Origin of the sequence: Streptomyces sp. TLI_053 (assembly GCF_900105395.1) — a bacterium.
Classification (GTDB): domain Bacteria; phylum Actinomycetota; class Actinomycetes; order Streptomycetales; family Streptomycetaceae; genus Kitasatospora.
In genome coordinates this window covers 5,491,481-5,912,500 of the sequence record NZ_LT629775.1, presented here as the reverse complement: position 1 = coordinate 5,912,500, position 421,020 = coordinate 5,491,481, and the positions used below count along the sequence as shown (strand labels likewise).

The 421,020-nt window shown below is 73.3% G+C and carries 393 protein-coding genes, 4 tRNA genes and 4 pseudogenes (2 of these 401 only partly in view); 140 read left to right on the top strand and 261 right to left on the bottom strand.

The features are described 5' to 3' along the window. Positions 1 to 358, bottom strand: partial view of a stage II sporulation protein M gene (locus tag BLU95_RS24380; protein ID WP_093861882.1) — the beginning only. 647 nt of this gene lie to the left of the window's left edge; only the first 358 of its 1,005 coding nucleotides appear in the window; the start codon lies at positions 356 to 358; its stop codon lies off the left edge, out of view. Between the two features lie 219 nt (positions 359 to 577). Here BLU95_RS24380 and BLU95_RS24375 point away from each other — a divergent pair, with 219 nt between their 5' ends. After that, the gene (locus BLU95_RS24375) at positions 578 to 1,492 is read left to right on the top strand and encodes an RDD family protein (RefSeq protein ID WP_093861881.1); all 915 of its coding nucleotides are present in this window, start codon (positions 578 to 580) and stop codon (positions 1,490 to 1,492) included. A gap of 53 nt (positions 1,493 to 1,545) precedes the next feature. Here the strand turns inward: BLU95_RS24375 and BLU95_RS24370 are convergent, their stop codons facing one another. After that, positions 1,546 to 2,211 carry a hypothetical protein gene (locus BLU95_RS24370; protein ID WP_093861880.1) on the bottom strand — a complete coding sequence of 222 codons (666 nt, stop codon included), beginning with the start codon at positions 2,209 to 2,211 and terminating at the stop codon, positions 1,546 to 1,548. 131 nt (positions 2,212 to 2,342) lie between these two features. Between BLU95_RS24370 and BLU95_RS24365 the strand changes: the two genes are divergently transcribed. After that, on the top strand, positions 2,343 to 2,957 hold the full coding sequence (locus BLU95_RS24365; protein WP_093861879.1) for a SigE family RNA polymerase sigma factor: 615 nt from the start codon (positions 2,343 to 2,345) through the stop codon (positions 2,955 to 2,957). Then, complete coding sequence (locus BLU95_RS24360; protein WP_093861878.1) at positions 2,954 to 4,129, top strand: hypothetical protein; 1,176 nt, start codon at positions 2,954 to 2,956, stop codon at positions 4,127 to 4,129. Before BLU95_RS24365 ends, BLU95_RS24360 begins: the two co-directional genes overlap by 4 nt. A gap of 108 nt (positions 4,130 to 4,237) precedes the next feature. Here BLU95_RS24360 and ahcY read toward each other — a convergent pair whose 3' ends face one another. The 6 genes from ahcY to BLU95_RS24330 form a co-directional block, all read right to left on the bottom strand. Continuing rightward, positions 4,238 to 5,686 (bottom strand): adenosylhomocysteinase, encoded by a 1,449-nt coding sequence (gene ahcY / locus BLU95_RS24355; protein WP_093861877.1) that lies wholly within the window; start codon positions 5,684 to 5,686, stop codon positions 4,238 to 4,240. Between the two features lie 316 nt (positions 5,687 to 6,002). Beyond that, complete coding sequence (locus BLU95_RS24350) at positions 6,003 to 6,980, bottom strand: cation diffusion facilitator family transporter (protein ID WP_093861876.1); 978 nt, start codon at positions 6,978 to 6,980, stop codon at positions 6,003 to 6,005. A gap of 108 nt (positions 6,981 to 7,088) precedes the next feature. Further along, positions 7,089 to 8,414 carry an SIS domain-containing protein gene (locus tag BLU95_RS24345; protein ID WP_093861875.1) on the bottom strand — a complete coding sequence of 442 codons (1,326 nt, stop codon included), beginning with the start codon at positions 8,412 to 8,414 and terminating at the stop codon, positions 7,089 to 7,091. Between the two features lie 95 nt (positions 8,415 to 8,509). After that, entirely contained in the window at positions 8,510 to 8,692 is a 183-nt protein-coding gene (locus BLU95_RS24340; RefSeq protein ID WP_030398084.1) for a Trm112 family protein, read from the bottom strand. 98 nt (positions 8,693 to 8,790) lie between these two features. Further along, entirely contained in the window at positions 8,791 to 10,173 is a 1,383-nt protein-coding gene (locus tag BLU95_RS24335; protein ID WP_093861874.1) for a phosphomannomutase/phosphoglucomutase, read from the bottom strand. 175 nt (positions 10,174 to 10,348) lie between these two features. After that, entirely contained in the window at positions 10,349 to 10,714 is a 366-nt protein-coding gene (locus BLU95_RS24330) for a DUF3499 domain-containing protein (RefSeq protein ID WP_030398082.1), read from the bottom strand. A gap of 164 nt (positions 10,715 to 10,878) precedes the next feature. On the opposite strand from BLU95_RS24330, the gene BLU95_RS24325 reads away from it, so the two are divergent. Further along, complete coding sequence (locus BLU95_RS24325; protein WP_093861873.1) at positions 10,879 to 11,331, top strand: metallopeptidase family protein; 453 nt, start codon at positions 10,879 to 10,881, stop codon at positions 11,329 to 11,331. A 69-nt stretch (positions 11,332 to 11,400) separates the two neighbouring features. Here the strand turns inward: BLU95_RS24325 and BLU95_RS24320 are convergent, their stop codons facing one another. The 3 genes from BLU95_RS24320 to BLU95_RS24310 form a co-directional block, all read right to left on the bottom strand. Beyond that, positions 11,401 to 13,137 carry a DUF5719 family protein gene (locus tag BLU95_RS24320; protein WP_107452591.1) on the bottom strand — a complete coding sequence of 579 codons (1,737 nt, stop codon included), beginning with the start codon at positions 13,135 to 13,137 and terminating at the stop codon, positions 11,401 to 11,403. A 6-nt stretch (positions 13,138 to 13,143) separates the two neighbouring features. Continuing rightward, positions 13,144 to 17,007 (bottom strand): glycosyltransferase family 2 protein, encoded by a 3,864-nt coding sequence (locus BLU95_RS24315; RefSeq protein WP_093861872.1) that lies wholly within the window; start codon positions 17,005 to 17,007, stop codon positions 13,144 to 13,146. A 248-nt stretch (positions 17,008 to 17,255) separates the two neighbouring features. After that, positions 17,256 to 17,525: a WhiB family transcriptional regulator gene (locus BLU95_RS24310; protein WP_030310813.1), complete on the bottom strand. Its 270-nt coding sequence runs from the start codon at positions 17,523 to 17,525 to the stop codon at positions 17,256 to 17,258. A 787-nt stretch (positions 17,526 to 18,312) separates the two neighbouring features. On the opposite strand from BLU95_RS24310, the gene BLU95_RS24305 reads away from it, so the two are divergent. The 3 genes from BLU95_RS24305 (at position 18,313) to BLU95_RS24295 (ending at position 21,152) form a co-directional block, all read left to right on the top strand. Further along, positions 18,313 to 18,840: a cysteine dioxygenase gene (locus tag BLU95_RS24305; protein ID WP_231978834.1), complete on the top strand. Its 528-nt coding sequence runs from the start codon at positions 18,313 to 18,315 to the stop codon at positions 18,838 to 18,840. A 63-nt stretch (positions 18,841 to 18,903) separates the two neighbouring features. Next, entirely contained in the window at positions 18,904 to 19,863 is a 960-nt protein-coding gene (gene cofD / locus BLU95_RS24300) for a 2-phospho-L-lactate transferase (RefSeq protein ID WP_093861870.1), read from the top strand. After that, positions 19,860 to 21,152, top strand: coding sequence for a coenzyme F420-0:L-glutamate ligase (locus BLU95_RS24295; RefSeq protein WP_173862113.1), 1,293 nt, complete (start codon positions 19,860 to 19,862; stop codon positions 21,150 to 21,152). The genes cofD and BLU95_RS24295 overlap by 4 nt, the downstream gene beginning before the upstream one ends. A gap of 206 nt (positions 21,153 to 21,358) precedes the next feature. Here BLU95_RS24295 and BLU95_RS24290 read toward each other — a convergent pair whose 3' ends face one another. Continuing rightward, on the bottom strand, positions 21,359 to 22,354 hold the full coding sequence (locus BLU95_RS24290) for a DNA-3-methyladenine glycosylase family protein (RefSeq protein WP_502689741.1): 996 nt from the start codon (positions 22,352 to 22,354) through the stop codon (positions 21,359 to 21,361). 6 nt (positions 22,355 to 22,360) lie between these two features. Between BLU95_RS24290 and BLU95_RS24285 the strand changes: the two genes are divergently transcribed. Then, entirely contained in the window at positions 22,361 to 22,852 is a 492-nt protein-coding gene (locus tag BLU95_RS24285; protein ID WP_093861869.1) for an SgcJ/EcaC family oxidoreductase, read from the top strand. Between the two features lie 35 nt (positions 22,853 to 22,887). Here the strand turns inward: BLU95_RS24285 and BLU95_RS24280 are convergent, their stop codons facing one another. Then, positions 22,888 to 24,093 (bottom strand): peptidoglycan recognition protein family protein, encoded by a 1,206-nt coding sequence (locus BLU95_RS24280; RefSeq protein WP_093861868.1) that lies wholly within the window; start codon positions 24,091 to 24,093, stop codon positions 22,888 to 22,890. Positions 24,094 to 24,197: 104 nt separating this feature from the next. On the opposite strand from BLU95_RS24280, the gene BLU95_RS24275 reads away from it, so the two are divergent. The 3 genes from BLU95_RS24275 (at position 24,198) to BLU95_RS24265 (ending at position 28,454) form a co-directional block, all read left to right on the top strand. Next, positions 24,198 to 24,989, top strand: a complete 792-nt coding sequence (locus BLU95_RS24275) for a TIGR03089 family protein (protein ID WP_093861867.1) — start codon at positions 24,198 to 24,200, stop codon at positions 24,987 to 24,989. A gap of 36 nt (positions 24,990 to 25,025) precedes the next feature. Beyond that, on the top strand, positions 25,026 to 26,567 hold the full coding sequence (locus BLU95_RS24270; protein ID WP_093861866.1) for an LCP family protein: 1,542 nt from the start codon (positions 25,026 to 25,028) through the stop codon (positions 26,565 to 26,567). 216 nt (positions 26,568 to 26,783) lie between these two features. Further along, positions 26,784 to 28,454: an LCP family protein gene (locus BLU95_RS24265; RefSeq protein ID WP_231977756.1), complete on the top strand. Its 1,671-nt coding sequence runs from the start codon at positions 26,784 to 26,786 to the stop codon at positions 28,452 to 28,454. A 27-nt stretch (positions 28,455 to 28,481) separates the two neighbouring features. Here BLU95_RS24265 and BLU95_RS24260 read toward each other — a convergent pair whose 3' ends face one another. Then, positions 28,482 to 29,066 carry an acyltransferase gene (locus BLU95_RS24260; protein ID WP_231977755.1) on the bottom strand — a complete coding sequence of 195 codons (585 nt, stop codon included), beginning with the start codon at positions 29,064 to 29,066 and terminating at the stop codon, positions 28,482 to 28,484. Between the two features lie 284 nt (positions 29,067 to 29,350). Next, positions 29,351 to 30,391 (bottom strand): glycosyltransferase family 2 protein, encoded by a 1,041-nt coding sequence (locus BLU95_RS24255; protein ID WP_093861863.1) that lies wholly within the window; start codon positions 30,389 to 30,391, stop codon positions 29,351 to 29,353. Between the two features lie 219 nt (positions 30,392 to 30,610). Between BLU95_RS24255 and BLU95_RS24250 the strand changes: the two genes are divergently transcribed. Then, on the top strand, positions 30,611 to 32,395 hold the full coding sequence (locus tag BLU95_RS24250) for an LCP family protein (protein ID WP_093861862.1): 1,785 nt from the start codon (positions 30,611 to 30,613) through the stop codon (positions 32,393 to 32,395). Between the two features lie 230 nt (positions 32,396 to 32,625). On the opposite strand, the gene BLU95_RS24245 is transcribed toward BLU95_RS24250, so the two are convergent. The 4 genes from BLU95_RS24245 to BLU95_RS45595 form a co-directional block, all read right to left on the bottom strand. Further along, a complete protein-coding gene (locus BLU95_RS24245; protein ID WP_093861861.1) occupies positions 32,626 to 35,187 on the bottom strand; it encodes an ABC transporter permease in 2,562 nt (853 codons plus the stop codon). Positions 35,188 to 35,209: 22 nt separating this feature from the next. Continuing rightward, positions 35,210 to 35,998, bottom strand: a complete 789-nt coding sequence (locus BLU95_RS24240) for an ABC transporter ATP-binding protein (RefSeq protein WP_173862112.1) — start codon at positions 35,996 to 35,998, stop codon at positions 35,210 to 35,212. A 484-nt stretch (positions 35,999 to 36,482) separates the two neighbouring features. Beyond that, positions 36,483 to 37,037, bottom strand: a complete 555-nt coding sequence (gene ssuE, locus BLU95_RS24235) for an NADPH-dependent FMN reductase (RefSeq protein ID WP_093861859.1) — start codon at positions 37,035 to 37,037, stop codon at positions 36,483 to 36,485. Positions 37,038 to 37,210: 173 nt separating this feature from the next. Next, complete coding sequence (locus BLU95_RS45595) at positions 37,211 to 37,288, bottom strand: putative leader peptide (protein ID WP_353653584.1); 78 nt, start codon at positions 37,286 to 37,288, stop codon at positions 37,211 to 37,213. 294 nt (positions 37,289 to 37,582) lie between these two features. On the opposite strand from BLU95_RS45595, the gene BLU95_RS24230 reads away from it, so the two are divergent. Then, entirely contained in the window at positions 37,583 to 38,986 is a 1,404-nt protein-coding gene (locus tag BLU95_RS24230; protein WP_093861858.1) for an LCP family protein, read from the top strand. 125 nt (positions 38,987 to 39,111) lie between these two features. Next, positions 39,112 to 39,612, top strand: a complete 501-nt coding sequence (locus BLU95_RS24225; RefSeq protein ID WP_093861857.1) for an LbetaH domain-containing protein — start codon at positions 39,112 to 39,114, stop codon at positions 39,610 to 39,612. A 34-nt stretch (positions 39,613 to 39,646) separates the two neighbouring features. Here BLU95_RS24225 and BLU95_RS24220 read toward each other — a convergent pair whose 3' ends face one another. Then, positions 39,647 to 40,285, bottom strand: coding sequence for a hypothetical protein (locus BLU95_RS24220; RefSeq protein ID WP_093861856.1), 639 nt, complete (start codon positions 40,283 to 40,285; stop codon positions 39,647 to 39,649). A 241-nt stretch (positions 40,286 to 40,526) separates the two neighbouring features. Here BLU95_RS24220 and BLU95_RS24215 point away from each other — a divergent pair, with 241 nt between their 5' ends. Continuing rightward, positions 40,527 to 41,060 carry an NUDIX hydrolase gene (locus BLU95_RS24215; protein ID WP_093861855.1) on the top strand — a complete coding sequence of 178 codons (534 nt, stop codon included), beginning with the start codon at positions 40,527 to 40,529 and terminating at the stop codon, positions 41,058 to 41,060. Between the two features lie 47 nt (positions 41,061 to 41,107). On the opposite strand, the gene BLU95_RS24210 is transcribed toward BLU95_RS24215, so the two are convergent. Further along, entirely contained in the window at positions 41,108 to 42,001 is an 894-nt protein-coding gene (locus BLU95_RS24210) for an arylamine N-acetyltransferase (RefSeq protein WP_093861854.1), read from the bottom strand. A 117-nt stretch (positions 42,002 to 42,118) separates the two neighbouring features. Then, a complete protein-coding gene (locus BLU95_RS24205; protein WP_093861853.1) occupies positions 42,119 to 42,418 on the bottom strand; it encodes a hypothetical protein in 300 nt (99 codons plus the stop codon). A 245-nt stretch (positions 42,419 to 42,663) separates the two neighbouring features. On the opposite strand from BLU95_RS24205, the gene BLU95_RS24200 reads away from it, so the two are divergent. Continuing rightward, the gene (locus BLU95_RS24200) at positions 42,664 to 43,071 is read left to right on the top strand and encodes a VOC family protein (protein WP_093861852.1); all 408 of its coding nucleotides are present in this window, start codon (positions 42,664 to 42,666) and stop codon (positions 43,069 to 43,071) included. A gap of 18 nt (positions 43,072 to 43,089) precedes the next feature. Here BLU95_RS24200 and BLU95_RS24195 read toward each other — a convergent pair whose 3' ends face one another. Both BLU95_RS24195 and BLU95_RS24190 read right to left on the bottom strand, forming a co-directional pair. Beyond that, positions 43,090 to 43,530, bottom strand: a complete 441-nt coding sequence (locus BLU95_RS24195) for a barstar family protein (RefSeq protein ID WP_107452590.1) — start codon at positions 43,528 to 43,530, stop codon at positions 43,090 to 43,092. Position 43,531: 1 nt separating this feature from the next. Beyond that, the gene (locus BLU95_RS24190; RefSeq protein WP_093861851.1) at positions 43,532 to 43,963 is read right to left on the bottom strand and encodes a ribonuclease domain-containing protein; all 432 of its coding nucleotides are present in this window, start codon (positions 43,961 to 43,963) and stop codon (positions 43,532 to 43,534) included. Positions 43,964 to 44,187: 224 nt separating this feature from the next. Here BLU95_RS24190 and BLU95_RS24185 point away from each other — a divergent pair, with 224 nt between their 5' ends. Further along, on the top strand, positions 44,188 to 44,712 hold the full coding sequence (locus BLU95_RS24185) for a peptidylprolyl isomerase (RefSeq protein WP_093861850.1): 525 nt from the start codon (positions 44,188 to 44,190) through the stop codon (positions 44,710 to 44,712). 104 nt (positions 44,713 to 44,816) lie between these two features. Here BLU95_RS24185 and BLU95_RS24180 read toward each other — a convergent pair whose 3' ends face one another. Further along, positions 44,817 to 45,383: a TetR/AcrR family transcriptional regulator gene (locus BLU95_RS24180; RefSeq protein ID WP_093861849.1), complete on the bottom strand. Its 567-nt coding sequence runs from the start codon at positions 45,381 to 45,383 to the stop codon at positions 44,817 to 44,819. Between the two features lie 43 nt (positions 45,384 to 45,426). Between BLU95_RS24180 and BLU95_RS44315 the strand changes: the two genes are divergently transcribed. Continuing rightward, positions 45,427 to 45,939 carry a DoxX family protein gene (locus BLU95_RS44315; protein WP_231977753.1) on the top strand — a complete coding sequence of 171 codons (513 nt, stop codon included), beginning with the start codon at positions 45,427 to 45,429 and terminating at the stop codon, positions 45,937 to 45,939. 110 nt (positions 45,940 to 46,049) lie between these two features. Here the strand turns inward: BLU95_RS44315 and BLU95_RS24170 are convergent, their stop codons facing one another. After that, positions 46,050 to 46,544, bottom strand: a complete 495-nt coding sequence (locus BLU95_RS24170; protein ID WP_093861848.1) for a peptidylprolyl isomerase — start codon at positions 46,542 to 46,544, stop codon at positions 46,050 to 46,052. 128 nt (positions 46,545 to 46,672) lie between these two features. Next, positions 46,673 to 47,326 carry a class I SAM-dependent DNA methyltransferase gene (locus BLU95_RS24165; protein WP_231977752.1) on the bottom strand — a complete coding sequence of 218 codons (654 nt, stop codon included), beginning with the start codon at positions 47,324 to 47,326 and terminating at the stop codon, positions 46,673 to 46,675. A 249-nt stretch (positions 47,327 to 47,575) separates the two neighbouring features. Here BLU95_RS24165 and BLU95_RS24160 point away from each other — a divergent pair, with 249 nt between their 5' ends. Continuing rightward, positions 47,576 to 48,175 carry a hypothetical protein gene (locus tag BLU95_RS24160; RefSeq protein ID WP_093861847.1) on the top strand — a complete coding sequence of 200 codons (600 nt, stop codon included), beginning with the start codon at positions 47,576 to 47,578 and terminating at the stop codon, positions 48,173 to 48,175. A gap of 79 nt (positions 48,176 to 48,254) precedes the next feature. Here the strand turns inward: BLU95_RS24160 and BLU95_RS24155 are convergent, their stop codons facing one another. The 5 genes from BLU95_RS24155 to BLU95_RS24135 all read right to left on the bottom strand — a co-directional run bounded on the left by BLU95_RS24155 (position 48,255) and on the right by BLU95_RS24135 (position 53,814). Then, positions 48,255 to 48,752, bottom strand: coding sequence for a GNAT family N-acetyltransferase (locus BLU95_RS24155; protein ID WP_093861846.1), 498 nt, complete (start codon positions 48,750 to 48,752; stop codon positions 48,255 to 48,257). An 88-nt stretch (positions 48,753 to 48,840) separates the two neighbouring features. After that, positions 48,841 to 50,088 (bottom strand): beta-ketoacyl-[acyl-carrier-protein] synthase family protein, encoded by a 1,248-nt coding sequence (locus tag BLU95_RS24150; protein ID WP_093861845.1) that lies wholly within the window; start codon positions 50,086 to 50,088, stop codon positions 48,841 to 48,843. Positions 50,089 to 50,260: 172 nt separating this feature from the next. Next, the gene (locus BLU95_RS24145) at positions 50,261 to 51,121 is read right to left on the bottom strand and encodes an oxidoreductase (RefSeq protein ID WP_093861844.1); all 861 of its coding nucleotides are present in this window, start codon (positions 51,119 to 51,121) and stop codon (positions 50,261 to 50,263) included. A gap of 240 nt (positions 51,122 to 51,361) precedes the next feature. Then, positions 51,362 to 52,528, bottom strand: a complete 1,167-nt coding sequence (locus tag BLU95_RS24140; RefSeq protein WP_093861843.1) for an acyl-CoA dehydrogenase family protein — start codon at positions 52,526 to 52,528, stop codon at positions 51,362 to 51,364. Positions 52,529 to 52,635: 107 nt separating this feature from the next. Further along, complete coding sequence (locus tag BLU95_RS24135) at positions 52,636 to 53,814, bottom strand: LCP family protein (protein WP_093861842.1); 1,179 nt, start codon at positions 53,812 to 53,814, stop codon at positions 52,636 to 52,638. Between the two features lie 161 nt (positions 53,815 to 53,975). On the opposite strand from BLU95_RS24135, the gene BLU95_RS24130 reads away from it, so the two are divergent. Both BLU95_RS24130 and BLU95_RS24125 read left to right on the top strand, forming a co-directional pair. Next, a complete protein-coding gene (locus BLU95_RS24130; RefSeq protein ID WP_030393457.1) occupies positions 53,976 to 55,313 on the top strand; it encodes a UDP-glucose dehydrogenase family protein in 1,338 nt (445 codons plus the stop codon). A 37-nt stretch (positions 55,314 to 55,350) separates the two neighbouring features. Continuing rightward, positions 55,351 to 55,764, top strand: a complete 414-nt coding sequence (locus BLU95_RS24125) for a CoA-binding protein (protein ID WP_093861841.1) — start codon at positions 55,351 to 55,353, stop codon at positions 55,762 to 55,764. A gap of 93 nt (positions 55,765 to 55,857) precedes the next feature. Here the strand turns inward: BLU95_RS24125 and BLU95_RS24120 are convergent, their stop codons facing one another. The 3 genes from BLU95_RS24120 to BLU95_RS24110 are packed head-to-tail and all read right to left on the bottom strand — an operon-like array spanning position 55,858 to position 58,807. Beyond that, positions 55,858 to 57,075, bottom strand: a complete 1,218-nt coding sequence (locus BLU95_RS24120) for a dipeptidase (RefSeq protein WP_093861840.1) — start codon at positions 57,073 to 57,075, stop codon at positions 55,858 to 55,860. Between the two features lie 35 nt (positions 57,076 to 57,110). Continuing rightward, positions 57,111 to 57,653 carry a 5-(carboxyamino)imidazole ribonucleotide mutase gene (gene purE, locus BLU95_RS24115; protein WP_093861839.1) on the bottom strand — a complete coding sequence of 181 codons (543 nt, stop codon included), beginning with the start codon at positions 57,651 to 57,653 and terminating at the stop codon, positions 57,111 to 57,113. Beyond that, positions 57,650 to 58,807: a 5-(carboxyamino)imidazole ribonucleotide synthase gene (locus BLU95_RS24110; protein ID WP_286158581.1), complete on the bottom strand. Its 1,158-nt coding sequence runs from the start codon at positions 58,805 to 58,807 to the stop codon at positions 57,650 to 57,652. The genes purE and BLU95_RS24110 overlap by 4 nt, the downstream gene beginning before the upstream one ends. 241 nt (positions 58,808 to 59,048) lie before the next feature. Between BLU95_RS24110 and BLU95_RS24105 the strand changes: the two genes are divergently transcribed. Next, complete coding sequence (locus tag BLU95_RS24105) at positions 59,049 to 59,612, top strand: GtrA family protein (RefSeq protein WP_159424983.1); 564 nt, start codon at positions 59,049 to 59,051, stop codon at positions 59,610 to 59,612. Between the two features lie 124 nt (positions 59,613 to 59,736). Further along, a pseudogene (locus BLU95_RS24100) lies at positions 59,737 to 60,027 on the top strand (ester cyclase); the annotation flags it as partial. A 25-nt stretch (positions 60,028 to 60,052) separates the two neighbouring features. Here the strand turns inward: BLU95_RS24100 and BLU95_RS24095 are convergent. Beyond that, on the bottom strand, positions 60,053 to 61,300 hold the full coding sequence (locus BLU95_RS24095) for a sensor histidine kinase (RefSeq protein WP_093861837.1): 1,248 nt from the start codon (positions 61,298 to 61,300) through the stop codon (positions 60,053 to 60,055). Positions 61,301 to 61,351: 51 nt separating this feature from the next. Beyond that, on the bottom strand, positions 61,352 to 62,026 hold the full coding sequence (locus tag BLU95_RS24090; RefSeq protein ID WP_030300686.1) for a response regulator transcription factor: 675 nt from the start codon (positions 62,024 to 62,026) through the stop codon (positions 61,352 to 61,354). Positions 62,027 to 62,355: 329 nt separating this feature from the next. On the opposite strand from BLU95_RS24090, the gene BLU95_RS24085 reads away from it, so the two are divergent. Together BLU95_RS24085 and BLU95_RS24080 are read left to right on the top strand one after the other, a co-directional pair. Further along, positions 62,356 to 63,864, top strand: a complete 1,509-nt coding sequence (locus tag BLU95_RS24085) for a peptide MFS transporter (RefSeq protein WP_093861836.1) — start codon at positions 62,356 to 62,358, stop codon at positions 63,862 to 63,864. Positions 63,865 to 63,997: 133 nt separating this feature from the next. Next, the gene (locus BLU95_RS24080) at positions 63,998 to 66,100 is read left to right on the top strand and encodes a S9 family peptidase (RefSeq protein ID WP_093865086.1); all 2,103 of its coding nucleotides are present in this window, start codon (positions 63,998 to 64,000) and stop codon (positions 66,098 to 66,100) included. 61 nt (positions 66,101 to 66,161) lie between these two features. Here BLU95_RS24080 and hutI read toward each other — a convergent pair whose 3' ends face one another. The 4 genes from hutI to hutU all read right to left on the bottom strand — a co-directional run bounded on the left by hutI (position 66,162) and on the right by hutU (position 71,808). Continuing rightward, positions 66,162 to 67,331: an imidazolonepropionase gene (gene hutI, locus BLU95_RS24075; protein WP_093865085.1), complete on the bottom strand. Its 1,170-nt coding sequence runs from the start codon at positions 67,329 to 67,331 to the stop codon at positions 66,162 to 66,164. A 213-nt stretch (positions 67,332 to 67,544) separates the two neighbouring features. Then, a complete protein-coding gene (locus BLU95_RS24070) occupies positions 67,545 to 68,918 on the bottom strand; it encodes a formimidoylglutamate deiminase (protein WP_286158580.1) in 1,374 nt (457 codons plus the stop codon). Next, positions 68,909 to 70,093 carry an allantoate amidohydrolase gene (locus BLU95_RS24065; RefSeq protein ID WP_093865084.1) on the bottom strand — a complete coding sequence of 395 codons (1,185 nt, stop codon included), beginning with the start codon at positions 70,091 to 70,093 and terminating at the stop codon, positions 68,909 to 68,911. Before BLU95_RS24065 ends, BLU95_RS24070 begins: the two co-directional genes overlap by 10 nt. Before the next feature lie 29 nt (positions 70,094 to 70,122). Beyond that, a complete protein-coding gene (hutU, locus tag BLU95_RS24060) occupies positions 70,123 to 71,808 on the bottom strand; it encodes a urocanate hydratase (RefSeq protein ID WP_093861834.1) in 1,686 nt (561 codons plus the stop codon). Between the two features lie 180 nt (positions 71,809 to 71,988). On the opposite strand from hutU, the gene BLU95_RS24055 reads away from it, so the two are divergent. Further along, entirely contained in the window at positions 71,989 to 72,552 is a 564-nt protein-coding gene (locus BLU95_RS24055) for a Uma2 family endonuclease (RefSeq protein WP_093861833.1), read from the top strand. Positions 72,553 to 72,559: 7 nt separating this feature from the next. Here the strand turns inward: BLU95_RS24055 and BLU95_RS24050 are convergent, their stop codons facing one another. Beyond that, a complete protein-coding gene (locus BLU95_RS24050) occupies positions 72,560 to 72,916 on the bottom strand; it encodes a hypothetical protein (RefSeq protein WP_159424982.1) in 357 nt (118 codons plus the stop codon). 111 nt (positions 72,917 to 73,027) lie between these two features. On the opposite strand from BLU95_RS24050, the gene BLU95_RS24045 reads away from it, so the two are divergent. Then, entirely contained in the window at positions 73,028 to 73,507 is a 480-nt protein-coding gene (locus BLU95_RS24045; protein WP_093861831.1) for an SRPBCC family protein, read from the top strand. A 67-nt stretch (positions 73,508 to 73,574) separates the two neighbouring features. On the opposite strand, the gene BLU95_RS24040 is transcribed toward BLU95_RS24045, so the two are convergent. Then, positions 73,575 to 74,444 (bottom strand): MurR/RpiR family transcriptional regulator, encoded by an 870-nt coding sequence (locus BLU95_RS24040; RefSeq protein ID WP_030393442.1) that lies wholly within the window; start codon positions 74,442 to 74,444, stop codon positions 73,575 to 73,577. Positions 74,445 to 74,665: 221 nt separating this feature from the next. Here BLU95_RS24040 and BLU95_RS24035 point away from each other — a divergent pair, with 221 nt between their 5' ends. Further along, positions 74,666 to 75,115: a hypothetical protein gene (locus BLU95_RS24035; protein ID WP_093861830.1), complete on the top strand. Its 450-nt coding sequence runs from the start codon at positions 74,666 to 74,668 to the stop codon at positions 75,113 to 75,115. 57 nt (positions 75,116 to 75,172) lie between these two features. Here the strand turns inward: BLU95_RS24035 and hutH are convergent, their stop codons facing one another. Next, positions 75,173 to 76,756: a histidine ammonia-lyase gene (gene hutH / locus BLU95_RS24030; protein ID WP_400754747.1), complete on the bottom strand. Its 1,584-nt coding sequence runs from the start codon at positions 76,754 to 76,756 to the stop codon at positions 75,173 to 75,175. Positions 76,757 to 76,930: 174 nt separating this feature from the next. On the opposite strand from hutH, the gene fdhD reads away from it, so the two are divergent. Further along, positions 76,931 to 77,755, top strand: coding sequence for a formate dehydrogenase accessory sulfurtransferase FdhD (gene fdhD, locus BLU95_RS24025; protein WP_093861828.1), 825 nt, complete (start codon positions 76,931 to 76,933; stop codon positions 77,753 to 77,755). Positions 77,756 to 77,880: 125 nt separating this feature from the next. On the opposite strand, the gene BLU95_RS24020 is transcribed toward fdhD, so the two are convergent. Continuing rightward, a complete protein-coding gene (locus BLU95_RS24020) occupies positions 77,881 to 79,080 on the bottom strand; it encodes a macrolide family glycosyltransferase (protein ID WP_093861827.1) in 1,200 nt (399 codons plus the stop codon). Between the two features lie 147 nt (positions 79,081 to 79,227). Between BLU95_RS24020 and BLU95_RS24015 the strand changes: the two genes are divergently transcribed. After that, positions 79,228 to 79,836 (top strand): TetR/AcrR family transcriptional regulator, encoded by a 609-nt coding sequence (locus BLU95_RS24015; protein ID WP_093861826.1) that lies wholly within the window; start codon positions 79,228 to 79,230, stop codon positions 79,834 to 79,836. Between the two features lie 33 nt (positions 79,837 to 79,869). Here BLU95_RS24015 and BLU95_RS24010 read toward each other — a convergent pair whose 3' ends face one another. The 4 genes and pseudogenes from BLU95_RS24010 to BLU95_RS23995 all read right to left on the bottom strand — a co-directional run bounded on the left by BLU95_RS24010 (position 79,870) and on the right by BLU95_RS23995 (position 85,160). Next, positions 79,870 to 80,232 carry a hypothetical protein gene (locus BLU95_RS24010; protein ID WP_159424981.1) on the bottom strand — a complete coding sequence of 121 codons (363 nt, stop codon included), beginning with the start codon at positions 80,230 to 80,232 and terminating at the stop codon, positions 79,870 to 79,872. A 778-nt stretch (positions 80,233 to 81,010) separates the two neighbouring features. Continuing rightward, positions 81,011 to 82,147 (bottom strand): annotated as a pseudogene (locus BLU95_RS44310) (GGDEF domain-containing protein); the annotation flags it as partial. A 630-nt stretch (positions 82,148 to 82,777) separates the two neighbouring features. Then, entirely contained in the window at positions 82,778 to 83,929 is a 1,152-nt protein-coding gene (locus BLU95_RS24000; RefSeq protein ID WP_093861824.1) for an adenylate/guanylate cyclase domain-containing protein, read from the bottom strand. Positions 83,930 to 84,260: 331 nt separating this feature from the next. After that, positions 84,261 to 85,160: a biotin--[acetyl-CoA-carboxylase] ligase gene (locus tag BLU95_RS23995; RefSeq protein WP_093861823.1), complete on the bottom strand. Its 900-nt coding sequence runs from the start codon at positions 85,158 to 85,160 to the stop codon at positions 84,261 to 84,263. A gap of 266 nt (positions 85,161 to 85,426) precedes the next feature. Here BLU95_RS23995 and BLU95_RS23990 point away from each other — a divergent pair, with 266 nt between their 5' ends. From BLU95_RS23990 to BLU95_RS23970, 6 genes are all read left to right on the top strand, one after another. Continuing rightward, a complete protein-coding gene (locus tag BLU95_RS23990) occupies positions 85,427 to 87,016 on the top strand; it encodes an acyl-CoA carboxylase subunit beta (RefSeq protein WP_093861822.1) in 1,590 nt (529 codons plus the stop codon). A 35-nt stretch (positions 87,017 to 87,051) separates the two neighbouring features. Then, positions 87,052 to 87,273: an acyl-CoA carboxylase subunit epsilon gene (locus tag BLU95_RS23985; protein WP_093861821.1), complete on the top strand. Its 222-nt coding sequence runs from the start codon at positions 87,052 to 87,054 to the stop codon at positions 87,271 to 87,273. 553 nt (positions 87,274 to 87,826) lie between these two features. Further along, entirely contained in the window at positions 87,827 to 87,952 is a 126-nt protein-coding gene (gene mmpB / locus BLU95_RS45215) for a morphogenic membrane protein MmpB (RefSeq protein WP_286158579.1), read from the top strand. A gap of 44 nt (positions 87,953 to 87,996) precedes the next feature. Next, on the top strand, positions 87,997 to 88,596 hold the full coding sequence (locus BLU95_RS23980; RefSeq protein WP_093861820.1) for a nucleoside triphosphate pyrophosphatase: 600 nt from the start codon (positions 87,997 to 87,999) through the stop codon (positions 88,594 to 88,596). 316 nt (positions 88,597 to 88,912) lie between these two features. Then, complete coding sequence (locus BLU95_RS23975) at positions 88,913 to 89,788, top strand: hypothetical protein (protein ID WP_093861819.1); 876 nt, start codon at positions 88,913 to 88,915, stop codon at positions 89,786 to 89,788. Positions 89,789 to 90,054: 266 nt separating this feature from the next. Beyond that, on the top strand, positions 90,055 to 91,827 hold the full coding sequence (locus BLU95_RS23970; protein ID WP_093861818.1) for an acetyl/propionyl/methylcrotonyl-CoA carboxylase subunit alpha: 1,773 nt from the start codon (positions 90,055 to 90,057) through the stop codon (positions 91,825 to 91,827). A gap of 239 nt (positions 91,828 to 92,066) precedes the next feature. Here BLU95_RS23970 and BLU95_RS23965 read toward each other — a convergent pair whose 3' ends face one another. Both BLU95_RS23965 and BLU95_RS23960 read right to left on the bottom strand, forming a co-directional pair. After that, complete coding sequence (locus tag BLU95_RS23965) at positions 92,067 to 93,035, bottom strand: DeoR/GlpR family DNA-binding transcription regulator (protein ID WP_231978832.1); 969 nt, start codon at positions 93,033 to 93,035, stop codon at positions 92,067 to 92,069. A 236-nt stretch (positions 93,036 to 93,271) separates the two neighbouring features. Further along, entirely contained in the window at positions 93,272 to 94,726 is a 1,455-nt protein-coding gene (locus tag BLU95_RS23960) for an NAD(P)H-quinone dehydrogenase (protein ID WP_093861816.1), read from the bottom strand. A gap of 78 nt (positions 94,727 to 94,804) precedes the next feature. Here BLU95_RS23960 and BLU95_RS23955 point away from each other — a divergent pair, with 78 nt between their 5' ends. The 3 genes from BLU95_RS23955 (at position 94,805) to BLU95_RS23945 (ending at position 98,405) form a co-directional block, all read left to right on the top strand. Next, positions 94,805 to 95,242, top strand: coding sequence for a gamma-glutamylcyclotransferase family protein (locus BLU95_RS23955; RefSeq protein ID WP_030393425.1), 438 nt, complete (start codon positions 94,805 to 94,807; stop codon positions 95,240 to 95,242). Between the two features lie 140 nt (positions 95,243 to 95,382). Continuing rightward, positions 95,383 to 96,204, top strand: coding sequence for a purine-nucleoside phosphorylase (locus tag BLU95_RS23950; protein ID WP_093861815.1), 822 nt, complete (start codon positions 95,383 to 95,385; stop codon positions 96,202 to 96,204). Between the two features lie 500 nt (positions 96,205 to 96,704). Continuing rightward, a complete protein-coding gene (locus BLU95_RS23945) occupies positions 96,705 to 98,405 on the top strand; it encodes a phospho-sugar mutase (RefSeq protein WP_093861814.1) in 1,701 nt (566 codons plus the stop codon). A 73-nt stretch (positions 98,406 to 98,478) separates the two neighbouring features. Here the strand turns inward: BLU95_RS23945 and BLU95_RS23940 are convergent, their stop codons facing one another. Then, a complete protein-coding gene (locus BLU95_RS23940) occupies positions 98,479 to 99,162 on the bottom strand; it encodes a PH domain-containing protein (protein WP_093861813.1) in 684 nt (227 codons plus the stop codon). Between the two features lie 140 nt (positions 99,163 to 99,302). Here BLU95_RS23940 and deoC point away from each other — a divergent pair, with 140 nt between their 5' ends. The 5 genes from deoC to BLU95_RS23915 all read left to right on the top strand — a co-directional run bounded on the left by deoC (position 99,303) and on the right by BLU95_RS23915 (position 104,121). After that, positions 99,303 to 100,289: a deoxyribose-phosphate aldolase gene (deoC, locus tag BLU95_RS23935; protein ID WP_030393421.1), complete on the top strand. Its 987-nt coding sequence runs from the start codon at positions 99,303 to 99,305 to the stop codon at positions 100,287 to 100,289. Between the two features lie 5 nt (positions 100,290 to 100,294). Further along, positions 100,295 to 101,809, top strand: coding sequence for an aldehyde dehydrogenase family protein (locus tag BLU95_RS23930; protein ID WP_231977751.1), 1,515 nt, complete (start codon positions 100,295 to 100,297; stop codon positions 101,807 to 101,809). Then, positions 101,802 to 102,704 carry an aldehyde dehydrogenase family protein gene (locus BLU95_RS23925; RefSeq protein ID WP_093861812.1) on the top strand — a complete coding sequence of 301 codons (903 nt, stop codon included), beginning with the start codon at positions 101,802 to 101,804 and terminating at the stop codon, positions 102,702 to 102,704. The genes BLU95_RS23930 and BLU95_RS23925 overlap by 8 nt, the downstream gene beginning before the upstream one ends. Positions 102,705 to 103,003: 299 nt before the next feature. Beyond that, positions 103,004 to 103,435 carry a hypothetical protein gene (locus BLU95_RS23920; protein ID WP_093861811.1) on the top strand — a complete coding sequence of 144 codons (432 nt, stop codon included), beginning with the start codon at positions 103,004 to 103,006 and terminating at the stop codon, positions 103,433 to 103,435. Between the two features lie 47 nt (positions 103,436 to 103,482). Next, entirely contained in the window at positions 103,483 to 104,121 is a 639-nt protein-coding gene (locus BLU95_RS23915) for an ATP-binding protein (protein WP_093861810.1), read from the top strand. 250 nt (positions 104,122 to 104,371) lie between these two features. Here BLU95_RS23915 and BLU95_RS44305 read toward each other — a convergent pair whose 3' ends face one another. After that, the gene (locus BLU95_RS44305) at positions 104,372 to 105,064 is read right to left on the bottom strand and encodes a SigE family RNA polymerase sigma factor (protein WP_502689870.1); all 693 of its coding nucleotides are present in this window, start codon (positions 105,062 to 105,064) and stop codon (positions 104,372 to 104,374) included. 601 nt (positions 105,065 to 105,665) lie between these two features. Here BLU95_RS44305 and BLU95_RS23900 point away from each other — a divergent pair. The 4 genes from BLU95_RS23900 (at position 105,666) to BLU95_RS23885 (ending at position 109,343) form a co-directional block, all read left to right on the top strand. Then, positions 105,666 to 106,343 carry a response regulator gene (locus tag BLU95_RS23900; protein ID WP_045938110.1) on the top strand — a complete coding sequence of 226 codons (678 nt, stop codon included), beginning with the start codon at positions 105,666 to 105,668 and terminating at the stop codon, positions 106,341 to 106,343. A gap of 89 nt (positions 106,344 to 106,432) precedes the next feature. Beyond that, positions 106,433 to 107,947, top strand: coding sequence for an ATP-binding protein (locus BLU95_RS23895; protein WP_093861809.1), 1,515 nt, complete (start codon positions 106,433 to 106,435; stop codon positions 107,945 to 107,947). Next, the gene (locus BLU95_RS23890) at positions 107,944 to 108,348 is read left to right on the top strand and encodes a hypothetical protein (protein WP_093861808.1); all 405 of its coding nucleotides are present in this window, start codon (positions 107,944 to 107,946) and stop codon (positions 108,346 to 108,348) included. Before BLU95_RS23895 ends, BLU95_RS23890 begins: the two co-directional genes overlap by 4 nt. 359 nt (positions 108,349 to 108,707) lie before the next feature. Beyond that, entirely contained in the window at positions 108,708 to 109,343 is a 636-nt protein-coding gene (locus tag BLU95_RS23885; RefSeq protein WP_093861807.1) for a VanZ family protein, read from the top strand. A 44-nt stretch (positions 109,344 to 109,387) separates the two neighbouring features. On the opposite strand, the gene BLU95_RS23880 is transcribed toward BLU95_RS23885, so the two are convergent. Together BLU95_RS23880 and BLU95_RS23875 are read right to left on the bottom strand one after the other, a co-directional pair. Then, positions 109,388 to 110,035, bottom strand: a complete 648-nt coding sequence (locus BLU95_RS23880) for a PhzF family phenazine biosynthesis protein (protein ID WP_093861806.1) — start codon at positions 110,033 to 110,035, stop codon at positions 109,388 to 109,390. Positions 110,036 to 110,125: 90 nt separating this feature from the next. Next, positions 110,126 to 111,778: a hypothetical protein gene (locus BLU95_RS23875; RefSeq protein ID WP_093861805.1), complete on the bottom strand. Its 1,653-nt coding sequence runs from the start codon at positions 111,776 to 111,778 to the stop codon at positions 110,126 to 110,128. 326 nt (positions 111,779 to 112,104) lie between these two features. Between BLU95_RS23875 and BLU95_RS43365 the strand changes: the two genes are divergently transcribed. The 3 genes from BLU95_RS43365 to BLU95_RS42435 all read left to right on the top strand — a co-directional run bounded on the left by BLU95_RS43365 (position 112,105) and on the right by BLU95_RS42435 (position 114,029). After that, complete coding sequence (locus BLU95_RS43365; protein WP_093861804.1) at positions 112,105 to 112,593, top strand: hypothetical protein; 489 nt, start codon at positions 112,105 to 112,107, stop codon at positions 112,591 to 112,593. 126 nt (positions 112,594 to 112,719) lie between these two features. Then, positions 112,720 to 113,595 carry an FAD-dependent oxidoreductase gene (locus tag BLU95_RS23865; protein WP_286158578.1) on the top strand — a complete coding sequence of 292 codons (876 nt, stop codon included), beginning with the start codon at positions 112,720 to 112,722 and terminating at the stop codon, positions 113,593 to 113,595. 272 nt (positions 113,596 to 113,867) lie between these two features. Continuing rightward, positions 113,868 to 114,029 (top strand): DUF6879 family protein, encoded by a 162-nt coding sequence (locus BLU95_RS42435; protein WP_159424980.1) that lies wholly within the window; start codon positions 113,868 to 113,870, stop codon positions 114,027 to 114,029. 322 nt (positions 114,030 to 114,351) lie between these two features. Here BLU95_RS42435 and BLU95_RS23860 read toward each other — a convergent pair whose 3' ends face one another. Beyond that, the gene (locus BLU95_RS23860) at positions 114,352 to 114,552 is read right to left on the bottom strand and encodes a DUF397 domain-containing protein (protein WP_093861802.1); all 201 of its coding nucleotides are present in this window, start codon (positions 114,550 to 114,552) and stop codon (positions 114,352 to 114,354) included. Between the two features lie 10 nt (positions 114,553 to 114,562). Further along, positions 114,563 to 115,456: a helix-turn-helix domain-containing protein gene (locus BLU95_RS23855; RefSeq protein ID WP_093861801.1), complete on the bottom strand. Its 894-nt coding sequence runs from the start codon at positions 115,454 to 115,456 to the stop codon at positions 114,563 to 114,565. Positions 115,457 to 115,665: 209 nt separating this feature from the next. Between BLU95_RS23855 and BLU95_RS23850 the strand changes: the two genes are divergently transcribed. From BLU95_RS23850 to BLU95_RS45210, 3 genes are read left to right on the top strand one after another with little or no spacing between them, the layout of a single operon-like run. Then, positions 115,666 to 116,031, top strand: a complete 366-nt coding sequence (locus BLU95_RS23850) for an ATP-binding protein (protein ID WP_093861800.1) — start codon at positions 115,666 to 115,668, stop codon at positions 116,029 to 116,031. Further along, positions 116,028 to 116,267: a hypothetical protein gene (locus BLU95_RS23845; RefSeq protein ID WP_093861799.1), complete on the top strand. Its 240-nt coding sequence runs from the start codon at positions 116,028 to 116,030 to the stop codon at positions 116,265 to 116,267. The genes BLU95_RS23850 and BLU95_RS23845 overlap by 4 nt, the downstream gene beginning before the upstream one ends. Next, positions 116,264 to 116,389 carry a hypothetical protein gene (locus tag BLU95_RS45210; RefSeq protein WP_286158577.1) on the top strand — a complete coding sequence of 42 codons (126 nt, stop codon included), beginning with the start codon at positions 116,264 to 116,266 and terminating at the stop codon, positions 116,387 to 116,389. The genes BLU95_RS23845 and BLU95_RS45210 overlap by 4 nt, the downstream gene beginning before the upstream one ends. A gap of 24 nt (positions 116,390 to 116,413) precedes the next feature. Here BLU95_RS45210 and BLU95_RS23840 read toward each other — a convergent pair whose 3' ends face one another. Then, entirely contained in the window at positions 116,414 to 116,887 is a 474-nt protein-coding gene (locus BLU95_RS23840; protein ID WP_093861798.1) for an Lrp/AsnC family transcriptional regulator, read from the bottom strand. A 94-nt stretch (positions 116,888 to 116,981) separates the two neighbouring features. On the opposite strand from BLU95_RS23840, the gene BLU95_RS23835 reads away from it, so the two are divergent. From BLU95_RS23835 to BLU95_RS23820, 4 genes are all read left to right on the top strand, one after another. After that, complete coding sequence (locus BLU95_RS23835; protein WP_093861797.1) at positions 116,982 to 117,848, top strand: LLM class flavin-dependent oxidoreductase; 867 nt, start codon at positions 116,982 to 116,984, stop codon at positions 117,846 to 117,848. Further along, positions 117,845 to 118,276: a nucleoside deaminase gene (locus tag BLU95_RS23830; protein WP_093861796.1), complete on the top strand. Its 432-nt coding sequence runs from the start codon at positions 117,845 to 117,847 to the stop codon at positions 118,274 to 118,276. Before BLU95_RS23835 ends, BLU95_RS23830 begins: the two co-directional genes overlap by 4 nt. Before the next feature lie 242 nt (positions 118,277 to 118,518). Further along, positions 118,519 to 119,343, top strand: coding sequence for a MerR family transcriptional regulator (locus BLU95_RS23825; RefSeq protein WP_159424979.1), 825 nt, complete (start codon positions 118,519 to 118,521; stop codon positions 119,341 to 119,343). 210 nt (positions 119,344 to 119,553) lie between these two features. Further along, the gene (locus BLU95_RS23820; protein WP_030393399.1) at positions 119,554 to 119,736 is read left to right on the top strand and encodes a PspC domain-containing protein; all 183 of its coding nucleotides are present in this window, start codon (positions 119,554 to 119,556) and stop codon (positions 119,734 to 119,736) included. Positions 119,737 to 119,897: 161 nt separating this feature from the next. On the opposite strand, the gene BLU95_RS43360 is transcribed toward BLU95_RS23820, so the two are convergent. From BLU95_RS43360 to BLU95_RS23805, 3 genes are all read right to left on the bottom strand, one after another. Then, positions 119,898 to 120,242, bottom strand: coding sequence for an ATP-binding protein (locus BLU95_RS43360; protein ID WP_197698615.1), 345 nt, complete (start codon positions 120,240 to 120,242; stop codon positions 119,898 to 119,900). A 211-nt stretch (positions 120,243 to 120,453) separates the two neighbouring features. Continuing rightward, positions 120,454 to 121,602, bottom strand: coding sequence for an adenosine deaminase (locus BLU95_RS23810; protein ID WP_093861794.1), 1,149 nt, complete (start codon positions 121,600 to 121,602; stop codon positions 120,454 to 120,456). 213 nt (positions 121,603 to 121,815) lie between these two features. Then, complete coding sequence (locus tag BLU95_RS23805) at positions 121,816 to 122,769, bottom strand: LysR family transcriptional regulator (protein WP_093861793.1); 954 nt, start codon at positions 122,767 to 122,769, stop codon at positions 121,816 to 121,818. 107 nt (positions 122,770 to 122,876) lie between these two features. Between BLU95_RS23805 and BLU95_RS23800 the strand changes: the two genes are divergently transcribed. Both BLU95_RS23800 and BLU95_RS23795 read left to right on the top strand, forming a co-directional pair. Then, positions 122,877 to 124,211, top strand: a complete 1,335-nt coding sequence (locus BLU95_RS23800; RefSeq protein WP_093861792.1) for an MFS transporter — start codon at positions 122,877 to 122,879, stop codon at positions 124,209 to 124,211. Between the two features lie 94 nt (positions 124,212 to 124,305). Next, positions 124,306 to 125,013, top strand: a complete 708-nt coding sequence (locus BLU95_RS23795; protein ID WP_093861791.1) for an alpha/beta fold hydrolase — start codon at positions 124,306 to 124,308, stop codon at positions 125,011 to 125,013. A 73-nt stretch (positions 125,014 to 125,086) separates the two neighbouring features. Here the strand turns inward: BLU95_RS23795 and BLU95_RS45205 are convergent, their stop codons facing one another. Next, the gene (locus BLU95_RS45205) at positions 125,087 to 127,579 is read right to left on the bottom strand and encodes a PKD domain-containing protein (protein ID WP_159424978.1); all 2,493 of its coding nucleotides are present in this window, start codon (positions 127,577 to 127,579) and stop codon (positions 125,087 to 125,089) included. A 211-nt stretch (positions 127,580 to 127,790) separates the two neighbouring features. Here BLU95_RS45205 and BLU95_RS23785 point away from each other — a divergent pair, with 211 nt between their 5' ends. Continuing rightward, entirely contained in the window at positions 127,791 to 128,345 is a 555-nt protein-coding gene (locus BLU95_RS23785) for a Uma2 family endonuclease (protein ID WP_093861789.1), read from the top strand. Between the two features lie 26 nt (positions 128,346 to 128,371). Here BLU95_RS23785 and BLU95_RS23780 read toward each other — a convergent pair whose 3' ends face one another. The 7 genes from BLU95_RS23780 to BLU95_RS23750 form a co-directional block, all read right to left on the bottom strand. Then, positions 128,372 to 129,649: a thymidine phosphorylase gene (locus BLU95_RS23780; protein ID WP_093861788.1), complete on the bottom strand. Its 1,278-nt coding sequence runs from the start codon at positions 129,647 to 129,649 to the stop codon at positions 128,372 to 128,374. 186 nt (positions 129,650 to 129,835) lie between these two features. After that, entirely contained in the window at positions 129,836 to 130,252 is a 417-nt protein-coding gene (locus BLU95_RS44290; protein WP_286158576.1) for a cytidine deaminase, read from the bottom strand. Next, positions 130,249 to 131,514, bottom strand: a complete 1,266-nt coding sequence (locus BLU95_RS44285) for an ABC transporter permease (protein WP_093861787.1) — start codon at positions 131,512 to 131,514, stop codon at positions 130,249 to 130,251. Before BLU95_RS44285 ends, BLU95_RS44290 begins: the two co-directional genes overlap by 4 nt. Continuing rightward, complete coding sequence (locus BLU95_RS23765) at positions 131,511 to 132,674, bottom strand: ABC transporter permease (RefSeq protein ID WP_093861786.1); 1,164 nt, start codon at positions 132,672 to 132,674, stop codon at positions 131,511 to 131,513. Before BLU95_RS23765 ends, BLU95_RS44285 begins: the two co-directional genes overlap by 4 nt. A 4-nt stretch (positions 132,675 to 132,678) precedes the next feature. Next, on the bottom strand, positions 132,679 to 134,223 hold the full coding sequence (locus BLU95_RS23760) for an ABC transporter ATP-binding protein (RefSeq protein WP_231978829.1): 1,545 nt from the start codon (positions 134,221 to 134,223) through the stop codon (positions 132,679 to 132,681). Positions 134,224 to 134,585: 362 nt separating this feature from the next. Next, positions 134,586 to 135,647, bottom strand: coding sequence for a BMP family lipoprotein (locus BLU95_RS23755; RefSeq protein ID WP_093861785.1), 1,062 nt, complete (start codon positions 135,645 to 135,647; stop codon positions 134,586 to 134,588). A 291-nt stretch (positions 135,648 to 135,938) separates the two neighbouring features. Then, positions 135,939 to 137,192, bottom strand: coding sequence for an amidohydrolase (locus BLU95_RS23750; RefSeq protein ID WP_093861784.1), 1,254 nt, complete (start codon positions 137,190 to 137,192; stop codon positions 135,939 to 135,941). 528 nt (positions 137,193 to 137,720) lie between these two features. Between BLU95_RS23750 and BLU95_RS23745 the strand changes: the two genes are divergently transcribed. The 3 genes from BLU95_RS23745 (at position 137,721) to BLU95_RS23735 (ending at position 141,041) form a co-directional block, all read left to right on the top strand. Beyond that, the gene (locus BLU95_RS23745) at positions 137,721 to 138,464 is read left to right on the top strand and encodes an SDR family oxidoreductase (protein WP_093861783.1); all 744 of its coding nucleotides are present in this window, start codon (positions 137,721 to 137,723) and stop codon (positions 138,462 to 138,464) included. Positions 138,465 to 138,550: 86 nt separating this feature from the next. After that, complete coding sequence (locus tag BLU95_RS23740) at positions 138,551 to 140,221, top strand: alpha/beta hydrolase (RefSeq protein WP_093861782.1); 1,671 nt, start codon at positions 138,551 to 138,553, stop codon at positions 140,219 to 140,221. Between the two features lie 274 nt (positions 140,222 to 140,495). Next, positions 140,496 to 141,041 (top strand): 2-oxo-4-hydroxy-4-carboxy-5-ureidoimidazoline decarboxylase, encoded by a 546-nt coding sequence (locus tag BLU95_RS23735; protein ID WP_400747496.1) that lies wholly within the window; start codon positions 140,496 to 140,498, stop codon positions 141,039 to 141,041. 100 nt (positions 141,042 to 141,141) lie between these two features. On the opposite strand, the gene BLU95_RS23730 is transcribed toward BLU95_RS23735, so the two are convergent. Beyond that, positions 141,142 to 142,050, bottom strand: a complete 909-nt coding sequence (locus tag BLU95_RS23730; RefSeq protein ID WP_093861780.1) for a hypothetical protein — start codon at positions 142,048 to 142,050, stop codon at positions 141,142 to 141,144. Between the two features lie 223 nt (positions 142,051 to 142,273). Here BLU95_RS23730 and sdhC point away from each other — a divergent pair, with 223 nt between their 5' ends. Genes sdhC through BLU95_RS23710 form a run of 4 tightly spaced genes read left to right on the top strand, consistent with a single transcriptional unit; the run spans position 142,274 to position 145,724 of the window. Then, positions 142,274 to 142,654, top strand: a complete 381-nt coding sequence (gene sdhC / locus BLU95_RS23725) for a succinate dehydrogenase, cytochrome b556 subunit (protein ID WP_093861779.1) — start codon at positions 142,274 to 142,276, stop codon at positions 142,652 to 142,654. An 8-nt stretch (positions 142,655 to 142,662) separates the two neighbouring features. Continuing rightward, positions 142,663 to 143,154, top strand: coding sequence for a succinate dehydrogenase hydrophobic membrane anchor subunit (locus BLU95_RS23720; protein WP_030300556.1), 492 nt, complete (start codon positions 142,663 to 142,665; stop codon positions 143,152 to 143,154). A 54-nt stretch (positions 143,155 to 143,208) separates the two neighbouring features. Beyond that, positions 143,209 to 144,951 (top strand): succinate dehydrogenase flavoprotein subunit, encoded by a 1,743-nt coding sequence (sdhA, locus tag BLU95_RS23715; RefSeq protein WP_093861778.1) that lies wholly within the window; start codon positions 143,209 to 143,211, stop codon positions 144,949 to 144,951. Continuing rightward, positions 144,951 to 145,724, top strand: coding sequence for a succinate dehydrogenase iron-sulfur subunit (locus tag BLU95_RS23710; RefSeq protein ID WP_093861777.1), 774 nt, complete (start codon positions 144,951 to 144,953; stop codon positions 145,722 to 145,724). Before sdhA ends, BLU95_RS23710 begins: the two co-directional genes overlap by 1 nt. A gap of 71 nt (positions 145,725 to 145,795) precedes the next feature. Here the strand turns inward: BLU95_RS23710 and BLU95_RS23705 are convergent, their stop codons facing one another. Next, the gene (locus BLU95_RS23705) at positions 145,796 to 146,053 is read right to left on the bottom strand and encodes an SCO4848 family membrane protein (protein WP_093861776.1); all 258 of its coding nucleotides are present in this window, start codon (positions 146,051 to 146,053) and stop codon (positions 145,796 to 145,798) included. Positions 146,054 to 146,200: 147 nt separating this feature from the next. Between BLU95_RS23705 and BLU95_RS23700 the strand changes: the two genes are divergently transcribed. Further along, positions 146,201 to 147,418: a D-alanyl-D-alanine carboxypeptidase family protein gene (locus tag BLU95_RS23700; protein ID WP_197698614.1), complete on the top strand. Its 1,218-nt coding sequence runs from the start codon at positions 146,201 to 146,203 to the stop codon at positions 147,416 to 147,418. Positions 147,419 to 147,449: 31 nt separating this feature from the next. Here BLU95_RS23700 and BLU95_RS23695 read toward each other — a convergent pair whose 3' ends face one another. Beyond that, the gene (locus tag BLU95_RS23695) at positions 147,450 to 148,484 is read right to left on the bottom strand and encodes a YihY/virulence factor BrkB family protein (RefSeq protein WP_093861775.1); all 1,035 of its coding nucleotides are present in this window, start codon (positions 148,482 to 148,484) and stop codon (positions 147,450 to 147,452) included. A 95-nt stretch (positions 148,485 to 148,579) separates the two neighbouring features. Further along, a complete protein-coding gene (locus BLU95_RS23690) occupies positions 148,580 to 149,578 on the bottom strand; it encodes a glycosyltransferase family 2 protein (RefSeq protein ID WP_093861774.1) in 999 nt (332 codons plus the stop codon). A gap of 157 nt (positions 149,579 to 149,735) precedes the next feature. Between BLU95_RS23690 and BLU95_RS23685 the strand changes: the two genes are divergently transcribed. Together BLU95_RS23685 and BLU95_RS23680 are read left to right on the top strand one after the other, a co-directional pair. Beyond that, complete coding sequence (locus BLU95_RS23685) at positions 149,736 to 153,311, top strand: bifunctional glycosyltransferase/CDP-glycerol:glycerophosphate glycerophosphotransferase (protein WP_093861773.1); 3,576 nt, start codon at positions 149,736 to 149,738, stop codon at positions 153,309 to 153,311. A gap of 201 nt (positions 153,312 to 153,512) precedes the next feature. Then, on the top strand, positions 153,513 to 156,047 hold the full coding sequence (locus tag BLU95_RS23680) for a CDP-glycerol glycerophosphotransferase family protein (RefSeq protein WP_093861772.1): 2,535 nt from the start codon (positions 153,513 to 153,515) through the stop codon (positions 156,045 to 156,047). On the opposite strand, the gene BLU95_RS23675 is transcribed toward BLU95_RS23680, so the two are convergent. The 6 genes from BLU95_RS23675 to BLU95_RS23650 form a co-directional block, all read right to left on the bottom strand. Then, positions 156,032 to 156,586, bottom strand: a complete 555-nt coding sequence (locus BLU95_RS23675) for a 2'-5' RNA ligase family protein (RefSeq protein ID WP_231977749.1) — start codon at positions 156,584 to 156,586, stop codon at positions 156,032 to 156,034. The genes BLU95_RS23680 and BLU95_RS23675 overlap by 16 nt on opposite strands. Beyond that, a complete protein-coding gene (gene trpS, locus BLU95_RS23670) occupies positions 156,583 to 157,623 on the bottom strand; it encodes a tryptophan--tRNA ligase (protein WP_093865077.1) in 1,041 nt (346 codons plus the stop codon). The genes BLU95_RS23675 and trpS overlap by 4 nt, the downstream gene beginning before the upstream one ends. Positions 157,624 to 157,653: 30 nt before the next feature. After that, positions 157,654 to 158,979 carry a hemolysin family protein gene (locus BLU95_RS23665; RefSeq protein WP_093861771.1) on the bottom strand — a complete coding sequence of 442 codons (1,326 nt, stop codon included), beginning with the start codon at positions 158,977 to 158,979 and terminating at the stop codon, positions 157,654 to 157,656. A gap of 79 nt (positions 158,980 to 159,058) precedes the next feature. Beyond that, positions 159,059 to 160,051, bottom strand: coding sequence for a malate dehydrogenase (locus BLU95_RS23660; protein WP_093861770.1), 993 nt, complete (start codon positions 160,049 to 160,051; stop codon positions 159,059 to 159,061). Positions 160,052 to 160,274: 223 nt separating this feature from the next. Beyond that, entirely contained in the window at positions 160,275 to 160,694 is a 420-nt protein-coding gene (locus BLU95_RS23655; protein WP_037779666.1) for a DUF3017 domain-containing protein, read from the bottom strand. Positions 160,695 to 160,767: 73 nt separating this feature from the next. Continuing rightward, complete coding sequence (locus tag BLU95_RS23650) at positions 160,768 to 161,622, bottom strand: bifunctional methylenetetrahydrofolate dehydrogenase/methenyltetrahydrofolate cyclohydrolase (RefSeq protein ID WP_093861769.1); 855 nt, start codon at positions 161,620 to 161,622, stop codon at positions 160,768 to 160,770. Positions 161,623 to 162,273: 651 nt separating this feature from the next. On the opposite strand from BLU95_RS23650, the gene BLU95_RS23645 reads away from it, so the two are divergent. Next, the gene (locus BLU95_RS23645; RefSeq protein WP_093861768.1) at positions 162,274 to 163,017 is read left to right on the top strand and encodes an RDD family protein; all 744 of its coding nucleotides are present in this window, start codon (positions 162,274 to 162,276) and stop codon (positions 163,015 to 163,017) included. 146 nt (positions 163,018 to 163,163) lie between these two features. On the opposite strand, the gene purH is transcribed toward BLU95_RS23645, so the two are convergent. Both purH and purN read right to left on the bottom strand, forming a co-directional pair. Then, positions 163,164 to 164,744, bottom strand: a complete 1,581-nt coding sequence (gene purH / locus BLU95_RS23640; RefSeq protein WP_093861767.1) for a bifunctional phosphoribosylaminoimidazolecarboxamide formyltransferase/IMP cyclohydrolase — start codon at positions 164,742 to 164,744, stop codon at positions 163,164 to 163,166. Between the two features lie 69 nt (positions 164,745 to 164,813). Further along, positions 164,814 to 165,479: a phosphoribosylglycinamide formyltransferase gene (gene purN, locus BLU95_RS23635; protein ID WP_093861766.1), complete on the bottom strand. Its 666-nt coding sequence runs from the start codon at positions 165,477 to 165,479 to the stop codon at positions 164,814 to 164,816. 365 nt (positions 165,480 to 165,844) lie between these two features. Here purN and BLU95_RS23630 point away from each other — a divergent pair, with 365 nt between their 5' ends. Next, positions 165,845 to 166,486 (top strand): hypothetical protein, encoded by a 642-nt coding sequence (locus tag BLU95_RS23630; RefSeq protein WP_093861765.1) that lies wholly within the window; start codon positions 165,845 to 165,847, stop codon positions 166,484 to 166,486. Positions 166,487 to 166,492: 6 nt separating this feature from the next. Here BLU95_RS23630 and BLU95_RS42430 read toward each other — a convergent pair whose 3' ends face one another. Further along, a complete protein-coding gene (locus BLU95_RS42430; RefSeq protein ID WP_093861764.1) occupies positions 166,493 to 167,959 on the bottom strand; it encodes a cell division protein PerM in 1,467 nt (488 codons plus the stop codon). Between the two features lie 135 nt (positions 167,960 to 168,094). Between BLU95_RS42430 and BLU95_RS23620 the strand changes: the two genes are divergently transcribed. After that, positions 168,095 to 170,116 carry a sigma factor-like helix-turn-helix DNA-binding protein gene (locus BLU95_RS23620; protein WP_159424977.1) on the top strand — a complete coding sequence of 674 codons (2,022 nt, stop codon included), beginning with the start codon at positions 168,095 to 168,097 and terminating at the stop codon, positions 170,114 to 170,116. 152 nt (positions 170,117 to 170,268) lie between these two features. Here BLU95_RS23620 and sucD read toward each other — a convergent pair whose 3' ends face one another. From sucD to BLU95_RS23595, 5 genes are all read right to left on the bottom strand, one after another. Beyond that, on the bottom strand, positions 170,269 to 171,153 hold the full coding sequence (gene sucD, locus BLU95_RS23615; protein WP_030393363.1) for a succinate--CoA ligase subunit alpha: 885 nt from the start codon (positions 171,151 to 171,153) through the stop codon (positions 170,269 to 170,271). A 19-nt stretch (positions 171,154 to 171,172) separates the two neighbouring features. Further along, positions 171,173 to 172,345, bottom strand: a complete 1,173-nt coding sequence (gene sucC, locus BLU95_RS23610; protein WP_093861762.1) for an ADP-forming succinate--CoA ligase subunit beta — start codon at positions 172,343 to 172,345, stop codon at positions 171,173 to 171,175. Between the two features lie 365 nt (positions 172,346 to 172,710). Then, positions 172,711 to 173,901, bottom strand: a complete 1,191-nt coding sequence (locus BLU95_RS23605; protein WP_093861761.1) for a VWA domain-containing protein — start codon at positions 173,899 to 173,901, stop codon at positions 172,711 to 172,713. A gap of 77 nt (positions 173,902 to 173,978) precedes the next feature. Continuing rightward, positions 173,979 to 176,321 (bottom strand): DUF5682 family protein, encoded by a 2,343-nt coding sequence (locus BLU95_RS23600; RefSeq protein WP_093861760.1) that lies wholly within the window; start codon positions 176,319 to 176,321, stop codon positions 173,979 to 173,981. Between the two features lie 52 nt (positions 176,322 to 176,373). Further along, on the bottom strand, positions 176,374 to 177,468 hold the full coding sequence (locus BLU95_RS23595; RefSeq protein ID WP_093861759.1) for an ATP-binding protein: 1,095 nt from the start codon (positions 177,466 to 177,468) through the stop codon (positions 176,374 to 176,376). 190 nt (positions 177,469 to 177,658) lie between these two features. On the opposite strand from BLU95_RS23595, the gene BLU95_RS23590 reads away from it, so the two are divergent. Continuing rightward, positions 177,659 to 178,984 carry an SWIM zinc finger family protein gene (locus BLU95_RS23590; RefSeq protein WP_093861758.1) on the top strand — a complete coding sequence of 442 codons (1,326 nt, stop codon included), beginning with the start codon at positions 177,659 to 177,661 and terminating at the stop codon, positions 178,982 to 178,984. 136 nt (positions 178,985 to 179,120) lie between these two features. Then, positions 179,121 to 180,701, top strand: coding sequence for a DUF5691 domain-containing protein (locus tag BLU95_RS23585; protein WP_093861757.1), 1,581 nt, complete (start codon positions 179,121 to 179,123; stop codon positions 180,699 to 180,701). Positions 180,702 to 180,792: 91 nt separating this feature from the next. Here the strand turns inward: BLU95_RS23585 and icmB are convergent, their stop codons facing one another. Next, on the bottom strand, positions 180,793 to 181,200 hold the full coding sequence (gene icmB / locus BLU95_RS23580) for a coenzyme B12-dependent isobutyryl CoA mutase small subunit (RefSeq protein ID WP_030393356.1): 408 nt from the start codon (positions 181,198 to 181,200) through the stop codon (positions 180,793 to 180,795). Positions 181,201 to 181,497: 297 nt separating this feature from the next. Between icmB and BLU95_RS23575 the strand changes: the two genes are divergently transcribed. Then, positions 181,498 to 182,319, top strand: a complete 822-nt coding sequence (locus tag BLU95_RS23575) for a M23 family metallopeptidase (RefSeq protein ID WP_093861756.1) — start codon at positions 181,498 to 181,500, stop codon at positions 182,317 to 182,319. 82 nt (positions 182,320 to 182,401) lie between these two features. On the opposite strand, the gene pcrA is transcribed toward BLU95_RS23575, so the two are convergent. The 3 genes from pcrA to BLU95_RS23560 all read right to left on the bottom strand — a co-directional run bounded on the left by pcrA (position 182,402) and on the right by BLU95_RS23560 (position 187,383). Then, positions 182,402 to 185,077, bottom strand: a complete 2,676-nt coding sequence (pcrA, locus tag BLU95_RS23570; protein WP_093861755.1) for a DNA helicase PcrA — start codon at positions 185,075 to 185,077, stop codon at positions 182,402 to 182,404. Positions 185,078 to 185,186: 109 nt separating this feature from the next. Beyond that, complete coding sequence (locus tag BLU95_RS23565; protein ID WP_093861754.1) at positions 185,187 to 185,864, bottom strand: LuxR C-terminal-related transcriptional regulator; 678 nt, start codon at positions 185,862 to 185,864, stop codon at positions 185,187 to 185,189. Continuing rightward, on the bottom strand, positions 185,857 to 187,383 hold the full coding sequence (locus BLU95_RS23560; RefSeq protein WP_502689740.1) for a PspC domain-containing protein: 1,527 nt from the start codon (positions 187,381 to 187,383) through the stop codon (positions 185,857 to 185,859). Before BLU95_RS23560 ends, BLU95_RS23565 begins: the two co-directional genes overlap by 8 nt. 132 nt (positions 187,384 to 187,515) lie before the next feature. Here BLU95_RS23560 and BLU95_RS23555 point away from each other — a divergent pair, with 132 nt between their 5' ends. Continuing rightward, on the top strand, positions 187,516 to 189,057 hold the full coding sequence (locus BLU95_RS23555) for a PspC domain-containing protein (RefSeq protein WP_093861752.1): 1,542 nt from the start codon (positions 187,516 to 187,518) through the stop codon (positions 189,055 to 189,057). Next, on the top strand, positions 189,054 to 189,269 hold the full coding sequence (locus BLU95_RS23550; RefSeq protein WP_045937775.1) for a hypothetical protein: 216 nt from the start codon (positions 189,054 to 189,056) through the stop codon (positions 189,267 to 189,269). Before BLU95_RS23555 ends, BLU95_RS23550 begins: the two co-directional genes overlap by 4 nt. Before the next feature lie 43 nt (positions 189,270 to 189,312). Here the strand turns inward: BLU95_RS23550 and BLU95_RS44280 are convergent, their stop codons facing one another. From BLU95_RS44280 to BLU95_RS23515, 8 genes and pseudogenes are all read right to left on the bottom strand, one after another. After that, the gene (locus BLU95_RS44280; RefSeq protein ID WP_231978827.1) at positions 189,313 to 189,726 is read right to left on the bottom strand and encodes a QcrA and Rieske domain-containing protein; all 414 of its coding nucleotides are present in this window, start codon (positions 189,724 to 189,726) and stop codon (positions 189,313 to 189,315) included. Positions 189,727 to 189,795: 69 nt separating this feature from the next. Then, positions 189,796 to 190,389: pseudogene (locus BLU95_RS44275) on the bottom strand (DoxX family membrane protein); the annotation flags it as partial. 197 nt (positions 190,390 to 190,586) lie between these two features. Further along, a complete protein-coding gene (guaA, locus tag BLU95_RS23540) occupies positions 190,587 to 192,182 on the bottom strand; it encodes a glutamine-hydrolyzing GMP synthase (RefSeq protein ID WP_093861750.1) in 1,596 nt (531 codons plus the stop codon). 1,071 nt (positions 192,183 to 193,253) lie between these two features. Then, a complete protein-coding gene (locus tag BLU95_RS23535; protein ID WP_159424976.1) occupies positions 193,254 to 194,789 on the bottom strand; it encodes a hypothetical protein in 1,536 nt (511 codons plus the stop codon). Between the two features lie 440 nt (positions 194,790 to 195,229). Next, complete coding sequence (locus BLU95_RS23530; RefSeq protein WP_093861748.1) at positions 195,230 to 197,020, bottom strand: GMC oxidoreductase; 1,791 nt, start codon at positions 197,018 to 197,020, stop codon at positions 195,230 to 195,232. 56 nt (positions 197,021 to 197,076) lie between these two features. Then, positions 197,077 to 198,720, bottom strand: coding sequence for a succinic semialdehyde dehydrogenase (locus tag BLU95_RS23525; protein ID WP_093861747.1), 1,644 nt, complete (start codon positions 198,718 to 198,720; stop codon positions 197,077 to 197,079). 101 nt (positions 198,721 to 198,821) lie between these two features. Then, on the bottom strand, positions 198,822 to 200,726 hold the full coding sequence (locus tag BLU95_RS45200) for a serine/threonine-protein kinase (protein ID WP_286158575.1): 1,905 nt from the start codon (positions 200,724 to 200,726) through the stop codon (positions 198,822 to 198,824). 172 nt (positions 200,727 to 200,898) lie between these two features. Further along, on the bottom strand, positions 200,899 to 202,026 hold the full coding sequence (locus tag BLU95_RS23515) for a protein kinase family protein (protein ID WP_093861746.1): 1,128 nt from the start codon (positions 202,024 to 202,026) through the stop codon (positions 200,899 to 200,901). A gap of 79 nt (positions 202,027 to 202,105) precedes the next feature. Here BLU95_RS23515 and BLU95_RS23510 point away from each other — a divergent pair, with 79 nt between their 5' ends. Continuing rightward, positions 202,106 to 202,645, top strand: coding sequence for an SHOCT domain-containing protein (locus BLU95_RS23510; RefSeq protein ID WP_093861745.1), 540 nt, complete (start codon positions 202,106 to 202,108; stop codon positions 202,643 to 202,645). Positions 202,646 to 202,694: 49 nt separating this feature from the next. On the opposite strand, the gene BLU95_RS23505 is transcribed toward BLU95_RS23510, so the two are convergent. Then, a complete protein-coding gene (locus BLU95_RS23505) occupies positions 202,695 to 204,623 on the bottom strand; it encodes a serine/threonine-protein kinase (protein ID WP_093861744.1) in 1,929 nt (642 codons plus the stop codon). 254 nt (positions 204,624 to 204,877) lie between these two features. Between BLU95_RS23505 and BLU95_RS23500 the strand changes: the two genes are divergently transcribed. Beyond that, on the top strand, positions 204,878 to 205,495 hold the full coding sequence (locus tag BLU95_RS23500; protein WP_093861743.1) for a hypothetical protein: 618 nt from the start codon (positions 204,878 to 204,880) through the stop codon (positions 205,493 to 205,495). 74 nt (positions 205,496 to 205,569) lie between these two features. Here BLU95_RS23500 and BLU95_RS23495 read toward each other — a convergent pair whose 3' ends face one another. The 4 genes from BLU95_RS23495 to BLU95_RS23480 form a co-directional block, all read right to left on the bottom strand. Further along, entirely contained in the window at positions 205,570 to 206,697 is a 1,128-nt protein-coding gene (locus BLU95_RS23495; RefSeq protein WP_093861742.1) for a GuaB3 family IMP dehydrogenase-related protein, read from the bottom strand. 182 nt (positions 206,698 to 206,879) lie between these two features. Beyond that, positions 206,880 to 208,382 carry an IMP dehydrogenase gene (guaB, locus tag BLU95_RS23490; RefSeq protein WP_093861741.1) on the bottom strand — a complete coding sequence of 501 codons (1,503 nt, stop codon included), beginning with the start codon at positions 208,380 to 208,382 and terminating at the stop codon, positions 206,880 to 206,882. Between the two features lie 280 nt (positions 208,383 to 208,662). After that, positions 208,663 to 209,331: an RNA polymerase sigma factor ShbA gene (shbA, locus tag BLU95_RS23485; RefSeq protein ID WP_197698612.1), complete on the bottom strand. Its 669-nt coding sequence runs from the start codon at positions 209,329 to 209,331 to the stop codon at positions 208,663 to 208,665. Between the two features lie 317 nt (positions 209,332 to 209,648). Continuing rightward, positions 209,649 to 210,260, bottom strand: a complete 612-nt coding sequence (locus BLU95_RS23480; protein ID WP_014136228.1) for a response regulator transcription factor — start codon at positions 210,258 to 210,260, stop codon at positions 209,649 to 209,651. Positions 210,261 to 210,830: 570 nt separating this feature from the next. Here BLU95_RS23480 and BLU95_RS23475 point away from each other — a divergent pair. Beyond that, entirely contained in the window at positions 210,831 to 211,157 is a 327-nt protein-coding gene (locus tag BLU95_RS23475; RefSeq protein WP_030393337.1) for a WhiB family transcriptional regulator, read from the top strand. Between the two features lie 232 nt (positions 211,158 to 211,389). Here the strand turns inward: BLU95_RS23475 and BLU95_RS23470 are convergent, their stop codons facing one another. The 3 genes from BLU95_RS23470 to groES all read right to left on the bottom strand — a co-directional run bounded on the left by BLU95_RS23470 (position 211,390) and on the right by groES (position 214,612). Further along, positions 211,390 to 212,394, bottom strand: coding sequence for a LysR family transcriptional regulator (locus BLU95_RS23470; RefSeq protein ID WP_093861740.1), 1,005 nt, complete (start codon positions 212,392 to 212,394; stop codon positions 211,390 to 211,392). A gap of 169 nt (positions 212,395 to 212,563) precedes the next feature. After that, positions 212,564 to 214,192: a chaperonin GroEL gene (gene groL / locus BLU95_RS23465; protein ID WP_093861739.1), complete on the bottom strand. Its 1,629-nt coding sequence runs from the start codon at positions 214,190 to 214,192 to the stop codon at positions 212,564 to 212,566. 114 nt (positions 214,193 to 214,306) lie between these two features. Further along, positions 214,307 to 214,612 carry a co-chaperone GroES gene (groES, locus tag BLU95_RS23460; RefSeq protein ID WP_014136232.1) on the bottom strand — a complete coding sequence of 102 codons (306 nt, stop codon included), beginning with the start codon at positions 214,610 to 214,612 and terminating at the stop codon, positions 214,307 to 214,309. Between the two features lie 267 nt (positions 214,613 to 214,879). Between groES and BLU95_RS23455 the strand changes: the two genes are divergently transcribed. Next, the gene (locus tag BLU95_RS23455; RefSeq protein ID WP_093861738.1) at positions 214,880 to 216,088 is read left to right on the top strand and encodes a class I SAM-dependent methyltransferase; all 1,209 of its coding nucleotides are present in this window, start codon (positions 214,880 to 214,882) and stop codon (positions 216,086 to 216,088) included. On the opposite strand, the gene BLU95_RS23450 is transcribed toward BLU95_RS23455, so the two are convergent. From BLU95_RS23450 to tsaB, 5 genes and pseudogenes are all read right to left on the bottom strand, one after another. Beyond that, positions 216,064 to 217,002, bottom strand: a complete 939-nt coding sequence (locus BLU95_RS23450) for a polysaccharide deacetylase family protein (protein WP_231977747.1) — start codon at positions 217,000 to 217,002, stop codon at positions 216,064 to 216,066. The two genes, BLU95_RS23455 and BLU95_RS23450, sit on opposite strands and share 25 nt — an antisense overlap. Before the next feature lie 99 nt (positions 217,003 to 217,101). Then, positions 217,102 to 217,368: a hypothetical protein gene (locus tag BLU95_RS23445; RefSeq protein ID WP_093861737.1), complete on the bottom strand. Its 267-nt coding sequence runs from the start codon at positions 217,366 to 217,368 to the stop codon at positions 217,102 to 217,104. After that, positions 217,365 to 218,456 (bottom strand): tRNA (adenosine(37)-N6)-threonylcarbamoyltransferase complex transferase subunit TsaD, encoded by a 1,092-nt coding sequence (gene tsaD, locus BLU95_RS23440; protein WP_093861736.1) that lies wholly within the window; start codon positions 218,454 to 218,456, stop codon positions 217,365 to 217,367. The genes BLU95_RS23445 and tsaD overlap by 4 nt, the downstream gene beginning before the upstream one ends. A 142-nt stretch (positions 218,457 to 218,598) precedes the next feature. Continuing rightward, a pseudogene (gene rimI / locus BLU95_RS23435) lies at positions 218,599 to 219,033 on the bottom strand (ribosomal protein S18-alanine N-acetyltransferase); the annotation flags it as partial. A 101-nt stretch (positions 219,034 to 219,134) separates the two neighbouring features. After that, positions 219,135 to 219,791 (bottom strand): tRNA (adenosine(37)-N6)-threonylcarbamoyltransferase complex dimerization subunit type 1 TsaB, encoded by a 657-nt coding sequence (gene tsaB, locus BLU95_RS23430; protein WP_093861735.1) that lies wholly within the window; start codon positions 219,789 to 219,791, stop codon positions 219,135 to 219,137. A gap of 186 nt (positions 219,792 to 219,977) precedes the next feature. Here tsaB and BLU95_RS23425 point away from each other — a divergent pair, with 186 nt between their 5' ends. After that, positions 219,978 to 220,595: a hypothetical protein gene (locus BLU95_RS23425; RefSeq protein WP_093865073.1), complete on the top strand. Its 618-nt coding sequence runs from the start codon at positions 219,978 to 219,980 to the stop codon at positions 220,593 to 220,595. Between the two features lie 16 nt (positions 220,596 to 220,611). Here the strand turns inward: BLU95_RS23425 and BLU95_RS23420 are convergent, their stop codons facing one another. The 5 genes from BLU95_RS23420 to BLU95_RS23400 form a co-directional block, all read right to left on the bottom strand. Next, positions 220,612 to 220,848 carry a hypothetical protein gene (locus BLU95_RS23420; RefSeq protein WP_093861734.1) on the bottom strand — a complete coding sequence of 79 codons (237 nt, stop codon included), beginning with the start codon at positions 220,846 to 220,848 and terminating at the stop codon, positions 220,612 to 220,614. 185 nt (positions 220,849 to 221,033) lie between these two features. Then, positions 221,034 to 221,531, bottom strand: a complete 498-nt coding sequence (gene tsaE, locus BLU95_RS23415; RefSeq protein WP_093861733.1) for a tRNA (adenosine(37)-N6)-threonylcarbamoyltransferase complex ATPase subunit type 1 TsaE — start codon at positions 221,529 to 221,531, stop codon at positions 221,034 to 221,036. A 157-nt stretch (positions 221,532 to 221,688) separates the two neighbouring features. Continuing rightward, positions 221,689 to 222,900 (bottom strand): alpha/beta fold hydrolase, encoded by a 1,212-nt coding sequence (locus BLU95_RS23410; protein ID WP_093861732.1) that lies wholly within the window; start codon positions 222,898 to 222,900, stop codon positions 221,689 to 221,691. Next, a complete protein-coding gene (alr, locus tag BLU95_RS23405) occupies positions 222,897 to 224,069 on the bottom strand; it encodes an alanine racemase (protein ID WP_162497216.1) in 1,173 nt (390 codons plus the stop codon). The genes BLU95_RS23410 and alr overlap by 4 nt, the downstream gene beginning before the upstream one ends. 143 nt (positions 224,070 to 224,212) lie before the next feature. Beyond that, positions 224,213 to 225,760, bottom strand: coding sequence for an NAD(P)H-hydrate dehydratase (locus tag BLU95_RS23400; protein WP_093861730.1), 1,548 nt, complete (start codon positions 225,758 to 225,760; stop codon positions 224,213 to 224,215). Between the two features lie 178 nt (positions 225,761 to 225,938). On the opposite strand from BLU95_RS23400, the gene BLU95_RS23395 reads away from it, so the two are divergent. After that, entirely contained in the window at positions 225,939 to 226,496 is a 558-nt protein-coding gene (locus BLU95_RS23395; RefSeq protein WP_353653506.1) for a Uma2 family endonuclease, read from the top strand. 42 nt (positions 226,497 to 226,538) lie between these two features. Here the strand turns inward: BLU95_RS23395 and glmS are convergent, their stop codons facing one another. Further along, positions 226,539 to 228,395: a glutamine--fructose-6-phosphate transaminase (isomerizing) gene (gene glmS / locus BLU95_RS23390; protein WP_093865071.1), complete on the bottom strand. Its 1,857-nt coding sequence runs from the start codon at positions 228,393 to 228,395 to the stop codon at positions 226,539 to 226,541. A 99-nt stretch (positions 228,396 to 228,494) separates the two neighbouring features. Between glmS and coaA the strand changes: the two genes are divergently transcribed. Further along, complete coding sequence (coaA, locus tag BLU95_RS23385; RefSeq protein ID WP_093861729.1) at positions 228,495 to 229,490, top strand: type I pantothenate kinase; 996 nt, start codon at positions 228,495 to 228,497, stop codon at positions 229,488 to 229,490. A gap of 63 nt (positions 229,491 to 229,553) precedes the next feature. Here coaA and glmM read toward each other — a convergent pair whose 3' ends face one another. The 37 genes from glmM to BLU95_RS23200 form a co-directional block, all read right to left on the bottom strand. After that, positions 229,554 to 230,918 carry a phosphoglucosamine mutase gene (gene glmM / locus BLU95_RS23380; protein WP_093861728.1) on the bottom strand — a complete coding sequence of 455 codons (1,365 nt, stop codon included), beginning with the start codon at positions 230,916 to 230,918 and terminating at the stop codon, positions 229,554 to 229,556. A gap of 171 nt (positions 230,919 to 231,089) precedes the next feature. Further along, a complete protein-coding gene (gene rpsI, locus BLU95_RS23375) occupies positions 231,090 to 231,593 on the bottom strand; it encodes a 30S ribosomal protein S9 (RefSeq protein ID WP_093861727.1) in 504 nt (167 codons plus the stop codon). A 46-nt stretch (positions 231,594 to 231,639) separates the two neighbouring features. After that, a complete protein-coding gene (gene rplM / locus BLU95_RS23370) occupies positions 231,640 to 232,083 on the bottom strand; it encodes a 50S ribosomal protein L13 (RefSeq protein ID WP_030393317.1) in 444 nt (147 codons plus the stop codon). A gap of 240 nt (positions 232,084 to 232,323) precedes the next feature. After that, complete coding sequence (locus BLU95_RS23365; protein WP_093861726.1) at positions 232,324 to 234,000, bottom strand: ABC-F family ATP-binding cassette domain-containing protein; 1,677 nt, start codon at positions 233,998 to 234,000, stop codon at positions 232,324 to 232,326. A gap of 41 nt (positions 234,001 to 234,041) precedes the next feature. Further along, entirely contained in the window at positions 234,042 to 234,998 is a 957-nt protein-coding gene (gene truA / locus BLU95_RS23360; RefSeq protein WP_231977746.1) for a tRNA pseudouridine(38-40) synthase TruA, read from the bottom strand. A gap of 112 nt (positions 234,999 to 235,110) precedes the next feature. After that, positions 235,111 to 235,590, bottom strand: a complete 480-nt coding sequence (rplQ, locus tag BLU95_RS23355) for a 50S ribosomal protein L17 (RefSeq protein ID WP_030393314.1) — start codon at positions 235,588 to 235,590, stop codon at positions 235,111 to 235,113. A 127-nt stretch (positions 235,591 to 235,717) separates the two neighbouring features. After that, the gene (locus tag BLU95_RS23350; RefSeq protein ID WP_030393313.1) at positions 235,718 to 236,740 is read right to left on the bottom strand and encodes a DNA-directed RNA polymerase subunit alpha; all 1,023 of its coding nucleotides are present in this window, start codon (positions 236,738 to 236,740) and stop codon (positions 235,718 to 235,720) included. A gap of 130 nt (positions 236,741 to 236,870) precedes the next feature. Then, positions 236,871 to 237,278, bottom strand: coding sequence for a 30S ribosomal protein S11 (gene rpsK / locus BLU95_RS23345; protein ID WP_014136257.1), 408 nt, complete (start codon positions 237,276 to 237,278; stop codon positions 236,871 to 236,873). Positions 237,279 to 237,350: 72 nt separating this feature from the next. Then, positions 237,351 to 237,731 (bottom strand): 30S ribosomal protein S13, encoded by a 381-nt coding sequence (gene rpsM / locus BLU95_RS23340; RefSeq protein WP_093861724.1) that lies wholly within the window; start codon positions 237,729 to 237,731, stop codon positions 237,351 to 237,353. 172 nt (positions 237,732 to 237,903) lie between these two features. Continuing rightward, a complete protein-coding gene (gene rpmJ / locus BLU95_RS23335; protein ID WP_003956441.1) occupies positions 237,904 to 238,017 on the bottom strand; it encodes a 50S ribosomal protein L36 in 114 nt (37 codons plus the stop codon). A 33-nt stretch (positions 238,018 to 238,050) separates the two neighbouring features. Further along, positions 238,051 to 238,272, bottom strand: coding sequence for a translation initiation factor IF-1 (infA, locus tag BLU95_RS23330; RefSeq protein WP_003956442.1), 222 nt, complete (start codon positions 238,270 to 238,272; stop codon positions 238,051 to 238,053). 171 nt (positions 238,273 to 238,443) lie between these two features. Next, positions 238,444 to 238,887 carry a large conductance mechanosensitive channel protein MscL gene (gene mscL, locus BLU95_RS23325; RefSeq protein ID WP_093861723.1) on the bottom strand — a complete coding sequence of 148 codons (444 nt, stop codon included), beginning with the start codon at positions 238,885 to 238,887 and terminating at the stop codon, positions 238,444 to 238,446. Between the two features lie 114 nt (positions 238,888 to 239,001). Then, positions 239,002 to 239,844: a type I methionyl aminopeptidase gene (gene map / locus BLU95_RS23320; RefSeq protein ID WP_093865070.1), complete on the bottom strand. Its 843-nt coding sequence runs from the start codon at positions 239,842 to 239,844 to the stop codon at positions 239,002 to 239,004. Positions 239,845 to 239,975: 131 nt separating this feature from the next. Beyond that, positions 239,976 to 240,629 (bottom strand): adenylate kinase, encoded by a 654-nt coding sequence (locus BLU95_RS23315; RefSeq protein WP_093861722.1) that lies wholly within the window; start codon positions 240,627 to 240,629, stop codon positions 239,976 to 239,978. Further along, positions 240,629 to 241,939: a preprotein translocase subunit SecY gene (secY, locus tag BLU95_RS23310; RefSeq protein WP_093861721.1), complete on the bottom strand. Its 1,311-nt coding sequence runs from the start codon at positions 241,937 to 241,939 to the stop codon at positions 240,629 to 240,631. The genes BLU95_RS23315 and secY overlap by 1 nt, the downstream gene beginning before the upstream one ends. Positions 241,940 to 242,269: 330 nt before the next feature. Next, positions 242,270 to 242,722, bottom strand: a complete 453-nt coding sequence (gene rplO / locus BLU95_RS23305; RefSeq protein ID WP_093861720.1) for a 50S ribosomal protein L15 — start codon at positions 242,720 to 242,722, stop codon at positions 242,270 to 242,272. A 2-nt stretch (positions 242,723 to 242,724) separates the two neighbouring features. Next, on the bottom strand, positions 242,725 to 242,907 hold the full coding sequence (gene rpmD / locus BLU95_RS23300) for a 50S ribosomal protein L30 (protein ID WP_030251557.1): 183 nt from the start codon (positions 242,905 to 242,907) through the stop codon (positions 242,725 to 242,727). After that, entirely contained in the window at positions 242,907 to 243,527 is a 621-nt protein-coding gene (rpsE, locus tag BLU95_RS23295; protein WP_030393306.1) for a 30S ribosomal protein S5, read from the bottom strand. Before rpsE ends, rpmD begins: the two co-directional genes overlap by 1 nt. A gap of 48 nt (positions 243,528 to 243,575) precedes the next feature. Continuing rightward, a complete protein-coding gene (gene rplR / locus BLU95_RS23290; protein ID WP_030055833.1) occupies positions 243,576 to 243,959 on the bottom strand; it encodes a 50S ribosomal protein L18 in 384 nt (127 codons plus the stop codon). Between the two features lie 3 nt (positions 243,960 to 243,962). Then, on the bottom strand, positions 243,963 to 244,502 hold the full coding sequence (gene rplF, locus BLU95_RS23285) for a 50S ribosomal protein L6 (RefSeq protein ID WP_030393304.1): 540 nt from the start codon (positions 244,500 to 244,502) through the stop codon (positions 243,963 to 243,965). 22 nt (positions 244,503 to 244,524) lie between these two features. Next, complete coding sequence (rpsH, locus tag BLU95_RS23280; RefSeq protein ID WP_030055831.1) at positions 244,525 to 244,932, bottom strand: 30S ribosomal protein S8; 408 nt, start codon at positions 244,930 to 244,932, stop codon at positions 244,525 to 244,527. Positions 244,933 to 245,218: 286 nt separating this feature from the next. After that, on the bottom strand, positions 245,219 to 245,404 hold the full coding sequence (locus BLU95_RS23275; protein ID WP_030393303.1) for a type Z 30S ribosomal protein S14: 186 nt from the start codon (positions 245,402 to 245,404) through the stop codon (positions 245,219 to 245,221). Positions 245,405 to 245,408: 4 nt separating this feature from the next. Beyond that, on the bottom strand, positions 245,409 to 245,978 hold the full coding sequence (rplE, locus tag BLU95_RS23270) for a 50S ribosomal protein L5 (RefSeq protein ID WP_030393302.1): 570 nt from the start codon (positions 245,976 to 245,978) through the stop codon (positions 245,409 to 245,411). Further along, positions 245,978 to 246,289, bottom strand: a complete 312-nt coding sequence (gene rplX / locus BLU95_RS23265; RefSeq protein WP_030055828.1) for a 50S ribosomal protein L24 — start codon at positions 246,287 to 246,289, stop codon at positions 245,978 to 245,980. The genes rplE and rplX overlap by 1 nt, the downstream gene beginning before the upstream one ends. Positions 246,290 to 246,304: 15 nt before the next feature. Further along, the gene (gene rplN, locus BLU95_RS23260) at positions 246,305 to 246,676 is read right to left on the bottom strand and encodes a 50S ribosomal protein L14 (RefSeq protein ID WP_030393301.1); all 372 of its coding nucleotides are present in this window, start codon (positions 246,674 to 246,676) and stop codon (positions 246,305 to 246,307) included. A gap of 102 nt (positions 246,677 to 246,778) precedes the next feature. Continuing rightward, entirely contained in the window at positions 246,779 to 247,051 is a 273-nt protein-coding gene (gene rpsQ, locus BLU95_RS23255; RefSeq protein WP_030055826.1) for a 30S ribosomal protein S17, read from the bottom strand. After that, positions 247,051 to 247,275, bottom strand: coding sequence for a 50S ribosomal protein L29 (rpmC, locus tag BLU95_RS23250; protein ID WP_049649042.1), 225 nt, complete (start codon positions 247,273 to 247,275; stop codon positions 247,051 to 247,053). The genes rpsQ and rpmC overlap by 1 nt, the downstream gene beginning before the upstream one ends. Further along, complete coding sequence (gene rplP / locus BLU95_RS23245; protein ID WP_030393299.1) at positions 247,275 to 247,694, bottom strand: 50S ribosomal protein L16; 420 nt, start codon at positions 247,692 to 247,694, stop codon at positions 247,275 to 247,277. Before rplP ends, rpmC begins: the two co-directional genes overlap by 1 nt. A gap of 5 nt (positions 247,695 to 247,699) precedes the next feature. Next, positions 247,700 to 248,524, bottom strand: a complete 825-nt coding sequence (gene rpsC / locus BLU95_RS23240; protein ID WP_030393298.1) for a 30S ribosomal protein S3 — start codon at positions 248,522 to 248,524, stop codon at positions 247,700 to 247,702. Beyond that, complete coding sequence (gene rplV, locus BLU95_RS23235) at positions 248,524 to 248,871, bottom strand: 50S ribosomal protein L22 (RefSeq protein ID WP_030055822.1); 348 nt, start codon at positions 248,869 to 248,871, stop codon at positions 248,524 to 248,526. Before rplV ends, rpsC begins: the two co-directional genes overlap by 1 nt. Positions 248,872 to 248,928: 57 nt before the next feature. Beyond that, on the bottom strand, positions 248,929 to 249,210 hold the full coding sequence (rpsS, locus tag BLU95_RS23230; RefSeq protein ID WP_030055821.1) for a 30S ribosomal protein S19: 282 nt from the start codon (positions 249,208 to 249,210) through the stop codon (positions 248,929 to 248,931). Between the two features lie 11 nt (positions 249,211 to 249,221). Then, positions 249,222 to 250,058: a 50S ribosomal protein L2 gene (rplB, locus tag BLU95_RS23225; RefSeq protein ID WP_030393297.1), complete on the bottom strand. Its 837-nt coding sequence runs from the start codon at positions 250,056 to 250,058 to the stop codon at positions 249,222 to 249,224. 36 nt (positions 250,059 to 250,094) lie between these two features. Next, entirely contained in the window at positions 250,095 to 250,415 is a 321-nt protein-coding gene (rplW, locus tag BLU95_RS23220; RefSeq protein WP_030393296.1) for a 50S ribosomal protein L23, read from the bottom strand. After that, positions 250,415 to 251,092, bottom strand: a complete 678-nt coding sequence (gene rplD, locus BLU95_RS23215) for a 50S ribosomal protein L4 (RefSeq protein ID WP_093861718.1) — start codon at positions 251,090 to 251,092, stop codon at positions 250,415 to 250,417. The genes rplW and rplD overlap by 1 nt, the downstream gene beginning before the upstream one ends. 5 nt (positions 251,093 to 251,097) lie before the next feature. Then, positions 251,098 to 251,745 carry a 50S ribosomal protein L3 gene (gene rplC / locus BLU95_RS23210; RefSeq protein ID WP_030393294.1) on the bottom strand — a complete coding sequence of 216 codons (648 nt, stop codon included), beginning with the start codon at positions 251,743 to 251,745 and terminating at the stop codon, positions 251,098 to 251,100. Between the two features lie 14 nt (positions 251,746 to 251,759). Continuing rightward, positions 251,760 to 252,068, bottom strand: a complete 309-nt coding sequence (gene rpsJ, locus BLU95_RS23205) for a 30S ribosomal protein S10 (protein WP_012785157.1) — start codon at positions 252,066 to 252,068, stop codon at positions 251,760 to 251,762. Between the two features lie 400 nt (positions 252,069 to 252,468). Beyond that, entirely contained in the window at positions 252,469 to 254,283 is a 1,815-nt protein-coding gene (locus BLU95_RS23200; protein WP_093861717.1) for a hypothetical protein, read from the bottom strand. 520 nt (positions 254,284 to 254,803) lie between these two features. Between BLU95_RS23200 and BLU95_RS23195 the strand changes: the two genes are divergently transcribed. Beyond that, positions 254,804 to 256,513, top strand: coding sequence for a hypothetical protein (locus BLU95_RS23195; protein ID WP_093861716.1), 1,710 nt, complete (start codon positions 254,804 to 254,806; stop codon positions 256,511 to 256,513). 94 nt (positions 256,514 to 256,607) lie between these two features. On the opposite strand, the gene BLU95_RS23190 is transcribed toward BLU95_RS23195, so the two are convergent. The 6 genes from BLU95_RS23190 to rfbB all read right to left on the bottom strand — a co-directional run bounded on the left by BLU95_RS23190 (position 256,608) and on the right by rfbB (position 261,921). Continuing rightward, positions 256,608 to 257,516 (bottom strand): glycosyltransferase family 2 protein, encoded by a 909-nt coding sequence (locus BLU95_RS23190; RefSeq protein WP_093861715.1) that lies wholly within the window; start codon positions 257,514 to 257,516, stop codon positions 256,608 to 256,610. Positions 257,517 to 257,521: 5 nt separating this feature from the next. After that, positions 257,522 to 257,920, bottom strand: a complete 399-nt coding sequence (locus tag BLU95_RS23185; protein ID WP_030393290.1) for a DUF2304 domain-containing protein — start codon at positions 257,918 to 257,920, stop codon at positions 257,522 to 257,524. After that, complete coding sequence (locus BLU95_RS23180; protein ID WP_030393289.1) at positions 257,917 to 258,606, bottom strand: glycosyltransferase family 2 protein; 690 nt, start codon at positions 258,604 to 258,606, stop codon at positions 257,917 to 257,919. The genes BLU95_RS23185 and BLU95_RS23180 overlap by 4 nt, the downstream gene beginning before the upstream one ends. 71 nt (positions 258,607 to 258,677) lie before the next feature. Further along, positions 258,678 to 260,015 carry a lipopolysaccharide biosynthesis protein gene (locus tag BLU95_RS23175; protein WP_197698611.1) on the bottom strand — a complete coding sequence of 446 codons (1,338 nt, stop codon included), beginning with the start codon at positions 260,013 to 260,015 and terminating at the stop codon, positions 258,678 to 258,680. Beyond that, complete coding sequence (gene rfbD / locus BLU95_RS23170) at positions 260,012 to 260,947, bottom strand: dTDP-4-dehydrorhamnose reductase (protein WP_286158574.1); 936 nt, start codon at positions 260,945 to 260,947, stop codon at positions 260,012 to 260,014. The genes BLU95_RS23175 and rfbD overlap by 4 nt, the downstream gene beginning before the upstream one ends. Further along, positions 260,944 to 261,921, bottom strand: coding sequence for a dTDP-glucose 4,6-dehydratase (rfbB, locus tag BLU95_RS23165; RefSeq protein ID WP_030393286.1), 978 nt, complete (start codon positions 261,919 to 261,921; stop codon positions 260,944 to 260,946). Before rfbB ends, rfbD begins: the two co-directional genes overlap by 4 nt. An 81-nt stretch (positions 261,922 to 262,002) precedes the next feature. Between rfbB and rfbA the strand changes: the two genes are divergently transcribed. Together rfbA and rfbC are read left to right on the top strand one after the other, a co-directional pair. Beyond that, positions 262,003 to 262,878, top strand: coding sequence for a glucose-1-phosphate thymidylyltransferase RfbA (gene rfbA / locus BLU95_RS23160; protein WP_030393285.1), 876 nt, complete (start codon positions 262,003 to 262,005; stop codon positions 262,876 to 262,878). Beyond that, positions 262,875 to 263,483: a dTDP-4-dehydrorhamnose 3,5-epimerase gene (rfbC, locus tag BLU95_RS23155; protein ID WP_093861714.1), complete on the top strand. Its 609-nt coding sequence runs from the start codon at positions 262,875 to 262,877 to the stop codon at positions 263,481 to 263,483. Before rfbA ends, rfbC begins: the two co-directional genes overlap by 4 nt. Positions 263,484 to 263,593: 110 nt before the next feature. On the opposite strand, the gene BLU95_RS23150 is transcribed toward rfbC, so the two are convergent. From BLU95_RS23150 to BLU95_RS23110, 9 genes are all read right to left on the bottom strand, one after another. Continuing rightward, the gene (locus BLU95_RS23150; RefSeq protein WP_093861713.1) at positions 263,594 to 264,043 is read right to left on the bottom strand and encodes a GtrA family protein; all 450 of its coding nucleotides are present in this window, start codon (positions 264,041 to 264,043) and stop codon (positions 263,594 to 263,596) included. After that, the gene (locus BLU95_RS23145; RefSeq protein ID WP_093861712.1) at positions 264,040 to 264,999 is read right to left on the bottom strand and encodes a glycosyltransferase family 2 protein; all 960 of its coding nucleotides are present in this window, start codon (positions 264,997 to 264,999) and stop codon (positions 264,040 to 264,042) included. The genes BLU95_RS23150 and BLU95_RS23145 overlap by 4 nt, the downstream gene beginning before the upstream one ends. Before the next feature lie 126 nt (positions 265,000 to 265,125). Continuing rightward, a complete protein-coding gene (locus BLU95_RS23140) occupies positions 265,126 to 267,057 on the bottom strand; it encodes a hypothetical protein (protein ID WP_159424975.1) in 1,932 nt (643 codons plus the stop codon). Between the two features lie 240 nt (positions 267,058 to 267,297). After that, on the bottom strand, positions 267,298 to 268,491 hold the full coding sequence (gene tuf, locus BLU95_RS23135) for an elongation factor Tu (protein ID WP_093861710.1): 1,194 nt from the start codon (positions 268,489 to 268,491) through the stop codon (positions 267,298 to 267,300). A 197-nt stretch (positions 268,492 to 268,688) separates the two neighbouring features. Then, the gene (fusA, locus tag BLU95_RS23130; RefSeq protein WP_045937819.1) at positions 268,689 to 270,794 is read right to left on the bottom strand and encodes an elongation factor G; all 2,106 of its coding nucleotides are present in this window, start codon (positions 270,792 to 270,794) and stop codon (positions 268,689 to 268,691) included. A 39-nt stretch (positions 270,795 to 270,833) separates the two neighbouring features. Further along, positions 270,834 to 271,304: a 30S ribosomal protein S7 gene (gene rpsG, locus BLU95_RS23125; protein WP_030393278.1), complete on the bottom strand. Its 471-nt coding sequence runs from the start codon at positions 271,302 to 271,304 to the stop codon at positions 270,834 to 270,836. A gap of 2 nt (positions 271,305 to 271,306) precedes the next feature. After that, entirely contained in the window at positions 271,307 to 271,678 is a 372-nt protein-coding gene (gene rpsL, locus BLU95_RS23120) for a 30S ribosomal protein S12 (RefSeq protein ID WP_014144289.1), read from the bottom strand. 380 nt (positions 271,679 to 272,058) lie between these two features. Then, on the bottom strand, positions 272,059 to 273,660 hold the full coding sequence (locus BLU95_RS23115; protein WP_093861709.1) for a DUF2142 domain-containing protein: 1,602 nt from the start codon (positions 273,658 to 273,660) through the stop codon (positions 272,059 to 272,061). Between the two features lie 353 nt (positions 273,661 to 274,013). Next, the gene (locus BLU95_RS23110; protein ID WP_231977745.1) at positions 274,014 to 274,634 is read right to left on the bottom strand and encodes a DUF1707 and DUF4190 domain-containing protein; all 621 of its coding nucleotides are present in this window, start codon (positions 274,632 to 274,634) and stop codon (positions 274,014 to 274,016) included. A 291-nt stretch (positions 274,635 to 274,925) separates the two neighbouring features. Between BLU95_RS23110 and BLU95_RS23105 the strand changes: the two genes are divergently transcribed. From BLU95_RS23105 to BLU95_RS23055, 11 genes are all read left to right on the top strand, one after another. After that, the gene (locus BLU95_RS23105; protein ID WP_093861708.1) at positions 274,926 to 275,735 is read left to right on the top strand and encodes an ABC transporter ATP-binding protein; all 810 of its coding nucleotides are present in this window, start codon (positions 274,926 to 274,928) and stop codon (positions 275,733 to 275,735) included. After that, the gene (locus BLU95_RS23100; RefSeq protein ID WP_093861707.1) at positions 275,732 to 277,402 is read left to right on the top strand and encodes a hypothetical protein; all 1,671 of its coding nucleotides are present in this window, start codon (positions 275,732 to 275,734) and stop codon (positions 277,400 to 277,402) included. The genes BLU95_RS23105 and BLU95_RS23100 overlap by 4 nt, the downstream gene beginning before the upstream one ends. Before the next feature lie 73 nt (positions 277,403 to 277,475). After that, positions 277,476 to 278,342: a hypothetical protein gene (locus tag BLU95_RS23095; RefSeq protein WP_093861706.1), complete on the top strand. Its 867-nt coding sequence runs from the start codon at positions 277,476 to 277,478 to the stop codon at positions 278,340 to 278,342. 67 nt (positions 278,343 to 278,409) lie between these two features. Then, on the top strand, positions 278,410 to 279,150 hold the full coding sequence (locus tag BLU95_RS23090) for an SIR2 family NAD-dependent protein deacylase (protein ID WP_093861705.1): 741 nt from the start codon (positions 278,410 to 278,412) through the stop codon (positions 279,148 to 279,150). Positions 279,151 to 279,360: 210 nt separating this feature from the next. Then, positions 279,361 to 280,764 carry a methyl-accepting chemotaxis protein gene (locus tag BLU95_RS23085; protein WP_107452589.1) on the top strand — a complete coding sequence of 468 codons (1,404 nt, stop codon included), beginning with the start codon at positions 279,361 to 279,363 and terminating at the stop codon, positions 280,762 to 280,764. Next, complete coding sequence (locus tag BLU95_RS23080) at positions 280,761 to 281,279, top strand: hypothetical protein (protein ID WP_093865067.1); 519 nt, start codon at positions 280,761 to 280,763, stop codon at positions 281,277 to 281,279. Before BLU95_RS23085 ends, BLU95_RS23080 begins: the two co-directional genes overlap by 4 nt. Positions 281,280 to 281,329: 50 nt before the next feature. Then, entirely contained in the window at positions 281,330 to 281,989 is a 660-nt protein-coding gene (locus tag BLU95_RS23075) for a vWA domain-containing protein (protein WP_093861704.1), read from the top strand. Positions 281,990 to 282,002: 13 nt separating this feature from the next. Next, positions 282,003 to 283,349: a protein phosphatase 2C domain-containing protein gene (locus BLU95_RS23070; RefSeq protein ID WP_093861703.1), complete on the top strand. Its 1,347-nt coding sequence runs from the start codon at positions 282,003 to 282,005 to the stop codon at positions 283,347 to 283,349. Then, positions 283,346 to 284,332 carry a hypothetical protein gene (locus BLU95_RS23065; RefSeq protein ID WP_093861702.1) on the top strand — a complete coding sequence of 329 codons (987 nt, stop codon included), beginning with the start codon at positions 283,346 to 283,348 and terminating at the stop codon, positions 284,330 to 284,332. Before BLU95_RS23070 ends, BLU95_RS23065 begins: the two co-directional genes overlap by 4 nt. A 149-nt stretch (positions 284,333 to 284,481) precedes the next feature. Continuing rightward, entirely contained in the window at positions 284,482 to 285,696 is a 1,215-nt protein-coding gene (locus tag BLU95_RS23060) for a cytochrome P450 (RefSeq protein WP_093861701.1), read from the top strand. Positions 285,697 to 285,716: 20 nt separating this feature from the next. After that, on the top strand, positions 285,717 to 286,718 hold the full coding sequence (locus tag BLU95_RS23055; protein WP_162497214.1) for an ADP-ribosylglycohydrolase family protein: 1,002 nt from the start codon (positions 285,717 to 285,719) through the stop codon (positions 286,716 to 286,718). Positions 286,719 to 286,731: 13 nt separating this feature from the next. Here BLU95_RS23055 and BLU95_RS23050 read toward each other — a convergent pair whose 3' ends face one another. Further along, a complete protein-coding gene (locus BLU95_RS23050) occupies positions 286,732 to 287,340 on the bottom strand; it encodes a hypothetical protein (RefSeq protein ID WP_093861700.1) in 609 nt (202 codons plus the stop codon). Between the two features lie 161 nt (positions 287,341 to 287,501). Between BLU95_RS23050 and BLU95_RS23045 the strand changes: the two genes are divergently transcribed. Next, a complete protein-coding gene (locus BLU95_RS23045; protein ID WP_093861699.1) occupies positions 287,502 to 288,812 on the top strand; it encodes a serpin family protein in 1,311 nt (436 codons plus the stop codon). Positions 288,813 to 288,873: 61 nt separating this feature from the next. Here BLU95_RS23045 and BLU95_RS23040 read toward each other — a convergent pair whose 3' ends face one another. From BLU95_RS23040 to BLU95_RS23020, 5 genes are all read right to left on the bottom strand, one after another. Beyond that, on the bottom strand, positions 288,874 to 289,998 hold the full coding sequence (locus BLU95_RS23040; RefSeq protein WP_093861698.1) for an ADP-ribosylglycohydrolase family protein: 1,125 nt from the start codon (positions 289,996 to 289,998) through the stop codon (positions 288,874 to 288,876). 138 nt (positions 289,999 to 290,136) lie between these two features. Next, complete coding sequence (locus tag BLU95_RS23035) at positions 290,137 to 291,465, bottom strand: DUF2786 domain-containing protein (protein ID WP_353653505.1); 1,329 nt, start codon at positions 291,463 to 291,465, stop codon at positions 290,137 to 290,139. Positions 291,466 to 291,620: 155 nt separating this feature from the next. Beyond that, positions 291,621 to 292,238, bottom strand: coding sequence for a hypothetical protein (locus BLU95_RS23030; RefSeq protein ID WP_093861697.1), 618 nt, complete (start codon positions 292,236 to 292,238; stop codon positions 291,621 to 291,623). Between the two features lie 164 nt (positions 292,239 to 292,402). After that, the gene (locus tag BLU95_RS23025; RefSeq protein ID WP_231978826.1) at positions 292,403 to 293,023 is read right to left on the bottom strand and encodes a response regulator; all 621 of its coding nucleotides are present in this window, start codon (positions 293,021 to 293,023) and stop codon (positions 292,403 to 292,405) included. Positions 293,024 to 293,079: 56 nt separating this feature from the next. Then, entirely contained in the window at positions 293,080 to 294,255 is a 1,176-nt protein-coding gene (locus BLU95_RS23020; protein WP_093861696.1) for a sensor histidine kinase, read from the bottom strand. Positions 294,256 to 294,300: 45 nt separating this feature from the next. Between BLU95_RS23020 and BLU95_RS45195 the strand changes: the two genes are divergently transcribed. Then, positions 294,301 to 294,435, top strand: coding sequence for a hypothetical protein (locus BLU95_RS45195; protein WP_286158572.1), 135 nt, complete (start codon positions 294,301 to 294,303; stop codon positions 294,433 to 294,435). Here the strand turns inward: BLU95_RS45195 and BLU95_RS23015 are convergent. The 12 genes from BLU95_RS23015 to BLU95_RS22960 form a co-directional block, all read right to left on the bottom strand. Further along, the gene (locus BLU95_RS23015) at positions 294,422 to 295,102 is read right to left on the bottom strand and encodes a DUF4097 family beta strand repeat-containing protein (RefSeq protein WP_093861695.1); all 681 of its coding nucleotides are present in this window, start codon (positions 295,100 to 295,102) and stop codon (positions 294,422 to 294,424) included. The two genes, BLU95_RS45195 and BLU95_RS23015, sit on opposite strands and share 14 nt — an antisense overlap. Positions 295,103 to 295,277: 175 nt before the next feature. Further along, positions 295,278 to 299,168 carry a DNA-directed RNA polymerase subunit beta' gene (locus BLU95_RS23010; protein WP_093861694.1) on the bottom strand — a complete coding sequence of 1,297 codons (3,891 nt, stop codon included), beginning with the start codon at positions 299,166 to 299,168 and terminating at the stop codon, positions 295,278 to 295,280. Between the two features lie 101 nt (positions 299,169 to 299,269). Further along, complete coding sequence (gene rpoB, locus BLU95_RS23005) at positions 299,270 to 302,746, bottom strand: DNA-directed RNA polymerase subunit beta (protein WP_030393256.1); 3,477 nt, start codon at positions 302,744 to 302,746, stop codon at positions 299,270 to 299,272. A 794-nt stretch (positions 302,747 to 303,540) separates the two neighbouring features. Beyond that, positions 303,541 to 303,924 (bottom strand): 50S ribosomal protein L7/L12, encoded by a 384-nt coding sequence (gene rplL / locus BLU95_RS23000; protein ID WP_093861693.1) that lies wholly within the window; start codon positions 303,922 to 303,924, stop codon positions 303,541 to 303,543. A gap of 90 nt (positions 303,925 to 304,014) precedes the next feature. Then, positions 304,015 to 304,578, bottom strand: coding sequence for a 50S ribosomal protein L10 (gene rplJ / locus BLU95_RS22995; protein ID WP_030393254.1), 564 nt, complete (start codon positions 304,576 to 304,578; stop codon positions 304,015 to 304,017). Between the two features lie 350 nt (positions 304,579 to 304,928). Further along, positions 304,929 to 305,807, bottom strand: coding sequence for an SCO4651 family lipoprotein (locus BLU95_RS22990; protein WP_093861692.1), 879 nt, complete (start codon positions 305,805 to 305,807; stop codon positions 304,929 to 304,931). A 143-nt stretch (positions 305,808 to 305,950) separates the two neighbouring features. Next, entirely contained in the window at positions 305,951 to 306,769 is an 819-nt protein-coding gene (locus tag BLU95_RS22985) for a hypothetical protein (protein WP_093861691.1), read from the bottom strand. A gap of 182 nt (positions 306,770 to 306,951) precedes the next feature. Beyond that, positions 306,952 to 307,674, bottom strand: coding sequence for a 50S ribosomal protein L1 (gene rplA / locus BLU95_RS22980; RefSeq protein WP_093861690.1), 723 nt, complete (start codon positions 307,672 to 307,674; stop codon positions 306,952 to 306,954). Positions 307,675 to 307,776: 102 nt separating this feature from the next. Further along, positions 307,777 to 308,211: a 50S ribosomal protein L11 gene (rplK, locus tag BLU95_RS22975; protein WP_093861689.1), complete on the bottom strand. Its 435-nt coding sequence runs from the start codon at positions 308,209 to 308,211 to the stop codon at positions 307,777 to 307,779. Between the two features lie 164 nt (positions 308,212 to 308,375). Continuing rightward, positions 308,376 to 309,278, bottom strand: a complete 903-nt coding sequence (nusG, locus tag BLU95_RS22970) for a transcription termination/antitermination protein NusG (protein WP_093861688.1) — start codon at positions 309,276 to 309,278, stop codon at positions 308,376 to 308,378. A gap of 211 nt (positions 309,279 to 309,489) precedes the next feature. After that, complete coding sequence (gene secE, locus BLU95_RS22965; RefSeq protein ID WP_093861687.1) at positions 309,490 to 309,822, bottom strand: preprotein translocase subunit SecE; 333 nt, start codon at positions 309,820 to 309,822, stop codon at positions 309,490 to 309,492. A gap of 147 nt (positions 309,823 to 309,969) precedes the next feature. Continuing rightward, positions 309,970 to 310,042, bottom strand: a tRNA-Trp gene (locus BLU95_RS22960). A gap of 259 nt (positions 310,043 to 310,301) precedes the next feature. Between BLU95_RS22960 and BLU95_RS22955 the strand changes: the two genes are divergently transcribed. Both BLU95_RS22955 and BLU95_RS22950 read left to right on the top strand, forming a co-directional pair. Beyond that, positions 310,302 to 311,546, top strand: coding sequence for a pyridoxal phosphate-dependent aminotransferase (locus BLU95_RS22955; protein WP_093861686.1), 1,245 nt, complete (start codon positions 310,302 to 310,304; stop codon positions 311,544 to 311,546). Positions 311,547 to 311,687: 141 nt separating this feature from the next. After that, positions 311,688 to 312,716: an adenosine deaminase gene (locus tag BLU95_RS22950; RefSeq protein ID WP_093861685.1), complete on the top strand. Its 1,029-nt coding sequence runs from the start codon at positions 311,688 to 311,690 to the stop codon at positions 312,714 to 312,716. Positions 312,717 to 312,762: 46 nt separating this feature from the next. On the opposite strand, the gene BLU95_RS22945 is transcribed toward BLU95_RS22950, so the two are convergent. The 6 genes from BLU95_RS22945 to BLU95_RS22920 all read right to left on the bottom strand — a co-directional run bounded on the left by BLU95_RS22945 (position 312,763) and on the right by BLU95_RS22920 (position 315,378). After that, a complete protein-coding gene (locus tag BLU95_RS22945; protein WP_093865063.1) occupies positions 312,763 to 313,806 on the bottom strand; it encodes a UDP-N-acetylmuramate dehydrogenase in 1,044 nt (347 codons plus the stop codon). 98 nt (positions 313,807 to 313,904) lie between these two features. Then, positions 313,905 to 314,327 carry a MaoC family dehydratase gene (locus tag BLU95_RS22940; protein ID WP_093861684.1) on the bottom strand — a complete coding sequence of 141 codons (423 nt, stop codon included), beginning with the start codon at positions 314,325 to 314,327 and terminating at the stop codon, positions 313,905 to 313,907. A 5-nt stretch (positions 314,328 to 314,332) separates the two neighbouring features. Further along, positions 314,333 to 314,794 (bottom strand): MaoC family dehydratase N-terminal domain-containing protein, encoded by a 462-nt coding sequence (locus tag BLU95_RS22935; protein WP_093861683.1) that lies wholly within the window; start codon positions 314,792 to 314,794, stop codon positions 314,333 to 314,335. A gap of 146 nt (positions 314,795 to 314,940) precedes the next feature. Continuing rightward, positions 314,941 to 315,105 carry a 50S ribosomal protein L33 gene (gene rpmG, locus BLU95_RS22930; RefSeq protein ID WP_006604855.1) on the bottom strand — a complete coding sequence of 55 codons (165 nt, stop codon included), beginning with the start codon at positions 315,103 to 315,105 and terminating at the stop codon, positions 314,941 to 314,943. Between the two features lie 84 nt (positions 315,106 to 315,189). Next, positions 315,190 to 315,262: transfer RNA gene (locus tag BLU95_RS22925), tRNA-Met, on the bottom strand. 43 nt (positions 315,263 to 315,305) lie between these two features. Next, positions 315,306 to 315,378: transfer RNA gene (locus tag BLU95_RS22920), tRNA-Thr, on the bottom strand. 239 nt (positions 315,379 to 315,617) lie between these two features. Here BLU95_RS22920 and BLU95_RS22915 point away from each other — a divergent pair. Next, on the top strand, positions 315,618 to 316,886 hold the full coding sequence (locus BLU95_RS22915; RefSeq protein ID WP_093861682.1) for an amidohydrolase family protein: 1,269 nt from the start codon (positions 315,618 to 315,620) through the stop codon (positions 316,884 to 316,886). A 228-nt stretch (positions 316,887 to 317,114) separates the two neighbouring features. Here BLU95_RS22915 and BLU95_RS22910 read toward each other — a convergent pair whose 3' ends face one another. The 9 genes from BLU95_RS22910 to BLU95_RS22870 form a co-directional block, all read right to left on the bottom strand. Beyond that, complete coding sequence (locus BLU95_RS22910) at positions 317,115 to 317,795, bottom strand: response regulator (protein WP_093861681.1); 681 nt, start codon at positions 317,793 to 317,795, stop codon at positions 317,115 to 317,117. Further along, positions 317,792 to 320,428, bottom strand: coding sequence for an ATP-binding protein (locus BLU95_RS22905; RefSeq protein WP_093861680.1), 2,637 nt, complete (start codon positions 320,426 to 320,428; stop codon positions 317,792 to 317,794). The genes BLU95_RS22910 and BLU95_RS22905 overlap by 4 nt, the downstream gene beginning before the upstream one ends. A gap of 146 nt (positions 320,429 to 320,574) precedes the next feature. Next, positions 320,575 to 321,198 carry a potassium-transporting ATPase subunit KdpC gene (kdpC, locus tag BLU95_RS22900; RefSeq protein WP_093861679.1) on the bottom strand — a complete coding sequence of 208 codons (624 nt, stop codon included), beginning with the start codon at positions 321,196 to 321,198 and terminating at the stop codon, positions 320,575 to 320,577. Between the two features lie 20 nt (positions 321,199 to 321,218). After that, positions 321,219 to 323,345: a potassium-transporting ATPase subunit KdpB gene (gene kdpB / locus BLU95_RS22895; RefSeq protein WP_093865062.1), complete on the bottom strand. Its 2,127-nt coding sequence runs from the start codon at positions 323,343 to 323,345 to the stop codon at positions 321,219 to 321,221. An 11-nt stretch (positions 323,346 to 323,356) separates the two neighbouring features. Next, positions 323,357 to 325,018 (bottom strand): potassium-transporting ATPase subunit KdpA, encoded by a 1,662-nt coding sequence (gene kdpA / locus BLU95_RS22890; protein ID WP_093861678.1) that lies wholly within the window; start codon positions 325,016 to 325,018, stop codon positions 323,357 to 323,359. 1 nt (position 325,019) lies between these two features. Further along, on the bottom strand, positions 325,020 to 325,109 hold the full coding sequence (gene kdpF / locus BLU95_RS22885; RefSeq protein WP_037779658.1) for a K(+)-transporting ATPase subunit F: 90 nt from the start codon (positions 325,107 to 325,109) through the stop codon (positions 325,020 to 325,022). Continuing rightward, the gene (locus BLU95_RS22880) at positions 325,106 to 325,300 is read right to left on the bottom strand and encodes a hypothetical protein (RefSeq protein ID WP_093861677.1); all 195 of its coding nucleotides are present in this window, start codon (positions 325,298 to 325,300) and stop codon (positions 325,106 to 325,108) included. The genes kdpF and BLU95_RS22880 overlap by 4 nt, the downstream gene beginning before the upstream one ends. A gap of 153 nt (positions 325,301 to 325,453) precedes the next feature. Continuing rightward, positions 325,454 to 327,448 (bottom strand): APC family permease, encoded by a 1,995-nt coding sequence (locus tag BLU95_RS22875; protein WP_093865061.1) that lies wholly within the window; start codon positions 327,446 to 327,448, stop codon positions 325,454 to 325,456. Positions 327,449 to 327,761: 313 nt separating this feature from the next. After that, positions 327,762 to 329,615: an APC family permease gene (locus tag BLU95_RS22870; RefSeq protein ID WP_093861676.1), complete on the bottom strand. Its 1,854-nt coding sequence runs from the start codon at positions 329,613 to 329,615 to the stop codon at positions 327,762 to 327,764. 352 nt (positions 329,616 to 329,967) lie between these two features. Here BLU95_RS22870 and BLU95_RS22865 point away from each other — a divergent pair, with 352 nt between their 5' ends. Continuing rightward, positions 329,968 to 330,639 carry an HAD family hydrolase gene (locus tag BLU95_RS22865; protein ID WP_093861675.1) on the top strand — a complete coding sequence of 224 codons (672 nt, stop codon included), beginning with the start codon at positions 329,968 to 329,970 and terminating at the stop codon, positions 330,637 to 330,639. A gap of 178 nt (positions 330,640 to 330,817) precedes the next feature. Here BLU95_RS22865 and BLU95_RS22860 read toward each other — a convergent pair. Next, a tRNA-Tyr gene (locus BLU95_RS22860) sits at positions 330,818 to 330,898 on the bottom strand. A gap of 215 nt (positions 330,899 to 331,113) precedes the next feature. Here BLU95_RS22860 and BLU95_RS22855 point away from each other — a divergent pair. Further along, entirely contained in the window at positions 331,114 to 331,602 is a 489-nt protein-coding gene (locus BLU95_RS22855) for a YajQ family cyclic di-GMP-binding protein (RefSeq protein WP_093861674.1), read from the top strand. A gap of 206 nt (positions 331,603 to 331,808) precedes the next feature. Here the strand turns inward: BLU95_RS22855 and BLU95_RS22850 are convergent, their stop codons facing one another. Further along, the gene (locus BLU95_RS22850) at positions 331,809 to 332,432 is read right to left on the bottom strand and encodes a hypothetical protein (protein WP_093861673.1); all 624 of its coding nucleotides are present in this window, start codon (positions 332,430 to 332,432) and stop codon (positions 331,809 to 331,811) included. Positions 332,433 to 332,638: 206 nt separating this feature from the next. Then, positions 332,639 to 333,190: a hypothetical protein gene (locus BLU95_RS22845; RefSeq protein WP_197698610.1), complete on the bottom strand. Its 552-nt coding sequence runs from the start codon at positions 333,188 to 333,190 to the stop codon at positions 332,639 to 332,641. Positions 333,191 to 333,732: 542 nt separating this feature from the next. Here BLU95_RS22845 and gadC point away from each other — a divergent pair. From gadC to mug, 6 genes are all read left to right on the top strand, one after another. Next, positions 333,733 to 335,181, top strand: a complete 1,449-nt coding sequence (gene gadC, locus BLU95_RS22840; protein ID WP_231978824.1) for a glutamate/gamma-aminobutyrate antiporter GadC — start codon at positions 333,733 to 333,735, stop codon at positions 335,179 to 335,181. Continuing rightward, entirely contained in the window at positions 335,178 to 335,612 is a 435-nt protein-coding gene (locus tag BLU95_RS22835) for a hypothetical protein (protein WP_093861671.1), read from the top strand. Before gadC ends, BLU95_RS22835 begins: the two co-directional genes overlap by 4 nt. A gap of 31 nt (positions 335,613 to 335,643) precedes the next feature. After that, a complete protein-coding gene (locus tag BLU95_RS22830; RefSeq protein ID WP_093861670.1) occupies positions 335,644 to 336,996 on the top strand; it encodes a dipeptidase in 1,353 nt (450 codons plus the stop codon). Positions 336,997 to 337,180: 184 nt separating this feature from the next. Further along, on the top strand, positions 337,181 to 338,299 hold the full coding sequence (locus tag BLU95_RS22825) for an aminopeptidase P family protein (RefSeq protein ID WP_231977744.1): 1,119 nt from the start codon (positions 337,181 to 337,183) through the stop codon (positions 338,297 to 338,299). 154 nt (positions 338,300 to 338,453) lie between these two features. Further along, complete coding sequence (locus tag BLU95_RS22820; protein WP_093861668.1) at positions 338,454 to 339,524, top strand: phosphatase PAP2 family protein; 1,071 nt, start codon at positions 338,454 to 338,456, stop codon at positions 339,522 to 339,524. A gap of 35 nt (positions 339,525 to 339,559) precedes the next feature. Continuing rightward, positions 339,560 to 340,204 (top strand): G/U mismatch-specific DNA glycosylase, encoded by a 645-nt coding sequence (mug, locus tag BLU95_RS22815; RefSeq protein WP_197698820.1) that lies wholly within the window; start codon positions 339,560 to 339,562, stop codon positions 340,202 to 340,204. Between the two features lie 3 nt (positions 340,205 to 340,207). On the opposite strand, the gene BLU95_RS22810 is transcribed toward mug, so the two are convergent. Beyond that, a complete protein-coding gene (locus BLU95_RS22810) occupies positions 340,208 to 341,122 on the bottom strand; it encodes a LysR family transcriptional regulator (RefSeq protein ID WP_093861666.1) in 915 nt (304 codons plus the stop codon). Between the two features lie 131 nt (positions 341,123 to 341,253). Here BLU95_RS22810 and BLU95_RS22805 point away from each other — a divergent pair, with 131 nt between their 5' ends. Continuing rightward, positions 341,254 to 342,270, top strand: a complete 1,017-nt coding sequence (locus tag BLU95_RS22805; RefSeq protein ID WP_093861665.1) for an NADP-dependent oxidoreductase — start codon at positions 341,254 to 341,256, stop codon at positions 342,268 to 342,270. On the opposite strand, the gene BLU95_RS22800 is transcribed toward BLU95_RS22805, so the two are convergent. After that, entirely contained in the window at positions 342,267 to 343,118 is an 852-nt protein-coding gene (locus BLU95_RS22800) for a sigma-70 family RNA polymerase sigma factor (protein WP_093861664.1), read from the bottom strand. The genes BLU95_RS22805 and BLU95_RS22800 overlap by 4 nt on opposite strands. Before the next feature lie 75 nt (positions 343,119 to 343,193). Here BLU95_RS22800 and BLU95_RS22795 point away from each other — a divergent pair, with 75 nt between their 5' ends. After that, entirely contained in the window at positions 343,194 to 343,862 is a 669-nt protein-coding gene (locus BLU95_RS22795; RefSeq protein ID WP_093861663.1) for an FMN-dependent NADH-azoreductase, read from the top strand. Positions 343,863 to 343,911: 49 nt separating this feature from the next. On the opposite strand, the gene BLU95_RS22790 is transcribed toward BLU95_RS22795, so the two are convergent. The 5 genes from BLU95_RS22790 to ctaD all read right to left on the bottom strand — a co-directional run bounded on the left by BLU95_RS22790 (position 343,912) and on the right by ctaD (position 347,837). Then, a complete protein-coding gene (locus BLU95_RS22790) occupies positions 343,912 to 344,313 on the bottom strand; it encodes a YccF domain-containing protein (protein WP_093861662.1) in 402 nt (133 codons plus the stop codon). Between the two features lie 133 nt (positions 344,314 to 344,446). Beyond that, positions 344,447 to 344,635: a hypothetical protein gene (locus BLU95_RS22785; protein ID WP_162497194.1), complete on the bottom strand. Its 189-nt coding sequence runs from the start codon at positions 344,633 to 344,635 to the stop codon at positions 344,447 to 344,449. Between the two features lie 43 nt (positions 344,636 to 344,678). Continuing rightward, complete coding sequence (locus BLU95_RS22780; RefSeq protein WP_093861660.1) at positions 344,679 to 345,641, bottom strand: M48 family metalloprotease; 963 nt, start codon at positions 345,639 to 345,641, stop codon at positions 344,679 to 344,681. A gap of 10 nt (positions 345,642 to 345,651) precedes the next feature. Then, complete coding sequence (locus BLU95_RS22775; protein ID WP_093861659.1) at positions 345,652 to 346,107, bottom strand: BlaI/MecI/CopY family transcriptional regulator; 456 nt, start codon at positions 346,105 to 346,107, stop codon at positions 345,652 to 345,654. Positions 346,108 to 346,142: 35 nt separating this feature from the next. After that, a complete protein-coding gene (ctaD, locus tag BLU95_RS22770) occupies positions 346,143 to 347,837 on the bottom strand; it encodes an aa3-type cytochrome oxidase subunit I (RefSeq protein ID WP_093861658.1) in 1,695 nt (564 codons plus the stop codon). Positions 347,838 to 348,072: 235 nt separating this feature from the next. Here ctaD and BLU95_RS22765 point away from each other — a divergent pair, with 235 nt between their 5' ends. Then, the gene (locus tag BLU95_RS22765) at positions 348,073 to 348,546 is read left to right on the top strand and encodes a DUF7144 family membrane protein (RefSeq protein ID WP_353653504.1); all 474 of its coding nucleotides are present in this window, start codon (positions 348,073 to 348,075) and stop codon (positions 348,544 to 348,546) included. Positions 348,547 to 348,606: 60 nt separating this feature from the next. Here BLU95_RS22765 and BLU95_RS22760 read toward each other — a convergent pair whose 3' ends face one another. Next, entirely contained in the window at positions 348,607 to 349,641 is a 1,035-nt protein-coding gene (locus BLU95_RS22760; protein WP_093861657.1) for a DMT family transporter, read from the bottom strand. Here BLU95_RS22760 and BLU95_RS22755 point away from each other — a divergent pair. Continuing rightward, entirely contained in the window at positions 349,640 to 351,109 is a 1,470-nt protein-coding gene (locus BLU95_RS22755; protein ID WP_093861656.1) for an aminotransferase-like domain-containing protein, read from the top strand. The genes BLU95_RS22760 and BLU95_RS22755 overlap by 2 nt on opposite strands. Positions 351,110 to 351,196: 87 nt before the next feature. Here BLU95_RS22755 and htpX read toward each other — a convergent pair whose 3' ends face one another. From htpX to BLU95_RS22700, 11 genes are all read right to left on the bottom strand, one after another. Next, on the bottom strand, positions 351,197 to 352,057 hold the full coding sequence (gene htpX, locus BLU95_RS22750; RefSeq protein ID WP_093861655.1) for a zinc metalloprotease HtpX: 861 nt from the start codon (positions 352,055 to 352,057) through the stop codon (positions 351,197 to 351,199). A 153-nt stretch (positions 352,058 to 352,210) separates the two neighbouring features. Then, positions 352,211 to 353,869: an NADH-quinone oxidoreductase subunit N gene (locus BLU95_RS22745; protein WP_093861654.1), complete on the bottom strand. Its 1,659-nt coding sequence runs from the start codon at positions 353,867 to 353,869 to the stop codon at positions 352,211 to 352,213. 2 nt (positions 353,870 to 353,871) lie between these two features. Beyond that, entirely contained in the window at positions 353,872 to 355,428 is a 1,557-nt protein-coding gene (locus tag BLU95_RS22740) for a complex I subunit 4 family protein (protein ID WP_093861653.1), read from the bottom strand. A 62-nt stretch (positions 355,429 to 355,490) separates the two neighbouring features. Further along, positions 355,491 to 357,533, bottom strand: coding sequence for an NADH-quinone oxidoreductase subunit 5 family protein (locus tag BLU95_RS22735; RefSeq protein WP_093861652.1), 2,043 nt, complete (start codon positions 357,531 to 357,533; stop codon positions 355,491 to 355,493). Further along, positions 357,530 to 357,907: an NADH-quinone oxidoreductase subunit NuoK gene (gene nuoK, locus BLU95_RS22730; RefSeq protein ID WP_093861651.1), complete on the bottom strand. Its 378-nt coding sequence runs from the start codon at positions 357,905 to 357,907 to the stop codon at positions 357,530 to 357,532. The genes BLU95_RS22735 and nuoK overlap by 4 nt, the downstream gene beginning before the upstream one ends. Then, a complete protein-coding gene (locus BLU95_RS22725) occupies positions 357,907 to 358,602 on the bottom strand; it encodes an NADH-quinone oxidoreductase subunit J family protein (protein ID WP_093861650.1) in 696 nt (231 codons plus the stop codon). The genes nuoK and BLU95_RS22725 overlap by 1 nt, the downstream gene beginning before the upstream one ends. Then, positions 358,599 to 359,168, bottom strand: a complete 570-nt coding sequence (locus BLU95_RS22720; RefSeq protein ID WP_093861649.1) for a NuoI/complex I 23 kDa subunit family protein — start codon at positions 359,166 to 359,168, stop codon at positions 358,599 to 358,601. Before BLU95_RS22720 ends, BLU95_RS22725 begins: the two co-directional genes overlap by 4 nt. Further along, positions 359,165 to 360,124, bottom strand: coding sequence for an NADH-quinone oxidoreductase subunit NuoH (gene nuoH / locus BLU95_RS22715; RefSeq protein ID WP_375975398.1), 960 nt, complete (start codon positions 360,122 to 360,124; stop codon positions 359,165 to 359,167). Before nuoH ends, BLU95_RS22720 begins: the two co-directional genes overlap by 4 nt. After that, on the bottom strand, positions 360,121 to 361,263 hold the full coding sequence (locus tag BLU95_RS22710) for an NADH-quinone oxidoreductase subunit C (protein ID WP_093861648.1): 1,143 nt from the start codon (positions 361,261 to 361,263) through the stop codon (positions 360,121 to 360,123). The genes nuoH and BLU95_RS22710 overlap by 4 nt, the downstream gene beginning before the upstream one ends. Further along, positions 361,260 to 361,964 carry an NADH-quinone oxidoreductase subunit B gene (locus tag BLU95_RS22705; RefSeq protein ID WP_231977742.1) on the bottom strand — a complete coding sequence of 235 codons (705 nt, stop codon included), beginning with the start codon at positions 361,962 to 361,964 and terminating at the stop codon, positions 361,260 to 361,262. The genes BLU95_RS22710 and BLU95_RS22705 overlap by 4 nt, the downstream gene beginning before the upstream one ends. Next, complete coding sequence (locus tag BLU95_RS22700) at positions 361,955 to 362,371, bottom strand: NADH-quinone oxidoreductase subunit A (RefSeq protein WP_093861647.1); 417 nt, start codon at positions 362,369 to 362,371, stop codon at positions 361,955 to 361,957. Before BLU95_RS22700 ends, BLU95_RS22705 begins: the two co-directional genes overlap by 10 nt. A gap of 316 nt (positions 362,372 to 362,687) precedes the next feature. On the opposite strand from BLU95_RS22700, the gene BLU95_RS22695 reads away from it, so the two are divergent. After that, on the top strand, positions 362,688 to 363,908 hold the full coding sequence (locus tag BLU95_RS22695; protein ID WP_093861646.1) for a sensor histidine kinase: 1,221 nt from the start codon (positions 362,688 to 362,690) through the stop codon (positions 363,906 to 363,908). A 349-nt stretch (positions 363,909 to 364,257) separates the two neighbouring features. Here BLU95_RS22695 and BLU95_RS22690 read toward each other — a convergent pair whose 3' ends face one another. Next, complete coding sequence (locus BLU95_RS22690; protein WP_502689869.1) at positions 364,258 to 365,409, bottom strand: S1C family serine protease; 1,152 nt, start codon at positions 365,407 to 365,409, stop codon at positions 364,258 to 364,260. A gap of 184 nt (positions 365,410 to 365,593) precedes the next feature. Here BLU95_RS22690 and galE point away from each other — a divergent pair, with 184 nt between their 5' ends. Then, a complete protein-coding gene (gene galE / locus BLU95_RS22685) occupies positions 365,594 to 366,577 on the top strand; it encodes a UDP-glucose 4-epimerase GalE (RefSeq protein WP_093861645.1) in 984 nt (327 codons plus the stop codon). A 52-nt stretch (positions 366,578 to 366,629) separates the two neighbouring features. Here galE and BLU95_RS22680 read toward each other — a convergent pair whose 3' ends face one another. Further along, positions 366,630 to 369,005 carry an outer membrane protein assembly factor BamB family protein gene (locus BLU95_RS22680; protein WP_093861644.1) on the bottom strand — a complete coding sequence of 792 codons (2,376 nt, stop codon included), beginning with the start codon at positions 369,003 to 369,005 and terminating at the stop codon, positions 366,630 to 366,632. A gap of 456 nt (positions 369,006 to 369,461) precedes the next feature. Here BLU95_RS22680 and BLU95_RS22675 point away from each other — a divergent pair, with 456 nt between their 5' ends. Then, complete coding sequence (locus BLU95_RS22675) at positions 369,462 to 370,109, top strand: TetR family transcriptional regulator (RefSeq protein WP_030393842.1); 648 nt, start codon at positions 369,462 to 369,464, stop codon at positions 370,107 to 370,109. 260 nt (positions 370,110 to 370,369) lie between these two features. Here the strand turns inward: BLU95_RS22675 and BLU95_RS22670 are convergent, their stop codons facing one another. From BLU95_RS22670 to BLU95_RS22645, 6 genes are all read right to left on the bottom strand, one after another. Further along, positions 370,370 to 371,314 carry a beta-ketoacyl-ACP synthase III gene (locus BLU95_RS22670; protein ID WP_045937878.1) on the bottom strand — a complete coding sequence of 315 codons (945 nt, stop codon included), beginning with the start codon at positions 371,312 to 371,314 and terminating at the stop codon, positions 370,370 to 370,372. A gap of 162 nt (positions 371,315 to 371,476) precedes the next feature. Continuing rightward, positions 371,477 to 372,811 (bottom strand): L,D-transpeptidase family protein, encoded by a 1,335-nt coding sequence (locus BLU95_RS45860; RefSeq protein ID WP_502689739.1) that lies wholly within the window; start codon positions 372,809 to 372,811, stop codon positions 371,477 to 371,479. A gap of 111 nt (positions 372,812 to 372,922) precedes the next feature. After that, on the bottom strand, positions 372,923 to 374,086 hold the full coding sequence (mqnE, locus tag BLU95_RS22660; protein WP_093861643.1) for an aminofutalosine synthase MqnE: 1,164 nt from the start codon (positions 374,084 to 374,086) through the stop codon (positions 372,923 to 372,925). A gap of 91 nt (positions 374,087 to 374,177) precedes the next feature. Then, positions 374,178 to 375,140 carry a threonine ammonia-lyase gene (locus tag BLU95_RS22655; RefSeq protein WP_093861642.1) on the bottom strand — a complete coding sequence of 321 codons (963 nt, stop codon included), beginning with the start codon at positions 375,138 to 375,140 and terminating at the stop codon, positions 374,178 to 374,180. A gap of 98 nt (positions 375,141 to 375,238) precedes the next feature. After that, complete coding sequence (locus BLU95_RS22650; RefSeq protein ID WP_093861641.1) at positions 375,239 to 375,700, bottom strand: Lrp/AsnC family transcriptional regulator; 462 nt, start codon at positions 375,698 to 375,700, stop codon at positions 375,239 to 375,241. Between the two features lie 129 nt (positions 375,701 to 375,829). Beyond that, entirely contained in the window at positions 375,830 to 376,495 is a 666-nt protein-coding gene (locus BLU95_RS22645) for a UbiX family flavin prenyltransferase (RefSeq protein WP_093861640.1), read from the bottom strand. A gap of 54 nt (positions 376,496 to 376,549) precedes the next feature. Here BLU95_RS22645 and BLU95_RS22640 point away from each other — a divergent pair, with 54 nt between their 5' ends. Together BLU95_RS22640 and BLU95_RS22635 are read left to right on the top strand one after the other, a co-directional pair. Beyond that, entirely contained in the window at positions 376,550 to 377,293 is a 744-nt protein-coding gene (locus BLU95_RS22640) for a cyclase family protein (RefSeq protein WP_093861639.1), read from the top strand. Between the two features lie 66 nt (positions 377,294 to 377,359). Next, positions 377,360 to 378,076 carry an MOSC domain-containing protein gene (locus BLU95_RS22635; RefSeq protein WP_093861638.1) on the top strand — a complete coding sequence of 239 codons (717 nt, stop codon included), beginning with the start codon at positions 377,360 to 377,362 and terminating at the stop codon, positions 378,074 to 378,076. Between the two features lie 299 nt (positions 378,077 to 378,375). Here BLU95_RS22635 and BLU95_RS22630 read toward each other — a convergent pair whose 3' ends face one another. Further along, the gene (locus BLU95_RS22630) at positions 378,376 to 378,750 is read right to left on the bottom strand and encodes a VOC family protein (RefSeq protein ID WP_093861637.1); all 375 of its coding nucleotides are present in this window, start codon (positions 378,748 to 378,750) and stop codon (positions 378,376 to 378,378) included. Positions 378,751 to 378,841: 91 nt separating this feature from the next. On the opposite strand from BLU95_RS22630, the gene BLU95_RS45590 reads away from it, so the two are divergent. Further along, positions 378,842 to 379,972: a GNAT family N-acetyltransferase gene (locus BLU95_RS45590; RefSeq protein ID WP_353653503.1), complete on the top strand. Its 1,131-nt coding sequence runs from the start codon at positions 378,842 to 378,844 to the stop codon at positions 379,970 to 379,972. A 41-nt stretch (positions 379,973 to 380,013) separates the two neighbouring features. Then, positions 380,014 to 380,166 (top strand): hypothetical protein, encoded by a 153-nt coding sequence (locus tag BLU95_RS42420; protein ID WP_159424974.1) that lies wholly within the window; start codon positions 380,014 to 380,016, stop codon positions 380,164 to 380,166. A gap of 19 nt (positions 380,167 to 380,185) precedes the next feature. Here BLU95_RS42420 and BLU95_RS22620 read toward each other — a convergent pair whose 3' ends face one another. Together BLU95_RS22620 and BLU95_RS22615 are read right to left on the bottom strand one after the other, a co-directional pair. After that, on the bottom strand, positions 380,186 to 380,809 hold the full coding sequence (locus BLU95_RS22620) for a DJ-1/PfpI family protein (RefSeq protein WP_093861636.1): 624 nt from the start codon (positions 380,807 to 380,809) through the stop codon (positions 380,186 to 380,188). An 86-nt stretch (positions 380,810 to 380,895) separates the two neighbouring features. After that, the gene (locus tag BLU95_RS22615; RefSeq protein ID WP_093861635.1) at positions 380,896 to 381,594 is read right to left on the bottom strand and encodes a TetR/AcrR family transcriptional regulator; all 699 of its coding nucleotides are present in this window, start codon (positions 381,592 to 381,594) and stop codon (positions 380,896 to 380,898) included. A gap of 136 nt (positions 381,595 to 381,730) precedes the next feature. On the opposite strand from BLU95_RS22615, the gene BLU95_RS22610 reads away from it, so the two are divergent. Continuing rightward, positions 381,731 to 382,249, top strand: coding sequence for a hypothetical protein (locus BLU95_RS22610; protein ID WP_093861634.1), 519 nt, complete (start codon positions 381,731 to 381,733; stop codon positions 382,247 to 382,249). Between the two features lie 15 nt (positions 382,250 to 382,264). Here the strand turns inward: BLU95_RS22610 and BLU95_RS22605 are convergent, their stop codons facing one another. Both BLU95_RS22605 and BLU95_RS22600 read right to left on the bottom strand, forming a co-directional pair. After that, on the bottom strand, positions 382,265 to 382,744 hold the full coding sequence (locus tag BLU95_RS22605) for an HIT family protein (RefSeq protein WP_093861633.1): 480 nt from the start codon (positions 382,742 to 382,744) through the stop codon (positions 382,265 to 382,267). A 105-nt stretch (positions 382,745 to 382,849) separates the two neighbouring features. Next, a complete protein-coding gene (locus BLU95_RS22600; RefSeq protein ID WP_231977740.1) occupies positions 382,850 to 385,384 on the bottom strand; it encodes a collagenase in 2,535 nt (844 codons plus the stop codon). A 374-nt stretch (positions 385,385 to 385,758) separates the two neighbouring features. Between BLU95_RS22600 and BLU95_RS22595 the strand changes: the two genes are divergently transcribed. Together BLU95_RS22595 and BLU95_RS22590 are read left to right on the top strand one after the other, a co-directional pair. Then, positions 385,759 to 386,379: a DUF998 domain-containing protein gene (locus BLU95_RS22595; protein WP_093865054.1), complete on the top strand. Its 621-nt coding sequence runs from the start codon at positions 385,759 to 385,761 to the stop codon at positions 386,377 to 386,379. Positions 386,380 to 386,425: 46 nt separating this feature from the next. Further along, a complete protein-coding gene (locus tag BLU95_RS22590) occupies positions 386,426 to 386,638 on the top strand; it encodes a DUF4287 domain-containing protein (protein WP_162497211.1) in 213 nt (70 codons plus the stop codon). A 37-nt stretch (positions 386,639 to 386,675) separates the two neighbouring features. Here BLU95_RS22590 and mqnP read toward each other — a convergent pair whose 3' ends face one another. Both mqnP and BLU95_RS22580 read right to left on the bottom strand, forming a co-directional pair. Next, positions 386,676 to 387,581 (bottom strand): menaquinone biosynthesis prenyltransferase MqnP, encoded by a 906-nt coding sequence (gene mqnP, locus BLU95_RS22585; protein ID WP_093861631.1) that lies wholly within the window; start codon positions 387,579 to 387,581, stop codon positions 386,676 to 386,678. Further along, entirely contained in the window at positions 387,578 to 389,035 is a 1,458-nt protein-coding gene (locus tag BLU95_RS22580; protein WP_093861630.1) for a menaquinone biosynthesis decarboxylase, read from the bottom strand. The genes mqnP and BLU95_RS22580 overlap by 4 nt, the downstream gene beginning before the upstream one ends. Positions 389,036 to 389,172: 137 nt before the next feature. On the opposite strand from BLU95_RS22580, the gene BLU95_RS22575 reads away from it, so the two are divergent. The 4 genes from BLU95_RS22575 (at position 389,173) to BLU95_RS22560 (ending at position 392,827) form a co-directional block, all read left to right on the top strand. Beyond that, the gene (locus BLU95_RS22575) at positions 389,173 to 389,577 is read left to right on the top strand and encodes a PLD nuclease N-terminal domain-containing protein (protein ID WP_093861629.1); all 405 of its coding nucleotides are present in this window, start codon (positions 389,173 to 389,175) and stop codon (positions 389,575 to 389,577) included. Positions 389,578 to 390,017: 440 nt separating this feature from the next. Beyond that, a complete protein-coding gene (locus tag BLU95_RS22570) occupies positions 390,018 to 391,619 on the top strand; it encodes an acyl-CoA carboxylase subunit beta (RefSeq protein WP_093861628.1) in 1,602 nt (533 codons plus the stop codon). Between the two features lie 77 nt (positions 391,620 to 391,696). Next, on the top strand, positions 391,697 to 391,906 hold the full coding sequence (locus tag BLU95_RS22565) for an acyl-CoA carboxylase subunit epsilon (protein WP_030393819.1): 210 nt from the start codon (positions 391,697 to 391,699) through the stop codon (positions 391,904 to 391,906). A 252-nt stretch (positions 391,907 to 392,158) separates the two neighbouring features. After that, positions 392,159 to 392,827 carry a ScbR family autoregulator-binding transcription factor gene (locus BLU95_RS22560; RefSeq protein ID WP_093861627.1) on the top strand — a complete coding sequence of 223 codons (669 nt, stop codon included), beginning with the start codon at positions 392,159 to 392,161 and terminating at the stop codon, positions 392,825 to 392,827. Here the strand turns inward: BLU95_RS22560 and BLU95_RS22555 are convergent. Next, complete coding sequence (locus BLU95_RS22555; RefSeq protein ID WP_093861626.1) at positions 392,824 to 393,489, bottom strand: ScbR family autoregulator-binding transcription factor; 666 nt, start codon at positions 393,487 to 393,489, stop codon at positions 392,824 to 392,826. The genes BLU95_RS22560 and BLU95_RS22555 overlap by 4 nt on opposite strands. A gap of 361 nt (positions 393,490 to 393,850) precedes the next feature. On the opposite strand from BLU95_RS22555, the gene BLU95_RS22550 reads away from it, so the two are divergent. Then, entirely contained in the window at positions 393,851 to 394,930 is a 1,080-nt protein-coding gene (locus tag BLU95_RS22550; RefSeq protein WP_093861625.1) for a ScbA/BarX family gamma-butyrolactone biosynthesis protein, read from the top strand. Between the two features lie 78 nt (positions 394,931 to 395,008). Here the strand turns inward: BLU95_RS22550 and BLU95_RS22545 are convergent, their stop codons facing one another. The 7 genes from BLU95_RS22545 to hemL form a co-directional block, all read right to left on the bottom strand. Continuing rightward, positions 395,009 to 395,398, bottom strand: coding sequence for a hypothetical protein (locus tag BLU95_RS22545; RefSeq protein ID WP_159394092.1), 390 nt, complete (start codon positions 395,396 to 395,398; stop codon positions 395,009 to 395,011). Between the two features lie 143 nt (positions 395,399 to 395,541). Further along, on the bottom strand, positions 395,542 to 396,675 hold the full coding sequence (ccsB, locus tag BLU95_RS22540; RefSeq protein WP_093861624.1) for a c-type cytochrome biogenesis protein CcsB: 1,134 nt from the start codon (positions 396,673 to 396,675) through the stop codon (positions 395,542 to 395,544). 3 nt (positions 396,676 to 396,678) lie between these two features. Next, positions 396,679 to 398,481, bottom strand: a complete 1,803-nt coding sequence (resB, locus tag BLU95_RS22535) for a cytochrome c biogenesis protein ResB (RefSeq protein WP_173862108.1) — start codon at positions 398,479 to 398,481, stop codon at positions 396,679 to 396,681. Positions 398,482 to 398,484: 3 nt separating this feature from the next. Further along, on the bottom strand, positions 398,485 to 399,258 hold the full coding sequence (locus tag BLU95_RS22530; protein WP_037779811.1) for a cytochrome c biogenesis CcdA family protein: 774 nt from the start codon (positions 399,256 to 399,258) through the stop codon (positions 398,485 to 398,487). Then, a complete protein-coding gene (locus tag BLU95_RS22525) occupies positions 399,255 to 399,860 on the bottom strand; it encodes a TlpA family protein disulfide reductase (protein ID WP_353653502.1) in 606 nt (201 codons plus the stop codon). The genes BLU95_RS22530 and BLU95_RS22525 overlap by 4 nt, the downstream gene beginning before the upstream one ends. Before the next feature lie 264 nt (positions 399,861 to 400,124). Beyond that, positions 400,125 to 400,772: a histidine phosphatase family protein gene (locus tag BLU95_RS22520; protein WP_093865052.1), complete on the bottom strand. Its 648-nt coding sequence runs from the start codon at positions 400,770 to 400,772 to the stop codon at positions 400,125 to 400,127. Positions 400,773 to 400,867: 95 nt separating this feature from the next. Continuing rightward, positions 400,868 to 402,196 carry a glutamate-1-semialdehyde 2,1-aminomutase gene (gene hemL, locus BLU95_RS22515; protein ID WP_093861622.1) on the bottom strand — a complete coding sequence of 443 codons (1,329 nt, stop codon included), beginning with the start codon at positions 402,194 to 402,196 and terminating at the stop codon, positions 400,868 to 400,870. A 467-nt stretch (positions 402,197 to 402,663) separates the two neighbouring features. Here hemL and BLU95_RS22510 point away from each other — a divergent pair, with 467 nt between their 5' ends. Then, positions 402,664 to 403,146: a hypothetical protein gene (locus BLU95_RS22510; protein WP_078881187.1), complete on the top strand. Its 483-nt coding sequence runs from the start codon at positions 402,664 to 402,666 to the stop codon at positions 403,144 to 403,146. A gap of 88 nt (positions 403,147 to 403,234) precedes the next feature. On the opposite strand, the gene BLU95_RS22505 is transcribed toward BLU95_RS22510, so the two are convergent. From BLU95_RS22505 to BLU95_RS22485, 5 genes are all read right to left on the bottom strand, one after another. Further along, on the bottom strand, positions 403,235 to 405,028 hold the full coding sequence (locus tag BLU95_RS22505) for an LCP family protein (RefSeq protein WP_231977739.1): 1,794 nt from the start codon (positions 405,026 to 405,028) through the stop codon (positions 403,235 to 403,237). 176 nt (positions 405,029 to 405,204) lie between these two features. After that, the gene (locus tag BLU95_RS22500; protein WP_093861620.1) at positions 405,205 to 406,683 is read right to left on the bottom strand and encodes an MFS transporter; all 1,479 of its coding nucleotides are present in this window, start codon (positions 406,681 to 406,683) and stop codon (positions 405,205 to 405,207) included. A 107-nt stretch (positions 406,684 to 406,790) separates the two neighbouring features. Then, on the bottom strand, positions 406,791 to 407,279 hold the full coding sequence (locus BLU95_RS22495) for a MarR family winged helix-turn-helix transcriptional regulator (RefSeq protein WP_093861619.1): 489 nt from the start codon (positions 407,277 to 407,279) through the stop codon (positions 406,791 to 406,793). A 98-nt stretch (positions 407,280 to 407,377) separates the two neighbouring features. Further along, positions 407,378 to 408,694 carry a glycosyltransferase family protein gene (locus BLU95_RS22490; RefSeq protein WP_231977738.1) on the bottom strand — a complete coding sequence of 439 codons (1,317 nt, stop codon included), beginning with the start codon at positions 408,692 to 408,694 and terminating at the stop codon, positions 407,378 to 407,380. 287 nt (positions 408,695 to 408,981) lie between these two features. Beyond that, a complete protein-coding gene (locus tag BLU95_RS22485) occupies positions 408,982 to 409,221 on the bottom strand; it encodes a chaplin (RefSeq protein WP_093861618.1) in 240 nt (79 codons plus the stop codon). Positions 409,222 to 409,697: 476 nt separating this feature from the next. Between BLU95_RS22485 and BLU95_RS22480 the strand changes: the two genes are divergently transcribed. The 3 genes from BLU95_RS22480 (at position 409,698) to BLU95_RS22470 (ending at position 410,814) form a co-directional block, all read left to right on the top strand. Then, positions 409,698 to 409,940: a chaplin gene (locus tag BLU95_RS22480; protein ID WP_093861617.1), complete on the top strand. Its 243-nt coding sequence runs from the start codon at positions 409,698 to 409,700 to the stop codon at positions 409,938 to 409,940. Between the two features lie 109 nt (positions 409,941 to 410,049). Continuing rightward, the gene (locus BLU95_RS22475) at positions 410,050 to 410,322 is read left to right on the top strand and encodes a chaplin (RefSeq protein WP_093861616.1); all 273 of its coding nucleotides are present in this window, start codon (positions 410,050 to 410,052) and stop codon (positions 410,320 to 410,322) included. A gap of 117 nt (positions 410,323 to 410,439) precedes the next feature. Continuing rightward, the gene (locus BLU95_RS22470) at positions 410,440 to 410,814 is read left to right on the top strand and encodes a hypothetical protein (RefSeq protein WP_093861615.1); all 375 of its coding nucleotides are present in this window, start codon (positions 410,440 to 410,442) and stop codon (positions 410,812 to 410,814) included. A gap of 76 nt (positions 410,815 to 410,890) precedes the next feature. Here the strand turns inward: BLU95_RS22470 and BLU95_RS22465 are convergent, their stop codons facing one another. Next, the gene (locus BLU95_RS22465) at positions 410,891 to 411,547 is read right to left on the bottom strand and encodes a hypothetical protein (RefSeq protein WP_093861614.1); all 657 of its coding nucleotides are present in this window, start codon (positions 411,545 to 411,547) and stop codon (positions 410,891 to 410,893) included. A gap of 300 nt (positions 411,548 to 411,847) precedes the next feature. On the opposite strand from BLU95_RS22465, the gene BLU95_RS22460 reads away from it, so the two are divergent. From BLU95_RS22460 to BLU95_RS22450, 3 genes are all read left to right on the top strand, one after another. Beyond that, positions 411,848 to 412,192, top strand: coding sequence for a rodlet layer protein (locus BLU95_RS22460; RefSeq protein ID WP_093861613.1), 345 nt, complete (start codon positions 411,848 to 411,850; stop codon positions 412,190 to 412,192). 81 nt (positions 412,193 to 412,273) lie between these two features. Next, positions 412,274 to 412,618 (top strand): hypothetical protein, encoded by a 345-nt coding sequence (locus tag BLU95_RS22455; RefSeq protein ID WP_037779809.1) that lies wholly within the window; start codon positions 412,274 to 412,276, stop codon positions 412,616 to 412,618. A 252-nt stretch (positions 412,619 to 412,870) separates the two neighbouring features. Then, on the top strand, positions 412,871 to 413,137 hold the full coding sequence (locus tag BLU95_RS22450; protein WP_093861612.1) for a hypothetical protein: 267 nt from the start codon (positions 412,871 to 412,873) through the stop codon (positions 413,135 to 413,137). Between the two features lie 71 nt (positions 413,138 to 413,208). Here BLU95_RS22450 and hemB read toward each other — a convergent pair whose 3' ends face one another. The 7 genes from hemB to BLU95_RS22415 all read right to left on the bottom strand — a co-directional run bounded on the left by hemB (position 413,209) and on the right by BLU95_RS22415 (position 420,615). Continuing rightward, the gene (gene hemB, locus BLU95_RS22445; RefSeq protein ID WP_093861611.1) at positions 413,209 to 414,189 is read right to left on the bottom strand and encodes a porphobilinogen synthase; all 981 of its coding nucleotides are present in this window, start codon (positions 414,187 to 414,189) and stop codon (positions 413,209 to 413,211) included. A 65-nt stretch (positions 414,190 to 414,254) separates the two neighbouring features. Beyond that, the gene (locus tag BLU95_RS22440) at positions 414,255 to 415,925 is read right to left on the bottom strand and encodes a bifunctional uroporphyrinogen-III C-methyltransferase/uroporphyrinogen-III synthase (RefSeq protein WP_231977737.1); all 1,671 of its coding nucleotides are present in this window, start codon (positions 415,923 to 415,925) and stop codon (positions 414,255 to 414,257) included. Continuing rightward, positions 415,922 to 416,935, bottom strand: coding sequence for a hydroxymethylbilane synthase (hemC, locus tag BLU95_RS22435; protein WP_093861610.1), 1,014 nt, complete (start codon positions 416,933 to 416,935; stop codon positions 415,922 to 415,924). Before hemC ends, BLU95_RS22440 begins: the two co-directional genes overlap by 4 nt. A 41-nt stretch (positions 416,936 to 416,976) precedes the next feature. Continuing rightward, positions 416,977 to 418,314, bottom strand: coding sequence for a glutamyl-tRNA reductase (locus tag BLU95_RS22430; protein ID WP_093861609.1), 1,338 nt, complete (start codon positions 418,312 to 418,314; stop codon positions 416,977 to 416,979). 34 nt (positions 418,315 to 418,348) lie between these two features. Continuing rightward, positions 418,349 to 419,245, bottom strand: a complete 897-nt coding sequence (locus BLU95_RS22425; protein ID WP_173862106.1) for a redox-sensing transcriptional repressor Rex — start codon at positions 419,243 to 419,245, stop codon at positions 418,349 to 418,351. A gap of 101 nt (positions 419,246 to 419,346) precedes the next feature. Beyond that, entirely contained in the window at positions 419,347 to 420,069 is a 723-nt protein-coding gene (locus BLU95_RS22420; protein ID WP_231977736.1) for a 3'-5' exonuclease, read from the bottom strand. Between the two features lie 261 nt (positions 420,070 to 420,330). Then, positions 420,331 to 420,615, bottom strand: coding sequence for a glutaredoxin family protein (locus tag BLU95_RS22415; protein WP_093861607.1), 285 nt, complete (start codon positions 420,613 to 420,615; stop codon positions 420,331 to 420,333). Between the two features lie 118 nt (positions 420,616 to 420,733). Between BLU95_RS22415 and BLU95_RS22410 the strand changes: the two genes are divergently transcribed. Next, positions 420,734 to 421,020, top strand: the 5' end (the start) of a protein-coding gene (locus tag BLU95_RS22410; protein ID WP_093865048.1) for an HAD family hydrolase. Its footprint extends 760 nt past the window's final position; 287 of the gene's 1,047 nt are visible here — the first part of the coding sequence; it begins with the start codon at positions 420,734 to 420,736; its stop codon lies beyond the right edge, outside the window.

The following is a 421,020-nucleotide window of genomic DNA, read 5'->3' as shown; positions in this document are numbered from 1 at the left end:
CCCACCAGGCGACCAGTGCGGTGGCGACCAGTGAGAGCACCGCGACCGGGATCCACCAGTGGCGCGCCCGGTAGAGCGCGGCGGGGAAGCTGACCGTGTAGTAACGGGCGACGTCCCGCCAGCCGCTCGTCCGGCTGCCGGTGACCGCGTCGCGGGCCCGCGAGACCAGACTCGTGAGCCGGCCCTCGAGGGTCGGGTCGGGCGCGGCGGCCTGGACCTTGGCCAGATGGCCGGTGACCCGCTGGTAGAGGGCGACGAGTTCGTCCGCCTCCTCGCCGGTCGGACGCCGCTTCCTGGTGAGGTCGTCCAGCCGGGCCCACTCCCCCTGGTGGGTGGCGACGAAGACGTCCAGGTCCATGCGGCGGCTCCATGGTCGGCGCGGGACGCGCGATCGGGCGGGTGCGGACAGGTGGGCCCAGCATGCCAGGGGGAAGCGCCGTCACGGCGGCCGGGACCTCCCTTCCCGGTCGGCTCCGCGGCCCCGTATGTTGACGGTCAGCAGATCACGGGACGTGGGGGCGGTCCGCCGGAATCCCTCCCACCGGCCCCGTACCACCGACGGGAACGGACGGGTGTCTTGAGCGACCTGGTGACGGGCGAGGCGGTCGTCCTCGGCCTGCGCACGGCGAAGCTTCCGAGCCGGGGCCTGGCCGTCACGCTGGACCTCGCCGTGCAGGTCGTCGGTCTCGTGGTGACGACCCTGGTGCTGAGTCTGCTCGCACCGGACCTGGACGGCGCCGCGGTCGCCGCCGTGACGATCGGGCTGACCGTCCTCTTCCTGGTCGCGCTGCCGATCATGGTCGAGACCCTCAGCCGGGGACGTTCCCTGGGCAAGGCCGCGCTGGGGCTCCGCGTGGTGCGCAGCGACGGCGGCCCGGTGCGGTTCCGGCACTCGCTGGTGCGCGGCCTGGTCGGCTTCCTGGAGATCATCGTGCTGTTCGGCGTTCCGGCGGTGATCTGCTCGGTGGTGTCGTCCGAGGGGAAGCGCCTGGGTGACGTCTTCGCGGGGACCCTGGTGGTGCGCGAGCGGGTCCCCGGCGGCGGCGGTGCGGCGGCCGCGCTCCCACCGGTGAACCCGCAGCTGCTGCAGGCGATCGGCGGTGAGCTGGTCGCGCTGGACCTCTCGGCCGTGCCGGAGCCGCTGTGGCTGGCCGTCCGGCAGTTCCTCGGGCGGATCGGCGAGCTGGACCAGGCGGTCGCCCATCGGATGTCCGCCCGGCTCGCGGACGACCTGGCGGCCCGCACCGGCCACCCGGTGCCGTACGGGGTGCACCCGGCGGCCTACCTGGGTGCGGTCCTGACCGAGCGGCAGCGGCGCGAGTGGACCAGGGCGCAGGGGTACGCGTTCCAGCAGCAGGCCCAGGGCCGGGGTCAGCACACCCCGCAGCACTACACCCCGCAGCAGCACGCTTCCCAGCAGCCCGCGCCTCCGGCCGCCCCCGCGCCGCCGAGCCCCCCGGCCTCCGGCACCGGTTTCGCCCCGCCCGCCTGAACCGCAACCCGTCCGGACACCGCACCCCGGCTGCCCCGCGCCACCGGCACGGCTCACTCCTCGAGGTCGCCCCCGAGGCCCTCCCCGTACCCGAACGCGGCCGGCCAGGCGTTCGGCGGCGACTCCAGCTCCTCCAGCTCGATGCCTCCGGCGGCCAGCACCACGTCCCCGGCCAGGTGCACCACCTGTTGCTCCCCGGTCTCCAGGTCCGCCACCTGGTAACGCTCGACGAGCAGCGGCCCGGAGTCGGTGTCGTGCGTGTCCACCCCCTCCAGCAGCCACCCCTGGTCGAAGGTGCGGGGCGCCAGCACCGGATCGGTGAACGCCACCAGCCGGACCCTCGCGCTCGCCCCCTCCCGCAGCCGGAGCAGCCGCGCCGCGGCGACCAGGAACGCGGGCGAGCGTCCGGCGAAGCCGTGCGCCCGGTCGTGCCCCTCCACCGCCTGCTCCCCGGCCGGATCCGCGGCATCGGCCCGCACCCAGGCCACCCCGTCGACGGCGCCTCCCCTGACCTGCCAGCCACCGGCCCGGAGTTCCATCCGCAGCGGGCGGGAGCGCGAGTCCAGGGTGAGGTCCACGGTGCCGAGCACCCGGCCGTCCGGCGCGTAGGTCTTGGACACGTACCGCCAGCCGGCCGGGCCGGGCGCGCAGCTGAAGCGCTCCTCACCGAGCAGGACATGGTCGTGGACGTCGTGGAGCGAGTAACGGCCGTTGGGCATGCCCGAAAGCCTACGTCCGGCCCGGCCCGGGCCACCGAACCGGCCCGAACGGGCGTGCAACCTCCGCCGGGCGCCCCGCATTAGGGAGGTGTGCGCCGCGACCGCGGCGCCGCGGAAGGGAGCGTTCATCGATGGCGAAGCAGACCCGCGACGCCGAGTTCACGGAGTTCGTCGCGGCTCGGGCGCCGTGGCTCCGCAAGGTGGCCTACCTGCTCAGCGGTGACTGGCACCGGGCGGACGACCTGGTCCAGGAGTCGGTCACCAAGCTGTACGTGCGCTGGTCGCGGCTGTCACGGCTGGAGAACCTGGACGGGTACGCCCGGACCGTCCTGGTGAACACCTTCCTCGCCGAGCAGCGCTCCCCCTGGGGCCGCTGGACCGCCCGCCGCCGTACCGGGGCGGTGCCGGACTCGGCCGCCGCCCCCGCCGACCTGGACCTGGCGGTCGACCTCCGGCGCGCGCTGGCCGCGCTGCCGCCCCGCCAGCGGGCCACCGTGGTGCTGCGGCACTACTGCGACCTGACGGTGGAGCAGACCGCGGCGGCGCTGGGGTGCTCCACCGGCAATGTGAAGAGCCAGACCTCCCGGGGACTCGACGCGCTGCGCCGGTCCCTCGGCCACCAGGACCACGGGGGCCGCGCCGAGCGCGACGACCGCACCGAGCCCACCGGGCACACCGACCGCACCGGCCTTCCCGATCTCCGAGACCTCCGGCCGGCCGTGCCGGTGGAAGGGGCAGTGAAATGAACGACCGCACCGACCTCACCGAGGACCTCCTCGCCGCCGAGCTGGCCGCCGGCCTCACCGCGCTGGCCGACTCCCCCGCCCCGCACGGCCGGACGGACGCCGCCCGGGCGATCCACCGGGGCCGGTCCCGGCTGCGCCGGCGCCGGCTCGGAGTGCTCGGAGCGGTGACCGCGGTCGCGGTGGGCGCCTCGGTCCTCGGCGCCACCCTGCCGGACCGGGACACCGACGGCCCGGTCAAGGCCGCCACCGGCCCGGCCGCGCCGGACCCCGTGCTGCCGGCCCTGGGCCCGGACACCGGCCACGACCCACTGACGATCGCGGCCGCCTTCGGCTGGCTGCCCGAGGGCTTCGGCGGGGCCAGCTACACGATCGGCTTCAGCGGACAGCCCACCCTGTTCAGCGGCAAGGCCTACGGCCCCCCGCAGACCGGCCAGGACGCGCTGTCGATGAACCACCAGACGCTGTTCCTCTCGGTCCACCCGGAGGCCGGGGAGCCGGTCCTCGGAACGGACAACGCCGGCCAGCAGCAGTACCGGGTGGACGCCCGGCCGGTCAACGGCAGGCCCGCGTACTGGGTGGGACGCGCACCCGGCGACCCGGCCGGCACCGGCAACGACTACCGGCTCCGCTGGCAGGGCGACGACGGGCGTTGGGTGGAACTGCAGGGCACCTACCTGCGCGCCGACGACGGCGTCGTCGACATGATGCTGAAGACCGCCGACAAGGTCACGACCGGCAGCCAGGCGGTGCGGCTGCCCTTCGAGGTCCGGGACGTCCCCACCGGCTTCGCCCAGGCCGGGGTCAGCCTCCACACGGGCACCGGGGCGGCCTCCGGGTACCCCTGGTCCGCGACCATCAACTTCCAGTCCGGGAACGACCACCTCGGGATCGACCTCCGGCCCGCGGTCGGCCCGTCGGCCCGGCCGGAGAATCAGCGCGTGACGGCGTCCCCGGCGCCGAGCGCGGATCCGAGCGCGGCAGTGAGCAACGTGCCGGACACGGGCGAGCCGCCCGCCCAGAAGTGCGCCGACACCCGGGGCGTGCGGGTGTGCGCGACCAGCTTCCAGGGCGAAGCACCGTTCGCCGCGACCGGCGGTCTGGCCGGCTGGGTGGACCGGATCGTCCCGCTCGGCACCGACCGCTCCGCCTGGACCACCGAGGTCACCCCCTGACGACCGGGGTCACCCCCTGACGGCAGCCCGGACGGCCGGGGCCCGGAACACCGGTGGCCGGCGCCCCCGCGAGGGGACGCCGGCCACCGGCGCATGCCTGTCACCGCATCAGTAGCGGTACTGCTCCGCCTTGTACGGGCCCTCGACCGGAACGCCGATGTAGTCGGCCTGGTCCTGCGAGAGGACGGTGAGCTTCACGCCCAGCGCGTCGAGGTGCAGCCGGGCGACCTTCTCGTCCAGGTGCTTCGGCAGCACGTAGACGCCGATCGGGTACTGCTCGGTCTTCGTGAACAGCTCGATCTGGGCGATCGTCTGGTTCGCGAAGGAGTTGGACATCACGAAGGACGGGTGGCCGGTCGCGTTGCCCAGGTTCAGCAGACGGCCCTCGGACAGCACGATGATGGTGCGGCCGTCCTCCTTGCGCCACTCGTGGACCTGCGGCTTGACCTCGGTCTTCACGACGCCCGGGAGCTTCGCGAGGCCGGCCATGTCGATCTCGTTGTCGAAGTGGCCGATGTTGCCGACGATGGCCTGGTGCTTCATCCGGGCCATGTGGGAGGCCATGATGATGTCCTTGTTGCCGGTCGTGGTGATGAAGATGTCGGCGGTCTCGACGACGTCCTCGAGGGTCGCGACCTGGTAGCCGTCCATCGCGGCCTGCAGCGCGCAGATCGGGTCGATCTCGGTGACGATGACCCGGGCGCCCTGGCCGCGCAGCGACTCGGCGCAGCCCTTGCCCACGTCGCCGTAGCCCGCGACGACGGCGACCTTGCCGCCGATCAGGACGTCGGTGGCGCGGTTGATGCCGTCGATCAGCGAGTGGCGGCAGCCGTACTTGTTGTCGAACTTCGACTTGGTGACCGAGTCGTTGACGTTGATCGCCGGGAACAGCAGCTGGCCGTCACGGTGCATCTCGTACAGGCGGTGGACACCGGTGGTGGTCTCCTCGGTGACGCCCTTGATGGTGGCGGCGACCTCGGTCCACTTGTTCGGGGTGTCCTTGAGGGTGCGGTTGAGCAGCTCCAGGATGATCCGGAACTCGTCGTTGTCCGCGGTGGACGGGTCCGGCGCGGCGCCGGCCTTCTCGAACTCGACGCCCTTGTGGATCAGCAGGGTGGCGTCGCCGCCGTCGTCCAGGATCATGTTCGGGGTCTGGCCGTTCGGCCAGGTCAGCGCCTGCTCGGTGCACCACCAGTACTCGTCCAGGGTCTCGCCCTTCCAGGCGAAGACCGGCACGCCCTGCGGGTTCTCCGGGGTGCCGTTCGGGCCGACCGCGATGGCCGCGGCGGCGTGGTCCTGGGTGGAGAAGATGTTGCAGGAGCACCAGCGGACCTCGGCACCGAGGGCGGTGAGGGTCTCGATTAGGACGGCGGTCTGCACGGTCATGTGCAGCGAGCCGGTGATCCGGGCGCCGGCCAGCGGCTGCGACGCGGCGTACTCGGCGCGGATGGACATCAGGCCGGGCATCTCGTGCTCGGCGAGCTGGATCTCCTTGCGGCCGAACGGGGCCAGGGAAAGGTCGGCGACCTTGAAGTCACCGGTGATGTCGGTCGACATGCGTCTGCTCCTCGCTGAGGGGGGTGGGGCGGGGCCAAGGTCCTGGGGTGCGTCACAACGCGGCGGACCGCAACGGTGTGCGGCGACGCCAGGGCGTCCGGCCCGCGGCCGGATCGGCGCGGTACGGCTGTCCTGTTGCTCGGCACAAACCGTCGGAGGACCTCTCTCCCTCGACCGGTGTGCCCCCGTGGGGGCGGGTCACCGATCGACCGCCATCAGCAGCGACGTTCTGGCTCTGGGACGAATCTACACCGACGACCCCGCCGAACGGCCCGGTACGGCCGTTTTTCGCCGCCGGGCCGGGGCCCGCGCGGGCTCAGTGCGCCCCGCCGGGAACGGGCCCGCCGGGAGTGGCGTACGGGTCGTCACCCGCCGCCGCCTTCTCCGCGCTGTAGATGTCCGGCTCCAGGTAGATGACCCGGGCGATCGGCACCGCCCGCCGGATCCGGACCTCGGCGGCGTCGATCGCCGCAGCCACCTCGGGGGCCGTCGAGTCGGCCGGTACGGCGATCTTGGCGGCGACCAGCAGTTCCTCCGGGCCGAGGTGCAGGGTCCGCATGTGGATCACCCGGTCCACCGAGTCGTGGTCGACCAGCGCGTCCCGGATCCGGTCCACCACCTCGGGGTGGGCCGACTCGCCGAGCAGCAGCGACCTGGTCTCGACGGCCAGGACGAAGGCGATGACGATCAGCAGGGCGCCGATGCACACGGTGCCGATGCCGTCCCAGACCCCGTCCCCGGTGATCGCGGTCAGCCCGACGCCGAACAGCGCCAGCACCAGGCCGATCAGCGCGCCGGTGTCCTCCAGCAGCACGACCGGCAGCTCGGGCGCCTTGGCCCGGCGGATGTACGCCGGCCAGCCGTGCGCCCCCTTGTCCTTGACGGCCTCGCGGAACGCGGTGAGGAAGGACCAGCTCTCCAGCCCGATGGCGAGGACCAGCACGCCCACCGGCCAGTACCAGTTCTCCAGCTCGTGCGGGTGGGCGATCTTCTCGTAGCCCTCGTAGACGGCGAACATTCCGCCGACGCTGAACAGCACGATCGACACCAGGAACGCGTAGATGTAGCGCTCGCGCCCGTAGCCGAACGGGTGCTGAGGGGTGGCCTCGCGCTCAGCGCGCTTGCCGCCGATCAGCAGCAGCACCTGGTTGCCGGAGTCGGCCAGCGAGTGGACGCCCTCGGCGAGCATCGAGGAGGAGCCGGAGAAGGCGAACGCGACGAACTTGCTCACCGCGATGCCCAGGTTCGCGGCCAGCGCCGCGACCAGCGCCTTGGTACCGCCTTCGGTGCTCATTGCTCGGAAGGTCCCTCCGTCGGGGGCCGTCCGCGCGGCCCGTGACCGATCGTCCGGTGGCCCGGTCGTCGTCGAGCGCATACGGTACCGGGCCGACCCGCCGTCGGCTCAGGACTGTGCGGCGAGCCCCAGGTAGACGGCGGCGAAGTCGGTGAGCGCGACCAGGTCGACCAGTGCGTGCAGCGGCTCCGGGCGGCGGCTGGCGTACTCGGTCAGCCGGACGTCGTGGGCGGCCGCGAGCCGGTGCGCCCGGGTGACGCCGAAGCTGCGCGGGCGCGCGTCGTCGGCCGGGACCTCGGCCGGGCCGCCGTCCTCCTCCGCCGGCGCTCCCCCGAAGCCCGGACCGGCGGAACCCGGACCGGCGGAACCCTGAGCGGCCTGCCCGGGACCGGCGGCCGCCTCCTCGGCGGTCTGCCGGAGCAGCAGCACCTGGAGGTGCAGCGGGTCCGGCTCCTCGACCCGGTCGCGGAAGAAGTCGTCCGGATCGGCGCCCGCGCCGAGCTGGCCGGTGAACATGCCGCGGTGCGCGGTCAGCGCCTGCGGCAGCAGGCCCGCCAGGGCCGGGCGGCCGGCCCGCTCGGCGAGCTGGGCGGCGAACCGCCCGGCCGCGGCGCCGGCCACCGGGCCCTCCGCCCAGAGCAGCGGAACGGTGCCGGCCAGCCGGGCGGCCAGGCTCTTCGCCGGGTTGGTGTACGCGGCGGCGTCCGGCCGGCAGCGGACGGCGGTGGCGTCGAGCAGGTCGGCGGCCGCCGCGAGCGCGTCGTAGGGCAGCGGGGTGACGCCCAGCTTCTGGGTGAGCGCGAGCAGCGGCGCGAGGTGGGCCCAGAGCGCGGCCGGGTCCTCGGCGGGCAGATCGGGCTCGGCGCCCCGGCCGCGCTCCTCGTCGGCGGGCCCGTCGGAGGTGTCGGCGGCGGGCACGAACGGCAGCGGCAGCGCCCGGACCTGCAACGCGGCCTCGGCGAGCGGACTGCCGCCGGGAGCGGTGACCACGATCGCGCAGCCGCGCGCGTAGGCCTGTTCGGCGAGGGCGACCAGGCCGCGTTCGCCGCCGTCGGCGGAGCTGATCACCAGCAGGTCGAGCGGGCCCGCCCAGCCGGGGAGCTGCCAGGCCAGACCGGCCGTGAAGACGGCCGGGGCGGTGGCCCGGTCGGTGCGCGGGACGGGCGCGGCGTCGGTGGGCGGCAGCGGAGCGACCAGGCTCGCGGTGCCGGCCAGCGCGGCGAGCATCTCGGCGGCGGTCAGCGCGCTGCCGTGCCCGGCGACCAGGACCGCGCGCGGCCGCCCGTCGGGCCGCAACCGGTCCAGGCCGGCCGCCTCGGCCAGCCGCAGCGCGGTGCGGACCCGGGCGCCGGAGCCGGCCAGGGCGAGCAGGGCGTGGTCGTGGTCGGCGCGCCGGAGGGCGGCCGGGTCGTCGAGCAGGGTGTCGTCGAGCATGCGGCGGGCCTCCGGCTGCTGGCTGGGCGCTGAGGACGGCGGACGGGCGGGGCGGCCGTCCCCGGTCGGGGACCGGGCGGCGCCCCGCCCCAGGATCAGGCCGGGCGGCGGGCCTCGTCCACCAGCAGAACCGGAATGCCGTCGCGCACGGGGTACGCCAGGCCGCAGGTCTCGCCGGCGCAGAGCAGCTCGGGCTGCTCCTCGGTGCCGCCCTCGGTGAGCGCGGACCGGCACTGCGGGCAGACCAGGATCTCCAGCAGGAAGGATTCGAGCTTCATGGGTTCGGTCTCCGGTCTCGGTACGGGGTCTCGGCCGTCGACACAGCGGTGCCCCGGCCGAGAGGAAACCCTACCGGCCGGGGCACCGGAGCCGTACGTCAGGCGCGGACGATCGCGAGCACACCGTCGCGCAGTTCGGCCATCCTGGCCGGGTCCTTGGCCTCGACGTTGAGGCGCAGCAGCGGCTCGGTGTTGGAGGCGCGCAGGTTGAACCACCAGTCCGGGCCGGCGACGGTGAGGCCGTCCAGCTCGTCGACCCCGGTGCCCTCGACGGCGTAGGCGGCGCGGACGGCGGCGGTCCGGTCGGCCTGGTCGGCGACGGTGCTGTTGATCTCGCCCGAGGCGGCGTAGCGGTCGTACTCGGCGGTGAGCGCGGAGAGGGTGCCCGGCTGCCCGCCGAGGGCGGCCAGCACGTGCAGCGCGGCGAGCATGCCGGTGTCGGCGCGCCAGAAGTCGCGGAAGTAGTAGTGGGCGGAGTGCTCGCCGCCGAAGACGGCGTCGGTGACGGCCATCTCCTGCTTGATGAAGGAGTGGCCGACCCGGGTGCGGACGGGCTTGCCGCCGAGCTCGCGGACCACCTCGGGGACGGTCCAGGAGGTGATCAGGTTGTGGATGATCGTCGGCTCGGCCTCGCCGGCGGCCCGGGCGCGGGCGATCTCGCGGGCGGCGACCAGCGCGGTGATGGCGGAGGGGGAGACCGGCTCGCCGCGCTCGTCGACGACGAAGCAGCGGTCGGCGTCGCCGTCGAAGGCGAGGCCGAGGTCGGCGCCGACCTCGCGGACCCGGGCCTGGAGGTCGACCAGGTTCTTCGGGTCGAGCGGGTTGGCCTCGTGGTTGGGGAAGGTGCCGTCCAGCTCGAAGTACATCGGTACGAGCTCGAGCGGCAGGCCGTCGAACACGGTCGGCACGGTGTGGCCGCCCATGCCGTTGCCGGCGTCGACGGCGACCTTGAGCGGGCGGATCGCGGTGAGGTCGACCAGGCCGAGCAGGTGGTCGGCGTAGCCGCGCAGGGTGTCCTGCTCGCTGAGGACGCCGGGCGTCACGTCGCGGGCGGGGACGGTGACGGTGTCGTCGTCGGCGGTCCAGGACTCGACCAGCTCGCGGATCTCGGAGAGCCCGGTGTCCTGGCCGACCGGGGCGGCACCGGCCCGGCAGAGCTTGATGCCGTTGTACTCGGCCGGGTTGTGGCTGGCGGTGAACATCGCGCCGGGCAGGTCGAGCGAACCGCTGGCGTAGTACAGCTGGTCGGTGGAGCAGAGGCCGATCAGCACCACGTCGGCGCCGTAGCCGGCCGCGCCATCGGCGAAGGCCCGGCTGAGCGACGGGGAGGAGGGGCGCATGTCGTGGCCGACCACGATCGCGGACGCGCCGGTGACCTGCACGAACGCGGCGCCGAAGGCCCGGGAGAGGTTCTCGTCCCACTGGTCCGGGACGACGCCCCGTACGTCGTACGCCTTCACGAGCTGCTTGAGGTCGCGCACTGCGGCTCCACCCTGGTTCTGTGTCTGATCGGCGAACGCGCCGGCGCCCTGGCCGGCGGACCGGTCGCCCCTGGTCACGGTAGGTCCGGGCGCGGCGGCGGCCGGTACCCGGTAGGGGGGCAGCGTACCCGGGCGGGCGGAACGGTTCGTGCCGGGGCGGGGACGGTCCGCGGGCTCAGTTGTCGGGCGAGCGGAGCACCCGGAGGTGGCCGCGGCGGCCGGCCTCGGTGGACTCGCCCTCGGGGGCCCGGCCCTGACGCGGGGTCTGCGGGCGCGCGGCCTCGCGGACGGCGTTGGCGAGCGCCTCCAGGTCGTCACTGCTGCGGCGCAGCGGACCGGCCTCGGCGGCGAGCCTGACCACGTCCCAGCCGCGCGGGGCGGTGAGGCGCTCGGCGTGCCCGGCGCACAGGTCGTAGCAGTGCGGCTCGGCGTAGGTCGCGAGCGGTCCGAGAACGGCGGTGGAGTCCGCGTAGACGTACGTCAGCGTCGCGACGGCCGGACGGCCGCACGCGGTCCGCGAACAACGACGTACAGAGCTCACGAGGGTGGACGGTACCGCACTCCTTGCCGGGGAGCGAAGACCGCCTGTCCGGAAGGTGTGCCGTGTCGCGGTCCGCGCGCCGCCCCGGCGCTCCGCTCGCCCCGGGCGAACAGGTGCGGGGGTGGTCCACTTCCTGGCATCCAAGGACTACTCTCGGCAGTGATATGGACAGCTCCGCACCGCAGTCATCGACGGGTCCCTCACGCCGCCCCCGGCACCGTGACCGGCACGGCCGGGGTCTCCGCGGCCCGCTGGCGCCGCCGCAGGTTCCGATCTCGCTCACCCGCTCCGAGTTGTTCGACGACTATGTGCGCGAGTCGGTGGAGCGTCTTGAGCGGCGCTGGCCGCAATTGATCGAGGTGGAGTTCGCCGTCCAGGAGGTGCCGCTGCACGAGCCGGACGGCGCCGATGCCGACGGCGGGGTGCCGCTCGGCCGGGTCTCGCCGGGTCAGCAGGGGCGCAAGAGCCAGATCGTGGTGTACCGCAGACCGGTGGAGATCCGGGCGAAGTCGCGCGAGGACCGCGCGGCGCTGGTGCACGAGATCCTGATCGAGCAGGTGGCGGAGCTGCTGGGGCTCTCCCCCGACGCGATCGACCCGCGGTACGACGAGGACTGAGCCGTCACGGCGCGGGGGCCGCCGCCCGGTCCGGGCGGCGGCCCCCGCGCCGTGTTGTCGGCCGTCCGCTCAGCGCAGGACCACGCCCGGGTCCTGGGAGGCCTGCGGGACCTTGACCGTGGAGCGGTCGTCGCGCAGGGCCTGGACGGTGAACATCGGCACGTCCTTGGTGGGGAGCGCGAGCATCCGCGCGGCGACGACCGGGCCGCCGGAGACGGTCTCCACGGTGAGCGCGAAGCTGCCGTTCAGTCCGGTGGGCTCGGGCGCCGGGAGGGCGACGGTGCCGCCGGCCGGGAGCTGGACCTCCTTGGTGGCGGGGGTGCCGCCGCCGGTGCCGGCCGAGGCGGTGACCCGCACGGTGGCGGCCTCGCCGGTGGAGGTCAGGAAGAGCGTGGACGGCCCGCCGCCCCGGTTGTCGGCCACGGTGGCCCGGGCGCCGACCGGCGCGGTGCCGGCCAGCCAGGCGGCGTCGGACTTGCCGTTCGCCCCGGCGCGGTCGACCCGCAGTCCGGCCACCACGGGGGTGGGGTGCTTGTCGTCGCTGGGCGACACCCGCAGCCCGGCGACCTCGTCCCGGGTCACCTTGCCGAGGTCGACCGAGGCGACCATGCCGGCCTTGACGTGGATGGACTCGTTCCCGGCCGGGACGAACCAGCCGTTCTTGCCGGAGAGCTCGATCTTCAGGTCGGCGTCGTCCTCCGGCGGGGCCAGGACCACCAGGTGGGCGGCGGAGGTGTCGGCGGGCAGGCCGGGGATCACCTGGACGGGCGCGGGGTCGGCGGAGGCGGGCACCCAGTCGGCGCCCTTGCTGCCGTCGGCGGCGTGCAGGGCGGCGCCGATCCGGCCGGAGCGGGCGACCACGTGCACGGCGAGGTCGGCGACCTGGCCCTTGCTGATGGTGGGCAGCAGGACCGACTGGGAGCTGCCGGGGGCGACGGTGATGCCGTTGGCGGCGTCGTTCTCGATCAGGCCCTTGTCGCCGTAGAGCTTGATGTCGACCACGGCGGCGGTGGACTCGGCGTTGACCAGGCTGACGTAGTCGGTGCGGCCCTCGGCGGTGGAGGCGCCCGCGAACCAGAAGCCGGTGCCGGACGGCGTGCAGGTGATCCCGGACAGGCCGAGGCCGCGCTGCTCGGTGACGGTGGTGGTCTGGGTGACGGTGAAGCCGGGGGCGAGCGCGCCGGTGGCGACGGCCCCGGTGCCGGGGGCGAGGTCGCTGTTGGCGGCGGGGGCGGACACCGGGGTGCCGGGCTTGGCCAGGGTCAACCGGGCGTCGGCGGGTGCGGCGTTCTTGTCGGCGGCGGCCGCCGCCGCGGGCGCGGCCGGGGTGGGCGCGCCGGTGGCGGCCGGGGTCGCCGGTGCCGGGGCCGGGGCCGCCGCGCTCGGGGCTGCGGCCGGCGGGGCCGCCGGGGCGGCCGCGTCGGAGATCCAGCCCGTGCCACCGCTGCCGTCACCGGTGCCCGGCGGGGTGTAGGCGGTGAGCGTGGTGGTGCCGGTGAGGCCCTGGAGCGGCTGCGGGCAGACCACGGCGGTCCGCTCGACCTGCGCCGAGGTGGCGGTGGCCCGGTCGGTGGCCGCCGGGGCGGCGGGCTTGCGGAGCTCGGCGATGCCGAACACCGCCGCCAGCACCACGGCGGCGGCCAGCAGCGACCGGGTGGTGCGGGCGGCACCGGAGCCCCGGGGGGCCGCCGGGGCAGCGCCGGCCGGGGCAGCGCCGGCCGGGGCGCCGTCGAAGGTGCCGGTCCCCCCGGCCCCGCGGGCGGTGTCCGGCGTGCCGGACTTCATCCTGAAGGCGGGCTTCTTCATCGCGGGTCAGCTCCCCGATCCGTGGTGGTGCGGGTACCGGCCCGGGTTGTTCGGGTCGTTCGGGTCGTGCGGGTGGTTCGGGTCCGGCTGTTCGTAGTAGGGCTCGGCCTGCTGCTGCCCCGGCACCCAGGGCTGCTGCTCGGGCTGCTGGTACGGGTCGTAGCCGTACTGCTGCTGCTCGCCCTGGTAGGGCTGGTAGCCCTGCTGCTGGTAGCCGTCCTGACCGCCGTACCCCTGGCCGCCGTAGGGCGTGCCGACCGGCTGCTGCGCGTACGGGTCGTAGCTGTACGGGTCGGCCTGCTGGTAGGTCTGGTAGGGGTCGGCGTACGGCGCGGCCTCCTGCGCGGCGGCGGCCGCCAGGACCGCTCCGGCCGACGGCTCGGCGACCGGACGGTCCGCGGCCGGGCCGGGCCGGCCCTCGTACACCCCGGTGTCCGGGTCGACGGGCTCCGGGCCCTCGTTCTCGGCGCCCTCGCCCCGCTCGGCCATCCGGCGGGCCCGGCGGCTGCCGGGGAGCGGCGCCTGCGCCTGGGCGGCGGCGGCCAGCTCGGCGGCGGCGACCACGTCCTCGGGCAGGTCGTCGTCCTTGTGGCTGCGGCGGCCCGGCAGGGCCAGCACCAGCACGGTCAGGCCGAGCAGCAGCTGGGCCCAGATCCAGCCGGTGTGCAGCAGGCTGCCCTCACGGGTGAGGACCAGCTTGCCGCCCGCGGCGGGGAGCTTGAAGCCCTGCGCCCAGCCGTCGACGGTGACCCGCTCCAGGGCGGTGCCGTCCAGGGTCGCCGTCCACTCGGGGGCGGCGGACTCGGCGAGCCGCAGCACCCGGCCCTCGGGACCGGCCGGCAGGGTGGTGCCGATGTCGCGCGGGCCGGACGGGACCACCACCGGGACGGTGCCCGGTGCGGTGATCAGGGCCCGGGTCGCGGGGGTGCCGTCGACCTGCCAGAGTGCGGCGGCGCCGTCCTGGTTGGCCTTGACCAGGCCGGGCGTGGTGTCCAGGACGTCCTTGAAGGCAGCGATCAGCGGCTGGTCGACCAGCACGTAGGCGATGCCGTAGCGGGAGAGCGCGCCCGCCTGGTCGGCGCCGGACCCGGCCAGCAGGCTGCCGACGGTCCGGTCCAGGCCGGCCGTGGTGCCGGTCTCCGGGTCGACGGTGGACTCGGCCTGGCCGAGCGTCAGTCCGGAGCCGCGGGCCACGGTGTACGCGACCGATCCGCCCTTGGGGTCACCGGTGAGGACCAGGGTCCGGGAGCGGTCGGTGGTGCCGGCCTGTTCGGCGATGAACGCGGGCACCTGGGCGCCGCGGCCCCGGTGCAGCGGGCCGTCGGCGCCGGTGACGGCCCACCAGAGGCCGGTGCCCAGCGGGGCGAGCAGGGCGGCGGCCACCACCAGCGCGGCGACCGGCTGGCGCCAGCCGAAGGCGATGCCGGCGACCCGGGCGTTGGCGCCGTCGGCGCCGATCGCGGCGGCGGCCAGCAGGGCGACACCGGCCAGCAGGGTGGCCGGGCCGGACCAGGCGGGCACGGCCGGACCGCCGGAGGCGGGGGTCACCGAGGTACCGGCCACCACAACCGCGAAGACCAGTCCGGCGCCGGCGGCGCCCCAGGCGGCCAGCACCGCGCGGCGGCGGTCGGCGCGCAGCAGCGCGGCCAGCGCGGCCAGCACCACACCGGCGGAGAGCCAGACCGGCGGCACCCCGGCACCGCCGGGATTGACCATCAGCAGCCCGGCCGAGGTCGGACCCGAGCCGTGCAGTCCGGGCAGGCCGGCCTCCAGCAGCAGCCGCTGCGGGTCCGAGAGCACCTGCAGCGACCAGGGGGCGAGCACCCCGACCGGCACCGCGAGGATCACCAGGACGCGCAGGCCGAGCAGTCGCAGCGCGGTGCCGCCGGAGCCGAGGGCCCCGCCGCGGACCACCGCGGTGACCAGCATGGCCAGGCAGAGCGGCACGGCCAGCGCCCAGACCAGCGGGACGAAGGCGGTGGCCAGGGTGAGCAGCAGGACCGCCATCCAGACGGGGCGCCAGCCGGGGCGGGCGCCCTTGGCGGCGCTCTCGGCACGGATGCCGAGGCCGGCGGCGATCGCGGCGGCGCGGGCCAGCGGCGGCAGCAGCACGGCCAGCACGGCGGTGCCGATCCGGCCCTGGGCGAGCGCACCGGTGGCGGCGGGCAGCAGCGCGTAGGTGGCGCTGGCCCAGGCGCGGACCAGCTTGGAGTCGATCAGCGGCCGGGAGACCAGGTAGGCGCTCACGGCGGAGAGCGGGACGGCGAGCACGACCAGCAGGGTGACCGCGAGGTCGGCGTGGTCGAACAGCATCCAGGAGAGGATCGACAGCACCGCGAGGTAGGGCGGCGCGGCGGCGGTGGAGCCGGTGCCGACGGGGTGCCAGGCGTCGGCGTACATCGACCAGAGCCCGGCCGCGCCGTCGGTGGCGGGCAGCAGGGCGCCGCCGAACAGGGCGCCGCCGCCGAACAGGTCGCGACAGGCGACCAGGGCGAACACCAGCAGCGCGGCGAACAGCACCGGCGCCGGGCGCCGGGCGAGCTTCTTGATCAGCGCGAACTGCTCGACGACCAGGTCCTCGGAGTCCTCGTCCCCCGGTCCGGCCTCGACCGAGCCGTGCCGGCCGCCGGCGTCGTCACCGCCCCCGATGCCGAGCGAGCCGACGACGCCCTCCACGGCGAGCCGGGCGGTGGCGCCGGGTGCGGGGAAGAGCGTGCGGTCGTCCAGCGCGTCCGCGGAGCGGGTGCGACCGCGGCGTTTGCGGGCCGCCAGCAGCCGGGGCAGCCGGACGAGTTCGTGGCCGAGGCCGGCCAGCTCGTCGAAGGCCTGCTTGGGGTCCTTGCCGAGCAGGTTGGTGACCACCCGCAGCAGGGTGCCGAGCACCAGCCGGAGCAGGACGTAGGGGAAGAGCGCGCCCTTGGAGTTGGCGAGCAGGGTGTAGACGGCGCCGGCCTTGTCCACCCGGTGCGGGTGGGCGGGGCCGCAGTCGATGGCGCGGCGCTCGCGGCTGGCGGCCTCGGCGTGCCGGAGCACGGCGTCCGGGGCGACCACGACGCGGTGGCCGGCGGCGTTGACCCGCCAGCAGAAGTCGGTGTCGTCGCGCATCAGCGGCAGTGCCCGGTCGAAGCCGCCGAGCTCCTCGAAGACGTCGCGGCGCACCAGCATGCCGGCGGAGGAGACGGCGAGCACCGGGCGGACCTGGTCGTGCTGGCCCTGGTCCTGCTCGCGCCGGTCGAGACCGGTCCAGCGGCGGCCGGAGCGGGCGATGGTGACGCCGACCTCCAGCAGCTGCCGGCGGTCGTACCAGCTGCGCAGCTTGGGGCCGACGACGGCGGCGCTGGGGGTGGAGTCGGCGACCTGGAGCAGTCGGCGCAGCGCGTCGGTCTGCGGCTCGCAGTCGTCGTGCAGCAGCCAGAGCCATTCGACCGGCGTGGTCTCCCGGGGGCCGCCCCGGCCGAGGTCGTCCTCCTCGCCGAGCGGGTCGCCGAAGTCGTCCCAGCCACCGGTGACCGGGTCGTAGCCGGAGGGGTCGAGCCGGTAGGGCAGGTCCTCGGCGCGCAGCGGCGGGCTGTTGAAGACCGCCTCGGCGACGGCGGTGCCGAACCCGGCCCGGCGGCCGAGCACGGTCGGGCCGCTGTCGGGGAGCCAGTCGGCGAGGGTCTCGGCGAGCAGGCGCTGGGAGTCGTCGGTGGATCCGGTGTCGACCGCGAGGACGCGCTGGACCTGGCGGTCCTGGCCGAGCAGACCGGCGAGGGCCTGCGGCAGCCAGCGGGCGCCGTCGTGGGAGACGATCACGGCGGTGACCAGATGGCGCGGGTAGGCGGGCGGCCTGCTGGCGGAGGAGCCGCTCTGGTGGCTGTAGACGGTCATCGAGTGCGCGGGCCCCAGTTCTCGGTGGACACAGCCGGTGAACGGCAACCGGATGGCGCACCACACTAACGGCTCCGGGTGTCGGCTCCGTCCACGGTGTCCGCCCGGGAACGCGAAAGCGCCTCACCACAGGGGGTGGGGCGCTCCGTCGCGGGCTGGTCGCGCGGGCCGGCCGGTCGGGCTGCCGGGGCCGGCGGATCCGGGGAAGCCTGGGGATCCGGAGGTTCCGGGGGATGCGGCCACCCCGGTCAGACGGCGCTCTTCTTGAGCCGACGGCGCTCGCGCTCGGAGAGGCCGCCCCAGATGCCGAAGCGCTCGTCGTTGGCCAGGGCGTACTCCAGGCACTCGGAGCGGACCTCGCACGCGAGGCAGACCTTCTTGGCCTCGCGAGTGGAGCCGCCCTTCTCCGGGAAGAAGGACTCGGGGTCGGTCTGGGCGCAGAGTGCGCGCTCCTGCCAGCCGAGTTCTTCCTCCTCCTCGATGCCGTCACCGATCAACAGCTCAAAGAGCTCGCTCATGTGGCGCGCCTCCTCTGCCCCTATTGGCGTCCCCGTGGTTGCCGTTGCCTCGTGCGGCCGACGACACGAGTGAAATTACAGTTGCGTCACTCTGGCCCAGTCAAGCCGAGCTCTGGTATTGGGGCCGGGATTCACTCCCTGGCACCAAGCCGTTACAAATAGTGTACATAACCGGACACATCGGACTTCTAGCCCGATTGCGCGCGAAGGTCGACGAACCATTCGCGACCGGGGGCCGGGTGACACGCGGTCACCGCCACAGGCCGGTCATCGCCCTGCTTTCCCGGCGATCTTCCCATCGAAACATAGAGGGTGATTTATCACTCCATCGGGTAGTTCATGGCCGATCTCACCCGAATGTCCGCTCTCTCCGAGTTGACACCGCCCCTGCGGATGCGTTGTCCTTTTCCCTATGTCAGAGTTCATCGGCCCCCGGAGCGGTTCCGCGCTCCGCCCTGCCGTGAACTCCTGTTGTCGCCTCTGTTCCTGCCGCTGTATCTAGGCGCCCGCCGTCCCGCCGCGCGCCGCCCAGGAAGCACAGAGGCCGCCCGCGATTCCCGCCCCAGGACATCCCGGACCCGGCTGACTCCCCTGACGAACCAGCCCTCCGAGGACGACTCCCGTGCGAATGATCCGCATCCGCAAGCGGAACCGCGACCGCAGCAAGCTCGCTCTCCACGGCCTCCGCGCCGCCTCCACCACCCGGCCCGCCGCACCCGCTCCCGCCGCCCGGCCCGGCGGCCACCCCGGCGGCCACCCGTGGGCCGACGGCCTCAGCGACGTCTCCATCGCCGGCGACCCGCTGGCCTTCCCGCACCTCGCCCGCACCGACCTGCCCGCCCACCCCACCACCGTCGCCGAGTACGCCCGGCTGGTCCGCGAGATCGCCGCCGACCGGGACCGCTGGGAGCCGCTCGTCCGCTACGACGCCCTCACCCGCTGGTACGCCCGGCTGGAGACCGGCCCCGGCTACGAGGTCTGGCTGCTCAGCTGGCTGCCCGGCCAGAGCAGCGGCTTCCACGACCACGGCACCTCCTCCGGCGTGATGACCGTGGTCCGCGGCGAGCTCGTCGAGCGCTCCCTCACTCTCCCCCAGCCTTCGGCCGGGGGGACCCCCAGCGGCTCCGGATCGCGCGATCTGCGCCCCGGCGGGCAGAGGGTGTTCTCCCCCGGGTACCTGCACGAGGTGGTCAACGCCTCGCTGGAGCCCGCCGTCTCGATCCACCTCTACACCCCCGGCCTGACCGAGATGAACCAGTACGGGGCCACCGCCGTCCCCGAGCAGCACCCGCAGACGTCCGCCGAGGCCCACTGAGGCTCCGGGCGCGGTTGTCGAGGGTCGGGCTGACGACCCGTCGGCGCGTGGCAGGATGGGCGCATGCGCATCGTGGCACTGGCAGGCGGGATCGGCGGAGCGCGTTTCCTGCGCGGACTCCGGGAGGCCATCGGGCCCGAGGACGAGATCACCGTCATCGGCAACACCGGTGACGACATCCACCTCTTCGGACTGAAGGTCTGCCCCGACCTCGACACCGTCATGTACACCCTCGGCGGGGGCATCCACGAGGAGCAGGGCTGGGGCCGGACCGACGAGACCTGGTCCATCAAGGCCGAGATGAAGGAGTACGGCGTCGGCCCCGAGTGGTTCGGGCTCGGCGACCGGGACTTCGCCACCCACCTCGTGCGCAGCCAGATGCTCACCGCCGGCTACACCCTCAGCCAGGTCACCGAGGCGCTCTGCGTGCGCTGGCAGCCCGGGGTGCGGCTGCTGCCGATGAGCGACGACCGGGTCGAGACCCACGTCCGGATCACCGACGAGCAGGGCACCCGGGCGATCCACTTCCAGGAGTACTGGGTCAAGCTGCACGCCGCCGTCGACGCCGAGGCGATCGTGCCGGTCGGCGCCGACACCGCCAAGCCGGCGCCCGGCGTGCTGGAGGCCCTCGCCGAGGCCGACGTCATCCTCTTCCCGCCGTCCAACCCGGTGGTCTCGATCGGCACGATCCTCGCCGTGCCGGGGATCCGGGAGGCCGTCGCCGCCGCCTCCGCCCCGGTCGTCGGGCTCTCCCCGATCATCGGCGGCGCGCCCGTGCGGGGCATGGCCGACAAGGTGCTCGCCGCCGTCGGCGTCGAGGCCACCGCCGAGGCCGTCGCGCTGAACTACGGCTCCGACCTGCTGGACGGCTGGCTGGTGGACACCGTCGACGAGGCCGCCGTCGCCGCCGTCGAGGCGGGCGGGATCGCCTGCCGCGCGGTGCCGCTGCTGATGACCGACGTCGCCGCCACCGCCGCGATGGCCCGGGCCGCGCTGGCGCTCGCCGAGCAGGTGCGCCGGTGAGCCTGCGGATCCTCCCGGTCCCCGGACTGCCCGAGATCGACGCCGACAGCGACCTCGCCGGGCTGATCGCCAAGGCCGCCGACTACGAGGACGGCGACATCCTGCTGGTCACCTCCAAGGTGGTCAGCAAGGCCGAGGGGCGGCTGCTGCACGCCGCCGACCGGGAGGCCGCGATCGACGCCGAGACCGTCCGGCTGGTCGCCCGGCGCGGCCCGATCCGGATCGTCGAGAACCGCAACGGCCTGGTCATGGCCGCCGCCGGGGTGGACGCCTCGAACACCGCGTCCGGCACCGTCCTGCTGCTGCCCGAGGACCCGGACGCCTCCGCCCGCGCACTGCGCGCCCGGCTCCAGCAGCTCACCGGGCTCCGGCTCGCCGTCCTCCTCACCGACACCTTCGGCCGGCCCTGGCGCAACGGCCTCACCGACGTCGCCATCGGCGCCGCCGGCCTGGCCGTCCTGGACGACCACCGGGGGCGTTCCGACTCGCACGGCAACGAGCTGTTCCAGACCGTCACCGCCACCGCCGACGAGCTGGCCGGCGCCGCCGACCTGGTGAAGGGCAAGGCCACCGGCACCCCGGTCGCCGTGGTCCGCGGCCTCGGCCACCTGGTCACCGCCGAGGACGGCGAGGGCGTGCGGCCGCTGCTCAGGCCCGCGGCCGACGACATGTTCAGGCTCGGCACCTCCGAGGCGATCCGGCAGGCCGTCACCCAGCGGCGCACCGTCCGCGCGTTCACCGCCGAACCGGTCGACCCGGGCGCCGTCCGGCGCGCGGTCGCCGCCGCGGCCACCGCGCCCGCGCCGCACCACACCACCCCGTGGCGGTTCGTGCTGCTGGAGACCCCCGAGGTGCGGACCCGGCTGCTGGACGCGATGCTCGCCGCCTGGCGGAGCGACCTCGCCGGGCTCGACGGCTGGGACGAGGAGAAGATCGCCCGCCGCACCGCCCGCGGCGACGTCCTGCGCGCCGCCCCCTACCTGGTCGTCCCGTGCCTGGTGATGGACGGCTCGCACGACTACCCGGACGAGCGCCGGGCCGCGGCCGAGCGCGAGATGTTCACCGTCGCCGTCGGCGCCGCCGTGCAGAACCTGCTGGTCACCCTGGCCGGCGAGGGCTACGGCTCGGCCTGGGTCTCCTCGACGATGTTCTGCCGCGACACCGTGCGCGAGGTGCTCGACCTCCCGGAGCACTGGGACCCGATGGGCGCCGTCGCCGTCGGCCGCCCCGCCGAAGCCCCGCGCAGTCGTCCGGAGCGCACGGCGGACGCCTTCATCGAGGTGCGGTAGGGGTCGGGGCGGAAGCACTCCCGGCCGCGTCCGGGGGCGCGTCGAACAGGTCGGCCAACAGCTCCGCCGTGCCGACGGTCGGGTCGTCGCGGTGGAGTTCCGCCTCCCGGGCGGCCAGTTCGTCCGCCGCGTCGATTGCGGCCAGCCTGCCGCCCGTGTCGCACGGTGGAAGCCGATGAACGCACAGTTCACCCGAACGGGCGGTTTCAGCGGCGGCGATGGTCGTTGGGGGTGAGGCGGGGGCCGAAGCGGGGGGCGTGGGTGCCGGTGGACAGCAGGATCCGGCACAGCCGGTGGCGGTGCGGACGGTAGGGCTCCAGCAGGGCCAGCATCTCGGCGTCGTCGCTGCGGACCCGGCCGGCCAGGGCCCAGCCGACCGTGTTGGGCAGGTGGAAGTCCCCGACCGACACCGCGTCCGCGTCCCCGTTGCTGCGCTGCAGGGTCTCCGCGGCCGTCCAGACACCGACGCCCGGGACGGCGGTCAGGCGGGCGAAGGACTCCTCGTGCCCCATCGCGGAGGCCTCCTCCAGCCGGGGGGCCAGCCGGACGGCGCGCTGCACCGTCGCGGAGCGCTTCGGGTCGACGCCCGCGCGGTGCCACTCCCAGCTCGGCACCAGGGTCCAGTCCCGGGCCGAGGGCGCCGCCCACAGGCCCTCGACCGGGCCGGGGGCCGGGGTGCCGAAGGCCCGCAGCAGGGTGTACCAGGCCCGGTAGGCCTCGCCCGTGGTGACCTTCTGCTCCAGGATCGCCGGCACCAGGGACTCCAGGACCAGACCGGTCCTGGTCAGCCGCACCCCCGCCGCGCCGCGTTGCGCCTCGCGCAGCGGGCCGGCCGGCAGGACCAGGCCCGCCGGGTCGTCCCCGGCGCCGAGCAGGCCGGGCAGCCCGTCCAGCAGCCACTGCGCGCCGGGCCCCCAGGCGGTCGCCTCGACCACGCCCTCGGACGGGCGGGCCAGCACCCGCAGGGTGCCGACGCCGCCCGGGGTGCGGGAGGCCCGCCAGAGGGCGCCGTCGCCGGTCCTCCGGTAGGACGGGTCGGCCGGGCCGCGGCGCAGCGGCAGCAGGGTGCGGGCCACGTCCAGCGGGAAGCCGGGCCGCCAGCGGCGAACGGTTCCGGCATCGGGCCCGGCGGCTCCGGGCGCGTACCCGCCCGTCGACGTCCCGCTCACCGCCGTGCACCTCCTGCGCCGTCCGCCGACCATGGGGATATGAACGATACGCGGGTGCCGGAGCTGTCCGCCGGTGACGAGAGTGCCGTGCGGTCCCTCTACCACCGGGTGCTGGAGGGGTGGAACCTGCGGGACGGCGCGGCCTTCGCCGGGCCGTTCGCGGTGGACGGCGAGCTGATCGGCTTCGACGGGACCCGGCACGTCGGCCGGTCGGTGATGGCCGCCGGACTCGGACTGGTCTTCACCGGCCGCCCGACGCCCGAGTACGTCGCCAAGGTCCGACGGGTGCGGGCGCTGGGGTCCCGGGTGGCTCAGCTGGACGCGGTGGCCGGCCTGGTGCCGGACGACGCGGAGGACCTCGATCCCGCGCTGAACGCGGTGCACACGGTGATCGCGGCCGACACGGGCGCCGGCTGGCGGATCGCGCTGATGCAGGCCACCCCGGCCCGGTACGACGAGCGGCCGGACCTCGCGCGGGCGCTGACGGCCGAGCTGCGGGCGCTGATCGGGCGGGGGCCGGGCCCGGCGTAGGACGGGCCCGGCGTAGGACGGGCCCGGCCGGGGGCTCAGCGGCCCTGGAGCGCCGCCGCCGCGGTGCGCAGGTCGGGGAGCCTCGGGTAGAGGGCGTCGCCCGGGCACTCGGTGTTGAAGGCGTCGCGGTGCCCGGAGATCGTCCGGAGGTCCACTCCGGTGCCCGCCGGGTAGAGGCTGCCGTCGGAGCCGGACACCATCCGGGTGCTCCCGGCCGCGTCCTGGTCGGTGAGGCCGAGCTTCCAGGCCGCGATCCGGGCCAGCCCGGTCAGCAGGGGCTCCGGGGGGACGTCCGTGACGAAGGTGCCGATCGCCGCGACACCGGCCGAGTCGGTGTTGAAGCCCAGCGTGTGCGCGCCGTGCACCGGCAGGTCGGTGCCGCCGGCCCGTCCCTCGTAGACGGTGCCGCAGCGGTCGACCAGGAAGTTGTAGCCGATGTCCCGCCACCCGTTGCTCTGTACGTGGTACTGGTAGACCGCCCGGATCAGCCGGGGCGCGTCGGAGCACGCGTACTCGGTGGCGGTCGCGGTGTGGTGGACGAAGACCGTCCGGACCGGTCCGGTGTACACGAAGTCGGGCTCGCGGATCGACTCGTCCGCGCCCCAGCCGGCCCGGGTGACGATCTCCGGGCGCGGGGCCTGGTGGTGGCCGCTCCGGCGGTCGCCGGCCGCCGGTCCGGCGGCCGCGCTCCGCGGGCCCGCGGAGCGGACGCCCTCCCCCGGGTCGACCAGTTCCACCCGCAGTCCGGGCGGCGGTCCGGCCGGACCGGGCGTCACCTCGACGGCGACACCGTCGCTCGGGCCGGTCCACAGCGGGGCGGTGGCGCCGCGCCGGGTACCGCCCGCTACTGCGGCGGTGCCGAACGCGGCGTCGGCCCCGGCGTCCGGACCGTCCTCGCCGTCGGTCTCCAGCTCGTGCCAGCCGCTCCAGCCGCCGGTGACCGCGTCCCGGGTGCGGACCCTGACGCTGCCCCCGGCGAGCGCGCGCGCCGGACCGTCCCAGCCGACGCCGAGCAGCTCGAACCGCCCCGCGGTGCGCCCGGCCGGGAGCCGCCCCCCGGTCAGCGGGAGCGAGGTGACGGAGCCGCCGCCCGCCGCACCCGGCGTCCCCGTCCGGGCCGCCGGTGCCCCACCCCCGGCCCGGGCCCCGGCGGGGATCGACGGGAGCGTCAGGGCGGCCGCGAGGACGGCGAGCAGGACGACGGGCGGGCGGCCGCGGAGGGCACGGAGAGAGATGCGCATATCCCGGATGTTCACGGGATTCTCGCCGGGGCGCCACGCCACCCGGCGACCCTTCCGCCACCCCTCCCGGACGTCCACCCGAAGGCCGTAGGCTGGGGCGCACCATGACTTCGCCTTTCGCTGCCGATGCCCGCACCCCCGTCGAGCTGCTGCACGCTTACCTGCGAGGTGGCACTCCCTCGGTCGACCCCGCGGCCCCACTGGTCACCTTCTACGACGACGCCACCGGCGAACGCGTGGAACTGTCCGCGAGGACCTTCGACAACTGGGTGGCCAAGACCGCAAACCTGCTCCAGGACGAACTCAACGCCGGTCCGGGCGACCGCGCCGCGCTGCTCCTCCCGGCCCACTGGCAGAGCGCCGTCTGGCTGCTCGCCTGCTGGTCGGTGGGGGTCGCGGCGGTCCCGGCCGGCGACCCGGCCGCCGCCGACCTGGTGGTCAGCGGCCCGGACGGTCTGGAGGCCGCCCAGGCCTGCGAGGGCGAGCGGGTGGCGCTCGCCCTGCGTCCGCTCGGCGGACGGTTCCCCCAGCGCCCGGACGGCTTCCTGGACTACGCGGCCGAGGTGCCCGGGCAGGGCGACCGGTTCGCCCCCTACTCCCCCGTCACCCCGGACGCCCCCGCGCTGGAGACCGTGGTGGACGGCCTGCCGCTGAAGCTGACCGGGGACCAGACCGTCCAGCTGGCCCGGGAGGGCGCCGCCCGGCTCGGTCTCGGACCGGGCGACCGGGTGCTCTCCACCCTCTCCTTCGACGACTGGTCCGGGCTGGAGGCCGGGCTGCTGGCGCCGCTGGCGGCCGGCGCGTCGGTGGTGCTCTGCCGCAACGCGGACGGCCTGGACGCCGGGCAGTGGGAGAAGCGGGTCGAATCCGAACGGGTGACACTGCGCCTCGGGTAACCCCCGGCCCCGGCCGGACGGGTAGGGATCCCTGCCATGGCCGAGGACGACACCGAGCACCCCCCGACCGAACCCCTCCCGACCGGACACCCGAGGACCGGACTCCCGCCGAACGGGCGGACGCCGAAGGAACGGACCCCGGAGGAACGGACGCCCGACAGCCGGACGCCGACCGGAGGGACGCCGACCGGGCAGCCGCCGACGGGACAGCCGCCGGGCGGGCCGGACGGCGCCGCCGGGGCGGGAGGCCCGGGGGACCCGGAGCCCCCCGGGGCGCCCGGCCCTCCCGGCCCGCCCGGCGGAGGAAAGCGCCGGCGCCGGCGGTGGCTGATCGTCACCGCCGGCGTCCTCTCCTTCCTGCTCGTCGGCTGCGGCACCCTGCTCTGGGTCGCCTACCGCAAGCTCGACGGCAACATCCGCACCGACTCCACCACCGACCAGTTGCTGGCCCGGCTGGAGGCCGAGCGCCCCAGCCGGACCGCCGGGGCCCGGGGCGCCGAGAACCTGCTGCTGATCGGCAGCGACGACCGCACCGGCGCGAACGCCACCTACGGCGCGGCCGGCGGCCAGCGCTCGGACACCACGATCCTGCTCCACCTGGCGGCCGACCGGCGGCACGCGACCGCGGTCTCCATCCCGCGCGACGTCATGGTGAGCGTCCCGGCCTGCGAGAAGCCGGACGGCACCCGCAGCCGGCCGACGCTGATGCAGTTCAACGCCGCGTTCGAGACCGGCGGCCCGGCCTGCTCGATCCGGACCGTGGAACAGCTCAGCGGCATCCGGATCGACCACTACGTGATCGTCGACTTCGCGGGCTTCAAGCGGATGGTGGACGCCGTCGACGGGGTCGAGGTGTGCGTCCCGCAGCCGATCCACGACAAGGACGCCAAGCTGGACCTGGCGGCCGGGCGGCAGACCCTGCACGGCGAGCAGGCGCTCGGTTACGTCCGGGCCAGGGAGACCCTCGGGGACGGCAGCGACACCCAGCGGATGGGACGTCAGCAGCAGTTCCTGGCGGCGCTGATCCGCAAGGTCCAGTCGCAGGACGTGCTGCTCAACCCGACCAAACTGTGGCCGGTGCTGGACGCAGCCACCTCCTCGGTGCGGGCGGACGGCGGGCTGTCCTCGCTGGGCGAGCTGTACGACCTGACCCAGGACCTGCGCGGCATCCCGTCCTCGGACGTGACCTTCCTGACGGCGCCGCGGCGGCCGTACCGGTTCGACTCGGACCGGGACGAGTTCGTGCAGCCGCAGACCACCCAGCTGTTCGCGGCGCTGCGGGACGACCGGCCGGTGGAGGTGCGGCCGCCGGGGGCGAGCCCGTCCGCCGCCCCGGTGGGGACCGGGCCGACGTCGGCGCCCTCCTCCGCGGCCGCCCGGTCGTCGGCCTCGGCCTCGTCACCGACCTCGGCTCCGAGCTCGGCTCCGGCCCCGGTTCCCGACTCGTCGCCGGCCTCCGTTCCGGCCTCGGCCGGCACGGCCGTCGGGACCTCCGGAGCGTCGCCGTCACCGGGCGCGGGCAGCCCGTCGGCCTTCGAAGGACGGACCGCCGACGTGGACGCCTGCGCGGTGCATTGAGCCTGGCCACGATCACCGTTCCGTACACGGATCATGATCTTGGAAGGGTTCTCCGGGGAAATTTCCGGCCTCGTATTCGGCCGCGCAATTCCCTCCGGAAACCATGGCGGAGATCACATCCGGAACAATTCCCTCATCCGGCTCGTCTAGGGTGTCCGAGTCGGTCGCGCATTTCGCGTGCCGGGCCGAGGAGCGGCCGGAGGGAGGGGAGCACCCGTGCAGCACGACATCCACGACGGAGGGCCGGGCGCCGACCGGCACCCCGCCGACCCCGCCCGGGGCGTCCCCGCCCAGCGCCGGCACACCCCCGCCGAGGCCGCGTCCGAGCCCCCGCACCCCGGCGGCCGGGCCGCCCGGCGCCGTGCCCTGACCGCCCGGCGCACCCGGCGCCGGCGGGTGCTGAAGTGGACCGGCGGCCTCGCCGCGTTCGCCCTGGTGGCCGGCTGCGGCGGCGCGTACTACGCGTACCAGCACTTCAACAACAACATCACCGCCGTCAAGGTGCAGCTGGGCAACGAGGCGGAGCGGCCCAAGCCGGCCGGCGACGCCCTGAACATCCTGGTGATCGGCACCGACAGCCGGGAGGGCCTGGGCCGCGAGTACGGCGACGAGGGCAGCGCCGGGCACGCGGACACCACGCTGCTGTTCCACATCGCCAAGGACCGCAGCAACGCCACGGCGCTCAGCATCCCGCGCGACCTCATGGTGCCCGTCCCGGAGTGCCAGGCACCGGACGGGAAGACCATCCCCGGGACGGCGCGCACGATGTTCAACAACAGCCTCGGCCAGGAGGGCCGCGATCCGGGCTGCACCTGGAAGACCGTCGAGAAGGTCACCGGGATCCGGGTCGACCACTTCGTGATGGTCAACTTCGACGCCGTCAAAACACTCTCCACCGCCGTCGGCGGCGTCGAGGTGTGCGCGGCCAAGGACATCAACGACCCGGACTCGCACCTGCGGATGAGCAAGGGCCGACACGTCGTCCAGGGCGACGAGGCACTCGCCTTCGTCCGTACCCGGCACGCCGTCGGGCTGGGCGGCGACCTCACCCGAATACCGCTCCAGCAGCAGTTCATCGGCTCGATGATCCGCTCGATCAAGAGCAGCGACACCCTGACCAACCCGGCCAAGCTGTGGAAGCTCGCGGACTCCGCCACCAAGGCGCTCACCGTGGACTCCGGGATCGGCAGCGTGGACAAGCTGAAGGACCTCGCCCTGGACCTGAGCAAGGTCGACAGCGGGAAGATCACCTTCGCCACCGTGCCGGTGCTGGACGACCCGGCGGACGAGAACCGGCTGGTGCTCAAGCAGCCGGACGCCGCCCAGCTGTTCTCGATGGTCGGCAACGACCGCTCGCTGACCGAGCCCGCGGCGGGAGCCGCGGCACCGGAGGCCCCGGCGGCGTCGGCCCCGGCGGCCGCGTCCGTTCCGGCGGCTCCGGTCGCGTCCGCTCCGGCGGCCCCCGGGGGTGCGGCGTCGACCGCCGCGGCCGCGGCGGTCGACGCGAAGGACCTCCGGGTGACGGTGCGCAACGGCACCGGGACGCCCGGGCAGGCGCAGCAGACCGTGGAGCGGCTGGTGACGAAGGGCTACGCCAAGGCCGCCACCGCCGCCAACGCTCCGGTCGCGGCGACCACCTCGATCACCTACCCGGCCGGGAGGACCGCCGAGGCGGCCGCGCTGGCCACCGCGCTGGGTCTGCCCGCCGACGCCGTCAGGGCCGACCCGAAGCTGGGCGCCCGGGACGGACTGGTGCTGGTGCTCGGCAAGGACGCGCCGGCGGCGGCCGCCGCCGAGGCCGCCGCGGCGCCCGCCGCGGTGCCGAGCGAGGCCCCGAAGGACCTCCAGCGGGTCCAGGGCGACGACATCGACGCCTGCGCGAAGTAGCCCCGCCCGGAAGCGCCGCCCCGGAGGTCAGGACCCGCTCGGCGGCTCGGGTTCGACCGGCGCGAGCAGGCCGTCCCGCTCCCGGTACTCCTCACCGGTGCGGGGGCAGACCCAGCGGTCCGCCCCCGCCGGTCGCAGCGGTTCGCCGGCTCGGCCGACCCACTTGATCCGACGGGCCGGGACCCCGGCCACCAGGGCGAAGTCCGGGACGTCCCGGTGCACCACCGCGCCGGCCGCGACCAGGGCCCAGCGGCCCACCGTAACCCCGGCGACCAGGACGGCGCGGCCGCCGATCGAGCAGCCCCGGCGGAGCGTCACCCCTCGGGCGTGCCAGTCCTCGCCGCGCTTGAGCCGGCCGTCGACGTCGACCGAGCGCGGGTAGAGGTCGTTGGTGAGCACCGCGGCCGGTCCGACGAAGACGCCGTCCTCCAGCACCGCCGGCTCGTAGACCAAGGCGTGGTTCTGCAGCTTGACCCGGTCGCCGATCCGCACCCCCGGGCCCACGTAGGCGCCGCGGCCGATGATGCAGTCCGCGCCGATCACCGCGTCCTCACGGACCTGGGCGAGGTGCCAGACCGTCGTACCGGCACCGAGCACGGCGCGCCCGTCCACGTCGGCGGTGGGTTCGACCCGGGCCCCGGAGGCGGCGGAAACGACGGCCCCGGAATCGGGGCCCCCGGAAACGGAGCCCTCTGAATCGGAGCCCTCGGAAACGGCGGCCCCGGAAACGGCGGCGGACCCGCCCTCGACTGTCCCCATGGCGCCCGACCATAGCGTCGGGCGCGGGAACGGGAGGGCGGGTCCGCGGGATTGGCCGGATGGTGCCCCGGCCGGCGCCGGGCCCTGTCCGGCCGGGCCGTGCTCGGCCAGGCCGTGTTCAGTCGCGCCGGGCCGTGTCAGCCCCGCTCGGCGACCACGTCCGCGCTGGACGGGGCGCGGCTGCCGATGACCCTGCGGGCCAGCGAGCGCGGCGAGGTGAGGAAGCCGAAGCCCCAGCTGAGGTGCATGGTCGCGAAGGCCACCGCGAGCAGCGCCTTCGCCTTGGGCGACAGGTCGCGGCCCTCCTTCAGCGCTCCGCCCGCGATGCCGAGCAGATAGATGCCGGGCAGGGCCAGGAAGGCCGGGTGGACGGCCAGGCCGAGCAGCAGGCCGAGCGTCACCCCGACGAAGGCGGTGGGGGGCGCGAGGTAGCGCAGGTTGACCGAGCCGCGGTGGTAGCGGGTGACCACCCGGCGCCAGCGGCCGTAGTCCTTGTACTGCTTCGCCAGGGCCTTGATGGTGGGGCGGGGCCGGTAGGTGACGCGCAGCTGCGGGGTGAACCACACCAGGCCGCCGTCCTGGCGGATCCGGTAGTTGAGCTCCCAGTCCTGGGCGCGGACGAATTCCTCGTTGTAGCCGCCGAGGCGCTCCAGCACCTCGCGCCGGAACACACCGAGGTAGACGGTGTCCGCCGGGCCGGCCAGGCCGCCGGTGTGGAAGGCCGCGTTGCCGACACCGATCTTGGAGGTCATCGCCGCGGCGACCGCGTGTTCCCACTCGGTCTCGCCCTCGGCGTGCATGATGCCGCCGACGTTGGCGGCCTCCATCTCGCCGAGCAGCCGGACCGCCGTGGTGATGTAGCCGGGAGTCAGCAGGCCGTGGCCGTCGACGCGCACCACTATCGGATGGCGGGAGCCGCGGATGGCGGCGTTCAGCCCCGCGGGAGTGCGCCCTGTGGGGTTCTCCACCGTCCGGACTCTGGGGTCCTCGGCGACGAGTTCGGCGGCGATCTGCGCGGTGCGGTCGGTGGACGGACCGAGGGCGATCACCACCTCCATCGACCCGGCGTAGTCCTGTTCCAGGATGTGCCGGACGGCCGTGCGCAGGTGTCGTTCCTCGTTGAGCACCGGCATGATCACGGAGACCGCCGGCAGCTCCTCAGCAGCCTTGGTGTTCATCGGGGCCAACCGTACCGGTGCGGGCGGGGTGTCGTCTTGTCCCGGTCTGGGCGTCTCCGCCCGGGCGGGCGGGGGGTGTGCGAAGGACCGTCGCAGGAGCTGTCCGGGGTCGCCCGTGGGGCGCACAGAGGAACGTTTCTCCTGTCGGGGCCCACCGTACTCCCCGACCACGGCGCGCCCTCACCCGGCCCGACCGGGGGCGCCCCTACCATCCGAGAGATGCCCGTCTCCCCCCGCTCCGCCCGTCCCGAAGACCCGGCCGGCACCCCCTTCGAACGGTCCGGCGACCCGCTCGAACAGTCCGCCGACCCGCTCGACCGGAGCGGTGAACCGCTCGGCCGGAACGGCGGCCCCTCGGAGCGGCGCCGCTTCTGGCCCCGCCGGCTGGCCGCCGGCATCGCGTTCAGCGTCCTCGTCACCTCCTGCGGAGGCTGGGCGGTCCTGCACGGGATCGGGTCGATCGACCGGGTGGACGCCTTCAGCAACGACCGGGCCCGACCGGCCGACGACGGCTCCACCACCTTTCTGGTGGTCGGCACCGACGAGCGTGACGGGATCCCCGAGAAGACCCTGAAGACCGTGCTGCACGCAGGGGGGGAATCCTGCCACTGCACCGACACGATGATGATCGTCCGGCTTTCCGGTGACGGCTCCCGGGCCGGCGTGATCAGCATTCCCCGGGACTCCTTCGTCGATATCCCCGCCCACCGGGACCCGGCCACCCGGCGGACGGTCCCGGCGGGAAAGGGCAAGATCAACGCCGCGTTCGGGATGGGCGGACCTCAGCTGACCGTCGCCACCGTCGAGCAGAACACCGGCCTGCGCATCGACCACTACCTCCAGGTCGACTTCGCCGGGTTCGTCTCCGCCGTGGACGCCGTCGGCGGGGTCCGGGTCTGCACCGCCAAGCCGCTCAAGGACGAGTACTCGGGACTCGACCTGCCGGCCGGCACCAGCACCCTGGACGGCGCCGGCGCGCTCAAGTACGTACGGGCCCGGCACGTGGACGGCAGCTCCGACCTGGGGCGGATGCACCGGCAGCAGAAGCTGGTCGCGCAGCTGCTGCACCAGCTGACCAGTGGCGGCGTCCTGCTCAACCCGGTCCGGCTGGCCCGGGCGGCCGACAGCCTGCTCGCCTCGGTCAAGGCCGACAAGGGGCTCTCGGCGGACGACCTGATCACGCTGGCGACCCGGGCGAAGGAGCTGACGGCCGGGCGGGCCGACTTCGTGACCGTGCCGCTGGCCTCGGTGGACCACCCGGTCGCCGGCTGGGGCTCGACGGTGCTCTGGGACAAGGAGCGGGCCCGGGCACTGTTCGACGCGGTGCGGGAGGGGCGGCCGCTGACGGCGGAGGACGGCGGGGCGGGCGGGACGCAGCCGGGGGGAGCGGCGGCGGCACCGGCGGGTCCGGGGACGGGGGCCGGAGCAGGGACTGGGGCCGGAGCAGGGGCCGGGGCGGGGGTCGGGGCGGGAACGGCCACCGTCGCGCCGGAGCAGGTGCATGTCCAGGTGTTCAACGCGGCGGGCGCGGCCGGTCTCGGTGCCCGGGTCGACGCCGAGCTGCGGCGGGCCGGGTTCGCCACCACCGGGGCGCCGTCCAACGCCCCGGCCGGCACACCGGCCGGCCGCACGGTGATCAGGTACGACCCGCACTGGGCCGAGTCGGCGCGGACGCTGGCCGGCGCGGTGCCGAACGCCGAGCTGACGCCCGTCCCCGGTCTGGGACCGACCCTCCAGGTCTACGCGGGGGCGGACCACCCGGCCGCGGGGCCGGCGGGCGCCGCGGCCGCTCCGTCCGCGACGGCGGCGGTGCCCGCACCACCGCCTCCGGCGCCGTCATCGCCGGGCCCCGGCGGCGGGGCGGGTGCGGCTGCCGGTACGGCTACGGGTGCGACACCGTCCGGCCCGGCGGCGGAGGCGCGCGCCGAGGGCTCGGCGGGACCGGCGGGGGCCGGCCCGGCCGCGACCGGGGCCGCCCGGGCCAGCGACCTCGTCTGCCCCTGAACCCGTCGGCGGATCCGCCCGGGATCCGCCCGCCGTGCGACAGACACGACGGGCACGAGAGGTACGAGAGGCACGACGGATATGACAGAGGGGCAGGGTGCGCGCGGCACCCTGCCCCTCCCCCCTTGTTCCCCCCTGCCCCGGGCCCGGCCCCACCTCCCCCCGGCCCTGACCTTGCCCCCCGTTCCCCGACGCGGCCCCCGGTCCCCCGATCCGGGGGCCGCGTCCGGTCAGTCCGTCGCGATCGCCGCGAGGACGTTCATCCGCCCGGCCCGGAAGGCCGGCACCAGAGCGGCCAGCAGGCCGATGACCATCGAGGCGCCCAGGGTGAGGAGGATGGTCGTGGTCGGGACGGACAGCGTCTCCAGGCCCTGGGTCCGCAGCACCTGCTGCCCGGTGATGCCCCAGGCCAGGCCGAGCGCGGTGCCGAGGACGGCACCGAACAGGGCGATCACCACGGACTCCAGCCGGATCATCCGGCGCAGCTGGCGGCGGGAGAGCCCGATCGCCCGCAGCAGGCCGATCTCGCGGGTCCGCTCCACCACCGAGAGCGCCAGGGTGTTGACGACACCGAGCACCGCGACCACGATCGCCAGCCCGAGCAGACCGTAGATCATGTAGAGCAGGGTGTTGACCTGGTCCTGGACGAGGTCCTTGTAACCGGCCTGGTCGCGGACCGAGGCCTGCGGGTACTGCTTGAGCGCGTCCTCCAGGCCGGTGAGCGTCTTCGCGACGTCCGCCCCGGCGGCCGCCTTGCCGAACAGGATGGCGTCCACCGGCTGCTCCGCGGCCGGCACTGCCTTGGTGACGGCGTCGAGCGAGGCGAAGGTGTTGCCGTCGAAGAGCGAGTTCCCCTTGGCGATGACGACACCGACCGGCAGCGACTGGACCCGGCCGTTGCCGTAGTCGACCTTGACCGTGTCGCCGAGCTTGAGCTTGTGGTCGTTGGCGTAGTCCTCGCCGACCGCCAGCGCGCCCTGCCCGAGGGACTCCGGGGAGCCCTCCTTGACCGGCAGCCGGAAGTCCTCGGTGAACCGCGAGGTGACGGCGGATATACCGTCCTCCACGGTCTTCCCGTCCGGCGCGGTGAAGTACGCCGGGAAGTACTTCTGCCGGGTGACGTGGTCCACGCCCTGCGTCCGCTGCACGGCGGCGACGATCTCCGGGGAGACGCCGTTCGGACCGGCCGAGATGATGTAGTCGGCGCCCACCGAGCGGTCGATCTGGTCGTTGGTGGACTCGATCACCGAGGAGGTGAAGACCGAGGCCCCGATCACCAGCGCCAGTCCGATCATCAGCGCGGCGGCCGTGGCACCGGTGCGGCGCGGGTTGCGCATCGCGTTGCGCTGGGCGAGCTTGCCGGACGGGCCGAACAGGGTGGGCAGCAGCGCGCCGAGCACCCGGACCACGGTGGTGGCCAGCAGCGGGCCGAGGACGACGAAGCCGATCAGGGTCAGCAGTACGCCGAGCCCGATGAACTGGCCCCCGGTGGCCGCCTTCTCCGCCTTGGCGGCCAGCACCAGCAGACCGCCGCCGCCCGCCGTGAGCACCAGGCCGATGACCGCCCGGACGGTGTTGGAGCGGGCCTCGACCGGAGTCCCGTGGTCGCGCAGCGCGGCGATCGGTGCGATCCGGCTCGCCCGGCGGGCCGGGATCCAGGCCGCGAGCACGGTGATCACGACACCCACCGCGTACCCGGCGACGAACACGTCCGCGCCGATCTTCAGGTCCGAGGCGTCGAGGTGCATACCGACCGCGTTCATCAGCTGGATCAGCCCGACCGCCAGGCCGAGGCCGGCCGCGATGCCGATCGTGGACCCGGCCAGGCCCAGCAGCAGCGCCTCCACCAGCACCGACCGGTTGACCTGCTTGCGGCTGCCGCCGACGGCCCGCAGCAGGCCGATCTCACGGGTCCGCTGGGCGACCAGCATCGAGAAGGTGTTGATGATCAGGAAGCCGCCGACCAGCAGCGAGATGCCGGCGAAGCCGAGCATCGCGTACTTCATGAAGTCGAGGAAGGAGCCGACGCTCTTCTGCCCGTCGGCCTTCTGCTCGGCCGCCGTCTTCGCCTCGAAGCCGTTGCCCAGCCCGGCCAGCGCGTCGGACTTGAGCTGCTCGTCGGACCGGCTGCCGTCGCCGTAGACCTCGACCGAGGTGTAGGCGGGGCCCCCGAGCAGAACGCCCTGCGCGGTGGCGGTGTCCAGGAAGGCGAGCGCCGCCCCCGGGTTGGTCGTCTTGAACGCGGCGATGCCGACGATCGTGAAGTCGTGGTTGTCGTCGAGGATCACCCGCAGCCTGCCGCCCAGGCCGAGCTTGGCCTTCTTGGCGGTGTCCGCGTCGAGCACGACCTGGTCGGCGCCCTGCGGTGCGTGGCCGGAGGTGATCTCGACCGGGCTGCGCGGAGTGTCCGCCCAGTTGCCGACGAGGGTCGGGGCGCCGCTGGTCGGGCCGACCCGCTTGAGGGTCGCCGGGTCCGCCAGGGTGGCGTTCCCGACCGTGATCTGACCGATCGCCGTCTTCACCCCGGGGACCGCGGCGACCTTGCCCACGCTGTCGACCGGGATCGTGCGCGTCCTGGCACGGGTGTCCTCGCCGCCGAGCTCCGGTTTGGCCGGCCCGACCGAGACGTCGGAGGCGGTCGAGGCGAAGAGCGTGTCGAAGGTGCTGGTCGCGGTGTTGGAGAACACCAGCGTCCCGGACACGAACGCGACCGAGAGGACGACCGCTACCAGGGAGAGCAGCATCCGGCCCTTGTGGGCGAAGAAGCTCCGCAGTGATGTCTTGAGCAACATGGTCCTGTCCGCTCCCGCCCGCTCAGCTGGTGCGCTTGCCGTCGAAACGGCGCATGCGCTCGAGCACGGAGTCGGCCGTCGGGGCGTGCATCTCGTCGACCATCACGCCGTCGGCGAGGAACAGCACCCGGTCCGCGTAGCCGGCCGCGACCGGGTCGTGGGTGACCATGACGATGGTCTGGCCCAGCTCGTCGACGCTGCGGCGCAGGAAGGACAGCACCTCGGCGCCCGAGCGCGAGTCGAGGTTCCCGGTGGGCTCGTCACCGAAGATGATCTCGGGGCGGGCCGCCAGTGCCCGGGCCACCGCGACCCGCTGCTGCTGGCCGCCGGAGAGCTGGGTCGGCCGGTGCTTGAGCCGGTCGGACAGCCCGACCGTCTCCACCACCCGGTCCAGCCAGGCCTGGTCGGGCCTGCGGCCGGCGATGTCCATCGGGAGGGTGATGTTCTCCAGCGCGTTCAGCGTCGGGAGGAGGTTGAAGGCCTGGAAGATGAAGCCGATCTTGTCCCGGCGCAGCCTGGTGAGCTGCTTGTCCTTCAGACCGGTGATCTCGGTCTCGCCGATCCAGATCCGCCCCTCGGTCACCGTGTCCAGACCGGCCAGGCAGTGCATCAGGGTCGACTTGCCGGAGCCCGAGGGTCCCATGATCGCGGTGAACCGGCCCCGCTGGATGTCGACGTCCACCGCGGCCAGGGCCGTCACCCTCGTCTCGCCGGAACCGTAGGACTTGGTCACCTGGCGGGCCGAAGCGGCGACGGCGGTGGCACCGCCGGGAAGCTGGGGGTCGTACACGGCTGCTGCTGCCGTCGTCACTGTCGTCTCCTAAGAAGTGGTCCCACCCGTTGCCCCCAGCCTGCTCCGTGCCACCCGCCCGGCGACATCGCGCAGGGGATAGTTTTCGACCGGGAGTCAGCCCCACCCTCCCGGTGAACCGGGGACCCGGACCCGACCGGAGCGGGTCCGCCTCGGACGGGCGGGGATGTGAACCACGTTAGGAGTCGGGGCCGCTCCTCCTCGTCATCCGACGGGAGGAAGCGACCCAACCGGAGTTGTACGGGGTGGGCCACCCCTCCCCCTAGGGGTCGGCCGGGCCGCCCTCAGGGACCCCCCTTACGGAGCCCCGGCGCGGCGGAGCGGGAGGCGGCCCGCGGGTGCTCCGCCGGGCCGGGCCGGAACGTCCGCCGGCCCCCTCGCCGCCCTCTCCGGACCGCCCGCGGAGGGGCGACGGGAGGGCCGGCGAGGGGGCCGACGCGACTGCCTGCGACGCGAACTGACCTCGCGTCAGGACAGCGTTCGCTCAGGCCGTCAGGGCGGGAGCGGCGAGACGCTCCAGGGTGCCCGCGAAGGCGTCCACCACCGGCCGCAGCAGCACGTCCGTCTCGCGCTCCAGCACGGTCGTACCGTCCTCCCGGGCGGTGATGTGGCGGTCCAGCACGAACCAGCCCCGGGTGATGTGGTCGGCGCCCATCGAGCTGAGCACCGGCCGGAGCGCGTAGTCCACCGCCAGCACGTGCGCGGTGGAGCCTCCGGTGGCGAGCGGCAGCACGGCCTTGTCGCGCAGCGCGTACTGCGGCAGCACGTCCAGCAGCGCCTTCAGCAGCCCCGAGTAGGCGGCCTTGTAGACCGGGGTGCCGATGACCACGCCGTCCGCCTCGGCGAACAGCTCCAGCGCCGCCGCCAGCTGCGGATGCGAGAGGTCGGCGGTCAGCAGCGCCTGCGCGGGCAGGCTGCGCACCTCGAAGGGGACGACGCGGTGGCCGCGCTCCTCCAGCCGCTCGTCGATCAGGCGCAGCAGGCGGGTGGTGCGGGAGGTCGGGGACGGCGAGCCGGAGACGGACAGGACGGTGGCCATGGATTCACCTCGGGGAGGAAGCGGGGACGCCGCTTCGGCGGCGCGCGGCACCGGCCGCGGGCGCGTCGGCCGTCCCGGCGGGGCCGGGCGGCGACGGTCAGCGGTGGGCGCGCCGCACGGGCAGCGGCGGAACGGGGGAAGAGGAGGAGTGGTGGGGGTTCGACGGGCGAGCGTCAGCCACAACAGAGCGAACAGGACACACGCTGCAGGTCGACGTGCCGCCGACGCGTGAGGGTCCATCGCTGATCCATGGCAGTCATGCAAACACGCAGCGTTCGGGACGGTCAAGGATCGTCCCGGCAACCGAACACCAGGTGAGACGGACGGTGAGACGGAGTACCGCGAGGGTGACCGGGGAACGACCGGCCCGACGGCGTCCGGGCGCCGGACGGGTGGCCGGACGGGTGGCCGGACGGACACGGGGCGTGCGCCCGTCCGACACCGTGCGGCGGAACGATCCGGCGCGTGCATCAAAACTGCTACAAGGGCCCTGGTGGGCCCCCCGGGGGGAGTCACCGGCGCCCGCGTCGGGCATCCTCTCCCACATGAACACGTGGCAGGAGGGCCGCCCGGGCGGCGGCGGGAACCCGTACGGCGGCAACGGTGGCGGTGGCGCCGCGTACGGGCACGGTGGCGGCGGCTCGGCCGCCGAGCCGCCGCTGCCCGCCGGGCTGAACCCGCGCGGGCCGGGCGCTCCGGCGCCCCGGCAGCCCCAGCCGCAGGGGCAGCCCCAGGGGCAGCCGCAGCAGGGCCGGCCGGGCACGCCGCCGCAGGCGCCCGGGTACGGCCCCGCCCAGGGCTACGGACAGCCGGGGCAGGGCTACGGACAGCCCGGGCAGCCCGGTGCGCGCCCGTCGGTGCCCGCGCAGGGCGGTCCGGGCGGTCCGGGCGGACCCGGTGCCGCGCCCGGTGGGCCGATAGCCCCCGGCGGTCCGCAGTCTCCCGCCGGCGGCCGCTCCGGACGCTGGCCGCGGCGCCGGATCGTCAAGTGGTCGGTGTTCGGCGTGCTGATCGCCCTGATGGTCACCACCGTCTCCACCTGGTTCTGGGCGGACTCCAAGCTCAACCACGAGAGTGTGCTCGCCGACTACCCGGGCCGCCCGGCCGCCGGCAAGGGCACCAACTGGCTGATCGTCGGCTCGGACAGCCGCAACGGCCTCTCCGACAGCCAGGAGGAGGACCTGCACACCGGCCACGCGGGCGGCAAGCGCAGCGACTCGATGATGATCCTGCACGTCGGGGACAACGGGAACACCCTGATGAGCATCCCCCGCGACTCCTGGGTGCCGATCCCCGAGCACACCGGCGAGAACGGCAAGCCCGTCAAGGCGACCACCTCGAAGATCAACTCCGCCTTCGCCTCCGGCGGCGGCAAGCTGCTCGCGCAGACCGTGGAGACGAACACCGGTATCCGCATCGACCACTACGCCGAGATCGGCTTCGCCGGCTTCGTCGGCATCGTCGACTCGGTCGGCGGCGTGGACATGTGCATCGAGCAGGACGTCAAGGACAAGGACTCCGGCCTCGACCTCAAGGCCGGCTGCCAGAGCCTCGACGGCACCCAGGCGCTCGCCTTCGTCCGCCAGCGCCACCAGATGGCCGACCAGGACCTCGGCCGGATGCGCAACCAGCAGAAGTTCCTCGGCGCGCTGGCCAAGCAGGCGGCCTCGCCGGCCACCGTGCTCAACCCGTTCACCTTCTACCCGCTGGTGTCCTCCGGCCTCGGCACGCTGATCGTCGACGACGACGCCGGTCTGACCGACCTCGGCTCGCTCTTCCTGGCCATGAAGGACGTCAACGGCGGCAGCGGGAAGAGCATCACCGTGCCGATCGCCAACCCGGACTTCAGGACCAACACCGGCGAGTCGGCGGTCAAGTGGGACACCGCGAAGGCCAAGCAGGTGTTCGACGCCTTCAAGAACGACACCGCCGTGCCGGACGTGAAGTAGCCGGACTCGAAACAGCCGAACGCGAACGGCCGGACAGGGGCGGCCGGACGGGGCCGGCCGACCCTCCGCCACGGGCACCCGCACACTTGCGTGACTCCGTGTAACGTCACCGACACAATGGGTGGATGTCACTCGTCACCGCGCTGATCTACCGCCGTCGCCACCGCCTCCTGGGCCGCCTGGTCCAGGAGGCGCTCGCCGTCTACGGCATGGAGGTGCCGGCCGCCGCCGAGATCGGGCCGGGGCTCGTCGTGTTCCACCGGGGCTTCGGGACCGTGCTGCACCCGTACACCACCCTCGGCACCGGCGTGACGCTGTACAACGGCGTGACCGTCGGCCGGGCCGACCCCTGGGTGCCGCAGGAGGCGAGCGCGATGCGGCGGGTGGTGGTGGAGGACGGCGCGGTGCTGTGCGCGGGCGCCAAGGTGGTCTGCAAGACCGGGGTGCTGACGGTCGGCGCCGGCACCGTGGTCGGCGCCAACGCCGTCCTGACCCGCTCCACCGGGCCGGGCGAGATCTGGGCCGGCGCCCCCGCCCGGAAGGTCGGGACGCGGGCGGACTGGCCGGTCCGCACGGCGGGGACGGGGGCGAGCGCGGGCACGGCCGCGGTCGGGCCGCGCGCCTGAGTACGCGGCCGGGGCCGCTCCGGCCGACGGCCGGTCAGCGGCCGGCCACCGCCGGCAGGTGCCCTGTCGCGCACTCCGCGTACCGGTGGACCGCCGCGCCCCGCCGCCCCTCGCCGGGCCGTCCGCCCGGGCCCTCCAGCTCGCCCGCCAGACCGTGGTGGATCGTCCGGCCGCCGCGGCCGCCGGACCACCAGGCGTCCGACAGGTGGACGACCAGGGTGGCCGGGTGCTGCGGCTCGGGACGCTCCAGCACGAGTTCGCACCGGGCCTCCCCCGCCGGGAAGGTCACCACGGCCTCGCTGGTCCGCAGCCGCGCCCGGCGCGGCTCCCGCTCCACCGCCCAGTACGCCGACACCTTCACGTCCAGCCGTCCGTCGAGGCCGCCCTCGCCGGGCCGGACGAACTCCTCGTCCGGCACCCAGCGGGCGTGGTTGCGGATGTCGTCCGGACCGAACCACTCCGCCCAGCTGATCCAGTAGCCCGCGATCCGCTTGATCGTCATGGCCTCGCGGAGGATCCGGACCGGGATGCGGGTCAGACTCGTGGGCTCGCTCATCAGCAGGACACGACCGTCCTCGTCGACCCGGGCCTCGGGCTCGGGCTCGAAGGAGAGGACGGTCACCTGCTCACAGGTCACCTCGCCGTCGTCCTTGCGCCGACTCGTCTGCCTCATGGGTGAACCACCTTGCCGGGGTGCGGAGTTCGTCGATTCGCGGCCGCCGCCCGGACGCCGGGCCGACCATGCCCGCGCAGCTTACGGCGCCCGCCCGGCCAGGGCGAACGATTCCGGCGAATCCTCCCGGAGCGGGCGATGCACGGCTATTCTGCGCGTGCACACGGAGCCGTCCGTGCCGGCGGGCGGCCGCACGCCCGCACGTCATCCGCACGGAATCCGCTTGGAAGGAGCCCGCCCGATGGGCGACGCACACTGGCGGGAACTCCGCCGCGAGCCGATCCACAGCGCCTTCGGACGCGGCACCGACCGGGTGACCTTCGCCATGCCGGACGGCCGCGAGGAGGTCTACCACCTGGGCAACGAGTACTCCTGCGCGGCCGTCGTCGCACTGACCCCGGACCGGCGCATCGTGCTCACCCGGCAGTTCCGGCCCGGACCGCAGGCCCTGCTGTACGAACTGCCGGGCGGCGTCGTCGACCCGGGCGAGTCCCCCGAGGACGCCGCCGCGCGCGAACTCGCCGAGGAGACCGGCTACCGGGGCAAGGTGGAACACGTCACCGCCGTCTGGCACGACGCCTACTCCAACGGCGTGCGCCACGCCTGCGTCGCCACCGACTGCACCCCGACCGCCCGGATCGCGCACGACCGCAACGAGTTCATCGAGGTGGTGCTGATGGACCTGGCGGAGTTCCGCGACACCGTGCTGCGCCGCGGCCTGCTCTCCGACGTCGGCCCGGCCTATCTGGGCCTCGACCACCTCGGCCTGCTCTGACCGGGCCGGTCGGGCCCGGCCGGGGCGAGACCGGGGCCGGGGCGCGGTCAGGGTGCGGTCGGGAGGCGGTCCAGGACGAGCCCGAAGTGGGTCCGGTAGGCGCTCAGGGCCGCGTCGGCGTCGAGGAGTTCCTCGGTGCGGGTCCCGTCGGGGGCGGTGCGCAGCAAGCGGGTGCCGCCGGTCGCGCGGGTGCTGGTGAGGGTGGTCCGGCCGCCGTCGGGAGTGGGGCGGGAGCAGGTGGTCGCGCGGGTGAAGTGCGAGTCGGGGGACGTGGTCTGCCACCAGCAGGTCGGGGTGAAGTCGGCCAGCCGGTACGGGCGGGGGTCGAGGCGGTACTGCGGCGCGCCGTCGAGGGCGACGTCCAGGTCACCGGCACCGCCGGCACCCGGGGTGACGGCGCTCGGGGTGACGGCACCCGGGGTGACGGCACCCGGGTCGCCGGCGCTCGGGGTGACGGTGAAGACTCCCGCCGGGTCCTGCTGCGGGCCGCGCTCGTCGAGGCGCAACGGCCGGCGGGCGAACCTGCCGAAGCCGACGTCCACCAGCCACGCCACCCCGTCCGCCTCCACCCGCAGCGCCAGGTGGTCGAACGGCGGCCCGGGCTCGGCCCCGTCGAAGACCCGGGCGGCGAGCAGCTCGACGCGGTAGCCGAGGGCCCGCAGCAACCCGGCGAAGGCGCCGTTGAGTTCATAGCAGAACCCGCCGCGCCGACGCCCCACGACCTTCTCCAGCAGCGCCTCCGGTTCGAGCACGACGGGCTCGCCGAGGTGGATGCTCAGATTCTCGAACGGAACGGCGTCCAGGTGCGCCTCCTGGAGCCGTGCCAGCTCGGCCGCGCCGGCACGGGCGGGCCGCTCGGCCCCGATCCGGGCGAGGTAGGCCGCCACCCGCTCGACGGTCGGGATCTCCGTGTCCTGCAATGGCTCGTCCATGGTCACCATCCAAGCGGACCCGGTGCCTCCGGTCATCGGGCCTCGGACCTAGGTCGTACGGGTCGCCCCTGCGCCCCGGGGCGCGGGAAGCCGGAGGGGCCCACTTCCCGCGCGAGGGCGGGCGGGTCAGGGAACGAGGACGCTGCGGCCGCCGAGCGCGGCGTAGGACTCGCCGGGGACGACGAACTTCTCGACCGCGCCCTCGCAGCTCGTCCCGCCCCTGACCTGCACCACCGAGTCCGTCCAGTTGGTGACCACCGGCTGGACGAAGTCGCCGAGCGGGAGGCACCCGCGCGGGTCCTGGTACGCGGCGCCGTCGACGATCAGGATCCCGTGGGCCGCGTACGCGGTGTTCGGGACCGCGACGGCGAGGGCGGCGGCGGCCAGCCAGGCCCCGAGAACGGTAGCCGTGCGTCGCTTCTCCATGCGTCCACATTCCTTTCGGCCGGAGCGGGGCGGCCCTGCGCCGCCCCACCGGTGCGACTCAACGTAACCGCGAGGTGACGTGGCGTCGGGGACGGAGCGGCGCGGCGGCCGGGCGCGGAGCGGGAAGTCGGAGCGGTCGACTTCCGGTGCGGGATTCTCGGACCCGGCTGTCACAACAGGGCCGCCGCGATACGTCAGGGAGGCAGAGCGGTATCACCGGCCGCCGGACGGAGAGGAACAGCACCATGCTCACCAGGGTCATGTACGTCACGGTCTACGTCACCGACCAGGACCGCGCGCTGCGGTTCTACACCGAACAGCTGGGGCTGGAGAAGCGCGTCGACTACGCCGGCCCGGACGGCCGCTTCCTCACCGTGGGCGCGGAGGGCCACCCGTTCGAGATCATCCTCTGGCCGCACGCCCCGGCCGCCGGGCAGCCCTCGCGATCGGAGGAGGTGTCGGCCCCCGGTCCGATCGTCCTGGAGTCGGACGATCTGAGGAAGGACGTGGGGATCTGGCGCGAGCGCGGGGTGGAGCTCGACCGGCACGAGCCCGAGGAGTACCCCTTCGGCCTCCGCGTCGAGGCCCGGGACCCGGACGGCAACCGGGTCTCGCTGCGCCAGCAGCGGCCGGTGCTGGCCGACCGGGCCTGAACGGCGCGGCCGCCCGGCTCAGTCGCTCGGGCCGGCCGCGCGGAGACGGGCCTCGGCCGCACCGGCCCCGGGCGGGTCCGCGACGAACAGCACGCGGAGGCCACCGCCGGCGGCCGCGTCCAGGATCTCGAGGAGCAGGGCGAGCCGGTCCGGCGGCTCGTCCGCCAGGACGGCGTCGGCGTCCACGACGAGGACGAGGAGGCGGGGCACCGCCGATCCGGCACCGGGCGGGCGGAGCGCGTCGTTGAGGCACTCCTCGAAGGCGTCCCAGTTGTGGCCGAAGTAGCCGGGGAACGGGAGCGCCCGCGCCCACTCGGCGAACAGGGCGGCCGCGGTACGGCAGTTCGCGCCCCGGACGAGGCGGAGCCGGTCCGCACCGGTTGCGAAGCCCGCCCAGGTCCGGCCCGGCAGGAGGTCCCACCGGGCCGGACCGAGCGGGGGGCCGGAAGCCGCGGGCACGTCAGCAGCCTCCGGAGATCTCGCGGAAGTTGGCGTAGTGGTCGTCGGTGTACCAGGTCCGCTCGGAGTTGTCGTCGCGGACCAGGCGCTCGGCGTCCCGGTGGGTGGCGGGCGTCGGGCGGGGGTTGACGTCGTACTCGTGGTAGGCGCCGCCGGACGGGAGGTCCCCGCTGCGATTGCCGTACGGGTTGCTGCCCCGGATGTACGCCGGGCCCGGAATCCGGAAGTCGACCGGGCGGGAGTTGATGGGCCACCCGATGCCCCGCCAGATGTGGCAGGCCCGTTCGACCTGCCCCGGGAACTCCTCGACGGGGAGCGGGGGTTGGAGGACCGCCCGGACGGCCGGCGCGGCTGCCGGCGCGGGGGCGGCGGGGGCGAGCGAACAGGCCAGGGCGAGGACGAGCGCGCCCCAGGCCGGACGGCGGAGGGTCATGGGGGTTCCCGATTCGGTGCGGGGGTGTGTGCACAGAAGGGGTACCGCACAGCCGCCGAACACCCACCGGGCCACGCCGCCCCCACCCCACCCCCCACCCGTCCGAGTGACACCCCCCACCGCCCGCGGAGGCGCCGGCGAAGCCCCGGCGGGGACCGGTGGAGGTGGGGCGGCGTGGGAGGATCGGGTGGGTCCGGTCGATTCGTTGAAAGGGTCTCCAGTCCATGGGCTCGCAGCACTACGCCGTCCTCAAGACCAACCACGGCGAGATCACCGTCAAGCTCTTCCAGTTCCACACGCCGAAGACCGTGCGCAACTTCGTGGAGCTGGCCGAGGGCGGGCGGGAGTGGACCGATCCGGCGACCGGGGCGGTCACCACGGCTCCGCTGTACGACGGGACGACGTTCCACCGGGTCATCCCCAACTTCATGATCCAGGGCGGCGATCCGCTGGGCGACGGCACGGGCGGGCCCGGGTACGAGTTCGCCGACGAGTTCCACCCCGAGCTGTACTTCACCAAGCCGTACCTGCTGGCGATGGCCAACGCGGGCCCGAACACCAATGGTTCGCAGTTCTTCATCACCACCCGGGCGACCCCGCACCTCAACCGCAAGCACACCATCTTCGGCGAGGTCGCCGACGCGGCCGGCCAGAAGGTGGTGGACGCCATCGCGGCCACCCCGACCGGGCCGGGCGACCGGCCGCTGGAGCCCGTGGTCATCGAGTCGGTGACCGTCGAGCGGCGGTAGACCGGCGTGAGGAGTGGGAGGTCGGCGCGTCCGACTTCCCACTCCTCACGGCCGGACTTCCCACTCCGCCCGACCGGACTTCCCACTCCCCCCGGCCGGACTTCCTACTCCGCCCGGCCGAACACCACCCGCAGCACCTCCCGGGCCAGCTCCTCCACGTCCACCCCGGCCCCGCTCTCCGGCAGGGCGCCGTTCAGCCAGAGGCTCGCGAAGCCGTGCGCCAGTGACCACGCGGCGATGGTCGTCGCCCGGTCGGGCCGCTCCCCCCGGGACAGCTCCCGGCCGCTGGCCGCGAGCACCGCCCCCGCGCGCTCACGCGCCAGTGCCATCTCCGGGTCGTCCGCCCGGTACAGCTCCGGCCGGAACATCACCTCGAAGTACGCCCGGTGGTCCACCGCGAACCGCACGTACGCCACCCCGGACCCGTACGGATCCCCCGCCGCCCGCTCCAGCGCGTCCGCGAACAGCTCGAAGCCCTCCGCCGCCACCGCCGTCAGCACCCCCGCCTTGTCGCCGAAGTGGTGCGCCGGCGCCGCGTGCGAGACCTCCGCCCGGCGTGCCAGCTCCCGCAGGCTCCAGCCGGACGGCCCGGACTCCGTGATCGCCGCGATCGCGGCGTCCAGCACGGCCCGCCGCAGATTCCCGTGGTGGTAGCTCTCGGCCCTGCCCATGGCACATCCCTCTCGTCGGCGACCCCCCGAGCATATCTAGGCATTGACAAGTTTGCTCGCCCGAGCCAATCTTTCCAGTGACAAGATTGACCAGCGACAAGCTTGGAGAGTCCGCCATGGCCCCCTCATCGCCCTTCTCGGTGGCTTCGCCGTCCTCCGCCTGCTCGGGCTCCTCGCCGTCGACACCCTCGACGCCTGGCAGCCCGCCGTGCGCGGCGCGCTCGCCCTGATGTTCGTCACCACCGGCGTGCCGCACTTCCTGCCCGCCTTCCGGCGCGACTTCGTCGCGATGGTCCCACCGGTGCTCCCCCGCCCCGAACTGCTCATCACGCTCACCGGCGTCCTCGAACTGGCCGGTGCCGCCGGGCTCCTCGTCCCGCCGCTCGCCCCCTACGCCGCCGCCGGACTCGCCCTGCTGATGCTCGCGATGTTCCCCGCCAACGTGCACGCCGCCCGCACCGGCGGCACCCTCGCCGGGAAGCCCGTCACCCCGCTGCCCGCGCGCACCGCGCTGCAGGTGCTGTTCGTCGCGGCCGCGGTCGCGGCGGCGCTCTGAGCAGCGCACCGGAGCACCGCACCGGAGCGGGAGGCCGACGGGCCCGGAAACGCGCGGACGCGGCCCGCTCGAGCTGCGGGCCGCGTCCGAATGCGAGAAGGGGTGAGCCCTTACTCCACGATGCCGGACTTGGCGATGGTGACCTTGGCCTTGGTACGGCCGCTCTGCGAGCCGAGGCCCTCGATCTTCTGCACCAGGTCCAGGCCCTCGACGACCTCGCCGAAGACGACGTGCTTGCCGTCCAGCCAGTCGGTGACGATGGTGGTGATGAAGAACTGCGAGCCGTTGGTGTTCTTGCCCGCGTTGGCCATCGAGAGCTGGCCCGGCTTGGTGTGCTTGAGGTCGAAGTTCTCGTCCGCGAACTTCTCGCCGTAGATGCTCTTGCCGCCGGTGCCGTCACCGCGGGTGAAGTCACCGCCCTGGAGCATGAAGCCCGGGATGACGCGGTGGAACGACGAGCCCTCGTAGCCGAAGCCGTGCTGGCCGGTGGCGAGCTCGCGGAAGTTCTGCGCGGTCTTCGGGACGACGTCGTCGAAGAGCGTGAAGACGATCCGGCCGGCCGGCTCGTCGTTGATGGTGATGTCGAAGAAAACGTTGGAACCCATGCAGGGATCATGGCATGCCGGGCGCCCCGTCGCGCGGCACACCCCCCGACGACCGGGCCGGAGCCGGACTTCCCCGACCGGAGCCGGCCGCCCGGGTCGCCGTCGGACGCCCCGGGACAGCCCGCCCGCTACGCCGCCCGGTGGGCCAGCAGGTACGCCTGCGGGGTCCGCTCGTCGGGTTCCGGTTCGCGGACCAGGCGGGTGGTGACCGTCAGGCCGGCCGCCCCGGCCAGCGCCTCGATCCGCTCCGGCCGCCCGCGACGGAAGTCCAGGGCGACGGGGCGGCCGAAGGGCCGCTCGAGCCGCAGGACGTCGTCCCCCACCTGGAAGGCCAGCAGCAGCGGGGCGCCGGGGGCCAGGACGCGGTGGAACTCCGCGAACACCCGCGGGAGTTGTCCGGCGGGGGTGTGGATGATCGAGTACCAGGCGACAGCGCCGGCCAACTCGCCGTCACGGTAGGGCAGATCGAGCAGGGACCCGGTCGCGAAGGGAATCGCCGGGTGGGCGGCACGGGCCAGTTCGACCATGCGCGGGGAGAGGTCGAGACCGGAAACGTCCAGGCCGAGCCCGGCCAGGTGGCCGGTGATCCGGCCCGGACCGCAGCCCAGGTCGGCGACCCGGCCGCCGCCGGCCGTCGTCACCAGTTCGGCGAACACCCCGAGCAGGGCGCGGTCCCAGGGCATCGCGGCCAGCGCGTCGCGGTAGCGGTCGGCGTAGTCGGCGGCGACGGAGTCGTAGAACGTCCGTGCGGCGGTGAGGAATTCGGGCTCGGCGGTGGTCACGGCGACCGACCCTACCGGGGGCACTGCGCCGGATGCGGCAGGGGTGGTGGCGGTGATCGACCGAGCCGGACCGGAGGAAGCGCGCGGCTACGACTAGACGGCGGCCGGCGGAACGATCAACTCGAACGGATCACCGAGGTGACGGCCCGCCGTGCGTGCTAGAACCGTCGGCGACAGTGAACGCTCACCCGCGATCATCGTCACCCGCACCGTGCACCCACCGGCAACTCCTCCGACCGAAGGAGAACCATGTCCGTCGCACGAACCGTCCGTTCCGTCCGCAACGCCCTGCTGGCGGTCCTCGCCGCAGTGGCGCTGATGCTCTCCGGCGCGGTCACCGCCACCAACGCCTCCGCCACCACCACGGGGCTGGACGGCAGCTGGGCCTGCTCCGTCCCGGCCGGCTACGTCTACGACCAGGTGTCCATGAACCGCAGCTGCAGTGGCGGCGGCACCTGGAACTCGCCGCAGTTCCACCTGCGCACCCCGGTCGACGGGCTGACCGCCTGTATGAGCGCGCCGGGCTTCGTCTACGACAACATCACCTGGGGCCTGTCCTGCAGCCAGCAGTCCGGCGTGACCTCGAACATGTACCACCTGCGCACCCCGTACGACGGCCTCACCGCCTGCGTCGGCACCCCCGCCTTCACCTACGACTACGTCAGCTACACCTCCGGGTGCAGCCTGAACCAGGGCGTCCAGGCCACCACCTTCCACCTCCGCACCCCGCGCAACGGCCTCTGGGCCTGTGACGTCCCCCGCGGCTGGACCTACAGCACCACCACCTCGAACCTGGACTGCGCCACCATCCGCGGTGTGCCGACCACCAAGTTCCTGCTGGTCGGCTGAGCCCGCGCCGGGGCCGGCCCGGCCCCGGGACGACGAACGGCGGGCGACCCGGCGGCGGCCGGGTCGCCCGCCCGTCCCTTCAGGACAGCTCCAGCTCCGCGACCGCCTGGTCCCCGCTGAACTCCCCGGTCGGGCGGAAGCCGAGACGCTCGTAGAACCCCGCCGGGCCGTCCTCCCCCGGCACATAGGTGACCGTGACCCGGCTGCCGCCGCGGCGGCGGATCTCCGCGGCGACCTGCTCCACGGCGAAGCGGCCGTAACCCTTGCCCTGGGTGCCGGCGGCGATGTTGAGGCGCCAGAGTCCGGAGCGCGGCAGGTCGCCCGGCCGGTCCGGGTAGAAGGTGACGTCGAAGAACGCCATCACGAAGCCGACCGGCCGGTCGCCGTCGTAGACCAGCCTCGGCCAGGCCGTCGCGCCGTGCGCGTACGCCTCGGCCAGCGACTTGGCCACCGGGGCGACCAGGTGCGCCTGGTCCGGACGGACCTCCAGCTCCAGCGCGGCGTCGATGTTGTTCGGGGTGACGGGTTCGAGCCGCAGGGCGGCCGGGGCTGCGGGCAGCGCGGATTCCGTGGACATGCCGGTCAGAGTAGTGAGTGCCCGCCCGCCGGTCTCCCGGATTTCCCGCCGCCCCGGCGGCCCGGGTCCCGGAGCCCCGCGCACTGCCTCACGGCGCGGCCGTGAACACCAGCGAGGCGTTGTGCCCGCCGAAACCGAAGGCATTGGTGAGCACCGCCCCGACCGGCCCCCGGCGAGCGGCCCCCGTGACCACGTCCAGCCCGACCGTCGGGTCCTGCCGCTCCAGGTTGCGGGTGGGCGGCACGATGCCCTCGCGCAGCGCGAGGACCGAGGCGAGCGCCCCCAGCGCGCCCGCCGCGCCGAAGAGGTGGCCGGTCATCGACTTGGTGGCGGTCACCACCGGGTGGGAGCCGATCGCCGCGGTGACCGACTCCGCCTCGGTCCGGTCGCCGAGCTGGGTGGAGGTGGCGTGGGCGTGGACGAGCCCGATGTCCCGCGGCGACAGCCCCGCCCCGGACACCGCCCGGCGGATCGCCCGGACCTGCCCCTCGGCTGCGGCCGCGGTGATGTGGTGGGCGTCCGAGGTGACGGCCGCGCCGGCCAGCACGGCGTGGGCGCGGGCCCGGCGCGCGGCGGCGAAACCGGCCCGCTCCAGCACCACGACAGCCGCGCCCTCGCCGATCACGAAGCCGTCCCGGTCGACGTCGAACGGCCGGGAGGCCCGGCCGGGCTCGTCGTTGCGCAGCGAGTGGGCCCGGGCCTGGGCGAAACCGGCCAGGGTCAGCGGACAGACGCACGCCTCGGCGCCGCCCGCCACCACCACATCGGCCCGGCCGAGCCGGATCAGGTCCAGGCCGAGGGCGATCGCCTCGGCCCCGGACGCGCAGGCGCTCACCGGGGTGTGCGCGCCGGCCCGGGCGCCGAGTTCGATCGAGACCCAGGCGGCCGGACCGTTGGCCATCAGCATCGGCACGGTGTGCGGGGACACCTTGCGGACGCCGGAGGCCTCGAGGACGTCGTCCTGGCCGAGCATGGTGAGCGCGCCGCCGGTACCGGTGCCGATCACCACGGCCAGCCGCTCACCGTCCACCTCGGGACGGCCGGCATCGGCCCAGGCCTGGCGGGCGGCGACCAGCGCGACCTGTTCGCAGCGGTCGAGCCGCCGGGCCAGGACCCGGTCCAGCACCTCGGTCGGCTCGACCGCGAGCTGCCCGGCGATCCGGACCGGGAGCCGGGCCGCCCAGTCGGCCGCGATCGGCCGGACGCCGGTGTCGCCGGCCACCATCGCCGCCCAGGTCGAGGGGACGTCGCCGCCGAGCGGAGTGGTCGCCCCGAGACCGGTGACCAGCACCGGCTCGGGGGCGACGGCTCGGGACGCGTGGTTGTCGGTACCCATCGAAGGAACTCCCTGACTCGTGCGGGACTGTGGGGTGGCCACAACTCCCCGCACCGGTCAGCACGGGGACTTTCGCCACACCGGCCACACTGCCACGGCCCTGATGGGCATTCAGGTGTGTCAGCCAACCGATTCGAACACCGTGGGATTGGAGGAAGTCAACAGGTCCTCGCTAGGCGTCAAAGTCGGTGGAACGGCCCACCGACTCCCAGCCGCGGAGCTCCTCGACGGACGCCTCCAGACTGCCGAGCACGGCGTCGACGGCGTCGCTGCCGAGCGGCAGCCGCAGTGGGGTCCGCTCGGCGGCCAGGGCGGCCAGGATCGCGGCGGCCGCCCGCTCCGGGTCGCCGAGCTGCTTTCCCGCGACCTCCGGCAGCCCCTCGCGGACCGGCCCGACGATCCCGTCGTAGACGGGCAGGGCGGTGGCGAAGGCGAGCGCGCCCCGCTCGGCGAAGGAGGTCCGGAAGGAGCCCGGCTCGACGATCAGCACCTTGACGCCGAAGCCCGCCACCTCCGCGGCCAGCGCCTCGGACAGGCCCTCCAGGGCGAACTTGGTCGCCGAGTAGGCCCCGATGCCCGGGAAGCTCAAGCGGCCGCCCATGCTGGACATCTGGACCACGGCACCCGATCCGCGTTCCCGCATGTGCGGCAGGACGGCCCGGGTGAGCGCGACCGGACCGAAGAAGTGCAGGTCCATGTGGTCGCGCAGCTCGCGGTCGGTGTACTCCTCGACGGCGCCGACCAGACCGCGGCCGGCGTTGTTGACCAGGACGTCGATCCGGCCGTACCGCTCCACGGTGTCCGCCACCACGGCGGCGATCCGGTCGTGGTCGGTGACGTCCAGTCGGACGGGCACCAGTCGGCCGGGGTGCGCCCCGGCCACCTCGGCCAGGGTCTCGGTTCGCCGGACCGCGGCCACCACGGTGTCGCCGGCGGCGAGCGCGGCCCCGGCGAGGGCCAGTCCGAAGCCGGAGTTGGCCCCGGTGATCAGCCAGACCCGGCCGGCGGGGATGTCGGTCGACGTGTCGCCCATGCGTGCGTTCCTCCCGTGATCGTCTTCCCGGCAGGGAAGTTGACGATCACTTCTACGGCGCCGGCGGACCGGGCGTCGAGGAAAAATGCGTCCCGGCCGGAAAGGCGTTCCGGCCGGCAGGACGTCCCGGCCGGACCGGCCGCCGCGACGCCGGGAGCCCCCGGCCGGGTCGTGCTCGGCCGGGGGCTCCCGGGGTGTCCGCGCGGGAGGGCGCGGACCGTGCTTTCCGGCGGATCCGGGCTACGGCAGGTTGCGGGCCATCACGATGCGCTGGATCTGGTTGGTGCCCTCGTAGATCTGCGTGATCTTCGCGTCCCGCATCATCCGCTCCAACGGGTAGTCCCGCGTGTACCCGTAACCGCCCAGCAACTGCACCGCGTCCGTCGTGATCTCCATCGCCGCGTCCGACGCGAAGCACTTCGCCGCCGCCCCGAAGAACGTCAGGTCCCCGTCCTCCCGCTGCGACCGCGCCGCCGCCGCGTACGTCAACTGACGCGCCGCCTCCAGCTTCATCGCCATGTCCGCCAGCATGAACTGCACACCCTGGAAATCACCGATCGGCTTCCCGAACTGCCTGCGCTCCCGCACATACCCCTTCGCGTAGTCCAGCGCGCCCTGCGCGATCCCCAGCGCCTGCGCCGCGATCGTCACCCGCGTGTGGTCCAGCGTCCGCATCGCCGTCGCGAACCCCGTACCCTCCGCACCGATCATCCGGTCCGCCGGGATCCGCACGTTGTCGAAGTACACCTCACGCGTCGGCGAGCCCTTGATGCCCAGCTTCCGCTCGGGAGCACCGAACGACACCCCCTCGTCGCCCTTCTCCACCACGAACGCCGAGATCCCCCTGGACCGCAGCTCCGGGTCCGTCACCGCCATCACCGTGTAGAACTCCGACACCCCCGCGTTGGTGATCCAGCGCTTCACACCGTTCAGCACCCAGAAGTCCCCGTCCCGCACGGCCCGGGTCTTCATGCCCGCCGCGTCGGACCCGGCGTCCGGCTCCGACAGGCAGTACGAGAACATGCCCTCGCCCCGGGCCAGCGCCCCCAGGTACCTGGCCTTCAGCTCCTCCGAACCCGACAGCTGCACCGGCAGCGAACCCAGCTTGTTCACCGCCGGGATCAACGACGACGAGGCGCACACCCGCGCCACCTCCTCGATCACGATCACCGTCGCCAGCGCGTCCGCCCCGGAACCCCCGAACTCCTCCGGCACGTGCACCGCGTGCAGATCGTTGCCCTGCAACGCGTCCAGCGCCTCCTGCGGGAACCGCCCCGCCTCGTCCACCTCCGCCGCGAACGGAGCGATCTTCGCCTCGGCCAGCGAACGCACCGCCTCACGGAGCATCACGTGCTCCTCGGAGATCCGGAAGAGATCGAAGTCCGCCGCGCCTGCGCCGCCCGCCATGATGCCTGCCTCTTCGAAGAGTCGTGCCGGCCCTGCGGCCGGTCGGTTACCGCCGGGTAGTGATCCTAGGGCGCCGACCTGCGGCTGCCTAGGACATGTGTTTCCGGTCAGTCCACGTCCGTGCCGAGGGTGTCGCCGGCCCGGTGCTCCTGGAAGTACTGGTCCGTCCGGTCGTTGCGGATCGCCTCCCACAGCTGCGCCGCCGGGCGGTCCGCCAGCAGCACCACGCTCTGCTCGCCCCGGGTGGCGAACCCACCGAACGGCGCGTTCATGAAACGGACGCTGTCGGCACGCAGCGAGCGCAGGCCCCAGGCGAGCTGGAACAGGTCGGTGTTGGACAGCCGGTCGTCCACGCTGACCACCTCGCCGACGGTGCCCAGCAGACCGCCCAGCCGCGACGGGCTGGTGAGCGTGCCGGAGTCCATCACCTTGAGCATCAGGGCGCGCAGGAAGTTCTGCTGGCGCTTGGTCCGGTCGAGGTCGCCGCCGGGCAGCCCGTAGCGCTCGCGGACGTAGAGCAAGGCCGTGGCACCGTCCATGTGGTGGGTGCCGGCCTCCCAGGCGCGGGCCTCGCCGACGCCCTCGATGGTGCGCGGAACGGTGATGTCCACACCGCCGACGGCGTCGGTGAGGGCGCGGAAGCCGTTCCAGTCGATCACGGCGAGGTGGTCGATCCGGATGCCGGTGAGGTTCTGCACGGTCTCGGTCATCAGGGCCGGGCCGCCCCAGGAGTAGGCGGCGTTCAGCTTGGCCTCGCCGTGCCCCGGGACCGGCACCCAGCTGTCCCGGGGCAGTGAGACCAGGGTCGCCGAGCTCCGGTCGTCGGAGAGGTGCAGCAGCATCATGGTGTCGCTGCGGGCCGCCCCGGCCTGCCAGGCCGGGGCCTTGGCCGCGCTGCCGGTGGTGGGGGTGTCGGAGCGGGCGTCCAGACCGACCAGCAGCAGGTTGAGCCCGCTGCCCGGGACGGGCTTCGGCTGCGCCGACTCCGGCGCGGTCGGGAAGGCGTCCGGGATCCGGTGCACGGAGGAGGCGTAGTGCTCGGCGGTCCACCAGAGGGCGCCGCAGCCGCCGACGACGAGGACGAGCAGGGCGGAGAGGGTCCAGAGCAGCACCCGGCGGGTCCGGCGGCGCCGGGCCGGCGGCTCGCGGTCGGGCGGCGGGTCCTCGGCGTCGTCGGCAGGGCCCTCCTCGGCACCCGGCGCACCGGACGCCGGTTCGAAGAGGCTCAGGCCGGACGGCACCGGCCGCGGCGCGGGCTCGCCAGACTGCTCGTCCTCCGGCTCCATGTGCGTATTGTGCCGCCGCCCCGGGCCGCGCGGGGAGCTTTCGGGACAACGGCCGGAACCGGGACGGTCTGGGCGCTTTCCCCACGGCCGGATAGCATCGGTGGGCGCGGCCCGGTGGGACCGCGTCCACCCTCGCCCGTCGCCCGCCCGAAGGGGAAACCGTGACCCTCCGCATCTCCGTGATCGGTACCGGCTATCTCGGCGCCACCCACGCCGCCGCCATGGCGGAGTTCGGCTTCGAGGTGCTGGGTCTGGACATCGACCCGGAGAAGATCGCCACCCTCACCGCCGGCCAGGTCCCGATGTACGAGCCGGGCCTGTCCGAGCTGCTGCTCAAGCACGTGGCGGGGCACGAGGGTTCGACCGGGCGGCTGCGCTTCACCACCTCCGCGCAGGAGGCCGCCGAGTTCGGCGACGTGCACTTCGTCTGCGTCAACACCCCGCAGCGCAAGGGCGAGTTCGCGGCCGACATGTCGTACGTGGACGCCGCGATCGACTCGCTCGCCCCGCATCTGACCCGCCCGGTGCTGGTGGTCGGCAAGTCCACCGTCCCGGTCGGCTCGGCGGGCCGGCTGGCCGAGCGGCTGGCCGCGCTGGCCCCGGTCGGCGAGGGCGCCGAACTCGCCTGGAACCCCGAGTTCCTGCGCGAGGGCTTCGCCGTCCAGGACACCCTGCGCCCGGACCGGATCGTGATCGGCGCCCGCGGCGGGCGGGCCGAGGAACTGCTGCGCGAGGTGTACGCCGAGCCGATCGCCGCCGGGGTGCCGTTCCTGGTCACCGACTACGCGACCGCCGAGCTGGTGAAGACCGCGGCCAACTCCTTCCTGGCCACCAAGATCTCCTTCATCAACGCGATGGCCGAGGTCTGCGAGGCGGCCGGCGCGGACGTCACCCAGCTGAGCGCGGCACTCGCGCTGGACGACCGGATCGGCGGCAAGTTCCTCAACTCCGGTCTGGGCTTCGGCGGCGGCTGTCTGCCCAAGGACATCCGGGCGTTCATGGCGCGGGCCGGCGAACTGGGCGCCGACCAGGCGCTGACCTTCCTCCGCGAGGTCGACTCGATCAACATGCGCCGCCGCTCCCGGATGGTCGAGCTGGCGCGCGAGCAGTGCGCCGGCGGCTTCCTGGGCCGGCGGATCGCCGTCCTCGGCGCCGCGTTCAAGCCCAACTCGGACGACATCCGCGACTCGCCCGCGCTCAACGTGGCCGCCCAGATCCAGCTCCAGGGCGCGCAGGTCACCGTCTACGACCCCAAGGCGATGGACAACGCGCGCAAGATGTTCCCCGGGCTCGCCTACGCCGACTCCGCGCTGGAGGCCGCCGAGGGCGCGCACGTCGTCCTGCACCTCACCGAGTGGCAGGAGTTCCGCGCGCTCGACCCGGCCGAGCTGGGCGCGGTCGTGGCCGAGCGCCGCCTGCTCGACGGCCGCAACGTCCTGGACGCCGACGCCTGGCGCGCCGCCGGCTGGACCTACCGCGCGCTCGGCCGCCCGAGCTGACGGGAATCCCGGGCCACCGGCCTTCGTTGCCCCGGGCATGACGAACTACGGCGACGAAGCGACGGTCCGCTCCATCCTCACCGGTGAGGGTGACACCTGGGCGGTGGTCGGCCTGTCCACCAACACCGCCCGGGCCGCCCACGGCGTGGCCCGGTTCCTGCAGGAGCGCGGCAAGCGGATCGTGCCCGTGCACCCGAAGGCCGAGACGGTCCTCGGCGAGCCGGGGTACGCCTCCCTCGCGGACATCCCGTTCGAGGTCGACGTGGTGGACGTGTTCGTGAACAGCGCACTGGCCGGGGAGGTGGCGGACCAGGCGGTGGCCGTGGGGGCGAAGGCGGTCTGGTTCCAGCTCGGTGTGGTGGACGAGGCGGCCTACGCCCGGACCACCGCCGCCGGGCTGGAGATGGTCATGGACAAGTGCCCCGCGATCGAGTTCCCGCGGCTGGGCTGAGCCCGCCGGGGCCGGTCGGGCGCCGACCTCGCGGGCCCGGTGGGGCGCTCGGACCGCCCCACCGGGCCCACGGGGTCGGCCGTGCGGGCGGGGTCAGCCGTCCAGGCGCGCGAGGGTGGCGATGGACGGTGCCCGCCCCGCCTCGCGCAGGCGGGCGGCGGCGCTCTCCGCGTCGCGCAGCACGCGGACGGCGTTGTGCCAGGTGAGCTTGGCGAGGTCGCCCTCCGACCAGCCTCGGCGCAGCAGTTCGGCGATCAGGTTGGGATAGCCGGCGACGTCGTCGAGGCCGTCCGGGAGGAACGCGGTGCCGTCGAAGTCGCCGCCGATGCCGATGTGGTCGACACCGGCGACCTCCCGCATGTGGTCGAGGTGGTCGGCGACGGTGGTGACGGTGGCGACCGGGCGCGGGTTCGCCTCCTCGTAGGCGCGCTGGCAGGCCATCCCGGCCGGGGTGGTGTCGAGGTGGTCGAAGCCGTGGGCGCGCATGTTCTCGTCGGCGGCGGCGGTCCACTCGATCGCGGCGGGCAGGATGAACTTGGGCACGAAGGTGGCCATCGCGACGCCGCCGTTGTCGGCGAGGCGGGCGAGCACGTCGTCCGGGACGTTCCGCGGGTGGGCGCAGACCGCGCGGGACGAGGAGTGCGAGAACAGCACCGGGGCCTCGCTGACCCGCAGGGCGTCGCGCATGGTGTCGGCGGAGACGTGCGAGAGGTCGACCAGCATGCCGAGCCGGTTCATCTCCCGGACGACCTCCTCGCCGAAGGCGGTGAGGCCGCCGGCCGCGGGCTCGTCGGTGGCGGAGTCGGCCCACGGCGTGTTGTCGTTGTGGGTGAGCGTCATGTAGCGGACGCCGAGCGCGTGCAGGGCGCGCAGGGTGGCGAGCGAGCAGTCGATCGAGTGACCGCCCTCGGCGCCGATCAGGGAGGCGATCCGGCCCTCGGCGCGGGCGGCCTCCAGGTCGTCGGCGGTGAGCGCGAGCCGCAGCCGGTCGGGGAAGCGGTCGACCAGGGCGTGCACGAAGTCGATCTGCTCCAGAGTGGCGCTCACGGCGTGGTCCCCGGCGAGCCGGCTGGGCACGTAGACGGACCAGAACTGCGCGCCGACCCCGCCCGCGGTGAGGCGGACGAGGTCGGTGTGCAGCCGGGTGCTCTGGTCGGCGGCCAGGTCGAGCGCGTCGAGGTCGTAGCCGACCTGCTCGCGCATCGCCCACGGGAGGTCGTTGTGGCCGTCCACCACGGGGGCGGTGCGAAGGACGGCCCGGGCGCGCTCCAGCAGGGCGGCGGGCGTGGAATCCAGCAGCTCAGAGGTCATACGAGCTGTTGTATCCGACCAGACTGCTTTTATGACTACTTTCCGAAGCCGAACGAGGCGGAACCCGCCACCTTGGCCCGGAGCTTCTTGCCCTTCTCGGTGGCCTGGCTGTTCAGCTCGGCCTGGAACTCGGTCATCCGCTCGGTGAGCTCCGGGTCGAACGCGGCCAGCATCCGCACCGCGAGCAGGCCCGCGTTGCGCGCGCCCGCCACCGAGACGGTCGCCACCGGGACGCCGGCCGGCATCTGCACGATCGACAGCAGGCTGTCCATGCCGTCCAGGTAGCGCAGCGGCACCGGCACGCCGATCACCGGCAGCGGGGTGACGGAGGCGAGCATGCCGGGCAGGTGGGCGGCGCCGCCCGCGCCCGCGACGATCGCCTTCAGACCGCGCTTGTGGGCGCTCTCGCCGTACGCGACCATCTCGCGCGGCATCCGGTGCGCGGAGACGACGTCGACCTCGTAGGGGATCTCGAACTCGTCGAGCGCCTGGGCGGCCGCCTCCATCACGGGCCAGTCGGAGTCCGAGCCCATGACGATGCCGACGAGAGGAGAGGTGGGGGCGGTGGGGGCGGTCATTCGGTGATCGTTCCTCGCAGGTAGGCGGCCGCGTGGCGGGCGCGCTCACGGACGTCCTCGAGGTCGTCCCCGAAAACGTTGACGTGGCCGACCTTGCGGCCGGGCTTCACGTCCTTGCCGTACATGTGGATGCGCAGCCCCGGGTCGCGGGCCATGCAGTGCAGGAAGGCGCGGTACATGTCCGGGTAGTCGCCGCCGAGGACGTTGACCATCACGGTCCACCTGGCGCGCGGCCGGGGGTCGCCGAGCGGCAGGTCGAGGACGGCCCGCAGGTGGTTCTCGAACTGCGAGGTGACCGCGCCGTCCTGGCTCCAGTGACCGGAGTTGTGCGGGCGCATGGCCAGCTCGTTGACCAGGATCCGGCCGTCCCGGGTCTGGAACAGCTCGACCGCGAGGTGGCCGGTGATGTCCAGCTCGCCGGCGATCCGCAGGGCCAGCTGCTGGGCCTCGTCGGACAGCGCGGGGTCGAGGTCCGGCGCGGGGGCGGTGACCTCGGCGCAGACGCCGTTCTCCTGGACGCTCTCCACCACCGGGTAGGCGACCGCCTGGCCGCTGGGCGAGCGGACCACGTTGGCCGCCAGCTCGCGGACGAAGTCGACCTTCTCCTCGGCGAGCACCGGGACACCGGCGAGGAACGGGGCCGCGGCCGCGTCCTCGTCGCCGACCACCCAGACGCCCTTGCCGTCGTAGCCGCCGCGGACGGTCTTCAGGACCACCGGGTAGCCGGTGCCCTCCTCGGCGAACGCGGTCACGTCGGCCGGGTCGGCGACGATCCGGTGCCGGGGGCAGGGGACGCCGATGGAGTCGAGCTTGGCCCGCATCACGCCCTTGTCCTGGGCGTTGACCAGCGCGTCCGGCCCGGGCCGGACGGCGATGCCGTCGGCCTGCAGGGCCCGCAGGTGCTCGGTCGGCACGTGCTCGTGGTCGAAGGTGATCACGTCGCAGCCGGCCGCGAAGCGGCGCAGGGTGTCGAGGTCGCGGTAGTCGCCGAGGACGACGTCGGAGACGACCTGTGCGGCCGAGTCCTGGGGAGTGTCGGCGAGGAGCTTGAACCGGACTCCGAGCGGGATGCCCGCCTGGTGTGCCATGCGGGCAAGCTGCCCGCCGCCGATCATGCCCACCACTGGAAAATTCGCGTTGCCCGGGGAAGTCACCCCGCCAGGATATCCGGGCCGGTCGGAGGCCGTGGAACCGCTCCCGCCGCGACCGCGTCCCTACTCCGGGGTTCGGCAAGGCCCACCCCGGGGGGCTGAGCCGATCGGCGGAACCGGGTAGCCTGGACGGCCAGGTCCTGATACGCGCGGTCCGATCATGTGCGTGCACGCAGGGCTCAAGGGAACCGCGGCACCCGCCCCGGCGACCTTTCGTCCCGCACGCACATGGAGGCAGCCCGGTATGGCGACGACCACGGTGTCGGACCTGGCGCAGAAGCTGCGCGGGATCAAGGGCGAGGTCGTGAAGTTCGGCATCGTCGGCCTGAGCGGCGTGATCGTCAATGCCGGTGTCTTCTGGGTCTGCCTGAAGGCGACCGGTCCGATCAACTCCCTCTCGGGCTGGATCGCCACCTCGGTCGCGATCGGCACCAACTACCTCGGCTACCGCTACTGGCTCTACCGCGACCGGGACACGGCCTCGCGCAAGCGCGAGATCACCCTCTTCCTGATCTTCAGCGGTATCGGCATGCTGATCGAGAACGGCATCAACGGCTTCTCGGTGCACGTCCTCGGCTACGACTCGGCCACCAGCCAGCTGATCGCCAAGAACGTCATCGGTCTGACCGCCGGAACGGTCTTCCGGTTCTTCTCCTACCGGACGTGGGTCTTCAAGGCACTGCCGGAACTCCCCGCAGAGCCCGCGGCCGAGCAGCCGACCGTCCAGGACGCCCCGGCCGCCGCGGTGGTCGCCCAGGCCGAGCTGGTGCTGGCCGCCGAGCGCACCCGGCTCGCCAAGGCCGAGTAGGCCCGCGCTCCCCCGTCCCCTCCTCCCGCCTTGCCGCCCCCGGCGCGGCAGGAGGAGAGTGGTGACCGAGGGCGAGCACGGCCGGCGAACGATCGAGGCCCCGGGGGGACCCAGGAGGCTCGCCATGACCTTCGTCCAGATCATCGAGTGCCGGACCGACCGGATGGAAGAGCTCAACGGCCTGATGGACCGCTGGGCCGAGAAGACCGAGGGCCGGCGGACCGTCGACCACGCGATGGTCGGCACCGACCGCTCGGACCCGCGGCACGTGGTGGAGATCGTCGAGTTCGCCTCGTACGAGGACGCCATGCGCAACTCGAACCTGCCGGAGACCGACCGGATCTACCGCGAGATGGTGGCGCTGTGCGACGCGCCGCCCACCTTCACCGACCTGGACGTGGTCCGCGACGAGCGGTTCTGACCGGTCGCGACGGCCTCGCTCAGACCTCGCGCCGGCTGCGGCCGAGGAAGAGCGCGAACACCGCCGGCCGCAGCGAGAGCAGCTCCAGCCGCCCGCCGTCCGCCTCCGCGAGGTCGCGGGCGACGGCCAGCCCGATGCCGGTCGAGTTGCGGCCGCTGACCGCGCGCTCGAACACCCGGTTGCCCAGCTCGGGCGGAACGCCGGGGCCCTCGTCCTGCACCTCGACCACCACGGACGTCCCGGACGGCCGGACCCGCAGGGTGACCGTGCCGGCGCCGTGCATCAGCGAGTTCTCGATCAGGGTGGCCAGCACCTGGGCGACCGTGCCGGGGGTGCCGACGGCGGTGACCCCGCGCAGTCCCTCGACCTGGAGCACCCGCCCGGTGCCGCGCAGCGACGGCCCCCACTCCTCGACCTGCTGCTTGACCACGTCGTCGACGTCGAAGGCGACGGCGGTGGGGCTGCGCGGGTCGCGCTGGGTGGTCAGCAGCCGCTGGACGACGTCGGTGAGCCGCTCGACCTGCTGGAGGGCGATGGTGGCCTCCTCCTTGACCGTGTCCGGGTCCTCGGCCAGCGCGGTGATCTCCTCCAGCCGCATGGAGAGCGCGGTGAGCGGGGTGCGCAGCTGGTGCGAGGCGTCGGCGGCGAGCCGGCGCTCGGCGGTGAGCATCCGGGCGATCCGTTCGGCGCTGACGTCGAGCACCTCGGCGACCCGGTCGAGCTCGGGCACGCCGTAGCGGCGGTCGCGCGGGCGCGGGTCGCCGGAGCCGAGCCGCTCGGCGGTCTCGGCGAGGTCGGTGAGCGGCTGGGCGAGCCGCTTGGCCTGCCAGACGGCGAGGGCGACGGCGGCCTGCACGGCGAGCAGCGCGACCACGCCGAGCAGCAGCAGCATGTTGGCGATCTCGTGGTCGACCGCCTCGCGGGACTGCTCGACGGTGACGGTCTCGCCGCTGGCGCCGCGTTCGACCGCCTTGAGCACGTGGTCGCCGTCGGGCCGCTGCCCGCTGGAGACGATCGCCCGGCCGGGGATGTCCACCTCGACGTACTGGCCCTCGGAGACCTGGTTGGCGAACTTGTCGCCGGTGACCGGCTCGTTGGCGGCGAGCCGGTTCTCCACCAGGGCGAGCACCCGGACGGCGGCGGCGTCCACCCGGTCCTGGGCGGAGCTGACGATGGTGCGCTTCTCCACCACCGCCAGCGGGACGCAGAACACCACGACGACCACCAGGACGACGCCCAGCAGCGAGTTGATCATTCGGCGTTTCACGCTGCCGCTCCCGACGGTGGTGGGCGCCCCCGGCCGGGGCGTCCGCTCGGGCTAATTCTTCTCGAACCGGAAGCCCACTCCGCGCACGGTGGCGATGTAGCGGGGGTTGGCGGCATCGTCGCCGAGCTTCTTGCGCAGCCAGGAGATGTGCATGTCCAGGGTCTTGGTGGAGGTCCACCAGGTGGTGTCCCAGACCTGCCGCATGATCTCCTCGCGGGTGACCACCCGGCCGGCGTCCCGGACCAGCACCCGGAGCAGCTCGAACTCCTTGGCGGAGAGGGTGAGCTCCTCCTCGCCGAGCCAGGCGCGGTGCGACTCGATGTCGATCTTGACGCCGTGCGCGCCGGTGGTGAGCTGGTCGACGTTGCCGCGCCGGAGCAGGGCCCGGACCCGGGCGAGCAGTTCGGCGAGCCGGAACGGCTTGGTGACGTAGTCGTCGGCGCCGGCGTCCAGGCCGACCACCGTGTCGACCTCGTCGGCGCGGGCGGTGAGCACCAGGACGGGGCAGCTGCGGCCGTCCGCGCGCAGCCGGCGGCACACCTCGAGGCCGTCCATCTCGGGCAGGCCGAGGTCGAGCACGACGAGGTCGACCTCCTCGCCGAGCCCGGCGGCCAGTGCGGACGGGCCGTCCTCACGGACGAGCACCTCGTACCCCTCACGGCGCAGCGCCCGGGCGAGCGGTTCGGAGATCGCGGGGTCGTCCTCGGCGAGCAGCACACAGGTCATGGGCTGATGGTAGTCCGCCGGGGTGCGGCCGTTGCCGCCGTGAGGTAGTTCACAGTGCGTGATCGTTATACGGGGGGTGTCCGAGGCCCAACCGCCACGCCCGGCCCGCGCGTTCGCCGAAGATTTTGCTCCTCGAGCTTGCAAGCGAAGGAATAATCACTGCTCGACCATGGATAGCGTGGACTGATCTCGCGCGGACTTTGCCATTTCCATACCTGATGCACGGCTTTTGTCAGCTGATGCCGCCAAATATCGCCACGTACAGTGGTTTCGTCCACGTCCGCCTCCACCCCCCTTGGCGGACGCTGTCAGGCAAGGAACCACTACACATGGCGTCTACGACCCTGGAGCCCGGCGTACAGTCGGCCTCTCCCAGCGGCAAGACCTTCCTCGGGCACCCCCGGGGCCTCGCCACGCTCTTCATGAGCGAGATGTGGGAACGCTTCAGCTACTACGGCATGCGTGCCCTGCTGGTGCTCTACATGACCGCCTCCGTCACCGACGGCGGCCTCGGCATGAAGTTCGCCGTCGCGAGCGCCGTCTACAGCGTCTACACGGCGATGGTCTACCTGCTGGCCCTCCCGGGCGGCTGGATCGCCGACCGCTTCCTCGGCGCCCGGAAGACCGTCGCCCTCGGCGGCACGATCATCATGATCGGGCACTTCCTGCTGGCCCTGCCGGTCAGCGTGTCGTTCTTCGGCGGCCTCGCGCTGATCGCGATCGGCTCGGGCCTGCTCAAGGCGAACATCTCGACGATGGTCGGCCACCTCTACGACGGGCCCAACGACCCGCGCCGGGACGGCGGCTTCACCGTCTTCTACATGGGCATCAACCTCGGTGCCTTCGCCGCCCCGCTGGTCATCGGCACCATCGGCCAGAAGGTCGACTGGCACCTGGGCTTCGCCCTCGCCGGCGTCGGCATGGCCCTGGGCCTCGGCCAGTTCCTGCTCGGCACCCGCCACCTCAGCGCCAAGAGCGACGTGGTGACCTCGCCGATCTCGGCCGCCGAGAAGAGCGCGATCTTCAAGAAGGCCGCCCTGTGGCTCGCCGCCGCGGTCGTCTTCTACGCGGTCGTCGCGCTGACCGGCCACTTCACCATCAACTGGGCGATCTGGCCGCTGTCCATCGCGGGCCTCGCGATCCCGGTCTTCGTCTTCGCCAAGGTGAAGCGCGACAAGGACCTCGACGAGACCGAGCAGTCCCGGATGAGCGGCTACATCTGGTTCTTCGTCGCCGCCGCCGTGTTCTGGATGATCTACGACCAGTCCGGCTCGACGCTGAACATCTTCGCGCAGGACAACACCTCGTCCACGCTGTTCGGCTTCGACTTCCCGTCCAGCTGGTTCCAGTCGCTCAACCCGCTGTACATCATGGCCCTGGCCCCGGTCTTCGCCTGGATCTGGGTGGCGCTCTCGCACCGCTCCAAGAACCCCAGCACCACCGCGAAGTTCTCCTTCGGCCTGCTGATGATCGGCGCCTCGTTCATCGTCATGATGCTGGCGATGGCCGCCGCCTCCGGCGACACCAAGGTCACGCCGCTCTGGCTGGCCTCGGTCTACCTGATCCAGACCGTCGGCGAGCTGACCCTCTCCCCGGTCGGCCTGTCCGTCACCACCAAGCTGGCACCGACCAAGTACGCCAGCCAGATGATGGGCGTGTGGTTCCTCGCGGTCACCGCGGGCGACTGCGTCGCCGCCATCTTCCAGCTCGTCCTCGGTGACGACGTGGTCGGCTCCACCTGGTACTTCGCGGTCCAGGGCGCCATGGCGATCCTCGCCGGCGCGGCGCTGTACATGTACCGCCGCAAGGTCGTGCGGCTGATGGGCGACGTCCACTGACGTCGGCCCGACCGGCACCCGGGGCCGCCGTGGATTCCAGGAATCCGCGGCGGCCCCGGCCGTTCTCCCCCGTCCGGCACCCGGCCTCCCGCCTCTCGACACCTCCCGCCCGGATCTGCCTATGGTGCCCGGCATGCCGACCGACTCGCTCCCCCGCCAGCTCGCCCGCACCGGACGCCTCGCCTTCGGCGCGCCCGCCGCACCCGCCGTCACCGCCGACGGCCGCACCGTGCTCTTCCTGCGCAGTCGCGCCGGCGACGACCCGACCGGACGGCTCTGGGCCCTCGACACCGACACCGGCGAGGAGCGCCTGATCGCCGACCCGGCCGCGCTCGGCGACACCGACGCCGGCCTCCCCGGCGACGGCCTCCCCGAGGCCGAACGGATCCGGCGCGAACGCGCCCGCGTCGTCGGCCGCGGCATCACCGCGTACGCCACCGACGCCACCGGCCGCACCGCCGCCCTCGCCCTGTCCGGCACCCTGCTGCTCGCCGACACCGCCACCGGCGAGGTCCGCCGGGTACCCACCGCCACCGAGGTCCACGACCCCCGCCCCGACCCCACCGGCCGCCGGATCGCCTACGCCGGCGGCGGCGCCCTGCGGGTCGTCGGGGCCGACGGCCGGGACGACCGCGCGCTCGCCGAACCCGAGCACGAGGAGGTCCGCTACGGCCTGCCCGAACACGTCGCCGCCGAGTCCATGCACCGCCACCGCGCCCACTGGTGGTCCCCCGACGGCACCCGGCTGCTGGTCGCCCGGGTCGACGAGCGCCCGCTGCGCCGCCTCCACCACGCCGACCCCGCCGACCCGGCCCGGCCGCCGCGCACGCACCGCTACCCGCTGGCCGGCACCGCCAACGCCGAGGTCACCCTCTGGCTGCTCGACCTCGACGGGTCGCGCACCGAGGTCCGCTGGGACCGGGCCGGCTTCGAGTACCTGACCGCCGCCGGCTGGGACGCCCACGGCCCCTACGCCGCCGTGCAGAGCCGCGACCAGCGCACCGTGCTCACGCTCGCGGTCGACCCGGCCGACGGCACCACCCGCGTCCTCGCCGAACGCCACGACGAGCACTGGGTCGAACTCCTCCCCGGTCTGCCCGCCCGGACCGCCGCCGGCTCCCTCGTCGACACCGCCGACCACGGCGACACCCGCCACCTCACCGTCGACGGCACCCCCGTCACCCCGCCCGGCCTCCAGTTGCGCGCCGTCCTCGGGACCGACGGCGAGCAGGTGCTGTTCACCGCCTCCGACGAACCGACCGAGACCCACCTCTGGTCGTGGGACCCGGCCGCGGGCGCCGTCCGGCTCAGCCACGAGCCCGGCACGCACACCGGCGTGCGCCGCGCCGGCACGCTCGTCCACACCGCCCGCACACCCGGCGCGCCCACCGGCCGGACCACCGTCCACCGCCCCGGCCGGCCCGCCGCGACCCTTGTCTCGCACGCACAGACGCCCGTCCTCACCGCCCGCCCCGAACTGCTCCGGCTCGGCCCGCGCGAACTGCGCGCCGCACTCTTCCTGCCCGCCGGCCACCGCCCCGGCGACGGCCCGCTGCCCGTCCTGCTCGACCCCTACGGCGGCCCCGCCACGGCCAAGGTCTCCGCCGCCCCGCACTGGTGGGACCTCACCTCCCAGTGGTTCGCCGACCAGGGCTTCGCCGTCCTGGTCGTCGACGGCCGGGGCACCCCCGGCCGCGGCCCCCGCTGGGAGAAGAGCGTCTTCGCCGACATCGCCGCCCCCGTGCTCGCCGACCAGGTCGACGCCCTGCACGCCACCGCGGCCCTGCGCCCCGGACTGCTCGACCTCGACCGGGTCGGCATCCGCGGCTGGTCCTTCGGCGGCTTCCTCGCCGCGCTCGCCGTCCTGCGCCGCCCCGACGTGTTCCACGCCGCCGTCGCCGGGGCCGCCCCCACCGACCACCGGCTCTACGACACCCACTGGAAGGAACGCTTCCTCGGCCACCCGGACGAGCACCCCGAGCGCTACGAGGCCGCCTCGCTGTTCCCCGACGCCCCCGGGCTGCGCCGACCGCTGCTGCTGATCCACGGCCTGGCCGACGACAACGTGCTGCCCGCCCACAGCCTGCGGCTCTCCGCCGCGCTGCTCGCCGCCGGCCGGCCGCACGAGTTCCTGCCGCTCCCCGGCGCGGGCCACGCACCGGCCGACCCCGGCACGGCCGAGCACCTGCTGCACCACCAGCTCGACTTCCTGCGGCGGTCGCTGGGACTCGGCTGAGCACGACGGCGGGGCCGGGAGGGACACCCCCTCCCGGCCCCGCGCACCGCCCGCCACCCCGTCAGACCTCGCGCACGCCCGCCCGCCAGACCGCGGCCGTCAGCGGCACACCCGGCCGGTAGGCCAGGTGCACCGGCGAGGGCGCGTCCAGCAGCTGCAGGTCGGCCCGGGCCCCCACCCGCACCACGCCGACGTCCGTGCGCCGCAGCGCCCGCGCACCGCCCGCCGTCGCGGCCCAGACCGCCTCGTCCGGCGTCATGCCCATCTCCCGCACCGCCACCGCGATGCAGAACGCCATCGAACTCGTGAAGCTGGAACCCGGGTTGCAGTCGGTGGACAGCGCCACCACCGCCCCCGCGTCCAGCAGCCGGCGCGCGTCCGGGTAGACCGCCCGGGTGGAGAACTCGGCCCCCGGCAGCAGCGTCGCCACCGTCGAGGATCCCGCCAGCGCGGCCACGTCCTCGTCCGTGAGGTGGGTGCAGTGGTCGGCCGAGGCGGCGCCCAGCTCCACCGCCAGCTGCACCCCGGGGCCGTGGGTCAGCTGGTTGGCGTGCACCCGGGGGACCAGCCCGCGCCCGATCCCCGCGGTGAGGATCGCCCGGGCCTGGTCGCCGTCGAAGGCACCCTTCTCGCAGAACACGTCCACCCAGCGGGCGTACGGCGCGCAGGCGTCCAGCATCGGGCCGGTGACCAGCTCGACGTAGCCCGCCGGGTCGTCGGCGAACTCCGGGGCGACCACGTGCGCGCCCAGATAGGTGGTCTCCGGCGTGTACGAGGAGGCGATCCGCAGCGCCCGCGACTCGTCCTCCACCGTGAGCCCGTACCCGGACTTGCACTCGACCAGCGTGGTGCCCTGACGCAGCGCCTCCCGCACCAGCCGGGCCAGGTTGGCGTCGAGCTCGGCGTCGGCGGCGGCCCGGGTGGCGGCCACCGTGGTGCGGATGCCGCCGGCCGAGTAGGACTGCCCGGACATCCGGGCGTTGAACTCGGCGGTGCGGTCGCCGGCGAAGACCAGGTGGGCGTGCGAGTCCACCCAGCCGGGCAGCAGGGCGCGGCCCGCCGCGTCGAACACCTCGTCGGCGGCCGGGGCTTCGGCCGCCGGGCCGACCCAGGCGACGGTGCCGCCGTCGATCACCACGGCCGCGTCGGTGAGCGCGCCGAGCGGCCCGGTCCCGTGCGCGGGGTCGTTGGTGACCAGGGTGCCGATCCCGGTGATCAGGGTGCTCGGCATGGTCGGGCTGCTGCTCGGGGTGCTGGTCGAGCTGCTCACGTCGGAACCTTTCGGGGAGCGGGAAGCGGGAAACGGGGGGCGGAACGGGAGCGGGAGCGGGAGCGGGAGCAGAACTGCGGAACGGGAACGGGGAGAACCGGAGCGGGAGAACGGGAGCGGGGGCGGGCGGTCCGATGCCGCCCGCCCCCGGTCACCCACGGGAATGCCGGGATTTCAGCAGCCGAGCGCCGCGATCGAGGACCGCAGCGCACCCGGCACGTCCGGCACCAGGGTGTGCGTGCCGTCCCTGACCACGTGCCGGCCGCCGACCACCACGTGCCGGACGTCCGCCGCGGAGGCCGCGAACACCGCGATCTCCGCGCCCAGCCGGGGCGCCGGACCCGCGGTGCGCACCGAGTCCAGGGCGATCACGGTGAAGTCGGCCAGCGCGCCGGCCTCGATCCGCCCCGCCTCCGGCCAGCCGAGCGAGGCGTGGCCGTCCTCCGCACCGGCCCGGAGCAGCGCGTTCGCCGTCCAGTGGCCGCGGGTGCGGGTGCGCAGCCGCTCGTCCAGCTCCAGCGCCCGGGCCTCCTCGAACGGGTCGATCACGGCGTGGCTGTCGCTGCCGAGGGTGATCGGGCACCCCCCGGAGGCCAGCTGCCGGGCCGGGCCGATGCCGTCCGCGAGGTCCCGCTCGGTGGTGGGGCACATGCAGACGGTCGTGGAGGAGCCGGTCAGCAGGGCGATGTCGTCCTCGGTGAGGTGGGTGGCGTGCACGACCGAGGTGCGCGGGCCGAGCGCGCCGCCGTCGGCGAGCAGCCGGGTCGGGGTGACACCGTGCGCGGCGAGGCAGGCGTCGTTCTCGGCGGTCTGCTCGGACAGGTGGACGTGCAGCGGCGCCCGGCGGGAGGACGCCCAGTCGGCGACGGTGCCGAGCTGCTCGGCGGGCACGGCGCGCACCGAGTGGATCGCGGCGCCGATCCGGGCGTGCTCGCGGGCCTTCAGCAGGTCGGCCCGCTCGGCCCAGGCGTCGGCGTCGCCGTCGCTGAAGCGCAGCTGCGGCCTGGTCGGCTCGGTGCCGAAGCCGGACGACAGGTAGCAGGTGTCGAGCAGGGTGATCCGGATGCCGGCCCGGGCGGCGGCCTCGATCAGCGCCTCGCCCATCGCGTTGGGATCGTCGTACCGGACGCCGCCGGGCGCGTGGTGCAGATAGTGGAACTCGCCGACGGCGGTGATCCCGGCGAGCGCCATCTCCGCGTAGGCCGCGGTGGCGAGCGCCAGGTAGCGGTCCGGGTCGAGCGCGCCGGCGAACCGGTACATGGTGTCGCGCCAGGTCCAGAAGGTGCCGGAGCCGACCTGGACGTGGCCGCGCAGCGCCCGGTGGAAGGCGTGCGAGTGCGCGTTCGCCTGCCCCGGCAGCAGCAGGCCCTCCAGCCGGACCGCGCCGGGCGGGCAGGGCCCGCTGTCCGGCTGCACCCGGGCGATCTTGCCGCCGGGCCCGGTGGTGATCAGCACGTCCGGCTCGACCACCGGCCCGTTGGCGTGCGGCAGCCAGGCGTGCCGCGCCCAGTAGGTGGTCGGCGTGCCGTCGGCACGGTTCACTGACACGCCAGGTCCTCCAGTACGTCGGCGAGGGCGGCGACGCCGGCCAGGCAGTCGGCCGGCTCGGCGTGCTCCGCCGGGGAGTGCGAGACGCCGCTCGGGTTGCGCACGAAAAGCATGGCGGTCGGGACCGCCGAAGCGAGGATCCCGGCGTCGTGTCCCGCGCCGGTGGGCAGCACGGGGACGCCGCCCAGGCGGGCCGCGAGGCGGTCGCGCAGCGGGCCGTCGAAGTCCACCACCGGGGTGTAGGACTCGCGGGTCAGCCCGACCTCGACCCCGTCGCGCTCGCCGCGCTCGGCGGCGGCCCGGCCGATCTCCTCGACCAGCGCGGTGAGGGTGGCCTCGTCGGCCGCCCTGGAGTCCAGCCAGCCGCGCACCAGCGAGGCGATGGCGTTGGTGCCGTTGGGCTCCACGGCGACCTTGCCGAAGGTGGCCAGCGCGCCCGCGAGCTTCGCCTTCTTCCGCGCGGCGAGCACGGTGTTGGCGTAGGTCAGCATCGGGTCGCGGCGGTCCTCGATCCGGGTGGTGCCGGCGTGGTTGGCCTCGCCGCGGAAGTCGAACCGCCAGCGGCCGTGCGGCCAGATCGCGCTGGCCACCCCGACCGGGTGCTCCTCGGTCAGGCAGCGGCCCTGCTCGACGTGGAGTTCGACGAAGGCGCCGATCCGGGCCAGCCGGTCGCCGTCGGCGCCGATCGCGGTCGGGTCCTGGCCGGCCCGCTCCATCGCGTCGGGCAGCCGGACGCCGTCGGCGTCGCGCAGCTCGTACGCCTGCTCCTTGGCGAGCACCCCGGCGGTGAGCCGGGAGCCGATGCAGGCCACCCCGAACCGGGCGCCCTCCTCGTCGCCGAAGTTGACGATCGCCAGCGGGCGGGTGAGCCCCGCCCCCCGGGCGCGCAGCTCGTCGAGCGCCGCGAAGGAGGAGACCACACCGAGCGGGCCGTCGAAGGCGCCGCCGTCCGGGACGGAGTCCAGGTGCGAGCCGGTGACCACCGCGCCCTCGCCGGCCGGGTCGCCGAGCCAGGCCCACTGGTTGCCGTTGCGGTCCAGCTCGTAGTGCAGGCCGCGGTCGCGGGCCTGCTGCTCGAACCAGGCCCGGCACTCGGCGTCGGCGCTGTTCCAGGCGAAGCGGCGGTAGCCGCCGGACGCGGCGGAGCGGCCCACGGGGAGCAGCTCCGCCCACATCCGTTCGAAGCTCGCGGAGCCCTGGTCGCTCACAGCTCGCCCGTCGAGCCGTGCTCGTTCATCGGGACGCGCACACCGCGCTCGGCGGCGACCTCGTCGGCCCGGTCGTAACCGGCGTCGACGTGGCGGATGACGCCCATGCCCGGGTCGTTGGTGAGCACCCGGCGGATCTTCTCGCCGGCCAGCGCGGTGCCGTCGGCGACGGTGACCTGGCCGGCGTGGATCGAGCGGCCGATGCCGACGCCGCCGCCGTGGTGGATGGAGACCCAGGACGCGCCGGAGGCGACGTTGACCATGGCGTTGAGCAGCGGCCAGTCGGCGATCGCGTCGGAGCCGTCCAGCATCGCCTCGGTCTCCCGGTAGGGGGAGGCGACGGAGCCGCAGTCCAGGTGGTCGCGGCCGATGACGATCGGGGCGGACAGCTCGCCGGAGGCGACCATGTCGTTGAAGCGCTCGCCGGCCTTGTCGCGCTCGCCGTAACCGAGCCAGCAGATCCGCGCGGGCAGGCCCTGGAAGTGCACCTTCTCCTGGGCCATCCTGATCCAGCGGTGCAGCGACTCGTTCTCCGGGAAGAGGTCGAGCACGGCCTTGTCGGTCTTGGCGATGTCCTGCGGGTCGCCGGACAGGGCGGCCCAGCGGAACGGGCCCTTGCCCTCGCAGAACAGCGGCCGGATGTACGCGGGGACGAAGCCGGGGAAGGCGAAGGCGCGGTCGTAGCCGGCCAGCTGGGCCTCGCCGCGGATCGAGTTGCCGTAGTCGAAGACCTCGGCGCCGCGGTCCTGGAAGCCGACCATCGCCTCGACGTGCCTGGCCATCGACTCGCGCGAGCGGGTGGTGAACTCGGCGGGCTTCTCGGCCGCGTAGGTGGCCATGTCGTCGAAGGAGACGCCGACCGGCAGGTAGCTCAGCGGGTCGTGGGCGCTGGTCTGGTCGGTGACGATGTCGATCGGCGCGTCCATCGCCAGCAGCTGCGGGAACAGCTCGGCGGCGTTGCCCAGCAGGCCGATGGAGAGCGGCTGCTTCTTGTCGCGGGCGGCGGTGGCGAGCTCCAGCGCGTGGGAGAGGTTCTTGGCCTCGACGTCCAGGTAGCGGTGCTCGATCCGACGGGAGATCCGGGACGGGTCGCAGTCGATGCAGATCGCCACGCCGCCGTTCATGGTGACGGCCAGCGGCTGGGCGCCGCCCATGCCGCCGAGGCCGGCGGTGAGGGTGATGGTGCCCGCGAGGGTGCCGTCGAAGCGCTTGTTGGCGACGGCGGCGAAGGTCTCGTAGGTGCCCTGGAGGATGCCCTGGGTGCCGATGTAGATCCAGGAACCGGCGGTCATCTGGCCGTACATGGTGAGCCCGAGGCTCTCCAGGCGGCGGAACTCCTCCCAGTTGGCCCAGTCGCCGACCAGGTTGGAGTTGGCGATCAGCACCCGCGGCGCCCACTCGTGGGTCTGCATGACGCCGACCGGCCGGCCGGACTGGACCAGCATGGTCTCGTCCTGCTTCAGGCCCTCGAGGGTGCGCACCATGGCGTCGAAGGAGCGCCAGTCGCGCGCGGCCTTGCCGGTGCCACCGTAGACGACCAGCTTGGAGGGGTGCTCGGCGACCTCGGGGTCGAGGTTGTTCATGAGCATCCGCAGGGCGGCCTCCTGCTGCCACCCCTGCGTGGTCAGCCCGGTCCCCCGCGCCGCCCGCACCTCTCGCGGCCCACTCGCCTGCTGCACCATGTCCCGGCCTCCTTGCGGATGAATTCATTCAGGCTCGACTTCGCTGAATATATCCAAACATTCAGCCTTCGGCCAGACCTGCGCACATCCGATCAGCGCCCGCGGCGAGGTCGTACCCCCGCTACGCTGAACGACGGCCGACACCAGCCACTCGGCCCAGCCCCGCCCCACGGAGACCCGATGAAGGCAGCCCCCGGCAGACTCCGGGACATCGCCGAGGAGCTCGCGCGAACCACCGGCCTCCGTGTGCAGATCATCGGCGGATCCCTGATCGCGGCCCCTCCCCCCTGCGGCAAGCACGCGGGGACCGTCGGCCGGCTGCGGGTCCGGCTCGACCAGCGGCTGCCGGCCGGGCTCGCCGGCTACCAGGTCTCGTCCGTGGGCACACCGGACGACGACGAGGACTACGCGACCCCGGACCTCGTCGTCCTCCCCACCGACTGGGAAAGGAGCGACGAGTGGCTCGCCGACCCCCGGGACGCGGCACTCGCGGTGGAGGTGGCCGCCAGGGCCGACGGGGCGAGCGGCACCACTCCCGGGGCCGACTGGTACGCCGCCGCGGGGCTCGCCGCACTCCTGGCCGTCGACCCCCGCAAGGGCACCTGGACGTACTTCACCCACCCGCGCGACCGGGAGTACCGGGGCGTGCTGCACGGCAGGTACGGCGAGCCGGTGCCGCTCACCGCGCCGTTCACGGACGAACTGCCGACCGTGGACCTGCCGTTGTACGCGCCCCGGCGCTGACCGGCCCTCAGGCCGCCGCGTCGCCGTCCCAGTCGATGCCGATCTCGGCGAGCCAGCGGCGGTCGGCGTCGTCGGGGCCCTCGGCGGACCGGGCGCCGGAAGGCGTGGGCGGTGCCGGGGTCCGGGGTGGGCGGGGGATCTCCTGGACGGGGCCGAGGCCGTACTGTTCGGCGGCCGCGGCGGCGCGGGCGTCGGGTTCGATGACGCCGACATGGACGACGCTCTCGTCGCCCGGGTCGAGCACGGTGAGTTCGGGATCGGGCAGACGGCGCAGGGTGACGCGCCGTCCGCAGGTCGGGCAGGACCACTCGTCGGCTCCGGAGGCGAGCCGGCCGACGAACTTCATTTCGTGGATCACACGCATGGCGGCACCCCCTGACCGGAATGATGCCCGCCCTGGGCGGATCGCCAACCTGCGGGTACGGTCGCCGGGGCGGTGGTTCCTGGCCGCGCGGACGAACGGGGAGGGCGGGCGATGGACCGCGAGTGGGGCGTCGAGGAGAGCATCGGTGTGGCCGCCACGCCGACGGAGGTCTACCGGGCCGTCAGCACCGTCCGGCGGACCGGCGAGTGGAGCCCCGAGTGCCGGGCGGTGTGGGCGCGACGGGGACCGCTGCGGGCCGGGGACCGGTTCGTCGGCTTCAACCGGCGCGGCCTGTTCGTCTGGTTCACCACCTGCCGGGTGACGACGGGCCGCCCCGGCAGCGAGTTCGCGTTCCGGGTGGACGCGTTCGGGCTGCCGATCGCCGAGTGGGGCTACCGGTTCGCGCCGGACGGCGAGGGCGGCACGATCCTCACCGAGTACTGGCGGGACCTGCGGACCGGGCGCGGCGCACCCGCCGCCGAACTGCTCGGCAAGGTCTTCAGCGGTGTCGCCCCGGAGCGGCGGGCCGCGCACAACCGGGCCGGCATGCGGGCGACCCTGCGCCGGATCCGGCGGACCCTGGAGGCCTGACCCGCGGCGGACCACCAGGCCGGACCGCACCGGGAACAGCCCCCCAGCACCGCCCCGGGGGGCCGGGCTACTCCAGGAACAGCCCCCGGGCGGCCGCCGACTGCTCGATGGCCTCCAACCGCGCCTCGGCGCCCGGCAGCTCGTCGCACATGGTCTGCAGCAGCACCCGGCCCAGCATCATCGGAGCGCAGGCGGTGTCGAAGACCAGCCCGGTGCCGACGGCGGCCGGCAGCATCAGGTCGGAGAGCTTGGCGACCGGCGCGAAGACGCTGTCGGCCACGGTGACGACGGTCAGCCCGCACTCCCGGGCCACCGCCAGGGCGTCCATCAGCTCGCGCGGGTAGCGCGGCAGGGCGAAGCAGAGCAGCACGCTCGCGCCCGCAGCCGCGGCCTGTTCGAGGCGGTCGGCGAGCATGCTGCCGCCCTCGTCCAGCAGCCGGATGTCCGGGTGCACCTTGGCGGCGAAGTAGGCGAAGCCGCGCGCCTGCGCGGAGGCGGCCCGCAGGCCGAGCACCGGCAGCGGGCGGGAGGCGGCCAGCAGCCGGGCGGCGCGGGCGATCGGCTCGGGGTCGGCGAGCAGCTCGGCCAGGTGCCGCAGGTGCTCGATCTCGGCGAGCACGGCCTGCTGGTGCTCGTTGCGGACGGCGTCGGCCGGGGTCTCGGGCGCGGCTGCCTCGCCGGCGCCGAGTTCGCGCAGCTGCTTGCGCAGCGCCGGGTAGCCGTCGTAGCCGAGGGCCACCGCGAACCGGGTCACCGAGGGCTGGCTGACACCGGCGAGTTCGGCGACCTCGACGCTGGAGAGGAACGGCGCCTCGGTGGCGTGCCGGACCAGCGAGTGCGCGATCCGCCGCTGGGTCGGGGTGAGCCGGTGCCCCTCGAAGAGCTGGAGCAGCCGGGCGGAGGGACCGACCGTGCCGGCGTCGTCGGTGGCGGTCATGGCGGTACCTCCGGATGCGAGCTGTTCGGACGACTGTGCAGCAGCGGACGGCCGCTGGCAAAGACGTCTCGCCCGACGGGACATCGGACGAGACCTCCCGGAGCGGTCCCCGGGCGGGGCGCGGGCCCGTCTCGGGGTGACCCTGAGATACCCCTGAGACCGCCCTGAATCCCCGTCGGACCGATGGACCGGCGGTCCCCGGGGGGAGGAAGCTGGTGCCCATGGACACTCGTCAGGACGATCTGCGGCGCGATCTGGACGCCACGCTGCAGGCCCGCAAGGAGCTCGGCCCGGAGTACGAGTCGGAACTCGTCGACTCCTTCCTCTCCCGGATCGACGCCCGCCTGGACGCCCGGGTGGAGCGCCGGGTGGCCGAGCGGCTCGGCCCGGCCGACGGTTACGGCCCCGCCGAGGGCCACGGACCGGCCGGGGCGTACGCCCGTCCGGGGTACGGGCCGCGCCGTTTCGGCGGCCGGTCGGCGACCCGGCTCCCGATCATCTCGCTGGTGCTCGGCATCCCGCTGTCCGGCATCGCCGCCGGCAGCTCCGGTTTCTGGGGCCTGCTGGTGTGCTGGGGCGGCATCGTCGGCGTCAACGTCTCCTCCGCGCTCGCCGAGCGGATCCAGGAGCAGCGCGGCACGAAGGCCCCGGAGAGCGACTGGGACCGGTGACCGGCGGCCTTCGCGGCCACCGGTCACCCGCCCCGTCCGTGCGGTGCGGCGCGGAGGTCAGGCCAGCGGGCCGGTGACCCGCTCGACGGCCCGCACCAGCTCGCCCGAGGCGACCAGCGCGGCGGCGGCCTCCAGGTCCGGCGAGAGGAAGCGGTCGCGACCGGCGCCGCCGACCCCGGCGGCACGGGCGGCCTCCATCGCCGCGGCCGTGGCCGGCGCCGGCTCGGCGCCCGTGCCGGCCTGCCGGCGGATCTCCAGCGCCCGGGCGGCGGCGGTGAGCTCGACGGCCAGGACGCGGCCGAGGTTCTCCACGGACTGGCGCAGCTTGCGCGCGGCGGACCAGCCCATCGAGACGTGGTCCTCCTGCATGGCCGAGGAGGGGATCGAGTCGACCGAGGCCGGCACCGCGAGCCGCTTGTTCTCGCTGACCAGCGCCGCCTGGGTGTACTGGGCGATCATCAGGCCGGAGTCCACGCCCGGGTCGTCGGCCAGGAAGGCCGGCAGGCCGTGCGAGCGTGCCTTGTCGAGCAGCCGGTCGGTGCGGCGCTCGGAGATCGAGCCCAGGTCGGCGGCGGCGATGGCGAGGAAGTCCAGCACGTAGGCGACCGGGGCGCCGTGGAAGTTCCCGTTGGACTCGACCCGGCCGTCCGGCAGCACCACCGGGTTGTCGACCGAGGCGGCCAGCTCCCGGGAGGCGACCAGCTGGGCGTGCGCGAGGGTGTCGCGGCCGGCGCCGGCGACCTGCGGGGCGCAGCGGATCGAGTAGGCGTCCTGGACCCGCGGCGCGTCGTCCTGGTGGTGGCCGGTGAGGCCGGAGCCCCGGAGCACGGCCAGCATGTTGGCGGCGGCGGCGGCCTGGCCGGGGTGCGGGCGGATCGGGGCGTGCAGCTCGGGGGCGAGCACCTTGTCGCTGCCGAGCAGGGCCTCCAGGGTCATCGCGGCGGTGATGTCGGCGGTGGTGAACAGCCGCTGCAGGTCCGCGATGGCCATGACCAGCATGCCGAGCATGCCGTCGGTGCCGTTGATGAGGGCGAGGCCCTCCTTCTCCAGCAGCTCGACCGGCTCGATGCCGGCGGCGGCGAGCAGTTCGGCGGCCGGCTTCTCGACGCCGTCCGGGCCGGTGGCCACGCCCTCGCCCATGAGGACGAGCGCGCAGTGCGACAGCGGCGCGAGGTCGCCGGAGCAGCCGAGCGAGCCGAACTCGCGGACCACCGGGGTGATGCCGGCGTTGAGGAGGGCCGCCATGGTCTGCGCGACCAGCGGGCGGACGCCGGTGCGGCCGCTGGCGAGGGTCTTCATGCGCAGGAACATCAGCGCGCGGACGACCTCGCGCTCGACCACCGGGCCCATCCCGGCGGCGTGCGAGCGCACCAGCGAGCGCTGCAGCTGGGCGCGCAGCTCGGGGCTGATGTGCCGGACGGCGAGGGCGCCGAACCCGGTCGAGACGCCGTAGACGGGGCGCGGTTCGGCGGCCAGGGCGTCGATCCGGGCGCGCGCGGTCGCCATCTCGGCGATCGCGTCGGGGCCGATCTCGACCCGGGCGTTGCCCCGGGCGACGGCCAGCACGTCCTCGGCGCCGACGTCGGCCTTGCCGACCTGGACGAGCGGCGCGTGGGCGGCCGCAGCACTGTGCATATCCATATGCATCATCTCAGCAGGTGAATGGAGATATGACAACCATCTCGGCCCGGTCGAAACTCCCCGGGCCGGACCGGCCGGTCATCAGGATTTTCGAATAACCGGGCCGGTGCCGCACGCTGTGGGGAGGCGGACGGCGCAACGCCGGGCGCGGCGGACGGGAAGGCGGGCGGGACGATGACGCGGGCGACGGCACGGCGGCGGGTGCTCCGACTGCGCGGGGACGGGCGCAGCACCCGGCCCGACGCGCTCGCCGCCGAGGAACCGCTGGAGATCCGGCTCGGCGGCGAACCGCTCACCGTCACCATGCGCACCCCCGGCCAGGACTTCGACCTGGTGGCGGGCTTCCTGGTGGGCGAGGGCCTGGTCGCCGCCGGCGAGGAGCTGGCGGCGCTGCGCTACTGCGCCGGCACCGACGCGGACGGCGCCAACACCTACAACGTGGTGGACGCGACGCTGCGCGACACCGGCCGCCCGCTGCCGCTCTCCGCCCACCGCAACCTGCTCACCACCAGCGCCTGCGGACTGTGCGGCCGGGACACCGTGGACGCCGTGCGCACCCACGTCCGGCACCCGGTCGACGCGGACCCGCTGAGCGTCCCGCCCGCGCTGCTCTACGCCCTGCCGGACCGGCTGCGCGCCGTCCAGCGCACCTTCGACTCCACCGGCGGCCTGCACGCGGCCGGCCTGTTCGACGGCCGGACCGGCGAACTCCTGTGCGCCCGGGAGGACGTCGGGCGGCACAACGCGGTGGACAAGGTGGTCGGCTGGGCGCTGCGGGAGGGCCTGCTGCCGCTGACCGGCCACGTGCTCCTGGTCAGCGGCCGGGCCTCGTTCGAACTGACCCAGAAGGCGGCACTGGCCGGGGTGCCGCTGCTGGCCGCGGTCTCGGCGCCGTCCTCGCTGGCCGTGGACCTCGCCGAGGAGCTGGGCCTGACCCTGGTCGGCTTCCTGCGCGGCGAGGGAGCCAACGTCTACACCCGGCCCGACCGGATCGCCTGAGCCGCGCGCCACCGCGCCCGGGCCCGACTCGCCCCCTCGCCCCACCCCGACCGGACCCGCCCCGCCCCACGCAGCCCCGACCCGACCAGGGTCAGGCCCAGCTCCTCGGCGAGGCCCGCCCCGCCTCACCGCAGCTCCGCCTCGACCAGGTCCGCCGCCCGCGCCGTGCCGCCCTCGGCCCGGGCCGCGGCGCGCTCCTCGGCCAGCCGCCCGGCCACCGCCGGGTCCCCGGTCAGCTCCAGCAACGCGGAGCGCAGCGCCTCGGCGGTCGCGTCCTCGGTGTCCAGCCGCCGGGCCACCCCGAGCGCCACCAGCGAGTCCGCGTTGGCGAACTGGTCGACGGCCTGCGGCACCGCGATCATCGGCACCCCGTGGAAGAGGCCCTCGCTCGCGCCGCCGGTGCCGGCGTGGGTGACGAAGGCGTCCGCCTGCGCCAGCACGTCGAACTGCGGCACCCAGCGGTACACCTCCACGTTGGCCGGCACCTCGCCCAGCCCGGCCAGGTCGGTGTGGCGGCCGATCTGCAGGACGACGTGCCAGCCGGGCAGGCCGCCGAAGGCCTCCAGGCAGGCCCGGTAGAAGGCCGGCCGGTCGGTGAAGGCCGAGCCGAGCGAGACCAGCAGCACCTTGTCCGCCCCGGCGGGCCGCTGCCAGCGGCCCTGGTGCGAGCGGTCGCCGAAGCACTGGCCGACGAAGGTGATCCGGTCGGTGTCGACCCGGTCCGCCTGCGGCTGCAGGGCCCGGGGGATCAGCGCGAGCGCGCGGTCCGGACGGTTCTTGAACCGCTCGACGTCCCGCTCGACGTCCTGGACGGCGAGGCCGTTGCCGGTCAGCCAGTCGGCGAACCGCCGGTAGTGCTCGGGGCCGCCGGGCCCGGTGCGGAGCATCTCGAACATCGGGGCCATGTCCTCCTCGATGCCCTCCCAGCCGACCATCGTGGGCGACAGCTGCACCACCGGCACGCCGTGCGCCTGCGCCACCGCCCGGGCGGCGAAGGCGCCGATGTCGTACAGCACGAGGTCGGGCCGATCCTCGGCGAAGAGCTTCAGCAGCGCCGGGGTCATCGCGAGGGCGTCGTCGAGGAAGACGTCCTGGACCGCGACCGGGTCCTCCGGCCACCCGGCGGGGTCGCCGTCGAGCGGCAGCGCGGTGTCGTACGGGACGGGCGTGGCGCCGGTGGACGCGACCGTGTCGGCGAAGGACGGCGCGTTGACGTAGCTCACCCGGTGGCCCCGGGCGACGAGCTCGGCGATCAGGGCGAGACTCGGGTTGACGTGGCCGTGGGCCGGGATGGAGACCATGGCGACATGGGCGGAGCGGGTCATCTCGGTGGTCCTCTCGGAAGGCTGTGCTGCGACCGTCTCTGTCGAGACGAGACGGTTCGTCTCGTTGACGTGCCACCAGAATGCCCCGGCGGGTCCGCACTGTCAAGACGAGACGGATCGTCTCGTCGTCTCGCTAGAATGGCGCCCATGACCGGACCGCAGACCGCCCCCGACCCGAGCCGCCGCAGCGAACAGAGCCGCGCCGCCATCCTCACCGCCGCCGCCGAACTCGTCGCCGAACTCGGCTTCGGCAAGCTGACCATCGAGAAGATCGCCGCCCGCGCCGGCGTCGGCAAGCAGACCATCTACCGCTGGTGGCCCTCCAAGGGCGCCGTCGTCTTCGACGCCTTCCTCGCCGCCAACGAGAACCCCTCCGGCGGTCTCGCCCTCCCCGACACCGGCGACCTCGGCGAGGACCTGCGGACCGTCCTGCGGCTCACCGCCCTCGAACTCGCCGACCCCGCCTTCGACCGCACCGGCCGCGCCCTCACCGCCGAGGTCCTCACCGACCCCGCCCTGCTGCGCGACTACCGCGAACGCCTGCTCGACCCCCTGCTGACCGTCACCCGCGAACGCCTGCGAACCGCCCGCGAGGCCGGACAGCTGCGCGCCGACGCGGACCTCGACCTCGCCGTCGAACTCCTCTACGGCCCGCTGTACTACCGGTGGCTGCACGGCCTCGGCCCGCTCGACCCCGGCTACGCCGACCAGGTCGTCGCGGCCGTCCTGGGCGCACTCGGCCCCGCCCGGGACTGAGCACGCCCGGGCGGACCGGGACCGGGGCCGGCCTCAGGAGCGGTTGCGGCGGCGCAGCATCAGCACCACGACGACGATCACCGCGACCACCAACAGCACCGCACCGATGCCGATCACCAGCCCGATGATCTTGCCGAGGCCCTTCTTCTTCTTTTTCTTCGACTTGTCCTTGGACGCGGCGAGCTGCGCGGCGTCGTGACGCTCCGCCGCCGCCCCGACCTGCCCGGCACCCTGCCCCGCCGCCGTCCGCACCCCGGCCCCGGTCGCGGAGGCAACGGAAGCCACCGAGGCCACGGACGCAGCCGGAGCGGCCGAGGCCGCCGGCGCGGCCGCCAGCGCCGTCCCGCCGAACGCGAGCACCGCGGAGAGCACCAGGCCCGTCACCCGAGCACGCACAGGAATCAACCCCCGTCGTCGATCCGGCGCGACCCCGACGGCCCGCCGACCGCCGACACCATCCCACGCCCGCCCCGCCCCGCCCACCCCCGGAACCGGACCGCGACCGGCTCGGAACCAACCGGTCACCGAAGCACCACACTCCCCGGGCACCCAGGCCCCGACGCCGCCCCGGGACCCGGCCCGCGGGTCAGGTGCCGGGCGGGGAGGCGGGGCCGGCGAGGGCGACGGCGACGAGGGCGCGGAGGGCCGAGGCGACCTGGCCGAGCGGGAGGGTGGCGTCGTCGGCGAAGAGTTCGAGCAGCCAGCCGCCCGCCGGGTTCTGGCCGCCGGCCGCGACCATGCCGCGGTAACCGGCGACCACCAGCATGGCCTCCTCCGCCGGGTCGTTGCCCGCCGCCCCGGCGCGCAGCGCGAAGGCGCCGCCGCGCACGGCGGTCCGGGTCAGCGGGTAGTGGCGGAGGTCGAAGACGGCGTCCGGGGCCTCGATCTGCGCGCGCTGGGTCTCCGCCCGGGTGCTGCTCGGCCCGCTGGTCATCCGGTAGACGGCGTGCCGCGCGGTGTGCATCAGCTGCGACCCGGGCGGCACGTAGGAGATCCACCAGCCGACCGCGTCCAGCAGCCGGGCCGTGGTCTCCGCGACGACGGCGAGCTTGCCCATGGTGTCGGCCGGGTGGACGGCGCGGGCGGCGCCCTGCCGGTCGAGCGCGGCGAGCACCGCCGTGAGCAGTTGGCCGGGATCGGCGCTGTGCGCGGCGCCGCGGAACCGCCGGCGGTCGCCGGTACCGGCCCGGCCGCCGGAGCGGGGGCGCCCGTCGGTGCGGTACTGCGGGTCGGCGGCGTCCGCGAGCAGCACCGTCGGGTCGGGGGCGAAGCCCGGCCCGTGGCTGCGGCCGGCGACCACCGGGTGCGCGGCGCGGGCGGCCTTGGCCCGGTACTGCGCGGCGTCGGCGAGCCGGAAGAGCCGGTCGGGGGTGGTGACGGGACCGATGGAGTCCCCGGTGGAGGCGATCCCGCAGGCGACGCCCTCGCCCTCGGCCAGGGCCAGCGCCCGCGCGCACAGCTCCTCGGCGACGGCGACCACCTCGTCCGCCTTGCGGCCCTCGACGAGCAGGCAGAACTCGTCACCGCCGAGCCGGGCCGCGAGGCTCCCGGGAAGCTTCGCCGCGGCCAGCGACAGCTGGTGGGCGAAGCGCTCCAGCAGCCGGTCGCCAACCTCGTGCCCGAGCTGGTCGTTGACCCGCTTGAGGCCGTTGACGTCGCAGACGACCAGGGACACCACCGTGTTGTCCCGGTTGTGGGCGGCCAGCGCGCTCTCCAGCCGGGCGTCCACCGCGCGCCGGTTGGCGAGGCCCGTGAGCGGATCGGAGAAGGCGAGCTTGCGCAGGTCGGCGAGGCGCTCGGTCTGGGCCAGACCGGCCGAGATCTGGGCGGCGAGCAGGGTCGCGTAGTCGGCGTCGGCCTCGGTGAACTCGGCCGCCCCCGCGGTCCGGGCCAGGTAGAGCTCGCCCCAGGCCTGCCCGTGCAGCACGATCGGGGCGACCACGCAGCAGGCCCGGCCGCGTCGGCGCAGCGCGGCGGCGCGTTCCTGGCAGTACGCGCCGGCGGTCGGGTGGGTGTGCCCGGCGTGCGGCTGGGAGTTGTCGGCGCTCTGCACCCAGGCGCGCGGCAGCCGGCCGGTGGTCCAGCGCTCCTCCAGGTAGGTGACGATCTCGGGGAAGTCGGCGACCGGGTAGGACTCGTCCTCGGGCAGCTCCTCCTCGCCGGGGGAGAGCTCGCCGTGGTTGACCAGGACCCGCAGCCGCCCGGACTCGCGGTCCCAGACCGAGACGGCGGCCATCGCGGCGTCGAGCGCCACGGTGGCACGGGCGGCGGCGGCCCGGACCGCCTCCAGCGGGGTGAGCGCCCCCGCCATGTCCTGGGCGAGCTCGACCACGGCCGTCAGCCGCGCGTCGGTGGCCGTGGCACCGACGGGGGCATCGCCGGGCACGCCGGGGGCCGGGGGCACCGGACCGCCGGCCGCCGGCTGCCGCGTCCGGTCGCAGTCGCGGTCCGTCATGATCGCCTCACTGCTCACCGGCTCGCCTCGCTCCCTGTGCCCGGTCCTCCTGGTGGCCGGCGGACGACCGCCGTGCCCGCACCGTCCGTACCGGTGCCACCACCGAAGGCTCCCGAAGGTCCTACCCGTCCGACATCGGTTACCCGCCCGGCGGTTCGCCACTCCGGCCGCCCGGACCGGAGCGCCTGCACCAAGACTATGGCGGTTTCGTTCGGTTATGCCCTGTTTGGGAGCCGGGATTCGCCGGACCGCGCGCGCCTTCCACCGTTCGGCGTGGCCCGTCGTGCGCCCGTCGTGCGCCCGTCGGACGGCGGGAGGGCGCCCGTAGGACGGCGGGAGGGCGGCGCGCAGCGATGACGGACGGCCACGGGGGCGGTGACGGGCGGGGCGGTTCCGCCGGTGACGGGCCGTTGCCGGAATCGGCGGAGGGACCGGTGACGAGGCCCGTGACCAGGCCCGTGACCAGGCCCGTACGAGGCCGGGACCCTACTCCCCGTGCGGCCGCCGGGAGAGCAGCCACGGCTCGACCAGCCCGAGCCCCCGCACCGGGCGGCGCCACATCGGCTGCAGATTGAACCGGTGCCCGGCCTCCGGCAGCGGCCCGTGGTGACCGGTCGGCGGCAGCCCCGCGGCCACCGACAGGGCGTCGGCCAGCCCGGACCCGTCCTCCCCGGCCGGCGCGACACTGCCGTACTGCTCCAGCGCGGCCGCGAACTCGCCGTCGATCAGCACCGCGTCCTTGGGCGCGATCGAGGTGAGCCGGCTGGCCAGGTTCACCGTGGTGCCGAACACGTCGCCCATCCGCGAGGTGACCGTGCCGAAGGCCATGCCGACCCGCAGCGCGGGGATGGTGTCGTCCTCGGCCAGCGCCTCGATCAGGCTGAGCGCGATCCCGGCCGCGATCACCGGGTCCTCGGAGACGAAGAGGATCTCGTCGCCGAGCGTCTTGATCACGCGGCCGCCCCGGCCGACGATCAGGTCCGAGCAGGTGTTCTCGAAGGTCTCGACCAGCTCGCCGAGCTCCTCCTCCTCCAGCCGCCGGGACAGCCGGGTGAAGCCGACCAGGTCGGCGAAGCCCACCGCGAGCCGGCCACTGGTGATCTCGTTGTCCTCGGCCGCCTGCACCACCCGGCCGGTGACGGCGGCCAGCTGCCGCCGCCAGACGTACACCAGGAACTGCTCCAGCTCCGGCAGCAGCAGCTCGACCAGCGGGTAGGCGACATCGGCCCGGGTGAGACCGGGCTCGACGGACTGGGTGAGGTTCTCCAGGAAGGTGTCCATCTGCCAGCCCGCGAGCCGGGCCGTGGTCTGCCCGGTGGAACGGGCCACCTGGATCGCCATCGACTCGCTCAGCAGACCCGACTCGACCAGGCCCGCCAGCCGGCGCAACGCGATCACGTCGCCGTCGGTCAGCGCCCGCGACTGGCCGATGTCCGGGAAGCCCATCGCCCGCCAGAAGCGGGTGGCCAGTTCCATCGGGACGTCGGCGGCCCGCGCGGCCTGGTACGGGGTGTAGCGGCGTGGCGCGTCCAGGATCAGGCGTTCGAGGTCGAGGGCGACGGTCTGGTCGTCGGAGCCCGCCGGGCCGCCGTTGCCGTCGGCGCCGTGGCCGCCGCCGTTGCTGCCGTCCTCTGCCACCGGTCCGTCCCCGTGCGGTCGCCGCACTCGCCTCGTGTCGTGCCAGTGCGGGCGCGGCCGCCCCCGTTCGGGCAGTGGCGCGCCTCACACTGCTGCCAGGTGGAATGTTCGCACGGAATCGCGCGATCCGGGGCATCCGCCCGAGTCAAGGGGAGGTAAGGGGAGGCACGGTGACCCGCCCGGCGCACGGCGCGCGACCCGTCCGGCGCAGGGACGGCGCGGGGCCCGGTACGGGGACGGCGCTGGGCCCGGTGCGAGGACCGACCCAGGGACGGCGCGGTGCCCGCGTACGCCCCGGCCGGGCGCCGCCCGGGCCGTTCCGGTGCCCGCACTAGCGCCCGTCGCGCGGCTCCGGGCGCACATGGACGACGTCCCCCGCGCCGACCGCCCGTCGGCCACCGTCCGGGGTGCGGACCACCAGCTGCCCGGCGCCGTCCACCGCGACCGCCTCGCCGACCAGTTCCCGGTCACCGGGCAGCAGCACCTTCACCGGCCGGCCCAGCGTGGTGCAGCGCTGCGCGTACGCGCGCAGCAGGCCGCTGGTGTGCGGGTCGCCCCCGGCGGCCGTCCACTCCCCGTACAGCTCGGCGAACTCGCGCAGCAGCGCGCGCAGCAGGGTGGGCCGGTCGGTGACGGCGGCACCGGCCAGGGCGAGCGAGGCGGCGGTGGGCACGGGCAGTTCGGCGGCCCGCAACGACACGTTGAGGCCCAGACCGGCGACCACCGCCCCGCCGCCCAGTTCGGTCAGGATGCCGCCGATCTTGCGCTCCGCGCCGTCGACCTCCACCTGGAGGTCGTTGGGCCACTTCAGGCCGACCTCGACCTCCGCGACCCGGCCCAGGGTGCTCGCGGCGGCGACGCCGACCAGGATCGGCAACCAGCCGTACCGTTCGACGGGTACCTCGTCCGGGCGAAGCAGGAGGGAGAGGAAGAGACCGGAACGGGCGGGCGCGCTCCACTGCCGTTCCAGCCGGCCGCGGCCGGAGTTCTGCGACTCGGCGATCAGCACCGCGCCCTGCGGGGCGCCCGCGCGGGCCCGGGCGGCGAGGTCGGTATTGGTGGAGCCGGTCTCCTCGACGACGTCCAGCGAGGTCCAGAGCCCGCCGGGGCGCACCAGGTCCCGGCGGAGCGTGGCGGCGTCCAGCGGCGGGCGGTCCAGATCGGTCCACGGCGACGGCCCGGCGTGGCCGAGGCCGCGCAGTCCACTGCGGCGGGGGGTGTCGGAGGTCATGCGGCTCACCCTAGGCGGACACCGCGCCCCGCACCGGCCGGGAGGCCGTACGCCGTCCCATACGCCGTCCCATCGTCTCCCGGAACGGGGGCCGACGACACTGTGGCGCTGACCATAACCGCCGGACATTACGCCGACCCTCCGCGCTGGCTACGCTACCCAACGGTAGTTCGTTGTGCCGCCCTGCACCCCTCGTCCGCGCCGCCCCCACCCGGCCCGCGCCACCGAAAACAGGTCGCGGCCCAGGATCAGGGAGAGCCACCGGAATGACCGAGGCGTCGCACGACCCGCACACCACCGCCGGCAAGCTCGCCGACCTCCGGCGAAGGATCGACGAGGCGGTGCACTCCGGCTCCGCCAAGGCGGTCGAGAAGCAGCACGCCAAGGGCAAGCTGACGGCCCGCGAGCGCGTCGTGGAGCTGCTGGACGAGGACTCCTTCGTCGAGTTCGACGAGTTCGCCCGGCACCGTTCGACCAACTTCGGCCAGGAGAAGAACCGGCCGTACGGCGACGGCGTGGTCACCGGCTACGGCACCGTGGACGGCCGTCAGGTCGCGGTGTTCGCGCAGGACTTCACCGTCTTCGGCGGCTCGCTCGGCGAGGTCTTCGGCGAGAAGATCGTCAAGGTCATGGACTTCGCGCTGAAGACCGGCTGCCCGGTCATCGGCATCAACGACTCCGGTGGCGCCCGGATCCAGGAGGGCGTCGTCTCGCTCGGCCTGTACGGCGAGATCTTCCGCCGCAACGTGCACGCCTCCGGGGTGGTCCCGCAGATCTCGCTGATCATGGGCCCCTGCGCGGGTGGCGCGGTCTACTCCCCCGCGATCACCGACTTCGTGGTGATGGCCGATCAGACCTCGCACATGTTCATCACCGGCCCCGACGTGATCAAGACCGTCACGGGCGAGGACGTCGGCATGGAGGAACTGGGCGGCGCGCGCACCCACAACACCAAGTCCGGCAACGCGCACTACCTGGCGGCGGACGAGAAGGAGGCGATCGAGTACGTCAAGAGCCTGCTCTCGTACCTGCCCTCCAACAACCTCTCCGACCCGCCGGCCTTCCCGGAGGAGGCGGACCTGTCCGTCACCGACGAGGACCTCGAACTCGACACCCTGGTGCCGGACTCGGCGAACCAGCCGTACGACATGCACCACGTGGTCGAGCACATCCTCGACGACGGCGAGTTCCTGGAGACCCAGCCGCTCTACGCGGGCAACATCATCACCGGCTTCGGCCGGGTCGAGGGCCACCCGGTCGGCATCGTCGGCAACCAGCCGATGGACCTGGCGGGCTGCCTCGACATCGCCGCCAGCGAGAAGGCCGCGCGCTTCATCCGCACCTGCGACTCCTTCAACATCCCCGTCATCACCTTCGTCGACGTGCCCGGCTTCCTGCCCGGCACCGAGCAGGAGTGGGACGGCATCATCCGCCGCGGCGCCAAGCTGATCTACGCCTACGCCGAGGCCACCGTCCCGCTGATCACCGTGATCACCCGCAAGGCCTTCGGCGGGGCGTACGACGTCATGGGTTCCAAGCACCTCGGTGCCGACCTCAACCTGGCCTGGCCGACCGCGCAGATCGCCGTGATGGGCGCGCAGGGCGCGGTCAACATCCTCCACCGGCGGGAGATCACCGAGGCCGACGCGGCCGGCCTCGCCGACGAGAAGCGGGCCGAGCTGATCGCCTCCTACGAGGACACCCTGCTCAACCCGTACCTGGCGGCCGAGCGCGGCTACGTGGACGCGGTCATCGCGCCCAGCGAGACCCGCCGGCACATCGTCCGCGGCCTGCGCGCGCTGCGCGGCAAGCGCGAGGTGCTGCCCCCGAAGAAGCACGGCAACATTCCGCTGTAGTGGCTCCCTCCGGGAGGATCGCGAGAGGATTGAGCATGGCCCCGATCCATGTGCTGCACGGGCAGCCGACCCCCGAGGAGCTGGCCACCGTCCTGGCGGTGGTCCAGTCCCGGGCCGCCGCCGCGCAGGCCGCCGCCGAGGCGGCCCGCCGCGCGGGCGCCGGCCCGGACTCCGCCTGGAACGACCGCGCGCGCCGGCTGCGCGCGACCCCGCGCCCCGGCGTCAACGCCTGGCGCACCTCCGGCTGGGCCGGTTAGCACCGCTCGGCACCGACCGTCCCCGGTGCCGCCGCGTCGGCGTCGGGGGACGGTGGGAACGGCCGCTCGGCACTGCGCGCTGCAGTGCCGAGCGGCCGTTGCTGTTGCCGGTGCCGTCCCCCCCCCCCCCCCCCCCCCCGATGCCGTCCCCTTCCTGGGCAGGTCGGCGTCGGTGCGCGCGTGGGTCCGTGGGTGTGGGCGTGGACGCGTGGACTCGTGGACGCGTCGATGCGGTGGGCGCACTTTGCAAAGTGGGCACTTTGCAAAGTGCACGCTCCGCGGGCCCGCTCCGCCCGGTGCGGAGCGGGCCCCGCAGCGGGCGACCGCCCAGCGAAATCCGCGCGAAAACCGCGTGTTTCCCCAGCTCACACCCCACAACGAGCACATCGGGCGCACCGGGACGCTTCGGCGCCCGCTCAGTACCCGCACTTTGCAAAGTGCCCACTTTGCAAAGTGCGGGCAGGAAGGAGCACCCCACCGAGGGCCCGGATTGCCCCGAAAGCTGAGTACGGATACTCAGGCGTCCCGCCGACCGGGGGCGCACCCTGGAACGATGCTCTGGTCAGACCCCCGCGACGAGCCCTCCCCGGAAGCACGGCGCATGCAGCGACGGCTGCAGCGGGCCGGTCATGTGCTCGCCGTCCTCGCGCTGGTGATCGCCGTCCTGCTGATGGTCTGACGACCGCGGAACGACCGCCCGGAGCAGCCCTCTACCCTGGTGGCATGACCGACCGTCGCTCCCTCGTGCTCGCCTCCGCCTCCCCCGCCCGGCTCGGGCTGCTGCGCCAGGCGGGCCTCGACCCGCGCGTGGTGGTCAGCGGCGTCGACGAGGACGCCATCACCGCCGCCACCCCCGCCGAACTCGCCCTCGTGCTCGCCGAGGCCAAGGCCGAGGCCGTCGCCGTCACGCTCACCGAGGGCGAACTGGTGATCGGCTGCGACTCGGTGCTGGAGCTGGACGGCCAGGCCCTCGGCAAGCCCGCCGACGAGGCCGAGGCACTGGCCCGCTGGCAGGCCATGCGCGGCCGGGCGGGCGTGCTGCGCACCGGCCACTGCGTGATCGACACCGTCAGCGGCCGGCAGGCCTCCGCCACCGCCTCCACCACGGTCCGCTTCGGCACGCCGGACGACGCCGAGGTCGCCGCGTACATCGCGACCGGCGAACCGCTGCACGTGGCCGGGGCGTTCACCCTGGACGGCCGTTCGGCCCCGTTCGTCGAGGGCATCGACGGCGACCCGGGCAATGTCATCGGGCTCTCGCTGCCGCTGCTGCGCGGGCTGCTCGCCGAACTCGGCGTGCGGATCACCGACCTCTGGGTCTGACGGGCCGACCGGATCCGCAGCCCGACCGCCCGCGCCCACGGTCAGCACCCGCACCCACGGCGCCCCGCGCCGGAGCCCCGCGCCCGCACCGGGCCCTGCGCGTACGACGGACCCGCGCGCGCCGCGGGCCCGGTCGCGGCGGAGCGTCCCCCACGCGCCGGAAGTCGGCCACCGGAACGCCGCCGGGGCGTCGCCCACGCGCCAAAGAGCGGCACAATTGTCGCCATCTCACCATCCGACAATCCGATGTGATGCACGCTAGAGGGGCGCCCGGACGGCGCCGACGCTCCAAACCGACGGGGGAGATGGCGAGCGGATGACCGACAGTCTGCTCAACGTCCTGCTGGGCCTGGTGGCCAGCGCGATCAGTGCTGTCCTCGGCTGGCTCGGCCAGAGCCTGCGCCGAAGACGCCGGCTGGAACGGACCAGGGACTTCCTCGGCCTGCCCGCCGGCAGCGAGTGCCTGATCGTGGTCAACCGCAGCATCGGCACCGGCGCGCACCCCCGGACGGTCACCCGGCGCGACGCCTACGCGCTGATGGAACTGGCCGCCCTGGTGAAGGAGTGCGGCGCGCACACCGACCTGGTCGCGCACGACGCCGCCCCGCGCGGCCTCGGCACCAAGACCGAGTTCTGCTTCGGCGGCCCCGTCTCCAACGACCGGATGGCCGCCCACCTGGCCTGGGGCCTGCCGGGGGTCGTGATCTCCAACGACCGGGAGGTGCGGGACAACACCATCACCATCGGCGGCCGCTCGTACGCCGCCGACCTCCGGGCCGGGGAGTACGTCCTGCTCGCCCGGCTCGCCACGCCCGGGCACGGCCGCCCGGTCTTCCTGATCTCCGGCCAGACCGGTATCGCCAACCACGCCGGCGTCCGCCACCTGGTCGCCCACCACCGCCGGCTGGTCCGCCGGTACGGCACGGACGGCACCTTCGCCCTGCTGCTCAAGGTGGTCAACCCCGGCGCGTACGGGCCGGACGTGGTCGAGCAGATCGCCGACGTCACCGCCCTGGCCGTCGAGCACCCGCCGACCCCTCCGGGCGGTCCGGACACCATCGCCGGAACCACTCCCGGAACCACGCCCGCGGTCGCACCCGCAACGGCGTCGGCGACGGCGTCCACGACGGCACCCGCACCGACTCCCGCACCGACTCCCGGCCCGACCCCCGCATCCACCCCCGCTCCTTGAACGGCACGCGCACCAACGGCACGCAGACCGACGGCAGGTGCCACCCGGCCCGCCGTACCCGTCACGCCGCCACGCCGCCCCGTCACCGAGCGCAGTCGCCGCACCACCCAGGCCGCATGCGCCACCACCTGCACATACTCCCGTCGGGCCGCCCACCGCCCGCTCGGGCGCATCACCCTCTGTGTGGGATAGTTCACAACCTGGGGCTACTCGCCGGTACTGCCCAGGAATCCATAAACTCAACGAGGTTCAAGAAGGGAGCCACAGTGCGCAAGGTGCTCATCGCCAACCGCGGGGAAATCGCTGTCCGCGTCGCCCGGGCCTGCTCGGACGCCGGTATCGCCAGCGTCGCCGTCTACGCCGAGCCGGACCGGGATGCGCTGCACGTCCGCGCGGCCGACGAGGCTTATGCGCTGGGCGGCGACACCCCCGGCACCAGCTACCTGGACATCGCCAAGGTCCTCCAGGCCGCCGCCGACTCCGGTGCGGACGCCGTCCACCCCGGCTACGGCTTCCTGTCGGAGAATGCCGACTTCGCCCAGGCCGTGCTCGACGCGGGCCTCACCTGGATCGGCCCGCCGCCGCAGGCCATCCGCGACCTGGGTGACAAGGTGACCGCCCGGCACGTGGCGCAGCGCGCCGGTGCCCCGCTGGTCGCCGGTACCCCGGACCCGGTCTCGGGTGCCGAGGAGATCGTCGCCTTCGCCCAGGAGCACGGTCTGCCGGTCGCCATCAAGGCGGCCTTCGGCGGCGGCGGCCGCGGCCTCAAGGTCGCCCGCAACCTGGAGGAGATCCCGGAGCTGTACGACTCGGCGGTCCGGGAGGCGGTCGCCGCCTTCGGTCGCGGCGAGTGCTTCGTCGAGCGTTACCTCGACAACCCGCGGCACGTCGAGACCCAGTGCCTCGCGGACAAGCACGGCAACGTGGTGGTCGTGTCCACCCGTGACTGCTCGCTCCAGCGCCGGCACCAGAAGCTGGTCGAGGAGGCGCCCGCGCCGTTCCTGACCCCCGAGCAGAACGCCGAGCTGTACCGGGCGTCGAAGGCCATCCTCAAGGAGGCCGGCTACGAGGGTGCCGGCACCTGCGAGTTCCTGGTGGCGACGGACGGCACGATCTCCTTCCTGGAGGTCAACACCCGTCTGCAGGTGGAGCACCCGGTCACCGAGGAGGTCACCGGGATCGACCTGGTCCGGGAGATGTTCCGGATCGCGGACGGCGAGGAGCTCGGTTACGGCGACCCGGAGGTGCGGGGTCACTCCTTCGAGTTCCGTATCAACGGCGAGGACCCGGGCCGCAACTTCCTGCCCGCGCCGGGCACGGTGACGCTGTTCGCGCCGCCGTCGGGCCCGGGCGTCCGGCTGGACTCGGGTGTGGAGAGCGGTTCGGTCATCGGCCCCGCCTGGGACTCGCTGCTGGCCAAGCTGATCGTGTCCGGCCGGGACCGCAAGCAGGCGCTGGAGCGGGCGCGGCGGGCGCTGGCCGAGTTCAAGGTCGAGGGCATGGCGACGGCCATCCCGTTCCACCAGGCGGTCGTGACCGACCCGGCGTTCGCGCCCGAGGTGCACGGCGGCGAGGGACCGTTCACGGTCTACACCCGGTGGATCGAGACCGAGTTCGACAACACGATTCCCGCGTTCGCCGGTGCCGCCGGCGAGGGCGAGGAGGCGGAGGGCCGGGAGACCGTGGTCGTCGAGGTCGGCGGCAAGCGGATCGAGGTCTCGCTGCCGTCCTCGCTGGGTGTCGCCGCCGCCCCGGCGGCCGGTGCGGGGGCCGCGAAGGCCAAGCGCCGGGTCGGTGCCAAGAAGGCCGGTTCGGCGGTCGGCGGTGACACGCTGGCCTCGCCGATGCAGGGCACCATCGTGAAGGTCGCGGTGGAGGAGGGTCAGGTCGTCGCCGAGGGCGAGCTGATCGTCGTCCTGGAGGCGATGAAGATGGAGCAGCCGCTGAACGCGCACAAGGCGGGCACGGTCGTCGGCCTCAAGGCCGAGGTGGGTGCGAGCGTCTCGAGCGGCGCGGCGCTCTGCGAGATCAAGGACTGATCCGGGGCCCGATCGGGCACCGAGAGGTCCGCCGCCGGTCCGTACACCTTCGGGTGTGCGGACCGGTCACGTTTTCGGCGGCGGTGCGGTGGTACGGCGACGCGGCAACACGGTGCTGCGGCAGAGCGGCGGTACGGCAACACGGCGGCGCGGTGGCACGGCGGCGCAGTGGCACGGCGCCACGACGGCGACGCGGCGGCCCGGCACAGCGCCGGAGCGGCGCCCCTGCCCCGCGGGCCTCAGCGCCCGCGCGGCAGGCCCAGTTCGGCGAGTCTGACCGGCAGCGGTCCACCGGGCCCGCCCGGCCCGCCGGGACCGCCGTGGGTGCCCGGCCGCCGCTGGCCGGGCAGCGGCGCCCCGCCGGGCGGCGGCGCGCTGCGGCGGGCCAGCGGACCGGGCTGGGTCTGGTGGACGGGGCCGCTGCCGGTGCCGTGGACCGGGGCGTCGCCGGGCGGCGGGGCCCCGAGCGGGGCGAGGTCGATCTGCACCCCGCAGTCGGCGAGCGCGTCCAGTTCGCGGGCGGTGGCGTCGTCCGCGGTGGCGTGCTCGTCGGTGACCAGCCGGGTGATGGTCTCGGTGGGGACGGTCTGGAACATGGTGTCCGCGCCGAGCTTGGTGTGGTCGGCGAGGATGATGACCTCGGCGGCCGACTGCACCAGTGCCCGGTCCACGCTCGCGGAGAGCATGTTCGTGGTCGAGAGTCCGCGTTCGGCGGTGAGCCCGCTGCCCGAGACGAAGGCCTTGGTGACCCGCAGTCCGTGCAGCGACTGTTCGGCACCGCTGCCGACCAGGGCGTAGTTGGAACCCCGCAGGGTGCCGCCGGTCATCACCACCTCGACCCGGTTGGCGTGTGCCAGGGCCTGGGCGACGAGGAGGGAGTTGGTGACCACCGTCAGCCCGGGCACCCGGGCGAGCCGGCGGGCGAGTTCCTGGGTGGTGGTGCCGGCGCCGACCACCACGGCGTCGCCCTCCTCCACGAGTCCGGCGGCGAGATCGGCGATGGCGCTCTTCTCGGCGGCGGAGAGATGGGTCTTCTGCGGATAGCCGGGTTCGCGGCTGAAGCCGCCGGGGAGCACCGCGCCGCCGTGCCGGCGGTCGAGGAGCCCTTCTGCCTCCAGGGCCCGTACGTCGCGGCGCACGGTCACTTCGGAGGTCTGGACGACGCGGGCCAACTCCCGGAGCGAGACGGCTCCGTTGGCGCGCACCATTTCGAGGATCAACTGGCGACGTTCTGCTGCAAACACAGAACCGACGGTAACCTGCGTGACCGTCTGCTTTCAGGCGTTTGCTGCTAGTAGCGGGAATTGCTCACGCCCGAGCGGCGCGTGACCGTACAATTCGCGCCGCCGGTACGCCGGGGCTGCGCCCGCCGTCCGGGTGACACCCCCGGACGCGCGAAGGGCGGCCGCCGAACGGCGACCGCCCTCAACTGGGCACCGGAGGCTCAGGATTCGCCCGCGTCGCGCTTGCGGATGTGGAGCTGGCGGGCGGCCTCGGCGGTGGAGCCGGAGACCGACGGGTAGACGGTGAAGGCGCTGGCCACCTGTTCGACCGTCAGATTGGCGTCCACCGCGAGCGCGATCGGGTGGATCAGTTCGCTGGCCCGCGGGGCGACGACCACGCCGCCGACCACGATGCCGGTACCGGGGCGGCAGAACAGCTTCACGAAGCCGTCCCGGATGCCCTGCATCTTGGCGCGCGGGTTGCCGCGCAGCGGGAGCTTGACCTCGACCGCGTCCATCTTGCCGCACTTCACATCGGCCGCGGTGTAGCCGACGGTGGCGATCTCGGGGTCGGTGAAGACGTTGGAGGCCACGGTCTTGAGGTTCAGCGGCTGCACCGCGTCGCCGAGCGCGTGGTACATCGCGATCCGGCCCTGCATGGCGGCGACCGAGGCGAGCATGAAGACGCCGGTGCAGTCGCCGGCCGCGTAGACGCCGGGGGCGGAGGTGCGCGACACCCGGTCGACCTGGATCTGGCCCCAGTCGTTGAGCTTGACCCCGGCCTCCTCCAGGCCCATCCCCGCGGTGTTCGGGATCGAGCCGACGGCCATCAGGCAGTGGGTGCCCTCGACCACAGTGCCGTCGGAGAGGGTGACCTCGACCGTGTCGCCGATCCGCTTGACCGTTTCGGCGCGGGAACGGCTCATGACGTTCATGCCGCGGCGGCGGAAGACCTCCTCCAGCACCTCGGCGGCGTCCGGGTCCTCGCCGGGCAGCACCCGGTCGCGCGAGGAGACCAGGGTGACCCTGGAGCCGAGCGCCTGGTAGGCGCCGGCGAACTCGGCGCCGGTGACGCCGGAGCCGACGACGATCAGCTCGCGCGGCAGCTCCTCCAGGTCGTACACCTGGGTCCAGGTCAGGATGCGCTCGCCGTCCGGCTGGGCGTCGGGGAGCTCGCGCGGGTGGGCGCCGGTGGCGATCAGCACCGCGTCGGCGCGCAGGGACTGCACGCTGCCGTCGGGGGCGTCGACCAGCACCTCGCGGGAGCCGTCCACGGCCTGCCCGCCGCCGCCCAGCCGGCCGCGGCCGCGCAGCACGGTGACACCGGCGCGGGTGACGGACTGGGTGATGTCGTGGGACTGCGCGATCGCGAGGCGCTTCACCCGGCGGTTGACCTTGCCGAGGTCGACACCGACGACCCTGGCCGGGGAGTCGATGTGCGGGGTGTCGTCGGCGACGATGATGCCCAGCTCCTCGTACGAGCTGTCGAAGGTCGTCATCACCTCCGCCGTCGCGATCAGCGTCTTCGACGGCACGCAGTCCGTGAGCACCGCCGATCCGCCCAGGCCGTCGCGGTCGACGACGGTCACCTCCGCGCCGAGCTGGGCCGCGACGAGCGCCGCCTCGTAGCCGCCTGGTCCGCCACCGATGATCACGATCCGAGTCACGTCACCCATTGTCCCGCACGCCGGGAGCACTGCCACGCCGGGGTCGGGGCTTCTGTCGGATCGGCCGGTGAACGTAGGCTTCGCCCCATGCCCCTTTACGCCGCGTATGCCACCAACCTCGATGCCCGGCAGATGACCCGCCGCGCCCCGCACTCGCCGCTGCGCGGCACGGGCTGGCTGTCCGGCTGGCGGCTGACCTTCGGCGGCGAGCACCTCGGCTGGGAGGGCTCGCTGGCCACCGTGGTGGAGGACGAGAAGGACCAGGTCTTCGTCTCGCTGTACGACGTGTCGCCGATGGACGAGGAGGGGCTGGACCGCTGGGAGGGCGTCCAGCTCGGCATCTACCGCAAGACCAGGCTGCGGGCGCAGACCCTGGACGGCGACGTGCCGGTCTGGACGTACGTGCTCAACGACTACGAGGGCGGCCTGCCGGCGGCCCGCTACCTGGGCCTGATCGCGGACGCGGCGGAGAGCGCCGGCGCCCCCGACGACTACGTGCTGGACCTGCGCCGCCGTCCCTGCTGAGACCTCTTTGGAGATTGCTCCGGGTCGCGGCACCGTTCCGCCGCCCCGGAGCTGTACGTTCACGCCATCCGGGTAACGATCCGGCACGTCGTACCAGGATTTTCTACGCGCGTAGCCATTTCCCGTCTATCCTCGGACGTGTGAACGCATCTCCTCAGTCGGTCGTCTCCGCCGACCCCTACGCCGCCGCCCAGGCCGCCGCCGAGCGCCTGCGCGAGCTGACCGGTGCCGAGCGCCACGACGTCGCCCTGGTGATGGGCTCCGGCTGGGTGCCGGCCGCCGACGCCCTCGGCGAGACCGTGGCGGAGTTCCCGGTCACCGACCTCCCGGGCTTCCCCGCCCCCGCCGTGGCCGGTCACGCCGGCACGATCCGCTCGGTCCGGATCGGTGAGAAGCGGGCCCTGATCTTCCTGGGCCGCAACCACTACTACGAGGGCCACGGGGTCGCCACCGTCGTCCACGGCGTGCGCACCGCCGCCGCGGCCGGCTGCGCGACCATCGTGCTGACCAACGGCTGCGGCGGTCTGCGCCCGACCTGGGTCCCCGGCCAGCCGGTCCTGATCAGCGACCACATCAACCTGACGGCGGACTCGCCGATCGTGGGCGCCAACTTCGTCGACCTCACCGACCTCTACTCCAAGCGGCTGCGCGAGCTCTGCCGCGAGGTGGACCCGACCCTGGACGAGGCCGTCTACGTCCAGTTCCGCGGCCCGCACTACGAGACCCCGGCCGAGGTCAACATGGCCCGGGTGATCGGCGGCGAGCTGGTCGGCATGTCGACCACGCTGGAGGCCATCGCGGCCCGTGAGGCCGGCGCCGAGGTGCTGGGCATCTCCCTGGTCACCAACCTGGCGGCCGGCATGACCGGCGAGCCGCTCAACCACGCCGAGGTGCTGGAGGCCGGCAAGGCCTCCGCCGAGCGGATGGGCGCGCTGCTGGCCAAGGTCCTCGAGCGGATCTGACGCCGGGGCGACAGCGACATGAGCGACGGGGCCCGCGGACGGGCGTGATCCGGTGATCACAGCCGCCCGCGGGCCCCGTCCGCGTGCCCGGGTCCGACACGCCGCCGCCCGGGGCGGCGGACACCGCGTCCCGCCGCCCGCGCGCCGTACGTTTCGTCCCGCACCTCCCGCTGCTCCCGCACCTCCCGCACCCCCGTCCCGTCCGCCCCGCTCCGCACGACCGGCGGGCCCCGCGCGACCCCGTGGGCCCCCGCCCGGAGCGGCGCACCCCCGCAAGCACCGCACGGCCCCGTAGAACCCCGCACCGCCGGTACGCCCGTCCGAGCCACCACGCCCCGCCCGCGCCCGGCGTCCCCGTCCGAGGACGCCCCGCGGCACCCTCCGGCCACCGCCGCCCGACCCGCCCGAACCGCCCGACCCGCTGGGCCCGGTCCGGTCCGGCCCGGTCCGGAGTCACCCCCCGGCCGACCACCGACGCACTTCCCGATGGAGCTGCAGCCATGACGCAGGCAACCACCACCGACCTCCTCGCCCGGGCCCGTACCTGGCTCGCCGAGGACCCGGACCCGCAGACCCGCGAGGAGCTCGCCGCGCTGCTCGCCGACGCCGAGACCCCGGACGCGGACGCCAACGCCAAGCTCGCCTGGTCCGAGCTGGCCGACCGCTTCGCCGACCGCCTCCAGTTCGGCACCGCCGGCCTGCGCGGCGAGCTCGGCGCCGGCCCGATGCGGATGAACCGCGCCGTGGTGATCCGGGCCGCCGCCGGCCTGGTCGCCTACGTCAAGCGGCAGGGCCTCGGCGACCTGGTCGTGATCGGCTACGACGCCCGCCACAAGTCCTACGACTTCGCCCGCGACACCGCCGCCGTGGTGGTCGGCGCCGGCCTGCGCGCGCTGCTGTTCCCGCGCCCGCTGCCCACCCCGGTGCTCGCCTTCGCGGTCCGCCACCTCGGCGCCGCCGCCGGTGTGACCGTCACCGCCAGCCACAACCCGCCGCAGGACAACGGCTACAAGGTCTACCTGGGCGACGGCTCGCAGATCGTGCCGCCGGCCGACGCGGGCATCGCCGCCGAGATCGACGCGATCGGCTCGCTGACCGAGGTCCCGCTGGCCGCGGACGGCTGGGAGACGGTGGACGAGTCCGTCGTCGAGGCCTACCTCGACCGCGCCGCGTCGATCGTCGACCCGCACACCGCGCGCGAGCTCGACGTCGTCTACACCCCGATGCACGGCGTCGGACGCGACACCTTCCTCGCCGCCATGGACCGGGCCGGCTTCCCGGCGCCCACCGTGGTCGCCGAGCAGGCCGAGCCGGACCCCGACTTCCCGACCGTCGCCTTCCCCAACCCGGAGGAGCCGGGGGCGATGGACCTCGCCTTCCGCACCGCCGCCGAGGCCGGCCCGGACATCGTCATCGCCAACGACCCGGACGCCGACCGCTGCGCGGTGGCCGTCCCGGCCGACGGCGCGGAGGGCTGGCGGATGCTGCGCGGCGACGAGGTCGGCGCGCTGCTGGGCGCCGCGCTGGTCTCCAAGCGGGCCACCGGCACCTTCGCCACCACCATCGTCTCCTCCACCCTGCTCGGCCGGATCGCCGAGGCCGCCGGGCTCGACTACGCCGAGACCCTCACCGGCTTCAAGTGGATCTCGCGCGCCGAGGGCCTGCGCTACGGCTACGAGGAGGCGCTCGGCTACTGCGTCGACCCGCAGGGCGTGCGCGACAAGGACGGCATCACCGCCGCCCTGCTGGTCGCCGAGCTCGCCGCCACCCTCAAGCGCTCCGGCCGCACCCTGACCGACCTGCTGGACGACCTGGCGCTGGAGCACGGCCTGCACGCCACCGACCAGCTGTCCGTCCGGGTCGAGGACCTCTCGGTCATCTCCGACGCCATGCGCACCCTGCGCGAGCGGCCGCCGACGACCCTGGCCGGGCTCACCGTCACCCGCGCCGACGACCTCACCGCCGGGTCCGCCGAGCTGCCGCCGACCGACGGCCTGCGCTACTACCTGGCGGGCGACGCCGTCCGCTCGGCGCGGATCGTGGTCCGCCCCTCGGGCACCGAGCCCAAGCTGAAGTGCTACCTGGAGGTCGTGCTCCCGGTCGCCTCGGCCGCCGGGCTCGCGGACGCCCGCGCCCGGGCCGCCGAGCTGCTCGCCACCGTCAAGCGGGACCTCGCCGCGGCGGCCGGCATCGCCGGCTGACACGGCCGCACGTACGAGGAGGGCCCGCCGGCAGTGCCGGCGGGCCCTCCTCGTACGTGCGGACGCGGGCGGGTCAGACCGCGATCACGGTGATCAGGGCGATCAGACCGGCCACCGTCGGAGCGATGATCCACCAGCACCAGCGGACCACGACCGGCCCGGCCGCGTCGGGGCGGGAGGCGTTGCGCTCGGCCATGTCCTGGAGGACGCCGACCACCTGGTCGGACCAGGCCCGGTTCGGGTCCGTGGAGCCCTGCACCCCGACCCCGGACGGCGTACCGCCCGCGCCGAAGACCATGCCGAGCCGGGAGCTGTGCGCCTGCCCGCCGCGCTCGCGGGCCCGGGCGGCGCGCTTGCGCTGGCGCAGCGACACCGGCACCGCCCACACCTGGTACTTCTTGCCCTCGGCGAGGAGTTCGACCGAGTACCCGGCGCGCAGCACGTCCACGGCGGCCCAGGGCGCGACGATCGTGCGCAGCGGGTTGCGGACGACCAGGCGGCGCTCGTCGGCCCGGACGGCCGGGCGCAGGGTGTAGGCGATCACCGGGAGGGCGAACACCGGGACGGCGGCCAGCGACACCCACGGTGTCTTGCCGCTGCCGTTGAGGGCCGCGTCCCCGATCAGCCAGGCCGCGACGGCCAGCAACAGCACCCCGGAGATCACGCCGGGAACGGAGCGGTACACGCGGTCGGCGTACACGGGCTCCCCATCGGAACCGGCCGGGCCCGGTCGGGGCTCGCCGTGGGATTCGGTCATGTCGACGATTCTGCCCCATGGCCCGCGCGATCCACAGGGGTGACGATCACGGTTGCCGGGGCACGGAGATCTCGGTCCGGCATCGATGCGCGGTGCCTCTGGCGATTGACTACGCGCGTAGATATGCTGGTGTGGTGACTATGTCCACTCTTGCAGCCAATGCCCCCGGCGTCGCGGGCAGCGGTCTCGAGGACGTCGCGGCGTCCGAGGCCTCGCTCCGTCGCTTCCTGCACGGCCTGCCCGGTGTCGACCAGGTCGGCCTGGAGGCGCGCGCCGCCACTCTCGGTACCCGCTCGATCAAGACCACGGCCAAGGCGTACGCCATCGACCTGGCCATCTCGATGATCGACCTGACCACGCTCGAGGGCGCGGACACGGTCGGCAAGGTGCGCGCACTGTGCACCAAGGGCAGGACCCCCGATCCCACCGACCCGACCACCCCCCGCGTCGCGGCGATCTGTGTCTATCCGGACATGGTCGCCACCGCGAAGGCGGCGCTCCGGGGCACCGACATCCAGGTCGCCTCCGTCGCCACCGCCTTCCCCGCCGGGCGCGCCGCGCTCCCGGTCAAGCTCGCCGACACCGCGGACGCGGTCGCCGCCGGCGCCGACGAGATCGACATGGTGATCGACCGGGGAGCCTTCCTCTCCGGCCGCTACCTGGACGTGTACAACGAGATCGTCGCCGTCAAGGAGGCCTGCCGCCGCCCCGACGGCAGCTACGCCCACCTCAAGGTGATCTTCGAGACCGGCGAGCTGCAGACGTACGACAACGTGCGCCGCGTCTCCTGGCTGGCGATGCTGGCCGGCGCCGACTTCATCAAGACCTCGACCGGCAAGGTCGCCGTCAACGCGACCCCGCCGGTCACCCTGCTGATGCTGGAGGCGGTCCGCGACTTCCGCGCGGCCACCGGCGTCCAGGTCGGCGTGAAGCCCGCCGGCGGGATCAAGACCACCAAGGACGCGATGAAGTACCTGGTGATGGTCAACGAGACCCTCGGCGACGACTGGCTGAGCCCGCACTGGTTCCGCTTCGGCGCCTCCAGCCTGCTCAACGACCTGCTGATGCAGCGCCAGAAGCTGACCACCGGACGGTACTCCGGTCCCGACTACGTGACGGTGGACTGAGAATCATGGCCAAGAACACCAAGAAGACCGAAGCGCCCGCGGCCTCGCCGCAGGCCCCGGCCGAGCCGGCCGGCAAGCCGGCGGGCGGCCTCTTCGGCTACGCCCCCGCCCCCGAGTCGCCCGCCGCGGCCGGCGACATCGCCAGCTCCTACGGCCACTTCATCGGCGGGCAGTTCGTCGACTCCTCCGGCGGCGAGGCGCTGAAGACGGTCAACCCGGCCACCGAGCAGGTGCTCGCCGAGTTCGCCCGCGGCACCGCCGAGGACGTGGACCGCGCGGTCGCCGCCGCCCGGGCCGCCTTCGCCGACTGGTCGGCGCTGCCGGGCAGCGAGCGCGCCAAGTACCTGTTCCGGATCGCCCGGATCATCCAGGAGCGCAGCCGCGAGCTGGCCGTGCTGGAGTCGATCGACAACGGCAAGCCGATCCGCGAGACCCGCGACGTCGACCTGCCGCTGGTCGCCGCCCACTTCTTCTACTACGCGGGCTGGGCCGACAAGCTGGACTTCGCCGGCTACGGCCCCAACCCGAAGCCGCTGGGCGTGGCCGGCCAGGTCATCCCGTGGAATTTCCCGCTGCTGATGCTGGCGTGGAAGATCGCCCCGGCGCTGGCCACCGGCAACACGGTCGTGCTGAAGCCGGCCGAGACCACCCCGCTGACCGCGCTGCGCTTCGCCGAGATCTGCCGCCAGGCGGGTCTGCCCAAGGGCGTCGTCAACATCGTCACCGGCGACGGCAGCACGGGTGCGGCGCTCACCGCGCACCCGGACGTCAACAAGGTCGCGTTCACCGGCTCGACCCCGGTCGGCCGGGCGATCGCCAAGCAGGTGGCCGGCACCCGCAAGAAGCTCTCGCTGGAGCTGGGCGGCAAGGCCGCCAACATCGTCTTCGACGACGCGCCGCTCGACCAGGCCGTCGAGGGCATCGTCAACGGCATCTTCTTCAACCAGGGCCACGTCTGCTGCGCGGGTTCGCGCCTGCTGGTCCAGGAGTCGGTCCAGGACGAGCTGCTGGACGCGCTGAAGCGCCGGATGGGCACCCTGCGGGTCGGCGACCCGCTGGACAAGAACACCGACATCGGCGCGATCAACTCCGCCGAGCAGCTGGCCCGGATCACCGCGCTGACCGACGCCGGCGAGGCCGAGGGCGCCGAGCGCTGGTCGCCCGCGTGCGAGCTGCCGGGCACCGGCTTCTGGTTCCGGCCGACGCTGTTCACCGGCGTCAGCCAGGCCCACCGGATCGCCCAGGAGGAGATCTTCGGCCCGGTGCTGTCGGTGCTGACCTTCCGCACCCCCGACGAGGCGGTCGCGAAGGCCAACAACACCCCGTACGGCCTCTCCGCCGGCATCTGGACGGAGAAGGGCTCGCGCATCCTCTGGACGGCCAGCAGGCTCCGGGCCGGCGTGGTCTGGGCCAACACCTTCAACAAGTTCGACCCGACCTCGCCGTTCGGCGGTTTCAAGGAGTCGGGCTACGGCCGCGAGGGTGGCCGGCACGGTCTGGAGGCCTACCTCGATGTCTGATGTCGTGAGCCGTCTTGATGTCCTCAAGACCTACAAGCTGTACGTCGGCGGGAAGTTCCCGCGCTCCGAGAGCGGGCGGGTGTACGAGGTGACGGACGCGAAGGGCGAGTGGCTGGCCAACGCGCCGCTCGGCACCCGCAAGGACGCCCGCGACGCGGTCGTCGCCGCCCGCGCGGCGGTCAAGGGCTGGTCCGGCACCACCGCGTACAACCGCGGCCAGGTGCTGTACCGGGTCGCCGAGATGCTGCAGGGCCGGCGGGAGCAGTTCGCCGCCGAGGTGGCGCTCTCCGAGGGCGTCGGCGCGAAGAAGGCCGCCGCCCTGGTGGACGCCGCGATCGACCGGTGGGTCTGGTACGCGGGCTGGACCGACAAGGTGGCGCAGATCGCGGGCGGCGCCAACCCGGTCGCCGGTCCGTACTTCAACCTCTCCACCCCGGAGCCGACCGGCGTGGTCGGGATCGTCGCGCCGCAGGCCGGTTACGGTCACTCGCTGCTCGGCCTGGTCTCGGTGATCGCCCCGGCGATCGCCACGGGCAACACCGTGGTGGTGGCGGCCGCGGCCGACGCGCCGCTGCCCGCGCTGTCCCTGGGCGAGGTGCTGGCCACCTCGGACGTCCCGGGCGGCGTGGTCAACATCCTGTCCGGCCGGACCGCCGACATCGCGCCGACCCTGGCCTCGCACCAGGACGTCAACGCGCTGGACCTGACCGGCGCGATCGCCGCCGACGGTCCCGGCGCGGCGGGCGGCCTGGAGGTGCTGGCCGCGGATACCCTGAAGCGGGTGATCCGACCGGAACCGGACCCGTTCGCCCAGGACTGGACCAATGCTCCCGGAACGGACCGGCTACTCTCGTTCCTGGAGACCAAGACGGTCTGGCACCCGATGGGTATCTGACCTACGGTCCCCCGGGAGCTGCTACGCTCCGTGACCGCGAGTCGGTGACAACTCCACAGACTGGCCGTCCCCCGTGCCCTCACCCCCCCAGGGCCCGGACGGTCACAGGACGGACCCGCGCCTCTCCCCCCCTGGCGCGGGTCCGTCGTACTTCCCGGGCCCGCCCGTCGGCGCCGTTGCCCCGGCCGCCGCGGCCGTCGACTTTCGTCGCACCGGGTCGAGCCGTTCGACGCTGCCGCCGCCCCGGAGCGGCCGCGCAGACTGGGGCCGACAACCGCGCACCGAGGGGGAGAACGTCCGTGGGAGAGCTGGTCGGCGAGTTGATGGCCCTGTTCGCGGACGGGTTCCTGCGCACACTGGGGGTGGCCCGTACCAAGCGCCGGCTGGCGGCCGGGCGGCCGGTCCGGATCCCCTGCTCGGCCCGCGCCGACGGCCCCGGCGGGCGGGCCGACGGCCCCGGCGGGCGGCCCGACTACGTCGCCGGGAAGCTGCGGATCACCCCCGGTGCCCCGCTCGTCGTCTTCACCGCGCGCGACCGCGACCCGCTCGAGCTGGCCGTCGGCGGCACCTTCGAGGCCCCCGAGCCGGACGTCTGGCACGACCAGGACTGGGCCGCCACCGCGTACCGGGCGCCCGGCGCCGATCACCCGGTGTACCTCCAGGTCGACAGCCGGTACCTGCCGCTGCTGCACGCCTCGCTCCTCGCCCCGGCGGTCGCGCGGGCGGTGTGATCCGCGGGGTTTCGGCATCGGGCCCCGATGCGTCAGACTGGTGTCCCGTGAGTGACTCCCCGCTGAACCCTGTGCCGACAGCCCCTGCCCGGGTGATCCTGCTCTCCGGGCCCTCCGGCTCCGGGAAGTCCTCGCTCGCCGAGCGCAGCGGCCTGCCCGTGCTCCAGCTCGACGACTTCTACAAGGACGGCGACGACCCCAGCCTGCCCCTGCTGCCCGACGGGGCGGTGGACTGGGACTCCCCGCTCTCCTGGCACCGCGACCAGGCCCTGGCGGCCATCCGCGCCCTGTGCGACACCGGCCGGGCCGAGGTGCCGGTGTACTCGATCCCGGCCAACGGGCGGGTCTCCACCAGGGTGCTGGAGCTCGACGGGGCCACCGCCTTCGTCGCCGAGGGCATCTTCGCGGCCGAGATCACGGCCGACTGCGCCGCGGCGGAGCTGCTGGGCGACGCGCTGTGCCTGCGCAACGGCGCGCTCACGACCGCCTGGTGGCGGCTGCGCCGGGATGTCCGCGAGGGCCGCAAGTCGCTGCCCGTGCTGGTGCGGCGCGGCTGGCGGCTGATGCGGGCCGAGCGGGGCATCGTCGGCCGCCAGGTCGCGCTGGGGGCGCGTCCGTGCGCCGGGGCCGAGGCCGAGCGGCGGATCCGGGCGGCGGCCCGGGCCGGGGAGCTCTCGGCGGTCTGAACGACCGCCGCCCCTCGCACGGGTGCGCCGGGCACGCGGAACGGCGAGTACTCGGAACAGCGGGCACGCGGAACAGCGGAACGGCGGAAACGCGGAACGGCGGGCCCGGTGCGTCTCCCCCGCACCGGGCCCGCCGCCTTCCCCGGACGGTCACGGCTCCCCCCTGCGCCGCCGCTCCCCCGAGCCGGCGCCGCCTGGTCCGTTTCCGTCCTGCTACCCGTCCCCCGACGGGAGTCCATTCCCGGTCGCGTTACGCGACCAGCTCGCCGAACGCCCGGATCGTGTCGCCCGAGGTGTTCAGCTGCTCGTCGTCGCGCAGCCGGCGCAGCGCGCGCCAGATGCTGCTCTTGACGGTGCCGACGCTGATGCCGAGCACGTCGGCGATCTCCGGGTCGGTCTTGCCCTCGTAGTAGCGGAGCACCAGCATGGTCCGCTGGTTCTCCGGCAGCTTGGCCAGCGCCTGCCAGAGCACGGCGCGCAGCTCGGTGCCGCCCATCGCGTCGGTGTCGCCGACCGTCTCCGGCAGCTCCTCGGTCGGGTACTCGTTGACCTTGCGGCGCCGCCAGGCGGAGATGTGCAGGTTGGTCATGGTGCGGCGGAGGTAGCCCCCCACCGCGGCCTTGTCGGTGATCCGGCCCCAGGCCCGGTAGGTGCTGAAGAGCGCGCTCTGCAGCAGGTCCTCGGCCTCGTAGCGGTCACCGGTGAGGTGGTAGGCGGTGGCGTAGAGGGAGGCGCGGCGCTCCCGCACGTACGCGGTGAACTCCGTGATGTGGTCCTCCGCGACCGCCGGGCGCTCGCCCTGCGCCGCGGTGAACGCCGCCCCGCCCGCCGTCTGCTCGGTGGTGCGGGCCGCCGCGGGGTTCAGCCGCAGCAGCGTCGCACCGGCGGCCTCGCGGCCGGCCGACTCCCCCGAGTCGGCCTTCCGCAGGCCCGTTCCCGCGATTCCCCGGTTCCCCGCCGGGGTGTCCGCGCCCTCGACGCGGACGGGGAGGATCCCCCGCAGCGTCAAGGTCGCGGCGGAGTCGGCCGTGTTCCCCCGGTGGCCGATCCCGTACAGCTCCCCCGTCCTGCCGCCGCCGCTCACCCGGCGGGCGACAGTGCTTGCACCCGTGCTGTGCGCGCACCCCCGTGCGATCACGGCACCGGAGACCTCCTCGGCCCCGGTCTCGAAACGGCTCCGGTGAGCGGTCGCTGACGAACGCGCGGTCCGGACGGCCGGGTTGGTCCGGGTCTGAAGCGTGGCGTTCATCGTGCGCCCCCTCTGGATCGGTTCGAGCGGTTCCGTCGCCGCCGTCCAGTGGGCCGATCGGCCCGCTGTCCTGCGGCGACACGGAAAATCCTGCCCGCCGGTTGTGATGGCGCTGTCCGTCGACTGTCACAGGGCTGTCACAGGCACGGGGCTTTCGTCCCTGCCGCTGTCCCGCCGTTGACGGACGCCGGTGGCGGGCGTTCCGGTTCCCGGTCGCGCGGCGGGCGGGGCGGGTGCGACCCCCGAGCGGACAGTGGGGGGTGATTCGCCGCTCCGGGTGAGCCAGAATGAGGCCGTGCCTTTCCTCCTTCTGATCGAGGACGACGACGCCATCCGCACCGGCCTCGAACTCGCCCTCACCCGCCAGGGCCACCGCGTGGCCACCGCCGCGTCCGGCGAGGACGGCCTGAGGCTCTTCAAGGAGCAGCGGCCGGACCTCATCGTGCTGGACGTCATGCTGCCCGGAATCGACGGCTTCGAAGTGTGCCGCCGGATCCGCCGCACCGACCAGCTGCCGATCGTCCTGCTGACGGCCCGGTCCGACGACATCGACGTCGTGGTCGGCCTGGAGTCAGGCGCGGACGACTACGTCGTGAAGCCGGTGCAGCCCCGCGTGCTGGACGCCCGGATCCGGGCCGTGCTGCGGCGCGGCGAGCGGGAGAGCTCGGACTCGTCCGTGTACGGGACCGTGGTGATCGACCGTGCGGCGATGACGGTCACCAAGGACGGTGCGGACCTCCAGCTCACCCCGACCGAGCTGCGGCTGCTGCTGGAGCTCAGCCGGCGGCCCGGGCAGGCGCTGTCCCGGCAGCAACTGCTGCGCCTGGTCTGGGAGCACGACTACCTGGGCGACTCCCGGCTGGTGGACGCCTGTGTGCAGCGGCTGCGGGCCAAGGTCGAGGACGTGCCCTCGGCGCCGACGCTGATCCGCACCGTGCGCGGGGTCGGCTACCGGCTGGACCCGCCGGCGTGACCGGCCCGACCGACGCACCCGCCCACCTCCGTCCGGCGCCGGCGATATCCCGCCGCGCGCGCTGACGGCCTCCGTAACGACAGGCTCCTGTGACTGACCAACAGACGACGGCCCGGTTCTCCTCCGGCCCGTGGCGCCGCCTGCGCTCGTTGCGCGTGCGGCTGATCGCGGTGTTCGCCGCGGTCGCGCTGACCACCGCCGTCTCGGCGTCCGGCATCGCGTACTGGCTCAACCGCGACGCGGTGCTGAAGCGGGCCCAGGACACCGCGCTCAACGACTTCCGGGTCTCGCTCAGCCGCAACGTGTCGAACCTGCCGCTGAACGCCACCTGCGAGGACCTGAACACGCTCGCGAGCACCGTCGCCAGCTCCGGCCTCAGTTACGACGTGGTGGTGGCCGATCCGGCGCTGCCGAACTGCGTCGCCTCGTCCAGCTCGGCGTCGTACACGATCGCCAGTGTGCCGGCCGCGCTGCGGACGGCGGTCGGCAAGCCGCGCGAGATCACCGAGTCCAACCCGTACACCTACCACCTGTACTGGCAGCGGCAGAACCTCGACGGGCGGCCGTTCGTCATCGGCGGCACCAAGGTGGTGACGACCGGCCCGACCGCGTACATGTTCAAGTCGTTGGAGAACGAGCGGGCCGACCTGAACACGCTCGGCTGGTCGCTGGCGATCGCCACCCTGCTGGCGCTGATCGGCTCGGCGCTGCTGGCGCAGGCCGCGTCGGCGACGGTGCTGCGGCCGGTCAAGCGGCTGGGCGACGCGGCCCGGCGGCTCGGCGAGGGCCATCTGGACACCCGGCTGGAGGTCGAGGGCTCGGACGAACTCGCCGACCTGGCGCGGACCTTCAACCGGACCGCGGAGTCGCTGCACGGGCAGGTCGAGGAGCTGAGCGCGCGCGAGGCGCAGAGCCGGCGGTTCGTCGCCGACATGTCGCACGAGCTGCGCACCCCGCTGACCGCGATGACCGCCGTGACGGACATCCTGGAGGACGAGGCGGAGTCGCTGGACCCGATGATCGAACCGGCCGTGCGGCTGGTGGTCAGCGAGACCCGGCGGCTCTCCGACCTGGTGGAGAACCTCATGGAGGTGACCCGCTTCGACGCCGGCACCGCCAAGCTCGTCGCCGACGAGGTGGACATCGCCGACCTGATCATGTCCTGCATCGACGGCCGGGCCTGGTACGACGCGGTGGAGGTGGACGCCCCGCGCGGCATCCTGGCGGTGGTCGACCCGCGCCGGCTGGACGTCGTCTTCGCCAACCTGATCGGCAACGCGCTGAAGCACGGCGGTTCGCCGGTGCGGGTGCGGGTGCGCGAGGAGGGGGACACCGTGGTCGTCGCGGTGTCGGACAGCGGTCCCGGCATCCCGGAGGACGTGCTGCCGCACGTCTTCGACCGCTTCTACAAGGCCGACAAGGGGCGGGCCCGCTCGGAGGGCAGCGGCCTGGGCCTGTCCATCGCGATGGCCAACGCGCAGATCCACGGGGGGTCCATCACGGCCGCGAACGGCGAGGTGGGGGCGGTGTTCACGCTGACGCTGCCGCTGACCCAGCCGCCTCCGCCGCCGTCCGCCGACACCGCCGAGGAGAGTGCCCGGTGACCCGAGGAGCGAGCCCGCTTCGGCGCCCGTTCGCCGCCGCCGCGCTGGTCGGGCTGGCCGTGCTGGCTGCCGGCTGCGGCATCCGTCCGACGGCCGTCCCGGTCGACGCGGGTGCGCCAGCCAGCCGGACCGCCTGTCCGACGGTGGCGCGGATACCCACGGCCCCGAGCACGCCGTCCGGCGCGGTCGGCGGCCCGCCGCAGGCCGCGGCGGCGCACGGCGCGCCGACACCCACCGCCGCGGCGCACCCGGCCCCGCCGGGCGGCTCGGCGTCGCCCTCGCCCTCGGTGGTGGCACCGACCGCATCGGCCGCATCGGCCGCTCCGACGGGGCCGGCGGACAACGTGTTCGGCGCGCTGCCGTCGCCGTCGGCCTCGACCACGGCGCCGCCCTGCCGGTAGGCGGGCGGTCGGCGGTTCGGGGTCCGTCGGCTTCCGGGCCGCTCGCCTCCGGGCCGGTCGCCTCCGGGCCGATCGCCTCCGGGCCGCTCGCCTCCGGGCCGCTCGGCGCAGGTGCGCGGTCAGCGGTTCGTACGGGCGGGCCGCCGGGGGAGTTCACCCGGCGGTTCCGCCCGGGTCGGGGACCCGTCCCCGGCGCGCGGCGCAAAGTTCGCACCGGGTGTGGAACCGTCACGCCGCCGGAACACGTCCTTCCCCCCGTGCAGCGAGATGGCACCAGGACACGCGGGGAGCGTGCCGACGTGCGGACCGAGACCGGACGGGCGACGGCCGTCCAGCACCATCGGCGTCGACTACGGGCGGTGGGACTGTTCGGCCTCGCCCTCCACCTGCTGCTGCTGGGCTGGCTGGTGCTGAGACCACTGCCGGTGGCCTGGGTCTACGACGCCAACCTGACGCCACTGGCCTCGCTCCGTTTCTCCTCCGCGGGCCAGTTGCTCGGCGAGCTGCTGCTGCCCGCCCCGCTCGGCGTCCTCCTCCCGCTCGCCGGCGGCCGGCTCGGGACCCCCTGGCTCCCGTCCTTCCTGCGCACCACCGGCGCCTCGGCCCTGCTGGCCACGGCACTGGAGTTCCTCTCCTCGTGGGCGCCCGGGCACGTGCTCAACGTCGACCACATACTGCTCGCCGTCGCCGGTGTCGCGGCGACCCACCTCGCCCTGGTCCCCGCCGGCCGGATCCTGCTTCTGCGGCGCGACGCGGGCCTCCAGGATCTCGGCCGCACCGCGGAGCCGGACCCCGCTCCGGCTGCGACCCCGGCCCCGACCTCTGCCTCGGCTGCGACCTCGGCCCCGACTCAGGCTCAGGCTCAGGCTCCGGACAGCGCGCCCGTCACCGTCCCGACCCCGGCCAGGGCCGCCGCCACCCCGGCCGCGCACCCCGGGCGGAAGGCCGAACCCCTGCTCAGCCTCGGTTCGCCGGGCCCCGCCCGGCGGAGCTGAGCAGCACCCGTTCCCGCGCTGCCGGGACGCGCTGCCGGTCCGCGCTACCGGTCCGCGCGGCGGACCCGGCCGCCGACCTCGACCAGCCCGTCCCCGGGGAGCCCGGTGACGAGCTGCGAGCCACGCCCCTGGGTGATCGTCAGCCCCCGGCCCAGCTCGGCCGTCAGCAGGAGCGCGGCCGCACCGGTCGCCTCGTCCTCGTCGATGCCGTCGCCCCGTCCCGGGAAGGCCCGGGCGCGGACCGTGCCCGCCGCCTCGTCCTGCCAGGCCCAGGCATAGATCCACTCACCCGGCGGCGGCACCGCCAGCCCGTCGACCTCGGCCGCCGTCGCGTACCGGCGGAGCGTGCGCGGCGGCGCCCAGGCGGCCGGAGCCGCGACCCGGGTGAACCCGCCGCCGTGCCGCACCCGGACCACGCCCGCGGCGGTGACCAGCCGGTCCACGCCCAGCAGCCAGGCGGCGCCGACACACGGGTGACCGGCGAACGGGAGGCGCAGGGTCGGGGTACGGATGTCGATCGCGCCGCGCTCCGGGTCGTCGACGAACACCGTCTCGCTGAAGCCGAGCCGTCGCGCGATCGCCTGCCGGTCCGCGTCGTCGGGCACGGCCGCGCCGTCCCGGACCACGCCCAGCGCGTTGCCGTGCGTACCGTCCGGGCCGCAGAACACGTACAGCACCTCGTGGTCGGCCATGCCGCGGTCACTCCTCGTCCGATCGGGTCCGCGCGGCGGTCGCGCGGGCCGGTTGGCATCCTCCGGCCGGGACCTGCGGGTCCGGTCGGCTCAGCGCGCCGCGGGACCGGCGGCCGGGCCCGGCGCGGGCCGGACGGCCGGAGCCGCCCCCGGCCGCGCGCCCGGACCGCCCGCCACCGGGTGCGGGCCCGCGCCCGGGCCCCCGGCGGGGAGTGGCGTCCGGGCGGCCGCCGGGCGGGTCCGCTGCCGCCGGTGCGCCACCACCAGGGTGCCGATGCCCATCGCGATCGAGGTGGCGCCGGTGATCGCCATCGGGGTGTTGGTGGACGAGCCACCGGTCGAGGCGAGGTCCACGGACGGCACCGGGGGCGCCGCCACGGTCACCGTGACCGCCGGAGCCGGGACGGCGGCCGTGCTCGGCGGCGTCTGCGTGACCTCCGAGGCCGGGACGGCCGCCGGTGTGCCGCTCGGGTCCGCGGACGGCGTGACCGCCGCCAGTCCCACCCCGGGGGCGGTACCGGTCGATGCGGGCGGTTCGGCGGCCGGGGGCGCGGCCGGGGCGGACGGCGAGCCGCCGGCCTCGGCGGACGGGGTGCTCGGCACGGCGGACGGGGACGGCGCGGCGGGGGCGGCCACGGTGATGTCGACCGCCGAGCCGGCGGCGGGCACCCCGGCGCCGGTACCGACCGCCGGCAGGCTGCTCCCGGTCGGCAGCAGCGACAGCACCCCGGCCGGGGTGTCCTGGGCGAACGCCAGCCGCACGTTCAACGTCCGGGACTCGCCGTCGCGCAGCCGCACCAGCGAGGCTTCCCGGTCACCCGTGCGCAGCGTCAGCGTCAGCCGCCCGGCGGCGCCCTGACCGCTGTCCACGGCCGGCAGCCACTCGCCGTCGGGAGCCCGGAACTCCAGCCGGACCGCCTCCGCGCCGGGCAGGGCCTTGCCCCGGAAGGTCAGTTCGGGCAGGAACGCGACGTCCTTGCCGCTCCGATTGGTGAGCGTCAGCCGGAACGGCTTCGGCTCGCCACCCGCGGTGAACGAGCCGGGCACCGCGTCCAGGCCGAGGTAGGGCACACCGGGCGCGGGGGCGGTCGTCGGCGCCCCGGTGGGGCCGGCCGCGGCGAGTGCGAACTCCCTGGGCTGACTCGCCGCTTCGGTGATCCGGGTCTCCGGCGGCAGGGTCGGGTCGGCGACCGTCGCCGTGAACCCGCCGGTGGCCCGGCCGGCGGGCGCGTCGGCCGTGGCGGCCAGGCGCAGCCGGTACGTCGCGGAGGCCCCGGCGGGCAGGCTCAGCCGGGTGGCGAAGGTGTCGAGGTTCCAGCCGGCGCCGGTACCGGCGCCGGGGGCGGGGGCGGCGGGCTTCCAGGAGGCCCCGCCGGGGGACTGGTAACCGAGCACGAGCTGGTTCTCGCGGATCCCGGCATCGACGTTCGCGACGACGAAACCGGTGGTGACGTCGACGGCGTGGTCGGCGGAGTTGCGCAGCGTGGCGGTGAACTCGGCGGCCGGACCGCCTGCGGTCAGGGTGCCGGGGAAGCCCGCGACGGTGATCGTCACCGGGCTGCGCCGCTCCTGGGTCCCGACCGGCCCCGGGGTGCCCACCCCGTTGGGGGCACCGAGGAGCGCTCCGCCGGTACCGCCGGAACGCGACAGCGCGGCCGCACCGGGGGCGGCGGTCAGGGCCGCCCCCGAGACCAGGGTGGCAGCGGCGGCGAGGGCCAGGGATCTGCGGTGCTGAATACGCACGGGGGACCTCACGGAAGGAAGGCGGGCGAACCCGACGAACCCGGCAGCAGGGCGGTTTCGCCGAGGTGGGAGGCCGCTCCGGGACTCTCACCCGGGTCGCTGCTTCGCCCCCCAACCACCAGCGACGGGCGCATCATATCCGAACGCACGGACGCTTCCTGAGCGGTTTTCAAGGGGTGGAAGGGAGGTTCTCCGGGCGGATTCGGCGATGACACCGTGACGAAATCGTGAGGACGGATGTCGTCCCGCTCCAGTACTGTCCCCACTCGTCCCCCGGCGGCCGCCCGTTCGCGTCCGCCCGACCCCGGCAACAACAGGAACCACTCGTGAACCTCGACTTCGACGTCGACCCGCTCTTCTCCTGGTACGTCGTCCTGCTGGCCGTCAGCGGCATCGCCCTGCTGGTCATCGGCGCCGTCAACCTCGGCGGCCTGAGGCTCGGCTGGCGCGCCCTCAACGTGCTCGCCGGCCTCGGCTTCACCGGCTACGCGTACTACCTCGCCTTCGTCTTCGAGGGCACCAGCTACGTGATCTTCTTCAAGGCGTTCATCCTGCCGGTGCTGCTGATAGCCAACGCGGTGAAGGCGCTGGTCACGCGCTCCCAGGCACCGGCCGCGCCGCCCGTCCCGGCCGCCTCGCCGTACCAGCACCAGGGTGCGCCGTACCCGCAGGGCGGCCAGTACCCCCAGCCGGCCGCGCCCTTCCAGGCCGCTGCCCCGGCAGCGCCCGCGTCGCCGTACCAGGCCGCGGCCCCCCTCGCCCCGGCCGCCCCGTACCAGCCGCCGTACCAGCCGCCGGCTCCGCCGCAGGGCTGATCCGTCCCCACCGGCCGGCGCCCCTCACCAGGGCGCCGGCCGGTCCCCCTTCCGTCCCCCTCGGTCCGCACTACGCTGCGCGGTGCGGCCGGGTACCGGTCGCCGACGACGAAGGGGGTGCGGACCGTGGAGACGTACGACCTGGTGATCGTGGGCGGCGGGCCCGCGGGCTGCGCGGCGGCCGTGATGGCGGCGAGCGTCGGGCTGCGGACGGCCCTGGTCGAGCGGCGCGAACCCGGCGCCACCCTGCGGCGCGTCCCGGCGGTGCAGAACGTGCTCGGCTTCGCGACCGGCACCGCCTTCGCCGACGCCGTCGCGGCGGACGTCCGACGAGTCACCGACTCCTGCGACCTCCTTCTCGGCACCCCGGCGACCGAACTGCACGCCGACGACGAGGGCGTGACCGTCCACCTCGCCGCCCCGGGCACCACCGTGCGCGGCCGGTACGCGATCGTCGCCACCGGCGTCCGCGCGGCCCGACCCGACGAGGCCGCCTGGCTCAGCTCCACCGTGGACGCCCCGCCGCCGCTCTGGGAGGCGGACGCCACGCTCCTGACCGGCCGCCGCACCCTCGTCCTCGGCGCCGACCGCCCCCTCGGCACCCTGCTGCGCGCCCACCCCGACGCCGCACTCGACCTGCTCGTCCCGCACCCGGCCGCCGACGCCTACAAGGCCGAGGAGGTCCGCGACGACCCGCGCGTCACCCTGCTGGAACTCGACGCCCTCGACCTGCGCCACTCCCCCGAAGGCCACATCACGGCGGGCGGGTTGGGCACCTTCGCCCCCGACGCGGTGTTCGTGAACCTGGGCGTCCGCCCGGCCGCCCTCCCCGGCACCCTGGCCCCCGCCGAGGACGGCTACTGCCCGCCCGACCGCCAGCACCCCCGCGTCCTCACCGCCGGCGACCTCCGCTCGGCCCGCGGCCAGCGCATCATGACCGCCACCGGCTCCGGCGCCGACGCGGCGCTGCAGGCCTACTACGCCCTCCGCCTGACGGGCTGACCGGTTGACCGGTTGACCGGTTGACCGTTGCCCGGTTGCCCGGTTGCCCGGTTGCCCGGTTGCCCGGTTGCCCGGTTGCCCGACCGTGGAGCAGGAGCAGGAAGTCGATGAGGCCGACTTCCTGCTCCACACAAGGTCTGCAGGCAGGAACGAGAGCAATCCCCTGTTCGGATGGCCACCTCCCGGTCGCGGTGCGTAACGTCACCCCCGACTTGTTCAAGACGGGGGGTCTCTCGTCGAGATTCCCGAGGAGACACTGCGGGAGGCGTTCCGTGTTCTTGGATGGTGACGCGTGGCGGGCGTATTTCGACGCCATGGAGCACGACGCCTGGCGTCTGGAGACCCTGGCCGTCTACACGATGCCGCAGGAGGAGGAAGGGATCCGTCGCTTCCTGGCCGGCGAGCCGCTGACGGCCGAGGCAACCGCTGCTTGAACGGCACGCGTCCGGGGCTACCGGGACACGGGGCGGCGCATCGGCCGAGTCCGTTCCCTTCCCGAAGTACGTGAAGGATCATGGGTGAGTGACCTTCGCCCCTGAGCAGTTGGACCGGTCGAAGGCCGATCCGGCCCGGCTGCTCCGCGATCTGCGCAAGCGAGCCGGTCTCAGCGGAGACCGGCTCGCTCGACGTTGCGGCCTCTGCTGGGCCCCTGCGTGGTGGGTGGAGCGGGGCGGCCCGGGCTGACAAGCGAAGTGGGCGGTCACGAACTATCGTCCGTGACCGCCCACTTCATGGTGCTTTTCGGGGCCGGGCCGATCAGGAGAGGTGGTCGAACCTACCGGCCTTGACCGCGATGAGGAGCGCGCGGAGCTTCTCCTCATCGAGGGCCAGGACGACACCGGGGTCGTCGGACTCCCTCAGATGACGAAGTCCCGGCCCACCGGTGGCGAGTTCAACGCAGCTGCCACCGTCGTTCGAGCCGCTGAACGATGACTTCTGCCAACGGATTTCTGGCATCGTGCGCCCTTCACGTCTGGAGCAGGTAGAGAAGATGTCGGATGAGCCCGCACGAGTCACGTGAAGACGAGAGCGCGAGGGGCGAACGGTCAGTGTCGACCGGGGGCAACGCAAGGTCACTCAGCTGATTGAACGTCCTGCGGTACGTCACGATCGAGTGCCGGTCGCCAAGATACTCGGCGCGGCTCGGGTGATCCACAACAACGGTGGAGAGATTCTCCGCCCCTGGGTCCAGCAACAGGAATTGGCCCGTATGCGGAGGCTTCTTCAACGCCGCGAACGGCAGGACCTGGATGGTCACATTGGGCAGCTCGGCCACCTCAAGCAGGTGCGCCAGCTGCGCCCTCATCACCGCGTCCCCGGGGAAGCGCAGGCGCAGAGCCGTTTCGTGAATGACGAATCGGAACTGCCGTCGCGGCAGATCGTTCAGGATGCGCTGCCGATTCATGCGGAACTCGATCGCGGCCTCCGCATCGAACCTCCGATCACGGTCAGCGCCTTCGAAGATCGCCTCGGCATACGCGGGCAACTGCAAGAGACCGGGCAGGTAGAACGTTTCGTAGTTGTCGATCAGCGCCGCGCCGTCCTCCGTCTCGGCCAGGTCGAGCGTGAGCAACGACACACGATCGGCGAACTCCGACCACCAACCCTTGCCTGTTCGCCGCCCCATGTCCGCGAGCTTGGCCCGGTAGACAGGATCTTCACAGCCGTAGGCGTCGAGCCAGATCCCCAGCCGTTCCTGATTGAGGCCGGTTCGTCCCGCCTCCGTGTGACTGACGGCCGGGCTTCTCATGCCCACAAGCGCGCCGGCCTCCGGAGCCGACAGGCCCGCCGCCATGCGAAGGCGCTGCAACTCCTCGCCGAAGCGGCGCTGCCGCTGACTGATCTCTCCCCTGAGCCCCACGGCGGTTCCTTCCCTCGCCCCACAGTGTTCCGCATCGGCTGGCGCAGTCACTACCTGCCAAGCGTCACCCACACGGGTCAACCTTGCCCTTTTGGTTGCAACACTATGACTCGCCAACCTAGCCTCGCTGTTGCGCCGGTCGCATGACTGGGCGTCAGTGACGGCTGGCCTGCAAATGAACCGCTCCTCCCCGCACCCCGGAGGTCCCCATGTGTGCCCATGTTCCGCCTGACTGGTCCGTCGTCCGTCACGAGCTGCGTGAGCTCCTCACCTCGGCCGACTGGCCGCCGGACACCGTCCACACCGCCGAACTCGCCCTGCACGAGCTGTTCGTGAACGCCTGGAAGCATGCCGGAACCCCGGCACCGCACGTCATCGTGTCCCTCTGCCCCCGCGTTCTGCGCGTCTCCGTGTGCGACGACAGCCCGGTGCTCCCCGAAGCCCGCAACCCTGCCGACCTCTACGCCTTGTCCGGGAGGGGCCTTCACCTCGTCCGGGCACTCACCGATCGCTTCGGCGCCACCAGCAACAAGCACGGCAAGGTCGTCTGGTTCGAACTGGAGCCCGCCGCATGAGCCTCGAACCCCTGGCGCCCCACGACAGGATCCTCCGCACCTACACCGAGCCCGAGGTCTCCGCCCTTCTCCGCGAACTCCACGAGCGGGGCAAGCCCTTCGGCATCCAGTGGGGTTCCGCCGCCGTCAACGGCAGCACCGTCGACGGCCGTCTCCTCGTCGACTTCGGCGACACCTCCGTCGCCACTCTCCTCAACCTCCTCACGCTCCTCCGCGAAACGGGCCGACCTGCGTGAACTTCCTCATCGGCGCCGCCTTCGTCGTCCTCCTCGCCCTCGCCTTCGCCACTGTCGTCACGGGTGTCATCACCGCCCTGAAAGTGCACGGCGAGGACGAGGAGGACCACCCCGACCACTGACCCGCTCCACTCATTGCAGCCTTGCTACTGCTCCGCCGCCACCGTGCGAGGCACCGCCGGGCCGCGGAAGGCCAGGGGGCGGCTCAGGACCAGGTTGGTCGTCGTACTCCCGAACTGCGCCAGCTCGTCGACGATCTCCTCCAGGTGCCCCATCGACGTGGTGGCGATCTTCAGCGAGTAGCAGTCGTCACCGGTCGTCCGCAGGCACTCCAGGATCTCCGAGCGCTCCTCCAGCAGCCGCCGCAGCGGCTCGTGCCGTGCCGCCGGCCCGGGGTACTTCAGCCGGACGACCGCCAGCACCGGATATCCCGTCCGCTCCAGGTCCACCTCGGCCCGGTAGCCCGTGATCACCCCCGCCGTCTCCAGCCGCCGCACCCGCTCCGTCGTGGCCGACGCGCTCAGGTTCACCCTGCGCGCCAGCTCGGCGAACGCGATCCGCCCGTCCTCCTGGAGCTCGGCCAGGATCGCCCAGTCCGTCGCGTCAAGAATCTCGGTCATGTGCCCAGATTGCCGGTGATTCCACGGCCGATCAACCCCTGAACCGGTGGATGCCTCTTCAGTCAACCCGCCTTCCGTACCTAGGCTTTCGGGCGTGAAGATCGGAGTCAACGTCCCCAACTTCGGCCCCGGCACCGACCCGGCGGCACTGCTCACCTGGGCCAGGACCGTCGAGGGCCTGGGCTTCGACCTGCTGATGGTCTCGGACCACGTCGCCATCACCCCCGACGTCGCCGTGCGCTACCCCGCCCCGTTCTACGAACCGTTCACCACCCTCGCCTGGCTCGCCGCCCACACCGACCGGGTCCGGCTCGGCACCACCGTCCTCATCGCCCCCTACCGCCACCCGCTCCTCACCGCCCGGACGGCCGCCAACCTCGACGCACTGAGCGGGCACCGCCTCGTGCTCGGCGTCGGAATCGGCTGGGCGCGGCAGGAGTTCGCCGCCCTCGGCGTTCCCTTCGAGCAGCGCGGCCGCCTCACCGACGAGCACCTGCGCCGCCTGCGCACCGCCTGGGCGGACACCGCCGACTACGGCACCCGCCGCATCCCGCTCTGGGTCGGCGGCAACAGCGACGCGGGCCTGCGCCGCGCCGTCCGCCTCGGCGACGCCTGGCACCCGCTGCGGCCCACCACACCGTGGCTGTGCGAGGCCGCGCATCGGCTGCGGGCGTACGCGGAGGAACACGCGCTCCCCGTACCGGCGTTCGCGCCCCGGATCGCCCTCAGGCTCACGCCCGCACCGGTCGCCGGACCGACCCGCCTCGCGGGCGAGGGCAGCATCGAGCAGATCTCCGCCGACCTCGCCCGGCTCCGGCTGCTGGGCGCCGACACCGTCGTCCTCGACCCCTACCACGGCGACCCGGAGCAGACCCGCGACCCGGCACCGGCCCGGGAGGCCCTCGCCGCCGTCGCAGACCTGCTGCACCTCGCACCGACCCGAACGGAACAGCCCTCATGACGCTCACCGCCGCCGACCACGCCCTGCTCCGCCGCGCCATCGCCCTCGCCGTCGAAGCCCGCACCCACGGCGACCCGCCGTTCGGCTCGCTGCTGGCCGCCCCGGACGGCACCGTGCTGGCCGAGGAGCGCAACACCACGCGCACCGACCGGGACCTCACCGCGCACCCCGAACTGAAGCTCGCCCGCTGGGCCGGACGGGAGCTGGACCTCGCCACGGCAACCCGGACGACCCTCTACACCAGTTGCGAGCCCTGCCCGATGTGCGCGGCCGCGCTCCGGCAGGCCGGCCTCGGCCGGGTCGTGTTCGCGCTCTCCGGCGAGCAGTTGCTGGGGATCCGGCCGGGGAGCGGCCTCCCGCCCGTACCGCAGGAGGGCCCGGCGCTGTTCGAGGAGGTCCGGGCCGCTGTCGAGCCGTACTACCGCTGAACCGGGCGGGTCCGGGGGCACTTTGCAAAGCCCTCCCGGGCTTTGCAAAGTGTGGAAACACTTTGCAAAGTGCACTTTGCAAAGTGCGGGGCGGGAAGTGCCGGGAGGGAAGGGCGAGGCGGAGCGGGAAGGCGGAGCGGGAGAGGCGAAGCGGGAAGGGCGAAGCGGGAAGGGCAGCAGCCGCACGCGCGACCCCCGGGCGGGTTGCCCCTGCCCCAGGGGCAGGGGCAAGAGTTGGCTCCGTGCACGAGGACTTGATCACCATCGGGGAACTCTCCACCCGCACCAGGCTCAGCCCCAAGGCGCTGCGCCTGTACGGGGACCGGGGGCTGCTGGCGCCGACCCGGGTCGACCCGCACACCGGGATCCGCCGCTACGGCCTCGCCCAGGCCGAACGGGCGCGCCGGATCGCGCTGTTGCGCGCCGTCGGCATGCCGCTGGCCCGGATCGCGGCGGTGCTCGACGCGGACGGCGACGAGCCGCCCCGGCTGCTCGACGCCTACTGGCGCGAGCAGGAGTCCGCGCACACGGCTCGCCGGGAGGCGGTGGGCTACGCCCGGGCAGTGCTGACCGGAAGGGGTTCCACCATGTACCGGATCGCGGAGCGCGAGGTACCGGAGCAGAAGGTGCTGTGCCTGCGCCGCCGTGTGACGGCCGCCGGACTCGTCGGCTTCATCGGCGAGGCCGGCGAGTCACTGCTCGCCCACCTCGAGTCGACCGACGCATGCCTGTCCGGACCGATCTTCGCCGTCTTCCACGGCCACGTGGACGAGGACTCCGACGGCCCGGTCGAAGTGTGCGCGCCGACGCTGAACACCGTCGAGCCGGTAGGCCGGATCGCCGTGAGGATCCACCCGGCGCACCGCGAGGCGTACACAGAACTGACGGCCGCAAAAAGGGACTTCGCGGCGATGGCGGCCGTCCACGACGCGGTCGGCGCCTGGGTCGCCGAGCGGGGGTACGAGCGCTGCGGCGGCAACCGGGAGGTGTACTACCCGAACTTCATGACCGCCGGACCGAACGATCACGTCTCGGACGTCACCGTCCCGTTCCGTCCGCGCGGGTAGCCGAGACGCGCCGGTTCCCCTTCCCCGCCCCCGTCAATCTCCGGGGCGACCCTGAGCGGAACCCCGAGAGCGACTACTGCCCAACGGCGACGCAGGTCAGGGACAGGATCGGCTTCCGGGCGGAGGAATCGGGCGGCCCGAGGACGGAGCATGGAGGTACGCCAGCCGGAGGGACCGGTCACCGGCGCCACCAGAGCAACGGAGTTCACCATGAGCCGCCTCGCCCGCCCCCGCCACAACCGCGTCATCGCCGGCGTCTGCGCCGGGATCGCGGAGCGCTTCGGACTCACCCCGTGGACCGTCCGGATCATCTTCCTGGTGTCCTGCCTGCTGCCCGGCCCGCAGTTCCTGATCTACCTGGCGCTCTGGCTGCTGCTCCCCCAGGAGGCGTGACACCGGAGCCCGGCGCCCCCGGGCCCCGGTGCACCTCGCCGGGGCCGGAAAGCACCCGGGTCCCGGAACGCACCGGGGCAAGCGCGGAACGGCCGAAGGGGCCGCCCACTCCTCGACGGGAGTGGGCGGCCCCTTCGGCCGTTCGGAGCCGTGCGGCAGGATCAGCCGCCGAGGCCCGGAAGCATGCCGGTGAGCCCGCCGATCGGGGTCTTGTCGAGGCCCGGAACGCTCGGCACACCGGCCCGGTTGGCGGTGGCCGGAGCGGCGGCCTGGCCCGCGCTGGGCGCGAGGGTGCCGAGGGTGCCGCTGACCTTGTCGGCGACCGGCAGCTTGCCCGCCGCGTCGGTGACGGCGCCGGTGGCCGCCGGGTTGGTCAGCAGGGAGGTCGGGAGCCCGAGGCCACCGGTGGCGGCCGCAGGGGCGGCGGACGCGGCGCCGGCGCCGACCGCGGCGATGGCGATGCCGAGCGCGGCGGTGCCGGCGGCCTTGAGAGTGGCCTGCTTCATCTGGTTAGTCCCCTTGGGTCCTCGTCGGTGGCCGACCCGCGCGACTGGCGCAACGGGGGCCCGTCCACCACAGCCGGTCAGCAATGACTGGCACACCGTAGTGATTGGATCGCACGAGGATCAACGGCGCTTCACCCACTCGAGGGAGTAGTCGGATGAACGCCAATTTCCTTGGCGGAAAAGGTCGTTCATCCGACCACCGAGCGACGACTCAGGCGCCGTTGCTGAACAGCCACTCGGCCTTGAGCTCGGCGTAGCCCGGCTTGATCACGTCGTTGATCATCGCGAGCCGCTCGTCGAACGGCAGGAACGCCGACTTCATCGCGTTCACGGTGAACCACTCCATGTCGCCCAGCGTGTAGCCGAAGGCCTCCACCAGGTGCTCGAACTCGCGGCTCATGCTGGTGCCGCTCATCAGCCGGTTGTCGGTGTTCACGGTGACCCGGAACTTCAGCCGGCTGAGCAGCCCGATCGGGTGCTCGGCGTACGAGGCGGCGGCGGCCGTCTGGAGGTTGGAGGTGGGGCACATCTCCAGCGGAATGCGCTTGTCGCGCACGTACGCGGCGAGGCGGCCCAGCTTGACGGTGCCGTCCTCCTCGACGGTGATGTCGTCGACGATCCGCACGCCGTGGCCGAGGCGGTCGGCGCCGCAGCACTGCAGGGCCTCCCAGATCGACGGCAGGCCGAAGGCCTCGCCCGCGTGGATGGTGAAGTGGTTGTTCTCGCCCTTGAGGTAGTCGAAGGCGGCCTGGTGGCGGGTGGGGGGATAACCCGCCTCGGCACCGGCGATGTCGAAGCCGACGACGCCGCCCTCGCGGTGGCGGTTGGCGAGCTCGGCGATCTCCTGCGAGCGGGCGGCGTGCCGCATCGCGGTGATCAGGGTGCCGATCCGGATCCGGTGGCCGGCCGCGCGGGCGTTGGCCTCGCCGAGGCGGAAGCCCTCCTGGACGGCCTCGACGACCTCGTCGAGGGTCAGGCCGCGCTCCAGGTGCTGCTCGGGGGCGTAGCGGACCTCGGCGTAGACGACGCCGTCGGCGGCGAGGTCCTCGGCGCAGTCGGCGGCGACCTTGATCAGTGCCTCACGGGTCTGCATCACGGCGCAGGTGTGGGCGAAGGTCTCCAGGTAGCGGACCAGCGAGCCGGAGTCCGCGGCCTCGCGGAACCACTCGCCGAGCTCCTTGGCGTCGGTGGTGGGGAGGCCCTCGTAGCCGACGGCGGCGGCCAGCTCGACCACGGTCTCGGGGCGCAGGCCGCCGTCGAGGTGGTCGTGCAGGAGCACCTTCGGGGCGCGGGCGATCTGGTCGGGGGTGGGAATCCGGGGGCCGGTGCCCGCGGTGGTGACGGGGATCTGCTTCTCCATTGCGGGAGTGTAGCTCCTACGCGCGTAGACAGGCCACCGTTCACAGGGCCGAATCGTCCAATGTCCACCGGGAATTCCACCGAACGGACGATTCGGGTCATCTGCCCGCAGGACACCCACCCGGACGGCCCGGCACCACCGCCCGACCACCCAGCGCCCACCGCCCGACCCGGCCGCCGCCCCGCCCCGCGCCCGCCCCGGCCCCCGCCCCGCTCAGTCGTGCGCCAGCAGCCGCCCGCGCCGCGACAGCACGAAGTCCCGGAACGCCGCCACCGGTGGGGTCACCGGCCGCCCCGGCGCCCAGGCCAGCCCGATCACCCGCCGGGTGCGCGGCGCCGTCACCTCCAGCTCCACCACCCCCGGCCGCGGCACCAGCGCCGGCGGCAGCAGCGCCACGCCCAGCCCGGCCGCGACCAGCCCGCGCAGGGTCTCCGTCTCCTCCCCCTCGAAGGCGAGCCGCGGCACGAACCCGGCCTCCGCGCAGAACCCGTCGGTGATCGCCCGCATCCCGTACCCGCGCTCCAGCCCGACGAACGGTTCCTCGGCCACCTCCGCCAGCCGGATCCGGCGCCGCCCGGCCAGCCGGTGGTCCGCCGGGACGGCCAGGTACAGCCGCTGCTCGTCCAGCCGGCGGGCCACCAGCGCCGGATCGTCGTCCGGCAGCGGCGAGACCAGGCAGAGGTCCAGCTCCCCCGCGCGCAGCCGGTCCAGCATCGCGCCCACGTAGTCCTGCACCAGCTGGAACCTGACCTGCGGGTACGCCCGCCGGAAGTCCCGCAGCAGGGCCGGCACGGTGTCCGTCCCCATGGTGTGCAGGAAGCCGAACGCCACCCGGCCGGTCTGCGGGTCGGCCTCCGCCCGCGCCGCCTCGGCGCCCCGCTCGATCTCGGCCAGTGCCCGCTCCACCGAGGCCAGCAGCAGCCGGCCCGCCCGGGTCAGCCGGACCGTGCGGCCCTGACGGGCCAGCAGGTCGACACCCAGTTCGGCCTCCAGCCGGGCCACCGCCCGGGACAGCGTGGGCTGCGGCACGCCCAGCAGCTCCGCCGCCCGCGTCACGTGCTCCAGCCGCGCTACGGCCGCGAACTGGGCGAGCCTCGGTGCCAGTTGGACGGCCGGGAGCCCGGGCCCCAGCTCCGCCGGAAGGGTCGGCTCGGTCACACCGGTCATCAGACTGCCCCGTCCCTCGTCCGTGAGCTGGACTCATGCGTCCAGGTATGGATTATTGCCCGATCATGCATTGGACGCATCAGTGCGGCGGTTCTACCTTCGACGTCATGCAGCCCTCCAGTACCGGGGCGTCCGTGGCCACCTCGGACGCCCTCGCCCGGCCGACCCCCCGCCCGGACGACCGCCACCGTCCGGACAGCCGACGCGCGGCCGACGGAATCCGCCCGGACGACCGCCACCGCCCCGGCCAGCGCTCCTTCCGCCGCGCCAACCTGGCCCTGTTCGCCGCCGGAATCGCGACCTTCGTCCTCCTCTACTCCACCCAGGGCCTGCTGCCGGTCCTCTCGGACGACCTCGGCCTCACCCCCGGGCAGGCCAGCTGGACGGCCTCCGTCGCCACCCTCGGTCTCGCCCTCGGCCTGCTCCCCGCGAGCGCGCTCTCCGACCGCTACGGCCGCACCGCCGTGATGACGGCCTCCACCCTGGCCGCCGCCGCCCTCGCCCTCGCCCTGCCGTTCGCTCCGGACCTCACCACCCTGGTCGTCCTGCGCGCCCTCCAGGGCGCCGCGCTCGCCGGACTGCCGGCCACCGCGATGGCCTACCTCGCCGAGGAGGTCCACCCCTCCGCGCTGGCCTCGGCGATGGGGCTGTACGTGGCGGGCAACAGCATCGGCGGCATGGGCGGACGGCTGGTCTCCGGCTGGGTCGCGGCCGGATTCGGCTGGCGCTGGGGGCTCGCGGCCTCCGCCGTCCTCGCCCTGCTGGCCGTGCTGGCGTTCCGGCTGCTGATCCCCGCCGCCCGGCACTTCACCCCGGCCCCGGTGGACCCCCGCGCCCTGGCCCGCACCGTCGGCCGCCACCTGCGCGACCCGCTGCTGCTGCGGCTGTACGCGCTGGGGCTGCTGTTCATGGCCGTCTTCGGCGCCGTCTACAACACGGTCGGCTACCGGCTGATCGCCGCGCCCTTCCACCTGCCGGAGTCCGTCGCCGCCTCGATCTTCGTGGTCTACCTGGTCGGCACCGCCACCTCGGCCGCGGCGGGACGCCTGGCCGGCCGGCTCGGCCGCCGCGGCGCGCTGTACGTCGCGATCGGCACCACCACGCTCGGGCTGCTGCTCTCCCTCGCCGACTCGCTGCTGCCGGCGCTGCTCGGACTGGTGCTGATCACCGCCGGCTTCTTCGCCGGGCACGCCACCGCCTCCTCGGCCGTCGGGCGCACCGCCACCGAGGGCCGCGCCCAGGCCTCCGCGCTCTATCTGATCGCCTACTACCTGGGCAACAGCCTCGGCGGCACGATCGGCGCCGACGCCTACCATGCGACCGGCTGGCCCGGCGCCGCCACCGTCGGTCTGACCGCGATGGCCCTGGCCGCGGGCGTCACCCTCTACGCCACCCACCGGGCCCACGCCGGCGCCCGGACAGCCCTCCGCGCGGCCCGCTGAACGGTGCCGCGGCTGATACCTGACACTCGCTGTCAGGTATCCGCCGTAGTTTCGGCCGCGTCCCGACCGGCACAGCGCGAGCAGAGGAACCACCATGGCCACGTTCGTCCTCATCCCCGGTGTCCTGCACGGCGGTTGGTGGTACCGGCCGATCACCGAGGGCCTGCGGGCCGCCGGACACGAGGTCCACCCGGTGACGCTGACCGGGGTGAGCGAGCGCGGCCACCTCAACACCCTGGCCGTCGACCTGGAGACGCACATCCAGGACGTGCTCGGCCTGCTGGAGGCCGAGCGGATCACCGACGCCGTCCTCGTCCCGCACAGCTACGGCGGCATGGTCGCCTCCGGCGTCGCCGACCGGGCCCCGGAGCGGATCGCCGGGCTGGTGTACGCGGACGCGTTCGTGCCGCGCGACGGCGAGTCCGCGTACGACATCGTCAACGACGTCTGGAAGCGGCGCTACCTGGCCGGCGCCGCGGCGGGCGGCGGGCGCACCCTGGTCGGCCTGAACCCGGCCCTGGACCCGCGCGCCACGGTGCACCCGCTGGCGACCCTGCTCCAGCCGGTCCGGCTCTCCGGCGCCGCCGACGCCCTGGACGTCCCCCGGGTCTACCTGCACGCGGAGCGCTTCGAGGACACCCCGTTCCTCGACACCGTCGACCGTCTGCGCAACGACCCGGCCTGGACCGTCCACACCCTCCTGGTCGGCCACGACCTGGTCCGCGAGGCCCCGGAGGAGTTCCTGGAGTTCGCCCTCACCGCCGCCCCCGAGAAGGTCTCGCGTCGACCCGGGAACCTGTGACGCCGTCCTGAGGCCCGGCTCCCCCGCGGGAGGGAGCCGGGCCTCAGGCGTTCTTCGGTTCTCCGGCCCGCTGTTACTGGTTGCGGTAGTAGCCGAAGAGGTCGGCGATCACGTCGGTGGTGCCGGCGTGGTTGGCGAGCTCGAACGTGCCCTCGGGGCTGACCGGGACGGTGGCGTGGTTGGAGACGTCCGTCCCGGGGGTGGCGTTGAGGTTGCTGGTGTCGGGCTTGGCCGTCCCGGTGGCCCACGCGGTGAGGTGGGTGGCACCGAGGGTGCCGGTCGCGGTCAGGTTGACCACCGCGGCGCTCGCGCCGGTGGGCACGCGCCAGACCCGCTGGCTGGTGAACGGCGCGAAGGTGACGTTGCCCCGCGAGTCCAGCAGGCGGGTCGGGGTGACCGGGGTGAACAGGCCCTTGCCGTCCGGGCTGTAGTAGCCGGAGACGTCCACCACGAGGTGGGAGCTCTCGGCGTTGGTGAACAGCTCGACGCTGCCGTCGGCGCCGAGCGGGACGACGACCTGGTTGGCGATGTTCCGGCCGGGGGCGGTGTTGAGGTTGGAGCCGGCCGCGGGGCGGGCCGTGCCGCCGGGGTAGACGGCGACGAAGCCGGCCGAGGCGGACTCGGTGGCGGTGACGTTGAGCACCGCGGAGGTGGCGCCCGCCGGGACGCCGCCGGTGCCGGCGATCTGGAGGCGTCGGGGGGTGCCGCCGGCCAGCGGGGTGGCGTCGGAGCGGGTGTCGAGCAGCCGGGCCGGGGCGAGGGAGGTGAAGCGGTCCGGGGCGGCGGCCGTGAAGTAGCCGAGGACGTCGGCGACGGCGTGCACGGTGCCCGAGTTGTTGCGCACCACGACCTTGCCGTCCGGGCCGATCGGGACGGTCACCAGGTTGGCGACGTCCTGGCCGGGGCCGAAGTTCACGTTCGAGGTGGTCGGCCGGGCGGCGGCGGACGGGTAGACGTCCAGGTGGCTGTCGGCGGTGCCCTCGGTCGCGGTCAGGTTGAGCACGACGGCGGTGGCACCCGCGGGCACCAGGGTGGCGGAGCCGGGCTTGCGGACGTCCAGGTCGATGGTCTCGCCGGCGCCGAGCCGCGGGTAGCGGCTGCCGGCCTCACGGGTGTCCAGGACACGGGTCGGCGCGATCGCGGTGTAGCCGGCCGGGGTGTAGGCGACGCTGAACCACTTCTGGCGCGTCAGGGTGGCACCGAGCTCGTCGGTGGCCGTGAGCTTCACCGTGTAGTCGCCGGGCTTGGCGTACACGTGGCGCTCGACGGGGCGGTCGGGCCCGGAGGCCGTGGTGCCGTCGCCGAAGTCGTAGGAGTAGTCGGCGATCCGCGTCGGCATGACGGGGTTGGCGTCGATCCGGACGGCCAGCGGGTCGGAGTCGCTCTCCGGGGTCACCGTGAGGTCGGCCTTGAAGGAGCCGACGACCTCGTAGGCGCCGCGGTCGCGGAACGCCCCGCTCGGGCCGGCGTCGGGGGCGCCGGGGTGGTCGATCGGGCGGTGGCCGAACAGGTCGACGGCCGGGGTTCCGGGCACGTCGGGACCGGCGGAGTCGACCACGATGCCGGGCTGCCAGGTGTCGAGCAGGGCCGTCGGCACCGAGAACGGGAACTGGTCGAAGTCGAAGCTCATCGAGTACGGGTTCAGGTCGTGGGCGCCCTGGCCGGTCGCGGCCTTCAGCTGCGGGGCATCCAGGTAGTCGGTGCCGCCCCACTTGTAGACCGGGGTATAACCGGGAGAGGGCGACTCGACGGTGTTGTGGTCGAGGACGGTGCCCTCGGTCGAGCCGGCCGAGACCTGGACGACGGACATGTCGGCGACGTTGTTGGTGATCGTCGCGTGGTGGGACGCGCCGGCCAGGTCGATCGCGGTCGACACGCTCCACTGGTAGCGCACGGTGTTGTGGGTGATGACCGTGTTCGGCGCGTCGGTCACCGACACGGCCGACCCGAAGGTGGAGCTGAAGTCGTTGCCGGCGATCACCGTCCCGGTCGCACCCGGACCGACCTTCACGCCGCCGTGGGGCAGGCTGACGAGCGAGCGCTCGACCCGGACGCCGTCGCTGGCACCGGTGATGCTCACGGCGGGCCGGAAGATGCCGCCGTTCGGCTGCTGGATCCAGTTGCCGGAGAGCTCGACCCGGCTGACGGCGTCGAGTTCGAAGTGGGTCAGGTTGAAGCCGGAGAACACGATGTCGTGCCGGCCGGACATCTTCACCGGCTGCTTCTGCGCACTGCTGATGACCGGGAAGGACTTCCGCTCGAGGAGACTGCCGCCCCCGCGGAAGGTGATCGGCCTGCCGGGCTCGCCGGAGCGCTTGACGACCAGGTCCTCGGCGTAGGTGCCCGGGGCGACCTCCACGGTCTGGCCCGGCAGCGCCTGGTCGGCGGCGGCCTGGACGGTGCAGAACGGCTGGGCCCGGGTGCCCGGACCGCTGTTCGTGCAGGCGCCGTCGGAGCCCTGGACGTACAGGACGGCGGCCGGTTCGGCCGCCGTCGCGGGCAGCGGCAGGCCCACCACGACGGAGACCACGGCGGCGCTCAGACCGGCCGTGTGACGGATGCGCACGGTGTACTTCTCCCCCAAGAATCGTCAAAGCCGCGACACTCGCGGCCGTTCCCGACCCGGGTGGGCCGTGCCCGACCCGATGGAGTGTCTGCGGAGCATTGGTGAGAATTATGGGGGTGGGGTCGGACGTCTCCGACCGTGGGGTGCGGTTGACCCGGGCGGCCGCCCGGGACGGGCGCGGCTGTCGTCGGCCGTCACTAGACTCCGGAACATGAGCATCGATCCTGCCGTGTACGCCCGGTTGCGCGAGATCGCCGATCAGCTGCCGCAGATTCCCGGGATAGGGAAGATCGAGATCGCGGACGGCGAGATCGTCATGATGATGTCGCCGGTGAAGCGCCACGAGCTCGCCGTCGTCCGCATCGCCCAGCAGCTGAACGCCCAGCTTCCGCAGACGCATCCGGGCTACATCGCTCACGGCGGCGCGGACCTGGAGGACGCCGGGATGGGCAAGCTGCGGAATCCCGACCTGATGGTGTTCCCCCTCACGGCCCTCGACGACGAGCAGCCCGCACTCCTCCCCCACGAGGTGCTGCTGGTCGTGGAGATCGTCTCGAAGTCCAATCCCGAGAACGACTACCGCAACAAGGTCCGCGACTACGCGGCCATGGGCATCCCGCTCTACCTGCTGGTCGACCCCCGCAAGGGCACCGGCATCGTTCACGACGAGCCCGGCTGGACCTCGCGCAAGGAGTTCGCCTTCGGTGACACGATCACCGTGGGCCCGTGGACACTCGACACCGGGGTCCTGCGCACGTACGCCTGAGCGGCGTACGTGCGCAGGGAACGGCATCAGGCGATCCGGTCCAGCACGATCGGGTTCGGGGTGAACGCGGTACCGGCCGGGGAGACCTCGATGCCACCGGCGAGGGCCTCGATCGCGTACTCGAAGCGCTCCGGGGTGTCGGTGTGCAGGGTCAGCAGCGGCTGGCCGGCCACCACGGTGTCGCCCGGCTTGGCGTGCATCTCGACGCCGGCGCCGGCCTGCACCGGGTCCTCCTTGCGGGCGCGGCCGGCACCGAGGCGCCAGGCGCTGACACCCACGGCGTAGGCGTCCAGGGTGGTGAGCACACCGGAGGCCGGGGCCGGGATCACGTGCTGCTCGCGGGCGACCGGCAGCGGGGCGTCCACGTCGCCGCCCTGGGCGGCGATCATGCGGCGCCAGTGGTCCATCGCGGAGCCGTCCCGCAGCGCGTCGGCCGGGTCCTTGCCGTGCACGCCCGCGGCGGCGAGCATCTCGCGGGCCAGTGCCAGGGTCAGTTCGACGACGTCGGCGGGGCCGCCGCCGGCCAGCACCTCGACCGACTCGCGGACCTCCAGCGCGTTGCCCGCGGTGAGGCCGAGCGGCGTCGACATGTCGGTGAGCAGGGCCACCGTGTTGACGCCGGCGGTGGTGCCGAGGCCGACCATGGTGCGGGCCAGCTCGCGGGCGTCGTCGAGGTTCTTCATGAACGCGCCGGAGCCGACCTTGACGTCCAGGACGAGCGCGCCGGTGCCCTCGGCGATCTTCTTGGACATGATCGAGGAGGCGATCAACGGGATCGCCTCGACGGTGCCGGTGACGTCGCGCAGGGCGTACAGCTTCTTGTCCGCCGGGGCGAGGCCGTCGCCGGCCGCGCAGATGACCGCGCCGGTGTCCCGCAGCACCTGGAGCATCTCCTCGTTGGAGAGCAGGGCGCGCCAGCCGGGGATGGACTCCAGCTTGTCGAGGGTGCCGCCGGTGTGGCCGAGGCCGCGGCCGGACAGCTGCGGCACCGCGGCGCCGCAGGCGGCGACCAGCGGGGCGAGCGGCAGGGTGATCTTGTCGCCGACGCCGCCGGTGGAGTGCTTGTCACTGGTGGGCTGCGCCAGCGAGGAGAAGTCCATCCGGACGCCGGAGCGGATCATCGCGTCCGTCCAGCGGCTGATCTCGCCCGGGTTCATGCCGTTCAGCAGGATGGCCATGGCCAGCGCGGACATCTGCTCGTCGGCGACCTCCCCGCGGGTGTAGGCGTCGATGACCCAGTCGATCTGAGCATCGCTCAGCTCTCCGCGGTCGCGCTTGGTCCTGATGACGGAGATGGCGTCCATGGATGCTCCATTGCTCCAAGAGAGGTTCAACAAGAGGGGTTCAAGAAGGGAGATTCACGATGCGGGGTTCGACCGGCGGCGTTCGGGACGCGGGGCGGAAAAGGCGAAGAGTGTCGCGAGTCGACCCGGAAGGGCCCCACTCGCGACACTCTACGCGCGTAACAAACGGCAAGGCCAGAGCCGCGCCTACAGGCGCTCCGGCCCGAACGCGTCGGGCAGGACCTCACTCATCGGCCGCACCCCGGAGGGCAGCTCGACCAGCAGGTCCGGACCGCCGTGCTCGAACAGCAGCTGGCGGCAGCGGCCGCACGGCATCAGCAGTTCGCCCGCCCCGTCCACACAGGTGAACGCGGTCAGCCGGCCGCCGCCGGTCGCGTGCAGCATGGAGACCAGACCGCACTCGGCGCACAGCGCCAGACCGTACGAGGCGTTCTCCACGTTGCAGCCGGTGACCGTCCGGCCGTCGTCCACCAGGGCGGCGGCGCCGACCGGGAACTTGCTGTACGGCGCGTACGCGTGGCTCATCGCCTCGCGCGCCGCCGCCCGCAGCGCGTCCCAGTCGACCGCCGCGGCCGCTCCGGCCGCCTCGGCCGCGGGCGTCACTTGCCCTGGCCCTTGCGGTAGATCTGACCGTCCGCCTTCGGCGGGCGCAGCCGCTGGGAGGCCAGCGCGAGCACCACCAGGGTGATCACGTACGGCGTGGCGACGATCAGCGGACGCTGCACCTCGTCGGTGGTGAAGTACCAGGCGAACAGGCCGCCGGAGACCACCGCGGTGATCACGGCCGCGGTGTGCTTGCGGCGGTACAGGTGCCAGGCCGCCAGCAGCGCCATCGCGATGGCGACCACCAGGATCAGCGCGTGCACCGACTCGGGGTCGCGCAGCTGGAGGCTGTCGGTGAAGCCGAACAGGCCGGCGCCCATGGCGAGGCCGCCGGGCATCCAGTTGCCGAAGATCATCGCCGCAAGGCCGATGAAGCCGCGGCCGTTGGTCTGGCCGTCCTTGTAGAAGTGCGCCGCGACCAGCGAGAGGTACGAGCCGGCGAGGCCCGCGAAGGCGCCGGACATGATGACCGCGAGGTACTTGTACTTGTAGACGTTGACGCCCAGCGACTCGGCCGCGGTCGGGTTCTCGCCGCAGGAGCGCAGCCGCAGACCGAACACCGTGCGCCAGAGGGCGAAGTAGCTCGCCACGATCAGCGCGCCGGCCAGCAGCACGACCACCGAGATGTTGGTGACCAGGCCGCCGAGCACACCGGCGACGTCGGAGACCACGAACCAGTGGTGCGCCTCGATGTCCTTCAGCCCCGAGGAGAGGCCGGGGACGGTGATGTACGGCAGCGGATCGGCCGGCGGGGACTGGTTCGCGCCGGCGCCGACGGAGATGTAGTCCTTGTAGTAGATCCGGTTGACGTAGGCGCAGATGCCGGGGATCAGCAGGTTGACGCCGACGCCGGACACGATGTGGTCGACGCCGAAGGTCACCGTGATGACGGCGTGCAGCAGGCCGCCCAGCGCACCGCCGAGCATGCCGGCCACCAGGCCGAACCACGGGTTGACCAGGTAGCCGCCCCAGGCGCCGCAGAAGGTGCCGGCGACCATCATGCCTTCGAGGCCGATGTTGACCACGCCGGCCCGCTCGGACCAGAGACCGCCCAGACCGGCCATGCCGATCGGCACGGCGGCGCTGAGCGCGGCGGTGACCTGACCGGAGGAGGTCAGCGAGTGGTTGCCGGTGATGACGCCGACGACCGAGAAGAGGACCAGGGCGCCCGCGATCAGCAGCAGCACCACCGGCCAGGACATCTTGCGCTTCTTGGCGGGAGCACCCGGCGCCTTGGCGCGGGCAGCGGTGGCCGTGCTCATGCGGACACCTCCTTCTTCTCGGCGGCCGCGGCGGCCTGGGCGGCGAGCTCGGCGCCGACCTTCTGCTGCTGGCGCTTGAGGCCGTAGCGGCGCACCAGCTCGTAGGCGACGACGACACAGATGACGATGGTGCCCTGCATGACCGGGACGATCTCGAACGGGAAGCCGCCGTTCTGCGGCAGCGGCAGCTGCGAGCCGGTCGCGTCCAGGAACGCGAACAGCACCGCCGCGAAGGCCATGCCGATCGGGCTGTTGCGGCCGAGCAGGGCGACCGAGATGCCCAGGAAGCCGAGGCCGGCCTGGAAGCTCTGGCCGAAGTTGTAGGAGTTCTGCAGCAGCTCGGGCAGGCCGATCAGGCCGGCCAGCGCGCCGGAGACCACCATCGAGACGACGACCATGCGCTTGACGTTCACGCCGGACGCGGTGGCCGCGGTCTCCGAGCGGCCGGTGGCGCGCAGGTCGAAGCCGAAGCGGGTGCGGGTCAGGGTGAACTGGAAGGCGACGCCGACCAGGATCGCGATGAAGAGGAAGCCGTAGAGCGGGCCGCCGTCGGTGTTGATCGCGAAGAAGTGGCTGGACTCCGAGACCGGGGCGGTCTGGATCGAGTTGCTGGTGCCGCTCTTCTGCGGCGCGAAGATGCCGGGGACGAGCAATAGGCCGACGATGGCCACCGCGATGGCGTTCAGCATGATGCTCGAGATGACCTCGCTGACGCCGCGGAAGACCTTCAGCAGACCGGCGATGCTCGCGTACAGACCGCCGACCAGCATGGCGGTGATCAGCAGCAGCGGGATCTGGATGAACGACGGCAGGTCGAGCTGGCTGCCGACGTAGGCCGTGAACAGAGCGGCGACCTTGTACTGACCCTCGACACCGATGTTGAAGAGGTTCATCCGGAAGCCGAAGGCGGCGGCCGCGGCGGCCAGGTAGTACGTGGTGGACCGGTTGAGGATGGCCACCTGGCCGTCCGACTTGGTCGCGTACGTGATCATCACGTTCCAGGCGTCGAACGGGTTCTTGCCCGAGGTCGCCAGCAGGACGGAACAGATCACGACGGACAGCAGCACGGCGAGCACCGGCGCTGCGAGGGCGAGGACGATCTTCTCGCCGTCGAACCGCTTCGCCCGCGCGGGCTGGGCGGCGGGGTTGGGACTGGTCATGTGGCTACTCCCCCGCCTGCTGGTCGTCGGCGGTGTCGGTGGGGGCGGTGTCGGTGGGGGCCGCGGACTGCGCGGCCTCGGTGCCCTCGGCCGCCAGGGCGCGTGCTGCGGCGACCGCCTCCGGCGAGGACTTGATGTGATCCTGGGTGGCGGCACCGGTCATCGCGGTGCCGAGGTCCTCGGCGGTCACGGTGGCCGGGTCGGCGTCGGCGACCAGCCGGCCGCGGTAGATCACCTGGATGGTGTCGGAGAGGCCGATCAGCTCGTCCAGGTCGGCCGAGATCAGCAGCACGGCGAGGCCGGCCCGCTGGGCGACCCGGATGTGCTCCCAGATCTGCGCCTGGGCGCCGACGTCCACACCGCGGGTGGGGTGGGCGGCGATGAGCAGCTTGGGCTGGTGGCTCATCTCGCGGCCGATGATCAGCTTCTGCTGGTTGCCGCCGGAGAGGGAGGCCGCGGTGACCTCGATGCCGGGGGTGCGGACGTCGTACTCCTCGACGATCCGCTGGGTGTCCTTGCGGGCGGCGGCCGGGTCGAGCAGCACGCCCTTGGAGTTGGGCCGCTCGGTGACGTGGCCGAGGATCCGGTTCTCCCAGAGCGGGGCCTCCAGCAGCAGGCCGTGCCGGTGGCGGTCCTCGGGGATGTAGCCGATGCCGGCCTCGCGGCGGGCCCGGGTGAGGGTGCCGGAGAGGTCCTTGCCGTCCAGGGTGACGCTGCCGCCGTCCAGCGGGAGCATCCCCATCACGGCCTCGACCAGTTCGGCCTGGCCGTTGCCCTCGACACCGGCGATGCCGAGGATCTCGCCCTTGTGGATGCGCAGCGAGATGTCGTCCAGGACGACGCGCTCGATGCCCTCGGCGTCGGTCTTGGCGATCCGCAGGCCCTCGACGCGCAGCATCTCGTCGGTGGTGACGGTGGACTCGCGGCTCTCCGGGGAGGGCAGCTCGGCGCCGACCATCAGCTCGGCGAGCTGGCGGGCGGTGACGCTCCTCGGGTCCGCGTCGCCGACGGTGGTGCCGCGGCGGATGACGCTGATCGCGTCGGCCACCGAGAGCACCTCGTGCAGCTTGTGCGAGATGAAGATGACGGTGACGCCCTCGGCCTTCAGCTCCCGCAGGTTGTCGAACAGGGCGTCGACCTCCTGCGGGACGAGCACCGCGGTGGGCTCGTCGAGGATCAGGATCTTGGCGCCGCGGTAGAGCACCTTGAGGATCTCGACCCGCTGGCGGTCGGCCACGCCGAGGTCCTCGACCAGGGCGTCCGGGCGCACGCCCAGGCCGTACTGGTCGGAGATCTCCTTGATCTTCGCCTTGGCCTTGCCGCCGATGCCGTAGAGGTGCTCGCCGCCGAGGACGACGTTCTCCCACACGGTGAGGTTGTCGGCGAGCATGAAGTGCTGGTGCACCATGCCGATGCCACGCGCGATGGCCTCGCCGGGGGTGTTGAACTCGCACTGCTCGCCGTTGATCGCGATGGTGCCCTCGTCCGGCTTCTGCATGCCGTAGAGGATCTTCATCAGCGTCGACTTGCCGGCGCCGTTCTCGCCCATGAGGGCGTGCACGGTGCCGGTGCGGACGGTGAGGTTGATGTCGTGGTTGGCCACGACGCCGGGGAAGCGCTTGGTGATGCCGCGCAGTTCGACGGCCGGTGTCGCCGTCCCCGCGCTGGGGTTACCGCCCGTGGTCGGGGCGGGGTCGGATGCGGTGATGGCGGTCTCCTGGTGGTCTGGAGGCGCGTCGTTGCGCTGGAGGGCCAAAAGCGGAAGAGCCTGGGGGGAAAGGCTTCGGGGACGGGACGGGGCCCGGGGGTACGCACTGAGCGCACCCTTCCGGGCCCCTCCCTGAAGTTGCGTCCATCATCGCGCTGCCGGGCAGGCGGCAGCGGCAACGACGTCCGGTCGAACCGTGGGCCTTACAGCTTGGACGGGTCGGTCGGGACGGTGGTGGCGCCGTTCTTGATGGCCGTGGAGGCCTCGTCGAGCTTGCTCTTGATGTCGTCGATCTTGCCGCCGGTGGTGGCGAGCGAGACACCGTCGGCCTTGAGGTCGAAGTTCTTCACACCGGTGAAGACCTGGCCCTTCTTGGCGGACTCGATGTAGGCGAAAACGGCCTTGTCGACGTTCTTGACCATCGAGGTCAGGATGCTGTTCTTGTACTTCGCCAGGGCGGGCTGGGCGGCCTGGTCGGAGTCGACACCGATGGCCAGGGCGCCGGCGCCGGCGGCGGCCTCGATGGCACCGTTGCCGGAGGAGCCGGCGGCGGTGTAGATGACGTCGGCCTTCTTGTCGAGCTGGCCCTGCGCGGCTTCCTTGCCCTTGTCGGGGGCGGCGAAGCCGGAGAAGTCCGGCGGGGTGGTCAGGTAGGTGACCTCGACCGGGATGCTCGGGTCGACGGACTTGACGCCCGCGCGGTAACCGGCCTCGAACTTCTTGATCAGCTCGGTCTGCACACCGCCGATGAAGCCCACGTGCTTGGTCTTCGTCTTGAGGGCGGCGGCGACACCGGCGAGGTAGGAGCCCTCCTGCTCGGAGAACGTCAGCGAGGTGACGTTGCTCGGCTGGGTGTCGGACGCCGAGTCGATGATCGCGAACTTGGTGTTCGGGTTCTCCTTGGCGACCTTCTCGACGGCGGCCTGGTAGACGAAGCCGACCGCGATGACCGGGTTGTAACCGGCGGTCACCAGGTTCTTGAGACGGGTCTCCTTGTCGGCCTCGGCCTCGCCGGTCTTGGCGTCGGCCTCGGTGACGGCGACACCGAGCTGGGACTTGGCCTGGTCGAGACCGCGCGCGGCGGAGTCGTTGAAGGACTGGTCGCCACGGCCGCCGATGTCGTAGGCCATACCGACCTTCAGCGCACCGTCGGAGGCACCGGAGGAGGCGGAAGTGTCATTGCTCTTTGCGCCGCAAGCGGCGAGCGAGGCGATGCCCAGGGAACCCGAGAGCACAACCGCAGCGAGCTTAGTAGAACGGCGCAAGGGAATATCTCCTTCTCACACGCACCCGTTTAGCGTGGTCGGACGCCACCGTAACGCGCGTAGAACACGGTTGTGTTACGGGCCGCCGGAGCATTCGGGTTGTTACCAAACCGTGGTCTCACGGTCCACCCGACACTCCTTTCCCCTTCACTGAGGGTGATTGGAACTGGCCCAGCCCAGTGTACGTAACCCGAAATAAAGGGAGTATTGCGACAAACCGGACACCCTGGGTGGGTGTCCGGTTCAGGTCGGTACGAGGGAGTGTGTCAGGGCGTCCCGGGCCCCGTGCGGTCAGGGCGTCCCGGGTTCCAGTGCCAGCGCGGCGAACAGCTCGACCCCGACCGCGATCGCCCGCTCGTCCACGTCGAAGCGGCCCTGGTGCAGGTCCCGGACGGCCGTGTCGCCGGGCGGGCGGACGCCCAGCCGGGCCAGTGCGCCGGGGGCGTGCTCGAGGTACCAGGAGAAGTCCTCCCCGCCGAGCGACTGCTCGGTGTCCTCCACCACGGTCGCCCCGGGCCCGCCGAAGCGCGCGGTCATCGCGGCGTCCAGCAGGGCGACCGAGCCGGCCTCGTTGACCACCGGCGGCACGCCCCGGTGGTAGTCCAGCGTCCACTTGGCGCGGTGGGTCTCGGCGAGCCGGGCGATCAGCTCGTGCAGCAGGTCCGGCGCCTGCCGCCAGCCTTCCAGCTCCAGGCAGCGGACGGTGCCCTCGAGTTCGGCGTGCTGCGGGATGACATTGGGCGCGGAGCCGGCGGCGATCCGGCCCCAGACCAGCGAGACGCCCCAGCGCGGGTCCATCCGGCGGGCCAGCGCGGCCGGCAGCTCGGCGGCGGTCCTGGCGATCGCGGTGACCAGATCGGTGGTCAGGTGCGGCCGGGCGGTGTGGCCGCCGGGGCCGTCCAGGTGCAGGACCAGCCGGTCGCAGGCCGAGGTGATCGCCCCCACCCGCAGGCCGATCCGGCCCGCCTCCACCTTGGGGTCGCAGTGCACGGCGAAGATCCGGCCGACGCCCTCCATGCCGCCGGCCGCGATCACGTCCAGGGCGCCGCCGGGCATGACCTCCTCGGCGGGCTGGAACACCAGCCGGACCGGGCGGCGGAGTTCCCCGGTCCGGGCCGCCTCGGCGAGCACCAGCGCGGTGCCGAGCAGCACCGAGGTGTGCACGTCGTGACCGCAGGCATGGGCCCGGCCGGGGACGCTCGACCGGTAGGGCACCTCGGTCTTGGCGTCGTCGATCGGCAGGGCGTCGATGTCGGCGCGGAAGGCGAGGAACTCGGCCCCGCGCGGGGCGGACCCGGGAACGATGTCGACGAGCATTCCGGTGCCGCCCGGGAGGATCCGGGGGGCGAGGCCGGCCGCGACCAGACGGTCGCGCAGCCGGCCGGTGGTACGGAACTCCTGGCGGCCCAGCTCCGGGTGCCGGTGCAGGTCCCGCCGGAAGGCGATCAGCTCGGGCTCCAGCTCGCGTACCCGGTCACGGAGACCGGCGGCGGGGCGTGCAGCGGTGAGGGTGACGGCCGACTGGGCGGACTCACGACGGTTCATCTCAACAAGGGTAGGCCCGTTGGGGGGATTTGGCCCGACTTCCGGAAAATCACTGCCCGGATGGGCGCATACCGGCCGCGCCGGTGGGTATGACATCTTGTTTCAGCCGCCTTCCCCATGGTGCCTGCCCAGTGCAACGACCGTCGGCGGCGGCGGTAACGCCGCTCCCGGCCGGACGGTTCGCGGACGCTCCGGGCGGCGGCGCCCGGCTCCGGACAGTTCGAATCCTGGCTCAAAAGCGTTCGACCCGGCCCCCGGTGGCCCGCGCCCCTCGTCCCGGCCCCCACCACCCGCGCGGACGCCTCGTCCCGGTCCCCGGCACACCCGTGCGGACGCCCCCGCCCCGGCCCCCTCCACCCGTGCGGACGCCCCCGCCCCGGCCCCCTCCACCCGCGCGGACGCCCCCGTCCCGGCCACTTCCACCCGCGCGGACGCCCCCGTCCCGCTCCCGGCGGCCCGCGCCCGCGCCCCCCGCCGGCGCTCTTGAGATGATCGGCCGAACCGACCGGAGCTATCCCAGGAGTGGCAATGACCGAGCAGAAGGTGGCCGTCGTCACCGGTGCGAGCAGCGGGATCGGCGCGGCGACCGCCCGCCGGCTCGCCGCCGAGGGCTTCGAGGTGGTGCTGACCGCCCGCCGGACCGACCGGATCGAGGCGCTGGCCAAGGAGATCGGGGGCCGCGCCCACACCCTGGACGTCACCGACCGGGCTGCCGTGGACGCCTTCGCGGCCGGGCTCGGCCGGGTGGACGTCCTGGTGAACAACGCCGGCGGCGCGATCGGCGCGGAGAGCGTGGAGCACGGCGACCCGGCCGACTGGCTCGCCATGTACCAGGTCAACGTGCTCGGCGTGCTGCACATGACCCAGGCGCTGCTGCCGGCCCTGCGGGCGAGCGGCGACGGCACGGTGCTGGTCATGTCGTCCACCGCCGCGCTGGCCGCGTACGAGGGCGGCGGCGGCTACGTCGCGGCCAAGCACGCCGCGCACACCATCGCCGCGACGCTGCGGCTGGAGCTGTGCGGGGAGCCGATCCGGGTGATCGAGATCGCCCCGGGCATGGTGAAGTCCGAGGGCTTCGCGGTGACCCGCTTCCGCGGCGACGAACAGAAGGCGGCCGCCGTGTACGCCGGTGTCGCCGAGCCCCTCGACTCCGAGGACATCGCCGACACCGTCGCCTGGGCGGTCACCCGGCCCCCGCACGTCAACATCGACCTGCTGGTGGTCCGCCCCCGCGCCCAGGCCGCCAACCACAAGGTGCACCGCGAGCTCTGACCCGGACCGGCCAGGACCACGTCCGGCGGGCGGCCCGACCAGGGGTCAGTATTCGAACCTTTTCCGCACGGTGATACACGTGTGCGATGAAGATTCACCGGGCCGCCCGCCCGCGCCTCCTGCTGACCGCCCTCGCGGCCGGCAGTCTGCTGCTCGCCACCGCGTGCGACGGGGACAGGAAGCCGACCCAGGACCAGGCCGCCGCCGGCGCCCCGTCGGACGCCGCCGCCACGACTGCCGCCGCCACCGCCACGACCGCGGCCCCCACCCCGACCGTGCGGCCCACGGGCGCCGACGACCCGGCGCTCAAACCGTTCTACGGCCAGCAGATCGCCTGGGCCGCCTGCCCGCCGGACGCCAAGGCCGCCGAGAACAAGATCGACATCTCGCTGATGAAGTGCGGCACGCTGCGCGTCCCGCTCGACTACACGAACCCGTCGGGCGAGACGATCGACCTCGCGCTGATCAAGAACCCCGCCGCCAAGCAGGACCAGCGGATCGGCTCGCTCGTCGTCAACCCGGGCGGCCCGGGAGGCTCCGGCGTGGAGACGGTCAAGTTCGGCGCCGAGCAGTTCGAGGGCACCCTGCACAACCGCTTCGACGTCGTCGGCCTCGACCCGCGCGGCACCGGCGCCAGCTCCCCGGTGGTCTGCCTGGAGGACAAGCAGCGCGACGTGCTCAACGCCCAGGACGGCCCGGCCGACCCCGCCGAGGCCAAGGCCATGGCCGAGAAGCAGCGGGCCGACTTCATCGCCGCCTGCCGGGCCAGGTCCGGCAAGCTGCTGCCCTTCGTCGGCACCCGCAACACGGCCCGCGACCTCGACGTGCTGCGCGCCGCCGTCGGCGACCAGAAGCTCAACTACCTGGGCATCTCCTACGGCACCTACCTCGGCGCGCTCTACGCCGAGGAGTTCCCGAAGAACGTCGGACGGCTGATCCTCGACAGCGCCGTCGACCCGGCCGAGCAGTCGATCGACAAGGGCGTCAACCAGACCATCGGCTTCGAGAAGTCCTTCGAGCGGTTCGCCGTCGACTGCGTCGAGAAGAACGCCGAGCAGTGCCCGCTCGGCAAGACTCCCGCCAAGGCCGCCAAGAAGGCCGCGGACTTCCTCGACGGGCTGCGCGACAAGCCGCTGCCGACCAAGGACGGGCGCAAGGTCGGCAGCGAACTCGGCTGGACCGGCGTCATGGCGACGCTCTACTACGACGAGAAGGAGGGCTGGCCGGCCCTGCGGCTCGCCCTCGCCGAGGCCATGAAGGTCGGCACCGCCAACCTGCTGCTCGCCTTCGCCGACGAGTCCAACGGCCGCGACGCGAAGGGCCACTACGACCCGAGCGAGGAGGCCCGCGTCGCGATCCGCTGCGCCGACGGCGCCGCACCCGCGCCGTCCGCCGAGCAGGCCCAGGCCGCCGTGCAGAAGCTCAAGCAGGAGGCGCCGCTGTTCTCCAAGGACGTCACCGTCGAGGACTTCAGCGAGGGCTCCTGCGTCGACTGGCCGTTCCGGACGCCCGAGAAGCCGCACACCGTCCGGGCCGAGGGCGCCGCCCCGATCCTGGTCGCCGGCTCCACCGGCGACCCGGCCACCCCGTACGCCGCCGCCGAGTCGCTCGCCGCCGGCTTCGCCAACGCCACCCTGATCACCCGCGTCGGCGAGGGCCACGGCGCGTTCGGCAAGAACAACGGCTGCATCGACGCCGCCTACGCCGCGTACCTCACCGAGGGCACCCTGCCGGCCCCCGGGACGAAGTGCTCCTGACCCCGCCGGCCGTCACCCGGGACTGACGGGAGCGGCGCCGGAGACGGTACGACGTAGCAGATGAAGAAGGGGAGGGCGCTGACACGAAGGTGTCAACGTCACAACTTGATAGCTCGTTCGGATGAAATCCGCGTGCGCCCTCCCCAACTGATGACGGCTCAACTACCGTTGAGCCGCTGCCGGGCGGGCGTTGGACGCCGTTCCGCAGCCTCATACTTCACCTGCCGTCACCGCCACTTCACCGGCCCCTTCCCGCCCTCACGAGGAGGACCCGCTGGCCAGCGACATTCCGTCACCGAGGCTCGACCCCAGGGACGAACCGACCCTCCTCGGGTTGCACCGTTTCAACGAGGCCGACGCCGGAGCCGCGGAGGAGGCCCTGCTCGCCTGCTGCGGCAGCCACCGGTGGGCCCTGCGGCTCACCGCCCACCGGCCGTATCCCGACATAGAGTCCCTGCGCGCCGCCGCCAGCGAGGCCTCGTACGACCTGCGTCCGGCCGACCTGGCCGAGGCGCTGGCGGACGAGAGCTGGATGCCGCAGCCGCTCCTCGGCATGCGCGCACCCGGCAGCCAGGCGGCGCACACCGCGCTGCGGGCGGCCCACGCCGCCTACGAGGCACGGTTCGGCCATGTCTTCGTGGTCTGCCTGGAGGGCATCGCCCCCGAGGAGATGCTCGACGCCGTGCTCAGCTCGATCCGCACCCGCCTCGCCAACGACCCCGACGAGGAGCGCCTGGTCGCCGCCGACGAGCTGCGCCGGATCGCCCTCACCCGGTTGGAGCACCTGGTCGCCACCCACTCGGGGGCCGGGGCCCGCTGAACCCCCGCCCCGGGCGCCCTCGGCGCCCGGGGCCTCGGCTCTTCCCCCTTCGGTCCTTCCGCGCCCTCGGCCGCCCCGCCCCTTCGCCCCCTGCCCGCGCTCAGCCCTTCTGGGCCGCGCGCAGTTTGGCGACCTGGCGCCGGACCACCCGCTCGTCCGGCACCGGGGCCGGCTCGGCACCGACACCCACCGTGCTGAACACCACCAGGGCCGGTCCGACCCGCGCCAGGACGGCACGCTGCGCGAGCACCACCGCACCGGATTCATTCGTCAGGGTGAATCCCGTCGCCGCGTCGGCTCCCTCGGGCGTGGGCGTGTCGTTCCGGCTCAGCCGGTGCCCGGTCCGGGTCGCCCCCCGGCTCCGGTCCGCCGGGGGCGGCGGCGCGGTCGAGGCGAACGCCGCGCACGGACCGAACAGACCCTCCAGTTCCGCCTGCAGCCGGGCCGCCCGGTCCCCCCGGTAGCCGAGCAGCCCGCCGTACAGGCTCCCCGAGGGGTCGGCGGCCAGGGCGACGCTCAGATCGGTCTCCGCGTACGGCACCGCCGGCACCGGCGCCGGGGAGGCGGAGGCCGCCCGGGCGGCCTTCGCCGGGCCCGCCGCCGGTGCCACCGCGTCCAGCAGCGGCTGGCAGACCGGCTTGTCGGCGGTCTCCCGGCCGCCGTCCGGGCCGGTCTCGCCGTGGCCGGGGGCGATCACGGTGACGGTGAAACCCGGCCCCAGCTCGGCGTCGGTGACCACGGCGGCGCGCAGTTCGGCGGCGGACAGCTCCCGGGCCGGGGCGGCGGCGGCCCGGTCGGCCGAGCCGCCCGTCGGGCCGGCGCAGCCGGCGGCCAGCAGCAGCGCCCCGAGCAGCAGCGGCACGGCCGGCGGTGACACGGCCCGCAGCGGGGCGGCCGGCGGCGGGGCGGAGGAGCGGGCGGACGGACCGACGGAAGAGCGGGCGGAGCGCGGGACACGGTGCGGCACGGGGGCCTCGGCGGGGGTGTGGACGGCGAACGGGTGGGCCACCGTAGCGCGACCCGGAGCATCCACGTGGTCACTCAGTGTCGCGATCGAGGCCAGGGTTCCCGGACGACTAGGCCAGTCGTGCCTGATTGATCACACCTCGGACCCCCGGAGGCGGTTCCCGACAACGCGTCGATAGGATGCTCGCGGCCGGTGGACCGTACCCGGCCGGGCTGACCGACACCGAAGCCGGCCGAGCCCCCAATCGCTTCCGGAGGGTTTTTCCGTGCCGGCTGGAACGCTGTACCGCGGCCGGGAAGGCATGTGGAGCTGGGTGGCTCATCGAGTCACCGGCGTCCTCATCTTCTTCTTCCTGTTCGCCCATGTCCTGGACACCGCACTGGTGCGGGTGTCGCCCGAGGCGTACGACACCGTCATTCAGACGTACAAGACGCCGCTCGTGAACCTGATGGAGTACGGCCTGGTGGCCGCCATCCTGTTCCACGCCCTGAACGGACTGCGCGTCGTCGCCGTCGACTTCTGGTCCAAGGGCCCGAAGTACCAGAAGCAGATGCTCTGGTCCGTGGTCGGAGTCTGGGTCGTCCTCATGGCCGGCGCCTTCTACCCGATCCTGCAGCACACGCTGACCTCCTGGTTCGGGAAGTGATCTGAGACATGTCCACGGAAATCTCCGACGCTGTGGTGGTCCCCTCCGCCCAGGCGCACACCGGCAAGGGTCTCGGCACCGGCAACCCGGCCGACGCGTTCGTGATCGAACCGGCCAGGCAGCGGACGAAGAAGACCCCGCGCCGCACCCGTACCAACTTCGAGATGCTCGCCTGGCTCTTCATGCGCCTGTCCGGCATCGTCCTCGTGGTGCTGATCCTCGGCCACCTGCTGATCATGCTGGTGCTCGACGGCGGCGTCTCCAAGATCGGCTTCGCCTTCGTGGCCGGCCGCTGGGCCTCGCCGTTCTGGCAGGTCTGGGACCTCACCATGCTCTGGCTCGCCATGCTGCACGGCGCCAACGGCATGCGTCAGGTCATCAACGACTACGCCGAGAAGGACTCCACCCGGCTCTGGCTGAAGGGCCTCATGGGTACCGCCACGGTCTTCACCGTGCTGCTCGGCACCCTGGTGATCTTCACCTTCGATCCCAACATCTGAGCCGACAGCATCCACATCGGACATCGGCAGAGGCCAGAGGCGAGTTAACCCCCCATGCAGATTCACCAGTACGACACCGTCATCGTCGGCGCCGGCGGCGCCGGGATGCGCGCCGCCATCGAGTCGACGCAGCGCAGCCGCACCGCGGTCCTGACCAAGCTCTACCCGACCCGGTCCCACACCGGCGCGGCCCAGGGCGGCATGTGCGCCGCCCTGGCCAACGTCGAGGAGGACAACTGGGAGTGGCACACCTTCGACACGGTCAAGGGTGGTGACTACCTGGTCGACCAGGACGCCGCCGAGATCATGTGCAAGGAGGCCATCGACGCGGTCCTCGACCTGGAGAAGATGGGTCTGCCCTTCTCCCGCACCGAGCAGGGCCGGATCGACCAGCGCCGCTTCGGCGGCCACTCCCGCAACCACGGCGAGGCCCCGGTCCGCCGTTCCTGCTACGCGGCCGACCGCACCGGTCACATGATCCTCCAGACGCTGTTCCAGAACTGCGTCAAGCACGGCGTCGAGTTCTTCAACGAGTTCTACGTCCTGGACCTGCTGATCAACGAGGGCCGCACGGCCGGCGTCGTCGCCTACGAGCTGGCCACCGGCGAGATCCACGTCTTCCAGGCCAAGGCCGTCGTGTTCGCCTCCGGCGGCACCGGCAAGATGTTCAAGGTCTCCTCGAACGCCCACACCCTCACCGGTGACGGCCAGGCGGTGGCCTACCGCCGCGGCCTGCCGCTGGAGGACATGGAGTTCTTCCAGTTCCACCCGACGGGCATCTGGCGGATGGGCATCCTGCTCACCGAGGGCGCCCGCGGCGAGGGCGGCATCCTGCGCAACAAGGACGGCGAGCGCTTCATGGAGCGCTACGCCCCCGTCATGAAGGACCTCGCGTCCCGTGACGTCTGCTCCCGCGCGATCTACACCGAGATCCGCGAGGGCCGCGGCTGCGGTCCGGACGGCGACCACGTCTACCTGGACCTGACCCACCTGCCACCGGAGCAGCTGGACGCCAAGCTCCCGGACATCACCGAGTTCGCCCGCACCTACCTCGGCATCGAGCCCTACACGGACCCGATCCCGATCCAGCCCACCGCGCACTACGCCATGGGCGGCATCCCGACCAACGTCGAGGGTGAGGTGCTGCGCAACAACACCGACGTCGTCCCGGGCCTGTACGCGGCCGGCGAGGTCGCCTGCGTGTCCGTGCACGGCGCCAACCGCCTGGGCACCAACTCGCTGCTGGACATCAACGTCTTCGGCCGTCGCGCCGGCCTCGCCGCCGCGGCCTTCGCCGACACCAACGAGTTCGTGCCGCTGCCGGAGAACCCGGAGCAGCTGGTCCAGAACCTGGTCGACTCGCTGCGCGAGTCCACCGGCACCGAGTCCGTGGCGCAGATCCGCAAGGAGCTGCAGGAGTCCATGGACGCCAACGCGATGGTGTACCGCACCGGCGCCACCCTGAAGCAGGCGGTCGAGGACATCGCCGCGCTGAAGGAGCGCTACAAGAACGTCGCGATCCAGGACAAGGGCTTCCGCTACAACACGGACCTGCTGGAGGCCATCGAGCTGGGCAACCTGCTCGACCTGGCCGAGGTCCTGGCGGTCTCGGCGCTCGCCCGCGAGGAGTCGCGCGGCGGTCACTACCGCGAGGACTTCCCGACCCGTGACGACGTGAAGTTCATGCAGCACACCATGGCGTACCAGGAGGTCGCCGCCGACGGCAGCACCTCCATCCGCCTCGACTACAAGCCGGTCGTCACGACCCGCTACCAGCCGATGGAGCGTAAGTACTGATGAGCACTCCGACCGTGGAGAAGCACTCGGCCGCTCTGGACGCGGCCGAGGCCGGCGGTACCGAGCTGATCACCGTCACCGTCCGGATCCGCCGGTTCAACCCGGAGGAGCACCCGGACCCGGTGTGGGTCGACTACCAGCTGGAGCTGGACCCGAAGGAGCGCGTCCTGGACGCGCTCAACAAGATCAAGTGGGAGCAGGACGGCACCCTCACCTACCGCCGTTCCTGTGCCCACGGCATCTGCGGCTCCGACGCCATGCGGATCAACGGCCGCAACCGGCTGGCGTGCAAGACCCTGATCAAGGACGTCAACCCGGAGAAGCCGATCACGATCGAGGCCATCAAGGGCCTGACGGTCCTCAAGGACCTGATCGTGGACATGGACCCGTTCTTCCAGGCGTACAAGGACGTCATGCCGTTCCTCATCACCAAGGGGAACGAGCCGACCCGCGAGCGCCTGCAGTCCGCCGAGGACCGCGAGCGCTTCGACGACACCACCAAGTGCATCCTGTGCGCCGCGTGCACGTCGTCCTGCCCGGTGTTCTGGAACGACGGCCAGTACTTCGGCCCGGCCGCGATCGTCAACGCCCACCGCTTCATCTTCGACTCGCGCGACGAGGGTGCGGAGCAGCGGCTGGAGATCCTCAACGACCGTGAGGGCGTCTGGCGCTGCCGGACCACCTTCAACTGCTCCGAGGCCTGCCCCCGCGGCATCGAGGTCACCAAGGCGATCCAGGAAGTGAAGCGCGCCCTGGTCACCCGCCGCTACTGATCCCGGGCCCCACGCCGAAGGCCCCCGTCCGCTCCGGACGGGGGCCTTCGCGTTGCCGGTCGGCGCGCGGCTCAGTCGGTGGCCGGTTCGCGGCGGGTGGCGCGGAGGCTGCGGAGGCCGATGGTGCCGATGGCGAGGCCGAGGGCGAGGGAGGTGACGGCGAGGAGGAGGTGGACCCAGAAGAAGGCGGTGGGCTGGGAGTGGTCGCCGCCGGTGAAGGCCTGGCCGCCGGAGTCCTTCCAGAGGTTCTTGACGAAGGTGGTCCAGATGAACAGGGACCAGACGCCGAAGGCGGTCAGGAACCAGGAGGTGCGGCGGCTGAGCTTCATGGGGCGGTCCTCGGTGGGGCGGGGAGGTGAAGGCGGTGTGCTTCCCCAGTATGCGTGGGCGTCCGTTCGGCGTACGGTGGCCCCCTCCTGCGGCGGACCGGGGCGGAGAGGCGGACGGCGGGGGTCCCGAGTGGGTACCGTCTGCTGGTGCCCACTAGCTCGAAGCTCGCACGTCTGATCGCCGCGCCCGCCGCGGCCCTTCCGCTCCTGTTGGCCGCCCCGGTGGCCGTCGCGGCACCGCCCGGGTCGCCGCCGGCCTCGGTCGGGGGTGACCGGCTGGGGCTCCCGGGGGTCCAGGTGGATCCGCTGGCGGGCGCACCGGCGCTGCCGGGGGACCTCACCGGGCAGTCCTGGATAGTTGCCGACGCCGGGTCGGGAGAGGTGCTGGCGGCCAGCAACCCGCATCTGCGGCTCGCCCCGGCCTCCACGCTGAAGATCCTCTTCGCGGACACCGTGCTGCCGAAGTTCGACCGCAACGCGGTGCACCGGGTCACGGACAACGAGATCCAGGGGATCGGCGCGGGGAGCAGCCTGGTCGGCATCAAGGAGGACCTGGACTACCGGGTCGAGGACCTCTGGCGCGGGGTGTTCCTGAGCTCGGGGAACGACGCGGTGCACGTCCTCGCGCACATGAACGGCGGTGTGCAGCAGACCGTGGCCGAGATGCAGGCGCGGGCGGAGGCGCTGCAGGCCCGGGACACCCGGGTGGTCTCGCCGGACGGCTACGACTCGGAGGGCCAGGTGTCCTCGGCCTACGACCTGACGCTGTTCGCCCGTGCGGGGCTGCGCAACCCGGACTTCCGGAGCTACTGCGCGACCCGCGACGCGATGTTCCCGGGCGCGGTGGACCGGAACACCGGGCAGCGCGGCAGCTTCGGGATCGCCAACACCGACCGGCTGCTGGGCAAGTACCCGGGCCTGATCGGGGTGAAGAACGGTTTCACCACCAACGCGGGCTCCACCTTCGTCGGCGCCGCCGAACGGGACGGCCGCACCCTGCTGGTGACGGTGATGCACCCGACCACCTACCAGAAGGTGTACGACGAGACGGCCGCGCTGCTGGACTGGGGCTTCGCCGCGGCCGGCAAGGTGGCCCCGGTCGGGAAGCTGGTGGAGGAGGGCGAGAGCGCCGCGACGACGCCGACCGGCCAGGCTGGCGGTGCCGCCGGGGTTCCCGCCCCGCCGCCGCACCCCTCGCCGTCCGCGACCGCGACCGACCGGTCCGCCCCGGCGGTCGCCCGGGCGGCGGACTCCGCCGGGGACGGCCTCGGGCCGGTCGGCTGGGTCGTCACCGGGGTGGTCCTGACGGCGGGCGGCGCGGGTGCCGTACTGCTGCTGAACCGGCGGCGCGCGGCCGCCCGCTGAGCCCGGGCCGCCGGGGCGCACCGGTCCGGTCTCAGCCCTCCCCGTCCCGGGGGTGCCGGGGCCGGGGACGGTCCGCCTCGGCGGCCGCCCGCTCCGGGCCGCCCGCCTCCGGACCCGCCTCCGGAGCGCCCGCCTCCGGACCGCCCGCCTCCGGACCGGCCTCCGCCTCGTCCGCGGCCGCGACCAGCGCGGCGGCGCGCTCGCGGGCCCGCTCCCGGGCCGCGGCCGGATCGGCGGTCGCCGTCCAGGCCACGCAGTACATCAGCAGCCGGCAGACGAAGTTGATCCACAGCAGCAGCGCCACCGGCACGCCGAAGGCACCGTAGAGGCTCTTCCCGGCGACCGAGCCGAGGTACGACGAGAGCAGGATCTTCAGCAGCTCGAAGCCGATCGCGCCGATCAGCGCGGCCTTCAGGACGTCCCGCCGGTGCTGGTGCGTGATCCTCGGGAACGGCGCCAGCAGGTAGGCGAAGAGCAGCATGTCGCAGCCGACGGCGATCAGCAGCCCGGCCGCGGTGAGCAGGTACCCGCCCGAGCCCAGGCCGAGCTGGTCGGCGATCCGGCCGGCCAGCGTCGTCCCGGCGGCCGAGGCGCCGAGCGAGACCAGCGAGACCAGGCCGAGGCCGCCGAGGACCAGGAAGTCCCAGCCCTTGCGCAGCAGTGGGTTGCCCTCCTCGTCGGGCAGCTGCCAGATGTCCCGGATCGAGGTCCGCATGGTGTCCACCCAGCCGAGGCCGGAGAGCACCAGCAGGATGCCGCTGACGAGTCCGACCGCACCCGCGTTGGCCACCAACGAGGGCAGGTTGAGGGCGTCCGAGATGCCCGGCAGCTGGTCGGAGATGTGCTTCTGGATGTCGTCGACCCGGCTGTCGCTGAGGGTCGCGACGGCGATCGCCAGCGCGACCGTCAGCAGCGGGAAGAGCGCGAGGAAGCCGAAGAAGGTGACCGCGCCGGCCAGTCGGTTGCCGCGCAGCGCGGTGAAGTGCTCGTAGGCGCGGTAGGGGCGGCTGCGCAGCACCCGCGTCACGATCGGGCCGATCACCGGGAGGCGGGTGAGGAAGTCCACCTCCCGGTTATACCGGCCTGTCCCCCGAACGGCCGTCAGGCCCGCCGTGAGGCCGGCGGCCAGGCCGACGGCCGGACCGGCCGTCAGGCCCGCGGTCAGCGGCGGACGGCGCGGCGGGCCCGGGCCAGCGCGCGGACCGCCTGGTAGGCGGTGTACCGGCCGTGGCCGAGCAGTTCGGTGCGCAGTCCGGACACCCCGAGCGGCGCCCGGTAGCCGGCCGGGCGCAGCCGGGCGCAGTGCTCGGCGGCCCGGCGGAAGAACTCCCGGCGGTCACCGGGCGGGATCCGGCCGGGCCGGGAGACCACGGTGTTGAGGTGGTGCAGCATCCGGCCGTAGACCACCGGACGCCAGCGGTCGAGCTCGGGGCGGCCGTCGAGGAACGCGAAGACCAGGTCGTACTGGCCGAAGACGTCGAAGTGCTTGCGGCCGGCGGTGGCCAGGATGTTGCCGCCCTCCTGGCGCTGCCGGTAGTGGACGCCGACCCGGTCGAGCAGGGTGATGCCGCGGGCGGCGAGCAGCGCCGGGTAGGTCCAGGGGGTGTCCTCGTAGTACCCGGCCGGGAAGGTCAGGCCCTGGGCGGTGACGAAGTCGCGGCGGTAGGCCTTGTTCCAGACCACCTGGAGCAGTTCGAGCAGCTCGGGGCGCTCGGCGAGGTCGAACACCTCCCGGGAGGGGGCGCCGAAGACCTTGGCGGAGGCGGCCCGGACGGTCCGGCCGTCCGCGTAGGTGCGGGCGTAGTCGTAGACCAGGACGTCCGGGTCGCCGACGGCCCGCAGCCGGTCGTCGACGGCCTTCAGCAGACCGGGGGTCAGGGTGTCGTCGCTGTCGAGGAAGAGCACGTAGTCGCCGGTGGCGACGGCGAGGCCGGCGTTGCGGGCCCGGCCGAGGCCGACGTTCTCCGGCAGGTGGAGCACCCGCACCCGGGGGTCCTCGGCGGCGGCCGTGTCGAGCAGCGCGCCGCAGCCGTCCGGGGAGCGGTCGTCCACCGCGATCAGCTCGATGTCCGGACCGTCCTGGCCGAGCACCGAGGCGAGGCACTCGGCGAGGTAGTCCTCGACCCGGTAGACCGGGACGATCACACTGAAGCGGGGCATGGCTCCAGCGTAATGGGCCTGCGCGGGGGCCTCGGACGGCCCCCGGCGGGGCCATGGGCCGGGGGTAGGATCGACGCGCACGTACGCACCGAATCAAAGTGCGGTCAGACCCCGAGGGGGCTGCCACGCTCCTTCCCGAGAAAGGCCTGCGTAGCCGATGGCTCCCCGCCTCTCCATCGTCGTCCCGATCTACAACGTCGAGCGCTACCTCGTGGAATGCCTCGACTCGATCGCCGCCCAGACCTTCACGGACTTCGAGTGCGTCATGGTCGACGACGGTTCGAAGGACGACAGCGCCGCCCTCGCCGAGGCGTACGCCGCCAAGGACTCCCGGTTCCGGCTGGTCCGCCAGGTCAACAAGGGCCTCGGCGCGGCCCGCAACACGGGTATCCGGCACATCGACCCGGACGCCGAGTTCCTGTGCTTCGTCGACAGCGACGACTCGATGCCGCCCAGTGCGTACGAGCTGATGATCAACACGCTGGACGAGACCGGCTCGGACTTCGCCACCGGCAACGTGCTGCGCTTCCGCGCGATCGGCTACTACCAGTCCGGCGGCCACAGCCGCCCGTTCGCCAAGACCGTGCTCAAGACGCACATCACCGAGATCCCCTCGCTGGTCACCGACCGCACCGCGTGGAACAAGGTGTACCGCCGCTCCTTCTTCGACGCGGCCGGGATCATCTACCCCGAGGGCATCCTGTACGAGGACGCCCCGGTCAGCGTGCCGCACCACTACCTCGCCAAGAGCGTGGACGTGCTCTCCGAGCCGATCTACCACTGGCGCGAGCGCGAGGTCGGCGAGATGTCGATCACCCAGATGCGCACCAACCCCAAGGGCCTGGTCGACCGGGTCGCCTCGGTCGAGCTGGTCCGCGCCTGGCTGCGGAAGCAGACCGAGCCGCGCTTCGCCGAGTACCTCAGGACCTACGACGAGAACACCCTCGTCGAAGAGATCCCGATGTTCTTCTGGTCCGTCGTGGACGGCGACAAGGAGTACCGGGACGCGTACATCACCAGCGTCAGCCGGCTGCTGCGGGCGATCGGCCCCGAGCAGGTCAAGAAGCTGCGCGCGCCGCTGCGGCTGAAGTACCACCTGACCCTGCAGGGCCGGATCGACGAGTTCGTCGAGCAGATCAAGTACGAGGGCGAGAGCAACGGCGGTGTCGTCGCCAAGGGCCTGCTGCGCCCCTACGCCGACTACCCGTTCCTGCGCGGCGGCCGCAAGAGCGTGCCGCCCGGCCTGCTCAGCCTGCGCAACTCCACCGTCATCCGCAGCCGGCTCTACGACGCCCGCTGGGAGGCCGGCCGGCTGCGGCTGACCGGCCACGCGTACCCGGAGCAGCTGGGCGCGGCCAACAAGCACGACATGGTGCGCACCCTGGTGCTGCGCGAGGCCAAGGGCCGCCGGGTCATCGCCGTGCCGATGAAGACCCAGTACAGCCCCGAGGCCACCGCCACCAACCACCACGACCTCTACAACTGCGACTGGGCCGGCTTCACCGTCGCGCTCGACCCGGAGAAGCTCAAGCACCGCGGCCAGTGGAAGGACGGCAACTGGCGCGTCCTGGTCGCCGGCGCGGGCAAGGGCGGCGTCTACAAGGGCCGGGTCTGGGCCGGCTGGTCGGACACCGCGCTCTACCAGCCCTCGCACTGGGTCGAGCCGGACGTGCGGATCGTCCCGTTCGTCCGCGACGGCAGCGTCTACCTGCGGGTGGAGAACGTCAAGGCCCGGGTGACCGGGCTGGCCGCGAACGGCGGCACGGTCGAGGTGTCCGGCGCCGCCCGTTCCGGCGTCCGGCTGGCCGGCGCCCGGCTGCGGATGACCCACGTGGAGTCCGAGCGCGAGCTGACCTTCCCGGTGACCACCGGCTCCTCGGTCGGCAGCCTCCAGCAGTTCCACGCCGCCGTGCCGATCGCCGAGCTGACCGAGGTCCGGGAGTCCTGGGCCGAGCTGGACCCGATCGCGGTGGAGCGCGCCCGCGACCGCTGGGACACCACCCTTGAGCTGGCCGACGGCACCACCGCCCCGCTCGTCTGGGACGACCGGAACGCGCCGGAGCAGCTCAACCTGGTGCTGAACGCCGACGCCGCACCCGAGGAGCGGCGCGCCCTCTACTCCAAGCCCTCCCCCGGCGGCTACCTGCAGTTCCTGGACCAGCTGCTGCAGCCGGTCGTGCACGAGGTGACCGCGCGCGGCGCGGACGGCTTCCTGCTCAGCGGCACCTTCCCGCTGCCCGGCACCCACCGCTGGGAGCTGGTCGTGCGCCACCACTGGGGCGAGGAGCAGCACGTCTACCCGGTGGAGATCGCGGACGGCCGGTTCCGGACCGCGCTGCCGGCCGTGCCGACCGCGTCCTTCGCGGGCAACGTGCCGCTGGCCCAGGGCGGCTGGAACGTCTCGTTCCGTCCGGTCGGTGCCACATTCCACCCGGACATGGCCTCGTACGCGCTGATCGCGCCCGAGTGCTGGAACGCGCTGCCGCTGGAGGTGGAGGCCCGCGGCAAGCGGATCGTGCTGGAGCGGCGCCACCACGACGGCCTGCAGCTGGAGTCCGAGAACATACTGCTTCCGGAGGAGCGCAGCGGCTGGCGCCAGCGCAAGCTGCGGACGGCCGACTACCCGGCCGCCCGCCGGCTGCCGCTGCGCGACACGGTGCTCTACAACGTCGCCCTCGGCGGCCTCTACGCGGACTCGCCGCGGGCGATCCACGAGGAACTGGTGCGCCGCGACCTGCCGCTGCAGCACCTGTGGGGCACCGACGACCTGCAGGCGGACCTGCCGCAGTCGGCGGGCTCGGTGCGGCTCTGGAGCCCGGAGTGGTTCGAGACCCTGGCCACCGCGAAGTACATCGTCACCAGCGCGCACCTGCCGGACTTCTTCGTCCGCCGGCCCGGCCAGATCGTGCTGCAGACCTGGCACGGCTCGCCGCTGAAGCAGATCGGCCACGACTTCGAGAAGGTCTGGTTCACCGACTCGCACTACCTGAAGGGCCTCGCCAAGGAGGTCCCGAACTGGAGCCTGCTGCTGGCCGGCAGCACCTGGGCCGCCCCGGTGCTGCGCCGTGCCTTCGACTTCAAGGGCGAGATCCTCGAGAGCGGCCTGCCGCGCAACGACGTGTTCTTCGCCGCCGACAAGGAGAAGACCGCCGAGCGGGTGCGCGAGCGGCTCGGCCTGCCCGAGGGCAAGAAGGTCGTGCTGTACGCGCCGACCTGGCGCGAGGACCGGCGCCGCCACTACGGCGGCTACCAGCTGCACCTCCAGCTGGACCTGGAGGCGGCTCAGGCCGCGCTCGGCGACGACCAGGTGCTGCTGGTCCGCCGGCACGCCAGCGTCCGCGAGCAGATCCCGAGCGCCGGCAACGGCTACGTCTGGGACGTCAGCAGCTACCCGGACATGGGCGAACTGCTGCTGGCCGCCGATGTGCTGGTCACCGACTACACGGCCCTGACCTTCGACTTCGCCGTGACCGGCAAGCCGATCCTGTTCTTCACCTACGACCTGGCGCACTACCGCGACAACCTGCGCGGCTTCTCGCTGGACTTCGAGGCGGACGCGCCCGGCCCGCTGCTGGCCACGTCCGAGGAACTGGTGGCGGCGCTCGGCCGGGTGGACGAGGTCACCGCCGAGTACGCCGACAAGTACGCGGCGTTCCGCGACAAGTACTGCGACCTGGACGACGGCCACGCCGCCGCCCGGGCGGTGGACGCCATGCTGAGCCGCGAGGCCTGACCGGGAATTCCCGCCCGGTGAGGGGCGCCCGACGCGCATTCCGCGTCGGGCGCCTCTCGCATTTTCCGGCCCCCGATTTCCCGGATTTCGAACTGCAGTTTCCCGAACGAACTCGTCAGCTAATTCTCAGTCAATTCTCAAATTGACCCCGGATACTTTTCCCGGTGAGATGGAAATTCTCGCCGAGAAAGGTCCGTGGCCATGGCTGTCCTCACCCGGTTCGTCCTCCCGCACGCCGCCCCCCGGTTCGGCGACCCGCGCTTCGGCACCCCGCTGCCGGACGAGGAGGAGCACGCCGCCTTCGGACTGCTGCGCGCCCGCTGGACCTCCCGCGGACTGGAGCTCACCGGCTTCGCCCGCCCCGACGACCGGTCCACCGCCCGCCCCGGCTCGGCCTGGACCTGGCTGACGCTGCGCCCCGGCGACGACGGCACACCCCTCCACCTCCCCACCAGGCCCCGCCGGCTGCCCGAGATCACCGACGACAGCGCCCAGCCCGAGCACAACCACGACTGGGCCGGCTTCACCGCCCTGCTCGAGCCGCGCCGGCTGCGCACCGCCGACGGCTGGCTGCTCGGCGACCGGACCGTCGAGGCCACCCTGTTCACCCTCGCCCGGCCCACCCGGCTGCGCCGCCAGTACGGCGGCCTCGCCCCGCACTGGTGCGGCTCCGGCGAGTACCCGCCCGCCCGCTGGGTCGACCACGACGTGCGGCTCCAGCCGTACTTCGCCGGGGGCCGGCTCGCCGTCCGGCTGGAACGCCCCGCCGCCCGCCTCACCCGGGCCGTCCCCGGCCCCGACGGGATCGACCTGCACCTCACCACCACCGGACCGCTCCCGGACCGCACCGCGTTCCGGCTGCGCCACCGCGAGAGCGGCACCGTCCTGATCCGGCCCGCCACCGGCACCGGACGGACCCGCGGCGTCCGCCTGCCGTACGCGCCGTTCACCGCCGACGGGCGCGGCACCGGCGAACTGGAGCACTGGGACGCCGCGTTGGTCCACCCCGACGGCACCGCCGAGCCGCTCGTCCTGGACGAGCGCGGCGGGCCGGTCGCCGGCCAGCACCCGCTGCCCGGGGCCGAGGACCGGGCCCTGCACCTCAAGCACCTGGCCGACGGCCGGCTCCAGCTCTGCGTCCGGCCCGCCGCCGGCTGGGTCGAGCGGCTCACCACCCGGGCCGGCGGCTTCGAACTCACCGGCCACTGCCCCGCCGACGGCCCGCTGGAGCTCGTCCTGCGGCACAACGGCACCGGCGGCGAGGTCCGTCACCCCGTCAGGACCGGCCCGGGCCGACGGTTCACGATCCGGCTGCCCGCCACCCGCACCGGTTCCGACGGCACCGCGCTGCCGCTGCGCAAGGGCCTGTGGGAAGCCACCCTGGAGCCCGTCGGCCGGCCGGGACCGGCCCGCCCGCTGACCGCCTCGCCCGCCGTCCTGGCCGCACTGCCCGCCGCCACCGAGGCCGGCGGCAAGCGGATCCTGCTGGAGCGCCGCTGGCACGACACCCTGCTGCTGGACTCCACCCCCGTGCTCACCGCCGCCGAACGCAGTGCCTGGACCCAGGCCCGCCAGCGCACCGCCGGCTACCCGGCCGCCTGCCGCGAACCGCTGCGCGAGGCCGTGCTCTACGACGTCTTCGGCGGCCGCGGCTACGCCGACTCACCGCGCGCCGTGCACGCCGAACTCGCCCGCCGGGGCACGCCGCTGGAACACCTGTGGGTGGTCGACGACGCCCAGGCCGAGCTGCCGCCCGGGGTCCGCGCCGTCCGGGTCTGGAGCCCCGAGTGGTACCGGGCGCTGGCCACCAGCCGCTACCTCGTCGGCAACACCCACTTCCCGGACTTCCTGCGCCGGCGCCCCGGCCAGGTCGTCGTGCAGACCTGGCACGGCGCCCTGCTCAAGCGGATCGCCCACGACGTCGAGAACCCCTGGCTCGCCGACCACGGCTACCTCGCGGCCCTCGACCGGGAGACCCCGCACTGGAGCCTGCTGCTCTCCCCCAGCCCCTTCGCCACCCCGATCCTGCGCCGGGCCTTCCGCTACCGGGGCGAGATCCTGGAGTCCGGCTACCCGCGCAACGACGTGCTGGCCCGCCCCGACCCGCGCCGGGCGGCCGCCGTCCGGCGCCGGCTGGGGATCCCGGCGGGCCGGCGGGTGGTGCTCTACGCGCCGACCTGGCGGGAGGACCGGCCGCGCCCGGACGGGGACGGCTTCCGGCTCGACCTGCGGCTGGACCTCGACCGGGCCCGGCAGGCGCTCGGCGAGGACCACGTGCTGCTGCTGCGGCCGCACGCGCACGTCCGCGAGCCGCTGACCGGCACCGGGGACGGCTTCGCGATCGACTGCGCCGACTACCCGGACGTCCAGGAACTGCTGCTGATCACCGACGTCCTGGTGACGGACTACTCGTCGATCCTGTTCGACTTCGCGGTCACCGGCCGGCCGATGCTGTTCTTCACCTACGACCTGGCGCACTACCGGGACGGCCTGCGCGGCTTCGCCTTCGACTTCGAGGCGCAGGCGCCGGGACCGCTGCTCGACGACTCGGCCGGCCTGGTCGCGGCGCTGCGCGCGCTCGCGGACGACGGCGGCGCGCTGCCGGCCGGGTACGCCGAGCGGTACCGGCGCTTCCGGGACACCCACTGCGCGCTGGACGACGGCGACGCGGCCCGCCGGGCGGTCGACCGGATGCTGCGGCTCGGCGGCCGGCCCGCGGGTCAGGAGAAGGCGTAGGAACGCCAGGGCCGCCAGACCTCGTCGACGTCGAAGCGGGAGAGGCTGAACCCGGGGACCGGGAAGGCCGCGTGGAAGGACCGGGCCTGCTCCTGGGCCCGGTCGAGCACGTCCTCCTCGAGGCCGTGCGCCACCGTCACGTGCGGGTGGTACGGGAAGGCCAGCTCACGGGCCAGCGGACCGGAGCGGACGTCGGCCTCCAGCAGCCGGCACTCCCGCTCGCCCTCCTCCACCCGGACGAAGACCACCGGGGAGACCGGGCGGAAGCTGCCGCCGCCGCGCAGCACCATCCGGAACGGCCGGTGCGCGGCGGCCACCGCCGCCAGGTGCTCCTCGATCTTCGGCAGCTCCTCGACCGGCACCTCGGTGGGCGGCAGCAGGGTGACGTGCGTGGGTATCGACCGGGCCAGCGGATCGCCGTGACCGGCCCGCGCGTCCTGGATCGCCGTGCCGTGCGGATCCGGGACAGTGACGGACACGCCGATGGTCAGGAACTCGGGGAGCTCCTGACCACCGGGCAGGCTCGTCAGCGCAATCACCGCGCGGAGGCCGGGAGGAAGCCGATCCGGTCGTACACCGTGGCCAGCGTCTCGGACGCCACCGCGCGGGCCTTCTCGGCACCCACCGCGAGCGCGCGGTCCAGCTCGGCCGGGTCGTCCAGGAAGGTCCGGGTGCGCTCCTGGAACGGCAGCACCCACTCGGTGAAGAGCTCGGCCAGCTCGGTCTTCAGGGCGCCGTACATCTTGCCCTCGAAGTGCGCGACCAGCTGCTCGACCGACTGCCCGCTGAGCGCCGAGTGGATCCGCAGCAGGTTGGAGACGCCGGCCTTCTCCTGCTCGTCGTAGCTGACGACGGTGCCGGTGTCGGTGACGGCGCTCCTGAACTTCTTGGCGCTGGCCTTCGGCTCGTCCAGCAGGCTGACCAGGCCCTTGGGGGAGGACGCGGACTTGCTCATCTTGACGGCCGGGTCCTGGAGGTCCTGGATCTTCGCCGTCTCCTTGAGGATGTACGGCTTCGGGACCGTGAAGGTCGGGCTGTAGCGGGAGTTGAAGCGCTCCGCGAGGTCGCGGGTGATCTCCACGTGCTGGCGCTGGTCCTCGCCGACCGGGACGGCGTCCGCCTGGTAGAGCAGGATGTCCGCGATCTGCAGGATCGGGTAGGTGAACAGGCCGACCGTGGTGCTGTCGGCGCCGTACCGGGAGGACTTGTCCTTGAACTGGGTCATCCGGGAGGCCTCGCCGAAACCGGTGAGGCAGTTCATCACCCAGGCGAGCTGCGCGTGCTCGGGCACGTGCGACTGGACGAACAGGGTGCAGTGCTCCGGGTCCAGACCGGCGCCGAGCAGCTGCGCGGCGGAGATCCGGGTGTTCTGGCGCAGCGTCGCCGGATCCTGCGGCACGGTGATCGCGTGCAGGTCGACGACCATGTAGAAGGCGTCGTTCTCCTTCTGCAGATCGACCCACTGGCGGACCGCGCCCAGGTAGTTGCCGAGGTGGAAGGAACCGGAGGTGGGCTGGATGCCCGAGAGCACCCGGGGACGGTCCTTGACCGGACCAGTGACCGCTGCGTTGACCATGCGGGCCATTGTTCCAGTTCCACCGACCGGTCAGGAAACCTCCTGCCCCGGCGGTTCCGCCAGTGTGACCGCACTCACCCTCACCCGGGCGATCCGCCGGCCCTCCAGCTTGGCCACCGTCAGCAGCACCTCCTCGCCGGGACCGGCCGGGATCCGCACCCGGTCGCCGTCGGCGGGCAGCCGGCCGAGCGCGGCGACCAGGCAGCCGGCCACCGTCTCGTACGGGCCCTCGGGGAGGGTGACGCCGGTCTCCTCGACGAAGTCGGCCAGGTTGAGCAGGCCGTCGAGCTCCACTCCGCCGCCGGCCAGGCGCCGGGTCGGGGAGGACTCCGGGGTGTCGTACTCGTCCCTGATCTCCCCGATCACCTCCTCCACCAGGTCCTCCAGGGTGACGATGCCGGCGGTGCCGCCGTACTCGTCGACCACGATCGCCAGGTGGTGGCCCTCCCGGCGCATCTCCCCCATCGCCTCCAGCACCCGCTTGGTGCCGGGCAGCAGCTTGATCGGGCGGGCCAGGTCGCGGACCTTGGCGGCCCGTTCGCCGCGCGCCCCGTACAGGTCGCGGACGTGCACGAAGCCGGTCACCGCGTCGTAGCTGCCCTCGACCACCGGGTAGCGGGAGTGCGGCGAGGAGTCCGCCTGGGCGCGGACCTCGGCGAGCGGGCGCTCGGCGTCCAGGAAGGTCACCTCGGTGCGCGGGACCATCACCTCGCGCAGCTGGCGCTCGCCCGCGGCGAACACGTCGGCGATCAGCGTCCGCTCGTCGTTCCCGAGTTCGGTGTTGGCGGCGACCAGGCCGCGGAGCTCCTCCGAGCTCATCGAGCCCCGGCCGGCGGTCGGGTCGCCGCCGAGCAGCCGGACCATCAGGTCGGTGGAGCGGCCGAGCAGCCAGATCGCCGGGCGCAGCACCACCGACATCACGTCGACCACCGGCGCGGCCAGCAGCGCGATGGAGTCGGCCCGCTGGAGGCCGATCCGCTTCGGGGTGAGCTCGCCGAGCACCAGCGAGACGTAGCTGATCACCAGGGTCAGCCCGACCAGGGCGGTGGCGTCGGCGACGCCCTCGGACAGCCCGGCCCGGACGAACAGCGGGGCCACCTTGCCGGCCAGGGTGTCGGCCCCGAACGCGGCGGAGAGGAAGCCCATGCAGGTCACACCGACCTGGACGGCCGCCAGGAAGCGGTTCGGGTCGGCGGCGAGGTGCGCGGCCCGGGCCGCCCGCCGGGTGCCGCGTGCCTCCAGCGTCCGGATCTGTCCCTCGCGCAGCGAGATCAGCGAGATCTCGGCGACGTTGAACAGGCCGCCCAGGACGATGAAGACGAGGACGAGCGCGGCGTCCTCGATGGTTTCGTTCACAGCGGGCCAGTGTAGGGCGACGGCCCGCCGCCCCCGCGGAACGGGGACGACGGGCCGTCGTGGAGGCGTCGGGGCCGGCTCAGATGAGGCCGAGCTCCTGGACCGCGTCGCGCTCCTCGGTCAGCTCCTGGACCGAGGCCTCGATGCGGCCGCGCGAGAAGTCGGAGATCTCCAGGCCCTGGACGATCTCGAAGGCGCCGTCCTTGGTGGTGACCGGGAAGGAGGAGATCAGGCCGGCCGGGACGCCGTAGGAGCCGTCGGAGACGACACCCATCGAGGTCCAGTCGCCCTCGGCGGTGCCGTTGACCCAGGTGTACACGTGGTCGATGGCGGCGTTGGCGGCCGAGGCGGCCGAGGAGGCGCCGCGGGCGTCGATGATGGCGGCGCCGCGCTTGGCGACGGTCGGGATGAAGTCGTTCTCCAGCCAGGCCTGGTCGCTGCCGACGGCCTCGAAGGCCGGCTTGCCGGCGATCTCGGCCTGGAAGATGTCCGGGTACTGGGTGGCGGAGTGGTTGCCCCAGATGGTGACGCGCTTGATGTCGGAGACCAGGGCGCCGGTCTTCAGCGAGAGCTGGCCGACGGCGCGGTTGTGGTCCAGGCGGGTCATCGCGGTGAAGCGCTCGGCCGGGACGTCCGGGGCGTTGCGCTGGGCGATCAGGGCGTTGGTGTTGGCCGGGTTGCCGACCACCAGGACCTTGATGTCGTCCGCGGCGTGCTCGTTGATGGCCTTGCCCTGCGGGCCGAAGATGCCACCGTTGGCCTGCAGCAGGTCGCCGCGCTCCATGCCGGCGGTGCGCGGACGGGCGCCGACCAGCAGCGCGACGTTGGCGCCGTCGAAGGCCTCGGCCGGCTTGTCGGTGATGGTGATGTCGCGCAGCAGCGGGAAGGCGCAGTCCACGAGCTCCATGGCGGTGCCCTCGGCGGCCTTGAGGCCCTGCGGGATCTCCAGGAGGCGCAGGTTCACCGGGACGTCGGCGCCGAGCAGGTGGCCCGAGGCGATGCGGAAGAGCAGCGCGTAGCCGATCTGGCCGGCGGCTCCGGTGATGGTGACATTGACGGGGGTGCGGGTCATTTCTACCTTCTCCAGCAAATCGCCAGGTGCCCCAGGCACGTCGGCGCGCTGGAGCCGAGGACGGTCTCTCGACATCGAGAGAACCGGCGTCAGGGTATCGCAAAGGGAAGCGTACGCCGCGGTCGCGGTCGTGACTGATCCGTCACAGACGATGACGGCCCCCCGCCCGGGCGTCGGGCGGGGGGCCGTCGGGCGGCTCCCGGTCAGCGGTGCGGACGGCCGGTCAGCGGCGCGGGCGACCGATCAGCTGGCCGATGTTGTCCAGCAGCGGAAGCTCCAGCCACGGGTTCGGCTGGGCCATCAGGGTGAGCAGGACGATCGACAGGCCCAGGAAGGTCAGCACGATCACATCGGTGAAGCGGCTGCGCACCGCCAGCATGCCGACCTCCGGCAGCACCAGCCGCAGCAGCGCGCCGAGCAGCACACCGCCGCCGACGATCAGCAGCCCGTACTTGAAGCCGTCCTGGAAGTCGGCGAACCAGGTGACCGCCAGACCGGCGGCGACCACCAGCAGGACCACCGTTATCGGCCACTGCCGGACCGGGAGCGCGTGGTCGCGCCCGAGCGCGGCCGCCGAGCCCTCGGGGGGCAGGGTGCCGGTGGTCTTCACCGGCCTGCGCCGGGTCCGGCGCGGTTCGCTCATGGCTTCCCGTCCTTCGGGATCGTCGATCGGATGGGTCCGGGCCGGGCGGGGCCCGGCGGGTCGGGCGCGGTGGTCAGACGCCGGCGCGGCGCTCGGCCGCCACCACGATGTTGTTGAGCAGCATGGCGCGGGTCATCGGGCCGACGCCGCCGGGGTTCGGGGAGATCCAGCCGGCCACCTCGGCCACGTTGGGGTGCACGTCGCCGACGATCTTCCCCTCGCTGCGGCTGACACCGACGTCCAGCACGGCCGCGCCGGGCTTGACGTCCTCCGGCTTGACCAGGTGCGGCACACCGGCGGCGGCGACGATGATGTCGGCCTGGCGCAGGTGGTGGGCCAGGTCGCGGGTGCCGGTGTGGCAGAGGGTGACGGTGGCGTTCTCGCTGCGGCGGGTGAGCAGCAGGCCGATCGAGCGGCCGACGGTCACGCCCCGGCCGACCACGACCACCTCGGCGCCGTCGATCGCCACGCCGTGGCGGCGCAGCAGCTCGACCATGCCGAGCGGGGTGCAGGGCAGCGGGCCCTCGATGCCCAGGGCGAGCCGGCCGAGCGAGGTCGGGTGCAGGCCGTCCGCGTCCTTGTCCGGGTCCATCAGCTCCAGGACCGGGTTCGGGTCGAGGCCCTTGGGCAGCGGCAGCTGGACGATGTAGCCGGTGCAGGTCGGGTCCGCGTTGAGCTCCCGGACGACGTTCTCGACGTCCTCCTGGGTGGCGGTGGCGGGCAGCTCGCGCTGGATCGAGGCGATGCCGATCTCGGCGCAGTCCTTGTGCTTGCCGTTGACGTACCAGCGGCTGCCCGGGTCGTCGCCGACCAGGACGGTGCCGAGGCCGGGCGTGATGCCCTTGGCCTTGAGGGCCGCCACGCGGGTGGCGAGTTCGGACTTGATCGCGGCCGCGGTCGCCTTGCCGTCGAGAATCTGCGCAGTCATGACCCCATTCTCCCGGATCGGGGCGGGAGTCCGTGCCACCGGTCCCGGGCCGCGGACGGGCGCCGCGGGGCGGGCCCGGGAGAGGGCCGGACCGGGGGCGGGCGGGGGCCGGGGCAGGTACCGGAGGCGGGCCGGACAGGGAACGGACGCGGAACGGGCGGAGGACGGATGGAGGACGGGTGGAGGACGGGTGGAGGCCGCGGGGGCGGTCCGGGCGGGGGCCGGACGGATGCGGAACGTTCGGCTCTTATTGCGGTTGCGCCACAGTCCGGCCCGAGGTGCGGACGCGGCTGGACACGGTACTGCCGTCCGGTCGACGATAAGCAGGCATTCCCCGCCGCATCCGGCCCGGTGACGGGCCGACGGACAGACCCGGCGGGGCGTACTCGGGGGAAGAACGAAGTGAGCCGACCAGACCGCACCGCGCCGACGACCGACCGCCGACGCGGGTTGCCGCGCGCCACCGGGCCGTCCCGGCTCCCGTTCGCACGCTTCCCACGGCCCTGAGCGGGCGCGCGCACCGGTCGGCCCACGCCCCCGGTGTCGGTGTGCTCCGCTAACGTCCCGTCCGACCGGCTACCCGTCCAGCCGGCCCGTTCCGGGGCCTCCGCTGTCCCGTCCCCACTTGTCCCCATCTGCCCGGAGGCATCGATGAGCTACCCGCCCGACCCCAACAACCCGTACAACCAGCCCCAGCAGCCCCAGCAGCCCGGCTACGGCTACCCGCAGCAGGCTCCGCCGGCCGCCGGCTACGGCTACCCGCAGCAGCCCCCGCAGCAGCCGGGCTACGCCGTGCCGCAGCAGCAGGCCTACGGCTACGCGCCGATGCCGGGCACCATCCAGGCGAACAACGGCTACATCAACATCGCCCAGCTCGGCACCGTCAAGCTGGCGACCATGGGCCAGCGCTTCCTGGCCCGTCTGATCGACGGTCTGGCCGTCGGCGCGATCATCGCCCTGGTCATGGCCCTCGGCCTGGCCGGCGCGCTCGGCATCGTCAAGAACACCGACGACTGCACGGGTTACACCTACGGCAGCTCGGCCTACAACGACTGCCTCCAGCAGCAGACCGACGCCGCGAGCGGCATCGTCGCCACCATGATGATCATGATCGGCGTGCTGGCCGTGTTCAACCTGCTCTACGAGTGGCTGCTGGTCTCGTTCGCCGGCGCCACCCTGGGCAAGATGGCCATGGGCCTGCGCGTGGTCAAGGAGAGCACCGGCCAGAACCCGGGCCTGGGCGGCGGCTTCATCCGCTTCATCATCCCGATCGTCGGCGCGGTCCTCTGCTACATCGGCGCGCTGCTGGTCTACCTGTCGCCGTTCTTCGACAACTCCGGGAAGCTGCAGGGCTGGCACGACCGTGCCGCCGGCACCCTGGTGATCAAGAAGTAACGCGGTACCGCGCACGGCGGAACGGCCCGGCCCCCTCGGTGGAGGGAGCCGGGCCGTTCCGTGTCTCCGGGGCGCTCCGTGTTCCGGACCGTTCCGTGTGCCGTGTTCCGTGCCGTTCCGCCGGCGCCGCGGCGCCGGCGGACGCGTCAGTGGAAGAAGTGGCGGGTGCCGGTGAAGTACATGGTGACCCCGGCCTCGGCGGCGGCCGCGACCACCTCTTCGTCCCGGATCGAGCCACCGGGCTGGACGATCGCCCGCACGCCGGCCGCGATCAGGATCGCCGCGCCGTCCGCGAACGGGAAGAAGGCGTCCGAGGCCGCGTACGAGCCCTTGGCCCGCTCGCCGGCCCGCTCCACCGCGAGCTTGCAGGAGTCGACGCGGTTGACCTGGCCCATGCCGACACCCACCGAGGCGCCGTCCTTGGCCAGCAGGATCGCGTTGGACTTCACGGCCCGGCAGGCGCGCCAGGCGAACGCCAGCTCGGCCAGCTCGGCCGGGGACAGCGCCTCGCCGGAGGCCAGGGTCCAGGTCGCCGGGTCGTCGCCCTCGGCGTGCACCCGGTCGGCGTCCTGGAGCAGCACGCCGCCGGAGACCGGGCGCACCTCCTGGCGGTTCGCCGGGGCCTCGGGGGCGAGCAGCACCCGCAGGTTCTTCTTGCGGGCCAGCACCTCGACGGCGCCGTCCTCGAAGCCGGGGGCCACCACGACCTCGGTGAAGATCGGGGCGATCTGCTCGGCCAGCGCCACCGTGACCGGGCGGTTGACCGCGATCACGCCGCCGTACGCGGACACCGGGTCGCACTCGTGCGCCTTGCGGTGCGCCTCGGCGACGTCGGCGCCGGTCCCGATGCCGCACGGGTTGGCGTGCTTGATGATCGCGACGGCCGGCTCGGCGTGGTCGTAGGCGGCGCGGCGGGCGGCATCGGTGTCGACGTAGTTGTTGTACGACATCTCCTTGCCGTGCAGCTGCCGCGCGCCGGCCAGGCCGCCGCTGCCGTCGGTGTACAGCGCCGCGCCCTGGTGCGGGTTCTCGCCGTAGCGCAGCACGTTCTGGCGCTCGAAGGCCGAGCCCAGGAAGGCCGGGAAGGCGTCCTCGGTCTCCGTGTAGCCGGACTCCTCGAACCAGTTGGCCACCGCGACGTCGTAGGCGGCGGTGTGGGCGAAGGCCTGGGCGGCCAGCCGCTTGCGGGTCAGCAGGTCGAAGCCGCCGCCCCGGACGGCCGTCAGCACGTCCTGGTAGCGGGCCGGGTCGACCACCACGGCCACCGAGGGGTGGTTCTTGGCGGCGGCGCGGACCATGCTCGGGCCGCCGATGTCGATCTGCTCGACGCACTCGTCCGGGGTGGCGCCGGAGGCGACGGTCGCCTTGAACGGGTAGAGGTTCACCACGACCAGGTCGAAGGGCTCGACGCCCAGCTCGGCCAGCTGCGCGCGGTGCGACTCCAGCCGCAGGTCGGCGAGGACGCCGGCGTGCACGCGGGGGTGCAGGGTCTTCACACGCCCGTCCAGGCACTCCGGGAAGCCGGTCAGCTCGGAGACCTCGGTCACCGGGACGCCCGCGGCGGCGATCCGGCCGGCGGTCGAACCGGTGGAGACGATGGCGACCCCGGCGGCGTGCAGGCCCTGGGCCAGCTCCTCCAGACCGGTCTTGTCGTACACGCTGATCAGCGCGCGGCGGATCGGCCGGACGTTCTCGGAGACAGGGGGCGTGGTGGGAGCGGCGCTCATGCTCCCACCTCGCTGCGCTCGGCGGGCGCTGCGCGCCAGGCACCGTTCTCGATGATTCGTTCGCTCCGCTCACTCATGTGCCGGAATCCATACCTTTCGGTCCTCGATGCGGTGACCCTCGCGGGCCAGCCGGCCCACGACGTCGACGAGCAGCTTGCGCTCGACAGTCTTGATGCGTTCGTGCAGCGCCTCGCCGCCATCGGCGTGGTCGGCGTCGTGGACCTCCACGACGCCCTGCGCGATGATCGGCCCGGTGTCGACGCCGGTGTCGACCAGGTGGACGGTGCAACCGGTGACCCTCACCCCGTACGCCAGGGCGTCGGTGACGCCGTGGGCGCCGGGGAAGGAGGGCAGCAGCGCGGGGTGGGTGTTGACGATCCGTCCGGCGAAGGCCTCGACGAACCCGGGGCCGAGGATCTTCATGAACCCGGCCGTGACGACCAGGTCCGGCTCGTACCCGGCGACGGAGGCGGTCAGCGCGCGGTCCCAGTCGGCCCGGTCCCCGTGGTCCTTCACCCGGTGCACGAAGACCGGCAGGCCGGCCCGCTCGGCGCGCTCCAGCCCGGCGATGCCGTCCCGGTCCGCGCCCACCGCGACGATCTCCGCCCCGAACCCGGGGTCGGCGACGGCGTCGATCAGCGCCTGGAGGTTGGTGCCGGAGCCGGAGACCAGCACCACCAGACGGGCCGGTCCGGGCGTGCGGGGCGGGAAGAGCTGAGCGGGGGCGGCGGCCACTGCGCGATTCTCCGTAGGTCGGGCGCCGCCCGCTGGTACATCCACCGGCGGTGGGGCCACTACGAACGGCAGGTCGAGCGGGGAGGAACTCCAGGAGAACCCGCCGCGACGCGGGCCCCGGGGAACCCGTGGGAGCTGCTGACCGTCACCACCATAACGGCTGGTCGGACGGCCTCCGAAACACCGTCCGGGGCTACGCGCGTAGCTGAGACCGGGATCTCGCCGGCCGTCCGCGGCCGGGCCCGGACCCCGGCGGACCGCCGACTCCCGGGCGGCAGGACGTGCCCGGACCCCCCACAGGGGCCTGCGGGAACATAGGGTGGCGCGGGCACCCGCCCCACCGACCGAGAAGGAATGGCCGAACCATGAGCAGCGGTGACGACACCGGCGAGCGCAACCCCTTCGCGCCGCCGCCGGCGGATGCCCCCGAGCAGCCGTGGCGCCCGCGCGCTCCCCACCCCACCGGCGAACCCGACCGGCCCGAGGGCCAGGAGGGCGAACCGGACGACCGTCCGCTCGTCCCGCCGCCCCACCCGTGGAGCCCCGGCTACCAGGGCGGCGGCTGGCACCCCCGCCCGCCCGCGCCGCAGCCGCCCCGGCTCGACCCGAACGACCCCGCCCAGCGCAAGGCCCGCAACGCCGCGCTGGCCGGCATGGCCGCGCTGGTCTGCGCGTTCGCCGCGCTGCACTACGTCGCCCTGTTCGTCGGCGCGCTGGCCATCGTCTGGGGCGTCTCGGCGATGCGCGCGCCCCGGCCGGCCGGCACCGACGGCGGCACCCCGGCACCCGCCGGCCCCGGCGCGCAGAACCCGCTCACCCCGGCGGCGCTGGCCGGCGTCCTCACCGGCGCGATGACGGTGGTCTTCGTCTCCTCGGTGCTCGGCCTCGCGCTGTACTACAACGACTACGTGACCTGCGTGCAGGACTCGCTGACCTCCAGCGGCGCCGACGGCTGCGACCGGCTCGCCCCGCAGTGGTACGTGGACATCACCAAGAAGAGCGACTGAGCCGGATCACCGCGCCCGGCCGCCGGGGACACCGGGGGTGTCCTGAGCCGCGGCGGTCACCGGATCCGTCGCCGTGCCGGGGACTCCTGCCAGGCGGGTGACCGCCGCGTACGCGCGAGCGCGCAGCAGGAGTGCGCCCCGGCGGGCGGTCCCGGTGAGCGCCCCCGGCACGAGGGAGGCGCCCGCCCGCCACGAGCCGCGGGGGCCGCCCGCCGCCGGCCGCAGCGCCCGGGACCGCGCCAGCACCGCGACCGGGGCGGCCACCAGGGCGACCCAGCCCGCCGCCGCCGGCGCCGTCCACCAGGGCACCGGCCCCAGCTCCGCCATCCGGCCCGCCCCCAGCGCCCCGCCGGCGAGCCACCCCAGCCCCGCCGCCGCGGCACCGACCAGCAGCCCGGACACCAGCGCCGCCACCACCGTCGCCGTCACCGGCCACGGGCCGCCCGGCCACACCGGCCCGGCGGCCCGCCCGCCGCCCGCCGAGGCGGCCCGGCCCAGCAGCAGCCCCGGCACCACGCCCGCCAGCGCGGGCAGCACGCACACCGCCAGCCGCCAGCCGCCCGCCCCCGGCTCCGGGAGCAGCGCGAACAGCGGGAACTCCGGCACCGGGCCCAGCGCCGTCCGCACCGGCGACACCACCGTCCCCGCGCCCACCGCGAACCCCGGCCCGAGCGCGTACGCCGTGCCCCACAGCACCGTGTTCGGCAGCAGCACCAGGGTCAGCAGCAACGCTCCCGCCACCGCCGCCGGCCCACCGGCGAGGACCGCCGACCCGGCGCCCCCGCCCACCGCGGTGAGCACCGCCGCCACCGCGACCACCAGTCCGCCGGCCGCCAGCAGCCCCGCCCCGGCCGCCAGCGCGGCGACCCGGACCACCGGCGCGCCACCGGTCGGCCGAACCCGCTCCGGCAACCCGGCCAACGCCCGTTCCAGGGCCTCCGCCCCGACCGGGGCAGCCCCCGGCCGCCGCGCACCGGCCGCCACCGCCAGCCCGGCCACCAGCGCGACCGCCGCGAGATCGGCCACCACCCGGGCCCGGAACTCCCCCGCCCCCGCGCACTGCGCCACCACCGCGCAGGCCACCGCGCAGTAGCCCGCCCAGACCGCCCGGACCCCGCCGCGGCCCCCCGGCCGTCCCTCGCCGCGCGCCGCCACCCGACCGGCCGCCCGGTGCAACTGGCCCACCGCCAGCAGCCCGAGCCCCAGCGGTGCGACCGAGAGCGGCACCCCGGCCGACCCGCGCAGCACCGGCGCACCGTGCCCCAGCAGCCACAACGCGGACGCCAGTCGCAGCGCGCCGGCCGCGCCGTCGTCCGCGAACGGGGTCACCACCCAGAGCCCGAGCACCGGAACGGTGACCACCGCCAGCCCGAGCAGGGCCGTCCGGACCCCGGTGAGCAGGGCGGAGAGGACGGGTCTGGCCCCCAGTTCGCCCGGCGCTCCCAGAATCGGACGACCCGTCAGCTGCGTCATGGGCCTCATCGTGCCAAGGCGACTCGCCATGCTCCGTGAAGAGGCAAACCGCCGGGGTGTCCCAGATTATTGGCTTATGCGCATTTTCAGACCATGCCCTCTCGCCGCCGCGACCGATCCGGCCCGGAGCGTCTGATGACCAAGCCCCCGACCGCCGCCCGCACCGGCACCCAGCCCTCACCTCCCGCCGCGCCCGCCGCAGCCGCCGCCGCGCCCGCCCCGACGAACCGCGGCGGGAAGGGTCGCCCCGGGAAGCGCAAGGGCGGCCGGGGCCGGACCGGCACCACCACCGGGACGGAGGGGGCCGCGCAGAACGGCGGGGGGATGCCGGACGCGGACGCGGCGGCACTGCTGCGCCGGCTGACGGCCCGTGAGGCCGAGGCCTTCGCCCATCTCGCCGACGGCCGGGACCTCGCCGAGACCGCCGCCGCGCTGGGCGTCACCCCCACCACCGCCCGCAGCTACCAGCACCGGGCGCTGCGGAAGCTGGGCACCCGCACCCAGGCCGAGATCGCCGCTCTGGCCGCGCTGCTGCCGCCGCCGGGGCCGGGCGCCTCGTCGGCTCCGGCGAAGGCGTCGGCTCCGGCTCCGGCTCCGGCTCCGGCTCCGGCGAAGGCGTCGGCGTCGGCGGCGTCGGCGAAGGCATCGGCTCCCGCTCCCGCGAAGGCCGGGGCGGACGGCGACGGCCGCCGCCCGGTCGCGCCCGGGCACTCCCCGGGCCGGAAGGCCGCCCCGTCCCGGTCGGCACCCGCCGCTCCGACGGCCGGGCCCGCACGCACCGGCCGACCGACGGCGGCGCCGAAGGGGACGACGACGCCCCGGAACGCCCCGGCCGCGGCACCGGTGCCGCCCGCCCCCGGTCCGCAGCCCGCAAGGACCCGGCCGGACGCGGTCGGCGCGGCCGAGCCCACCGCCGCACAGCCGCCGGTCACCGCGCCCTCGCCCGCCCGGCCCACGCGGACGGGCAGAGGCCCCGAGCCCCGCCCGACGGGTGTCACCGGCGGGCCCGGACGCCGGTCCGGACCGGCGTCGGCATCGACACCCGCACCGGCTCCGGCCGCCGACGAGGCCGCGGCCGGACCGCCCCCCGACACCGGTGGACGCCCGCCGGCGACGTTCGACGAGGTGTACGAGGCGGCACACACCCGGCTGGTGCAGCAGGTGTTCCTGCTCACCGCGTGCAAGCACCGGGCGGTGCACTGCGTCGGGCGGGCGTTCGGCGAGGCGCGACGGCAGTGGCCGGAGGTGGCCGCCGGGGCCGAGCCCGAGCAGTGGGTGCGGACGCGGGCGTTCGAACTGGCGCTGTCCCCCTGGCACCGGGGTGGACCCCGGCGGGCGCACGCGTGGCGCTTGCCGCACCGGCGGATCAAGGTGCGGCCGGCGGACGAGGGCCAGGCGGTGCTGCCGGACCACGACCGCCTCACCGACCGGGACCGGGCCCTGCTCAAGGCGCTGCGCCGGCTCTCCCGTCCGCAGCGCCGGGCGCTGGTGCTGCACGACGGCCTGGGCCTGCCGGCCGCGGCGGTGGCGGTGGAGGTGGAGTCCACGGTCGCGGCCGCCGAGGGGCGGGTGTGGGCGGCGCGGACGGCGCTGACCCGCTGGGTCCCGGACCTGGTGGGGCCGGATCCGGCGGCGGAGGGGTTCGCGGACCGGCTGTGCGGGCTGCTGCACCGGGCCGCGGTGCGCGGGGTGCCGGAGCCGCACCGGCCGCCGGTGCCGCTGCTGCGGGCCCGGCAGGGGCTGGTGCACGCGGGCCGGACGGGAGCGGCGGCGCTGCTGACGGTGGCCGTCGGCGGCGCGGTGGCGGCGACGCTCGCGGGTGGCGGGCCGGGCGAGCTGTTCCGGCCGCCGGATCCGCCGCCGCCGGTGCTCTGCGCGCCCGTGCCGACGCTCGCGACCGAGCCGGAGGCACTGCTGCCGCTGCTCCCGGAGGGGGCGCCGTCCGGGATCCACAGCCTCTGGTGCTCGCCGACGCCGGGGCTGGAGCCGGTCGTGGTGGACCCGCCGCCGCCCCGGACGGACGGGCCGTACCGGCCGCCGGCGGGCGGGCGGGCCGGGGTGGCGCTGCCGCCGCCGGCCGCGGTGGCCCCGGAGCCGCCGGGCTGCGCCTCCTGGGTGCTGCGCCCCTGCCCGGCGGAGCACCGGCCGCCGCGCTGACCCCGGCCCCGCCCCCGGGAACGACGGCACCCCTGGGCACGACGGCGGCCCGGGGCACGACGGCGGCCCGGGGGAAGGCGGCGGCCCCGGGAACGCCAGCGCCCCCGCACCGGCGAGGCCGGGCGGGGGCGCTGTGCGCGAGCGGGGGGGCGTCAGCCCTTGAACAGCTCACGGGCCAGGCGGGCGGTCTCGGACGGCGTCTTGCCGACCTTGACACCGGCGGCCTCGAGGGCCTCCTTCTTCGCCTGGGCGGTGCCCGAGGAGCCGGAGACGATGGCGCCGGCGTGGCCCATGGTCTTGCCCTCCGGGGCGGTGAAGCCCGCGACGTAACCGACGACCGGCTTGGTGACGTGCTCGGCGATGTAGGCCGCGGCACGCTCCTCGGCGTCGCCGCCGATCTCACCGATCATGACGATGAGCTCGGTCTCCGGGTCCTCCTGGAACGCCTTGAGGGCGTCGATGTGGGTGGTGCCGATGACCGGGTCACCGCCGATGCCCACGGCCGAGGAGAAGCCGATGTCCCGCAGCTCGTACATGAGCTGGTAGGTCAGGGTGCCGGACTTCGAGACCAGACCGATCTTGCCGGCCTTGGTGATGTCGGCCGGGATGATGCCGGCGTTCGACTGTCCGGGGCTGATCAGGCCGGGGCAGTTCGGGCCGATGATCCGGGTCTTGTTGCCCTTCGAACCGGCGTAGGCCCAGAAGGCGGCGGTGTCGTGCACCGGGACGCCCTCGGTGATGACGACGGCCAGGCCGATCTCGGCGTCGATGGCCTCGACGACGGCGTCCTTGGTGAACTTCGGCGGCACGAAGATGACGGTGACATCGGCACCGGTCTTCTCGATGGCCTCGGCGACGGTGCCGAAGACGGGCACCTCGGTGCCGTCGACGTCAACGGTGGTGCCGGCCTTGCGCGGGTTGACACCGCCGACGATCTGGGTGCCGGAGGCGAGCATGCGGCGGGTGTGCTTCATGCCCTCGGAGCCGGTCATGCCCTGGACGATGACCTTGCTGTCCTTGGTAAGGAAGATAGCCATGGTGTGAAAGTCCCCTTCCTTACTTGTTGGCCAGCTCGGCGGCGCGGTCGGCCGCACCGTCCATGGTGTCCACCTGCTCGACGAGCGGGTGGTTGGCGTCGGTCAGGATCTGCCGGCCCAGCTCGGCGTTGTTGCCGTCGAGACGGACGACCAGCGGCTTGGTGACCGCCTCGCCCTTCTCCTCGAGCAGCGCGAGGGCCTGCACGATGCCGTTGGCGACCGCGTCGCACGCGGTGATGCCACCGAAGACGTTGACGAAGACCGACTTGACGTCGGCGTCGCCGAGGATGATCTCCAGGCCGTTCGCCATGACCTCGGCGGAGGCGCCGCCACCGATGTCGAGGAAGTTGGCGGGCTTGACGTTGCCGTGCTTCTCGCCGGCGTACGCGACCACGTCGAGGGTGCTCATGACGAGGCCCGCGCCGTTGCCGATGATGCCGACCGCACCGTCGAGCTTGACGTAGTTGAGGCCCTTGGCCTTGGCGGCGGCCTCCAGCGGGTTGGCCGCGGCCTTGTCCTCGAGCGCCTCGTGCTCGGGCTGGCGGAACTCGGCGTTCTCGTCCAGGGAGACCTTGCCGTCGAGCGCGATGATCTTGCCGTCACCGGACTTGATCAGCGGGTTGACCTCGACGAGGAGGGCGTCCTCCTTGATGAAGACGGTCCACAGCTTCTGCAGGACGTCGGCGACCTGGTCGGCGACCTCGGCCGGGAACTTCGCCGCGGCGACGATCTCGGCGGCCTTCTCCGGGGTGCAGCCCTCGTTGGCGTCGACCGGGATCTTGGCGAGCGCGTCGGGGTTCTCCTCGGCGACGACCTCGATCTCCACGCCGCCCTCGACGCTGGCCATGGCCAGGAAGGTGCGGTTGGTGCGGTCCAGCAGGAACGAGACGTAGTACTCGTCCTTGATGTCCGCGGTCTGGGCCAGCATCACCTTGTGCACGGTGTGGCCCTTGATGTCCATGCCGAGGATCTGCTCGGCCTTGGCGACGGCGTCCGCCGGGTCGGCGGCGAGCTTCACGCCGCCGGCCTTGCCTCGGCCTCCCACCTTCACCTGAGCCTTGACGACGGCGCGGCCGCCGAAGCGCTCGGCGATGGCGCGAGCCGCTTCGGGGGTCTCGATGACATCGCCGTCAAGCACGGGAACGCCGTGCTTGGCGAAGATGTCCCTCGCCTGGTACTCGAACAGGTCCACGTGTTTGTCCTTGTTCGTGGTCGCGGATTGTGTCTCTACGAGCGTGCCACGGCAGGATCTTCGCTGCGGGTCGTCGGGGCGGTGCGGGTACGCAGAGGTACGGCCTTGCGGCCCACACAGCCACGGGCGCACACGTCAATTCACACGCGCGTCACGTCCGTCTGGCAGGTTATCCCCGCCGGACGGGCCTGTTTCGCCCGGGGCCTGCCCGTCTTTGGTGAGAACCGTCACAGAAAGCCCGACAGGCGTGCGCCGGGCGCTCGGACCGGCGGGTTTGCTCGTCCACGCCCCATGTTCGCCCGTACGAGTGAGACCGGCGTGCGCCGGGCCGACCACCGCGGTCGCGGCCGCCGGACGGCGGCCTTTCACACCCCCCGGTCCGGTACCGGGATCGGGCGCTTCCCGATCGCCGCCGCCATGATCTCCGGGAAGGCGTCGGGGGTGCACGCGAAGGCCGGGGCGCCGAGAGCGGCCAGTGCGGCGGCGTGCGCGTGGTCGTAGGCCGGCGCGCCCTCGTCGGAGAGCGCCAGCAGGGCGACGAACTCGACGCCCGCCGCCTTCATCGCGGCCACCCGCTTGAGCATCCCGTCCCGGATTCCGCCCTCGTAGAGGTCGCTGATCAGGACGACGACCGTCTCGGCCGGCCGGGTGATCCGGGACTGGCAGTAGGCCAGCGCCCGGTTGATGTCGGTGCCGCCGCCGAGCTGGGTCGCGAAGAGCACGTCGACCGGGTCGGCCAGCTGCTCGGTGAGGTCGACCACCGAGGTGTCGAAGACCACCAGCCGGGTGTCCAGGCTCTTCATCGAGGCGAGCACGGCACCGAACACCGCCGCGTGCACGACGGACGCGGCCATCGAACCGGACTGGTCGACGCAGAGCACCACGTCCTTCCTGACCGCGCGCCGGGCCCGGGCGAAGCCGACCAGCCGCTCGGGGACGACGGTGCCGTGCTCGGGCAGGTAGTTCCGCAGATTGGCCCGGACGGTGCGGTCCCAGTCGATGTCGCGGTGGCGCGGACGGCCGACCCGGGCGCTGCGGTCCAGCGCGCCGCCGACGGTGGCCCTGGTGCGGTCGGCCAGTCGGCGCTCCAGCTCGGCGACCACCGTGCCGACGACCGCGCGGGCGGTCTCCCGGGTGGTCTCGGGCAGCGCGTGCTTGAGCGAGAGCAGGGTGGCGACCAGGTGGACGTCCGGCTCGACGGCCTCCAGCATCTCCGGTTCCAGCAGCAGCTGCTCCAGCCCGAGCCGGGTGATCGCGTCCTGCTGCATCAACTGGACGACGGTGGAAGGGAAGTACTCGCGGATGTCGCCCAGCCAGCGGGCCACCTGCGGGGCCGAGCCGCCGAGGCCCGCGGAGCGGCGCCCGGAGCGCGGCTGCCCGGACCGGCCCTCCTCGGGAGCGCCCCGGTAGAGCGCGGCGAGCGCGCCGTCCATCGCGGCGTCCCGGCCGTACAGGGCGCGGCCGGTGCCGTCGGCCTCGCCGCCGAGGACCAGCCGCCAGCGCCGCAGCCGCTCGTCGGCGGGGGCGGTGGGGAGCAGGGGGGTGCCGGCGGCCATCGGGGACTCCTCTGGGTGCGGTCTGCGGTCTGTGGTCTGCGGGAGGGGACGGGACAGGACGGGGTGGCCGGTGGCCGTCAGGTGTCGCGGCCCCCGGCCTGCCGGGGGATCCTCGGGCGCTCGCCCCCGGGGCCGGCCCCGGCGCCCGGCCCGGTCGCGGCGGCGGTCGGCAGGCCGAGCAGCAGGGCGACCACCGGCAGCGCGGCGCCGGCCCGGTCGAGGTCCACCTCGGCGGCCTCCGCCGAGGGTCCGGCGTCGCCGGCGTCGAGCGGGCCGGCCGCCACCCGGCTGCCGACGGTGTGTCTGACCCCGGCCTCCAGGGTGGCGAAGGTGCGGCGCAGCAACGGCAGCAGATCGGTGAAGACCTCCGCCGGGACACCGGTCAGCCAGGCGTCCAGCAGGCCCAGCAGCCGGGGGTCGTGCAGCAGCAGCGTGCCGCCGCCGGACAGGAAGCCCTCGACCCACCCGGCCGCGTCCGCCGGGCTGTTGGCGGTGGAGAGCACCAGGCCGAGCCGCCGCCCGGCCTCCGCCGGGTCCAGCCGGCCGTCGTCCAGCAGCAGCCGGACGGCCCGCCCGCGCAGCAGTCCGGGCACGCCGGTGGCCGGTCCGCCGGAGGGCTCGCGCCGGGCGAGCGACCGCAGCGTGCCGGCCCAGCGGTCGGCGAGGTCGTCACCCCCGCCCAGCAGGCCGATCGCGGCGTGCACCTCGTCGAGGTGGGCGCGCATCACGCCGGCACCGGCGGCGTCCAGGCCGGTGCAGGCGGGCGGCAGGCCGACCCGGATCCGGTCGGCGATCCCCCCGGCCACCTCGCCGAGGGCGCCGTGGTCGGTGCCCCGGACGTCGCCGTACCGCAGTGCGCGGACCAGCGCGGGCAGGGCGCGGGCCAGGTGGGCGACATCGGTGTCCAGTGCGGCGAGGTCGGCGAGCGCCCGCATCACGGCGGGCAGCGCCTCGGCCAGGCCGGCCACCAGGCAGGTCTCCACCAGCCCGGTGAGCTCGGCGAGTTCGGCCGCCGCCCGGGCGGTGCCGACGGCCTTGCCGACGGCGGCCCGCTCGACCGTGGTGCCCCACTGGGCGGCCTCGGCGATCCGCACGGCGAACTCGGGCTGCCAGCACAGCCGCCAGCTCTCCCGGAAGGTGCCGGTGGAGGCGACCCGGGAGCGGACCGGCACGCCCCAGTCGACGCCCAGCAGCCGCAGCCGGTGCAGCAGCCGGGAGCGGGCCGCGTCGGTCTCCTTGCGCAGGTCGAGGTCGAGGTCGCGCGGCTCGGGCACGGGCTTGAGCCGCAGGGTGCGCTGGAGCCGGGCCAGGTCGCGCTGGAGCGGGACGGCCGGCGCGTCCTCGGGCACCGAGCCGAGCGCGTCGCCGATCACCAGCCGGTCCTGGACCAGCGCCAGGGCGACGTCCGAGCCCTCGCACATCACCGCGCGGACGGCGTCCAGCGTCTCGGTGAGCCCGGCCAGCGGGCGGCCGCGCAGCCCGGCCAGGGCGCGGGCCAGCCGGACCGCCTCGATGACGTGCGCGGAGGAGACCGGGTGGTCCTCGGCGCGGAGCAGGCCGGCGGCCCGGGTGAGCCAGCCGGGCAGCGGGTCGCCGTCCGTCCGGTGCAGGTGGTGGTACCAGCCCGGGGAGACGATCCCGGCGCCGTAGCCGGCCAGTTGGGAGAGCCGGCGGTGCGTCCAGGGCACCCAGGTGATCTCGGTCCGCACCTTCTTCGGCAGCCCGGCGAGCAGCGCGCGGTCCTCGGCGACGGCCGGTGTCCGCGCCAGCGCCGGGACGTGGAAGGCGCCGCAGACCACCGCGATCCGGCGGTGGCCGGCCCGGCGGGCGGCGCGGATCCGGCCGCGCATGTACGCCTCGCGCTGCCGGTCGCGCAGGCTCTCCGCGCCGTCCTCGCGCAGCACCGCCATCGCCTCCGCGACGGCCGCGAACGGCGCGAGCGCGTCCTCGCCGTCGGCGGGGCGGCGGTGCTCGACGACGTCCTCCCACCAGCGCTCGGGGTCGTCGTGGCCGGCCGCCTCGGCGAGCCGGGCGATCGGGTCGCGCGGCAGGGCGGTGCCCTCCTCCTCGGCGCCGCCGTCCCCGCCCTCGGCGCCCTCGGCGAAGGAGTGGCCGGCCGGCAGGTCGACGAACTGGAGCGGCACCCCGCGGTCGACGGCGTACCGGATCGCCACCCACTCCGGCGAGAACTCGGCGAAGGGCCAGAACGCGGCCCGGGCCGGGTCGTCGGCCGCGTGGGCCAGCAGGGCGACCGGCGGCACCATGTCCTTCGCGGCGGCCAGCCCGAGGATCGGCTCGGCCTCCGGCGGCCCCTCCACCAGGACCGCGTCCGGCCGCAGCCGCTCCAGCGCGGCCGCCACCGCGCGGGCCGAGCCCGGTCCGTGGTGCCGTACTCCCAGCAGCGTCACCTCTGCGCTCATCGCGCCCTCCCTCCGGTTGTCGGCGAGTCCTGCGGTCCCGCGGTCCCGCGGCTCAGCGGGCGTTCTCTCGGGCGGCGCGGTAGAAGTCCTGCCAGCCGTCCCGCTCGCGGACCACGCCCTCGACGTACTCACGCCAGATCTGCTGGTCGGCGGCGGGGTCGCGGACCACGGCGCCGATCACCCCGGCCGCGACGTCACCGGCCCGCAGCACTCCGTCGCCGAAGTGCGCGGCGAGCGCCATGCCGTTGGTGACCACCGAGATGGCCTCGGCGGTGGACAGGGTGCCGCTCGGGGTCTTCACCTTGGTCCGCCCGTCGGTGGTGAGGCCGGCCCGCAGCTCCCGGAAGACGGTCACCACCCGCCTGATCTCCTGTGCTCCGCCCGGCAGTTCGGGCAGCTGGAGCGAGCGGCCGAGCTGCTCGACCCGGCGGGTGACGATCTCGACCTCCTCCTCCAGCGAGCCCGGCAGCGGCAGCACCACGGTGTTGAAGCGGCGGCGCAGCGCGCTGGACAGCTCGTTGACCCCCCGGTCGCGGTCGTTGGCGGTGGCGATGACGTTGAAGCCGCGCACGGCCTGGGTCTCGGTGCCCAGCTCCGGGATAGGCAGGGTCTTCTCGGACAGGATGGTGATCAGACCGTCCTGGACGTCCGCGGGGATGCGGGTGAGCTCCTCGACCCGGGCGATCCGGCCGTCCGCCATCGCCCGCATCAGCGGCGAGGGGACGAGCGCCTCCCGGCTGGGCCCGTCGGTGAGCAGCCGGGCGTAGTTCCAGCCGTAGCGGACCGCCTCCTCCGGGGTGCCCGCGGTGCCCTGCACCAGCAGCGTGGAGTCGCCACTGATCGCCGCCGCCAGGTGCTCGGACACCCAGGTCTTGGCGGTGCCCGGCACTCCGAGCAACAGCAGCGCCCGGTCGGTGGCGAGCGTGGTGACGGCGACCTCCACCACCCGGCGCGGGCCGATGTACTTGGGCGTGATCACGGTGCCGTCGGCCAGTTCGCCGCCCAGCAGGTAGGTGGCGACGGCCCACGGGGAGAGCCGCCAGCGCTCCGGGCGCGGACGGTCGTCCAGGGCCGCCAGCGCGGCCAGCTCGGCGGCGAACGCGTCCTCCGCGTGCTGCCGCAGGACATCGGTCACGAGGTCGGTCATCGGGGCCCCTTCGGGTCGGCCCTCCGGGCACACGGATGCCCGGGCGGCGGGATGGTCGGGGGAGCCGGATCGGCGTCCCGGCCTGCGGGAACCAGCCTGCACCGGACCACTGACAATCCTGACCGGACCTCAGTTCGGTTCGTCCGGCGGCCGGGTCGGCCTGTCAGACCCGGCACCTAACGTCGTCGCCATGGAGGAACGCTGGAGCACCGAACACGTCCTGTCCCTCGCGCCCGACGCCGCCTCGCGGAAGGCCGCGGGCAAGCTCTCCACGTCCGCGCCCTGGTCCGCCGCGGGCACCGACGGCGAAGCGGTCTGGGGCGAGTGCCGGGGCAGCGGCGGCACGCCGTACCGCACGGTCGTCGAACTCGCCGCGCCCGCCTACCGGTGCAGCTGCCCGAGCCGGAAGTTCCCGTGCAAGCACGCGCTCGGACTGCTGCTGCTCTGGAGCGGCTCCCCCGACGCCGTGCCGGACGGCGCCGAGCCCGCCGACTGGGCCGCCGAATGGCTGAAGGAGCGCCAGGAGCGCTCCGGGCAGCGGGCCGGGCGGGCGGCGGCGCCGGCCGACCCGGCCGCCGCCCTGCGCCGCGCCGGGAAGCGCTCCGCCCGGGTCGCGGCCGGCGCCGCCGAACTGCGGCTGCGGCTCGCCGACCGGGTCCGGCACGGCCTCGCCGACCGCTCCACCGCCGGCCCCTGGGAGGAGGTCGCGGCCCGCATGGTCGACGCCCAGGCGCCCGGACTGGCCACCAGGGTCCGCGAACTCGACGCGCTGCCGCAGCACCGGCTGCTGGAGGAGTACGCGATGCTGCACCTGCTCGCCACCGCCGCGACCCGCCTCGACGAGCTGCCCGCGCCGCTCGCCGCGACCGTGCGCGCCCGGGTCGGCTACACCACCGAGACCGCAGAGCTGCTGGCCGGCCCGACCGTCCGGGACCGCTGGCAGGTGCTCGGCAGCCGCACCTCGCCGATGGAGGGCGGCGCCGACGAACGGCTGACCACCCGTCGGCTCTGGCTGCACGGCGCCAAGACCGGCCGCCAGGCCCTGCTGATCGCCTTCGGCCGCCCCGGGCAGGCGCCCGAACTCGCCCTGCCCACCGGCCGGGTGGTCGAGGCCGAGCTGGCCTTCCACCCCGGAGCCCGCCCGCTGCGGGCGGTCCTCGGCACCCGCTACGGCGCGCCGGGGGCCGCGCCCGACGGCCCGCCGGCCGGCCTGGGCGTCGCCGAGGCGGCGGCCGGCTACGGCACCGCGGTGGCCGACGACCCGTGGCTGGACGCCTGGCCGACCGTGCTCACCGGGGTCGTGCCGGTGCTCTCCCCCGAGGGCTGGCAGCTCACCGACGGCCGGCACACCGCCCCGGTGCACCGCGCGGCCGTCACCGAGGCCGCGCTGTGGCGGCTCGCCGCCGTCTCCACCGGCCGGCCCGTCACCGTCTTCGGCGAGTACGGCCACCAGGGCTTCGCCCCGGTCACCGCCTGGGGCGCGGACGGCCGCCCGATCGGCCTCACCGCGCCCTGAGCCGGCCGCCCCGGGCCCGCGCGCGCCACCGCCGGACCCGACCGGCCCGTACCGGCCCGAACCGGCCCGAACCGGCCCGACCCGACCGAACCCGCCCGACGTCCGACCCGACCCGTCCACCGGAGGAGGAGGCCCCGTGCCCGACCCCTGGGAGTCCCTGCAGACCGCCGCCCTGCTGGGCACCGACCGCCGACCGCTCCCCGCGCCCGGCCCCGTCGCCCCGTACGACGGCGCCGTCGACCGCGCCGACCCGGCCACCGCCCTGCTCGAACTCGCCGCCCTGGAGACGGTCCGCCGCCGCGCCGGCGCGCTGCCCGCCCCGGCGGACGGCCCACCCGCCGCCCCGGCCGCCGAGGACCACCGGACCGAGCTGCCCGCCGCGGCCGCCCGCCGGCTCTCGCTGCTGCTCTCCACCCGCGGCACCGGCGGGGGAGTTCTCGCCAACCTCGGCGAGCTGCTCCCGCAGTGGCTCGCCACCGCCCGCGACCGCGGCTACCGCGTGCCCGCCGCGAGCGTCCCCGCCCTGCTGGACGCCGCCCGCGCCCGCAGCGAACTGCGCCCGGACGCGGTCGCGCTGGCCGGCCCGCTCGGCCGCTGGCTCGCCGAGCGCAATCCGGACTGGCGGTTCGTGCAGCGCGCCGCCCGGCCCCCGGCACCGGCGGCGGACACCGCCCCCGCCGAGGGGGACCAGCTCTGGCACGAGGGACTGTTCGCCGAGCGGGTCACCCACCTCACCCTGCTCCGCCGCCGCGACCCGGCGGCCGGCCTGGCGCTGCTGCGCGGCACCTGGCCCACCGAACGGGCCGAGGACCGGCTGCTGTTCCTGGACGCCCTCCAGGAAGGCCTCTCGCCCGCCGACGAGCCGTTCCTGGAGGCCGCGCTGGGCGACCGCAGCAAGAACGTCCGGGCCACCGCCGCCGAGCTGCTCTCCACCCTGCCCGGCTCCGCGCTGGCCGCCCGGATGGCCGAGCGCGCCCGCACCGCCGTCCGGCTCTCCGAGCACGGCACCCATCTGCTGGTCACTCCGCCGGCCGCCTGCGACCCCGCCATGCAGCGCGACGGCATACCGCCCAAGTCGCCCACCGGGCGCGGCGAACGGGCCTGGTGGTTCGGCGAGGTGATCGCCGCCGCGCCACTGGCCCTGTGGACCGCGCACACCGGCCTGACGCCGGAGCGGCTGCTCGGCCTGCGGGTCGGCGACGCCATCGACGAGACCAGCAGCACCTGGGCGGACGACCTGCGCGAGGCGTGGGCCCGGGCCGCCGTCCGCCAGCAGGACCCCGACTGGGCGCGCGCCCTGCTCGGCCCCCCGCCCGTCCCCGGTCCCGGGCGGACGGCCCGCGCCACCGGCGCCCCGGCCAAGCTGCTCGCGGTGCTCCCGCCCGCCGAACGCGCCGTCTGGACGGCCGCCTTCGTCGAGGCGCACGGCCTGGGGGACGCCTTCCAGCTGCTCGGGGCCTGCGCCACCCCGTGGACGCCGCCGCTCTCCACCGCCGTGGTCGGGGCCCTGGCCCGGGCGGCCGGTTCCGGGGCCTACCCGTGGAGCCACAGCGGCGTGCTGGGCATGACCGAGCGGGCGCTCTCGCCGGCGGCCGCCGGGGCGGTCGAGGAGCTGGCCGCCGGGGCCGCGCCCGCCACCGCCTGGGGCGAGACCTTCACCCGGCTGGCCGGGACGCTGCGGTTCCGCGAGGCGATGCTCGCCGAGCTGGCGGCCTGACCCGGGCCCGCCCCGGCCCGTGGGGCGATGCCGCGCGGGGGGATGCGGCGCGGGCCGAACCAGCCGGGGCCGAACGGCCCCGGCCCGGCCGTCAGCCGGCGGCGCGCAGGTTGGCCGTGACCCAGGCGACCACCTCGGTGGTCGGCGTGCCCGGGGTGAAGATGTCGGCGACGCCCATCGCCTTCAGCTCGACGATGTCCTCGGGCGGGATGATCCCGCCGCAGAACACCTTGATGTCCGCCGCGTCCCGCTCCTTCAGCAGCTCCAGCACCCGCGTGCACAGGCTCATGTGCGCGCCGGACAGGATCGACAGGCCGATGCCGTCGGCGTCCTCCTGGATCGCGGTGTCGACCACCTGCTCCGGCGTCTGGTGCAGGCCGGTGTAGATGACCTCCATGCCGGCGTCGCGCAGGGCGCGCGCGATGACCTTGGCGCCTCGGTCGTGCCCGTCGAGCCCCGGCTTGGCGACCACCACGCGGATCGGTCCTGACACACCCATCACTGCCTCCTGGACCTCGTCGTCCATCACCCCGCCGGGCCTTGTGGGCATGGGCCGGAGTTAACGAGCAATAACCAATCTGAGGGGAGGTTAGCGCCACCCGCCCCGGTTGGGCCCGCCGCCCCTCAAGAGGAGGGGAAAATCACAGGCGGCCACCGCCCCTCCCCCGGTTCTACCCCCGCAAGCGCACGCCCACAGCCCCTTGACAACCGGACTTTTGTCCGGATGTCGGGCTTGCGGCTACAGTCTCGGTCGTTTACCCCCTCGCCCGACGACGCGCCCGAGGAGGCAGCCGCGATGGCTCCCGAAGCCGCACCTCGCCCGACCCGTGCGGAACTGCGCGTCGCCGCCCGTGAGCAGTCCCGGGCCCAGCGCCGCGACGCCGCCAAGGCCGCGACCCGGACGGCGCTGCTGCGGGTCGCGCTGCCCTCGGTGGCCGCGCTCGGTGTCGCGGCCGCGGCCGCCGTCACCGTCCAGGGCGAGGCCGACCAGCAGCGGGCCCAGGCCGCCGGCCGGATCCCCGAGCAGACCACCGCCGCCGGCGCCGCGGACAACGCCCAGGCCACCCAGGCCGCCCAGCAGGCGCTCGCCGCCGCCGGCGCCCAGGCCGCCTCCCGGGGCGACGCCCGCCAGCCGCTCACCGGCACCCAGGCCGGGGACGGTCCCGCCGGTCAGCCCGCCGCCCAGGTCGCCACGACCGACCAGGCCCCGCCGGAGCGCCCGAAGATCGCGATGCCGGTGGCCCAGCACGGCCTGGGCGAGGTCTTCGGCGCGGCCGGCACCCACTGGGCGAAGCGGCACACCGGCATCGACTTCCCGGTGGACGGCGGCACCGCCGTCATGGCCGTCACGGACGGCACGATCCGGACCCAGTGGAACCCCTCGTACGGCTACATGACCATACTCAAGATGGCCGACGGCACCGAGGCCTGGTACTGCCACCTGCGGTCGTACAAGATCCGCAAGGGCACGGTGAAGGCGGGCGACGTCATCGCCTTCGTCGGCAGCAGCGGCAACAGCACCGGACCGCACCTGCACTTCGAGATCCGCCCGGCCGACGGCGGCGCCCCCGTCGACCCGCTGCCCTGGTTCCTCGCCCAGGGCCTCGACCCGCGCTGAGACAGCGCGGGCCGGGTGGTCCGAGCGAGCGGTCGGACCCCGGTCGGGCCAGGGTCGGGCACCGGACCGGATCGCGCCCCGGTCAGAGCTTCTCCACCGGCGCGTAGCGCAGCAGCAGCTGCTTGCGGCCCTCCGTACCGAAGTCCACGGTGGCCTGCGCCTTGTCGCCGACCCCGGCGGTGGCCACCACCGTGCCCAGCCCGAAGGTGTCGTGGGTGACCCGGTCGCCGACCGCCAGCGCGACCACCTCCCGCTCCACCGCCGCGCCCGCACGGCGCGCCGACTGCCCCCAGCCCGCCTTCGGCGAGGCCGCCGCCGTACCGCGCGCGGAACCCCCGCGCGACGAACCGCCCGAGCCGCCGGAACCGCCCGAGGACCTCCCGCCCCAGGACGACCCCGAGGAGAAGCCGCGCGCGGCCGGCGCCGGGGCGCCCCCGGTGCGCTTCCACTCCACCAGCGTCTCCGGGATCTCCTCCAGGAACCGCGAGGCCGGGTTGTACGCCGGCTGCCCCCAGGCGCTGCGCAGCACCGACCTGGTCAGGTAGAGCCGCTGCCGGGCCCGGGTGAGCCCGACGTAGGCGAGCCGCCGCTCCTCCTCCAGCTCCTTGACCTGGTTGAGCGCCCGCATGTGCGGGAAGATGCCGTCCTCCATGCCGGTCAGGAAGACCACCGGGAACTCCAGGCCCTTGGCGGTGTGCAGGGTCATCATCGTGATGACGCCCCGGCCCTCGCCGTCCCCGTCCGGGCTTCCTCCTGCTGTCCCGGACTGCTGCGCATCCGGGATCTGATCGGAGTCGGCGACCAGCGCGACCCGCTCCAGGAAGTCGGGCAGCGAGCCGACCGGCGGCGCGCCGTCCTCCCCCGCGTCCGGGCGCTCGCCCGGGTCCTGCTCGTACTCCAGAGCGACCGAGGCCAGCTCCTGGAGGTTCTCCACCCTGGTCTCGTCCTGCGGGTCGGTGGAGGCCTGGAGCTCGGCCAGGTAGCCGGTCTCCTCCAGCACCGCCTCCAGCACCGCGGCCGGTCCCGCCCCGGACTCGACGACCTGGCGCAGCCCGGCCATCAGCTCGTTGAACTTCTTCACCGCGTTGGCCGAGCGCGCGGCCATGCCGTACGCCTCGTCCACCCGCCGCAGCGCCTGCGCGAAGGAGATCCGCTCGCGGGCGGCCAGCGCGTCGATCATCGCCTCGGCTCGCTCGCCGATGCCGCGCTTGGGCACGTTGAGGATCCGGCGCAGCGGCACGGTGTCCTCGGGGTTGGACAGCACCCGCAGGTAGGCGAGGACGTCCTTGACCTCCTTGCGCTCGTAGAAGCGCACCCCGCCGACGACCTTGTACGGCAGGCCGACCCGGATGAACACCTCTTCGAAGACGCGGGACTGCGCGTTGGTCCGGTAGAAGATCGCGACGTCCCCGGGCCTGGCCGCGTCCGCGTCGGTGAGCCGGTCGATCTCGTCGGCGATGAACTGGGCCTCGCCGTGCTCGTCGTCCGCGACGTAGCCGACGACCTTCTCCCCGTCGTCGCCGGCCGTCCAGAGCTTCTTCGCGCGCCGGTTGGCGTTGCGCTCGATGACCGCGTTGGCGGCGCTCAGGATGGTCTGGGTGGAGCGGTAGTTCTGCTCCAGCAGGATCGTGGTGGCGTTCGGGTAGTCCTCCTCGAACTGGAGGATGTTGCGGATCGTCGCGCCGCGGAAGGCGTAGATCGACTGGTCCGCGTCACCGACCACGCACAGCTCGGCGGGCGGCACCTCGGCGAGCCGGCCGGCCGCCGGGTCGACGAGGTCGCCGTCGACGGTGCGCTTCGGCGCGGCCGCGACCGCGCCGCCGCTCAGCTCCCGGACCAGCATGTACTGGGCGTGGTTGGTGTCCTGGTACTCGTCGACCAGGATGTGCCGGAACCGCCGCCGGTAGTGCTCCGCGACGTCGGGGAAGGCCTGGAGCAGGTTCACCGTCGTCATGATGATGTCGTCGAAGTCGAGCGCGTTGGCCTCGCGCAGCCGCCGTTGGTAGAGGAAGTACGCCTCGGCGAGCTTCTTCTCCATCGGGTTGGCGGCCTGGTCGGCGTAGGTCTCCTCGTCGATCAGCTCGTTCTTGAGGTTGCTGACCTTCGAGGTGAAGGACTTCGGCGGGTACTGCTTCGGATCCAGGTCGAGGTCGCGGCAGACCAGGGCCATCAGCCGCTGCGAGTCGGCCGAGTCGTAGATCGAGAACGACGAGGTGAAGCCGAGCACCTTGGACTCGCGGCGCAGGATCCGCACACAGGCGCTGTGGAAGGTGGACACCCACATCGCCCGGGCGCGCGGGCCGACCAGCTGCTCGACGCGCTCGCGCATCTCGCCGGCCGCCTTGTTGGTGAAGGTGATCGCCAGGACCTCGCCGGGCTGGACTCCGCGGGCGCCGAGCAGGTGGGCGATCCGGTGGGTGAGCACCCTGGTCTTGCCGGAGCCGGCGCCGGCCACGATCAGCAGCGGCGAGCCGGCGTGCAGCACGGCCTCGCGCTGCGGGTCGTTCATGCCCTCCAGCAGCGCCGCCGGGTCGATCACCGGGCGGGCGGCGCCGTTGCGGTAGAAGGCGTCCCGCTCGGCCTGCGCGGCGTGGTCGGTGTGGAACAGCCCCTCGGGGATCGCCTCCTCGAAGGCGTCGTACGGGACGTCGTCCTCGTACGGCGGCGGCTCCTCGTCGATCGGCGGCGCGGGCTGCTTCGACCCGGCGGCGGGGGCCTCGAAACCGGGGAGCGGGAGGTCGTCAAAGAGGCTATTCATGGCAATGACGAGTCTATGGCCACCCACCGACAACCCCGCCCGGCCCCCGCCCGGCCCCCCGGACCGGGAGGGGCGGGACGGGGCCGCCGCCGGTCGGACCAGCCGGCGGTCAGACCAGCCGGCGGGCGGTCGCCCAGCGGGTCAGCTCGTGCCGGTTGCTCAGCTGGAGCTTGCGCAGCACCGCCGAGACGTGGCTCTCCACCGTCTTCACCGAGATGAACAGCTGCTTGGCGATCTCCTTGTACGCGTACCCCCGGGCGATCAGCCGCAGCACCTCGCGCTCGCGCTGGGTGAGGCGGTCCAGGTCCTCGTCCACCGGCGGGGTGTCGGTCGCCGCGAAGGCGTCCAGCACGAACCCGGCCAGCCGGGGCGAGAAGACCGCGTCCCCGTCGCCGATCCGGAAGATCGCGTCGACCAGGTCGGTCCCGGTGATCGTCTTGGTGACGTAGCCGCGCGCACCGCCGCGGATCACGCCGATCACGTCCTCCGCCGCGTCCGAGACGGAGAGCGCCAGGAAGCGCACCCCTCCCGGGTCGCCCATCAGCCCGGCCGAGCGCCGCAGCACCTCGACGCCGCCCCCGCCGGGCAGGTGGACGTCCAGCAGCACCACGTCCGGCCGCGTCTCGGCCACCACCCGGACCGCGGACTCCACGTCGTCGGCCTCGCCGACCACGTCGATACCGGTCGTCTCGGTGCGCCCGATCTCGGCCCTCACCCCCGTCCGGAACATCCGGTGGTCGTCCACCAGCACGACCCTCGCCCGGCGCTCCGGCGCTGCCTCAGTCATTGGCCCTCTCCATCTCCAGCTCGACCTCGGTCCCGCCGTCCGGCGCGGGCCGCACCCGTGCGGTGCCGCCGTTGCGCTTCATCCGGCCGAGGATCGACTCGCGTACGCCCATCCGGTCCTCGGGCACCGTGTCCGGGTCGAAACCCGGTCCGTGGTCGCGGACGAACACCATCACGGTCCTCCCCTCGACCTCGGCGTAGACCTGGACCGGTCCCCCGCCACCGTACTTGGCCGCGTTGACGGTCGCCTCCCTCGCGGCCTGCATCTGGGCCGCGATCCGGTCGTCCATCGGGCAGTCGCCGACGACGACCACCTCGACCGGGACCCCGTGCCGGTCCTCGACCTCGGCGACCACCGCCCGCAGGCTCTCCGCCATGGTGTCCGGCGCCGCCTCGGCGACCGCCTCGGGGCGGTAGAGCCACAGCCGCAGTTCGCGCTCCTGGGCGCGGGCGAGCCGCAGCACCTCCTTGGGGTCCTCGGCCCGGCGCTGGATCAGGGTCAGCGTGTGCAGCACCGAGTCGTGCACGTGGGCGGCGATCTCGGCGCGCTCCTGGGCCCGGATGCGGGCGGTGCGCTCGGCGCCGAGGTCCTGCCACATCCGCAGCGCGTACGGCCCCACCAGCACCAGCACACCCGCGAGCACCGCCAGCGAGGCCTCGACCACCGAGCCGATGGTCGAGCCGCTGCCCTGGGTCGCGAGGAAGGCGATGATGCCGGCCACCACCAGCAGCACGCCCGCGCCGACCCGGGTGTAGGCGCCGCGCCGCTTCTCGCCCTCCTCCAGACCGAACCAGCGCTGCCAGCGCGAGTCGTCGGCCTGCCGCCAGACCAGCGCCACACCGACGCCGATCGCCAGCAGCGGCCAGGTGTACGGCTTGGCGGTCTGCACGTTGAGCGCATTGAGCAGCGCGATCACGCCGATCACCAGCATCACCAGGGCGGCCAGCTGACCGAGGCCGCCCTGCCGCTGGCCCCGGCCGGTACCGGCCGGCTGGGTACCGGCCGCCGCGGCCGCCGGCGCCTCGCCCAGCTCGACCGGCTCGCCGCGGAGCGTGTGCTGCAGCACCTCGCGCATCCGGCCGATCCACCCGCCGCGCCGGCCGCCGTCCTTGTTCAGCTCCCCGCCGCGCCGGCCGCCGCCCTTGCCCAGCTCCCCGCCCGCCACCGTCCCGGCACCCACCGGGACGAAGGTGCCGTTGACGTACAGCCAGTGCGGGCCGCCGCCGCGCGGGGCCGGCTCGCCGATGCCGATCGGCACCACGAACCAGAACGCCGCGTACAGCAGCCCGCCGAGTCCCTGGGCGAAGAACAGCACCACGAAGGCGATCCGGACCCAGCTGACGGGCAGTCCGAGGTGGACGGCCAGTCCGTGCGCGACGCCGCCGAGCATCCGCCCCTGCGGGCTGCGGTACAGCCTGCGGTACGGGGGCCTGCCGTCGCCGGGGGCGGACGGGTCGCCGCCCCCGGCCGACGCGGGCTCGGGGGCTGGGGAACGGGGATCGGAACCGGGTGCTGCCACGGCACCGATCGTTCCACGCGGGCGGACCCGCACGCATCAGGGTGGAGCCCTGACCCTTCTCAGGGACAAGTCAGGGTCCGAGCAGGGGCGGGACCGGTTGGGCGGGGCTCCGGCACCCACCAGGATGGTGGCATGACCGAAGACCACCGTACCGAGGAGCTCCACGAGGCCGGGCCGGGCGCCCGGAGCGCCGCCGACCGGCCGCCGCTGACCCGGGCCGAGCGCCACCGCGTCGTCGCCGGCGTCTGCGGCGGTCTCGGCCGGCACCTGGACATCGACCCGGTGGTGTTCCGCGTCGTCACGGTCGTGCTCTGCCTCTCCGGCGGTCTCGGCCTCTTCCTGTACGGACTCGCCTGGCTGATCGTGCCGACCGAGCCCGGCGCGGACGGCAAGGGCGGCGGCCGCTCGGGCCGCACCGAGCTCCAGCGGGTGCTCACCGGACGGGTGGACGGCCAGTCGGTCGGCGCGGTGCTGCTGACCGTGATCGGCACCGGCGTCTTCTTCTCCTCGATGGGCGACGGCGACCAGCTGTTCCCGCTGCTGCTGCTCGGCGGGATGGTGTTCCTCGCCGTCCGCTACGACCCGGAGCGCCGGCGCGGCCGGATCCGGGGCCGGCGCAACCGCCGCCGCGGCCACGGGTTCGGGCACTCGCACGCCCACGGTGCGGGCGGCCCGTACGACCGCCACTTCCCGGACGCCGGACCGGCCGCCGGGGTCACCGCGAGCGGCTACCGCTGGCCGCCGGAGGAGGACGAGGACGCCCGGGCCCGGCATGCCCGGGAGCGGGCGGCCGGCACCGTCCCCGCCGACACCCCGCACGCCGGTCCGACCGGCTACCTGTGGGACCCGCGCCACCCCGAGCGCAATCCGTACGGCGGGGAGGCGCCCGCACCGCCCGGTCCGCCCGCACCCCCGGCGCCGCCGTACGGCACCCCGACCCCGCCGTACGGCACCCCGGCCCGGCCCTGGTGGCAGCGGACCGACCTGCCGGAGGGCGACCCGCTGCGCAAGGGGACCGGTCCGACCACGCCGTCCGCGCCGCACCCGCCCGTGGTGGTGCACCGGCGCGAACGCTCCCCGCTCGGCCTGATCGGCCTGCTGCTGGCGGTGGGCGCGGCCAGCGCGGTCTGGTCCGCCTCCGCCGACGGCGGGACGGTGGGCGCCGGCGGTGTGCTGGCGACGGCGCTGCTGGTGATCGGTCTGACCCTGCTGCTCGGCGCGAAGTTCGGCCGGGCCCGCCGGCTGGTGGTCCCGGGTGTACTGCTGACCGTCGCGCTGACCGTGGTCGGCCAGTCCTCGGTCTCGGCGCAGAACCTGCTCGGCGAGCGGACCTGGACGGCCGTCACGGCGGGCCGGCTGGAACCCAAGTACACGCTGGGGGTCGGCACGGTGCGGCTGGACCTCGGCGGGCTCGACCCGGCCGGCGCGACCCTGGCCACCGAGGTGGAACTCGGCGCCGGGGACATGACCGTGACGGTGCCGTCCGACGTGACGGTGAACGTACGGACCGAGGTGGGGCTGGGCCAGGTCCAGGCACCGGGCCTCGACGGCCCCGACAACGGCCCGGGCAGGCGCAGCTACCAGGTGCTGCCGGCGAACGGACAGACATCCAAGGGAACGCTCGACCTCGCGCTGCGGATCGGGCTCGGCAACATCAAGGTGGTCCAGAAGTGAGGAAGCACCAGCTCGATCTCTTCTCGCTGATCGCGGGGGGCCTGTTCACCGTGATCGCGGTGCTCTACCTGGTGGCGGCGGTGAACGACGTCTCGGTCAACGGCCGGATCGTCATCCCGGTGACCTTCATCGTGCTGGGCCTGGGCGGCCTGGCCGGGGCGGTGGCGGCGGCGGTGCGCCGCTCCCGGCCGGAGGAGCCCCGGCAGGACTGACCGTACGGGCCGGTCCTCCGCGGGACCGGCCCCCGGCGGGGCGTCAGCCCTCCACCGGCCCCAGGCGCAGCTTGTCGCCCTCCTTGGTGACCGGGTACTTCGGCAGCGGCTTGGTGGCCGGCCCGTTCAGCACCGCCCCGGTCGCCGCGTCGAACCGGGAGCCGTGGCACGGGCAGTACAGCTGGCCGTTCTTGGGCGCGTCGACCGCGCAGCCGGAGTGGGTGCAGACCGAGGAGAAAGCGCAGTACTGGCCCGCCTTGGGCTGCACCACGTAGACCGCGTCGCCGCTGACCGGGTCCTTGACCTGGGCCGAGCCGCCGACCGGGACGCTCGCGGCGTCGACCGTGACCGGCGGGCCGGCCGGCGCCGGGGCCGCGGGCTGCTTCGCCTTCGCGACGGGCTCGTCCCGTCCGAAGGTGGCGGTGAGCGAGCCGGTGAGCAGCCCGGCCCCGCCCATCGCGACGGCCGCGATGCCGCCGTCCATCAGGGCACGCCGCCGGACGTGGTCCTCGGCCAGGCCGCGGAGCCGGTCCCGGCCGGCCCGCCGGGCGAGGTAGCCGTCCACCGACAGGTGGGGGGTGCCGGCCAGCAGCAGCGGCGTCCAGGCCATCAGATAGACGAGGTCGTTGCCGAGGTAGTAGGGCGAGACGTTCCAGCTGACGGTGAGCCAGAGGCTGAGCCCGATCAGGGCCCCGCCGGCGGCGGCGAGCCGGCCCCAGAGGCCGAGCAGGGTGCCCAGACCCACCGCCAGCTCGCCGAAGGCGACCAGCAGGGCGAACGGCGTGGGGTGGTCGAGGGCCGGGCCGAGCAGGAAGGAGATCGGGCTGGAGCCCTTGGCGGCGCGGGTCTGCGAGACGAACGAGGCCGGGTCGCCGGCGCCGGCCAGGTAGTGGCTGTCGGAGAGCTTGTCGAGCGCCGCGTAGACGAAGGTGACCCCGAGGAAGAGTCGCAGCGGCAGCAGCGCGAGCCGCGAGCCGGCCGCCTTCCAGGCGGCGACCCGCCCGGCTCTGCCCGCCGGCCCCGAACCCTCGCCGCCGCCCGGGGGCGGTCCGGCCGTACCGTCGCCGATGCCGGCGGCCGGACCCGGCCCGGCCGCCACGGAGCTACTGGCCTCCGACATTCCCCACACCTTCCTCGCCGGCCCGTCACCGCCTGACAGGTCCGGACGCATTCTGCCCGGTCGTGAACGCTTTCGGTGGGACGGCCCACCCGCCGGGTGCCCGCGGACACGGAACGACCGTGCCGCCGCTCCCCGGTACGGGAGCGGCGGCACGGTCGTTCAGAACCGGTTCGGGACCGGCCGGGGCGGGGAGTCGCTCACTCCCACTCGATGGTGCCCGGCGGCTTGCTGGTGCAGTCCAGCACGACGCGGTTGACGTCGCGGACCTCGTTGGTGATCCGGGTGGAGATGCGGGCCAGCACGTCGTACGGCAGGCGCGACCAGTCGGCGGTCATGGCGTCCTCGGAGGACACCGGACGCAGCACGATCGGGTGACCGTAGGTCCGGCCGTCGCCCTGGACGCCGACGCTGCGGACGTCCGCGAGCAGGACCACCGGGCACTGCCAGATCTCGCGGTCCAGGCCGGCCGCGGTCAGCTCCTCGCGGGCGATCGCGTCGGCCTCGCGGAGCAGGTCCAGCCGCTCCTCGGTGACCTCGCCGACGATCCGGATGCCCAGACCGGGGCCCGGGAACGGCTGGCGCTGGACGATCTCCTCCGGCAGGCCCAGCTCCTGGCCGACCATCCGGACCTCGTCCTTGAACAGCTTGCGCAGCGGCTCGACCAGCGAGAACTGCAGGTCCTCGGGCAGGCCGCCGACGTTGTGGTGGGACTTGATGTTGGCGGTGCCGGTGCCGCCGCCGGACTCCACCACGTCCGGGTACAGGGTGCCCTGGACGAGGAAGTCGACCGACTCGCCGTGCTCGCCGGCCTCGGCGACGATCTCGGCCTGCGCCTGCTCGAAGACCCGGATGAACTCCCGGCCGATGATCTTGCGCTTCTCCTCCGGGTCGCTGACGCCCTTCAGCGCGGTGAGGAAGCGCTCCTTGGCGTCGACCACCTTCAGCTGCACGCCGGTGGCGGCGACGAAGTCCTTCTCGACCTGCTCGGTCTCGCCCTTGCGCATCAGACCGTGGTCGACGTAGACGCAGGTGAGCTGGGAGCCGATGGCCTTGTTGACCAGGGCGGCCGCGACCGCGGAGTCGACACCGCCGGACAGACCGCAGATGGCGCGCTTGTCGCCGACCTGGGCGCGGATCAGCGCGACCTGCTCCTCGACCACGTTGCCGGTGGTCCAGGTGGGGGCGAGGCCGGCGCCGCGGTACAGGAAGTGCTCCAGCACCTGCTGGCCGTGGTCCGAGTGCAGCACCTCGGGGTGGTACTGGACGCCGTAGAGCCGGGCCTCGTCGTTCTCGAAGGCCGCGACCGGCACCACGTCGGTGGAGGCGGTGACGGTGAAGCCCTCCGGGGCCGCCGAGCAGGCGTCGCCGTGCGACATCCACACCGAGTGCTGGGCCGGGACGCCCTCGAACAGGGTCGAGCCGGTGCGCGAGACGACCAGCGGGGTGCGGCCGTACTCCCGGGCGCCGGAGTTGTCGACGGTGCCGCCGAGCGTCTTGGCCATCAGCTGGAAGCCGTAGCACATGCCGAAGACCGGCACGCCGGCCTCGAAGATCGCGCGGTCCAGCTGCGGGGCGCCGTCCTCGTAGACCGACGAGGGTCCGCCGGACAGGATGATCGCCTTCGGGTTCTTGGCGAGCATCTCGGCGACCGGCATGCTGCTCGGCACGATCTCGCTGTAGACCCTGGCCTCACGCACCCGTCGGGCGATGAGCTGGGCGTACTGGGCACCGAAGTCGACGACCAGGACGGTGTCGGTCTCAGGCACGGACTGGACGGGAGTAGCAGAGGACACAGACGGCCTTCCGGCAGCGGTACGAAAGGTGTCGCACACGGCGCGCCCCTCGGAGGGTGTGCGCCGGGCGACGGGCGGGGGTCTGCCGTCGAGTCTACCGGGCTGGCCGGTTTCACTCGTCTGCCCGCCCCCGCGGCCGTGACCGTCGCGGCGGCCGGTTCGTTGCTCCGGGCGGACCGTACGACCGCGCCGCGTCCGCCAGACGCGTCACCCCGCCCCGGCCAGGGCGCCCCGTACGGCAGTGCAGGACCACGCGTGGAGCTCAACCAGTCCACCGGCGCGCGTGGCGCGGTCGCGGAACCGGTCAGACCGGGGAGCGCCGCGCCGTGGGACCGTGCGCGGGTGCTGCGGCCGGCCAGCAGGGGACAGCGACCCCGGCCGCGACTGGACCAAGGAGGTGGGGCGGTCGGCCGCCGGGGACGCCCGGTGCCGGCCGCCGCACCCGGTGCGATCCCGGCGCACCCCGGTCCCCGTCCCCGCGCCGCTACGCGCGTCTCTGTGCGCTCCGAGCGGAGCCACTACACACGGTGATCATCGATGTCGCCCCGCCGTCACCCCGTCCGGCACCCGGTGGGACCGCCCCGACCCGGGCCGGCGACCGGCCCGGCCGGAAACGGCCTGTACCGAATCATGCCGAATCGGTTGCAGAGCAAGCCCTTCGTCCAGCACGATGCTGTTCGGAAGAGGTTCTCCCGATGGCCCGAGCGCCATCCGCGGAGTGCCGGTCGATGCCGCCGAGACCCGCGGTGGCAACGATTATCACCTCACGCTCCGTGAGCGAAGGCTCGACGCAGGCATGCGTCCGGGACCACCGCCACGGCCTTGTGCGCCCGCGCGCGCCGGCCCACCCCGCCGGATCCGCGGCGACGCGCGACCCATCGGCCATTCGACCGGACGGCGCTCCTCCCCCGGCGCCGTCACCCCAGCACCGGCGCGGCCCTGACGCCGGGTGCTGAGCGACAAAGGGCCCCGTTCCCCCGCGGGGCCCTTTGCCCTGTCCGGGGTCGGTTTCCGGCCCGCTTCCGACAGCGCTCCGCAGGAGAGGCCCTATCGGGGGCGCCGGCTCCACAATCAGGGTCGCCGGCTCCACACGCTCGGGTCCACCGGGCCGCCGTCCTCCGGTACCGGTGCGGCCGGGCGCCGACCGTCCTCCGAATCGACCACCTCCAGCACCATCGGCGTCACCCCGGCGGACTCCGCCCCGGGCTCCCCCGGGTCCCGGTCCGCCGGCGGGGCCGACGGGCGGTCGAGCGCGGCCAGCAGCGGGGGCACCGCCAGCGCGCCCACGGCCGCCCAGACCGCGTTGGCCACCAGCAGCGTCCACGGCACCAGGGAGAGCGAGTCCTCGGAGCCGAAGTCCCGGGAGCGGAGGAGCGGACCGACCACGGACTCGGTGGACACCAGCGTCCCCGCGACCAGCATCAGCAGGCTGAGCCCGACCGCGTACACGGCGGCCAGCCGCAGCCGGTCCGCCGGGTCGAGCCGTCGCCGGAACGCCGTCCGGCCCAGCACCACCGCCGAGACCAGCGCGAGCAGGACGGACCAGCGCCAGTCGGCCCCCGCGGTGCCCGGGTCGAAGAAGGAGTACTCGTTCGCGTCGTACGGCCGCGTCCGCCAGTCCGGCACCCCGTCGGACGCGACGGAGCTGCCGGCCCGGAACACCGCCCCGGAGCCCACCCCGAGCAGCAGCAGACCGAGGTTGGGCAGGAAGGCGACCGCGGCACCGGTCAGGTCGCCGTCGGCCCGGACGGCGACCAGCACGAAGCCGGCCACCGCCGCCAGCGCCACCGAGACCGCCAGCGCGCGCCCGGCCGCCAGACCCGCGACCGCCCAGCCGCGCACCGCCCGGTTGCGCCAGGCCGCCCAGCGCAGCGCGTCCGTGCCGTGCACCGCGAAGGCGAGCAGGCCGGCGAGCAGGGCCGTCCAGGCGACCGCCTCCCACCAGCCGGCCGACGCGCCGTAGGTCGTCCGACCGAGCCCCTGGAGCGCGTCCGCGGAGTCCATGCCGAGGCCGCGGCCGCCGGGGTGCCACCGCGTGCCGCCGACCAGACCGAGCAGCAGGGTCGCGGCGGCGGCCACGACGGCGGTGCGCACGGCCTCGGCGGCCGCCTGCCGACGGGTCTGCTGCTCGCCGGTGCGCTGCTGCCGGCTGCGGGCGCCGACCCGCAGGCCGAGCCAGAGCGCGAGCAGCCAGAGCACGGTGACGGTCATCGGCAGGGCGCGGAACACCGACGAGCTCTCGCCCCACTCGGTGCCGAGGCTCAGCCGGTACGGCGCGCCGAGCGCACCCAGCGCCATGGCCAGCGAGCTGCCGAGGCGCTTGCCGAAGGGCGGCGAGTCGAAGGGGGCGGAGTAGTAGTCGCTCTCCGGGACGGCGGCGATCAGGGCGGCCAGCAGCAGGACGGCGGTCGGCGCCACGACCGCCCGCAGCGCCGGGCGCCAGTCGGCGCCGATCAGCCCGGCGAGCGCGGCGGGCCGGCCGGCGGCCGGGTCGTAGGGCCGGCCGGCACCCCACGGCCCGCCGACCGGCGGCGCCGGGGGCAGCACCGGCGGCGGCAGCACCGGCGGCGGCAGCTCCGGGGGCAGGGGTGCACCGGGTCCCGCCACCGGCGCTCCGGCGCCCGGCTTCGTCAGCGAGGGCGGGGCGGCCGGGGCAGGAGGGGCGGGCGGTGCGGCCGGCGGTGCCGGGGGCAGCACCGGCGGCGGCAGGTCCACCGGTCCGGCCGCACCCGGCCCGGTCGGCGGTTCGGCGGGCGGCGGAGGAAGAAGCGGCGGCGGCAGCAAAGGCGGGGGCAGCAAAGGCGGCGGCACCGTCGGCCGTCCGCAGGACGCGCAGACCGGCGTCCCTCCCGCCGAAACCGCGCCGCAGGATGCGCAGATGGCCATGGGCCGCGTCCCCCCGTCCGAACGAACGATCGCCTGGTCCCCCAGGGCGCCCCTTTCTTTCATCGGGCACGGACAGCTGTCAACCGGTCACCGTCCACGGACCGGACGGGGAGACGCCGGGGGCCGCGCCGCCCGGAGCGCGGCGCGACCCCCGGCCGTGCTCAGTCCCGCCTCTTCGGCACCTCGGGCACCGCCAGCAGCGGCAGCCGCAGGGCGCCGAACGCGTCCTCCGGCACCGCCGGTGCGACGGGCGCGACCGCGGCGACCCGGCGGTAGGCCTCGCCGGCGGCCGGCCGGGTGTCCTCCTCGCCCTTGTTGGGCCACATCGACATCGCCCGCTCGGCCTGCGCCGTGATCGTCAGCGACGGGTTGACGCCCAGGTTGGCGGAGACCGCCGCGCCGTCCACCACACTGATCCCGGGGTGGCCGTAGAGCCGGTGGTAGGGATCGACCACGCCGGTCTCCGGCGAGTCGCCGATCGCGCAGCCGCCGAGGAAGTGGGCGGTCAGCGGGATGTCGAAGATCTCGCCGACGCTGCTGCCGGCGAAGCCGTTGATCTCCTCGGCGAGCGCCTGCGCGCCCTGCTCGGCGGCCGGGATCCAGGTGGGGTTGGGCGCGCCGTGGCCCTGCCGGGAGGTCAGCGTGCCCTTGCCGAGGCCCTTCTCCTTCAGCGAGACGGTGATCGAGTTGTCCAGCGACTGCATCACCAGGCCGATGATCGTCTTCTCCGACCACCGGTGCTGGTTCATCGAGCGGCCGAAGGTCACCGGGTGCTTGACCGAGTTGCCGAGGTAGCGCAGCCAGCGCGGGATCCGCCCGCCACCACGCACCTGGGCGATCGAGAGCGCGCCCATCGCGTTGGAGCCCTTGCCGTAGCGGACCGGCTCGATGTGGGTGTTCCCGTCCGGGTGGATCGAGGAGGTGATCGCCACGCCCTTGGTGAAGTCCGCGCGGGCGCCGTACCGCCGGTCGGTGGTCTGCGCGCCCACCAGCGCCTCGGAGTTGGTCCTGGTCAGCTCGCCGAGCCGGGCGGAGATCCGGGGCAGGTGTCCGTCCGCCCGCATCCGGTGCAGCAGGTTCTGGGTGCCGTAGGTCCCGGCCGCGACCACCACCCGGGCGGCCGTGATGGTCCGCGCCCCGGCCTTGACCCGGTCGGTGGTGGAACGGGCGTCGGTGCGCCGGACGTCCACCGCGAAGCCCTCGCCCCGCTCCCGGATCCGGGCCACCGTGGTGAGCGGGTGGATCTCGGCGCCGCCCCGCTCGGCCAGGTGCAGGTAGTTCTCGGTGAGCATGTTCTTGGCGCCGTGGCGGCAGCCGGTCATGCACTCGCCGCACTCGACGCAGGACCGCCGGGACGGGCCGGCGCCGCCGAAGTACGGGTCCGGCACCTCCTCGCCGGGCGCCGCCTTCGCCGTGCCGTCGGAGTCCTTGCCGTCGCCGAAGAACACCCCGACCGGCGCCATGTGGAAGGTGTCACCGACACCCATCCGCTCGGCGGCGGCCCGGAGGTGGACGTCCGAGGGGGTGACGGTCGGGTTGAGCCGTACCCCGAGCATCCGCCGCGCCTGGTCGTAGAACGGCGCCAGCTCCTCCTGCCAGTCCGTGATGTGCTGCCACTGGCGGTCCTCGAAGAACGCCTTCGGCGGCACGTACAGGGTGTTGGCGTAGTTCAGCGAGCCCCCGCCGACCCCGGCACCGGCCAGGATCAGCACGTTGGCCAGCAGGTGGATGCGCTGGATGCCGTACAGGCCGAGCTTCGGCGCCCACAGGTAGTTGGCGACGTCCCAGGAGTTCCTGGGCAGTTCGTCGCGGTCGAAGCGGCGCCCGGCCTCCAGGACGGCGACCCGGTACCCCTTCTCGGTCAGCCGCAGCGCCGAGACCGAACCGCCGAAGCCGGAGCCGACCACGACCACGTCGTAGTCGAACTCCCGGCCGTCAGCCGAACCCACCATCTTCCTCTGCTCCTTCGGAAGTCGTTCACGAAACGGGGGCCGGCCCGGGGGCCCGGCTACTTGACGCGCAGCGCCTTCAGGATCCGCAGCCCGGCGGTCATCATCGCCGCGTACTGCTTGTCGTCCTGGCCGAACGCCGGCGCGAGCGGCAGCAGCCGCTGGCTCGCGATCGTCTGCGCCTCGGTGAACCGCAGGATGCCCTCGGCGCCGTGCCGCCGGCCGAGCCCGGAGTCGCCCATGCCGCCCATCGGCGAGGCGGCCGAACCGTAGGCCGCGCCGTACGCCTCGTTGACGTTCACGGTGCCGGTCCGCAGCCGGGCGGCGATCGCCCGCCCGCGCCGCACGTCCGTGGTCCAGACGCTGGAGTTGAGGCCGTACGGGGTGGAGTTGGCGGCGGCCACCGCCTCCTCCTCGGTGTCGAAGCGGTAGACGGACACCACCGGCCCGAAGGTCTCCTCGCCGCAGACCGCCATGTCCGGGGTGACGCCCTCCAGGATGGTCGGCTCGTGGAAGAACGGGCCGAGGTCCGGCCGGGCCTTCCCGCCGGCCAGCACGGTGGCGCCGGCCTTGACCGCCTCCTCGACGTGCCGGGTGGTGGCCTCCAGCTGGCGGCCCGAGACCAGCGAGCCCATGTCCGCCCCGTAGGCGAGGCCGCCGCCGAGCCGCAGCGCGCGGGTGCGGGCGGCGAACTTGGCGAGGAACTCGTCGGCCACCGAGCGGTGGACCAGCAGCCGCTCGATCGAGATGCACAGCTGGCCGGCCGAGGAGAAGCAGGCCCGGACGGCGCCCTCGGCGGCCTTGTCGAGGTCCGCGTCGGCCAGCACCAGCAGGGCGTTCTTGCCGCCGAGTTCGAGCGAGGCGCCGACCAGCCGCTCGGCGGCCCGCCGGGCGACCTCGCGGCCGGTGCGGGTGGAGCCGGTGAACGAGACGTAGTCGGCGTGCTCGACCACGGCCGGGCCGATCACCGGGCCGTCACCGATCACGATCTGCCACAGGTCGGCCGGCAGCCCGGCCTCGATCAGCAGCTCACGGGCCCAGAGCGCGGTCAGCGCGGTCTGGGTGTCCGGCTTGTTGACCACCGCGTTGCCCGCGACGAAGGCCGGCAGCGCGTCGCCGACCGACAGCTCGAACGGGTAGTTCCACGGCGAGATGTGGCCGACCACGCCCTTGGGGCGGCGGGCCTCGACCGCCTGGGTGAACAGCGGCACCGCGCCGAGGTGCCGCTTGTCGCGCAGGTAGCCGTGCGCGGACCGGCCGTAGTGGCGGGCCGCGATCGCGACCGCGAGCACCTCCTCGAAGGCGTGCAGCCGGGCCTTGCCGGTCTCCGCCTGGATGAGGTCGAGCACCTCGTCCTGCCGCTTGATCAGCAGGTCGTGGAAGCGCAGCAGGACGGCGGCGCGCCGGCGGACCGGCAGCGCTGCCCAGGACGGCTGCGCGCGGCGGGCGAGCTCGAAGGCGACCTCGACGTCGGCGGGGGTGGACCGCGGCAGGCCGGCCAGCCGTTCGCCGGTCAGCGGGGCGACGGTCTCCACCACGCTCGGCTCGCCGGTGGCGGTGACACCGGCGGCGAGGCGGTCGACCAGTGACGGGGGCACGGCCGAGGCGACGGTGCGCCCGCCGCCCGGGGCGGCGGGGTTGCGGCCCGGCGCGCCGGGGCCCGCGGGATCGGTGGCCGTGGCAGCTGCTGTGAGGTCCGACATAGGGCGCAGCCTAGGCGCTCGGCGGCCGGTGCGGTACCCGTCGGTAACAAGAAACCCCCGTGCGGGTGCGGGCCCCGCGGATCAGCGGCGGCCCGCGGCGGTCAGCGGGTCGGAGTGAAGTAGTGGAGCACCGCGTTGAACCGCTGCTCGGCCTCGTTCCACTCGTTGCCCCGGTCGAAGCTGGAGGAGTAGATCGCGTAGCTGGTGCCGTCCTCGTCGATGAACTCGGCCTCGATCGCCCGGCGGCGGCCGCCCTCCTTGGCCAGGTAGCTGAACTCCCAGACCGCGGCCTCGTGGCCGTTCACGGCGACACCGGTGAGCCGGTGCTGCTTGTACTCCTTCAGCGACTTGGAGACGGTGCTCTCCATCTGCCGCATGTGCTCCAGCGGCCGGACCGACTGGCCCACGGTGACGGCGAACTGCAGGTAGTGCGCCTTGTTGTCGGGGCTGTAGTAGATCTGGTTGTCCGGCGTGCTGGAGCGCTGCCAGGCCGGGACGGTCACCGGCAGCGGGAAGCGGAAACCCGCCGGGTCGTCCACCCACTGGTAGCCGCTGGGCGCGGGAGTGCCGTCGGCCGGGGCGGTCGGCGGCGGCCCGACCGTGCCGGGTACCGGGCCCTGGGTCGGGGCCGGGTCGGAGCGGTCGGGGTTCTTCGCCCGCTGGTGCCGGACCAGGTAGAGCGCACCGGCGGCCAGCACCGCCAGGCCCACCACGATCGCGAGCGCCCGCAGCACCCTCCGACGCCTGGCCGGCCCGCGCGCGGGCGCATCGGTGTACGACACCGGCGTGACCGGTCCGGTGGGCGCCCCCTGGTCGCTCTCCGGCGCCGGGTCGGTCCCGGGGGAAGGCTCCGTCGGGGGCTCCTCCGCCCGCTCCGTCGCCGTCCGGTCCGATGCCGTCCGGTCCGGTGCGGCCCGCTCCGTCGTCGTCCGGTCGGACGCGGCCCGGGCCCGCGGCACCGTGAGGGCCTCCGCGCCCTCCGCCGACGCCGCCCCGACCCCAGCCCCGTCCTCGTTACCGTCCTCCGGCCCGTTCTCGGACTCCTCCTCGGACCCGTGCTCGGAGCGGTCCTCCGACCGCTCCCCCGGCTGGCCCGCCCGGTCCACCACCGGCACCGACTGCGTCGGCGTCCGCACCGGCGCGACCGGCTTGAGCCCGACCGTGTGCCCGGCCTGCACCTCGGCCAGCATCCGGGCCACCTCGTCCGCGCTCGGGCGCTCGTCCGGGTCCTTCGCCATCAGCGCGGCCAGCACCGGCCCCAGCGGCCCGGCCCGGCGCGGCTCCGGCAGAGGGTCCCCGACCACCGCGGCCAGCGTGGTCAGCGGCGAGGTGCGGCGGAACGGCGAGTCGCCCTCCACCGCCGCGTACAGCGTCGCCCCCAGCCCCCACAGGTCCGAGGCCGGGCCCGGCCGCTCGCCCTGGGCGCGCTCCGGCGCCAGGTAGTCCGGCGAACCGACGAGATCGCCCGGCCGGGTCAGTTCGGCCGAGCCCTCGTACGTCGCGATGCCGAAGTCGAGCAGCACCGCCCGGCCCGTGCCGTGCTCCAGCAGCACATTGGCCGGCTTCACGTCCCGGTGCAGCACTCCCAGCTGGTGGCCCCGGTGCAGCGCGGCCAGTACCTGGCCGCCCACCTCGGCGGCGGCGCGCGGCGGCAGGGTGCCGTCCTGGCTGATCACGTCGGCCAGCGAACGGCCGTCGACCAGCTCCATGACGATCCACGGCCGGCCGTCCTGCTCCAGCACGTCGTGCACGGTGATCACGCCGGGGTGCTTGATCCGGGCGGCCGCGGCGGCCTCCCGCTTCATCCGGGCGTGCAGGATCTCCACCTCCTCCTCGGGGAGGTGGCTGACGGTCAGCTCCTTGACCGCGACCTCACGGTCCAGCATCCGGTCCCGGGCCCGCCAGACCGTGCCCATCCCGCCGCGGCCGAGCCGCTCGCCCAGCTCGTAGCGACCGACCAGCAGCCGCTCCCCCTCGGCCGACCCCGGCCGGTCCTGCGCGCCCATCCGCGACCGCTCCCCCTCATTCACCTGCCGTCACGCGACGGAGGGCCCGGTGCAGACCACTCGGTGCAGACCACTGAATCGAACAGATTCCACGGACACCCTAGGCGTCCGGGGTGCCCCCGGGTAATCTCCCCCGCCCACCGTTCCGGCGACCATGTTCCCACCGGCCCCGTCAGCCTGCGAACAGCACCACGGCCGCCACGCCGAGGACCAGCAGCAGGAACACTCCGCCGACCAGGAGCGGCCCCAGCAGCGCCGGCGGGATCCGCGGCGGCCGGGCCGCTCCGGCCGCCTCCGCCCGCACCGTTCCCGCCTTCGCCGTCCTCCCGTGCCGGTCCCGCGACCCGCCCCCGCCACCTGCGGCCTTCGCCCGGCGGCGCCGGGCCCGCCCGGCCGGCCGGGGCCCCGGAACGCCCGGCGCGCCGGCCGCCCCCGGCCCGTCCACCGGCTCCGGCGCACGGGCCAGCAGCTCCGCCAGCTCCAGCGCGATCTCCGCGGCCGTCGGCCGCAGCCCCGGGTCGGACCGCACCAGCCGCTCCACCAGCGGCCCCAGCGGTCCGCACGCCTCGGCGGGGACCCGCCGGCCCTCCCGCACGGCCGTCACCAGCTCCGGCACCCCGCCCTCCGGGTACGGCGCCCGCCCGGTCGCCATCCGGTGCAGCAGCACCCCGAGCGCCCAGCAGTCGCCGGCCGGGCCGCCGTCCAGCGGCCAGCGCTCGGCCACCGGCCCGACCAGCGCGGCCCGCACCTCGTACCGCCGCCGCCCGCCCGGACCGCCCAGCTCCTCGGCCAGCGCCTCCTCGGCCACCCCGGGGAGCAGCCCGCCCAGCAGGGCCGCGCCGTCCTCGCCGACCAGCACCGAGGCTGCCGTCACGTTCCCGTGCACCAGGCCCGCGCCGTGCAGTGCCCGCAGTGCCCCGGCGAGGTCGGCCGCCACCTCGGCCGCCCGGTACGGCGGCAGCGGGCCGGCCCCGAGCAGCGCGTCCAGCGGCTGTCCGGCGGGCCGTTCCTCGACCGTCCACAGCAGGTCGCCCTCGACGAACGCGCCGGCGCCCTGGAGCAGTCGCGCGTGCCTGGGCGCCGCGGCGCCGACCGCCGCCACCCGCCGCACCAGCCGCTCCCCCGGCTCCGCGGCGGCGACGTCCGGCTCCTGATCCCCGATCAGCACCGCGGGCAGCTCGAGCGCGCGCAGCCGCACGACGTCACCGGTCCGCTCGTCCGCGGCGAAGGCGCCCAGCGCCTCCAGGTGGTCCGTCAGCCGGTAACGCCCCGCCAGCACCTGCCCCGGGCCCGCTCGCATGCGTGTTCCTCTCCGCTCGCCGTTAAGCCTAGTTGTCTGCGGAAGGCACCGCCCGGGTCCCCCGGATTACCCTCGGTCCATGGACTGGAGCGATCTGATCGACGGGGCCTTCGACGTGGCCGGCAACAGCAGCGGTGACCACCGGGCCGCGGCCCTGCGCACGGTGGAGGCGAACGTCGCCCCCGACGAGAAGCCGATCGCCTCCACGGCGGGACGCCACCCCGACCACTTCCGCAAGGGCGTCCTGGTTCTGACCACCCACCGGCTGCTCTTCCTCAAGGACGGGAAGCCCCCGGTCCCGGTTCCGCTCGCCGCCGTCACCGACGCGACCGTCACCAGGACCCGGATCAACGGCGAGGTGCTGCTCGTGGTCGCGCTGACCGGCTCGCACCGCTTCGAGGACGTGGTCAAGGCCGAGGTGTTCGCCGAACAGCTCCGGGCCGCCGCCCGGCTGGCCCGCGAGGGCTCCCGGAAGGAAGCGCTCGCCGCTGCCCCCGCGGCCCCCGCCCCCAGCGGCGCCGACCTGCTCGACCAGTTGGAGCGGCTGGCCGCCCTGCACACCGCCGGCGCCCTCACCGACGAGGAGTTCACCCGCGCCAAACAGCGCCTCATCGGGTGACCGAACGGGCACCCGCGCGGCGCGGGCGGGTGCCCCCCACCGCCCCGCCCTACGGCGCGGGCTGGAAGGTGTCGAACGCGGTCTGCCGTGCCTGCGCGTTCGGCGCCGCCGCCCAGTCCGCGTCCGGCGTGGTCCAGTAGATCGCGTAGCCGTACTTGGCCGGGGAGCCGGTGACGAAGCCCCGGTTCAGCGAGTGCGTCCTGGGGGTGCCGTTGGTCCACTCCCAGTCGGCCGCGTTGGTCCACTCCCGGTAGGCGACGGACTGCAGCTGCACCCGCTGGTAGTTGCTCACCTGCCCGCGCAGCCCCGGCTCGGAGGCCTGCCAGTCGGCGAGCGCGCTCGCCCCCGGCGTGGTCGTCCACTCGACCCGCAGGGTGCTGCCGTTGCCCTTGAAGGTGCGGCGGTTCGCGTCGGAGCCGGTCGGCTGCAGCCAGTCGGGCAGCACGATCGAGAAGCCGGACGGGTCCTTGTACTCGTGGAACCCGGCCGGCACGACGGCCCCGGCCGGGGGCGGCGCAGGGGTCGGGGTCGGCGTCGGCGTGGCGCTGGGGGTCGGCGTGGGTGTGGGCGTCGGCGTCGGCGTGGCCGCCGGGGCGGCGGTCGGCGCGGGCGGAGCGGCCTCCCCCGGGCCGGTGGTCTCCGGCACCGTCGCCGGCGCGGCGCCGTCCGCGCCGTCGTCCGTGACCGCCGCCACCGGCGCGGTGCCGCGCGCGCCGTCGGCCGAGCCGTCCTCGGAGCCGCCGAACGCCTGCAGCAGCACGATCAGGCCCGCGATCAGCAGCAGCACCACCACCGCCGTGGCGACGGCCAGCCGCCGCCGGCCGGTGCGCGGGTCGGCCCCGGCGGCCTGGGTCGCACCCAGCGTCCACTCACTGGTGACCGGCCTGGCCGCCTCGGCCGAGGTCTCCGCGCCCCCCACCGGGACCGGCCCGTCCCCCGCCGGCTCCGGGGCGGCCGGTACCACCGGCGTCTCCCCGCTGCCGGCGTCCCCGGACCGGCTGCCCACCCGGACCGTCCCGAACAGTCCGCCGACCGGGGGCTTCCCGCCGCCCTTGCCCGCGGCCGTGCCGCCGTCCGCCCCGGTGTCGCCCGGGTCGCCGCCCGCCACCGGCACCGCGTGCTCGGTGGTCGACTCGGCCCGCGCGGTCGCCTCCGCGACCACCCGCTTGAGCATCGACCGGGTCTGCGGGGCGGTCAGCCGCTCCGCCGGGTCCTTGGCCAGCAGCCCCTCGACCACCGGCCGCAGCGACCCGGCGTTCACCGGCGCGGTGAGTTCCTCCGTCATGACCGCCGTCAGGGTGGCCAGCGCCGAGCCCCGGTCGTACGGCGGCCGGCCCTCGACCATCGCGTACAGCGTGCCGCCCAGCGACCACAGGTCGGCCGGCGGTCCGGGCTTCTGCCCCTGGGCCCGCTCCGGGGATATGTACGAGGGAGCGCCGACCAGCATGCCGGTCGACGTCACCGAGGAGTCCCCCTCCACGCTGGCGATGCCGAAGTCCGTGAGCACGACCCGGCCGTCCTCGCCGATCAGCACGTTGGACGGCTTGACGTCCCGGTGCAGGATGCCGTGCGCGTGCGCGGCGCTCAGCACGCCGAGCACGTCCAGCGCGATCTCCGCCGCCCGGGCCGGCGCCAGCGGGCCGTCCTCCCGGATGACGTCCGCGAGCGAGCGGGACTCGACCAGCTCCATGACGATCCACGGCCGGTCGTCCTCCTCGACCACGTCGAATACGGTGACCGCCGAGGAGTGCCGGATCCGGGCCGTCGCCTTGGCCTCGCGCAGGGTCCGGACGATCAGCCGGTGCTTCTCGTCCTCGTCCACGCTGGCGTTCATCCGCAGTTCCTTGACCGCGACCGTCCGGCCCAGCATTTCGTCCTCGGCGCGCCACACTGTGCCCATGCCACCACGACCGAGCACCGCGTCCAGCCGGTAGCGTCCGGCCAGGAGGCGGCCGGTGGAACCCTGCGCCTGGGTCATTCGGAACGTTCCCCCATGTGCTGCTGGCGGTCGTGATGACGGCACGTCGGACCGGCGTCGGGCCCGAACGCCCAAGCCTCCATCATCCCCTGTCCCGCGCGCGCCCGGCCACCCGGCCCCCGGCCACCCTGGTCCGCACCCCCGGCCGGGGCGGCGCTCCGTGCCCGATCTGTGATCGAAAACTCTGTCCGGCCGGCTCCGGCCACTGCTACCGTTCGGCAGCTCACCGTCTTTCCGGGGGGAAAAGGACGTCCATGACCGCATCCGCACCGGACGCTGACGGCCGGTCGAACCGGCCGCCCGCGGCCCGGCACTTCTCGGTCGCACCGGAACCGGAGACCCCGGAGGGGTACGTCGCCCCCGGGATGCCAGGTGCCCCGGTGGCCGGTTACCACCCCGTCGACCCGGCCGGCACCGCCCCGGCGGACGACGCGACACCCGGCCCGGACACCGCCGGGCGCCGTCGCCGGCGCGGGCCCGGCCGGACCGGCCGGGCGGTGGCGATCGCCGTCCTGGCGATGCTGGCCGGCGCGGCGGCCCTCGGCTGCGCGCCGCTCCGCGCGCACTCCACCGTCGGCTGGCTGGCCATCGCCCCGGCGGCCGCGGTGGCCTGGCCGCTCGGCCGGCTCGGCGGCACCGGGCGGCTGCTGCCGCCGCTGGGCGCCGTACTGGCGTCCGGAGCGCTGTTCCTGGGCCAGCTGCTCGGACAGACCCGGCGGCTGCACCACCTGGCCGGCACCGGGTACGGCGAACTGCTCCGCGACGCCCTCCCGCTCTGGCGCGCCGACCGCCGCACGCTGGACCTGGTCTTCTACGGCATCGCCGTGATCGGCGGCTTCCTGCTGACCCGCCGGGCGGCCACCCGCCAGTAGCGGCGCCGGGCCCCGGAACGGCGCGAGGCCCCGGTCGCGCGGTGCGACGGGGGCCTCGGGCGGGAGCGGCCGGCTCAGCGGTGGTGCAGCGCCGGGTTGACGGTCACCTCGACCCGCTGGAACTCCTTGAGCTCGGTGTACCCCGTGGTCGCCATCGCCCGGCGCAGGGCGCCGAACAGGTTCATGGTGCCGTCCGGGGTGTGCGACGGGCCGGTGAGGATCTCCTCGGTGCTGCCGACGGTGCCGAGGTCGACCCGCTTGCCGCGCGGCAGCTCCTCGTGCACGGCCTCCATGCCCCAGTGGTAGCCCTTTCCGGGCGCGTCGGTGGCCCGGGCCAGCGCGGCACCGATCATCACCGCGTCGGCGCCGCAGGCGACCGCCTTCGGGATGTCGCCGCTGTAGCCGACACCGCCGTCCGCGATGACGTGCACGTAGCGGCCGCCGGACTCGTCCATGTAGTCGCGACGGGCGGCGGCCACGTCGGCGACGGCGGTGGCCATCGGCACCTGGATGCCCAGCACGTTGCGGGTGGTGTGCGCGGCGCCGCCGCCGAAGCCCACCAGCACACCGGCCGCGCCGGTGCGCATCAGGTGCAGGGCGGCGGTGTAGGTGGCGCAGCCGCCGACGATGACCGGGACGTCCAGCTCGTAGATGAACTGCTTCAGGTTGAGCGGCTCGGCGGCACCGGAGACGTGCTCGGCCGAGACGGTGGTGCCGCGGATGACGAAGACGTCGACCCCGGCGTCCACGACGGCCTTGGAGAACTCGGCGGTGCGCTGCGGCGAGAGCGCGGCGGCGGTGACCACACCCGAGTCGCGGACCTCCTGGATCCGGTGCTTGATCAGCTCGGCCTTGATCGGCTCGGAGTAGATCTCCTGCAGACGGCGGGTGGCGGCGGCCTCGTCGGTGATCGCGGCGATCTCGTCGAGCAGCGGCTGCGGGTCCTCGTAGCGGGTCCACAGGCCCTCGAGGTTCAGCACGCCCAGGCCGCCGAGGCGGCCGATGTTGATGGCCTGCTGCGGGGAGACCACGCTGTCCATGGGCGCGGCCAGGAACGGCAGCTCGAAACGGTAGGCGTCGATCTGCCAGGCGATCGAGACCTCCTTCGGGTCGCGCGTACGGCGACTGGGGACGACGGCGATGTCGTCGAAGGCGTACGCCCGGCGGCCGCGCTTGCCACGCCCGATCTCGATCTCAGTCACTTCGAGCCCTTCTGCTGGTATTGCTCATGCCGGCCGGGTCACCCCGGCCGCCCCCCAGTATCCCGTACCCCCGGGCGGCCGCACGGCGCCGCCCCGCCCCCCGGACCGGCCGCGGAGCGGCGCCCGGACAGCCCGGAGGGCCCGCCACCGGTCGGTGGCGGGCCCTCCGGACGGGCGTCCGATCAGCGGCTGGTGTAGTTCGGCGCCTCGACGGTCATCTGGATGTCGTGCGGGTGGCTCTCCTTGAGGCCCGCCGAGGTGATCCGGACGAACCGGCCCTTGCTCTCCATCTCGGCGACGGTGGCGGCACCCACGTAGCCCATGGTCTGGCGCAGGCCGCCGACCAGCTGGTAGAGCACGGCGGACAGCGGGCCGCGGTAGGGGACCTGGCCCTCGATGCCCTCGGCGATCAGCTTCTCGTCGGAGGTGACCTCGCCCTGGAAGTAGCGGTCCTTGGAGAAGGACTTCGCCTGGCCGCGGGTCTGCATGGCGCCCAGCGAGCCCATGCCGCGGTAGGACTTGAACTGCTTGCCGTTGATGAACAGCAGCTCGCCCGGGGACTCCTCGCAGCCGGCCAGCAGCGAGCCGAGCATCACGGTGTCGGCACCGGCGGCGAGCGCCTTGCCGATGTCGCCGGAGTACTGCAGGCCGCCGTCGCCGATGACCGGCACGCCGGCCGCCTGGCAGGCCAGCGCGGCCTCGTAGATCGCGGTGACCTGCGGGACACCGATGCCGGCGACCACGCGGGTGGTGCAGATGGAGCCCGGGCCGACACCGACCTTGACGCCGTCCACGCCGGCGTCGATCAGCGCCTGGGCGCCGTCACGGGTGGCGACGTTGCCGCCGACCACGTCGATCCCGACGGCCGACTTGATCTTCGCGATCCAGGCCAGCGCGTTGTGGCTGTGACCGTGCGAGGTGTCGACGACCAGGAAGTCCACGCCCGCCTGGACCAGGGCCTGGGCGCGGTCGAAGGCCTCGGCGCTGGCGCCCACGGCGGCGCCGACCAGCAGACGGCCCTCGGCGTCCTTGGCGGCGTTCGGGTACTGCTCGGCCTTGACGAAGTCCTTGACGGTGATGAGGCCCTTGATCCGGCCCTCGTCGTCCACCAGCGGCAGCTTCTCGATCTTGTGCCGGCGGAGCAGCGCCATCGCGTCGACGCCGGAGATGCCGACCTTGCCGGTGATCAGCGGCATCGGGGTCATGATCTCGCGGACCCGGCGGCTGCGGTCCGACTCGAAGGCCATGTCGCGGTTGGTGACGATGCCGAGCAGCTTGCCGCCCTCGTCGGCGATCGGCACGCCGGAGATGCGGAACTTCGCGCACAGCGCGTCGGCCTCGGCCAGCGTGGTGTCCGGGCCGACCGTGATCGGGTCGGTGACCATGCCGGACTCGGAGCGCTTCACCAGGTCGACCTGGTTGGCCTGGTCCTCGACCGACAGGTTGCGGTGCAGGACGCCGACGCCACCCTGGCGGGCCATCGCGATCGCCATCCGCGACTCGGTGACCTTGTCCATCGCGGCGGAGAGCAGCGGGATGTTCACCCGCACGTTGCGGGAGACCCGCGAGGAGGTGTCGACCTGGTTCGGCAGCACCTCGGACGCCCCCGGCAGCAGCAGGACGTCGTCGTACGTGAGCCCGAGCATCGCGAACTTCTCGGGTACGCCTGCGGCGTTGTAAGACATTTCGGGGGTACCTTCCGTGGCCGGCCTAATCCGCTCACGCCCTGAGGGTGGGGGCGCAGTCATCAGCTCACTCGGACCGCCTAAAGCCCGGTGTCCATCGGAGGATCCTCCAGGGGAACCCCACGCGCACCGTCGGAACTTTGGCGACCCGCCCAGACGCCGATACCCCATCGTACTGGCACCGCGAACGGGACCTCGTGCTGCCCTTGACAACACCCGCCCACCATGACTCATTCCGACGGCCGCCCGCCCGTCTCCGGGGCGGGAGAGGGTCCGGCGGCTAGGAGGACTCCTCCGCCAGCGCGCGGAGACGGCTGAGGGCACGGTGCTGGGCGACCCGGACCGCACCCGGCGACATGCCGAGCACCTCGCCGGTCTCCTCCGCCGAGAGCCCGGCGGCCACCCGCAGCAGCACCAGCTCGCGCTGCCGGGCCGGCAGGTTGGAGAGCAGTTCCTTGGCCCACGCGGCGTCGCTGCTGAGCAGCGCCCGCTCCTCCGGGCCGAGCGCGTCGTCCGGGACCTCCGGCAGGTCGTCCTGCGGGACCACGGTCGGTCCGGGTCCGCGCATCGCGGCCCGCTGCAGGTCGGCGATCTTGTGCGCCGCGATCCCGTAGACGAAGGCCTCGAACGGGCGGCCCAGGTCCCGGTAGCGGGGCAGCGCGCAGAGCACCGCCACGCAGACCTCCTGGGCGAGGTCGTCGACGTGGTGCCGGGCGCCGCCGGGCAGCCGGACCAGCCGGCCGCGGCAGTAGCGCAGCGCCAGCGGGTGGACGTGGGCGAGCAGGGCGTCGATCGCCGGGCCCTCGCCGCGGACGGCGGCCGCGACCAGCGCGGCGAGCGCGCCCGGCCCGTCGGCCGGGTCCGCGTACACCGGGCCGGGCCCGGGCGCGGAGGGCTCGGCCTCCACCGGGTCCGCCTCACCGGGAGACCCGGTCACGTCGTCACGCATCGGTCCATGGTGCCTGGTCGCGCGGGAAAACGCGGCACCGCGTCCGGAGTTGTGCACCGGAACGTTATGCGGTGCCGCTCCGGTACGCACCACCGGCCCCTCCTGCACCGCACCGCCTCCCGCCCCACCGCCGCCGACGGTCCCGTCCGCGGCGCCGTCCGCCGAGTCTCCCGCGGCTGCGTGGTTCGCCGCAGTTCCTGTCCGCTGGTCCCCGAGGTGCTCCACCCCTCCATGGTGCAACCTCGGGGCCGTAACGTCACACGCCTCCGCACGGACGGTCGCGACCAGCGGGCCGGAACCGGCGGCGGCGCCGGCGGTCAGCGGACCAGGCCCCACCGGAAGCCCAGGGCCACCGCGTGCGCGCGGTCCGAGGCGCCGAGCTTCTTGAACAGCCGCCGGGCGTGGGTCTTGACGGTGTCCTCGGAGAGGAACAGCTCACGGCCGATCTCGGCATTGCTGCGGCCGTGGCTCATGCCCTCCAGCACCTGGATCTCACGTGCCGTCAGGGTCGGCGCCGCCCCCATGTCGGGGCTGCGCAGCCGGCGGGGGGCGAGCCGCCAGGTCGGGTCGGCGAGGGCCTGGGTCACGGTGGCCCGCAGTTCGGCGCGCGAGGCGTCCTTGTGCAGGTAACCGCGGGCACCCGCGGCGACCGCGAGCGCGACACCGTCGAGGTCCTCGGCGACGGTGAGCATGATGATCCGGGCACCGGGGTCGGCGGACAGCAGCCGCCGGACCGTCTCCACCCCGCCGAGGCCGGGCATCCGGACGTCCATCAGGACGAGATCGGAGCGGTCGGCCACCCAGCGGCGGAGGACCTCCTCCCCGTTCGTCGCGGTGGTGACCCGATCGACACCGGGTACGGTCGCGACCGCGCGGCGAAGCGCCTCGCGGGCGAGCGGGGAATCGTCGCAAACGAGAACGGAAGTCATGACTGTCGTCCTCCGCAGCTGATCCGCGTCACGTTGAGCCTCCTGGCTGGTACGAACCTCTCCGACACGGCCCACCGGCGTCAGACTCCGTGCTGATCGCCCAGGTTCCCCGCGATCGTTCCCGACGTCCGGCGTCCGCTAACCGCCTCCGCACTTCCAACGACCGTCACTCGAATGAGTTACGGCCTTCAGGGCCATCTCCACCACTGTACGTGGCCGACCCGTTACCGATCAGCCGCATCGCGGTGCACACGCCGCTCTTTTCCGCAGCTCGCGCGCGGTGGGCGTACAACCCGCACACCCGCGCGGCGCCCCGCGCGCCGGTCGGCCACCCGATTGCCACGCTTGCGCCGGGCGACTGCCGGCCCGACAGTCATGCCCACTTTGCCCGGTTTTAGAGCTTTTGTATGGTCATTGACTGTTGTGCCACTCTGTGGGTGACTTGTCCATGTAGTTGCCGTAAGTCATATTTCCAGGTGTCCACACCGCGCCGGACGCCCCGCCGAGCCGACTCCACCGCGACCCGCTGGTGACCGGCCCGTGGTCGACGACCTCTGAAGGGAATGAGCCATGGCAGATTTCTCCCGCCTCCCCGGCCCCAACGCGGATCTCTGGGACTGGCAGCTCTCCGCAGCCTGCCGCGGCGTGGACAGCTCCCTCTTCTTCCACCCCGAGGGAGAGCGCGGCGCCGCCCGCAGTTCACGCGAAGCCAGCGCCAAGGAGGTCTGCACCCGCTGCCCGGTCCGCACCGAGTGCGCCGCCCACGCCCTGGCGGTCCGCGAGCCGTACGGCGTGTGGGGAGGACTCACCGAGGACGAGCGCGAGGAGCTGATGGGCCGCTCGCGCCACCGCCTGGTGGAGGTGCCGCTGGTCGCTCCGGGCGTGTCGCAGCAGTAGGCGGCCGGTTCCGCGCCGGCGAGAAGAAACGTTTCTTCACCGGCCTCCACCGGTCTCCACCGGCGTCCTACGGCCTCCGTCGCCTTCGTCGCCCCCGTCGACCCGCTCCGGCCTCCCCCGCGCCCCCGCACGCCCCCCGACCCCTCCGGGTGACCTCCGTCCGGAGCCCGGCCCCGTCGGCCGGGTCCCGCCCGGCGGCCCGCCCCCGCGGCGGCCGGGCGGGGCGGCGGCGTCAGCGGCCGGCCGCGGCCCCGGACAGCCGCTCCAGCATCAGCGCCACCGCCGGTACCTCGGCGAGGTCCGGCAGGGTCAGCGCGACCACCTGCCGCACCGCCGGCGCCCCCGAGGCGGCGTGCACCGCCACCGTCGCCACCCCGTCCGGGCGCACCGACTCCAGCGCCAGCCCGGGCAGTACCGCCACCCCGAGGCCGGCCGCCACCAGCCCGACCACCGCCGGGTAGTCGTCGGTGGCGAAGTCGATCCGCGGCTCGAAGCCGGCCCCGGCGCACAGCTCCACCAGGTGGCCCCGGCACTGCGGGCAGCCGGCGATCCACTGCTCCTGCGCCAGCTCGGCCAGCTCCACCGGTCCGCCGCGCCCGGCCAGCCGGTGCCCGGCCGGCAGCAGGCCGACCAGCGGGTCGTCCAGCAGCGGAGTCGCCACCAGGTCGGACCAGTCGGCACCGGCGCTCAGCTGCTGGGCCTCCAGATTGGCCTCGGCGCGCGCCTCCCGCGGCGTGCCGTGCGCGGGCGCGGACAGCGGCGCGGCGGTGGAACCGGGGGTCTGCGGGTAGCGGAAGGCGAGGGCGACCTCGCACTCGCCGCCGCGCAGCATCGCCAGCGATTCCGGCGGCTCCGCCTCGACCAGCGACACGCGGACCCCCGGATGGGTGCCCCGCAGCCGGGCGACGGCCGGTGGCACCAGGGTGGAACTGGCGGTCGGGAAGGACACCAGCCGGACCCGGCCGGCCCGCAGTCCGGCGATCGCGGCGACCTCCTCCTCCGCGGCGGAGAGCCCGGCGAGGATTCCGGTGGCATGCTTGAGCAGCACCCGGCCGGCCTCGCTGAGCTGCATCCCGCGGCCCGAACGGACCACCAGCGGGGTGTCCACGGACTTCTCCAGCGCCTTCATCTGCTGACTGATCGCGGGCTGGGTGCAGCCCAGCTCACGAGCGGCGGCGGAGAAGGAGCCGGTGCGGGCGACGGCACGCAGGACGCGCAGGTGGCGGGCCTCGATCATGCCCCCAAGATATAAGACATTCTTTGCAACAAGCAAAATTCAACTGATAGTTGAAGGATGGAACACCCCGTCGCGGCCGCCCCGGGCACGGTCCGCGCCGGAACGCCGGAGGCCCGGCCCGCCACCCCCAGCGGGGCGCGGACCGGGCCTCCGGTCAGTGCTTCGGGCCTCAGTGCGAGTGGCCGTGGCCGCCGTGCGAGTGACCGGCGTCGGCCTCCTCCTCCTTCTTCTCCACCACGAGGGTCTCGGTGGTGAGAAGCAGGGAGGCGATCGAGGCGGCGTTCTCCAGGGCGGAGCGGGTGACCTTGACCGGGTCGATGACGCCGGCCTTCACCAGGTCGCCGTACTCGCCGGTGGCCGCGTTGTAGCCCTGGCCCAGCTCCAGCTCGGAGACCTTGGAGGTGATGACGTAACCCTCCAGGCCGGCGTTCTGGGCGATCCAGCGCAGCGGCTCGTGCAGCGCCTTGCGGACGACCGCGACACCGGTGGCCTCGTCGCCGGACAGGCCCAGGCCGCCGTCCAGCACCTTGGCGGCGTGCACCAGGGAGGCGCCACCACCGGCGACGATGCCCTCCTCGACCGCGGCACGGGTCGCCGAGATGGCGTCCTCGAGACGGTGCTTGCGCTCCTTCAGCTCCACCTCGGTGGCGGCACCGACGCGGATGACGCAGACGCCGCCGGCCAGCTTGGCCAGGCGCTCCTGCAGCTTCTCGCGGTCCCAGTCCGAGTCGGTGTTGGCGATCTCGCCCTTGATCTGGGCGACGCGGCCGGTCACGGCCTCGGAGTCACCGGCGCCGTCGACGACGATCGTCTCGTCCTTGGTGACGGTCACGCGGCGGGCGGAGCCCAGCACGTCCAGACCGGCCTGGTCGAGCTTGAGGCCGACCTCCTCGGAGATCACGGTGCCGCCGGTGAGGACGGCCAGGTCGCCGAGGATCGCCTTGCGGCGGTCGCCGAAGCCCGGGGCCTTGACGGCCACCGCGTTGAAGGTGCCGCGGATCTTGTTCACCACGAGGGTGGACAGCGCCTCGCCGTCGACGTCCTCGGCGATGATCAGCAGCGGGCGGGAGGTGCCGCCCTGCAGGATCTTCTCCAGCAGCGGCAGCAGCTCCTGGATGGAGGAGATCTTGCCCTGGTTGATCAGGATGTACGGGTCCTCGAGGACCGCCTCCTGCCGCTCCGCGTCGGTGACGAAGTACGGCGACAGGTAGCCCTTGTCGAACTGCATGCCCTCGGTGAAGTCCAGCTCCACGCCGAAGGTGTTCGACTCCTCGACGGTGATGACACCGTCCTTGCCGACCTTGTCGATCGCCTCGGCGATCAGCTCGCCGACCTGGGTGTCCTGGGCGGAGAGGCTCGCGACGGCGGCGACGTCGTCCTTGCCCTCGATCTCGCGGGCGACCGACAGCAGGTGCTCGGAGACGGCGGCGACGGCCTTGTCGATGCCCTTCTTCAGGGCGGCCGGGCCGGCGCCCGCGGCGACGTTGCGCAGACCCTCGTTGACCAGGGCCTGGGCCAGCACGGTGGCGGTGGTGGTGCCGTCGCCCGCGACGTCGTTGGTCTTGGTGGCGACCTCCTTGACGAGCTGCGCGCCAAGGTTCTCGTACGGGTCGTCGAGCTCGACCTCACGGGCGATGGTGACACCGTCGTTGGTGATGGTCGGGGCGCCGAACTTCTTGTCGATGACGACGTTGCGGCCCTTGGGGCCGATGGTCACCTTGACGGTGTCGGCCAGCTTGTTGACACCGCGCTCGAGCGAGCGGCGGGCGTCCTCGTCGAACTGCAGGATCTTCGCCATGTTTCCTGTTCCTTCGGGGTGCGGCCGTCGCGGGCCGCTCGACTACGTGAACCAACAGCCACGCCCCGGCCCCTGTCACTAGGGACACGGATCCGGGGCGTGGCTGAACGCTTTTTACTTCTCGATGATGGCGAGAACGTCGCGCGCGGAGAGCACCAGGTACTCCTCGCCCTGGTACTTCACCTCGGTGCCGCCGTACTTCGAGTACAGGACGATGTCACCCACGGCGACGTCGAGCGGCAGACGCTGGCCGTCCTCGAAGCGGCCCGGGCCGACAGCCAGGACGACGCCCTCCTGGGGCTTCTCCTTGGCGGTGTCCGGGATAACCAGGCCGGAGGCCGTGGTGGTCTCGGCGTCGAGCGGCTGGACCACAATGCGGTCCTCGAGCGGCTTGATGGCAACCTTGCTGCTGGTGGTCACGTCCGAGCTCCCCTTCGGAGATTACGGGGTTTTCTAACGGGTAGGGGCGAACTCACGGATCTGCCGTCGCGGGGGTCAGACACGCATTGTCGCGTTAGCACTCCCCCGGTGGTGAGTGCTAGTGATGACCATAGGCCGCCGTTAGCACTCAGTCAACCAGAGTGCCAACGCCACGCGGACCGGTCCCGCCGGACGCACCCGTCGACCGCGCGCTCCCGCCCGCGGGCCCGCGGCCCGGGCCCGCCCGTGACCGGGGAGAATGGGCGGGTGGAGAACGACGACCTGCGGGCCCTGCTGACCGAGCGGGGCCAGGCCCTGCTCGCCGAACTGCGCGAGTTCGCGCCCGAGGAGGAGCTGGCACTCGCCACCCGGCTGCGCAAGGAGCACCCCGCCGAGCTGGTGTCGGCCGCCTTCGGGCAGGCCAGGCTGCGGCAGCGGGCCCGGGCCAAGTTCGGCGCCGACGCCGATCTCATGTACTTCACGCCCAACGGCGTCGAGCAGTCCACCCGGCGCGAGGTCGCCGAGTGGCGGGCCGCACGGTTCGCCGGGCTGGGGGTGAAGCGGCTGGCCGACCTCTGCTGCGGCATCGGCGGCGACGTGCTGGCCCTGGCCCGGGCCGGCATCGAGGTGCTCGCCGTCGACCGGGACCCGGCCGCCTGCGCCGCCCTCGCCGCCAACGCCGCCGCCCTGGGCCTGGCCGACCTGGTCGAGGTGCGCTGCGCGGACGTCGCCGGGGTCGACGTCACCGGCTACGACGCGGTCTTCACCGACCCCGCCCGGCGCACCGCGCGCGGCCGGGTCTTCGACCCCGAGGCGTACGCCCCGCCGCTCTCCTGGGCGATCGAGGCCGGCCGCCGGGCCCCCGTCGGCGCGCTCAAGGTGGCGCCCGGCATCCCGCACGAGGCCGTCCCGGAGGACGCCGAGGCCGAGTGGGTCTCGGACCACGGCGACGTCAAGGAGGCGGTGCTCTGGTTCGGCACCCGGGCCGGGCACCCGCACCGCGCCACCCTGCTGCCGCAGCGGGCCGGCCTCACCGGCGGAGATCTGCCCGACCCCCCGGCCGGACCGGTCGGCCGCTACCTGTACGAGCCGGACGGCGCCGTGATCCGCGCCCATCTGGTCGCCGAGGTGGCCGGGCTGGTGAACGGGCGGCTGATCGATCCGAAGATCGCCTACCTGACCTCCGACGAGCTGGTCGACACCCCGTACGCGCACGCCTTCGAGCTGACCGACGTCCTGCCGTTCCACATCAAGAAGCTCAAGGCGCTGCTGCGCGAGCGCAAGGTCGGCACGGTGGTGATCAAGAAGCGCGGAATGGCGATCACCCCGGAGGAACTGCGCCGCCAGCTGCGTCCCAGCGGTCCGAACTCCGTCACGGTGGTCCTCAGCCGCACCGACAACGGCCCGCTGATGATGCTCGGCCACCCCGTCACCGGACCGGCCGCGGCCGTTCAGGCGGCCGGCGCCTCGATGTAGTCCTCCAGCCGGGCCACCGCGAAGCCCTGCTCCTGGATCCGGGCCAGCAGCTCGCCGAACATCTGCGTCATCGTCTCGCCCTTGAGGTCCTTCGGGCCCCGGAAGTGGGCGAGCACGATGTCGCCGGCCCGCAGCTTATTGTCCGCGGCCTGGTACTGCATGTCGTGGATCTGCATCGACTCGCGCCACAGCACGACCGCCCTCGGCCCGCACTGCTGCACCGCGGTGTTGAGCGCGGGCGTGTTGGCGCCGTCCCCGTACGGCGGGCGGAACAGCAGCGGCGGGGTGCCGTACTGCTGGGTGAGCGCAGCCTGGGCGTCGCAGATCTCGGACTTCTGCTTCTCCGGCGGCACCTTGCTCAGCTGGGCGTGGTCCACGGTGTGGTTGTGGACGTGGTTGCCGAGGGCCTGGAGGCGCTTGAAGTAGCCGTAGTCGTCCTTGACGATGTCGCGGGTCAGGAACATCGACACCGGCACCTTGAGGTCGGTCAGCATCTCGACGAACTTCGGGTCCTTCTCGGCACCGTCGTCGATGGTGACGAAGACGACCTTGTCGGAGGTCTTCACCTCGCTGAACACCGGGACCGGCCCGGTCCGGGCGAGCTTCACCGGCTTGTCGGCGGGTGCGGGCGGCGCCGGCGGCAGCGGCGCGAGGTGCCACTTCGCCCAGGCCGCGGCGTCCCCGGCGGCGGGGCCGCCCCCGGTCGGGGAGGCGGTCGGGGAGGCGGTCGGCGACGGGCCCGCGGACCGGGACGGGACCGCCGCGGCACCGCCCGCCGGGGAACCGCTCGCCGGGACCAGCGCGGCCGAGGCCGCGCCGCTGCCGGCGTCGCTCGTGCACCCGGTGGCCGCGGCCAGCAGGGCGAGCGCCCCCGCCGCGTACACCGTCGTCCTGCTCCGTACGTGCCTGTTCACCGCGCCGTGCTCCCCGCTCCCGTTCAGCGACCTCGATCGCTAGCACGGTAACGGCCCGGCGTTCGGTTCCCGCCCGGACGTGCGAACGGCTACGAGCGGCTACTCCACATGCTCGCTGGTGAAGGACCAGCGGTGCACCGGACGGCCCAGCAGGGCGGCGGGCGGCTCCGGCACCGGGACCGGCGCGCCGGACCACCAGGTGATCAGCAGCACCCGGTCCCCGGAAGCGGTGAGCAGCTCGGTCCGGAGCAGCCCGGCCGAGCCCCGCAGCGCGGGCAGCGCCGTCCCCCGGACCCAGTCGGAGAGCTCGGCGGCCCGGCCGTCGGCGGCCCTGGCCTCCCACATCGCGGCGGTGGTGGCGCTCACCGCTGCTGCCCGGTCAGGGCCTGGTAGGCCTGTCCGTGGAAGTCGGTGTGCGGCACGTGGACCTCGGTGACCGGCAGCGAGGAGTCCGCCGACAGGTCGAGCGAGGACGGCGCGCGGTCCCGCCAGACCATCTCGCTGCCGAGCGCGGCGACCATCGCGCCGTTGTCGGTGCACAGGCCCGGACGCGGCACCCGCAGCCGGATGCCGGCGCGGTCGCAGCGCTGCTGGGCCATCTCGCGCAGCCGGGAGTTGGCCGCGACGCCGCCGCCGATCATCAGGTGGTCGACGCCGTTGTCCTTGCAGGCCTTGACGGCCTTGCGGGTGAGCACGTCGGTGACCGCCTCCTGGAAGGACGCCGCGACGTCCGCCACCGGCACCTCCTCGCCGGCCCGGCGCTTCGCCTCCACCCAGCGGGCGACGGCGGTCTTCAGCCCGGAGAAGGAGAAGTCGTACTCCGGGTCCTTGGGGCCGGTCAGGCCGCGCGGGAAGGCGATCGCCTTCGGGTCGCCCTCGCGGGCCCTGCGGTCCACCACCGGGCCGCCGGGGAAGCCCAGGCCGAGCACCCGGGCCACCTTGTCGAAGGCCTCGCCGGCGGCGTCGTCGATGGTCGCGCCGAGCGGGCGGACGTCGGTGGTGATGTCCTCGCTCAGCAGCAGCGAGGAGTGCCCGCCGGAGACCAGCAGGGCCATCGTCGGGGAGGGCAGCCGGCCGTGCTCCAGCTGGTCCACGCAGATGTGCGAGGCGAGGTGGTTGACGCCGTACAGCGGCTTGTCGAGGGCCCACGCGTAGGCCTTGGCGGCGCTCACGCCGACCAGCAGCGCGCCGGCCAGGCCCGGTCCGGCGGTGACGGCGATGCCGTCCAGGTCGCTCGCCCTGACGCCCGCGGTGTCCAGGGCGCGCTGGATGGTCGGGACCATCGCCTCCAGGTGCGCGCGGCTGGCGATCTCGGGGACGACGCCGCCGAAGCGGGCGTGGTCGTTGACGCTGGAGGCCACCGCGTCGGCCAGCAGGGTGGTGCCGCGCACGATGCCGACGCCGGTCTCGTCGCAGGAGGTCTCGATGCCGAGGACGAGCGGTTCGTCAGCCATGGGGGGTGTCCTTCTTCACATCCGGTCGCGGACGGTCCGCGGGTTCGTCGAGGTCTTCGGGGGCCGCGGCCGGGGCGGCGGACGTGGTGCGGTCGGCGGGGGCGACGTGGTCGGCCGGGGCGACCCGGTCGGCGGCGGCCGCGAGGTCGAGCCGCATCACCAGCGCGTCGATGCCGGCCGGCTGGTAGTAGCCGCGCCGGATGCCGACCGGCTCGAACCCGAAGCGCTCGTAGAGCCGCTGCGCGCGGGTGTTGTCCACCCGCACCTCCAGCAGCAGGTCCGCGCAGCCGCGCCGGGCGGCCTCCCGGACCAGGTCGGTGAGCAGCGCCGCGCCCAGTCCGGTGCCCTGGTGGCGTCCGTCGACGGCGATCGTCTGCACGTCGCCGTCGCCGCCCACCGCCATCAGTCCGGCGTAACCGACGACCGCGCCGTCCGGGGTGACGGCGACGGTGTAGTGCCGGGTGCCGCCGGGGTGGGCCTCGGCCAGCTCGGACCAGAACATGCCGGCGGACCAGGCGTCCTCCGGGAACAGCTCCAGCTCCAGCGCCAGCACCGGGGCTATGTGCCACCAGCGCATCGGGCGCAGCCGGGCGGCGGGGGCCCGGTCGGCCGGACCGGCGGCACCGGAGCCCGTGGTGCCCGGGCCGGCGGTGCCCGGGCCGGCGGTGCTCGGGCCGGTCACGCCGGGAGCACCGCCTTGTAGCCGGCCGGCACCTGGGCGTCCGGACGGCGCAGGTAGAGCGGGGCGTTGGGCAGCAGGGCCCGGCCGGCGGCCAGCTCGGCCGCGGCGAACGCGGCGAGCGCGCCCGCCGGGACGTGCTCGGGGCCGTGGGCGCCCGGGAAGGTGTCCGGGTAGAGCAGCGCACCGGCGCCGACCGACCGCGCGGGCGGGGTCAGCTCACCCGGACGGTCCACCGAAGGGCCCTCGGTCCGGCGGCCCTCGGCGTCGTACGCGGCCCAGTAGACCTCCTTGCGGCGGGCGTCGGTGGCCACCGTGAACGCCTCGCCGGCCAGCCCCTCGGCGCGGGCCGCGTGGGCGATCGCGTCCAGTGTGCAGACGCCGTGCACCGGCAGGCCGAGCGCGTGGCCCAGCGCGGCGGCGGTCACCAGACCGACCCGCAGGCCGGTGTACGGGCCGGGGCCCACGCCGACCGCGATGTCGGTCAGCCGGTGCCGGTCGACACCGGCCTCCCGGAGCACCCGGTCGATCGCGGGGATCAGGAGTTCGCCGTGGCGCCTGGCGTCGACCTGGTCGGTCTCGGCGAGGACGGTCGATCCGTCGTGGACGGCGGCCGTGACGGCGGGGGTAGCGGTGTCGAACGCGAGCAGCAGCACGGGTCAAGGTTAGACCGGTCCGCCGGTGCCCGTTCCGGGCCCGCCCCGCCGGGGCACGTGCTCCGCCCGATCGAAAACCGGACCGGCTCCGGAACACACGTCCGACACGATGCGGACCGGACGGGCGAACCTGGCACGATGGGGCCGACGGTTTTGGGACGGCGGTGGGAGCGGCACGTGGCGAAGATGGGTCCTGGAGTGGTGGTCACCGGGCTGACCCTGGGGGCCCTGGCGGTGGTGAGCCTGCTGGCCTTCCAGGCCAACGGCGCGCAGGACCGCGCGGTCGCCGCGAGCCCGACCACGAGCACGGCCGCCACCACCGGCGGACCGGCCGCCTCGGCCACCCCGACCGCCGCGCCGACCCCGACCGTGCCGGTCCTGCCCACCGCGGGCACCGGCACCGGGCTGCGGGTCGTCTACTCGGTCGGCACCCACTACGTCTGGCTGATCGACCCGAAGAAGACGCCGCAGGTGGTGGCCGCCTTCCCGGTGACCCCGGGCACGGTCGAGCCGGCTCCCGGCAGCTACCCCGTGTACAGCCGGACCCAGTCCGGGACCGGCACCGACGGCAAGCAGATCGAGCACGTGGTGCGCTTCGCGCAGCAGAACGGCGTGGTGTTCGGCTTCGGCGCGGCCGTCGACGGCGGCACCGGCGCTCCGCCCGCCGCCCCGGCGCCCACCGCCGCCGCGTCCTCCCCGGCCGCCTCGGCGGGAAAGACCGGCGGCATCCGCAGCAGCCGCGCGGACGGCCAGCTGCTCTGGGACTTCGCGCCCAAGGACACCAAGGTCGTCGTGATCCCCTGACCGGGCGGGACCGGTCTCAGGCGGCGCGGCGGGTCTCGTGCGCGCCGCCGCTCGACGGTGACGGTCCGGACGTCCCGGGCCCCTCGCCCAGCGAAGGGGAGGCCGGACGGCGTTCGGGCGGGGTGGACACCGCCTCCGCCGCCGCACAGGCGGCCAGCAGGGCCCGCATCGGCTCCCCCGCGGCACGGCGGGCGGGCTCATCGGCCCCGGTCCCGCGCGGTGCGCGCTCCGGGGCGGGCGTGGTGCTCGGCATGGCGCCTCCTAGTTAGGCAGACCTAACCTCAAGAACCATCCCACCACGCCCGGGTCCTCGATCGCAACATCTTCCCGACAGCCTGTCGGCAAACCGTGACACGGCGGGGCCGCCCCCGCCGGGCCGTCCGGGGCGGCCGGCGCGGCGCTGCCCTGATCGGCCCGGCGCGGCCCGGGCCGGCGCGGTCAGGCCAGCACGGTGAGATCGGTGCCGTCCCAACGGGTGCCGACGCCGGTCAGCTCCACCTGTCGCGGGTCCAGGTCGTCCCCGGCCGCCTCGGCGCCGATCGCGCGTCCGATCCGGACCTCCAGACGGTTCTCGGAGAGCCGCTCGACCTTGCCCTCGCCCCACTCGACCACCACCACCGACTCCGGCAGCGACACGTCGAGGTCGAGGTCCTCCATCTCGTCGAGGTCGCCGCCCAGCCGGTACGCGTCGACGTGCACCAGCGCCGGGCCCCCCACCAGCGAGGGGTGCACCCGGGCGATCACGAAGGTCGGCGAGGTGACCGCCCCGCGCACCCGGAGACCCTCGCCGAGGCCCCGGGTCAGCGTGGTCTTGCCCGCCCCCAGCTCGCCGGAGAGCAGCACGAGGTCCCCCGGCCGCAGGAGCGCGGCCAGCTCCCGGCCGAGCCGGCCCATCCGGTCGGGGGTGGCGACGGTGAGAGAGGCGTGGGAGCCCATGCGCGAATCAAGCCCTTCGGTCCGTACGGCGGCGCACCGGTCCTCGGGCGCCCCCGCTACCGTGCCACATCCCCGGCACCGCCCGCGCCGGGCCCCGACGGCGCAGGGCCGCCGCGACGTCCGGGGCACGGGGTGCGGGGCGGCCCGGGCCCGGCGGCTACGCCGGTTCGCCGACCTGGGGCGGCAGCGGGGCCGCGCCGCGGAAGCGGGCGGCCCGGTCGAGCAGCCCGGCCAGGTGACGGTCGACCAGGTCGGGGCGCTCCAGCATCACCAGGTGCCCGGCGTCCTGGACCAGGACCAGCTCGGCCCCCGGCAGCTGCTCGGCCATCGCCTCGCCGTGGCCGGGCGGGGTGAGGAGGTCCTTGGTCCCGGTCAGCACCAGGGTGGGGATGCCGCGCAGCACGGCCAGTGCCTCGGTCTTCTCGTGCGCCGAGAACACCGGGTAGAACTCGGCCACCACGTCGATCGGGGTGGCGTCCAGCATCTGCTCGGCGAACCGGACCACACCCGGGTCGACGTCCTTCGCCCCGAAGGAGTACCGCCGGTAGAAGACGGCGCTGACGTCCGCGCCGAGCCGGCGGGTCGCCTCCACCAGGTCCACCTGGCGCCCGAGCAACTTCATCATGCCCGGCGCGACCCTGCGGAACAGCTTGGCGCCGGCCACCGGCAGCCCGAAGGTGACGGCGTCCCAGTTCCCGGCCAGGGTGCCGATCAGCGCGACCCCGGCGACCCGCTCCCGGAACAGCTCCGGGTGCTGGTCGGCCAGCGCCATCATCGTCATGCCGCCCATCGAGTGACCGACCAGCACCAGCGGGCCGGTCGGCGCGACGGCGTCGATCACGGCCTTGAGGTCGCCGCCCAGCTGGTCGATGCCGGCGGGTTCGCCGGCCAGGAAGGAGCGGGAGCGCTCGGACCGGCCGTGGCTGCGCTGGTCCCACAGGACCAGCCGGGCGCCGTCCCGGAACGCGGCGCGCTGGAAGTGCCAGCTGTCCTGGTTGAGGCAGTAGCCGTGGCAGAAGACCACGGTCAGCGGCTCGGCGGCGCCGTCCCGCTCCCCCTCCGGGGTGTCGAGACCGTCCAGCTCGACGTACAGCTCGGTGCCGTCGGCGGCGGCCACCGTGCGGGGCCGGCCGCGCAGCGAGCCGTACGGGGCGTTGGCGTCCAGCTCGGCGCGGGCCCGGCGGCGCGTGCTCCGGCCGACCGTCAGCCGGTCGATCGCCACCCCGGCCGCGGCGCCGGCCGCGAGCACGCCGACCGAGATGCCGATCAGACCGGCCCGGCTCACCCCGGTGGCCGCCTCGGCCGCCTTGACGGCCCGGGCCGCCCGGCCGAGGGTCGCGACCGGGTCGGTGTCGCTCGGCCCGCTCATCCGAGCAGGCCCTCGTCCAGGCCGCCGACGTAGCGGCGCGGCACCCGGGAGCCGATCCGGGTCACGATCTCGTAGGAGATGGTGCCGCAGGCGCGGCCCCAGTCCTCGGCGGTCGGCTCGCCCCGGTCGCCGCTGCCGAAGACCAGCACCTCGTCGCCGATCGGCGGGGTGTCGCCGCCGAGGTCCACCACGAACTGGTCCATCGCCACCCGGCCGGCCACCGTGCGCCACTTGCCGTCGACCTGCACCGGGCCGATGCCGCTGGCGTGCCGCGGGATGCCGTCGCCGTAGCCGACCGGGACCAGGCCCAGCGTGGTCGGCCCCGGGGTGGTGTAGTGGTGGCCGTAGCTGACGCCGTGGCCGCCGGGCACGTGCTTGACCAGCGCCAGCCGGGCGGTCAGCGACATCACCGGGCGCAGGCCGAAGTCGGCCGGCGAACCCACCTCGGGGACCGGCGACAGCCCGTACATGGCGAGGCCGGTGCGGACCATGTCGAAGTGCGACTGCGGCAGCAGCAGGGTGGCCGGCGAGTTGGCCAGGTGCCGCACCTCGGGGCGCAGCCCGGCCGCCTCGGCGGAGGCCAGGGCCAGCCGGAAGGCGTCCAGCTGCAACTGGATCGAGGGGTGGCCGGGCTCGTCGGCGGCGGCGAAGTGCGACCAGACGCCGACCACGGTCAGCAGGCCGTCCAGCTCGGCGCGGCGCGCGGCGGCGACCAGCTCGGGCCAGTCGTGCGGCTGGCAGCCGTTGCGGCCGAGGCCGGTGTCGGCCTTGAGGTGGACCCGGGCCGGGATGCCGGTGGCGCGGACGGCGGCGAGCAGTTCGGCGAGCGCCCAGTCGCCGCTGATCGAGATGTCGAGGTCCGCGAAGAGCGCCTCCCGCCAGGGCCCGCCGGGGGTCCACAGCCAGCAGAGGATGCGCGCCTGCTCGGGGCCCACCCCGCCGGCACGCAGCGCGAGCGCCTCCTCGGGCGTCGCGGTGCCCAGCCAGCCGACTCCCGCGGCGACCGCTTCCCGGGCACAGCGCAGCGCGCCGTGGCCGTAGGCGTCCGCCTTGACCGCGGCCATCACCGTGGCCCCGCCGATGCGCTCGCGCAGCGCGTCGAGGTTGCCGCGCAGGGCGGCGAGATCGATGGTCGCCTCGGCCCGTACGCCTTCGGTGAGACCGGCCATCACGGTCGTCTTCGCAGTTGTCATCAGGGTCAGTCTCCCAGACGTCCCGAGGTCCTCGCCGAACGGCCCTTCGGCTCGCCGCCCCGGGCCGCCCGCACCCGGGGCCCCCCGCGACCCGCCACCCCCTTCCGGACGCCCACGAATCAGGCGCCGGTTCCACCCGCCGTCCGGGGCGGCCCCGAGGTCGCCCCGGCGCGGACGTCGTTCCAGGCCGACGGGAGCGCGGCCGCCACCTCCGCCGCGGTGACGGGGGCGCCGGGGACGCCGGCGGCGCGCCGGCCGGCGAGCCCGTGCAGATAGGCCGCCACCGCGGCGGCGTCCGGCGCGGACAGGCCCGCGGCGAGCAGGGAGCCGGCCAGCCCGGCCAGGACGTCCCCGCTGCCGGCCGTGGCCAGCCACGCGGTGCCGGTCGGGTTCACCCGCACGGCGGCGGAAGGATCGGCGACCACGGTGGTCGAGCCCTTCAGCAGCACCGTCGCCCGGTAGGCCGCCGCGAGCCGGCGCGCGGTGGCCAGCCGGGCGGCCGCCAGCTCGTCGGCGGCGGGCGGGCGGGACTGCTCCGAACGGGTGCCGCCGTCGCTCCCGGCCCCGGCCCCGGCGAGCAGCCGGGCCGCCTCGCCCGTGTGCGGGGTGAGCAGGGTCGGCGCCGTCCGCCCGGCCAGCGCGCCGGGGCCGAGCCGGGCCAGTTCGGTCAGCCCGTCCGCGTCGACCAGGACCGGCACGTCCGCCGCCAGCGCCTCCGCGAGCGCCCGCCCGGCACCCTCGCCGCCGCCCGGTCCGACCACCCAGGCCTGCACCCGGCCGGCCCCGGCCGGACCGCCCTCGGTGACCAGCGTCTCGGGGAAGCGCCGCACCACCTCCTCGGCCGCCGTCCCCACGTACCGCACCGCGCCCGCGCCGCCGCGCAGCGCGCCGGCGACCGCGAGCAGCGCCGCCCCCGGGTACCGCGCCGAACCCGCGGCCACCCCGACCACGCCGCGCCGGTACTTGTCGCTCTCCGCCCCCGGCACCGGCAGCAGGGCGGCCACGTCGGCGTGCTGGAGGGCCGTCACCCCGGCCGGCGGCAGCTCCAGTCCGATCCCCACCAGCTGCACCGCTCCGGCGTACGAGGCACCCGGGTCGATCAGCAGCCCGGGCTTGTAGGTGCCGAAGCAGACCGTGACGTCCGCCCGCAGCGCCGCCCCCGCGACCTCCCCGGTGTCGGCGTCCACCCCGCTGGGCACGTCGACGGCGACCACCACCCCGGCCCGCGCGGCCCGCGCGTAGGGCTCGGCCTCCGACCGCAGCCCGCCCCGGCCGCCGATGCCGACGATGCCGTCCAGCACCAGGTCCGCGCGCGAGAAGTCGGCCAGGCCGACCTCCTGCTCCACCACCACCCGCCCGTGCGCCGCCCGCAGCGCCGCCAGCCCGCCGCCGTGCGCCCGCGCCGGGGCGAGCAGCACCGCCGTCACCCGCGCCCCGCGCCGGGCCAGCTCCGCACCGGCGTACAGCGCGTCGCCCCCGTTGTCCCCGCTGCCCGCCAGCACCACCACCCGGCTGCCGTACACCCGGCCGCGCCGGCGGGTCAGCAGCCGCGCGCAGGTCACGGCGAGCCCGGTGGCGGCCCGCCGCATCAGTGTGCCCTCGGGGAGCCGGGCCATCAGCTCGGCCTCGGCGGCACGGACCTGGTCGACGCTGTGGGCACTGCGCATGACGGGCTCTCCCCCGGAACTCGGCGGCAACTCCCGCCGACGCTACGCGAAGGACCTCCCGACGGCGCCCCCGGCCGTGCGGCACACTTTCGAGTGACACCAACTTCGATTCCCCACCGGTGTCGGTCCGGGTGCCTACGGTGTGGCTCGGCACGGACCCACAGGAGGGAGAAGGGCCATGGTCGCCATGCCGGCAGTCGAGCACCCGCTGAGCGAGGGCAACCTCCTCCAGGCGTTTCTGGAGCTGGACACCCCGCTGGGATGCAAGGCCGAATTCATCGAAGGGGAGATCGTCGTGACGCCGCCACCGGACGGAGACCACGAGGACGCGATCGCCCGGTTCGCCCGGGCCGTCGCGCGCGAGGCCGTCGAGGAGTTGTACGTCAGCGGCGGCAAGGGTCTGATCACGCCGAACGGCCGTTTCGTCCCCGACGCGACGGTCGCACCCGTCGGTCACTTCCGCGCCCAGGAGTCCTGGGCGTCCGCAGCTGGAGTCGAACTCGTCCTCGAAGTCACCTCGCTCAACCCGCACAAGGACCGCGAACCCAAGCGCAGAGGCTATGCCGCCGCCGGAATCCCCTGCTACCTGCTGGTCGACCGCGGCACGGGCACTGTCACCCTGTTCACCCAGCCCGAGGACGGCGACTACATCACCACGACCAAGGTCGAGTTCGGCAAGCCACTCGACCTGCCCGCCCCGTTCTCGTTCACGCTCGACACGGGGCCCCTGCGGTAGGACGCAGCCACCGCAGGGGCCCCGGGACGGAGCCGGTCCGGACTACTCGACGGTGACCGACTTCGCCAGGTTGCGCGGCTGGTCGACCTCGTGGCCCTTGGCCGTGGCCAGCTCGCAGGCGAAGACCTGCAGCGGCACGGTGGCGACCAGCGGCTGGAGCAGCACCGGCGTGACCGGGATGCGGATCAGGTGGTCCGCGTACGGGACGACCGCCTCGTCGCCCTCCTCCGCGATCACGATGGTCCGAGCACCGCGGGCCCGGATCTCCTGGATGTTGGAGACGATCTTGTCGTGCAGGATCGACCGGCCGCGCGGCGACGGCACGACGACCACCACCGGCAGACCCTCCTCGATCAGCGCGATCGGGCCGTGCTTCAGCTCACCGGCGGCGAAGCCCTCGGCGTGCATGTACGCCAGCTCCTTGAGCTTGAGCGCGCCCTCCAGGGCCACCGGGAAGCCCACGTGCCGGCCGAGGAACAGCACCGACTTGGCGTCGGCGAGCGAGCGGGCCAGCTCACGCACCGGCTCCATGGTCTCGAGGACCTGCTCGACCTGCTTCGGCGCGTCGCCGAGCTCCTTGATGACCGCGAGGATCTCGTCGCCCCACTTGGTGCCGCGCACCTGGCCCAGGTACAGCGCGACCAGGTAGCAGGCGACCAGCTGGGTCAGGAAGGCCTTGGTCGAGGCGACCGCCACCTCGGGACCGGCGTGGGTGTACAGCACCGCGTCCGACTCGCGCGGGATGGTCGAGCCGTTGGTGTTGCAGATCGCCAGCACCTTGGCGCCCTGCTCGCGCGCGTGGCGCAGCGCCATCAGGGTGTCCATGGTCTCGCCGGACTGCGAGATGGCGATGACCAGCGTGCCGGGGCCCATGATCGGGTCGCGGTAGCGGAACTCCGAGGCCACCTCGACCTCGCACGGGATCCGGGTCCAGTGCTCGATCGCGTACTTGGCGATCATGCCCGCGTGGAAGGCGGTGCCGCAGGCGACGATGACGACCTTGTCGACCGAGCGCAGGTCGGCGTCCGACATCCGCAGCTCGTCGAGGGTGAGCCGGCCGTCGGTGCCGATCCGGCCGAGGAGGGTGTCGGCGACGGCCTTCGGCTGCTCGGCGATCTCCTTGAGCATGAAGTAGTCGTAGCCGCCCTTCTCGGCGGCCGAGGCGTCCCAGTCGACGTGGTACTCGCGCACGTCGGCCGGGGTGCCGTCGAAGTTCGTCACCGTGACGCTCTCGCGGCGCAGCTCGACGACCTGGTCCTGGCCCAGCTCGATCGCCTCGCGGGTGTGCGCGATGAACGCGGACACGTCGGAGGCGAGGAAGTTCTCGCCCTCGCCGCGCCCGACCACCAGCGGCGAGTTGCGACGGGCGCCGACCACCACGTCCGGGGCGTCGGCGTGCACGGCGACGAGGGTGAAGGCGCCCTCCAGCCGGCGGCAGACCGCGCGCATGGCCTCCGCGAGGTCGCCCTCGTACAGCTCGCCGAGCAGGTGCGCGACGACCTCGGTGTCCGTCTCCGAGCGGAGGGTGTGGCCGCGCTCGGCCAGCTCGGCCCGGAGCTGGGCGAAGTTCTCGATGATGCCGTTGTGGACCACGGCGACCTTGGCCGCGTCGTCCAGGTGGGGGTGGGCGTTGGCGTCCGTCGGACCGCCGTGGGTGGCCCAACGGGTGTGGCCGATACCGGTGGTGCCGCCGGGAAGAGGGGTCTCGGCGAGTGACTTCTCCAGGTTCGCGAGCTTGCCGGCCCGCTTGTCGGTGGCGAGGCTCCACTGCCCGTCGGAGCCGTGCACCTGCACCGCGACACCGGCGGAGTCGTAACCCCGGTACTCCAGTCGCTGCAGGCCTGCGATTACAACATCAAGGGCGGGCTGGGAGCCCACGTATCCAACAATTCCGCACATGCGTGCCAGCATAAGGGCGCTTCGGACGCCCCATTCGCACGGTTCGCCCACCGGCCGTGACCGACACCACAGCCACCGCGAACGGCGCTACGGCCCACAATGGAGCATGTGCTGACCGAACTCTGTACGCGGGGCGACATCACCCCCGGCCCCTCGCCGTCCCCCTACGTGGACCTCAGCCGGGCCGAGTGGAGCGCGCTGCGCGAGCGTACGCCGCTGCCACTGTCCGCGGAGGAGGTGGAACGGCTGCGGGGTCTCGGCACCGCACTCGACCTCGACGAGGTCCGGGACGTCTATCTGCCGCTGTCCCGGCTGCTGAACCTCTACATCCACGCCACCCACGACCTGCGCGGCGCGCTGGGCACCTTCCTGGACACCCCGGACACCGAACGCACCCGGACGCCGTTCATCATCGGGGTGGCCGGTTCGGTCGCGGTCGGCAAGTCCACCACCGCACGACTGCTCCAGGCGCTGCTGGCCCGCTGGCCGGAGCACCCCCGGGTCGAGCTGGTCACCACGGACGGGTTCCTGCTGCCGAACGCGGAGCTGCGCCGGCGCGGCCTGATGGCCCGCAAGGGCTTCCCCGAGTCGTACGACCGCCGGGCGCTGACCCGCTTCGTCGCGGATGTGAAGGCCGGCAAGGAGCGGGTCACCGCCCCGGTCTACTCGCACCTCGTCTACGACATCGTGCCGGACGAGCGCCTCACCGTGGAGCGCCCGGACATCCTCATCGTCGAGGGCCTGAACGTGCTCCAGCCGGCCCTGCCCGGCAGCGACGGGCGCACCCGCCTCGCGGTGGCCGACTACTTCGACTTCTCGATCTACGTCGACGCCCGCACCGACGACATCGAGAGCTGGTACCTGGACCGGTTCCGCAAGCTGCGGCAGACCGCGTTCCAGGACCCGAGCTCCTACTTCCGCCGCTTCACCGAGGTGCCGGAGGAGGAGGCGATGGAGTACGGCCGCCAGGTCTGGCGCACCATCAACCGTCCGAACCTGCTGGAGAACGTGCGGCCCACCCGCGGCCGCGCCACCCTGGTCCTGCAGAAGGGCTCGGACCACAAGGTCCGCCGGGCGCTGCTGCGCAAGCTCTGAGCGCACGCCGGAAGGCCCCCGCCGCGATCCTCCGCGGCGGGGGCCTTCCGGTGTCCGGGGCCGTCAGCCCAGCGAGCTGCGCACCGCCTCGGCGAGCGTCTCGGCGACGGACTGCGCCTGCGCCTCGTCGGCGGCCTCGACCATCACCCGGACCAGCGGCTCGGTGCCCGACGGACGCAGCAGCACCCGGCCGGTGGCACCCAGCTCGGCCTCGGCCGCGGCCACCGCGGCGGCCAGCTCCTCGCTGGTCCCGACCCGGCTCTTGTCGACGCCCTTGACGTTGATCAGCACCTGCGGCAGGCGGGTCATCACGGCGGCCAGGTCCGCCAGCGGCTGCTTGGTGGCGGCCAGCCGGGCACCCAGCATCAGGCCGGTCAGCGTCCCGTCGCCGGTGGTCGCGTGGTCCAGCAGGATGACGTGGCCGGACTGCTCGCCGCCCAGCGCGAAGCCGTGCTCCTTCATCGCCTCCAGCACGTACCGGTCGCCGACCGAGGTCTCGACCAGGTCGATGCCCTCGCGCTCCATCGCCAGCTTGAAGCCCAGGTTGGACATCACGGTGGCGACGGCGGTGTTGCGGCGCAGCGTGCCGGCCTCCTTCATGGCGACGGCCAGGATCGCGATGATCTGGTCGCCGTCGACCTCGTCGCCGGCCGCGTCGGCGGCCAGGCAGCGGTCGGCGTCGCCGTCCAGGGCGATCCCGAGGTCCGCCGAGTACTCGCGCATGGCAGTGCGCAGCCGGTCCAGGTGGGTGGAGCCGACACCGTCGTTGATGTTGAGGCCGGTGGGCTCGGCGCCCAGGGTGTGCACGACCTCGGCACCGGCCCGGGCGAAGGCCTCGGGGGCGACGTACGCGGCCGCGCCGTGCGCGCCGTCGATGACGACCCGGATGCCGTCCAGGCGGTTGGGCAGCACGCCGATGAGGTGGGCGACGTACTTGTCGAAGCCCTCGGTGTACTCGCGGACCCGGCCGACGGCGGCGCCGGTCGGACGGTTCCAGTCCTCACCGCCCGCCGCGTGCTTGTGGAAATGGGCCTCGATGGCGTCCTCGATGCGGTCGTCCAGCTTGTGGCCGCCGCGGGCGAGGAACTTGATGCCGTTGTCCGGCATGGCGTTGTGGCTGGCGGACAGCATCACGCCGAAGTCGGCGCCGAGCGCGCCGGTGAGGTAGGCCACCGCCGGGGTGGGGAGCACTCCGACCCGCAGTACGTCGACGCCGGCGCTCGCCAGGCCCGCGATGACCGCGGCCTCCAGGAACTCGCCCGAGGCGCGCGGGTCACGGCCGACGACCGCGACCGGCCGGTGGCCGTCGAAGGCCCCCGCCTCACCGAGCACGTGCGCCGCCGCGACCGACAGACCGAGCGCCAGCTCCGCCGTCAGCCCCTGGTTGGCCACACCGCGCACACCGTCCGTACCGAAGAGTCGTCCCATTGTCCCGTCCTCACATCGCCGCAATGCCTTGCAGTGAATCCGATCGAATCCCCGGCCTCCGCACAATGGCCGGGGAACACGACGCCCCGGAGTACACGGGGTACTCCGGGGCGTATGGAGCGCGTCCGGGGGCGTACACCACCAGGGCGGTGCGCACCCCCGGGGGCGCAATTAGCGCTTGCTGTACTGCGGCGCCTTGCGGGCCTTCTTGAGACCGGCCTTCTTGCGCTCGACGGCGCGGGCGTCACGCATCAGGAAGCCGGCCTTCTTGAGGGCGGCGCGGTTGTTGTCCACGTCCGCCTCGTTCAGGGCACGGGCGACACCGAGGCGCAGCGCGTAGGCCTGACCGGAGACGCCGCCACCCGAGATGCGGGCGACAACGTCGTAACGGCCGTCCAGCTCGAGGAGCTTGAAGGGCTCGTTCACGGTCTGCTGGTGCACCTTGTTGGGGAAGTAGTTCTCCAGGGTGCGACCGTTGATCTTCCACTGCCCGGTGCCCGGGACGATGCGCACGCGGGCGATCGCCTCCTTGCGACGGCCGAGGCCGGCGCCGGGGACGGCCTCGCCGAAGCGGCCGGCCAGGGACTCGGAGGTGTAGTTCTCCTCGGAGGTGTACTCGCCCTCGACGACAGTCTCGTCGAACTCGACCTCAAGGGTTTCAGTGGTCTCGGCCACGATGTTCCTCAGCTCTTTTCAGTGATGGGGGGCTTGGTGGCCGGAATTACTGCGCGACCTGGGTGATCTCGAACGGCACCGGCTGCTGCGCAGCGTGCGGGTGCTGGTCGCCCGAGTAGACCTTCAGCTTCGAGAGCATCTGGCGGCCCAGGGTGTTCTTGGGGATCATGCCCTTGATGGCCTTCTCGACGGCCTTCTCCGGGTTGTTCGCCAGGAGGTCGTCGTAGCGGACCGAGCGGAGACCGCCCGGGAAGCCGCTGTGGCGGTAAGCCAGCTTCTGGGTCTTCTTGTTGCCCGACAGGTGCACCTTGTCGGCGTTGATGATGATGACGAAGTCACCAGTGTCAACGTGCGGCGCGTAGATCGCCTTGTGCTTACCCCGGAGGAGGTTGGCGGCCTGGGAGGCCAGACGGCCGAGCACGACGTCGGTCGCGTCGATGACGTGCCACTGACGCTGGACGTCGCCGGGCTTGGGGCTGTACGTACGCACGGTCGTATGCCTTCGCTTTTCAGTGAGTGAGTCCTGACAGGAGCACCTGGAGGAGGGATCAGCCTGGCCGCCTTGGACGCAATTCAAGGGGGAGCCGCTGGTCGTCGACCTGATGTCTCCGGCGTACCGACCTCTCACGTGAGATAGAGCGAGCCAATACGCACATCAAGCGCCCAGGCTACCGGGCCGGACGGGGACGGTCAAAATCCTCCCCGCCGGAACGGTCTCCCGGGCCCCTGATCAGCGGTCCCGCTCGACCCGGCTGACGTCCCAGACCGGCTCCGGGGACTCGTAGACCCGGCCGTCCGCGCCGAAGACCAGGAAACGGTCGAAGGTCCGGGCGAACCACCGGTCGTGGGTGACGCACAGCACAGTGCCGTCGAAGGCCTCCAGCCCGGCCTGCAGCGCCTCGGCGCTCTCCAGGTCCAGGTTGTCGGTCGGCTCGTCGAGCAGCAGCGCGGTGACGCCGGACAGCTCCAGCTTGAGAATCATCAGCCGGGCCTGCTGCCCGCCGGAGAGCGACTCGAACTTCTGCTCCTCCTGCCGGTCCAGCTCGTACCGGCGCAGCACGCCCATCGCGGCGCCGCGGCCGAGCGCGTGCTCCTCCTCGACGATCGAGCGGACGGTGCGGCCCAGCAGCTCCGGGTGGGCGTGGGTCTGCCGGAAGTGGCCCGGCACCACCCGGGCGCCGAGCTTCCAGGCCCCGGTGTGGGCCACCGTGCCGTCGCCCGCCAGCAGCCGCAGGAAGTGCGACTTGCCGGAGCCGTTGGACCCCAGCACCCCGACCCGCTCGCCGTAGAAGACCTCCAGGTCGAAGGGCTTCATCAGACCGGTGAGCTCCAGTTGCTCCATGGTGAAGGCGCGCACCCCGGTGCGCCCGCCCTTGAGCCGCATCGTGATGCTCTGCTCGCGCGGCGGGGCCTCGGGCGGGCCGGCGTCCTCGAACTTCTTCAGCCTGGTCTGGGCGGCCGAGTAGCGGGAGGCCATGTCGTGGCTGACCGAGGCGGCCTGGCGCAGGTTGACGACGAGCTTCTTGAGCTTGGCGTGCTCCTCGTCCCAGCGGCGGCGCAGTTCCTCGAAGCGCTCGAACCGGGCCTTGCGGGCCTCGTGGAAGGAGTCGAACCCGCCGCCGTGCACCCAGACGCTGGAGCCGGCCGCGCCGGACTCGACGCTGATGATCTTCTCGGCGGTCCGGGACAGCAGTTCGCGGTCGTGGGAGATGAACAGCACGGTCTTAGGGGTGGCCCGGATGGCCTCCTCCAGCCAGCGCTTGCCCGGGACGTCCAGGTAGTTGTCCGGCTCGTCGAGCAGCAGCACCTCCTCGGGGCCGCGCAGCAGCGCCTCCAGCACGAGCCGCTTCTGCTCGCCGCCGGAGAGCGTGTTCAGGCCGCGCCACTGGGCCTTGTCGAAGGGCATCCCCAGGGCGGCCGTGGTGCAGACGTCCCAGTCGGTCTCGTAGTCGTAGCCGCCGACGTCGGCCCAGTCGGAGAGCGCCTGGGCGTAGGCCATCTGCGTCTTCTCGTCGTCCTGGGCGATCATCGCCAGCTCGGCGGCGTCGACCGCGCGGGCGGCCTTGGCGATCCGCGCGGGGGCGACGGAGACCAGCAGGTCGCGCACCGAGGCGTCGGCGGGCAGCGCGCCCGGGCCCTCCTGCTCGTCGCCGGCCTTCTTCTGCTCCTCGCGGCCGGTGGTGCCGACGAACTGGCGCATCACGCCGAGCCCGCCGCTGATCGTCACCGAGCCGCCGTGCGGCTGGAGGTCGCCCGCGATCATGCGCAGCAGCGTGGTCTTGCCCGCGCCGTTGGCGCCGACCAGTGCGACGGCCGCGCCCTCCCCCACCCGGAAGGACGCGTCGTCGAACAGCACCCGCCCGTCCGGCAGGTAGTACTCCAGGTGCGAAATCTCGACGTGTCCCATGGGGGAGATTGTCCCAAGCCGCCGCCCCGGACCCAAATGGATTAGGTGGTGCCGGGGCCTGACGGGGCGGTGGAGCCGAGCGGGGCGTCGGGGACCGGCGGGGTGCCGGGGAGGGTGCGCATCCGGCGGGCGGCGCGGTTGCGCTCGGCGAGCTGTTCGTCGGCCGGGTAGCCGACCTCCTCCAGGGTCAGCCCGTACGGCCGGATCACGTTGACGGCGGAGTTGCGCACACCGCCGGCCAGCACCTCGCCGGGGAACTCCACCGGCCGGTGGCCGTCGCCGACCAGCAGCATCGCGCCGACCAGGGCGCGCACCATGTTGTGGCAGAAGGCGTCGGCCCGCACGGTGGCGACCGCGAGCGAGCCCTCCTGGGACGCGTAGCCGTCCACCGGGACCCGGTCCCAGCGCAGCTCCAGCAGGGTGCGGATGGTGGTCGCGCCCTCGCGCTTCTTGCAGTACGCCGCGAAGTCGTGCTCGCCCAGCAGCAGCCGGGCGGCGGCGTTCATCCGGTCCAGGTCGAGCGGCCGGTCGTGCCAGAGCACGTGGCCGCGCAGCAGCGGGTCGACCCCGCCGGGGTGGTCCGCGACCCGGTAGGCGTAGCGGCGCCAGATCGCCGAGAAGCGGGCGTCGAAGCCGGCCGGGGCCTCGCCCACCCGGTAGATCCGGACGTCACCGGGCAGCCGCCCGGCCAGCCGGCGCATCAGCTTCTCCCGGTGCGCCTCCCACAGCTCGGCCGGCAGGTCGACGTGGGCGACCTGGCCGCGGGCGTGCACACCGGCGTCGGTGCGGCCGGCCACGGTGAGCGGGTGGAGCTCCTGGCTGCGGGTGACGATCTGCAGCGCGGTCTCGATCTCCTCCTGGACCGTCCGCCGGCCGCCCTTCTGCCGGGCCCAGCCGGAGAACTCGGCGCCGTGGTACGCGAGGTCCAGCCGGACCCGGACGTACCCGTCGGCCGGGCCGTCCTTCACCGGCGGCCGCTCGGCGCAATCGTTGACCACTGCTCTCCACTCCCTGGACATAGAGGCTGGCTGGACGAAGAAGCTGGACAAAGAGGAACGGGCCCGCTCCCCCACGGATGGGGAAGCGGGCCCGCAACACACCTGGTGGGTGTCAGGCCTGCTCGGCGGCCTCGGCCTCGTCGGCCTTGGGGGCCTCGACCTTGGCCTCGTCGGCCTCCTTGACGGCGCGCTTGGTGGCGGCCTCGGCCTCGCCGACGGCGGTCTGCGCGACGGTCAGCGCCTCGACCAGCTCGATCACGGCCATCGGGGCGTTGTCGCCACGACGGGGACCGATCTTGGTGATACGGGTGTAGCCACCCGGGCGGTTCTCGTAGCGCGGCGCGATCTCGGTGAAGAGGGTGTGCAGCACCGAGATGTCGGTGATGGTCTTGCGCACCAGGCGACGGTTGTGGATGTCGCCCTTCTTCGCCTTGGTGATCAGCTTCTCCGCCAGCGGGCGCATCCGACGGGCCTTGGCCTCGGTCGTGGTGATGCGGCCGTACTGGAACAGCTCACGGCACAGACCGGCGAGCAGCAGCGGCTCGTGGTGCGGGCCGCCGCCGAGGCGGGCACCCTTGGTGGGACGCGGCATGGAATTACTCCTCGAATCTCCGACTGCGGCCGTACCAGGTACCGCAGCGGGCGTACGGACACTGTGTCCGCACGACTTTCACGACGACGGGGGCGGTTCCGGGGAACCGCCCCCGCGGTCAAGTCTCTCAGTACTGCTCGGTCTCCGCGTAACCCGCGTCGTCCAGGTCGTCGGCGCCGAAGGCGTCGGCGGCGGCGGTCGGGTCGAACCCGGGCGGGCTGTCCTTGAGGGCCAGGCCCATGCCGGCCAGCTTCGCCTTGACCTCGTCGATCGACTTCGCACCAAAGTTGCGGATGTCGAGCAGGTCGGCCTCGGAGCGGGCGACGAGCTCACCCACGGTGTGGATGCCCTCGCGCTTGAGGCAGTTGTACGACCGAACGGTGAGCTCGAGCTCCTCGATCGGCAGCGCCAGGTCGGCGGCCAGGGCGGCGTCCGTCGGGGACGGGCCCATGTCGATGCCCTCGGCGTCGATGTTCAGCTCACGGGCGAGGCCGAACAGCTCCACCAGGGTCTTGCCGGCCGAGGCCATGGCGTCGCGCGGACGCATGGCGGGCTTGGTCTCGACGTCGACGATCAGCTTGTCGAAGTCGGTGCGCTGCTCGACACGGGTCGCCTCGACCTTGTAGGTGACCTTCAGCACGGGGCTGTAGATCGAGTCGACCGGGATGCGGCCGATCTCCTGGCCGGAGGCCTTGTTCTGGACGGCGGAGACGTAGCCGCGACCGCGCTCGACGGTCAGCTCCATCTCCAGCTTGCCCTTGCCGTTCAGCGTGGCGAGGATCAGCTCGGGGTTGTGCACCTCGACACCGGCCGGGGGCGCGATGTCGGCGGCGGTGACGACACCCGGGCCCTGCTTGCGCAGGTACATCACGACCGGCTCGTCGTGCTCCGAGGAGACGACCAGCTGCTTGATGTTGAGGATGAGGTCGGTCACGTCCTCCTTGACGCCCGGCACGGTGGTGAACTCGTGCAGGACACCGTCGACGCGGATGCTGGTGACAGCGGCACCCGGGATCGAGGAGAGGAGCGTGCGGCGCAGGGAGTTGCCGAGGGTGTAGCCGAAGCCCGGCTCGAGCGGCTCGATCACGAACCGCGAGCGGAACTCGTCGACGACCTCTTCGGTCAGCGAGGGGCGCTGAGCGATCAGCATGGTGTGGATCCTCCTGAAGATCTTCGGCACCCACTATTTGATGCCGAACAGAACCAGCGTACGGGGTCCCGTCCGAAACGGGACCCCGTACGAGGTTTAAAACGTGGACTGCGAGCCCGAAGGCGCTGCGTCAGACGCGGCGGCGCTTCGGCGGACGGCAGCCGTTGTGCGGGGTGGGGGTGACGTCCTGGATCGAGCCGACCTCCAGGCCGGTGGCCTGGAGCGAACGGATCGCGGTCTCGCGGCCGGAGCCCGGACCCTTCACGAAGACGTCAACCTTGCGCATGCCGTGCTCCTGCGCGCGACGGGCAGCGGCCTCGGCGGCCATCTGCGCGGCGAACGGGGTGGACTTGCGCGAGCCCTTGAAGCCGACGTGGCCGGCGGAGGCCCAGGAGATCACGTTGCCTGAGGGGTCGGTGATCGAAACGATGGTGTTGTTGAACGTGCTCTTGATGTGCGCGTGGCCGTGAGCGACGTTCTTCTTTTCCTTGCGGCGGATCTTCTTCGCGCCGGCAGCCTGACGACCCTTGGGGGGCATAAGTCTGTTCTCCTACTGAGGTGGTCGGTCCGCTGACCCGCGGGCCGGAGGGATGTCCGGTTACGGGACGGACTACTTCTTGCCCGGCTTCTTCTTACCGGCGATCGCGCGACGCGGGCCCTTGCGGGTACGCGCGTTGGTGTGGGTGCGCTGACCGCGGACCGGCAGGCCGCGGCGGTGACGCAGACCCTCGTAGCAGCCGATCTCGACCTTGCGGCGGATGTCGGCGGCCACCTCGCGGCGGAGGTCACCCTCGACCGTGAAGTTGGCGTCGATGTACTGGCTCAGCTTGACCAGGTCTTCCTCGGCGATGTCGCGAACGCGGACATCGGGGCTGACACCGGTCTCGGCGAGGGTCTGCTGGGCGCGGGTACGGCCGATGCCGTACACGTAGGTGAGGGCGATCTCGATCCGCTTCTCACGGGGGAGATCAACGCCGGCGAGGCGTGCCATTCAAGGCTCCTGTGTTTCTTCAGAGGTCTGGCGAGCCACCTACTCCGACACCTCACGGTGAGGGAGCCCCGGCCTCTGACCGGGGGCGGCAGTCCGTCCTGGACGGATCGGGTGGCCCGCTTATGACGTTTTTCGCGTCGCGCGAAGTACTACGAGAAATGCGGGAGAGAGATCAGCCCTGGCGCTGCTTGTGGCGCAGGTTGTCGCAGATCACCATGACCCGGCCGTGACGGCGGATCACCTTGCACTTGTCGCAGATCTTCTTGACGCTCGGCTTGACCTTCATGCTTCAGGTTCTCCGGGTCTAGATCTGGCGTTCTTACTTGTAGCGGTAGACGATCCGGCCACGCGTCAGGTCGTAGGGGCTGAGCTCCACCACGACCCGGTCGTCCGGCAGGATGCGGATGTAGTGCATGCGCATCTTGCCACTGATGTGCGCGAGGACCTTGTGACCGTTCTGCAGCTCGACCTTGAACATCGCGTTCGGAAGAGACTCGATCACGGTGCCCTCGATCTCAATGGCGCCTTGCTTCTTAGCCATGAACTGCGAGATCCACCTTCCGGGACCGGCTACCGTATGCGGCACGCTCGTGCGAACCTGGGTCCACCCCGACCCCGACGAGGGGGAAGAGGGCGTGCTGGAGCACGCTACGAGTGAGCCGACGGTCCATCCTACGCCAGCGCGGGGGATGCACCAAAACGGGGGCTCCGGTCAGCGGCCGGTCGTGGCGGCCGGAACGACCGGGACGGCCAGCGGGTCGACGTGGGCGGTGCAGGCGGAGCAGCGGCGGGCGGCCTCGGGGATCTCGGTCAGGCACTCCGGGCAGGGACGCTTCGGGGTCTTCGGCTTCTTCGGCATGTAGCGGGCGGTGGCCTTGGTCACCGGCAGGACCACGCAGAAGTAGAGCACCGCGGCGGTCATGAAGAACGCGATCAGCACGTTGAGGAACTGGCCGTACGGGAAGGTCACTCCGGCGATGGTGGCCTTGTAGGAGCCGAAGTCGCCGGCGGCACCGACCACCACACCCACCAGCGGGGTGAGGAAGGCGGACACGAAGCCGGTCACCACGCCGGTGAACGCGGCGCCGATGACCACACCGACCGCCATGTCGACGACGTTGCCGCGCATCATGAAGTCGCGGAATCCCTTGAACACTGCACTCTCCTCGCTCGAAGCCACTGCCAGCGCATAAAAATAGGACAAAAGCCCTGGAGGTCCAAACCTCCAGGGCTCCGCGTCCTTCGCCGGGCCGGTGGCCGGCCCGGTCCGCTACACGCCGAGCGGGTCCGGCGCGGCCGTGACACCCAGCCTGGCCAGCATCTCCTTGCCGCCGTCGAAGGCGGTGAGCACCAGCGGGCCCTCCTCGGTGACCGCCACCGAGTGCTCCCAGTGCGAGGCCCAGGTGCCGTCGTTGGTGACCACGGTCCAGTCGTCCTCCAGCACCTTGGTGTGCGGGGTGCCGAGCGAGACCATCGGCTCGATCGCCAGCACGGTGCCGGGGATCAGCTTCATGCCCTTGCCCCGGCCGCGCTCGACGTAGTTCAGCACGTGCGGCTCCATGTGCATCGCGGTGCCGATGCCGTGGCCGCCGTAGCCCTCGGTGATGCCCCACTTGCCCTTGGGCGGCAGCGGCTGGCGGCGGACGAAGCCCTCGATCGCCTTGGAGACGTCGACCAGGCGGTTGCCCTTCTTCATCTGGGCGATGCCGGCCCACATCGAGCCCTCGGTGACCCGGCTCAGCATCTCCACCTCGGGGCTCACCTCGCCGACCGCGACCGAGATCGCCGCGTCGCCGTGCCAGCCGTCCAGGATCGCGCCGCAGTCGATCGAGATGAGGTCGCCCTCCTGGAGCACCCGGTCACCGGGGATGCCGTGCACGACCTCGTTGTTCACCGAGGCGCAGATCACGCCCGGGAACCACAGGCCGCCGTGGTCCGCCCGGAAGTTCGAGGTCGCACCGTGGTCGGTGATGACCTTGTCCGCGATGTCGTTGAGCTCCTGGGTGGTGATTCCCGGGGCGACCGCCTCGCGGCACGCCTTGAGCGCCTCGGCGACGACCAGCCCGGCCGCTCGCATCTTCGCGATCTGCTCGGGGGTCTTGATCTCCACCATCTGGGTCACGCCTTCCTTGGGTTCCCGCGCGGTCCTTGCCGGCGGCCGTGCACTCGTTCCACCGTACGACGCCGTACGGCCGCGCTGCCCGTGGGCGGGCAGCGCGGCCGTACGTACGTCGCTGAAAAAACTCAGCTGTCCTGCTTCAGCGCCTCGATCGCGCGGGCGGTGACCTCGTCCACCTTGCCGAGCGCGGGGATCGTGGCGATCAGACCCTGCTGGCGGTAGTAGTCGATGATCGGCTCGGTCTCCGTGTGGTAGACCTCGAGCCGGGTCCGCACCTTGTCCTCGGTGTCGTCCGAACGCTGGTACAGCTCGCCGCCGCACTCGTCGCAGACCCCGGCGGCCTTCGGCGGGTTGTAGTCCACGTGGAACACGTGGCCCCCGTCGTTGCGGCACAGCCGGCGGCCGGCGATCCGGCGGACGACCTCGTCCTCGGGGACCTCGAGGTCCAGCACGCCGTCCAGCGCGATGCCCTGCTCGGCGAGGAACTCGTCCAGCGCCTTCGCCTGGCCCAGGTTGCGCGGGAAACCGTCCAGCAGGAAGCCGTTGGCGGCGTCCTCCTGGAGCATGCGGTCCTTGGCCATCCCGATGGTGACCTCGTCGGGCACCAGGCGGCCCGCGTCCATGTAGCTCTTGGCCTCGACACCCAGCGGGGTGCCCTGGCCGATGTTGGCGCGGAACAGGTCGCCGGTCGAGATGTGGGGGATGGACAGGGTCTTGGCGAGGAGGTGCGCCTGAGTACCCTTCCCGGCCCCGGGGGGTCCGACGAGGACGATACGCATCAGCGGAGGAACCCTTCGTAATTGCGCTGCTGGAGCTGGCTCTCGATCTGCTTCACAGTTTCGAGTCCGACGCCGACGACGATGAGCACGCTGGTGCCGCCGAACGGGAAGTTGGTCTGCTGTCCGAAGGCGACCAGGGCGATCATCGGGATCAACGCGATCAGGCCCAGGTAGAGCGAACCCGGCCACGTGATGCGGGTGAGCACGTAGTTCAGGTACTCGGCCGTCGGGCGGCCGGCCCGGATGCCCGGGATGAACCCACCATACTTCTTCATGTTGTCGGCAACTTCTTCGGGGTTGAAGGAGATCGCGACGTAGAAGAAGGCGAAGAAGACGATCAGCAGGAAGTACGTGGCCATGTAGACCGGGTGGTCACCGCGGACGAAGTGCTTGGTGATCCAGACCGCCCAGCTCGACTGACTGTTGGTCAGCTGAACCACCAGGGCGGGGATGTACAGCAGCGACGAGGCGAAGATGACCGGGATGACACCGGCCTGGTTCACCTTGAGCGGGATGTAGGTCGACGTCCCGCCGAAGGCCCGACGGCCGATCATCCGCTTCGCGTACTGGACCGGGATCCGGCGCTGCGCCTGCTCGACGAAGATGACGAGCATCACAACGATGACGCCGATCGCGATGACCGAGAGGAACTCGACCCAGCCGCCGCCGATGGTGCCGGACTGCTTGATCGCCCACATCGAGGTGGGGAACTGCGCCGCGATCGAGGTGAAGATCAGCAGCGACATGCCGTTGCCGATGCCCCGGTCGGTGATGAGCTCGCCGAGCCACATGATCACCGTGGTGCCGGCGGTCATGGTCAGGACCATCACGGCGATCCGGAACACCCCGGTGTCCGGGACGATCTGGTTGGCGTAGACGCACCCGGAGAAGAGGGCGCCGCTGGACGCGGTCGCCACGATCCCGGTGCCCTGGAGCACCGCCAGCGCGATGGTGAGGTAACGGGTGTACTGGGTGATCTTCGCCTGGCCGGCCTGCCCCTCCTTCTTCAGCGCCTCGAGTCGTGGGATCACGACCGTGAGGAGCTGGAGGATGATGCTCGCCGTGATGTACGGCATGATGCCGAGGGCGAAGATCGTCAACTGGAGCAGAGCGCCGCCGGAGAACAGGTTCACCAGGCCGAAGAGCCCGTTGTTCTTGGTCTCCTTGATGCAGGCGTGAACCGCCTCGAAGTCGACCCCGGGTACGGGAACGTGCGAGCCCAGCCGGAACAGCACCATGATGCCCAGCGTGAACAGCAGCTTCTTGCGCAGGTCGGGCGTCTGGAACGCCCGCGCGAACGCACTGAGCACGGTGCCTCCTGCGCCTCCCGCACGTCGTCGGCGGGAGGGTCGGTCCTGGAATGGGGAGTTTGCGGTTCGGGCCCCGTACAGACGGCACAGGCGAGCCTGCGCGCAGCCTACAAGGGAACTCCACGGACTCTAACAGTGCACGGCCACTCGAAAGAAGCGCGTACGCCCTCTCCCCCACTCATGGGGTACGGGATGCCCGGTTTTGCCACACAAAAGAACGAGAGCCCGTTCACCGCAATCCGTACCGCCCCGGGGCGGGGAAAGTCCGGAAAAGGCGTGAGCCCCGCGCTTCCCGGAACGGGAAACGCGGGGCTCACGAAGTCAGCGGGCTCAGACGAGCTCGGTGACGGTGCCGCCAGCGGCGACGATCTTCTCGGTGGCGGAGCCGGAGACGGCGTCCACCGTCACCTGCAGGGCGACCGAGATCTCGCCGGTGCCGAGCACCTTGACGAGGGAGTTCTTGCGAACCGCGCCCTTGGCGACCAGGTCCTCGACCGTGACCTCTCCACCCTGCGGGTAGAGCTCGGCCAGCTTGTCGAGGTTGACGACCTGGAACGTGATCTTGAACGGGTTCTTGAAGCCCTTCAGCTTCGGCAGGCGCATGTGGAGCGGCATCTGGCCACCCTCGAAGCGCTGCGGAACCTGGTAGCGGGCCTTGGTGCCCTTGGTACCACGACCAGCGGTCTTACCCTTGGACGCCTCACCACGACCCACACGGATCTTGTCGGTCTTGGCACCCGGGGCGGGACGCAGGTTGTGGATCTTGATCGGGTTCTCGCCCATGATCAGTCCACCTCCTCAACCGTCACGAGGTGACGAACGGTCTGGGCCATCCCACGGATCTCGGGACGGTCCTCCTTCACCACGACGTCGTGCATGCGCTTGAGACCGAGCGAACGCAGGGTGTCACGGTGATTCTGCTTGCTGCCGATGTACGACTTGGTCTGCGTGATCTTGAGGCGAGCCATCAGGCGCTCACCCCAGCAGCACGCGCCCGCAGCAGAGCGGCGGGGGCCACGTCCTCCAGCGGCAGGCCACGACGGGCGGCGATCTCCTCGGGGCGCACGAGGCCCTTCAGAGCGGCCACGGTGGCGTGCACGATGTTGATCGCGTTGTCCGAGCCGAGCGACTTCGACAGGATGTCGTGGATGCCGGCGCACTCCAGGACGGCGCGCACCGGACCACCGGCGATAACACCGGTACCGGGGGCGGCGGGCTTCAGGAGCACAACGCCGGCGGCCTTCTCACCCTGGATCGGGTGGGGGATGGTGCCCTGGATACGGGGGACCTTGAAGAAGTTCTTCTTGGCCTCCTCAACACCCTTGGCGATGGCGGCCGGAACCTCCTTCGCCTTCCCGTAACCGACACCCACGGTGCCGTCGCCATCGCCCACCACGACCAGCGCGGTGAAGGAGAAACGACGACCACCCTTGACAACCTTGGCGACACGGTTGATCGCGACGACGCGCTCGACGTAAGCGGTCTTCTCGACGGCGGGGGCGTTGCCCCGGTCGTCACGCTTACGGTCGCGCCGCTCGCCACCGGTGCCGCCGCCGGCGCCGCTACCGCGGCGCTGGGGTCCAGCCATTGGAATTACCTCTCTCGATTACGTCCGCCGACAGAGTCGACGAGCGGCTTAGAAGTCGAGCCCGGCCTCGCGGGCCGCGTCCGCCAGGGCGGCGATGCGGCCGGCGTACCGGTTGCCCGCGCGGTCGAAGACGACCGACTCGATGCCGGCAGCCTTGGCGCGCTCGGCGACCAGGCTCCCGACCTTCTTGGCCAGCTCGGTCTTGTCGCCCTCGGCGCCCTTGATGGACACGTCGAGGGTGGACGCCGACGCCAGGGTGTGACCCTTGGCGTCGTCGATGACCTGGGCGACCATGTGGCGGTTCGAACGGGTCACCACGAGGCGCGGACGCACCTCGGTGCCGGTGACGCGCTTGCGAACCCGGATCGCGCGGCGCTTGCGAGCGGCGCTCTTGTAGGCGTTGCCCTTGCCGATCTTGACAGAGACACTCATCGCTTACTTACCACTCTTTCCGACCTTGCGGCGGATAACCTCGCCCGCGTACTTGACACCCTTGGCCTTGTACGGGTCGGGCTTGCGCAGCTTGCGGATCTTCGCGGCGACCTCGCCGACCTTCTGCTTGTCGATGCCGTCCACGTGGAACTTGGTGGCCGACTCGACGACGAAGGAGATGCCCTCGGGCGCCTCGACGAGGATCGGGTGGCTGTAGCCCAGCTGGAACTCCATGTCGGAGCCCTTCGCCAGAACTCGGTAGCCGACACCGCTGATCTCCAGCGACTTGCGGTAGCCCGCGGTCACACCGGTGATCATGTTCGCCACCAGCGTGCGGGTCAGGCCGTGCAGGGCCTTCGACTGACGCTCGTCGTTGGGGCGGGTGACAGCCAGAATGCCGTCCTCGCCCTTGCCGATCTCGATCGGCGCGGCGACGACGTGGGTGAGGGAGCCCTTCGGACCCTTCACCGAGACCGTCTGGCCATCGATGGTGACGTCCACGCCAGCGGGGACCTGGATGGGCAGCCGTCCAATGCGCGACATTGCTGTACCTCCGTTTCCCGAATTACCAGACGTAGGCGAGAACTTCTCCGCCTACGCCCTTCTTGGCGGCCTGCTTGTCGGTCAGGAGGCCGGAGGACGTGGAGATGATCGCCACGCCCAGGCCGCCGAGAACCTTCGGCAGGTTGGTGGACTTTGCGTAAACGCGCAGACCCGGCTTGCTGATGCGCTTGATGCCGGCAATGGAGCGCTCACGGTTGGGGCCGAACTTGAGCTCGATGGTCAGCTTCTTGCCGACCTCGCCCTCAACCGGCTCCTCAACCTTGTAGGAGGAGATGTACCCCTCCTGCTGCAGGATCTCGGCGACGTGCGCCTTGATCTTGCTGGCCGGCATCGCCACGGAGTCGTGGTACGCCGAGTTCGCGTTACGCAGACGCGTGAGCATGTCTGCGATGGGGTCGGTCATGGTCATGATGGCCTCAGGCCTCTCTCGCCGCGGTTTCTCCGCGCCAGGTCCCCCTGCCGGACTCTTCCGAGTTCGTCAGGGGCACAAGCGCAGGGGACCTGCGACGTCGTAAGACTGGGTGCGAGCCCTCTCGCAAGAGGGCCACGGGCATCCATGGGGAAGCCGTGGCAGGGGGCCCGACCCCACTACCTTACGGGACTCCGTACGGCAGGCCCAAAACGGGCCGGTGTGGGATCGGGCACCTCTGCTTCGCTGGGTGCCCAGGGCACCTGGCTGACCTCGCGGAGGAGGACTACCAGGAGCTCTTGGTCACGCCCGGCAGCTCGCCGCGGTGCGCCATCTCACGGAGGCAGACACGGCAGAGGCCGAACTTGCGGTACACCGAGTGCGGACGGCCGCAGCGCTGGCACCGGGTGTAGGCCCGGACGCCGAACTTCGGCTTCCGCTCGGCCTTCGCGATGAGGGACTTCTTCGCCATTGGCTCACGCCTCCTTGAACGGGAAGCCCAGAGCACGCAGGAGCGCCCGGCCCTCGTCGTCGGTCTGAGCGGTGGTCACGACGGTGATGTCCATACCGCGCTGACGGTCGACCTTGTCCTGGTCGATCTCGTGGAACATAACCTGCTCGGTCAGACCGAAGGTGTAGTTGCCACGGCCGTCGAACTGCTTCGGCGAGAGGCCGCGGAAGTCACGGATTCGCGGCAGGGCCAGCGAAACCAGACGGTCCAGGAACTCCCACATGCGGTCACCGCGGAGGGTGACGTGGGTGCCGATCGGCTGGCCCTCGCGCAGCTTGAACTGCGCGATGGACTTGCGAGCCTTGGTCACGGCCGGCTTCTGGCCGGTGATCGCGGTGAGGTCGCGGATCGCGCCCTCGATCAGCTTGCTGTCACGGGCGGCCTCGCCGACACCCATGTTGACGACGACCTTGACCAGGCCGGGCGTCAGCATGACGTTCTCGTACGAGAACTGCTCCTGCAGCTGACCCTTGATCTCGGAGTTGTAACGCTCCTTGAGACGGGGGGTCACCTTCTCAACAGTCGTCTCAGACATCAGATGTCCTCACCGGTTCGCTTGGCAACGCGGATCTTGTTGCCCTCGTCGTCGAAGCGGTAGCCAACGCGGGTGACGACCTTCTTGCCGTCCTTCTCCACGACCAGCTGGACGTTGGAGACGTGCACCGGGGCCTCGACGGTGACAATGCCACCCTGGGTGCCCGGACCCGGCTTGGTGTGCTTCTTGACCCGGTTGACACCCTCGACCAGGACCTTGTTCTCGGCGGGCATGGCCTGGATGACCTTGCCCTGCTTGCCGCGGTCCTTGCCGGTGATGACCTGGACCAGGTCACCCTTCTTGATCTTCATGCTGTTCGCCATGAGTTAGAGCACCTCCGGCGCAAGCGAGATGATCTTCATGAACTTCTTGTCACGCAGCTCGCGGCCCACCGGGCCGAAGATGCGGGTACCGCGCGGGTCGCCATCGGTGTTCTTGAGGACGACAGCGGCGTTCTCGTCGAACCGGATGTACGAACCGTCGGGACGACGGCGCGACTTCACGGTGCGGACGACGACGCACTTGACGACGTCACCCTTCTTGACCGAACCGCCGGGGATCGCGTCCTTGACGGTCGCGACGATGACGTCCCCGATGCCGGCGTAGCGGCGACCGGAACCACCGAGAACGCGGATGCAAAGGATTTCCTTCGCGCCCGTGTTGTCGGCGACTCGCAGTCGCGACTCCTGCTGGATCACAGCTTTCTCCTGATCGTCAACGAGAGCTGACGGGCCGGCCGCTGCTCACACCGGCGTCCACGAGGGACCTGGTGCACATACGGCCGTACCGCATCAACTTCGTTACTTGGCCTTCTCGAGGATCTCGACGACGCGCCAGCGCTTCGTCGCGGACAGCGGGCGGGTCTCCGCGAGGAGGACCCGGTCGCCGATGCCGCAGGCGTTCGCCTCGTCGTGCGCCTTCAGCTTGTTCGTACGGCGGATGACCTTGCCGTACAGAGCGTGCTTGACGCGGTCCTCGACGGCGACGACGACGGTCTTGTCCATCTTGTCGCTGACGACGAGACCCTCACGGGTCTTGCGGAAACCGCGCGTCTCGTTGGTGTTCTCAGTCATCAGGCGCTCTCCACCGTCTCGATGCCCAGCTCGCGCTCGCGCATCAGGGTGTAGATCCGCGCGATGTCCTTACGGACGAGCTTGAGCCGTCCGTGGTTGTCGAGCTGCCCGGTCGCCGCCTGGAAGCGGAGGTTGAACAGCTCCTCCTTGGCCTCACGGAGCTTGGCAACGAGACCCTCGTTGTCCAGCTCGCGGAGGTCAGCAGCCTTGGTGCCGGCCGACATCAGCTCTCACCTGCCTCGCGCCGGATGATCCGGCACTTCATCGGGAGCTTGTGAGCTGCGCGGGTCAGCGCCTCACGAGCCACCTTCTCGTTGGGGTACGACAGCTCGAACATGACCCGACCCGGGTGCACGTTCGCGATCCACCACTCGGGCGAACCCTTACCGGAACCCATGCGGGTCTCGGCCGGCTTCTTGGTGAGCGGACGGTCCGGGTAGATGTTGATCCAGACCTTGCCGCCACGCTTGATGTGACGGGTGACGGCGATACGAGCGGACTCGATCTGCCGGTTCGTCACGTAGGCCGGGGTGACGGCCTGGATGCCGTACTCGCCGAACGCGAGCTCGGTGCCACCCTTCGAAGCGCCGCGGCGCTTCGGGTGGTGCTGCTTGCGGTGCTTGACCCGACGGGGGATCAGCATGACGGTCAGGCCTCCGTTCCGGTGTTCTCGGCAGCCGGAGCCTCGGCGACCGGGGCCGCGGGGGCCTCGGAAGCGGCGGGGCGACGGCCGCGGCCACCACGCTCGCCACCACGGCGCTCGCCACCGCGGGCGGGACGACCACCCTCGGGACGGGCCGGGCGGTTGCCCGAGCGGGCAGCGGCGTTCTCAGCGCGGACCTCGGCGATGTTCTTGACGTCGCCCTTGTAGATCCAGACCTTCACGCCGATGCGGCCGAAGGTGGTCTTGGCCTCGAAGAAGCCGTAGTCGACGTTCGCACGAAGGGTGTGCAGCGGCACACGACCCTCGCGGTAGAACTCCGAACGGCTCATCTCGGCGCCGCCGAGACGACCGGAGCACTGGACCTTGATGCCCTTGGCGCCGGACTTCATGGTGCCCTGCATCGACTTGCGCATGGCACGACGGAAGGAGACGCGGGAGGACAGCTGCTCCGCGACGCCCTGAGCCACGAGCTGGGCGTCCAGCTCGGGGTTCTTGACCTCGAGGATGTTCAGCTGGACCTGCTTGCCGGTCAGCTTCTCGAGGTCGCCGCGGATGCGGTCGGCCTCGGTGCCACGGCGACCGATGACGATGCCGGGGCGGGCGGTGTGGATGTCGACGCGGACGCGGTCGCGGGTGCGCTCGATCTCGACCTTGGAGATGCCGGCGCGCTCCATGCCCTTCGTCATCATGCGACGAATGGCAACGTCTTCCTTGACGTAGTCCTTGTACAGCTTGTCGGCGTACCAGCGGGACTTGAAGTCCGTGCTGATGCCGAGGCGGAACCCGTGCGGGTTAACCTTCTGGCCCATTACCGGGTCCCTTCCTTGCTGCTGACGACCACGGTGATGTGGCTGGTCCGCTTGCGGATCCGGTAGGCGCGGCCCTGGGCACGCGGACGGAACCGCTTCAGGGTCGGACCCTCGTCAACGTACGCCTCGCTGATGACGAGGTCGTCCACGTTGGAGTGGTTGTAGTTGTGCGCGGCGTTGGCAATGGCGCTGTCGAGCACCTTGCCCACCGGCACGGTGGCGGCCTGCGGAGCGAAACGCAGGACGGCCTGGGCCTCCGTGGCCGGCAGGCCACGGATGAGGTCCACCACGCGGCGGGCCTTCATGGGCGTGACGCGGATGTACCGCGCCTGGGCCCTGGCTTCCATGGTTGTCCCCTTAATGGAGTAAGTCATTGAGTCGGTCTGGCGGTGAAGCTCAGGCGACTAGCGACGCTTCGACTTGCGGTCGTCCTTGACGTGGCCGCGGAAGGTGCGGGTCGGAGCGAACTCGCCCAGCTTGTGGCCGACCATCGACTCGGTGACGAACACCGGGACGTGCTTGCGACCATCGTGAACCGCGATCGTGTGGCCGAGCATGGCCGGGAAGATCACGGAGCGACGGGACCAGGTCTTGATGACGTTCTGGGTACCCGCCTCGTTCTGCGCGTCCACCTTCTTGAGAAGGTGGCCGTCGATGAAGGGGCCCTTCTTGAGACTGCGCGGCATCTGACCTGCTCCTAGCGCTTCTTGTTGGTCTTGCGGCGGCGCACGATGAGAGCGTCCGACGCCTTCTTCGGGCGACGGGTACGACCCTCCTTCTGGCCCCACGGCGAGACCGGGTGGCGACCACCGGAGGTCTTACCCTCACCACCACCGTGCGGGTGGTCGATCGGGTTCATGGCCACACCACGCACGGTCGGGCGAACGCCCTTCCAGCGCATACGGCCGGCCTTGCCCCAGTTGATGTTCGACTGCTCGGCGTTGCCGACCTCGCCGACGGTCGCGCGGCAGCGCGCGTCCACCAGGCGGATCTCACCGGAGGGCATGCGCAGGTGCGCCATCTTGCCCTCACGCGCCAGCAGCTGGATGCCGGAGCCGGCGGAGCGGGCCAGCTTGGCACCGCCACCGGGACGCAGCTCCACCGCGTGGATGGTGGTACCGACCGGGATGTTGCGCAGCGGCAGGTTGTTGCCCGGCTTGATGTCGGCGCCAGCGCCGTTCTCGATCCGGTCGCCCTGCGTGATGCCGCGCGGCGCGATGATGTAGCGCTTCTCGCCGTCCGCGTAGTGCAGGAGCGCGATGCGCGCGGTGCGGTTGGGGTCGTACTCGATGTGCGCGACCTTGGCCGGCACGCCGTCCTTGTCGTGACGACGGAAGTCGATCACGCGGTAGGCGCGCTTGTGCCCGCCACCCTGGTGGCGAACGGTGATCCGACCGGCGTTGTTACGGCCGCCCTTGCTGTGCAGGGGGCGAACCAGCGACTTCTCCGGCGTGGACCGCGTGATTTCGACGAAGTCGGCCACGCTCGAGCCACGACGGCCCGGCGTAGTCGGCTTGTACTTGCGGATACCCATTTTCGTCCTCGTCTTGATCGACGATCACGGCCTCCGTCAGGAGGTCGGACCACCGAAGATGTCGATGCGGTTGCCCTCAGCCAGCGTCACAATGGCGCGCTTGGTGTCCTTGCGCTTGCCAAAACCCGTCTTGGAGCGCTTGCGCTTGCCCTGACGGTTGAGCGTGTTGACGGACTCGACCTTGACCGAGAAGACCGCCTCGACGGCCTGCTTGATCTGGGTCTTGTTGGCACCGGGCGACACGACGAACGTGTACTTGTTCTCGTCGAGGAGCGAGTAGCTCTTCTCCGAGATAACCGGCTTCACCAGGACATCACGGGGGTCCGTGAACGTCTTGCTCGTGATCTCTGCAGCCATCAGGCGGCGCTCCCTTCGAGCTCGCCCTCAGCAGCAACGGCCTTGGCGGACGCGGCGGGACCCGCCACGAAACGCTCGAAGGCGGCCTGGGTGAAGACCACATCGTCGGAGACGAGCACGTCGTAGGTGTTCAGCTGACCGGCGTCCAGGATGTGCACGTGCGGCAGGTTGCGGGCGCTCTTCAGACCCAGCTCGTCGGCACGCTCGACGACGAGGAGGATGTTCTTGCGCTCGGTGATCTTGCCGAACAGACCCTTGGCGGCCTTGGTCGACGGCACCTCGGCCGCGACCACGTCGGTGACGACGTGGATGCGGTTGTGGCGGGCCCGGTCGGTGAGCGCACCGCGCAGAGCGGCGGCGATCATCTTCTTCGGGGTCCGCTGCGAGTAGTCGCGCGGCACGGGACCGTGCACAACGCCACCGCCGGCGAACTGCGGCGCACGGGTCGAGCCCTGACGGGCGCGGCCGGTGCCCTTCTGGCGGTACGGCTTCTTGCCGCCACCGCGGACCTCGCCACGAGTCTTGGTCTTGTGGGTGCCCTGACGGGCCGCAGCGAGCTGCGCCACGACGACCTGGTGCATCAGCGGAACGCTGACCTTCGCGTCGAAGATCTCGGCCGGCAGCTCGAGGCTGCCGGTCTTGTCACCCGAGGGCGACAGGATGTCAATGGTGCTCATATCCTTCACAGCCCCTTCGCCGCGGTGCGGACGAGGACGAGGCCGCCGTTCGGGCCCGGGATCGCACCCTTGATGAGGAGCAGACCCTTCTCCGCGTCAACCGCGTGCACGGTCAGGTTCTGGGTGGTCACACGCTCGTGACCCATCCGGCCGGCCATCTTCAGGCCCTTGAACACGCGGCCCGGGGTGGCGCAGCCACCGATGGAACCGGGCGAACGGTGCTTGCGCTGCACGCCGTGACCGGCGCCGAGACCCCGGAAGTTGTGGCGCTTCATGACACCGGCGAAGCCCTTGCCCTTGGAGGTGCCGGTCACGTCGACCTTGACACCCGCCTCGAACAGCTCGGCGGTGATCTCCTGGCCCAGGGTGTACTCGGACGCGTCCGCGGTACGGAGCTCGACCAGGTGGCGGCGCGGGGTGACACCGGCCTTGGCGAAGTGGCCCGCGAGGGGCTTGTTCACCTTGCGGGGGTCGATCTCGCCGAAGCCGATCTGGACGGCGTCGTAGCCGGCCGGGCTGTCGGCGGTGTGGACCTGGGTCACGACATTGGGCCCAGCCTTGACGACGGTCACCGGAACGACCCGGTTGTTCTCGTCCCAGACCTGGGTCATGCCGAGCTTCTCGCCCAGGATGCCCTTAATCTGCTTAGCCATCTTCGGTGCGCCTCTCAGAGCTTGATCTCGATGTCGACGCCAGCCGGCAGGTCGAGACGCATGAGCGAGTCAACCGTCTTCGGCGTGGGGTCGAGGATGTCGATCAGACGCTTGTGAGTGCGCATCTCGAAGTGCTCGCGCGAGTCCTTGTACTTGTGCGGCGAGCGGATGACGCAGTAAACGTTCTTCTCAGTGGGCAGCGGCACCGGGCCCGCGACCTGCGCACCAGTACGGATCACCGTCTCGACGATCTTCTTCGCCGAGGAGTCGATGACCTCGTGGTCGTAGGCCTTGAGCCGGATGCGGATCTTCTGTCCCGCCATGGCTACCTTGTAGTCCTTCTGTCAAGTCGCCGCACGACTCCTCCTCCGACCCCCGCGCTCGGGCGTGTCGCCTTCGCGCTTGCAAAAAACCGGCGAATGAATCGTCGGTTTCAAACTTTCGGGGTGGGGGGGAGCCGGGCTGATACCCCGCACACGCTTCCCGGAAGATTCCCGTACTTTCGCCCCGCAGCTGCCGTGGCGTAACACACACGCTTGACGGCCATCACGGGAACGACGAGTAGATGGGACTCGCTTCCGGTCCTCCCGGCGGGAGGCGCGCAGCATCGGCACTCAACCGAGCAACTTGGACATACTGCCACAGGTGGGAGCCGGAAAGCCAATCGGGGCCGGTGAGGCAGCCCTCACCGGCCCCGGTCGGGGGCGCGCCCTCAGGGGCGGACTACTTCTGGGTCACCCAGGGAGCGATCCTGCCGCAGACCACGGGCCAGTCCTCGGTCGACACCCCGGCGCAGTGCAGCGTCTTCTTGTCCGGCTCCGGCTCCCAGTCCTTGACGATCGGGTCGGCGCAGGCGCGCTGCGGCGTCTCCGACTTCACCGGCGCGAACTTCGGGCAACTGCCGTCCTGCTTCTTGATGTTGTGCGCCCGCCAGGCGTCGATGCCCATCGTGTTGGTCTTCTCGTTCTGCGGCATGTAGCGGTCCACCGACCAGGACGCGCCCATGGTGGCGAACAGCGCCAGGGCGCAGACCAGTCCGGCGGCGAGCTGCCTGGTGCCGCGGAGCGGGACGACCGGGCCCGCCTGATCGGTGCGGCCGACCGCGCGGAACGACCGCTCGACCCAGCCCCGGCCCCGGTCGGTGGCGGCCATCAGACCGGTCACCGCCAGGATGATCAGGCAGTACATGATGATCCAGGTCGTCCGCGGGTAGAGCTGGACCATCTGGTCGTGGGCCATCTGCGAGGCGTAGTAGAAGCGCATCAGCCAGGCGCCGACGAGCACCGCCGCCGCCACCCGGACCACCAGGCTGCGCAGCCCGACCCCGATGCCGATGCCGACCGCGGTGAGCAGCAGCAGCGCGAAGCCGGTCTGGCCGGCCATCTCGCCCGCCTGCGGCCAGGTGTGGTAGGTCTCCTGGCCGGAGCGGTCCGACAGCCAGCCGAGCACATAGGCCGGGTCGACGTAGTTGACGATGTAGGCGTACCGGTCCGGGGTCGTCGCCCCTTCCTTGGCGATCTGGTAGAGCAGCGGCGAGCCGATGGCACCCGCCAGACCCACCGTGGTGCCCACGAACAGCAGCGTCCGCCGGACGGCGCGGGCGCCGCCGCGCCAGGGGAACAGGAACAGGGTCAGCACGAAGATGCCCGGCGCCGACCAGAGGTACCAGCCCGAGTAGTAGAGGAAGAGCACACCGAAGACCACGCCGAAGCCCGCGCCGCGCAGCAGCACCGAGCGGACGGACAGCTCGCCGGCCCGGCGCAGCTCGCGCAGGCAGGCGCCCAGCAGCGGCACCAGGATGATCATCGTGACGTGGCTGTACGGCCGGATCGGGTCGAGGAAGACCAGCACCGAGGGCACCGCGACGGCCAGCGCCCAGAACGGCCGCAGCATGAGGCGCCAGGCCAGGTAGCTCATCGGCCCGGCCAGGGCGGTGAAGAAGATCTGCAGGTCGTGCAGGGCGTAGCCCTCGCCGCCGATCCCGCCGTAGTTGAGCTTCGCCCAGAGCGCGATCAGCCCGGGGAACAGCGGCGGGTAGACGCCGGGCAGCCCCTTGTCGTCGAGGATCGACGTGGCCATGTGGATCAGCTGGCTCGGGTCGCCCTCCTGGCCGCCGAGCGGCCACGGGGTACCGCGCAGCGCGACCACCACTCCCCCTGCCACCACACCGGTCGCCAGGCCCGCGATCGCCCCGCAGACCAGCCGCTGGACCAGCCGGTGCCGCAGGGCCGCGCCCCGGTAGGCGGTGTAGAGCAGCACCGCGAGCAGCGGCAGACCGAGGAAGGCCGCGTACAGCTGGATCTTCGCCAGTCCGCTGACCTGGCCGATCCGGTTCAGCGGGTTCACGGAGATGCGCGTGCACAGCAGGGTGAGGAGGAGCGCGGCGGCGACGCTGACGACGACCTCGGCGGCGATCTGCACCGAGCGCCGCTCGAGCAGGGCCGCACGGCCCGCTCTCCCGCCCGTCTCCGGCGGCGGTCCGCCGTCGCGATCGGTGCTCGCGGCGCTGTCGACCGCTTCGGGGGCCAGGTTCGTCATCTCAGTCCATTCCGTCGGGCGGCCGCGCGGGGCCGCCGGAACTCGGAGGAGCACCTCGTGGCTCCCGTGCGGTGGACGGGGCCGTCGGCCAGGGCCCGGGAGGCTCCTCCGCCCGTCCGGCGCACCGCTCGCGGGGTCGTGCGGTCCGTTCGCGGCGCGTGAGCGCTTCGGTCCGCCCGACCCTCCGGATCGCACCGGGAAGTCTGCCACGCGGTCCTGGGCCAGGCCAATGTGTCCAACGGGGTAACGCACTGACCGTCCGGCCGCGTTGCGTCCCGCCGCCGGGTCGACCCCTTCGGGCAGTCGAACGCCCGGCGCGGCCGAGTGTTCATCCACCGGGCGCAACTCTTTTCCCGTCACGGTGGTCTACACAGGTGGCGTTCGAACGGCTCCCGTGCGCCTGGCAGAATCGAGGCTCGGCCCCACGGCCCCGCGGCCCCGGCACACCGCCGGCCGGCCCACCCGGTGGTCCACCGTCGGCCCCGCACCCCGATCACCACTCCTGAAGGACTCTCGGACAGTGACGAGCGCACCGACAGCCGCCCCCGACCTGACCAGACAGCCGCCGGCGACGCAAGGCCGCCGCGGTGCCCGGGGCGTCCCCGGCAGACCGGCCGTCTCCCTGGTCGCGGAGGGCCTGACCGCCGTCTTCGCGGCGCTGCTCATGACGGCGGCCGCGTCGACCGTCGACCTGAACCCGATGATGCGAATAGGCCAGGTCAGCGGACTGGCCGCGCTCCAGTTCCGGCTGCTGCTGCTGCTCGGCGTCGTCCTGGTGGCCTGTGCCGTCCTCATGCGGCGCCGGCCGCTCGCCCCGGTCCGCTTCGCCGCCGCCGCGGTCTCCGGCCTCGCCTCCGGCGTCACGGCCGCCGGGGTGTCGCTCGCGCTGCGGGACACCAACTGGCCGCTGGGCGGCCAGAACGGCGACGCCGGGAACCTCCAGGCCTGGGCCAACGCCCTGATGGAGGGCAAGTCGCTCGACGGCGGCTACCCCCCGGTCTACCCGCACCTGATCGCCTGGACCGCCGAGTACCTCACCGACGGCCAGACCGCGCACGCCCTCAAGCTGGTCGGCCTGCTGTTCACCGCCCTGCTCGGACCCGCCGCCTACCTGGCCTGGCGGCTGCTGCTGCCCCCGCTGTGGGCGCTGGGCATCGGCGTCACCGCGGCGCTGCCGATGATGCAGCCGTACAAGCCCTACACCAACATCGTGCTGGTGGCCTTCGTACCGGTGCTGGCCAAGCTGCTCCAGACCGTCCAGCGCGCGCCCCGGCTGCCGCGCCGGAAGGCCGCCGTCACCGGCGGCATCCTCGGACTGCTGCTCGGGCTGATGTTCATCGTCTACTCGGGCTGGTTCGTCTGGTCCGCCGCGGGAGCCGTGGTCCTCACCGCCGTGCTGCTGGTCCGGCTCCGGCGGACCGCCGGCAACGGCGCCCTGGTCACGGCCGGGTACACGCTCGGCGCCGCCGCTCTCGGCTTCCTCGCGGTGGCCGGGCTCAGCCTGTCCCGGCTGCTCTCCTCGGCCGGCGGGACGGTCGACCGCTACTGCTACTTCGACACCTTCACCGAGCCCACCTACTTCGCCATGTGGCGCGACGACCTGCCCGGGTCGGACGGGCTGAGCACCTGGCCGCTGCCCGGCGAACTCGGCGGCGTGGGCCTGTTCACGATCGTGCTGCTGGTGGGGCTGGGGATCGCCCTGACCCTCGGCATCGACCGGACCTCGGTGCTCGTCCCCGCCGCCTGCGCCGCCAGCGCCCTGCTGATGCGCTACTGGTACGCCTCCCACATGGAGAGCGACCAGGCGGTCATGCTCTACCCGCGGACGAGCGCGCAGCTGCTCCACTGCCTGCTGCTGCTCACCGGCCTCGCCTGCTTCCTGGTGGCCCGTCGCGGTGCCGACACCGGCGCCGCCCTCGGTGTGGTGCGGCTCTCCCGGCGCCCCGGCCCGCGCGCGGTGGCCGTCGGCACGCTCTGCGCGCTGGGCCTGCTGTTCGGCATGGCCGGCTCGGCCACCGCCGACAAGTTCATGCCGAAGCAGGACGGCGGCACCGGCATCCTCGCCTGGACCGCCCAGGTCACCGCCGACTACAGCGGCCACTGCTCCGCCTACGCGCCGGGCGGCACCTGCAAGCAGCCCGGCGACCCGGCCACGGTCGGGCTGCCCGAGGTGGACGAGGGGCTGCTGACCTGCCGGAACCTCGGCCCCTTCCCGACCTGGCGGCACTGACCCGCAAGCCCCGGGAACGGCCGTGGGGCCGGTGGACCGGAAGGTCCACCGGCCCCACGGCCGTTCTGTTCGCCGTCACCGGCGCGGGGACGCCTCAGGCGTCGTGCCGCTGCCCGGAGGTCAGGGCGTGCCGGACGAGCACCTTGGCGCCGCCGCTCTTCCCTCGGCGCAGCGCGCCCGGCAGCATCGTCAGCGCGTGCAGACGCGAGGCGCTGCGGAACCGGGCCGCCCGGGCGGCCTTCGGCCAGCCGCGGGCGTCCATCCGCTCCGCCACCGCGTTGAAGTACTTCTCCGCCTCGGCGAAGCGGGTGCCCGAGAACGCCTGCACGGAGGACTCGCTCACCGCGTGCCGGCGGTACTGGAAGACGACGGTGGTGTTGTCCACCATCATCGTCTCGCCGCGCTCCAGCAGGTCCACGACCAGCGCCAGGTCCTGGATGACCGAGTACTCGTCGCGGAAGTTGACCTGCCGCAGCACCTCGCCGCGCCAGCAGATCGACGGGAAGTACAGCCAGTTGCCGCGCAGCACGCTGGCCGCCAGCTCCTCGCCGCCCATCAGACGGCGGCCCTTGACGCTCGGCGAGTACAGCTTGTCCTTGACGTTGTCGGCCAGGCCACTGGTGACCACGCCGGCGCCGTCGATCACCTCGACGCCCGGCTGCACCATGCCCAGGTCGGGGTTGTCCTTGAGGATCGCCCGGACGGTCTCCAGGTAGTGCGGGTGCAGCAGGTCGTCGCAGCCCATGATGACCACATGGTCGGCGGTGGAGAGCTCCACGCACTTCTGGAAGTTCTTGGTGATGCCGAGGTTCTGCTCGTTGCGCAGGTAGCGCACCCGGTCGTCGCCGAGCCCGGCGAACCAGCCCGGGACCTCGGGCTCCTTGCCGTCGTCGACGACGGTCAGCCGGAAGTCCGGGTCGCTCTGGGTGAGGATGCTGCGCACCGCGGCCTGCATCAGGGCCACGTCGCCGTAGTACGGCAGCATGAACTCGAAGGTGGCCATGGAGGTCAGGCTCCGCTGCTGTTCACCGGGGCGGAGACCGGGAGGTCCAGGTCGAAGCGCTCCTCGTTCAGCCGGGCACCCTCGTTGATGGCCACGGTCCGGGCGAGGTCGGTGAGCTTCTTCTCCAGCGAGCGGAAGCGCAGGAAGGTGTTCAGGGTCAGGAAGCCCATGGCCAGGACCATCACGTACAGCACCAGGTCGGTGCCGCGGCCGACGCCCATCTTGTGGGCGAACCAGGTGACGTCGCTGGGGCGCAGGATCGCGTAGATGTTCGCGACCACGAAGACCGAGAACGCGATGCGCTTCCAGGCGCGGGTGTTCGCGGCGTCCCAGCGCCGGATGAACATGAACGCGAGGATGACCGCGCCAGCGATCAGGACCAACTGGATCCAGAAGTAGTTCATCGGCGGCCACGCTCCCGAAGCGAGATGTCGAAGATGATGTTGACGCCGTTGATCAGGGACTGACCCTTGGCGCGTGAGTAGTCGGTGTAGAGGATGTCGACCGGGAGCTCGGCGACGCGCAGGTCGGCGCCCGCCAGGAAGCTGACGATCTCCGAGGCGTGGGCCATGCCGTTCATGGTGATCCGCAGCCGGCCGGCCGCCTCACGGTTGAGCACTCGCAGGCCGTTGTGCGAGTCGGTCAGCTTGAGCTTGCGGGCGGTGGGGCTGACCGTCGCGGCGGTCCGCAGGACCACGCGCTTGATCCACGGCACCTGGCCGTTCTGCTCGATGAAGCGCGAGCCGAGGACCACGTCGGCCTCGCCGGTGCGCAGCAGCGCGACCATCTTCTCGACGTCGGCGGTCTGGTGCTGGCCGTCCGCGTCGAAGGTGGCGAAGTACTTGGCGCCCTGCTGGGCCAGGGCGTAGGCCAGCCCGGTCTGCAGTGCGGCGCCCTGGCCGAGGTTGACCGGGTGCCGCACCAGGTGCGCGCCGGTGCTCATAATGTGCTTGGCCGAGTCGTCGGCGCTGCCGTCGTCGACCACAACGATGTTCGGGAACGTCTTGCGCGCTCCCTCCACAACGTCAGCGATCACCTGGCCTTCGTTGTAGGCCGGGATCACCAGCCAGACATCGTCGTACTGGGACATGGGGGCTCCATGTTCGTGGTGTCTCCCGCGCTCGTGCGCGGCAAAAATCCGTATGTCGGGGGGCGAGACGGTCATTCGCCGCTCACCCGGGCACTCATGGTGGGCACAGCCTGCTCCGACGTACTCGGCGCGGGACCGGCCTGGTTCGCCGTCGAACCGGGGAAGCTGCGCCTGAGAGCGGCAAGCATACCGAGCACGGTCGCGACCGACCCGGCGGTGTACGCCACCACCACCCGGGTGGCGACCTCGCCGGGCATGAAGGTGATGCCGGCCAGCACACCGGTGCCGAGCGCCCAGCAGAGCAGCTGCAGGTTGTGCCGCTTGAATACCATCAGCGCCTGACCCAGCACCATCGCGAACATGTACGCGACGGTACCGGCGGACATCCAGAAGAAGTCGAGGTGGCCGAGCACCGGCTCGGCCCCGAACAGCACCTGGATCAGCCGGGGCCCGAGGAGCACCGCCGGGATTCCGCCGAGCAGACCGAGACCGCCGACCACGACGCCGATCCGGCGAAGCATACCGGTGAAGGCCGCCCGGTCGCCCACCGCGATCGCCGCCGAGAGGCCGCTGAGCAGCGAGGCCTGGAGCGAGCCGAAGACGAACAGCGGGACCCGGGCCAGCACGAGCGCGTTGAGCAGCGCCGCGATCAGGGCCGACTCCTCCGGGGCGAGCAGCTTGGTGCTCACCACCGCGGCGTTCACCACGACCTGCGACAGCAGGGTCGAGCAGATCAGCAGGCCGAGGCCGGAGCAGAGCTCGGACCAGGGGATCCGCGGGCCGGGCCGGACCGCCTTGAACAGCGGCGGCAGCGTCAGCACGGTGGCCGCGACCGGCGCCAGGGCGAGGATCAGGCTGAACGCCAGCGCGGAGTGCACCCCGGCCAGGCCGGCGCCGAAGGCCAGGCCGATCCGCAGGCCGCCGTCGATGCCGAGCTGGGTGCCGTAGGCGCCGAACCGGCCGAGACCGGCCAGCACACCGCGGGTGAGGTAGCAGACGGCCATGCCGGCGAAGGCGCCGCCGAGGGCCAGCACCAGCGAGCGGTCGCCGTGGAACATCACATCGGCGATCTTCCGCGAGCCGACGCCGAGCCCCAGCAGGACGACGCCGAGGATGCCGCCGGTCAGCAGCGTGGCACGGCGCAGCACCGGGGCCGCGCCGTGGCCGAGCGCGGCGCGGGCCGCGACGATCCGGGTGAGTTCCTGCTCGATCGGGAAGAACACACCGATCCCGACGGACATCACGATCGTCCACAGCAGGGAAACGTTCGCCATGTCGTCGACGGACAGGCTGTGACCGGCCACCCCGAGGTGGATGTAGGAGGCGGCCCCGAGCACCACGGTGCCGCCGGCCACCGCCAGGGTTCCCGGCGGCAGCGCGGCGGCGACCTTGGTCAGCGGATTCTTCACTGAGACCTGTCACTCTCGGTCGACCGGGCCACCGAGCCCAGCTCGGCGAAGACCGGCGTGCCGAGTGCCTCGGCCAGCTGCTCCCGCCAGTCCGGCAGCGGGCTCAGCCCGGCGTCGGCCCAGCGGTCGTGGCCCAGCACGCTGAACGCGGGCCGGACGGCCGGCGTGACGTACGCGGCGGAGGTGGTCGGCCGGATCCGCTCCGGGTCCAGCCCGCTCAGCCGGTAGGACTCCCGGGCCAGGCCGTACCAGGTGGTCCGGCCGCCGCCGGTGCCGTGGTAGACGCCGGCCGGGGCCTGCCCGGCGAGCGCGGCCCGGCCGAGCGCGACGAGCTGCCGGGCCAGGGCCAGCGACCAGGTCGGCTGGCCCTGCTGGTCGTCCACCACGTCGAGGCTGTCGCGCTGGGCGGCGAGCCGGAGCATGGTGGCCACGAAGTTCTTGCCGTGCTCGCCGTAGAGCCACGCGGTGCGGATCACGTAGCCGTGCTCGGGCAGGAGCTCGGCCACGGCCTGCTCCCCGACCAGCTTGCCGCGGCCGTAGGCGTTGACCGGGCCGGTCGGCGCGGTCTCGGCGTACGGCTCGGTGGCGTCGCCGGGCAGCACGTAGTCGGTCGACACCTGGAGCAGCCGGGCGCCGCTCTTGGCGCAGGCGGCAGCCAGGTGGCGCACGCCGGTGCCGTTGACGGCGGTGGCGGCCTCCTCGGCCGTCTCGGCGCCGTCGACGTTCGTCCAGGCCGCGCAGTTGACGACGACGTGGTGGCCCTCGACGGCGGCCAGCACGGCCGCCGCGTCGGTGATGTCGAGGTCGGCCCGCCCGAGGGCGGTCACCTCGGCCGCCGGGTCGCCGGCCAGGACCGTCAGCAGGTCCTGGCCGAGCATCCCGGCCGCGCCGGTGACCAGCCAGCGGACCGGACCCGAGGAGGTCCCGGTCACTTCTCCAGAGCCGCCTTCGTCTTCAGCGGCTCCCACCAGGCGCGGTTCTCGCGGTACCAGGTGATGGTCTCGGCGAGGCCGTCCTCGAAGCGGACCTGCGGCTCGTAGCCGAGCTCCTCGCGGATCTTGCTGATGTCGATCGAGTAGCGCAGGTCGTGGCCCTTGCGGTCGGCGACGTGCTCGACCATGTCCCAGCCCGCCCCGGCGGCCTCGAGCAGCAGCCCGGTGAGCTCCTTGTTGGTGGCCTCGGTGCCGCCGCCGATGTTGTAGACCTCGCCGGCGCGGCCCTTGCGCATGGCCAGCTCGATGCCGCGGCAGTGGTCCGAGACGTGCAGCCAGTCGCGGACGTTGCCGCCGTCGCCGTACAGCGGCACCTTCTTGCCGTCGATCAGGTTGGTGGTGAACAGCGGGATGACCTTCTCCGGGAACTGGTAGTGCCCGTAGTTGTTGGAGCAGCGGGTCACCACGACGTCCATGCCGTGCGTGCGGTGGTAGGCCAGCGCCAGCAGGTCCGAGGAGGCCTTGGAGGCCGAGTACGGGGAGTTCGGCACCAGCGGCCACTCCTCCGTCCAGGAGCCCTCGCTGATCGAGCCGTACACCTCGTCGGTGGAGATGTGCACGAAGCGGCCGACGCCGTGCTTGCGGGCGGCGTCCAGGAGGACCTGGGTGCCGACGACGTTGGTCAGCACGAACGGGCCCGCGCCCGCGATGGAGCGGTCCACGTGCGACTCGGCCGCGAAGTGGACGACCACGTCATGCCCGGGCATGACGTCGTCGACGGCCGCGGCGTCGCAGATGTCGCCGCGGACGAAGGTGTAGCCGCTGTGCCCCGCGACGGAAGCCAGGTTGGCCTCGACGCCGGAGTAGGTGAGCTTGTCGAAGACGGTGATCCGAGCCTCGGCGTCGGCTCCGAGGAGCTGACGGACGAACTCCGACCCGATGAACCCGGCGCCGCCGGTCACAAGGATGCGCATAATGCGCGCAGTCTATCGCCGTCCCGCGGCTGCCCAGGACCCCGGCCGTACCCCCTGCCCGTTCTCGCATAAGGTGCACGCATGCGTGGAATCCTTCTGGCCGGCGGCACCGGCTCCCGGCTGTGGCCGCTGACTCGAGCGGTGTCGAAGCAGCTCCTCCCGGTCTTCGACAAGCCGATGATCTACTACCCCCTCTCGACCCTCGTGATGGCCGGGATCAGCGAGATCCTGATCATCACGACCCCGAACGACCGCGACCAGTTCGAGCGTCTGCTCGGCGACGGCTCCCAGTTCGGCCTCCGCCTGGAGTACGCCGTCCAGGAGAAGCCCGAGGGCATCGCCCAGGCCTTCGTCCTGGGTGCCGACTTCATCGGCGACGAGTCCGTCGCGCTGATCCTCGGCGACAACATCTTCCACGGCAGCGGCCTCGGCACCCGGCTCTCCGAGCACACCGGCGCCAAGGGCGGCCGGGTCTTCGCCTACCCGGTGGCCGACCCGACCGCCTACGGCGTGGTCGAGTTCGACGAGGACGGCCAGGCCATCTCCATCGAGGAGAAGCCGACCGAGCCCAAGTCCCGGTACGCCGTCCCCGGCCTGTACTTCTACGACAACCGCGTGGTCGAGATCGCCCGCGGCCTGAAGCCGAGTGCCCGTGGCGAGCTGGAGATCACCGCGGTCAACGAGGCCTACCTCCAGGCCGGCGACCTGCACGTGACGATCCTCGACCGGGGCACCGCCTGGCTGGACACCGGCACGTTCGTCTCGATGGTGCAGGCCTCGGAGTTCGTCCGGGTCATCGAGGAGCGCCAGGGCTTCAAGATCGGCTGCATCGAGGAGGCGGCCTGGCGGGCCGGCCTGATCGACGACGCCCGGCTGCGCGAGCTGGCCGAGCCGCTGCTGAAGAGCGGCTACGGCCAGTACCTGGTGGCGCTGCTGGACGAGGAGGGCACCCGATGAAGATCCGCGAGCTGTCCATCGAGGGCGCCTGGGAGCTCACCCCCCAGGTGCACGGTGACGCGCGTGGCCACTTCACCGAGTGGTACCGCTTCGACCGGCTCGCCGAGGTCGTCGGCCACCCGCTGCGACTGGCCCAGGCCAATCTGTCGCTGTCCAGCCGGGGCGTCGTCCGCGGCATCCACTTCGCCGACGTCCCGCCCGGCCAGGCCAAGTACGTCACCTGCGTGCGGGGTGCCGTCCTGGACGTCATCGTCGACCTGCGGGTCGGCTCGCCGACCTTCGGGAAGTGGGAGGGTGTGCGGCTCGACGAGACCGAGCGCAAGGCGGTGTACATCTCCGAGGGCCTCGGCCACGGGTTCTGCGCGCTGAGCGACGACGCGACGCTGACCTACCTCTGCTCGGAGACCTACAACCCGACCGGCGAGCACGGCGTGCACCCGCTGGACCCGGACCTGGGCATCGAGTGGCCGGCCGACGCGCCGCAGCTGTCCGCCAAGGACACCGAGGCCCCCTCGCTGGCCGAGGCGCTGGCGAGCGGCCTGCTGCCCGACTACAAGGCGGTCAAGGCGTTCACCGACGGGCTGGGCGAGGCCCACCGGGCCTGATCCGGAACGCTCCGACGAGGAGGGCCCGGCCGCGTCGAACGCGGCCGGGCCCTCCTCGTCGTTCCGGGCCCTCCTCGCCGTACCGGGGCCGCCGAGCGAGTGCCCGGGCCTCAGCGGCCCTTGAACACCCAGACCTTCAGCAGCAGGAAGCGGACCACCGTGGCGAGCACGTTCGCCAGCACCAGCCCGCCCACCTCGACCGGGCGGGAGGCGGCCGGCTCGACCAGTTCCAGCGCGCCGACGCTCAGTCCCAGCCCGATCAGGAAGGCCACCGCACCCTGGGCCTGGTGGCGCAGCGCACCCTCGCTGCCGGTCACCCCGAAGGTGAAGCGCCGGTTGGCCGCCGTGTTCGCGACCGCGCTCACGGCCAGCGCGACCAGGTTGGACACCTGCGGGGAGGCCACCTGGCGCAGCCCCACGTACAGCGCGAAGTAGAAGAGCGTGCTCAGCCCGCCGATCACCAGGAAGGACGGCACCTGCCGCCGGGCGTCCCCGCCGCGCGGTGCCGGGGGCGGTGCGGGTGGCGGCGTCGACGGCGCCGGATCGCCGGTGAATGTCATCGAGAATTGTCCCGGCGTTCGTCGTCGACCGAGTCGTAGCCGACGAAATAGGCCGGTCGGGCCTGCACCGCCGAGTAGATCCGCGCGGTGTACTCGCCCAGCAGGCCGACGCAGATCAGCTGCACCGCGCCGAGGAACAGCATCCCCATGAAGAGCGAGGACCAGCCGGGGACGGTGACCCCGATGGCGAACGCCACGGCGGTGTAGACGCTCATGATCAGGCAGACCGCGAAGCTGAGCAGGCCGAGCCAGGTGGCCAGCCGCAGCGGGGCGGCCGAGAAGTTGACGATGCTGTCCAGCGCGAGCCGGACCATCTTCGTCAGCGGGTAGTGCGTGGTGCCGGCCACCCGCTCCTCGCGGACGTAGACCACCTCCCCGCTGGGGAAGCCCAGCCACGGCACCAGCAGCCGGTAGACCGGCTGGTGCTCGGGCAGGGCCTTGAGCGCGTCCACGGCGGCCCGGCTGAGCAGCCGGTAGTCGCCGGCCTGGTTGGGCATCCGCTTCCCGACGAGCTTGCGCATCAGCCAGTAGTAGGCGCCGGCCGAGCGCCGCTTGAACGAGCTGTCCGTGGTGCGGTCGCCGCGCACCCCGTAGACGATGTCGAGCTCCCGTTCGCGGGCCAGCGCGAACATCTCCGGGATCTTCTCCGGCGGGTCCTGCAGGTCGGCGTCGAGGCTCACCACGTAGTCGCCCAGGGCGCGGTCCAGCCCGGCCTTCAGCGCGGCCTGGTGGCCGGAGTTGCGGGACAGCCTGATGATCCGGAACTCCGGCCAGTCCTGGCGGATCTTCTGCATCAGTACGGGGGTCGCGTCGGTACTGCCGTCGTCGATGCCGACCACCTCGTAGCCCACCCCGAGCGCGTCGAGGATCGGCCGCAGCCGCTCGACGGTCCTCGGCAGCGCCTCCTGCTCGTTGTAGATCGGCATGACGACCGACAACTGAGGCACTGTCGACATGAGTTGGTCCCGCTTTCGGCCTGGGCTGGTGGATCGTGGCCGACAATAGCAGCCGGTACTGAGGGCGGGATGAGGCCGGATGAGCAGGGCATGAGAGCTGTTCCCGCCGGTCGGGGCGGGGGCGGGTCAGACCCCGGGGAAGCTCCGGGCCCACGGGTGGACCCAGTTGTTGCCGGGCTTCACCACCACCGTGACAGCCGGACGGAAGCCGGCGAGGTCACGGCGGATCCGCTCGCCGGTCGCGGGGTCGGCCACCACCACGGTCATCGGCTCGCCCAGTTCCGACGCGGCCTTCCTCAGATGCTGCAGCGCCGCCCGGTGCTCGGCCTCCGGCCGCTCGGCGGCGCCGATGTCCACCCAGTGCGTCTCGTAGAGCGGCAGCATGTCGCCGCCGCGCGAACGCAGCAGGGCGGCGAGCCAGGTGGACTTGAGGTTCTTGTAGTCGTCGTTCGAGTAGAGCACCATCATCGGCCCCTGGATGCCGTCGAGGTCGCCCATCACGGTGGCACCGTGCCGGGGACCGATGTCGCTCCAGTCCTCCCCGCGGCTCCAGGCCGCCAGGCTGCTGTCGTGCCAGGCCGAGGGCCTGCCCTTGAAGGAGTGCATGCCCCATTGGACGCCGGCGAAGAGGGCGAACGCCGTCGCCACCGCGAGCACCGAGAGGAGTCCCTCGCCGATCCGGCGCCGCAGCACCGGTACCCCGGCGGACGGGACGGTGCGCAGCAGCGGGCCCACCGCGCCGATCGACACCAGGGCGATCACGACCCCGGTGCCGGCCAGCTTCTCGAAGTAGTAGGAGACCTGCCCGATGGTGCGGATCTGCCACCAGGCGAAACCGCCGACCGCCGCCCCGGTGCCGAGCACCACGACGAGCAGGGCCTGCCCGGTCGCGGTCCGCCGCAGGCCCGGCGACAGCGCGGCCAGCGTGCCCAGCAGCAGACCGCCGACCATGACGGCCCGGTCCGCGCCGACGCTGGGACCGCCGAGGTTGGAGGTGCCGGCGACGTCGAGCTCGGAGAGGACGGACACCAGGCTGGGCAGACCCGCGACGCCGAGCGCGAGCGCGGCGGCCAGCGCGCAGCGCGGCCGGTGCGCGCGCCGGAACCGGCGGCGGTGGACCACCAGGGACCCGACCACGGCGAGGCCGGCCACGGCGCCGAAGAGGTTGTAGACGTAGGTGACGGTGATCAGGCCGAGCGCCGCGACGAGCAGGAACTCGACCGTCCCCGCCGCGGGCCGCACCATGAAGGCCGCGAGCAGGGCCACCGCCAGCAGACCGACCACGGTGGAGTCGAAGCCGTGGACGACCAGATCGGTGTAGTTGCTGGAGAAGACCAGCGCGGCGACCGTGCCGCACACCGCCGCCGTCCGCCAGCCGCGCAGTCGCGGGCCGCCGATCCAGCGGGCCGCCCAGACCAGGGCCGCGCCCAGCAGCGCGTACGCGGCCAGGACGTACAGCAGGTAGCGGTTCATGGTGCCGAGCGGCGTGCCGAGATCCGCCGCGGACCGCACCAGCGAGTCGACCCAGGCGAGCAGGAAGTGGGTGCCCTGCGGGTAGACCGCCTCGGACGGCGACATCATGTACGCCTTGGCGGCCTCCTGGTGCAGGAAGTTGTAGCCGCCGACGTGCTGGATGCCGACGAAGTAGGAGAAGTGGTTGAGCCGGTCCTCGGAGGTGGTCAGGAACTCCAGGCGCCAGCCCGGTCCCTTGCCGGTCAGCGGCGCGGACAGGTAGTGCCACATCCCGTAGGCGGTACCGAGCACCAGGAGGTCGGACGGCCGGAACCGCAAGGGCAGCCGGGGAGTGCGCCGGCCCAGCCAGCCGGTGAGGGTCACCACGCTGAGGAGCGCGCCCGAGGTGGGGACGGGATCGAGCCCCCAGGGCCAGAACGAGAAGAGCAGTCCCAGGACCAGCACACCGCCGGCGACGACCAGCGCGGCGGCGACCAGCCGGTCGAGCAGCACGCCGCCGACCCGGAGCAGGGAGCCGACGGCCAGCAGCAGCAGCGGGAGGACCAGCACGCCGAAGCCGGTCCCGACGAGCGCTGCCGGAAGCACCCAGGATGCGAAAAGGCAGCCTGCCAGCATCGGCAGACTGCGCTCGGGGCTTCCGGGAGAGGGGTGTTCGACGCTCGATACATTGACCGAGCGTGATTCTTCCAGCACGGAGAGTGTTCGCACCATGGTGCCGGATCCTATAGAGCGGAACCGCTCCGGACAAAAGCCGAGGGCCCGGCGAAGATCGTGAGATCTTCGCCGGGCCCTCCTCGACCGATGGTCGAAAAGTCAGAGCATCAATTACTTGATGATCTTGGTGACCTGGCCGGCGCCGACGGTCCGACCACCCTCACGGATGGCGAACTTCAGGCCCTCCTCCATGGCGATCGGCTGGATCAGCGCGACCGTCATGCCGGTGTTGTCGCCCGGCATGACCATCTCGGTGCCCTCGGGGAGGGTCACGACGCCGGTCACGTCCGTGGTACGGAAGTAGAACTGCGGGCGGTAGTTGTTGAAGAACGGGGTGTGACGGCCACCCTCGTCCTTCGACAGGATGTAGGACTGGGCCTCGAAGTCGGTGTGCGGCGTGACCGAACCCGGCTTGATGATGACCTGGCCGCGCTCGACGTCCTCGCGCTTGATGCCACGGAGCAGCAGACCGACGTTCTCACCGGCCTGGCCCTCGTCGAGCAGCTTGCGGAACATCTCGATGCCGGTGACCGTGGTGGTGGTCTTCTCGGTCTTGATGCCGATGATGTCGACGGTCTCGTTGACCTTGAGGATGCCACGCTCGATACGACCGGTGACGACGGTGCCACGACCGGTGATCGTGAAGACGTCCTCGATCGGCATCAGGAACGGCTGGTCCACGGCGCGGGCCGGGGTGGGGATGTTCTCGTCGACGGCGTGCATCAGGCCGAGGAGCTTCTGGCCCCACTCGGCGTCGCCCTCGAGGGCCTTCAGCGCGGAGACGCGGACGACCGGCAGGTCGTCGCCCGGGAACTCGTACTCGGAGAGCAGCTCACGGACCTCGAGCTCGACGAGCTCCAGGATCTCCTCGTCGTCCACCATGTCGGACTTGTTCAGCGCGACGACGATGTAGGGGACGCCGACCTGGCGGGCCAGGAGGACGTGCTCCTTGGTCTGCGGCATCGGGCCGTCGGTGGCGGCGACCACCAGGATGGCGCCGTCCATCTGGGCGGCACCGGTGATCATGTTCTTGATGTAGTCCGCGTGACCCGGGCAGTCGACGTGGGCGTAGTGACGCGCCTCGGTCTGGTACTCGACGTGCGCGATGGAGATGGTGATACCGCGCTGCCGCTCCTCCGGCGCCTTGTCGATCTGGTCGAACGGCGTGAAGGGGTTGATGTCCGGGTACGCGTCGTGCAGCACCTTGGTGATGGCCGCGGTCAGCGTGGTCTTACCGTGGTCGATGTGACCGATGGTGCCGATGTTGACGTGGGGCTTCGTCCGCTCGAACTTCGCCTTCGCCACTGAGTCCTCCTGAGGACAGTTCTGTACGCCGTGGTGACGTCAGTTGGTCTTTGATCGGTTTTGTGTGGGCTGTCCGGAGGACACCCCGTGCCGCCCCACCGGGTGGGGGGCCGGAGGCCCCGGGAGGATCCGACCGGATCCTCCCGGGTTGCCTCCCAATAGCCTAAGGGGTGGCTGTTGTCCCGAAAGTCGGGACGTTACTCGCCCTTGGCCTTCGCGATGATGTCGTCCGCGACGTTCCTCGGAACCTCGGCGTACGAGTCGAACTGCATCGAGTAGCTCGCGCGACCAGAGGTCTTGCTGCGCAGGTCACCGACGTAGCCGAACATCTCGGAGAGGGGCACCAGCGCCGTGACGACGCGGGCACCGTGACGCTCATCCATGGACCGGATCTGGCCACGGCGAGAGTTGATGTCGCCGATCACGTCGCCCATGTAGTCCTCGGGCGTGGTGACCTCGACGGCCATCATCGGCTCCAGGAGGACCGGCTTGGCCTTCCGGGCGCCTTCCTTGAAGGCCATCGAGCCGGCGATCTTGAACGCGAGCTCGGACGAGTCGACGTCGTGCGCCGCACCGTCGAGCAGCTTCACGCGAACGCCCTGGAGCGGGTAGCCGGCGAGGATACCGAACTCCATGGCCTCCTGGCAGCCGGCGTCGACCGACGGGATGTACTCCCGCGGCACGCGGCCACCGGTGACCAGGTTGACGAACTCGTAGCCCTCGGCCTGCTCGAGCGGCTCGATCGCGATCTGCACCTTGGCGAACTGACCGGAACCACCGGTCTGCTTCTTGTGGGTGTAGTCGATGCGCTCGACGGCCTGACGGATCGTCTCGCGGTACGCGACCTGCGGCTTGCCGACGTTGGCCTCGACCTTGAACTCACGGCGCATACGGTCGACGAGCACCTCGAGGTGCAGCTCGCCCATACCCGCGATGATGGTCTGGCCGGTCTCCTCGTCCGTGTTGACCTGGAAGGACGGGTCCTCCTCGGCGAGACGCTGGATGGCGACACCCAGCTTCTCCTGGTCACCCTTGGACTTGGGCTCGATCGCGACGCGGATGACCGGGGCCGGGAAGTCCATGGACTCCAGGATGACCGGGTTCTTCTCGTCGGACAGCGTCTCACCGGTGGTGGTCTGCTTCAGGCCCATGACGGCGATGATGTCGCCGGCGCCCACCGAGTCGATCTCCTCACGCTTGTTCGCGTGCATGCGGTAGATCTTGCCGATGCGCTCCTTCTTGCCCTTGACGGCGTTCAGCACCGAGGTGCCGGACTCCAGGCGGCCCGAGTAGACCCGGACGAAGGTGAGCTTGCCGAGGTGCGGGTCCGACATGATCTTGAACGCGAGCGCGGCGAGCGGCTCGTCGTCCGAGGCCTTGCGGGAGATCTTGACGGTGTCGTCGCCCGGCTTGGTGCCCTCGATGGACTCGATGTCCAGCGGGGACGGCAGGTACTTGACGACGGCGTCGAGCAGGGGCTGGACGCCCTTGTTCTTGAACGCGGTACCACAGAAGATCGGGGTGAAGTCCGAGTTCAGGGTGCCCTTGCGGATCGCGTCCTGCAGCAGCTCGACCGGGATGTCCTCGCCCTCGAGGGCGAGCTCCATGATCTCGTCGCTGACGTTCGACACGGTGTCGATCAGCTGCTCGCGGTACTCGTCCGCCTGCTCCTGCAGCTCGGCCGGGATGTCGACGATGTCGTACATCTCGCCCTTGGCCGCCTCGGCGGACCAGACCAGCGCCTTCATGCGGACCAGGTCGACAACGCCCTGGAAGTCCGACTCGGCACCGATCGGCAGCTGCATGACCAGCGGGGTCGCGCCGAGGCGGTCCACGATGGTCTTGACGCAGAAGAAGAAGTTGGCGCCCGTGCGGTCCAGCTTGTTGATGAAGCAGATGCGCGGGACGCCGTAGCGGTCAGCCTGCCGCCACACGGTCTCGGACTGGGGCTCCACACCGGCGACACCGTCGAACACCGTCACGGCACCGTCGAGGACGCGCAGCGAACGCTCCACCTCGACGGTGAAGTCGACGTGGCCCGGGGTGTCGATGATGTTGATGGTGTGGTCGGCATCGTCGACGGTCCAGTGACAGGTCGTCGCGGCCGACGTGATCGTGATGCCGCGCTCCTGCTCCTGCTCCATCCAGTCCATGGTGGCAGCGCCATCGTGGACCTCACCGATCTTGTACGACACACCGGTGTAGAACAGGATCCGCTCGGTGGTGGTGGTCTTGCCCGCGTCGATGTGCGCCATGATCCCGATGTTGCGGACCTTGGCGAGGTCAAGGGAGGTTGCAGCCATGGTGGCTCGTTCTCTCTCTGTCTAGTGACGGGGTACGGACTACCAGCGGTAGTGCGCGAACGCCTTGTTGGACTCGGCCATCTTGTGGGTGTCCTCGCGACGCTTCACGGAAGCGCCCAGGCCGTTGCTGGCGTCGAGGATCTCGTTCATCAGGCGCTCGGTCATGGTCTTCTCGCGACGGGCGCGCGAGTAGCCGACCATCCAGCGCAGCGCCAGGGTGCTGGCGCGGCCCGGGCGGACCTCGACCGGAACCTGGTAGGTCGCGCCACCGACACGGCGGGACTTGACCTCGAGGGCGGGCTTGACGTTCTCCAGCGCACGCTTCAGCGTGACGACCGGGTCGGCGCCGCTCTTCTCGCGGACGCCCTCGAGGGCGCCGTAGACGATCCGCTCGGCGGTGGAGCGCTTGCCGTGCAGCAGGATCTTGTTGACCAGCTGGGTGACGACCGGGGAGCCGTAGACCGGGTCGATGATGACCGGGCGCTTCGGGGCGGGGCCCTTACGAGGCATTCTTACTTCTCCTTCTTGGCGCCGTAGCGGCTGCGAGCCTGCTTGCGGTTCTTGACACCCTGGGTGTCGAGCGAACCGCGGATGATCTTGTAGCGGACACCAGGAAGGTCCTTCACACGACCACCGCGAACCAGCACGATGGAGTGCTCCTGCAGGTTGTGGCCCTCGCCCGGGATGTAAGCGGTGACCTCGATCCCGCTGGTGAGGCGCACACGGGCGACCTTACGAAGGGCCGAGTTCGGCTTCTTCGGGGTGGTCGTGTACACACGCGTGCAGACCCCACGGCGCTGCGGGGAGCCCTTCAGCGCGGGAGTCTTGTTCTTCTCGACCTTGTCCTGCCGGCCCTTTCGGACCAGCTGCTGGATCGTAGGCACCGTTTCTCCGTTTTCTGTGTGCCAAGGCTTGGTGGAACTAACCTGCGGTGTTCCCTCGCACACGGCCCCGTGGTCGACCCACGCGGTCGGGTGTGTTGGGTTTTTTCCGGCACGGAATCCCGTGGGCTGATGTACAGCGACGGCGCTCTACGCGCGGCGCGCCCGAAAAGGCGCTCCGGCTCGGCGCGGCGACCGGTGTGCATGCACGCACAAGGACCCGGGGACACCCCAGGCACAAGGTCAGAGCGTACCTAGCGCATCGGGCTCGGTCAAAACAAATGGAACGTCGCAGGTCATGGCCGTGGCGCCGAGGTCCCCGGCGCCACGGCCGATGCTTATAGCACACTCCCTCCGGGCGTGCTCCGCAACTCGTCCGACGTTCAGCCGACCGGCGTCGCCCGCCGGTCGTCGGCCCGGCGCAGGACCCGCTCGCCGTCGACCGGCGGGTGCGGCGTCGGGGCCGGGGCCGGCGGCGTGCGGTCACCGGCCAGGGCGATCACGGCCAGGCCGGTCGCACCGAGGCCGTACGCCAGCAGCCAGAGCAGCCAACTGCCCGGCGGCGACCAGTGCGCGGGGTGGATGAAGAACGCGCCCGCGGTGCCGACGGTGTTGCGGCGCAGCGTCCAGACGAAGGCGGCGACGTTCGCCACCGTGAGGGTCAGGGCCATCCAGCCGATCAGGCGCCGCCACGGCAGCCCGCCGGACGGCACCCGCAGGGCGGCCACGGCCGCCGCCGCCATCGGCAGGCCGACCATGAAGGGCAGCAGGTAGCGGCCCTGCCAGACCATGCCGATCTTGGTCGCCTGGCTCGCCTGCGCGGCGACCGGCACCAGGACCAGCGCGACCATGATGGCCAGCACCACGAAGGCCTGGCGCGGGCGGCCGAAGCAGAGCGCCAGCAGGATCAGCAGGATGATCGCGGCCGGCCAGAGCAGCCAGGTGATGGCCGGGGCCGGGGTGTCCAGCCAGCCGAAGTCGCCGATCATCTGGTGGATGTAGACGAGCGAGTTGTCGAAGGTCCGCCGTGCGGCGTTCAGCGGGGTGAACCAGTCGGGGATCTGGATCACCGAGTGGTCCGGGTGGGCCATCGCCCAGGCCATGGCGACCCCGGTACCGGCCAGCAGGAGCAGGCCCCAGAGCCAGGTCGCCCTCGTCCGCACCACCATGCGGACGGCCGAGCGCTGGGTCAGCAGCAGTGAGCAGACGACCGCGCCGGCGAACCAGACCAGACCCAGCGGGCGGATGTTGATCAGCACCAGGCCGCCGATCCCCAGCCGCAGCAGCCGACGGTTCAGCAGGGCACGGTCCGGTGCCATGAACATCGGCAGCGCCGCGCTCCAGACCAGGACACCGGCGGCGATCTCGGGGCCGCTCGGGTTCACCATGCCGCCCATGTACAGGGTCGTCGGCGTCAGGGCGGCGAGCAGACCGGCGATCATGATCCCGCGGCGTCGCCACTCGGCGGCCGCGACCACGGCGCTGGCCAGCAGCGCGGCGCAGAACACCGCGGAGACCAGTCGCATCAGGTACAGCCCGGGCTCACCGGACACGAGCAGGCTGGGCCAGCCCACCACCGCGTAGTAGAGCGGGTTGTAACGCCCCGCCGCGGTGGTCACCTCGACGGTCTTCTCCGAGGTGCCCAGCGGTGGCGCGCAGTCGGCCGACTGCCACTGCTGGAAGGCGTAGCAGGTGTGGCGGCTCGACAGCTCCCGGTACCACTCCGGCAGCTGGACGCCGGTCTCGGCGAACTGGCCGTCCATGCCGGCGACCTGGTGCTTGACCATCACCTCGGTGCCGTTGACCTGCCCGCGGGCGACCGCGGCGGCCCGCACCAGGTGCGCGTACTCGTCCGGCGAGCCGCCCATCGGAGTGGACAGCGACCACGCCGAGCCGAGAACGACGAACAGGAGGAAGGAGACCCCCCACAGCCGTCGCGGGGAGTTCACCAGGCGGTCGGCTATCCGCTTGAAGGTCTTCGTCATCGGTCGGTTGGGATTAGGAGTCACTGCCGTCTCTTCGTGTCAGCATCGAGCCCGTCACCGGACTTTCTCCCCGGCGGCACTGTCACCGCCCGTCGAGGTCCTCCGAGCAGGTACCGGCGGGAATGAGATCGCGTCTCATGGAACCGCCCCGGGCACGAGGTCCGGGGCAGCCTTCCCGGCATCCTAAGGCTTGGTCCCCACGGCGGTTCACCCGGACCTTCACCTGCCCGTCACACCTGGCGGGAGGGACCGCCCGGTCGCGTCGCGGCAGGCGGCCCGGGCCGGCACCCCCGGGCGGGCCCCGGGCCGGGGCGCTCCCGGTGGCGGCCGTCCCGCCACCCTCCTCGTACCGCTCAGGCGCCGCCGGCCACCACGGCGAACATCAGCAGGGTCCAGAAGAAGCATTCCACGTACCCGAGGACCAGGCCGAAGGTGGCCATCCCGTCGCCGTCCTCGTTGCGCCGGGCGATCTGGTTCTTGGCGATGTGGCCGGCCACCACCGCCGGGGCGCCCATGCCCAGCAGGCTGAGCACCAGGGAGGCCACGGCCGCCGCGTTGGTCGGCCGCGGCGGCGGCATCATGACCGGCGGCGGCAGGAAGGTCGCCGGCACCACCATCTGCGGGGCCGTCATCTGCGGGGCGACCATCGGCCCGGCCGGCAGGTCGGCGACCAGCCGGGCGAGCTGGCCGTAGGTCTGCGCGCCGCTGGCCGCCTCGAAGCGCTCGCCGTACTCGGCGGCACTGAGCCGGCCCTCGGCGAACGCGGCCTTCAGCACGTCCACCGTGCGCTCGCGGTCCGCGGTCGCCGCCCGCATCGCCGACTGCGGCATCGCCGCCTGCGGCACGGCGGCCTGCGGCGCGGCGGCCGACGGCATCGGGGGGTACTGCATCGGGGGGTACGGCGTCGGGGGCGGGCCCGGAACCGGCGGCCTGGCCGCCCCGAACTCCTGCTCACCCCACGGCTGAACGGCCATCCGCCACCTCCCGGTACCCCCGTGCGACCACGGGGTCCCCCCGTTCGTCGGACTCTCATAGTGCAGGACGAACGGGGGCTCCGAGTAGTTGCCGTTTCTTCCGAACCGGTACACCTCCGGATCCGTCCCTCCTCCTGCGCCCCGCTCTTCACCCGTTCGGTCCCGACACACCTGGGGCAGCGCCGCAGGAGACAGGCCGGGCCGGGCGGTGGCAGGCTGTTGTCGGGGCCCGTTTCGATCTTGGAACGACCACCGCCCCGACCGGTCCGACCATCAGCAGAGAGAGCCACCATGCAGGCATCGGCGCCGCCGCCGTCCCCCGACCCGACCGCCCCCGTGCCCTCGGCGGTGTCCATCCAGGGCCTGTGGAAGCACTTCGGGAGCCAGGCCGCCGTCGCCGGGCTCGCTCTGGAGCTGCCGACCGGGGCGTTCATCGGACTGGTCGGCCCGAACGGCGCCGGCAAGACCACCACGCTGTCGATGGTCACCGGCCTGCTCCGGCCCGACCAGGGGACCGTGCTCGTCCACGGCGCCGACGTCTGGGCCGACCCGGTCACCGCCAAGGCCCGGATCGGCATCCTGCCCGAGGGCCTGCGCATGTTCGAGCGGCTCAGCGGCCGCGAGCTGCTCCAGTACAACGGCCGGCTGCGCGGACTGCCGGGCGCCGAGGTCGACCGCCGCGCCGAGGAACTGCTCGCCGTCCTCGACCTCGCCGACCACGCCGACAAGCTGGTCGCCGACTACTCCACCGGCATGCGCAAGAAGATCGGCCTCGCCGCCGCCCTGCTGCACAACCCGGACGTGCTCTTCCTCGACGAGCCGTTCGAGGGCGTCGACCCGGTCTCCGCCCAGACCATCCGCGGCGTGCTCAAGCGGTACGCGGCGGCCGGCTCCACCGTGGTCTTCTCCAGCCATGTGATGGAGCTGGTCGAGCAGCTCTGCGACTGGGTCGCCGTCATCAGCGCCGGCCGGGTGATCGCCCAGGGCCCGCTCGACGCCGTCCGCGGCGGGCGCAGCCTGCACGAGGCGTTCCTGGACCTGATCGGCGTCCGCGAGGACGACGGCCGGTCGCTCGACTGGCTCGGCGGGGGCGAGCGGTGAGCTCCTCCCCCGCCCCGGCCCCGCTCCCGGCTCCCGCCCCGCTCCCGACGGCCGGGGTCCCCGACGACCGGACGGTCGTCCGCACCCTGGTCTCGCTCAAGCTCCGGCTGCTGCGCAACGGGCTGCGCCGCAGCCGCGGCCGCGCCGCCCTCTACGTGCTCGGCACCGCCGTCGGTCTGCTGTTCGCGATCGGCGTCGCCCTGCTGCTGACGATCCTCCACGACCACGTCGAGCACGGCGCCGCCGGTGACGCCGGCGTCGTCCTGGCCGGCGCGCTCACCCTCGGCTGGGCCGCGATCCCGCTGTTCCTCTTCACCAGTGACGAGAGCGCCGATCCCACCCGGCTCACCATGCTGCCGCTGCGGCCGGGACCGCTGCTGCGCGGCTCGGCGCTGGCCGCCCTGCTCGGCCCCGGCCCCCTGATCAGCCTGGTGCTGCTCACCGGCGCCGCGCTGTCCGGCGCCCGCGGCGCCGCCTCGGCGGTGGCCGGCGCGGTCGGGGTGCCGCTCGCGGTGCTCACCGTGGTGACACTCTCCCGGGCGGTCGCCGCCGGCAACGCCCGGCTGCTCTCCAGCCGGCGCGGCAAGGACTTCGCCGTCTTCGGCGGCCTGCTCTTCGCGCTGCTGGCGCAGATCGCCAACCTCGCCTCGCAGAGCGTCTTCGGCAAGGCCGGCGAGAACGGCGCCGACCTCGGTCCGCTGGCCCCGTTCGCCGCCGTGCTGCGCTGGATCCCGCCGGTCGGCGCCGTCGACGCGGCCCGCACCGCCGGTGAGGGGCGGTGGCCGCTGGCCCTGCTCCAGCTCGCCGCGACCGCCGCGCTGCTCGTCCTGCTGCTGCGGTGGTGGCGCGCCGGCCTGCAGCAGCTGATGGTCACCGCGGACGCCTCGACGGTGGAGGTCGTCCGCGGCGTCCAGCGGGCGCGGCGCGGCCCGCGCTTCCTGCCGGAGGGCCGGACCGGCGCGGTGATGCAGCGCCACCTGCGGTACGCCTGGCGCGAGCCGCGGGCCAAGGCCGCCGTCTTCACCAGCATCGGGATGACGCTGGTGATCTGTGTGCTGTCGATCGTCCAGGGCTGGTCGACGGTCTATCTGGTGGCGATGACCGGGATGTTCCTCGGGCTGCAGATGCTCAACCTGTTCGGCATGGACGGCTCCGCGTTCTGGATGGTCGCGGCCACCCTGCTCACCCCGGCGGACGCCCGGGACGAACTGCGCGGGCGGGCGTTCGCCGTCCTCTCCTACTCCGTCCCGGTCACCCTGGTGCTCGCCCTGGTGCTCGCCGCCGCCACCGGCGACTGGGCCGGGCTGCCGGCCGCCGTCGGCGTCGCGTTCGCGCTGCTCGGCAGCGGCCTCGCGATCGGCGCCGTGCTCAGCGTGCTCGCGCCGTACACCATGCCCGCCGACAACAACCCGATGCGCAACGCCGCCCCGGGCCAGGGCGGGCTGGTGATGCTGAACAGCTTCGGCTCGATGTTCGGCAGTGCCCTCGTCGCCGCACCCGTCGTCGGCTGGCTGGTCTGGGCCCTCGCCACCGACGCCGTCACCTGGCCGCTGCTGCTCGTCGGCCCCCTCTACGGCGCCGCCGTCGCCGTCCTCGGACTGCGCCTCGCCGCCGGGCGGCTGCTGGAGCGTCTCCCGGAGATCCTCGCCAAGGCCGTCGAACGCTGACCCCCGCCGGTGGCGGGGTGCCGGGCCGCGGAATCCGCTGGAGCCCGGCGCCCCGGCGCCGGACAATGGCCCGATGATCGAGGTGGGGCGTGACAGCGCGTCGAACGTCAACAGCGTCGGACCGGACCTCCGGCCGTTCCCGCTGACCTTCGGCGTCCGCGCGGCGGGCGGGTCCTGGCTGGTGGACGCGACGGCCGCGCAGGCCGGGGAGCTGGCCGGGCTGCTCGCCGGCCGGGCCGCCGGACCGGTCGCCGTGGTGGATCTGCACACCTGCAGCTTCGTGGACGAGGACTTTCGGTCCCTGGCGCCGTCGCTGATCGCGGCGGAGCTGGGCGTCGACTGCGCCGTGCACCCGGTCGGCGCCTGGGCGTCGGACACCATCGGGGTCGGCGGGGAGTTCCTGCTCCTGGACCGCGGCGAGCTGCCCCGCCTGCTGGACGGCACCTGGACGCCGTACCAGGTGGCCTTGGTCGACCTGCCGGGCGAGGTGACCCCCGAGCGGCTCGACGAGCTCGCCCTGGCCGTCGGCACGACCGCGTTCGACCAGCCGCTGCTTCCCCTCCTCGAGGGCTCCACCCTGTGGTTCTCCGGCCACGACGACTGCTACCTGCGGGTGGAGTCGACGGACCCGGAGGTGCCCGGTGCCCTGCTCGGCCGGCTGCTGGCCCTCCTGGCCGGCTCCGCCCTGACCGACGCCGACGCCGACGACGCCCCGCCGGTGCTGGTGCCCGAACCCGACCCCGCCCTGGCGGAACGGCTGATCGCCACGAGCGCGCACTGGGCGGGCACGGTGGCGGCGGTGTCCGCGACCGAGGTGGCGCTCGCGCTGACGGCGCTCCCCCGGCGCTGGCGGCTGCGCGACCCGGCCCCGGCCGGGGCCTGGCACACGGTGACGCTCGACCTCGTGCGCGGCCGGTGGCGGCTCGACCCCGCCCCCTGAAGCCGCGACGGCCGTACCGGCGGATTTTCGGTGGCGGGCGCTCGGCACGGACCGTAGCGTCCCGGGCATGAACGCCAAGCGCCCGCTGATCGCCGTGCTCACCGGCGCCGGGATCTCCACCGACTCCGGCATCCCCGACTACCGCGGCCCGAACGGTCTGTGGCAGCGCGACCCGGGCGCGCAGCGACTGGTCACCGTCGGCCCGTACCTGTCCGATCCGGAGGTCCGCCGCGAGGCGTGGCGGATGCGGGCCGCGACCGGCGCGCTCGCCGCCGAGCCGAACGCCGGGCACCGGGCGCTGGTGGCGCTGGAGCGGTCCGGGCTGCCGCTGCGGATCCTCACCCAGAACGTCGACGGCCTCCACCAGCGGGCCGGGCAGACCCCGCGCAAGGTGCTCGAACTCCACGGCACCGCGCGGGAGGTGCGCTGCGTGGACTGCCGGGCGACCGGCCCGATGGAGCAGGCGCTGGAACGGGTCGCGGCGGGCGAGCCGGATCCGGCCTGCCGGGCCTGCGGCGGGATCCTGCGGCCGTGCACGGTGATGTTCGGCGAGCAGCTGGACAGCGAGGTGCTCCGGCAGGCGGAGGCGATCAGCACGGCCTGCGAGCTGTTCATCGCCGTCGGCACCAGCCTGAAGGTCTACCCGGTGGCCGCGCTGCCGTACGACGCGGTGCGGGCCGGCGCCCGGCTGATCGTGGTGAACGGCGAGCCGACGCCGCTCGACGAGGCCGCCGAGGAGGTCGTCCGGGAGCCGATCTCGACCGCCCTGCCGGCCCTGGTGGAACGGCTGGTCGCCCGCCTCGGCTGACCGCCCGCGCACGCCGGGCGCGGCTCCGGAAAGGCTCGCGATCTTTCCGAACTGCCAAGTCCCGAAGGCCTGTTCTGCGCTACGCTGCCGCGCGGAGCGGCGTGGTCGGTTTCCGGCCACGGGGGGAGGCCGCGCGGGCGGGGCACGCCCGCGCGCCGCACCGGGGCACGGGCGTGCCCGCTCCGCGGCGGCGCGTACGAAGGAGCCCTCATGACCCCAGGCCTGCTGCTGGACCGCACCGCGCTCGGGGACGGACTGCGGGCACTGGCCGACCGGCCCGGACTGGCGAACCGGCGGGAGGAGCTCCGCGAACTGGGCCTGGCGCTCTCCGGGACCGGCGACCTGGACCACTGGGCCGAACTCGACCTGGTGCACAGCTTCGTCCGGCCGGAGAGCGTACGGGCCGCCGTCCGGCCCCGGCCCGCGCCGCGGTTCTGGGCCTGGGCCGAAGTGGCGCTCGGCGGTCTGGTGTTCGTCCCCCTGCTGGTCACCTGGGGCGGGCTGATGCAGGCCAGCAGCGCCTACCGGGCCCTGATCGGCACGGACCCCCGGCAGGCCGCACGGCCGTTCCTCCAGCTCTGGCAGACCGGCTTCGAGGGCCGGCTGCCGGGCTGGGCCGGCTTCGGCGACATCGCCCGGTCCGCGACCCTGTTCATCGCGCTGCTGCTGGCGCTGTCCGTCGCGCACGGCCTGCGCAGGGCGGGCACCGAACGCCGCGAGGCGGCGGCCGAGGCCGAGGCGGAGGACCTGCTCGCCGAACTGGCGCCGCTGCTCACCCGGGCCCAGCTGGTACTGAACGAGCGCCGCCGTTCGACGCCGCAGCGCTTCGCCGCCGAGCTGACCGGCGCGGCGCAGACCCTGGAACGACTCGCCCGGCAGGCCGCCGACACCCAGCGCGAGCTGAGCGCGGCGGCGCTGGCCGTCGAGCGTTCGGTCGCCGGGGCCGAGCGGCGGCTGACCGAGGCCGGCGAGGCGGTGGACCCGCTGCGCCTGGCCGTCGACGGTGTGGAGAAGGCGGTCGACGGCGTCGGAAGGGCCGTCGACGGCGTCGGCCGGGCGGTGAGGGACAGCGGGGACCGGCTCGCCGAGACCGTCCGGGACGGCGCGGCGGCCACCGACAGCCTGGTCCACCGGAGCGGGAAGCAGGCCGCCGACGCGGTCGACCTGGTCCGGCAGGCCACCGACCGGGTCGGCACCGGACTCGCGGACGCCGGGGAGCGGGTGGAGGACGCGGTGCGGGACCTCGCGGTCGCCCAGCGCGGCTTCACCACCGGCGCGGAGACCGTCGCGGACGTCGGCGGGCAGGTGCTGGAACGGCTCGACGGCCTGGCGCGCGAGGTCGTGGCGATGGCGGACCGGGTGGCGGCCGCGGCCTCGGCGGCCACCGCGGCGGCGGCCCGGCTGGACGCGGCGGCCGACCGGCGGGGCGACGCCTCCCCGGGGGTCGTCATGGTGAAGACCTCCGCGGGCCCAGGGCCCGACGAGGGCACCGCCCGGTCCCGGGGCACCACCACGGCCAACGCCACCGCCCCGGGCGGCGTGACGGCCGCGGACCTGGACGACCGGACGCTGCTGGACCTGGACGAGGTGCCGGTGCACGGGCAGGGCCGATGAGGGACCGGTTCCGGACCGCGCGGCCCGGCCCGCGCGGCACCCACCTGGTCGGCTGGCTGTTCGCCGACATGCTGCTGGTGCTCGCCCTGGTCGCGATGGGCGACCAGGGCGACCCGGTGGCCGCCGAACGGGCCGCCACGACCCCCACCGCCACCCCGGTCCCGAGCGCCACCGCGAGCGCCGCGCCGCTCCCCGTCCCCACCCCGGCCGGGCCGCGCGGGGTGGAGCACGACCCGGTCACCGTCGACGTGACCGGGGACTCCTCGGACGCGGCGGGCCTGGCCGCGCAGATCCGCGCCGCCACCGAGCCGTACGCCGGACGACAGGCCGCCGTGGTCCTCACCTTCGGCAGCAACCGCGACCCGGGCGCCGGCCAGGCCTACGCCCACACCGTCAACGGCCTGCTCGCGCAGGCCCGTCCGGAGATGTTCCGGGGCACCACCGCGCGGGACTTCATCTCGCTCGCGGACAACCCCCGGCACGCCTCGCTGGAGATCTACTTCTACACCGGCTGACCGCCGCACCGGCCGACCGCCGAAGCCCTGCCGTTCGAAGGAGAAACGCAGTGCAGATCCTCCCGTTCTACGCCGTCTGCGACGAGTCCTCGTCCATGACCCCGCACATCGACACCCTCAACAAGGCGCTGTTCAGCCTCCACCAGGAGATCAGCACCAACCCGACCGTCGCCGACAAGACCCGGTTCGGGCTGATCGGCTTCTCCACCGACGCCCACGAGCTGCAGCCGCTGGTCGACCTGAGCGACCTCGAGGAACTGCCGGCCCTGGAGGCCTCCGGCCTGACCTCCTTCGGCAGAGTCTTCGAGCTGCTCGGCCGGGCGATCGAGCGGGACGTGCGGGAGCTGAAGGCGGAGGGCCACGACGTCTACCGTCCGGTGGTCTTCTTCCTCTCCGACGGCGAGCCGACCGACACCGACTGGGAGCAGCCCTACCAGGACCTGCTCGCCGCCGCGTTCCGGCCGCACATCATCGCCTTCGGCATCGGTCAGGCCGACCGGACGGTGATCGCGCGGGTCGCGACCTTCAAGGCCTTCATGCAGGAGGACGGGGACGCCGACGTGGCGCCCGCGCTGCGGGAGTTCGCGGCCAGCCTGACCCGGTCGATCGTGCGCTCGGTGAGCGGGGCGACCGCCGCCGGCACCGGTATGAGCCTCCAGGTCGACGACCAGGTGTCCGGCTTCACCGCCGTCTCGCTCGACAAGCTCTGAGCCGGGCCGCCGGATGAATCCGCACGAGGGTCCGCCGTCGGCCGGCCAGGTGCCCGAGCCCGGGCCGGAGCACGCGCCGACCCGCAAGGACGACCCGTTCGAGGTCAACACCCCGGTCTACGAGGACTGGGACCTCAAGCCGCCGGAGCCCGCGCCGGCCCCGGCACCCGCGCCCGCCGACGCCGTCGTGGGGCCCGTCGTCACCCCGGGGCGGGTGACGCCCGAGGACTTCCTGCCGCGACCGATCGGCCAGGGCCCGGCCGCGGTCCGGGGTCCCTGGCCGGACCCGGTGTCGCCGCTCGGCGGGCCGGTCGGGCCGGTCGGACCGCCCGCCGCCACGCCCCCGGCCGGGACGACCGGGACGACCGCGCCCGAGGCGCCCACCGGGACCACCACCGCCGGCGCCCCCGGCACCACCGCCGGCACCGGCGCCGCCCCGGTCGTACGGCCGGCGTCGTTCCGAACCCCGGGACCGCTCGCCCACGTCGGCCGCAAGGCCCCCGCATATCCCGCCGAACCGACCGACATCCCCACCGTCCGCGGCGGCGACCTCTACGGCGTCCTGCTGCCCGACACCGTCGTGGACGGCGGCCGGTTCGGCGCGATCACCGTCCGGGCCGCCTCCGTCCGCGGCGACTCCCACCGCTACGCGGCCGAGTGCCGGCAGGACGCCGCCCTGGTCGTCCGGGCCGGCAGGCTGCTGCTGGTCGCGGTCGCCGACGGCGTGGGCTCCCAGCCCCACTCCCACCACGGCTCCAACGGCATCGTCCGGCTGCTGGCCAAGCACGTCCTGCCGCGGGCGGACACCCTGCTGGACCTGCTGCGGACCGGCGCGGCGGCGGAGTTCGACGACCTGACGAGCCGGCTCGTCGCCGCCGCGGCCGCGGAACTCGCCCGGGAGGCCGAGCGGTTCGGGCATCCGCCGAAGACCTGGTCGACCACCCTCCGGGCGCTGCTGGCAGCGGCCGACCCGGCGGTCCCGGCCCGGGGCTTCGTCGCGGTCGGCGACGGCGGACTGCTGCGCCTGCGCGCGAACCGCTGGGAGAACCTGGACGCCGACGGGGACGGCGCGGACGGCACGGGCACCCTGATCAGCACCCGGACGGACTGCCTCCCGCAGGCGTACGACCGCGCCCGGACCGCGCTGATCACCGACACCCGCCCCGGTGACGTCCTGGTGCTCTGCACCGACGGGCTCGCCCTCCCGCTGGTCAAGGAGCCCGAGCTGCGGGAGTTCCTCGGCGGGCGCTGGGGCCGCGAGGTGCCGGGCCTGGCCGAGTTCCTCTGGCAGGCCCAGGTCCGGGTGCGCAGCTACGACGACGACCGCTCGGTCGTCTGCCTCTGGGAGGCGCCGGTATGACCGCCCCGGACATCGCCGACGCGCTGACCGGCGGCACGGACCTCGGCCTCGCCCTGCTGCCCGCCGGCCCCGAGGCCGGCCGGGGCGGTCAGGGCCTGGTACGGCGGCTGGACGGCGTACCGGGAGTGCTGTTCAAGCGCTACCTGGAACCCGGGCGGGTGCACGGCCCGGCCCTGGCCGAACTGGTCGCCCTGCGGCTCGCCCTGCCCCCGGACGACCGGGACCGGCTGGACGCGCAGGCCGCCTGGCCGCTCTGCCGGGTGGTGGACGGCCCGCGCTGCGTCGGGTTCCTGATGCGGGAGGCGCCGTCGTCGATGACCTGGCGGACGGCCTCCGGCGGATCCAGGCTCACCGAGGCGCAGTACCTGCTCTACCCGGAGAAGCCCGCCACCCAGGGCGTCGTCCGCCCCGGCCCGGAGCAGCGGCTGGCCCTGGTGCTGGAGCTGGTGGGCCTGGTCGACCGGCTGCACCGCTGGGGGCTGGTGATCGGCGACCTCTCGCACGCCAACGTGCTCTGGTCGGCAGGGCCCGGACCGGCGGTGCACCTGCTGGACTGCGACGGCATCCGCCGGGTCGGGGCGGCGCCGGTGCTGGAACAGGCCGACACCCCCAACTGGTCCGACCCGCTCTCCCCGCACGGCAGCGCGGCCTCGGTGGACAGCGACCGCTACAAGGCGGCCCTGCTGATCGGCCGGATCCTGGCACAGGACCCGTACCTGGTGCCGGGAACGCCGTTCGAACCGCTGCCCGGGGTGCTGACGGAACGGCAGCTGACCCTGGCCCGGCGGGTCTGGGAGCAGGCCGGCGGGCCGTACGGGAGCCGCCCGGACCCGACCGCCTGGCTGCTGGCGCTGGGCGGCCGGGGCAGCATCCCGCTCGCCCGGGCGGACACGCCGGTGCCGCGTCCGGCCCGGCCGGTCGACCCTCGGCTGTTCGACGGCCGGGCGCCCCGGGGCAGCATCCGGCTGCGCCGACCCGACTGACGGGCGGCAAGCAGGACGGCGGGCGGCGGCCGGGCAGCGGGGTCCGCGGCGGGGTCCGCGGCGGCGGGTCCTCCGCCCCTGGGGCCGGACGGAGCGCGTGCGTACGATGATCCTTCCGGCTCCCCCTCACGGCCTGGAGTGATCGACCGATGACGACGACGGCGAAGTTCGACCCCTGGTCCGCGGCGTTCGTGGCCCACCCCTACGACGCGTACGCCGAACTGCGCGCCCAGGGCCCGGCAACGTACTTCGGGCCCACCGACCAGTGGCTGGTCCCCCGCTACGCGGACGTCGGCGCGCTGCTGCGGGACCGCCGCCTCGGCCGCACCTACACCCACCGGTTCAGCCACCAGGAGTTCGGCCGGCCCGAACCCGACCCGGCGCACGAGCCGTTCCACACCCTCAACGACAACGGCCTGCTCGACCTGGAGGCCCCGGACCACACCCGGATCCGCCGCCTGGTCTCCAAGGCCTTCACCCCGCGCATGGTCGAGGGCCTGCGCCCGACCGTGCGGCGGCTGGCCGGCGAACTCGTCGACGACCTGCTCGCGGCCGGCGGCGGCGACCTGATCGCCGCCGTCGCCGAGCCGCTGCCGGTCGCCGTGATCGCCGAGATGCTCGGCGTCCCGGAGTCCGACCGGCACCTGCTGCGCCCCTGGTCCGCCGACATCACCGGGATGTTCGAGCTCAACCCGTCCGAGGAGACCGCCCGCCGGGCCGTCACCGCGAGCACCGAGTTCTCCGACTACCTCCGCGCCCTGATCCGCGACCGCCGCACCGCCCCCGGCACCGACCTGATCAGCGCGCTGATCCAGGCCCAGGAGGGCTCCGACGCGCTCAGCGAGCAGGAGATGGTCTCCACCTGCGTCCTGCTGCTCAACGCCGGCCACGAGGCCACCGTCAACACCACCGGCAACGGCTGGTGGGCGCTGTTCCGCAACCCCGCCGAACTCGCCCGGCTGCGCGCCGACGTGGACGGGCTGCTGCCTACCGCCGTCGAGGAGCTGATGCGCTGGGACACCCCGCTGCAGATGTTCGAGCGCTGGGTCCTGGAGGACATCGAGATCGGCGGCGTGACCGTCCCGCGCGGCGCCGAGATCGCCCTGCTCTTCGGCTCCGCCAACCGGGACCCCGAGCGCTTCGCCGACCCCGACCGCCTCGACCTCGGCCGCACCGACAACCCGCACATCACCTTCGGCGCCGGAATCCACTTCTGTCTCGGTGCGCCCCTTGCCAGACTGGAGCTCACCGAGTCCTACGGCACCCTGCTCCGCCGCGCCCCGGGCCTGCGGCTGGTCCGCGAGCCCGAGTGGCGCCCCGGCTACGTGATCCGCGGGCTGGAGGAACTGCTGGTCGAGGTGTGACGGACGAGGGGGAGCGGGCCGTGGGCGACAAGGCGACGGGAGCACTGCTGGGGCTGGCGATCGGGGACGCGCTGGGCAAGGCCACCGAGTTCTCGGACGTCGCGCTGATCGCGCGGCAGTGGCCGGACTGGCGACGGCTGCCGCTGCCGGACGACGGGCTGATCACCGACGACACCCAGATGACGCTCGCCCTGGCCCGCGCCCTGCGCACCGCCCTGGCGGACGGGCCGCTCACCCCGCAGACCCTGGAGCCGCCGCTGCGCGCCGAGTTCCTCGCCTGGGCGCGCTCGCCGGAGAACAACCGTGCCCCCGGCATGACCTGTCTGCGCTCCTGCGACCGGCTCGCCTCGCCCGGGGTGCGCTGGCAGCTCGCCACCGACGTCGGCTCCAAGGGCTGCGGCGCCAATATGCGGGTCGCCCCGCTCGGCCTGGTCCGCGGGCCGACGACGGCGCAGCTGGCCGGCGCGGCCCAGCTCCAGTCCGGCCTCACCCACGGCCACCCCACCGCGCTCGCCGCGAGCGAGCTCACCGCCCACGCCGTCCGCGAGCTCGCCGAGGGCCTGCCGCCGGCCGGACTGCCCGCCGTACTGCGCGCGTACGCGCTCTCCCGGCGCGGCCACTACGACGCGCACTGGCTCGACGACCTCGCGGCGCACGCCCAGGACCCCACCACCGAGGGCTTCGCCACCCGCGGCTGGGACGAGTGCCTGGCGGTGCTCGACCGGCTCGACGCCGCGCTCGACGCGCCGGACACCGAGGCCGATCCCTGCCTGGCCACCGGCGAGGGCTGGATCGCCGAGGAGGCCCTCGCCACCGGACTGCTCTGCTTCCTGCTGCTCCCGGACGACCCGGTGGCCGCCGTCCGCCGGGCCGCCTACTCCTCCGGGGACTCCGACTCGATCGCCTGCCTGGCCGGCGCCTTCGCCGGGGCCCACGCGGGCGCCGACGCCTGGCCGGCGGACTGGGTGGAGCGGATCGAGCACCGGGACGAACTGCTGGAGTTCGGCGCGCTCTGGGACTGAGCGGCCGACACCGCTATGCGCCGCGCAGGCGGGCGGCCACGAAGGCGACCAGGTCGGGGAAGCGCTCGACCGGGGCCATGGCGGTGCGACCGAGGCCCAGGTCGATCACGCCGTTGGGGAGGAAGGTGAGGTGGCAGCGGCCGCACAGGTAGCTGGACCGCCAGGCGGTGACCAGCGACGGGTACACCGCCGCGTACGCCTCGAACTCCTGGCGGACCTGTCCGAGCCGTTGGCGGCGGGCCTTGACCAGCCCCACCGTCACGATCAGGAACACCGCCGCCAGCCCCGAGTACACGATCAGCGCGGCGCGGCGCCCGTCCTGATCGTCGCTGCCGCCGGTGACCAGCACCATCACGGCGAACAGTCCGGCGCCGAAGGTCAGGAGGAGCGCCGCCACGATCCCGCAGCCGTAACCCGGATCGGCCATCCGCGGCGCGGCCGGCGGGGCCAGTCGGTCGGCCAGCAGGCTGCTGGAGGTGCCGACCGTGTGGGTGGTCACCGTGTGGTCGTAAGTGTGGCCCGTGCTCGTCCCCGCGAAGGTGCTGATGTGCGCCTCACGGACGGCCGGCACGCTCCGCACCTGGTCGACCTCGCCGCACTGCGGGCACCTGAAGCTGCTCATCGATCCCCCCGAATCGCGCCTGTCGTCCCACGGTCCGCCCGGCGACGAGCACATGGTGACACGGCCGTTCTGCGAAGGGAACCGGGCCCCGGCGGGGTGCGTCGAACCGGGACCGAGGCGCGGGCAACGGTCCGTGCCGGGATCCAGGGGCGAGGTCAGCCATGTCCGCCACGACCGTCCGCACCCGCCGCCCGGCGGTGCTCCTGCTCTGCTGCGCGGCCCTGCTCACCGCCTGCGGCTCGACCGGCGGCGGGACCGGGGTGGTGCGGGCCGATCCCCCGTCGCTGCCGCCCGCCGACCCGGCGGCGGTCGCGGCCACCGCGTCGGCGACCGCCGCGTTCGGGCTCGACCTGCTGCACGCCCTCACCGTCGAACCCGGCGCGGCCGAACGGAACCTCGTGCTGTCGCCGTCCGGCCTGGCGACCGTGCTCGCCATGGTGCTGCCCGGGGCCCGGGGCACCACCGCCGAGCAGCTGGCCGAGGCCCTGCACACCGGGCTCACCCCCAAGCAGTACGCGCTCGCCACCGGCGCCCTGAACCGCGCCGGCGCGCCGGGCGGCAAGGGCGGGGCCGTGCTGCGGCGCTCCGACGACGTCTGGGCCCAGCGCGACTTCCCGCTCGACCCGCACTACCTCGGGGTGCTGGCCGCCGGCTTCGGCACCGGGGTGCGCACCACCGACTTCCGCAAGGACCCGGAGGGCGCCAGGAAGGCCGTCAACGGCGTCGTCGAGAAGGCCACCGAGGGCCGGATCAAGGACCTCTTCGCCGAGGGCCAGCTCAATCCGGACACCCGGCTGGCGCTCACCGACGCGCTGTACCTCAAGGCCGACTGGGCCCACCCGTTCAAGGCCGGACGGACCACGGCCCTGCCGTTCCACCGCCTCGACGGCTCCGCGGCGCCGGTGCCGACCATGGCCGGCGCCGAGTCGCTGCGCTACGCCGAGGGCTCCGGCGGCATCCTCGGCGAGCCCTGGCAGGCCGTGGAACTCCCGTACGCGGGAAGCACCCTGGCGATGGACCTGATCGTGCCCGCGCAGGGCGGCTTCGCCGCGTTCCGGCAGGGGCTGGACCAGGCGCAGCTGGACCAGGTTCTGGGCGGGCTCACCGAGCGGACGGTCGACCTCACCCTGCCGAAGTTCCGCTTCGACAGCGGGGGCGAGCTCACACCCGTGCTGAAGGCGCTCGGCGTCACCGCCGCGTTCGCGGAGGACGCCGACCTCTCCGGCATCCCCGGGCCGGGCGCCGCCGAACGGCTCCGGATCGGCCCGGTGGTGCAGAAGGCCACCGTCCAGGTGGACGAGCAGGGCACGGTCGCGGCGGCCGGCAGCGGCGTCGGGGTGGAGGTGGCGGCCGCGCCGGCGCCGCGGGCCCCGGCCCGGCTGCACATCGACCGGCCGTTCCTGTTCCTGGTCCGGGACACCGCGAGCGGGCTGCCGCTCTTCCTCGGCCAGGTCACCGACCCCGCGGCATAGCCGGCGGCTCGCGGTCGGACCGGGTGGCGGGCGGACCGGGTGGCGGGCGGCGGCTCGGCGCTCAGACCGGGTAGCGGTCCCCGAGTGCCGGATGGCCCGGCTCCCGGCTGCCGAACAGCACCAGCAGGTCGTCCGCCGTCCGCAGCAGCGTCTCCCGCCCCTCCACCGCCTCGGTCCAGTCGGCCGGCAGCCCCGAGGCGCCGTACGCGGCGCCGACCAGATTGCCGCAGACCGCGCCCGTCGAGTCGCTGTCGCCGGAGTGGTTCACCGACAGCAGCAGCGCCGTCCGGGCCGGCTCGGCGCCGTCGGCGCCCTCGGCGCCCTCGGCGCCCGCCAGCAGGCAGTACACCGCGATCGCCAGGCACTCCTCGGCGATCCAGCCGAGGCCGACCCGCTCCACCGCCTCGGCGGACGGCCCGGACTCCTGGGCCACCCGTACGGCCCGGGCCAGCGCCTGCACCGTCTCCTTCGAGGCCGGCCACTCCCGGGTCTGCTCCACCGTCTCGCCGACCGCGGCCCAGGGCTCCGTCCCGGCCGCCAGCCGCTCCACCAGCGCCGCGAAGGCGCCGGCCGCCAGGTAGCCGGTCGGGTGCCCGTGGGTCAGCTGCGCGCACTGCGCGGCCAGTCCGAACGCCTGCTCCGCCCCCAGCCGGCCGAGGCCGAACGGCGCCGAGCGCATCACCGTGCCGCAGCCCTTGGAGTGCGCGTTGATCGGGCCCGGCTGCCCCAGCGCCACCGGCGCCTCGAACACCGGGTGGTACTGCACCCCGGTCAGGCAGGCGGTGCCGGGCGCCCGCCGCGCGTACAGGAACGGCTCGCGCAGCAGCCAGCCGTCGTACGGGTGGGGCAGCGGCTCGCGGTCGGGCGCGCCCTGCTGCTGGGTGAGCAGCCACCGGCGGTACGCGCCGTGCACCGCCTCCGGCACCGAACCGCCGCCGCCCGACCAGCCCCGGACGAAGCCGCGGATCAGGCCCTCGGCGGTGAAGAGCGTCATCTGGGTGTCGTCGGTGACCTCGGCGACCAGTCCGCCGCCCGGCAGGCCGGTCACCCCGTCCGGTCCGAAGCGGTCCCGGATCTGGTCCAGCCGCTGGAACTCCACCGGCCAGCCCAGCGCGTCCCCGACCGCCCCGCCGAGCAGGGCGCCGCGCACCCGGTCCTGGTAGCCCGTCTCCGTACTCGTCCTCACACTGCCCGCCCCTCGTCGGTCCCCGTGCCCTGTTGTACCAGGCGCCCCGGTCCCGGCCGAGGCTCCCCGCCGAGCCGGCCGCCGCCGCAGGGCCGGCCGTCCCGGCCGAGGCTCCCCGCCGGGCGGCCGGGACCGGGGTCAGCCGCGGATCTCCCCCGAACCGCCGCGCAGGGACGCCCGGTCCGCCGCCGCCCGGCCCGCCACCCAGCCCTCGCCGTCGCTCACCCGCACCCGCTGCGACACCAGCTTGGGGAACATCCGGCCGACCTCGTGGTCCACCGCCTCGGTACGCGCCTTCAGGGCCGGCAGCAGCCGCTCGTCCGGCACCAGCTGCTCCGCCGTGCCGTCCTCGCGCAGGTGCCGGCCGGCCGCCGCGGCGCTGGTCGTCCGCTCGGTCGCCTCGGTCAGCCGCTCCCGGATCCGCGCCGCGTACGCGACCAGGAAGGACTGCCGGAACGCCTTGGTCCGGGAGGCCCCGTCCAGGTGCTGCCGGGCCCCGGCCTGCTGCATCGCGTGAGTGGCCTGCACCAGCAGCGAGGTGTACAGCAGCTCGACGCCGTCGAGGTCGGCGTCGAAGCCGATCACGGTGCAGAAGCCGAACTCCTTCGCCCACACCACCCGGCAGCGGTTGGCCGCGGCCACCGCGTCCAGCAGCATCGTCTTGGGGCCCTCGTACGGGTTGTCCACCCCGATCCGCAGCGCGCCGGGGGCGTGCGGGTCGGCGCCCTCGACGGCGAGCAGTGCCTCGTCGATGCTGTGCTGGGCCATCAGCTGCTGGGCCTTGGCGGTCAGCGCCTCGGCCTCCTCGGGGAAGTCGGTGGACTCGGCCTTCGCCAGCAGGGCGCGGATCCGCGACAGCATCCGGGGCTCGCCCGCCACCGGGCCGCGCGGCCGCTGCTCCGGGCGCGCCGAGTGCGCCGAGTGCGCCGAGTGGGCCGCCCGCCCGGGGGCGGGGCCGACCGGGGCGATCGGCGGCAGCCGGCCCCAGCTGCGCAGCAGCTCCAGCAGTGCGGTGGCCAGCGCGAACCGGTCCAGCCGGTGCCGCTGGGCGAAGCCGGACAGGTACGTCTCGTCGGAGGGCCACCACACCTCCGCCTCCAGCTCGCGCAGCTGCTCCTGCCAGCGGCGGTCGAGTGCGGCGGCCGGGTGGCGGCGCCCCTCGGCGGCGATGAGGTCCACGGCGAGCGCCAGGTGCACCGGCTTCAGTTCCCGCCGCACCACCCGCACCAGGTCCGCCGGGCGCCAGCCGGCCGACCAGCACCGGCCGACCGCCGTGTCGGCGTGGCCCAGCGCCGCCCGGCTCACCGCCGGCCACGACCCGGCGGAGGCCGCCAGCAGCGAGGCGCCGGTGTCCAGCGCGAGGTCCAGCCCCTCCTCGGGGGCCGTCACCACCCCGCGCACCGCCGTGTCCAGCAGCACCCCGGCGTCCCCGCCCCCGCCGCCGCCACCCTGTCCACGCCTGCCCACGCCTACCTCGTCCCACGAACGGTCCCGTGCATCTCCCGCCCATGATGCCGGACCGCCCTGCCGGACGTCGGGTCTCCTCGGGTCTCCGGCCCGGGTCACCGTGCCCCGGACACCGCGGCTCGGGCCGCCCGGGCCGCCCGGGCCGCTCAGGCCGCTCAGGCCGCCACCGGACCGCGGGCACCCCGGCCGAACCCGGCCAGCGGGGCCAGCGCCACCAGCTGGCAGACCGCGGCGAGCGGCAGGAAGGCCAGGTCCGCCGCCGACAGCACGATCCCGACGGCCACCAGCACCGGACTCCACCGGCGCAGCACCCGGCCGGCCCCGACCGAGGCTCCCACCAGCAGCGCCAGCAGCCCCAGGTGGAACAGCAGCGGGAGCGCCGAGTAGAAGAGCGGCTCGACACCCGGCCGGCTCTGCACCGCCTCGAACAGGCGGTTCTGGTCCGCCTTGTCCACCGCCACCGCGCCGACGTACAGGTCGATCCCGATCTGCCCCAGCGACGCGGCGAGCCCGGTGAACGCCGCGCCCAGCGCCACCCGACCGGCCACCCGGCCCCCGCGCGTCCGGCGCGGGCCCGGGGCGCGCCCCAGCGCCGACAGCAGCGGGGCGAACAGCAGCAGGGCCAGCAGCAACAGGCTGTGGCCGACCAGCCAGCCGGGGCCGGGATCGCGCGATCCGTCCAGCAGCCGGATGCCGCCGTACAGCGCCGTCAGCACGGGGGCGACGACGACGGCGACGGTGACGACGGGGCGGGCGGGCGGCAGGGCGTTCACGGTGCACTCCTGACGGGACGGGGACCGCCGGCCCGGCCGACGGCTCCGGCGACTGCCGGCAGCACGGATCCTGTCCGCCGGGGCCCTCGTCGCGGATCGCCCGCACCGGCGAACCCGGCCGCTCCCCCGCGCGGGGGAGGACACCGCACGCCCCGCCCCCGCGCTCAGCGTTCGCCGGCCACCACCGCGCCCGCCTCGTAGGCGAACACCACCGCGTGCACCCGGTCCCGCAGCCCCAGCTTGGCCAGCACATTGCTGACATGGGTCTTCACCGTGTGCTCGCTCACCACCAGCTCGGCGGCGATCTCGGCGTTGGACAGCCCCCGGGCGAGCAGCACCAGCGTCTCCCGCTCACGCGCGGTGAGCTGCTCCAGCAGCCGGGACGGCGGCCGGGCCGGGCGCTCTCCGGAGCCGGGACGCCGGGCGGCGAACTCGCCGATCAGCCGGCGGGTCACCGAGGGCGCCAGCAGCGCGTCCCCGGAGGCCACCATCCGGACGCCGTGCGCCAGGTCGTCCCGGCGGACGTCCTTGAGCAGGAAGCCACTGGCCCCCGCGTACAGCGCGTCGAAGACGTAGTCGTCGATGTCGAAGGTGGTCAGCATGATCACCTTGGTGTCCGGGTACTCGGCACACACCCGCCGGGCCGCCTCCAGCCCGTCCATCACCGGCATCCGGACGTCCAGCAGCAGCACGTCCGGTCCGTGCGCACGGACCGCCTCGACCGCCTCGGCCCCGTCCGCCGCCTCGGCGACCACCTCGATGTCCGGCTGTGCGTCCAGGATCATCCCGAACCCGGCCCGCACCAGCTCCTGGTCGTCCGCGACGACCACCCTGATCGGCTTCACGCCCCCACCACCTCCCCGCCGCCCAGCGGCAGCCGGGCACTCACCAGGAACCCCCGGCCCCCCGGTCCGGGACCGGCCTCGGCCCGGCCGCCGCAGGCCGCCGCCCGCTCCCGGATGCCGACCAGCCCCCGGCCGCCGGAGAAGACGCCCGGCTCCCGGTCCGCCCGCACCCCGCGCCCGTTGTCGGACACCAGCACCACCAGCTCCGCCCCCTCCCGGACCACCCGGATCCCGATCCGGCCGGCCTCCGCGTGCTTGACCGTGTTGGTCAGCGCCTCCTGCACGATCCGGTAGCCGGCCGCCTCCACCCCGGCCGGCAGCGGCCCGACCCGCTCGTCGAGTTCCAGCTCGACGACCACCCCGGCCCGGCGCACCCGCTCGGCCAGCACGGGCAGTTCGGCCAGCCGCGGCTGCGGCGCCAGCTCCGGCACCGCGCCGTCCTCCTTCAGCACCCCGAGGACCCGCCGCAGCTGACCCATGGCGTCCCGCCCGGCATCGGCGATGGTGTCGAAGGTCTTCACCGCCCGGTCCGGATCGCTGCGCACCACCAACGGTCCCGCCTCGGCCTGGATCACCATCAGCGAGACGGCGTGCGCCAGGATGTCGTGCATCTCCCGGGCGATCCGGGCGCGTTCCTCGACCACCGCGCGGGCCGCGTCACTGGCCGCCCGCCTCCCGGCCTCCCGGGCCCGCTCCGCCTCCACCGCCGCCAGCCGGCGCAGCTCCCGCACCAGGCAGCCGAACACGAACGCCCCGACCGAGGTGAGCAGCGAGAACAGCGCGCCGTTCGGCGAGTGCGTACCCACGACGTTGGCGACCACGGTCACCGCCAGCACCGTCCAGCGCTGCCGCTCCCCCGCCCGGTCGGCCACCGTGTACAGCGCGATCACCGCGTACAGCGGCAGCTGCGGCATGGCCGAGTGGGCGAGCACCGAGAGCACCGCCGACAGCCCGCCGCTGAGCACCAGGACGGTGACCGGCGCCCGCCGCCGCCAGGGCAGCGGCAGGGACGTCCCCAGCGCCAGCAGGTAGACCCACCACGGCCGGGCGGTCTCGTCCTGGGACACCGACCACAGCGAGACCGCCGCCGACACCGCCGCCAGCAGCCCGTCCACCACGCGCGGGTCGAGCCCGGTCGCCCGCGCCCGCCACTGTGCCGCCCGTCCGGTCATGGCCCCTCCCCCGTGTCCGGGGTACCCGCCCCCGCGGAGAAGATCATGCCCGACCGGCAGCGCGGTGGGCACTCCCCCGCCGGGACCGGCCCCGGCCCCGGTACCAGCACCAGCACCAGCACCGGTACCGGCCCCGGCCGCTCGCGCGAGGGAACCGCCCCCCGGCTCAGCCACCGGTGACCGCCACGCCCCCGGTCCCGGCCCGCGCCGTGATGCTGCGGGGCGCCCCGTCCTGCCGCGGCACCGTCACCTCGACCCCGCCGACGTCGGTCCCGGCGTCGACCGCGTACGGCTCGCCGCCGGGCACCGAGACCCGGACCCCGCCGATCTCCGCCCGGGCCTCCACCGAGGTCGGGCTCACGGCGAAGGCCAGCTCGACCCCGCCGGTCTCCGCGACCACCCGCACCTTCGCCGAGGTCAGACCGGTCGCCTCCACCCCGCCGACGCCGGCCGTGGCCTGCACCTCCCCGGCCAGACCGCGCAGCCGGATCCCGCCGGTCGCGCTGTTCAGCCGCACCGCCGTGCCGGCCGGGACGGTCACCTCGTAGCCGACCCCGCAGTCCGAGCAGTCGTAGGACAGCCGGAGCGTGCCGTCCACCAACGAGTGCCCGGTCCGCGGCGGGTCGCCGCGGAAGTCCTGCTTCTCGACCACCCGCAGGGTGTCCCCGGCCCGGACCTCGATCCCGCCGACCCGCCCGTCCACCACCAGCTCGTGCACCGGCCCGGCCACCCCGTAGGAGACCGTCAGCCGCTCGCGGCCCTCGTCCCCGTCCCGGAAGCAGCCCACCGAACCCAGCGCCACCGCCCCGGTGATCGCCGCCGCCCCCAGCACCCGTCGCACGTCCATGCCCGTGTCCTCCGCCCGTCCTCGTTCCGACGGTCCAGAGCCTGACGCCCCCGGTCCGCCGGACGCCTCCCCCGCCGGACCGGTCTCCCGCCCTCCCCCGCACGACGGAGTCCGGGAACGCCGCAGGGCGGCCACCCCGTCCGGGGTGACCGCCCTGCGATCAGGAACCTTCGACTCAGCCGGTGTACGGGCCGTAGTCGTAGTCGTCCAGCGGGACCGCCTGGCCGGAGCCGGCGCCGAAGGGCGACAGGTCGTAGTCGTCGTAGCCGACGGCCGAGTACATCGCGGCCTTGGCCTCCTCGGTCGGCTCGACCCGGATGTTGCGGTAGCGGGGCAGACCCGTACCGGCCGGGATGAGCTTACCGAGGATGACGTTCTCCTTGAGGCCCAGCAGCGGGTCCGACTTGGCGTGGATCGCCGCGTCGGTGAGGACCCGGGTCGTCTCCTGGAAGGAGGCGGCCGACAGCCAGGACTCGGTGGCCAGCGAGGCCTTGGTGATACCCATCAGCTGCGGACGGCCGGAGGCGGGGTGACCGCCCTCGGAGACCACACGACGGTTCTCGGTCTCGAAGCGGCCGCGCTCGACGAGCTCGCCCGGGAGCAGCTCGGCGTCGCCCGACTCGATGATCGTCACGCGGCGGAGCATCTGCCGGATGATGATCTCGATGTGCTTGTCGTGGATCGACACACCCTGCGAGTTGTAGACCTTCTGGACCTCGGCGACCAGGTGGATCTGGACGGCACGCTGGCCCATGATCCGCAGCACGTCGTGCGGGTTGGTGGCACCCATGGTCAGCTTCTGGCCGACCTCGACCGCCTCGCCCTCGCTGACGAGCAGCTTCACGCGCTTCGAGACCGGGTAGGCGATCTCGTCGGTGCCGTCGTCCGGCGTGACGACCAGCTTGCGGGTCTTCTCGGTGTCCTCGATGCGGACCCGGCCCTGGGCCTCCGAGATCGGGGCCACACCCTTGGGGGTACGGGCCTCGAAGAGCTCGACGACACGGGGCAGACCCTGCGTGATGTCGTCACCGGCCACACCACCGGTGTGGAAGGTACGCATGGTCAGCTGGGTACCGGGCTCACCGATGGACTGGGCGGCGATGATGCCGACCGCCTCACCGATGTCGACCAGCTTGCCGGTGGCCAGCGAGCGGCCGTAGCAGAAGGCACAGGTGCCGACGGCCGACTCACAGGTCAGGATCGAGCGGGTCTTGACCTCGCTGATGCCGTGGCGGATCAGCTCGTCGATCAGCACGTCACCGAGGTCGGTGTTCGCGGTGGCCAGCAGCTTGCCGTCCACCGTGATGTCCTCGGCGAGCATGCGGGCGTAGACGCTGGTCTCGACGTCGTCCGTCTTGCGCAGGACGCCGTTCTCGACCGTGCCGATCGCCAGCTTGAGGCCGCGCTCGGTGCCGCAGTCCTCCTCGCGGATGATGACGTCCTGGGAGACGTCGACCAGACGACGGGTGAGGTAGCCGGAGTCGGCGGTACGGAGGGCGGTGTCCGCGAGACCCTTACGGGCACCGTGGGTGGAGATGAAGTACTCCAGCACGGAGAGGCCCTCACGGAACGACGCCTTGATGGGTCGCGCGATGGTCTCGTTCTTCGCGTTGGACACCAGACCACGCATACCGGCGATCTGACGCATCTGCATCATGTTTCCACGAGCACCCGAGTCGACCATCATGAAGATGGGGTTCGTCTTCGGGAAGTTCTCGTTCATGGCCTCGGCGACCTCGTTGGTCGCCCGGGTCCAGATGCCGATGAGCTCCTGCTTGCGCTCGTCGTTGGTGATCAGACCGCGCTCGTACTGCTTCTGGATCTTCTCCGCCTGGGCCTCGTAGCCCTCGAGGATCTGGCCCTTGTTCGGCGGGACCACGACGTCGGAGATCGAGACGGTGACACCCGAACGGGTCGACCAGTGGAAGCCGGCCGCCTTCAGGTTGTCCAGGGTCGCCGCGACGGTGACCTTGGGGTAGCGCTCGGCCAGGTCGTTGACGATCGCGGAGAGCTGCTTCTTGCCCACCTCGTAGTCGACGAACGGGTAGTCCTCGGGCAGCAGCTCGTTGAAGAGCGCGCGGCCCAGGGTGGTCTTCAGGCGGAAGGACTCGCCCTCGAACCAGGACGACTGACCGTCCTCGTCCAGCGGCGGGGTCCAGCCGCGCGGCGGCACGGTGCCGATCGGCAGGCGCAGCTCGATCGGGGCCTGGACACCCAGCTCGCGGGCGTCGAAGGCCATGATCGCCTCGGCGGTCGACGAGAAGGTGCGGCCGGCGCCCTTCACGTTCTCGCGGTCCGAGGTCAGGAAGAACAGACCGAGCACCATGTCCTGGGTCGGCATGGTGACGGGGCGACCGTCGGCCGGCTTCAGGATGTTGTTCGAGGACAGCATCAGGATGCGGGCCTCGGCCTGCGCCTCCGCGGAGAGCGGCAGGTGGACGGCCATCTGGTCACCGTCGAAGTCCGCGTTGAACGCGGTGCAGACGAGCGGGTGGATCTGGATGGCCTTGCCCTCGACCAGCTGCGGCTCGAAGGCCTGGATGCCGAGGCGGTGCAGGGTGGGCGCACGGTTCAGCAGGACCGGGTGCTCGGCGATGACCTCTTCGAGGACGTCCCACACGACCGGGCGGGCGCGCTCGACCATGCGCTTGGCCGACTTGATGTTCTGCGCGTGGTTCAGGTCGACCAGGCGCTTCATCACGAACGGCTTGAAGAGCTCCAGCGCCATGGCCTTGGGCAGACCGCACTGGTGCAGCTTGAGCTGCGGGCCGACGACGATGACCGAACGGGCCGAGTAGTCGACTCGCTTGCCGAGCAGGTTCTGGCGGAAACGACCCTGCTTGCCCTTCAGCATGTCGCTGAGGGACTTCAGCGGGCGGTTGCCCGGACCGGTGACCGGACGGCCGCGGCGGCCGTTGTCGAACAGCGCGTCGACGGCCTCCTGGAGCATGCGCTTCTCGTTGTTCACGATGATCTCGGGCGCGCCGAGGTCGAGAAGCCGCTTCAGGCGGTTGTTGCGGTTGATGACACGGCGGTACAGGTCGTTCAGGTCGGAGGTCGCGAAGCGGCCACCGTCCAGCTGCACCATCGGACGCAGGTCCGGCGGGATGACCGGGACGCAGTCCAGCACCATGCCGTTGGGCTTGTTGGTGGTCTGCAGGAACGCGGAGACGACCTTGAGGCGCTTGAGCGCACGGGTCTTCTTCTGGCCCTTGCCGGTGCGGATGATCTCGCGCAGGCGCTCGGACTCCTCCGCCAGGTCGAAGGTCTCGAGGCGGTCCTTGAGGGCCGCCGCGCCCATCGAGCCGGAGAAGTAGGTGCCGAAGCGGTCGCGCAGCTCGCGGTAGAGCAGCTCGTCGCCCTCGAGGTCCTGGACCTTGAGGTTCTTGAAGCGGGCCCACACCTCGTCGAGGCGGTCGAGCTCGCGCTGCGCGCGGTCGCGCAGCTGCTTCATCTCGCGCTCGGCGCCCTCGCGCACCTTGCGGCGGACATCGGCCTTGGCGCCCTCGGCCTCCAGCTCGGCGAGGTCGGTCTCGGCCTTCTTGGCGCGCGTCTCGAGGTCGGAGTCGCGACGGTTCTCGATCTGCTGACGCTCGACCGAGACGTGCGCCTCCAGGGACGGCAGGTCGCGCTGACGGCGCTCGTCGTCCACCCAGGTGATCATGTAGGCGGCGAAGTAGATGACCTTCTCGAGGTCCTTCGGCGCCAGGTCCAGCAGGTAGCCGAGGCGGGACGGCACACCCTTGAAGTACCAGATGTGGGTGACCGGGGCGGCCAGCTCGATGTGGCCCATCCGCTCACGGCGCACCTTGGCGCGGGTCACCTCGACGCCGCAGCGCTCACAGATGATGCCCTTGAAGCGGACGCGCTTGTACTTGCCGCAGTAGCACTCCCAGTCCCGGGTCGGACCGAAGATCTTCTCGCAGAAGAGTCCGTCCTTTTCGGGCTTCAGGGTGCGGTAGTTGATGGTCTCCGGCTTCTTGACCTCGCCGTGCGACCACTGGCGGATGTCGTCGGCGGTGGCCAGGCCGATGCGGAGCTCGTCGAAGAAGTTGACGTCAAGCACTGGTCGTCAAGCCCTCTTTCGTAAGTCGAGAGTCGTTCATGTGGTCTGAGGGGGGCCTGGGGGCGGGCCGGCCGCTCGGTGAGCGGCCGGCCCGGCCTCCGTCAGACCTCTTCGACGCTGCTCGGCTCGCGCCGGGACAGGTCGATGCCGAGCTCCTCGGCGGCGCGGAACACGTCCTCGTCGGAGTCCCGCATCTCGATGGACTGGCCGTCCGAGGACAGCACCTCCACGTTGAGGCAGAGCGACTGCATTTCCTTGATGAGCACCTTGAAGGACTCGGGAATGCCGGGCTCGGGGATGTTCTCGCCCTTGACGATGGCCTCGTAGACCTTCACACGGCCGAGAACGTCGTCGGACTTGATGGTGAGGAGCTCCTGCAGCGCGTAGGCCGCGCCGTACGCCTCGAGGGCCCACACCTCCATCTCACCGAAGCGCTGACCACCGAACTGCGCCTTACCACCGAGCGGCTGCTGGGTGATCATGGAGTACGGGCCGGTCGAACGGGCGTGCAGCTTGTCGTCGACCAGGTGGTGCAGCTTGAGGATGTACATGTAGCCGACCGAGACCGGCATCGGGAACGGCTCGCCGGAGCGGCCGTCGAACAGCCGGGCCTTGCCGGTGGAGTTCACCAGGCGCTCACCGTCACGGGTGAGGGTGGTGTGGTCCAGCAGGCCGGTGATCTCGTCCTCGCGGGCGCCGTCGAAGACCGGGGTGGCGAGGTTGGTGCCACCGTCGACCTGGTCGGCGCCGATCGCCTGGAGGCGCTGGGCCCACTCGTCGGCGAGGCCGGAGACGTCCCAGCCCTGCTTGGCGAGCCACCCGAGGTGGATCTCCAGGACCTGTCCCGGGTTCATTCGGGACGGGACACCCAGCGGGTTGAGGATGATGTCGACCGGGGTGCCGTCCTCCAGGAACGGCATGTCCTCGACCGGCAGGATCTTCGAGATGACGCCCTTGTTGCCGTGACGGCCGGCGAGCTTGTCACCGTTGGTGATCTTGCGCTTCTGGGCCACGTAGACGCGGACCAGCTGGTTGACGCCCGGGGGCAGCTCGTCGCCCTCTTCGCGGTCGAAGACGCGGACGCCGATGACCTTGCCGGACTCACCGTGCGGCACCTTCAGCGAGGTGTCGCGGACCTCACGGGCCTTCTCGCCGAAGATCGCGCGGAGCAGGCGCTCCTCCGGGGTCAGCTCGGTCTCGCCCTTGGGCGTGACCTTGCCGACCAGGATGTCGCCGGTGACGACGTCGGCGCCGATGCGGATGATGCCGCGCTCGTCGAGGTCGGCGAGGACCTCCTCGGAGACGTTCGGGATGTCCCGGGTGATCTCCTCGGGGCCCAGCTTGGTGTCACGGGCGTCGACCTCGTGCTCCTCGATGTGGATCGAGGAGAGGACGTCGTCCTGCACGAGGCGCTGCGACAGGATGATCGCGTCCTCGTAGTTGTGACCCTCCCAGGACATGAACGCCACCAGCAGGTTCTTGCCGAGGGCCATCTCGCCCTCGTCGGTGCAAGGACCGTCGGCGAGCACCTGGCCGGACTCGACCCGGGCGCCCTCGTCCACGAGCACCTTCTGGTTGAAGGCGGTGCCCTGGTTGGAGCGGGTGAACTTGGCGGCGCGGTACGTGGTGTACGTGCCGTCGTCGTTGGCCACGGTGACGTAGTCGGCCGAGACCTCCTGGACGACACCGGCCTTCTCGGCGGTGATGACGTCCGCGGCGTCGACGGCGCAGCGGTACTCCATGCCGGTACCGACCAGCGGAGCCTCGCTCTTCAGCAGCGGCACCGCCTGGCGCATCATGTTCGAGCCCATGAGCGCGCGGTTGGCGTCGTCGTGCTCGAGGAACGGGATCATGGCGGTCGCGACCGACACCATCTGGCGCGGCGAGACGTCCATGTAGTCGATCTCGGTGCCGGGGATGTAGTCGATCTCGCCGCCGCGGCGGCGGACCAGGACACGCGGCTCCGCGAAGGTCAGCTCCGCCGTCAGCGGGGCGTTGGCCTGCGCGATGACGAAGCGGTCCTCCTCGTCGGCGGTCAGGTAGTCGACCTGCTCGGTGACGACACCCTCGATGACCTTGCGGTACGGGGTCTCGATGAAGCCGAACGCGTTGACCCGACCGTAGGAGGCGAGCGAGCCGATCAGACCGATGTTCGGGCCTTCGGGGGTCTCGATCGGACACATGCGGCCGTAGTGCGAGGGGTGCACGTCACGGACCTCGAAGCCGGCCCGCTCACGGGACAGACCACCGGGGCCGAGGGCGGACAGACGGCGCTTGTGGGTCAGGCCCGACAGCGGGTTCGTCTGGTCCATGAACTGCGACAGCTGGCTGGTGCCGAAGAACTCCTTGATGGAGGCGACGACCGGCCGGATGTTGATCAGGGTCTGCGGCGTGATCGCCTCGACGTCCTGGGTGGTCATGCGCTCGCGCACGACGCGCTCCATGCGGGCGAGACCCGTACGGACCTGGTTCTGGATGAGCTCGCCCACGTTGCGCAGGCGGCGGTTGCCGAAGTGGTCGATGTCGTCGACCTCGACCACGATGTCGCGGCCGGTCTCGTCACGCCAGTCGACCTCGCCGGCGTGCAGCTTGACCAGGTACTTGATCGCGTTGATGATGTCGGGCTCGGTGAGCACACCGGAGTCCAGCGACTCGGCGTTGCCGAGCTTGCGGTTCACCTTGTAGCGGCCGACCTTGGCGAGGTCGTAGCGCTTCGGGTTGAAGTACAGGTTCTCCAGCAGCGTCTGCGCGGCCTCGCGCGTCGGCGGCTCCCCGGGACGCAGCTTGCGGTAGATGTCGAGCAGCGCGTCGTCCTGGCCCTGGGTGTGGTCCTTCTCCAGGGTGGCGCGCATCGACTCGTACTCGCCGAACTCCTCGAGAATCATCTCGTTGGTCCAGCCGAGGGCCTTGAGCAGCACGGTGACCGACTGCTTGCGCTTGCGGTCGATGCGGACGCCGACCATGTCGCGCTTGTCGATCTCCATCTCGAGCCAGGCACCGCGCGAGGGGATGACCTTGCAGGAGTAGATGTCCTTGTCGGACACCTTGTCCAGGGTGGAGTCGAAGTACACGCCCGGCGAGCGGACGAGCTGCGACACGACGACACGCTCGGTGCCGTTGATCACGAACGTGCCCTTGTGGGTCATGAGCGGGAAATCGCCCATGAAGACCGTCTGAGACTTGATCTCACCGGTCTCGTTGTTGGTGAACTCGGCCGTGACGAAGAGCGGGGCCGCGTACGTGAAGTCGCGGTCCTTGCACTCGTCAATGGAGTTCTTCGGCGGCTCGAAACGGTGGTCGCGGAAGGTCAGCGACATCGACCCGCTGAAGTCCTCGATCGGGGAGATCTCCTCGAAGATCTCCTCCAGACCGGACTTCGTGGGGACGTCCTGACCGTTGTCCAGCGCCCGCTCGACCCGGGTCTTCCAGGCCGCGTTGCCGAGCAGCCAGTCAAAGCTCTCGGTCTGCAGGGCCAGGAGGTTAGGGACCTCGAGGGGCTCCTTGATCTTCGCGAACGAGACGCGGAGCGGGGCGGTGGATGCGGCGGAATTGTTCGAGGCGTTGCGCGGCGCGGCCAAGAGGGGGGTCCTTCCGAGGGCTCGGAGCTCACTACGCGCGTACCGGCCGGGCCTTCACGGGCTCGGTCCCACCTCCGCGCCACCGGCCTCCGCCGAGGTCGAAACCTCAGGTCAGAGCCGCTTTGCGGAGGCGGTGCCAGACCCCTTCAGGGCAACGCAAACTCCGGGCGACGAGTCACGGAGCAGCTAACAGGCAGCGCAAAGGGACAGTGTAGCCAAAGGCGACACTGCTGTCCAGCTCTGATTCGGAGACCGAATCGGAGACTCCTCCCGGTAGCCGTCGGGCGCGAACGCCCTCCGGGTACTGCAGCGGCCCGGACTCGTCCGGGCCCACGACTCACGTGGAGTCACTTCCCTCCGGAGCCGCCGGTTATGCATCCGGCGGTCGACCAACCGGGGCGGACTCGCGCCTCGAGAATCGCGCGCGCCCGCCGGGTTCGTCAAGGGCCCGCCTCCGGTGCGGGCCTCGTCCCGTTCATCGCTCCGGGCCACCCCGGCGTTACAGAAGCCGTGGTCGGGGCCGTAGCCGATGACAGCGATCACCATACCCGTCCGCACCGACAGTGCCGAGTGCTCGATCGGCCACGCCGGTGTGTCCGGCCGCGGACCCACCGGGGACGGGGCGGATGCGGGGCGGGCGCAGGCCGGGGGCGGACCGGGGAACGGCCGGGGGCAGGCCCGGGGCGGCCGCGAAGCGGCCACCGGCCGGGCGGGGCCGGAAACGCAAAAAGCCGGGCCGACCACCCGCAAGGGTGATCGGCCCGGCCCACTGCCCCCTCAGAGGGGGCGGCGAGTCACTTGACGGTGACCTTGGCGCCGGCGCCCTCGAGAGCGGCCTTGGCCTTCTCGGCAACGTCCTTGGCAACCTTCTCCAGAACCTTGGCACCAGCGGTGTCAACGAGGTCCTTGGCCTCCTTCAGGCCGAGGGAGGTCAGGGTGCGCACCTCCTTGATGACCTGGATCTTCTTGTCGCCCGGGCCATCGAGGATGACGTCGAACTCGTCCTGCTCCTCGACGGCCTCGGCCACGGCGCCCGGGCCGGCGATGCCGGCAACGGCGACCGGAGCGGCAGCGGTGACGTCGAACTTCTCCTCGAAGGCCTTCACGAACGCGGCCAGCTCGATGAGGGTGAGCTCCTCGAACTGCGCGAGCAGCTCGTCCTGGGACAGCTTCGCCATGATTGGCGTCCTTCCACTAAATCGGCAGGTGGTGCCGGATGTACGGGTTGGCGGGCGTACGGGCCCGCAGCGAGGCAGGGCCTCGGCCGATCACTCGGCCGCGGTCTCCTCGGCGGCGGGAGCCGGCGTACCGGCACCGCCCTGCTCGACCTTTTCCCGAAGCGCCTCGACCGTGCGGACGAGCTTCGAGGGCAGGGCCTGGAAGAGCGCGGCAGCCTGCGACTGCTTGCCCTTCATGGCACCCGCCAGCTTGGCGAGCAGCACCTCGCGGGACTCGAGGTCCGCGAGCTTCTTGATCTCGTCGGCGGACAGCGCCTTACCGTCAAGGACACCGCCCTTGATGACGAGAGCAGGGTTCTCCTTGGCGAAGTCACGCAGAGCCTTCGCCGACTCCACCGGGTCACCGGTGACGAAGGCGACAGCCGTCGGACCGGCGAACAGGTCGTCGAGCTCCGTGATCCCGACCTCATTGGCCGCGATCTTGGTCAGCGTGTTCTTCACCACGGCGTACTGGGCGTTCTCGCCCAGCGAGCGACGCAGGGTCTTGACCTGCTTCACCGTCAGACCGCGGTACTCGGTCAGCACCGCAGCGTTCGAGCCACGGAAAAGCTCCGTGATCTCGGCGACGGCAGCAGCCTTGTCGGGCCTAGCCATAGGCTTACGCCTCCTTCCGTGATGTCGAAATCAGGCCGACCGCGAGAGTCGACCATTCGCGCCTCGGACCGCCGGACGGAGGAGAACCTCTGCGGAAAAGCAGATGAGCCCCGGTGCGCAGGCGCACGGGGCTCGTGGCGAACTCGACGGGTCCGCATGCGAGGCACGCGACCCGGAGGTCGAAGCTCCAAACAATCCTGCGCGGGCTGCCCGCGCACGAGGCGCGGATCCTTCGGTCACGCACTCCCTGACGGGGGCGGCGCGACAACCAGCGGTCTTTGGCTTCCGACACAGTAGCCGGATGCCGCCGTCCGGGGCAAATCGCCCCTGGTCGCGACCGCCCGGCCGGCTCAGCGGGCCGTCGGCGGGGTGCTGCGGGTGCCGGTGTCCACGGTGTCCGACTCGGCCGGGGCCTGCGCCGAGAGCGGGCCGCCGGGCTCGGTGTAGAGCACCGAGTCGTCGAGCCGGCCGCTGTCGCCCGCCCCGGTCCGCTGCAGCCGGACCAGCTGGTCCTTGTCGTTCAGCCAGAGGTCCAGGACGAGCGAGGCCGAGCCGCCGGGCGCCAGCGCGGTCCGCAGGCCCTCCCGGCGGACCTGGCTCAGCTGGGTCTGCGCCGCCGCGTAACGGGCCGCGTCGGTACTCACCCGGTAGTGCTCCACCGCGGAGTCCTCGAACTTCTCCTCGCCGACGTACTGGGCGGTGGTCCCCTCGGCGGTCGCGGCGGCCAGCGCCACCACCGGGTTGAGCAGGTCGATCAGCCCGGCGTACGGGATCTCCCGGTGCCCGTCCGGGCCCGGCGCCCCGGCGAACCGCTCCCAGTGCCGCCCGCCCAGCCGGGCCGCGGTGGCCGCGTCACCGCCCTCGTAGGCGACGGTGTCCACGACGATCAGCTGCTCGGCCGCCGCCGGGGTGGAACGTTTGACCTGGAGCGCGGTCTTCGGCTGCCAGAACAGCGGGCCGGAGCCGGCGTCCGAGCCCAGCCGGTAGCTCACCTTGGCCCGGCGCGCGGTCTGCATGGCCAGCTGGGCCGAGAGCAGCACGCCGTGCGGGGAGCGGTCGGTCGGCTTGGCCGGCCAGGTCGGTGAGGCGCTGCTGGGTGTCGGCGTCGGGGCGCCGGACGCGCTCGACGAGCCGCCCGGGGCCGGGCCGTCCGCCCCGCCGCACCCGCTCAGGCCGCCCGCCAGCACCGCGACGGCGACCACCGCCGCCAGCCGCTGCCGCACCGCCATCCAGGCCTCCCCGTCGGATCCGTCCTCGGCGGACGGCCACCCAGGCCGGCCCGTCCGCTCCCGCCCACCTTGCCACCCGGTCCCGCGCGGCTCCGTGGCACCCCCCGCCACTCGGCCGCACCCGCCCTCCCGGACCGGCCGGTTCAGCCTCCGGAGACCGGCGGCACGGCGGGCGCGTCGGTGGCGGCGCCCTCGGCCGGCTCGGCGCCCTCGGCGATGTCGGTGGTGGTCACCACCGCGCCGGAGGCGCCCCTGACCGTGGACCGCACCCGCAGCAGCCGGTCCCCCGGCGCCACCCAGAAGTCGTACTCGACGGCGGCGACCCCGCGCCGCTCGTAGTAGTCCAGCCGGTCGTTCAGCCTGGCCGGGCTCAGCCCCTCCTCGGCGCCGAAGTAGTCCGCCACCGGTGCGGCGCCCCGGTAGTGCGCGACCGTCCCGCCGTTCAGCTCCTCGCCGCCCAGCGGGGTGAGCTTGCCGGCCAGCGCCATCAGGCGGGCCGACCCGCCCGGGTTGGCCAGCAGACCCGTGATCCAGCCGCCGGACCAGCCGGTCGGTCCGCCGGGGACGGCACGCGGGTCCAGCGACTCCGCCCGGTCCCGGTCCGCGGAGCGCGGCGCCGCACCGGCGTAGCCGAGGTCCAGGGCACCGTCCCGGCCCCGCAGCAGCCCGGTGCCCAGCTCGTCGGTGACGGTCAGCTCGGCCGAGTCGTGGGCGCCCCAGGACACCGTGCCGCTCGCGCTCCGCCGCCCCGCCGGTCCCTCCTCGACCGCCTGGATCCGTGCCCCGCCCGCGTCGTCCAGCCGCTGCGAGGCGGACAGCAGCACCTGCCGGGGCGGCCGGACGGTGGGCCGGTCGCTGATCGGGGTGCGGTCGCCGGAGACGGCCAGCACACTGCACGCGGTGAGGCCGGCGGCGAGCAGCAGCAGGGCCGCCCCCTTGGCGGCGGGGCGAACGGCGGGCACGGCACACTCCGGCGGTCGGACGGCGGCGGGCTCCCTCGGCCGGGAACGCGCGGGCGGACCGGCCGAGCGTACGACGGACCGTGTGCCCGTTCCCCCGGCAGGGGGTATCGATCGGGAAACGACGGCGGGCCCGCACCCCCGGCGAAGGGGGTACGGGCCCGCCGTACGAAGGTCGGCTGCGATCAGACCGCGGCCGGGTCCTCCTCGACGAGGAGGTTGCGGGTGCGGTTCGGGTCCACCAGGATGCCGGGGCCGATGGTGGTCGAGAACGCGGTCTTCTTGATGTAGCGGCCCTTGGCGGCGGACGGCTTGGCGCGGAGCACCTCGTCCAGCGCGGCGGCGTAGTTCTCGACCAGCTGCTCGTCGGTGAAGGAGGTCTTCCCGATGATGAAGTGCAGGTTCGAGTGCTTGTCGACGCGGAACTCGATCTTGCCGCCCTTGATGTCGTTGACAGCCTTGGCGACATCCGGGGTGACGGTGCCGGTCTTCGGGTTCGGCATCAGACCACGGGGACCGAGCACGCGGCCGAGGCGGCCGACCTTGCCCATGAGGTCCGGGGTGGCGACGACGGCGTCGAAGTCCAGCTTGCCCTTCGCGACCTCGTCGATGAGCTCGTCGGCACCGACGATGTCGGCGCCCGCAGCACGCGCGGCCTCGGCACGCTCGCCGGTCGCGAAGACCAGGACCCGAGCGGTCTTACCGGTGCCGTGCGGGAGGATCACGGTGCTGCGGACCATCTGGTCGGCCTTGCGCGGGTCGACACCCAGACGCATGGCGACCTCGACGGTGCCGTCGAACTTGCTGGTGCTGGTCGCCTTGGCGAGGCGGACGGCCTCGAGGGGGGCGTAAAGGCGCTCGCGGTCGACCTGGGCGTCCGCGGCCTTCAGGGCCTTGCTGCGCTTCATAGCTGCTCCTGAATGGTGAATGGAGTTGTGGTGTCACGGGCCTGCGCGGGCCCTACCACAGGGACGGCTGAATCAACTTTTCCCTGACGGGAAGGGAGGTTCTCAGCCCTCGACCGTGATGCCCATCGACCGGGCGGTGCCGGCGATGATCTTGGACGCGGCGTCCAGGTCGTTGGCGTTCAGGTCGGGCATCTTGGTCGTGGCGATCTCGCGGACCTGGGCGGCGGTGAGCTTCGCGACCTTGGTCTTGTGCGGCTCGCTCGAGCCCTTCTCGATGCCGGCGGCCTTCAGGATGAGGCGCGCGGCCGGCGGCGTCTTCGTGATGAAGGTGAAGGAACGGTCCTCGTAGACCGTGATCTCCACCGGCACGATCATGCCGCGCTGCGACTCGGTCGCGGCGTTGTAGGCCTTGCAGAACTCCATGATGTTGACGCCGTGCTGACCCAGCGCGGGGCCGACCGGCGGGGCCGGGTTCGCCGCGCCGGCGTTGATCTGGAGCTTGATAAGCCCCGTGACCTTCTTCTTCTTGGGAGGCATGTCTCTCCGGGTCCTTCCGAGAGGTGATTGCTGGTGCGTGCGGACACGGGGCGACACCCGGTCGCCAGCACACACATCGGACCAGGCTAACGCCTCGGCGTCGCTGGACCAAAACGGATTCGGGGCGGGCCCGCGGGCCCGCCCCGAATCCGAAGACGATGGGACTAGTTCTTCTGGATCTGGTCGAAGGAGAGCTCGACCGGGGTCTCCCGGCCGAAGATCTCGACCAGGCCCTTGACCTTCTTCGAGTCGGGGTTGATCTCGTTGATGGTCGCCTGCAGGGTGGCGAACGGACCGTCGGTGACGGTGACCGAGTCGCCGACCTCGAAGTCGAGGACCTGGATCTCGCTGGGCTTGACCGGCGAGGGCTTGCCGGCCTCCTTGGCCGCCTGGCGCTCGACGTCGGGGGCGAGCATCTTGACGACCTCGTCCAGGGTCAGCGGGTACGGGTCGTAGGCGTTGCCGACGAAGCCGGTGACACCGGGGGTGTTGCGCACGACGCCCCAGGACTCCGGGGTGAGGTCCATGCGCACCAGGACGTAGCCGGGGAGCTTGTTCTGGCGGATGGTCTTGCGGTCGCCGTTCTTGATCTGGACGACCTCCTCCTGCGGCACCTCGGCCTGGAAGATGTACTCCTCGACGTTGAGGGAGACCGCGCGCTGCTCCAGGTTCTGCTTCACCCGGTTCTCGTAGCCGGCGTAGGTGTGGATCACGTACCACTCGCCGGGCATGAACCGGAGGTCCTCGCGGAACTTGGCGACCGGGTCGACCTCGACGGCCTCCTCCTCGGTCTCCTCGGCGGCGGCCTCGTCCTCGTCGCCCTCGGTGTCCTCGTCGGCGTCCTCGACGAGCTCCTCCTCGGTCTCCACGTGCAGCGCGACGTCCTCGGCCGGCTCGCCGGCCTCGGCCTCGTCGAACGCCTCGACCTCGTCCTCGTCGGTGTCGACCGCGTCCACGATCTGCTGCTCGTCGGACTCGACGGCGTCAGCCAGCTCGGCCGCGTCCTCGGCGGCGACATCCGCCTCGAGGACGGTCTCGTCGGCGTCGTACAGGGGGGACTCAGACACGGTGGCTGCTTCTTTCCTGGAGATGGTGAAGGTGGCACGCTCCGCGACGGTCCGGCTCCGCTCCGCTCACGCGGTCGCCGGAAGTTCGCCTCGAAGACTTCAACAGTACCGAGTCAACGGTAGCGGCCCCGTACCTCCGACGCAGACAGCTCGACCCGGGCCGAGGACCGGCCCGGGTCGGGAGGTTGTACGCACAGGTGGAACGGCTTGGTCAGCCGAAGATCCAGAGGGCGGCCTTGGAGAAGCCGTAGTCGAGGCCGGACACGAAGGCCATCACGACCACGACGAACACGACCACGACCGTGGTGTAGCTCACCAGCTGGTTGCGGGTCGGCCAGACGACCTTGCGCAGTTCGGCGATGATCTGCCGGTAGAAGAGGGCGAGGCGCGCGAAGACGCCCTTCTTGCCCCGCTTGCCGGACTTCTTGTCGCCAGAGCGCTTGCGGCGCGAATCACCCTCCGCAGGGGTGGTCTCGGCAGCGCCGTCGGCCCCCTCGGGGTTGCCGCTCTCAGGCGTTGCGGTGGAGCCCGTGGTCTCCGTCACTCGTCCTCACCTGAATCCGGGTCCTGCCGAGCGTCGACTGCGTACCCGAAGAGGCACGAGCGGCCGGCTAGCGGTGCTGATCGGCGCCCTCTCCGCATCAAGCCCGCTCGCTCTGTGGAGCGAACGGGCTGAGTACGGATCAAGCAGCAGGGCAAGAGGGACTTGAACCCCCAACCGCCGGTTTTGGAGACCGGTGCTCTACCAATTGAGCTATTGCCCTACGGAACCTCGCGGCCCCAGTAGTGACGACCAACCTACCGTATCTTCCACCGGACTCCGCACTGTTTCGGTGCGGTGGTGGAGGCTCCGGTTCGTTCGGTGGCCGTCGATCAGTGAGTGTACGGGGTCGAAGGGCGTTTGGTCGAACCTCTTCTTTTTCGGGCCGTCACCGGGCCCCCACCCGGCCGCCATCCGGACGGTCCCGTACATATCGTGAAACCGCCATGCCCGGGCGGTGTGCGGTCTGCGACCATGCAGGCATGAGCGCTTCCACCCCGCAGCCCGACCGTTCCGTCCGCCCCGCCGACCGCCGCGTCTCCGCCCGGATCGGCGCGATCGCCGAGTCCGCCACCCTCGCCGTGGACGCCAAGGCCAAGGCCCTCAAGGCGGCCGGCCGGCCCGTCATCGGCTTCGGCGCCGGCGAGCCGGACTTCCCCACCCCGGACTACATCGTCGAGGCGGCCGTCGAGGCCTGCCGCGACCCGAGGAACCACCGCTACACCCCGGCCGGCGGCCTGCCGGAGCTCAAGGAGGCGATCGCGGCCAAGACGCTGCGCGACTCCGGCTACGCGGTGGACGCCTCCCAGGTGCTGGTGACCAACGGCGGCAAGCAGGCGATCTACGAGGCGTTCGCGGCGATCCTCGACCCGGGCGACGAGGTCATCGTCCCGGCGCCGTACTGGACCACCTACCCGGAGTCGATCCAGCTGGCCGGCGGCGTGCCGGTGGAGGTCGTGACCGACGAGACCACCGGCTACAAGGTCTCGGTCGAGCAGCTGGAGGCCGCCCGCACCGAGAACACCAAGGTGGTGCTCTTCGTCTCGCCGTCCAACCCGACCGGCGCGGTGTACACCCGGGCCGAGGCCGAGGCGATCGGCCGCTGGGCCGTGGAGCACGGGCTGTGGGTCCTCACCGACGAGATCTACGAGCACCTGGTCTACGGCGACGCGGAGTTCGTCTCGCTGCCGGCCCTGCTGCCGGAGCTCGCGGACAAGACCGTCGTGGTCAACGGTGTCGCCAAGACCTACGCGATGACCGGCTGGCGGGTGGGCTGGGTGATCGGCCCCAAGGACGTCGTCAAGGCCGCGACCAACCTGCAGTCGCACGCCACCTCGAACGTCTCCAACGTGGCCCAGCGCGCCGCCCTGGCCGCCGTCGCCGGCGACCTCTCCGCCGTCCACGAGATGCGCACCGCCTTCGACCGGCGCCGCCGCACCATCGTCCGGATGCTCAACGAGATCGACGGCGTGGTCTGCCCCGAGCCCGAGGGCGCCTTCTACGTGTACCCGTCCGTCAAGGCCCTGCTGGGCAAGGAGATCCGCGGGCAGCGTCCGCAGACCTCCGCCGAGCTGGCCTCGCTGATCCTGGACGAGGTCGAGGTCGCGGTCGTTCCCGGCGAGGCCTTCGGCACCCCCGGCTACCTGCGGCTCTCCTACGCGCTGGGCGACGCCGACCTCGCCGAGGGTGTCGGCCGGATCCAGAAGCTGCTGGCCGAGGCCCGCTGAACCCTCCCCGCCCCGGGCCCGCTCGTGGTGCCCCGGACGCGGACGTCAACGCCGATTGACCGGACCGCCCTCTTTTCACCCCTTCGGGGGCCGGGAAGAGGGCGGTTCCCGTAGGGGGCCCCGATACGGCAGGATTCGTGAATGGAACGCCTGCTGAACCCGCGAGACGTCAGGGACCTTCCGAAGGCCCACCTGCACCTGCACTTCACCGGCTCGATGCGCCCGGCCACCCTGCTGGAACTGGCCGACAAGCACGGGGTCCGGCTGCCGGAGGCGCTCAGCTCCGGCGGGACGCCCCGGCTGCGGGCCACCGACGAACGCGGCTGGTTCCGGTTCCAGCGCCTCTACGACACCGCCCGCTCGGTCCTCCGCGACGAGGAGGACATCCGCCGACTGGTCCTGGAGACCGCCGAGGACGAGCGGCGGGACGGCTCCCGCTGGCTGGAGATCCAGGTCGACCCGACCTCCTACGCGCCCCGGCTGGGCGGGCTGATCCCGGCCCTGGAACTGATCCTGGACGCGGTGGAGCAGGCCGCCGCCGCCACCGGGGTCGGCATCAGGGTCCTGGTCGCGGCCAACCGGATGAAGTCCCCGATGGACGCCAGGACCCTGGCCCGGCTCGCCGTCCGCTACACCGACCGGGGCGTGGTCGGCTTCGGCCTGTCCAACGACGAGCGCCGCGGGCTGGCCCGCGACTTCGACCGGGCCTTCGACATCGCCCGCCGGGGCGGGCTGCTGGCCGCCCCGCACGGCGGCGAACTGGCCGGCCCGGAGTCCGTCCGGGACTGCCTGGACGACCTCGGCGCCGGCCGGATCGGCCACGGGGTGCGGGCCGCCGAGGACGAGCGGCTGATGCAGCGGCTGGCCGACCGCCAGGTGACCTGCGAGGTCTGCCCGTCCTCGAACGTCTCGCTGGGCGTCTACGAGCGCCCGGAGGACGTCCCGCTGCGACGGCTGTTCGACGCCGGGGTGCCGCTGGCGCTCGGCGCGGACGACCCGCTGCTGTTCGGCTCCCGGCTCGCCGACCAGTACGACCTGGCCCGGGACGTGCTGGGCTTCTCCGACCCCGAGCTGGCCGAGCTGGCCCGGCAGTCGGTGCGCGGCTCGGTCGCGCCGGACAGCGTGCGGAAGGAACTGCTGGCGGACATCGACGCCTGGCTGACGGCCTGAGGCCGGTGGTGGCGGTGGCGGCGGCTGCTGCGGTGGCGCCGGCGGCTCAGAGGCTGACGCCGACCATCACCGGCTCGTTCACCAGCTCCACCCCGAAGGCCGCCCGCACCCCGTCCCGGATCTCCCGGGCGAGTGCGAGGAGGTCCTCGGTGGTGGCCGCGCCGCGGTTGGTGAGCGCCAGGGTGTGCTTGGTGGAGAGGGTCGCCGGGCCGCTCCCGTAGCCCTTGCCGAAGCCGGACCGGTCGATCAGCCAGGCGGCCGAGGTCTTGGTGCGGCCGTCCGGCGCCGGGTAGGCGGGTGCGGTCAGCTCCCGCTCGGCGGCCAGCGCCAGGAAGGCCGCGTACTGCTCGGGGCCCAGCACCGGGTTGGTGAAGAAGGAGCCCGCCGACCAGGTGTCGTGGTCCGCCGGGTCCAGCACCATGCCCTTGCCCGCCCGCAGCCCGAGCACGGCCTCGTGCGCCGCCCGCAGGCCGACCCGCTCGTCCTGGGCGACCCCGAAGTGCTTGGCGACCTCGGCGTAGCGCACCGGGGTGGAGAGCCCGGCGGCGTTCTCCAGCCCGAAGCGGACCCGCAGCACCACGTAGCGCTCGGGGTCCGCCTTGAAGCGGCTGTGCCGGTAGGAGAAGGCGCACTCGGCGTTGGGGAGGGTGACCACCTCGTCGGCCCGGCGGTCGTAGGCGACCACCTCGGTGATCGTCTGCGCGACCTCCTGGCCGTAGGCGCCGACGTTCTGCACCGGGGTGGCGCCGGCCGAGCCGGGGATGCCGGCGAGGAACTCGATCCCGGCCAGTCCTGCCCCGACCGCGCGGGCCACCGCGTCGGCCCAGACCTCGCCGGCCGCCAGCTCCAGGACGGTGCCGTCCAGCGCGAAGCCGGTGGTGGCGATCCGCAGCACCGTGCCGGGGAAACCGGCGTCGCCGATCACCAGGTTGGAGCCGCCGCCGAGCACCAGCAGCGGCTGCCCCGCCGCGTCCGCGGCGCGCACGGCGGCGATCACCTCGTCGTCGGTGTGCGCGGTCACCAAGCGGCGGGCCGGGCCACCGAGCCGCAGGGTGGTCAGCGGGGCGAGGGGGGCGTCGAGTTCTTCCAGCACGCCCCCAGGGTACGGGGAGCCCGCGCCCGCCCGGCCCCGCACGGGGCGGGGGCGGGGCGGGGGCGGGCACGCCCGGGGTGCACGCCCGGCCGGGCTCAGCCGAGCCGGACGACCGCCTTGGCCATGCCGAGCACCTTCTGGCCCTGGTAGGTCGCCAGCAGGTCGACCTGGACCTTGCCGTCGTCGAGCAGCTTGGCCACCTTGCCGCTGACCTCGACCACCGAGCCGGTGCCGTCGTCGGGCACCGGCACCGGGCGGACGAAGCGGACGCCGTACTCGACCACCGCGGCCGGGTCGCCGACCCAGTCGGTCACCACCCGGACCGCCTCGGCCATGGTGAACATGCCGTGCGCGATGACGTCCGGCAGGCCGACCTCCAGCGCGACCCTCTCGTTCCAGTGGATCGGGTTGAAGTCGCCGGAGGCGCCCGCGTACTGCACCAGCGCGGCCCGGGTCACCGGGAAGGACTGCGCCGGCAGCTCGGTGCCGACCTCGACCTCGTCGTATCCGATCGCCATCGGGCTCACTCCCCCGCCTTCTCGTCGGCGGCCCGGGCCACCAGGGTCATGACCGACGTCACCACGTGCTCGCCGGACTCGTCCGCGACCTCGCCGCGCACGGTGAGCACGTCGTTGCCGGCCAGCGACTTGATGTTGTCGACGGTGACCGAGACGGTCAGCCGGTCACCGGCCCGCACCGGGCGGGTGTAGCTGAACTTCTGGTCGCCGTGCACGACCCGGCTGTAGTCGAGACCCAGCTCCGGGTCCTGGACCACCTGGCCGGAGGCCCGCATGGTGAGCACGATCGGGAAGGTCGGCGGCGCGATCACGTCCGGGTGGCCGAGTGCCTTGGCGGCCTCCGGGTCGCGGTACACCGGATTGGCGTCACCCACGGCGACGGCGAACTCGCGGATCTTCTCCCGGCCGACCTCGTAGGGCTCGGTGGGCGGATAGGTCCGCCCGATGAAGGAAGGGTCGAGTGCCATCGGCAGCTCCTAGGAAACGCGGCGGACAGACGGTCGGAACACGTTGGAACACGTTGGAACGCAAAAGACTCCGGGCCGCACCCCCGTGAGGGATGCGGCCCGGAGCCGTAGACCTGGTCACACAGGCCCGTTGCCCTGCAAGAGGGTCAGCGGGTCTCGCGGTGCGCGGTGTGCGAGTTGCAGCGGGGGCAGTGCTTCTTCATCTCAAGACGGTCCGGGTCGTTACGCCGGTTCTTCTTGGTGATGTAGTTCCGCTCCTTGCACTCCACGCAGGCCAGCGTGATCTTCGGGCGGACATCGGTGGCAGCCACGGGAGTGCCTTCCTTGGACAATGAATAAGAACACAGACAAGAGTAGCCGACCGGGAGTGTGATCCCCCGACCGACTACGCGGGGTAGCGGTGACCGGACTTGAACCGGTGACACAGCGATTATGAGCCGCTTGCTCTACCAACTGAGCTACACCGCCACAGTGATCCGGAGCACAGCCGAAGCCGACTCCTTCTCACCAGAGCCCCCATGCGGAATCGAACCGCAGACCTTCTCCTTACCATGGAGACGCTCTACCGACTGAGCTATAGGGGCGAACGAGGAAGAGATTACACGTTTCGCGCCCAGAGGTGAAATCCGTATCGCGCGGCGAAGTCCGCAGGTCGGCGAGGCGCACGGGCGAGCGATCGAAGGCCCGGCGTTCGACCGGCCCCCCGGAGCCACGCCCCGACCCGATACGACTATTGCCCGCCTCCCGGCGCCCCGGGCCCGCCCGCCGTAGGCTCGTCGCTCATTGACCCGAGCAGGAACCGGACGCCAGAAGGAGCCGGGCGATGGACAGCGCAGCCGCCGACGGACCGCACCCCGGACCCGGCCCTGCCGCCAACCCGCTCGGGCACGGGCCCGTCCTGCTGCTCACCGGAGCCAGGCTGGCGGACGGCCGGGTGGTGGACGTACGGATCAGCGGCGACCGGATCCAGGCCGTCGGCACCGCCGGCGGCCTCGGCCCCCTGCCCGCCGTGCCCGGCGGGCCCACCGTCACCACCGGGGCCAGGATCGACCTGCGCGGCTACCTGCTGCTGCCGGCCCCGGCCGAGCCGCACGCGCACTACGACGTCGCCTTCTCCGCCGCCCTGCCCACTCCGCCGCCGGAGACCCCCGCCGAGCTCACCCGGCGGGTCACCGAGGCCGCCCTGACCTCGCTCGGCTACGGCGCGACCGCCCAGCGCACCCACGTCCGGATCGGCGACGTGCACGGACTGCGCCGGCTGGAGGCGGTGCTCACCTCCCAGCAGGCGCTGCGCGGCCTCGCCGACCTCCAGGCCGTGGCGATGCCCCGGCTGCTCACCGGAAGGGCCGGGGCGGACGGCCGGGCCCAGCTGCGGGAGGCGCTCAAGCTGGGCGCCACCGCCGCCGGCGGCTGCCCCGAGCTGGACCCGGACCCGGCCGGCTACGTCCAACTGCTGCTGGAGGCCGCCCGGGAGGCGGACTGCCCGGTGGACCTGCACACCACGGCCGCCGATCCGGCGCAGCTGGCCCGGCTGGCCGGAGCGCTCGCCCCGTTGCGGCCCCGGGTGCTGGTCGGTCCCTGCGGGTCGCTCGCGCCGGGCGCCGCGACGGTGCTGGCCAACAGCGGGGTCAGGGTGGTCTGCCTGCCGCAGAACGGCGCCTGTTCGGGGCTGGAGGGCCTGGCGGGCGGGCCGCGGCCCGCGCCGCTGCGGGACCTGCTGAAGGCCCGGGTGCCGCTGGCGGCCGGCAGCGGCTCGCTGCGCGACGGCGCCAACCCGGTCGGGCGGGCGGACCCGCTGGAAGCCGCGTACCTGCTGGCGGCGGCCGGGGTGCTGGATCCCGACGCGGCGTACGACGCGGTCTCCAACCAGGCACGGCTGGCGCTGGGACTGCCGCCGGTGCGGGTGGACGCCGGGTTCCCGGCGGAGCTGCTGGCGGTGCGCGGGGACAGCCTGTCCGGGGCGCTGGCGGGCGGGCACAGCCGGCTGGTGGTGCACAGCGGCCGGGTCGTCAGCCGGACCAGCGCGGTGCGGGAGTTCGCCGACACGGTGGCCCTGGCGCTGCCCCGGCAGTCGGACGGCACGGACGGGTGATCGGGGCGCGCGATGCCGGCATCGCGCGCCCCTCCCCCACCCGGGTGGCCGCCGGAGCGGCGAAGCGGTCCCAGGCATCCCCCACGGAGCGGGACCGCTTCCTCGTCACCGACGCTATGCCCCCGGGCGGCCGGCCCGGCCGCTCCTGACGGGCCGTTGACGCCGGGGCGGCCGGTCCTGACGGACCGTTGACGCGCCCGGTGACGCTCCCGGTGACGCGGGGCGCGGTCAGGGCTCGTAGCGGTAGCCGATCCCCGGCTCGGTGATCAGATGGCGAGGCCGGGCCGGGTCGCGCTCCAGCTTCCGCCGCAGGCCGGCCAGGTAGACCCGCAGGTAGTTGCCCCGCTCCTCGTGGGCCGGGCCCCAGACCTCGCGCAGGATCCGCCGGCCGGGCACCAGCCGGCCGGGGTGGGCCAGCAGCAGGGACAGGATCCGCCACTCGGTCGGGGTGAGCCGCACCGGGCCGTCCGGCCCGCTGACGGTGGTGGCGGCGAGGTCCACGGTGTGGTCGCCGATCACCGGCGCGGGCACCGCGGGGCCGAGGGCGACCGGCGGGCGGCGCAGCACGGCGCGCAGCCGGGCCAGCAGCTCGTCCATCAGGAACGGCTTGGTGAGGTAGTCGTCGGCGCCGGCGTCCAGCGCGCCGATCCGGTCGGCGGCGTCGGCCCGGCCGGAGAGCACGATGATCGGCACCGCGCTACGGCTGCGCAGAACGCGGATGACGTCCATGCCGTCGAGGTCGGGCAGGCCGAGGTCGAGCAGGACGGCGTCGGGGGAGGTGCCGGCGGCGCGGGCCAGGGCCTCGCCGCCGGTCGCGGCGGTCCGGACGGCGTACTGCCGGGCGCCGAGGTTGATCCGCAGGGTGCGCAGCAGCGCCGGCTCGTCGTCGACGACCAGGATCTCGCTCATACGGGGGCCTCCCCGGGGTGCTGGACCGGCACGGGACGGGCGGGTGCCGGATCGGCGGGCAGGGGCCGGGCCGGGGCGGCGGGCAGGGTGAGCAGCATGGTGGTGCCGCCGCCGGGGGTGTCCTCGACCTCCAGGCTGCCGCCCATGGCTTCGGCGAGGCCGCGGGAGAGGGCGAGGCCGAGGCCGACGCCGGTGGTGTTGTCGGTGTCGCCGAGGCGCTGGAACGGCAGGAAGACCCGGTCCCGGTCCTCGGGGGCGATGCCGGGACCGCGGTCGATCACCCGCAGTTCGACCCGTCCGGCGTGCTGGCTGGCGGCGACCAGGACCGGCGCGCCGGGGGCGTTGTACCGCAGGGCGTTGGTGATGACGTTGGCGAGGACGCGTTCCAGCAGCGGCGGGTCGGCGAGCACCGGCGGCACGGTCTCCAGGTCCAGCGGCTGGACGGGCGCGTACGGATCGGCGAGCGAGTCCAGGGCGCGGGGCAGGATCTCGTCGAGGTGGGTCTCGGCGAGGTGGAGGGTGAGCGCGCCGGCCTGGAGGCGGCTCATGTCGAGCAGGTTGTCCACCAGCCGGGTGAGTCTGACGAGGGACTCGTCGGCGGTGGCGAGCAGTTCGGCCCGGTCCTCGGGGGAGAACTCGACGTCGGGGCTGCGCAGCGAGCCGACCGAGGCGAGGGCCGCGGCGAGCGGGGTGCGCAGGTCGTGGCTGACGGCGGCGAGCAGGGCGGTGCGCATCCGGTCGGCGGCCTTGATGGGTTCGACCTCGGCCGCGACGACGGCGAGGCGGTCGCGTTCCAGGGCGGCGGCGACGTGGGCGGCGAAGGCGGTGAGGACGCGCTGGTCGGCGGCGGGCAGCCGGCGGCCGGTGAGGACGAGGACGGCGTCGGCGCCGACGGGGACCTCGGTGGTGACGAGGGTGCGGTCCGGGGCGGCGGCGCCGGTGTCGGCCCGGTCACCGTCGGCGGCGTCCCCCGGCTCGGCGGCGGTGTCGCAGGAGGCGAGCACCTCGCCGCCGGTGCGGCCGAGCAGGGCCACGGAGTCCATGCCGAAGGCGGTGCGGGACTTCTCCAGCAGGGCGGGCAGGGCGTCGGCGCCGCGCAGGACGCTGCCGGCCAGGGTGGAGAGGGTCTCGGCCTCGGCGGTGGCGCGGGCGGCCCGGGCGGTGAGGCGGGTCGCGTGGTCGACCACGGTGGAGACGGTCAGCGCGACGGCCGCGAAGACGGTCAGGGCGATGATGTTGTTGGTCTCGCCGATGGTGAAGGCGTGGACGGGCGGGATGAAGAAGTAGTTGAGCAGCGCCGAGGCGACCAGCGAGGCCAGCAGCGCCGAGGTGGCGCCGCCGAGCAGGGCGACCACGACGACGCCGAGCTGGAAGATCAGGGCGTCGGTGGTGAGGTTCACCTGCTGGTGGAACTGCGAGAGGACCACGGTCAGCAGCGAGGGCACCACGAGACCGGCGACGAACCCGGCCACGGTGCGGCGCCGGGAGTGGCGCCGGCCGAGGGCGGGCAGCCGGCCCCGGCCGGTGAACTCGTGGGTGACCATGTGGACGTCGATGTCCTCGGAGGCGTCCACCGTGGTCTCGCCGATGCCCGGTCCGGTGAGGAAGCGGGCGGTCCGGCCGCGGCGGCTGGTGCCGAGGACGAGCTGGGTGGCGTCGTGGGCGCGGGCGAAGGCCAGCAGCGAGGTGGGGATGTCGTCGCCGACGACCACGTGGTAGCTGCCGCCGAGGCTCTCGACGAGCTGCCGCTGCTGGGCGAGGGCGCCGGAGGAGGCGCCGGCCAGGCCGTCGCTGCGGGTGACGTGGACGGCGAGCAGGTCGCCGCCGGCGGTGCGGTCCGCGATCCGGGCGGCGCGTCTGATCAGGGTCTCGCCCTCGGGGCCGCCGGTGAGGGCGACCACGACGCGTTCGCGGGTCTCCCAGACCCGGTCGATGTTGTGGCTGGCCCGGTAGTCGCGCAGGCCCTCGTCGACCCGCCCGGCCACCCAGAGCAGGGCGAGCTCGCGCAGGGCGGTGAGGTTGCCGACCCGGAAGTAGTTCGAGAGCGCGGCGTCCACCTTCTCCGCCTTGTAGACGTTGCCGTGGGCCATCCGGCGGCGCAGCGCCTGGGGGGCCATGTCGACGAGTTCGATCTGGTCGGCCCGGCGCACCACCTCGTCCGGGACGGTCTCGCGCTGCGGGATGCCGGTGATCTTCTGGACGACGTCGTTCAACGACTCCAGGTGCTGGATGTTGACCGTGGTGATGACGTCGATCCCGGCGTCCAGCAGCTCGTCGACGTCCTGCCAGCGCTTGCCGTGCCGCCCGCCGGGGATGTTGGTGTGCGCCAGTTCGTCCACGAGCACGACCGTGGGCTTCCGCCGGAGTACCCCGTCGAGGTCCATCTCCTCGAAGTCGGTTTCCCGGTAGGCGCGGTGGACGCCCGGCACGACCTCCAGGCCGTCGAGCATCGCCTCGGTGTGGCGGCGGCCGTGGCACTCGATCCAGCCGACGACGACGTCCGCGCCCCGGTCCTGTCTGCGCCGGGCCTCGTCCAGCATCCGGTAGGTCTTGCCGACACCGGGAGCGGAACCGAGGTACACCCTCAGCCGGCCGCGTCGGTGGCCGGTTCCGGGGGTGAGGTCGCGGGCCATGGGCGCTGCTCTTTCGTCTTCTGCGTCGTACGGGGGACGGGTCGTGCAGGGGACGGGTCGCACGGGGACGGACGGCGGGCCGGTCCGGGCCGGGGCACTCGCCCCGGCCCGGACCGGCCCGCCTCAGCCGATCGGCCGATCCGTCGTCACTTCTGTTCCACCAGCGCCTTGTTGAGCAGGACGACATTGACGCCCGGCTGTCCGAGGAAGCCGAGGGAGCGGCCGTCGGTGTTCTTCTCGACCAGCTTGCGGACGGTATCCACCGGCAGGTTGCGGGCCTTGGCGACCCGGTCGACCTGCTGCTCGGCGTAGGCGGTGGAGATGTGCGGGTCGAGGCCCGAGCCGGAGGCGGTGAGGGCGTCCACCGGGACGCTCGCCGGGTCGACGCCGTCGAACGCGGCGACGGCCTGGCGGCGGTCCTCGATGTTCTTGGCGAGGTCCTCGCTGTTGGGGCCCAGGTTGGAGGCGCCGGAGGCCTTGGGGTCGTAGGCGCCCGGACGGGGCTGGAACCACTGCGGGTCGGGGCGGGGGGCCTCGTCCGGGTCGTCCGGGTTCTGCTTGGGGAGGTTGAAGTTCTGGCCCAGCAGGCCGGAGCCGGCCTCCTTGCCGTCGACCTTCACGATCGAGCCGTTCGCCTTGTCCGCGAAGGCCAGTTGGGAGATGCCGGTGACCAGCAGCGGGTAGGCGATGCCGAGGAGCACCGTCAGGACCAGCAGGGCGCGCAGCGCGGTGAGGTGGGTGCGCACGGCGGTGGGCAGGGGCTTGGACATGATGCGTCTCTCCTCTCGTACTAGTTGAGGCCGGGGACGAACTGGACGACCAGGTCGATCAGCTTGATGCCGACGAACGGGACGACCAGGCCGCCGAGGCCGTAGAGGCCGATGTTGCGACGCAGCAGGGAACTGGCGTCGGAGGGGCGGTACTTCACCCCGCGCAGGGCCAGCGGGATCAGACCGACGATGACCAGGGCGTTGAAGACGATGGCCGAGGTGATCGCGGACTGGGGGCTGTGCAGCTGCATGATGTTGAGCTTGTCCAGGCCCGGGTAGACCGCCGCGAACATCGCCGGGATGATCGCGAAGTACTTGGCGACGTCGTTGGCGATGGAGAAGGTGGTCAGCGCGCCGCGGGTGATCAGGAGCTGCTTGCCGATCTCGACGATCTCGATCAGCTTGGTCGGGTCGGAGTCCAGGTCGACCATGTTGCCGGCCTCCTTGGCCGCCATGGTCCCGGTGTTCATCGCGACACCGACGTCGGCCTGGGCGAGGGCGGGGGCGTCGTTGGTGCCGTCGCCCGTCATCGCGACCAGCTTGCCGCCGGCCTGCTCCTTCTTGATCAGGGCCATCTTGTCCTCGGGGGTGGCCTCGGCGAGGAAGTCGTCCACGCCCGCCTCCTCCGCGATCGCCCGGGCGGTCAGCGGGTTGTCGCCGGTGATCATGACGGTCCTGATGCCCATCCGGCGCAGTTCGTCGAACCGCTCCCGCATGCCCTCCTTGACCACGTCCTTGAGGTGGATCACACCGAGCACCCGGGCCGGCGTGTCGCCGGTCCTGGTGGCCACGACCAGCGGGGTGCCACCGGCCGCGGAGATCCCGTCGACCAGGTCGGCGACGTCCTTGCCGACCGTGCCGCCGTTCTCGGTGACCCAGTTGGTGACCGAACCCGCCGCGCCCTTGCGGACCTGGTGCACGCCGTCGGCCTCGTCGAGGTCCACGCCCGACATCCGGGTCTGCGCGGTGAACGGCACCCAGGTGGCGTGCGTCAACTCGCCCTGGGCGCGGGCCCGCAGACCGTACTCGGTCTTCGCCAGGACGACGATCGAGCGGCCCTCGGGGGTCTCGTCGGCGAGCGAGGAGAGCTGTGCGGCGTCCGCGAGATCCCCGACCGCGACGCCCTCGGCGGGCTGGAACTCGGCGGCCTGGCGGTTGCCGAGGGTGATGGTGCCGGTCTTGTCGAGCAGCAGGGTGTTGACGTCGCCCGCCGCCTCGACGGCCCGGCCCGACATCGCCAGCACGTTGCGCTGGACGAGGCGGTCCATGCCGGCGATGCCGATCGCCGAGAGCAGTGCGCCGATGGTGGTCGGGATCAGCGCCACGATCAGCGCGACCAGCACGATCATCGACTGCGGGGCGCCGGCGTAGGTGGCCATCGGCTGCAGGGTGACGACCGCCACCAGGAAGACGATGGTCAGCGAGGCCAGCAGGATGTTGAGCGCGATCTCGTTCGGCGTCCTCTGCCGGGCGGCGCCCTCGACCAGGGCGATCATCCGGTCGATGAAGGACTTGCCGGGCTCGGAGGCGATCTTCACCACGATCCGGTCCGACAGCACCTTGGTGCCGCCGGTCACGGCCGAGCGGTCGCCGCCCGACTCGCGGATCACCGGCGCGGACTCACCGGTGATCGCCGACTCGTCGACGGAGGCGACGCCCTCGACGACGTCGCCGTCCCCGGGAATGACCTGGCCGGCCTCGACCACCACGTGGTCACCGAGCCGCAGCGCGGTACCGGCGACCTCCTCCTCGGCCCGCGAGCGCGGCCAGTCGGTGAGGCGGCGGGCCACGGCGTCGGTCTTGGTCCGGCGCAGGGTGTCCGCCTGCGCCTTGCCGCGGCCCTCGGCGACGGCCTCGGCCAGGTTGGCGAAGACCGTGGTCAGCCAGAGCCACACCGTGATCGCCCAGGCGAACACACTGGGGTCGGCCATCGCGGCGACCGTGGTGACGACCGAGCCGACCTCGACCACGAACATCACCGGGTTCTTGACCATCACCCGGGGGTCGAGCTTCTTCACCGCGTCCGGCAGCGACGCCAGGACCAGCTTCGGGTCGAGCAGGCCGCCGGACACTCTGTGCGGCGACCCGGCGGACGACGTCTCCGGCTGCGGGACCGGCTTCTCGGCCCGCTCGGATTCTTCGGTCATGGTGGACGACATCAGGAGAGACCTTCCGCGATCGGCCCGAGAGCCAGGGCCGGGAAGTAGGTGAGGCCGACGACGATCAGGACGACGCCCGACAGCAGGCCCACGAACAGCGGCTTGTGGGTGGGCAGGGTGCCCGGGGTGGCGGGGACCGGCTGCTGCTGGGCGAGCGCGCCGGCCAGAGCCAGGACGAAGACCATCGGCAGGAACCGGCCGAACACCATCGCCAGACCGATCGCGGTGTCGTACCAGTCCGTGTTCACCGTGATGCCGGCGAACGCCGAACCGTTGTTGTTGGCACCCGAGGTGAACGCGTACAGCACCTCGGAGAAGCCGTGGGCGCCGGAGTTCAGCATCCCGGCCCGCTCTCCCGGCAGCGCCATGGCGACACCGGTGCCGACCAGCACCAGGGTCGGCGTGGTCAGGATGTAGAGGGAGGCGAACTTCATCTCCCGGCCGCCGAGCTTCTTGCCCAGGTACTCCGGGGTGCGGCCGACCATCAGACCGGCCACGAACACCGCGACGATCGCCAGCACCAGCATCCCGTACAGGCCCGAGCCCACACCGCCGGGCGCGATCTCGCCCAGCATCATGTTGAACATCGTCAGCCCGCCGCCGAACGCGGTGTACGAGTCGTGGAAGGAGTTCACCGCACCGGTCGAGGTCAGCGTCGTCGAGGCCGCGAACAGGCTGGACGCCGCGATGCCGAACCGCTGCTCCTTGCCCTCCATCGCCCCGCCCGCCGACTGCAGGGCGGTTCCCGCGTGGTGCGACTCGGCCAGGGTCAGCAGGGCCACCGAGGCGACCCAGAACAGGCCCATCACCGAGACGATCGCGTAGCCCTGGCGGTTGTCCCCGACCATCCGGCCGAAGGCCCGCGGCAGCGCGAACGGGATCACCAGGATGAGGAAGATCTCCAGGAAGTTGCTCAGCCCGGTCGGGTTCTCGAACGGGTGCGCCGAGTTGGCGTTGTAGAAGCCGCCGCCGTTGGTGCCCAGCAGCTTGATGACCTCCTGCGAGGCCACCGCCCCGCCCGGGACCGACTGCGGGTCGCCCGCCAGCGTGGCCACCTCGTGGAAGCCGTGGAAGTTCTGCACCACGCCGGTGGCCACCAGGGCCAGCGCGAACACGATCGAGACCGGCAGCAGCAGCCGGACCGCGATCCGGGTGAGGTCCACCCAGAAGTTGCCCAGCCGGTCGGTGCGGTTGCGGGTGAAGCCCCGGATCAGGGCGGCGACCACCGCGATGCCGACGGCGGCGGAGACGAAGTTCTGCACCGCCAGACCGGCCATCTGGGCCAGGTGCCCCATCGCGGCCTCGCCGCTGTAGGACTGCCAGTTGGTGTTGGCCACGAAGGAGATCGCGGTGTTCCACGCCTGGTGGCCGGACATCTGGTCCACGCCCAGACCCAGCGGCAGCCACTGCTGCACCCGGATCAGCGTGTAGAGGAAGAGGACGGACACCGCCGAGAACGCCAGCACCGAACGCAGGTAGACCGGCCAGCGCTGGTCGGCGTCGGCGTCCACGCCGATCACCTTGTAGAGGGCCTTCTCGGCTCTCAGGTGCTTCTTCGAGGTGAGGGTGTGGGCGATGTAGTCACCCAGGGGGCGGTAGCACAGGGCCAGCGCGCCCACCAGGGCGAGGACCTGCAGCCAGCCCGCGAGAGTCGAACTCATGTCAGAACTTCTCCGGGTAGATCAGCGCGAGGACGAGGTAGCCGACGAGGGCCACCGCCACGATGAGACCTGCGACGTTCTCTGCGCTCACAGCTTCTCCACCCCCCGCGCGATCAGGGCGATCACGCCGAACACGGCGACCGTGACGACGACGTAGATGAGATCGGACATGGACTCCACCACGGTGGTTCGGAGGTGGCCGCGGCCCGCGTTCAGGTGCCGGCACGGCGCGCCGGCGGAGAGGCCGGCAAGGCCCAGCCAACCGCGCTCACGGAGCGTCAACGGCGTTCTTGACGCCCTCCATACGGCGCCCGTTCGATTGTTGACGGGCTCCATACGGGGCCTTGTCCGGGCTGTGACCGGGCCCGTTCCGGACATGGCGGGGCCCCGGTCAGCAGGGTGCTGTCCGGGGCCGCGTGCGTCCTCGACCGGCGCCTACGCGTGTTCGGGGGCCTGCAGCTTCTCCCGCTCCCGCCGCACCACGGGCTCACCGCGCCGGACCGCGCCCGGGGCCCGTCCCGAGGGCCGGTCCGCCCGGTTGGAGGAGGTCAGCTGCCACGGCACGCTGATCACCATCACCCCCGGGGTGAACAGCAGCCGGCTCTTCAGCCAGAGCGCCGACTGGTTGTGCAGCAGGTGCTCCCACCAGTGACCGACCACGTACTCCGGGATGAACACCGCCACCGCGTCCTGCGGGCTGGTCCGCCGGTAGTCCCGCACGTACTGGACCACCGGCCTGGTGATCTCCCGGTACGGCGAGTCCAGCACCTTCAGCGGCACCGGCAGGGCCAGTTCCTCCCAGCGGCGTTCCAGTTCCCCGGTGGCCTCCGGCTCGACCGCGACCGTGAGCGCCTCCAGCGAGTCCGGCGCGAACGCCTGCGCGTAGCCGACCGCCCGCAGGGTGGGCTTGTGCACCTTGGAGACCAGCACGATGCCGTGCACCCGGGACGGCCGCACCGACTCGGCCTCCGGGTCGTCCACCGCCAGTTCCTCGGCGACGCCGTCGTAGTGCCGGCGGATGCCGCGCATCATCACCCACAGCACCGCCGCCGCGACCACGGCCAGCCAGGCGCCCTGGGTGAACTTGGTCAGCAGCACGACGACCAGCACCAGCGCGGTGGTGACCGCGCCGAAGAAGTTGATCACCCGGGAGCGCTGGGCGGCGCCCCGCACCGCCGGGTCGGTCTCGGTGGCCAGGGCCCGGTTCCAGTGCTTCACCATGCCGATCTGCGACAGCGTGAAGGAGGTGAAGACGCCCAGGATGTAGAGGTGGATCAGGCTGGTGACGTCGGCGTCGTACAGCCAGAGGAGGCCGCCGGCCACCACCGCGAGCGCGATGATGCCGTTGGAGAAGGCGAGCCGGTCGCCGCGGGTGTGCATCTGCCGGGGCAGGTAGCGGTGCTCGGCCAGGATCGAGGCCAGCAGCGGGAAGCCGTTGAACGCCGTGTTGGCGGCCAGGATCAGCACCAGCGCGGTGACCGCCTGGATGAAGTAGAAGAGGACACTGCCGTCCCCGCCGAGGATCGCCGCGGCCAGCTGGGCGATCACGGTCTGCTGCGGCGCGGTCGCGCAGTCCCCCGGGAAGCCGGTGAGGTGGCAGGCGTTGTCGGCGATGTGGACCTCGGAGATCAGCGCCAGCGCGGTGATGCCGATGAACATCACCACCGCCGTGGTGCCCATCACGGCCATCGTCGCGGCGGCGTTCCTCGACTTCGGCGCCCGGAACGCCGGCACGCCGTTGGAGATCGCCTCCACCCCGGTCAGCGCCGTGCAGCCGGAGGCGAAGGCGCGCAGGCCCAGCATCAGCAGCCCCAGCCCGGCCAGGGTGTCCTTGCCGTCCTCCGGCACGATCCCGTACGCGGCACTGGCCGCCACCGGGGCGTCGCCGAGCGCCACCCGGACCAGCCCGGTGACCACCATCAGCAGGATGCCGCCGATGAACAGGTAGGTCGGCGCGGCGAAGGCCTTGCCGGACTCCCGGACACCGCGCAGGTTCACCGCCATCAGCAGGACGACGAAGCCGACCGCCAGCTCCACCCGGTGGTCCGCCAGCGAGGGCAGCGCCGAGATGATGTTGTCGACGCCGGAGGCCACCGAGACGGCGACCGTCATCACGTAGTCGACCAGCAGCGAGGCGGCCACCACCAGGCCCGAGTTGGCGCCCAGGTTGCGCGACACCACCTCGTAGGAGCCGCCTCCGCTGGGGTAGGCGTGCACGACCTGGCGGTAGGACATCACCACGACCGCCATCAGCGCGACCACGCCGGCCGCGACCCACGGGGTCAGGTTGAGGAAGGCGGCGCCACCGACGGTGAGCACCAGCAGGATCTCCTGGGTCGCGTAGGCGACCGAGGAGAGCGGGTCGGAGGCGAAGATCGGCAGGGCCAGGCGCTTGGGGAGCAGCGTCTCGCCGAGCTCCTCGCTGCGCATGGCCCGGCCGATCACTAGGCGCTTGAGCGCCTGGGGCAGGTTGAACACATGGGCGAGCGTAAGGGCGCACACCGGGCGCGCAATGGGCCGTCATGGCGTGCGCGGGACGCCCCGCACGCCCGAGCGGCGGGATGTTTCCGCAGGTAGGAGCCGCTATGGGTGGGGCGTTCCGGGCGGGACGGAGGCATTTCGGCGGGCTGCCGGAGGGCCGTTAAGACATCGTCAAGATATGACGATCGGCTCGCTTACATCCGGACATAAGATGCCAATTCACCCGGCACCAATCCCCCCCCCGCACGGGCTCCGGCCCTCGTCACATCCGCATCCGGAGCCGGCAGACCACCGCGTCGGTGTGCCGGCGCAGGGCCCGGTCGATGACGGCGCCCCGGCGGTTCTGCAGCGCGCGCTGCCAGGGCCGGGCCGGCTCGACCTCGGGGATGAGGACGGTGAGGCGGTCGTAGGCGTGCTCGGCGGCGAGCCCGTTCACGAAGTCCGCGATCGGCTGCCCCAGCCGGCGGTGGCCGTCCGGGATCTCCACCAGCGGGACGCCCGGGGCCCACAGCTCCCAGTCCCGGCGCAGCGTCTCGGTCTCGGCGCGGTCGTGGACGACGGTGACGGCCATCACCTCGTCGCCGAGGGAGAGGGCGGCGGAGAGGCCGTCGCGGGTGAGTCGGGTGATCGCGGTGACCGGGACGACGACCAGGCTGCGCTGCGGGGTGAGCGGGCCGGGGACGCGGCCGAGTTCCAGCCGCTCGCCGATCCGGGCGTAGCCGCGGTGGACCGCCTCGAAGAGCAGCACCAGCAGGGGCAGGGCCAGGCAGATGCCCCAGGCGCCCTCGGCGAACTTGGTGCCGGTGACGACCAGGGCCGCGGTGCCGGTGAGCAGCGCGCCGAAACCGTTCAGCGCGGCCCTGGCCCGCCAGTGGGCCGGCTTCTCCAGCGCCCAGTGCCGGACCATGCCGACCTGGCAGATCGTGAAGCCGACGAAGACGCCGATCGCGAAGAGCGGGACCAGGCTGTTGACGTCGCCGCCGGAGGCGACCAGCAGCACGGCCGAGACGGCGGCCAGGAACAGCACGCCGTGGCGGTGCACCTGGCGGTCGGCGCGCAGGGCGAAGACGTGCGGCAGGTGGTTGTCGCGGGCCAGCAGGTGCAGCAGGACGGGCAGGCCGCCGAAGGAGGTGTTGGCGGCCAGGCCGAGCAGGACGACGGTGGCGCACTGGACGACGTAGAAGCCGGCGCCGTGGCCGAGCGAGGCGTCGGCCAGCTGGGCGAGCACGGTCACGCCCTCGACCGGCTGCAGGTGGAAGCGGCCGATCAGCACGGCCAGTCCGATCAGCATCACGCCGAGCAGCGCGCCGAGCACGACCTCGGTGCGCTGGGCGCGCTTCACGCCCGGCGCGCGGAAGGACGGGACGGCGTTCGCCACCGCCTCCACGCCGGTCAGCGCCGAGCAGCCGGCCGCGAAGGCCTTGAGCAGCAGCAGTGCGCCGACCGCCGTGGCGTTCTCCGTCAGCACCGAGGCGTGCCCGGCGGCCGCCTCGGTACTCGCCGGCGCGTCCCGGAACAGGCCGACCACGACGATCGCCAGGATCGACAGCACGAAGACCGCCGTGGGCGCCATGAACCAGCGGGCGGACTCGGCGATCCCGCGCAGGTTCACCGCCGTCACCAGCGCCAGCACGCCCAGGCAGAGCCAGACCCGGTCCTCGTACAGGCCCGGGACGGCGGAGGTCAGCGCCGCCACACCGGCCGTCACCGAGACCGCGACGTTCAGCACGTAGTCGATCACCAGGGAGGCTGCGGCCGTCAGCGCCGTCCGCCGGCCCAGGTGCGCCTTCGCCACCGCGTAGGAGCCGCCGCCGTCCGGGAACGCCGCGATCACCTGCCGGTAGGAGGCCACCAGCACCGCCAGCAGCACCGCGATGGCCACTGTGACCGGCAGGGTGAACCCGAGCCCGTACGCCCCCGCCGCCGCGAGCACCAGCACGATCGACTCCGGCCCGTACGCCACCGAGGCCATCGCGTCCAGGGAGAGCGCCGCCAGTCCGCCGGGCACCGTCAGCCGGTGCCGGTCCTCACCGCCCGCGTCGGGCGGCGCGGCGCCGGTGCCGGGCGGCTCGGGCTCGGCGGCGAGGGCCGGGGGGAGGGCGAGGGGGCTGGGCATCGGACGGGACCTCCGCAGTCGATCGGTGATCCGATCCTGCGGGCCGCGCGGCGGCGCGGGCACTGGTCCGAACGGCTCCTTGACGCCCTCCGGCCGGCTCCTGACGGTTCTTTGACGGTCCGGGGCGACCGGCTTGGGCGGGGTGGGCGGACCGCTGTCCCGGCGGGCGCCGGTTGGGAAGACGATCAGCTGCGAAGGAGGACTCCCGGCGCGCTTCCGCACGACCGGGACTGCTCTGCGGAGTAGCCGAAACGGTCCGGCCCCACCCTGCTCCACCACTGTGCTGCCTGCCACAGGTAATTGCAAGTCATTCGCAATAAGTCGGACTCCGGCGATCCGCTACTCTCCGCACATGTACACCCACTCCCCGCCACCGCCTCTGCTCCTGGTCGACCTGGACCACACGCTGGTCGAACGCGAGGGCGGCCCCGACGCCTGGACGCCGGCCTTCTGCGCCGCCCACGGCCTGCCGCCCGAGGCCGCCCCCACCGTCTTCGCGCTCCTCCGCGCCGACCGCTCCCCCACCGGCTTCGCCCGGATCGCCGCCCACTACGGCCTCCCGCGCACCGGCGCCGACCTCTGGGAGGAGCACGTCGCCCACGAGGCCGCCCGCACCCACCCGCTCCCCGGCGCCCCCGAGGCCCTCGCCGCCCTGCGCGCGGCCGGCTGGCCCATCGCCGTCGTCACCAACGGCTGCACCGACATCCAGCGCGCCAAACTCGCCCGCACCGGCCTGCTCCCCGCCGTCGACGCCGTGGTCGTCTCCGAGGAGGCCGGCGCCCGCAAACCCGAGCCCGCGATCTTCCACCTCGCCGCCGCCCGCCTCGGCCGCACCCTCGGCCCCGCCGACTGGATGGTCGGCAACAACCCCGCCACCGACCTCCGCGGCGCCCACGCCGCCGGCCTCCGCTCCATCTGGATCACCCCGACCCCTCCCCCACCCCTCCCACCGGCCCACCCCACCCCCACCCACACCGCCCCCGACACCCCCGCCGCCGCCACCCTCCTCCTCGCACCCCCCTGACCCGGAGGCCGGCCGCCGACCGAAGAACCCCGACCGCCCCGAACCCGAACCCGGAGCACCCCCACCACCGACACCCCACCCGACCGCTTCCCGCGACACCCCACGCCATCAGCACCCGGACAACGAAAAGAGCCCCTGCCACGCGTTTCCGCATGACAGGGGCTGCTTCTCTATCCTGTGGCTGGTGCAGGGTTCGAACCTGCGTAGCTTGCGCGACAGATTTACAGTCTGCTCCCTTTGGCCGCTCGGGCAACCAGCCAGGATGTTTGTCTTCCGGGGCTTGCCCCGTTCGACTGGGTAAACCTTACCCGATGCCGGGGGGTGGTTCGCCACCCGGTTCCGCGGGGCCGGACGGGCGGGTGCGGTGCGGGCGTCCCGGGCGGGGTCGGGGGTCGGCTGGATAGGCTGGGACGGCGGACGCCCGGTGGGGCGGGCCGTGTCAGTGCAGCCAGAACATCAAGGAGACCAACACCCATGGCCGACTCCAGTTTCGACATCGTCTCGAAGGTCGAGTGGCAGGAGGTCGACAACGCGATCAACCAGACCTCCCGCGAGATCTCCACGCGCTTCGACTTCAAGAACGTCGGTGCCGAGATCAAGCGCTCCGGCGAGACGATCGAGATGAAGGCCAACGGCGAGGAGCGCGTCAAGGCGATCCTGGACGTGCTCCAGAGCAAGTTCATCAAGCGCGGCCTGTCGCTCAAGGCGCTGGACGCCAAGGAGCCGCAGCTGTCCGGCAAGGAGTACAAGATCTTCGCGGACATCAAGGAGGGCATCTCCCAGGACGATGCCAAGAAGGTCGCGAAGATCATCCGGGACGAGGGTCCGAAGGGCGTCAAGGCCCAGGTCCAGGGCGACGAGCTCCGGGTGACCTCGAAGAGCCGTGACGACCTCCAGACCGTGCAGGCCCTGCTCAAGGGCAAGGACCTGGACTTCGCGCTGCAGTACGTCAACTACCGCTAGGCACGGGCCGCTGCCGGGGCGGCGACCGGGCGAGGGCGCGGTGACGGGGACAGCCCCGTCACCGCGCCCTCGTCGTGCTCCCCGGTCGCGCTCCGCCCGTCGGCGGTGGAGGTCCGGGCAGCGGGCGGCCCCGGCCGGAAGCCCTGGGTGGGCTTCCGGCCGGGGCTGTCGTCAGCCGGTCGCCGTCAGCCGGTCGGTGGTCGGCGTCAGCGGGTGGCGGCGGCTGCCGCCACCGCGTCGCCGAGGGCCTTGGTCCGGGACTCGAGGGTCGCCAGCTGGTCCGCCAGGGAGGCCGGCGGGGCCGGGACGGCCGGGGTGACCGCGGTCGGGGGTGTCACGGTCGGCGGCGGGGTGGGGAGGGTCGGGAGGGTGGGCGGCGTCGGGAGCTGGCCGAGCAGCCCCTGGAGGGTGCTCTCCAGGGAGGCCAGGAGTTGCTGGACGACGCCGAGGTCGACCCCTCCGAGCAGGGCGGGGACCGCCGAGAGCAGGCCGCCGACGAGATCGAGCACGCCGCCGAGGGCGGAGGTCGGGTCGGGGGCGTCGGCGGGGAGCGCCGGGGCGGCCGGCAGGCCCGGGGCGGCGGGAGCCGCCGGGATCCCCGGTGCCGCGGGGAGATCCGGCAGGGCGGGCAGGGCGGGGAAGCCCGCCGGCAGCATCGGGGCGTTGGGGGGCGCCGGGACTGCGGGGAGGCCGGGGACGGTCACGGGGGTGATGGAGAAGGTCGTGCGGTGGGGGGCGTCGGCTCCGTTGCCGACGGCGGCGGAGGCTGTCGCGACCGGGGTCAGCGCGAGGGCTGCGGTCAGCGCGGCGGCCGTCCAGGTGGTGCGCATGGGGGATGCTTTCCTCTCGGTACAGATCGGGCGTCAGGCCTGATTCGGAGATCGGGCGTCATGCCTGACCTGATTCACACCGTGGGGCAGCCCCCTTGGCCCAGCCACCGCGTGTACGCCGAACGGTGCACGACACGCGGTGACACGCGACGACACGCGGCGGGTGAGTGGGTGCGTGGGTGAGAGGTCGTCCGGCCGGCCGGGCGTCAGCCGCCGGACACCCAGGAGGCCGTGGCCCGGTGGGCCCCGAGCCCGACCGCGTCGAACTCGTCGCGGGCGTCGTCGCCCTCCCCCACCCGGGCGCCGAGCCGCCGCAGGGCCTGGGAGATCGGACTGCCCTCGGGCGGGAAGGGTTCGAACTCGCCGCTGGTGACGGGGCCGACGTCGAGCCGGCCGTCGGCCCAGACGGCGGCGCGCTGGGTGCCGGTGCCGCCGAAGTAGTCGGCCTCGACGCAGGCGATCGGCGCGGCCTTGGACCAGGCGGCGAGCCGGCGTTCGAGGCCGTCCGGGAACCAGTCGAACGGCACCGGGCCGGAGGCGCGCGGAGCCGCCGGGGCGGACGGTGCTCCCTGGGCGGACGGGGCTCCCGGGGCCGGCGGAGTCCCCTCGCCGCCGCGGAAGGCGGCCAGGAACTCGGGGGTCGCCGGTATCAGTGCCAGCCCCTGGGCGAGCGGCCGCGGGCGGGCGGCCGGAACCTCGGCGGCCGCCACCGCGACCAGCTCCGCCGGGCCGATCAGCGCCTGAAGTTCGTATGACATTCAGTCATCCTGAACCATGGCACCGACAGTCCGCCCGGCGTTTACGATTCCGTGCCCGGCCCGCCGTCGTTCCGGGAGCCGACGGCCGGGGAGACGGCCGGAGGCCGCGCGGGAAACGGGGCCACGAACGGGACCTGAGCCGGGTCCCGAACCGGACCGGAGGCGGACCCCGAACCGGACCGGAGGCAGGCCCCGGACGGGACCGGAGGCGGGTCCCGAACCGGACCGGACCACCACCCTCCTGACCACCGCTCACCCGGCCGGACGCACGCCGCATGCGGCCGCATCGCCAACCGGGTGAACTGGCCGGGTACGGCCCGCCCCGGGGCCACACCCCGGACCAGTGCTGTCGGGCCACCCCAGGAGGACCCATGAGTTCCATGGACATACCGTCGTCCGGCCGGGGCAGTCCCGGCACAGGCGCACCCCTCGGCGGCACCTCCGGCGGAGGCACCCCCGGCGGCGCACCGGACGGCCCGTCGCAGCGGTCGGCCCGCGAGCGCAGCGGCTCGGTGGCCACCAGGATCGCCAATGCGCCCCGGATGTCCTGGCTGACGCTCGCCCTGATGACCACCAGTTCGGTGGCCAGCCTGCGCGCCGCGCCCACCATGGCGGTCTACGGCCTCGCCTGCGTCTTCCTCTACCTGCTCCCGGCGATCGTCTTCCTGCTGCCGACCGCGCTGGTCTCGGCCGAGCTGGCGTCCGGCTGGGAGGGCGGCGTCTACCGCTGGGTGTCGGAGGGCCTGTCGAAGCCCCTCGGCTTCCTCGCCGTCTGGTGCCAGTTCGCGATGACGATCTTCTACTACCCGTCCCTGCTCGCGTACGTGGCCTCGACCATCGCCTATGTGGTCAACCCCGCGCTGGCGAGCAACGGCCTGTACACCGCGATCGTGATCATGGTGCTCTACTGGGCCGGCGTCTGGGTGTCCTCCCGGGGCACCAAGGCGGTGGCCGGGCTCTCCTCCATGGGCCTGGTCATCGGGACGCTGATCCCCGGCACGCTGCTCGTCGTGCTCGGCATGGTCTTCCTCGGCCAGGGCAACCAGTCCGCCGCGCCGATGAACGCCTCGCACATCTTCCCGCAGTGGACCGGCCTGGCCAGCCTGGTGCTGATCGTCAACAACTTCCTCAGCTACTCCGGCATGGAGATGAACGCGGTGCACGTCTCCTCGCTGCGCGACCCCGCCAAGGAGTTCCCGCGCTCGATGTTCACCGCCTCGGGGATGGTGCTGGCGATCTTCATCCTCCCGGCGCTGGCGATCAGCTGGGTGGTGCCGTCCGCCGAGCTCAGCCTGACGGCCGGCGTGATGCAGGCCTTCGACGCCTTCTTCCAGTACTTCCACATCGGCTGGCTGACCCCGGTGATCGCGGTGGCGCTGGTCGCCGCCTCGCTCGGCGGCATGCTCACCTGGCTCGCCGGGCCGTCCAAGGGCCTGCTGCTGATCTCCCGCCAGGAGGGCTACCTCCCGCCGTTCCTGCAGCGGCTCAACAAGGAGGGCATCCAGCAGAACCTGCTGGTCACCCAGGGTGTGGTCACCACCGTGATCGCCCTCGCCTACGCGCTGATCCCGAACGTCTCCAGTGCCTACTGGGTCTTCTCGGTGATCACCACCCAGGTGTACCTGATCGTCTACCTGCTGATGTTCGCCGCGGCGATCCGGCTGCGCCGCACCCAGCCCGACCACCCGCGCGGCTACCACGCCCCGGCGCTGGTCCCGATCGCGGTCACCGGCCTGGTGGCCTCGGCGGCGGCGATGGCGATCGGCTTCGTACCGTCCTCGCAGTTCGGCAGCGGCTCGGTCTGGTCGTACGTGCTGATCGTCGGCGGCGGACTGCTGGTGCTGGGCCTGTTGATCCCGTACCTGTTCCTGCGGCTGCGCAAGCCGGAGTGGCGCTCGCCCGAGGCACAGGCCGAGCTCGCCGCCCAGGAGGCCGCCGAACTCGGCGGGGCGGGGGCGGACGGCCCCCGGAACGACGGAGGTGCGGCATGACCGGCATGATGGCCTCCCGGCACCGCTGGATCTACCTCGGAGCGATCGTGCTGCTGGTCGGCATGCTGATCACCGGCCTGCTCACCTACACCCAGCTGCACCAGACCAACGAGGCCAACCGCAAGGCGGAGCAGCTGAGTTCGGCGCTGAGCGCGGCCGGCTACCCGGTGCCCACGCAGAACCAGATCGTGCACACCCTGGGCGAGGACGGCGGAGCCGTCTGCGAGGACCCTGCCGACGCGCTGAAGCAGGCCCAGTGGAAGTACGGCATGTCCAACGGCGCGGCCGGCCCGGGTCAGCGCCCGGTGCTCTCCGACCGCGAGGTGGTCTTCGCCGAGTCGATCGTGCTCTCGGTGTACTGCCCGGACAAGCTCGCCGCCATCAAGGACAAGATCGCCGACCTCAAGCTCGACGACACCGTCCGCAACTGACGCCCGGCCCCAGCTCCCGCAGGAGACCCCCATGACCGACGAACTCGCCCGCCGGATCGCCGACCTGATGCCGCGCGCCAAGGCCGACCTCGCCGAACTGGTCGCCCTCCCCTCCGTCGCCGACCCGCGCCAGTACCCGCCCGAGAACTGCCGCCGGGCCGCGGAGTGGGTCGCCGCGGCCTTCACCGAGGCCGGACTGCGCGACGTCCACCTGGAGGAGACCCCGGACGGCAGCCACGCCGTGGTGGGCCACCGCCCGCCGCCGCCCGGCGCGCCGACCGTCCTGCTCTACGCCCACTACGACGTCCAGCCCCCGCTCGACGACGCCGCCTGGACCTCCCCGCCGTTCGAGCTGACCGAGCGCGACGGCCGCTGGTACGGGCGCGGCACCGCCGACTGCAAGGGCAACATCGTCATGCACCTCACCGCGCTGCGGGCCCTCGGCGACGACCTCCCGGTCGGCCTCAAGCTGGTCGTCGAGGGCTCGGAGGAGCAGGGCACCGGCGGCCTGGAGGCCTATGTGCCGCCGCACGCGGGCGAGTTGCACGCGGATGCGCTGCTGGTCTGCGACACCGGGAACGCCGCCGTCGGCGTCCCCACCGCCACCACCTCGCTGCGCGGTCTGGCGAACGTGGTCGTCACCGTCTCCGCGCTCGGCGGCGACATGCACTCCGGGATGTTCGGCGGCCCGGCCCCGGACGCGCTGGCCGCGCTGATCCGGGTGCTCGACTCGCTGCGCGACACCGACGGCGGTACCCGGATCGACGGGCTGGACTGCACCGGAACCTGGGCCGGGGTCGGCTACGACGAGCAGCAGTTCCGCACCGACGCCGGCGTCCTGGACGGGGTCCGGCTGACCGGCTCCGGCACCGTCGCCGACCGGCTGTGGGCCCGGCCCGCCGTCACCGTGCTCGGCATCGACTGCCCGCCCGTGGTGGGGTCCGCCGCCGCGATCCCGGCCACCGCCCGGGCCCGGGTCAGCCTGCGCGTGCCGCCCGGGACCGACCCGGGCACGGCCAGGGACGCGCTCACCGCCCACCTGGAGGCCGCCGCGCCGTGGGGCGTGCGGATCGAGGTGGCCCCGGAGAGCACCGGTTCGCCGTTCCGCGCCGCCACCGGCGGGCCGGCGTACTCCGCGCTCGACAAGGCGATGCAGGAGGTCTACGGACGGCCGATGTCCTTCCTCGGCCAGGGCGGCTCGATCCCGCTCTGCAACGTGTTCGCCCAGGCCTTCCCGGAGGCGGAGATCATCCTGATGGGCGTCGAGGAGCCGCGCTGCCTCATCCACGCGCCCAACGAGAGCGTCGACCCCACCGAGATCGAGCACATGGCCAACGTCGAGGCGCTCTTCCTCCGGCACTACGCCGACTCGCACCGGCCGTGACGCGACGGCGCCGCCCGTGACCACCCCGCACCGACCGCCGCCCGCATCCGTGCCCGCGCCCGTACCCGCACCCGTGACGAACACGCACCACCCGTGCTGGAGTTGACGCGCAACCGGCCCGCCCGTCGACCGCACCGCACCGCACCGTCAGGAGACCCGCATGCCCCCGCCTGGAGAGTCCCGCATGCCCCGCCCCTTCACCGCCGAGGACTACCGCACCCGCCTCGACCGGGCCACCGCCGCCGCCACCGCCGCCGGACTCGCCGGACTGGTCGTCGCCCCCGGCCCGGACCTCGTCCACCTGACCGGCTACCGGCCGACCGCGGTCACCGAACGGCTCACCGCCCTCGTCCTCACCGCCGGACGCGAGCCCGTGCTGATCGTCCCCGCCCTGGAGCGCCCCGACGCCGAGCGGGCCGAGGGCGCCCCCGCCGTCCGGCTGCTCGACTGGACCGACGGCCAGGACCCGTACGCCACCGCCGTCCCGCTGCTGGACCCGGCCGGGCGGTACGGCGTCTCCGACAACACCTGGGCGATGCACCTGCTCGGCCTCCAGTCCGCCCTGCCGGGCGCCGGCTGGACCTCGCTCACCGAGACCCTGCCGATGCTGCGCGCGGTCAAGGGACCGGACGAGCTGGAGCGCCTCGCCGCGGCCGGCGGCGCCGCCGACGCCGCCTACCGGGGCATCCTGGAGGTGGAGTTCGCCGGCCGCCGGGAGACCGACGTGGCCGCCGACCTCAGCGCGCTGCTGATCCAGTACGGGCACAGCCAGGTCGACTTCACCGTGGTCGGCTCCGGCCCCAACGGCGCCAACCCGCACCACGAGGCCGGCGAGCGGATCATCGAGGCCGGCGACACCGTCGTGCTGGACTTCGGCGGCCTCAAGGACGGCTACGGCTCCGACACCACCCGCACCGTGCACGTCGGCACCGATGTGCCGGACGAGGTGCGGAAGGTCCACGACGTCGTCCGGCAGGCCCAGCAGACCGCGTTCGAGGCCGTCCGGCCCGGCGTCGCCTGCCAGGAGATCGACCGGATCGCCCGCCGGGTCATCACCGAGGCCGGGTACGGCGACTACTTCATCCACCGCACCGGGCACGGCATCGGCATCACCACGCACGAGCCGCCGTACCTGGTCGAGGGCGAGCAGCAGCCGCTCGTCCCCGGCATGTGCTTCTCGATCGAACCCGGCGTGTACCTGCCGGGCCGGTTCGGGGTGCGGATCGAGGACATCGTCACGGTCACCGAGCAGGGCGGCCGACGGTTCAACAACACCCCGCACGAGCTCGGCATCGTGTCCTGACGCCGGCGCGGGAGACCGGAACCCCGGGAGCCCCGGGACCACCCGGTCGGCCGTCGCCGCACTGCACCAACCGGGGCAATTCTGAACCCTTCCTGAACGGACCGGACGTTCGCACCGAGAGTTCTCCAAGAATGCCTTGCTAGCTTCGACCGGCATGACCAGAATGCTCCGCCCGGCGCCGCCCACCCCGTCCGCGAGCGCCGGGCGGCTGCGTCCGGCCACCGGTCCCCGGAGCGGCCGGCGCACCGGCGCCGCCGCCCGCCTCCGGCTGCTGGCGTGGCCGCTCTACCTCGCCGCCCTGCTGTGGTACCTGCGGGCCTACGGCCTGCCGTACACCAATGACCTGGTCTTCCTGTGGCTGATCGGCGCGCTGGTGGCCGCCGGTGTGCACAGCGGCCACGGTCCCCGCGGCTTCCTGCTGGTGCTGCGCGACTGGGTCCCGGTGATGGCCGTCGTCTGGACGTACTCGCTGCTGCGGGGCTACGGCGCGCACACCCCCTGGGGCCCGTACCTGTGGCCGCAGCAGCGCGCCGACGAACTCCTCGGCTTCGGCGAGACCCTGACGGTCCGGCTCCAGCACGGGCTGTACACGCCCGGCGCGCCGCACTGGTACGACTACGCCGCGGTCACCGTCTACATGTCGCACTTCTTCACGGTCTTCGTGGTGCTCGCGGTGCTCTGGCGCCGCCGCCACGACCGGTTCCGGCACCTGCTCACCTGCTACCTGGTGCTGACCTTCGCCGGCTTCGCGACCTACATCCTCTACCCGGCGGTGCCGCCGTGGCTGGCCTCCCAGGAGGGCCACCTGCCGGCCCTGACCCGGGTGGTCTCGGACGTGCTCGGCCAGAGCGGACTGCCCCGGGCCGCCTCGGTGTTCGAGAACGGCAGCCAGTTCGCCAACGACGTCGCGGCGATGCCCTCGCTGCACTCGGCGTACCCGGCGATGCTGCTGTTCTTCTTCTGGCCGACCGCCACCCGGTGGGTGCGGGCGCTGCTGGTCGCCTACCCGCTCGCGATGACCTTCACCCTGGTGTACGGGGCGGAGCACTTCCTGGTGGACGTCTTCGTCGGCTGGGCGTACGCGGCGGCGGCGGTGTACGGCGTGCGGTGGCTGCGGGAGCGGCGGCGGACCAGGTCGCTGGCGGCGAGCGGGCCGGCTCCGGTCCCCGCGGCGGCGGAGGCGGGCGTCCGGGCCACGGCCGGCACCGGCAGACTGGACCCGTGACCCACAAGCCCACCAGGAACCCCGCGCCGGGCGCGGTGGCCAAGCCGACCGCCGAGCAGCTGCTCGCCGCCCGTGACAGCACGATCGAGGACATCACCGCCCCCGGTCTGCGCGTGCTGTTCTGCGGCATCAACCCCGGGCTGTGGTCCGGCGCCACCGGCCACCACTTCGCCCGGCCCGGCAACCGCTTCTGGCCCGCGCTGCACCGCTCCGGCTTCACCCCGCGGCAGTTCCGCCCGGACGAGCAGCGGCAGTTGCCCGGCCTCGGCCTCGGCATCACCAACGTCGCCCCGCGCGCCACCGCCAAGGCCGACGAGCTGACCGCCGAGGAGCTGCGCGCGGGCGGCGCGGCGCTCGCCGAACGGGTGCTGCGACTGCGGCCGCGCGCCCTGGCGGTGCTCGGCATCGGCGCCTACCGCACCGCCTTCGGGCGGCGGACGGCGTCGATCGGACGGCAGGAGCAGGGCATCGGCGACACCGCCGTCTGGGTGCTCCCCAACCCCAGCGGTCTCAACGCCCACTACACCCTGGACGCGCTGGCGGCGGAGTTCGCCGGGCTCCGCGCGGCGCTGGACCGCGCGGACGGCCCGGCGGAAGAGCCGCTGGAGGAGCCGGCGGAGGAGTTGGCCGACGGCCCGGCGGAGGACCGGTCCGCCGGGCCGGCGGACCGCCGAGCCTGAGCCTCAGGCCGCCGTCAGCCCCTCGGGCAGGGCCCCGCCGCGCAGCTCCCGCAGCTCCCGGACCAGCGCCCGCACCGCCGCCGTGCCCGCGAGCTCCGGCGTCGTCACATACCCGACGTACCGGCTCGGCGGGTTCGGGCCGAGGTCGGTGACGGCCAGCCCGGGCGGGGCGCCGAGCAGGGCGGTCCGGGGCATGATCGCCATCCCCAGGCCCTGGGAGACCAGCGAGACGGCCACCGTGTCGTCCTCGACGTCGATGGTCGAGGGCGGGATCCAGTCCTGCCGGCCCCACCAGTCCCGGGTGTAGGAACCGCAGTTCTCGTCCCAGTCGACCAGCGGCAGCCCGCGCGGCGCCGGGTGCCCCGCTGGGTGCGCGAGCGCGTAGGTCTCCTCGAACAGCCGGGCCGCGACCAGGCCGGGCACGGGCGGCGGCGCGGCGGGGTCGAGGGTCGCGAGGCCGAGGTCGGCCCGGCCGTCGGCGACCTCCCCCGCGGTGCCCCGGCCGATCTCGCGGACGATCCGCACCCGCGGCGTCAGCCCCGGGTGCCGTGCGGTCAGCCGGGCCAGGACCGGTGGCAGCAGATGGGCGGCGACGCTGCGGAACGCGGCGATCCGCAGCGTCCCGGTGACCTCCCCGGCCCGGTCGCCCGCACCGGTCGCCCGCACCTCCGGGCCCATCACCGCCAACAGCCGCAGGATCCGCCGGGCGTACGCGACCGCCCGCTCCCCGGCCTCGGTGGGGCGCGCGCCGTGGCGCCCGCGCTCGAACAGCACCGCGCCGAGCTTCCGTTCGCAGGCGCGCACGGCGTGCGAGACGGCGGACTGGCTGCTGTCCAGGCGCGCGGCGGCGGCCGTGAAGCCCTGCTCCTCGGCCACGGCGACCAGGACGCGCAGTTCGTGCGGGGCGAGATCGGTCATGCGGGCGACGCTACCGGATCCATCGATTCCGTTCATGGAACCGCTCCATCCATCGACGGCGGCCCCTGCCCGGCCGCCCACCGGCTCCCTACGGTGATCTTCACCGCCCCGTTCGCACCCCTGGAGCCCCCGTGTCCCGCCCCACCGCCCGCGTCGTCCACCTCGTCTCCCGCCCGACCGGCGAGCCCACCGCCGACAACTTCGCCTTCCTCGACGAGACCGTCCCGCCGCTCGCCACCGGCGAGGCCCTGGTCGAGAACATCCACCAGTCCGTCGACCCGTACATGCGCGAGGAGATGGACGCGACCGGCGGCTGGCGGCTGCACGCCCCGCTGGAGGGCCGCACCCTGGGCCGGGTCGTCGAGTCCCGGACGCCCGCGCTCCCGGTCGGCACCCTCGTCCACCACCGCCGGGCCTGGCGCACCCTCTCCGTGGTCACCCCGGACGGGACCACCGTCCTGCCGGACTTCGCGGGCGTGCCGCTCAGCGCCCACCTCGGCATCCTCGGCGGCACCGGGCTGTCCGCCTGGGTCGGCCTGACCCGGATCGCCCGGCTGCGGCCCGAGGAGACGCTCTTCGTCTCGGCGGCCGCGGGCGGCGTCGGCACCGCCGTCGGCCGGATCGCCCGGCTGCTCGGCGCCGGCCGGATCGTCGGCAGCGCCGGCTCCGCCGCCAAGGTCCGTCACCTCACCGAGCACCTCGGCTTCGACGCCGCCTTCGACTACCACGAGGCGCCGATCACCGACCGGCTGCGCGAAGCCGCCCCGGACGGCCTGCACGTCTACTTCGACAACGTCGGCGGCGACCACCTGGAGGCCGCCGTCGACGCCCTGCGCGAGGGCGGCCGGATCGCCTGGTGCGGGGCGGTCGCCCAGTACAACAGCCTCCAGGCGCCGCCGCCCGCGCCGCGCAACCTCTTCGACGTGGTCGGCAAGAGCCTGCGGTTGGAGGGCTTCCTGGTCCGCAACCACCTCGACGCCCGGCCCGAGCTGTACGACTTCCTCGTCCCGCACCTGCGCTCCGGCGCCGTCCGCCCGGACGAGACGGTCGTCCGGGGCTTCGAGCACGTCGTCGACGCCTTCCTCGGCATGCTCAAGGGCGCCAACACCGGCAAGATGATCGTCCAGCTCGCCGACGAGCCGCGCTAGCGCGCGTCCCCGCCGGGCAACGAGAGCTCCAGCGCCGCCAGCCGCGCCGGGTCCGCGACCACCTCGAACCCGGCCACCCGGCCGTCCGCGACCTCGAACCGCAGCAGCAGCCGCAGCCGCCCGTCCGGCGCGATCGCCGCACAGACCTCGCCGTCCACCAGCACCGGCACCGCGAACCGTGCCCGCCGCCCGATCACCCGGGTCTCCCGGGCCACCGCCCCGGCGCCGCGCAGCAGCACCGGCCGCCCGGCGGGCAGCGCGGCCGGGTCGGCCCGGCGCACCACGTCCGGCGCGAGCACGGCGAGCAGCGCGTCCAGATCACCCCCGCGGGCGGCGGCCAGGAACGCGTCCACCACCTCGCGCTCCGCCGTCCCGTGCTCCGCGTCCGCCCCCCTGACCCGCTGCCGGGCCCGGCTCGCCAGCTTCTTCGCGGCCGCCGTGTTCCGCCCGACGATCGGCCCGATCTCGTCGAACGGCACCGCGAACCCGTCGTGCAGCACGAAGGCGACCCGCTCGGCCGGGCCCAGCCGGTCCAGCACCACCAGCATCGCCCGCCCCACCTCGTCGACCAGCTCCGCCTCCTCCTCCGGCCCGTCCACCGCCGCCTCGACCACCACCGGCTCGGACCGCCGCCCCCGCAGCACGTCCAGGCAGATCCGCGACACCACCGTGGTCAGCCACCCCGGCAGGTTCTCCAGCTCCGCCGGGTCCACCCGCTCCAGCCGCAGCCAGGCCTCCTGCACCGCGTCCTCGGCCTCCGCCGTCGACCCGAGCATCCGCCGCGCCACCGCCCCCAGCCGCGCCCGCTCGGCCTCGAACCGCACCGCCAGTTCCTCGCGCCCGTCCATCGGTCACCTTTCCGTCCGCGCCCTCGTCACGGGACTGACGATGCCCACCCCCCGAAGGTGACCAGGAGCCCTCCCATGCCCGCCTTGCTCCACCTCGACTCCAGCGCCGGCCCGCTCGAGCACTCCGTCAGCCGCCGTCTCACCGCCCGCTTCGCCCGCGCCTGGCAGGCCCGCCACCCGGACGCCGACTACCGCCACCGCGACCTCGCCGCCGACCCCGTCCCACTGATCGGCCCCGGCTACGCCTCCCTCGGCATCCGCGTCGAACGACACGGCGCCCCCGTCCCGCTCGCCGACGTCCCGTCCTTCGCCACGACCCCGTCCGAGCACCACGAGTGGTCCCTGACCCACCCCCTGATCACCGAACTGCACGCCGCCGACACCCTGCTGCTGGGCGTCCCGATGTACAACTTCACCGTCCCCGCCGCCCTCAAGGCGTGGATCGACCGGATCACCTTCCCCGGCGCCCACACCGGCCGCCTCACCGCCACCCGCGTCGTCGTGGTCGCCGCCCGCGGCGGCGGTTACGGCCCCGGCACCCCGCGCGAGCCCTTCGACTTCCAGACCCCGTACCTGCGCGCCTGGTTCACCGAGCACCTCGGCGTCCCGGACGCCGGCCTCCGCTTCGTGCACGCCGAACTCACCCGCGCCACCGACATCCCCGCCCTCACCCCCTACCGCGACCTCGCCACCACCTCCCTCGGCACCGCCCGCACCACCCTGACCGCCCTCGCGCGCGCCTGAACACACCGAAGGGCCGGCGGGAGCACCCGCCGGCCCTTCTCCACGCTCGCTACCGCCCGCCCCAGGGCTCGTCCGTCGAGACGATCTCCCGCCCCAGCGGCATCAGCGACACCGGGATGAGCTTGAGGTTCGCCCAGCCGAACGGGATCCCGATGATCGACAGGAACAGCGGAATGCTGGTGACCAGGTGCATCAGCGCCAGCCACCACCCCGCGAACACCAGCCAGATCACATTGCCGACGCACGAGGGCGCCCCGGCGTCCGGCCGCTCCACGGCCTTCCGCCCGAACGGCCAGATCACGAACCCGGCCAGCCGGAACGACGCGATGCCGAAAGGGATGGTGATGATCAGGATGCAGCAGATGACACCGGCGATCACATAACCGATCGCCATCCAGATGCCGCAGAAGATCAGCCAGATCACGTTGAGAACGAAGTCGATCACCTTCATGTCCGGCACCCTCTCACGCGCGACGACCGGCCCCTACGACCCAGATGCCCGCCGAGCTGCGTGTCTACGCGCCCGGGAACCGCATCTCAGGGACAACTCGGGGGCCGCGCCTCGGGGTGCGGACGCGGGGCGGTCAGCGCTTCCGGGCGCGGTGCTCCCTCAGGAGGGCGGTGAGGCGGGCCGGGTCGGCGGCGCCGTTGAGCTCGGCGAGCAGCGCGTCGGGGCAGAGCTCGTAGTGGTCGCCCCACCAGCGGCCCGCCTTGTTGTCCCGGATCCGGTAGCCGCCGGGGACGCCCCGGGCCACGTAGCGACGTCCAGCCATGGACCGGACGGTAGACCGGGGGCCGGGCCGGGCGCCACCGGATTCAGAGCGGGGTGACGGCCTTGAGGATGAGCAGCAGGGCGACGGCGGCGTTGAGGGCGGAGAGGGCCGAGGCCGCGGTGCCGAGGGCGGCGACCAGGGCGGCGAGGCCGGCGGGGGTGCGGGCGGGGGGCCAGTTGCGGGCGGTCGGCACGGGGCCGAGGAGGGCCGCGACCCGGCGGGGGACCGGGCCGGGGGCGGGGCCGGGGGCGGCGAAGGCGGGGAACACCGTGTAGGCGGCGGGGGCCGTGCGCGCGGCGAGGGCGGCCCGGGCGACGGCCCGCGCGGTGACCCGGCGGTCGCCGACGGCCTGCGCGGACTCCTCGTCGGCCCAGCGCTCCGCGCTGTAGGCGACGGCCCGGTGGAGCGGCCGCAGGAACGGGTTGACGCAGCCGGCCAGCTGGGTGGCCAGCAGGTGGCGGTGGTGCCGGTGGGTGAGGTGGGCGCGTTCGTGGGCGAGCAGCGCGGCCCGCTCGTCCTCGGCCAGGCCGTCGAGCATGCCGGTGGAGACGACCACCCGCCCGGGCGAGCGGGGCGAGCCGGGCAGCGCGTAGGCGTACGGCGCCGGGTCGGGGAGCAGCGCGACGTCGGAGGCGGCGGGCAGGGCCCGGCCGAGGGCGCGCCGGGCGCGGGCGCGGATCCGCAGGTGCCGGACCAGGGTGCGGCCGACCGCGAGCAGGACGACGGCGAGGGCGAGCAGCGCCGCCGTGCCGACCGTCTCGTGGCAGGGCAGGGCGTCCCTGACCTCGGGGTCGGACCAGCTGTCGGGCAGCGGGTTGCCGGGGAGCTGCGCGGTGCCGACGACGCCGATCAGGCCGAGGCTGACCGCGCTGCACAGCGCCATCACGATGCTGAACCCGGTGAGCAGCCGGGCGGCGCCGCGCGGGTGGAGGTGCTGCTCGGTGAGACGGGCGATGGGCAGCGCCGTCAGCGGCAGGACGAGCGGGAGGAAGACGAAGAAACCCACGGTGAGGAGGTCAGCCTTCGCGGTCGGGGGCCGGGGCGATGGCGCTGTCGAGCAGGGTGCGCAGCAGTTCCTCGTCGTGCGGGAGCAGGGCGGTGACGAAGCTGGCGAGCACGGCGTCCCGGTCGGGTTCGCCGTCCAGGACGCGGCGCATCCGCAGGGCGGCGAGGCCGGCGGCGTCCGAGGATGCCTGCCAGAGGTAGGAGCGGCCGGCGCGGGTCCGGCTGACGGCGCCCTTGGCGTGCAGCCGGGAGAGGATCGTCATCACGGTGGTGTAGGCGAGGTCGCCGTCGAGGCGTTCCTGGACCCAGCCGGCGGTGGCGGGGCCGGGTGCGTGCTGGAGCACCGCCAGTACCTGGGCCTCCAGTTCGCCCTGGCCGCGCCGCCGGGCCCGCGGGTCGCCGGTCACCGGGTCGCCGGCCACCGGGGCGTTGGTGTCCTCTGCGGTGTCCGCGGTGTCCTCTGCCATGCGGTCATCCTAACGAGCGGGCGTGGGGCCGGGAATCAGCGCTGTGGTTCGCGGACGTTCCGCTGTCGGTCGAGTGCGGCGATCCCGGGGTGGTGGAGGTCGAAGGCGGGCGATTCGGAGCGGATCCGGGGCAGGGTGGTGAAGTTGTGCCGGGGCGGCGGGCAGGAGGTGGCCCATTCCAGCGAGCGGCCGTAGCCCCACGGGTCGTCGACGGTGACCCGCCGCCCGTTCCGGGCGGTGTGCCAGACGTTGTACAGGAACGGCAGGGTGGAGATGCCGAGCAGGAAGGAGCCGATGCTGGAGACGGTGTTGAGGGTGGTGAAGCCGTCGGTGGCGAGGTAGTCGGCGTAGCGGCGGGGCATGCCTTCGGCGCCGAGCCAGTGCTGGACCAGGAAGGTGCTGTGGAAGCCGGTGAAGAGGGTCCAGAAGTGGATCCGTCCGAGCCGCTCGTCGAGCATCCGGCCGGTGAACTTGGGCCACCAGAAGTGGAAGCCGCCGAACATCGCGAAGACCACCGTCCCGAACACCACGTAGTGGAAGTGCGCGACGACGAAGTACGAGTCGGAGACGTGGAAGTCGATCGGCGGTGCGGCCAGCAGCACCCCGGTGAGGCCGCCGAACAGGAAGGTGACCAGGAAGCCGACCGTCCACAGCATCGGGGCCTCGAAGCTGAGCGAGCCCCGCCACATGGTCCCGATCCAGTTGAAGAACTTCACCCCGGTGGGGACCGCGATCAGCATCGTCATGACCGCGAAGAACGGCAGCAGCACCTGTCCGGTGACGAACATGTGGTGCGCCCAGACGGTGATCGACAGGCCGGTGATGGCGATGGTCGCGGCGATCAGGCCGCTGTACCCGAAGACGGGTTTGCGACTGAACACCGGGACGATCTCGGTGACGATGCCGAAGAACGGCAGCGCGATGACGTAGACCTCGGGGTGCCCGAAGAACCAGAACAGGTGCTGCCAGAGCAGTGCCCCGCCGTTGGCCGCGTCGAAGGCGTGGGAGCCGAACCGCCGGTCGGACTCCAGGCAGAGCAGCGCGGCCGCCAGGACCGGGAAGGCGAAGAGCACCAGGACGGCGGTGAGCAGGGTGTTCCAGACGAAGATCGGCATCCGGAACATCGTCATCCCGGGCGCGCGGAAGCAGACGATCGTGGTGACGAAGTTGACCGAGCCGAGGATGGTGCCGAAGCCGGAGAAGGCCAGGCCCATGATCCACAGGTCCGCGCCGACGCCGGGGCTGTGCTCGGCGCTGTTGAGCGGCGCGTAGGCGAACCAGCCGAAGTCGGCCGCGCCGTCCGGGGTGAGGAAACCGAGGACGGCGATCAGCGAGCCGAACAGGTAGAGCCAGTAGGCGAGCGCGTTCAGCCGGGGGAAGGCGACGTCGGGGGCGCCGAGCTGCAGCGGCATGATCCAGTTGGCGAACCCGGCGAACAACGGGGTCGCGAACATCAGCAGCATGATCGTGCCGTGCATGGTGAAGAGCTGGTTGAACTGCTCGTTGGAGAGCAGTTGCAGCCCGGGGCGGGCCAGCTCGATCCGCATCAGCATCGCCATCAGCCCGCCGAGCAGGAAGAACACGAAGGCGGTGGTGAGGTAGAGGGTGCCGATCCGTTTGTGGTCGGTGGTGGTCAGCCAGCCGACCAGGGCCCGGCCGCGCCGGCGGCGGGCGGCGGCGCGGCGCCGTTCCGTCCGCGGGGAGCGCGAACGGCGTGGGGGCTGCTCCACGGGGTCCTTCGGCAGAAGAGTCACGTGCCGCGCCTTCCGGGTCCGGGGCAGGGGTCGGACCAGCAGTACCGGTCGGCCGGCCGGGGCGGCCGGGGGCGCGCGGGGCGGGTCACCCGAACAGGTGCGGTCCGGTTGCCACGCCGCGGGCGGGGTCGGACGGTCGAAGTCCGTACCTCTCTCCGCACACCTGTCCGGGGTGCCTGTCGGACCCCGGCGTCCGGTTCTGGAGGAATCCATGAGCAGCAGCACGTCTCCCCCGCCTCCCGACCAGCCGCCGCCCTGGCGCTCCGGCTCGGACCGACCGCCGCCGGCCTCGCACGGCGGGTTCCGCGAGTGGGCGCCCGGCTTCGTGGTGTTCGCGGGTGTCCTGATGCTGATCAACGGCATCATGGAGGTCCTCCGGGGCATCATGGCGGTCCACGACGACGAGGTCTTCCTGACCACCGACCGCTACGTCTTCCGGTTCGACCTCACCGGCTGGGGCTGGATCCACATCGTGGTCGGCGCGCTGGTGGCGCTGGTCGGCGCGTTCCTCCTCAAGGGCGCCTCCTGGGCCCGCTACGCCGGTATCGCCCTCACCGCGGTGAGCGCCGTCGACAGCTTCCTGGCGATGCCGTACTACCCGGGCTGGTCGATCGTGGTGATCGCGCTGGACGTCTTCATCATCTGGGCGTTGTGCGTCCACAAGCCCGACGCCGCCGGGTACTGAGCCCGCCGGCGGGCCCGCGGTGGTGTCCGGACCCGGACCGGGTCCGGACACCACCGCGCGTCAGACCCGTGCCCGCTGGGTGAGCGCGATGCAGAGCAGCACCACCACCGCCGTCACCGGCGCCGCCGCCGGCAGCGCCTCGCCGAGCAGCAGCACCGACCAGACCAGCGTCAGCAGCGGCTGCGCCAGCTGGAGCTGACTCGCCCGCGGCACGCCGATCGCCGCCATCCCCCGGTACCAGACCACGAACCCGCCGAACTGCGACACCACCGCCGTGTACGCCAGACCGGCCAGCGCCTTCCCGCCGAACTCCACCGGCTCCGCGGGCAGCGCCAGCGCCGTGGTCAGCGCGGTGACCGGCAGCGCCGCGACCACCGCCCAGCCGATCACCTGCCAGCCGGGCAGCTCCCGGGAGATCCGCCCGCCCTCCGCGTACCCGGCGCCACAGACCAGCAGCGCCGCGAACAGGTACAGGTCGGCGAGGCCCGGCCGCCCGTGGCTCTGCAGCAGGGTGAAGCCGAGCACGGCCACCGCACCGGCCAGTGCCGCGCCCCAGAACAGCCGGGACGGCCGGGCACCGGAGCGGCCGGCCCGCAGCACGGCGACGGCCGCCGTGGCCAGCGGCAGCACCCCGATCACGACCGCCGAGTGCGCGGTCGAGGAGGTGCGCAGGGCCAGTGTGGTGAGCAGCGGGAAGCCGAGGACGCAGCCCGCCGAGACCACCAGCAGGCCGGGCCAGTGGCGGCGCTCGGGCAGCGGGACTCGGGCCGCCGCCAGGCAGAGCGCGGCGAGCACTCCGGCGAGCAGGCCGCGCAGGCCGGTCGCGGTCCAGGGGCCGAAACCGGTCAGGGCCCAGGCGGTGGCGGGGAAGCTGAAGGAGAAGCAGAGGACACCCAGGGCGGCCTGCGCGGTACCGGCGGAGGCCCCGGCCCGGGGTGCGGCCTTCGGCGCTGGGGCGGCGGGAGTCCCCGTGGCCGTCGGGGCCGTCGGGGCCGTCGTGGACACTGCGGCCGGCGGGACCGTCGCCGCCGTCGGGGCCGTAGCGGGCCGGTCCGCTATCGCCGAACGAAGGGTAGCGCTATCTTGTGCTCTCATGAACGAGCGTAGCAGTGTGACGGAACTCGCCGACAGCCTGCGGCGAGAAGTCGAGCGCTACCCGGAAGGACGGAAGCTGCCGTCGAGCCGGGCCCTGATGGAACGCCACCAGGTCAGCCCGGGCACGGTCTCCCGCGCCATCGCCGTCCTCGCCGCCGAGGGGCTCGTGATCTCCCGCCCGGGCGCCGGGGTGTTCCGCGCGGCGGCCTTCACCACCGGCCCCGCGACCGGCACCCGCAGGTCCTCGCCCGCCACCGCCCGCCCCGGTGACCTGTCCTGGCAGGAGATCGCCCTCAGCAGCGGGACCGGACCGCGCGACCTGCTGGCCGCCCCGGTGTTCGCCACCCTGCGCGTGCCGCCGCCCGATGTCATCGACCTCAACAGCGGCTACCCGCACGCCTCCCTGCTGCCCGAACGGCTGCTCGCCGCCGCCCTGGCCCGGGCCGGACGCCGCCCCGGCGCCTGGGAACGCCCGCCCACCGACGGCCTCACCGAGCTGCGCGGCTGGTTCGCCCGCGACATCGGCGGCCACGACGGGCCGATCGCCACCGGGGACGTGCTGCTCACCTCGGGCGGGCAGAGCGGCCTCACCGTGGCGATGCGCTCCCTCGCCGCGCCCGGCGCACCGGTCCTGGTGGAGTCGCCGACCTATCCGGGCATCCTGGCGGTCGTCCGGGCGGCCGGGCTGCGGCCCGTCCCGGTGCCGGTCGACGCCGACGGCGTCCGTACCGACCTGCTGGCGGACGCCTTCGAGGCCACCAGGGCTCGGGTCTTCGTCTGCCAGCCGCTGTTCCAGAACCCGACCGGCGCGGTGCTCTCCCCCGAACGCCGGGCCGAGGTGCTCCGGATCGCCCGGGCGGCCGGGGCCTTCGTCGTCGAGGACGACTTCTCCCGGCTGCTGGTGCACGCGGACGCGCCCGCCCTGCCCCGGCCGCTCGCCGCCGACGACCGGGACGGGGTGGTGGTGCACCTGCGGTCGCTCACCAAGGCCGCCTCCCCCAATCTGCGGGTCGGCGCCCTCACCGCGCGCGGCCCGGCCCTGGCCCGGCTGCGGGCCACCCAGGTGGTGGACAGCTTCTTCGTGCCCCGGCCGCTCCAGGAGGCGACGCTGGAACTCGTCGCCGACCCGGGCTGGGCCCGTCACCTGCGCGCGCTCGGCACCGAACTGCGCAACCGCCGCACCGCGGCCGTCGCCGCCCTGCACCGCGAGCTGCCGGGCGTGCTCGGCAGCTACCGCCCCGGCGGCTACCACCTGTGGCTGCGGCTCCCCGAGGGCGTCGACGACGGTCTGCTCACCGCCGCCGCCATGCGGGCCGGCGTCCAGGTGACTCCCGGCCGGCCGTACCACGCCGCCGAACCGCCGGCCGCCCATCTGCGGCTCAGTTACGCCGCCGCCGAGAACTCGGCCCAGGTGGTGGAGGGCGTCCACCGGCTCCGGGCGGTACTGGACGAGGCCACGACGGGCTGACCGCCGCCGCGGCCCCTCCCGAAGCCGCTCCTGGCCGCCGCGGCCGCTCCCGGCGCCGCCACCGGTGACCGCCCCCTCCCGGAGCCGCTACCGGTGGCCGGCCATCCGCTCCAGCCGGGCGATCCGCTCGGCCATCGGCGGATGGGTCGAGAACAGCTTCGTACCGGCCTCGCCGGGCCGGAACGGGCTGGCGATCATCATGTGGCTGGCGGTCTGGATCTGCGGCTCCGGCGGCAGCGGCAGCTGCCGGGTGCCCGCGTCCAGCTTGCGCAGCGCGCTCGCCAGGGCCAGCGGGTCGCCGGTGATCCGGGCCCCGTCGGCGTCGGCCTGGTACTCCCGGGACCGGCTGACGGCCAGCTGGATCAGCGAGGCGGCGACCGGGCCGAGGATCATGATCGCGAGCAGTCCGAACAGGCCCGGACCGTCGTCGTCGTCCCCCCGGCCGAACGGGATCAGCCAGGCGAAGTTCACCAGGAACATCACCACCGAGGCGAGCGCGCCGGCCACCGAGGAGATCAGGATGTCCCGGTTGTAGACGTGGCTCAGCTCGTGTCCGATGACGCCGCGCAGCTCGCGCTCGTCCAGCAGCTGCAGGATGCCGTCGGTGCAGCAGACCGCCGCGTTGCGCGGGTTGCGCCCGGTGGCGAAGGCGTTCGGGGCCGGGGTCGGCGAGATGTAGAGCCGGGGCATCGGCTGGCGCGCCGAGGTGGAGAGCTCCCGGACGATCCGGTACAGCCGCGGCGCCTCGATCTCGCTCACCGGGCGGGCCCGCATGGCCCGCAGGGCGAGCTTGTCGCTGTTCCAGTAGGCGTAGGCGTTGGTGCCGAGGGCGACCAGCAGGGCGATCACGAAGCCCGTACGGCCGAAGAAGGAGCCGATCACCAGGATCAGCGCCGAGAGGCCCCCGAGCAGAGCGGCGGTCCTCAGTCCGTTGTGCCGGCGATGCACGGGTGGCCCTCCAATGGTGCGTGGGGAAGCCCTTTCTGCCTCGTCCCTCCTGCCCGGTCAACGGGTGGGGGCCGGGGCCTTGTTCCCTTGTGACCGGCATGACACCCGACCGGGGGACGCGGCCCCGGAAACCGCCCGCCCGCCGGGCGGGGTTCAGAACAGCGAACCGCCGACCACCTGGAGCACCAGCTGCGGGGCCACCGAGAGCACCACCGCGACGGAGGCGGTGAGGCCCAGGGTGGCGGTCAGCGACACCGGCAGGCGCCGCTCGGGAGCCGTGTCGGCGGCCGCGGCCGCGCGGTCACCCGCCGCGCCCGCCGCCCCCTCGGCCACCGAGGCCGCCGAGGCCGCCTCCGAGGCCGCCTCCGGGGCCGGGGCGAACAGCACGGCGGTCCAGCGCAGGTAGTAGTACAGCGCGACGACCACGTTGACGGCCATCACCACCGCCAGCCAGCCCAGCCCGGCGTCGACCGCGGCGCGGAACACCACCACCTTGCCGAACAGACCGATCACGCCCGGCGGCAGCCCGGCCAGGCAGAGCAGGAAGAACGCCAGCGCCAGCGCCGTCCAGCGGCGCCGGGCGAACAGCCCGCGGAAGTCGTCCACCCCGGCCTCGGAACGGCGGCCGACCGCCGCCACCACGCCGAAGGCGCCCAGGTTGACCACGCCGTAGATCAGCGCGTACGCGGCGGTGGCGCCCAGCGGGTCGGTCGTGGTGGGCGCGTAGCCGGCCGCGGCCAGCGGCACCAGCAGATAGCCGGCCTGGCCCACCGAGGACCAGGCGAGCAGCCGGACCGCGCTGTACCGGGTGTCGAAGCGCTGGCGCAGCGCGCCCGCGTTGCCGACCGTCATGGTGACGGCGGCCAGCACCGCGAGCACCAGGCCCCAGGTGTGCGCGTACGGGCGGAAGGCGATGGTGGTGACCAGCGCCAGTCCGGCCAGGCCGGCCGCCTTGCCGACCACCGAGAGGTAGCCGGCCACCGGCAGCGGGGCACCGGTGTAGGTGTCCGGCACCCAGAAGTGGAACGGCACGGCGGCGACCTTGAAGGCGAAGCCGGCCAGCGTGAGCACGGCCCCCGCCTCGGCCAGCGGCTTCAGCTGCGCGGGGGCGTGCTCCAGTCCGGTGGCGACGGCGCCCAGGTGCAGGCTGCCGCTCGCCGCGTAGACGAAGCCGATGCCGAGCAGCATCACGGCGGTCGCGGTGACGGAGGACAGGAAGAACTTGAGCGCGGCCTCGGCGCCCCGGCCGTCCCGGCGCAGCGCGACCAGGGCGAAGGCGGGCAGCGAGGCCACCTCCAGGGCGATCACCAGGGTGGCGAGGTCGCGGGAGGCGGGCAGCAGCGCGGCACCGGTGGCGCTGGAGAGCAGCAGGAACCAGTACTCGCCGCCGGGGAGCTCCTCGCGCTCCACGGTGTGGGCGGACAGCAGGGCCGCGATCAGCGCGCCGCCGAGCGCGAGCAGCTGGAAGACCAGCGCGAAGTGGTCGGCGACGTAGGAGCAGCCTGCGTTGTCAGTGGCTCCTGTTACGTTCTGCGCACAGAAGGTGGCTCGGGGTGATCCACCGGTGAGCGGGAGGAGCGAGACGATGGCCAGGGCGAGTGCGGCGGCGGTGAGCCGGCCCAGCCAGCGCTTGTGCCGCGCGGGCAGGAAGAGGTCGGTGACCAGCACGGCGAGGGCGGCCAGCGCGGCGATCAGCGGGGGCGCGATCGCCACCCAGTCCACGGACTGGATCAGGCTGCCCGGGTTGGCGACGGCGAGGGAGGTCACAGTGGTCTGCCCCGTGGAGTGAGATCCGAGTGCGGTGCCGAGCATGGTCAGCCACCGCCGAGCAGGTGCTTGACGGCGGGGTCGGAGAGTCCGAGCAGCAGCGCGGGCCAGAGGCCGGCGAGCAGGGTGAGGGCGGCCAGCGGCGTCCAGCTGACGGCCTCGTACGGGCGGAGGTCGGCGAGCTCGGCCACCGGCGCGGGCTGCTTCGGGTCGCCCATGCAGACGCGCCTGACCACGATCAGCAGATAGGCGGCGGTGAGGAGGGTGCCGAGACCGGCCAGGACCATGTAGGTGACGAACGCGGGGCGCGAGAGGCCCTCGGCCGGGTCGAACGCGCCGAACATCGCGAGCAGCTCGCCCCAGAAGCCGGCCAGGCCCGGCAGGCCGAGGCTGGCGACGGCGGCGAAGGCGAGCAGCGCGCCGAGCCGGGGCGCCCGCCCGTAGAGGGCGGCACCGGTGGCACCGGCCAGGGTGTCGAGGTCCGCCGTGCCGTAGCGGTCCTTGAGCGCCCCGACCACGAAGAACAGCAGGCCGGTGATCAGACCGTGCGCGATGTTGGCGAACAGCGCGCCGTTGACCCCCACCGGGGTGAGGGAGGCGATGCCCAGCAGGACGAAGCCCATGTGGCCGACGGAGGAGTAGGCGATCAGGCGCTTGAGGTCGCCCTTGGCGCCGGTCCGGGCGAGCGCGAGGCAGGCAAGCGAGCCGTAGACGATGCCGACGGCGGCGAACGCGCCCAGGTAGGGGGCGAGCGTCGTGGTGCCGTCGGGGACGACCGGGAGGAGGACGCGGACCAGACCGTAGGTGCCCATCTTCAGCAGCACGCCGGCCAGCAGGACGGAGCCCACCGTCGGGGCGGACGTGTGCGCGTCCGGGAGCCAGCTGTGCAGCGGCCAGGCGGGGGCCTTGACCGCGAGCCCGATCATGATCGCCAGAGCGGCGATCACCTGGGTGGAGTGGCCGAGGCCGGAGCCGTGGGCGGCGGCGAGGGCCTGCATGTCGAAGGTGCCCGCCTCGAGGCCGACCAGCAGGAAGCCGAGCAGCATCACGGCCGAGCCGAGCAGCGTGTACAGGATGAACCGGTTCGCCGCCGGCACCTTCGCGCCGCTCCCCCAGCGGGCGATCAGGAAGTACATCGGGATCAGCACGATCTCGAAGGCCAGGAAGAAGAGCACCAGGTCCAGCACCGCGAAGGTGGCCAGCATGCCGACTTCGAGGAGGAGGAACAGCCCGACGAAGGCCCGGGCCGAGGGCACCCCGGGCCCGGACGGCAGCCGCCGCTCCGAGTACAGCGCGCAGAGGAAGGTGAGCAGCGAGGTCAGTACCAGCAGCGGCAGCGAGACGCCGTCCACACCGAGGTGGAGGCGCACCCCGATGGCCGGGATCCAGGCCACGTCGGTGGTGGCCTGCATCCGGGCGGGCTCGTCGTGGTCGAAGCCGGCCGCCAGGGCGACGGTGAGCACCAGGACGGCGCCGGTCAGCACCGTGCCGAAGCGCAGCGCGCGTCGGTCGGCGGCGGCCGGGTCCGGGCCGAACACCGGGGCCAGGGTGAGCGCGGCGCCGAGCAGCGGCAGCACCAGGAGGGCGATGAGGACCGCGTTCATCGGGGACTCCTAGCGGCAGCGACAACCACGACAACGGGCGAGGACGGGAGGGACGGCATCGGCTACACCGCCACCAGGACGGCCAGCAGGACGACACCGGCGAGCAACGCGCTGAGGTAGGTCTGCGCGTTGCCGGTCTGCGCCAGCCGGACGACCCGGCCGAGCAGGTCGGCGCCGGTGCCGGCACCGCGCACGTACGTCTCCACGACCTCGCGGTCGAGGAAGCGGACGAGCCGGGCGGCGGCCTCGACCGGGCGGACGAACAGCGCGCTGTAGAGCCGGTCGACGCCGAAGCCGTGCCGGGCCGGGCCGAACAGCGGGCCGAGCAGGGCGCGCCCGGGATCGGCGACGATCACCTCGGCGGCCGGGGCTCCGGCCTGCTCGGGCACCCGGCCGGGCTCCGCCGGGGCGGGCAGGCCCTCGGTGGTCCGGGCGGTGGCCGAGCGCCAGGCGCCGTAGGCCAGCAGCACGCCGACCACGGCCAGGCCGGTGCCGGTGACGGCGGTGACCGCGGAGGGCTTCAGCGAGCCGCCGTCCAGCAGCGCGGGCAGCCAGTCCGAGCGCAGGCCGGCGATGCCGAAGCCCATGGTCGGCACGGCCAGCACCCAGAGCGGCCACCGCATCGCGGGCGGTTCGGCGACGGCCGGGTCGGCCTCGTCCGGCTCGGGCGAGTACGGCGCGTCGGGCTCGTGGTCGGCGACGGCCGGGACCCCGGCCGGGGCGGGCACCGCCGCGCCCGCCGGGCTGTGGAAGGTCACCAGGAAGAGCCTGGCCGCGTACGCCGCCGTGAGCAGCGCGGTGAGCCCGGCCGAGATCAGCACGATCCAGCCGGCCGCCTGCGGCACCGCCGAGGCCGGGCCGAGGCCGTTGGTCAGCGCCTCGCCGTTGGCGGCGTGCTCGGCGGCGGTCAGCACCGCCTCCTTGCTGAAGAAGCCGGAGAACGGCGGCAGGCCGATCAGGGCGATCAGCGCGATGGCCGTGGTCCAGTAGGCGTCCGGGACGCGCTTGCGCAGCCCGGGGATCCTGGACATCGCGGAGATCGAGTTGGTGTGCGCGGCGTGGATCACCACACCGGCGGCGAGGAACAGCAGCGCCTTGAACGCGCCGTGGCTGACCAGGTGGAAGACCGAGGCCTCGCGGTCGCCGCTGGCGAGCGCGCCGGCCATGTAGCCGAGCTGGCCGACGGTCGAGTAGGCGAGCACCCGCTTGAGGTCGTCCTGGGCCAGCGCGCAGAGCGCCGAGCCGATCATCGTCACGGCGGCCATCACCGCCAGGACCACCAGCGCCGCCCCGGACAGCAGGAACACCGGGAGCAGCCGGGCCACCAGGTAGATGCCGGCCGCGACCATGGTGGCGGCGTGGATCAGCGCGGAGACCGGCGTCGGACCGGCCATCGCGTCCGGGAGCCAGGTGTGCAGCGGGAACTGCGCGCTCTTGCCCGCCACCCCGGCCAGCAGGAGCAGCGCGATCAGCGTGGGGTGGCCGAGCCGCCCGTCGCCGGCGGCCCGCAGCACGTCCTCGATCCGGAAGCTGCCGGCGTCGGCGCCGAGCAGGAAGATGCCGAACAGGAACGGCACGTCGCCCAGCTTGGTGACCAGGAAGGCCTTCAGCGAGGCGGAACGCGCGTCCTCGGTCTCCCAGTGGTGGCCGATCAGGAAGTACGAGCAGATGCCCATGACCTCCCAGCCGACCAGCAGCACGATCAGGTCGCCGGAGTACACGACCAGGAACATCGCCGCCGTGAACAGCGAGACCAGCGCCGCGTACGACGGGTAGCGCGGATCGTCCTTGAGGTAGGCGGTCGAGTAGACCTGGACGCAGGTGGCGACCACGCCGACCAGCACCGAGATCAGCGAGCTGTAGCCGTCCAGGTGGATCGCGAGCGAGATCTCCGGTCCGCCGGTCGGCGTGAGCCGGGTGGCGGCGTCCAGCACCTGGCCGGTGCCGAGCTGGATCGCGACCACCAGGGCGAGCACGGCCGAGACCGCGACCGGCACGATCGCCAGCGGCCGGGCCAGGCCCGGGGAGCGACGGCCGACGGCCAGGGTGGCGGCCGCTCCGAGCGCGGGCAGGGCGGGGACGAGGGCGGGCAGGGCGAGGTTCATGCGGCGGCCCGGCCCTTCAGCGCCTCGGTCCCGACCGGCGCCCCGTCGGCGTCGGCGGTGGATTCGGCCGGGTCGCCGAGCGCGGTGACCCGGTCGATGTCCGCCGTGCCCCGGGCCCGGAAGAGCAGCAGGACGACGGCGAGCCCGAGCCCGATCTCGGCGGCGGCGATCGTGATGGTGAACAGGGTCAGCGCCTGGCCGGCGTGCAGCGAGTCGCGCAGCCAGACGTCGAAGGCGACCAGGTTGAGGTTGACGGCGTTGAGCATCAGCTCGACGGACATCAGCACCAGGATCACGTTGCGCCGGGCGAGGACGCCGTAGACGCCGACGCTGAACAGCAGCGCGGCGAGGACGACGGGGTAGGCGAGGTGCATCAGCTCTCCTCCGCCGGAGCGGTCTCGGGGGCCTCGGCCGGGGGCGCGGCGGTTGCCCGCCGGGCGACCGTCCCGTTGGAGCCCACCGGACGTCCGGCCCGGATCCGCCCGGACCGGGGCGGCGGGACCCGCCGGCCCGCGCCGCGCGACAGCACGATGGCGCCGACCAGCGCGGCCAGCAGCAGCACCGAGAGCGCCTCGAAGGGCAGCACCCAGGTGCGGAACAGGCTGGCCCCGGTCACCGCGGCCGAGCCGCCGCCCGCGCCGAGGTCGATCCAGGACGTCCGGAAGGCGTCCACGACCAGCGTCACCAGGGTCCCGGCCGAGGCGAGCGCGACCACCAGGGCGACCCAGCGGTTCTTCGAGTCCGCGTCCGGCGAGCGCCCGATCGGCGCCTTGGTGAGCATCAGTCCGAACAGCACCAGGACGACCACCGAGCCGAGGTAGATCAGCACCTGCACCCAGGCGATGAACTCGGCGGTGAGCAGCAGGAACTCCACCGCCAGCCCGCCGAGCGCGGCGACCAGCCACAGCGCGGCGTGCACCAGCTGCCTGGTGGTCACGGCGACCACGGCCGAGCCGAGCACGGCGATGCCGACCAGCAGGAAGACGATCTCCACCCCGGTCGGGGAGAGGAAGGAGCGCGCGGCCGGGTCCAGCGGCCCGGTCGCGGCGAGCAGGGCGGCGGCGCTCACGCGGTGTCACCCTTCTCCTCGGCGGGACCGGCCGCGGCCGCGGCGACCGCAGCCGCGAGCTTGTCGGCGGCCTTCCGCGCGGTGGCGATCTCCTTGGGCTCCTCGGCCGCCGGGTCCAGCGCCGGCGGGACCGGCACCGTCCACATCCACTCCCGGAGCCGGTCCCGCTCGTGGGTCAGCTCCAGGATGTCGGTCTCCGCGTACTCGAACTCGGGCGACCAGAACAGCGCGTCGAACGGGCACACCTCGATGCAGATCCCGCAGTACATGCAGAGCGAGAAGTCGATGGCGAACCGGTCCAGCACATTGCGGGTGCGGGCCCGCGCGTTCGGGTCGGCGGCCGGCAGCGTCTCCTTGTGGGAGTCGATGTAGATGCACCAGTCCGGGCACTCGCGGGCGCAGAGCATGCAGACCGTGCAGTTCTCCTCCAGCAGCGCGATCACCCCGCGCGAACGGGGCGGCAGCGCGGGCTGCGTGTCGGGGTACTGCGCGGTGACGGTCTTCCTCGTCATCGTCCGCAGGGTGACGGCCAGGCCCTTGGCCAGGCCCGCACCGGGGAAACTCATGAGATCGCCACCTTGATGATGCCGGTGAGGGCCAGCTGGACGAGGGCGAGCGGGATCAGCACCGTCCACGCGAAGCGCATCAGCTGGTCCTCGCGCAGCCGGGGGTAGGTGACCCGCAGCCAGATCACCACGAAGGCCAGCGCGAAGGTCTTCAGCAGGGTCCAGAGCCAGCCCAGCTGGTCCGGCAGCGGGCCGTGCCAGCCGCCGAGGAACAGCACCGCGGTCAGCGCGGAGACCACCAGGATGCCCACGTACTCGGAGAGCAGGAACAGTGCGAAGCGCAGACCGGTGTACTCGGTGTACGCGCCGAAGATGATCTCCGAATCGGCGACCGGCATGTCGAACGGCGGGCGCTGCAGCTCGGCCAGACCGGCCGTGAAGAACACGAAGGCACCGATGATCTGCCACGGGATCCAGTACCACTCCCAGGCGTCCACGATCCCGGGCAGCGAGAGCGTCCCGGCCGCCATCGCCACCGAGGCCGCGGCGAGCACCATCGGCAGCTCGTAGGACATCAGCTGAGCGGCCGTGCGCAGACCGCCGAGCAGCGAGAACTTGTTGGCCGAGGCCCAGCCCGCCATCAGCTTGCCGATCACGCCGACACCCATGACGGCCAGCACGAAGAACAGGCCGGCGTCGATCGCCTGCCCGACGAAGCCGTCCGGGCCGACCGGGATCGCCAGCAGCACGAAGAGGTAGGGCAGCAGCGAGACGGCGGGGGCCAGCTGGAAGATCCGGCGATCGGCCCCGGCCGGGACGATGTCCTCCTTCTGCGCGAACTTCACCCCGTCCGCGATCAGCTGCGCCCAGCCGTGGAAGCCACCGGCGTACATCGGGCCGAGCCGGCCCTGCATGTGCGCCATCACCTTGTGCTCGGTCTGGCCGATGACCAGGGGGAGGGTGAGGAAGACGACCAGCGTGGCGACGCAGCGCAGCACCGTGTCGAACAGGTTCACGCGCCGTCTCCGTCCTGGCCGGCCGACTCGGCCGGCGGCTCACTCGTCTTCCGCTCCCCGGCGGCGGGCCCGTCCGAGGGCCCGTCCGAGGGCTCGCTGGGCTCGGCGGCGGGCTCGGCCGGCTCTGCGGGCTCGGCCGTCGGCCCGTCGTGGGCCGGCACCGGGTTGTGCCAGGGCGCGTCGGAGGACCGGGTCCGGGACGGTGCGGGCCGCGCGGGCCCGGGCTCCGGAGCGGCGGCGGCCGCGCCGGCCTCCGCCTGGCTCACCGAGCCGTCCGACACCGACCTGGTCCGCCGGGGCCGGTCCGCCCGCACCGGCGGTGCGACGGCGCCCTCCACGGCGGCACCCTCGACAGCAGCAGCATCCTCGGCGGCCCCCGGAGCCGGAGCGGCGGCCGCCTGGCTCGCCGACCCGTCGGAGACCGACCTGACCCGGCGCGGACGGTCCGCCCGCACCGCGGCGGCACCCTCGGCACCCGCCGCACCGGCGGCCCCGGCCGCACCAGCCGCGGCCTGCGGCGTCCGCGCCGCACCGGCGGCCCTGGCGCCCCGGGCGGGACGCTCGGCCACCGGCGGCAGGGTGCCCTTGAGCGGCCCCCACTCGTTCGGGTCCGGCACCCCGGCCGGCTGCATCTTGCGCCGTGCCGGCCCGTCGCCCTCGGACTCGCCCGGCTCCTTGGCACCCGGCCAGGCCTTGGCGACCCGGGCCGCGAGCACGAACTCCTTGCGCAGCGGATGCCCCTCGAAGCCGTCCGGCAGCAGCAGGGTGACCAGGTGGGGGTGCCCGGGGAAGTCGATGCCGAACATCTCGTGCGTCTCGCGCTCGTGCCAGGCGGCCCCGGCGTACACGGCGACGGCGGTGGGCAGCGCGGCCCCGGCGCGCGGCACCCGGGTGCGCACCGCCAGGTGGCGCACGCCGGGGGCGTCGACGGCGGCGAGGTGGGCGACCACCGAGAAGCCCTCGGCGAGCTCGTCGACGGCGCTGAGCCAGTCGAAGAAGGTCAGGCCGAGGGTGTCCCGGGCCGCGGTGAGCGCCTCGATCCAGTGCTCGGCGGGCACGTCCACGGTGATCAGCCCGTATGCCTCGGCGCCGGTCGCCCACTCCCCGACCGACGCCGCGTACTGCTCGGCCGTGGTCACGAGACCCCTCCCTCGACGGTGCCGGTGCCCCCGGCCGGGCCGGTACCGGTGTCGCCGCCACCGCTGCCGCCGACGGCCTCGGGCCCGGGCACCGGCGGACGCCGCAGCGCCGCCGCGGGCGCGGCGTAGCGCTCGGGCAGCGACTCGGCGGCGATCTTCTCCTGGAGCTTGAGGATGCCCTGGAGCAGCGCCTCGGGCCGCGGCGGGCAGCCGGGCACGTAGACGTCGACCGGGATGATCTGGTCGACGCCCTTGGTGACGGAGTAGGAGTCCCAGTACGGGCCGCCGGAGTTGGAGCAGGCGCCGAAGGAGATGACGTACTTCGGCTCGGGCATCTGCTCGTAGAGGCGCTTCACGGCGGGCGCCATCTTGTCGGTCACCGTCCCCGAGACGATCATCAGATCGGCCTGCCGGGGACCCGGCGCGAACGGAATGACACCCATCCGGATGAAGTCGTGCTTGGCCATCGACGCCGCGATGAACTCGATCGCGCAGCAGGCGAGGCCGAAGTTGAAGCACCAGAGGCTGTAGCGCCGCCCCCAGTTGAGCACCACCTTGACCGGGTCCGGCGCCAGCCGGGCCAGCGGGCCGATGCCGCGCCGCTCCACGGCGGCACCGGGGCTCGACGGGTCCGGCACGCCCAGCGGAACCGGACCGCCGGCGGCGCCGTGCCCGTGCGAGTGGGTGTGCGTCACGTCCATTCGAGAACGCCCTTCTTCCAGGCGTAGAGCAGGCCGACCGCGAGGAAGCCGATGAAGACGAACATCTCGACCAGCGTCCCGGCGCCGTACCCGGCGGAGGCGAAGACGGTCGCCCACGGGAACAGGTAGATCGCGTCGACCGCGAAGATCACGTACAGGAAGGCGTAGACGTAGTAGCGGACCTGGGTGTGCGCCCAGTCCTCCCCCACCGGGTCCACGCCGCACTCGTAGGCGAGGAGCTTCTCCGGCGAGTGCACCACCGGCCGGAGCAGCCGGTTGGCGGTGAACGCCACCGTCACGAAGAGCACCCCGACGACGGCGAGCAGGCCCATCGCGGCGTACGCGTCGAAGTAGCCGCTGCCGGCCGCCGGGTCGGCCGCGACCGAAGCCGCCCGCTGCCCCACCATGCCTCGCCTCCACATCGGCCGCGGAACCGCCCTCGGGCGGTTCTACGACGTTCCTTTACACGCTCATAACCATCGCCAGTGCGTGAGTCTAAGTGCACCGCCCCCGTGCCCGGCATCCTGCCCGGTCCGCAAGACATCCGATGGACGGCCGGTGGACATCCGGCGGCACGCGGCGGTCACCCCGTCGTCACCCGGGCGCTCCGGACCGGGGTGGGGATATCCCCCGGGCGGGGAGACGGATCACCCCCATGGCCCCGACCGCCCCCGACCGGCGAAGCTGGGGGCACAGCTCGACCGAGAGGGACGGAAGACCGAGATGAAGTCGAAGGACCGCCACGCCGGGGACACCGGCGCGCAGACGCCGGCGCCCGCCGGCCGCACCCCGCTGTACGGCGCGCGGATGTGGCGGCAGGTCGGGCGGATGCTGCTGAACCTGCCGGTCGGGATCGCGGGGTTCGTCTTCACGGTCGTGACCCTGTCGATCGGCCTCGCCCTGTCCGTCACCGTGATCGGGCTGCCGCTGCTCGCAGCCGGCCTGGCCAGCTGCCGGCGCATGGGCGGCTTCGCCCGCGGCCGGGCCCGGGCTCTGTACGGCTCGGGAGTGCACGAGCCGGAGCCGGTGCCCCGCCGGCCGGGCCTCACCGGCTTCTCGATCGCCCATCTGACCGATTCGCTCTCCTGGCGCTCGGCGCTCTACCACGTGCTGATGCTGCCGTGGGGGTTGCTGAGCTTCGCCGTGACCCTGGTCTTCGTCCTGGTCGGCTGGCCGGCCCTGCCCTGGGTGGTCCGGGCCGAGTCGGCGGTGGACCGGATGCTGGTCGAGGTCCTGCTCACCCCGGGCGCGCTCTCCGAGCGGGTGCGCGAGCTGGAGGACGACCGCGGCGCCGTGGTCGACACCGCCGCCGCCGACCTGCGCCGGATCGAGCGCGATCTGCACGACGGCGCCCAGGCCCGGCTGGTGGCGCTGGCGATGGACCTCGGCATGGCCAAGGAGCGGCTGCGCGAGCCCGAGACCCCGCAGGACGTGGCCGCCGCCGCGAAGATGGTGGACAACGCCCACGGCGAGGTGAAGCTCGCCCTCCAGGAGCTGCGGGACCTCGCCCGGGGCATCCACCCGGCGATCCTGACCGACCGCGGCCTGGACGCGGCGCTCTCCTCGGTGGCCGCGCGCTGCACGGTCCCGGAGGGGGTCAAGGTGCACGTCGACCTGAAGGGCCCGGACGGCGGCACCGGCCGACCGGACTCCGCGGTGGAGGGCATCGCCTACTTCACGGTGAGCGAGCTGCTGACGAACATCTCGAAGCACTCCGGGGCCCGCTCCGCCACCGTGGACGTCTGGCGGGCCGGCGACCACCTGATGCTGCTGGTCCAGGACAACGGCAAGGGCGGCGCGGCCCCCTACCCGGGCAGCGGCCTGGCCGGGCTGGCCGACCGGGTGCGGGCGGTGGACGGGGTGTTCCTGGTGGAGAGCCCGGAGGGCGGCCCGACCTCCGTGACGGTCGAGCTCCCCTGGCACACCCGCGCCGCCCGGCGCTGACGGCCCGCCCCCGGAGGCGAGCGGGCGAAAACACCGCCCCGAGCCCCATCACGGAGGCGAGCAGGCGAAAACACCGCCCCGAGCCCCATCACGGAGGCGAGCAGGCGAAAACACCGCCCCGAGCCCCATCACGGAGGCGAGCGGGCGAAAACACCGCCCCGAGCCGAAGGGGCGCGCCGGTGCCGAAAGGGAGAAGCGAGGGAGCGGAGCGAGGGAGCGCCGACCGTCGGCACCGGACGAGAGCGCCCCGGAGGCGAGCGGGCGAAGATGCAGTCCCGGACGGCGGGCCCCCCGCGAACCCTTGCGCGGTGTGCGGGGCGCGCCCGCCGTCCGGGGGCCGATGGACGCCCTAGGGCGTCGCCAGGGTGCCGAGGGTGACCTCGGCGGTGGCGCTCCTGCCGTCCCGGCTGTAGGTCACGGTGACCTTGGTTCCCGGCGCCAGCGAGGCCAGGGCGGAGGTGAGCGAGTTCAGCGAGTCGACCGGGGTGTCCCCGATCCTGGTGATCACGTCCCCGGGCTGGAGGCCGGCCGAGGCGGCCGGACCGCCGTCCGCGACGGCGACCACCACGGCTCCGGCCGGACGGTAGTTCTGGTCGAAGTAGGTCCGGGCGGTGATGCCGAGCGCGGCCCGGCCGGAGTTGGTGACCTTGCCGTCCTTGATCAGCTGATCGGTGATGCTGGTGACGGTGGACGCCGGGATGGCGAAGCCGATGCCGGGGGCGGCGGCTCCGTTGGCCTCCGGTTCGGTGGCGGCGAGCGTGTTGATCCCGATCACCTGGCTGTCCAGGTTGACCAGGGCACCCCCGCTGTTGCCGGGGTTGATGGCGGCCGAGGTCTGCACCATGTTGCCGATCACTGCGCCCGGCGAGCCCTCGGTGCGCGGCTCGGTGACGGTCCGGCCGGTGGCCGAGACGATGCCCTGGGTGACGCTGCTGGAGAGTCCGAGCGGGCTGCCCATGGCGAGGGTGATCTGTCCCAGTTCGACCTTGGTGGAGTCCCCGAACGCGGCCGGCCTGAGCCCGCCGGGCGGACTGCTGAGCTTGATCACCGCCAGGTCGGAGTCCGGGTAGCTCGCGACCAGGGTGGCGTCCAGCGGCTTGGTGCTGCCGGCCAGGGTGACCGTGAAGCTGGTGGCGCTGCCGACCACGTGGGCGTTGGTGACGATGTCACCCTTGTCGTCGTAGACGATCCCGGAGCCGAGGCCGCTGGAGGTGGTGATCTGCACCACCGAGGGCAGGACGTCCTTGATCACCTTCTGGTAGTCGGACTGGAGCTGGTTGCCGCCGCCCGGCTGGGCGGCGGCGCTGCCGGAGGCCCCGGCGGAGGCGCTCGCGGACCCGGCCGCCCCGGCGGAGGACGCGGACGACGAGGAGGAGGACGAGGAGGACGAGCCGCTGCTGCACCCGGCGGCCGCGAGCGCGGTCAGCACCACCGCGGCGACGGGCGCGAGCAGCCTCCGGTCGACGGCCTTCGGCCCGGTCGGGCGCGGTCCGGCCGGAATCGGACGGGTGGGCTCCTTCTTGCGGTTCACCGGTGACGCCTCCGGATTCCTCGGCACACGGCCGCACGGGGCCGCTCGGACAGGACGCAGAGATCTTTGTCAGCATTTCACCGAAATGTCCGATTGCCCGGCTCCGACTCGCCCGTGGCACCGGCAGGAAACCCGCACACCCTAGGATTCGGCCATGACTTGGTTGATCACCGGCGGTGCCGGATACATCGGCGGGCACGTCGTGCAGCAGCTCCTCGACGCGGGCGAGCGCGTGGCCGTACTGGACGACCTGAGCACCGGTGACCGGGCCCGGCTGCCGAAGGAGGTCGTCCTGGTCGAGGGGTCGACCCTGGACCGGGCCGCACTGGACGCCGCGATCCGCGACCACCAGGTGGAGGGCGTCCTCCACTTCGCCGCCAAGAAGCAGGTCGGCGAGTCGGTCGAGCAGCCCTTCCTGTACTACCGGGAGAACATGATCGGCCTCCAGACCGTGCTGGAGGCCGCGGCCGAGGGCGGCGTCAAGCGCTTCCTGTTCTCCTCCTCCGCCGCCGTCTACGGCATGCCGGACGTCGACCTGGTCACCGAGTCGACCCCGTGCGCGCCGATGAGCCCCTACGGCGAGACCAAGCTGGCCGGCGAGTGGCTGGTCGCCGCGGCCGGCAAGGCCCACGGCATGTCCACCGTCGCACTGCGCTACTTCAACGTGGCCGGCGCCGCCTCGCCGGAGCTCTCCGACGCCGGGGTCTTCAACCTCGTCCCGATGGTCTTCGAGCGGCTCACCGCCGGCAAGGCCCCGCTGGTGTTCGGCGACGACTACCCGACGCCGGACGGCACCTGCGTCCGCGACTTCATCCACGTCTCCGACATCGCCTCGGCGCACGTGGCCGCGGCGAAGCGACTGGCCGCCGACCCGGCCGGGGAGACCTCCCTGGTGCTCAACATCGGCCGCGGCGAGGGCGTCAGCGTGCGCGAGATGCTGGACGTGATCGGCAAGGTCACCGGCTACGACACAACGCCGGAGATCACCCCCCGCCGCGCCGGCGACCCGGCCCGGGTGGTGGCCTCGGCCGACCTGATCCGCCGCGAGCTGGACTGGACCGCCCGGCACGAGGTCGAGGACATGGTCGCCTCGGCCTGGGCCGGCTGGTGCAGCCGCCACCCGGAGGCCCGCAAGTAGTCCGCGCCCGGCACCGGGCGGGGCGAGGGCAGCAGCCCCCGCCCCGCCCGGGTCAGTGCGAGGGCACCGCCGTGCCGTAGAAGGCGTCCAGCGCGTACACGCAGCGGTCCTTGCTGCCGACGAACACCTTCCCGCCGACCGCGACCGGCGAGCCGGTCAGCTCGCCCTTGGTGCCGAGTTCCCAGCGCAGCTGACCGCTGGCCAGGTCCAGGGTGTGCAGCGAGTGGTCCCGGCTGCCGAGGTGGACCAGCCCGTCGGCGACCGCCGGGGAGCCGACGATCTCGCCCCGCGCGGTGTAGCGCCAACGCTCCCGGCCACCGGCCGCCTCCAGCGCGTACAGCACCTCGCCGCTGCCGACCAGCACCGTGCCGTCGCCCACCACCACCGGCTCGGCGCCCTGCCGGGTGCCGGTGGCCGCGCGCCAGCGGTCCCGGCCGGTGGCCGCGTCCAGCGCGTACACGGTGCCCAGGTAGTCGGCCACGTAGACCGCGTCGGCGTCCAGCGCCGGCGGGGTGAACAGCACCACCGGCGCCTCGAACCGCCAGCGCTCGGCGCCGCTCGCCGCGTCCAGCGCGTACACCCTGGTCCCGGCCGTCACGTAGAGCACGCCGGCCCGCTCGACCGGGCGGGACGGCACGTCCTCGCCGACCGGGACCGACCAGCGCAGCCCGGAGCCCCGCGGATCCACGCAGCGCAGCCGGCCACCGCCGTAGTAGTAGGCCGAACCGGCCACCAGGGCGGGCCCGGACTGCGGGTTCTCGTAGTCCTGCTGGGCGTCGTCGGCCCGCCACAGCTCGGCGCCGGTGACCGCGGAGCGCAGCTGGACGCCGCCGCCCCGGACGCCGCAGCAGAGCACGCCGTCGGCCGCGTCCAGCGCGTACACCCAGCCGTCCAGCGAGTGCCGCCAGCGCTCGGTGCCGTCCGCGACGTCGACCGTGTAGAGGTGGGGGCCGTCGGCCGCGTGCACCCGCCCGGCGTCCACGGCCAGCGCCCAGGCGACGTCCCTGGTCTTGTAGCGGCGCTGCCCGGACGCGATGTCCAGGGCGTGCACCTCGAAGCTGGAGACGAACAGGGTGCCGTCGGCGACCACGGGGGTGCCCCAGACGTCGTTGGACATCCGGAACCGCCAGGGGCGCCAGCGGGCGGCGCGGGCCGGGGGCGGGGTGATCCGGCGGACCCAGTCCGTCTCGGCGGGCGGCGCGCCCGGGCCGGCCTGTTCGGCGCGCGGGCCGGGTCCTATCCGGACCGAGGCCCCCGGCAGCCGGACCTCCGCCTCGTCCTCGCCGACCGGCCGGCGGTGGCGGCTGGGGGCGGAGATCTTCTCGGTGGCGGCCTCGGTGTCCGGACCGGGCGGCGCGCTGTGCACCGGACCGGCGGCCGGCGGCGCGTGCCCGGCCACCTGCCGGGTGCGCGGGTCGTCCTGGCCGGGCCGCGGCACCGGCGGCAGGACGGAGTGCGGCGCCGGCCCGTGGCCGGCCTGGTGCTGGAGGTGCGGCTGCGGCGGGACGGCCGGGGGCTGCGCCACCGCGGGGGCCGGGCGGCCGCGGCGCTTCTGCTCGATCAGGGCGAGCGCGTCGGGCGGCAGCCAGTCCCCGGCCTCGCCCGAGGCGTCGTCCCGGGAGAACAGGTGCGGGGCCAGCTCGACCTGGATCTGCTCCGGGGTCGGCCGGTGCTCGGGGGCCGGGCGCATGCACGCCCGCACCAGGTCGACCAGCTCGGCCGGCAGGCCGGAGAGGTCGGGCTGCTCGCGCAGCAGCTGGAACACCGTCTCCACCGGGTTGGCGCCCCGGTAGGGCGGGTGGCCGGTGGCGCAGAAGACCAGCAGCGAGCCGAGCGAGAAGACGTCACTGGCCCCGGTGACGCCGCGGCTGTCCCTGGCCTGCTCCGGCGACATGTACGCCGGGGTGCCGACCGCGACGTTGGTCATGGTGAGCCGGGTGCTGGAGACCCCGGCGGCGATACCGAAGTCGATCACCCGGGGACCGTCCTCGACCACCAGGACGTTGGACGGCTTGAGGTCGCGGTGGACCAGCCCGGCGGCGTGGATGGACTGCAGCGCCTCGGCGATGCCGGCGACCAGCCAGCGCACCGCCCCGACCGGCAGCGGCCCGCAGTCGGTGACCAGGTCCTCCAGGGACGGCGCCGGCACGTACGCGGTGGCCAGCCAGGGCACCCGGGCGTCCGCGTCGGCGTCGACCACGGCCGCGGTGTAGAACCCGCCGACCGTCTTGGCGGCCGCGATCTCCCGTGCGAACCGGACCCGGAACAGTTCGTCCTCGGCCAGCTCCCCCCGCACGGTCTTGATCGCCACTCGGCGGCCGGACGCGGACCGCGCCAGGTAGACCAGGCCCATTCCCCCCGCCCCGAGCCGCCCCAGCACCTCGAAGGGCCCGATCCGCCTCGGATCGTGCGCCGTCAGCTGGTCCACCCGCTGCCACCTCCCCGTATTGAGCACCGCCCGCGTGGTGCCGGGCACCCACCGCGTGGTGCCGGACCGATTGTCCAATGCCGCCCGGCCCATCTCCAACCTCCCCCGCCCGGAGCGCCGTCCGGCCGGTGGGAGGGGCCGTGACCCGGTCAGCGGCTCCGGAACGGCCGGATCCTGACGTCCGCTCCGGACCGGGCTTGCGCCCGACACGCCCGGGGCCACCGTGAGGGGCGACTCACACCCCCGATCGGTTCGTCACGCTCCGTTACTCGATAACCCCTCAGCGAAGGGGTCGTCACCCTGTGGCGTCATCGGTGCACGGGGGGGCGTCATGACGCCCTCCGGAGGCCGATGAATATCCGTCCGAAGGCCCCGGAGGCCCTATACCAACCCCCGGGCGGAGTAATTGTCACATCACCGAATCGCGCCAAGATCGGGCCACGGTAAGCTGACGGCATGACAGGACAAGTTCGCACCGTCGACGGTCGCGTCGCCGGGCGACGCGGACAGGAGACGCGGCAGAAGCTGCTCGACTGCCTCCGCGAGATGCTCAGCACGTCGCCCTATCGGGACGTCAAGGTCATCGACGTCGCCCGTATGGCGGGTACCTCCCCCGCGACCTTCTACCAGTACTTCCCGGATGTCGAGGGCGCTGTCCTCGAAATCGCCGAGGAAATGGCCAAGGACGCCGACACGCTCAAAGAGCTGGTGGCCGGAAAGTCCTGGGCAGGGAAGTCCGGCACGACCACTTCGGAAGAACTGGTCGACGGATTCCTCGCCTTCTGGCGCAAGAACGACGCCATTCTCCGAGTGGTCACGCTCGGTGCCGCCGAAGGGGACAAGCGGTTCTTCAAGATCCGCATGACCGTCCTCAACGCGGTCGCCAAGCCACTCGCGGAAGCCGTCAAGGAACTCCAGGCGAAGGGACAGGCCGACAAGTCACTGGATCCGGCCGCCGTAGCCGGGTCACTGGTCTCGCTGCTCGCCTCGGCGGCCGAGCACCAGAAGGCCTTCACCTCCTGGGGCGTCAAGGTCAAGGACCTCAAGCCCAACCTCGCTCCCCTGGTGTACCTGGGCGTCACCGGCAAGAAGGCGCCCAAGTAGACCGATCCGCATCGACCCACCCTTCCGCTTCGCGCGCGCCCCGGCCTCCTGTCCGGGGTACGACGGACGGCGGCCGTGTCCTCGGGGGAGGTCCGCCGGCGGTCCGCTGCGCGCCACGACACGCCTGTGGGCGGCCACCCCGTGCAAGGGGTGACCGCCCACAGGCATGTCGCGCCGCCCCGGGGGCCGCACGGGGCCTGCGACGGCCTACAGCGGCCCGCGGCGGCCGCCGGCGGCCCGGGAGCCCACCGGCCGCGGTGTCACGGGCAGCGGACGACCTGGCCCGCGTAGGCGAGGCCGCCGCCGAAGCCGAACAGGAGCACCGGGTCGCCGGGCGACAGCTCGCCGCGCTCGACCAGCTTGGAGAAGGCCAGCGGCACCGAGGCCGCCGAGGTGTTGCCGGAGTCCACCACGTCCCGGGCGACCACCGCGTCGGTGACCCCCAGCCGGGACGCGATCGCGTCGATGATCCGCAGATTGGCCTGGTGCGGCACGAAGCCCTTGAGCTCGGACGGGTCGATCCCGGCCCGCTCGCAGGCCTGCCGGGCCAGCGGGGCGATCTGCGTGGTCGCCCAGCGGAACACCGACTGGCCCTGCTGGCTGATCACCGGGTCCCAGCCGGTGATCACCACGGCGTCGCCCCGCTCGGGCTCCGAACCCCAGACCACCGGGCCGATGCCGGGCTCGGCGCCCTCCTCCTGGGCCTCGACCAGCGCCGCGCCGGCGCCGTCGCCGAAGATCACGCAGGTGGACCGGTCGGTCCAGTCGAGGGTGTCCGACATCCGCTCCGCGCCGATCACCAGGGCCTTGGTGGCCGCCCCGGCCCGGATCGCGTGGTCCGCGGTGGCCAGCGCGTAGGAGAAGCCCGAGCAGACCGTGTTGATGTCGTAGGCGGCCGGGGAGCGGATCCCGAGCCGGGCGGCGACGGCGGCGGCCGTGTTGGGGCTGCGCTCCACCGCCGTGCAGGTGGCCACCACGACCAGGTCGACCTCGGCGGCCGAGCGGCCGCTGTTCGCCAGGGCCTTCTGGGCCGCCTCGGTGGCGAGGTCGACGACGGTCTCGTCCTCCGCGATGTGCCGCGTCCGGATGCCGACGCGGCTGCGGATCCACTCGTCGTCGGTGTCGACCAGCTTCGACAGGTCGTCGTTGGTGAGGACCTTGGGGGGCTGGTAGTGGCCGAGTGCCACGATGCGCGAACCGGTCATACTGCCCACTCAACCCGGTTACCCGCTGGTCAGTCGGGCGCGACCGGCTACAGGATCCGCGCCGGGATGCTGTAGGAGGCCGACAAGGACCGTTGCGGCAGGCGGGTCCCGATCGGACGCGCAAAGACAGTCGTGGACGAACGACCGCCCGGTCCGGGCCGCTCAGGCCGCCAGCGAGCCGGCGTCCCCCATCACGATCACCGGGTGGGCGGCCGGGTCGAGAGTGCGGATCAACTCCGCCATTTTGTCCTCCGGCACCGAGACGCAGCCGTGCGTCGGGCCGCCGTGGTCGACGTGGATCCAGATCCCGCCGCCCTTGGTCGAACCGTTGGGGCGGCGCGGGTCCAGCGGGGAGTTGCCCGGCACCCGGTTGTAGTCGATCGCGACCACGTAGTCGAAGGAACCCGCCAGCTGCTCGCCGGCGAAGCCCCGGCCGGAGACCACGAAGTTCGAGTCCCGGTCGTACGGGAGCCTGCTGCCCGGGTCGGCCTTGCGGCCGCCGGCGTCGGTGAGCGAGAAGACGCCGATCGGGCTGCGCAGGTCGCCCTCGTTGTGGTCGGTGGTCCAGCCCTTGAAGGCGTTGTGGCCCTGCCAGGTCTCGCCGGCCAGCCAGCGGCCCTCGCCGGTGCGGGTCCACAGCGTGACGGTGCTCCGGTTGGCGTCCTTGCCCTCGCCGGAGGCCAGCACCACCTGGTTGGTGCCGGCGGGTATCCGGCCGGCGAAGGAGGCACCGAGGCCCGGGATGGCGGCCACCGAGCCGTCGGTGCGCTCGCTGCGGTCGGCCGCGGGGGTCTCGGTCTGCCGGGCGTCGGCGGCCCGGGCGGCCGGGTCGGCGGTCGGCGAGGGCCGGTCGGCCGTCGGCTGCGCCGCGACACCCTCGGCCCCGGCGCCGTCGGCACTGGCCACCCCGGGCTTGGCGGCGTCCTCGCCGACGGTGTACCAACCGGCGGCGGCCGCCAGCAGCAGGGCGGTGCCGGCGGTGACGGCGCGACCGGTGCGCTTCTTCCTGGGCTTGCGGCGGTGGCCCCGGGCGGCCGCCCTGGGGCCGGGAGCGGCCGCGGCGCTCCGCTGCTGCGGCAGCGCCGCCGCCGGCGGCGCCGGGTCCTGCGGGGCGGTCCGGTAGACGCCCCCGTAACCGTCCTGGTCCGAGGCCCGGTGGACGTCCTGGTGGCCGTCGTACTGGAGGCCCGGGCCGACGTCCTGGTGGAGGTCCTGGTGGAGGTCCTGGTACCCGCCGCCGTAGCCGTCCTGCGGGACGGTCCGGTACACCGGCTGCTGGTCGGCCGGGAAGGCCGGCTCGGCGGCGTACGCCTGGAAGGGCCGGTCGTAGACATCGTGGTCGGCCAGGCTCCGGTAGCCGTACCAGGGGTCCTGGCCCTCGTGGACGGTGCCGTGATCCTGGCCGTACTCCTGCTGGTGCTCGCCGTACGACGGCTGCGGCACCTCGTGCACCGGCTCGTACGACGGGTACGGGGAGGTGCGACGGTGACCGGACATGTGGCCGATCCTGCCAAACGGAGGCCGGGTTGGGAAACCCGGGGGCTGTGCGGGCCCGGTGAAGAAGGCGCCGCCCGGGCCGCGGGGGCCCGGGCGGCGGCGGAGCGTGCGTCAGAGGCGCATCGCCTGCGGGGTCTCCCGGCGGCCCAGGTCGGGGCCCTCGTACTCGCGGATGATCTCGTAGCGGGTGTTGCGCTCGACCGGGCGGAAACCGGCGTCCCGGATCAGGCCGAGCAGGTCCTCGCGGCCCAGCTTGTTCGGGGTGCCGAAGTTGTCCGCGTCGTGGGTGATCTTGTACTCGACCACCGAGCCGTCCATGTCGTCCGCGCCGTGGCTGAGCGCCAGCTGGGCCGTGGTGACGCCGTGCATCACCCAGAAGACCTTGACGTGCGGCACGTTGTCGAAGAGCAGCCGGGAGACCGCGAAGGTCTTCAGCGCCTCGGCGCCGGTGGCCATCTCGGTGCGCGCCATCAGCTTGTTGCGCACGACGCCGTCCTTGGAGTCGTGGAAGTCGTGCTGGTAGCGCAGCGGGATGAAGACCTGGAAGCCGCCGGTCTCGTCCTGGAGCTCGCGCAGCCGCAGCACGTGGTCCACCCGGTGGCGGGGCTCCTCGATGTGGCCGTACAGCATGGTGGACGGGGTCTTGAGGCCCTTGCTGTGGGCGAGCCGGTGGATCCGCGACCAGTCCTCCCAGTGGGTGTCGTGGTCGACGATGTGCTGGCGGACCTCCCAGTCGAAGATCTCCGCGCCGCCACCGGTCAGCGACTCCAGACCGGCGTCGATCAGCTCGTCCAGGATCTCGTCGGCGGGCAGGCCGCTGATCCGCTCGAACCAGTGGATCTCGGTGGCGGTGAAGGCCTTGAGCGAGACGTTCGGCAGCGCGGCCTTGAGCTCCCGCAGCGAGCGCGGGTAGTAGCGCCACGGCAGGGTGGGGTGGAGGCCGTTGACGATGTGCAGCTCGGTGAGGGAGTCGACCTCCATCGCCTTGGCGAGGCGGACGGCCTCCTCGATCCGCATCGTGTACGCGTCCTTCTCGCCCGGCTTGCGCTGGAACGAGCAGTACGAGCAGGAGGCGCTGCACACGTTGGTCATGTTGAGGTGGCGGTTGACGTTGAAGTGGACGACATCGCCGTTCTTCACCGTCCGCACGTGGTGGGCGAGCCCGCCCAGCCAGGCCAGGTCGTCGCTCTCGTAGAACGCGATCCCGTCCTCCCGGGTCAGCCGCTCCCCCGCGTAGACCTTCGCCTCCAGCTCGCGCTTGAGCCCTGCGTCCATGCGGTGCCCCGCCTCCTCCGACTTCGAATCGTTGCCGGAACGAGCGTACGCCCCCACCCGCGTCGACTCGCGGGCAGCCGCCCCGCGCGGCTCAGCCGGCCAGGAGTTCGGCGAGCAGCGCGGGCTCGATGTTGCCCCCGCTCACGACCGCTGCGACCGCCCGCCCGCCGGTCTCGGCGGCCCGGTGGAAGTACGCGGCCGGGGCGACCGCGCCGGACGGCTCGGCGACGATCCGGCCGCGCCGGGCCAGCAGCGCCACGGTGGCGCGGATCTCGTCCTCGGTGACGGTGACGATGTCGTCCACGTAGGCGGTGATGTGCTCGAAGGGCAGCACGCCCACCGAGGGGGTGCGCAGACCGTCGGCGATGGTCCGGTAGGTGTCGGCGACCGGCCAGGTGATCCGCTCGCCGGCCCGCAGGCTGGCCCGGGCGTCGGCGGCCAGCTCGGGCTCGACGCCGATCACCCGCACACCGGGGCGGGTCAGCTTGAGCGCGGCCGCCGTGCCGGCGATCAGCCCGCCGCCGCTGACCGGGACGAGCACGGTGTCCAGCTCCGCCGGGGCGTCGTCGGCGATCTCCAGGCCGACCGTGCCCTGGCCCGCGATGATGAACGGATCGTCGTACGGGGGCACCCAGACATAGCCGTGCCGCTCGGCCAGTTCGCCGGGCACCACGTCCCGCTGCTCCGGCGGCACCACCAGCACCTCGGAGCCGAACGACCGGGTGGCCTCGATCTTGACCGCCGGCGAGGTGTCCGGCATCACGATCACGGCCTTGATCCCGAGCAGCTGCGCGGCGTACGCCACCGCCTGCGCGTGGTTGCCGCTGGACTGGGCGACCACACCGCGGGCCCGCTCGTCCTCGCTCAGCGCGGCGAGCCGGTTGTAGGCGCCCCGGGTCTTGAACGCCCCGGTCGGCTGGAGGTTCTCCGGCTTGAACCAGAGCCGGCGCTCGCCGTCCGCCGCCCACGGCGCGGGGACCAGCGGGGTGCGCACCGCGACCCCCTCGATCCGCCGCCGGGCCGCGCGCAGCTCCTCCAGACCGACCAGTGCCATGTCCACCACTCCCCCGTGTGCTCTCGTTCGTCCGGTCCGCCCCGCGGCGGTCGCCCGCGGCGACGGCTGTCCGCCGCGGCGTCGGCCCGCTGCGGCGGTTACTCGCCGTCGGCGAACGGCAGCTCGCTGACCCGGCTCTCCCACTTGGTGGAGAGTACGACGGTGGTCCGGGTCCGGGCCACACCCTTCGTACCCGAAATCCGCTTCACCGCCGACTCCAGGCCCTCGACGTCCGGCACCCGGACCTTGAGCATGTACGAGTCGTCACCGGCGATGAACCAGCAGTCCTCGACCTCGCCGAGGTCCTTCAGCCGGAACGCGACGTCCTCGTGGTCCGCCGCGTCGGTCAGCTGGAGGCCGATCAGGGCCGTCACGCCGAAGCCGAGCGAGGCCGGGTTGACCGTCGCGCGGTACCCGGTGATCACACCGGCCTGCTCCAGCCGGTTGATCCGGTCCGTGACGCTCGGGCCGGAGAGGCCGACCAGCCGGCCCAGCTCGGCGTAGGACGCGCGGCCGTTCTCCCGGAGCGCCTGGATGAGCTGTCTGTCCACCGTGTCCATATACCGTCCGCGTCCTTCCGAACCTCACCAGACCCACAGATCATTATCCGGATTCAAAGGCGCCATGCTCGCACCAACCCGGATATCGCAGAGAACATACTCTCCCGTCCTGCGTCACCTCACTCCCCCTCAGGCCGGTCGCTCCGCCGCGCGCGCCGCCCCTCCCAACTCGCCCTCCCAGCGCCGGTACAGCGTGTGGGGCACACCGACGGCGTCCAGGACCCGCCCGGCGACGAAGTCGACCAGCTCGCGGACGGTGGAGCCGCCGGCGTAGAACCCGGGCGAGGCGGGCAGCACCACCGCGCCCTGCGCGTCCAGCTCCACCAAGTGCTTCAACGTCACCCCGTTGAGTGGTGCCTCCCGGACGCAGACGACCAGCGGACGCCGTTCCTTGAGGGTGACACTGGCCACACGCTGGAGCAGGTCCTTGCTGAGGCCCAGCGCGATCCCGGCCACCGCGCCGGTGGTCGCGGGCACCACCAGCATCCCCTTCGCCGGGTACGAGCCGCTGGACGGTCCGGCCGCGAAGTCCCCGGCCGGCCAGTACCGGACGTCCTCCGGGCCGTCCGCCGCCGTCCCCAGCCATTGCGCCAGGTCGGCGCGCCAGTGCGCGTCCCGGAAGGCGATACCGGTCTCGTCGAGGATCGTCAGCCGGGCCGCGCGGCTGACCACCAGGTCGACGGACTCGCCGGCGGCGAGGAGGGCACGGATCACGGACGCGGCGTACGGGGTGCCGGACGCGCCGGAGACCCCGACGATCCAGGGGCGGCGCACGGGCTGCTCAGGCTTTTCCATAGTGCTTCCTTTCTATCCCCACCCGGCCCCGGCCCGCCCTGGGAGGATGGCCGCATGGCCCCGACCCTCGTCGACCTGACCCACCAGGTGACCACCGCGATGCCGGTCTACCCCGGCGATCCGGCCGTCCTCCTGGAGCCCGCCCTCACCACCGCCACCGCCGGGGTGAACGTGCTCGCCGTGCACCTCGGCTCGCAGTCCGGCACCCATGTCGACGCGCCGTACCACGTCGACGTCACCTGGCCGACGCTGGACGGCCTGCCGCTGGAGCGGTTCACCGGCCCGGCCGTGGTGGCCGACCTGCGCGGCCTGGAGCCGCGCGCCGAGGTCACCGCCGAGCAGCTCGCGCCCGCCCTGGCCCTGGCCGGCGAGGGCACCGTGCTGCTGCTCGCCACCGGGTGGGCGCGGCACTGGGGCACCGACGCCTATCTGGCCCACCCGTCCCTGACCGCCCGGGCCGCCGAGGCGATCGTGGCGGCCGGGGTCCGCACGGTCGGGGTGGACGCGCTGAGCGTCGACCCCACCCCCGATCCCGGCCCGGGCGACCCGGCGGTGGCGGCGCTGCTCGCCGACCTCACCGACGAGCACGACCAGCCGGCCGCCGAGGAGCCCACGCTGGCGGCCCACCGGGTGCTGCTCGGGGCGCCGGGCGGCGGGGTGATCGCGGAGAACCTGACCGATCTGCGGCCGCTGCTGGCGGCGCAGGAGGCCGGGCGGGCGGTCGAGGTGTCGCTCTTCCCGCTCCGGCTGGTCGCGGCGGACGGCGCTCCGGTCCGGGCGGTGGCCCGGCTGGCCTGAACCCCTCGGCCCACTCGGAGACTTGGTCTAGACCATCATCGGCGGACGGCGGTACGCTGTCCGGCCATGGCAGAGATCATCGGAGTCGTCGAGCAGCTCTGGCGCTACCCCGTGAAGTCCACCGGCGGCGAGCGGCTCGACTCCGTCGAGGTGGACGACCGCGGGCTCGCGGGCGACCGCCTCTACGCCGTGCGCGACGGCCAGGGCAAGCTCGGCTCCGGCAAGAACACCCGCCGCTTCCGGCGGATGGACGGCCTGCTGCGCCTCTCCTCCCGGCTCGGCCACCGGCTCGACGGCCCCGAGCTGTTCGACCCGCTCGGGCAGCCGGTCGCCGACCCCACCGCCTTCCTGCGCGCCTACCTCCAGCGCGAGGACGTCGAACTCGCCCGCGAGGACGCCGTCTCCCACTTCGACCAGCTCCCGGTCAGCGTGCTCACCACCGCCACCCTGGACTGGGTCGCCCGGGCCGCGCCGACCGCCCTGGTCGACGTCCGCCGCTTCCGCCCGAACATCCTGCTGCGCACCCCGCCCGGAACCCCGCCGTTCAGCGAGGACACCTGGTTCGGCCGGGAGGCCCGGGGCAGCGCCCGCTCGGGCGCCCGGCTCGCCTTCGTCCGCTCCAGCGAGCGGTGCGCGATGGTCACCGTCGCCCAGCCCGGCCTGCCGCACGCGCCCGAGATCCTCCGGGCCGTCGCCCAGGCCCACGACACCCGGCTCGACGCCCTCGCCGAGGTCGCCGCTCCGGGACGGCTCGGCGTCGGGGACACGCTGACGATCGACTGACCGGCCCGCCGCCGACCGTCCGTCAATTCGCGCATCCGTTCCGCCGCGTGACCGACGTACGCCCGTCCTGCGCTCCTGTCGCAGGACAGGAGGGCAACCGGTGGTCGAGTTCGTGCTCGACGGCCGCCGTCCCACCGGGCCGAACTGCGGGCCGAGTCGGTGGCCCGGCTGCGGCGGGCGCAGACCGCCGGGCCCACCCGCGAGGACATCACCGCACTCGTCGGCACCACCCCGCGCGCCGCGCCGGACCGGCCGCCCACCGACGGCGCCGAACCGGCCCGAACGTCACCCCGGCGGGATCAGCGGCGCTCCGGGAGCAGGCACACCGGATGGCCGGCCGGGTCGGCGTAGGTCCGCCACCCTCCGGCGTCGGCGAGGAAGGTTGCGCCGAGGGCCCGGAGCGCGGCGTCGGCGGCGGCCAGGTCCGGCACGTCGACGTCCAGATGGGCCTGCTGCGGGTGCTCCGGGTCCGGCCAGCGGGGCGGGCGGTGATCGGCGACGCGCTGGAAGCAGAGCACGAGGCCGTCGGGGGTGTGCAGGGTGGACCATCCCTCGCCCAGCGCCCAGCGCGGGTCCGGGCGGTCCACCTCGCCGCCGAGCAGCCCGGCGTAGAACCGGGCCAGCACGGCCGGGTCCGGACAGTCGAGGACGAGGCACTGCAACCGGCCGATCATCGGGGCTCCTTCGGGAGGGTGCGGGGGTCGGCGGCCGCGGGCTCCGGTGGCCTTGCTGGACAAGCCGACCGAAGATCGTAAGCATGCTCGGATGACCACTCCGGACGAATCCGTGCACACGCGCCTCGACCGGCTGCGCCGCGACCGCGGGCTGCTCACCCCCGCCGAACTGCTCGACCTCGCCGAACACGGCGTCGCGGTGCTCGACCCGTTCTCGGTGATCGTCTCCCGGCGGGTGGAACTCGGGCCCGACAACGTGCTCCACCCGGGCGTGGTCGTCGAGTGCGACGAGCGGAGCCACTGCGCCGTCGGCCCCGGCAACGTGCTGTACGGCGGCACCCGGATCAGCGCCACCGACGGCGGCCGGATCACCGTCGGCGCCCGCTCCCTGATCGGCGACGGCGGCACCCGGATCCTCGCCGGGGCCCACGAGAGCGTCAGGATCGGCGACGAGGTCCGGCTGATGGACGGTGCCGAGGTCCTCGGCGACAGCCTGCTCGGCCACGGCTCGCAGATCCTCGGCCGGATCTCCGCCCGCTCGGTCGAGCTCGCCGCCGGCCTGCCGTACACCCACCCCGACCCGGACGGCCGCGGCGGTGTGATCAAGGGGATCGGCCGGGCCGCGGGCGTCCTGGTCGGCACCGGCGAGGTGCTGCACGACATCGGCCACGACCTGACCGAGACCGTGCCCGAGCGGCAGCGGCTGTACCACCCGGAGGCCCCGAGGCTCGGCCCCGGCCCCACCCTGGAACGCCTGACGGCCGGGCACGCGGGCGGCGTCCTCGCGTTCGAGCGGGAGAACCGGGAGTTCTTCGCCTCCTCGGTGCCCGACCGCGGCGACGACTACTTCACCCCCGACGGCTTCGCCGACCGGCACCGCGCGCTGCTCGCCGAACAGGCCGAGGGCCGCTGCCACTTCCACGTCGTCCTGAACGGCTACGGCCGGATCGTCGGCCGGGTCAACCTGGTGGACGTGGCCGACGGCAGCGCCGAACTCGGCTACCGGGTGGCCGAGGCCGACAGCGGGCAGGGCGTGGGCCGGGCCGCCGTCGAAGAGGTCTGCCGACTGGCCGCCGCCGCCTACGGGTTGAGCGCGCTCACCGCCGTGAGCTCCCTGGACAACGAGGCCTCCCGCGCCCTGCTCACCCGCACCGGGTTCACCGAGGTCGGCGAGCGACGCATCGACGGCGAGAAGGTCATGCGCTACCGCCGGACCCTCTGAGCGGCGGTCCGGCCGCCCGGCCGGCGGGCACCGGTACCGATATGACGATGTTCCACGGTGCCGCCGAGGACCGCGCCGAGCGGTACCGGCTCCTGGACCTGGTGACCGGGCAGCGGGCCGGCCGGGTCCGGCTCGACCCGCCGGTGGACCGCTCGCTGGAGCCGTCCGCCCGGGAGGCCTTTCTCCACGACTGACCGGCGGTGGGTCCGACGGCTATCCGAGCTGCCGGATCCGCTCCCGGACGGCGGGCGAGGCCTTCGCCCAGGACCCGCTGTCGAAGGGCGGCATCGGGTCGTACTCGGCGTGCAGCTGGATCGCCCGGGCGGTGGTCTCGTCGGTGAGCAGGGCGGCGAGGTGCAGCGCCATGTCGATGCCGGCGGAGATGCCGGCCGCCATGAGGATCCGCCCCTGCCGAACCACCCGCTCGGGACGGTAGGTGGCGCCGTGGGCGGCGAGTTCACCGGCCGCCGCCCAGTGGGTGGTGGCGTCCAGGCCGTCGAGCAGGCCGGCGGCCCCGAGCAGCAGCGCGCCGGTGCACACCGAGGCGGTGAACCGGGTGGTCGCGTGCGTCCGGCGCAGCCAGTCGAGGAGCGCGGCATCCGTCATCAGCGGCCGGGTGCCGTGCCCGCCCGGGACGAGCAGGACGTCACAGGCCCCGACCTCCGACCGGCCGGTGGGCACGTCCAGCCGCATCCCGCCGATGCTGTCGGCCACGACCCCCTTCTCCCCCGCCGACACGAACCGCACCGTGGCGCCCGGGAGATGGCCGAGCACCTGGTACGGGCCGATCGCGTCCAGCGGCTCGAAGTCGTCGAAGAGCAGGATGACGATGTCCATGTGCCGCAGCGTAGGGGTGCATCGGTACCGAAGTCCCGTACCCGGGCTGCGGATTCACGAGAACGAGTGGTCTGCACCACTGTCTTTCACCGCTGGGCATCCGGCCCGCCGCCGAGCCGGGCCGCGAGTCCGTCGAGCAGCGCCCGGAGCGCCTCCTCGAACTCCGCCCCGGGGGCGGCCGCGTAGTCCAGGGCCTCGGGGCCGTCGAGCCGGGCGCGCAGCCGGGGGAACTCCCGGGCCACCTCGACCGCCCGGGCCATGGTGGCGTCGAGCTGCTCCTGCGGGTCCTGGCCGTCCCGGCGCAGCCGGCGGTCGAGGGAGACCGCGGCCGCGTCGCCGAGCGCGCCGCCCAGCACATGGGTGAAGACGGCGGCGGCGATCCGGTCGGCGTCGGCCGGGGCGAACCCGGCGGCCTCGTGCAGGGCCAGGCAGTGGTCGTCGTAACGGGCCTTGCCGGGGCCGTGGAAGAGGTGGGAGCCGAAGGCCTGCACCAGCCAGGGGTGGCGCCCGAACATCGCGCGCAGCCCGACCGCGAGGTCCACCGCCGCGGACCGCCAGTGGGCCCGGTCCGCCGGCTCCTCCGGCAGCGCGATCTCGTGCCAGACCAGGTCGCCGGCGAGCAGGACGAGGTCGTCCTTGTTCTTGACGTGCCAGTAGACCGCAGTGGCGGCGCTGTCCAGGCGCTTGCCCAGGTTGCGCATGTTCAGGCCTTCGAGGCCCTCCTCGTCGAGCAGGTCGACGGCGGTGCGGACGATCTGCTCGCGGGTGAGCGTGTTGCGTGGCATGGGCCCACGATAGGGCGGGCGACGGCTCCTGCACAAAGTTCAAGAAGCCTCTTGCACTTAGTTCAAGAGCGCGGCTAACTTGTACTTGCACTTAGTTCAAGAAACCGGGCGCACCTACTTCCCAGGGGGATCCACCATGAACGCCTTCGTCACCGCCCTGCAGCTGTCCGTGGCCGCCGCCTTCGTGAGCATCCCGGTCGTCCGGGCACGCTTCGGGGCCACCGCGACCGCCGCCGCCCGGGCCGAGCTCGACCGCCAGGGCGTGCGGACCACGGTGCTGGAGGAGAACGGGATGCGCTTCGACGCCGGCGGCCACGAGACCTGGGCGCCGGTGGCGATCGCCTCCGCCGTGGGCACCACCGCCGCCCTCGGCCTCGCCGGCGTCGCGTGGGCCGGCACGGCGAGCTGGATCGTCCTCGGCCTGGTCCTGGCGATCAACCTGGTGATCCTCTACAGCAACCTGACCGCGACCTCCTCGGTCCGGGCCGCCTTCGCCCGCAAGGGCGACCCGGAGCTCGCCCGGATCGACGTCGCCGCCCTGCTGAAGGCCGCCGAGTCCGGCTTCCCGCGCTGGGTCTGGGTCCTGCAGAACGCCCGCCACGTCGTCGTCTTCGGCGCGGCCGCCCTGGCGCTGATCACGCCGGCCCTCGGCTGACCGGCGCGGACCGGCTCACCCCAGGGCGTCCAGCTCCGCGCCGAGGGCCGCGCGGATCGGGTCGTGGGCGGGGGCGAGCGCGTGCGCCGGGTCGGTCCAGCGCTCGCGCGGGTAGAGCCAGACCGGCAGCCGGACCAGGTCGGCGGGCTCCCAGTCGTAGCGGGGCCAGACATGGGCGTGCAGGAACGGGTCGGTGTTGCCGAGGATCTCCAGGTTGACCCGCCGGAAGGCGGGATCGGCCGCGCGGCAGGCCCGTTCGACCGCCTCGCCGAGGCGGTCGAGGTCCTCCAGGTAGGCGAGCCGGTGCGGCCGGGGCAGGTCGGAGAGCCGCTGCACGCCGGGCCGGTCGGTCAGCAGGATCGCGTACCCCGGCAGGAACTGCACGTCCCCGATCACCGCGAACCCCGACTCCAGCCGCCGGACGACGGTGGGGTTCTCCCCGCGCAGCGCGCTGCCGATGCGGTCGGACTTCCAGTCGTTCTGATCGTCGATCATGGACGGATGCTAACGACCCTCCGTCGGTGCGCGACCGGGCCGGTGTCCGGACGCGGAAGCGCCCGGCCGGGAGAGCCCGGCCGGGCGCGCGGTTCCGAGGAAGTGTCAGACCTGGGTGGTGACGGTGACGCCGCTGAAGTCGGTGACGGCGTACAGGCTGAGGTAGCGGTAACCGGCCGTCGCGTTGGTGACGGTGACGGACTGGGTGGCACCGGCGGCCGTCGAGGCGGCGGTCCAGGCCGTCGGCGACGCCCAGATGTCCGCGTTGTAGTACAGGTACGCGGTGCCGGTGCCGCCGGTGGTGGAGACCTTGAGCGTGGTGGTGCCGGCCGGCAGGTAGATGTACAGGTAGTCGGAGTTACCGGCGGTCGCGGCGCGACCGGAGCGGGAGCAGTTCGGGCCCATCGCGTCGGTGCGCTGGTCGGTGCAGCTCGGCAGGGAGGACGCCGGGGCCGTCACGGTGACCGTGGTCGGGGTGACGGCGGTCCGGCCGGTGTCGTCGGTCGTGGTGAGGGCGACGGTGTAGGAACCGGCCACCGCGTAGGTGTGGCTCGGGTTGCGCTCCTCGGAGGTGGTGCCGTCGCCGAAGGTCCAGTGCCAGGCGGTGATCCGGCCCGGGCCGGTCTGCACGGACCGCTCGCTCGTGCTGACGGTGGCGCCGTTCACCGTGGTGTCGAACAGCGAGGTCGGGCCGGCCGCGTAGCAGGCACCGGCGGCGCAGGCGGTGAGCCAGGCGTCGAAGTCGGCGTCGTAGGAGGTGCCGAGGTTGTTGTAGACCGCGTAGCCGCCGGTGTAGTCACCGACGCGGAACCGCGCCAGCATCGCCTGCACGTCGGCCGGGTGCTTCTCCAGCATGTAGCGGACGGCGAGGTAGCCCCACGGGTACACCCGGGTCGAGTCCGAGTTGGCGTAGGTGTTCTGGAAGACCGTGCTGAGCTTGTAGGTGTGCAGGCCCGCCTGCGTCATCGCGTCGGTGTCGGTGGTGGCGCGGTAGCTGTACGACATGTACTCGGCGATGCCCTCGACCCACCAGATGTCCGGGACGGAGGTCTGGGTGGAGAAGTTGCCCTTCATGTCGTAGATGCCGTCGAGGTAGTGGGTGTACTCGTGGTTGAGGTTCCACACCCGGGCGGTGTCCTTGGTGTTCCACGCCTTCTGGTACATCACGTTCACGGCCCGGCCGTTGGGGTCGGTCGGATCCATGACGGTCTGGCCGCCGTTGTCGGTCGAGTTGCCGTAGATCGCCCACGAGTAGGTGGTGTAGTCCGCCTTGTTGGCGAAGATCCCCTGGGTGACGGTCTTGGCGTACTGGTTCGGGATCGGGCCGTTGTCCTTCACCACGTTGTGGAAGAACGCGTCCTCGCCGCGCAGGCTGGTGCAGGCCGCCTGGAGCTCGGCGGCCGACAGGGCCTGGGCCTGGATGGTGCGGTTGTCGCAGACCAGCTGGTTCGGCAGGACCACCGAGGTGAGCTTGGCCGGCAGGTTGCAGATGCCGTAGTACGAGCACTGGCCGGGGTTGTACCAGGCGGCCTGGACGGCCGTGTACACGTACAGCGAGCCGAACGGCGTCAGCAGCGGCGCGGAGTCCAGCACCTTCTTCACCAGCGGCTTGGCCACGGCCTCGGCGGCGGCGCTGGTTCCGGCGAACCGGGCCAGGTCGTTGCCCGCGTTGGTGTCGAGCACCGCGTTGGGGCCGCTGAGCAGGTCGCGGTGCTTGATCGCGAAGTCCGCGAGCGAGTTGACGAGGCCCGGGTCGGCGGCGAGCGCCCGGACGAAGTCCTGGTTCCGGTAGCCGCCCCAGAGCGGGTAGTACAGCACCGAGTTGACCGCGCTGACCATCTGCGGGAACGCGTTGTAGGTGTTGTTGTACTCGTCGAGGATCCGCTTGTAGGCGCCGATGTAGCGGGCCTGGACGTTGGCGCTGTCGGTGAGCCACACCACCTCCTTGAGGAGGGCGCCGTTGGCGTCGCTGACGTCGCGCCAGCGGGTGCCGGCGAAGAGCGCGTCCAGGGCCGAGGTGACGGCGGTGGTGAGCTCTCCGGTGTACGGGCCGGCCTGGGCCGGGTAGTAGAACTGGATGTAGTAGCCCACCTGCAGGTACTTCACCAGCTGGGTGATGCCGGTGGAGTTGTCGCCCGCGTAGCCGGTCGCGAGGTCCTTGAGCGCGGCCGCGACGGACAGCATCCGGGACTGCTGGAAGATGCCGGGGTCGGACCCGCCGCTGCTGTACAGCGACTTGACGCAGTCCACGGTCGAGTTCCGGACGAACGCGACCAGGTCGGCCCCGGTGCGGGCGGCGAAGTCGGCCGGGGTGCAGCTCTGCGCGGCGAGGGACTTGAACGCGGCGGGGGCGCTCGCCCCGGCCGGATCGTTCAGGCGGGTCGCGCCGATCACCGCCGGGGGCAGTGCGGCCGCGGGCCGGGCGAGGTCCTCGGACCCCGTGGCAGCGGCCGGGGCGGTGAGGCCGGCCGGGCCGGCCTGGGTCGCGGCCGGGGCCGGGGCCGAGGTCGTGGTCGGGGCCGGGACGGCGGTGGCGACGGGGGGCGCCGCGAAGGCCTGGGTCGGCAGCACGGCGGTGGCCGTGGCGCAACAGGCGACGACGCCGGCTGCGAGCATGGAGAGTCTGGTGCGCAGGAGCACGCCTGAATCCTTCGTGAGTGGGGGCAGCCCGAGTCGGGGTCGGACTGAAGGAAGGAGATCGGCGTGGATCCTGTCACCGACTGGCGATCAGAACAATGTCACAGGTTATATTGCATGAGATTTCCAGCCATCCGACCACTCGCACCGCCCGCCGCACGGCCGACCTGCGACGGTTCCGGCCGGAACGATCCCGCAGGCGGACGGCGGCGGGGCATCGGGCCACGAGCCGGGCGACCGCGACGCCCGGCGGGGCACCCGGTCTGGCCGATCCACACCCCCCGGACGTACAGGGCGGGCCGGACCCGGGCCGTCGGGTGACACGGGTCACATCCGATGCTCCGATGAGTTTCCGCGCCGAGCCCGGTCCTATGAGCATGACGAACACGATGACCGCGCAGGCCCCCACCGCTTCCGCCGCTGCCCGCCCGCTGCTGACCGCCGGCGCGGTCGCCGGACCCCTGTTCCTCGCCGTCGGCGTGGCCGGCGGGCTGACCCGGGAGGGCTTCGACTTCACCCGCAACGCGCTCAGCCAGCTGAGCCTCGGCGAGCTCGGGTGGGTCCAGCAGACCGCGTTCCTGCTCACCGGCACGCTGCTGCTCGCGGGCGCCGTCGGACTGCGCCGGGCCCTGCCGGGGAGCACCTGGGCACCCCGGCTGGTCGGGGTGTTCGGGGCGAGCTTCGTCCTCGACGGCTTCTTCGCCGCCGACCCCGGGGCCGGCTTCCCGGTCGGGGCACCGGAGGGCCGGGTGACGGAGCTGAGCGGACACGGCCTGGTGCACCTGATCGGCGGGACGGTCGGCTTCCTCGCCCTGTGCGCGGCCTTCCTCGTCCTGGCCCGGCACCTGGGCGGGCGCTGGGCCCTCGCCTCGCGCGTGGTCGCGGCGGCCGTCCTGGTCGGCTTCGCCGCCTCGGGCGCCACCGTGCTGGCGTTCACCCTCGCCGCGGCGCTCGGACTGACCTGGCTGACCGCTGTCGCGATCCGGCTCCATGCGTAATGATCATCAATCAGTGGACGACCGAACGGACTTCGAGGAGCACCGCATGACCACCCCCGCCCCCAACGGCCCCGCCAGCTACTTCCCCGCCATCGAGAAGAAGTACGGGCAGCCGGTCGCCCACTGGCAGGAGCTGATCCGCTCCTCCCCGCTGACCAAGCACATGGAGCTGGTCGCTTGGCTCAAGGCCGAGCACGGCCTCGGCCACGGGCACGCGAACGCCCTCGCCAAGCACACGCTCGACGAGGGCGGGAAGTAGACCGCGTCCTTCGGGCCGCGCCCCGCGGGGCGCGGCCTCAGATGCCGAGGCCGCGCACCACCAGGTCCACCAGCGCGAAGAAGAACAGCGAGATGCCGACGAAGCCGTTGGTCTGGAAGAACGCCCGGTTCAACCGGGACAGGTCGTTCGGCTTCACGATGGTGTGCTCGTAGACGAAGGCTCCGGCCACCACCACCAGGCCGATCCAGAACGCGACGCCCGCGTCGGTGAGCACCGCGTACCAGCCGAGCAGCAGCGTGGTGAGCACATGGCAGCCGCGCGCGCCGCGGATCGCGGCCGGGACACCGAACCGGGCCGGTACCGAGCGGACCCCGCCCGCCCGGTCGGAGGCCACGTCCTGGCAGGCGTAGATCAGGTCGAAGCCGCCGATCCAGATGCCGACGGCCGCGCCGAGCACGACCGCGTCCCAGGACCAGGTGCCGGTGACGGCCAGCCAGGCACCCACCGGTCCCATCGCCTGGGCCAGGCCGAGGATCGCCTGCGGGAAGTCGGTGAACCGCTTGCCGTACGGGTAGACCACCATCGGCACCACGGCGACCGGCGCCAGCGCGAGGCAGAGCGGGTTCAGCAGCGCGGCCGCGCCCAGGAAGACCACCAGGGCGACCGCGGAGCCGACGTACGCGGTCCTCAGGGACACCGCGCCGGTGACGAGTTCGCGCCCGGCCGTGCGCGGGTTGCGGGCGTCGATCTCCCGGTCGATGATCCGGTTCGCCGCCATGGCGAAGGTCCGGAGCCCGACCATGCAGACCGTGACGACGAACAGCTCGCCCCAGTGCACCCGGCCGTCGGCCCGGAACATCGCCGTCAGCGCCGCGATGTAGGCGAACGGCAGGGCGAAGACCGAGTGCTCGATCATCACCAGCCGCAGGAAGGACCTGACCTTGCCGGGCGGGACCTCGGGGAGTGCGGCGGCGGTGCTCACAGGCCGTACTCCTTCCAGCGACGGCTCACCAGGGCGGCGGTCTCCGGGTCGGAGGAGACCATCTCGGGCCAGCCGCCGTCGCGGGTGTAGCCCTCCTCGGGCAGCTTGCGGGTCGCGTCGATGCCCGCCTTGCCGCCCCAGAACTGCTGGTAGGAGGCGTGGTCGAGGTGGTCGACCGGGCCCTCGACCACAGTGAGGTCGCGGCTGTAGTCGACGTTGCCGAAGGCCCGCCAGGCGACCTCCTGGTAGTCGTGGACGTCGCAGTCGGAGTCCACCACGATGATCAGCTTGGTCAGCGACATCATGTGCGCGCCCCAGATGGCGTGCATGGTCTTCTGGGCGTGCTTCGGGTACTTCTTGTCGATCGAGACGATCACGCAGTTGTGGAAGCCGCCCGCCTCGGGCAGGTCGTAGTCGACGATGTCCGGGATGATGATCTTCAGCAGCGGCAGGAAGAAGCGCTCGGTGAACTTGCCCAGCGGGCCGTCCTCGGTCGGCGGCCGGCCGACCACGATGGACTGCAGGATCGGCCGGCGGCGCATCGTCACGCAGTCGATCGTCAGCGCCGGGAACGGCTCCTGCGGCGTGTAGAAGCCGGTGTGGTCGCCGAACGGCCCCTCGGGCAGCATCTCGCCCGGCTCCAGCCAGCCCTCCAGGACCACCTCGGCGTCCGCCGGGACCTGCAGCGGAACGGTCCTGCAGTCCACCATCCGCACCCGCTCGCCCGCGACGAAGCCCGCGAACAGGTACTCGTCGATGTCGCCCGGCAGCGGCGCGGTGGCCGCGTAGGTGACGGCCGGCGGGCAGCCGAAGGCGATCGCGACCGGGAGCCGCTCGCCGCGCTTGGCGGCCACCGCGGCGTGGTTGCGGCTGTCCTTGTGGATCTGCCAGTGCATGCCGATGGTGCGGCGGTCGTGCCGCTGCAGCCGGTACAGGCCGAGGTTGCGGATGCCGCTGTCCGGGTCCTTGGTGTGGGTCAGGCCCAGGTTGAAGAAGGAGCCGCCGTCCAGCGGCCAGGTGAACAGCGCGGGCAGCTCGTCCAGGTTGACGTCCTCACCGGTGAGCACCACCTCGTGCACGGGGGCGTCGCCGGACTTCACGTTCTTCGGCGGCACGTGGGCCATCGAGGCCAGCTTGCCGAAGGCGTCCCGGAAGCCGGTGAAGCCCTGCGGCAGCTCCGGCTTCAGCAGGCCGGAGATCCGGTCGGCGATCTCCTCCGGGCCCTTGAGGCCGAGCGCCTTGGAGAGCCGCCGCTCGGTGCCGAAGACGTTCATCGCCAGCGGCATCGACGAACCCTTGACGTTCTCGAACAGCAGGGCCGGGCCCTTGGCCTTCTGCACCCGGTCGACGATCTCGCCGATCTCCAGATAGGGGTCCACCTCCGCCTTGATCCGCTTGAGGTCGCCTTCGCGGTCGAGGGCCCGCAGGAACGAGCGGAGATCGTCGTATGCCATGCCTGCCAGTATCCGCCACCCGATAGCCTGGCCTGTGTCAAGGGCCCCCTCGAAGCGGCGCACCGCCCGACGGACCGGCCCGCCGCCGCGAGAACGCGCCCGCCCGCCACCGACGTCACCCGGGGGAGACCGCCGCCGTGCTGAGGATCCTGACCTTCGTACTCCCGCTCGCCCTGTGGGTTTGGGCCTTCATCGACTGCCTGACCACCCCCGAGGACGAGGTGAAGCACCTGCCCAAGGTGGTCTGGGTGATCATCGTGCTGCTGTTCCCGCTCGTCGGCTCGATCGCCTGGCTGGTGGCCGGCAAGCAGCGCGGGGCGCCGAGGACCGCACCGGCGGGCGGCGGCGCCGACGGCCGGGCGTACGCCGCGCGGCCCGACGGCCGGCCGTTGGCGCCGGACGACAACCCGGAGTTCCTCGCCTCGTTGAAGAAGCACAACAACGAGCACGAGGACATGCTCAAGCAGTGGGAGGCGGATTTGCGCCGCCGCGAGAACGAGCTGCGCGGCAAGGACGACCCGGACGAAGGCCGTCGCGGCTGAGCCCCCGTCGCTCGGACAGCCCACCCGGCATCCACCGGGTGGGCTGCGGTCTTTTTGGTGCATCCCTACGACTGGTCGGACACCACCGGCCCGCCGGCACGGCCTTCACCGCCGCACCAGGCGTCCCGCGGACACCCGGGCCGGAACCCCCGCCACCCTTCACAGGGGCGGCCGTGACCTGCGTGTTTCCTCAGGTTGCGCTCACCCGACCGCCATCTGGACGACAGCTCGGGGTAATCGAACAGCTACCGGCAGGACGGGCTGAAACGCTTCGCTTTCTGTGCAGCCCTGACATCTAAACGGACGCGACCTTGTACGGAATCGACGCCGAAACCAGCGCGCGGCCCCTCGTACAGTCATAAGTGAAGAAGTGATTCGCAGCCGGGGGCATCGCAGACGTTGGCTGTCGGACAGTTCCCTCACCTTTGGAGTGGTTCGAGATGACGGTTGTGCACCAGGCGCCGGTCGACGACGACGTCCCGGAGATCCCCACGGACGTCCGGGGAAGAGTCGCGGAACTGCACGAACTCCGCGAGCAGGTCCGCCGGGGTCCCAGCGAGAAGGCCACCGAGGCCCAGCACGCCAAGGGCAAGCTGACCGCCCGCGAGCGGATCGAGCTGCTGCTCGACGAGGGCTCGTTCCGGGAGGTCGAGCCGCTGCGCCGGCACCGCGCCACCGGTTTCGGGCTGGAGGCGAAGAAGCCGCACACCGACGGCGTGATCGTCGGCTGGGGCACCGTGCACGGCCGGACGGTCTTCACCTACGCCCACGACTTCCGGATCTTCGGCGGCGCGCTCGGCGAGGCGCACGCCCAGAAGATCCACAAGATCATGGACATGGCCATCGCGGCCGGTGCCCCGCTGGTCTCGCTCAACGACGGCGCCGGCGCCCGCATCCAGGAGGGCGTCACCGCCCTCGCCGGCTACGGCGGCATCTTCCAGCGCAACACCAGGGCCTCCGGCGTCATCCCGCAGATCTCGGTGATGCTCGGCCCCTGCGCCGGCGGCGCGGCCTACTCCCCGGCCCTGACCGACTTCGTCTTCATGGTCCGCGAGACCTCGCAGATGTTCATCACCGGCCCCGACGTGGTCCAGGCCGTCACCGGCGAGAAGATCAGCCAGAACGGGCTCGGCGGCGCCGACGTCCACGCCGGCGTCTCCGGCGTCTCGCACTTCGTCTACGACGACGAGCAGTCCTGCATCGAGGAGGTCCGCTACCTCCTGTCGCTGCTGCCGCAGAACAACCGCGAGATGCCCCCGCCGGTCGTCAACGACGACCCGGTGGACCGCCGCAACGAGACCCTGCTCGACCTGGTGCCCGCCGACGGCAACCGGCCGTACGACATGCGCAAGGTCGTCGAGGAGATCGTCGACCACGGCGAGTACCTCGAGGTCCACGAGCGCTGGGCCACCAACGTGCTCTGCGTGCTCGCCCGGATCGACGGCCACGTCACCGGCATCATCGCCAACCAGCCGCAGTCGCTGGCCGGCGTCCTGGACATCAACGCCAGCGAGAAGGCCGCGCGCTTCGTCCAGATGTGCGACGCCTTCAACATCCCCCTGGTCACCATGCTCGACGTCCCCGGCTTCCTGCCCGGCGTCGACCAGGAGCACGACGGCATCATCCGGCACGGCGCGAAGCTGCTGTACGCCTACTGCAACGCGACCGTGCCGCGGATCCAGCTGATCCTGCGCAAGGCCTACGGCGGTGCCTACATCGTCATGGACTCCCGCTCGATCGGCGCCGACCTCTCCTTCGCCTGGCCGACCAACGAGATCGCCGTCATGGGCGCCGAGGGCGCCGCCAACGTCATCTTCCGCCGGGACATCAACGCCGCCGACGACCCGGACGCGATGCGCAACCAGAAGATCAAGGAATACAAGAGCGAGCTGATGCACCCGTACTACGCGGCCGAGCGCGGCCTCGTGGACGACGTCATCGACCCCGCCGAGACCCGCCAGGTCCTGGCGTCCTCGCTGGCGATGCTGCGCACCAAGCACGCGGACCTGCCGAGCCGCAAGCACGGCAACCCCCCGATGTAGCAGCACCGCCCGGCCGGCACCGCACGGCCGGCCGCGCCGACGCCCACTCACCACCGACGCCGGGAGAAATCCGGACCATGACCGCTTCCGCCGAACCACTCGTCCGAATCGTCCGCGGCTCGCTCTCCGACGAGGAGCTCGCCGCCCTGACCGCCGTGCTGATGGCCCGCGCCGCGGCCGCCCAGCAGGCGGCCGCCTCCTCGCCGGTCGAGCCGATCGCCAACTGGCAGCGCCTGGAGCGCCGCCCGGCGTACTTCTCGCCGGTCAGCTGGCAGTGGGCCGCCTGACGCCTCGCCCGAGGACCCGCACGGAAACCGCTCGGCCGTCGGCCGGCCACCCGCAGTACCGGGGTGGCCGGCCGACGGCGTTCCCCGGGCAGGCGGCCGGCGGCTGACCGCGGGCAGCCGCCCGGGACCGGAACTCCGCACTGCCGCCCGAAACGGCTCGAAAGGGTCCCTACCGGACGGTATGCGGGCCGCCGCCCGGCCCGCCCCCGTAGGATCCAGCAGCTGACGACCGGAACCACCAGGGAGGCTTCGATGGCCAGGCAGGCCCGCGCGCTGGCGACCCGCCAGACGGTGCTGTGCGCCGCGGCCGAGGTCTTCGACGAGCGCGGCTACGCGGGCGCCACCATGGCCGAGATCCTGGACCGGGCCGGGGTCACCAAGGGCGCGCTGTACTTCCACTTCCCGTCCAAGGAGGAGCTCGCGCTCGCCGTGATCGAGGGCCAGAGCGCCTGGCTGGCCACCTGGCAGCCGACCTCCAGCAGCCCGATGCAGACCGTGATCGACCTCGGGCACGCCTTCGCCCACTCGCTGCTGGACGACCCGCTGCTGCGCGGCTCGATCCGGCTGACCATCGAGCACGGCACCTTCACCCAGCCGCAGATCGGCGCCTACCAGGGCTGGACGGACGCGGCGCGGGAGCTGCTGGAGCGGGCCCGGGACGCCGGCGAACTGCGGCCGGGGGTGCGGCCGGCCGCGGCCGCGGGGGTCATCACCGGCGCGGTGACCGGCATCCAGCTCAGCTCGCAGGTCCTGACCGACCGCAAGGACCTGCTGCAGCGGATGGCCGACCTCTGGACGCTGCTGCTGCCCGGACTGGTCGAGCCGCGGACCCTGGCCCGGCTGAACACCGTCGACCTGGACCGGGACCAGGCCCGGTCCAGGGCACCGCGGACCGGGTCGGGCCGTCCGGATCCGGGCTAGGGGTTGTCCGTCCGGATCCGGTAGTCCGCCACCCGGTCGGCCGGGACGAGGGACGGCAGGGCCACCGTCCAGAGGCCGCCGACCGCCTCGGCGGCCAGCCGGCCGGTGGACTCGGCGGCGAACAGCACCAGCCCGGCCGCCAGGGTGGTCAGCAGCCCGGCCGCCTGCTCCCGGTCCAGCCCGGGCCGCAGCTCGCCGGCCGCGGCGGCGCGGTCGAGCAGGGTGCGGAAGACGGCGGTCAGGCTCCACCACGCGTCCGCCGACGGCTCCGGCGGCGAACCGGCCGGCGACACCACCGCCCCCACCCCGCAGCCGGCCGGGCGGCCGCCGAGGCCGAGCAGCACACCGGCCCGGACGACCACGTCCTCGCGCAGCAGCCGGGCCAGTTCGTGGGTGAGGTCGAGGAGTTCCTGGACGGCCGGCCCCCGGCCGCGCAGCGCCCGCAGCACGGCCAGGCCGATGGTCTCGGCCGCCGCGGCGCGGACCCCGTCCGCGAGCGCCTGCTTGGAGACGAAGTGGAAGTAGAGCGCGCCCTTGCTGACACCCGCCCGGCGGCTGATGTCGACCAGGCTCGCCGACTCGAAGCCCGCGTCGGCGAAGGTGTCCGCCGCCGCGAGCAGCACGGCCTGCCTGGTCCGCCCCGCCCGTTCCTGCTTGGCCACTCGGTCCCTCCGGCCCCCGGCCGTGGCGAGCTCCGGCTCGCCCGGTTGCTGTCACGGCGCCGTCGTCGATGGTGCGGCGCCTCTGCGGACCGTCGGTGGCGCGCCGCGCCCGCCCGAAACCGCATGGTTGGTATCTAATCTAGCCCCTGCCCGGCCCCCGCCGTCCAGAGGGGACCGACCCCCGCCCAAGGTCCTGGGCGGGCCGCCCGGGCGTTACCGCAGGCCGGAACGCGGGTACGGTGAACCCGCCGGGTGCGGGCCGGCGGCTACCCCGCAGGGGGAGCAGAAACCGGGTGGCCTGTATGTTTTGCGCAGGCCGCCCGTACGGCCGGCCGACCGACACCCGGGAGTGGGGCCAGTCATGCCAGTGTTCACCGCGATGGACGGCGACGCTCCGTATCCCCACCCCGGCCCCGGCCAACCGGGCCCGCGCCGCTACGACTTCCACGAACGGACCGTCTCCCGTCAGCTGGTCCACCGCTCCTCCGTCGCCGAAGTACTCATCACCGGCTGGCAGTCCACCGGTCCGTACGACTTCCTGCTGGGCGCCCAGTGGCCCCGGCTGCACGGTTTCTACCGGCTGCCCGGCGACCGGCACCACGACCCGGTGCTGATGGCCGAAACCGTCAGGCAGGCCGCGCTGTTGGTCGGGCACGCCGGTTTCGGCGTCCCCCACGACCACCACGCCGTGCTCGACGAACTCGGTTACACCCTCGGCCCGGCCGGCCTCGACGGCCTCGCGGTCGGCGCCGCCCCCACCGAACTGATGCTCAGGGTCAGCTGCCACGACGTCCGGATGCGGCACGGCCGGCTGGTCGCGCTGCGGGTGCACGCGGAGATCGAACGGGACGGACGTCCGGTCGGCCGCGGCGTCGGGGGCCTGCGGATCCTCTCCCCCGCCGCCTACGACCGGCTGCGCGGCCCGCGCCGCCCGGCCGCCCCGCCGCGGATCCCGGAACAGGTCGTCGCGCCGGAACTGGTGGGCCGCCAGCAGGCCGCCGACGTGGTGCTCGGCCCCGCCCTGCTGCCCGGCAGCTGGCTGCTGCGCGCGGACGCCGCGCACCCGGTGCTGTTCGACCCGATGGACCCGGCGCCGGGGCACCTGCCCGGGATGCTCGTCCTGGAGGCCGCCCGGCAGGCCGCCCAGCGCCTGCACCACCCGGACCGGATGGTGCCGGTGGACCTGGTGACGGCCTTCCACGACCCGATCGCGCCGGACCGCCCCTGCGTGGTGCGGGCCGTCCGCGAGGTCGGCCCGGAGTCCGCCCAGGACGGCTGCGGCGGACGCCGGGCGCCCGTCCGGGTCGTGCTGGTCCAGGACGGCCGCACGGTGGCCGAGGTCCGGCTGACCGGCGCCCCGGCCGACGGCGCCCCCGTCGGCGGGGGCAGGTCCGCGGCCGCCCCGGCCCCCGCCCGGCGCGGCCTGCCGCTCGCCAGCTGAACCGGCGCCCCCGCTCCTCCCCCGCCTCCCCCGTTCCTTCCCGCTCCTCCCCCGCCCTCCCCGGCTACCCCCGCCGGGTCAGGCCGCCACCAGCGCCGACGACGGCCGCCCCGCGTGCATCACGCTGAGGTTCTCGGCCAGCCGCCCGGGGTCCTGCGCCAGCCAGAGCCGCAGCGCGGCGCCCAGCATCGCGCTGGCCGAACCGATCCGCACCTGCGTCACCTGGGCGATCCGGGCCGCGCCGGGCACCAGCAGATCGGCCAGCGGCGTCGGCAGCCAGACGGTCAGCGCGCACGGCGCGGGGGCCGCGAGGGCACCCAGCAGCCGGTGGGCGTCGGCCGGCGAGACGAACGTCGGGATGATGTCCAGCAGACCGTCGGCCACCACCTCGGACACGTCGCTGCGGTGCCCCTGGGCGAGCCGGCGGAGCAGCAGCTGCTCGGCGGCGGTGATTCGGACGGTCAGCATGACCTCGTCGCACTCCATTGCGCGATTTCCTCCTCAGTTCCTCCCCGTACCGGACCGGGTGGCCCGGCACGCACTACCCCCGTCGCACCTCGGCCCGGCTTCCTGGTCTGGAGCGCCGGGCCGGTGTGTGGTTCCGGTTCCGGTCAGAGCCCCGCGTAGGAGTGCTTGCCGGTCACGAAGATGTTCACGCCGTAGTAGTTGAACAGCCAGCAGGCGAAGGCGCCGAGGGCCAGGTAGGCGGCCTTGCGTCCCTTCCAGCCGGCGGTGGCGCGGGCGTGCAGGTAGCACGCGTAGGCGACCCAGGTGATGAACGACCAGGTCTCCTTCGGGTCCCACTCCCAGTACTTGCCCCAGGCGGCCTCGGCCCAGATCGCGCCCGCGATGATGGTGAAGGTCCAGAGCGGGAAGACCAGCGCGTTGATCCGGTAGGACAGCTTGTCCAGGGTGGAGGCGGCGGGCAGCCGGCGCCAGATCGACGGCGAGGTGCCCAGCGGGCCCTTGGCCAGACCGGCCGCCGTCCGCTTGTCGAAGGAGTCCTTGCCCAGGTAGAGCAGGGTCGTGATGAACGCCGCGTAGAAGGCGCCGCCGCAGACGATCGCGGTGGAGACGTGGATCGCCAGCCAGTACGAGTGCAGGGCCGGGACGAGCTGCTCGGACTCGGTGTAGAGCACCGTGACGGCGACGCCCAGGGTCAGCAGCACCGCCAGGGTGACCGGCAGGCCGAGCCAGCGGACCGGCTTCTTCGCGATCATCAGGCCGAGGAAGGCCAGCGTCATGGCGAGCGCGAAGGCGCAGGAGAACTCGTACATGTTGCCCCACGGCCAGCGGGACACCGAGAGGCCGCGGGTGAGCACGCCGCCCGCGTGCAGCAGCGTGGCCAGCACGGTCAGCGAGACCGCGATCCGGCCGGACAGGTCGGCCTTCTCACTGGTGCCGGCCGCGCCGGGACCGTCGAGCTCCTCCTCGCCGCGCCCGCCGGTCACCACCGTCGCGCCCTCGCCGGCCAGCGCCGTGCGGGTCAGCGTGGTGGTGCCGCCGCCCGCCGAGGCGACGGTGACGGTGACCTTCTTGGCGCCCTTGGCCCCGGCCTCCGCCGCGGCGACGGCGCCGGCCAGGCCCGCCTGCTCGCTGGAGCGGACGGCGACGGCGCCCTTGGCACCGAAGGTCCACTCGAACATGTAGGCGAACATGGCGATCAGGTAGACCGCCATCGCCGAATAGATCAGCTTGTTGGACAGGTCGGCCAGCTGCGGGTCGACCGACGAGGCGAGGTGCACCGTCTACTCCTTGGAGTTCTGATCGGCGGGAACTGCGGATTCTGCGGGTGCCGAGGCCTCCTCGGCCTCCGCCGAGCCGTTCTCGGACTCGTGGTCGGGCCCGGCCTCGGGTGCGTTGCCGGACTCGTCGTCGGACTCGTCGTCGGACTCGTCGTCGAGCGCCGGGGCGTCGTCCTGGAGGTCCACCGCCAGCGCGGCCAGCTCCTCGGCGATCTTCGCCGACTCGCTGCGGCCCAGCCCGGCCAGCTCGACCTGCGTCCCGCCGCCCGGCAGGGCCACCGCCCGCACCCAGATCCGGCGCCGCTGGACGAACAGCGAGCCGATCAGGCCGGCGATCGCCAGCACCGCGCCGGCCAGCGCGATCGCGTTCCCCGGCCGGTGCGAGACGTTGAAGCTGGCCCACTGCTTGTAGCCCTCGAAGGTGACCGTCCCGTAGCCGTCCGGCAGGGTCCAGCCCTGGCCCGGCTTCAGCCGGATCTTGGCCGGCTCGCCGTCCTGCTGGAGCTGGGTCAGGTTCTTCGTGTTGAGCTGGTAGATGTTCTGCGGCAGGCCGGAGTCGGTGCCCAGGTCGCCCGCGTAGGCGTTGAGCACCAGCACCGGGTCCGCGTCACCGGGGAACAGCGAGCGCGGGCCGGTGTTCCGGTCGAAGGCCACCGGCGCGGTCGGCAGGAAGAAGCCGGACAGGCCCAGCTGGGTCCGCTTCCCGTCCTTGTCCCCGTAGTCGGAGACCTTGATGACGCCGGTGGAGGTCAGGTTGCCGTCCTGCGGCAGGAACGGGGTGGCACCGGTGTAGACGACGTCGCCGGCCGCGTTGCGCACGGTGATCACCGGGGCGTAGCCGTGCCCGATCAGGAAGAACTTGCTGCCGCCGATCTCCAGCGGGTGGTTGACCTCGATCCTGCCCTGCTGGAGCTTCGCCGGGTCGCTGCCCTCGTAGTAGTCGACGTTCGCGGTGAACTGCCGCGCGCTGCCGATCTGCGAGCCGTTGTTCTGGAACTTCGAGGTGAAGGTCTTCAGCTTCACGTAGAAGGGGTCGAGGTCCTCGGTGCCGTAGAACCGGGTGCCGGTGAAGTCGTCGAGCTGGGTGATCGTGTTGGAGTAGCCCTCGCCCTCGACCAGCAGCTTGCCGCCGGTGCCGCTGGCCAGGCTCGCCCAGGCGAAACCGCCGAGCAGCGCGAACAGCGACAGGTGGAAGACCAGGTTGCCGACCTCGCGCAGATAGCCCTTCTCGGCCGCCACCGCGCCGCCGTCCAGGTGCGCCCGGAAGCGCCGCGCGCGCAGCAGCCGGTGGGCGGCGGCGTTGACGGTCGCGGCGTCCGCGTCCGTCCGCCAGGCCGCGTACACCGGCATCCGGGTCAGGTTGCGCGGCGCCGCCGGCGGCCGGGAGCGCAGCACCCCGACGAACTGCCAGGTGCGCGGCACGATGCAGCCGGCCAGCGAGACGAACAGCAGGATGTAGATCGCGGAGAACCAGACCGAGCTGTAGACGTCGAACAGCTGGAGCTTCTCGTAGATCGGCGCGACCGTGGAGTGCTGCGCCTTCCAGGTCTGGACCTTGAACTCGTTCTGGCCGTTCTGCGGGATCAGCGAGCCCGGGATCGCCGCCAGCGAGAGCAGGAAGAGCAGGATCAGCGCGACCCGCATCGAGGTCAGCTGGCGCCACATCCAGCGCAGCCAGCCGACCACGCCGATGCCGGTCGGACCGTCGGACTCGGCCGGGGCGGTGGTGAGCCGCTCGGCCGCTTCCTCGGTGGCGCCCTGCGCCTCGTCACCGACCCGTTCACGGTCGGTCGTCGTGTTGGTCACGGGTCAGATTCCGATCTGGAAGCCGGCGAACTGGTTCTGCAGGTCACTCACCATGGCGTCCCAGACTCCGGTGACCAGCAGCAGACCGACCACGACGAGCATGCCGCCGCCGATCCGCATGACGAGCGGGTAGTGCCGCTTCACCCAGCCGAAGGCGCCCAGCGCCCGGCGGAAGGCCAGCGCGGCCACGATGAACGGTACGCCGAGGCCCAGGCAGTAGAAGACCATCAGCAGCGCACCGCGCTGGGCGTCGGCCTGGTTGAGCGCGAGGTTGGTGACGGTGGCCAGGGTCGGCCCCATGCACGGGGTCCAGCCGACCCCGAAGACCACACCGAGCAGCGGCGCGCCGAGCAGTCCGACCACCGGGCGGCGGTGGGTGCGCACCTCGCGCATGCTCAGACCGGGCACCAGGCCCATGAAGGCCAGGCCCATCACGATGGTGAGCGCCCCGAGCACCTTGCTGATGACCGCCTGGTGCTCCTTGAGCGTGTCGCCGAACTGGCCGAACAGCGCGCCGCTGGAGACGAAGACGGCGGTGAAGCCGAGGATGAACAGCCCCGCGCCGGCCAGCATCCGGCCGCGCCGGGCCCCCCGCGCGTCGGCGAGGTCGGCGGCCGAGAAGCCGGTCACGTAGGAGAGGTAGCCGGGGACGAGCGGCAGCACGCAGGGCGAGAAGAACGACACCAGGCCCGCCGCCAGCGCGATCGGCGCCGCGACCAGCAGCGCCCCGCTCTGGATGGTCCCGATGTTGTCGGCGAGCTGCAGCGTCCCGCTCACCGCTGCTGCTCCGCCAGCACCGGCTGGAGCATGGTCTCGAGGGCGTCGTCGGTCTGGCCGCCGACGGCGCGGGCGGCGAGCCGGCCGTCCCGGTCGACCACCAGGGTGGTCGGGATGGACTGCGGGTTGAGGCTGCCCTTGGGGAACTTCAGCAGCTGGGCGCCGGCCGGGTCGTAGATGCTGGGGAAGGTGACGCCCTTCTCCTGCTCGAAGCGGACGGCGTTCTTGATCTCGGTGTCCCGGGTGTTGATCCCGAGGAACTGCACGCCCTGGTCCTTGTACTTGTCCCAGATCCGCTGGAGGTCGTCGGCCTCCGAACGGCACGGGCCGCACCAGGAGCCCCAGACGTTCAGCACGACGACCTTGCCCCGGTAGTCGGAGAGCTTGGCCGGGGCGCCCTCCAGGGTGTCGCCGCCGATGTCCGGCGCTTCCTGGCGGTGGCCGACGGCGGCGGTGGAGATGTTGCTGCCCTTGGCGGTGACGAAACCGATCTGTCCGTCACCGCTGGCCGAGGAGCCGGAGGAGCTGCAGGCGGTGAGGGCCAGCGCGGCAGCGGCGGCGGTGACCGCGGCGGCGGCGAGACGGGGACGGGGGCGCGTCATGCCAGACATGTGAAAAGTTTCGCATGGAGTCACGGGCAGGTACCGGGGGGTCCGGCATTCTCTGCCGGACCCCCTCTGACCTGCGACGGGACCGATCTTCGGGGTGTCGCGGGAGTGTGACCCAGGTCTTACTCACACGGCGCTTACACCGGATCGGGAACCATGAACACCGTTCCGCTCGTCCGGGCTCCCTCGGCGTACCCGGAACCGGCTGCCCCGGACCGGCCCCTCGGCCGGCCCCGGAGCCGGTGCCAGGCGCCGGTGTCAGGCGCCGAAGCTCTTGCCCACCGGCTTGCTCTTGCCGCCCTTGCCGACCAGGTGGGCCGGCAGCAGGTCGCGGGCCGGCTCGCGGTAGCCCACCGAGACGATCCGGTCGCCCTCGTAGGTGAAGCTGGTCAGCGAGGCCAGCGAGCACTGCCGGTTGCGCGGGTCGTGCCAGAGCCGGCGGCGCTCCACGAAGGAGCGGACGATCCAGATCGGCAGCTGGTGGCTCACGCACACCGCCTCGTGCCCCCGCGCGGCGTCCCGGGCGGCGGCCAGCGCGCCCATCATCCGCACCGCCTGCTCCAGGTACGGCTCGCCCCAGGAGGGCTTGAACGGGTTGGTGAGGTACTTCCAGTAGGACGGGTTGCGCAGCGAGCCGTCGCCCACTCCGAAGGTCTTGCCCTCGAAGATGTTCTCCGCCTCGATCAGCCGCTCGTCCGACGCGAGGTCCAGCCCGTGGGACCGGGCGATCGGCGCGGCGGTCTCCTGGGCACGCTCGAGCGGGGACGCCACCACGTGGGTGATGTCCCGCCCGGCCAGGTCCTCGGCGACCCGCTCGGCCATCTCCCGGCCCAGTTCGGACAGCCGGTAGCCCGGGAGGCGGCCGTAGAGGACGCCCTCCGGGTTGTGCACCTCACCGTGCCGCATCAGGTGGACGACGGTGATGTCCTTGGCGCTCACTTCTCAGTACTCCTGGGACTCGTAAGGGCTGGGCGCCGGGCCTGGTGGCCCGGGGCGGTGGCTCAGGCCGTGGCTTCGGCGGCGGCCCGGGCGGCGGCGGGCAGGGCGGCGGCGATCCGCTCGATCGCCCGCCCGTCGTGCGCCGAGGAGACGAACCAGGACTCGAAGGCCGACGGCGGCAGGTAGACGCCCTGCGACAGCATCGAGTGGAAGAACGCGGTGAAGCGGAAGGACTCCTGGGTCTTCGCCTCGTCGTAGTTCGTGACGGCGTCCTCGGTGAAGAACACCGAGAACATGTTCCCGGCGGTCTGCAGCCGGTGCGTCACGCCCTCCTTGGCGAGCGCGGCGGAGACCAGGCCGGAGACCTCGGCGGCGACCCGGTCGACGGCCGTGTAGACCTCGTCGGTGCAGCCCCGCAGCTGGGCCAGGCCGGCCGCGGTGGCGATCGGGTTCCCGGAGAGGGTGCCGGCCTGGTAGACCGGGCCGGCCGGGGCGAGGTGGGCCATCACGTCGGCGCGGCCGCCGAAGGCCGCCGCGGGGAAGCCGCCGCCCATGACCTTGCCGAAGGTCAGCAGGTCGGGCGCCCAGCCCTCGTGCGCCGCCTCCAGGCCGTACCAGCCCGCCCTGGACACGCGGAAGCCGGTCATCACCTCGTCGGAGACGAACAGCGCGCCGTTCTCCCGGCAGAGCCGGGCCAGGCCGCCGTTGAAGCCGGGCAGCGGCGGGACGACGCCCATGTTGCCGGGCGAGGCCTCGGTGATCACGCAGGCGATCTCGCCGGGGTGGGCCCGGAAGGCCGCCTCGACGGCGGCGAGGTCGTTGTAGGGCAGCACGATGGTGTCGCCGGCCTGGGCGCCGGTGACGCCAGGGGTGTCCGGCAGGCCGAAGGTGGCCAGGCCGGAACCGGCGGCGGCCAGCAGCGCGTCCACATGGCCGTGGTAGCAGCCGGCGAACTTCACGACCTTGGCGCGGCCGGTGAAGCCCCGGGCCAGCCGGATCGCCGACATGGTGGCCTCGGTGCCGGAGGAGACCAGCCGGACCTGCTCGACCGGGGCGACCCGGGCGACGATCTCCTCGGCCAGCTCGACCTCGCCCTGCCCGGGCGTGCCGAAGGAGGTGCCGCGGGAGACCGCCTCCCGCACCGCGTCCAGGACGGCGGGGTGCGCGTGGCCGAGGATCATCGGACCCCACGAGCAGACCAGGTCGACGTACTCGCGGCCGTCGGCGTCGGTCAGGTAGGGGCCGGTTCCGGACACCATGAAGCGCGGCGTACCGCCGACGGCGCGGAAGGCGCGCACCGGGGAGTTGACGCCGCCGGGCGTGACGGCCGAGGCACGATCGAAGAGCGACTGGGACTGGGGTGCTTCGTAGGGGTAGCTCACGGGAGACATGGTCTCAAATCGTGTCCTTCACCTCTGCATGTCGGACCTCATCATCTGGAACGATGATCCGGGCGCCCGAGTCTGTACGGTTATCCGTACAACAGGACCCCTGGCTGCGACGGCCACCCGGACCAGTCAGACTATGTACCCGGAGTGTCTCCGGGGTTCGTCCGGCCGCGAGGGTGGGCAGGAACCCCGGGTCGATGCAGGGGTGTGAAGAGGACTGCCGCGTACCGCGACTGGGTACGGCGGCGCATGACGGGTAAGGAGCACGTCCGGAGGACACCGGACGTGCGGGGGTCTGTCGATTCCGGCGAATTCCGGTGAGGATGGTCCGAGTGTCCGAGGCGCAGGACGGCTACGACGAGGCCGCGGGTGGCCCCCGCCGGCCCGCCGAGACCGCACGCGGGGGTACGGGAGCGGGAACGGGGCGTGGCGGCCGTGGCCGTGAGAGGCGGGGTGAGGGACGCGTGGGGGTGACGTACAAGTACTTCGGCGCACCCGACCGGGCGACCGCGGCCCGGGTCCCGACCGCGCTGGGCCCCGGCGGGCTCGGCCTGGACGCGGGCGAACTCGGCTCGCTCGGCCGGCTCGGCGATCTGATGGAGACCAGCGGCTCGCCCAACGGCCACCTCTCCACCAAGATCAAGCCGGAGACCATGAGCGCGATGGTCCTCACCGGCATCCAGGGCGTTCCGCTGCACCAGGTGCCCCCGCTGGAACTGGTCGTGCTGCACCCGGACTACGCGGTCGTCCAGCTGCCCCACAACGTCGTCGAACCACTGCGGAAGGCCGACGAGACCGAACTCGGCGCCGCCGCCTTCATCTGGTCCACCGTCCCCGACCGCCGGGGCCCGCGCGACGCCTTCGTGATCTACAGCATGCTGCACGAGTGGCAGGACTTCGCCAACCGCCTGCACGAGGCCGGGCACCAGCTGTACTGCCTGGTCTGGCCCTGACCGGCCGGTTCCGCGGGACGTTCGACGGGCGGGCCCCCGGTGCGATGCCGGGGGCCCGCCCGTCGGTTCCGAAGGGGGCGACGGAGGATCAGCCACCGGAGCCGTAGCTGGTGTTGGCGCAGATGTCGTCGTCCGCCGAACGGGCTTCCTCGGTGACCGAGCTGGGCAGCGGGGCGGGGGCGGCCGGGGCCGCCGGGGTGCCCGGAGCGGCCGTGCCGGCACCGCCGTCGGCGTCGGCGTAGTCCTTGCCGAGCACCACGCTGATGCCCGCCGCCGTGGTGGAGGTGAGGGTGGCCCCGGGAAACAGCGCGGCCACCTTCTCGGCGTTGGCCTTCTGCCCGGCGCCGTACTCGACCGTCGTGGTGAGCTTGTTGGTGGACTTCGCCTGGCTGACGGCGGTGACGGTGAACTGCGCCGCCTTCAGCGCCTCACCCGCCTTGGCGCCGAGGCCGTTGACGGTCGTTCCGTTGTAGACGGCGACCCTGATCGGGGCCGCGACGGCGCGCGCGGGCGGCGCGGTGGTGGCCGGCGGGGCCTCCGGGGTGGCCGCGGGGGCGGCCGGGGCCTCCGGCGCGGCGGCCTGCTCGCCGGTGGCGTCCTTGCCGTCCAGGGTGCGGTCGGCCTTGATGGCCTCCCAGAGCCGGTCCACGTCGGGCTTCACCAGGTCGAGGTTGGCCTCGCTGTAACGCCACGGCGGGGTCACGAACTTGAGGTCGTGCAGGTCGATGTTCTTCAGCGAGAGGGCGAAGGACATCAGCTTGTCGACCGAGTTGAGCCCCTCGTCCACCCGCAGCGACTTGGTGGCCGCGTCGGCCAGCGGCAGCAGGGTGGTGGGCTCCAGGCCCTTCTTCTTGACCGTGCTGATCATCGAACTCATGAACGCCTGCTGGCGCTTCATCCGGCCGATGTCGGAACCGTCGCCGATGCCGTGCCGCAGCCGGACGTAGTCGAGCGCCTTCTGGCCCTCCACCTTCTGCCGTCCGGCCGGGAGGACCTGACTGCCCTTCTTCTGGAGGTTGGGGTTGATGTCGTTCTCGTAGATGGCCTTGGGCAGGCAGACCTCGACGCCGCCGACCGCCTTGGTCATCGCCGCGAAGCCGGAGAAGTCGACCACCAGGGTGTGGTCGACCCGGATCCCGGTGAGCTTCTCCACCGTGTTCTGGGTGCAGGCGGCGTTGCCCTCCGGCGAGTCGCCCTGCGAGAACGCGGCGTTGAAGAGGACGTCCTTGCCCTTCTGCTCCTTGGTCCACTTGCCGTTGGGGAGTTTGCAGGGCGGGATGGTCACCAGGGTGTTGCGCGGGATCGAGACGCCGATGGCGTTCTTGTGGTCGGCGTAGACGTGCAGCAGGATCGTGGTGTCCGAACGGGCCCCGTCGGCGTCGCCGCCGCCCAGGTCGGAGTTGCCGCCGCCACGGCTGTCGGAGCCGATCAGCAGGATGTTCACCGGCTTGTTGCCGTTGGCGTCCGCCGCGGACGCCGGCGGGCGGTCCTTGCTGAGCCCGTCCGAGTCGATGGTCTTGATGTTGCCGCTGAGCTTGAGGTAGATCGCCCCACCGGTCCCGGCTATGAGCACCAGGGCGCCCACGGCCGTCCAGCCGACGATCTTCTTCACGTTGCGCTCGGGCTTCTTGCCGCGCCCGCCCGCCCTGCGGTGGCCCGAGCCGTTCGCCCCGCCGTCGCCGCCGGGTCCGCCGCGGCCGCCCTTGCCCTGGGCCGCGCGCCTGGCCTCGGCCCGGCCGCCGGCCCTGGGCGCCGGGATCGAGCCACCGGCGGCGGCCTTGCCCGTACCGGAACCGCCCGCCGCGGAGCCGTTCGCGGAGCCGCTCCCGGACGCTCCCGAACCCGCCGAGCCGGTCGGGTCCTCGGAACGCGGCCTGGCCACGCTGGACCGACTCCTGTCTCGGCGACCCGACATCCCCGCACCTCTCACGGCTGTGTCCTCGAACGATCGGCGGCCAGGACGTCCGCCCCGGCGCCACGTGGAGCATACAAGCCGACCGGAAACGACCTGTCGCCGCTCCGGGGCCGTCGGTTGCGCGGACGGCCCCGGAGGGCTCCTCACTTCTTCGGACGCGGCAGCAGGGCGGTGACCACGAAGGCCAGGGCGAGCAGACCGGTGGCGACCGCGAAGGCGAGCCGGAAGCCGCCGGTGAGCGCCTCCGCCGCCGGCCGGCCGGCGGCGACCAGGGCGTCGCCGCGGGAGGTGGCCAGGGTGGAGAGCACCGCCACCCCGAGCGCGGCACCGACCTGCTGGGTGGTGTTGAACAGTCCGGAGGCCGTCCCGGCGTCCTCCTCGCCGGCGCCGGACATGCCCAGCGCGGCCAGTCCGGAGAGCACCAGCCCGCCACCGCCGGCGAGCAGCATGGTCGGCAGCAGATCGACCGGGTAGCCCGCGTCGGCCGGCAGCCGGGTCAGCAGGCCGAGCGCCGCGACCAGCAGCCCGAGACCGGCCAGCAGGACGGCACGCTCGCCGAACCGGGCGCTCAGCCGGGCCGAGAGCAGCAGGGAGACGGCACCGATCGCGACGGCGGCCGGGAGCATGGCGAGACCGGTGGCGGCGGCCCCGTAGCCGCGCACGTTCTGCAGGTAGAGCGCCACCAGGACCTGGAAGCCGAACATCCCGGAGATGACCAGCACCTGCACCGCGTTGGCGGTGGAGACGGCCCGGGAGCGGAACATCCGCAGCGGCAGCAGGGGTGTCGCGGCCAGGGCCTGGCGGACCAGGAAACCGGCCAGCAGGACCAGCGCGAGCAGGCCGAGGACGAGCGTCCGGGCGGAGGTCCAGCCGTGCTCGGCGGTGCCGACCAGGGTGTAGATGCCGAGCATCAGCGCCGCCGTGATCAGCACCGAGCCCAGGGCGTCGGCGCCGGCCCGCAGCCCGGGGCCGCGGTCGGGGGCCAGTACGCGCAGCGCCAGCAGCGCGGCGGTGAGGCCGAGCGGCAGGTTGATCAGGAAGATCCAGTGCCAGTCCAGCGCCTCGGTGAGCACACCGCCGAGCACCTGGCCGATCGACGCGCCGGCCGCGCCGACGAAGCTGAACGCGCCGATGGCACGGCCCCGCTCGCCGGGCTCCGGGAAGAGCGTGACGAGCATGCCGAGGCTGACCGAGGAGGCCAGGGCGCCGCCGACGCCCTGCAGGAAGCGGGCGGCGATCAGCAGTTCCGGGCCGGTGGCGAGGGCGCACAGCAGCGAGGCCGCGGTGAACAGCGCCAGCCCGGCGACGAACACCTTCCGGCGGCCGACGAGGTCCCCGAGCCGGCCGGCGAGCAGGAGCAGCCCGGCGAAGGCGATCAGGTACGCGTTGACGGTCCAGGTCAGGCCGGCCGGGGTGAAACCGAGGTCCTGCTGGATGGCCGGAAGGGCGACGGTGACGATCGAGCCGTCCAGGACGATCATCAGCATCCCCGCGCAGAGCACCGCCAGGGCGAGGGCGCGGGAGCGGGTCGGGGCGGGCGCGCCCGGGGCGGCCGCGGTCGACGTACGGGCGGTCGACGCTTGAGTGGTCGACACGTGGGTGGTCGACGCATGCGTGGTCATAGCGGGTCTCCCGGTGGGTCGAGTACCGGGTAGAACGCTAGCAGATTGTTTTGTTGTGGACTATCTTTTCCGAGAGGATCCTCTTGCAGATGATCCTCTTCCTGATTTCAGCCCCGGGAGCGACGGGCCCTGCGGACCGTCCGCTCGCTCTCCACCGGCTCCGCCAGCGGCCCGCCCACCAGCCGGGTCAGCGCCGCGACGAAGGCGGTGCGCTCGTCCTCCGGCAGCGCCTCCAGCACGTCCCGGTGCACCCGGTCGGCGATCGCCGTGCCCCGCTCGACGGCCCGCTCCCCCGCCCCGGTCACCGAGATGATCCGGGCCCGGCGGTCGGCCGCGGACGGCCTGCGCTCGGCCAGCCCGGCCTTCTCCAGCTCGTCGACGGTCACCACCATGGTGGTCTTGTCCAGGTCCGCCAGCTCGGCCAACTGGATCTGGGTGCGCTCGGCCTCCATCGCGTGGAACAGCACGCAGTACGCGCGCGGGGTGATCCCGAGCTCGGTGAACGCGGCCGACATCCGGGTCGCGAGCACATGGCTGGCGTGGTCCAGCAGACCGGAGATGTCACGGATCTGCCGCACGGGCGGGCTGGTCGTCATGGTTCCGAGGTTAGCAACGGCCGTCCGCCGGCGGACGATCCCGTGCGGGACCGTTTCCCGGGGGCACGGGTGCCGCGGCGACGCCCGGGCACCGCCGGTTACGGGATGCCGAGCTCGAACAGCGCGTACCCCGCGTACCAGCCCGCCGCCACCGCCGGCATCGCGAACAGACCGGCCACCGTGCCCGGCCGCAGCCGTCGCAGCGCCACCGCCAGGCCGACGCACAGCGGGAAGGCCGGCAGCAGGTAGCGCGAGATGTTGCCGTAGATCTGGTTGCTGCTCAGCGCCATGAAGACGGTCAGCAGCGTGTAGATCACCAGGACCAGCGGCGGCCGCAGCCGCAGCAGCAGCACCAGAAGTCCGGGCAGGGCGATGAGCAGGCACACGGCGATGAGGTCCGGCGCCGGATTGGACTGCCAGAACGTCCAGTGACCGGTGATCGTGTCCAGGGTGCTGCTCAGGGTGGACTCGCCCCAGTCGAAGTAGCGGTTCCAGGCGCCGCGCTGGAGCTTGAAGTAACCGGTCCAGTCGCCCATCCGCCAGCCGACCCAGGCGATGTACCCGAGCATGCCCCACGGGGTCATCAGCATCGCGGTCAGCGGCCGGGCCACCCCGTCGGTGCGCCGCACCAGCGCCACCAGCGCCGAGATCGACACCGCGGCGATCACCGTGGCCGCCGTCGGCCGGTTGAGACCGGCCACCAGGGCGAGCGTGCCGGCGGTCAGCCAGCGGCGGGTCATCACGCAGTAGCAGGCCCAGGCCGAGAGGGCGACGAACAGGGAGTCGGAGTAGACCGCCCACTCCACGCCCGAACCCGGGAACAGGCCCCAGATCACCGCCGCGGTCACCCCGGCCCGGAAGCCGCCGAGCCGCTCGGCGATCGCGAAGATCCCGGCGGCGGCGACGAAGGAGGCCAGCACCGAGACGACGATCCCCGAGCCGTACGGTCCGAGCCCGGTCACCGCCCCGACCAGCCGCATCAGCCAGGGGTAGAGCGGGAAGAACGCCGCCGAGTTCTCGTAGTAGGTGGCCAGCGGGTAACCGTGCAGCGGGATCAGCTGCGGGTCGTAGCCGTTCTCCGCGATCCGCTGGTACCAGATGCCGTCCCAGGTGCCGAGCACGTCCCAGGGGCGGGCGCCGCCGCCGCGCCCCGGGTCCTTCTTCAGGAAGTCCTCGGTGTGCGAGAGCAGCAGCAGGAAGACGGTCAGCCCGGTCGCCTTGACCACCGCGTACGCACCGAGCGCCGGCGCGAAGCGGTCGACCAGGGCCCCGATCCGGCCCGGACCCGCGGCCGGGGCGTCCGGCCCGCCGGTCCCCTCCGGCTCCGCCGACCCGGACGGCGACGACGGCGGGGAGGCCGACGAGGGCACGCCCGCGCCCCCGCCCGACGACTCGGTGCTCGATGCCGTGCTCATCAGCTCTGGTACTCCCCGCCCCACTCGCGTCCGGCGCGCCGACCGACACCGCGACGCCGGGCGAGCCTACGACACCCCGCCCGCCGCGGGGGCGGGCAGCCCGCTCCGTGACCGGACGGGCGGGTCGTGGACGGACCGGCCGCGGGCGGCGGCGCACCTCCGGGCCCGGCCCGCCCCGGAGGCGACCGGTGCCGACGCACCGGGGCGACAACGCCGCGAGCCGCCACTCCGCACCCCAGGAGGGAAGCGCGGGAGCGGCGGCTCGCACCGGCCGGACCGAGGATCGGTCAGCCGTTGTTGACGCAGGTGTTGCCGAAGGACGGGTTCAGCAGACCGATGATGTCGATCGTGTTGCCGCACAGGTTGACCGGCACGTGGACCGGGACCTGGATCTGGTTGCCGGAGATGACACCGGGGGAACCGGCGGCAACACCCTCGGCGCCGGAGCTGGCCATCGCGGAACCCGCACCGGCGGCCACGATGCCGACAACAGCGGCGCCGACGGCGGCCGTCTTCTTGATGCTCATGAGGAGCCTCCTGACTGTTCGACAGAGATGCACGGGGAGTGCGACTTCTCCAACGAGACCCGGTCGACCCGGTTGCGAGGGCACCCCCACTGTCACCCGTCCGGAGGAACGGACCCCCGGCCGGGCATTCGGGTGACTGCCGCATCCGACCGTTTCCCCCGGCGCGCTGTCTCGTTCTCACAGTCGGAACACGCTCCACCCGCCCGCCACGACGAGGAGATCCGCCGCCGGTCCAAGCCCGTCCGGAATTCCTCCCGGTCGCGCGTCGATGCGAATTCTTCCCGGCCGTGCGGGAATCGTTCGCGACGCACGGTACCGCGGCGGCCGCTCATCGCCCGCGCCATGGGCGACACGCGCCATCTGGGCCGCTCGAGTGACAATCACGGCATTCCCAGAAGCCACCGGGCCAGGATTTCACCTCGCCCGGATCCCGACTATTCCACAGACGGTCGGGCAGAAATCGGAGGAAGAACCACATGCGTAACCTCAAGAAGGCCGCCGCCCTGTCCCTCGCCGCCGCCGGCCTGGTGGTCGGTGCGGCCGGTGGCGCGTTCGCCAGCTCCGGTGCCCAGGGTGTCGCCGCCGGCTCCCCGGGTGTGCTCTCCGGCAACCAGATCCAGATCCCGGTGCACATCCCGGTCAACGTCTGCGGCAACTCCATCGGGGTCATCAGCATCCTGAACCCGGCGTTCGGCAACACCTGCGTCAACCACGGCTGACCCGGCCGTCGCCGTTCCGGCGACCGTCGATCGGCCGTGCCCGGGCCGCACCCCGCACGTGCGGGGTGCGGCCCGCTCAACCCGCGTGTGATCTAGGAGATCAACCCCCATGCAGAACGTGAAGAAGGCCGCCGTCCTCTCCGCCGCCGCCGCCGGCCTGGTGCTCGGCGCCGCGGGCGGTGCCGCCGCCAGCTCCGGCGCGGAGGGCGTCGCCGCCGGCTCGCCCGGTGTCGCCTCCGGCAACCAGCTCCAGGTTCCGGTGCACATCCCGGTCAACCTGTGCGGCAACTCCATCAACGTGATCGGCCTGCTGAACCCGGCGTTCGGCAACACCTGCATCAACGCGGAGGCCGACCACCACCACGACATGGACGACTGCTGATCCCCATCGGCACGCGTTCCGCCCGCACTGCCCCCCGGCCCGCCGGCCGGGGGCGGTTCGGCGTACCCGGGCGCGGTCCGGCCGCCCGGGGCACCCCTCCCCCGAAGGTGATTGCGCATGGTTTCGAAGAAGAGCGGGGCCGGCCTCGCCGCCGCCCTGGGCGCCGCGGTGCTGCTCGGCGGCGCCGGCGCGGGCGCGGCGCACGCGGCCCCCGCCGAGGGCGGTGCGGCCCTGGCCAGGACCGACGTCAACCAGGCGCTCGGCGGTACCACCGCCGGGCTCGGTTACGCCGTGGCGCCGGTCAAGGACCTCCGCCTGGACCCGTGGGCCAACTCCTCGGCCGACGTGCTGAACAACGGCGCGACCGTGCAGCCGGAGAACTCCGGCCTGGCACCGGTCGGCACCGACCTGCTGACCGGGCCGCTCAGCGCGGGCGGCGGTCCGCGCGACCTGCCGCTGGTCGGCGGGGTGCTCAACACGCTGCCCGGCTGAGCCGCCGGCACCGCGCACACGGGAGCCCGGCACCCCGTCCTCCCGGACGGGGTGCCGGGCTCCCGGCCGTCCCGGGCTACAGCTGGGCCAGGCCCGCCAGACCGGTCTCCTGGACCACTCCGGTGGTGGTGGCCGTCGTGGTGGTGGCCAGGTTGTCCACCGAGTCGGTCACCGAGATCCGCTCGTCCTCGTTGCCCAGCGTGGCGCTGGCACCGGGCACCGCCTGCACCGCACCGGTCACCAGCCGCGGGTCGATCTCGTCCACCTTGAGCCGGCCGTCGGCGAGCTGGCCGCTGCCGTCCCGGGCCAGCGACAGCGGCTTGCCGAGACCGATCCCGGGGGTGTCGGCGTGCAGCGGCGCCGCCGGGGCGTCCAGCAGCAGCTCACCGAGGTCGGCCCCCTGGTCCAGCAGCGGCAGCGGCAGCTCGGCCTTGGCGGTCGGACCGACCCGGCCGGTGCCGAGCGGGGGCACGATGCGCTCCGGGATCAGCGCGTCCCCGGTGGTGTGGGCGGGCACCGGAGGCATCACCAGCGAGGTCGGGATGCCGCCCGAGATCCGGCTGTCCAGCGGCGCCAGCGGGATGTCCACCGGCACCTGCTGGGTGCCCAGCTGCTCCTCCAGCGCCCCCACCTGCTCGGGCCCGACCGGGGCGGCGGAGGCCGCCCCCTGGGAGGCGAGCATGCCCGCACCGACCGCCAGCAGCATCGCGCCGGCCCGCTTGGAGAACCTCATGCTTTTCACCGTTCTGCCTGTCCGTGGTGGAGATCTCTACAGGGAAGGCTGCGCGGGCGCAGCCGAAAGCAATGTGCTCAACGAGCCACCGGGATCCCGGATTGCGGGCGTTAACCGGTTCGGGCTAATAATCCGACAAGAAACACCCGGCCGTCGCGCCTCCCGGACTCTTTTCAGAAATCCCCGTAACCTTCCGTGCCGTCATTCTTTGATCTGAGCGTCAGTGACCGCAGACCGGGTCTGAGCGTTGTACGCGTTGTACGCACGGAAACCAAGAGCTTTTCAGAGAGGGATCTCCCCATGATCCAGAAGTCCTTCGCGGCCGCCGGCCTGGCCGCCGCCGCGCTGGCCGCCGCCGCGGCGCCGGCCTCGGCCATCGGCGACTCGGACGGCTCCGCCGGGTCGTTCCAGGGCAACGGCGGCACCAACTTCACCGGCACCGTCGGCGACCACAGCCCGAACTTCCACTTCCTGGACAACGCGAACGTCTGCCTGCCCGAGATCCACAACATCGCGGTCGGCGTGCTCGGCGTGGCCGTCCCGGTCGAGGTCCCGATCGCCAACAGCGGTGGCAAGCAGTACTGCACCCAGGGCCAGGGCACCCAGAGCAAGGGCGACTCCGGCGTCTCCCACCTGATCGGCTGACCTGCTCGTCCCAAGCTGCGTCACCCCTCCTGATCCATCCTTCGAATCGCTCCCCGATTCACCCCTGAGAGGAACACCGAAATGATCAAGAAGTCTCTCGCCGCCGCCGGCCTGGCCGCCGCCGCCATCGCGATGTCCGCCGGTTCGGCCTCCGCCATCGCCGACTCGGACGGCGCCGCCGTCTCCGCCCAGGGCAACGGCGGCACCAACCAGACCGGCACCCACGGCGACCACAGCCCGAACTTCCACACCCTGGACAACGCGAACATCTGCCTGCCGGAGGTCCACAACATCGCGGTCGCCGTCCTCGGCGTGGCCGTCCCGGTCGAGGTGCCGATCCTCAACAGCACCCCGAAGCAGATCTGCAACGTCGGCCAGAACACCCAGTCCTCGGGCGACGCGGGTGTCTCGCACCTGATCGGCTGATTCGGCCGCACGGCGCGACGGAGGGCCCGGGGACGTCTGGTCCCCGGGCCCTCCGGGCGTACCGGCCCGGACGTCCGGCCGGGCCGCACCGGCGGCGTCCGGCCGGGTGACAGGCCGTCGGCGCGGCGCGTGGGGCGCCGCGGCCGACGACAGCGTGCGGTCCCGTGTCAGGGCCGGTCCACGGCACCGGACCGGACCGCACGTCAGAGGCAGAGCGCCCGCACGGGGCGCTCCGGAAGAGAGGGCAGATCCATGAAGAGCAAGCTGGTCAAGGTCACTCTGACCGCCGTCGGCGCGCTGGCGCTGGCCGGCCTGGCCGCCCCGGCGGCGTCCGCGCACGTCGGTCTGGCCGGCGGCGCCGAGTTCGCCGCCTCGGCCCACCCGGTGTTCGCGGCCGGCGAGTGGGGCGGCATCGCCCACACCTCGCACATCCTCACCGGTGCGCACGGCTGGGGCGCCGCCACCTCCACCGACGCGGTCGGCGGCGAGGAGGGCTTCGCCCACATCGGCGGCTGGTAGCACGCACGGAGGCCGGGCCCCTGTCGAAGGGGCCCGGCCTCCGCCGTGTCCGGGGTCCGGTGCCGGTCCGGCTACTTCACCATCGCGGCGGCCTCGAGGGCCCAGTAGGTGAGGATCTGCTCGGCGCCGGCCCGGCGCAGCGAGGTCAGCGTCTCCAGGATCATCCGCTCCCGGTCGATCCAGCCGTTGGCGGCGGCCGCCTCGACCATCGCGTACTCGCCGGACACCTGGTAGGCGGAGACCGGCACCGGCGAGGCGTCGGCGACCTGGCGCAGGATGTCGAGGTAGGCCATGCCCGGCTTCACCATCACCAGGTCGGCGCCCTCGGCGACGTCCAGCTCCAGCTCCCGCAGCGCCTCCCGGGCGTTGGCCGGGTCCTGCTGGTAGCTCTTGCGGTCGCCCTTCAGCGAGGAGCCGACCGCCTCCCGGAACGGGCCGTAGAACGCCGAGGCGTACTTGGCGGTGTAGGCGAGGATGCCGACGTCCTGGTGCCCGGCCTCGTCCAGGGCCCGGCGGACCACGCCGATCTGGCCGTCCATCATCCCGGACGGGCCGACCAGGTGGACCCCGGCGTCCGCCTGCACCCGGGCCATCTCGGCGTAGCGCTCCAGGGTGGCGTCGTTGTCCACCGAGCCGTCCGCGGCCAGGACACCGCAGTGGCCGTGGTCGGTGTACTCGTCCAGGCAGAGGTCCGACATGACCACCAGGGCGTCGCCGACCTCGGCGACCACGTCCCGGATCGCCTGCTGGAGGATGCCGTCCGGGTTGGTGCCCTCGCTGCCGGTCGCGTCCTGCGTCTCGGGGACGCCGAACAGCATCACGCCGCCCAGGCCAACCGCGGCCGCCTCGGTGACGGTCTTGCGCAGGGTCTCCCGGGTGTGCTGGACCACGCCCGGCATCGACGAGACCGGGACCGGTTCGCGCACGCCCTCGCGGACGAACAGCGGCAGGATCAGCTCCGCCGGGTGCAGCCGGGTCTCCGCGACCAGCCGGCGCATCGCCGGGGTCGAGCGCAGCCGGCGCGGGCGGACGTACGGGAATTCAGCGGACACGGCTTCTCTCTCCGAACGGTGGTGCTGGTGCCGGGGGCGGCGGATGGTCCGCCCCCGGCCTCGATTCAGCGCGCGGCCTTGCGGCGCGAGCCGGGGCGGCGCTCACTGGGCCGGTAGACCGGCTCGCCGGCGGCGGTCGCGGTGTCCCGGCGCTTGGCCCCGAAGTCTGCCAGGGCCTGGGCCAGCGCCGCGGCCGACGGGGCCGGGGCCATCACGTCGACCCTCAGGCCGTGCTCCTCGGCGGTCTTCGCGGTGGCCGGGCCGATGCAGGCGATGACCGTCACGTTGTGCGGCTTGCCCGCGATGCCGACCAGGTTCCGCACGGTCGAGGACGAGGTGAACAGCACCGCGTCGAAACCGCCGCCCTTGATCGCCTCCCGGGTCTCGGCCGGCGGCGGCGAGGCGCGCACGGTCCGGTACGCCGTCACGTCGTCGACCTCCCAGCCCAGCTCGACCAGGCCGGCCACCAGGGTCTCGGTGGCGATGTCGGCGCGCGGCAGCAGCACCCGGTCGATCGGGTCGAACACCGGGTCGTAGGGCGGCCAGTCCTCCAGCAGCCCGGCCGCGGACTGCTCGCCGGACGGCACCAGGTCGGGCTTCACACCGAAGTCGACCAGCGCCTGCGCGGTGGTCTCGCCGACCGCCGCGACCTTGATCCCGGCGAACGCCCGGGCGTCCAGGCCGTACTCCTCGAACTTCTCGCGCACCGCGCGCACCGCGTTCACCGAGGTGAAGGCGATCCACTCGTACCGGCCGGTGACCAGGCCCTTGATCGCCCGCTCCATCTGCTGCGGGGTGCGCGGCGGCTCGACCGCGATGGTCGGCACCTCCTGCGGCACCGCGCCGTACGAGCGGAGCTGGTCGGACAGGCCGTGCGCCTGCTCCTTGGTGCGCGGTACCAGGACGTTCCAGCCGAACAGCGGCTTGGTCTCGAACCAGGAGTGCGAGGAGCGGTGGGCGACCTGCTCACCGACCACGGCTATCACCGGGGTGGCGGGGTCCACCGGGGCGGACACCGGCGCGGGCAGCACCCGGGCGGCCTTGAGGTCCGCCGCGATGGTGGCCAGGGTCGCGGTGAAGGTCCGCTGGCGGGTGGTGGTGCCGGAGAGCGTCGCGCTGAGCGCCGACTCCGGCTTGCGGCCGTTGGAGACCAGCGCGTTGGCGGTGGCGGGCAGCTGGCCCAGGGTGGTGCGCACGACCAGGGTGGTCTCCGGCGCGCCCAGGTCCACCGGGGAGCCGGCCAGCAGCGCGGCCGCCTCCACGAAGCGGACGTCCGTCCCGGCGGCGCCGCGCAGCGGCACCCCCGCGTAGGCCGGCACGCCGACCGACTGGGCGACGCCCGGGATCACCTCGAAGGCGATCCCGGCCCCGGCGCAGCCGAGCATCTCCTCGGCGGCGCAGCCGTCCAGGCCCGGGTCGCCGTCGACGGTCCGCACCACGTGCTTGCCGGAGCGCACGGCCTCGGCGACCAGGTGCGCCAGGTCGAAGTCCGGCCCCTCGGTGCCGGGGGCGTGCACCTGCACGCCCGCGGGACAGTGGCTGCGCACGGCGGCCGCGGTCAGCGGGTCGGCGACCAGGACGTCGGCCGAGGCCAGGACCTCGACCGCGCGCAGGGTCAGCAGACCCGGGTCGCCGGGACCCGCGCCCAGGAAGGTGCACCGGCCGGCGGCGGGCACCGTACCCCCGAACGGGCTGTCGGCCGGGAACGGGCTGTCGGTGGCGGCGGTGGGGCTCATCGGGCTCGCTCCCCCATCAGGGCGGCCGCGCCCGCGTCGAGCAGCCGGGCGGCCAGCGCGTGGCCGAGGGCCACCGCCTGCCGCTCGGCGGTCTCGTCGAGGACGATCGGACCGTGGGCGGACATCTTCAGCGGGGTGGCGCCGTCGACGGTGCCGACCACGCCCTCCAGCCGCAGTTCGGATCGGTGGCCCCAGCCGGCCAGCGCGGCGACCGGCGCGGAGCAGCCGGCCTCCAGGGCGGCGAGCAGGGCCCGCTCGGCGGCCACCGCGACCCGGGTGGGGGCGTGGTCGAGGGCCGCCAGCTCGGCGGCCAGACCGGTGTTCGCGGTGGTGCACTCGATGGCGAGCGCGCCCTGGCCGGGAGCCGGGAGCATCAGCTCGGGGTCGAGGCGCTCGGTGATCTCCGCGGACCGGCCGAGCCGGTTCAGACCCGCGGTGGCCAGCACCACGGCGTCCAGCTCGCCGGAGGCCACGAAGCCGATCCGGGTGTCCACGTTGCCGCGGATCGCGACGGTCTCCAGCCGGTCGCCGCGCTCGCGGGCCCAGGCGTTCAGCTGCGCCGTCCGGCGGGGCGAACCGGTGCCGATCCGGGCCGGGCGGCCGGCGCCGGCCAGCTTCTCCACCAGCTCGCCGAGCGTCAGGCCGTCGCGCGCCACCAGGGCGTCGCGGCTGTCCTCGCGCTCGGGGACGGCGGCCAGCAGCAGGCCCTCGGGGGCCGCGGTCGGCAGGTCCTTGAGCGAGTGCACGGCGAAGTCGATCCGGCCCTCGAGCAGCGCGTCGCGCAGCGCGGAGACGAACACACCGGTGCCGCCGATCCGGGCCAGCGCCTCGCGGGAGGTGTCGCCGTAGGTGGTGATCTCCACCAGCTCGACGGGGCGCCCGGTGCGGCGGGTCACCTCGCGGGCGACCATGCCCGACTGCGCCATGGCGAGCGCGCTGCGCCGGGTGCCGAGCCGCAGGGGTGCCGCGGTGGTGTCCGGTGCCTGGCCGGTGAGCGGTTGACCATTCATGGGGTGATCGTCCCGGTGGTACTCGTGGGATGGCTGACGGTTCATCCGGCGCCCCCGCCCGCAGGCTGCTGGGTGCCGATCGGAGTGCCCGAGACCGCGTGGACGGCGGCCGGGTCGAGGTCGAACAGTTCACGCAGTGCCTCCGCGTAGGAGGCGCCGCCGGGCTCGGCGGCCAGCTGCTTCACCCGCACGGTGGGGGCGTGCAGCAGCTTGTCGACGACCCGGCGGACGGTCTGGCCGATCTCGGCGCGCGAGCGCTCGTCCAGACCGGGCAGCCGGGAGTCCAGGCGGGCCAGCTCGGTGGCGACCACCCCGGAGGCCATCGCGCGCAGCGCCACCACGGTGGGGGCGATCCGCGCGGCCCGCTGGGCGGCGCCGAAGGCGGTGACCTCCTCGGCGACGATGCCGGTGACGGCGTCGACGTCCCCGGCGCCGGGGGTGGCGGCGTGGGCGTGCGAGAGGCTCTCCAGGTCGACCAGGAGCGCGCCGGACAGCTCGTGCACGGCGTGGTCGACGTCGCGCGGCATGGCGAGGTCGAGGAAGGCGAGCGGGGTGGCGGCGGCACGCGCGGCGACGGCGGCGGCGACGTCGTCCGCCCCGATCACGGTGCCGGCCGCGCCGGTGCAGGAGATCACCAGGTCGACGTCGGCCAGCGCCTCGGGCACCTTGGCCAGGTCCAGGGTGCGGGCGACGTCCCCGCCGAGGATCTCGACCAGCCGCTCGGCGCGCTCCGGCGTCCGGTTGGCGATCAGCACGTCCGTCACGCCCGAGCGGACCAGGGTGGCGGCGGCCAGCGAGCTCATCGAGCCCGCGCCGACGACCAGCGCCCGCTTGCCCGCGATCGCGCCCGAGCCGGCCGCGACCTGCTCCAGGCCGAAGGTCACCAGGGACTGGCCGGCCTTGTCGATGCCGGTCTCGCTGTGCGCCCGCTTGCCGACCCGCAGGGCCTGCTGGAAGAGCTCGTTGAGGCCGCGCGCGGCGGTGTGCTCCTCCTGCGCCCTGGCCAGGGCGTCGCGCAGCTGGCCGAGGATCTGGCCCTCCCCGACCACCATCGAGTCCAGGCCGCAGGCCACCGAGAAGAGGTGGTGGACCGCGCGGTCCTCGTAGTGGACGTAGAGGTGGGAGGTCAGCTCCTCCAGGTCGACCCCGCTGTGGTGGGCGAGCAGCAGCGACAGCTCGGCGACGCCGGCGTGGAACTTGTCCACGTCCGCGTACAGCTCGATCCGGTTGCAGGTGTTGACCAGCGCCGCCTCGGCGACGGTCGCGGACGCGGCCGCGTCGTGCAGCAGCCGGGTCGGCACCTCACCGGTCAGCGCGGCCCGCTCAAGCACGCCGACCGGGGCCGTGCGATGGCTCAGCCCTACGACGAGAAGACTCACGCCCGCCCCCTGGTCCCACGATTCTCGGTCCCGCTCATGCCGGCATCACCGCGGACAGCTCGCCCTCGCCGGGCTTGCCGGGCTTGCCCTGCGCCGTCGGCTCCGCGTCCTTGGCCGGCTCGGCGGCGGTGCGGGGCTTGGTGGTGCCGCCGGCCGCGCGGCGCAGCTTGGCCGCGGCGGCGCGGACCGGGCCGGGCGCGCGGTCGAGCACGGACTCCGTGCGGTCCGGCTCGTCGCCGGCCTTGCGCTGCTCGTGGAAGGCGAGGATCTGCAGCTCGATGGAGAGGTCCACCTTGCGCACGTCGACGCCGTCCGGGACGGTCAGCACGGTCGGGGCGAAGTTCAGGATGCTGGTGACACCGGCCTCGACCAGCCGGTCGCAGACTTGCTGGGCGGCGCCGGGCGGGGTGGTGATGACACCGATCGAGACGTGCTGGCTCTCCACGATGGACTCCAGTTCGTCCATGTGGCGCACCGGCAGGCCGGCCGCGCTGCTGCCGACCACGGTCGGGTCGGCGTCCAGCAGGGCCGCCACCCGGAAACCGCGGGAGGCGAAGCCGCCGTAGTTGGCGAGCGCGTGGCCGAGGTTCCCGATGCCGACGATGACGACCGGCCAGTCCTGGGTCAGGCCCAGCTCGCGGGAGATCTGGTAGACGAGGTACTCGACGTCGTAGCCGACCCCGCGGGTGCCGTACGAGCCCAGGTAGGAGAAGTCCTTGCGCAGCTTGGCGGAGTTCACCCCGGCCGCGGCCGCAAGCTCCTCGGAGGAGACCGTCGGCACCGAGCGCTCGGAGAGCGCGGTGAGCGCGCGCAGGTACAGCGGAAGCCGGGCGACCGTCGCCTCCGGGATGCCCCGGGCGCGCGAAGGTCGACGCGCGGCGCCCTGGTCGGGCGTCTGCGAACTGCTCTGTGGTGATCGGCCGATTGCCACGGTGCTCCTGTGGGTGAAGCTGGGCTTTGGCAGCCAGGCTATGCGTTTGTGAACGTGTGCACAAAGATGGTGTCCGATTTGTCCCCGCACAGTGATGCGCATCACGCCGTGGACCCCATAGCACCGGTGGCTTTCCGGGCCGCCGCCGGGGGCGGTGCAAGGGGTGGCCGAGGGCCGTACAGCTGGCCGTTCGACAGCTCCGGCGGAGCCGGACGGGAGGACCCCCGCAGGACCAGCGGCACCGGTTCCCCGGACGGGCGGGACCGGGCCCGCCCCAGCCTCGGCCACGGCACCGCGGCCGCCTCCCGCAGCGGCAGCGCCCAGTCGTCCGGCGGGCAGGACGGCGTGTCCAGGCAGTGGCGGAGCAGACCGGCGGTGGCCCGGGCGTCACCGAGCGCGGTGTGCGCGGCGAAGCCGCCGAGGCCGGCCGCCGCCACGCAGGCCGCCAGGCCGAAGCCGCCGGCCTCCGGCAGGCGGTCCCGGGCCAGCCGCATCGTGCACAGCGAGGGCACCGGCGGCAGCGGGACCCCGATCCGGGCGAACTCGCGATCGAGGAACGCGTGGTCGCAGGTGACGTGATGGCCGACCAGCACCCGGCCGGCCAGCAGCTCCAGCAGCAGCGGCGCGATCTCGCGGAAGCGCGGGGCGCCCTCGACGTCCTCCTGCGCTATCCGGTGCACATGGGTCGGACCGACCGGGCCGAGCGGGTCCAGCAGGGTGCAGAACTCGCCCTCGGGGCGGAGCCGCTCGTCCAGCAGCACCACCGCGATCTCGACCACCCGGTGCCGCCAGGGGCTGCGGCCGGTCGCCTCCACGTCCACCACGGCGAAGCCCCCGCGCGCGGCCGAAGGCTCGGCGGGCGCGTCTAAGGGCGGACCGGGAAGCATGGCGGCACTCCTCGCGTGCTCAGCCCCCCATGGGCGCAGACGAGTTCGATCGTAAGCCGACCGACGGCCGCCGCCCCAAGCCGGGAACGCGGAATCTTCACAACGATTCGGCGAACCGCCCCCGCCGTTCGGCGGGGGCGCGGGAGGCTCCCGGCGGAGCGGGCGGGAACCTCCCCGCCGGGGCCGCCGGGTCCCGGGTCAGGCGCCGAGCGCGGTGCGCAGGCGCTTCTCGTCCACCCGCCAGAAGTCGTGCTGGCGCCCGTCGACCAGGGTGACCGGGATCTGCTCCCAGTAGAGGTGGTGGAGCTCCGGGTCCTGGGTGATGTCCTTCTCCTCGAAGGCCGCGCCCAGCTCGGCCGTCACCCGGACGATCACCTCCCGGGCGTCGTCGCACAGGTGGCAGCCGGGCTTCGCCACCAGGGTCACGGTCCGGTCGGCCGGCCCCGGGCCCCGGTTCTTGTCACGTCGCAGCAGTGGACTCACCCCGCCATTGTGCGCCGCCCCGGCGGACGGACCGGACCCGGCCGCCCCTTCCGCCGTTCACCCGTCGGGCACGTCGCCGTCACGGCCGCCGCACAGGTGGCTGGCTATGCTCGGTGGCATGGCCGTGCTCCGAAGGCTCACCCAGTCAAGGCGCCCCACCGGCTCGCGGACCGCACTGGCGGGCGAGGCCGCGGCGGAGGCGGCGGAGGCCGCCCTGCGGGCGGCCCCGGCACCGGCCGGACCGGCTCCGGCGGAGCCCGCCGGAGGCACCGGACCGGCGGCCGACGCCCGGCCGGCCGACGCCGGGGCGGAGCCCGCCGGGGACACCGAGCCCGCCCGGCGCGGCAAGGCGCCCAGGCCCCCCGCCGAGAACCACACCCCCGAGCCGGACGACCCGCGCGCCGC

Excerpts from the sequence above, each read along its gene's own strand:
- BLU95_RS24370 (WP_093861880.1), bottom strand. The coding sequence starts at position 2,211 with ATGCCCAACGGCCGTTACTCGCTCCACGACGTCCACGACCATGTCCTG.
- BLU95_RS24365 (WP_093861879.1), top strand. The coding sequence starts at position 2,343 with ATGGCGAAGCAGACCCGCGACGCCGAGTTCACGGAGTTCGTCGCGGCT.
- BLU95_RS24360 (WP_093861878.1), top strand. The coding sequence starts at position 2,954 with ATGAACGACCGCACCGACCTCACCGAGGACCTCCTCGCCGCCGAGCTG.
- ahcY (WP_093861877.1), bottom strand. The coding sequence starts at position 5,686 with ATGTCGACCGACATCACCGGTGACTTCAAGGTCGCCGACCTTTCCCTG.
- BLU95_RS24350 (WP_093861876.1), bottom strand. The coding sequence starts at position 6,980 with ATGAGCACCGAAGGCGGTACCAAGGCGCTGGTCGCGGCGCTGGCCGCG.
- BLU95_RS24345 (WP_093861875.1), bottom strand. The coding sequence starts at position 8,414 with ATGCTCGACGACACCCTGCTCGACGACCCGGCCGCCCTCCGGCGCGCC.
- BLU95_RS24340 (WP_030398084.1), bottom strand. The coding sequence starts at position 8,692 with ATGAAGCTCGAATCCTTCCTGCTGGAGATCCTGGTCTGCCCGCAGTGC.
- BLU95_RS24325 (WP_093861873.1), top strand. The coding sequence starts at position 10,879 with ATGGACAGCTCCGCACCGCAGTCATCGACGGGTCCCTCACGCCGCCCC.
- BLU95_RS24320 (WP_107452591.1), bottom strand. The coding sequence starts at position 13,137 with ATGAAGAAGCCCGCCTTCAGGATGAAGTCCGGCACGCCGGACACCGCC.
- BLU95_RS24315 (WP_093861872.1), bottom strand. The coding sequence starts at position 17,007 with ATGACCGTCTACAGCCACCAGAGCGGCTCCTCCGCCAGCAGGCCGCCC.
- BLU95_RS24310 (WP_030310813.1), bottom strand. The coding sequence starts at position 17,525 with ATGAGCGAGCTCTTTGAGCTGTTGATCGGTGACGGCATCGAGGAGGAG.
- cofD (WP_093861870.1), top strand. The coding sequence starts at position 18,904 with ATGCGCATCGTGGCACTGGCAGGCGGGATCGGCGGAGCGCGTTTCCTG.
- BLU95_RS24290 (WP_502689741.1), bottom strand. The coding sequence starts at position 22,354 with ATGGTCGGCGGACGGCGCAGGAGGTGCACGGCGGTGAGCGGGACGTCG.
- BLU95_RS24285 (WP_093861869.1), top strand. The coding sequence starts at position 22,361 with ATGAACGATACGCGGGTGCCGGAGCTGTCCGCCGGTGACGAGAGTGCC.
- BLU95_RS24280 (WP_093861868.1), bottom strand. The coding sequence starts at position 24,093 with ATGCGCATCTCTCTCCGTGCCCTCCGCGGCCGCCCGCCCGTCGTCCTG.
- BLU95_RS24275 (WP_093861867.1), top strand. The coding sequence starts at position 24,198 with ATGACTTCGCCTTTCGCTGCCGATGCCCGCACCCCCGTCGAGCTGCTG.
- BLU95_RS24270 (WP_093861866.1), top strand. The coding sequence starts at position 25,026 with ATGGCCGAGGACGACACCGAGCACCCCCCGACCGAACCCCTCCCGACC.
- BLU95_RS24255 (WP_093861863.1), bottom strand. The coding sequence starts at position 30,391 with ATGAACACCAAGGCTGCTGAGGAGCTGCCGGCGGTCTCCGTGATCATG.
- BLU95_RS24250 (WP_093861862.1), top strand. The coding sequence starts at position 30,611 with ATGCCCGTCTCCCCCCGCTCCGCCCGTCCCGAAGACCCGGCCGGCACC.
- BLU95_RS24245 (WP_093861861.1), bottom strand. The coding sequence starts at position 35,187 with ATGTTGCTCAAGACATCACTGCGGAGCTTCTTCGCCCACAAGGGCCGG.
- ssuE (WP_093861859.1), bottom strand. The coding sequence starts at position 37,037 with ATGGCCACCGTCCTGTCCGTCTCCGGCTCGCCGTCCCCGACCTCCCGC.
- BLU95_RS45595 (WP_353653584.1), bottom strand. The coding sequence starts at position 37,288 with ATGGATCAGCGATGGACCCTCACGCGTCGGCGGCACGTCGACCTGCAG.
- BLU95_RS24230 (WP_093861858.1), top strand. The coding sequence starts at position 37,583 with ATGAACACGTGGCAGGAGGGCCGCCCGGGCGGCGGCGGGAACCCGTAC.
- BLU95_RS24225 (WP_093861857.1), top strand. The coding sequence starts at position 39,112 with ATGTCACTCGTCACCGCGCTGATCTACCGCCGTCGCCACCGCCTCCTG.
- BLU95_RS24220 (WP_093861856.1), bottom strand. The coding sequence starts at position 40,285 with ATGAGGCAGACGAGTCGGCGCAAGGACGACGGCGAGGTGACCTGTGAG.
- BLU95_RS24215 (WP_093861855.1), top strand. The coding sequence starts at position 40,527 with ATGGGCGACGCACACTGGCGGGAACTCCGCCGCGAGCCGATCCACAGC.
- BLU95_RS24210 (WP_093861854.1), bottom strand. The coding sequence starts at position 42,001 with ATGGTGACCATGGACGAGCCATTGCAGGACACGGAGATCCCGACCGTC.
- BLU95_RS24205 (WP_093861853.1), bottom strand. The coding sequence starts at position 42,418 with ATGGAGAAGCGACGCACGGCTACCGTTCTCGGGGCCTGGCTGGCCGCC.
- BLU95_RS24200 (WP_093861852.1), top strand. The coding sequence starts at position 42,664 with ATGCTCACCAGGGTCATGTACGTCACGGTCTACGTCACCGACCAGGAC.
- BLU95_RS24190 (WP_093861851.1), bottom strand. The coding sequence starts at position 43,963 with ATGACCCTCCGCCGTCCGGCCTGGGGCGCGCTCGTCCTCGCCCTGGCC.
- BLU95_RS24185 (WP_093861850.1), top strand. The coding sequence starts at position 44,188 with ATGGGCTCGCAGCACTACGCCGTCCTCAAGACCAACCACGGCGAGATC.
- BLU95_RS24180 (WP_093861849.1), bottom strand. The coding sequence starts at position 45,383 with ATGGGCAGGGCCGAGAGCTACCACCACGGGAATCTGCGGCGGGCCGTG.
- BLU95_RS24170 (WP_093861848.1), bottom strand. The coding sequence starts at position 46,544 with ATGGGTTCCAACGTTTTCTTCGACATCACCATCAACGACGAGCCGGCC.
- BLU95_RS24160 (WP_093861847.1), top strand. The coding sequence starts at position 47,576 with ATGTCCGTCGCACGAACCGTCCGTTCCGTCCGCAACGCCCTGCTGGCG.
- BLU95_RS24155 (WP_093861846.1), bottom strand. The coding sequence starts at position 48,752 with ATGTCCACGGAATCCGCGCTGCCCGCAGCCCCGGCCGCCCTGCGGCTC.
- BLU95_RS24150 (WP_093861845.1), bottom strand. The coding sequence starts at position 50,088 with ATGGGTACCGACAACCACGCGTCCCGAGCCGTCGCCCCCGAGCCGGTG.
- BLU95_RS24145 (WP_093861844.1), bottom strand. The coding sequence starts at position 51,121 with ATGGGCGACACGTCGACCGACATCCCCGCCGGCCGGGTCTGGCTGATC.
- BLU95_RS24140 (WP_093861843.1), bottom strand. The coding sequence starts at position 52,528 with ATGGCGGGCGGCGCAGGCGCGGCGGACTTCGATCTCTTCCGGATCTCC.
- BLU95_RS24135 (WP_093861842.1), bottom strand. The coding sequence starts at position 53,814 with ATGGAGCCGGAGGACGAGCAGTCTGGCGAGCCCGCGCCGCGGCCGGTG.
- BLU95_RS24125 (WP_093861841.1), top strand. The coding sequence starts at position 55,351 with ATGACGAACTACGGCGACGAAGCGACGGTCCGCTCCATCCTCACCGGT.
- BLU95_RS24120 (WP_093861840.1), bottom strand. The coding sequence starts at position 57,075 with ATGACCTCTGAGCTGCTGGATTCCACGCCCGCCGCCCTGCTGGAGCGC.
- purE (WP_093861839.1), bottom strand. The coding sequence starts at position 57,653 with ATGACCGCCCCCACCGCCCCCACCTCTCCTCTCGTCGGCATCGTCATG.
- BLU95_RS24105 (WP_159424983.1), top strand. The coding sequence starts at position 59,049 with ATGGCGACGACCACGGTGTCGGACCTGGCGCAGAAGCTGCGCGGGATC.
- BLU95_RS24090 (WP_030300686.1), bottom strand. The coding sequence starts at position 62,026 with ATGACCTGTGTGCTGCTCGCCGAGGACGACCCCGCGATCTCCGAACCG.
- BLU95_RS24085 (WP_093861836.1), top strand. The coding sequence starts at position 62,356 with ATGGCGTCTACGACCCTGGAGCCCGGCGTACAGTCGGCCTCTCCCAGC.
- BLU95_RS24080 (WP_093865086.1), top strand. The coding sequence starts at position 63,998 with ATGCCGACCGACTCGCTCCCCCGCCAGCTCGCCCGCACCGGACGCCTC.
- hutI (WP_093865085.1), bottom strand. The coding sequence starts at position 67,331 with ATGCCGAGCACCCTGATCACCGGGATCGGCACCCTGGTCACCAACGAC.
- BLU95_RS24065 (WP_093865084.1), bottom strand. The coding sequence starts at position 70,093 with ATGTGGGCGGAGCTGCTCCCCGTGGGCCGCTCCGCCGCGTCCGGCGGC.
- hutU (WP_093861834.1), bottom strand. The coding sequence starts at position 71,808 with ATGGTGCAGCAGGCGAGTGGGCCGCGAGAGGTGCGGGCGGCGCGGGGG.
- BLU95_RS24055 (WP_093861833.1), top strand. The coding sequence starts at position 71,989 with ATGAAGGCAGCCCCCGGCAGACTCCGGGACATCGCCGAGGAGCTCGCG.
- BLU95_RS24050 (WP_159424982.1), bottom strand. The coding sequence starts at position 72,916 with ATGCGTGTGATCCACGAAATGAAGTTCGTCGGCCGGCTCGCCTCCGGA.
- BLU95_RS24045 (WP_093861831.1), top strand. The coding sequence starts at position 73,028 with ATGGACCGCGAGTGGGGCGTCGAGGAGAGCATCGGTGTGGCCGCCACG.
- BLU95_RS24040 (WP_030393442.1), bottom strand. The coding sequence starts at position 74,444 with ATGACCGCCACCGACGACGCCGGCACGGTCGGTCCCTCCGCCCGGCTG.
- BLU95_RS24035 (WP_093861830.1), top strand. The coding sequence starts at position 74,666 with ATGGACACTCGTCAGGACGATCTGCGGCGCGATCTGGACGCCACGCTG.
- hutH (WP_400754747.1), bottom strand. The coding sequence starts at position 76,756 with ATGGATATGCACAGTGCTGCGGCCGCCCACGCGCCGCTCGTCCAGGTC.
- fdhD (WP_093861828.1), top strand. The coding sequence starts at position 76,931 with ATGACGCGGGCGACGGCACGGCGGCGGGTGCTCCGACTGCGCGGGGAC.
- BLU95_RS24020 (WP_093861827.1), bottom strand. The coding sequence starts at position 79,080 with ATGACCCGCTCCGCCCATGTCGCCATGGTCTCCATCCCGGCCCACGGC.
- BLU95_RS24015 (WP_093861826.1), top strand. The coding sequence starts at position 79,228 with ATGACCGGACCGCAGACCGCCCCCGACCCGAGCCGCCGCAGCGAACAG.
- BLU95_RS23995 (WP_093861823.1), bottom strand. The coding sequence starts at position 85,160 with ATGACCTCCGACACCCCCCGCCGCAGTGGACTGCGCGGCCTCGGCCAC.
- BLU95_RS23990 (WP_093861822.1), top strand. The coding sequence starts at position 85,427 with ATGACCGAGGCGTCGCACGACCCGCACACCACCGCCGGCAAGCTCGCC.
- BLU95_RS23985 (WP_093861821.1), top strand. The coding sequence starts at position 87,052 with ATGGCCCCGATCCATGTGCTGCACGGGCAGCCGACCCCCGAGGAGCTG.
- mmpB (WP_286158579.1), top strand. The coding sequence starts at position 87,827 with ATGCTCTGGTCAGACCCCCGCGACGAGCCCTCCCCGGAAGCACGGCGC.
- BLU95_RS23980 (WP_093861820.1), top strand. The coding sequence starts at position 87,997 with ATGACCGACCGTCGCTCCCTCGTGCTCGCCTCCGCCTCCCCCGCCCGG.
- BLU95_RS23975 (WP_093861819.1), top strand. The coding sequence starts at position 88,913 with ATGACCGACAGTCTGCTCAACGTCCTGCTGGGCCTGGTGGCCAGCGCG.
- BLU95_RS23965 (WP_231978832.1), bottom strand. The coding sequence starts at position 93,035 with ATGGTGCGCGCCAACGGAGCCGTCTCGCTCCGGGAGTTGGCCCGCGTC.
- BLU95_RS23960 (WP_093861816.1), bottom strand. The coding sequence starts at position 94,726 with ATGGGTGACGTGACTCGGATCGTGATCATCGGTGGCGGACCAGGCGGC.
- BLU95_RS23955 (WP_030393425.1), top strand. The coding sequence starts at position 94,805 with ATGCCCCTTTACGCCGCGTATGCCACCAACCTCGATGCCCGGCAGATG.
- BLU95_RS23945 (WP_093861814.1), top strand. The coding sequence starts at position 96,705 with ATGACGCAGGCAACCACCACCGACCTCCTCGCCCGGGCCCGTACCTGG.
- BLU95_RS23940 (WP_093861813.1), bottom strand. The coding sequence starts at position 99,162 with ATGACCGAATCCCACGGCGAGCCCCGACCGGGCCCGGCCGGTTCCGAT.
- deoC (WP_030393421.1), top strand. The coding sequence starts at position 99,303 with ATGTCCACTCTTGCAGCCAATGCCCCCGGCGTCGCGGGCAGCGGTCTC.
- BLU95_RS23930 (WP_231977751.1), top strand. The coding sequence starts at position 100,295 with ATGGCCAAGAACACCAAGAAGACCGAAGCGCCCGCGGCCTCGCCGCAG.
- BLU95_RS23925 (WP_093861812.1), top strand. The coding sequence starts at position 101,802 with ATGTCTGATGTCGTGAGCCGTCTTGATGTCCTCAAGACCTACAAGCTG.
- BLU95_RS23880 (WP_093861806.1), bottom strand. The coding sequence starts at position 110,035 with ATGGCCGACCACGAGGTGCTGTACGTGTTCTGCGGCCCGGACGGTACG.
- BLU95_RS23860 (WP_093861802.1), bottom strand. The coding sequence starts at position 114,552 with ATGCCAGAAATCCGTTGGCAGAAGTCATCGTTCAGCGGCTCGAACGAC.
- BLU95_RS23850 (WP_093861800.1), top strand. The coding sequence starts at position 115,666 with ATGTGTGCCCATGTTCCGCCTGACTGGTCCGTCGTCCGTCACGAGCTG.
- BLU95_RS23845 (WP_093861799.1), top strand. The coding sequence starts at position 116,028 with ATGAGCCTCGAACCCCTGGCGCCCCACGACAGGATCCTCCGCACCTAC.
- BLU95_RS23840 (WP_093861798.1), bottom strand. The coding sequence starts at position 116,887 with ATGACCGAGATTCTTGACGCGACGGACTGGGCGATCCTGGCCGAGCTC.
- BLU95_RS23830 (WP_093861796.1), top strand. The coding sequence starts at position 117,845 with ATGACGCTCACCGCCGCCGACCACGCCCTGCTCCGCCGCGCCATCGCC.
- BLU95_RS23820 (WP_030393399.1), top strand. The coding sequence starts at position 119,554 with ATGAGCCGCCTCGCCCGCCCCCGCCACAACCGCGTCATCGCCGGCGTC.
- BLU95_RS43360 (WP_197698615.1), bottom strand. The coding sequence starts at position 120,242 with ATGAAGCAGGCCACTCTCAAGGCCGCCGGCACCGCCGCGCTCGGCATC.
- BLU95_RS23810 (WP_093861794.1), bottom strand. The coding sequence starts at position 121,602 with ATGGAGAAGCAGATCCCCGTCACCACCGCGGGCACCGGCCCCCGGATT.
- BLU95_RS23805 (WP_093861793.1), bottom strand. The coding sequence starts at position 122,769 with ATGACCGGTGTGACCGAGCCGACCCTTCCGGCGGAGCTGGGGCCCGGG.
- BLU95_RS23800 (WP_093861792.1), top strand. The coding sequence starts at position 122,877 with ATGCAGCCCTCCAGTACCGGGGCGTCCGTGGCCACCTCGGACGCCCTC.
- BLU95_RS23795 (WP_093861791.1), top strand. The coding sequence starts at position 124,306 with ATGGCCACGTTCGTCCTCATCCCCGGTGTCCTGCACGGCGGTTGGTGG.
- BLU95_RS23785 (WP_093861789.1), top strand. The coding sequence starts at position 127,791 with ATGAGCATCGATCCTGCCGTGTACGCCCGGTTGCGCGAGATCGCCGAT.
- BLU95_RS23780 (WP_093861788.1), bottom strand. The coding sequence starts at position 129,649 with ATGGACGCCATCTCCGTCATCAGGACCAAGCGCGACCGCGGAGAGCTG.
- BLU95_RS44285 (WP_093861787.1), bottom strand. The coding sequence starts at position 131,514 with ATGAGCACGGCCACCGCTGCCCGCGCCAAGGCGCCGGGTGCTCCCGCC.
- BLU95_RS23765 (WP_093861786.1), bottom strand. The coding sequence starts at position 132,674 with ATGACCAGTCCCAACCCCGCCGCCCAGCCCGCGCGGGCGAAGCGGTTC.
- BLU95_RS23760 (WP_231978829.1), bottom strand. The coding sequence starts at position 134,223 with ATGGGCGAGAACGGCGCCGGCAAGTCGACGCTGATGAAGATCCTCTAC.
- BLU95_RS23750 (WP_093861784.1), bottom strand. The coding sequence starts at position 137,192 with ATGAACCGTCGTGAGTCCGCCCAGTCGGCCGTCACCCTCACCGCTGCA.
- BLU95_RS23745 (WP_093861783.1), top strand. The coding sequence starts at position 137,721 with ATGACCGAGCAGAAGGTGGCCGTCGTCACCGGTGCGAGCAGCGGGATC.
- BLU95_RS23740 (WP_093861782.1), top strand. The coding sequence starts at position 138,551 with ATGAAGATTCACCGGGCCGCCCGCCCGCGCCTCCTGCTGACCGCCCTC.
- BLU95_RS23720 (WP_030300556.1), top strand. The coding sequence starts at position 142,663 with ATGTCCACGGAAATCTCCGACGCTGTGGTGGTCCCCTCCGCCCAGGCG.
- sdhA (WP_093861778.1), top strand. The coding sequence starts at position 143,209 with ATGCAGATTCACCAGTACGACACCGTCATCGTCGGCGCCGGCGGCGCC.
- BLU95_RS23710 (WP_093861777.1), top strand. The coding sequence starts at position 144,951 with ATGAGCACTCCGACCGTGGAGAAGCACTCGGCCGCTCTGGACGCGGCC.
- BLU95_RS23705 (WP_093861776.1), bottom strand. The coding sequence starts at position 146,053 with ATGAAGCTCAGCCGCCGCACCTCCTGGTTCCTGACCGCCTTCGGCGTC.
- BLU95_RS23690 (WP_093861774.1), bottom strand. The coding sequence starts at position 149,578 with ATGCCCCGCTTCAGTGTGATCGTCCCGGTCTACCGGGTCGAGGACTAC.
- BLU95_RS23685 (WP_093861773.1), top strand. The coding sequence starts at position 149,736 with ATGGCTCCCCGCCTCTCCATCGTCGTCCCGATCTACAACGTCGAGCGC.
- BLU95_RS23680 (WP_093861772.1), top strand. The coding sequence starts at position 153,513 with ATGGCTGTCCTCACCCGGTTCGTCCTCCCGCACGCCGCCCCCCGGTTC.
- trpS (WP_093865077.1), bottom strand. The coding sequence starts at position 157,623 with ATGGTCAACGCAGCGGTCACTGGTCCGGTCAAGGACCGTCCCCGGGTG.
- BLU95_RS23660 (WP_093861770.1), bottom strand. The coding sequence starts at position 160,051 with ATGACCCGCACCCCCGTCAATGTCACCATCACCGGAGCCGCCGGCCAG.
- BLU95_RS23655 (WP_037779666.1), bottom strand. The coding sequence starts at position 160,694 with ATGAGCGAACCGCGCCGGACCCGGCGCAGGCCGGTGAAGACCACCGGC.
- BLU95_RS23650 (WP_093861769.1), bottom strand. The coding sequence starts at position 161,622 with ATGACTGCGCAGATTCTCGACGGCAAGGCGACCGCGGCCGCGATCAAG.
- BLU95_RS23645 (WP_093861768.1), top strand. The coding sequence starts at position 162,274 with ATGAGCTACCCGCCCGACCCCAACAACCCGTACAACCAGCCCCAGCAG.
- purH (WP_093861767.1), bottom strand. The coding sequence starts at position 164,744 with ATGAGCGCCGCTCCCACCACGCCCCCTGTCTCCGAGAACGTCCGGCCG.
- BLU95_RS23630 (WP_093861765.1), top strand. The coding sequence starts at position 165,845 with ATGAGCAGCGGTGACGACACCGGCGAGCGCAACCCCTTCGCGCCGCCG.
- BLU95_RS42430 (WP_093861764.1), bottom strand. The coding sequence starts at position 167,959 with ATGACGCAGCTGACGGGTCGTCCGATTCTGGGAGCGCCGGGCGAACTG.
- BLU95_RS23620 (WP_159424977.1), top strand. The coding sequence starts at position 168,095 with ATGACCAAGCCCCCGACCGCCGCCCGCACCGGCACCCAGCCCTCACCT.
- sucD (WP_030393363.1), bottom strand. The coding sequence starts at position 171,153 with ATGGCTATCTTCCTTACCAAGGACAGCAAGGTCATCGTCCAGGGCATG.
- BLU95_RS23605 (WP_093861761.1), bottom strand. The coding sequence starts at position 173,901 with ATGGCCGCCGGCACCCCCCTGCTCCCCACCGCCCCCGCCGACGAGCGG.
- BLU95_RS23600 (WP_093861760.1), bottom strand. The coding sequence starts at position 176,321 with ATGAGCGCAGAGGTGACGCTGCTGGGAGTACGGCACCACGGACCGGGC.
- BLU95_RS23595 (WP_093861759.1), bottom strand. The coding sequence starts at position 177,468 with ATGACCGACCTCGTGACCGATGTCCTGCGGCAGCACGCGGAGGACGCG.
- BLU95_RS23590 (WP_093861758.1), top strand. The coding sequence starts at position 177,659 with ATGGAGGAACGCTGGAGCACCGAACACGTCCTGTCCCTCGCGCCCGAC.
- icmB (WP_030393356.1), bottom strand. The coding sequence starts at position 181,200 with ATGGGTGTGTCAGGACCGATCCGCGTGGTGGTCGCCAAGCCGGGGCTC.
- BLU95_RS23575 (WP_093861756.1), top strand. The coding sequence starts at position 181,498 with ATGGCTCCCGAAGCCGCACCTCGCCCGACCCGTGCGGAACTGCGCGTC.
- pcrA (WP_093861755.1), bottom strand. The coding sequence starts at position 185,077 with ATGAATAGCCTCTTTGACGACCTCCCGCTCCCCGGTTTCGAGGCCCCC.
- BLU95_RS23565 (WP_093861754.1), bottom strand. The coding sequence starts at position 185,864 with ATGACTGAGGCAGCGCCGGAGCGCCGGGCGAGGGTCGTGCTGGTGGAC.
- BLU95_RS23555 (WP_093861752.1), top strand. The coding sequence starts at position 187,516 with ATGACCGAAGACCACCGTACCGAGGAGCTCCACGAGGCCGGGCCGGGC.
- BLU95_RS44280 (WP_231978827.1), bottom strand. The coding sequence starts at position 189,726 with ATGGGCGGGGCCGGGCTGCTCACCGGCTCGCTCACCGCCACCTTCGGA.
- BLU95_RS23530 (WP_093861748.1), bottom strand. The coding sequence starts at position 197,020 with ATGGTGGGTTCGGCTGACGGCCGGGAGTTCGACTACGACGTGGTCGTG.
- BLU95_RS23525 (WP_093861747.1), bottom strand. The coding sequence starts at position 198,720 with ATGTCGGACCTCACAGCAGCTGCCACGGCCACCGATCCCGCGGGCCCC.
- BLU95_RS45200 (WP_286158575.1), bottom strand. The coding sequence starts at position 200,726 with ATGGGCGCGCAGGACCGGCCGGGGTCGGCCGAGGGGGAGCGGCTGCTG.
- BLU95_RS23515 (WP_093861746.1), bottom strand. The coding sequence starts at position 202,026 with ATGCGAGCGGGCCCGGGGCAGGTGCTGGCGGGGCGTTACCGGCTGACG.
- BLU95_RS23510 (WP_093861745.1), top strand. The coding sequence starts at position 202,106 with ATGGACTGGAGCGATCTGATCGACGGGGCCTTCGACGTGGCCGGCAAC.
- BLU95_RS23505 (WP_093861744.1), bottom strand. The coding sequence starts at position 204,623 with ATGACCCAGGCGCAGGGTTCCACCGGCCGCCTCCTGGCCGGACGCTAC.
- BLU95_RS23500 (WP_093861743.1), top strand. The coding sequence starts at position 204,878 with ATGACCGCATCCGCACCGGACGCTGACGGCCGGTCGAACCGGCCGCCC.
- guaB (WP_093861741.1), bottom strand. The coding sequence starts at position 208,382 with ATGTCTTACAACGCCGCAGGCGTACCCGAGAAGTTCGCGATGCTCGGG.
- shbA (WP_197698612.1), bottom strand. The coding sequence starts at position 209,331 with ATGCGTGACGACGTGACCGGGTCTCCCGGTGAGGCGGACCCGGTGGAG.
- BLU95_RS23480 (WP_014136228.1), bottom strand. The coding sequence starts at position 210,260 with ATGACTTCCGTTCTCGTTTGCGACGATTCCCCGCTCGCCCGCGAGGCG.
- BLU95_RS23475 (WP_030393337.1), top strand. The coding sequence starts at position 210,831 with ATGGCAGATTTCTCCCGCCTCCCCGGCCCCAACGCGGATCTCTGGGAC.
- BLU95_RS23470 (WP_093861740.1), bottom strand. The coding sequence starts at position 212,394 with ATGATCGAGGCCCGCCACCTGCGCGTCCTGCGTGCCGTCGCCCGCACC.
- groL (WP_093861739.1), bottom strand. The coding sequence starts at position 214,192 with ATGGCGAAGATCCTGCAGTTCGACGAGGACGCCCGCCGCTCGCTCGAG.
- tsaD (WP_093861736.1), bottom strand. The coding sequence starts at position 218,456 with ATGGCTGACGAACCGCTCGTCCTCGGCATCGAGACCTCCTGCGACGAG.
- BLU95_RS23425 (WP_093865073.1), top strand. The coding sequence starts at position 219,978 with ATGGGTCCTGGAGTGGTGGTCACCGGGCTGACCCTGGGGGCCCTGGCG.
- BLU95_RS23420 (WP_093861734.1), bottom strand. The coding sequence starts at position 220,848 with ATGCCGAGCACCACGCCCGCCCCGGAGCGCGCACCGCGCGGGACCGGG.
- tsaE (WP_093861733.1), bottom strand. The coding sequence starts at position 221,531 with ATGGGCTCCCACGCCTCTCTCACCGTCGCCACCCCCGACCGGATGGGC.
- BLU95_RS23410 (WP_093861732.1), bottom strand. The coding sequence starts at position 222,900 with ATGAGCGGGCCGAGCGACACCGACCCGGTCGCGACCCTCGGCCGGGCG.
- alr (WP_162497216.1), bottom strand. The coding sequence starts at position 224,069 with ATGGCCGGTCTCACCGAAGGCGTACGGGCCGAGGCGACCATCGATCTC.
- BLU95_RS23400 (WP_093861730.1), bottom strand. The coding sequence starts at position 225,760 with ATGCGCAGTGCCCACAGCGTCGACCAGGTCCGTGCCGCCGAGGCCGAG.
- BLU95_RS23395 (WP_353653506.1), top strand. The coding sequence starts at position 225,939 with ATGGTCGCCATGCCGGCAGTCGAGCACCCGCTGAGCGAGGGCAACCTC.
- glmS (WP_093865071.1), bottom strand. The coding sequence starts at position 228,395 with ATGTGCGGAATTGTTGGATACGTGGGCTCCCAGCCCGCCCTTGATGTT.
- coaA (WP_093861729.1), top strand. The coding sequence starts at position 228,495 with ATGGAGCATGTGCTGACCGAACTCTGTACGCGGGGCGACATCACCCCC.
- glmM (WP_093861728.1), bottom strand. The coding sequence starts at position 230,918 with ATGGGACGACTCTTCGGTACGGACGGTGTGCGCGGTGTGGCCAACCAG.
- BLU95_RS23365 (WP_093861726.1), bottom strand. The coding sequence starts at position 234,000 with ATGGGACACGTCGAGATTTCGCACCTGGAGTACTACCTGCCGGACGGG.
- rplQ (WP_030393314.1), bottom strand. The coding sequence starts at position 235,590 with ATGCCGCGTCCCACCAAGGGTGCCCGCCTCGGCGGCGGCCCGCACCAC.
- BLU95_RS23350 (WP_030393313.1), bottom strand. The coding sequence starts at position 236,740 with ATGCTGATCGCTCAGCGCCCCTCGCTGACCGAAGAGGTCGTCGACGAG.
- rpsK (WP_014136257.1), bottom strand. The coding sequence starts at position 237,278 with ATGCCCCCCAAGGGTCGTCAGGCTGCCGGCGCGAAGAAGATCCGCCGC.
- rpsM (WP_093861724.1), bottom strand. The coding sequence starts at position 237,731 with ATGGCACGCCTCGCCGGCGTTGATCTCCCCCGTGAGAAGCGGATCGAG.
- rpmJ (WP_003956441.1), bottom strand. The coding sequence starts at position 238,017 with ATGAAGGTCAAGCCGAGCGTCAAGAAGATCTGCGACAAGTGCAAGGTG.
- infA (WP_003956442.1), bottom strand. The coding sequence starts at position 238,272 with ATGGCTAAGAAGCAAGGCGCCATTGAGATCGAGGGCACCGTGATCGAG.
- map (WP_093865070.1), bottom strand. The coding sequence starts at position 239,844 with ATGGTGGAGATCAAGACCCCCGAGCAGATCGCGAAGATGCGAGCGGCC.
- BLU95_RS23315 (WP_093861722.1), bottom strand. The coding sequence starts at position 240,629 with ATGCGTATCGTCCTCGTCGGACCCCCCGGGGCCGGGAAGGGTACTCAG.
- rplO (WP_093861720.1), bottom strand. The coding sequence starts at position 242,722 with ATGGGCGAGAACCCGATCAAGATCCACAACCTGCGTCCCGCCCCGGGT.
- rpmD (WP_030251557.1), bottom strand. The coding sequence starts at position 242,907 with ATGGCTCGCCTCAAGATCACGCAGACCAAGTCGTACATCGGCAGCAAG.
- rpsE (WP_030393306.1), bottom strand. The coding sequence starts at position 243,527 with ATGGCTGGACCCCAGCGCCGCGGTAGCGGCGCCGGCGGCGGCACCGGT.
- rplR (WP_030055833.1), bottom strand. The coding sequence starts at position 243,959 with ATGAGTGTCTCTGTCAAGATCGGCAAGGGCAACGCCTACAAGAGCGCC.
- rplF (WP_030393304.1), bottom strand. The coding sequence starts at position 244,502 with ATGTCGCGCATTGGACGGCTGCCCATCCAGGTCCCCGCTGGCGTGGAC.
- rpsH (WP_030055831.1), bottom strand. The coding sequence starts at position 244,932 with ATGACCATGACCGACCCCATCGCAGACATGCTCACGCGTCTGCGTAAC.
- BLU95_RS23275 (WP_030393303.1), bottom strand. The coding sequence starts at position 245,404 with ATGGCGAAGAAGTCCCTCATCGCGAAGGCCGAGCGGAAGCCGAAGTTC.
- rplE (WP_030393302.1), bottom strand. The coding sequence starts at position 245,978 with ATGTCTGAGACGACTGTTGAGAAGGTGACCCCCCGTCTCAAGGAGCGT.
- rplX (WP_030055828.1), bottom strand. The coding sequence starts at position 246,289 with ATGAAGATCAAGAAGGGTGACCTGGTCCAGGTCATCACCGGCAAGGAC.
- rpsQ (WP_030055826.1), bottom strand. The coding sequence starts at position 247,051 with ATGACTGAGAACACCAACGAGACGCGCGGTTTCCGCAAGACCCGTGAG.
- rpmC (WP_049649042.1), bottom strand. The coding sequence starts at position 247,275 with ATGTCGGCCGGCACCAAGGCTGCTGACCTCCGCGAGCTGGACAACGAG.
- rplP (WP_030393299.1), bottom strand. The coding sequence starts at position 247,694 with ATGCTGATCCCCCGTCGGGTCAAGCACCGCAAGCAGCACCACCCGAAG.
- rpsC (WP_030393298.1), bottom strand. The coding sequence starts at position 248,524 with ATGGGCCAGAAGGTTAACCCGCACGGGTTCCGCCTCGGCATCAGCACG.
- rplV (WP_030055822.1), bottom strand. The coding sequence starts at position 248,871 with ATGGAAGCCAGGGCCCAGGCGCGGTACATCCGCGTCACGCCCATGAAG.
- rpsS (WP_030055821.1), bottom strand. The coding sequence starts at position 249,210 with ATGCCGCGCAGTCTCAAGAAGGGCCCCTTCATCGACGGCCACCTTCTC.
- rplB (WP_030393297.1), bottom strand. The coding sequence starts at position 250,058 with ATGGGTATCCGCAAGTACAAGCCGACTACGCCGGGCCGTCGTGGCTCG.
- rplW (WP_030393296.1), bottom strand. The coding sequence starts at position 250,415 with ATGGCTGCAGAGATCACGAGCAAGACGTTCACGGACCCCCGTGATGTC.
- rplD (WP_093861718.1), bottom strand. The coding sequence starts at position 251,092 with ATGAGCACCATTGACATCCTGTCGCCCTCGGGTGACAAGACCGGCAGC.
- rplC (WP_030393294.1), bottom strand. The coding sequence starts at position 251,745 with ATGGCTAAGCAGATTAAGGGCATCCTGGGCGAGAAGCTCGGCATGACC.
- rpsJ (WP_012785157.1), bottom strand. The coding sequence starts at position 252,068 with ATGGCGGGACAGAAGATCCGCATCCGGCTCAAGGCCTACGACCACGAG.
- BLU95_RS23200 (WP_093861717.1), bottom strand. The coding sequence starts at position 254,283 with ATGACGAACCTGGCCCCCGAAGCGGTCGACAGCGCCGCGAGCACCGAT.
- BLU95_RS23190 (WP_093861715.1), bottom strand. The coding sequence starts at position 257,516 with ATGGCCACCTTCGAGTTCATGCTGCCGTACTACGGCGACGTGGCCCTG.
- BLU95_RS23185 (WP_030393290.1), bottom strand. The coding sequence starts at position 257,920 with ATGAACTACTTCTGGATCCAGTTGGTCCTGATCGCTGGCGCGGTCATC.
- BLU95_RS23180 (WP_030393289.1), bottom strand. The coding sequence starts at position 258,606 with ATGTCCCAGTACGACGATGTCTGGCTGGTGATCCCGGCCTACAACGAA.
- rfbB (WP_030393286.1), bottom strand. The coding sequence starts at position 261,921 with ATGCGCATCCTTGTGACCGGCGGCGCCGGGTTCATCGGGTCGGAGTTC.
- rfbA (WP_030393285.1), top strand. The coding sequence starts at position 262,003 with ATGCGTGGAATCCTTCTGGCCGGCGGCACCGGCTCCCGGCTGTGGCCG.
- rfbC (WP_093861714.1), top strand. The coding sequence starts at position 262,875 with ATGAAGATCCGCGAGCTGTCCATCGAGGGCGCCTGGGAGCTCACCCCC.
- BLU95_RS23150 (WP_093861713.1), bottom strand. The coding sequence starts at position 264,043 with ATGACATTCACCGGCGATCCGGCGCCGTCGACGCCGCCACCCGCACCG.
- BLU95_RS23145 (WP_093861712.1), bottom strand. The coding sequence starts at position 264,999 with ATGTCGACAGTGCCTCAGTTGTCGGTCGTCATGCCGATCTACAACGAG.
- fusA (WP_045937819.1), bottom strand. The coding sequence starts at position 270,794 with ATGGCTGCAACCTCCCTTGACCTCGCCAAGGTCCGCAACATCGGGATC.
- rpsG (WP_030393278.1), bottom strand. The coding sequence starts at position 271,304 with ATGCCTCGTAAGGGCCCCGCCCCGAAGCGCCCGGTCATCATCGACCCG.
- BLU95_RS23115 (WP_093861709.1), bottom strand. The coding sequence starts at position 273,660 with ATGACGAAGACCTTCAAGCGGATAGCCGACCGCCTGGTGAACTCCCCG.
- BLU95_RS23110 (WP_231977745.1), bottom strand. The coding sequence starts at position 274,634 with ATGGCCGTTCAGCCGTGGGGTGAGCAGGAGTTCGGGGCGGCCAGGCCG.
- BLU95_RS23105 (WP_093861708.1), top strand. The coding sequence starts at position 274,926 with ATGCAGGCATCGGCGCCGCCGCCGTCCCCCGACCCGACCGCCCCCGTG.
- BLU95_RS23095 (WP_093861706.1), top strand. The coding sequence starts at position 277,476 with ATGATCGAGGTGGGGCGTGACAGCGCGTCGAACGTCAACAGCGTCGGA.
- BLU95_RS23090 (WP_093861705.1), top strand. The coding sequence starts at position 278,410 with ATGAACGCCAAGCGCCCGCTGATCGCCGTGCTCACCGGCGCCGGGATC.
- BLU95_RS23085 (WP_107452589.1), top strand. The coding sequence starts at position 279,361 with ATGACCCCAGGCCTGCTGCTGGACCGCACCGCGCTCGGGGACGGACTG.
- BLU95_RS23080 (WP_093865067.1), top strand. The coding sequence starts at position 280,761 with ATGAGGGACCGGTTCCGGACCGCGCGGCCCGGCCCGCGCGGCACCCAC.
- BLU95_RS23070 (WP_093861703.1), top strand. The coding sequence starts at position 282,003 with ATGAATCCGCACGAGGGTCCGCCGTCGGCCGGCCAGGTGCCCGAGCCC.
- BLU95_RS23065 (WP_093861702.1), top strand. The coding sequence starts at position 283,346 with ATGACCGCCCCGGACATCGCCGACGCGCTGACCGGCGGCACGGACCTC.
- BLU95_RS23060 (WP_093861701.1), top strand. The coding sequence starts at position 284,482 with ATGACGACGACGGCGAAGTTCGACCCCTGGTCCGCGGCGTTCGTGGCC.
- BLU95_RS23050 (WP_093861700.1), bottom strand. The coding sequence starts at position 287,340 with ATGAGCAGCTTCAGGTGCCCGCAGTGCGGCGAGGTCGACCAGGTGCGG.
- BLU95_RS23045 (WP_093861699.1), top strand. The coding sequence starts at position 287,502 with ATGTCCGCCACGACCGTCCGCACCCGCCGCCCGGCGGTGCTCCTGCTC.
- BLU95_RS23025 (WP_231978826.1), bottom strand. The coding sequence starts at position 293,023 with ATGATCCTGGACGCACAGCCGGACATCGAGGTGGTCGCCGAGGCGGCG.
- BLU95_RS23020 (WP_093861696.1), bottom strand. The coding sequence starts at position 294,255 with ATGACCGGACGGGCGGCACAGTGGCGGGCGCGGGCGACCGGGCTCGAC.
- BLU95_RS45195 (WP_286158572.1), top strand. The coding sequence starts at position 294,301 with ATGCCCGACCGGCAGCGCGGTGGGCACTCCCCCGCCGGGACCGGCCCC.
- BLU95_RS23015 (WP_093861695.1), bottom strand. The coding sequence starts at position 295,102 with ATGGACGTGCGACGGGTGCTGGGGGCGGCGGCGATCACCGGGGCGGTG.
- rplL (WP_093861693.1), bottom strand. The coding sequence starts at position 303,924 with ATGGCGAAGCTGTCCCAGGACGAGCTGCTCGCGCAGTTCGAGGAGCTC.
- rplJ (WP_030393254.1), bottom strand. The coding sequence starts at position 304,578 with ATGGCTAGGCCCGACAAGGCTGCTGCCGTCGCCGAGATCACGGAGCTT.
- BLU95_RS22990 (WP_093861692.1), bottom strand. The coding sequence starts at position 305,807 with ATGGCGGTGCGGCAGCGGCTGGCGGCGGTGGTCGCCGTCGCGGTGCTG.
- rplA (WP_093861690.1), bottom strand. The coding sequence starts at position 307,674 with ATGAAGCGCAGCAAGGCCCTGAAGGCCGCGGACGCCCAGGTCGACCGC.
- rplK (WP_093861689.1), bottom strand. The coding sequence starts at position 308,211 with ATGCCTCCCAAGAAGAAGAAGGTCACGGGGCTTATCAAGCTCCAGATC.
- BLU95_RS22955 (WP_093861686.1), top strand. The coding sequence starts at position 310,302 with ATGAGCGCTTCCACCCCGCAGCCCGACCGTTCCGTCCGCCCCGCCGAC.
- BLU95_RS22950 (WP_093861685.1), top strand. The coding sequence starts at position 311,688 with ATGGAACGCCTGCTGAACCCGCGAGACGTCAGGGACCTTCCGAAGGCC.
- BLU95_RS22940 (WP_093861684.1), bottom strand. The coding sequence starts at position 314,327 with ATGGCGATCGGATACGACGAGGTCGAGGTCGGCACCGAGCTGCCGGCG.
- BLU95_RS22935 (WP_093861683.1), bottom strand. The coding sequence starts at position 314,794 with ATGGCACTCGACCCTTCCTTCATCGGGCGGACCTATCCGCCCACCGAG.
- BLU95_RS22915 (WP_093861682.1), top strand. The coding sequence starts at position 315,618 with ATGGACAGCGCAGCCGCCGACGGACCGCACCCCGGACCCGGCCCTGCC.
- BLU95_RS22910 (WP_093861681.1), bottom strand. The coding sequence starts at position 317,795 with ATGAGCGAGATCCTGGTCGTCGACGACGAGCCGGCGCTGCTGCGCACC.
- BLU95_RS22905 (WP_093861680.1), bottom strand. The coding sequence starts at position 320,428 with ATGGCCCGCGACCTCACCCCCGGAACCGGCCACCGACGCGGCCGGCTG.
- kdpC (WP_093861679.1), bottom strand. The coding sequence starts at position 321,198 with ATGTCCAAGCCCCTGCCCACCGCCGTGCGCACCCACCTCACCGCGCTG.
- kdpB (WP_093865062.1), bottom strand. The coding sequence starts at position 323,345 with ATGACCGAAGAATCCGAGCGGGCCGAGAAGCCGGTCCCGCAGCCGGAG.
- kdpA (WP_093861678.1), bottom strand. The coding sequence starts at position 325,018 with ATGAGTTCGACTCTCGCGGGCTGGCTGCAGGTCCTCGCCCTGGTGGGC.
- BLU95_RS22875 (WP_093865061.1), bottom strand. The coding sequence starts at position 327,448 with ATGCGCAGCGAGGAGCTCGGCGAGACGCTGCTCCCCAAGCGCCTGGCC.
- BLU95_RS22870 (WP_093861676.1), bottom strand. The coding sequence starts at position 329,615 with ATGCCCAGCCCCCTCGCCCTCCCCCCGGCCCTCGCCGCCGAGCCCGAG.
- BLU95_RS22865 (WP_093861675.1), top strand. The coding sequence starts at position 329,968 with ATGTACACCCACTCCCCGCCACCGCCTCTGCTCCTGGTCGACCTGGAC.
- BLU95_RS22855 (WP_093861674.1), top strand. The coding sequence starts at position 331,114 with ATGGCCGACTCCAGTTTCGACATCGTCTCGAAGGTCGAGTGGCAGGAG.
- BLU95_RS22850 (WP_093861673.1), bottom strand. The coding sequence starts at position 332,432 with ATGCGCACCACCTGGACGGCCGCCGCGCTGACCGCAGCCCTCGCGCTG.
- BLU95_RS22845 (WP_197698610.1), bottom strand. The coding sequence starts at position 333,190 with ATGTCATACGAACTTCAGGCGCTGATCGGCCCGGCGGAGCTGGTCGCG.
- gadC (WP_231978824.1), top strand. The coding sequence starts at position 333,733 with ATGTCCTGGCTGACGCTCGCCCTGATGACCACCAGTTCGGTGGCCAGC.
- BLU95_RS22835 (WP_093861671.1), top strand. The coding sequence starts at position 335,178 with ATGACCGGCATGATGGCCTCCCGGCACCGCTGGATCTACCTCGGAGCG.
- BLU95_RS22830 (WP_093861670.1), top strand. The coding sequence starts at position 335,644 with ATGACCGACGAACTCGCCCGCCGGATCGCCGACCTGATGCCGCGCGCC.
- BLU95_RS22825 (WP_231977744.1), top strand. The coding sequence starts at position 337,181 with ATGCCCCGCCCCTTCACCGCCGAGGACTACCGCACCCGCCTCGACCGG.
- BLU95_RS22820 (WP_093861668.1), top strand. The coding sequence starts at position 338,454 with ATGACCAGAATGCTCCGCCCGGCGCCGCCCACCCCGTCCGCGAGCGCC.
- BLU95_RS22810 (WP_093861666.1), bottom strand. The coding sequence starts at position 341,122 with ATGACCGATCTCGCCCCGCACGAACTGCGCGTCCTGGTCGCCGTGGCC.
- BLU95_RS22800 (WP_093861664.1), bottom strand. The coding sequence starts at position 343,118 with ATGGACGGGCGCGAGGAACTGGCGGTGCGGTTCGAGGCCGAGCGGGCG.
- BLU95_RS22795 (WP_093861663.1), top strand. The coding sequence starts at position 343,194 with ATGCCCGCCTTGCTCCACCTCGACTCCAGCGCCGGCCCGCTCGAGCAC.
- BLU95_RS22790 (WP_093861662.1), bottom strand. The coding sequence starts at position 344,313 with ATGAAGGTGATCGACTTCGTTCTCAACGTGATCTGGCTGATCTTCTGC.
- BLU95_RS22785 (WP_162497194.1), bottom strand. The coding sequence starts at position 344,635 with ATGGCTGGACGTCGCTACGTGGCCCGGGGCGTCCCCGGCGGCTACCGG.
- BLU95_RS22775 (WP_093861659.1), bottom strand. The coding sequence starts at position 346,107 with ATGGCAGAGGACACCGCGGACACCGCAGAGGACACCAACGCCCCGGTG.
- BLU95_RS22765 (WP_353653504.1), top strand. The coding sequence starts at position 348,073 with ATGAGCAGCAGCACGTCTCCCCCGCCTCCCGACCAGCCGCCGCCCTGG.
- BLU95_RS22755 (WP_093861656.1), top strand. The coding sequence starts at position 349,640 with ATGAACGAGCGTAGCAGTGTGACGGAACTCGCCGACAGCCTGCGGCGA.
- BLU95_RS22760 (WP_093861657.1), bottom strand. The coding sequence starts at position 349,641 with ATGAGAGCACAAGATAGCGCTACCCTTCGTTCGGCGATAGCGGACCGG.
- BLU95_RS22745 (WP_093861654.1), bottom strand. The coding sequence starts at position 353,869 with ATGCTCGGCACCGCACTCGGATCTCACTCCACGGGGCAGACCACTGTG.
- BLU95_RS22740 (WP_093861653.1), bottom strand. The coding sequence starts at position 355,428 with ATGAACGCGGTCCTCATCGCCCTCCTGGTGCTGCCGCTGCTCGGCGCC.
- BLU95_RS22735 (WP_093861652.1), bottom strand. The coding sequence starts at position 357,533 with ATGAACCTCGCCCTGCCCGCCCTCGTCCCCGCCCTGCCCGCGCTCGGA.
- nuoK (WP_093861651.1), bottom strand. The coding sequence starts at position 357,907 with ATGCACCTCGCCTACCCCGTCGTCCTCGCCGCGCTGCTGTTCAGCGTC.
- BLU95_RS22720 (WP_093861649.1), bottom strand. The coding sequence starts at position 359,168 with ATGAGTTTCCCCGGTGCGGGCCTGGCCAAGGGCCTGGCCGTCACCCTG.
- BLU95_RS22705 (WP_231977742.1), bottom strand. The coding sequence starts at position 361,964 with ATGGACGTGACGCACACCCACTCGCACGGGCACGGCGCCGCCGGCGGT.
- BLU95_RS22700 (WP_093861647.1), bottom strand. The coding sequence starts at position 362,371 with ATGGTGGGGCAGCGGGCGGCTTCGGTCGCGGCCGACCCGGCGGCCGGC.
- BLU95_RS22695 (WP_093861646.1), top strand. The coding sequence starts at position 362,688 with ATGAAGTCGAAGGACCGCCACGCCGGGGACACCGGCGCGCAGACGCCG.
- galE (WP_093861645.1), top strand. The coding sequence starts at position 365,594 with ATGACTTGGTTGATCACCGGCGGTGCCGGATACATCGGCGGGCACGTC.
- BLU95_RS22675 (WP_030393842.1), top strand. The coding sequence starts at position 369,462 with ATGACAGGACAAGTTCGCACCGTCGACGGTCGCGTCGCCGGGCGACGC.
- BLU95_RS22670 (WP_045937878.1), bottom strand. The coding sequence starts at position 371,314 with ATGACCGGTTCGCGCATCGTGGCACTCGGCCACTACCAGCCCCCCAAG.
- BLU95_RS45860 (WP_502689739.1), bottom strand. The coding sequence starts at position 372,811 with ATGTCCGGTCACCGTCGCACCTCCCCGTACCCGTCGTACGAGCCGGTG.
- mqnE (WP_093861643.1), bottom strand. The coding sequence starts at position 374,086 with ATGGACGCAGGGCTCAAGCGCGAGCTGGAGGCGAAGGTCTACGCGGGG.
- BLU95_RS22655 (WP_093861642.1), bottom strand. The coding sequence starts at position 375,140 with ATGGCACTGGTCGGTCTGGAGGAGCTGCGCGCGGCCCGGCGGCGGATC.
- BLU95_RS22650 (WP_093861641.1), bottom strand. The coding sequence starts at position 375,700 with ATGGACACGGTGGACAGACAGCTCATCCAGGCGCTCCGGGAGAACGGC.
- BLU95_RS22645 (WP_093861640.1), bottom strand. The coding sequence starts at position 376,495 with ATGGAAAAGCCTGAGCAGCCCGTGCGCCGCCCCTGGATCGTCGGGGTC.
- BLU95_RS22640 (WP_093861639.1), top strand. The coding sequence starts at position 376,550 with ATGGCCCCGACCCTCGTCGACCTGACCCACCAGGTGACCACCGCGATG.
- BLU95_RS22635 (WP_093861638.1), top strand. The coding sequence starts at position 377,360 with ATGGCAGAGATCATCGGAGTCGTCGAGCAGCTCTGGCGCTACCCCGTG.
- BLU95_RS22630 (WP_093861637.1), bottom strand. The coding sequence starts at position 378,750 with ATGATCGGCCGGTTGCAGTGCCTCGTCCTCGACTGTCCGGACCCGGCC.
- BLU95_RS45590 (WP_353653503.1), top strand. The coding sequence starts at position 378,842 with ATGACCACTCCGGACGAATCCGTGCACACGCGCCTCGACCGGCTGCGC.
- BLU95_RS42420 (WP_159424974.1), top strand. The coding sequence starts at position 380,014 with ATGACGATGTTCCACGGTGCCGCCGAGGACCGCGCCGAGCGGTACCGG.
- BLU95_RS22620 (WP_093861636.1), bottom strand. The coding sequence starts at position 380,809 with ATGGACATCGTCATCCTGCTCTTCGACGACTTCGAGCCGCTGGACGCG.
- BLU95_RS22615 (WP_093861635.1), bottom strand. The coding sequence starts at position 381,594 with ATGCCACGCAACACGCTCACCCGCGAGCAGATCGTCCGCACCGCCGTC.
- BLU95_RS22610 (WP_093861634.1), top strand. The coding sequence starts at position 381,731 with ATGAACGCCTTCGTCACCGCCCTGCAGCTGTCCGTGGCCGCCGCCTTC.
- BLU95_RS22605 (WP_093861633.1), bottom strand. The coding sequence starts at position 382,744 with ATGATCGACGATCAGAACGACTGGAAGTCCGACCGCATCGGCAGCGCG.
- BLU95_RS22595 (WP_093865054.1), top strand. The coding sequence starts at position 385,759 with ATGACGAACACGATGACCGCGCAGGCCCCCACCGCTTCCGCCGCTGCC.
- BLU95_RS22590 (WP_162497211.1), top strand. The coding sequence starts at position 386,426 with ATGACCACCCCCGCCCCCAACGGCCCCGCCAGCTACTTCCCCGCCATC.
- BLU95_RS22580 (WP_093861630.1), bottom strand. The coding sequence starts at position 389,035 with ATGGCATACGACGATCTCCGCTCGTTCCTGCGGGCCCTCGACCGCGAA.
- BLU95_RS22570 (WP_093861628.1), top strand. The coding sequence starts at position 390,018 with ATGACGGTTGTGCACCAGGCGCCGGTCGACGACGACGTCCCGGAGATC.
- BLU95_RS22565 (WP_030393819.1), top strand. The coding sequence starts at position 391,697 with ATGACCGCTTCCGCCGAACCACTCGTCCGAATCGTCCGCGGCTCGCTC.
- BLU95_RS22560 (WP_093861627.1), top strand. The coding sequence starts at position 392,159 with ATGGCCAGGCAGGCCCGCGCGCTGGCGACCCGCCAGACGGTGCTGTGC.
- BLU95_RS22550 (WP_093861625.1), top strand. The coding sequence starts at position 393,851 with ATGCCAGTGTTCACCGCGATGGACGGCGACGCTCCGTATCCCCACCCC.
- BLU95_RS22545 (WP_159394092.1), bottom strand. The coding sequence starts at position 395,398 with ATGCTGACCGTCCGAATCACCGCCGCCGAGCAGCTGCTGCTCCGCCGG.
- BLU95_RS22525 (WP_353653502.1), bottom strand. The coding sequence starts at position 399,860 with ATGACGCGCCCCCGTCCCCGTCTCGCCGCCGCCGCGGTCACCGCCGCC.
- BLU95_RS22520 (WP_093865052.1), bottom strand. The coding sequence starts at position 400,772 with ATGCGGCACGGTGAGGTGCACAACCCGGAGGGCGTCCTCTACGGCCGC.
- hemL (WP_093861622.1), bottom strand. The coding sequence starts at position 402,196 with ATGTCTCCCGTGAGCTACCCCTACGAAGCACCCCAGTCCCAGTCGCTC.
- BLU95_RS22500 (WP_093861620.1), bottom strand. The coding sequence starts at position 406,683 with ATGACCACGCATGCGTCGACCACCCACGTGTCGACCACTCAAGCGTCG.
- BLU95_RS22495 (WP_093861619.1), bottom strand. The coding sequence starts at position 407,279 with ATGACGACCAGCCCGCCCGTGCGGCAGATCCGTGACATCTCCGGTCTG.
- BLU95_RS22490 (WP_231977738.1), bottom strand. The coding sequence starts at position 408,694 with ATGAGCACGGCATCGAGCACCGAGTCGTCGGGCGGGGGCGCGGGCGTG.
- BLU95_RS22485 (WP_093861618.1), bottom strand. The coding sequence starts at position 409,221 with ATGAGCATCAAGAAGACGGCCGCCGTCGGCGCCGCTGTTGTCGGCATC.
- BLU95_RS22480 (WP_093861617.1), top strand. The coding sequence starts at position 409,698 with ATGCGTAACCTCAAGAAGGCCGCCGCCCTGTCCCTCGCCGCCGCCGGC.
- BLU95_RS22475 (WP_093861616.1), top strand. The coding sequence starts at position 410,050 with ATGCAGAACGTGAAGAAGGCCGCCGTCCTCTCCGCCGCCGCCGCCGGC.
- BLU95_RS22470 (WP_093861615.1), top strand. The coding sequence starts at position 410,440 with ATGGTTTCGAAGAAGAGCGGGGCCGGCCTCGCCGCCGCCCTGGGCGCC.
- BLU95_RS22465 (WP_093861614.1), bottom strand. The coding sequence starts at position 411,547 with ATGAGGTTCTCCAAGCGGGCCGGCGCGATGCTGCTGGCGGTCGGTGCG.
- BLU95_RS22460 (WP_093861613.1), top strand. The coding sequence starts at position 411,848 with ATGATCCAGAAGTCCTTCGCGGCCGCCGGCCTGGCCGCCGCCGCGCTG.
- BLU95_RS22455 (WP_037779809.1), top strand. The coding sequence starts at position 412,274 with ATGATCAAGAAGTCTCTCGCCGCCGCCGGCCTGGCCGCCGCCGCCATC.
- BLU95_RS22450 (WP_093861612.1), top strand. The coding sequence starts at position 412,871 with ATGAAGAGCAAGCTGGTCAAGGTCACTCTGACCGCCGTCGGCGCGCTG.
- BLU95_RS22440 (WP_231977737.1), bottom strand. The coding sequence starts at position 415,925 with ATGAGCCCCACCGCCGCCACCGACAGCCCGTTCCCGGCCGACAGCCCG.
- hemC (WP_093861610.1), bottom strand. The coding sequence starts at position 416,935 with ATGAATGGTCAACCGCTCACCGGCCAGGCACCGGACACCACCGCGGCA.